The organism is Rhodococcus sp. JS3073 (genome assembly GCF_026810085.1).
Taxonomy (GTDB): Bacteria; Actinomycetota; Actinomycetes; order Mycobacteriales; family Mycobacteriaceae; genus Rhodococcus_F; species Rhodococcus_F wratislaviensis.
This window is the reverse complement of record NZ_CP113951.1, coordinates 6,452,049-6,885,000: the sequence shown is the minus strand read 5'-3', so window position 1 is coordinate 6,885,000 and position 432,952 is coordinate 6,452,049. Positions and strand designations below refer to the sequence as shown.

Genomic DNA, 432,952 nt, shown 5'->3' with positions numbered 1-432,952 from the left:
CGCGGGTGTGGTGATCCGGACGATGGAATCGTCGAGGTCCACCTCGCAGCCGAGGCCGCGCAGGACGTCGGCCATCAAAGGGACATCGAGGATGTCCGGACAGTTGGTGACAGTTGTGGTGCCCTCAGCCAACAGCGCTGCCGCCATCAGCTTGAGAACGCTGTTCTTCGCGCCCCCGACAGACACTTCACCTACGAGGCGGTTACCGCCGGTGACAAGGAAGCGTTCGCTCACAGAACACAGCCTAGAGCCAGGGATGCCGACCCCGGAGGCCGGTACCGTAACGCTATGGCCGTACACCTCACCAAGATCTACACCCGGACCGGCGACGACGGGACCACCGGACTCAGCGATTTCTCCCGTGTGTCGAAGAACGATCCGCGGCTGATCGCCTACGCCGACTGCGACGAGGCGAACGCCTCGATCGGTGTCGCGGTGGCGTTGGGCGACCCGCCCGAGGAGATCCGGTCGATCCTGCGGCAGATCCAGAACGACCTGTTCGACGCCGGCGCCGACCTGTCCACCCCGGTGGAGGCCGAACCGAAGTACCCGCCGCTGCGCATCTCCGACGAGTACATCGACCGTCTCGAGCGCTGGTGCGACGAACTGAACGAACGCCTGGCGCCGCTGAATTCCTTCATTCTCCCCGGCGGCACGGCACTCGGTGCTCTACTGCACGTGGCGCGGACCGTGACCCGGCGTGCCGAGCGCTCCGCGTGGGCGGCGGTCGACGCGAACCCGGAGACGACCAACGTCCTTCCGGCGAAATACCTCAACCGGCTGTCGGACCTGCTGTTCATTGTCAGTCGGCTCGCGAACCCTGAGGGCGACGTGCTCTGGAAGCCGGGAGCCGGGAAGTCCTGATCAGAGTCGGCGACCGCGAACCGATCGGCCGGACGGCCGCGATTCGACCCAGGAGAGGAACGCGGTCAACGCTCCCCCGTCCAATGCGATCTCGTACGAGCTACCACGGTCCTTGACCGACAGGATGACGATTTCCTCGGACATGATGTCGAATTCGGAGCCCTCCGGGCTGCGACGACCTGCGACTTCGATGCCCTGGCGTTCGATGCGCGAATCAGGGCCGGGACGCAAACTCGACAATTTGAAGAAGACGAGAGAACCCTCGCCGTAGCGGATGACGCCGTGACGCCACCCGGTGTCCCCCGGGGCAGGCGTCACCCGGAGGATCGCCGCGGTGCCACCGCGGCGCAGTACTGCAAGCCGATACAGAAAAACCGCGACGAAGGCCGCGAGCAGCACAACCAGAATGATCAACACAGTCATTCCGATTGTCACTGTTCGTCGGCTCCGTCGCGGTCTTTCTCGTGCAGCCTAAGCGCGCTCTACAGCGCGGATCCGACCCTTGGCGACAGCAATCGCCTCGAGATCGTCTCCACTCTCCGAGAGCACGGCCTTGGCCGCTTCCACATCGATGTCCTCGGCCAAGTCGGCTGACTCGGCGAGGATCGTGACTGTCTTCGCGGTCACGGACAGGAATCCGCCGTGCACAGCAGCGACGATACGCTCACCGTCGGCCGTCGTGATCGCAACCACTCCGGCCTCGACCAGCTGTCCGAGAACCGGCTCATGCCCAGGCATGACACCGATCTCGCCCTCGGTCGTCTGTGCGCTGACGAGAGTCGCCGAACCAGACCACAACCGTCGCTCCACGGCGACAAGTTCCACGGTCATCTCAGCCATCGTCGACTACTTCCCGGCGATCTTCTTGGCTGCAGCCTCGACGTCGTCGAGTCCACCACAGCTGTTGAACGCCTGCTCGGGCAGGTGATCGAACTCGCCCTTGCAGATGCGGTCGAACGCCTCGATGGTGTCGCGGAGCGGCACCACGGAGCCGGGCTCACCGGTGAACTTCTCGGCGACGATGAAGTTCTGGCCGAGGAACTTCTGCAGACGGCGGGCACGGCCGACGAGCACCTTGTCCTCTTCCTGCAGCTCGTCCATACCGAGGATGGCGATGATGTCCTGCAGTTCCTTGTACTTCTGCAGGATGCGCTTGACCTCGTTGGCAACCCGGAAGTGCTCGGCACCGACGATGCCGGGCTCCAGGATGCGGGAGGTGGAGGTCAGCGGGTCCACAGCGGGGTAGATACCCATCTGCGAGATCGGACGCGACAGCTCGGTGGTGGCATCGAGGTGCGCGAACGTCGTTGCCGGCGCCGGGTCGGTGTAGTCGTCGGCGGGGACGTAGATCGCCTGCAGCGACGTGATGGAGCGGCCTCGCGTCGAGGTGATGCGCTCCTGCAGCTCGCCCATCTCGTCAGCCAGGGTCGGCTGGTAACCCACGGCCGAAGGCATACGACCGAGCAGGGTCGACACCTCGGAACCGGCCTGGGTGAAACGGAAGATGTTGTCGATGAACAGCAGCACGTCCTGGCCCTGGACATCGCGGAAGTACTCCGCCATGGTCAGCGCGGACAGGGCGACGCGCATACGCGTTCCCGGCGGCTCGTCCATCTGGCCGAAGACAAGGGCCGTGTCCTGAAGGACGCCCATCTCTTCCATCTCGAGGTGAAGGTCGGTGCCCTCACGGGTGCGCTCACCGACGCCTGCGAACACCGAGGTTCCGGAGAACTCGCGGGCGATACGGGTGATCATTTCCTGGATCAGAACGGTCTTGCCGACACCGGCACCACCGAACAGACCGATCTTTCCACCCTTGACGTACGGGGTGAGGAGGTCGATGACCTTGATACCGGTCTCGAGGATCTCCGTCTTGCCCTCGAGCTGGTCGAAGGCCGGTGGCTTGCGGTGGATGCCCCACTGCTCGCCGTCGCGACCCGTGCCGGGAGCGTCGAGGCAGTCGCCCAGTGCGTTGAACACGTGGCCCTTGACGACGTCACCGACGGGAACCGAGATCGGCTTGCCCGTGTCGGACACCGAGGTGCCGCGGATCAGGCCGTCGGTGGGCTGCATCGAGACGGTGCGCACCAGGTTGTCGCCGAGGTGCTGTGCGACCTCGAGGGTCAGCGTCTTGGCGACCGAGGGGAGCGTGATCTCGGCGTGCAGGGCGTTGAACAGTTCAGGAATAGCGCCACGCGGGAATTCAACGTCCACGACGGGACCGATGACCCGCACGACGCGGCCGGCGACGGAGGAACCCGAGCCTGCCCCGTTGTTTTCGGTTACTGCTGCGGTCATTGCTTAGTCACTTCCTGCGCTCGAGGCAAGCGCATTCGCGCCGCCGACGATCTCGCTGATTTCCTGGGTGATCTGGGCCTGGCGAGCCTGGTTTGCCTGACGGCTCAACGTGTTCACCAGTTCGTTTGCGTTGTCCGTCGCGGCCTTCATCGCCGTACGACGGGCAGCCGACTCCGACGCCGCAGCATCCAGCAGCGAGGAGTAGATGCGGGTGCTGATGTACTTCGGCAGCAGGGCACCGAGCAACTTGTCGGGTTCCGGCTCGAAGTTGTATCCGGCGACCGGTTCCGAGTCGCTGGACCCGTGACCGTTCGACAGCATGTCCTCGCCGAGTTCGACGTGCTCCTCGGAGACCATCACCTCGAGGGGAGCCATGCGGCGAACCTCGGGAGACTGGGTCAGCATCGACACGAAGCGGGTGTAGACGATATGCAGCTCGTCGACGCCTTCGATGGTGCCCTCGCCGTTCGGCGCAGGGACCTCCGAGCCGGATCCGGCCATGAACAGGTCGACCAGGTGCCGGCTCGCCTTGGCAGCGTCGGAGTAGCCCGGATCCTGGGAGAACCCGGTCCACGCACCTCCCAAGTCGCGGCCACGGAACGTGTAGTACCCCAGGCCCTTGGATCCGAGCACGTAGATGACCGGATCCTTGCCCTCGCTGCGCAGCAGCTGGAACAGCTCCTCGGCCTCCTTGAGGACGTTGGAGTTGTATCCGCCGCACATACCGCGGTCGCTGGTGACGACCAGGACGGCGGCACGCTTGGGATCGGTGCGCTCGTTGAGCAACGGGTGATCCAGCGAAGCCGACGCGCTCGCCAGCTCCGACAGAACCTTCGTGATCTCCTCGGCGTACGGCTTTGCCGCGGCGACGCGCGACTGCGCCTTCGTGATTCGCGAGGTCGCGATCAGTTCCTGGGCCTTGGTGATCTTCTTGGTCGAGTTGACCGACTTGATGCGAGACCTCAGTTCGAGAATGCTTGCCATCGATCGATCACTCTCCCTTCATGTTTCGCAGCATCATGGGCAGGCCGCTCACTTGCTGACGGTGGTGCGCTTGACGTTGATCTGCTCGTGGCCGACCTCGCCGGCGTCCAGAGCTTCAGCCTCGGCCTCGTTCACGACCCGGCTTCCGTCGGACGCGATGAAGGTTTCCTTGAACTTGTCGGTGGCCTCGACCAGTGCCTTGGCGTTGTCGGCGTCGAGGGCCTTGCCACCCTTGATGCTCTCGTACACGCCGGAGGCGGTGCGGTGCAGCTCGTCGAGCAGCTCGGCCTCGAAGCGGCGGACGTCACCGACGGGCACGCTGTCGAAGACACCTTCGCCGGCGAGGTAGATCGACACGATCTGGTCCTCGACGGGGATCGGGCTGTACTGATCCTGCTTGAGCAGCTCCACCAGGCGGGCACCACGCTCGAGCTGTGCCTTCGAGGCGGCGTCCAGGTCGGAGGCGAAGGCGGAGAACGCCTCGAGCTCACGGAACTGGGCCAGCTCCAGACGCAGCGAACCGGAGACCTTCTTCATGCCCTTGGTCTGCGCGGCGCCACCGACTCGGGACACCGAGATGCCGACGTTGATGGCGGGGCGGACACCCTTGTTGAACAGGTCCGACTCGAGGAACACCTGACCGTCGGTGATGGAGATGACGTTGGTCGGGATGTAGGCCGAGACGTCGTTGGCCTTGGTCTCGATGATCGGCAGCGCGGTCAGCGAGCCTCCACCCAGGGCGTCGGACAGCTTGGCCGAACGCTCCAGCAGGCGGGAGTGCAGGTAGAAGACGTCACCGGGGTATGCCTCACGTCCCGGCGGGCGGCGCAGCAGCAGCGAGATGGCGCGGTACGCCTCGGCCTGCTTGGTCAGGTCGTCGAACACGACCAGGACGTGCTTGCCCTGGTACATCCAGTGCTGGCCGATGGCGGAGCCGGTGTAGGGCGCGAGCCACTTGAAACCGGCGGAGTCGGAGGCCGGGGCGGCGACGATGGTGGTGTACTCCATCGCGCCCTGCTCCTCGAGGGCAGCCTTGACGCCCGCGATGGTGGAGCCCTTCTGGCCGATCGCGACGTAGATGCAGCGAACCTGCTGCTTCTCGTCGCCGGTCTCCCAATTGGCCTTCTGGTTCAGGATCGCGTCGATGCAGACGGCGGTCTTGCCCGTCTTACGGTCGCCGATGACGAGCTGACGCTGTCCGCGACCGATCGGGGTCATCGCGTCGATGGCCTTGATACCGGTCTGCAGCGGCTCCTCGACGGGCTGACGCTCGAGCACCGAGGCAGCCTGCAGTTCGAGGGCGCGGGTCTCGTTGCTCTCGATCTCGCCCAGGCCGTCGATCGGCTGGCCGAGCGGGTTGATGACGCGGCCGAGGAAGGCGTCGCCGACGGGTACCGACAGCACGTCGCCGGTCCGCTTGACTTCCTGGCCTTCCTGGATGTTCTCGTAATCGCCCAGGATGACGGCACCGATCTCGGTGGCATCCAGGTTGAGCGCGACACCCAGAATTCCGCCGGGGAACTCCAGCAGTTCGTTGGCCATCGCCGAAGGCAGGCCACTGACGTGCGCGATGCCGTCGCTGGTGTCGGTCACAAGGCCGACCTCTTCGCGGGAGGCCTCCGGGGAGTAGCTCGCGGTGTAGTTCTCGATCGCACTACGGATCTCGTCGGAGGAGATCGTCAGCTCCGCCATGTTTTTCCTGCTCTCGGTGTCTGGTCTTCGAAAAGATCTGGGGTATGGGGTTCGGTTGCGGACTACTTGAGGGACTTCCGCAACGCTGCGAGACGTCCCGCGCCGCTGCCGTCGATCACCTCGTCGCCCACCCGGACGACCAAGCCGCTGAGGAGTTCAGGATCGACCTCCACGTGAACCGTCACCGGCTTCCCGTAGGTACGGGTGAGGGTGGCGGTCAGCCGATCAGACTGCTCACTGGACAGCGGAGCAGCGCTGCGCACCTTGGCGACAACTGCTTCCCGCTGTGCTGCTGCCAGATTCGACAGTTCGTCGAAGGCGTCCGCGGGTGCGGAGTTCTTCAACCGGCCCACTGCCTGGTTCGCCAGCGCCTCGGCGACAGCGGTGACCTTGCCGTACAGCAGCTTGGAGAGCAGTTCGCGCTTCCTCTTCGCCGGTACGGAACGGTCGGACAGTGCCTGCTCGAGCTTCGGGTCACCGGCAACGATGCGGCCGAGGCGGAAGAGTTCGTCCTCGACGTCGTCGAGCTGTCCCTGATCGGCCGCTGCCTTCAGCAGCGATTCCCGACCGACGAGCACCAGCGAGTTGAGCAGGTCGGAGGTGACGGACCAGTCCTGGCCCACCGCCGCCTTCAGGACGGCGAGGGTCTCGGCCGAGACCTTGCCACCGAATACCTGCTCGGCCAGACCTTCGCGAACGCTCCCGGGCGTCGAGGTGTCCGACAGGGCACTCCGGAGAGTGCGCTGCTCGTCCAGGATCTCGACGACCGAGAACAGCTCGGCCCCGATCTGGGCCGCGGCCGCTGTGGCTGCTCCGGCAGAGACGGATCCCAAGGCCGAAGACAACGCAGCACGGGTCTGCGTCAAGGCCTCACGGCTCGCTGCGTACATGGTGCTCACTTCCCTGCTGCGGAATTTGCGCCGATGGAGTCGAGCTCGTTCAGGAATCGATCGACCGTGCCGGCCCGCTTGACGTCGTCGGCGAGGGACTCACCGATGACCTTCTCAGCGAGGTCGACCGCGGTGCGGCCGAGGTCGGCGCGCAGTTCGGCAACGATCTGCTGACGCTGGGCAACCAACTGGTTGTGACCGGCGGCCACGATGCGGTCGCTTTCTTCCTGAGCCTGTGCCTTCATTTCGGCGATGATCTGCTGCCCCTGGGTGCGCGCGTCCTCACGGATCTGCGCAGCCTCGGTGCGAGCTTCGGCGAGCTGAGCGCGGTACTGCTCGAGCGCCGCCTTCGCTTCGGCCTGGGCCTCTTCGGCCCGCTTGATGCCGCCGTCGATCTGCTCGGTTCGCTCGGCAAGGACCTTCTGGAACATCGGAAGGACGTACTTCCAGAAGACGAAACCAACGATGACCAGGCAGACGATCGACCAAACGATGTCATACGTCTCGGGCAGGAGAGGGTTGTGACTCTCTTCCTGCGCGAGGACTGCGATGTTGGCTGCCATGACGGTCTTAGAAAATGAAGCCGGCGACGAGGCCGATCAGCGCGAGGGCTTCGGTGAAGGCGATACCGAGGAACATCGTGGTACGAACCTGTCCGGCCATCTCGGGCTGGCGAACCATTCCCTCGATCGCCTTACCGACGACGATGCCCACGCCGATGCCGGGGCCGATCGCGGCGAGGCCGTAGCCGATGGCTCCGAAACCCGTCGAGTTGGTTTCCTGGACAGCTTCCTGAGCGAGGTAGGCGAGGCTCATGGTGTTCCGTTCCCTTTCTGTTGACCTCCGCCGGATTCGGCGGGAGGCTCAGTTCTTGGTGTAGCTGGTCGTGAAACTTGTGGTGCTAGTGCGAATCCGCGTGCAGCGCCAGATCGATGTACACCGACGTGAGCAGCGCGAAGACGTAGGCCTGCAGGAAGATCACCAGCAGTTCGAAGAAGGTGAATGCAATGCCGGCGGCAAGCGAGGCCACACCGAACACGGCCTGGAAGCCACCGGAGATGAAGAAGAAGTACTGGGTGGCGCTGAAGAAGAGCACCAGCAGGATGTGGCCGGCCAGCATGTTGGCCATGAGACGAACCATGAGCGTGAACGGCCGGAGGACGAACGTCGAGATGAACTCGATCGGCACGAGCAGGAAGTGCAGCGGAAGCGGAACCCCGGGGACCACGATGCTGCTCTTCACGTACTTGAAGAAGCCGTACTTCTTGATGCCGACGTAGTTGAACACGATGTACGCGAGGGCGGCGAGCACGAGCGGCATGCCGATACGCGCGTTCGGCGAGATGTTGATGAAGGGGATGATGCTGCCGAGGTTGCTGGCGAGCACCAGGAAGAAGATGGTGGTGATGACCGGCAGGAAGCGCTTGCCCTGCTCCTTGCCGAGAATCTCTTCCGCGATGTTGATCCGGACGAAGTCGAGCGCGATCTCACCGATGTTCTGGACACCGCGCGGAATGATCTTCGGGCTGCGCAGCGCGATGACGAAGAAGAGCATCATCAGTCCGGACAGCAGGATGCGAACCAGCATCAGGCGGTCGAGTTCGAACGGAGTCCCTTCGAACAGGACCGCGGGCGGGAAGAAGTCGTTCAGGGAAGGCGCGTGGAATTCTCCAGCGGCCACGTTGATGACGCTCAGCGTTCTCTCCCGTAGTCGGTCCGCAGCCTTCGTTGACTGCGGTTCGATCGGACATTGACGATCAAACAAGTCGACAAGCTCGACTCGCGTATTCGTCAGCTGCTGCGGACTGTTCGAGTCCAGCGTCTGTCGGTGTCGGCGACTCTCGTCGACTCGGCGGCCCTGAAAGTGCGGCCACCTACAAGCATGCAATACCGGCGAGTAACTTACTCGCACTCTCATTGCTCTCGCTTGACCCAGACCTTAGCAAGTCATCTACGACATCGTGTAGACGGGGTCCGGGTCGATTCAATTTTACTACATCTCGTAGTACTACTTATCGTCCGATTCCGGCGATCCGGCGTCGTCCGTGGGCGCAGGTTCGACGTACGGCGCCTTGGTTCCCAGGACTCCGAACGTTTCCGCTCCCAGCACGATCACCAGCGACAGCACCATGACCAGCACCAATGCCGTCTTGTCGTAGAAGTCGAGCGGTTTGAGGATCGCCAGGACCGTGATCGCGAGAATCATCTTCAACAACCACGTACCGAGCAGTACCGCTCCCGCCGTCAAGGCCGGAAGTTTCGCGGTGAACAGCACACCCAGTGCGGTGCACAGGATGAACCCTCCCCCGACTGCCGCACCGAGAAGTGCGCCGTACAGACCGGGCTTGCCCGCGACGAGAAATGCGATGATCGAGCCGACCACTGCCAGCACGATCAGACCGAGAACTCCGTAGCGGACGGCAGCCCGCAACGACGCGGTGTGATCAGGGGCGGAGGCGGGGGTGAACGTCACGGTCGCCAAGGGTAGTGGATCTTCGCCGGTCCGCGGCAACCCTCCGGTCAGCCGCGACGATCGTGCTGCTGTCCGCGAATCGACGGGACGGCCGTGACGACCAGTGCGAAGACAAGGCCTCCCGCGACCAGGAGGACGACGACGCGACGGTCGAACAGGGCAGATCCGACCGCACCGAACGCGAGGACACCGACCCACAAGTAGATGAGCAGCACGACGCGACGGTGCGAGTGCCCGATCTGCAGGAGCCGGTGGTGGAGGTGCATCTTGTCGGGACTGAACGGGCTCACCCCCGCACGGGTACGCCGGACCACGGCGAGCAGCAGGTCGAGGATCGGGATGAACATGACGGCACCGACGAGGAGCAGCGGAGAGAGAAGACCGAGCAGGTCGCGGGTGCCGTAGGCGGTCAGCGGGATGCGACCGGACGCGCTGGTGGAGATGGCCGCGAGCATCAGCCCGATCAGCATGGAGCCGGAGTCGCCCATGAAGATCTTGGCGGGCTGGAAGTTGTGCGGAAGGAATCCGAGACACGCACCTGCCAGCGCCGCGGCGATCAGCGCGGGCGGATACGCGCTGACGTCGCCGCCCTGATCGTGCAGTAGTCCCACGGAGAACACGCAGATCGCGAGGGAGGAGATCAGGCCGAGGCCCGCCGCGAGGCCGTCGAGGCCGTCGACGAAGTTCATGGCGTTCACCATCACGACCGCGACACCCACGGTGACGAGACCGGCCTGGAGCTGGTCGAGGATGACGGTGCTGCCGTCCCCGAACGGCATATAGATGATGAACCAGCTCACCCCCATCACGACGAGGATGCCCGCCGCGGTGACCTGGCCGACGAACTTGGTGAGCGCGTCCAGGCCCCACCGGTCGTCGACGACCCCCACCAGCACGATCACGAACCCCGAGACCAGGGCCGCGGGAATGTCGGAAGTGAACTCGAATCCCCGGGTGAGCGCGGGTAGCTGCTGCGCGAACAACAACGCGACGAGCATGCCGAGATACATGCCGACCCCGCCGAGACGCGGCGTCGGGGTGACGTGGACGTCGCGATCCCGCGGCACGGCCACGGCCCCGAACCGGAGTGCGAACAGCCGCACGGCCCCGGTCGCCAGGTAGGTGACCACCGCAGCGGTGAAGAGGACGAGCAGGAGTTCACGCAGCGGGACACCCGCGCCCCCACCTGCTTGGGCCAGCGCCACGCCGGCCGATTCGGCAGCACTCACTGGGCGGACAGACTCTCCGCCGTCACTCCGAGCACGTCGGCGACATCGCCGGTGGGCACGGCGCCCTCACGCAGGATCCGGGGGGTCGCGCCGGTGAGGTCGACGATCGTCGATGCCTGCCCCTGTTCGGCCCGACCACCGTCGAGGTACACGCTCGCCGATCCGCCGAGCTGCTCGCGCGCTTCCTCGACCGTCGTCGCGGGCGGCCGTCCGGAGACGTTCGCGCTCGACACCGCCAGCGGTCCGACTTCGCGCAACAGTTCGAGGGCGACGGGGTGCAGCGGCATGCGCAGCATGACCGTGCCCCGGGTGTCGCCGAGGTCCCACGCCAGCGAAGGTGCTTGTTCCACAACGAGACTCAGCCCGCCGGGCCAGAACGCCCGGATGAGGTCGCGCGTTTGCGGGCGCACGCTGTACACCAGGCCGTCGATCGTGTTCCACGAGCCGACGAGCACGGGAACCGGCATGTCGCGTCCGCGACCCTTGGCCCGCAGGAGGGCGGCGACAGCCTCGCTGTCGAATGCGTCCGCGCCGATCCCGTACAGCGTGTCCGTGGGGAGCACGACGAGCCGCCCAGCCTTCAGCGCATTCTTGGCCGCACTCATTCCGGCGGAGCGTGAATCGGGAAGGCCACAGTCGTAAACGGTACTCACCCGCCCATTCTTTCACCCTCGGCGACGGCCCCTGCACGCTGCGCCTCGATATCGGTGGCGACGCGCCGGGCGACCACGAAGCGCGGCTTGCCTGCGAGGTCCGGGTGCTCCGCGACCTCGCCGAACACCCGGCGGGACGCGAACAGTGCCGCCACGTCGGACCCGTTGCTGTCGTCGTGCTCGATGCCGACCGCTCCCCCGATCCGCAACCAGCGGGCGACGTTCGAGATCATCGGCTTGATGACGGACAGACCGTCCGGGCCGGCGAACAGCGCGCTGTGCGGGTCGTGGTCGGCCACCTCGGGTTCGAGCTCGACGCCCTCCGGGATGTACGGCGGGTTCGCCACGATCAGGTCGACGCCGCCTTCCAGCCCGGCCAGCAACGTCCGGTCGGTCACATCGCCCTGATACAGCCGGATCGGTGCGTCACCTGCCTGTTCGCGGGCGTCGGCGTTGCGCCGGGCCCATGCGAGCGCGTGCGGTTCGAGTTCGACGGCGTGCACGACGGCGTCGGGCCGGGCGTTGGCGATCGCGAGCGCGAGCGCGCCCGACCCGGTGCACAGGTCGAGCACCACCGGCGGATGCTGATCGCAGCTTCCGAGGAACGCGAGCGCCCACCCGAGCAGCAGTTCCGTCTCGGGACGCGGCACGAAGACCCCGGGGCCGACCTCGATGTCGATGTCCCCCATCGCGGCGGTACCGAGGATGTACTGCAACGGAATCCGCTTGGCGCGCTGGTCGACCATCTTCTTGTAGGCGTCGATCACCGACTCGTCGACCAGCGGGACGAGGCCGAGCCGGGTCCGTTCCACCCCCAGCAGGTGGGCCGCGAGCAGTTCGGCATCCGCACGGGAGCTACGCACCCCGGCCTCGTCGAGTTGCGCGGTTGCGTCGATCAGGGCCAGGCGAAGAGGAAGGCGACTCACAGGTACAGACTGCCACGCGGTCCGCCGTCAGGTGGCGCGGTCCCGCTTCGCGGTTACTCCGCGGCGAGCCTCGCCTCACGGTCCGACTTGCCCAGGGCGTCGAGGAGGGCGTCGAGTTCGCCGTCCAGGACCGCATCCAGGTTGTGGGACTTGAAGCCGATCCGGTGATCGGTGATGCGATTCTCCGGGAAGTTGTAGGTGCGGATGCGCTCGGAACGGTCGACGGTGCGCACCTGACTCTGCCTGCCTGCCGACGCCTCCGCATCCGCGGCTTCCTCGGCCGCCGCCTGCAGCCGCGCGGCGAGCACCTGCATGGCGCGGGCCTTGTTCTGCAGCTGAGAGCGCTCGTTCTGGCAGGTCACGACGATTCCGGTGGGCAGGTGCGTGATACGGACCGCGGAGTCGGTGGTGTTGACGCCCTGACCACCCTTGCCCGAGGAGCGGTAGACGTCGATGCGCAGATCGGTTTCATCGATCTGCACCTCCTCGACCTCTTCCGGTTCCGGGTAGATGAGGACACCGGCGGCGGACGTGTGGACGCGTCCCTGCGATTCCGTGACGGGTACGCGCTGCACGCGGTGGACACCGCCCTCGAACTTCAGTCGCGCCCAGACCCCGTCACGCACATCGCCCTTCGACTTGATCGACAGCGTCGCGTCCTTGTATCCACCGAGATCGGACACGGTCGCGTCGAGGATCTCGACACGCCAGCCGTGACGCTCGGCGTACCGGACGTACATTCGCGCCAGGTCGGAGGCGAACAGCGCGGATTCCTCGCCGCCCTCCCCCGACTTGACCTCGAGCACCACGTCGTCACCGTCGTGCGGGTCGCGGGGGGCCAGGAGGTCGGTGAGGGTCTTGTCGAGTTCGAGGACCTGCGCCTCGAGGTCGGGCACCTCGGCGGCGAAGCTGGAGTCGTCGGCGGCGAGCTCACGCGCGGCATCCAGATCGTCCTGCGCCGACTTGAGCTTGGTGTACGTCGCCATGATCGGCGCGAGCTCGGCGAATCGCTTGCCCGCCTTGCGGGCCGCGGAAGCGTCGTTGTGCAGGGCCGGGTCCGCCAACTGCTGCTCCAGGCCGGCATGTTCGGCCAGGATGTCGTCGATGGCCGAAGGCTGGGTGGTCCCTGCCATGATTCGCTCCGCTCTGCGTTCTTTCGGGAATAGGCACAAAAAAGCCGACGCCCGGCCTGCAATTATCGCAGGACGGGCGTCGGCGGAACAGCTAGGACTCTGCAGATTCCTTGGCTGCGCCCTTGCCGGCGCGCTTGCCGTAGCGAGCCTCGAAGCGGGCGACACGTCCACCGGTGTCGAGGATCTTCTGCTTGCCGGTGTAGAACGGGTGGCACTGCGAGCAGACCTCGACGTTGATACGTCCGGTCTCCTTGGTGCTGTGGGTCTCGAAGGTGTTTCCGCAACCACAGACCACGGTGGTGGCCACGTAATTGGGGTGAATGCCTGACTTCATGGTGTCCCTTTCGATGGTCGCCGGGTCGCCTTCGCCGTTCGAAGACGTGAACCGGAACCGGACTCAGCCGCTCAGTATGCCAGATCGCAGGTTCGCGATCCCAATCGGCATTTGTGCTTGCGTTGTGGTCAACGCGGGTGGTCCGCGTTTTGTTCCACAGGGGTTCCCGAGGGAAAAACAGCGGGGCCCGGCGACCGAAAAAGTCGCCGGGCCCCGCTTCGGGTCGATGATCAGTCGTCGATCGCGCCCGGAGCAGTCTTCGACACCTGCATGAGGAATTCGATGTTGCTCTTGCTCTTCTTGAGGCGGTCGATCAGGAGATCGATGGCCTGGTGCGAGTCGAGACCCGAGAGCACGCGCCGGAGCTTGTGCAGCACCGCGGCCTCGTCCGGGCTGAGCAGCAGCTCGTCCTTACGTGTACCCGAGGGGTTCACGTCCACGGCCGGGAACACACGACGTTCCGCGATCTTGCGGTCGAGCTTCAGCTCGGCGTTACCGGTGCCCTTGAACTCCTCGAAGATCACGGTGTCGCCGGTGGAACCGGTCTCGACCATGGCCGTCGCGATGATCGTGAGCGAACCGCCGTTCTCGATGTTGCGCGCAGCACCGAGGAAACGCTTCGGCGGGTAGAGCGCGGTCGAGTCGACACCACCGGAGAGGATGCGTCCCGAGGCAGGCGACGAGTTGTTGTACGCACGGCCGAGGCGGGTGATCGAGTCGAGGAGGACGACGACGTCCTTGCCCGCCTCCACCAGACGCTTCGCACGCTCGATGGCCAGCTCGGCGACCGAGGTGTGGTCTCCCGGCGGACGGTCGAAGGTCGAGGAGATGACCTCGCCCTTCACCGAACGCTGCATGTCGGTGACCTCTTCGGGACGCTCGTCGACCAGCACGACCATGAGGTAGCACTCGGGGTTGTTGGTCGCGATGGCGTTGGCGATGGCCTGCAGAACGCTGGTCTTACCGGCCTTCGGCGGGCTCACGATCAGCGCACGCTGTCCCTTGCCGATCGGCATCACCAGGTCGATGACACGGGTCGTCAGGATGTTCGGCGTCGTCTCCAGACGCAGCCGCTGATTCGGGTACAGCGGCGTGAGCTTGCCGAACTCGGGGCGCTTCTTGGCCGCTTCCACGTCGCCACCGTTGACGGTGTCGATGCGGACCAGCGGGTTGAATTTCTGGCGCTGGCTGCCCTGCTCGCCCTCACGTCCGACCCGGACGGCGCCGGTGATGGCGTCGCCGCGACGGAGACCGTTCTTGCGGATCAGGTTCATCGACACGTAGACGTCGTTCGGTCCGGCCAGGTAGCCGGAGGTCCGCACGAACGCGTAGTTGTCGAGGACGTCCAGGATGCCGGCGACCGGCTGCAGGACGTCGTCCTCGCGGATCTCGGTCTCGCGGGCGTCACCGCCGCCGCCTTCGCCGCGGTCGCGTCCACGACGACGTTCGCGGAAGCGGCGTCCGCGGCGTCCGCGACCGCCTTCCTCGTCGTCGCCCGGACGGTTGTCGTTGTTGCGCGGGCCGTTGTTGCCCTGGCTGCGGTCGCCCCGGTTGTCCCGATCGCCCCGGTCACCGCGGTCACCACGGGTGTCGCCGCGGTCACCCCGGGTGTCGCCGCGGTCACCCCGGGTGTCGCCGCGGTCACCGCGGTCGCCGCCCCGCTCACGTCGGTTGCGGTCGCCGCCCTGTTCGCCGGAGCCGTCCTGCTTGGCCGGCTTCTCGGCAGAATCCTGACGATCGTCGGCCTGCTTGCGCTCGGCCTGCTGCGTGTCCGCGGCATTCGCCGAGACGGTGTCCTGAGCGTTGCCGCCCTGGTCACCCTGCTCGGGTGCGCCTGCCCGACGCGCGGATCCGCGGCGCTGACGCCCGCGACGGCCGCCTTCGGCGGTATCGGTGTCGGCGGCTGCGCCGTCGCCCGTCGGGGGTTCGGCCGTCTTGGGCTCGGCGGCCTTCTCGGTGGTCTCCGCCTGGGGAGTCACTTCGAGTTCGGTCTGAGCGGACTGTTCGCGCTTTGCGCGCGTCGCCCGGGTCCGGGGAGCGGCTTCGGTCGCAGCAGCGGCCGGAGCGGAAGAGCCGCCCTGACGCTCCTTGATCGCGGCGATCAGGTCGCCCTTGCGCATCCCCGAGATGCCCTTGATGCCCAGCTCACCTGCGAGAGTGCGGAGCTCGGTGAGCACCATTCCGGACAGCCCGGCACCCCGGCGCGCCTCGGCGCGCTTGGTGGAGGCTGTCACGGCACCGGTGCCGGGTGCGGTCGATGACGCCTGTGAAGAGTCGCCTGCCTGCGCGCCAACGGTATCCACCGAGGAGGCGCGCACAGGAGCGGCGATGAGGTCCGTATCGGTCACGGAGGTCCTTTCCTTCCCTCACTCGCGCTGCGCAGAGTCGAGGGTTCGTCCCGTAATTCGGTTTCGAATACCGAATTCGGATGTGCCGTACGTAGTTGCATGTGAAGAACTGCCGGCTTGCCCGCCATCACATCACCTTTGAAACAGGCGCGTACTCGCAATCCCTACACGACAGATAGTGCGGAGGATCGTGCCAGGAGCCGTCAACCCCGATTGACCTGGAGTAATTGCCCTGGTGAAGCACCGGCGTCTGATGCGCACGATGTACGGACATTGCCCAGGATAGCTGTGAACGACCGTAGGGGCAAGGAGAAGCCCCTACGGCGTGTCAGCTGGTCCGGACGCCGTCCGCCACGTCCAGTTCGAGAACCTGCAACCCCTCGGCCTCGGCCTGCGTTCGAAGATCCACGGGGAAAGGCTCCGTGGTCAATGCCAGGACGGTCGGTCCGGCTCCGGAGACGGTGGCGGCGATACCCGCCTTGCGGAGGACGGCGATCCATCGCGTCGTGAGCGGAAGCGCCGGAGCGCGCTGCGTCTGATGCAGTCGGTCCTCGGTGGCCGCCATCAGGAGGTCGGGACGCTCTGTGAGCGCCACCACAGCGAGGGCTCCGCGACTGACGTTGAAGGCCGCGTCCCGGTGGGGAACCGTCTCGGGCAACAGACCCCGTGTGTGGGCGGTCGACGAGCGCTCCCCCGGCACCAGCGCGACGACGCGGATCGCGGGATGGACCTTCAACGCGACGGCCGAGTAGATGTCGGTGGCCGCGGGAGCTCCGTCGGTCTGCTCGCCCGCGCAACTCCACGACACCACGGCGCCGCCGAGCACGCTCGCCGACGCGTTGTCGGGGTGCCCTTCGAATTCGGACGACAGCTGGACGAGCTGATCGAGCGACAGCCCGAGTTCGGGGTCGAGCTTGATCGCCAGACCGTTGGCGGCCGCCAGTCCCCCGACGACGGCGGAGGCCGACGAACCCAGGCCCCGCGAATGGGGTATCGCGTTGCGGCACACCACATCCAGGCCGTCCGCCCACACACCCGCCGATTCCAGTCCACGTTCGATGGCCCGGACCACGAGATGGGACGGACCCCACGGCACGTCGTCGGCACCCTCGCCCTCGACCCGGATCTTCAGCCCCGAACCCGTGGTGGTCACGGTGATCTCGTCGTACAGTCCGAGCGCGATGCCCAGCGTGTCGAAGCCGGGACCGAGGTTGGCGCTCGACGCAGGCACGCGGGCGGTCACGGTGAGGCCCGTGGGGAGGGTCTGTGTCATGGCAGCGGTGTGGTCCTGCGGCGTGGTGGGCGTGGGCGCCACCACTACGCCAGCTCGAGGGCCGACGCGACAGCGACAGGATCGACCGGGATCGGTTGAACCTCAGGCATACCCGCCAACGCCGTGTCGGGGTCCTTGAGACCGTTTCCGGTGACCGTGCAGACGACGGTCAGCCCCGAGTCCAGCCAGCCCTCCTTGCGGGCGGCGAGCAGACCGGCGACGCTCGCGGCCGAGGCGGGCTCGACGAACACCCCTTCGGTCCTGGCGATCAGCCGGTACGCCTCGAGGATCTCGTCGTCGGTCGCCGCCCGGAAGGCGCCGTGCGACTCTTCCTTGGCGTTGACCGCACCGTTCCAGGACGCGGGCGAGCCGATGCGGATCGCGGTGGCGATCGTCTCCGGGTCCTTCACCGGTGCGCCGTGGACGAGCGGTGCGGCGCCGGCGGCCTGGACGCCGAGCATACGGGGCTTCACGCTGGTGAGTCCGTCGGCGTAGTACTCGGAGTACCCGCGCCAGTACGCGGTGATGTTGCCTGCGTTGCCGACCGGGAGCGCGTGCACGTCGGGGGCCTTGCCCAGCGCGTCGCAGATCTCGAATGCCGCGGTCTTCTGGCCCTCGATGCGGACCGGGTTGACCGAGTTCACGAGCCCGATCGTCGGGAACTCCGCAGTGGTCTTGCGGGCCAGTTCGAGGCAGTCGTCGAAGTTGCCCTGCACCTGGATGATCCGCGCGCCGTGCATTACGGCCTGCGCGAGCTTGCCCATCGCGATCTTGCCCTGCGGAACCAGCACGGCGCAGGTCATCTTCGCCTTGGCGGCGTACGCGGCGGCGGAAGCGGACGTGTTGCCCGTGGATGCGCACAGGACGGCCTGCTGACCGCGGGCCAGCGCGTCGGTGACGGCCATCGTCATGCCGCGGTCCTTGAACGAACCGGTCGGATTGAGCCCCTCGACCTTCAGGTAGACGTCGCACCCGGTGAGCTCCGAGAGGTGCCCGGCGGGCAGCAGCGGGGTGCCGCCCTCGCGCAGGGTGACCGTCTTCCAGTTCGGTCCGATGGCGAGGCGGTCGCGGTAAGCCTCGATCAGCCCCGGCCAGGGGGTGTGAACGGGGTTACGGGTGCCGGTCATTGTTCGGTGCCTTCCAGTCGCAGCACGCTGGTCACAGCGGTGACGAATTCGAGTTTGCTCAGTGCCTCAACGGTTTCCGACAGAGCAGAATCCGTCGCGACGTGGGTGACGACGACGAGGCGGGCACCGTCGCCGGCGCCTTCCTGCCGCACGGTGGAGATGCTGACGCCGTGCTGCGAGAATTCGGCAGCCACTGCCGACAGGACCCCGGCCTTGTCCGTCACCTGCATGTTGACGTAGTAGCGCGTGGGGATGTCGCCGATCGGCGCGATCTTCAGTTTGGCGTACTTGGACTCGCGGGGTCCGCGGCCACCGTTCACCTTGTTGCGCGCGGCCATCACCAGGTCGCCCATCACGGCCGACGCGGTGGGGGCGCCGCCTGCGCCCTGCCCGTAGAACATCAGGCGTCCGGCGTTCTCCGCCTCGACGACGACGGCGTTGAACGCACCGTTGACCGAGGCCAGCGGATGTTCCAGCGGCACGAGCGCCGGGTAGACCCGCGCGGAGATCCGCTCCTTGCCCTCGGGGGTGGTGATCCGCTCGCAGATGGACAGCAGCTTGATCGTGCAGTCGAGTGCGCGGGCCGACGTCAGGTCGGCGGCGGTGATCTTGGAGATCCCCTCGCGGTACACGTCGGCGGCCGTGACCCGGGTGTGGAACGCGATCGACGCGAGGATGGCCGCCTTGGCCGCGGCGTCGTAGCCCTCCACGTCGGCGGTCGGATCGGCCTCGGCGTATCCCAGGCGTCCGGCCTCGGCGAGGGTCGCGGCGTAGTCCGCGCCGGTCTCGTCCATCGCCGACAGGATGAAGTTGGTGGTTCCGTTCACGATTCCGGCGACCTTGTTCACCCGGTCACCCGCGAGGGACTGGATGAGCGGGCGGATCACGGGGATCGCGCCGGCCACGGCGGCCTCGAAGTAGAGGTCGACGTTGTGCAGTTCCGCGGCCTCGGCCAGTTCACCGGTGTGATCGGCGAGCAGCGCCTTGTTGGCGGTGACGACGGACTTGCCGGAGTTGAGCGCCGAGAGGATCAGCTTGCGGGGCAGGTCCATGCCGCCGATCACCTCGACGACGAGGTCGACGTCGTCGCGGGCCACGAGTGACTCCGCGTCGGTGGTCTGCAACTCCTCGGGAATTCCGCGGTCCTTGCCGGGGCGGCGCACGGCCACTCCGCGCAGTTCCAGCGGGGCACCGACGCGAGCCTCGAGGTCTTCGCTGTGCTCCCGCAGGATGCGCACGACCTCGCTCCCGACGTTGCCGAGGCCGAGGACGGCCACACCGATAGCGCGATGCGCCGATTCGCTCGTCACTCCTGTACCTCCAAGCTCAGCAGGTCTTCCACGGTTTCCCTCCGGAGGATCACGCGCGACTGTCCGTCGCGCACCGCCACCACGGCAGGGCGGGCGAGCAGGTTGTACCTGCTCGACATCGAATAGCAGTATGCACCGGTGGCCGCGACGGCGAGCAAATCGCCGGCGTCGATGTCCTCGGGCATCCAGGTGTCGCGGATCACGACGTCGCCGGACTCGCAGTGCTTGCCGACGACGCGGGACACCACCGGCGCCGCGTCGCTGACCCGCGAGACCAGTTTGGCCTCGTACTCCGCCTGATACAGCGCGGTACGGATGTTGTCGCTCATTCCGCCGTCGACGCTGACGTACCGGCGGGTGAGGTTGCTGCCGACGGTGACGTCCTTGATGGTGCCGACCTCGTACAGCGTCACCGTGCCGGGTCCGGCGATCGCGCGTCCGGGTTCGACGGCCAGCGTCGGCTCCGGCAGACCGGCGAGCGCCGACTCGTTGCGCACGATGTCGCCGAGTTTGGCGGCGAGCTGGTCGACCGGCGGCGGGTCGTCGGTGGGGACGTAGGAGATTCCCATGCCGCCACCGAGGTCGACGATCGAGATCTGGGCGGTCTTCTCCACACCGAACTCCGCGACGACGTCCCGCAGGAGCCCGATCACGCGGTGCGCGGCCAACTCGAAGCCGTCGACGTCGAAGATCTGCGAGCCGATGTGGCTGTGGAGTCCCACCAGCCGCAGGTTGCCGGCGGCGAAGACCCGGCGGACCGCGTCGATCGCCTTTCCGCCCGCGAGCGAGAACCCGAACTTCTGGTCCTCGTGGGCCGTGGAGATGAACTCGTGGGTGTGCGCCTCGACTCCGACCGTCACGCGGATCAGAACGTCCTGCACCACACCGGCTTCGGCGGCAACCTTGTCGAGGCGGTCGATCTCCGTGGCAGAGTCGAGCACGATGTGCCCGACCCCGGCCGACACGGCGGCGTTCAGCTCGGCGACCGATTTGTTGTTGCCGTGCATGGCAATTCGCTCCGCCGGGAATCCGGCGTGCAGGGCGACCGCCAGTTCGCCGCCCGATGCGACGTCCAGGGACAGGCCCTCGTCGGCGACCCAGCGGGCGATCTCGCCGCACAGGAACGCCTTGGACGCGTAGTGCACCTTGGCGGTGGGCCCGAACGCACGAGCCATGTCGCGGCACCGGGACCGGAAATCGTCCTCGTCGACCACGAACAGTGGGGTGCCGTACTTCTCGGCCAGTTCGGTGACCGGGATGCCTGCCAGGCTCACGACTCCGTCCGCGCCGCGGTGGGCGTTGCGGGGCCACACCTCGGGAGAGAGTGCGGCGAACGCGCCCGCGTCGGCGGGACGTTCGGGCAGACCGGGTGCGTGCAGCTGTTCGGCGTGCTTGGGACCTGCGGGGTGCGCGTTCACATCTGCTCCGGTGCGCTGACGCCGAGCAGGGCGAGCCCGTTGGACAGGACCTGACGGGACGCGTCGCACAACGCCAGTCGCGCGATGTGCAGCGGGCCGACCTCCTCGTCGCCCTGGGGCAGGATCCGGCAGGCGCCGTAGAACCGGTGGTAGGCACCGGCCAGCTCCTCGAGATACCGCGCAATGCGGTGCGGCTCACGCAGATTCGCGGCACTGGTGACGACGCGCGGGTACTCGCCGAGGGTGCGGATGAGATCGCCCTCCTGCTCCGAGACGAGCAGCGAGAAGTCGGGCTCCGTGACGGCGATGCCGAGGTCGGCGGCGTTGCGGGCGATCGCCGACAGGCGGGCGTGCGCGTATTGCACGTAGTACACCGGGTTCTCGTTGCCGGTGCTCGTCCACAGTTCGAGGTCGATGTCGATGCTCGAATCCACCGACGACCGGATCATCGCGTACCGCGACGCGTCGACGCCGATCGCCTCGACCAGGTCGTCGAGGGTGATGACCGTACCGGCGCGCTTGCTCATCTTCACGGCCACACCGTCGCGAACCAGATTCACCATCTGGCCGATCAGCACCTCGACGGTGTCGGGGTCGTCGCCGAACGCGGCCGCGGCCGCCTTGAGCCGGCCGATGTACCCGTGGTGGTCGGCACCGAGCATGTAGATGCACAGGTCGAAGCCGCGGGAACGCTTGTCCTGGAAGTAAGCGATGTCACCGGCGATGTACGCCGCGTTGCCGTCGCTCTTGATGACGACGCGGTCCTTGTCGTCGCCGAAGTCGGTGCTCTTGAGCCACCAGGCGCCGTCTTCCTGGAAGAGGTTGCCGGAATCCTTGAGCGTCTCGACGGCCTTCTCCACCGCGCCGGACTCGAACAGCGAGTTCTCGTGGAAGTAGACGTCGAAATCCACGCCGAACTCGTGCAGGGTGCGCTTGATGTGGGCGAACATCAGGTCGACGCCGATGGCGCGGAAGACTTCCTGCTGCTCGCCCGCGGGCAGTTCCAGGACGTCGGGGCGCTGCTGCTGCACCTGGGCCGCGATGTCGGCGATGTAAGCGCCCGCGTAGCCGTCCTCGGGGGCGGGCTCGCCCTTGGCGGCCGCGATCAGCGAGCGGGAGAACCGGTCGATCTGGGCGCCGTGGTCGTTGAAGTAGTACTCGCGGGTGACCGCCGCGCCCTGGGTGGACAGGATCCGGCCCAGTGCGTCGCCCACAGCGGCCCAGCGCGTTCCACCGAGGTGGATGGGTCCGGTCGGGTTGGCGGAGACGAACTCGAGGTTGATCTTCTTGCCGTCGAGCGTGTGGCCGGACCCGAAGGCGGCACCCTCGTCGAGAATCTTCGCGACGATCGCGCCCTGCGCGTCGGCGGCGAGGCGGATGTTGAGGAAGCCCGGGCCCGCGATGTCGGCGCTGTCGATGCCCTCGGCCGCGGTCAGCGCCTCGGCGAGCCAGCCGGCCAGCTCACGCGGGTTGGTACCGACCTTCTTGGCCACCTGCATCGCGACGTTGGTGGCGTAATCGCCGTGCTCGGGATTGCGCGGACGCTCGACCGTGAGAGTTTCGGGAAGCACGGACACGTCGAGTCCGCGTTCGACGAGCACTTTCGCGGCGGTTCCGCGGAGCAGTTCGGCAAGGTCAGCTGGAGTCACAGGTATCTATCCTATGGCCAACGCGTCCCGAGCGGTGATCCGCCTTGCCGCGAGTGTCCCCGCGGGCCCGGCGACCGCCGGCGAGCGTGGCCGCGGCCACTCTCCCAGGTTGCGCTCAGGGTGGGAAAGTACAGTGGTATCGCCCTGAGTCCCGGCCCTCAGCTTCCGGTTTCCGGGGGTCGAGCGCCCGTAACCCACACACCGAAAGATCACAATCGATGCCAAGCGGTTCGGAAAGTCGCGGTCCCGATAAGAACTCGGGCGCGAAGTCGGCGAAGGCCATCAAGGCCGCCAAGAAGAAGAGCGGCGGCGCGAAAGTCAAGGGTGGCGCGTCCGCTCCGCGGAACATCCCCTGGCTGACGATCGGCGCCGGAGCTGTCGTTCTCGCACTCGTGGCGATCCTCGCGATCAACCTGGTCCCCAAGTACCAGGCCAAGGAAGAAGCCGCGAAGTACGCGCCGAGCGCCGAGAATCCCGACCCGTCGGTCAACATCGACGGCGTCGTCAAGGTCGACTACCCGGCCGGCATCCACATCCAGCCGACGCAGCGCGTCGCGTACGACCAGTCGCCCCCGTTCGGCGGCCCGCACGACGCCATCTGGGCGACGTGCACCGGCACGGTCTACCCGAACGCGATCCGCACCGAGAACGCCGTGCATTCGCTCGAGCACGGCGCCGTATGGATCTCCTACAACCCGGACGAGCTGTCCGCCGACCAGGTCGAGACGCTGAAGGACAAGGTGGACGGCGAGACGTACACGCTGCTGTCGCCGTACCCGGGCCTCGACAGCCCGGTCTCGCTGCAGTCGTGGGGCCACCAGCTGAAGCTGGACAGCGTCGACGACGAGCGCATCGACCAGTTCATCACCGCGCTGCGGATCAACAAGAACACCTACCCGGAGGTCGGCGCGAGCTGCTCGTCCATCCCGGGCTCCGGTTTCGACCCGGACAACCCGCCGCCGTTCGACCCGAGCGCGCCGGGCGCGGACGCGGTCCCGATGGACGGCGGCGGCATCAGCCCCGACCAGTCGGAATCCGGTGGCGCGGGAGCGCAGCTGCCCAGCGGCATGCAGCTCCCGAGCGACCTGCAGCTGCCGTCCGATCTGCAGCAGGCTCCGGCCGAGGGCAGCAATGGCTAGTTCTGCCGAACCCGGGTACGGACCCGAGACCGACTCCGCCGACGATCCGGCCCCGTCCCGACCCAGTCAGCGCACAGCGCTCCTGGTCATCGGGTTGATCGGCGCCATCGCCCTCGGATTCGCGCTCGGGTTCCTCGCCCGGCTTCCGCTCGAGGACTCCGGTGCCCCGGTTCCGGAGGCCGGTTCCGTCGATGTCGGATTCGCGCAGGACATGAGCGTGCATCACAGCCAGGCGGTGGAGATGTCGGCGATCGCGCTGGCGGGCGCCACCGACCCGGCGGTGCGCGGGCTCGCGTATGACATCCTCACCACACAGCAGAACCAGCTCGGGCAGATGCAGGGCTGGCTCGCCCTGTGGGATCAGCCGGCGCTGCCGTCCGGCGGCTACATGGGCTGGATGGAATCCGAGCACTCCGACGGTCACGACCACGGAACCGCCGACAGCGGGCACATGGGTTCGATGTCGAAGATGCCGGGCATGGCGTCGTCGGAGGACATGGCCGCGTTGCGTCAGGCCACCGGTCCGGCCGTCGACGTCCTGTACCTCCAGCTGATGCTGCGTCACCACCAGGGCGGACTCCCGATGATGGAGTATGCGGCTCAGCACGCGTCGGAAGACGCGGTGCGCTCTCTCGCGCAGACGATGGTGGACACGCAGCAGAGCGAGGCGACGGTGATGACGAACATGCTCACCGCGAAGGGCGCCGCTCCCCTCCCGATGAACTGACCTCCGGCTTCACGACCACGTCCAGTCGCGCACCTCGGGCATGTCCTCGAGGTGCGCGACGACGTATTCGCCGTGCCGTTCGAGTTGCCGGAGGCAGAAGTCGGCCAGTTCGACGGCACCGGCCGGTTCTCTCCGCGTACGTCGCAATGCCTCGAGGACCAGGTGATAGCGGCTCATCCTGTTCAACACGACCATGTCGAACGGTGTGGTCGTGGTGCCCTGTTCGCTGAAGCCGCGGACATGGAACCGGTCCGGGGCAGGGCGCCCGTGGATCAGCTCGTGGACGGCGCGCGAGTATCCGTGGAACGCGAACACCACGTCCGTGTCCGCGGTGAACAGGTCCAGGAACATCCGTGCGTCGAATCCGTGCGGGTGCTCGGTGGGTGTGAGCAACCCCATGAGGTCGACGATGTTGACCACCCGGGTGACCAGGTCCGGCGTGTGTTCGCGCAGCAACTGCGCCGCGGCGAGGATCTCCTGGGTCGGTACGTCCCCGGCGGCCGCGAGCACGACGTCCGGGTCGGCGCCCGCGGCGGTCTCCGTCCCCGCCCACTCCCACACCGAGGCCCCGGCGGCGCAGTGCGCGTGTGCGTCTTCGAGGGTCAGGTACTGCAGGTGCGGCTGCTTGTCGACGACGATGAGATTGACGTGGTCGGTGCTGCGGAGACAGTGGTCGGAGATGGACAGCAGGGTGTTCGAGTCGGGTGGCAGCCAGATCCGGACGACGTCCGGCGCCAGCGGGATGACGGCGTCGATCATGCCCGGCCCCTGATGACTGAAACCGTTGTGATCGTTGCGCCAGCAGGTGCTGGTCAGCAGGACGTTCAGCGACGCCACCGGCGCCCGCCACGGCAGGTCCACCGCATGCTGCAGCCACTTCGTGTGCTGGACGAGCATCGACACGCTCACCATCGCGAACGCCTCGTAGCTGGCGAACAGCCCGTGCCGCCCCGACAGCAGATACCCCTCGAGCCATCCCTCGCAGAGGTGCTCGCTGAGCACTTCCATCACCCGGCCGCGGGCCGACAGCCCGTCGTCGTAGTCGGTGACCGGCAGCTGCCAGCAGCGGTCGGTCACGTCGAACACGGCGCCCAACCGGTTGCTGGACGTTTCGTCCGGGCAGAACAGCCGGAAGTATCCACCGCCGTCGGGTGTGGTGGTGGCGGCGTACAGGTCGCGGAGCAGTTCCCCGAGCACCCGAGTGGTTTCGTGGTGGGTGGTGCCGGGTTTCTCGATGGTGAGCGCGTACTTCTCCAGCGGCGGCACGGGAAGATCCGCACGCAGGCGGCCGCCGTTCGCGTACGGCGACGAACCCATCCGCTTGTCACCCTGCGGCGCCAGTCGCTCGAGGTCCGGGACGAGTGCGCCGGCGGAGTCGAACAGTTCGCCCGGGCCGTACGACCGCATCCACTCCTCCAGCTGAAGCAGGTGCGCCTCGTTGGTCCGCACGCCCGACAGCGGAACCTGATGGGCCCGGTGGGTGCCCTCGACGAGCACGCCGTCGACGGTGCGCGGACCGGTCCAGCCCTTCGGGGTCCGCAGGACGATTGCCGGCCACTTCGCGGCGCCACGCCGGCCGGCCCGTGCCTCCCGCTGTAGGTCGGAGATCGCGGTGTGCGCGTCGGTGAGGGCTCGATGCAGCGCCGGGAAGACCTGCCGCGGGTCGTCGCCGGAGACGACGGTCGGCGCCCACCCCTGACCGCCGAGGAACGCCTCGACGTCTGCGTCGCTGCTGCGGCCGTAGACGGTCGGCCCGGCGATCTTCGCTCCGTTGACGTGCAGGATCGGCAGCACCGCTCCGTCGCGTTCCGGGTTGAGGAAGGCGGGGAGTTTCCACGAACCGGACAGGGGCCCCGTCTCGGCCTCACCGTCTCCGATCACGCACGCCACCAACAGATTCGGGTGATCGAACGCCGCCCCGGCGGCATGCGCGAGAGCGTAGCCGAGCTCGCCGCCCTCGTGGATGCTGCCCGGCGTCTGCACACTGACGTGACTCGGGATGCCACCCGGCGTCGAGAACTGCCGGCACAGCCGGTGGATACCCGCGGCATCGCGGGACACGCCCGGATACACCTCCGAGTACGTCCCCTCCAGGTACGTGGCGGCGACGAGCGCGGGACCACCGTGCCCGGGACCCGTCACATAGAGACAGTCGGTGTCGGTCCGGCGGATGAGACGGTTCAGCAGGGCGTAGATCATCGACAGACCCGGGCTGGTCCCCCAGTGCCCGAGCAGCCGGGGTTTGATGTGTTCGGGGCGCAGCGGCTCCCGCAGAAGCGTGTTGTCCTGCAGGTAGATCTGCGCGACCGTCAGGTAGTTGGCCGCCGCCCACCACCGCAGGTCCAGCTCGAGGTCGGAATCGGAATAGTGCCCGTCGGGGTCCTTCGACCCGACCTGCCGTCCATCGGTCATCCTCGACCCCTCCCCGAGAGTTCGCGAGCGTCCACGTCCTCCCGACACTAGGCGTGTTCGGGCCGCTACCGGGGCGAGTCCGCGAAGAAGGGGGACCGATTTGGTCGATCCCACTACCCATGCGCTACGATTGGCCAGCCCAATCGGCACACCGGTTTTCCGGTGCGCCCCCGTAGCTCAGGGGATAGAGCGTTCGCCTCCGGAGCGAAAGGTCGCAGGTTCGAATCCTGCCGGGGGCACCACGAGAAACTGCGTCGCCTGTCGCGGCGCAGCCTTTCTCTCTGGTGCTACCAGTCTTCCCCGAGTGATCTCCTCGGGCTTTGTCGAGAGCTGCAGCCGCGCCGGCAGATGCCGCGCCCATCGATCGAACGCTGGCCTCCTCCAATGCGGGTTCCGCGGCAACAACTCTCTGCCGAAGACTCTCTCCGGCAGTGTCGACCAAGGGACACCCCTGTGCAGCAACACCGCTCTCATCCACTCACCCTCGGCGTCGTCGCGCGTTCGAGTAAGACCGACGAACGCCGGCTCCCGATCCATCCGCTCCACTTCGACCGGATCGACCCCGATCTCCGTGGCCGCATCCATCTCGAGTACGGCTACGGCGAGCCGTTCGGTGTCTCGGACGAGCAGCTGGCCCTGTCGGTGGGCGGTCTGCGCACCCGGGAGCAGCTGATCGAGCAGTCCGACGTCCTGCTGCTGCCCAAACCTCTCGCGAAGGATCTGGCGGATCTGCGTGACGGCCAGATCCTGTGGGGGTGGCCGCACTGTGTCCAGGACACGGAGCTCACCCAGGTGGCCGTCGATCGCCACCTCACGTTGATCGCGTTCGAGGCCATGAACCACTGGAGCGTCGAGGGGTCGTTCCAGCTGCATGTCTTCCACAAGAACAACGAGCTCGCCGGATACAGCTCGGTGTTGCACGCCCTGTCGATCGCGGGTTCGACCGGCGACTACGGCCGCCGCCTCCGCGCCGTGGTCCTCGGTTTCGGTGCCACCGCCCGCGGCGCCGTGACCGCGCTGAACGCCCTGGGCATCCACGACGTCCACGTCGTCACGCAGCGCGGGGTCACCGCGGTGAGCTCGCCGATCCACTCCGCGGAGATCGTGCAGTTCGATCACGACGACGCCGATCCGCGCCGCAGCCACGTCACCACGGACGAGGGCCGGGTGCCGCTGGCCGGGTTCCTCGCCCGGCACGACATCATCGTCAACTGCGTCCTGCAGGACACGGAATCGCCGCTGACATTCCTGATCGACTCGGACGTCGAGACGCTCCTGCCCGGCAGCCTCGTCGTCGACGTGTCCTGCGACGAGGGAATGGGCTTCAGCTGGGCCCGGCCCACGTCGTTCTCCGATCCGACGTTCATGATCGGCGAGAACGTCCGCTACTACGCGGTCGATCACAGCCCGTCCTACCTGTGGAATTCGGCGACCTGGGAGATCAGCGAGGCCCTGCTCCCCCATCTGGGGACGGTCCTCGACGGACCCGCGGCCTGGGACCGCAGCGACACGATCCGGCGGGCCGTGGAGATCCGCGACGGAGTCGTGCAGAACCCCCGGATCCTGTCGTTCCAGCACCGCGCGGCGGACTACCCGCACCCGGTCGTCGCCTGATTGTCGGAACGAACGGGACGCTCGTTCGATCTGACGGAACGAGCGTCCCGTTCGTCCGGGACGGTGGCGGGTTCAGGCCGGGGTGCTGCGGCGCATTTCGCGTCGGAGGATCTTCCCGCTGGCCGTCTTGGGTAGTTCGTCGACGATCACGACCCGCCTCGGGGCCTTGTAGCTGGCCAGCCGCTCCCGGCAGTAGTCGACGAGGTCGTCCGTCTCGACCGTCTGCCCGGGCCGGAGGCTGACGAACGCGGCGACGGTCTCGCCGCGGTAGCTGTCCGGCTCGCCGACGACGGCGGCCTCCCGGACCGCCGGGTGCCGGTACAGCACGTCCTCGACCTCGCGGGGCCAGACCTTGAACCCGGACGCGTTGATCATGTCCTTCTTGCGATCGACGACGTACACCCAGCCCTGGGCGTCCATGAATCCCACGTCGCCGGTGAGCAACCTGCCGCCGGGCAGCGACTGCGCCGTGGCGTCCGGCTTGTTCCAGTAGGCGGGCACGACCATCGGCCCGTCGACGGCGATCTCCCCGACCTCGAGGGCGTCCAGGTCGTGCCCGTCCTCGCCGACGATCCGGATCACGGCGGAGGGAAGGGGCAGGCCGATCGCCAGCGTGCCCGACGACGGGTCGACCGGCGCCTCCAGGTTCGGCGGGACGACGACGCACGGCGCGCTGGTCTCGGTGAGCCCGTAGCCGTTGCGGATGTACTTTCCGGTCAGCTCCCGGAACCGTTCGACGATGGCGGGGGGCAGCGGGGCGCCACCGGACATCACGGCCTCCAGCGAGGCGAAGCGCTCACCGGAGAAGTCGGGGTGGGCCATCAGCGCCATGTAGGCGGTGGACGGGCCGACCATGAACACCGGCCGCTCCCGTTCGAGGGCGTCGAGCACGACCCCTGCGTCGAAGCGGTACGCGAGGATCAGCGGCGACGCCAGGTCGATCGCGGTGAGCAACTGGCACACCATGCCCGTGATGTGGAACAGCGGTGCGAGCGCGAAGATCGGCGAACCGGCGGGCTTGCTCTCGTACAGGCGCAGGATGGAACTGTTGACGGTGAGATTCCGGTGGGTGTTGGTCGCTCCCTTGGGGACTCCACTCGTTCCGGACGTGTAGGACACGAGCGCGACGTCGTCGGGGACCAGACCGGGATCGGGCACGTCGGCGCCCGCGCGCGCCCGGGCCACCTCGAGCAGGTCCGGCACGCCCTCGGCGCGCGCCCGGGTCACTCCCCCGAACACCCGTGCGTCGTCCGACGTCTGGATGTCGAGTTCACTCGCGGTCAGCGCGATCCGCACACCCGCGGCGGTTGCCCGCTCCGCGACCCGATCGGCCCATGCGTTCTCGCTGCACACGATCGCGGTGACTCCGGCGTCGGTGAGGATGTGGGAGAGCTCGCCCCGGTACATCGGGTTCAGCGGGACGACGACACCGCCCGCCTTCCACGTGCCGAGCAACGCCAGCACGAACTGCGGGATGTTCTGCAGGTAGATCGCGAGCCGGTCGCCCTTCGCGAACCCGTTCTCCGCGAGGTAGGCGGCCACACCGTCGCTGAGTTCGTCGACCTCGCGGTAGTCGAGGGTGCCGCCGAGGTAGCGGATGGCCGGCCCGTCCGGGGCGGATTCGACCGCGGCCGAGAACATGTCGAGCGCTGTCCGCGCGGGAATCTCCCCCACGGAACGCGTGCTCTCGTCGTACCGGTCCATCCAGGGCCTGTCGTCGTACCAGCTCATCGCCGCCGTACCGCCTCTCGCTCGTTCGGTGTCCCGACTGTCTGACGTGTTGTTCAGCGTGTTCCCGAGATCCCGCCGTCGACGGGAACGACGGTGCCGGTGAGGTAGGCCCCGGCACGCGAGGAGAGGAAGATGGCGGTGCCCGCGACATCTTCCGGTGTGCCGACCCGGCCGAGCGGCACCGATCCCTCGACCGCATCCTTGCGCTCCGGGTCGTCGAGGATGAATGCCATCATCTTGCTCGGAAACGGTCCGGGGGCAATGGCATTGACGGTGATCCGCTCGGCGGCCAGCGTCGCTGCGAGCTTGCGGGTGAGCATGTGGACCGCGGCCTTGCTCGCCCCGTACGAGAAGTTCTCGCTACCCGACACCACGAGTCCGTCGATCGATCCGATGTTGATCACCCGGGCGGGGTCATCGTCCGTCGCGGCGGCCCGCAGACTCGGCAGCAACGCCTGCGTGAGCATGAACACGCCCTTGACGTTGATGTCGAAGATCTTGTCGAAACCGGCTGCGGGGAAATCGTCGACCGGCGCACCCCACGTCGCTCCGGCGTTGTTCACCAGGACGTCCAGCCGGGGCGATACCTCGGCGACCCGCGCCACGAGGCTCTCGATCCCCTCGTCGGTGGACAGGTCGGCGGGGTGTGCGTGACACGTCCCCGGCCCGGCGGCGGACAGTTCGGCCGCGGCCTTCTCGCACGCCTCGGCCTTGCGGGCGGAGATGATCACGGTCGCCCCGGCCTCGACGAATCCCTGCGCGATCATCCGGCCGATTCCCCGCGAACCTCCGGTGACCACCACGGTCTTGCCCGCGACGTCGAACAGTGAACCCATGTCCATGTGCGTTCCCTTCAGGGTTGGAAGACGAGGCGGCCGACGGTGCTGCCGTCACCGAGCCGGCCGATGCCGTCGGCCACGTCCGCGAGCGAGAGCCGCTCGCTGATGAGCGGTTTGATCGCACCGGAGTCGGCGAGGCGGGTCAGCTCCTGGTGGCAGTCGGCGATCGCCTGCTGGTTGTACTGCTTGTACAGACCCCAGTGCAGTCCGATGATCGAGTAGTTCTTGATCAGGGCGTGATTGAGGCCGGGTGTCGGGATGGTGCCGCCTGCGAAGCCGATGATCAGGATCCGGCCTTCGAAAGCGATGCACTTGGTGGACTTCGCGTAGGCGTCGCCGCCGACCGGGTCGTAGACGACGTCTGCGCCGCGTCCGCCGGTGAATTCCTTGACCAGCGGAACGAAATCGTCGGTGTGCCGGTCGATCACCAGATCCGCCCCCAGCCGGCGGCAGTACTCGACCTTGTCGGCGCCTCCGACGACGCCGATCACCTTCGCTCCCGCGGCCTTGCCCAATTGCACTGCGGCGCTGCCTACTCCGCCCGCGGCGGCATGGACGAGCAGCGTCTCCCCCGGCTTCAGCTGGGTGCGCCGGTGCAGTGCGAACCAGCTCGTCTGGTAGCCGATGCTCAACGCCGACGCCTCGGCGTCGTCGAGCGTGGACGGGGCGGCGAACGTGTTGGCCTCGTCCATCACGGCCAGCTGGGCGAATCCGCCGCCGGGCAGGTTGGGGTTGCCGATCACCCGGTCGCCGACGGCGAAGCGGGTCACGCCGTCCCCGGCCGCCACCACTTCGCCGCACAGCTCGACTCCGGGTGTGAACGGCAGCGGCGGCTTGATCTGGTACTCGCCGCGGCACAGCAGCACGTCGGGGAAGTTCGCCGGTGCGGCGAGAACCTTCACCAGCACCTGGCCGGGGCCTGCCGTCGGGTCCGGGACCTCCTCGAGTTGCAGCGCGGTGCGCGGCTCGCCGAGTTCGTGGACACGCCATGCCTTCATGGATTGCTTCCTGACTGTGGGTGATGGAGCTCGGGTTACGCGGGCAGGTCGATCAGGTCGGCCAGGCGCGCACGGTGACGGTAGGCGGTGCCGAACGCGAGCTGATCGCTCTTTGCCCTCTTCAGATACAGGTGTGCGGGGTATTCCCACGTCATACCGATCCCGCCGTGCAATTGGACGCACTCCTCGGCGGCGTGGACGGCGACGTCGCTGCAGTACGCCTGCGCGACGGCAGCGGCGACCTCGGCGTCCGCGTCGCCCCGGGCTGCGGTGTCCGCGGCGTAGCGGGCGGCGGCGGCCGCGGAGGTGACCTCGAGCCACAGGTCGGCGAGGCGGTGCTTGATCGCCTGGAACGACCCGATGGCGCGGCCGAACTGGGTTCGCTCCTTGACGTACGCCAGGGTGGTCTCGAAGCACCACTGCGCGAGTCCGAGTTGCTCGGAGGCGAGCAGTGCGGCGCCGACGACGAGGGCCTCACGGACCGCCGCCGCGGCGTTGCCGTCGTCGATGCGGGTGGACGCGGCGGCGTCGAACACGACATCCGACAGCGGCCGGGTCATGTCGAGCGCGAGCACGGGCGTGACCGTGACGCCCGCGGTGCCGGCGGGCACCGTGTGCAGTTCGAGTCCACCGGGACCCTCCACGGGCACGATCAGGATGTCGGCCTCCGAGATGCCCGCGACACTGGTCACGGTGCCGGTCAGGGTGTCGCCCGCCCGGCGCACGGTCGGGGTGAACCGCCCCGGTGCGGTCGCGAGCCCGACCGTGAGTGCACCGGTGGTCGTCCCGTCGGCGAGTGCGCCGACCGTTCGTGTGTCTCCCGCCTTCAGCAGGGCGACCGTCGCGAGCACGGCGCTGGAAAGGTACGGGACGGGCGCGACGGCACGTCCGATCTCCTCCATGACCACTCCGGCCTCACGTGCGCCGGCGCCGGCGCCGCCCAGGTCCTCGGGGACGAGCAGGCCCGCCAGTCCGAGTTCGACGGCGAGGGATTTCCACACACCGGAGAAGTCGGCGGGTGCCCGGTCGTACGCCCCGACCACCAGTTCCGGTGGGCAGCGGTCCGCGAGGAGGCGGCGGACGGAGTCGCGCAGGGCGTCTTCCGTGTCGGAATACAGCAGATCTGCGGTGCTCATCGGGGCAGGTCCTTCCAGGCGATGTCCTTGTCGACGCGGTGCTCCGGCGGGAGGCCGAGGACGCGTTCTGCGATGACGTTGCGCAGGATCTCGGACGTGCCGCCCTCGATCGAGTTGCCTTTCGCGCGCAGGTACCGGTATCCGGGTTCACGGCCGGTGAAGTCGACCTTGTCGGGTCGGCGCATGGTCCAGTCGTCGTACCGCAGCCCGGCCTCGCCGTGGAGTTCGATGTCGAAACCCGAAATGGTCTGCGCGAGCCGGGCGAAGGCCAGCTTCAGGCCGGATCCCTCCGGGCCGGGTTGCCCGGCCTCGAGTTGCTGCCGCAGGCGTTCCCCGGTCAGCCGGGCGACCTCCGCTTCGACCCACAGCCGGAGCAGTTCGTCGTGCATCGCGGGGTCGCGGAGTTCGGGTTGCTCGCGCCAGGCCTGGGCGACCGGTCCGATCATGCCGCTCTCGCGGGCGGCGGCGGAACCGCCGATCGCGACGCGCTCGTTGTTGAGGGTCGCGGTGGCCACCCGCCAGCCCTGTCCCTCGTCACCGAGCCGATCGGCATCGGGAATATGGACGTCGGTGAGGAACACTTCGTTGAACTCGGCCTCACCGGTGATCTGCCGCAACGGCCGGACGTCGATACCGGGATCGCTCATGTCGCACAGGAAGTAGGTGAGCCCCGCGTGCTTGGGCACCGTCGGATCCGTCCGGGCCACGAGAATCGCCATCTGCGCGTTCTGCGCCCCCGACGTCCACACCTTCTGCCCGTTGACCGTCCAGCCGTCACCCTCACGGACGGCTCGCGTCGCGACCGCGGCCAGGTCGGAGCCCGCCCCCGGTTCGCTGAACAACTGGCAGTAGATGTGCTCGCTGGTAAAGATCGGCCGAAGGTACTTCTGCTGTTGTTCCTCGGTACCGAACGCGGCGATGGTCGGCGCGGCCATGCCCAATCCGATCCCGTTGCGGCCCTTCGCCGGACCGGGCGCTCCGGCGGCCGCGAGTTCGGCGTCGACCTGCGCCTGGAAGCTCTGCGGCAGACCGAGTCCGCCGCGACCCGGCGGGAAGTGGACCCACGCGAGGCCGGCGTCGAATCGGGCTCCGAGGAACCCGGCCGGATCCGACAGGTCGTTCCGTTCGACGAGGGTCGCGACGCGATCGCTGAGGTCGCGTGCGATCGCCTGTTCGTCAGTGGTCATGTTCCTCAGTCCTTCGGTCCGCCGGCCACGTAGATCACTTGCCCGGACACGAATCCGGCTCCCTCACTCGCCAGGAACGACGCCGTGTTGGCGATGTCCTCGGGCTGTCCGACGCGGTTCACCGGGATCTGCGACGCCGCCGCCTTCTTGAAGTCCTCGAAGCCGACACCCAACCGCTCGGCGGTGGCGGCGGTCATCTCGGTCTCGATGAAGCCGGGGGCGATCGCGTTCGCGGTGACACCGAACTTGCCCAGTTCGATGGCGAGTGTCTTGGTGAAGCCCTGCATACCGGCCTTGGCGGCCGAGTAGTTGACCTGCCCGCGGTTACCGAGCGCCGAGGTGCTGGACAGGTTCACGATGCGCCCGAACCCGGCGTCGACCATGTGCTGCTGCACGGCCCGCGACATCAGGAACGCACCGCGCAGGTGCACGTTCATGACCGCGTCCCAGTCGTCGACGGTCATCTTGAACAGCAGGTTGTCGCGGGTGATTCCGGCGTTGTTGATCAGGATCGTCGGGGCACCGAGTTCGTTCGCCACCCGTTCGACTGCCGCAGTCACCGACCCCTCGTCGGCGACGTTCGCGCCCACGGCGAGTCCCCGGCCCCCGGTGGACTCGATGGCGTCGACGGTTGCCGCGCAGGCGGACTCGTCGAGGTCGAGCACGGCCACCGCATACCCGTCGCTCGCCAGTTTCTTCGCCACCGCGGCACCGATGCCCCGTGCCGCGCCGGTGACGATTGCCGTTCTCTTCATGAAGTTCTCCATCGTCGTTCGATCAGATTCCGGCCCGGGCGGCGATGTCGCACGCCTTGGCCACGAGGTCGTCGATGCGCTCGACGGTCGGGGTGCCGGCCGCCGCCTTGTTCTGCGGTTCGTCCCGTGCACGGCGCATGACGCCCTCCGCGATGACCGCGACCTTCCACAAGCCGAGGACGTGCCAGAACGCCAGGGCTTGCGGGTCGCGCCCGGTTTCGTCGAGGTACACCCCGGCGATCTCCACCCGGTCCGGGAAACCGTCGAGGGTGGACGCCGGGAAGTCGCCGCCGGTGGTCTCGCCCGGCTCCGGCCAGTACGCGAGCAGGCTGCCGACGTCGGCGAGCGGGTCGCCGAGGGTGCACAACTCCCAGTCCAGGGCCGCGGTCACCTCCCCGGTCTCGTGGGACGTGATGACATTGCGCAGGTGGAAGTCGCCGTGCACCAGTGTCAGTTCCCGCTGCTCCGGGACCGAGGCGGCGAGCCGCCGTGTCAGGTCGTCGAGGGCGGGCAGCTCGCGGGTCTTCGATTTCTCCCATTGACCCGACCACCGTTTGAGCTGACGTTGCGCGTACGGCTTGTGGCTGGCCAGGTCGGTCAACCCGGTCCGGTCGAGGTCCACCGCGTGGATCTTCGCCAGCGTTCGCGGCAGCGACAGACCGATCGCCCGGCGACGTTCCGGGGTCAGGGACTCCGCGATCGACATGCGGTCGACGACCTGGCCGTCGACGAACTCCATCAGGAGCAGCGGTACCTCGGTCACCCCCGGGTCGTCGGTGAGCCCGAAGACCCGAGGGGTGGGCACCGCGGTGTCCTCGAGGGCGGAGAGGATCCGCGCCTCGCGGGCGACGTCGTGGGCCGACGCCAGCAGGTGTCCGAGGGGTGGGCGCCGGAGCACCCATCTGCCACCCGCCCGGTCCTGGACCAGGTAGGTGAGGTTCGACTGGCCGAGGCCGATCCGGTCGAAGGTCAACGGTCCGGCACTGTCGATGCCGAGCGTGCCGAACCAGCGGCCCACGGCCTCGGTGTCGATGCCGACGACGTCCACGCTAGACACCGAGCTGGGCCCCCTGCCGGAACGGGACGGCGTCGCCGAGCAGTTGACCGCCGTCGATCACCATGGTCTCGCCGGTGATCCAGCTCGCGGCGTCGGAGACGAGGAACGCGACCGCGGACGCGATGTCCCCGGGTTCGCCGATCCGCCCTATCGCCGTGGACGCCGACACGGCCTGCTCGTGTTCCTTCCAGAGCGCCTCGGCGAGCTTGGTCCGCACCACACCCGGGGCGACGGCGTTGACCCGCACCTTCGGTGAGAGTTCCAGTGCCAGTTGCTTGGTGACGTGGATCAGGGCGGCTTTGGACGCGTTGTACAGGCCGATGTTCGCCTCGAACGCCATGCCGCCGATGGAGGCGGTGTTGACCACGGCTCCGCCGTGCTCACCCATCCACGCCTTCGTGGCGAGTCCCGTCCACAGCACCGGCGCCCACAGGTTCACGTCGAAGGTCTTGGCGAATCGCGCGTGGTCCTGGTCGATGATCGGCCCGAACGAAGGGTTCGTTCCCGCATTGTTGACCAGGATGTCCAGGCTGCCGAAACGCTCGAGGGTGACGTCGACGCAGCGCCGGGCGGCCTCTTCGTCGACGGCGTGGGCGGCGACTCCGATCGCGGTGCCCCCGACCTGGGCCGCGGCGGCGTCGGCCGATTCCTGCGACCGTGAGGTGAGCACCACGTTGCCGCCGGCGGCCGCGATGGCGTGGGCGACGGCCAGGCCGATGCCCCGCGAGGCGCCGGTGACGATCGCGGTGCGTCCGGTGAGGTCGAGTCCGGCCATGTCAGCTCACCGCAACCTTGTGTCCGTTGGTGGAGGCGCTGACGGCGGTGTCGCGGTACTGCCGGAGTTCCTGCCGCGCGATGGCGCGCTTGTGGACCTCGTCGGGACCGTCCGCCAGGCGCAGCGTGCGCAGGTGCGCCCAGGCCATGGCGAGGGGGAAGTCGTCGGTGACACCGGCCCCACCGTGCACCTGAATCGCCCGATCCACAATCTTCAACGCAATATTCGGAGCCGCCACCTTGATCGCCGCGATCTCCGTCCGCGCCTCCTTGTTGCCCACCGTATCCATCAAGTACGCCGCCTTCAGCGTCAACAACCGGATCATCTCGATCTCGATCCGCGCCTCCGCAATCCAATCCTGAACATTCGCATTCTCACTGACCGGCTTGCCGAACGTCACCCGCGACGACGCCCGACGACACATCAACTCCAACGCCCGCTCCGCCATCCCGATCGCCCGCATGCAGTGATGAATCCGCCCCGGACCCAACCGCGCCTGCGAAATCGCGAAACCCTCCCCCTCACCCTTCAGCACATCCGCCACCGGCACCCGCACATCCGCGAAATCGATCTCCGCATGCCCCTCACGATCCTGATACCCGAACACCGGCAACCCCCGCATCACCGTCACCCCCGGCGCATCGATCGGCACCACCATCATCGACTGCTGCCGATGCGGCGCCGCCGACGGATCCGTCTTCCCCATCACGATCAACACCTTGCAATTACGATGCAACGCATTCGACGCGAACCACTTCCGGCCGTTGAGCACATACTCCTCACCGTCCCGCACCATCGACAACTCCACATTCGTCGCATCCGAACTCGCCACCGCCGGCTCCGTCATCGCGAACGCCGACGCCATCGTCCCCTCCAGCAACGGCCTCAGATACTTCTCCTTGTGCTCGGCCGTACCGAACAACTCGAGCACCTCCATGTTGCCCGTATCCGGCGCATTGCAATTACACGCCTCCGACGCAATATGACTGCGCCCCATGATCTCCGCCAACGGCGCATACTCGAGATTCGTCAACCCCGCACCCGTCCCCGGATGCGGATGGAACAAATTCCACAACCCCCGGCGCCGCGCCTCCGCCTTCAACTCCTCCAACACCGGCGGCTGGAAATGCGGATCACCCGACTCCCGCATCTGCTCCTCGTACACCGCCTCCGCCGGATACACATGCGAATCCATGAACTCCAGCAGATCGGTCTGCAACTGCTGGGCGCGATCCGAGATGTCAAACAGGGACATGGGAACTCCTGACGGGTAGTGAGGGAAACGTGGGTGTGCGCTTGTCGAGGTGACTCTGTACGCCCTCGACGAGATCGGCCCCGCGGAACGCCTGCAACATCAGGCCTTCCGCCCGGGCCACGGACTCGGCGTAGGTGCCGTCCGCGTCGTTCTGTATTTGGTCCTTGATGACGGCCATCGACGTCGGGGAGCAGTGCGTCGACAACTGCTCCGCATAGGCGACCGCGGCGTCGACGACCGAACCGTCCGGCGCGAGGTGGTCGACGAGTCCGATGCGCAGTGCCTCCTCGGCGTCCACCATGCGGCTCGACAGCAGCAGGTCGGTGGCCCGGCTGCGTCCCACGAGCCGGGGCAGCAGCCAGGAGATGCCGTATTCGGCGATCAGCCCGCGCTTGGCGAAGGCGGTCGTGAACCGGGCGGACGCGGAGGCGAACCGGACGTCGCAGTAGAGGGCCTCCACCATTCCGAGCCCGGCGGCGACCCCGTTGATCGCCCCGATCAGCGGCTTGTGCAGCGTCGCGGGAAGGTCGCGGGGGCGCGGCCGGAGGAGGTCCGCTTCGGAGACGTCACCGACGGCCTGCAGGCGTCCGAGGTCGGCGCCGGCGCAGAATCCGCGCCCGGCTCCGGTCACGACGATCGCGCGTACGCCGGGGTCGTCCTCGGCGTCGCTCAGCAGCGTGAAGTACCGGTCCTCGAGGTCGTCGGTCCAGGCGTTCAGCTTGTCCGGCCGGTTGAAAGTCAGCACCAGGACCGGTCCGCGCCGCTCGGCGAGGACCAGGTCCGCGTGCTCGGGTGTCACGCGTGCTCCAGCAGCGAACTCTGGTAGCGGCGCATCCCGCGCAGCCAGCGGTCGTAGTCGGACCCCTTCTGCCGGTACATGGCGAGGACGCTCTCGTGGGGCAGGATCAGGAACGTCTCCCGGTCCACGGCGTCGAGCACGATGTCGGCGACCTGCTCCGGCTGCAGCACGTCGCCTGCCGAGACGACGGCCCGGGTGGCAGCGACACCGAGTGGATCACCCGAGTTCTCGCCGGAGCGCATCAACTTCGTCTCGACTCCCATCGGACAGAGGCAGCTGACCCGGACTCCGTTGTCCCCGTAGGTGACCGACAGCCACTCGGAGAACGCGACGGCCGCATGCTTGGTGACCGCGTAGGTGGCCGAGCCGATCTGGGTGAGGAGCCCGGCCGCGGACGCGGTCGACACGAAGTATCCCTCGCCCCGCTCGACCCACTTCGGCACGAGTTGCCGGGCGGCGCGGACGTGGGCGCGGACGTTGACGTCGATCGCGAGATCCCAGCCGGCGTCGTCGGCGTCGAGACCGGGTGCTCCCGCGATGCCGGCGTTGGCGAAGTAGAGATCGACCGGGCCGAACTCGGTCTCGGCGCGGTCGATGATGCGCCGGATCTGGTCGGTGTCCGCGACATCGGCGCCTTCGGCGAGGGCAGTTCCGGGGTGGCGTGCGTTGATTCCGTCCGCAACCGCGGCGGCTGCGTTCGGGTCGAGATCGGCGACCAGCACCTTGGCACCCTGGTCGGCGAGACGGTGTGCGATCGCCCCGCCGATACCGCCTCCACCGCCGGTCACGATGGCGACCTTCTGTGCAACCTTCACGAGGTGTCCTCTCCTTCGCCGTGCGTTGTGACTCGCGTCTCTCTTTTGTATAGTTGAATCCGTCGTCAAGTTCAAGTGTTGGAGTTCGACGAACACCTCGAAGTTCGATGCGGCCAACGTGACACATCCAGGCCCTGCACCACCCGGAATTGAGGGAGACAGATGACCGACACCACCGCACTGCCCGTTCGCCCCGCGAGCTTCGACGAGCTCACGGCGTTGATCGGCAAGGAGCTGGGCCCCACCGACTGGCACGACGTCACCCAGGAACGCGTCAACGCCTTCGCCGATGCGACCGGCGACCACCAGTGGATCCATATCGATCCCGAGCGCGCCGCCGCCAGCCCACTCGGCGGCACCATCGCGCACGGGTTGTACAGCCTGTCCCTCGGACCGGCACTGTCGTCGACCCTGCTGCGGTTCGACGGGTTCGCCCACAGCCTGAACTACGGCTACAACAAGGTCCGTTTCCCCGCGCCGGTGCCGGTGGGTTCACGCATCCGGATGCGTGCCACCGTGCAGTCCGCGGAACAGGTCGGAGGCGGCATCCAGGTGACCATGAGCCAGGTCGTCGAGCGCGAGGGCTCCGACAAGCCGGTGGTCGTGTCCGAATCCGTCGCCCGCGTCGTCGAGGCCGGATAACCGCCCGTGCCGTCGAGGCCGAAAATCCTGTACCGCGTCGGAGGTTGACGACATGGCAAATGTGATCGATCCGGTGTCCCGCCACGCGGACGCCACTCCCGACAACATCGCATTGCGAGGCGCGGAGAGCACCCTGACCTACGGGCAGTTGCGCGACGCGAGCACCCGGTATGCGGGGGCACTCACCGAAGCGGGCCTGTCCCCCGGCGACAGAATCCTCCTGGCCGCACCCTCCGTGCCCGAGTTCGTGGTGGCGTATCTGGGAATTCAGGCGGCGGGGTGCGTCGTGGTCCCGGTGAACACGATGTCCACCCGGCCCGAGACCGAGTACGTCCTCGCCGACGCCGGCGCCGCGCTCGCCATCGTGTGGCACGAGCTCGGGCCGGCGATCGGCGACGCCGCGTCAAGGTTGGGCATCCCCGTCTGGGCGCTCGCACCCGACGCCGCGGCATCGGACGCCGAGCCGGTCCCCGTCGCCGCGCGGGACCGCGACGACACCGCCGCGATCCTCTACACGTCCGGCACCACCGGGCGGCCGAAGGGCGCGGAACTGACGGTCGGGAACCTACTGTCCGGCGGTGAGATCGGCGCCGAATGCAGTCGCGGTTCGAGTGACGACCGGACGGGCACCGGGCTTCCGCTGTTCCACGTCTTCGGTCAGGCCTCGGTCATGATGGCGACGTTCACGGGCGGTGGGTCGTTGTCGCTGCTGGCGAGGTTCGACCCGGCCGCGATGCTCGCACTCCTGCGACGCGACCGGCTCACGATCATGGCCGGCGTGCCGACGATGTGGAACGCGATGCTGCACGCCGCGGACGGCGCCGACTCGCAGGACTTCACGCAGCTCCGCATCGCCATCTCCGGAGGCGCATCGTTGCCGGGTGAAGTGGCCCGCGAGTTCGAGTCCCGCTTCGGGTGCACCATCCTCGAGGGATACGGGCTCACCGAGACCACCGCATTCGGCACGTTCAACGACATCGACCGCGGCGGCAAGATCGGCTACACCGGACGCGCGGTGCCACGGCTGGAGGTCCAGGTGCGGGACCACGACAACGTCGCCTGCCCTCCCGGCACCGTCGGCGAGGTGTTCGTGAAGGGGGCGACCGTGATGAAGGGCTACTGGAACCGACCGTCCGACACCGCGGCCGTCCTGGACCCGGACGGGTGGCTGCGTACCGGGGATCTGGGCGAGATCGACGCGGACGGGGACCTCCGCATCGTCGATCGGGTGAAGGACCTCATCATCCGCGGCGGCTACAACGTGTACCCGAGTGAAGTCGAGGAGGTGCTGTACACACACCCCGACATCCTCGAGGCCGCCGTCGTGGGTGTTCCCGACGATCACTACGGCGAGGAGGTGGCCGCTGTGGTGGCCACCGTCCCCGGTTCCGGTCTGGACGGCGGCGAGCTGACCAGCTGGGCGCGGGAACGACTGTCCGCATACAAGATTCCCCGGATCGTCGCGATCGTCGACTCCCTCCCGAAGGGGTCGACGGGAAAGATCCTCAAGCGGTCGATCGACCGGACGGCACTGAAGAACGACGCACTGACCGCAGAAGTACCCGAAAGGTGAACACCGTGACATCCGTGAACAGGCAGGTCCGGCTGGCGAAGCGCCCGGTCGGCCGACCCGACGACTCCACCTGGGAGATCACGTCGGAACCGATCCCCGAACCCGCGGACGGCGAATTCACCGTGAAGGTGGGCTACGTGTCCCTCGATCCCGCGATGCGCGGATGGCTCGACGACGTGAAGTCGTACGTGCCGCCGGTGGCGATCGGTGAGGTGATGCGCACCCACGCCGTCGGCCGCGTGGTGGCGTCGAAGAACGCGAAGTTCCCGGAGGGACAGCTCGTCTCCGGGCAGTTCGGCGTGCAGGAGTTCGCGCTCTCCGACGGCCGCGGCGCTCTCGCCGTGGACGAGTCGCTCGCCCCGGCGCCGACGTGGCTGGGCGCGCTCGGGTTCCCCGGCATGACCGCCTACTTCGGCCTGACGGACGTCGGCAAGCTGGAGAAGGGCGACACCGTGCTCATCTCGGGAGCGGCGGGGGCGGTCGGGAGCATCGCCGGGCAGATCGCCAAGCTGAAGGGCGCCACGGTGATCGGCATCGCCGGCGGGCCCGAGAAGTGCGCGTGGCTGACCGAGGATCTGGGGTTCGACGCGGCGATCGACTACAAGGCGGGATCGGTCGGTAAGGCCCTGCGCGCCGCCGCACCGGACGGAATCGACATCTACTTCGACAACGTCGGCGGCGAGATCCTCGACGCCGCACTCGGCCGGCTCCGCAAGAACGCCCGGGTCGCGCTGTGCGGCGCGATCTCCGGATACAACGCCACCGACCCGCAGCCCGGCCCGTCCCGGTACCTGTCGCTACTGGTCAACCGGGCGTCGATGACCGGGTTCATCGTGTTCGACTACCTCGACCGGTTCCCCGAGGGCATGGAGGCGATGTCGGAGTGGATCCGCGCCGGTGAGATCGTGACCCGCGAACAGGTCGAGACCGGGGGCGTCGAAGCCTTCGGCCGCACACTCAATCTGCTGTTCGACGGCGCCAACACCGGAAAACTCGTGCTGGAGATCGGCAACCACTGACAGCACGCCCGGAGGGCTCGATGCGGCCGTCACCGTACTACGGTGGCGGCCGTACCCGTGCGACGACGAGATGACGAGGTAGGCCATGCGCGCGATCACCATTTCACGCTTCGGCGAGGTTGACGTCCTGGAGACGGCAGACCTCCCTGTCCCCGATCCGGGGCCCGGCCAGGTGAGTATCGACGTCTCGCACGCCGCGGTCGGGTTGGCGGACATCCTCATGCGTCGTGGTGCGTTCGGCGGGGCACCACCGATCGTGCCGGGCCTCGAGGTGGCGGGAACGGTGCGGGAAGTCGGTGCCGGAGTGCATCATCTGCGGGTCGGCCAGCCCGTGGTGACGCTCTCTCGCCCCACCGCGGGCGGCTATGCGGAGGTGTCGGTGGCCGATGCGGCCATCACGATCCCGCTCGATGCCGTCGACCCTCGCCTCGATGCCGCCGAGGCGGTGGCGGTGGTCCCGAACACCACCACGGCGCTGCTGTCACTGGAACTCGTGGGCAATGTCGGTCCGGGAAGCCAGGTGCTGATCCACGGCGCCGCAGGGGCCCTCTCGGGCATCACCGCACAGGTGGCCCGTCATCTCGGCGCCGCGCAGGTGCTGGGCACGGTTCGGTCGTCCCGGCGTGCGGCGGAGGCCGAGCGGTACGGATACGACCTCGTGGTGTCGAGCAACGGATTTCGCAGCGCGCTGTCGGACGCGGGCATCGATTCGGTGGACATCGTGGTGGACCCGGTCGGCGGCCGGTTGCGTGCCGAGAGCCTCGAGGTGCTCGCGCCGCTGGGCCGGCTTCTCGCCGTGGGCAATGCGAGTGGAGAGGACGACGTGCGGATCGGTGCCAACGAGTTGTGGCTCGCCAACCGCGCCGTCCTGGGTTTCAACGTCGGCGGACTGCTGATGCAGGATCCGACCGCCGCGGAGGCCGCCGCGCGCCGCGCGATCGAATGGGCGGCCGCGGGCACGGTGAGCATGCCGCACACCACGCTGCCGCTGGCGCAGGCCGCCGAGGCGCACCGCCTGCTCGAATCCGGGGACTGCGAGGGCCGGATCGTGCTGACGGTGCCGAACTGACAGCTGTGGGGTGGCTGGATCCCAGCCACCCCACGCCGCCCGGTGGAGTTGGGCTAGTAGAACTGGGCGCCGGGTACGGCGGTGGGATCGTTCCGGACTTCGGCGGTGTTGGTCTCGCGGAGTTTCCACGCGCAGAGGAACGTGACCAGTCCCATCAGTGCGACGAAGACGGCGACGAACGTGGTGGTTCCGGTCTTGGCGATCAGCGCCGTCATGATGAACGGCGTGCCGCCGCTGACCGTGATCGCCGCCAGCTGGTATGCGAGCGACGCGGCCGAGTATCGGACGTTGGGAGCGAACAGTTCACCCATGTACGCGGCGATCGGGCCATAGGTCATCGACTGGAAGACGCTGCCGACCGTGACGGCGATGAAGAACAGCAGCAGGTTCCGGGTGTTGATCAGCCAGAAGTACGGGAACGCCCACACGATGATCATCGCCGCGCCGATCAGGATCATCGGCCTGCGCCCGATCTTGTCGGACATGTGCCCGGACCACAGCACGACACCGACCGTGAGCGCGGCGCTGAGCAGCGAGATCGCGAGGAGGTCGTTCCGCTTCATACCCAGTTCCGCGGTGCCGTAGCTGAGCACGCCGGCAATGGAGATGTAGAACAGGGAGTTGGTGGCCGCCAGCAGGCCGCAGCCGAGCAGGATCTTGCGCCAGTGTTCCTGGATCGCCTGAGTCAGCGGTGCGCGGACGACGGTCTTGTTCTTCTTCTGCGCCTCCTCCTGAAGGTCCCGGAATTCGGGGGTGTCCTCGACCTTGGTCTGGATGTACAGCACGACCGGGAACAGGAGTGCGCTCGCGAAGAACGGGATCCGCCAGCCCCAGTCGAGGAACGCCTCGTTCGAGATCGCCGCGGTGGCGCCGAGGAACACGAGGTTGCCGAGCAGGACGCCGAAGGAGACGCCCATCTGGCCGAAGGTCCCGGAGAATCCCCTGCGCTTCGGGCTCGCCGATTCGGTCAGCAGGAGGACGATCCCACCCCATTGACCACCGCACGCGAGGCCCTGGACGAACCGCAGGGTCACCAGCAGGATCGGGGCCGCGACGCCGATGGTCGCGGCGCCCGGAAGGCAGCCGATGAGGAACGTCGCGAGTCCCATGAACAGCAGGCAGGTGACGACGGCCGGCTTGCGGCCGTACTTGTCGCCGAAGTGACCGGCGACGAGGCCGCCGAGTGGGCGTGCGACGAAGCCCGCCCAGAAGGTGCTGAACGAGAGCAGGGTGCCCATCAACGCCGACGAGTCGGGGAAGAAGACGTGGGGAAAGACCAGTGCCGCAGCGGTTCCGTACAGGAAGAAGTCGTACCACTCGATCGAGCTGCCGACGAGTCCCGCCGCAAGCAGTTTCCGATGCGCACGCGTGCGCGAGACGGCTGTGTCGCCGGCTGCGTCCTTACTCGGCTGCACCGCGGATGTAGTCATCCGATCACTCCTCGAGATAGGTCTTCGTATGGGTGTGGGAATGAGATTTTTCAAACATGACGCCAACTTCAAGTCAGTGAGCGCTTGCTTAGTGTGTTTGAATAGCTGTGTGATGTCAATCACTCGAGGGGATTGATCTTGCCGAATCCCGCCGGTGCGGACGAAGCTCGAAACGGCGGAGAGGACCACCGATGACCGAACTGCGAGACGACGTGTCCGCGGCCGAGGAGCCGAGCCCGGGCCCGCCGACATCCGAGGAACGCCTGCTCCGCGCGGCGACGACACTGTTCTCCGACAAGGGTTTCGAAGCCACCCGCACGAGGGACATCTCCACCATGGCCGGGATGAGCCCCTCCGCGATGTACGTGCACTTCCCCTCCAAGGAGGATCTGCTGTTCCAGCTCGTCCGCCGGTCGAACGAGCGAGCGCTCGAGCTGGTGCTGAACGCCGTGGCGCCGTTCACCGACCCCATCGACCGCGTCCGGGCACTGGTCCGCGAATTCAGCATCATGCACGCCCGGAACTTCCGGCGCGCGCGCATCGCCCAGTACGAGAGCAGGCATCTCGCCCCCGACCACCGCGAGGTGGTCGCCGCGACCCGGCTCCAGATCCGGGTCGCGGCGATCCGAGAGGTGCAGAACGGGATCGATCAGGGGGTGTTCCTGATCCCCGACCCCCGCGTCGCGGTCCTGGCGATCATGTCGCTCGCGGTGGACATCTGCCGGTGGTACAGCCCCGACGGCGAATTCACACCGGAAGAGCTGGGCGACATCAACGCCGACCTCGTTCTGCGCATCCTCCACGCACCCGGCTACTGACAGCTCCTCACACGCGGTCGGGGACGCGCAGCGCGTTCGTCCACATCCGCGCGAGTCCGGCGGTCAACTGCTCGAACGTGAGCGATCGCCGCTCGCTCGGCGGTCCGACGAAATAGCTGTAGGCCATCCTTCCGACCATGGCGGACAACGCCTTCGACGTCAGCATCGGATCGAGCGACGCGTCGGCGAGACCGCGGTCCTGCAGATCGGCGATCGCCCGCGCGTTGCGGCGGTAGAACGTCTCGTCCCGCGAGCGTTCGAGTTCACGGAAGGCGGGGTCGACGTGCGCGACCTGCTCGAGCAGGGCCAGCAGTCGCGCATTCCGGCGGCACGCGTGCAGGTAGGCCCGAATGCTCGCCTCCACGACCGCGTGCACGTCGCCTTCGTCCGCGACCCGTCCCATGCCGGGATGCAGCAGGTCGTTCTGCGTGACCTCGACGACCGCCGCGAACACCTCCTCCTTGTTCGTGAAGTAGGTGTAGAACGATCCGGTCGAGAGTCCGGCCTCCTTGCTGATGTCGACGAGACGGGCGTCGAGGTACCCCTCGCGCTCGAACACCACCCGGGCCGCGGCGACGAGACGATCGCGGGTGCGGACGCCCCGGGCCGTGACCGGCGGCGTGGGTGCGATTCGCGGGCGCGACATGTCAGTAGGTGTCGACGTTCTCGAAGTATCGCCGAGGCACCTCGACGAGCATCTCGGTGATCATCTTCTCGGTGACACCCCGCTCGCGGACGTACGGCAGCACGTCGTTCTCGATGTGCAGGTAGTGCCACTGCGGGAGTGCAGCCATCAGGTTGGGGTCGATCCAGTCGATGTAGCAGGAGGCGTCCTGCGACAGGATCATCTGCCCCGCGAATCCCCGGCGGCACATCTCGACGAGCGTGTCGGCGCGGGCCTCGAACGTCGTCTCGAGATTGATCCCGAACCGGTCCATCCCGAGGACGAAGCCGGCCTCGGCGAGGCTGGTCAGATGCTCGACATCGGTGCTGTCTCCGCTGTGCCCGAGCACGATCCGGTCCGGCCGCACCCCCTCCTCGTCGCACATCACGCGTCTGACGTGCAATCCGGCCTCGCTGCCGGGGTGGGTGTGCACGGTGATGGGCACGCCGGTGCGGCGATGCGCCTTCGCGACGGCCCGCATCACCCGCTCGACACCGGGCGTGAGCCCCTGGTGGTCGATCGCGCACTTGAGCAGTCCCGCGCGGACCCCGGTGTCGGCGATCCCCACTTCGATGTCCTTCACGAACATGTCCACCATCGGGTCGGGGACCTCGGCCCCCACGATCGCATCCAGCGCCGGACCGCGGTAGTGAAAGAAGAACGGCACGTCGTCGTAGGTGTACAGCCCTGTTGCCGCAACGATGTTCAGCTCGGGAAGCTGTTCGGCGACCCGCTGGATGCGCGGAATGTACCGGCCGAGGCCGACGACGGTGGGGTCGACGATGGTCCGGACGCCCTGCCCCGCGAGCGCGCGCAGCTTGGTGACGGCGTCGGCGACCCGCTCGTCCTCGTTCCCCCACTCGTCCGGGTAGTTCTGCTGCACGTCGGGCGTCAGCACGAACACGTGCTCGTGCATGTACGTGCGTCCGAGTTCGGCGCTGTCGATCGGTCCGCGGACCGTGTTGATCTGGCTCATGCAGACTCGCCCTCTCCGGGTGTGACCGTCGTCATACTCCCGAGCTCAGCGTAGAGCTAACTTGAACCTGACGTCAATATTTAGTTTGGAGCGAATACCCCGCGGGCGAGGCGAAATCCCACGTCGTCGATGCGATAGGTCGGGTGACTGCGACGCCGCACGGACGCACGACAACTCCAGTGCTCGTCGAACCATCCACCGCCGCGCAGTACCCGGTACGTGCCGTACACCTCGGGGTCGTACAGATCCCAGCACCACTCCCACACATTGCCCAGGGTGTCGTGCAGACCCCATGCGTTCGGCTGCTTGCCGCCCACGTCTCGCGACCGGCCGTCGGAGTTGCCGCGATACCACGCGATCGCGTCGAGCGGGCCGTACCGCGGACCCGTGGTGCCCGCCCGGCAGGCGCGCTCCCATTCGGCCTCGGCCGGAAGCCGGTACCCGTCAGCTGCGGTGTCCCACATGACGTCGTCGCCGGCCACGCGATAGGCGGCGGTAAGCCCGGCGCGCTCGGACAGGGTGTTGCAGAACAAGATCGCGTCCCGCCACGACACTCCGTCGACAGGCAGGCGCGCCCCCCGAGTCGTGCCCGGCCACTCGCCGGTGATCTCGGCGTACTCTCCCTGCGTCACCGGGTGGACGGCGACCTCGAAGGCACCCAGATCGACGCTCCAGCTGCGGGTGGTTCGCCGGTCCGACAGCGTCACCTGCCCGGCGGGGACGGCGATCATGGAAGCGCTATCCACCGCCGGCAGCAGCCTGGATCGGCGCCATGTCGAAGTAGTCGCGCCAGGTGGTGATCTTGCCGTCCGTGATCTCGAAGACCCCGACGACGGGCAGTTCGACGACGTTGCCGTTCAGCGTGAACACGTCGATCCGCTCGTTCATCACCACACCGCTCGACTCCTCGGCGTTGGGGCTCTGCCCGCCGTCGGTGACCTGCCGGTGAACCCGGAAGTCGATGCCGCCGAAAGCCGCGGTGAACCCTGCGACGAATTCGCGTATCGCGTCCCGCCCGATGACAGGTTCCATCGGAATGTTGTGGTAGACGGCGTCTTCCGCGAAGTACTCCGCGATCTTCGCCGGATCGGGTTCGATCCACTCGGCGCAGAATTGGGTGACCAGTTGATCCGGGGTCATCGGTTCTCCCTTTCGATCGCGGACGGTTCGATGATGGCCATGACGGACTGGATCGCCCCGGCCGGGATGTCGAAGTGTTCCGTGATCCGGACGGACGTCACCTCGGTGGGCGTGGCCCCGAGGTCGAGCACGAACCTGGCCACCACATTGTCGCCCCACTCGTGGAAGGAGAGTTCGCGCACGGCCTGGATGGCCTGATACTGCAGGCCGTTCTCGAGTTCGTCCCGGATGAAGGCCCCCGATTCGCCCGTATGCTGCCCGTTCTCCACCCGCCATGCGTTGTCCGCGAGACGGACCTTGGTGGCGTCGTGGCTGACCAGCGCATCGATGTAGGCCCTGGCCATCGCGACCCGGCCGCTGTCGGCCGTGTCGGTGGCGTGTGTCGCGATCGCGGCGAGCAGGGGCCGGGCCAGCTCCGGCCGGCAGATCAGGAGGTCGGGCAGGTACGGGTGAGACTCGTTGTAGTCCAACGGGGTTCCGTCGATCCGCGAGCAGTGCAGGCCCGCTGCCGCGGCGACGCCGACGGGTGCGGCCGAGTCCCATTCCCACTGCCCGCCCGCATGGATGTAGGCGTCCACGTCTCCACGGAGCACGGCCATCGCCTTCGCTCCGGCCGAACCCATGGTGGTGACCTCGGCGCCGATCTCCGTCGCGACGGCGTCGACGAACACGGGGGGCCTGCTGGCGGACACGACGATCCGTGGTCGTGCCGGGAGTTGCTCGGCATGCACGGCGTGGCTGTCGTCGTCACTGGCATACACCGCGCCCAGCGCCGGTTGCGCGACCGCTGCCGCCGTGATCCCCCGACCGCGTTCCCACAGCGCGACGTGCACCGCCCAGTCCGAGTGACCGGGCAATCCGTACTCCTTGGAACCGTCGAGCGGGTCGATGATCCACACCCGGGAACTCTCCAGGCGCGACCGGTCGTCGGCCGACTCCTCGGAGAGGATCGCGTCGTCGGGTCGCTCCGCGGAGAGCTTGCCGAGAATGAACGCGTCGGCGGCGACGTCGCCGCGCCTGCCCAGTTCACGACCGTCCGCCGATCCGAGTCCCGCGGTGCGGATGTCCAGCAGCAGGGCACCGGCACCGGAGGCGATGTCGGCCGCGAGTCGTGCGTCAGTGATCACGTCTCAACAATTCCATAATTCTCTCGGCTTGTTCGGTCGGCGTGCCGTCCCCGGGCCGGAGGACGAGTTCGGCGTTCTCCGGGGCCTCGTACGGGTCGTCGACCCCGGTGAATCCGGTGATCTCCCCCGCGCGGGCTTTCGCGTACATGCCCTTCGGGTCCCGCGCCTCGCACTGCTCCACCGGCGTGTCGACGAACACCTCGACGAAGTCGAGGCCGGCAGCCCGGTGCTGCTCCCGGACGCGGTCCCGGTCGGCGCGGTACGGGCTGATCAGCGACGCGATCGCGACCACCCCGGAGTCGGCGAGCAGTTGTGCCACGGCGCCGACGCGGCGCACGTTCTCGGCGCGGTCCTCGGCACTGAAACCGAGGTCGGCGTTGAGACCGTGACGCAGGTTGTCTCCGTCCAGCCGGTAGGCGGGCACCCCGGCCGCGACGAGGCGTCGCTCGAGTTCCACCGCGACCGTCGACTTTCCCGACGCCGACAGTCCCGTCAGCCACACCGTGCGACCCCGCGTCGCCCGCTCGTCCCGCGAGACGGCCGCGGCGTGCCACACCACCTTCGAACGCGACAGCGTCGGCCCGGTGATCATGCCGGCGGCGACGGTGTTGTGGGTCGACTCGTCGACGAGGATGAAACTGCCCGTCACGTGGTTGCGGCGGTACGGGTCGAACATCAGCGGCTGCGACGTCCTCAACTGGATACGGCCGATCTCGTTGAGCGAGAGCGACTGTGCGGACTCGTCGCGGTGCAGGGTGTTCACGTCGAGGCGGTAGTCGAGCCGCACGACGGACGCCCTGGTGGCGCGGGTGGTGTGCAGCAGCGTGTACCGCGCGTCCGGCGTCAGCGAGGACTGTTCGCTGAACCAGCAGACCATCGCGTCGAGTTCCTGCCCGACGAGCGGACGGTTGTTGGGGCGGCACAGCACGTCTCCGCGGCTCACGTCCAGCTGGTCCGCGAGCTGCACGCACACCGCCGACGGTGCGAACGCCTCGTCGAGGCGGGTTCCGCCGGGACCCCAGATGGCGCTGACGGTGGAGGTGAATCCGGATGGCAGTGCCACCACCTCGTCGCCCGGCTTGAACACCCCGCTGGCGACCGTGCCTGCGTACCCACGGAAATCGTGCAGCGCGGAATCGGTCCGGCGCTGCGGCCGGACCACATACTGCACCGGGAACCGCGCGTCGATGAGGTTGCGGTCGGAGGCCACGTGCACCTGCTCGAGATAGTGCAGCAGCGACCCTCCCTCGTACCAGGGCATGTTGACGGTGCGTTGCGCGATGTTGTCGCCGCGCAGTGCCGACACCGGGATGAACGTGAGGTCGTGGACCTCCAGCTTGATCGCGAACTGCCGGAATTCCTCCTTGATCTCCTCGAACCGGTCCTCGGACCACCCGACGAGATCCATCTTGTTGACGCACAGCACGAGGTGCGGGATTCCGAGGAGGCTGGCGATGAAGGCGTGGCGGCGCGTCTGCTCGAGGATCCCCTTGCGGGCGTCGACGAGGATCAGGGCCAGGTCGGCGGTCGACGCGCCGGTCACCATGTTCCGGGTGTACTGCTCGTGTCCGGGGGTGTCCGCGATGATGAACTTGCGGTGCGGTGTGGCGAAGTAGCGGTGCGCGACGTCGATGGTGATGCCCTGCTCGCGTTCGGCGCGCAGACCGTCGGTGAGCAGTGCCAGGTCGGCGTGCTCGTCGCCCCGTTCGCGGCTGGTGCGTTCGACCGCCTCGAGCTGATCCTCGAAGATCGCCTTGGAGTCGTACAGCAGCCGGCCGATGAGGGTGGACTTGCCGTCGTCGACGCTGCCTGCGGTCGCGACCCGGAGTAGCTGCGGCATCAGAAGTACCCTTCCTTCTTGCGGTCTTCCATGCCGGCCTCGGAGATCCGGTCGTCTGCCCGGGTGGCCCCGCGCTCGGTCAGCCTGCTCGCGGCGACCTCGGTGACCACCGCCTCGGCGGTGGTTGCCGACGACTCGACGCAGCCCGTGCACGTGGCGTCGCCGACGGTCCGGAATCGGACGAGGGCCTCGTACGGCTCGTCACCGGGAAGCAGGGTGAGGAACCGGGTGTGCGCCAACAGCATTCCGTCGCGGGGCACGACCCCCCTGCGGTGCGCGTAATACAGGGGCGGTAGTTCGATCTTCTCCTCGCTGATGTACTGCCAGATGTCGAGTTCGGTCCAGTTGGACAGCGGGAACACCCGGATGTGCTCCCGCTTGCGGTGCCTGCCGTTGTAGAGGCTCCACAACTCCGGGCGTTGCGCCCGCGGATCCCACTGCCCGAACTCGTCGCGGAAGCTGAACACCCGTTCCTTCGCGCGGGCCTTCTCCTCGTCGCGGCGGGCGCCGCCGAAGATGGCGTCGAAACCGTTGTCCCGGATCCCACGCAGCAGCGCAGTGGTCTGGAGCCGGTTGCGGCTGGCCCGCGGACCCGTCTCCTCGCTGACGCGGCCTGCGTCGATGTCGTCCTGCACGCTGGACACCACCATCCGCAGGTCGAGGCGTTCGACGGTCCGGTCGCGGAACTCGATGACCTCGTCGAAGTTGTGACCGGTGTCGACGTGCATGACGGCGAACGGGAGAGGCGCGGGCCAGAACGCCTTGGCGGCCACGTGGAGCATCACCACCGAGTCCTTGCCACCGGAGAACAGCAGAACCGGACGCTCGAACGTGGCGGCCACTTCTCGGAAGATGTGCACGGCTTCGGCTTCGAGCGCGCCGAGGTGGGACAACTCGTACACGGGCGGTGCGGTCATGGGCGACTCCTCGTCGCGAGTGCCTTACCGGCCACTGGTCCATATTTGGACCAGCCCGGTCGAAAAGAGAATGCACCTCCGAGAATAGAACGTGTTTCAGATTGCGGTCAATGCCCGTCCGTCACCGCGGCCTGCGGCCGCCCACCTCCGTCGTGATCGCGTCCGCGGCCGCGGCGAGAGCCTTGCCCCGCCGGGTGATGTCGGACGGCGCGAGTTCGGCGCCCACATAGAGCGTCAGGACCATGGCCTGATGCCCCTCGGCGTCGTACGTCGGCGCGGCGATGAGACTGACGGGGTGCGGCGCGGCGGGGTCCGCGTGTTCGGCGTCCAGGTACACCCGCTCCCCCAGGCTGGACACCATCTCACCGAGCACGTCGCGCAACTCCGGCGGCAGGTCGTGCGCGGCGACCCCGGCCATGAGCGTGTGCAGGCGCTGACCGACCGGAGTGAGCGTCTCCACGAGATACCCGGTGCGGGAGCACTCGTCCACCACGGTGCGCAACCGGTCGCGGTCGAGGCGCACCGGCAGGGTCGGCTCCCGCCGCAACCACGACTGCAGCGCGTCGTCGCCGTCCCACAGCACGTACATCAGGCCGACGGGCGGCGCGAACGGGTACATCTCCCCCACCTTGGCTGCCGCCCGCACACCCGGCGGACTGGTCAGCTCCAGGACGGCGATACGGTCGCCGACCACCGCCGACGCCGTGCACGTGGTCCGGAACTCCTCGCTGAGCACGGCGAGATGCCTGCGCGCCACCGGCCCGGCCGCGAATCCTTGCTGCGCCGCGCGGCCGGCCGCGATGAGTGCGGGCCCGAGGCCGTACGTCTTCGTGGCGGGATCCCGGACGAGGTAGCCGCCGCGGGCCAGTTCGGTGAGAATTCCCAGACAGGTGGGCTTGCTGATGTCGAGTTGCCGGGCCAGCTCCGACAGCCCGAAGCGGTGCTCCTTGCGCGCCACCAGGAAGTCGAGCACCTGCACCACACGTTCGGTGGGCGGCGAACGGCGGCCCTGCGCCCTGTCCGGCACCTCGTCCTCGTGTCCCATTGACCACTCCTTAGAATACGTTCTATTGTCGGTTCATCTACGTTCTACCACGCAGGTACATATTTGTACCACCCCCATCGTGAGGAGCACGGTGTGCTGACCGACCCATTCGCCGACGCCATGGCCGAGGCCGAGAAACTGATCGAGAGCGCCCCCCACATCCGCACCGAACAGGATCTGCTGGAGGGCTACCAATACCTCGCCGGCGGCATTCTCGCCACGACGCACGCGGCCTGGGCCACCGAACGGTCGCACCCGACGTTCATCTCGGGCACCGGCCCGTACATGAAGATGGGTCTCGACAACCCCGACACCCTGTACTTCGGCGCGCGGATCGACGACGACGTCGAATACGTGGTCACCGGGCGGCGCGGCACCACCGCGGACCTGAGCTTCCAGGTGCTGAGCGGAAACTACACGGCCGCACACGTTCCCGGCAGCGTCACCGCGTTCGACGACCGGGAGATCAACATCGCCCCCGACGGCTCGTTCGAGGTGCGTTTCGGCCCCGACGACAGCGCCGGCAGGCGCAACTACTTCACCCTCGCACCGGGTTCGTCGCAACTGGTGGTCCGAGAGGTCTACAGCGACTGGAGCCAGCAGCGCGGCACCATCCGCATCGCCAGGGCGGATGCGACGGGTACGGCTCCGGGCCCGCTCACGCGGGAAGCCGTCGAGAAGCGCTACGCCCGTGCGGGCAGAGCCCTGGTCTCCCGGGTCAAGACCTGGCTGCAGTTCCCGGAGTGGTTCTACCTGAACCTGCCGGTGAACACGATGACCGAACCGCGGCTGACACCGGGCGGCCTCGCCACGCAGTACTCGTCCGTCGGGCACTACGAACTCGCCGACGACGAGGCCATCATCATCACCGTCCCGAAAGCCGATGTGCCCTACCAGGGTTTTCAGCTGGGCAGCATGTGGTACATCTCCCTCGACTACGTCAACCACCAGACCTCGCTGAATGTCGCGCAGTCCCAGGTGGATCCCGACGACCACATCAGGCTCGTCGTCAGCGAGCGCAATCCCGGCGTCGCCAACTGGATCGCCACCGTCGGGCACCTCCGCGGGTACCTGCAATTCCGCTGGCAGCGCGTCTCCCGCGAACTGACGCCGGACGACGGTCCCCGCATCGAGGTCGTGAAGTTCGACGAGATCCACCGGACGCTGCCGCACTACGACTCCAACAAGATCTCGCCCGAGGACTTCGCCGAACGCATCGCCGCACGCCAGGCCGCGGTCGCAGACCGGATGCTGGGGTGACGGCCATGACTACTCCACAACTCCTGCAGGACAAGGTGGTCGTCATCTCCGGCGTCGGACCGGCCCTGGGCCGAACCCTCGCCGTCCGCTGCGCCGACGCCGGCGCGGACGTGGTACTGGCCGCCCGCACCGCGTCGCGCCTCGACGAAGTGGCCAAAGAGATCATCGCCGTCGGACGCCGCGCGGTGACCGTCCCGACCGACATCACGGATCAGGCATCGGCCGAGAATCTGGTGTCCGCGGCCGTCGACGCGTACGGCACAGTCGACGTGCTGATCAACAACGCGTTCTCGGTTCCGTCGATGAAACCGCTGGCCCGCACGGAATTCGACCACATACGCAGCAGTTTCGAGCTGACCGTGCTCGGGGCACTGCGGCTGACCCAGTTGTTCACCCCCGCGCTCGCCGAGGCGAACGGGGCGGTGGTGAACATCAACTCGATGGTGCTCCGGCACTCCCAGGAGCGGTACGGCAGCTACAAGATGGCCAAATCCGCCCTGCTCGCGACGTCGCAGTCGCTCGCCACGGAACTGGGACCACAGGGAATCCGCGTCAATTCCGTTGCTCCCGGCTACATCTGGGGAGACACGCTGAAGCAGTACTTCACGCACCAGGCCGAGAAGTACGGGACGACCGTCGAGCAGATCTACGAACACACCGCCGCGAACACCGATCTGAAGAGGCTCCCCACGACCGAGGAAGTGGCCGACGCCGTGATCTTCCTGGCCTCACCGTTGGCGAGCGCCGTGACCGGCCAGTGCCTCGACGTCAACTGCGGCGAATTCCATCACTAGCGACGAGAACCGGAGCATCATGAGCGAGCGCACCACCGTCGGCACGGTCGAGGACCTTCACGCCTCGGCCACCCGCCTGACCGGCCTCACCGACTTCGGCGTGGACGACTACACCGAGGCCCTCGGCGTCCTGCTGGACTCGTATCACGTCGACGAGCAGCTGACCCCGCTCGGCAGCAAGGTGTCCCGGGTGTTCCTCCGCGGCGCCCTGGTGGCGCGGCTGCTGAGCGAGGCGGCCTGGAAGCAGAACCCCGAACACGCGGACGTGCGGATCGAGCGGCCGATCTTCGTCACCGGTCTTCCCCGCACGGGGACGACGGCGCTGCACCGGCTGCTCACCGCGGACCCGTCTCATCAGGGCCTCGAGATGTGGCTGACCGAGATGCCTCAGCCCCGGCCGCCGCGCGAGACGTGGGAATCGAATCCCGTGTTCCAGAAGATCGAGGAGGGTTTCAGCCGCCACCACATCGAACGCCCCGAATTCATGGGCGTGCACTACATGTCGGCGAGCGAAGTCGAGGAGTGCTGGCAACTGCTGCGGCAGACGTTCAAATCGATCTCCTACGAGTGCCTGGCGTCCCTCCCGACGTACTCCCACTGGCTCGAAGGCCAGGACTGGACCAACGCCTACCAGCGGCACAAGAAGAACCTGCAGCTGATCGGGCTTCCCGATCGGGACCGCCGCTGGGTGCTGAAGAACCCGAGCCACGTGTTCGCGCTCGACGAGTTGCTCGCCGTCTATCCGGACGCACTGATCGTCCAGACCCACCGGCCGCCGCGCACGATCGTCCCGTCGGTGTGCAGCCTGGCGGAGCAGGCGACGGAAGGGTGGTCGGAGAAGTTCCGGGGCAGCGTCATCGGGGAGAGCCAGCTCGAGCTGTGGGCCCGGGGGCTCGAGGAGTTCACCGCGGCCCGCGCCCGGCACGACCCCGCTCAGTTCATCGACGTCGACTACCAGGATTTCGTGGCCGATCCACTCGGCACCGTCGAAGGGGTCTACACGCACTTCGGGCTCGGTCTCGGTTCCACTGCCCAGGCGGCGATGGAGGCGATGCACGCCGAGAGTCGCAGCGGAGACCGCCGCCCCTCGCACAAGTACACCCTCGAGGAATTCGGGCTGACGGCCGAGCAGGTGGACGAGAGATTCGCCAACTACCAGTTCAGCGCGACCAGCTGACGGGATAGTCGAGGATCGACGACGCCGCCCGCGCCGCGATCAACGGCCTGGGCGATAGCGGCAGGTGGATGACCGGGGACGGCGGCGGTTCGGGATCGGGCCCGGCCTCGGGTAGGGGTTCGGCCTCGGGTTCGGGTTCCCGTTTCGTGCCGCTGCCGAGGTCGAGCGCGTCGAGCAGCGGCATCAGCTCGGCGGCGATCCGATCCCCCACCTGCGTGAACGCCGCCTCGCCGAGGCCGACGGGGTCGCTGATGTTCGCGTCGTCGATCTCCCCGTACTCCCTCCGGGCGACGGCGAGTTCGGCGACGGTGCGGGCACCGGTGTCGGTGGCGATCCGGCGGGCCTCGCGAAGCGTGAACGTGCAGTGGCTCGTCCCGAGGAGCAGTTCCATCGAACGGTCCCGGATCTGCTCGGTCATCGCGAGGACCAGGTCGGCGCGCTTGATCATCTCGGGCAGCAGGCGACGCGCCCGGAAACCGTCGGCGCTCGCGCCGAGGCCTTCGATGACGCGGGCGGCGACGGGCTCGATCGGAAAGCCCACGAGGGCGCGGACACCGGCGCTCTCCGCCGTGAGGTGCGGCAGGTCGTGGGCGTGCGCGTACGCGTGTGTCAGCCGCTCTGCTATCGGTGAGCGGCAGACGTTCCCGCTACAGACGAACAGAACGTGCATGAGGGAACCCTAACCAGCGACTTCGCCCTCGCGCGCGGACAATTCCACTGTCCGAGCGGTCTGTTTCCGACGTTCATCTGCCCGTGGTGAGTCGTTCATCCCCTGGATTCCTCGTGGTCACCTCGAATCACGAACGCCCAGCTCACGCCCGTGAGAATCGCGCACCGCCACGTGTGCGATCTGCGTCACTTTCCGCGAGTCCGGGCCTTCCGGACCCGGGGCCGTCTGCCCACAGCAGACAATTGCCGGTACGGTGCCGGCGCGGCGGTAGTAATGGAGGCATGACCACAGCCGCACTACCCGACCTGAACTACCGCGACCTGTTGGCGGACAGACTGTTTCGCCAGCGCACGATTCTCCTCACCGGCGAGGTGGACGACGCCATGGCCGAGCGGGCCTGCTCCGAACTGGTTCTGCTCGCGGCCGCCGACCCCAAACGCGACATCGTGCTGTACATCAATTCACCGGGCGGTTCCGTCTTCGCCGGTCTGGCCATCTACGACACGATGAAGCTCGTTCCCAACGACGTGGTGACCGTCGCCATGGGTTTCGCCGCGAGCATGGGCCAGGTATTGCTGTGCTCGGGCACCCACGGCAAGCGGATCAGCCTGGCGCACAGCCGCATCATGATGCATCAGCCCTCGGCGGGCATCGGCGGCACCGCCGTCGACATCGCCATTCAGGCCGAGAGCCTCGAACGGATGAAACGACAGTCGCAGGAGATCCTCGCCGCCGAGACGGGGCATCCGGTCGAGCAGATCGCCGAGGACAGCGATCGGGACCGGTGGTTCACCGCCGACGAGGCCCGCGACTACGGGATCGTCGACCGCGTCGTGTCCTCGTTCGCCGAGATCGCCCCGCACACCACCGCCCCGAGAATTGGATTGTGAAGCCATGTCCCAATACACCATTCCCCACGTCATCGAACGCACCCCGGCAGGCGAGCGGTCGTTCGACATCTTCAGCCGACTGCTGAACGAGCGGATCGTCTTCCTGGGCACCGAGATCGACGACGGTGTCGCCAATGTCGTGATGGCGCAGCTGCTCCACCTCCAGGCGGACAGTTCCGATCAGGAAATTGGGCTGTACATCAATTCCCCCGGCGGCTCCACGACCGCGATGCTCGCGATCTACGACACGATGCAGTTCCTCCGCCCGACCATCGCCACGTACTGCATGGGGCAGGCCGCGTCCGCCGCCGCCGTGCTCCTGGCGGCGGGAACCAAGGGACACCGCCACGTCCTGGCGCATTCCCGGACACTGCTGCACCAGCCGTCCACGCAGGGCAACGGCACGATCTCCGACCTCGCGCTCCAGGCCGCGGAGATCATGAGGGTCCGTTCGCAGACCGAGGCGATTCTGAGCAAACACACCGGCCAGACCGTCGAGCGCCTGCGGCGGGACACTGACCGGGATCGCATCTTCACAGCCGAGGAGGCCATCGACTACGGCCTGGCCGACACGCTCGTCGCGGCCTGACCGGAGGACGCTAGGCGGCGAGCAGGGTGGGCACCTGCCGGTTCGAGCTCCTGGCCGCCGAGTTCCGGTTCGCCGCGCCGAGCCGGCGCCCGGACCGGAACAGCAGGTGTTCCACCGGCAGACCGAGCGCGCCACACACTGCGCGCAGCATTTCCGACGAAGGCTCCTTCTTCCCGCGTTCGATCTCGGAGAGGTACTGCTTCGACATGCCGACGGCGGCCGCGACGTCCTCGAGACTCCGATCCTGGTCCCGGCGCGCCTCGCGGAGCACTCGCCCGTACAGCTCACGCACCAGCGGCTCCTCCCGTGATTGCTCGGGAGCGGCCGTCACCAGCGTCAGTCTGCGCTGAGCTTCCATACCTCCGGAGTCTTCCAGACGACGCTCCCTGACGCCGCGGCGTTCACCGACAGCGGACAGCCGATCAGTACCGGCCGGCGACGGTGCACGGACGGACCGATCGGCGTCACGACTGATCGAGCAGGTGGTTGCCGAGTAGTTCGTCGACGCGCACGGCCGCCTCGTCCGGGATCCAGTGGCTCACGCCGTGGAGCACCTCGTAGGTGTACGGGCCGTCGACGAATCGCGAGGTCAGCGCCGGCCCCACCGGACCGATCGCCGTGTCGCCATCGCTCCACACGAGGAGCGTGGGCACCCGAACCTTCCGGGAGGCCGATCGGGGTGCGGTGAACGGCATGGCCCGATACCAGTTCAGGGCGCCCCGAGCCCGCGTCCGGTCGCGCATGGACTCCAGGTCGCGCTTCGCCTCGCCCGCGGACTGACCGCTGGCGCGCAGGGCGCGGTAGCCGAAACGGTCCGAGGCGATCACCCGCTCCGGAATCCACGGCAGCTGGAACGCGAACATGTACCAGGACTTCAGGATCTGGCGACTGGTGACCATCGCCCGCACGAATGCCGCAGGGTGCGGAACCGACAGTGCCGTGAGCGTGCGGACCCGGTCGGGCCGTTCCGCCGCGATACCCCAGGCCACCGCCGCGCCCCAGTCGTGCCCGACGACATGCGCCGGGCCGAGACCTGCCTGGTCGATGAGCGCGACGACGTCTGCGACCAGTTCCGACGTGCGGTACGCCCAGCGGGCGCGGGGCCGGGCCCCGGCCGAATAGCCGCGCTGGTCCGGCGCGAGGGTGCGGAAACCCCGCCGGTGCAGCAACGGCGCCAGTGCGTCCCACGACCGCGAGTCCTGCGGAAATCCGTGCAACAGCACTACCGGTGTGCCGTCGATCGGACCCTCGTCGCGGACGTCGAACACGAGCCCGTCACGGGTGAACGTGCCGATCCGCTCCGTGCCGCTCATCGGACGGCCGTCTCACGCTCGCTGCGGTCTGCGGCCGACGCACCGGCGCGGAGGAACCGTCCCGTCTTGGTGACGCCGATCCCGCCGGTGAACTCTCCGTCGCGATACACGAGTCTGCCGTTGATCACCGTCGCGACCGCCGCGCCGTCGCTGCGGTTCACCATCCGGCGCAGACCGCCGTATTCAGGGACCTCGGCCTCGAACAATCCGTCCACGGTGGCGTCGAGGCCCGCCGGATCGATGACGACGAGATCGGCGCGGTCCCCTACACGCAGGTGTCCGGCGTCGAGGCCGTACCAGTCGGCCAGCTCTCCCGTCAGCCGGTGAACGGCACGCTCGACGGACAGGAACGGCTTGCGGTCGGATTGCGCGTCGTTGACCTTCTTCAGCAACCGGATCGGATAGTTGTAGAACGCCATGTTGCGCAGGTGCGCACCCGCGTCGCCGAATCCCATCTGCACGCCGGAGCTGGCCGCGAGCTTCTTCGCGAACTTGGGACGATGGTTGGCGATGGTGGTCCGCCACCGCAGGTCGGTGCCGTACTTCACGACGAGATCGAGGTACGCGTCGACCGGGTGCACGCCACGCAGGTCGCCCACCGCGCCGAACGTCTTGCCGATCAGCGTCTCGTCGGGGCACCCGACGATCACCGCGTCGTAGAAGTTGCGGTGCCAGATGCGGGGGCTGAACTTGTTGTCGTAGTCCTTGCGGAACCGACGTCGGTAGGACTCGTCCTGCAGCAGGGCGTTTCGCTCCACCTGGTCCTTGAGATGCAGTGCCGCCGCGCCGGCACCGAACTCCTCGAACACCACGAGGTCGATTCCGTCCGCGTAGACGGTGAACGGCACCGGGAGGTGCTGCCACTTGAAGTCGGTCTTGGCGAAGCGATTCAGCAGTGGCGCAGCGGCGAGCATGAAGTACACGATCGGCGGGTAGGCCTTCGAGTCCGCGGCCGACAGCAGCGACGTCTTGAGGGGTTTGCGTCGTCCCAGACCCGAACTCTCCGCGAAGAATCCCGCGATGTTGGGGTGCAGGTTGATCGTCGGCGCGCTCTGCAGGATCTTGCCGCGCTCGCGCAGGATGCGGTTGAGGAAGCGGAACTCCTTCCACCGCGCATACGTGGACGGCAATGAGCGCGAACGGTATTGGTCGCCGTCGATCTTGTCGAGCGCATTGGTCATCGAGGACAGTCCGAGGAAGCCGGCGTCCACGGCCTCGGTGAGCAGCGCGCCCATCCGCTCGAGTTCGCGAGCACTCGGCTTGGTCCGCTTGTCGGTGCCCCGGCCGAGGCCGAGCACGTGGGTGCGGATGTCGGAGTGTCCGATGAAACCGGCGATGTTGGGGCCGAGCGGAAGCGACTCGAGTGCCTCGACATACTCCGCCGGGCTCTGCCAGATCTTGTTCTCCTCCAGGATCCTGAGCACGGAGTCGTGTGGCACGGCCTCGACCCGGCTGAACAGGTCGGCGCACTCGCGCGGCGTCGAGTACACGGTGGACAGGGAGCAGTTTCCGAGGACGACGGTGGTCACGCCGTGTCGCACCGACTCCGGCAGTCCGGGGCTGACGAGCACCTCGGCGTCGTAGTGGGTGTGCACGTCCACGAACCCGGGGACCACCCATTTGCCTGCCGCATCGATGATCTCGGTGTCGGGTCCGACGGGCAGCGGGCGGATCGATGCGCGGACGACGACGCCGTCGCGGATGCCGAGATTGCGCCGCCGGGGCGCGGATCCGGTTCCGTCGAACCACAGCCCATCATTGACGACGACATCGAAATCCGACATTGTTGCGCTCCTCACACTCGGTATGTGTAACCCGAGGTTACGTATCCCGTTGAGTAAAAGTCAATGGACGGTTCGAGGGTTCCTCAATAGAGTGCAGGGGTGGCCGCCGCACCCCGCTCTCCCGAAGATCGGCGCGCGCAGATCCTCGACGTGGCCGTCCATCTGCTCGAAACGGTGCCGTTCGACGACCTGTCGATGGACCAGGTGGCGGCCGAGGCGGGCGTCTCCCCGCCCCTGCTGTTCCACTACTTCAAGAACAAGCAGGGTTTTCGCAACGCCGTCCTCGAGGCCTCGGCGTCCGAACTGCAACGCCGGATGACACCCGACGCGACACTCCCCGTGTCGGGACAGCTCCGAGCCGGAGTCGAGACGTTCGCGGACGCGGTGATCGAGCACCCCACCATCTACCTGGCGGTCATGCGGATGGCCGGTAGCGGCGACGAGCGGATGCGGCAGATCTACCGCGGCATGCGGAGGACGTTCACCCGCTGGATAGGTGCGTCGCTCGCCGAATCCGGGGTGCCGACGACACCCGCGCTCGAGGCCGCGATCTCGGGCTGGCAGGCGTTCATGGAAGAGATCGTGCTGTCGTGGCTCGACGAGCCGACCATGGACCGCACGGACATGATCGACCTCTGCGAACGCGCTTTCTATCACCTGCTTCCGGCCGCAGGCGTCGACGTCGACGCACTCGACATGACACCCTGATCCGGACCCGGCAGCGTCGCCTACCTCCACTACCGCGTCGCGAACGAGGAATTCGGCGCTCGTCGGTGCCCCCCGGGCCTACGGGATGTCATTGGCCGGCGCGCTGAGCCTCCAGGAAGCGTCGACCCGGCGTCGGGTCGACGCCGAAGCGCTCGGCGTAGCGCTCGTGAAGTTCCTCCCACCGGTCCCACGACCCGTGCGCCTCCGCCTCGGAGAGGAACCCGCCGGCGAGATGAGGCTCGAGCCGCGCGAAGTAGGTCTCCCAGCCGGCCGCGGTCTGCGCTGCGGTCGCACGGTCGCCGAAGACATGGATGAAGATCAACCGGCACCCGTCTCCCTCAGCGGCCAGATCGAAGCTGTACCGCTCACCGCCGAAGGTCCACGCCAGCCGATGGGGCGCATCGACCTCGGTCACTTCGCCGGTCGCGCCGTAGGCCTCGAAGGTCTCCCCTGTCGCCGGTGTCCACTCGGCGGCGGCGGGAAACCAGCGCTCGAGCTCTGCCGGCACGCTGACCGCCCGCCACACGCGCTCGACCGAGTGGGCGAGCGTGCGCTCGAAGCGCAGCGCCGGGCGACCGTCGATCGTCTCCATGGTTCCGTCGGTCATGGGTTCTCCTCTAGGTGTCGTTCGAGGGCGTCGAGGTGCCTCGACCAGTACGCGCGATACGGCTCCAGCCACTGGTCGACCTCGGCGAGGGGTTCTGGGCGCAGCGCGTACAGGCGTTGCTTGCCATCCGCGCGTACCACGACGAGCCCGGCCTCGCGCAACACCTTGAGGTGCTTGGACACGCCGGGCTGACTGAGCGCGATGCGCTCCACCAGTTCTCCGGCGGGCCGCTCACCCTCACGCAGCAGGTCGAGAATCTGTCTGCGGTGCGGCTCGGCCAGGGCGGCGTAGGCGCTCATATCTTCATATTGCCAGACGGAAATATGAGCCGCAACCGCCACGCGGTCGCGACGGAAGTAGCAGCCCTCCGGACGCCGGGAGAAGGCACCGACTTGACACGCCTCGTGTGACACACAACACTTGCCCACACCGACCGAGCGAGTGATCGGTCGGCCTCTCGAATTCGGACATCCCGTTCGGACCGGAGCCGGAGAAAGGGGACATGCGGTGTCGTCGACGTTCACCAACGACGGAATCCAGGAGCCACCCGTCGCGACCACCCTCGACGCGTGGCGGTCGCGAGTGCAGACGCATCCCGATCACCCCGCCGTGGCCTATTTCGATGGCGCCCTCACGGCACGCGAGCTCGACGACCTGTCGGACGCCCTCGCCGTCGCGCTGGACGAGTGGGGTGTCGGGCGCGGTGACCGGGTGGGCATCTACCTGCAGAATGTGCCGCAGTACGCCCTCGCTCTGCTGGCGCTGTGGAAGATCGGCGCAGCGGCGCTGGTGCTCAATCCGATGTACCGCGGAAACGAACTCCGCCGCCTCGTCGACGATGCCGAACCGATCGGCATCATCTGCGAAGACGTGAGCGCCGCGGCCACGGCCGAGACCCTGCGCGGCAGCAGCGTGCGATTCTCGATCAGCACCAGTGCCCTCGACTTCCAGACCCGCAACGATCCGCGGGTGTTCGAGTCCACCACGCGCGCCGCGCCGGCAGCCGACGGCGACCTCGTCGAACTGCTCACGCGCTTTCGCGGCAGGCGGCCTCCCCTCGTCCAACTCGGCGGCGGCGACCTCGCTCTGCTCACCTACACCTCCGGGACCACCGGCCCACCGAAGGGCGCGCTCAACTCTCACGCGAACGTGCTGGCCACCGCACTCGACTTCGGTTACTGCGCCGGCGTCGTCGACGGGGACGTCGTGTTCGCTGTCGCTCCCCTGTTCCACATCACCGGGGCCGTGCTCAATGCCGGTGTGGCCCTCGTCCGGGACTGTGTGCTCGTCTTCGCGAATCGGTTCAACGCGGCCGTCGCACTGGAGACGTTCGTGGAGCACCGGGTGACCTACACGATCGGTTCGATCACCGTGTTCAACGCCCTGTCCGAGGTGCCGGGTGTGAACGCGGACCACTTCGCCTCGGTCAAGACCCTCTACTCGGGCGGCGCGCCCATCCCGCCTGCCACCGTGGAGAAGTTCGAAGCCAGGTTCGGCAAGTACATCCACAACGCGTACGGGATGACCGAGACCACGGCCGGAGTGATCGCGGTGCCACCCGGCCTGCGGGCGCCGGTCGACCCGTCGAGCGGCTCACTGTCCATCGGTCTCCCGCTGCCCCGCGTGGACATCCGGGCCGTCGACCCGAATGGCGACCCCGTTCCGCCCCACACCGCAGGCGAACTGGAAATCGCCGGACCGCAGGTTGTTTCGGGTTACTGGCGCAACCCGGACGCCTCCCGGGACACGCTGCCCGGCGGACGGCTGCGCACCGGGGACGTCGCGATCATCGACGAGGCGGGGTGGGTGTACCTCGTCGACCGGCTCAAGGATCAGATCAACGTGTCCGGCTACAAGGTGTGGCCCCGTGAGGTCGAGGACACCCTCTACGAGCACCCGGCCGTGCACGAGGCCGCCGTCGTCGGGCAACCCGACGACTACCAGGGCGAGTCGGTGGTCGCCTACGTCTCGCTCCGCAAGGGTGCGACCGCCACCGAGGACGAACTCGTCGCGTTCGCCCGCGACCGGCTCGCCGCGTACAAGCGGCCGCGGCTGGTGCACATCATCTCCGACCTCCCGAAGACGCAGACGGGCAAGATCCGTCGCAGCGACCTGCGTTGACGGCACCTCCCTCGACATTTCGACTCCGCGACCCCGACGAAAGTGACTGCACGTGAACGTCGACCTCACTCGCCAGGCGCAGCCTGACACAAATTCCGGCACCACCCTCGCCTCCCGCAAGAAATCGCTCCTCGCCAGTTCGGTCGGCAACGTCCTCGAGTGGTACGAGTGGAGCGCGTATGCGGTGTTCGCCCCGTTCATCGCGGCGGCGATGTTCAGCAACTCGGACCCGGTCTCGGCCCTGCTGTCCACGCTCGCCGTGTTCGCGGTGGGCTTCCTGATGCGCCCGCTCGGCGGGATCATCTTCGGCCGGATCGCCGACAAGCGCGGACGCAAGTTCGTCCTCGTCACGACCATGCTGATGATGGCCACCGGCAGCCTGATCATCGGAGTGATGCCCACCTACTCGGCGATCGGCGCGTGGGCGTCCCTGATCCTGCTCGCGGCACGCGTGATGCAGGGCTTCGCGCACGGCGGCGAGTCCGCGACCGCGTATTCCTACGTCGGTGAGATCGCGCCGCCGCACCGGCGCGGCATGTGGGGCAGCGTCGCGTTCATCGCGATCTTCGGCGGTTCGGTGCTGGCCTACACCGTCGGCGGCGTCGTCACCTCCTCTCTGTCCGACACCGCGGTCGGTCAATGGGGTTGGCGTATCCCGTTCCTCATCGGCGCGCTCCTGGCACTGTTCGCCCTGTACCTGCGCCGCAGCATGGAGGAGAGCGACGTCTTCGACGCCGCGCAGAAGGAGGACGATCAGCCGAGCATCCCCCGGCGCGCCGTCGTCCGGGCGATCCTCCTGATGATCGGGATGACCTCGGGCATCACGGCCGCGCACTACACGTGGACCTCGTACATCTCCACGTACGCGATCACCCAGCAGGGTATGAATCCCGACACCGCGTATTGGATGCTGGTGATCGCTCAGCTGATCGCTCTGGTCTCGCTGCCATTCCTCGGGTTGCTCTCCGACAAGATCGGCCGGCGGCCCATGCTGGGTGCCTTCGCGGTTCTGATGTTCGTCCTGCAGTTGCCGCTCACGATGATGATCACGTCCGACGGGTGGACCCTGCTCGTCGCCACCACCGCCGCGCTGCTGATCGTCGCGGTCCCGGCGTCGATTCTGTCGTCCACACTGTCGGAGAGCTTCCCGACGCGACTACGCACCCAGGCGATCGGATTCGCGTACTCGTTCTCCGTCGCGGTGTTCGGTGGCACCGCCCCGTATCTGAACCAGCTTCTCCTCGGACTCGACCTCGGCTGGGTGTTCGGCGTCTACATCATGGTGCTGGCCGTCCTCACCGGTGTCGCATGCCTGTTCATGAAGGAGACCAAGGGCATTCGCCTCGAAGACGTGTGAACACGCGAAAGAGAACCGGCAGGTGCATCACCTGCCGGTTCTCGTCGAGCGAGTGACGGGATTCGAACCCGTGTGAACGGCTTTGCAGGCCGGTACCTCAACCACTCAGTCACACCCGCATCGATGATTACTGTGCCCCGGCCGGTGCCCCGGGCGCGAGGGTTGCGCTCACGGTGATTCTGAAACCGACACGCCGGGGCGGGAACAAACCACGTGCCCTCGTTGCTGTGTTGCTTCGTGACCGATACCGAAGAACGCACCGCGCCGACCGGCGACCGGACAACCACCCGTCCCAGCCTTCGGGTAATCCTCGTACTCGGCGCGATGGTGGCCCTCGGCCCCTTCACCATCGACATGTACCTGCCCGCGCTTCCGGACATCGGAACCGACCTCGGCGCATCCTCGTCCGCGGTCCAGCTGACCATCACCGGCACTCTGCTCGGCCTCGCGCTGGGGCAGTTGATCGTCGGACCGCTCTCGGACAGCCTCGGGCGCAGGCGACCCCTCATCGCCGGTATCGGTGTCCACGTCGCCGCTTCGGTGCTCGCGGTGTTCGCGCCGACCGTGGCGGTGCTGGGTGTGCTCCGCGTCTTCCAGGGCATCGGGGCCGCCGCCGCAGCGGTGGTCGCGCTCGCCGTCGTGCGCGACCTGTTCGCGGGGAACACGGTCGCCGTCGTGATGTCGCGACTGATGCTCGTGCTCGGTGTCGCACCCGTCCTCGCCCCGAGTATCGGCGGGGCGCTCCTCATCGCCGTCGACTGGCGCGGGATCTTCGTCGTCCTCGCCGTGATCGGCATACTGACGGCGTTGATCGGCGTGTGGGGTCTGACGGAGACGCTGCCGCCGGAGCGGCGGCGCAAGAGCAATCTGCGCGCCGTGCTGGGCACGTACAAGAGCCTGCTGGGCGACCGCGCGTTCATGGTGCTCGCCCTCGTGTCGAGTGTGGCGATGGGATCGTTGTTCTCGTACGTCTCGGGAGCGTCGTTCGTCTTCCAGGACCAGTACGGCCTGGACGAGCAGCAGTTCGCGCTGCTGTTCAGCTCCGGCGCGATCGCTCTGATCGGCGCCTCGCAACTCAACGTCCGCGCCCTCGCACGCTGGTCACCGTTGCAGATCACGGTGTCGGCCCTCGCCTTCGCGACGGTGGCCGGCCTGGCACTGATCACCACCGCCCACTTCGAGTTCGGCGGGCTCGTCGGGTTCGTCGTTCCGCTGTGGTTCCTCCTCGCCGGCGTGGGCTTCGTCCTGCCCAACGCCCCGGCGCTCGCGCTCGGACGGCACGGGGAGGCGGCAGGCACGGCCGCCGCGCTGCTCGGCGCTCTGCAATTCGGTGTCGGCGCACTGATCGCTCCCCTGGTCGGCGTGCTCGGCAACACCGGCGTCGCACTCGCGGTCACGATGACGGCATGCGCGGGACTCGGGTTGGTGGCGTTGGCGGCCGCCGCGAAGGCGGACGCGCACTGACGACACGCTCGGCAGACTTTCGCGGCCCATCACCCGTCATGGGATGATCGACGCATGCCACCACCGTCACCACTTCATCTCGACCCCATCGAAGAGGCCCACCGGCAGTGGACGAAGCACGGCTGGGGCGATGTCGCCGACGGCATGGCCGCGGTGACCTCGGTGATGCGGGCACAGCAGATCATGATGGCCCGGGTCGAAGAGGTGCTCAAGCCGTCAGGGCTCACGTTCGCCCGATACGAATTGCTGACGTTGCTGACGTTCACGCGCACGGGCGCGCTCCCGATGGTGAAGGCCAGCGCGCGCCTTCAGGTTCACCCGACGAGCGTCACCAACGCCGTCGACCGGCTCGAGACGGCGAATCTCGTGCGGCGCGTACCGCATCCGAGCGATCGCCGCGCGACACTGATCGAAATCACCGATGCGGGAAGGAAACTGGCTGTCGAGTCCACCGAGCGACTCAACGCCCAGGTGTTCTCGAGCCCCGGGGTGTCCGGCGACAAGCTGGAACAATTGGTCACGATCCTCGCCGAACTGCGCCGCGAGGCAGGCGATTTCGACACCGGAGACGCCCCCACCAAGTGGTGAGACGGCTGTCGCCCCGCACCGGATCCCGGTGCGGGGCGACAGCCGTTTTCAGTATCTCTAGCGGTGCTTGAAGACGGGCGCACGCTTCTCGACGAACGCCGCCATCCCTTCCTTCTGATCCTCGGTGGCGAACGTCGAATGGAACACCCGACGCTCGAACCGGACGCCCTCGGTGAGCGTGGTCTCGAACGAACGGTTCACTGCTTCCTTCGCCATCATCGCGACCGGAAGGGACATCTCGGCGATGGTGGTCGCCGTCTGCAGCGCCTCGTCCAGGAGATCCGCGGCAGGCACGATCCGCGACACCAGCCCGGCACGCTCGGCCTCCTCGGCGTCCATGTTCCGGCCGGTCAGGCACAGTTCCATGGCCTTGGCCTTGCCCACTGCGCGCGTCAGTCGCTGCGAACCGCCGATGCCGGGGATGACACCGAGCTTGATCTCCGGCTGCCCGAACTTCGCGGTGTCGGCGGCGATGAGGATGTCGCAGAGCATCGCCAGCTCGCATCCGCCGCCGAGTGCGTACCCGGCGACGGCAGCGATTGTCGGCTTGCGGGCCGCGGCGAGCCGGTCCCATGCGGCGAAGAAGTCGTCGAGGTAGACGTCCATGTACGACTTGGGCTGCATCTCCTTGATGTCGGCGCCCGCCGCGAATGCCCGGTCGGAACCGGTGATCAGAATGGCACCGATCTCCGAATCCTTCTCCAACTCCTCCACCGCCGACACGACCTCGCGCATCAGTTCGGAGTTCAGTGCGTTGAGCGCTTTCGGACGGTGGAGGGTGATGATCCCCACCCGGCCCTTGCGCTCGAGCAGGATGGTCTCGAAGTCGGTCACTGGTCTCCCTCGGTAGAACGTTCACGGATGTCGTTGATGATGGCCGAGAAGTCCTGGCCACCACCACCGGCGGCGTGGAACCGGCTGTACAGTTCGGCAGCGCGCAACCCGAGGTCCGCCTCGACGCCGTTTGTCTTCAGCGCGTTCGCGGCGAGACCGAGATCCTTGTCCATCAGCGCGGCCGCGAAGCCCGGCTGGTAGTCGTTGTTGGCCGGGCTCGTCGGAACCGGTCCGGGCACAGGACAGTTGGTGGTGAGCGCCCAGCACTGACCCGACGCGTTGGACGCGACGTCGAACAGTGCCTGGTTGCTCAGGCCCAGCTTCTCGCCGAGGACGAACGCCTCGCTGATGGCGATCATCGACACGCCCAGAATCATGTTGTTGCAGATCTTCGCGGCCTGACCGTTGCCCGGGTCGCCGCAGTGGACGACCTTCTTGCCCATCACGTCGAGCAGCGGCTTCGCCGACTCGAAGTCGTCCGCGGTGCCGCCGACCATGAACGCGAGCGTTCCCGCGGTCGCGCCGACGACGCCACCGGAAACGGGTGCGTCCACCGAACGGTGACCCGCCTCGACGGCCTCGTCGTGCGCCGCCCGGGCGTCCGCGACGTCGATGGTGGATGAATCGATGAACAGGGTTCCGGACTTCGCGGCGGGCAGGATCTCCGCGTAGAGCCCGAGAACGTGCTTGCCGCTCGGCAGCATCGTGATCACGACGTCCACCTCGCGCACGGCCTCGACGGCCGAATCAGCGACGGTGACACCGTCTTTCACTGCCTGTTCGAGTGCGGCGGGCGCGAGGTCGAAGCCGACCACCGTGTGCCCCGCCTTGACCAGATTGGCCGCCATGGGGCCACCCATGTGGCCGAGTCCCAGAAATCCGACGGTAGTGCTCATAGCAGTCCCTCCTGGACGCTTGTGGCTGGTGGTCAGTGCTGCGTCTGCGGGGCGGTGAGGCCGAGTTCGAGGTCTCCGAGTGGTGCGAAGAACGCGTCGACCTGCGCGTCGTCGACCTCCTCGATCGTGGCGGGCGACCACTGCGGGTTGCGGTCCTTGTCGACGACCTGCGCCCGAATGCCTTCGACGAGGTCGGGCGAGCTCAGGCAGGCGACGGACACCCGGAACTCGTCGCCGAGGACTTCTTCGAGGCTGTCGGCCTGCCGGGCGCGGCGCAGCGATTTCAGGGTGACCGCGCACGCGGTCGGCGACTTCGAGCGCACCTGCTCGGCCGCCTTCTCCGCCTCGGGGATCCCGCTGCCGCGCAGGCGGACGACGATGTCGGTGACACTGTCGGCCGAGTACGCGGCGTCGATCCACCCCTGCTGCGCCAGCAACTCCGAGGCCGGTGCCGGTTCGGTGAACTGTGCGAGCGCATCCTGAACGGTCGTGGTCGACAGCGTCTCGAGGAACTGCCCGATCTTCTCCGACGGGATGAAGTGGTCGGCGAACCCGCAGGCGATCGCGTCGCCGGCGCTCAGCCGTGCCGTCGTCAGGGCGATGTGGGTGCCCAGCTCGCCCGGGGTGCGGGCGAGCAGGTAGGTGCCCCCGACGTCGGGGACGAACCCGATCCCGGTCTCGGGCATCCCGATCATCGACCGTTCGGTGACGATCCGCACGCTGCCGTGCGCCGACACCCCGACCCCGCCGCCCATCACGATGCCGTCCATGATCGCCACGTACGGTTTGCCGTAGTTCGCGATGGCCGCGTTGAGGATGTACTCCTCGCGCCAGAACTCCCGCGACCCGGTGCCGCCGTCCTTGGCGTCGTGGTAGATCGACACGATGTCGCCGCCGGCGCACAGGCCCCGCTCCCCGGCCCCGGTGATCACCACCGCCCGCACCGCGTCGTCGCCGGACCACTCGGCCAGGGCCGCCGCGATCTGCCGCACCATCGCATGGTTGAGGGCGTTGATCGCCTTGGGCCGATTGAGCACGATGCGGCCCAGACCGCCGCTCTTGTCGATCAGAACTTCCGGTTCGGTGGATACCGCGTCAGTCATGCCGCTCCTTGCTTTCCCTGCCGGGCTCCCCCGACGACGCTGCGGGCGATGACCAGGCGCATGATCTCGTTGCTGCCTTCGAGGATCTGGTGGACGCGCAGGTCCCGGACGATCTTCTCTATTCCGTACTCGGCAAGATAGCCGTAACCCCCGTGCAGTTGCAGCGCCCGGTTGGCGACCTCGAAACCGGTGTCGGTCGCGAACCGCTTCGCCATCGCACACAACTCGACGACGTCGGGAGCACCGTCCTGCAGCGCCGACGCCGCCCGCCACAGCAACGTGCGTGCCGCTTCCAGTTCGGTGCGCATGTCGGCGAGCTGGAACTGCAGCGCCTGCGATTCGATCAGCGGCGACCCGAACGCCGTGCGGTCGGCCAGGTAGGCGACGGCCTTGTCCAGCGCGGTCTGCGCGCCGCCCACCGAGCACGCCGCGATGTTGAGCCGGCCACCGTTCAGCCCGGCCATCGCGATCCGGAAGCCACCACCCTCGGAGCCGAGCAGGTTCGCCGCCGGCACCCGCACGTCCTCGAAGATCACCTGACGGGTGGGCTGAGCGTTCCACCCCATCTTCACCTCGTTCGGCCCGAACGACAGACCCGGCGAACCCTTCGGGACGATGAACGCGGAGATCCCCCGCGGACCGCTCTCCCCGGTGCGGGCCATCACGACATAGACATCGGACGTACCGGCCCCGGAGATGAACTGCTTGACCCCGTTGAGCACGTAGTCGTCGCCGTCGCGGACCGCCTTGGTGCTCAGCGCCGCCGCATCCGAACCGGCGCCCGGCTCGGTGAGGCAGTAGCTGCCGAGCTGATCCATCGAGCACAGCCCGGGCACCCACGCGTGACGCTGCTCGTCGTCGCCGAACCTGTCGATCATCCACGTGACCATGTTGTGGATGGAGATGTAGGCGGCGATCGACGGGCAGCCCTTGGCGAGCTGCTCGAAGATGCGGGCGGCGTCGACGCGAGTCAGCTCGGATCCACCCACGTCCTCACGGATGTAGATCCCGCCCATCCCCAGCGACGCCGCCTTGCGGAGGACGTCCACGGGGAAATGCTTGGTCTGATCCCATTCCACGGCGTGCGGTGCGAGATGCTCGGCCGCGAAGTCGCGGGCAGTGTCGCTGATCGCCCGCTCGTCATCGGTCAAGGTGAACATGGAGGTCCGTTCAGTTCATGGTGGGGATGACGAAGTGGTTGGTCTCTTCCTTCTTGCCCGAGGGCCAACGCTGCGTCACGGTCTTGGTCTTGGTGTAGAAGCGGAAGGAGTCGGGACCGTGCTGGTTCAGGTCGCCGAAGCCGGAGCGCTTCCAGCCGCCGAACGTGTGATACGCGATCGGCACGGGGATCGGCACGTTGACGCCGACCATGCCGACGTTCACGCGGTTCGTGAAGTCGCGGGCGGTGTCGCCGTCGCGGGTGAAGATCGCGACGCCGTTGCCGTACTCGTGCTCGGTCGGCAGGCGGAGCGCCTCCTCGTAGTCCGCGGCGCGGGCGACCAGCAGGACGGGTCCGAAGATCTCTTCCTTGTAGACGCGCATGTCGGTGGTGACCTTGTCGAACAGGGTCGCGCCGGCGAAGAAGCCGTTCTCGTGGCCTTCGAGGGTGAAGCCGCGGCCGTCGATCACGGCCTCCGCACCCTCGTCGATGCCGATCTGGATGTAGTTGTTCACCCGTTCGAGGGCATCCTTGCTGACCAGCGGACCGAAGTCGGCGGACTCGTCGTCGCTGCGGCCGATGGTGAGCTTGCCGACCCGTTCGGTCAGCTTGGCGATGAGCGCATCCGCCGTCTCCTCGCCCACCGGGACCGCGACGGAGATCGCCATGCAGCGCTCACCCGCGGAGCCGTACCCTGCGCCGATGAGGGCGTCGGCCACCTCGTCGAGGTCGGCGTCGGGCATGATGATCGCGTGGTTCTTCGCGCCACCGAAGCACTGCGCACGCTTGCCGTGGGCCGCGGCGGTCTCGTAGATGTACTGCGCGATGGGCGTGGAACCGACGAACCCGACAGCCTTGACGCGGTCGTCGGTGAGCAGGACGTCCACCACTTCCTTGTCACCGTTGACCACGTTGAACACGCCTGCGGGCAGACCGGCCTCGAGGAACAGCTCGGCCAGCCGCAGCGGCACGGACGGGTCGCGCTCGGACGGCTTGAGGATGAACGCGTTTCCGGCGGCCAGCGCGGGACCGGCCTTCCACAGCGGGATCATGGCCGGGAAGTTGAAGGGCGTGATGCCGGCGACGACGCCGAGCGGCTGACGCATCGAGTACACGTCGATGCCGGTTCCGGCGGATTCCGTGTACTCGCCCTTGAGCAGGTGCGGGGCGCCGAGGGCGAACTCGATGACCTCGAGGCCGCGCTGGATGTCACCCTTCGCGTCGGGGATCGTCTTGCCGTGCTCGGACGACAGGAGGCGTGCCAGCGAATCCATCTCCTCCTGCACGAGCTGGAGGAACTTCATCAGGACGCGGGCCCGCTTCTGCGGGTTGAACAGCGCCCATTCCCGCTGAGCATCCACCGAGTTCGCGATGATCGCCTCGGTCTCGGCCTTGTCGGCGAGCGGCACACGCGCCTGCACCTCGCCGGTGTTGGGGTCGTAGACGTCGCCGAACTTGTTGGAGGCACCGGGGACGCGCTTGCCGCCGACGAAGTGGGATAGCTCTTGAACCATTGTGCGAACCCGTTTCTTGCTCGATGATGAGGGAGTTCCGAATATGTAGCCCATCCTATAGTTGGATGTCCATGTATGTCCAGACGCAGACGATCCGGTCATGCTCACGAACCTACGATCGGGTCATGCTGATCCACTCTCCCGAGGAGCTGAACTTCCTCCGCATCCTCCGGACCAACCCATGCATCACCACGATCCTGGACCGTGCACCCCAGCTCGGCCTCTCGGACTGGTACCTCACCGCAGGAGCCGTGTTCCAGACCGTCTGGAACCACCTCGACGGCCGCGACCCGCAGTCGGGAATCAACGACTACGACCTCTTCTACTTCGACGACAGCGACATCGGTTACGAGGCCGAAGACGCCGTCATCCGGAAAGCCGGCACCCTGTTCGACGACCTCGACGTGCGCGTCGAGGTCAGAAACGAAGCACGTGTGCATCTTTGGTACGAAGACCACTTCGGCGTGCCCGCGACACCCTTCACCGACTGCAAGGACGCGATCGACCACTTCGCCTCCACCACCTGCTGCTACGGCATCCGCAGACACACCACCGGAGACGACGAGATCTACGCTCCCCACGGATTCACCGATCTCTTCGACATGATCCTGCGCCCCAACCCCGTCCTCGCCCCGCGCGAAGTGTACGAATCCAAAGCCGCCCGGTGGCAGAAGGAATGGCCCCGATTGACCGTGGTGCCGTGGCCGGAGTGAGCGTTCAGTGCTTCCGCACGACGTGCTCCGGCTCCCCCGGCTTCCAGATCGTGATGTCCATGTGGCCATCGCCGACCTCCACTGCCGAGCCGCCGGTAAGGTCGGCTCGGTAGCAGTGATCGAACTCCTGCCCCCGGATGTCGAACCCGGTCTCGTCGAACAGCGCCTGCGCGAAACGCTGATGCAGGGCCTTGTCCTGGACGTCGTCGACGACACCCCACAGCTTCGCGTCGCCCTCCTTCACATCGGTGTCGACGGTCGCCGTGTGCAGGCAGAAACGCGGATCGCGCGCCAGGTCCCGGAACTTCGTGGTGTTCGGCATTCCGGCGATCCACAACTGATCCTCGAAGAATCTCGGCTCGACCGGGCTGATCCGCGGAAATCCGTCGGAGCGAAGCGTGCCGAGCATGCACAGGTTTCCGGTCGCCGCGTGCCTGCGGGAGAAGATAGCGGCAATCCGCGGAGCAGCTTCGGCGAACTCATTCCAGCTGGCCATGCACACGACCCTACGACGATTCCCATGGCCACCGGGTCAAGACGCACGCAATTGTGCGATCAGTACCGCCTCGACTTCCGACTGTCGTGCGGCCGCCGGGAGCGGCGGCGCCGCCGATCGGTAGTGGTGCCCGGTCGGAGTGCCGACGTCGAGCAGATGGGTGCGGCCGGGTCTGCTCACCGGGCGGGCGGTCCACCCGTCGCCTTCCTTCGCGTAATTGCAGGCCTCACACAGCCCGGACCCGTTGTGCACGCTTGTGGAACCACGCTTTCGGCGAGAGCGGATGTGGTCGTGATGGCGGATCGGCGCATCACACCACGGCGTGCGGCACGTCTGATCGCGGACGTCGATCAGCTTCCGCAGACTCTTCGGAAACGTGCGCGACTGCGATTCCATCGCAGTCAAGGCCCCCGACTGCGGGCACGAATACACCCGCTGCAACGACGTCTCGGTTTCTGAACCGACCGCATCCGCCACCAGGCGCCGGGCGATCCCCGCCGGCACCGGCCCGAACCCCTGCAGCTGCGCCGCCTCGTGCCCGCCTGCCAGCAAGGTCTCGTCCGAGAGCACGAGGTTCACCGCCACCGGAACACCCGATGCCACTGATACTCCGGTGCCGCGCTCGAACAACAGGTCCACCATCAACTGATTGCGGGTGCGGCCGCCGCTGTTGCCGGTCGCAATCAGGCTGTCCGCATCCCGGCCCAGCGTGTCCTGCAAACACACCGCCTGCTCGACCGGCATCAGCACGCTCAGAAAGGCCATGGAATCCGGCGCCGAACGCGTCGTCACCCGACGCTCGGACACTGCCTTCCGATGCCGACGCATCACGGACGCGGCGTCGAGCTCGACCGCCAACGCTTTCGCCCTCGCGATCAGACCGCGGTCCCCGACGCCGTCGAGAGTGGCCGGGTCCGAACACAACCGGCGGTCCACGATTGCCCGATCCGCCGCCGACAGGCACGCCGTTTCCCGCACCAACAGGGTGGCCCGCCATTCATTCAGCCGACCGGTCTGCAACAGGGCCAACGTATGGGGCATCTCGTGCACCAGAGCCTGCGCGAAACCGAGGTGTCGGCCGCCACGGTTCGGGGATTCTCTGCGCGCCAATGCAATCTGCGAGGCAATCCCGCGGCCCCACTCGGATCGCGGAAGTCTCCGGGCCTCACGATCCTTTCGGATACTGGTCGCGACGTCGTCGGTGATCACCGCCTGCGCCGCGCACCCGACCGACTTCAACGCCTCGATCGCATCGAGCCACTCGATCCCCAACCCCGCATCCCCGCCGGCGGACACCACACGCAGCCGCGCCGTGAACGCACGCAACTCGGCCAGATCCGGTGCCATCACTTCCCCCACAACCAACCTCCCCCAAGGCAGTTCGAATGCATGTTCGACTCTAGCAGCCTATCTGCACCACCGGCAATAGCCGATGAAATCAGACCCCCAGCGCCGCCGCCGCGGCCCGGGCGAGGGATTCATCGACGGCGTCGTAGCCGCCGGACCCACCGCCGGGACCACCGCTGTCGGTGACGGTGCGGCGAGCGGAGAGGTGCACGGCGTCGACACCGGTGCCCGCGACCGCGGCGATGTCCTCGACGCGGATCCCGCCACCTGCCATCACTTGGATCCGCCCGTGCGCGTGGGCGACCATGCCGGACAGGGCGTCGAGGCCGTCGATGCACCGCGGCGCTCCTCCCGAGGTGAGGACCCGGATGATCCCCGACCGCGCGAGCGTGTCGATGGCGGTCGCCCTGTCGGCGACGACGTCCATCGCACGATGGAACGTCACCTCGACCGCGTACGGGTCGATGCCGTCGAGTAGGCGACCCAGAGCGTCCCGGTCGACGGACATGTCGGGCGTGAGTGCACCGAGCACGACCCCGGCCGCTCCGGCGCTCGCCGCAGCCCGGACGTCGCGGGCCATGACCGCGATCTCGTCGGCGTCGTAGACGAATCCGCCGGGTCGGCAACGGATCAGCGGGTGCACCGCGATCCCCTGGGCCGCGACCGCTTCGATCATGCCGAGGCTCGGCGTCAACCCGCCGGTCGCGCCGAGCGCGGTGCACAATTCGACGCGCACCGCGCCGGCACGCCGCGCGATCCGGGCACCCGCGACGTCCTGGACCGCCAATTCGAGTACGGGTGTCATCTAGAACGACTGCCAGGAAGGCTTGTGTTCCAGCGCATACCGGTAGTAGTCGGCGAGCTGCAACTTGCTCGCCGCGGCTTCGTCGATCACGACGGTCACGTGCCGGTGCAGCTGCATCACCGACGCCGGGCAGAACGCGGCGAGCGGTCCCTCCGCGGCGGCGGCGATCGCCTCGGCCTTGCCCTTGCCGAACGCGATCATCACCAGGTGCCGGGCTTCGCTGATGGTGCCCAGCCCCTGGGTGAGGACGTGGTGCGGGACGTCGTCGACGCTGTCGAAGAACCGCGCGTTGTCGAGGCGGGTCTGCTCGGTGAGGGTCTTGACGCGGGTGCGGGAGGTCAGCGCGGAGCCCGGCTCGTTGAATCCGATGTGGCCGTCGGTCCCGATGCCGAGAAGCTGCACGTCGACGCCACCCGCCTCGGCGATGGCCGCGTCGTACCGCGCACCTTCCTCGGCGACGTCGGGCGATTCGCCGTTCGGGCTGAGCACACGATCCGGGTCGAGGTTCACGTGGTCGACGAACTCCGAGCGGATCACCGAGAAGTACGACTGATCATGGCTTTTCGGAATTCCGACGTACTCGTCCAGCAGAAATGCCCGAGCTTCCGAGAAGTCCAGTCCGGACTCACGGTGCCTGCGGGCGAGTTCCCGGTAGCTCCCGAGCGGGGACGAGCCGGTCGCGAGGCCGAGCGTCGTCGGACCGCGGCGCACGTACCCCTCGACGATGTCCGCGACGGTCGAGCCGACCTCCGACGGCGTCTGCCGGATTACGATTTCCATGCGAGTCCTTCCGTTTCGGCGGGTATTCCGCCGACGAACACGCCGCGGGGGCGCAGTTGGTGATCGGTCACGACGATATCGGCGCGGCGGCCCGGGGCGAGGCTGCCGTGTTCGGACTCCAGGCCGAGCAGCCGGGCGGGAGTCCTGGTGGCGGAAGCGACGGCGTCGACGAGTCCGACGCCGCTGTCGACGACGGCGGTGCGGACCACGTCCAGCAGTCGTGCGGTGCCGCCCGCGATGGCCCCCTCGGACCCGTCGGTGGTCGCGAGCCGGGCCACACCGTGCGAGACGCGCACGTCCAGGGGCCCGAGCTGGTAGTCGCCGTCCGTGACGCCGGCGGCGGCCATGGCGTCACTGACGAGGACGATCTGGTCGGGTCCGACGGTGTCGAACACCATCGACACGGTCTCGGGCGCGAGATGCACTCCGTCCGCGATCAATTCGACGACGATGTCTCCTCGACCGGCCGCGGCCAGGAATGCGGCCACCGGCCCCGGCGCGCGGTGGTGCAGTGGCGGCATCGCGTTGAACAGGTGTGTGGCGGTCAGTGGGCCGCCGGAGGCGTCGGCGATCCTCGCGGACGTGGTCGCCGCGTCGGTGTCGGTATGGCCGAGGCTCGGTAGCACGTCACGCCGGCGCATCGCGGCGAGAAGTTCGCCGAAGTGCGCGGTCTCCGGCGCCAGGGTCATCGACCGGACGGTGCCGCGCGCCGCGTCGCAGATCCGCTCGAACAGGCCGGGATCGCCGGGGATCACGGACGCGGGATCCTGCGCACCGCACCGGGCACCGGAAATGAACGGGCCCTCCAGGTGGATCCCGAGGAGCTCACCGCGTTCCACCAGATCGGCGAGAACCCCGGCCTGCCGGAGAAGGTCCTGCTCCCCCGCCGAGACCAGGCTGCCGAGCAGTCCGGTGGTGCCGTGCTCGCGGTGATGATCCGCGGCCCGCCCGGCGCCGTCGGCGTCGGTGTTGGGAAACCCCGCGCCGGCGCCGCCGTGGCAGTGCAGGTCGATCAGGCCCGGCAACAGTATCGACGAACTCGGTTCCGGCAACGGCACCTGTCCGCGGTACTGCACCGCGGAGCCGACCCAGGAGATGCGGTCGTCGTCGGTGACCACCACACCGTCGGCGATCACGCCGTCCTCCACGACGACCTTGCCACGCAGGATCATCGAAGCGCTCCGGACGCGAGAGCTGCCACAGCCGATCGTCCGGCCTGCGGGGACCGTGCGGCGCGTGCGGCGGCGGCCATCTCCCGGCACAGGCCGAGGTCGGTGGCGGCCAGACGGGCACGCACAGCGCCCAGCGACGGGGCCACCATGGACAGGCTGGTGACGCCCAACCCGACCAGCACCGGCGCCAGCGCAGGATCGGACGCGGCTTCCCCGCAGACACCGACGGGTGCGCCTGCCTCTGTCCCTGCCGCGCCGACCAGGCCGATCAGGTCCAGGACGGCGGGCTGCCACGGGTCGAGCAGTGGGGCGAGGCTGCCTGCCATCCGGTCCACGGCGCACGTGTACTGGCTGAGGTCGTTGGTCCCGATACTGACGAAATCGAGGTGTTCGAGCAGGTCGCGGGCACGCAGCGCCGCCGAGGGGATCTCGATCATCGCCCCGACCGTGGCGATACCCCGCGCGCGGGCGAGCGCGGCGAACCCCTCCGCCTCCTCGGCCGTCGCGACCATCGGCGCCATCACCCACAGGTCCGCGCCGGTAGTGGCCGCGGCAGCGCCGAGCGCCTCCAACTGGGTGGCCAGGACGTCCGGGTAGACGGTGCCGACCCGCAGCCCCCGCACGCCAAGAGCCGGGTTCTCCTCCGCGCCGAGGTCCAGGAACGGCAGTGGTTTGTCGGAGCCGCTGTCGAGTGTCCGGACCACCACCTTGCGTCCCGCGAACTGCTCGAGCACCGAGGTGTAGGTGGCGATCTGCTCGTCGAGGGCGGGCGCGATCTGCCTACCGAGGTACAGGAATTCGGTCCGGAACAGCCCGACACCCTCCGAATCCGCGGTAGCGGCACGCGCGGCGTCGTCGACCGTCCCGATGTTGACGAGCAACCCGACGGGTGCCCCGTCCCGGGTGCGCCCCGGTCCCCGCGAACCCTCCACCCGCGCTCGCGCCTCCGTGATCTGTTCCGCCACCTCGGCCTGCCGGAGGTCGCTGGGGTCGACGACGATCTCGCCGGTCGTCCCGTCGAGCACCACAGGCCTTCCCTCGACCAACCGGTCGAGTTCGGCGCAGTTCACGATCGCGGGCAGGCCGAGCGATTTCGCCAGGATCGCAGTGTGAGAAGTCGGTCCGCCCTCTGCGGTGAGCAGCCCGACCACGTCGCTACCGCCGAGCATCGCGGTGTCCGCGGGCGAGAGATCCCGAGCGACGAGAACGAACGGATGCCCGGGATCGGGGATGCCGGGCATCGGCACCCCCAGCAGTACCGCGACCGCACGGTTCCCGAGGTCACGCAGGTCCGCGACACGCTCGGCCAGATACCCACCGAGGGCCTCGAGCTTGGCGCAGTAGCCGGCGAACGCGACGCTCACGGCGTGTGCCGTCGGCATGCCTGCGCGGAGGTTCTCCTCGGCGGCGGACACGATTCCCGGGTCGCGGGCCATGGAAGCCGACACGAGCAGGATCTCGGACGCGACGCCGTCCACCTGCGCGGCGCGGGCTTCGAGATCGCCGGACACGGTCGCGAGGGCGTCCCGCACACGGGCGAGTTCGGCCGTGACCGATTCGCCGACAGGGTCTTCGGCCGACGTCGCGACCGGTGTCCCGAACGCGAGCCAGGGTGCGCAGACCAGCCCCGGACTCACCCCGAGGCCGTGCACGAGAACTTCGGTAGCCGTCGACATCAGGCGGCGTCGAGGTCGGAGGCGAGCAGGTCGGCGAGGCGGTCGAGGGCCTCCTCGCTGCCCTCCCCTTCCGCGGTGATCGTCACCTCGGTGCCGAATTCGGCGCCGAGAGTCATCACCGCGAGCATGCTGCCTGCGTCCACCGGCGCGGACTCGCCGACCGCGATCTGCACTGCGACCGGTACCGCCGCGGCGGCCTGGGTGAACTTCGCAGCGGGACGGGCGTGCAGTCCGACCTTCGAACCGATGAGGACCGTTCGTGTAGCCATGCTCACTGACCTGCCTTTTCCGTGTCGGCGCTCGTTTCCGCGTCGTCCTCCCGACCGGGAGTGCGCAGGTTCCATTTCTTGATGACGAAGCTGAACAGGACGTAATAGATCACCGCGTACCCGAGCCCGATGGGGATCAGCATCCACGCGTTGGTGGCCTTGCCGAAGTTGAGCACGTAGTCGAAGAAGCCTGCGGAGAACGTGAATCCGTCGTGGATGCCGAGCGCGTTGACGAGCGCCATCGAGGTGCCGGTGAGGAACGCGTGGATCAGGTACAGCGGCCAGGCGACGAACATGAACGCGAATTCGAGGGGCTCGGTGATCCCGGTGAGGAACGCCGTCAGCGCGGTGGAGAGCATGATGCCACCCACGACCTTCTTCTGCGACGGCCGCGCGTTGCGCCAGATCGCCAGTGCGGCAGCGGGAAGGGCGAACATCATGATCGGGAAGAAGCCGGTCATGAAGATGCCTGCACTGGGGTCGCCGGCGAAGAACCGGTTGAGGTCGCCGCGGACGAGTTCGCCGCTCGCGTTCTGGTAGTCGCCGACGAGGAACCACACGGTGGAGTTCAGGATGTGATGCAGTCCGGTCGGGATGAGCAGGCGGTTGGCCATGCCGTAGACGCCGCCACCGACGACGGAGTTCTCGGCGACGGTCTCGCCCACCCACGTCAGCGCGGAGTTGAACGCCGGGTACAGGAACGCCATGAGGACGCCGACGACGAGACCGGTGAGGGCGGTGAGGATGGGAACGAGCCTGCGCCCGTTGAAGAATCCGAGGTAGTCGGGCAGTTTGGTGCGGTAGAACCGCTGCCACAGAATTGCGGACAGCAGTCCCATCACGATGCCCGCGAGCACACCGTAGTTGATCAGCGCCTGGTCGCCGTTCGGATCGGTCTTGCCTTCGAGGACGACCGGCGACATGGCCTCGAACACACCGTTGATGACCATGTATCCGACCACTGCGGCCAGGGCGGTGGACCCGTCGGCCTTCTTGGCCCATCCGATGGCGATGCCCACCGCGAAGATGAGGGGCAGCCAGGTGAACACTGCCTGGCCGGCTGCGGAGATGACGGACGCGGCGGTGTGCATCGAGTCGAATCGGCCGAGGAGGTCGTCCTGGCCGAGCCGCAGCAAGATGCCGGCCGCGGGAAGTACCGCGATCGGCAGCATCAGGCTGCGCCCGAGGCGCTGTAACCCGGCAAACACCGCTGATTCCTTTTTCGGGCTGTCTACGACAGTCATATCGGCCTTCTCTGTGCGCTTCGGTCGCCGAATCGGCGTCTGGTGAGTCCCGAAACCGGCGGCGGCGAGCGCGTCGTACGGCTTCGGGAAAACTATTGTGGACCAGCACCCCCAACGGGTACTGTCCGGTCATAACCAGTTGCTAGTTTGACCAGGTGAGCACAGGATGTCAACAGGCAAATGTGATCCAGCTAACCCATCCAGCACCATCACCTGCAGCTCGAACGCGAACTACGAGGGAGAACCGATGTCCAAAGCGGACGCAATCATCAGCGGCCTCGGCGGTGCCGACAACATCGTCGAGATCGAGGCCTGCATCACCCGCCTGCGCACCGAGGTCAAGGACGGCGCCAAGGTCGACGAGGCCGCACTCAAGGCCGCAGGCGCCCACGGCGTGTTGAAGGCGGGCAGCGTCGTCCAGGTCATCGTCGGCCCCGAGGCGGACACGCTGGCCGAGGACATCGAGGACATCCTGTGAGCCTGTCCGTTCAGGCTCCGCTGCCCGGCCGAGTGCTCGCCCTCGCCGACGTGCCCGACCCCGTGTTCGCCGGACAGATGGTGGGTGCCGGAGTCGCGATCGAACCAGCGCGCGACCGTGGCGCTCTCGACGTGCTCGCACCGATCTCGGGCAAGATCCTCAAACTGCACCCGCACGCGTTCGTCATCCTGGGCTCGGCGGGCGGCGGTGTGCTGGTGCACCTGGGAATCGACACCGTGAAGCTGAAGGGCGAGGGGTTCACCCTGCTGGCGGCGGAAGGTGACGAGGTCGACGCGGGTGATCCCGTGGTGCGGTTCGATCCGACCGAGATCGACGGCACGGGATACTCCGCCATCTGCCCGATCGTCGTCATGGATTCCACGCCGGATTCGGTGTCCACCGACACCGTGGGATCCGACGTGAGCACGGGCGACGCCCTGTTCGACTGGACGGCGCCGTAGGGACAGAGGGAACCTGCGTTCGGACACATCGACGTGGTGCGGGTCGGCGAGGGTACGCCGGTCCGCACCATTGTCCGGGTGCCGGCGCAACTCGCCATGAAATCAACTCAGCGTGCGGCTGATTCATGTCGGCCGCGGTTCCCGAGTGGCCGCGACCGTGAAGGCTTCAGGACGGGTGCTCGATGCTGTAGATGAGAGTCAGGACGCCTTGGCTGGCCTCGGTGGCGTGACCGGACAGTCCGGTCAGTTCCGCAGTACCCGAATGCGGGATCACGGTGCCGAACGTAGTCTGGTCCGGGCCGTCGGCCAGACCGCCATGTTGAATGACGAACGTTCCGTGCCGGCCGTCCAGTGTCGCTTGGATGCGTTCCGACGCCACGTAACCGGCACCTTCGGGACCCTGCGCGGTCAGAACCTCCGCGACCCCGGTTCCCGCCAGAGCGCCTCGGTAGGTCTTGCGGATCACGACCCTGGTCAATTTCGGGCCTTCGGCTGGCTCGTCGTAGGGAATCTCATCCCAGCTGTCGATGTCGAACTCGGCCTTGACTGTTCGTTGCGTTGTGGTGTCAGCCATGAGCAGAGAATGCCAGACCGGACCGACAACTGTAAGCCTGGCTCAGACGCTGCGCTGAGCCCGCTCCCCCTGAACTTCCATCTGCAGTTGATAGCGATCGGACCGGTACCAGCTGCGGGTGTGCTCGACCGGTGTGGGGCCGCTGAAGGACACCCGGTCGAAGTACATCACCGGGGCGCCCTTCTTGATGCCGAGCAGGGTCGCGATCTCCTGGCTCGCCCCGTCGGCACTCACGGTCTGCTCCGCCCGGTCGATCGGCATGCCGTACTTGTCGGCGGTGGCCCGGTAGATCGAGCCCGTGAGGTCGAGGTCCAGCAGGCCGGGAAGCAGCGCGGCGTTGAACCACCCGTCGTCCACGCTGACCGGTTCGCCGTCCGCCAGCCGCAGCCGTTTGACGTGATAGGCGCTGGTGTCCGGCGCGATGCGCAGCGCCTTCGCGGTGGCCTCCGGCGCCGCGTCCTCCTCGCTCTCGAGCACCACCGTCGTCGGCTTGTGCCCCTGCGCCCGCATCTCCTCCGTGAACGAGGCCAGGTGGAGTTTCGACTGCACCGGACGATGCGCCACGAACGTGCCCTTGCCACGCACCCGCACCAGGTGGCCCTCGTTGACGAGCTGCCCGATCGCCTCCCGAACCGTGATCCGACTGACGCCGTAGTCCTGCATCAGTTTTCGTTCACTCGTCATCAGGTCGCCGGGCTGAAGTTCCTTGGTGCACTTGTGCAGCAGGATGGCACGGAGTTGCTCGTGCTTCGGAATCACGCTGTCGCGTAGATGTACGGGCATCATTCCGGCGGCTCCAGCTCTGTCAGGGGTCGGACACATCGGATCAGACAGTGGGACTGCAAAGGTCCCGTCCGGTCCGGTCCAACCACGAGAATACGTGATCCGGACGCTCCGGCCTACCGTGCGGCCTCGGCCAACACCTCCAGATACTTGCGCGTCATCACCCGCTGCACGACCCGGCCCGCGGGTCCGCCGAGCCGGGTGAACCACCGACCCGGTTTCGAGAACGCCGAGATGGTCGCGAGCACGGTGCCGTCCGGCCGCTGTTCGACGACGAAGCTCTCCTCTCCGCTCTCGGGGTGACCCGGCAGCGTCCCGTAGGCGAATCCCGTGCGATGCGGTTCGTCGACCACGTAGACGACCCGGCAGGAGAACGTCAGCCGAAGCGGACCGATGCCCCATCGCAGTTCCACCGACGTGCCGGGTGCGGCCGTCGGAGCGTCGGCCCGCACGTCCAGCCCGGCGCCGCGGTGCATACCCCAGGCACAGAGGTGGGTGGCGGCCGCGTCGAATGCGTCTGCCCCGTAACCGATCACCTTCTGCTCGGTCAGATGGTGATATCCCGCGGGGAAGGGAACGTCGCGGCTCGCACCCACCTCCGGGTACGTGAACGCGGGCAGGTCGTCTCGGGAGGTAGTGATGGCGGGATCCTCTCGGTCCGGACGTCACGAGCAGGTGGAAAGGCACGTTACCCGGCGCACGGCCTCGAGGCCTTCCGGGGTGCCCGGCCAGTGCCGGGCCACGACCTGCGGACCCGCGCGGCGAACCACCGAACGAAGCGTGAAACCGATGATGATCACGTCGTCGGCGTATCCGATGACGGGGACGAAATCGGGTATCAGATCGATCGGAACCGCGAGATAGACCAGCAGCAGGACGAGCCGGACGCGCACACCGCGGGGCAGGTCCGGATCGGCCGCGAGTCGGCGCAGGAGACGGAGCAGATCCGGCAGCAGCCGGATCGCCTCCCCGATCCCGGTGCTGTCGGGTCTCGATCGCCACAGCACGAGCGCCAGCACCACCCAGACGGCCAGCAATCCCGCTGCCGCGCCGATCAGGATTGGCCATGCCGCCGCCCACACCTGCCCCGGATCCATACGCTGCGCCTATTGCTCCGACCGGACCGCGGGACGGATGTTCTGGTTCACGTGGAAGAGGTTGTCCGGATCGTACTTCGCCTTCACCTGTGCGAGCCGGTCGTAGTTGCCGAGGTAGGAGGCACGCACGCGGTCCTCGCCCTCGGACATCATGAAATTGACGTACGCCCCGCCCGCCGTCGTCGGGTGGAGGGCCTCCCAGTACCGCTTGGCCCAGTCCGTGATGACCTCGGCGTTGGCCGGATCCGGGTCGACACCGACGATCACCCCGGCCCAGCCGCCGTCCCGGTACGCGAACGCCGTGGCATCCTCGGCGACCCGCGTCGCCGCGCCGTCGATGGGATACATGTGCATGGTCGAATGACCGGTGGGCAGCTGACGGCCGAACTCGAGATGGATGTCGATGGCGTCGTCGGAGATCTCCCGGACGAAGTCCGCGCGCCAGTACCACTGCAATCCCGCCGGGTACAGTCCGTCGAAGGCGGATTGCAATGCGGTGAATGGCATTTCGTGAAGTCCGACCAGCAGTGGGTTTCCGAAGTCGCGGATCGGTCCGAGTACCGCGTCGGCCTTGTCCGGGTCGCCGGTGTAGCACCAGACGATGCCGCACGCCTTGCGTCCCCACAGTTCCTCGGGGAACGGGGGCGCCGGCGGAATGGTCAGCAGGCCGATCCAGCCATTGAGTTCCTCGGGCAGCGACGGCAGGAGTTCGCGATACCACCGCATCACGTCGGGGGTGTCTTCCAGGTCGTACAGCACCGGCCCGCCGACGACGGTGCCGTGGTCGCCGATGTCGTGACACGCGAACTGGAACGACGTGACCACACCAAAGTTTCCGCCGCCTCCCTTCAGCGCCCAGAACAGGTCCGGGTGGGACCGTTCGCTCGCCGTCACCAGAGTGCCGTCGGCAAGGACGACATCGGCGCTGAGTAGGTTGTCCACGGTGAGACCGAAACGGCGCGTCAGGTAGCCGATTCCGCCGCCGAGCGTCAGCCCGCCGACACCGGTGGAGGCGATGAACCCGGACGGGGTGGCCATGCCGAACGGCACGGTGGCATGGTCGACGTCGCTCCAGGTGCACCCGCCGTCCACCCGGACGGTCCGGTCGGCCGGCGACACCGTGGTTGCGCGCATCCCCGACAGATCGATCACGAGGGCGTCGTCCCACACGCCGAGACCTCCCGCGTTGTGGCCCCCGCCGCGAACCGCGAGTTCGACGTGATGCTCCCGCGCGAACCGCACGCACGCGACGACATCCGCGGCGTTGGCGCACCGTGCGATGGCCGCGGGTCGACGGTCGATCATCGCGTTGTACACCGCACGCGCGTCGTCGTAGCCGTCGTCGTCGGGGGTGATCAACTCTCCGCGCAACGATGCGGCCAGTTCTGCGTAGGGGGGCGGCGTCGTCGTCGACGGTGTCGAATTCGTGGTGGTGGTGCTCATGACCTTCTCCTCGGATCGGCGGGCCCCGGACGGGCCTTACCTGGTAATTCACACCGTAGGAATCCGGCGTTCGCGCACCGTTCGCGCCGACGTCCCGCCCGCGAACGGCCCGGCGCCCGCACGCAGACGCAGCACCTGCGGCAACCACCAGCGGTCGTCGTATTGCTCGGCGGCGATCAGGGCGGCATCGAGCGTGGCACGGGCCGCGCAGGTGTGACCGACGTCGATCTGGACCTCCGCCAGCAGCGAGAGCCAGTAGGCCATGCGCGCGAACGCCCGCTGCCGCCGCAACTCGGCGAGCCCCTGGCGGATCTTCGCGATACCGGGTTCGCCGCCGACGAGCCTGCCTTCGAGGATCTGCGACCACTGGCTGTAGTAGGCGAAGTGGTAGCGCTCGCACAGCTCCCGCAACTCGGTGAGTGAGGCGAGGAGCGCGGTGTCGTCGCCTCGCATCTGATTCAGCACCGACGCGTATCCCAACGCCACCGCGAGACTGTAGGGGTGGCCGCAGGTCCTGCCCAATGCGAGGGCATCCGCGCACGACCGCGCCGCCTTCTGCTCGTCACCGATCATCCAGTACGCGTGCGACTCCCAGGCGTGGGCATGCACTTCGAGCCTGGTTCCGAGGATGAAGGAATAGTCGTCGGAGAACGATCCCAGCGCGACGTCGAAATGTTCGATCGCTTCTTTCGGCCGGCCGAGAGCCAGGGCAGCCCCCGCTACGGAGAACTGCGCCTGACCCTCGAATTCGGGATCGGCCGCGGACAGTTCGAGGGCACGCGCGCCGATGCCGTGGGCATGCGCGGTGTGCCCCTGCACGAAATGTGCCGCGAACAATCCGATCAGGGCGCCGAGCACGATTTTCGGCCGGCGGAGACGCTGCCCCAGCTCCACGGTGCGGTCCAGCGTCTGCTCGAGCTCGGCGGAGGAGTACCCGTACAGGGTGGTCAGCGGCGCCGACATGCCCTGCCGCACGTCCACCTCGTGAGCGTCCCGGTTGCGGCCTACCGGCATCGCCTCGAGAAGGTCGAGGCAGTCCCGGAAGTGCCGCAGAGCCTCCGCGTTCGCGAACATGCTGGCTGCCATCTCGGCGGCGCGCTGCAGGTACTGGAGGGCGCGGTCGGGGCGGCCGCCGCGCCGGTACTGCTCGGCGAGCTGCGCTGCCACGTCGTCGGTGCTGCCCGCGTGGAGAAGTTCGAGTCCCTGCGCGAGGCGCCGATGCAGGAGCCAGCGGCGCGGCGGGCTGACCGAGCGGTACGCGGCCTCCCGGACCAGGTCGTGCACGAAGTCGTAGCCGGTGCCCGCCGGCCGGACGATCCTCCGCCGCCACAGTTCGTCCACCGCCTGGACGAGAGAATCCGTGTCCAGGTCGCTCGCCTCGCTGAGCAGGTCCAGATCGAAATCCGTGCCGAGCGCAGCGGCAAGGCCGGCGACGTCCCGCGCGGGTTCCGAGCACTGTTCGAGCCGCCGCTGCAGCACCTCCCCCAGGTCGTCGGCGCCCCCGGTCGCATCCGTGCCGGGCACCATCCTGGCGGCCTCGACGACGTACAGCGGGTAGCCCCCGGTCGCGGCGTACAGGACCGCCTCCTCCGCGGGGTCCAGCGCCAGGCCGCCGAGGGACCGCGCCAGTTCCGCGGTCCCCTCCGAGGTCAACGGGTCCACCTCGACGTCCGTGACCAGCCGTGCCGACCGGAGGGCTCGCAGCGCTTCCCGCACATCGTGGCGGGACCGCGCCTCGTCCGTGCGGGCGGTCGCCGCCACCAGGACGCACATGTGGGTGTCGAGTGAGAGCAGGAACGCCAGCCAGGCCGCCGTCTCCGCGTCACACCACTGCAGATCGTCGAGGACGAGCAGGACCGGCCGGCCGGACGACAGCACCGCCCGCGTCGTTCCCTCGAAGAAGCGGTGACGCTGCCATGCGTCCACCATCGCCCGGGACGTCGACGGTCGCGGCCCGGCCTCGGCGCTCGGGACCAGCCGTTCGACCTCGGCCCGCCACATCGGGTTCAGCGACCCGATGGCGGACCGAAATCCCGGGCTGCGCAGCCACTCGGCGACGGGCGCCAGCGCGACGCGGCCCGGCAGTCCGAAACACCGCGTCGTCGCCACCACCGCCCCGTCGGCGCGGGCGATCTCCGCGAGTTCGGTGGTCAACCGGGTCTTGCCGACACCCGCGTCCCCCGAGACGAGCAGCAGTCCCTGCCTGCCGTCGAGCGACTGCCGCCAGCGCCGTTGTAGCTCCCCGCGTTCACGCTCCCGTCCGATCAGAGCGGGCACCGCGGCCCGGACGCGTTCGGGCCTGCGAGATGCGGCGGCACCGGCCCTCGGGTGCTCCCCCAGCAGGTTGTCGAACAGTCTGCTGGTCGCCGCGCTCGGTGCGACCGCGAGTTCGGTTTCCAGAACGGCCGCGCACCGGTGGTAGGTGGTCATCGCCGCCGCCCGGTCGCCCGACGCGGCCTGCAGTTCCATGAGCGTCCGGTACCCGACCTCCTCCAGTGGGTCGAGCTGGATACGCCGGCGTGCGCACGCCGTGGCCGTCTCCACGTCACCCGACTCCCGCAACACCCGCACCGTCGCCTCACAGAGTTCGACGCACTGCCTGCGCAGCACCTCGCGGTGCTCGAGGACCCAGTCTTCGTACGTGCCGGGCATGAGCTCGCCGCGATAGGTGTCGATCGCGCGGTCCGCGTGATCGAGAAATGCCCGCGCGTCGGAATCGGCGAGGGCGGCGACGGCGGACGACCGCTCGTTGCGGAAAGTGTCGACGTCCACCCGGCACGACGGCGAGTCCGTCCAGGTGAGCGTCGGCCCGTCCGCCGCGAGCGCACCGTCCGATCCGAGGAGACCGCGAAGGTTGTGCAGTTCCCGCCGGAGGTTGGTGCGGGCCTGCTGCTCGCTCGACTCCGGCCAGAACAGCCCTGCGAGACGGTTCCTCGACTGGGCGAGACCGGCGTGCAGCACCAGATAGGCCAGCAGCGCGATCGCCCGTGACGAGATGGGGCCGACCCGGACATCCTCCGGGTTCGATACACGCTGTTCGCCGAGCAGGTAGACCGTCAACATGACTGACCAGCTCCCGGTCGCGGAACGAGGCGAGCTTCCGCGCCCTCATCATCGCACGGTCAGCGGAAGTGCTGGTACAGCGCTTTCAGCTCCCGGATCGCGGCGTCCACCGCACGCTCGTCCTCACTGACCGATCGGACCGCTTTCCGCAGCAGCAGGGGGTCGAGGTCGTCGATCGCCGCCCGGAAGTCGGCGTCGGGCAGGGCGGGCAGCGAGGAGTCGTCGCCGAACCAGTCGTCGACGTCCGCGTCGGAGGAGTCGCCGCCGACACCGTCGATCAGCATGTCCAGATCGACGCCGCGCAGCGTCAGGATCTCGAGCGGGTTCTCGTCGATGCGTTCGGTGGTGAGGTACGCGACCGCGGCCGCATGCTTGCACGGCCAGCCGTCGTCCGGGCAGGTGCAGTCGTAGTTCAGCGCCGACGCCCCGGCGGGCAGCAGCAGGGGCCCCAGAACCTCCGGAACTCCGCCGCCCGCCAGCATCGCGAGACTGCCGGGTTGCCGACGCACCAGCGCGACGAGTTCCGCGACTTCCGCCTCGTCGAGGCGGTCGATCGAGACGGTCGCGACGAACGGCTGGAGCTGACTGCCCTGGACCTCCCCCGTGACCATCCCACCGGCGATCTCGAGCGAGATCACCTGACCGCTGCGCGCGTAGTTCCGCCCGCGGCTCATCCGGCCCTTGTCGGCGACGAACTCGATGATGTCCACGAACTCGCGGCCCCACCACGTGCGCCCGAACGATCCCCGCCGGGACCGTGCCTCCAGCCCGCCCGTCACCGGTCGTCGCTTGCCGTACTGGCCGAAGTACGGCCCGGGTCGCCGGTTCGTCATTCGCCCACCGCCTCGTCACCGAGTCGCAGCAGTTCACCCAGTTGCTCGGTGCTCATCTCCGTCACCCAGTTCTCACCCGTCCCGACGGCGAGATCGGCCAGCTCCTGCTTGGTGGCGATCATCGCATCGATCCGTTCCTCCAGGGTTCCGACGCACACGAGCTTGCGCACCTGCACGTCCCGCCGCTGGCCGATCCGGAACGCCCGGTCGGTGGCCTGGTTCTCGACCGCCGGGTTCCACCACCGGTCGAGGTGGACGACGTGATTGGCCGCGGTGAGGTTCAGGCCCGTCCCGCCCGCCTTCAGCGAGAGCATCATGATCGGCGGCCCGTCGTCGCCCTGGAACGAGGCCACCATGTCGTCGCGCTTCTGCTTGGAGACACCCCCGTGCAAAAACGGCACGGTAGTACCGAAACGCTCCGCGAGGTACGGGGTGACGAGGTCACCGAATTCCCGGAACTGGGTGAACAGCAACGCCTTCTCGCCGTCCGCGACCACGGAGTCCAGAATGTCCTCGACGAGCCCCAGCTTGCCGGAGCGGTGCTGTCCGCGCCGCATCACCGCCGACCCGTCGCGCAGGAAATGCGCCGGGTGGTTGCACACCTGCTTGAGTTTCGTCAGGGCAGCGAGGACGGCGCCCTTGCGCTTCATCCCCTTCTTGTCCTTGATCTGCGCCATCATGTCGTCGACCACCGCCCGGTACAGCGCGGCCTGCTCCGCGGTGAGGTTGGCGCGGACCGTCATCTCGAACTTGTCGGGGAGGTCGGCGATGACCACGGGATCGGTCTTGACGCGGCGCAGCACGAACGGGGACGTGACCGCGCGGAGCCGGGCGACGGCCGTCTCGTCCTGCTCCCGCTCGATCGGCACCACGAACCGCTTGCGGAACATCGCCTCCGAACCCAGAATGCCCGAATTCGCGAAGTCCAGGATCGAGCGCAATTCGTCCAGTCGGTTCTCGACCGGAGTGCCCGTCAGCGCGACGCGGTGTGCCGCCGGAATGCTCCGCGCCGCCCGCGCCTGCGACGTCTTCGCATTCTTGATGTGCTGCGCCTCGTCCAGCACGACGCGCCGCCAGTCCTGCTCCTTCAGCTCTGCGACGTCGCGGGCCAGCAGCGCATACGTGGTGATCACCAGATCGCTCTGCGTCACGGCGGCCGTGAAGTCGTCACCGCTCAGCCGCTGCGGACCGTGGTGGACGAGCACCCGCAGCGAGGGAACGAAGCGTGCCGCCTCGCGCTGCCAGTTGCCGACCACCGACATCGGGCACACCAGCAGGGTGGGGGTGGGCGCGTTTTCATGGGCCAGCAGCGCGAGCAACTGCAGCGTCTTGCCGAGACCCATGTCGTCGGCGAGGACGGCGCCGAGACCGAGGCGGCTCATGAACACCAGCCAGTCGAGCCCCCGCTTCTGGTACGGGCGCAGCGTGGCGTCCAACCCGTCCGGCGTCGGCACGTCCTGCGGCTTCGTGTCGCCGTCCAGCAACGCGGCCGCCCAGCCGGTGGCCGTGACCTCCTCGACGGGAAGGTCGGAGAGATCGTCCGCGATCAGGTCTTTCAGCAGGTCCACGATGGCCCGGTCGCCGCTGGCGTGCCGCTCCGCCACGTAGCGCGCCGCGCGGGACAGCACCTCCTGGTCCGCCCGGACCCACTCGCCGCGCAGCCGCACGAGATCACTCTTCGAGTTGACCAGTCGATTCATTTCCGCGGCGGTGAGAACCGTGTCGCCGAGTGCCAGCTCCCAGTTGTACTGCACCAGCTGGTCTTTGCCGACCGCCCGGTTCTCCGCGCTCGCCGGGGTGCTCGGCGAGCTCACCCTCAGCCGCATCGACGGCGACGCCACACTCCACGCCCGCGGCAGCAGCAGGCTGATGCCCTTCTCCTTCAACGCCACCGCCCCGTGCCCGACGAGGTCGATGACCACGGCGGTGGGCAACATCAGGTCCAGGCTGTCGGGGTCACTGGGGACGTCCTGCAGTCGCGGGTAGGCGGAGACGGCCTCCGTCAGTTTGCGCACCCCGATCTGCAGGCGGCTCGCCTCCGTGCGGTGCAGCGGAATCGGCACCGGCGCTTCGCCTTCCGGACGAAGACAGACCTCCAGTCGCCACAACACCGTGTCCGGATCCCAGTCCCCCTCCACGTCCACGTCTTCCGGCTCGAGGAGCCGCAGCACCAGTTCGGGCTCGTCCACCTTGAGGCTGTCGCGCCACCCGTCCAGCGAACCCGACAGCTGGGCGGTGCCCTCGGCGAACTGGTCGCCGCGCACGAGCGCCGCGATCAGCGGGTGATCCGCATCGGTGCCGGAATCGTCCGGGTGCCGTCGTTCGAGGACCCGGCGGGCGACGGGATCGGTCAGCTCGGTGACCATGTCGTCGAGCACGGCCCGGGGGGTCGTGCCGTGACGCTGGACCGGCGGCATCGCGACGGCCAGTTCCGTGAGCCACGCACGCTGGCGCTCACCGCCGAGCAGCCGCCAGCGCGGCCACCAGCCGCCCTCCGCCCGGTGTGCCTCGGGCACCACCCGGCCGGCCCGTGCCCACCGCTCGACACCGCGGGCGACGTGGGCGAGGTAGCGCAGATCCCCTGCGATCCGGGGGTCGCGGGCAGACACCGACAGCAGGAACTCCGTCGCATCCGGTGGTGCCAGCGCGACCGCGGCCCACTCGAGCATCTCCGGCCCCGACGGCGTCGGCATCGGCACCTTCACGTGGTGCCGGAACTTCCGTGCCAGCACCCGTCCGACCGCATCCGTCGGCTCCTCGGCGGCCGGATTCCGGTCCTCTACCCACAGCATGAGGCCCGAACCGGGTGTCCAGAGGCCGTGCAGCATGCACCCATCCAATCAGGCGCGACCGACAGCGGGAGAAGTCCCTGCTCGAGACATGTAACCCTCGACGATATTCCACCGATGAACGAGTTGGCGGCTGTCCACGCCGGTAACTCACCGGGATCGCTGCCGAACGTGATCGCAGTGATCGGAGGAAGACGAAATGGACATGGAACAGATCTTGGAAGTTCTCGTTCAACTCATCCAGGTCCTCGGACCCTTGATGGGTGGCGGTGGCGGTGGCGGAGGCGGAGGCACAGGCTCCCTAGGCAGCCTGTTCGGCTCCTGAGTTCTCATGAGAAGGCTCGCCGACTCCAATTCGGCGGGCCTTCTTCGTGCCCGAATCCTGGCCCCGGTTCGTGATAGGACTGTGGGCGTGAGCATGGCATACGGCTTCAGCGAGTACGGCGGCCCCGAGACACAGCAGTTCTTCGACGTCCCCGTTCCCTCCCCCGGTCCCGGACAGCTGCTGGTCGCCGTCCATGCGACCGGCGTGAATCCCGCCGATTGGAAGGTGCGGGCGGGAACGCGCAAGGACACCGTCCCCGTCACTCTTCCCGCCGTTCTCGGCCGGGAGGTCGCCGGTGTGGTCGCCGAGACCGGTCCCCGGGTGACCGGCTTCGCGGTCGGCGATCCCGTGTTCGGCGCGACCGCCACCGGGTTCGGCGGATACACCGAGTACACGCTGGTCAACACGGCCTCGGCAGCACACAAGCCCGACTCGGTCTCGTTCACCGACGCGGCCACGCTTCCCGTCGCAGCGGGAACCGCGTACGACGCGCTGGCCACCCTGGACCTGGCGCCCGGCAGTCGGTTGCTCGTCGTCGGCGCGGGCGGTGGCGTGGGGGTGGCGGCGCTGCAGTTGGCCGCGGCGCGGGACGTCAGCGTGATCGGAGTCGCGAGCGAGAGCAAGCGGGAGGTCGTCGAATCGCTCGGCGCCAGCTGGGTGGCGTCCGGAGAGAGACTGGCTGCACGCGTGCCCGGCCCGGTGGACGCAGTCTTCGACCTCGTCGGCGGTGACGCGCTCGCCGAGGCGGCGCGGGTGGTCGCGGATCCGGCGGCGATCATCAGCACCGGCGACCCGCTCGCCGCGCGGGACCTCGGCGGCTCGGGAGTGGAACGGCGCCGAACGTCCGCGGTGTTCGCGGAGCTGGCCGCGCTGGTGGCCGACGGAACCCTCGACCCGCGGGTCGCGCACCGATTCCCGTTCGCACACGCCGGTGACGCTCTCGCGATGGTGGAGTCCGGTCACACGAGCGGCAAGGTCGTGATCGAGTTCGGTTAGCAGGTCTGGATTTCACCCGTTCCGAGGTAGATGCTGGAGAGACGTAACTGCCGGACACTCGGGAGTCGGTCATGAGCATCCTGATCCAGGTTCTCGAACAGGGGTACGCGCTCACCACTCCGTGGGAGCAACGGAAGTACGCCTTCGTCGATGCCACGCACATCGTCACGATTCGACTGGACGGGCAGTCGGGCGTGTGGCTCGACGGGATGAAACACGGTGAGGCACACAGGCTTGCGGTCACCCCGACCCCCAGCGAGGCGATCTTCTTCCTCCTCCGCACCCTCGATCTGCTCGCGGAATGCCGGCAGAGCGGCGGTTCCTGGGTGATCGGCCACGACGGCATGCACCTGTCGTCGATCGCCGCGGTACGCCTCCCCTTCACTTGACCTGTCGGGGGCCCGGTGCATACTCCGGGCGGTAGGGGGAAAGTCGTCGAGCGCCGGGGGGACGCATGAGACTTCTGTACGCGGCCGCGTGGATGGCCACGATCCTGTCGGTCTCCGGTTGCGGGGTGTCGCTCCTCGACCTGCGCGACGAGCCCGCGCCGGGCAGTCCGCGCCGCGCGCACATCGAGGAGTTGCTCGGCCGGGTCGCGACGGTCGTATCCCGTCCGCACCCCGGCGGATACCAGCGCGGGTGTTCGGGCAAGGAGTTGTGCGTCTTCGGCCCGGCCTGGACCGACAACCAGGACGCCGCCGGCGGCCACGACGGGTGCGACACCCGCAACAACGTTCTCGCGATCGACCTCCGCTCGGTGGCGTTCCGCGACGGCACCCGCGACTGTGTGGTGCTGAGCGGGGTCCTGGCCGATCCGTACTCCGGCGACGTGCTCCCGTTCGACCGAGCCGACGCGAAAGCCGTTCAGATCGACCACGTCTACCCGCTGGCGGCGGCGTGGGACATGGGCGCGTCGACGTGGTCGCCCGAGCGTCGGCTCCGGTTCGCCAACGACGTCATGTTCAATCTGCTGGCCGTCAACGGAGCGGACAATCAGGACAAGGGCGACCGGACCCCGCAGGACTGGCTACCACCGAACCCGGCGTACCACTGCTTCTACGCGGGCAAGTACCTCTCCGTGGCGGTGGAGTACGGGCTTCCGGTGACGCTGGCGGACCGCGACGCGCTCGCCGAGGTGGCGCAGCGGTGCCCGTGAGCGCCTCAACTCACCGTGAAGGATCGCGTGTGCCAGCCGGTGGCGCCACCCGGGATCGGCCGGGTCCGCTCCTCCACCTGAACGTTGCCGTCCAGATCGGTGGCACGCACTTGGAGGGTGTGCAGCCCGGACGTGGCCTGCCACTCCCAGGTCCACTGCCGCCAGGTGTCGATGGTGTACTGCGGGGCGAGAGTCGCGGTCTGCCACTCGCCGTTGTCGACCCGCACCTCCACTTTCTCGATGCCGCGGTGCTGCGCCCAAGCGGTTCCGGCGACGAGCACCGGCCCGGGCGCGGTGGGCGCGAACGAGGCGGGCACGTCAATCCGGGACGCGGTCTTGATCGGACCTTCCGCGGACCAGCCGCGCTTCGTCCAGTAGGCCTCCGCCTTGTCGAATCGCGTGAGTTCCCAATCCACCACCCATTTGGTGGCCGACACGTAGCCGTAGAGACCGGGGACCACCTGCCGCACCGGGTAACCGTGTTCGAACGGCAACGGCTGGCCGTTCATCGCCACCGCGAGGATCGCGTCGCGTCCGTCCCGCAGGGCCTCGACCGGGGTGCCCACCATGAAGTCGTCGCTACTCGTGGACAACAGCATGTCGGCGTCGGGGTGCACACCGGCGTCGTCGAGGATGTCCTTGATCGAGTAGCCGATCCACGTGGCATTGCCCGCGAGATTTCCGCCGACCTCGTTGGACACGCACGTCAACGTGACCACCCGTTCCACGGGCGTCCTCGAGACCAGGTCGTCCCACGTCAGCGTGAGCTCGCGGTCGACCATGCCGTGGATGCGCAGTTGCCAGTCGTCCGTCGTCAACCGCGGGACCCGCAGTGCGGTGTCGATCCGGTAGAACTCCTCGTTCGACGTGACGAACGGGGTGGCGCCCGGCACGTCGATGTCGGTGCCCGGAGCGATCGGGGCGGCCCGGTCCGTCACCTCGGGAACGGCGAAGGCACGGCGGTTGTCGACGGCGCCCGCGACCTGCTGCCCGAGGTACCGGCCGGCGGCTCCCGCGGCCGCGGCAGTCGCTGCGGCGGCCGCGGCCAACAGAAGAAATGTCCGGCGCGGCAACCACGAATCCTCGACGTCGGAGTCCTCGGGCGCCCGCGCGGCGGTCGTCAGCACCCGCAGAACCGCGATGCCGGCAACGACCCCCACCACGGTAGGCAGCGCAAACATCCACGTGGCGCTGGGGCGCTGGGTCGAGGCATAGATTCCCACCAGCCCGAGAACCGCCAGGATCGCGCTGCCGAACGGGGCCCGAGGGCGCTCGACGATGCCCGCGGTCGCGGCGAGGAGCACGATGAGGATCGTCATGCCGACGAAGAGTGCGGGTTTGTCGTTGGTGCCGAACGTGTCGATCGCGAACTCGCGAGCCCAGGCGGGACTGCGGTCCACCGTCGTCGACCCGACCGCATAGAACGGTGACGAGTTCGGGTCGATCAGCGCCGACAGCAGTTCGCCCACCCCGAGCACCATGCCGGCGGCGATCACTCCGGCGAGCGCGCGGGAGACCAGGTGCCGCCGCCTCCGGGGCGTCCGCGCCGCCTCGTGCCGGTCACCGATCGTCGTTGTCATCGCAGCCCTGCTCCTTTGCCGTCGTCACCGTGTATTCGGAGCTGAGAACGCGCACGGATGGGAGCCCACTACTAGTATTTACCGGATGAACCAGCTCGACAAAGACACTCTTCTCTGCATCTCGCTCTCCGGCCGACCGAGCAACATCGGCACCCGGTTTCACAATTATCTGTACGGCGAGCTGGGCCTCAATTTCGTCTACAAAGCGTTCACCACCAACGACCTCCAGGCCGCGGTCGGCGGCATCCGCGCGCTGGGCATTCGCGGCGCCGGCGTCTCCATGCCGTTCAAGGAGCAGATCATCGAGTACGTCGACGTGATGCACGAATCGGCGTCGGTCATCGAGTCCGTCAACACGGTGGTCAACGAGGACGGGGTGTTGCACGCCCACAACACCGACTATCAGGCCATCGCGAACCTGTTGCGCGACAACGCGTTGCCCCACTCGCTGTCCGTGGCGGTGGCCGGCAGCGGCGGAATGGCCAAAGCTGTGGTCGCCGCCGTGCGCGACTACGGCTTCACGGACGTGACCGTGGTCGCCCGCAACGAGACGACGGGCGGCGCCGTCGCGAAGCTGTACGGATTCGAGTGGCGACCCGAACTCGGCGCGGCACGGCCAGGGCTCCTGATCAATGCCACCCCCGTCGGCATGGCGGGCGGTCCCGAAGCCGACGATCTGGCGTTCGAACTCGACGCGATCGACGCGGCGGAGGCCGTGTTCGACGTGGTCGCCATGCCTGCCGCGACACCGCTGATCCGGGCCGCCGCCGAACGCCACAAGACCGTCATCACCGGCGCCGAGGTGATCGCGCTGCAGGCGGCGGAGCAGTTCGTCCTCTACACCGGTGTGCGTCCGTCCCCCGAAGAGATCCGCAGGGCATCCGAGTATTCACGGTCGTGAGGTGAGCACAGCGCCGCCCGACCAGGGCCCCGCGATTCAGCGCACCCTTTTGTGAACTGTTGTTCCACAACAGCTTTCATTCTTCGTGATTCCAGCACGCCACGGATCGCACTCGCGTCCGAATCTGGATCAATTCAATTTTGGGTCTTGACATGAATTGTGACCCCTGTCACGCTTCTCTATACGGAATCATTATTTCGCATTGTGGAAGAAGGGTCGCATGGATCTCGATGCAGGACTCCAACGATTCAACGAGGCTTCACAGTCCGAGGCAACGGAACTGGTGCGGATCTGCCTGGATATTCCCCGGTGGGCAGACGAACTCGTGTCCGCCCGGCCGTACCCCGATCGCGCCTCACTTCTCACCGCGGCCAGAACGGGCGCCGGCCCACTCTCCGCGGACGAGATCGAACAAGCCCTCGCGCACCATCCCCGAATCGGTGAACCCCCGGGAGGCGACGACGCCGAGGCGCACCTGGCACGCTCGGAGCAGTCGAACGTCGATTCGTCCGACGCGGCAGCGCACAAACGGCTCACCGACGGCAACCGTGCCTACGAGGACAAGTTCGGACGGGTCTTCCTCGTCCGCGCCGCCGGCCGCAGCACGTCCGACATCCTCACCGCACTCGACCGCCGGCTGCTCAACGACGAGGCCAGCGAATTAGCCGTTGTCGCAGAGGAACTACGCGACATCGCCGCACGTCGACTCGCCGGAATGCTGGACGCATGAGCGACGTCAGCCAGGTCACCACCCACGTGCTGGATGCGGCCGAAGGCATACCCGCGCGGGAGGTGCCTGTCACGCTGACGGTCCAGCGGCAGTCCGACTGGATCACCGTGGCCGACGCCGTCACCGACGACGACGGACGCGTCACAACCCTGGGCCCCGCCCGACTCGAGCCGGGCATCTACCGGATCGTCTTCGACACCGGACGCTACTTCGCAGCGAAGGGTCGTCCGGCGTTCTACCCCGACGTCACCATCACGTTCACCCTGACCGACAGCGAACAGCACTACCACGTACCTGTCCTTCTCAGCCCGTTCGCATACTCGACCTACCGAGGGAGCTAATCATGAGCAAGATCGTGCTCGGCCAGAACCAGTACGGCAAGGCAGAAGTCCGGTTGGTCAAGATCACCCGGGACACGAAGCGACACGAGATCGAAGACGTCACCGTGACTTCGCAATTGCGCGGCGACCTCGACGCGGTGCACACCGAAGGCGACAACGCGCACGTCGTGGCCACGGACACCCAGAAGAACACGGTGTACGCGTTCGCCCGCGACGGCGTCGGCTCGATCGAGACGTTCGCCATGCGACTCGGACGGCACTTCACGTCGGAATTCGAGTGGATCACCGGCGGCCGATGGGAGATCGAGCAGTACTCGTGGGCGCGGATCCCGGTCGACGGCGAAGGCCACGACCATTCCTTCGTCCGATCGAGCGACGAACGGCGGAACACCGTGGTCACCATCGACGGCGACCGGACGTGGATCGTGTCCGGCCTGAGCAACATGGTGGTGCTGAAGTCGACGGGCTCGGAGTTCCGGGGCTACCCGAAGGACAAGTACACCACCCTGCAGGAGACGTCCGACCGGATCCTCGCGACGTCGGTGAGCGCCCGGTGGCGGTACCTCACCACCGACGTCGACTTCGACAAGACCTTCGAGAACGTGCGGGCAGTCATGCTGGAGGCGTTCGCCACGACGCATTCGCTCGCGCTGCAGCAGTCCCTGTTCCAGATGGGTTCGGCGGTACTCGAGGCGCATCCCGAGATCGCGGAGGTGAAGTTCTCGATGCCGAACAAACACCACTTCCTCGTCGACCTGGAACCGTTCGGACTCGACAACCCCGGCGAGGTGTTCTTCGCGGCCGACCGCCCCTACGGGCTGATCGAGGCGACCGTCGAGCGCGAGGACGCTCCCGACGCCGGCCGCGCCTGGGATTCCGTTCCCGGATTCTGCTAGGAACGCGGCGATGAAGCGGATCGGACACCGGGTTGCCGGAACAACCGGACCCGAGGACGAGCGTTTGCCGCTCGGAAAGTCGTACGTCTACGGGTTGCAGCACATCCTGACGATGTACGGCGGCGTGATCGCGCCTCCCCTGATCGTCGGCGGCGCCGCCGGCTTGACCGGCGTCGAGATCGGACTGCTCGTGTCGGCGGCATTGTTCGTCAGCGGTGCGGCCACACTGCTGCAGACCCTCGGCGTTCCCTACTTCGGGGCAAAACTTCCCCTGGTGCAGGGCATTTCCTTTGCCTCGGTGTCCACCATGGTGGCGGTGGCCAGTGGTCCGGGCGGACTGCGATCGGTCTTCGGGGCCATCATGGTCGCCGGCGCGATCGGACTGTTGATCAGCCCGTTCTTCTGCAGGATCGTGCGCTACTTCCCGCCCGTCGTCACCGGGTCGATCATCACGGTCATCGGCATCTCCCTCCTGCCGGTCGCGGTGCGCTGGGCGATGGGTGGCAACGCCAAGGCCCCGGACTGGGGGTCGATGTCCAACATCGGGCTCGCCGGGTTCAGCCTGTTCATCGTGTTGCTGGTGAGCAGGCTGGTCCAGGGAACCCTGTCGCGGTTGTCGATCCTGATCGGCATCGTCGTGGGAACCCTGTTCGCCGCGCTGATTGGCAAGGCCGACTTCGGCGCCGTCGGGAAGGGCGCGATCTTCGAACTGCCGCAGGTGTTCTCGTTCGGAACTCCCCTGTTCCAGATCGGTGCGATCATCTCGATGACCGTGGTGATCCTCGTGATCATGACCGAGACGACGGCGGACATCCTCGCGGTCGGCGAGATCGTGGGAACGAAGGTCGATGCTCGCCGGGTAGGCGACGGTCTCCGCGCCGACATGCTCGCCACCACCGTGGCACCGGTGTTCGGCACGTTCCCGGCCAGCGCGTTCGCTCAGAACGTCGGGCTCGTCGCGATCACGGGGATCAAGAGCAGGTACGTCGTCGCGGCCGGAGGTTCGGTCCTGTTCGCTCTCGGGCTGTTCCCCATCCTGGGGCGGCTGGTCGCCTCCGTGCCGCTGCCCGTCCTCGGCGGTGCGGGGATCGTCCTCTTCGGTTCCGTGGCGGCGAGCGGAATCCGGACCCTGTCCAAGGTGTCGTACGACGGCAATCTCAACCTGGTGATCGTCGCGGTGGCACTCGGTTTCGGTGTCATACCGATCGCGGTGCCCGAGTTCTACGCAGCCTTCCCGGAATGGGTGCACATCGTCTTCGACTCGGGAATCAGCGCGGCGAGCATCGTCGCGGTGCTGCTGAACATCCTGTTCAACGAGATCAAGGCCGGCAACCGGCCCACTCCCTCGGTGGTCTCGGCGGCGCCGCCCGTCCTCGTCCACCGAGCCGAGGACTCGGAGCACCCGGCAGGCACGGCGCGCACCTCCGCCGTGCGCAAGGAGTGAAGACCCGCTCCACGCCACCCCGCGCAACTCGCTGGTCGAGCGGTGCAGTCGAGACATTATCGGTCCGTGACTGCACCGCCTTCCCGACGAAGATCGAGCAGGCGCATCACCCGCGTCGCACTCACCCCGTGAACGAGGACGGAGAGGACGACGGTGAAGGCCACCGTCGACCACAACCATTTCTCGTCGTCCACGCCGGCTTCCGCAGCGGCGTACGCGAGATAGTAGATCGACCCGATTCCGCGAACCCCGAAGAACGCGGTGACCCGGCGCTCGGGGCCGGACATCTCCTCGCAGCCCAGCAGCGAAACCCATCCGACCAGCGGCCGGATGACGAACACGAGGGCTGCCGCGACGAGAACCCCACCCCACGTCAGTCCGGTCAGCAGACCGGAGGTGAGTGCCACCCCCAGCAGGAGCAGGACGGCGAGGGTGAGCACGTGTTCGAGTTGCTCGATCAGGCTGTGCATCTCGGCGTGGTAGTCGTGGGCCCGCTCCGTCCGGCGGATGGCGACCGCGCAGGCGAAGACGGCAAGGAAGCCGTATCCCCCGGCGAGTTCGGTGAGTCCGTAGACGGCGAACGTGGCGGCGAGCGCGAAGATGGGTTCGCTGCGTTCGGCGAGGCGCATGTGTGTGATCGGGAAGCGGAAGACCGCGCGGCCGAACAGATCACCGGCAATCCATCCCAAGGCCGCGCCGATGACCACCTTGCCGATCAGCTCCCAGGCCACCCACTGCACGATCCACTGCTCGATCGGCCCCTTGCCGATCATGAACAGCGCCAGATACACGAACGGGAAGGCGAGAGCGTCGTTGAGCCCGGCCTCCGAGGTGAGCGCGAACCGTACCTCGTCGTCCTCCCGATGGGACTCGCCGCCCGACGTGGGACCTTCCACCTGTACGTCGGACGCCAGCACCGGGTCGGTGGGTGCGAGGACGGCCCCGAGCAGGATCGCGACGGCGGGGGTCAGTGCCGCCACCCACCAGCCGAGTAACGCGACCGCGGCGATACCGAACGGCATCGCGATCAGCAGCAGACGCCACGTCGAATTCCACGTCCGCCAGCCCAGAGGCCGGTCGATCGCCAGTCCCACACCCATCAGGGCGACGATGACGCACGTTTCACTCAGGTGTTCCGTCACGGCCGGATGCAGCGCCGGCGACAGGGTGTCGGTGCCCGACTCGCCGAGAAACAGGCCGCCCCCCGCCCCGACCGCCAGGACGATCAGCGGCGCCGAGACGGCACGGTCCTGGAACAGGCGCGGAACGGTGGCGGCGAGCAGAAGTGCCAGCCCTGCGGTCAGGAAGGCGAGATCGGTGTTCAGTGCGATTCACCCACCTCGCCACGCAGCAGGGTCGCCATCCGTGCGTCGAACGCCACGAACAGAACCCGGGGAATTCCCGCGTCCGACTCACGGACGGCACCGACCGCCTGCCGGACGGCGTCGTCCGCCGGCCAGCCGTACACCCCGGACGAGATCAGCGGGAACGCAACGGACTGCGCGCCGAGATCCGAGGCCACCGCCAGGCTGCTGGTGTAGGCGCTGCGCAGGGTGGCCGACCGATCGTCCGAAGCGGAATACACGGGGCCGACCGTATGGATCACCCATCGAGCCGGCAACCGGCCCGCCGTCGTCGCGACCGCCTGTCCCGCCGGGAGCCCGTCCGGCAGCGTGGTGGCCCGCAATTGCCTGCATTCGGCGAGGATCTCCGGACCACCGGCCCGGTGGATGGCGCCGTCCACGCCCCCACCGCCGAGCAGTCCGGAGTTGGCGGCGTTGACGATCGCGTCGACCTCGACCGTCGTGATGTCACCCTGAACTACCTCGATGGTGGTCATCACCCCATTATCGTCGCGAGGTCACCGCGACCCGCACGATCAGCCCGGCGACCAGCGCCCAGAACGCGGACCCGATGCCGAGGATGCTCACGCCGGACGCGGCGATCAGGAAGGTGACGACGGCGCCTTCCCGTTCGCGGACGTCGTCGAGGGCGGAGGCCAGTGCCCCGCCGAGAGTCCCGAGGAGCGCGAGACCGGCCACTGCCTCCACGACGCCCTCAGGGGCTGCGGCGATGAGGGAGGCCACGGCAGCCGAGCACGCCGCGAGGACCAGGTACGCCCAGCCTGCCGTGAAGGCCGCGACCCACCGCCTCCTGGGGTCGGGATGCGCGGACGGCGCGGCGGCGAGGGCGGCGCTGATGGCGGCGAGGTTGATGGCGTGTCCACCCGCGGGCGCGCCCACCAGGGTCCCGACACCGGTCACGAGCATGGCCGGCCGCCACGGCACCCGGTAGCCGAAGGAATTCATCACGGCGGTTCCGGGGATGTTCTGGGACGCCATCGTCACGATGTACAGCGGGATCGCGATCCCGATCATCGCCTGCCACGTCCACGCCGGCGCGGTGACATCGAGTCTCGGCAGGAGCGCGCTGGTGTCCAGTCCGTCGCTGCCGGAGGCGAGACCGACCGCGATCACCACTGCGGCGGCCGCGAACGCGGCCGGCACCGCCCACCGGGGCGAGTACCGCTGCAGAACCAGCCACACGAGAACTACGGGCGCGACGGCCAGCGGAGCGTCACGCAGCGCCAGCACCGGCGCCAGGCACAGCGGCAGCAGCACCCCTGCGAGCATCGCCTGCGCCAACGCCGGGGGGATGGCCGCGATGAGCCGTCCCAGCCGCGGCCACAGTCCCGTGAGGATCACCGCCGCCCCCACGACGACGAATGCCCCGACCGCGGCGGGCCAGCCCCCGCTGACCGTCCCCGCACCGGCGAGGAGAGCGGCGCCCGGCGTCGACCACGCCAGCGTGATCGGCATGCGGTAGTGCCGCGACATCCACAGCATGCCCAGCGCCTGAGTGACACACAGCGCCAGCAGTCCCGACGCTGCCTGGGCGGAATTCGCGCCCACCGCGGTCAATCCGGTGAGTACGACCGCGAACGAACTGGTGAAGCCCACCAGGGCGGTGACGATTCCGGCGCTGATCGGCTGGGCGGCGGAATCGGGTGTACGCACATCACTGTCGGGCACAGACATAGGACGCGATTCTGCCCGACGCGTGGTCCGGGTGATCCGTGGCATTAGGGTCGGCACGGTGAAACACGACGACGCCCCCGCCCTGCCGACCGCCGCCGACTTCCCCGCCCTGTGGCCGCTGCCGACCCGCTGGGAGGACAACGACCACTACGGGCACGTCAACAACGTCACGTACTACTCGTACTTCGACACGGCCGTCAACGGCTGGCTGATCGCGACGACGGGCACCGACATCCGTGATCTGCCCGCCATCGGCGTGGTCGCCGAGACGTCCTGCAAGTACGTCAGCGAATTGACGTTCCCGGACCGCCTGCAGGTGGGGTTGTCCGTCGAGAAGCTGGGCACCCGGAGCATCGTGTATGCGCTCGCGATCTTCCGCGAGAACGACGACACGCTCGAACTCGCGGCTCTCGGCCGGTTCGTTCACGTGTACGTGGACGCGAAGACCCGGAAGCCGGTGCCGATCCCGGCCGAAATCCGGAGCGCTGCAACCCTTCTGGTGGAGCCGGACGCCGTCTGAACATCCGGCGCCACCAGGGGGTTCAGCGCAGGCCCTCGGCCTCCGCCGTTGCCACCGCCCGGGCGACGATGCCGTCGATCAGCGCGACCGTGGGCGCACCGGTCTCGGCCTTGTTGCGGGGGTCGTCGATCACCCGGCGCAGGACGCCTTCGGCGATGATCGCCAGCTTCCACAACGCCAGAACGTGCCAGTACCCCACATGCGTGACATCGCGTTTCGTGTGGTGGACGTAGGCCTCCACGAGGTCGGCACGGGTGGGGAACCCCTCGAGCGTGGAGGCGGGGAACGGTCCCGCGTCCTCGTCGCCCGCCTCGGGCCAGTAGGCCAGCAACGCGCCGACGTCGGCGAGGGGGTCGCCCAGCGTGCACAGTTCCCAGTCGACCACCGCGACCACCTCACCCTCCTCGGGCGAGGTGATGACGTTGCTCAGGTGAAAATCACCGTGCACCAACGACAGTTCGGCCTGCTCCGGCATGTTGCGCTCGAGGATGCCCGCCAGGTCCTCGATCGCCGGTACGTCGCGGGTACGGGACTTCTCCCACTGATCCGTCCACCGCTTCAACTGCCTTGCCGCGTAAGGCTTGTGACTGGCCAGGTCCTCCAGCCCGGCGTCCCCGAGATCGACCGCATGGATCTTCGCGAGAGCCTTCGGCATCGCCAGACCGACGGCATTCCTCTGTTCGGGTGTCAGCTTCTTCGCCACGCCGATGCTGTCGATCACCACCCCCGCGACGTAACTCATCAGCACGAGCGGCGCGTCCGTGACCTCCGGATCATCCGTGAGCCCGAGGATCTTCGGCACCGGAACGTCGGATCCCTGCAGCGAGGACAGAATCCGATGTTCGCGGACCACGTCGTGCGCCGACGCGAGCAGATGTCCGAGCGGTGGCCGCCGCAGCACCCACCGTCCACCACCCGCGTCGCTGACCGCGTACGTGAGATTCGACTGACCGTTCCCGATCCTCTCGAAGCTCAGCGGCGCGATCGCTCCCACACCGAGTCCGGCAATCCACGCAGAAACGGCATCTTCGTTCAGCCCCACAGCATTCACGCGCTCGATGCTAACCGCTCCGAAGCCCGATGCGGAGGGAACCGGTCCGCACCGCAGGTCGCGGCCCTAGGGTGGCAACAGTGAGGCCGATTCGGCCGGAACTGGAGGGACCGACGTGGAAGTTTTCCTCATCGTGTGCGGCGTGCTCCTCGCCGTGAGTGCCGTCGCCGTGAGCATTCCCAAGCTGAGACTGAAGGGAACCGCGTGGACGGGGCTGCAATCCCGGGGCCTGAGCAGGCAACAGGTCCGGCTGATCGGCGTGGCGGAACTCGCCGGCGGTGTCGGCGTTCTCGTCGGCCTCTACTGGACTCCACTGGGAGTGATCGCGACGGTGGCGCTGCTGATTCTCCTCTTGTGCGCAATCGCCTTCCATGTCCGGCACGGCGACTACGGCAATCCCAACACCAGGGCCGTCGCGATGCCCGCGGTCTACCTCGCGTTGCTGGCCGTCCTCGCCTCGATCGGGTTCGTGTTCGCGGGGTGATCCGGGGTTCTCCGGCAATTGCAGCAACAACCTGGTGTCGGTTGTGTCCGAATTGGTCATTAGACGCAGCATGACACACCTGCAACCCCCAAAACTGGGCATTCTGCTCGAAGCCGGCGGTGCCACTTGCGCACTTCGCGTTCTCGTGGATGCTGTGAAGTAGGACACACACCTGCCCTACCGCAGTACCCGTCTCCAACGAACCCACAAGGTTCACGGACTCGACAACGCGAGGTGACCCCGATGGTCGACAAGATTGCCTATCCGGTCCAGCTCATCCAGCCGGACGGCCGACGGGTCTTCAGACCCGACTACACGAGCCTGGTCCGCGACATCGGACCCGACCAACTGCGCGACCTCTACGAGGACCTCGTGGTCGCGCGTCGGATGGATGTCGAAGCGGTCGCGCTGCAACGCCAGGGCGAACTCGGACTCTGGGCTCCGATGCTCGGGCAGGAAGCCGCACAGGTCGGCTCCGCCCGCGCCCTCCGTCCCGACGACTACGCGTTCATCAGCTACCGCGAACACGCCGTCGCCTACTGCCGGGGCGTGGACCCGGGGGTGATGACCCGCATGTGGCGCGGATGCGCCCATTGCGCGTGGGATCCGAGTTCCGTGAACGTGACGAATCCCGCGATCGTCGTCGGCTCCCAGGGATTGCACGCCACCGGATACGCCATGGGCGCCCATCTGGACGGTGCGGAGATCGCGACGATCGCCTACTTCGGCGACGGCGCCACCAGTCAGGGCGACCTCGCCGAGGCCCTCGGCTTCTCGATGAGCTTCAACGCGCCGGTCGTATTCTTCTGCCAGAACAACCAGTTCGCGATCAGCGAACCGGTCCGCCTGCAGAGTCCCGTCCCCATCGCCCAGCGTGCCGCCGGGTACGGCATGCCCGCCCTCCGGGTGGACGGCAACGACGTTCTCGCGGTCCTCGCGGTCACCCGTCAGGCCACCCAACGGGCCCGCGAAGGCAGTGGGCCGACATTCATCGAGGCCATCACGTACCGGATGGGCCCCCACACCACGTCGGACGATCCCACCCGGTATCGGGCGGCAGCGGAGACCGAGATCTGGAAAGCCCGCGACCCGATCGACCGGATGAGGCGCCTCCTCGACCGGGAGGGCCTGCTCGACGACACGTTCCTCGCCGGAGTGCAGGCCACCGCCGACGACGTCGCGGCGCGACTGCGGTCCGGGACCATCGGTGCGCCCGATCCCGAGCCGCTCGACCTGTTCGAGCACGTGTATTCCACCGACCACCCACTCATCGACGAGGAACGCGAACAGTACGCCGCGTACCTCGCGGGCTTCGCAGGCATCGAGGAGGCACTGTCATGACCACCACCACGCTGTCGCTCGGCGCCGCACTCAACGCAGGCCTCCGGCGCGCTCTCGAACACGACCGCAAGGTCGTGATCATGGGTGAGGACGTCGGACGCCTCGGCGGGGTCTTCCGCGTCACCGACACCCTGCAGAAGGATTTCGGCGACAACCGGGTCATCGACACCCCGCTCGCCGAATCCGGAATCATCGGCGCCGCCTTCGGCATGGCCCTGCGCGGTTACCGGCCCGTCTGCGAGATCCAGTTCGACGGGTTCGTCTATCCCGCGTTCGACCAGATCGTGTCGCAGGTGGCCAAGATTCACTACCGCACCCAGGGCAGGGTCACCGCGCCCCTCACGATCCGGATCCCGTACGGCGGCGGCATCGGTGCGGTCGAGCACCATTCGGAGTCGCCGGAGGCATACTTCGCGCACACCGCCGGACTGCGCGTCGTCACACCCAGCAACCCGGCGGACGCGTTCCACATGATCCAGCAGTCCGTCGCGGCGGACGACCCGGTGGTGTTCTTCGAACCGAAGCGGCGGTACTGGGACAAGGCCGAGTTCGACGTGGACGCCGAACCGGACCTGCCGCTGCATCGGGCCCGGGTGGCCCGGGAGGGCACGGACGCCACCATCGTCGCGTACGGCTCCGTGGTGCCGACGGCACTGTCGGCCGCGGCCATCGCCGCCGACGAGGGGCACTCCCTCGAGGTGATCGACCTGCGCTCCCTGTCGCCGATCGACTTCGACACCATCGAGGAGTCGGTTCGCAAGACCGGAAGGCTCGTCGTCGCACACGAGGCGTCGACGTTCCTCGGCCTCGGTGCGGAGATCGCCGCCCGCATCTCCGAGCGGTGCTTCTACCAGCTGGACGCGCCCGTCCTGAGGGTCGGCGGATTCGACGTCCCGTATCCCCCGGCGAAGCTGGAACTGCACCACCTGCCGGACGCCGACCGCCTGCTCGACGCGGTCGATCGCAGCCTCGCGGCCTGATCGCACTCATCGGAGGAGAGGAGCCGTCCGTTGGCGCAGGAATTCCGCCTACCCGATCTCGGTGAGGGGCTGACGGAGGCCGAGCTGGTCTCCTGGGCCGTCGAGGTGGGCCAGACGATCGAACTCAATCAGGTGATCGGAGAAGTCGAGACAGCGAAGGCGCTCGTCGAGTTGCCTTCGCCGTACGCGGGTGTCGTGGAGGAATTGCTGGTTCCGGCGGGCGCGACGGTGCCGGTCGGGACGCCGATCATCCGGATCGCGACGGATGCGGCCACCGAGGAACCACCCGCGCGCACGCCCGTTCTGGTGGGGTACGGGCCCGAGGCCGCCGCCGAGAGCAAACGCGCTCGGCGGAAGCTGGTGACCGCTCCGGAGACCGGCACGTCCGGCCCGCACCGTCGGCGCCCCGACGCGTCGCCGGCAGCCCGGGCGGCTGCACGGGAACTCGGGGTGGACCTCGCCGTCATCGCGGGGACGGGGCCGTCCGGTGCCGTCACCCGAAGCGACGTGGAATCCCATGCGGGTTCGGCCGGGCAGGCCCTGCCGTCGGCATCCGGCCCGGCGCCGTCGGAGCGCGAGACCCGCACCCCGATCCGCAGCGTCCGGAAGCAGACTGCGGCGGCGATGGTCCGCAGCGCGTTCACCGCCCCGCACGTCACCGAATTCGTCACCGTCGACGTCACCCGGTCGGTCGAACTGCTCGAACGCCTGCGGGAGAACCCCGCCTTCGAGGGACTGTCGGTGACACCGCTGAGCCTGGTGGCGAAGGCGATGATCGTCGCGCTGCGCGAGAACCCGAGCCTCAACGCCTCATGGGACGAGGAGAACCAGGAGATCGTCACCAAGCACTACGTCAATCTCGGCATCGCCGCCGCCACGCCCCGCGGTCTGGTCGTCCCCAACATCAAGGAGGCGCAGTCGCTGAGCCTGCTCGAACTGTGCCGCGCGATCACCGAGCTGACCGCGACTGCGCGCACAGGCAGAGCCGAGCCCGCGCAGCTGACCGGCGGCACGGTGTCGATCACCAACGTCGGGGTGTTCGGTGTCGACGCGGGCACACCCATCCTCAACCCCGGCGAATCGGCCATCCTGTGCCTGGGCAGCGTCACCAGGAGACCGTGGGTCCACGAGGACGAACTCGCGGTGCGGTGGGTCACCACCCTGAGCGTGTCGTTCGATCACCGGGTGGTCGACGGCGAGCAGGGGTCGAGGTTCCTGTCGTCCGTCGCGGCGATGCTGCACGATCCCGCCTCACTGCTCGCGCACCTCTGATCCTCGGTACGTTTGGTCGGTGAGCACTTCCCGAGCGTCCGCGGTCGACACGCGGACACGAGTGGCCGAGCCGCTCCGCCGGGCCCGTGCGGGAACGTTCGGGATCTTCGGGATCAACGGGTTCCTCCTCGGCATGTGGGTCGTGCACATTCCGGCGATCGAGGACCGGACCGGCATCAGCCACTCCACACTGGGTTCGCTGCTGCTCCTGCTGGCGGTCGGCGCGATCGGCGGCATGCAGGTCAGCGGTCCGCTGGCCGACCGATTCGGCAGCAGACGGATGGTGATCATCGCCGGACTCGTGTTGTCGGCCGCCACCGTGGGTCCGGGGCTGGCCTCCGCGGCCTGGCAGCTCGGCCTCGCCCTGCTCGTGTTCGGCTTCGCGAACGGCGCACTGGACGTGTCGATGAACTCGCAGGCCGTCGAAGTCGAGCAGCGGTACGGACGGCCGATCATGTCGGCGTTCCACGCCCTGTTCTCCGTGGGCGGGGTGGCGGGATCACTGCTCGGAGCGGCGACGCTCGCCGCCGGATGGGAACCCCTGACCGCGCTACTGACCGCCGCCGTCGTCGGGGTCGTCACCGTCGCCGCGGGCTCGCGGTGGCTGATGGCGGACCGTCCCCGCTCTCGGCACGAGATCGCTCCCGCCGAGAAGGCACAGGGCCGGCTGTCCACGCGGGTCCTCGCACTCGGTGGCATCGCCTTCATGCTCATGCTGTCGGAGGGTGTCGCGAACGACTGGAGCACCCTGCAGGTCAAGGAACACCTCGGAACGTCGGATTCCGTCGCCGCCCTCGCGTTCGGAGCGTTCTCGGTGATGATGACGGTGGGCCGGTTCACCGCGGACCGAGTGAGCGGCGCGCTCGGTCCCGTCGCCGTCGTCCGCTACGGCACCCTGATCGCCGCCCTCGGAATGCTGCTCGTCGTCGTCTCGGGGCTGCTCCCGCTCACCGTCCTGGGCTGGGCGCTGTTCGGCCTCGGGTTGTCGGGCTGTGTCCCACAGATCTTCACCGCCGCGGGCAACCTCGGCGCCGGTTCCGCGGGCACCAACATGTCCCGGGTGGTCGGGCTGGGATACGTGGGATTCCTCGCCGGCCCGGCCACCATCGGCTGGATCACCCAGGTGGTTCCGCTCACCGTCGCGATGGTGGTGCCCCTGGCCTGCGTGCTGGTGGCCGCCACGTTCGCGGGGGCCGTCCGGCGCACCTGACACTCGGCACCCGACCGATTATCGGGACACACGCTCGCCGCACGAACAGGACCGTTCACCGACCTCACAGCGGCCTCTCATCGATCGTTCAGCGTCGGTTGGCACACTGTGTGTCGTGACCGAATCGACTAGCAGGCTGCGTCGCAGTGTTCGTCGCCTCGCCTTCGCCGCGGCGGGTGTGGTGGCACTGTGCGCGCTGTACCTCATCCGCCCCCAATCGTCGGGTCTCGTCCTCCCGGAGGCACTCCGACCCGTCGCTGATCCCGTGATCCAGGCGATCGACGTCACCACGGTGCTCGCAGCGACCGTGGTCCTCGCCATCGTCGCGGCGATGCGAAAACTTTCGTACGGCATGGGTGCGGTACTGCTGCTGTGTATCGGCGCGAATCTCACCAGCGCCGCTGTCCGGGCGTGGGAATCGGATGCGCCGTCGGTGCTCCTGCCGAGCGGGCACGTCGTCGCCGTCACCGCGCTGTACGGTTCGGCTCTGCTGGTGTCGGCGCCGCGGTTCCGGCCCGTCATCGCGGGGCTCGGTTTCGCCGTCGTCCTCGGTGTCGCAGGGGCCGCTGCGCTGGTCGGGCCAATCGGCATCTTCGGCCTCGCGGCCAGTGTGGTCATCTTGGCAATCTGGTGGGCGCTGGCGTCCACCCTGATGCTGTACTCCCCCGTCGCCGCCGAGCGTGAAGAGCGCAGGCCCGACACCGCGGCCATCGCCTTCTCCCGGCACCGCGGCAGTCTGCGCCTCTGAGGCGCTTCGCGCCCGTGCGTGGTTAGCGAGTCTCTGGACTCGTCAACCACGCACGGGCGGCGGAGCCGCTTACAGGGCCTTGAGTTCCTCGGTGACCTCGGCGACCGACTTCTTCGCGTCCCCGAACAGCATGGAGGTGGTGTCGGCGAAGAACAGCGGGTTGTCGATGCCGGCGAACCCGGAGTTCATCGACCGCTTGAGCACGATCACCGACTTCGACTGATCCACGTTCAGGATCGGCATCCCGTGGATCGGCGACGACGGGTCGTTGCGGGCGGCGGGGTTGGTGACATCGTTCGCACCGATCACCAGGGTGACGTCGGTGCGGGCGAACTCGTCGTTGATGTCGTCCATTTCCTTCATCGCGTCGTACTCGACGTCGGCCTCGGCCAGCAGCACGTTCATGTGCCCGGGCATCCGGCCGGCGACCGGGTGGATGGCGTACTTGACCTCCACCCCCTTCGACTCGAGCAGCTTGGCCATGTCCTTGACCGCGTGCTGGGCCTGCGCGACCGCCAACCCGTAGCCGGGGACCACGATCACCTGGTTGGCGTATGCCATCTGGATCGCCGCGTCCGCCGCCGAGGTGGACTTCGCCGTCTTGGCGGTGCCGTCCCCGACCGCCGCCGCGACGCCGCCGCCACCGAACCCGCCGGCCACGATCGCCGGGATGGACCGGTTCATCGCCTTCGCCATCAGGTTGGTCAGGATCGAACCCGACGCACCGACGATCATGCCGGCCACGATCATCGCCTGATTGTTCAAGGCCAGGCCGGCGGCCGCCGCGGACAGACCCGTGAGCGCGTTGAGCAGGGAGATCACCACCGGCATGTCGGCGCCGCCGATCGGCAGCACCACCATCAACCCGAGCACCGCCGCCAGCACCAGCACCCCCACGATCCACCACTGGCTGGTGGGGCCGGTCGGGTCGATCGCCTTGATCCCGATGATCACCGCGAGTGCGACGGCCCCGATCAGCAGCACCGCATTCAGCGGCTGCTGCAACCGGCCGATGCCGATCGGCCGGCCGGGCAGGGTTTCCTGCAGCTTCAGGAACGCGATCACCGAACCCCAGAAGGAGATCGACCCGATGATCGCCGCGAACAGCGAGGCGATGACGATGTGCACCGTCGGCGACTCACCGTGCGCGAAGGCGGTGAACCCGTCCGAGTCGAGGAATTCGGCGTACGCGATCAGGGCGACGGTGCCGCCGCCGACCCCGTTGAACAGGGCCACCAGCTGCGGCATCGCGGTCATCTTCGTCCGCAACGCCGGCGGCACCCCCAGCACCACACCGATCACCAGACCGGCGACGATCAGCACCCAGTTGGAGGTGTCCCGGATCGCGATCAACGTGGCGACCACGGCGACACCCATCCCGACCGCGGCGATCTGGTTGCCGCGGACCGCGGTCTTCGGGCCGGTCAGGCCCATCAGACCGTAGATGAACATCGCGAACGCCACGATGTACAGAACGTTGACCAAATACTCCATTACTTGTCCCCACCCTTCTGGGCAGCAACGGCGGCGGGGGCGGTGGGCTTGGACTTGAACATCGCCAGCATCCGGTCGGTGACCACGAAACCACCGACCACGTTGATCGTTCCGAACACCAGCGCCACGAACAGGATCACCTGCAGACCCCACGGCGGGTTCTCGACCTTGCCGAGCACCACCAGCGCGCCGAGCACGACGATGCCGTGGATGGCGTTCGTGCCCGACATCAGCGGGGTGTGCAACGTGTTCGGGACCTTGGAGATCACCGCGAACCCGACGAACCCGGACAGCACCAGGATCGCGATGTTCGCCAACAATTCGGTATACATCTAGGACACACCCTCCTCACGGGTGACGCAGGACGCGGCGAGGACCTCGTCCGAGAAATCGGGGGCCAGCGCCCCGTTTACGAGCATCAGCTCGAGCAGCGCGGAGATGTTCTTCGAGTACAGCTCCGAGGCGTGCTCGGGCATGCTCGCGGGCAGGTTCAGCGGCGAGCAGATCGTCACCCCGTGCTTGACCACGGTCTGACCGGGCTCGGTGAGCTCACAGTTACCGCCGGTCTCCCCGGCCAGGTCGACCACCACCGATCCGGGCTTCATACCCTCCACCGCGGCCGCGGTCACCAGGCGCGGCGCCGGACGGCCCGGCACCAGGGCGGTGGTAATGACCACGTCGAAGCCCTTGATCGCATCCTCGAGCGCCTGCTGCTGCTGCGCGCGTTCGGCCTCGGTGAGCTCGCGGGCGTAGCCGCCCTCACCGGCGGCGTCGATCCCCAGATCGAGCCACTGGGCACCGACCGAGCGGACCTGGTCGGCGACCTCCGGGCGCACGTCGTAGCCGGTGGCCCGGCCGCCGAGACGCTTCGCCGTCGCCAGGGCCTGCAGGCCGGCGACACCGACCCCGAGCACCAGCACCGTCGCCGGCTTGACGGTGCCCGCGGCGGTAGTGAGCATCGGGAAGAACCGGGTCGACTCCGACGCCGCGAGCAGCACCGACTTGTACCCGGACACGTTCGCCTGCGACGACAACGCGTCCATCACCTGGGCGCGGGAGATCCGCGGGATCGCCTCCACCGCGAACGCCGCCACCCCGGCCGACTTCAGCGCGGCGACCTGATTGTCCTGATTGCGGGGGGCGAGGAACCCGATCAGGGTCTGCCCGGCATGCAACCGGCCCACTTCCTCGTCCGACGGCGGCGCGACCTTGACGATCACGTCCGCCGACCACGGGTCGGCGATCTTCGCCCCCGCCTCGGTGTACAACTCGTCCGGGATCAGCGCGCCCAACCCGGCACCCGACTCGACCACCACGTCGACGCCCTTGGCGATCAACGACGCCACGATCTTCGGCACCAACGCCACCCGACGCTCACCGTCGTTCGACTCCCGAACGACGCCGACCGTCGGGCGCGCAGTGGACGCGCTCTGCGATGTATCCATGTATCGACTTCCTGCGGTAGATGGTGTGTGTGCCGCGACGAGCGGCGATCAACCGATGATGAGCGGAAATATTTCCCCCGACTCGACTGAGTTAGCTGATAGTAGCCAGAGAACGCGTGACGTAGGGAACAGAGAAGTCCGTGGGTAGGCGTCTGAATCGAGTCCGAACAGTCGTTCTCACAGATGTTTCTGCTCGTTTGTGAACCCGGTCACAGGGTGTTTGGTCGTAGTCTGACGGTAGACAGCCGCAAGGAAGCGGAGGTTCGGCCATGAGCACACCGAAGGAACGGAGCGCGGAGGACGTCACCGCGGATCCGCCGGTCGTCGTCGAGCGGGTCTACGACCATCCGACCGAGGGCGACGGGCTGCGCCTGTTCGTGGACCGGCTCTGGCCGCGGGGGCTTCGCAAGGACGCGTTCCATTTCGACGACTGGGCCAAGGACCTCGCTCCGTCGACGGAGTTGCGTCACTGGTACTCGCACGACGTCGCCGCGTTCAGCGAGTTCCGCGAGCGGTACGTTCACGAGCTCGATTCGCCGACCGGCCGCAAGGCGGTCGCGCGGGTGCAGGAACTCGCGCAGGGGCGGCCGATCGTTCTCCTCACCGCGACGAAGGATGTCAGTCACAGTCACGCCGAGGTGCTTGCCGAGTACATGCTGGATCGGTTGTGACCACCCACCGCGACGACGCCGCGCCTCTCACCGAACCGGACGACGACCTCGGCGGCGACCCCGTCTGCTGGCTCGACCGCGTGTGCCCCGACTGCGGGTCGTTCCTCACCGATCGCACCGCGGGCACCTGCCCGCGCTGCGGGGCGGCGCGGGACAGGTGACGTGCGGGAATTCAGCCGGCGTTCAGGTACCGGGCACGGAGTTTGTGCTTGACGAGTTTGCCCGTGGGTGTGCGCGGCAGGTCGTCGGAGAAGTCGATGCTGCGCGGCGCCTTGAAGTGACTGACCCGGTCGCGCACGTAGTCGAGTAGTTCGCGGGCGACGGCATCGGACGGCTCCACGCCGTCGACGAGTTGCACGACGGCTTTGACCTGTTCACCCATCTCCTCGTCGGGCACGCCGATCACCGCGACGTCGAACACCTTGGGATGCATGGTGAGAACGTTCTCCGACTCCTGCGGGTAGACGTTCACCCCACCCGAGATGATCATGAACGCGGCGCGGTCGGTGAGGTAGAGGAAGCGGTCGGCGTCGATGTATCCGATGTCGCCGCTCGTGGTCCACGTCGGATGGTCGGGGTGCGTCGCGGATTCGGTCTTGGCCGGGTCGTTGTGGTATTCGAACGGCCGTTCCTCCCTCTCCCAGTAGACGGTTCCGATGTCACCGGTGGGTACGTCCACACCGTCGTCGTCGCAGATGTGCACGATGCCCATGACCCCGTCGTGACCGACCGATCCCGGCTTCGCGAGCGCCTGGGCGCTGTCGATGAACGTGGCACCGGCGCCCTCCGTGGACGCGTAGTACTCGTGGATCACCGGGCCCCACCATTCGATCATCGAACGCTTCACGTCGGGCGGGCACGGCGCCGCCGCGTGGATGGCCACCTTCAGACTCGACACGTCGAACTTGTCGCGAACGTCCTTCGGCAGCTTGAGCATCCGGACGAACATCGTCGGAACCCACTGGCTGTGGGTCACCCGGTACTCCTCGATGAGCCGCAGCGATTCCTCGGCGTCGAAGCGGTCCATCAGGACGATCGTGCCGCCGACTGAGGTGATGGTGCCGCAGAAGCGCAGCGGCGCTGCGTGATACAGGGGTGCAGGGCACAGATAGACGGTGTCGGAATCGAATCCGTACATCGGGGCGAACACGGCGGTGTACGGATCCATCGTGGTGTCCACCTCGCCCTCGGGGAGCGAGGGTTTGATCCCCTTGGGTCTGCCGGTGGTGCCCGACGAGTACAGCATGTCCTGCCCGCGGGGCTGCGAATCGAGCGGTTCGGCGGACTGCGCCGCCACGGCGTCCTCGTAGCTGTCGAATCCGTCGAGTTCGCCGCCGTACACCAGACGGTGGCGGACGTGGGGAAGCTGATTCGGGTCGCGCGGCACGGCGCCGCCGGCGTCGGCGGACACGATCAGCACCTCGGCCCCGCAGTCGTCCACGACGTAGCCGGCTTCCTCCGGGGTGAGGTGCCAGTTCACCACGGTGATGTACAGCCCGGATCGCAGGGCCGCCCAGTACACCTCGAGGACCCGGAGGTCGTTGCTCGACACGAGCGCCAGATGGTCGCCGACGGTCAGGCCGAGCGAGAGCAGGTGCCGTGCGAGGCGGGTGGACCGCTCGTCCAGCTCCCGGTAGGTCAGCTGCTCCCCCGTCGCGGGACGAATGACAGCGGGCTTGTCCGGGGTGGTCGCGACGAAGTTTCCAGGGAACATCCGCACTCCTTTTGTTAATGGAGATTCTCACCATCGGTCTACCACACCGAACCCGGGACGGGGAGACCTTCGACGCCGTCACCGGCGCATTCGTCCGCCCGCGGCGAAAACGCTCGGACGCCCCGGCGGGAGGTCCTAGAGTTGAGGCAAAAGGAGGCGTCCGACCCGTGAATGCCCTGCAGAAGGAACCGATCCTCGACGCACTGTTCGAGGAATGGGACGTACTCGACGAGGTGCTGTCCTCGTTGTCCGGCGACACATGGTTCACACCCACCGCGCTGCCCGGGTGGACCGTCCACGACGTGACCGCGCATCTCATCGGCACCGAGTCACTCCTTGCCGGAATCTCCGCACCACACACCAGCATCGACGTCCGCGGCCTCGCACACGTGCGCAACGAGATCGGTGCATTCAACGAGGAGTGGGTCGAGGGACTGCGCGGGTGCTCCGGCCCCGAGATGCTCGAACGTTTCCGGGCGATCGTCGCCCGGAGGCGGTCGGAGCTGAGCGAGATGACCGACGAGGCATTCGAGGCCGAGACCACCACGCCGGTCGGGCCGGCGCCCTATCTCCGGTTCATGCGCATCCGCGTGTTCGACTGCTGGATGCACGAGCTCGACCTGCGCGACGCACTCGCATTGCCCGGCGACGAGGGCGGCCTGCGTGGGGAGACGGCGTTCGAGGAGATCGCGGGCGCTGTCGCGTTCCTCGTCGGCAAGCGCGGCAAGGCCCCGGACGGGTCCAGGATCACCCTGGCGCTGACGGGTCCGCTCGCGCGGAACATTCACATCGCCGTCGACGGCAGGGCCGCGGTGGTCGACGAACTGCCGTCCGAGGCCACCACGACCGTGACTCTCGACTCCCGGCTGTTCACCCGGTTGGCGGGCGGCCGGACGACGGCGGCGGATCACCGCGACGAGATCTCGCTGAGCGGGGACGCCGCCGTGGGCAAGAGGATCGTCGACAACCTCGCGTTCACGATCTGACCGCGGTGCGCCTGTTCCTGTCCTCGTATCGGTTCGGTGCGGATCCCGCGCGGCTGCTGTCGTTGGTCGGCCGGCCGGGGCGCGTGGGGGTGATCGCCGCGGCCGCGGACGCGTGGCCGCGGACGGCGCGGACATCCGCGGTCGTGAGTGACGTGATGCCGCTGACGCGGTTGGGCTTCTCCCCGGAGGAGGTGGATCTGCGCGACTACATCGGCAGCGACGGGCACGCGCGGTCCGCCGCGCTGAAGGAGCGGCTGGACGGTTTCGGCATGCTGTGGGTGCGCGGCGGGAACACGTTCGTGTTGCGCGCGCAGATGGCCCGGAGTGGGGCGGACCGGGTGATCCCGGAACTACTGCGGAGCGATTCGCTGGTGTACGCCGGTTACAGCGCGGGCGCGTGTGTGATGACTCCGACGCTGCACGGTCTCGACTCCTCCGATGACCCGGCGGAGGTGGTCGCAACGTGCGGCATGGAGCCGCTCTGGGACGGCCTGGGCGTGGTGCGCTTCGCGATCGTGCCGCATCACCCGCCTGCGGAGCTTTCAGGGGCCGAAGACGCCGTGCCCTTGGAGGACGCGGCCGCCGTTCGGCGCACTGTCAACGCATTGAGGCTCGCCGGCGTCGAGTACCGCACCTTGACGGACGATCAGGCGATCGTCGTGAACGGAGATCGAACCGAACTCGTGTGACGACGGCGAGCCCTGCGGCGGGAAGGCCTTCAGCCGAAGACGGCGACAGGCACGGACGGAGCGAACGGGGCGACGCGGTCGAGTGCGGCCCAGGTGACCTCGCAGCGCTTGGCGGTGACTTCGTCCGCGTCGGCGAGGAGCGTGTTCAGGAGGGTCTTCGGGTTCAGGCGCCATTCCTGCACCATGGACCGAACTTCCTCGTTGGTGAACAACCCCGAACCGGCCAGTGCGAAGATCCATTCGTCGAACTCGCCACGGTGGATCTGTTCGATGGAATCGTAGTCGATGCCACCGTCGAGGAACTCGTACGAGAACATCGCGGAGATGTAGCTGCTGGGATCTCGGTGGAGTGCATTCATCGGTGCGGGTCCTTCCAGGGTCGGTGCGGCAAAACCCGGCCCCAACCGTGTTCTAGCTCACTTTTCGTGAGAATCTCCGTTTGGGTGTAACGCCTCGCCGGTGTTTGACGATGCAAGACGCTAACCCGTAGAAGTGAGTTTTTGCATTGCCTGGTCGATACGATCCGGTAACGGAGTGACGAATGTGACCTGTGTTACACCCGATTCGTCCGGTTCCATGCGGTCAACGGGACGCCCCTACCTGCATTTTCTCCTCCGGACCCGGTTGCATACCCCATCGGCGGGACCCCGGAAAAAATTCACCCCCCTGATCCCACATCGTGAGACTCCTACGCGTAAGTAACTAACAGATGGACTATTGGGGTCTCGCTTCCAGGCCGAACGTCCAGGTTGGAGCGATATCCGAGCAATCGGGTCGGAATCGGTTCAGTTGGACGTGTGACCAATTCGAGGACACCCGTGGCCCGCTGGGTTACCGTCGGGGCCTCCGACACCCGCATTTCAGGAGTCACGATGACGGTCACCGACGACGCACTCGCGACGCTCGCCGCCGCGCTCCCCCAGGGATGCCTCGTCACCGATCCGGACATCCTGGCCTCCTACCGCCAGGACTGGGCGCGCGATCCCGACGCCGTCCTCCCCCTCGCCGTCGCCCGCCCCACCACCACCGAGGAAATCCAGGTGGTGATGCGCTGGGCGACCGAGCACCGCGTCCCGGTGATCCCGCGCGGTGCGGGATCCGGGCTCAGCGGCGGCGCCACCGCCGTGGCGGGCTGCGTGGTGGTCAGCACCGAGCGAATGCGCCGGATCGAGGTGGACCCGGTGACGCGGATCGCCGTCGTCGAACCTGGACTGCTCAACGCCGAGGTCAAGGCCGCGGCCGCCGAGCACGGACTCTGGTATCCGCCGGATCCGTCGTCGTTCGAGATGTGCTCGATCGGCGGCAACGTCGCGACCAACGCCGGTGGCCTGTGCTGCGTCAAGTACGGCGTCACCACCGACTACGTCCTCGCACTGCGCGTCGTCCTCGCGGACGGGACGGACGTCCGCCTGGGCGGGCCGCGCCTGAAGGACGTGGCAGGCCTGTCGCTGACCAAGTTGTTCGTCGGGAGCGAGGGAACCCTCGGCATCGTCACCGAGGCGACGCTGAGACTGATCCCGGCCCAGCCGCCGTCGAGCACCCTCGTCGCGTCATTCGCCTCCGTCCAGGCCGCCGCCGACACCGTCCTGGCCATCACCCGCACGCTGCGGCCGTCGATGCTCGAATTCATGGACCGCGCCTCGATCGGCGCCGTCGAGGACGCGCTGAAGATGGGCCTGGACCGGACGGCGGAGGCGATCCTCATCGCCCGCTCGGACGCGCCCGGTGCGATTGCGGCCGAAGAGATTTCCGTGATGGCGGACGCATGCACGGCGAACGGCGCGTCCGAGGTCTTCACCACCGACGACCCCGAGGAGGGCGAAGCCTTCGCCGCGGCAAGACGATTCGCGATCCCCGCCGTCGAGCGGCTCGGGAGCCTGCTCCTCGAGGACGTCGGGGTCCCGCTCCCGAAACTGCCTGCGCTGGTGGAGGGAATCGCGGTCATCTCCCGCGAGCGTGACGTGATGGTCGCGGTGATCGCGCACGCCGGCGACGGAAACACGCACCCGCTCATCGTGTTCGACCCCGAGGACGCCGCGATGGCCGAGCGCGCACACGTTGCCTTCGGCGAGATCATGGACCTCGCAATCTCTCTCGGCGGCACGATCACCGGCGAGCACGGCGTGGGCCGGCTGAAGAAGGCCTGGCTGCCCGACCAGTTGGGCGAGGACGTCATGGAATTGACGCAGCGGATCAAGAACGCCCTGGACCCGCTGGGGATCCTCAACCCCGGAGCGATTCTGTAGCTACGCGGTTCGGGTGCGAGACCCAATGGTTACCCTAGGGGCTGGTGTGACAGGTGAGGTATTGCTAGCGTGACCGGACCCGACTCGATTCGTCGCAGAGAGGTGCGCTCGTGACCAGACTCCGCCGTGTCGCCTCCCTGGCGATGCCCGCCTTACTCGCTTCTACCTGCACGTTGTTCACGATGACGCCACCTGTTGCGACGGCGGCGCCGTGCCTCGGGACCGGCAGCCTCGGGTCGAGCGGATCGAACCAGGGCATCAACCCCATTCCCTGGCTGAACGGAAGCGACGGTCGCCTTCCCGAGCTCCGTGGCAAAACTCAGGCTATCGCGCACATCACCGGGCCGCGCAGCTCCAACGACACGATCGGCAGGTTCCGGGTGCTCGGCACCGACCTCGGCATCATGTGGGACAACGGCGGAGGTGAGATCCTCACCGCGTTCGGTGACACCGTCGGACTGAGCGACAACCCGCTGTGTGGTCTGGTCGGCGACTGGCGCAGCAACATCCTGTTGCGCAGCTCCGACAAGGACCTCACCGACGGGATGGGCATCGACAATTCCCCGATCGACGCCCCGAACCATTCCAAGGAGATCATCCAGAGCCAGAAGGTCCCGGGTGTGGAGCAGACCGTCATCCCCACCACCGGCATCTCGGTCGGCGAGGGTCCCGGCGCGACGCAGTACATCAACTACATGTCCGTGCGGAGCTGGGGCGCCCCCGGCGAGTGGGACACCAACGCGTCCGGCATCGCGTACTCCGTGGACAACGGCGAGAACTGGGTCACCGACCCCCTGACGCTGCGGCCCAACGTACCGGGCACGGGCGCCGAGAACTTCCAGATGGGCTCGTACGTCAAGCACGACGGATTCGTCTACGCGTTCGGCACGCCGTCGGGTCGCTCCGGCGACGCCCGGTTGTCGCGGGTGAAGGAAGCGGACATCCGGAACCTCACTTTGTACGAGTACTGGGACGGCAAGGCGTGGGTGAAGGCCAACGCGACCGTCGCCGCACCGGTCATCCCCGGACCGGTCAGCGAGTTGTCGGTGCAGTTCACCCAGTACCTCGGTCAGTTCGTGGCGATGTACACCGATGCCGGCAATTCGGTGGTCATGCGCCGGTCCGACCACCTCGAATCCGGCTGGAGCGAACCCGAGGTGCTGGTGAGCAGCCGGGACGTGCCCGAGCTGTACGGCGCGTACATGCACCCGTGGTCGCAGGGATCCGATCTGTATTTCTTGGCCACCACCTGGTCGGACTACAACGTCATGCTGCTGCGCACCGACCTCGCGGACTGACGGTAATCTGCGAGTGACAGCGTGCGCGGGTCAGCGCACGCCACACGAGCAGAGGAGCGGTCTGTGGCGGCCACGGTGGAGCACGACGTGTCGGAATCCCGGTTCGAGATCTACCTCGACGGCCAGCTGGCCGGATACGCCGACTACTTCGAGCGGAACGGTGCCCGCGACTTCCACCACACCGTGACGTACCCGCAGTTCCGAGGGCAGGGTCTGGCCGCGGAGGTGGTGAAGGCCGCCCTCGACGACACGAAGTCCCGCGGGCTCACCGTGATTCCGTCGTGCTCGTACGTCGAGAAGTACATCGCCGAGAATCCGAGCTATGCGGAGCTCGTCTGATCCGGTCCGCCTGACCGTTCGCGCGACGTGCCTGGTCGCCGCGGCGGTCGTGCTGGCCGGCTGCGGTTCCGGCGACGGTTCCGAGACCGGTCCGGCGTCCGCGCCGACCACGTCGGTGTCCGCGCAGCCCGGCGCGTTCGTGGGTGAATGCGGCTCGCTGACCGACGCCGAGGTGTACGAGCGGGCCGGGATCACCGGGCTCACCCCGGTGTCGCGCAACGGCATCAAGTGCCGGTGGGAAGCGGACGGCGGCGAACGGTACGTGATGTTCACCTGGTACCGGGGCAGCCCCATCGACCGGGAACGGTCGGTGGCCAAGGGCATCGGTCACGAGGTCCGCGACCTCGAGATCGCCGGGCATCGCGGATTCTCCTCGCAGAACGTCGGGTTCTGCGAGGTGGCGCTCGGCACGGGTGCCGACTTCGTGCACTGGCTGGTCCGCTACGGCACGGGCACCGCACCCTCCGACCCGTGCGCGGCCCCGACCGCGCTCGGCCGGCTGACGTTGGAGAAGGTCAAATGAGCGGCGGCCGCCGGCTCGCCGCGACGGTGGCGGCGGCGGCGATGATGCTGGCCGGCTGCGGCACCTCCGTCACCGGCAACCCCCTACCCGAAGGCGCGGCCGCCGCCGAAGAAGGCGGCTCGCCGCAGTTCGACAAGCTCCTCCGCGAGTGCGACGCGGTCCCGAACGACAAGATCGCGGAGACCCTCCACGGCGCCGGCATCGACCAGTACTTCTTCGGCGCGGTGTGCATGTGGACGGTGTCGTCCGCCGCCGGATCGATCGACGTGACGTTCGGCTGGTTCGAGAACAACTCGCTGCAACGGGAGCGGAGTGTGGCGGACCAGCTGGGCTACCAGGTGGAAACCACGTCGATCGCGGGCACGTCGGCGTTCAGCGCCCGGCGCCCGGGTGATTCGGCGACGTGCGGGATCACCGCCGCCTATTCCGGCGTCATCACCTGGTGGGTGCAGCAGCGCTCGGGCACCGGCGACCCGTGCGACGGAGCGCGCACTCTCGCCGAACTGACCCTGCAACGCAACCAGTAGCGGCCGAAATTCGGTCGCGGTGGCCTCGACCTCGCTGTTAGCGTCGAAGCACCACCGATCGAGCCGACCAGAGGACCCTTGCCGTGACCGCCACCGAGACGGCTGTGACTCGCCGGTTCGGGCCCCTGATCCTCCTGAACCTCGCGACGCTGTTCTCGTCCACGGGCAACGGCATCGCGATCGTCGTGCTGCCCTGGCTCGTGCTCGAGAGGACCGGTCGCGCGTCCGACGCCGCGATCGTCGCGGGCGCGGCCACGCTGCCGCTGCTGTTGTCGAGCCTGTTCGCGGGCACGTTCGTCGACCTGTTCGGGCGTCGCCGCACGTCGATGATCTCCGACTGCCTGTCCGCCCTGTCGGTGGCGGCCATCCCGGTGATCGCGAACACCACCGGCCTCACCGTCACCGTGATCGCCGTCCTCGCCGCGATCGGAGCGGCGTTCGATCCGGCCGGGATCGCGGCGCGGGAGTCGATGCTGCCCGCCGCCACCAAGTCCGCCGGGTGGTCCCTCGACCGGATGAACAGCCTCTACGAGGCCAACTACAACGTGGCGTATCTCGTCGGACCGGGCATCGGCGGCGTCCTCATCGCCACAGTGGGTGCGGTGAACACGTTGTGGGTCACCGCCGTCGGCTTCGTGCTGTCCGTGGTGACCATCGCATTCCTGCGACTCGAGAACGCAGGCAGACCCGACACGGCCACGCGCCCGACGTCCATCTGGCACGGCACGCTCGAGGGCCTGAAGTTCGTGTGGCACAACCGGCTCCTGCGGACGATCGCTCTGGTGGACATGGCGGTGGTCGCGCTGTACATGCCCGTCGAATCGGTGGTGTTCCCGGTGTACTTCACCGAACTCGACAAGCCCGCGCAACTGGGTTCGGTCCTGATGGCGCTCAGCATCGGCGGCGTGGTGGGCGCCCTCGCGTACGGACCGCTCGCGCCGTTCGTGTCGCGCAGGATGCTGATGGTGGTGGCGGTGACGGTGCTGGGCGCGGCCATGGTCGCGATGGCGTTCCTGCCGCCGCTGTGGGCGATTCTGGCGCTGGCCCTCCTGCAGGGTCTCGTGTTCGGTCCGGTCGGCCCGATCGCCAACTACGCCATGCAGACTCGCAGTCCGGAGCACATGCGCGGACGGGTCACCGGAGTCATGACGTCCACCGCGTACGCCGCGGGCCCGTTGGGCTACCTGCTGGCCGGTCCCCTCCTCGACAAGTGGGGCATCCAGCCGACGTTCTTCGTGCTCGCGATCCCGGTCCTGATCATCGGGCTGGCGTGCTTCGCGCTGCCCGTGCTGAAGGAACTGGACGACAAGGTGCCCGTCAGTTGAAGCCCATGACGTCGTTTCCCCAGGCGATCCGCATCTCGTGGTCGGGATCCTTCACGAGACTGTCCGCGCCGTCGATCAGGAGCGTCGAGCGGTTCTCCTCGTCGTAGGGCGCCCAGTGCTTGGACCCGTCCAGCGCGGCGGGGACACCGTGCCGCGCGAACGCGAGCCACCGGCGCTGGATCCGGCCCGACACCTCGAGCGCCGTCTTCCGGCCGCCGAGCCAGAACGTCGGGTCGATGTTGAGGGTGTCGAAATTGCCGAAGACGTATGGGAGTTCGGTGGCATGCCCCGCTCCGATGCGCGCGGCCTTGAGCATCGGCGTTGCCTGATCGAACCGGTACATCCACGTCGGTGAGTGCCTGCTGTGGGCGTCGGCCACCCACAGCGCGGGCATCCGGAACGCGGCGTCCCGCGACATCGCGAGCGCGCCCTTCGGCTTGCCGCGGTCCGGGTACGCCGACAGGATGTCGGCGAGGCGGGCGGCGGGCAGTTCGGGGTGATCGGCCGCGATCGCCCTCAGCATCTCCTGCACCGAATCCGACGTAACCGGTAGCAGAGGCGATTTCATGAACTTGAAGATCGACGACTCGTCCTTGTTGGAACCGATGATGAGGGGGATGCGGTGCGAGTAGCCCTTCTGGAACGCGGCCACCGGGTAGCGGGGCAGGAAGTCGCGGTCCACCACGGGCGCCATCGCGAGGGTGCCCGGAATCCTGGTCGGCACCTCGTTGACGAGGGTGTCGCTGGCCTCGATGACCGTGCGATACGGAAGGTGCAGCAGCGTGTCGATCTGCGCGGGTTCCACATCGAGGATGTCGAGGAACTGCTTCGCGACGGTGGCCGCCCGCTCGCTCCCGTAGACCGACGTGGCGGGTGGGCTCTGGGCGATCGCGCGGTGGAACAGTCCCTCCGCGCTCGGACACGTCATCAGCGTGGTGATCGACCCGGCGCCGGACGACTCCCCGAACACCGTCACCTCGTCCGGGTCACCGCCGAACGACGCGATGTTGTCGCGCACCCATTCGAGGGCCGCGACCTGGTCACGCAGCCCGCAGTTGGTCTCGAACACCCGCCCGGCCGTCGAGAACGACGACAGGTCGAGGAAGCCGAGCGCCCCCACCCGGTAGTTGAACGAGACCAGCACGACGTCGCCGAGGGTGGACAGGATGCGCCCGTTGTAGATGCCCTGAGCTGCGGTTCCCAGGCAGTACGCACCGCCGTGGATCCACACCATCACCGGCCGGGGGTTGCCGTCGGGTCTCGGGGCCCAGACGTTGACGGACAGGCAGTCCTCGTCCATCTCGAGTCCCGCGTCGATCGGGACGGCGGTGCCGTGTCCCTGCGGCGCCATCGGGCCGAAGTCGACGCAGTCGCGCACACCGTCCCACGGTGCGGGCGGGACCGGCGCGCGAAACCGCAGATCGCCGATGGGGGCCGCGGCGAACGGGATGCCCTTCCACGCGTAGACGTCACCCTCGGGGTAGCCACGCACCTCGCCGTCCCGGGCACAGACGACGAGCGTGTCGCCGGACTTGTCGACCTCCACGGACGGACCTCCTCACGCAGCTCGTGCCGGGAATCTCTCGTCAAACTACCAACGATGAGCAGGCAGGACCGATCGAACAGATATAGATCAACCGTGCGCTAACATTCCTGCGTGGCCGCATGGACCGATTCCGAGGGCAAGAGCCTCCTCGACTATCCGCGCCCGTCGGTGGCGGTCGACGTCGCCGTCCTCACCGTCGACGGCACGGAATTGAAAGTCCTTGTGGTTCCCCGCCGTTCGGGCGAGCTCGCACTCCCCGGCACCTTCCTCCACGAAGGTGAACGACTGCAGGACGCCGCCGAGCGGTGCCTGCGCATCAAGGCCGGCCTGAGTGGCACCGAATTCCATCAGCTGGCGATGCTCGACGATCCCGGCCGCGACGACCGCGGGTGGGTGCTGTCGATGACGCACGGGGCCGCGCTGCCCCGCACGGCGCTCCCCCGCGACACCCTGTTGATCACCGTCGACGACGACCGGGTGACGCAGGAGCTGGCGTTCGACCACGCGGACGTCGTCGCCCTCGCCGTCGCCGACCTGCGAGAGCGGTACGCGCGGTCCGTCGACCCGTCCGGCCTGGCCGGCGACACATTCACGGTGCTCGAACTCCGCCGGGTCTACGAGGTGGTGTTCGGACGTCCCCTGCCGAAGGACTCGTTCCGGCGGCACATGATGCCTGCCCTCGACAACACCGGCGACATGGCCGTCGTCGGGACCGGCCGGCCCGCGGAGATCTACACGCGCGGCCCTGCACCTCTCCCGCCGGCCGCGGCCGGTTTTCTCGCCGGCTGAGCCCGTCCACCGACCCGGGGCCTTTCCGCCCGCGGTACGGCCGGTGCTAGGGTCGGCTTGTTCTGACACGGGGTGCTCCGCACGGGCGGGGCTGAGAACACACCCGGGAACCTGCTCAGGTAATGCTGACGAAGGGATGTCAACGTTGTGAATAGCTCTGTCCAAGACGCTGCCGGCGCAGGCCAGCACGCCCGATTCACGGACCACTTGTGGGACCGGACCAAGGTGCTGCGCGAGGCGATCGACGAACTCGAGTTCCTGCGCCGCCTCGGCGACGGAACCCTGCCGCTGGACGTGTTCCGCACGTACATCGAGCAGGATTTCCTGTACCTGACCGGGTACGCGAAGGCGCTCTCCCTGGTGGCCGCGCACGCGCCGGGCCCCGTGGAGGCCGGCTTCTGGGCGGGCTCGGCGGCCGAGGCCGCCACGGTCGAGGCGACGCTGCACCAGAATCTGCTGACGAGCGGGCGACTTCCCGCGTCGGACGTGGAGCCGCTGCATTCGCCTGCCTGCCTCGGGTACATCTCCTACCTGACGGCCGTCGCCGCCACCGAGCCGTACGCGGTGGCCGCGGCCGCGGTGCTGCCCTGCTTCTGGATCTACGCCGACGTCGGGCACCGGCTCGCGGCGAGCGCCCGTGAGGTGCTCTCCGCCGACCCGTCGCACCCCTACGCGCAGTGGGTGACCACCTACGACGCGGAGGAATTCCACGCCGCCGTCGCGACGGCCCGCGAACTCGTGGACGCCGCGGCCGAGGCCTCGACCGACGCCCAGCGCGAGGCGATGGCGGAGGCGTTCGTGATCGCCAGCCGCTACGAACTCATGTTCTGGGACACCGCCCTCAACAAGCAGGAATGGCCGGCGTCGTGACACTCTTCTCTCGTACCAAACGCGCCGCCACCGCAGCCGTCGTCCTGGTCTCCGCCCTCTCGCTGCTCACCGGTTGCGCCGGTGACTCGCAGTCCGGCGACACCATCCGGTTCGCACTCGACTGGACACCGAACACCAACCACACCGGTCTGTTCGTCGCTCAGCAGGAAGGGTGGTTCGCGGACGCCGGACTCGACGTGCAGGTGCTGCCCTACAACGACACCTCGCCCGACACCCTGGTCGACGCCGGTAACGCGGAGTTCGGGGTGAGCTTCCAGAGTTCCGCGACGTTCTCGAAGGCCGCGGGCGCACAGACCACGTCGGTGATGGCTCCGCTGCAGCACTGGGCGACGGGCATCGCGGTGAAGGCCGATCGCGCCGACATCACCCGCCCCCGGGATCTGGACGGCAAGATCTACGCCGGCTTCGCGGACCCGGACGGCGAGGAGACGCTGAAGCAGATCATCCGGAACGACGGTGGCAAGGGCGAATTCACCACGGTCACGCTCGGCACCTCGGCCTACGAGGCCGTGTACTCCGGCACCGCCGACTTCACCGTGTCGTTCTTCGGCTGGGAGGGCATCGAGGCCGAGCACCAGGGCACCCCGATGCGCTACTTCCACTACACCGACTACGGCTTCCCGGATGCGTACGCGCTCGTCATCGAGGGCAACGAGCAGTGGATGGCCGACCATCCCGAGCAGGCCCGCAAGTTCGTCCAGGCGCTGCAGCGTGGATACCAGTTCGCCGCCGACCGGCCCGACGAGGCCGCGCAGATACTGATCGACGCCAACCCCGGCGCCTTCACGGACGAATCCCTCGTGCGGGAGAGCCAGCAGATGCTGTCCTCCGAGTACATGAAGGACGGTTCCGGCAAGGTCGGGACACAGACGGCCGAGCAGTGGGCGGGGTACTCCGGTTTCCTGTTCAAGCACGGCCTGCTCACCGGCCCCGACGGGGCACCGCTGACCACGGAACCCGACTGGTCGACGTATTTCACCAATGAGTACCTCGCTCAGCCCTGACCCCAGTCTCCGCACCACGGCCCCGGGCACGTCCCCGCTGCTGCGGCGGGTGCTGCCCGCGGTCGTGGTCGTGGCACTGCTGGTCGTCGCATGGCAGGTGTACGTGACGGTCAGCGGTATCCGGCCGCAGGTGCTGCCGTCGCCGCTGCGGGTCGTCCAGCAGGGCTGGCGGGCGCGGGACGCCATCTCCGGTCACGCCTCCGCGACACTCCAGGTGACGCTGATCGGGTTCGCTGTGTCCCTGCTCTTCGCGTGGGCCCTCGCGGTGCTCGTGGACTTCTCGCCATGGCTGCGACGCGCGTTCGTTCCGCTGTTCGTCGTGTCACAGACGCTGCCGATCATCGCGATCGCGCCGCTGATGATCATCTGGTTCGGATTCGGTCTGCTGCCGAAGATTCTCGTGATCGCGCTCGCCACGTTCTTCCCGATGACGATCGGTCTGATCGAGGGTTTCGCCGCCGCCGACCGGGAGGCCGGCGCGTTGTTGCGCAGCATGGGCGCCTCACGGTGGCAGGAATTCCGCTACGTGCGGCTTCCGTCGGCGATCCCCCGGTTCTTCACCGCCCTGCGCATCGGCATCACGTACGCCGTCGTGGGTGCCGTGTTCGCCGAATACGTCGGGGCCACGTCCGGTCTCGGCATCTACATGGCGACGCAGAAGAACTCCTTCCGCACCGACCTCGTGCTGGCGGCGGTGCTCGTGACCGCCGTGATCAGCGTCAGCCTCTACCTGCTCACCTTCGCGGTCGAGCGCGTCGTCGCCCCGTGGATCAAGAACGAAAGGGCCCGGCATGAGTGACACCGCGCGCGTCGCACTGTCCGGTCTGAGCAAGGGATTCCCGGTCCGCGGCGGCATCCGGCCCGTCCTCGACGACGTCTCGTTCACCGTCGAACCGGGTGAGTTCGTGTCGGTGATCGGCCCCAGCGGCTGCGGGAAGAGCACCGCGTTCTCCATGCTCGCCGGTCTCGACCGACCCGACTCCGGCACCGTCACGATCGGCGGCGAACCGGTGCGTCCCGCGGGGAGTGGCCCCGCGAAATGCGCGTACATGCCGCAGAAGGACCTGCTGTTCCCGTGGCGCACCGTCCTCGACAACACCACCCTCGGACTCGAGGTGCAGGGTGTGCCCCGGAAGCAGGCGCGGGACAAGGCCCGGGAATTGTTCTCCGTGTTCGGTCTCGGCGGGTTCGAGGACGCCCGCCCGAGCCAGCTGTCCGGCGGGATGCGACAGCGTGCGGCGATGCTGCGGACCGTCGTCCAGGACCGTCCGGTGCTGCTGCTCGACGAGCCGTTCGGCGCCCTGGATTCGTTGACCCGCACCGAGATGCAGACCTGGTTGCAGGACGTGTGGCAGCGCTACCGCTGGACCGTCCTGATGATCACCCACGACATCCGGGAGGCCGTCTACCTGTCGGACCGGGTTGTCGTGCTGTCCGCGCGGCCCGCCACCGTGCGTCGCGAGGTGACGGTGGGCCTGCCCCGTCCCCGCGAATTGTCGATGATGACGTCGCCCGAGTTCGCGGACGTCGAACACGAACTGCTCGGGGTGCTCCACGAGGAGTCGCGTCGGGCACTCGTCGAGCAGGAGTCGGCCCGGCGCTGAAAAAGGCTGCGCCTCAGAGCAATGCCGCCTCGAGTTCACCCAGAGCCGTCTCGAGATAGAAGAGGATGCGCTGCAGGCTCGGCACCGAGCGGCGGCACCCGATGACTCCGAAATCGAGGTTGCCGCCGTTCGTGGTGAGCGTGATGTTGAGCGCCTGCCCGTCCAGCACCACGGACGTCGGGTAGATGCCGTCCAGCCGGGACCCGTTCCAGTACATGGTCTTCCGCGGTCCCGGGACGTTGGAGATGATCACGTTGAACGGTGGCGGTGTGAAGCGGACGAACCCCGGCACCGGTGTCAGCGCGATCGGCGACATGTTGACCGCCGACCACGCCAGCGCCTGCATCGAGGTGAGGCTGCCGAACAGTTCCTTCCCCTGGGACATGGAGGCGGAGATCGCCGTCAGACGTTCGGCCGGGTCGTCGACGTCCGTCGCCAGGTTGCACAGCGTGACCCCCACCGCGTTGCCGCCGGCGTCGGCCTTCTGCTCGTCGCGCAGCGACACCGGAACCATCGCGATCAGCGGCTCGTCCGGCAGCGCATTCTGTTCCTCGAGGTACCCCCGCAACGCCCCGGCGCACATGGCCATCACGACGTCGTTGACACTGACCCCGGCCGCCTTCCGCACGGCGTGGATGCGTTCGAGCGGCCACGACTGCGCGGCGAACCGGCGCGCCCCACCGATCGGGACGTTCAGCATGGTGCGAGGCGCCTCGTACGGAAACCTCATGTCGTGCTGCCCCAACGCGGTGCGGGCGATGCGCAGCGACGCAGGCGCGAGACCGGCCACCTCACCGACCGTGCGACGGACCCCGTTCACCACCGACCAGAGGTCGGGGGCGGGGGCGGCACCGTTGGCCGACGCCCTGCGCGGCAGGTTCCACGGTGGCGGCGCGTCGCGCACGTCCGGGTCGGTCGACAGCGTCCGCATCAGCAGCCGCAGCCCGGAGACCCCGTCCATCAGCGAGTGGTGCAGCTTGGTGTAGATCGCGAACCGGCCGTCGCTGAGACCCTCGATCAGATACATCTCCCACAGAGGGCGATGACGGTCCAGGAGCGTGCCGTGCAACCGGGACGTGAGCGTCAGCAGTTCCCGGACCCGGTACGGGGCAGGCAGGGCCGAATGACGCACGTGGTATTCGAGATCGACGTCCGCCTCGTCGGCCCACCACAGGTTCCCGAGACTGCCGACGGGGCCCGCAGGTTTCTTCCGGAAGGTGGGGTCGACGTCCGTGTGTTTCAGCAGCGTCTCGTGCATCGACTTCACGTAGTCGGGGCCGGCATCCTCCGGCGGTGTGAACAATTCGAGCGATCCCACATGCATCGGATGCTCTCGCGATTCGCCGAGAAGGAATATCGAATCGGTAACCGGCATGATCCCCACCTGGACGTTCACCCCCGCTCGGTCACTATCCCATTACGACTTCCGCCTGGATGCTACGTCGGGCGTAGCGTCCGTGCGACCAACTTCGATGTAGACCGTACGGCGCAAAGAGGTGGAAAACCTAAAGGCAGCAAGTCGACGGGCACCGAGGCCGGAACGGAGGCAGGCAATGAGCACTGCGACTTACGAATTCTGCCCGTCACCCCTCCCGGTGACGCGGCGGGAGTTCGCCGGAACCAGCCTCCAGTCGACGGCCCTCGCCCACACACTCCGTCGCACGGTCCGGCCGTTCCTCGACGGGTGGGCGCGCTACCCCGAACTGCCGTGGCCCACGGGAGTCGTCGACCTGTTCGGGTACTCGCTCGGCCCCATCCGCGGAACCGTGCGCAGGCCCATCCGGCTGCCGCACTGCCGCGCCGAATGGATCAGGCCTCCGGGTGCGCTCGGCGACCGGGCCATCCTCTACCTCCACGGCGGGGCGTTTCTGTGCTGCGGGATCAACTCCCACCGCCAGATGGTGTCCCGGATCTCGGCGGAGTCGCAGGCGTCGACGCTGAACGTCGCGTACCGGATGATCCCGCGGAACCCCATCCGGGCGGCCGTCGAGGACGGTGTCGACGGGTACCGGTGGCTGCTCTCGCACGGGTACACCGCCGACCGCATCGTCATCGCCGGGGACTCGGCAGGCGGATTCCTGACGTTCATGGTGACGCTCGAAGCCCTGCGCCAGGGGCTGCCGCGGCCCGCCGCCGATGTCGCGCTGTCGCCGCTGACCGACCTCGACCCGGTGAACAAGCTGGCCCATCCCAACGCCGACCTCTGCGCTGTCTTCCCCAAACGCGCAGTCGGCGCCCTGTCCAGGCTGATCGAAAGACTGGACACCAGGGGCGGGCACGAGCCGTCCACGTCACCCGTGGACGGCTCCCTCGCCTCCATGCCGCCGGCGCTGATCCAGACCGGCTCGCAGGAAATGGTGTACGTCGACGCGGAACTGATGTCTGAGCGACTGTCCCAGGCGGGTGTGCCGTGCGAACTGCAGGTGTGGGAACGGCAGGTGCACGTCTTCCAGGCCGCGGCCGGTCTGCTCCCCGAGGGCACCCGCGCCATCCGCGAGATCGGCCGGTTCATCCGCAAGGCCACACCCGTGAGTACTTCTTAACCGCCCGCGGTTGACAAGTACTCACGGGGTGAAGAGGTGATTCCGGTCGAGCGTGGACCCCGGTGTGCGACGGCGACCCCACCCGATCACGGCGCGGTAGGCGCCGAGGGCCCCCGACTCCGCCAACCCCTCGGCGTCGGTGTGCGTCGAGTCCTCGGGAGCCGGGGTGTCGAACGGCGCGACGTACAGCGCGTCGGTGGGACAGTTCGCCTCACACATGAAGCACGTCTGACAGTCCTCCTGATGCGCGACGACGGGAACCCCGTCCGTGCCGCGACGGAAGACGTCCGTCGGGCAGACCTTGATGCAGATGTCGCACTGCACGCAGCGGTCGGCGACGACGACCTCGATCACGACGCGACCGTCCGGGCCTCGGCGGTGCCGCGTTCCGGTCGCACCCACACCTCGCCGAGTCCGCCCGACATCAGTCGGCGGGTCTGCGCCGGGTCGGTGTCGGGCAGGTCGGTGCGCACGTGCATCCCCCGGGTCTCGGTCCTCGCCAGCGCGGAGTGCGTCGCCCACCGCGCGACGGCGAGCATCGCGGCGGCCGAACGTGCCTGCAGCAGTTCCCGTTCGGTGCCGCCGAGCAGATCGGCGGCACCCGACCAGGCCTCGTCGAGGGCGGTCACGCTGTCCTGCAGGCTCGTCGCGCTGCGCCGGTAGCTGCGTCGCAGCGGCAGGGTGTGCTCCTGCACCAGTCCCACGATCGAGCGCGACGCCTGCCTGCGGGCGGACGGTCCGCGCAGTCCCGCCGCGCCCGCGCCGCGCACACCATCGGGGACGGGACGCCCCCGCGCGAACCGGGCCGCACCCGCGCCGGCCCACGTCCCGGAGGAGATGGCCCACGCCCCGTTGTGGCTGCCGCCGCCACTGCGACCGCCGGTGATGAGTTCCCGGGTGGCCGCATCACCCGCCACGAACAGGCCGGGAACGTCACTGGCGCAGTCGGTGCCGGCGACCCGGATGCCACCGGTTCCGCGCACCGTTCCCTCCAGCACTGCCCGCACGGGATACTTCTGCGTGAACGGGTCGATGCCCGCCTTGTCCAGCGGCAGAAAATAATTCGGTTGCGACGTGCGCATGGCCGCGCGGATGTCGGGTCTGGCCCGGTCCAGTCGCGCGTACACGGGGCGGCCGGCGGCGAGGTGCGCCATCGCGGCCCCGCGTGCGGAGAAGCCGCCGTCCCCGAGAGTCCGGCCGTCCGCGTCGTAGTAGGTGGCGAACTGCATCATCAAACCCTTGGTGTGGCCACTCCACGCCGGTGCCAGCGCGTAGGCCGTCGAGAATTCCATGCCCGAGAACGACGCCCCGACCTCGGCGGCCATCAGCAGTCCGTCGCCGGTGTCGACGTTCGTTCCGAAGCTTCCGGACAGGAATGCGCAGCCGCCGGTCGCCACGACCACTGCCCCGGCGCGCACCGACCACGGCGCGTATCCGTTCTGCCGTTGCAGACCCGCGGCACCGGACACGATGCCGTCCCCGGTGGTGAGCAGTTCCAGGGCGGGGCTGTGGTCGAGGATGGTGACCCCGGCGCGGTGCACGCGCCTGCGCATCCGGCGCATGTACTCCGGCCCCTGCAGGCTGGTGCGCACCTCCCGGCCGTCGTCGCCGGACGGAAACCGGTAGCCGGCGGCCGCCAGTTCGTCCACCCGGCGGTGGGTCTCCTCGAGCACCCGGTACATCCAGGCCGGCTCGGACAGCCTGCCGCCGTCCTCGAAGCGGGCCTGCACCGACCGTTCGCGTGCAGGACCGGGCGGGACGTTCCACAGGTTGTTGCCGCCCGACGCGGTGGGGCCGCTGGTGCCGCAGTACCCCTTGTCGGCGAGGACGACCCGCGCGCCCTCCCGGGCCGCCGCCAGTGCCGCCCACGTTCCGGCGGGTCCGCCGCCGAGGACGAGGACGTCGGCGGCGATCTCGAGGTGGCTCACGAAGCGAGCAGCATCGCCGACGCAGCGACGGCCGCCCGGGTTCGTTCGGACGGCGGGCGGCGGAACAACCAGTCGAGCAGAGACATCGTTACCCCCGGTCGGAGCGGTATGGACACCGCTCGATCGTCGACGGACCGGCTCGCCCGAACAAGGGTTCTCGTCAGCGTGCGCCGAACCCCGGCAACCATCGAGCGAACCAGCCCGGACGACTCACCTTCCGGACACATGCGGCAGCAGGCGGCAGCGCCCTCTATGGTGGACGCATTTGCACGCCGACGACGGGTAGCGCATGGACGACAGGACTGTAGCGATCGGGGCACTCGCGATTGCCACCGTGTCGGCGGTCTCCGGCCTGATGATCGGTGCCGCGGGCGGCGCGTTCGGCAACCGCGGGCCGGCAGTGGTGCCGCCACCACTGACGTCGGAGGGCCTGCAGGCCGCCGGGCCCTACAGCGCCGCGCCGGCCACCTTCCAGGTGTTCGTCCCGCCGACCCCGACCTGGCAGATGGCCGACCTCACCACCCCGCGGGCCGTCACGCTCACCACCGAACCGGCGCCGGTGACCACGGCGCCGCCGCCCGCGCCCTCGACGACTCCCGCCCCGCCTCCGCCGCCACCGGTCCGGACCACGGTCGCGCCGCCTCCCCCGACGATCAGCCTCGCCCCGGTCACCACACCCGTCACCCGGCCTCCCGTCGTCACGACGCCCGAGCAGACCGTGCCCCGGATCGCGGCCCCGCCGTCCGCGGCACCCGCGGAGCCGACGCTGCCGCCGGTCACCACCACCACGACGACGCGTCCGGTGATCACCATCCCGCCCCTCACCACCAGACCGCGGGGCTGACGCTCGGGAGCGCCGACAAGCCCCGTGCAGGAGTCGGTAAGGTGGCTTCCCGCCGGATTGGGGGGTCCACTCCGGGACCGTGAGTGTCCAGCATGGGAGGTCGGGGATGAATGGCGGGGAGAATTTTCGGTCGGGCGAGTGGGATCACCGCGCCATCAGGAGTGCGGTCGACGCGCTGAGACCCGCCGAGTCCGGTGCGGTCGCCGCGGCCTGGGACGACCTCGGACGGCGATTCCAGGAGTCGGTGACGGCATTCCACGACACGACCCGCGCCGCCGTCGACGCCGGCTGGCGTGGGCCGACCGCGACCGCGGTGGCGTCGGCGCTCGACGACTACGCCGCCCGCGCCGGGCAGGTCGGGAGCCGGTTCACCGATGTGGGTGATGCGTTGCGGCACGCGACCGCCGGCGCCGAAGCGGTGCGCGGCGCAGTAGCCCTTCCCGGCGACTACCCGACCGACTGGACCCGGGTGCTGCCGGACAACTGGACCGCGGAAGCCGACGCCGACGCCGCGGAACAGGACGCGAAGGCCGCCATGGACACCCTCTACACCTCGGCGTATCGCGATGCGGACGAACGACTCCCCACCGCCGGCCTCGCCGCGACCCACGCCGCGGCAACGGCCCACGGCCAGCCGGTGGGCTTCGACATCGGACCGAACGGAGTGCACGGCATACCCAGCGATCAGCAGGTGGCCGAGCCCGAGTCCGAATCCGTCCCGCGCAATGAGCACCGCAGGAGCGGCCAGGTGCTGCTCGAGGACCCGCCGGCGACCGCACCGGTTGCGCCGGGTTCGATCGCGGGTGCGGCGCTGGCCGGGGCCGTCGGCGGCGGGGTGGCGCAGTACGCGCGCAGCATCGTGTCCTCTCACCGGACGCCCGGCCCCGAGCGGTCGAGCGGTCCGGCCGTGCCCGCCGCGCGGAAAGTCGAGGAGGAACCCCCGACGTACCTCGAGAGCATCGACGAGGGAAGCGAACTCGTCGGGAAACTGCCCCTCGTCACACCCGCGGTGATCGGCGAATAGTCGTGGCGCACTGGGTGTTGAGCGGTCCGCAGTTCTCGGCGCTGTGGGCGCGGACCGGCCAGGACCGCATTCCGTATCCGTTCGAGGTCACGAGCACGCTGGCCACCGCCGACGAGTACGAGGCGGAGCAGAACCGGATCCGCGCCGACTTCTCCGGACCCGAACACGACCCGCTCGCGTCGGCGCTGCTGGTGCTCGCAGAACCCGACCTCCGGATCGAGATCTCGGGTTCGGCGGGTGCAGACGACGGTAGTGCCGCGATCCGCATGACGGGAGCACTCGCTCGGGGACACGGGGTCGCGGCGGTGCAGCATCCGGGCGCCGACGTGGTGATCCGGAACTGCGAACCATACGACGTCGGCAGGCAGCTGATCGCTCAGCTCCCCGACGCCGACGCGGGCACGGCGGCGGGCGTCGTGGTCCCGACGACACCGGCCGGGAGCGCACGGGCGGCCCGGATCCTCGACCGGCCGTCGACGAGCCAGGGGGTCGTCACCGTCATCCGCGGCCCGCGGCACTCACCACGCCCCGTCGGCGGTCTGGCGTGGCGGGACATCGAGGATGACGGCCGGTACCTCGTGTGGGGCGACAGCTCCGTGTCGGTAGAACCCGGGACGTCGTGGGACCTTCTCGACGCCGTCACCCGGCTGACCGGACGGATCGCGGCCGGTCACCCCGTCTGAGCCCACCGCACCCTCCCGCGCTGCGCTGTCGGCGATCGCCGCTACCGTATAGAGCGGAAGTAGGTGATTCGTGGCCGACCCGGACGGAGCAGACATGCAGGACTTCGATCTGGATTCGAGCGTGAACCGCGACTGGGCCGAGTTCCAGCGGCGCCTCGCGGACTATCTGGCGGCGATGCAGGACGAGGACCTTCTGGTCCTCGAATCGGGATTCGAGGAGCTCGACGAATCCCAGGGGCTGATGCCGTGCATCCAATTCGTCGTGTGGGACGGTGACACGGTGCGCTGCGAGGTGCCGTCGAACCATTACCTGCACCCCGACCGCGCGCTGACCGAGGCCGAGCAGACGTACCTCACCGAGCTGGGCTGGAACCGGCCGACCCGCGGTCCGGACGACGAACCCGACGACGGCTCCCCCGCGTTCTACGTCGACAAGAAACTGTCGTGGTCGGATCAGCTGGCCGCGATGGCCGTGGCCGCGTTCCGCGACGTCTGGGGAATCACGCACCCCGCGTTCCTGAGCACCGAGACGTCGAGCACGGATCCCGAGGCCACGTTCGACCCGGTTGCGGTGCGGCCGCCGCTGGTCGCGCAGCTCGACCCCGCGGCCGCCGTGGTCCCGCGCGACGTCGAGCATCTGCACGAACTGATCACGCTCGCGCTGGTACCGATGCTCGGGTTGCTGCCCGAACGCGACCCGGACGGGGACGTCCCGATCCGAATGGGCAACACCATCCTGTTCGTCGGCCCGCTCGCCGACACCGTCGACGTGCAACTGTTCGCGCCGCTGGTGCACGACATCAGCGACCGCACCCGGGCCGCCGAGGTCACCGCCGACCTCAACCGCACGTGGTCGCGGATCAAGTTCGTACTGGTCGACGACCGGTTGTCGGCATTCCTGGAAGTGTCGGGCAACCCGTTCGTCCCGCAGCACCTCACGGACAGCTGCAAGGCGTTCTCCGATTTCCTGCGCACAGTCGACAACGAGTTCGCGTCCCGGTTCGGTGGCGAACTGTTCTTCAACCGGGACTCCGGCCCCGACGAGGAACCCGAACCGGAAGTGGACGCGGCACCCCGCGCCGAGAGCCGGATGTCGTCGACCGACCTGCCGAAGGAACTCCAGACACTGTTCCATCTCGATTCCGGGCCCGGGGAGGACGCCGATCCGGCTGTCGTCGCCGACGTCTGCGGTCACGACCGCGACCGGATCCTCGTGCTCCTGGACACCGGCACCGCCTGGGTATCCCGGTTGCGTGAGACCGACGACGCGTCGGCGGACCACTGGGAGCGCATCGTCGGCGCCCTGCGCCACGCCCTCCGGACCGTCGTGCTGCCACCGACGACGAGTGCTCCCGACAGCAAGCCGCGGCCCGAGCAGATGGGACTGTTCACCAACCCCGAGGAGCAGACCCTGTTCGACGATCCGTCGTCCTAGGAGCCGCCCTTTCGACGATCGGTCCGGGTTTCCCGGGATGTGGCGTACTGTCAGCACTATCGGAGCCGTCCAGGTTCCGCATTCAGGGATGGTCCATGGCTGACAAATCGCCCCGCAATTCCATGTCGAAGAAATCCGGTAAGTCGCTGAAGGAGAAGCGCGCCGAGAAGAAGATGAAGACGACCGGACAGAGCGATCCGGAAATCGTCTCGCACGTCAAGAAGCGCTAGCGCCCGTGCGCCTTTCTGGTAGCAGCAGCAACCACAAAGGCGCACAAGCCGTCAGGCGACGACGGACCGCTGGGGGACGCCCGAATACTCGCTGAGCGGGCGGATCAGACTGTTCGACGCGCCCTGCTCGATGATGTGGGCGGTCCACCCGGTGATCCGGCTCATCACGAACATCGGCGTGAACATTTCCACGTCGAATCCCATCAGGTAGTACGCCGGACCGGTCGGGAAGTCGAGATTCGGCGCGATCCCGGTGGCGCCGGACATCGTCTTCTCCAGGATGTCGTACATCCGCACCCACCTCTCGCCGCCGGTGGCGGCGGCGACGTCGTGCAGCGCCGCCTTCATGGTCGGCACCCGCGAGTCACCGTTCTTGTAGACCCGGTGACCGAAACCCATCACCTTGTCCCTGGCGGCGAGTTTGCCCAGCAGCCACTCCTCGGCGCGGTCCGGATCGCCGATCTCGAGCATGTCGTGCATGACGGCCTCGTTGGCGCCGCCGTGCAGCGGACCCTTCAACGCCCCGATCGCCGCGGTGACCGCACTGTAGATGTCGGACAGTGTCGACGTCACCACGCGGGCCGCGAACGTGGACGCGTTGAAACTGTGCTCCGCATACAGGATCAGCGACACCTCGAATGCCGTGACGACGGCCGGATCGGGCACTTCCCCGAAGCACATGTTCAGGAAGTTCTCCGCGAACCCCAGGTGCGAGTGCGGTGCGATCGGGTCCTGTCCGCGCCTGCGCCGGAAGTCGGCGGCCACGATCGTGGGCAGCACCGCCGTCATGCGCAGCGCCTTCGCGACGTTCTCGGACGGTGAATTGTCATCCTCCGCCGGGTCTTCCGCGCCGAGGTAGCTGATCGCCGTGCGCACCACGTCCATGGGGTGGCAGTTGTCGGGCATCTTCGCCAGCAGCGACAGCAGGGAGCGGTCCGCGCGGCGTGCCGCCCGCTCACGCTGGCAGAGCAGTTCCAGTTGCGCGGGGGTCGGGAGTTCGCCGTACCAGAGCAGGTACGCCACCTCCTCGAAGCTGCAGTGCGCCGCCAGGTCCTGCACCGCGTAACCGCGGTAGGTCAGCGAATTGGTCTCCGGCACCACCTTGGAGATGGCGGTGGTGTCGACGACGACACCGGCCAGCCCCTTGTAGATGGTGGGAATTGCTTCGGTCATGACCCACTCCCCTCGATCCGGAAATTGAAGATGCCGCAGTCGAATTCGTTGTAGCGCTCGTAGTCGAGCAGTTCGTAGAGCCGACTGCGGTGCTGCATCCGATCGAGCAGACCGGCCTGCGTTCCCTCCTCGGCGATCTGCCGCAGTCCGGCCTCGGCCGCGTACATCGCGAGCCGCAGCGTGGTCACCGGGTAGATCACCGCGTTGTACCCGATGTCCTGCAGCGTCGTCGCCGAAATCAGCTCGGATTTACCGAATTCCGTCATGTTCGCGAGCAACGGGACGGCGATGCCCGCGCGGAACTTCTCGAACTCCGACTCGTCGGCGAGGGCCTCGGTGAACACGAGGTCCGCGCCGGCGTCGACGTACGCCTTGGCCCGGTCGATCGCCGCGTCGAGTCCCTCGATTCCGCGGGCGTCGGTGCGGGCGCAGATCACGAAGTTCGGATCGCGGCGCGCCGAGGCCGCCGCCCGGATCCTCCGCACCATCTCGTCCGCCGGCACCACCGCCTTGCCGTCGAGGTGGCCGCAGCGTTTCGGGTTCACCTGGTCCTCGAGGTGGCAGCCGGCGATGCCGGCGTCCTCGAGGACGGTGACGGTGCGCGCCGCGCTCATCGGTTCCCCGAATCCGGTGTCGGCGTCGATCAGGACCGGCAGGTCGGTGACGCGGGCGATCTGCTGCCCCCGTCCCGCGACCTCGGTCAGGGTGGTCAGTCCGATGTCGGGCAGGGCGAGGTCCGCGGAGACGACGGCGCCCGAGACGTAGACGCCCTCGAAGCCGATGTCCTGGATCAGCTTGGCCACCAACGGGTTGAAGGCGCCGGGCAGGCGCTGCAGCGTGCCCGAGCCGAGCCCGGCCCGGAACGCCTTCCGCTTGTCGGCCGCCGACGTGGCCGCGGCGATCAGCCCGGTCATCAGAACAGTCCCTTCGGCAGCTTCGGTGCGCGGGCGAGCACGTCCTCCGTCACGGTGAACGTCAACTGGTCCAGCTCACCGGGCAACAGGTCGGCAGCGCGGTACGCGGCGTGGAGGAAGCGGTCCTGCTCGGCGGGCGCGACCACAGCGTCGGCGAGGGTGCGGAACTTGGCGACGTACTGGTCGCGGGCGAACGGCCGGGCACCGAGCGGATGCGCGTCCGCGACGGCGAGTTCGTCGACGAGAACCTCCCCGCTCTTCAGCGTGATCTCGGCACGGGCGCCGAACGCCTTCTCGTCCGGGTCGGTCGAGTGGTAGCGGCGCGTCCACTCCGGGTCCTCGGCGGTGGAGATCTTGCGCCACAACTCCACCGTGTCGGGGCGCTGCGCCCGCTCGGGGGCGTAGGAGCGCTCGTGGTGCCACGTCCCGTCCTGCAACGCGACGGCGAAGATGTACATCACCGAGTGGTCGAGCGTCTCGCGGGAGGCGGTGGGGTCGAACTTCTGCGGGTCGTTCGAACCGGTGCCGATCACGACGTGCGTGTGGTGGCTGGTGTGCAGCACGATCGACGCGATCTGCGACAGATCCCCGATCCGCTCCCGCATCCGGCGCGCGAGGTCGATGGGCGCCTGACTCTGGTACTCGGCCGAGTGTTCCTTGGTGTAGCTGTCGAGGATCGCACGCTTGTCCTCACCCGGGCCGGGCAACGCAACGTGGTACTCCTTGTCCGGTCCGCCGAGCAGCCACGCGATGACACCGTCCTCCCCCTCCCAGATCGGCGACGGAGACCCCTCGCCCCGCATCGCCCGATCCACGGACTCGACGGCCACCTTGCCGGCGAGCGCCGGGGCGTACGCCTTCCAACTGGAGATCTCGCCCTTGCGCGACTGCCGCGTCGCTGTCGTCAGGTGCAGGGCCTGACCGATCGCCTGGTACACCGTGTCCGTGTCGAGGCCGAGTGCGGTGCCGATCCCGGCCGCCGCCGACGGGCCGAGATGCGCGACGTGGTCGATCTTGTGCTCGTGCAGGGAGATTGCTCGCACCAGGTCGATCTGAACCTCGTAGCCGGTGGCGAGGCCGCGGATCAGGTCGCGTCCGCCGAGGCCGGCGTGCTGGGCGACCGCGAGGATCGGCGGAATGTTGTCACCGGGGTGCGAGTACTCGGCGGCGAGGAACGTGTCGTGGAAGTCCAACTCCCGCACCGCGACCCCGTTGGCCCAGGCCGCCCATTCGGGCGAGTAGGTTCCGCCGACACCGAACACAGTCGACCCTGGGCTGTAGGGATGCGACTGCACCTGCGCCCGGGCATTCGACACGGGGCGGCGGGTCAGTGAGGCCGCGGCGACGGCGGCGTTGTCGATGATCCGGTTGACGATCATCTCCGCCGTCGCTCCGGACACCTCGACGGGGTCGGTGGCCACTTCCGCGATCTTCCAGGCCAGGTGTTCGTTTCTGGGGAACTCCTCCGCCGAGCGTCGCGTGCGTACGAGATGTGTCTTCATCGTTTCCTCCCGTGGTCCTCGTCCTTCCTTTCGCACGCTACGCAGAGGTCTCGGGGGCAAGAAAGACCTCGCAAAGGCCTATTCGTGCGTATCGAACCCGGCAAACTTGCGAATGCTGCGAATTCTCGTTGGGTACTGTCTGTGGCGCGGCGAGCAAGGAGTGGGACGCATGAAGAAGATGTACGCCGGACCCCGGCTGCGGCGGCTCCGGGCGGAACGCCGGCTGTCGCAACTGGCTCTCGCGAAGAGCCTCGGGCTGTCGCCGAGCTACGTCAATCAGCTCGAGAACGACCAGCGGCCGCTCACGGTGCCGGTACTGCTCAAGCTGAACGAGGTGTTCGATCTCGACGTCCAGTTCTTCGCCTCCGACACCGATGCCCGCCTGGTCGCGGACGTGCACGAGGCGCTGGTGGACACGTCGGAGTCCGGCGAGGTGTCGCTGGCGGAGATCGACGAACTCGTCGCCCGGATGCCCGCCGTGGGGCGAACACTCGTGATGCTGCACCGCCGGTTGCGGGCGACCACCGACCAACTCGACCAGTTCTCCGCCCAGATCTCCGGGGACGCCGCGCCGGATCCGGCGCACGTGCCGATGCCCTACGAGGAGGTGCGGGACTTCTTCTACGATCGGCGCAACCACATCGGTCGCCTCGACGACGCCGCCGAGGAGATGTTCAGGAGCAACGGACTGACGATCGGCGCGCTCGACCTCCAGTTGGCCCGCATCCTCCGCGACCGGCACGGGGTGACCGTGCGCATCCGCACCGACGAACCGGATCAGCTGGGCCCCAAGCGACTGTACGATGCCGAGGCAGGCACGCTGACGCTGGCCCGACGGCTCACCGCCGGTCAGCGCGCGTTCCAGATCGCGATGCAGGTGGCGTTCTTCACGCAGTCGGAGACGATCGACGCGATCGTCGCGGAGGACGAGTCGTTGACCGCCGAATCCGCGGCGCTCGCGCGAATCGGGCTGGCTCACTACTTCGCCGGGGCACTGGTCCTTCCGTACACGCTGTTCCTGGGCGCCGCCGAATCGCTCCGCTACGACATCGACCTGCTGAGCCTGAAGTTCGAGGTGGGGTTCGAGACGATCTGTCACCGGCTGTCGACGCTGCAACGACCGGGTCAGCGCGGCGTGCCGTTCTTCTTCGTCCGCACCGACCGCGCCGGGAATATCTCGAAGCGTCAGTCCGCCACCGCGTTTCACTTCTCCCGAGTGGGCGGCAGCTGCCCGCTGTGGGTGGTCCACGAGGCATTCGCGAATCCGGGGAGGATCCTCACGCAGGTGTCGAAGATGCCGGACGGGCGCGCCTACCTGTGGATCGCGCGGACCACCCACAGCGGCGGTCTCGGTTACCTCGCTCCGGAACGGAATTTCGCGATCGGTCTCGGCTGCGACCTCGGGTACGCCGATCGGCTGGTCTATTCGCGTGGAATCCAGACGGACGACCCGAGCACGGTCGTCCCGATCGGCGCGGGCTGCAAGGTGTGCGACCGGCCCGCGTGCGCGCAACGCGCCTTCCCTCAACTGGGCCGGGCCGTACTCGTCAACGAGGACAGCAGCGCCCATCTCCCCTATCCGCAGGGCCGGTAGGCGCTCCGCGCCCGTGCGTGGTTAAGGAGTCCGGAGACTCGTCAACCGCTCACGGGCGGTAACGCTGTTCGCAATCGTGACGAATAGGACTTCGGATGCTCCTTCGTCCGGGGTGAGCGCCTGCGACACGGGTGGGGGCACATGAGCGACGGGGCGGACAGGCGCAAAGACCGCTGGACGACGGCACTCGTCGTGGTGTCGATCATGGCGTGCGGGGTGATCGTCGCGGGACTGCTCGATTCCGGATCCGGCACGGCCACTGTCGAGGACGCAGCTGGGCTTCCGTCGTACGTCACCCCGACGGTCGAGTATCCCGTCGACATCCCCGGTTGCGCGACGGTGGAACCGCCGTCGGAAGGGGAAGCCTTCGCCATGTGGGTCGGAGGCGAGCAGAGTTACGACAACCCGCGTTACCCGTGGTTCTCGGCACTCAAGGCCTCGGCCATGACTGCCGCCGTCCAGGGCGCCCTGCCGGAGGCGGTGGAGATCCCCCTCGTCAGCCCCACGGAGTCGTTGCTGTTCGAGCCGATTCCGGAGTACGAGCAGCCACCGGACGTCGAGGACGACTTCGGCGGCGTCACCAGCGCTCGGGGACCACTGCTCCGGGACTCTTCCCCCGGGTCGCTGTGGTTGTCGGTCAGCAAGGCGGACAGGCCGATTCCGCCGTGTGTGGCCGGGGAACTCGACAGTCGCACGACGCTGCCCGACGGCACGGTGCTGGATGCGGACGACACGTGGTCCGAGTACGAGGGCCACCGCACACTGTCCCGGAGTGTCGCCGGCTACTTCCCGGACGGCACCTGGATCCACGCCAACGCCACCGACGAGAACTTCGCCGAGGCCGACCCGGGCAACAAGTACAGCGGCACCATCCCACTGACCCTCGACGAACTCTCCGCCATCGTGCTGCGCCCCGAACTGCGGGTGAGCACACCCGTTCCACCGGGTACTCCACCTCCCCCGACATCATGCGGGTCCGGGATCGGCTCCGAGGACGACGGGCCGGCGCTGACCCGCGCCGATCTGGACAGGCTGAATGCCGTGCTCGACGACGCCTGGCGCGACCGGAATATCGCGCTGTCGAAACCGCTCGGATCGCTGCAACTGGCCGAGTACAGCGACAACGCGGTGTGTGAGAGTGTCGACGTCACCACACCCGGATCCGAGGGGACCCTGCGGATCTCGATTGAGGGCGGCTACACCGTTCCGCCCGAGCCGGACAAGTACGACCCGTCCTACGACCCGCAGGCCGCGAAGGCCACCCGACTGCCGGACGGCTCCGTATTGGAGCGACGGGAGGGGTACACCTCCGCGGCGTCCGACCCCGGTGAACCCGCCGTCGACGAGGCCGGCCGTTACGTGACGCTGACACGGCCGTCGGGCATCCGGGTGTCGGTCAGCTCGACCTCCACGCTGTCGGCCACCCCGCTCCCCTACGAGCTTCTCGAATCCCTGGCCACGATCCCCGGACTGGAGTTGTAGCCGACATGGGCCTCGACACGAGCACCCGAAATCTCTGGGCCGCAGCGCTCGTGGCGGTCGTGACCGTCGCCGGCGCGGTCGCCACCGTGATCGTGCACGAACCGGAATATCAGGAGGTGAACATCCCCGTGGTCACCGGCTTTGTGGGTCCCGACGCCCCGGAGGCGTCGCCCGGGGCACCGGGCCCCGAGTGGTCGCTGGATGCGGCAGCCACCTACGATCGACAGTTCGCCGTCTTCCGCAACCCTGTGTACGGCAGCGGATTCGACTCGGGCGAGCCGGGATTCGTCGACGCCGGACAGGTGCTGGTCACCATGATCGGGTTGGTGAACCAGCAGACGTCCGGGCTGGACGAGACGCGGTTGGCCGGGGTGGACGCCGACACCGGATCGGTGCGCTGGGAGACGCCGGTCGAGTCGCTGGGCGGGTGCGCCGACACCCTGGCTGCCGGGCGGATGGTCTGTTACACGACTCCCTTCGAGGACGCACCCGTCATCCTGGCGGTCGACACCGAGAACGGCTCCGTGACCCGCACTCCCACCGATTGGACGATCCTCGCGATGACGGCTGCCGACGACTGGCTGTACGTGATGGAAGGCGACCCGGAATCCGATGACATCCGGGTCCACAGCGGTGTGCCCACCGACCCCGATGCCCGCTGGTCGCAGCGGTTCGACCTCGGCTCGGCGTGGGAGGACGCGTTCGGCCACCTCATGAGCACCGAGCACGGTCAGGGTGTGCTCGAACTCGGCGGGGAGGTGGCGGGGTTCGACCTCGCGACCGGGACACCGACGTTCACCCGCACTCTGCCCGACTGCACGCAGTCCGCCCGGGCCACCGAGGGCGGGGTGGTTATCCGCGTCCACAGCGACTGCACCCTCAGCACGGTGCTGGGCTCCGAGGCCGTCGATCGCACCGGTCGCGTCCTCGCGGCATCGGACGTGGAGGCGGTGCACACCCTCGCAGCCGATCGCCCCGCCGACACCACGATTCCGGTGCTGCTCGGTGACGGCGCCTACGACCGGATGACGGGCGAACTGCTGTGGACGAGCTCGGATCTCGTGTCGACGCCGCGAGTCAACACTCCGGAGTCGTACGGCCCGAACACCACGCAGGGCACCGCCGTCGCCGTCCTGGGGGATGTCGCGTTGCTGCGCGACTACGAGGGCAAGACGGAAGCCGCACTCGACCTGAGGTCCGGGAAACGGCTGTGGCAACGAAACTCCGACTCGTACGGCACCGTCGTCGCCGCAGAGGGCGACACCGCAGTGTTGCTCGAATCCGATGTCCTGCGGGCCGAGAACGTCCGGTCCGGCGAGGAACTGTGGGCGCTCCCCCTGCAGACCGTGATCGACGACGACTCGTGGGGCAGCACACCCGTCGTCGCGGCGTCGGACACCCGCCTGGTCTACCTGACGTCGGGGACGATGGTCGGGTTGGGCGCGGCGAAGTGAGTCGCTACGCGGCGGGCCGGACGAAGTGGACGACCTGGCTGACGTTGAGCTGCCACCGCTCCTGCACGGCGAAACCGTAGGACCGCACGACGCGGAAGTTGGCGCCGAGCGCCACCGGATCACGGGAATCGACGGCGGACCCGGTGTGGCTGTCGACACCCGCGGAGCGGTCGGTCAGCAGCCAGATCGCCGGACAGCTCCTGATCTGGTCCGCGATGCGATCTGGCGCCAGCGTCTCGTCCCACAATCCGCCCAGTTCCGCGGCCGTCGATCCCCGCGAGATGTCGCGGAGGGCGGCGAAGGCGGGCGGATCCACCGCCTCGAGGGTGCGCATCGGGCCGGGATTCCACGCGTTCTTCAGGTCGTACAGCACGCAGTCGCCGGGTGCCGCCTCGGATTCGACGAGGTCCGCGACGCGGCTGTAATCCATGCCGCTCGGCTTGGCATACGGTCCGCGCTGCACGAGGTAGTGCGGCAGGGCGACGGCACCGAACAGCGCGAGGATCACCGCGAGAAGGGGCGTCGACCGTCGTCCGGCGAGGCCGGCGATCCACACCGTCGACTGTCCGAGGAGCAGTGCGAACGCGGGGGCGGTGAACGTGAAGTAGCGACCCAGATACACGTTCTGCGACGTCAGCGAATACAGCAGGACCAGCGCGGTGGGCACCAGGAGCCAGGGCACGGCCGTCGCGAGAAGCGCGGGCTGTTCGCCGTCCCGGCAGTCACGCCCACGAACGATGCCGACCGTCACTCCGGCGACGACGAGCAGTCCGGAGACGACGGCGACCGGAAGTGCGTTGTCGAAGTACTGCTCGACGAGCACGATCCACACGAGATCGAAATTCCTGCCGTCGATCCACGAAACCTGATCCGCCTGCGACTGCACCAGCACGGTCACCGGCGCCGCGATCGCGATGCCCGCGCCTGCCGCCAGGAGGAAGGACCCGACACCGCGACGTCCGGTCCTCGTCATCGCGAGCGTCGCGACGTGCGCGGCGACGATCAGGATGCTGTAGAGGAACACCGTGGTCGAGAGCGCGACGAGCAGCGTGTACAGCACCCAGGCGGTGCCCGCCCGCCGGCGCACGGCCACGACGAACACGACGGTCACCCACACCGCCAGCGCCGCGGACACCGCGTACGAGCGCGCCTCGATGCCGGCGGACGTCACCCGCGGCAGGGTCGCGAACACGAGCGCCGCGACCAGCGCCACCCGTCGCGTCGACACCAGCTTTCCGAGCACGACGAGCCCGGCGGCGCCGATCCCCACGGCCACCACGCTGGGCAGTCGCACCCAGAACTCGGTCAGGGGGACGACGCGCAGCCACGCATGCATTCCCAGGTAGTACGCGCCGTGGACGGCGTCGACGTCGAACAGCAACCGCACCATGTCGGGGATCTCGCGCCCCGCGACCGAGACGGTGGCCGCCTCGTCGTGCCAGAACGACGGCGACCAGGACCGGAAGCCCGAGATCGCGACCGCCACGAGTCCGAGGAGGAGCGGGTCGCACCATCTCGTGAACGCCCGGGTTCCCCGCTCCGCACCGGTGGGCCGCGACTCACTGGCCAGCACGGGCGGGGGCGACGTCATCTCGCGGTTCCTCGAGGTAGGTGAAATCAATGACCTACGTGGAGACCGTTCCGGAGTGCGTCCCCGTTACTACCCGGCGGGCGAGTCCTGCGCACCGAGCCGCCACAGCGACGTCACTTCCCGCCTGCGCGCGGCGTGCAGCGCATCCGAACGGTCGGCGACCTTGCCATGCCGGGGCGCCACGTCGCGGCGCCCGAGGACGGTCAGTCCGGCGTCGGCGATCAGGGTCAGCAATTCCTCGCGGGTCCGCAGTCCGAGGTGCTCGGCGATGTCGGACAGGATGAGCCAGCCCTCTCCCCCGGGCTCGAGGTGCTCGGCCAAGCCGCCCAGGAAACCGCGCAGCATCCGGCTGTCCGGGTCGTAGATCGCGTACTCGATCGGCGACGTGGGGCGGGCGGGAATCCACGGCGGGTTGCACACGACCAGCGGTGCCCGGCCCTCGGGGAACAGATCCGTTTCCACCACCTGCACCTGACCGGCGTAGCCGAGCCGGTCCAGGTTCGCCCGGGCGCAGGCGAGCGCGTTCGCGTCGAGTTCGGTCGCGATCACCTTCTCGACGCCGCGGTGCGCGAGGACGGCGGCCAGCACACCGGTGCCGGTGCCGATGTCGAACGCCGTTACGAGGGACGGGAGCGGGGTGTCGGCGACGAGGTCGACGTATTCGCCGCGAATCGGTGAGAACACGCCGTAACCGGGGTGGATGCGAGCCCCGAGGGCGGGGATCTCGACGCCCTTCTTCTGCCACTCGTGGGCGCCGATCGCCCCGAGCAGGTCGCGCAGTGTGGTGACCGTCGGCTGGTCTGTGGGTCCGTACGCCTCGAGCACCGCCTGCCGGACGTCGGGGGCGCGTCGCAGCGGGACGGTCTGGTCGGCGTCGAACGGCACCAGCAGCATCCCCAGGATCCCCGCCCGCCGCGACTGCGTCTGCCGGTGCAGGTGGAACGCGGTGGCGGGGTCGGTGGACGTTTTGCGGGTCTTGCGGTCGGTGCGGGCGGCGACGGCGGTGCCGAGTTGGCGGGCGTTGTGGAAGTCGCCGCGCCACAGCAGGGCCGTCCCCTCACACGCCAGGCGGTAGGCCTCGTCGGCGGTCATCGAGTCGTCGGCCACCCGGATCTTCTTCGGGGGCGTCGCCCCGCTGGTGGACCGCCACACCGCCGAATGCTCGGTGCCGTCCTCGGTCCAGCGGACGAACTCGGTTTCCATGAGGGAGAGCCTAGGCCTACGGCCCGTGAGTGGTTAACGAGTGCAGGCACTCGTTAACCACTCACGGGTGGCGAAGCCGCCTCACCGGAGGGTGAGAACACTTTTCCCGACGGTTCGGCGGTGTTCGAGATCGAGCAGGGCCTCGGCGGCTGCATCGAACGGGTACCGCGTCGGCTCCGGAATCGTCAACGCGCCCGACGACAGAAGTGGGAACAATTCGCTCCACTGCGCGGACAATCGTCCGGGGTCCTCGGCCCACCACGAGCCCCACGCGACTCCCACTGCGGACGCGTTCTTCAGGAGCAGTCGGTTCACCTTCACCGTGGGGATGTCCCGGCCGGTGAAACCCATCACGAGAATCCTCCCGCCCGTCGCCAGGGATCGGACGCTGTCGGTGAAGCGATCGCCCCCGACCGGGTCGACCACGACGTCCACCCCGCGGCCGTCGGTGATCGCGAGGACCTCGTCCCGCCAATTCCCGGTGGCCACGACATCGGAGGCGCCGAGACCCCGCACGTATTCCGCCTTCTCCTCACTACTGACGACCGCGATGGTCCGCGACGCACCGAGGTGAGGTGCCAGTGTGATCGCGGCGGTGCCGATGCCTCCCGCCGCGCCCTGGACGAGTACCGACTCACCCTCCTCGAGGCGTCCACGACGAACCAGCGCGAAATGCACGGTGAGGTAGTTGAACAGCAGTGCGGCGCCCGCGGACATCGAAATCGTGTCGGGAAGTGGAAAAGTCGTCTCCGGCGGCAGTGCGACGACGTCGGCCATCGCGCCCCCCACACCGGTCAATCCGACGACCCGGTCCCCGGGGGAATATCCGCTGCCGTCCGGCGCTGACCGCACGATCCCGGCGACCTCGCCGCCGGGGACGAAGGGAAGTTCCGGCTTGTACTGGTACAGGCCCTGGGTGAGAAGAAGATCCGGGAACGACACCCCGACCGCGTGAACCTCGACCAGGATCGCGAATTCGTCCGCGACGGGCTCGTCGACCTCGACCGGGGCGAGCGCCCGGGGACCGTCGAGCGCGGTGACCCTCATTGCGCGCACGCGGTTGCCCCCGCTGATGTGGTCGGGAGTTCGCGGACGGCCGCCCGGCGCAACTTGCCGACTTCGGTGCGCGGGAGTTCGGGACGGAAGTCGACGACCTTGGGTGCCGCGTAGGGTCCGACCCGCTGCGCGACAAGGTGTTTCAGTTGCGTGACGAGGTCGCTGTCGTCGGCCCGGGTGTCCGCGCGGACGACGACAACCCGGACCACTCCGCCCCGGATCGGATCGTCGTACGCGACTGCCGCGGCGTCGGCGACCGCCGGGTGCTGCAACAGCGCGTTCTCGACCTCGACCGGGCTGATGTTGTGGCCCGACGCGATGATCATGTCGTCGTCCCGGCCGAGTATCTGCCACCGTCCGTCAGGGTCTGTGACGGCCCGGTCCTCGGTGAGGAACACGTCGCCGCGCCAGCGGTCGGCCCACAGATCGGGGGCGTTCTCGTACCCGCTGGACATCTGGTGCCGGGGCCGCCGTACCGCGATCAGGCCCGGTTGGCCCTCGGCCACCGGTTGACCGTCTCGGTCCGCGAGGAAGGTGTCGAAACCCGGAATCGTGGCGGACATCCAGCCCGGACCGGACCGCGTTTCGGTGCCCTGGGTGTCGCCCAGCAGCATGCCGACCTCGGACAGTCCGTACCCGTTGCGCACGGCGGGCGCACCGGTGCCGGCCCAGGCCGCGGCGACCGCGGCGGTCAGTGGTTCGCCGGCAGCGGCCACGGTGCGGAGCGTCGGCGGCACCCCGTCCTGCGCGAAGGTCGCCGTCAGTCGCCGCAACGCGGCCGGCGCGGTGGTGAGGATCGTGGCCTTCTCTTCCCGGATGACGCGATGCCAGGCCTCGGGGACGAACTTCCCGGAGTACATGACGCGCGGCACGCCCAGCGCCATGACAGCGGCACCGGTGCTGTACAGCCCGAACGCCCACGCCGGATCCGACGTCGAGAAGACGACGCTGTCGCGGGTCGCCCCGAGAACACTCTTCGCGTAGGGCAGGACGGAGACGAAAGTGGCGTGGGTCATGGTGCACGCCTTCGGTGTTCCGGATGTTCCGCTGGTGAACAGCAGGGTGGCGGTGTCCCCGAGTGCCGTGGTCGCGAGCGGGCCGTCGGCGTCGGCCCGCTCGGCCTCCGTCCAGAAGGACCGGTCGCCCGTGCCGGCCGCGACGTCGCCGACGACGAACACGGCCGGATCGAGTCCGTGGGTCCCCTGCGCCTCCGCGAGGGCCGGTCGGTACCGCTGATCGACCACGACCGCGCGGACTCCCGCCGCGTCGAGGCGCAGGCCGATCGCGTCCGGGGCGAACCCGCCGAACAAGGGCACGTACACCAGCCCGGAGCGCCACACCGCCAGTGCGGTGATCCAACTCTCGACCTGCCGCGAGAGCAGTCCGCCGACGCGATCTCCCCGCTTCAGCCCCGCGCGGGCGAACACCCGTGCCGCCTTGGCGGCGAGCCTGTCGAGTTCGCGGTACGTCCAGCGGTCGGCCGAGCCGTCCTCGTGCCGGACGGTGAGCGCCACCCGGTTCGGGTCGGTCGCATAGCGGGTGCAGATTTCGTGGGCGGTGTTGAAGTCGCCACCGAACGGGTCGCGGTCCAGCAGGGATTCGATGTCCTGCCAGGCGCCGGCGAGTGCGGACGTGGCGAGTCTGTCGAGAGGCATCAGTGATTCACCTTTGCAGTTTTCGTCAGGGTCAGGACCAGCACCGTGATGGCGCACGCCGCGGCGATGTACGCGGCCAGGGCCCACGACCCGTCCGTCTCGGCAGCGATCGCCACCGCGATGAACGGTGCGGGAGCGCTGAAGACGACACCACCGAACTGATAGGCGACGGACGCGCCGGTGTACCGGACTTCGGCCGGGAACAGACCGGTGACGTATCCGGCCACCGCGGAATAGGTGACGGCGTGACCGATGGTGATTATCAGAATCATCGCCAGCAGGACGGCGACACCCGCGCCGGTCGACAGCAACCAGAAGAACGGATACGCGATCGCCGCCATGTAGAGGGACCCGTAGATCAACATCTTCCGTGCTCCGATCCGGTCCGCGATCATCGACGCGTAGGGCACGGACAGGATGTCGAGGACACACGCGACGAGGATGCTCAACAGAATCGTCTGCCGCGAGATTCCGAGTTCCTTCGGACCGTACGACAGGACGAAGACGGTGACAAGGTAGAACGGCACGAGGGAGGCGGCCTGGGTGAGAATCCCGACGCCCAGCGCGCGCTTCTCGCCCCGCAGGACCGCGAGGATCGGGAAGTCGGCAATCTTCTTGTTGCGCTTGACGTTCTCGAACTCCGGCGATTCGACGACCTTCAGTCGCACGTACATTCCGACCGCGACCAGCCCGGCGCTGGCCAGGAACGGCAGCCGCCATCCCCATGCCTGCACCTGATCCTCCGGAAGCTGCTCGACCAGGAGGAACGCGAGCGTCGCGAGTACGAGTCCGGCAGGAACGCCGGCCTGAGGCCAGCTGCCGTAGAACGCCCGCTTCTCGCGCGGTGCGTGTTCGACGGCCATCAGTACCGCGCCGCCCCATTCTCCGCCGACCGCGAAGCCCTGTGCCAGGCGCGCGAGGACGAGCAGCACGGGCGCCGCGAGACCGATCGCTCCGTAGGTGGGGATGAGTCCGATCGCGACCGTCGACGAACCCATCAGTACCAGGGAGAACACCAGCATCTTCTTGCGGCCGATCCGGTCTCCGAAGTGCCCGAAGACGATCGCGCCTGCGGGACGCGACACGAACGCGACACCGAATGTCGCGAACGCTGCCAGCGTTCCCGACAGCGGACTCAACGACGGGAAGAACGCCTTGCCGAATACCAGGGCGGCCGCGGTCCCGAAGATGAAGAAGTCGTACCACTCGATTGCCGTTCCGACGAAGGACGCGAAGGCAACCTTCCGGGGTTTGACCCGCGTGACCTCCAGGTCGTCGATGACTCTCATATCGAATCTCCCATCGCTGCTGATGTGGGGCGGTGCGGTTGCCGTGTGTCCATCCGGTGCCACCGCGGTTGTGAGCGGGCCGTCGGGCCTCGTCCGGGGTTCGCCGATCGGACATCGTCCGCGCCGTCACCCCGTGTGGCCACGGTCACAGGTCTAGCACATCCCGAACGTCGACCGCAAGACATCTTGTACCGATCGATCCACATTCTGACCTCGCGTAGTAAATGATCATATGCACTGTTCAACGAGATGTTTGCAATCATCCTGGACTATTCTTGGATCGATCAGTACATTTTCGTTCATGAACGAGAACGATCACGACGACACCCGCGTCGCGCTGGTCTCCGGCGGCTCCCGCGGCATCGGGGCCGCCGTCACCACAGCCCTGACGCAGCGCGGCTGCCGAGTGGGATGCACGTACCGAACCGGTCGTGACGACGCCGAGAAGCTCGCCGCAGACGCCCCCGAACAGGTGCTCCCGATCCGCTTCGACCTGCACGACGACACCACGGCGCCCACCGCGGTGGAACGCGTCGTCACCCACTGGGGACACCTCGATTCGCTCGTCCTGAACGCGGGCCAGTGGTCGGGCGGGCGGCTCGTCGAGACGGATCCGGACGCCTGGTGGAGCGTGATAGAGACGAACCTCCGAGGCACCGTCGCCCTCGCCCGGGCCGCCCTGCCCCACCTCGCGCACGGCAGGTCACCCAGCATCGTGCTGGTGTCGTCGGTCGTCGGCCTGATCGGTCACCCCGGCGACACCGCATACGCGGGTGCGAAGTCCGCGATGATCGGCTTCGGTCGGTCGCTCGCCAAGGAGGTCGCGCGTGACGGCATCCGGGTCAACGTGCTGGCCCCCGGCTTCGTCACCACCGACATGACCGACGCGGTGCCCGACTCCGCACGCAGGCGCATCGAACGAGAAACCGTCCTCGGCCGATTCGGCACCGTCGACGAAATCGCGAAGGCCGCAGTCTTTCTCAGCGAAGACGCCACATTCTGCACAGGCTCCGTCCTCACTGTCGACGGTGGCTGGGCGCTGTGACACACCACGACCGCAACGACCAACAACGAAGGGAATCAACACCATGACCGCGACACTCACGCATTCGGTCGGACTTCCGGAGTCGGAGTACCTGACGCTCCGGGACCGCATTTTCGAGGCGATCTGGTCCGAACTCGATCCGCTCGAACAACGGATCGAGGACGACGAGCAGGTTCCACACGACATCGTCATGCCCATCCTCGAGCGGATCGGGGCACTCGGCCTGCTCGTCCCCCGCGAGTACGGTGGCAGCGGCCTCTCGATCGCCCAGTACCTACCGATCATCGCCGAGTTCGCGAAGGTCCAGGGCGGGCTCCGGGTCATCGTCCACGTGCACAACTCCTTCGCCCACGCGCTCTCCGAGATCGGCAGCGACCGGCAGAAGGCGGACGTGCTGCAGGGCACGGCCACGGGCCGGAACTCGGTCGCGTTCGCGTTGACGGAGCCGGGTTTCGGGACGGGCGCGGACCTCGGGTCGACCGCGGTGCGCGACGGCGACGACTACGTCCTGAACGGCGAGAAGTGGTTGATCACCAACTCGGACATCGCCTCTCACTTCATCGTCTTCGCGAAGACGACCGCCACGGACGTCTCCGCGTTCCTCGTCCCCCGCGAGACCGACGGTCTCTCGATCGCAGCGCTTCCCGAGACGATGGGGTGCAAGGGCACCGAGCACGGACGCGTCACCCTCGATTCCGTCCGCGTTCCCGCCACCGCCCTCGTCGGCGCCGAAGGACAGGGAAACGAGCACCTCGAACGCGCACTGGAGATCAGCCGCGTATTCATCGCCGCGAGTTCGCTCGGCACGTCCGAGCGCGCCCTCGAACTGTCGATCGCCCACGCGAAGAGCCGTGTCACGTTCGGCAAGCCGATCGGCACACGACAGGCCATCCAGCGCTACCTGGCAGAGATGGCTACCGACGTCTATGCCCTGCGCGGGATCCTGGCCGACGCTGCACAGAAGTGGGATGCGGGCGAACGCATTCCAGCCGAGGCCAGCATGTGCAAGCTGTTCGGTCTCGAGGCCGTCGGCCGGGTGACCGACCGGGCACTGCTCATTCACGGCGGAATCGGATACACGCGCGCGCACCCGATCGAGCGCCTCTACCGCGACGCCCGCCTCAATTGGCTCGAGGAGGGGACACCGACGATCCAGTACCTGGTCACCGCGGGACGTCTGCTCGACGGGTACGCGTTCTCCGACGCCTTCGAGACGTCGCGCAATAACTGACATCAGCCGCCCTGCGGCCGGGAACGGGCGCAGGGCGGCACCACGCTCTCGAAGGAGACGAACAATGACGGACCACGACCCCACCGTCCTCGTCGCGGGGGCACGAACCCCGTTCGGACGCTTCATGGGATCGCTGTCGAGCCTGAATGCCCAGGAGCTGGGTAGCCACGCGATCGGTGGTGCGCTGCAATCCGCCGGCGTCGACGCACACGCCGTCGACCACGTCGTCATGGGTCAGGTGCTCACGGCAGGCAGCGGCCAACTGCCGGCGCGTGTCGCGGCGGCGGCCGCCGGAATCCCCATGACGACACCGGCACTGAACATCAACCGGATGTGCCTCTCCGGAATCGACGCGATCACGCTGGCGCACCAGATGATCGTCGCCGGCGACGCCGACATCGTGGTCGCCGGCGGTCAGGAATCGATGAGCGCTGCGCCGCACCTCCTGAGGAACAGTCGTCGCGGGCACAAGTACGGCGACACGGTTCTGATCGACCACCTCGCGTTCGACGGGCTCCAGGACGCGTTCACCGGGTCGTCGATGGGGGCGCTGACCGAGTCGAGGAATCCCGAGTACGGGACCACCCGGCAGGCCCAGGACGAGTGGGCCGCACGCTCGCACCGTGCGGCCGCACGCGCGCGCAAAAACGGTGTCTTCGCGGCCGAGATCGTTCCCGTTCCGGTCACGTTCGGTCGGGGTGAATCGACCGACGTGGGCCACGACGAGGGCATCCGGGCCGACACCTCGGCAGCGGACCTCGCCGGCCTGCCTCCCGCTTTCGCCGCCGGCGGCTCGCTGACGGCGGGCAACTCGTCACCGATCTCCGACGGGGCCTGCGCCGTCGTGGTCACGCGGAAGTCGACGGCCGTCCGGCTCGGACTGTCGTGGCTGGCCGAGATCGGATCACGCGCGGTGGTCGCCGGGCCCGATTCGGGTCTGCACGAGCAGCCGTCGAACGCCATCCAGGCCGCGTGCCGACGCGAGGGGATCGCGCCGCGCGACCTCGATCTCGTCGAGATCAACGAGGCGTTCGCCGCGGTCACACTCGTCTCGTCCGAACGCCTCGGTCTCGACGCGGACCGGGTGAACGTCAACGGCGGCGCGATCGCGCTCGGCCACCCGATCGGCGTCTCGGGGGCACGGATCGTCCTGCACCTCGCGCTCGAACTGCGACGCCGCGGCGGTGGCGTCGGCGCAGCGGCGCTGTGCGGTGGCGGCGGCCAGGGGCAGGCCCTGATCGTGCACGTCGAACGGTGATTCGATGAGCACCAAGTACGACCTCAACCGCGCCGAAATTCTGCGCGTGTCCGCCGAGCTGTTCGCGCGGTCGGGCTACCACGGCACCGGGATCGCCGACCTGGGCACGGCGGTGGGGCTCGGCCGCGGGGCGCTCTACCACTACATCGGCAGCAAGGAGGAGGTCCTGTTCGCGATCAGCAGCCGGCAACTCGCGCAGATGAACGACGTGGCCGACGAGCTCGCCCTGACCGAACCGGATCCGGAGCGCCGCCTCCGCGGTCTCGCCCGGGCCCTGCTCCGCAACATCGCCGAACACCGCGCGGAGTGGACGGTCTTCTTCCGCGAGTACCACGCCCTGACCGGCGATCGGCGTGCGCGGGTCGTCGCGGCACGCGAACGGTACGAATCGCATTGGCGGCACGCGTTCGACCAAGGTGTCCGGGAGGGGGTGTTCACACTGCTGCCGCCGTTGATGATCAAGGGTGTGCTGGGCATGTTCAACTACAGCTACCTCTGGCTCACCGCCGACGGGGCCCGCACCCCCGAGGAGATCGCCGACGGGTTTCTCGACGCCCTGATCACCGGGCTGGCCGTGCCGAACCCGTGATCCCGGCCGTCTAGACTCACATCTTCGACCGCCGGGAGACAAAGGGGCCCTTCGATGAGCGACAAGTACGACGCCAACCGGGACCGAGTCCTGCAGGTGGCCGCCGAATTGTTCGCGAAGTCGGGCTACCACGGCACCGGGGTCGCCGAGATCGGTGAGGCCACCGGGCTGGGCCGGGGCGCGCTGTACCACTACATCGGCAGCAAGGAGGCGATTCTCTACGAGATCAGCAGCCGGCAACTCGCGCAGATGAACACGGTCGCCGACGAACTCGCGCTGTCCGAGGCGGATCCGGAGAAACGGCTGCGTGGCCTGGCACGGGCGCTCATGCGGAACATCGCCGAGCACCGTGCGGAGTGGACGGTCTTCTTCCGCGAGTACCACGCCCTGACGGACGAGCGTCGGGATCGCATCATCGCCGAACGTGAACGCTACGAGTCCCATTGGCGGAACGCGCTGGAGCAGGGCATCCGCGACGGACAGTTCCGCGCTCTCCCGCGGCTGATGGTCAAGGGCCTGCTGGGCATGTTCAACTACAGCTACCTCTGGATCACCCCCGCGGGCGCCGAGACACCCGAGGAGATCGCGGACGAGTTCCTCGACGCGGTCGTCACGGGGATGCGGGCGTGAGGCGCTTCGCGCCCGTGCGCGGTTAGCGAGTCTCTGCACTCGTTCGCCGCGCACGGGCGGCGGAGCCGCTGGCTTGGACGCACCAAGCCAGTGAGGACTATCCTCGTCGCATGAGTCCGTTGCCGGCAACCCCTGCCCGTTGCTCCATCGCGCGCACCCTCGAACTCCTGGGCGACAAGTGGACGCTGCTCATCATCCGCGACGCCTTCTGGGGCCACAGCCGATTCTCCGAGTTCACCCGCAGTCTCGGGGTGGCGTCCGACGTGCTCACCGCACGGTTGGCGATGCTCGCCGACGAAGGAATCCTCGAACGCCGCGCCTACCGCCAGGAAGGGTCGCGGGAACGTCTGGAGTATGTGCTGACCGAGAAGGGCAAGCAGCTGCATGTCGTGATCGGTGCACTGGGCCAGTTCGGTCGCGACCATCTGCCGCGTCCGGGTAGCACCTCCCCCGAGTACACCGACGAGACCACCGGCGAGGCCGTGTCCCTCGCTTTCGTCACCGACGACGGTCGACGTGTTCCGGCATCGGCCGTGCATGTGCAACGGGGAACGCCGGCGGGCGAGTCGCAGGGTTAGCCGCACCGCCCACCGCACACTCACGAAAACGAGCACGCGACCTCGTCATATCCGTGCTAACTTGGAAATACCAAGTTAGCGAGAGGCAAGGAAACCATGTCTGTACAACACGGAGTTCACGCAGTCGAGAATTTCTGGGCCCGGGTGTGGCAGTCACCCCAGGAGCCTCACGCGATCGACGAACTCGTCGTCGACGATTTCGTCATCGTCACCGGTGGAGAGGCGATCCGCGGCCGTGACGCCTTCAGGGAATGGGTGCTGAAGTTTCAGTCGACCGTCGAGGATCTGGAGTTCATCCCCGTCGAAACGTTCCAGAACGAGGACGGTTCCCGCGTCGCGTCGCTGTGGGAAATGACCGGCCGCAATCGCGGATTCATGGGCACCGAACCCGACGGGCAACCCATTCATCTGACGGGCACCGCGGTGTGGAACGTCCGGGCCGACGGGATGCTCGAATCCAACCGCGTCGAGCGCAACGCCTGGGAGCTGCACCGGCGGCTCACGGCCTAGGCGCTTCGCGCCCGTGAGTGGTTGACGAGTGCAGAGACTCGTCAACCACTCACGGGCGGCGGAGCGGCCTACTTGGCTGCTGCGATGCGGGCCTCGGCGACGGCGTCGGCCGCGGCGCCGGCGAGGATGCCGTCCCGCTTCGCGACGTCGAGGATCTGCACGATGGTGGCGAAGATCTTCTCGACCTGCGCGCGGACGTCGTCGGCGGACGTGCCGAGCCGCTCACCGGCGACCTGGATGAGTCCGCCGCCGTTGGCGACGTAGTCGGGAACCCAGGTGATGCCGCGTTCGCCGAGGTCGTGCTCGACCGCGGGGTGAGCGAGCTGGTTGTTCGCGGCCCCGCAGATCACCTGGGCGGTGATCGCGGCGACGGACTCGTCGGTGAGCGTGGCGCCCATCGCGCAGGGTGCGTAGACGTCGAGTTCCTGGTCGATGACGGTGGACGCGATCTTGACCTCGGGGAAGTCGCGGGCCACGCGGTCGAGTGCGGCGGCGTTGACGTCGGTGGCGACCACCGAGGCGCCGTCGGCGAGCAGCAGCTTGATCAGCTGGTACCCGACCTTGCCGGTGCCCTCGACGCCGACGGTGCGGCCGGCGAGGCTCGCGGTGCCCCACTTCGCCTGAGCGGCGGCGCGCATGCCCTGGAACACGCCGAGCGCGGTCATCGGGGCGCTGTCGCCGGACCCGCCGGCGGACGTGTTGCGTCCGACGACGAAGTCGGTGGCGCGGCCCATCACGTCGAGGTCGTCGGAGTTGGTGCCCACGTCACCGGCGGTGATGTACCGGCCGCCGAGCGTCTGGACGAACCGGGCGTACGCCTCGAGCAGCGCCTCCGACTTGCCGGTGGCCGGGTCGCCGATGATGACGGCCTTGCCGCCGCCGAGGTCGACTCCGGCGATCGCCGACTTGTAGGTCATGCCCCGCGACAGGCGCAGCACGTCCTTGAGGGCGGCGGCCTCGTCGGCGTACGGGTAGAAGCGGGTGCCGCCGAGCGCCGGCCCGAGGGTGGTGTCGTGGATCGCGACGATCGCCTTGAGTCCGGTGGCGGGGTCCTGGAAGAACGTCACCTGCTCGTGGGCGGTGTCGGTGGGGAAATCGGTGCGCTCGAACACTCCAGCGTTGTCGGGCAGTGCGGTGTCGTGACGTTCCGCGGTGAGAGTCATGTGTTCTCAGGACCTTTCCGGAGTGGTGGCAATCGTGATGGTGGAGGTGTCGACGCCGAGTTCGGCGAGACGCTGGAGGTAGACGGTGACGTTGCGCAGCTTCACGTCCTCGTAGCCCCGGACGAGGTCGGGAGTCGCGGCGATCAGCGTGGCGGTGTCGTAGGTGTCGGCGGAGAGGTCCGCGAGGAGCCCGGCCACCGTGGACTCGTAGTGCGCGAGCAGCTGACGCTCGAGACGACGGACCTTGGCGTAGCCGAACGGGTCGAACGCGGTGCCGCGCAGGAACTTCGCCTTGGCGAGGGTCTTGAGCGCGACGTGCGAGCGGGGTCCGAATCCGATCTTGGTCTTGCGGCCCATGGCCTTGAGGACGGGCGGGTGCAGCTTGTAGGTGAGCTTGCCCGCGCCGGGGACCTCGCCGGCGGCGGCGTCGAGGAACGCCTGGTCGGTGAGCATCCGGGCCACTTCGTACTCATCCTTGTAGGCGGTGAGCTTGTGCAGGCCGGCGGCGACGGCCTCGCTGAACTCGGTCCGGCTGCCCAGCTCGCGCTCGGCGTCCCATGCCTGCTGCACCAGGGCGATGTAGCGGGCGGCGATGCGGTCGCCCTGGAAGGCGACGAGGTTCGCGGCGCGGCGTTCGGTGAGCTCACGTGTCGCACCGCCCAAGGTGGATCCGGCGAACAGGTGCGTCGGGACGACGGTGTCGCTGCGCTGCGGCACGGCGGCCGAGCTGGTAGCGGCGAGGAAGGCCGCCCGGTCGGCGACGGCGACGCGTCCCCAGTGGAACGCGGCCTTGTTGGACTCGACGGCCACCCCGTTGATCTCGAGGGCTTCCTCGATGAACCGGGCGGGGACGGGCAGTCCACCGGCCTGGTAGGCGGCGCCGACCAGCAGGAAGTTGGCGGCGGCCGTGCTGCCGAACAGTGCGGTGGCGGCGGCGAGCCCGTCGATCGCGGTCAGTTCGCGGGCCGAGACGTCGAGACGCTCGAGCAGCTTGTCCTCGTCCGGGTAGCGGACGGCGGGGTCGTAGACCATGTCGCCCGTCGGGGTCTGGCTGGTCGACGCGACGGTGATGGTGCGCTCGGAGCTGCCGAAGCCGGCGTACTTGGCGTCGGCCGCCGTCAGCAGGTCGAATGCGAGGACGCAGTCGGCGGTCGCGGGGCTGATCCGGTTGGACGGCGCCGAGCTTCCCGAACGCGTCTTCTGATCGCTGAGCCGCAGGTGCGACGTGACGGGTCCGGCCTTCTGGCTGAGACCGGTCTGGTCGAGTCCCTCGACGTGCAGCCCGGCGCGCAACGCGGCCATGCCGAGCACCTGGTTGACGGTGACGATGCCGGTTCCACCGACGCCGGCCATGAACAGGTTGTGCGTTCCCGTCCACACGGCCGGATCGGGGTCGCCGACCTCCGGCGGAACCGGGATCTCGCGCAACGTCTTCGGCGCGCCTTCCTCGGGCAGCTCGACCGTCACGAACGACGGGCAGTCGCCCTCGAGGCAGGAGTAGTCGGTGTTGCAGCTGGTCTGGTCGATCTTGGTCTTGCGGCCGAATTCGGTGTCGACGGGCTGCACGGACAGGCAGTTGGACTTGACGCCGCAGTCGCCGCAGCCTTCGCAGACGGCCTCGTTGATGACGACGCGGGTGCGGCGGGCGGGCAGCTTGCCGCGCTTGCGCTTGCGGCGGGCCTCGGCGGCGCACTGCTGGTCGAAGATCAGCACGGTGACGCCCTCGATGTCGCGGAGGACGCGCTGCGCCTCGTCGAGCCGGGTCCGGTCCCACAGCAGCGTGTTGGCGGCGAAGTGGGCTCCCTTGTGCCGCTTGGGGTCCTCGGCGCAGACGATGATCTGCTTGACGCCCTCGGACGCCAGCTTGTGGGTCAGCTGCGGCACGGTCAGCCCGGCCTCGGCGTCCTGTGCGCCGGTCATCGCGACGGCGGAATTGTAGAGCACCTTGTACGTGATGTTGACGCCGGCGGCGACGCACGCCTGGACGGCGAGCTGGCCGGAGTGGAAGTAGGTGCCGTCCCCGACGTTCTGGAACATGTGCTTGACGTCGCTGAACGGGGCCTGCCCGATCCACTGCGCGCCCTCGCCGCCCATCTGGGTGAGCATGGTGACGGCGCTGTCGGTGCGGCCGGACATCGTGACCAGGGTGTGGCAGCCGATGCCGCCGCCCGCGATCGATCCCTCGGGCACCGCGGTGGAGCGGTTGTGCGGGCAGCCGGAGCAGAAGTACGGGGTGCGCGACGTCGGGAGGACGGTCAGCTCGAGGCGCGGCGGCGGGGCCGGCGTCAGCGCGACCCGGTCCTTGAGGACGCGGCGCAGCGGTCCGGTGAGCCGGGCGGCGGTCAGTTCACCGTCGACGGGGATCAGGTTCTTGCCCTGCGCGTTCTTCTTCCCCAGCACGGCGGGTGCGCTGGCGCCGCCGTAGAGGATGTCCTTGAGCTGCGACTCGACGAACGGCATCTTCTCCTCGACGACGAGGACCTGTTCGACACCGTCGGCGAGTTCGCGAACCTTGTCGGCGCCCAGCGGGTAGGGCATGCCGACGCGGAGGATGCGGATGCCGGCGTCCTCGAGCTGGGAGTCGCCGAGCCCGAGGTCGAGCAGGGCCTGGCGCAGCGAGTCGTAGGCGGTGCCGACGGCGGCGATGCCCAGCCACGCGGTGCGCGGGTTCACCTCGATCTTGTCGATCTCGTTGGCGGAGTTGAACGCCTCGACCATCGCCCAGCGCGGCCCGTACAGGTCGGCCTCGGCGTAGACGCTGTCGGGCGGGGACGCGAGCACGCGCTGCCGGTACGACCACGGCTTGCCGTTCCACTCGATGTCGGGGAGCACGATGTCGAGGTCCGCGAAGTCGCGGTCGAGGGTCCAGAGTCCGTCGGCCACGTCGGCGACGATCTTCATGCCCGACCAGCATCCGGAGATCCTCGACAGCGCCACACCGTAGAGGCCGAACGTGATGACCTCCTCGGCGTTGCGCGGGAAGAACACGGGCATGCCCATCGCGGCCATGGACCGCTCACTGGCGCAGGGGATGGTGGAGGACTTGGCGTTGGGGTCGTCGCCCACGAGGACGAGGACGCCGCCGCGGGCGTTGGCGCCGTACATGGCGGCGTGCCGGATGGAGTCGCTGGCGCGGTCGAGGCCGGGGCCCTTGCCGTACCAGACGCCGACGACGCCGTCGTGGGTGCGCTCGCCCTGCGGGAGGTCGACCTGGCTGCCCCAGACGGACGTCGCGGCGAGTTCCTCGTTCATGCCGGGCACGAACTTCACGTCGTGGTCGGTGCTCAACGTGGGGATGGCGGCGATGGTGCGGTCGAGGCCGGCGAGGGGGCTGCCCTGGTAGCCGGAGACGAACGTCGCGACGTTCAGCCCCGCGCGGCGGTCGCGTTCGTGCTGCTCCACCAGCTGGCGGGCGATGGCCTGGACACCGGTCATCAACACCGGGCCCGAGTCGGCCCGGTATCGGTCGGCGAGATCAAAGGATGCTGCACTGGTGCGAGCGTCGTCTAGCTGAGTCATCTGCGATTCCCGATCCGTCGCGTTGAGCATTTCGTGAGCTTGATCCTGTATCTGGTCTAAGATTTGGTCAACGCAAATCGCATCAACTGATCAGTTCACGCAACAGGTGACGGTCGTCACTTCCCGGAGGTACCCAAAGTGCTCAGCATCGACAAGCTCGACGTGCAGTTGCTCGGACTGCTCGGCAAGGACTCACGCATGAGCGTGGCCGAACTCGCCAACTCGCTGGGCGTCGCCCGCAACACCGTCCAGTCCCGGATGAAGCGCATGGAGACCAGCGGACTGCTCACCGGTTTCCGCCCCAACCTCGACCTCGCCGAGGTCGGGATTCCCATCCAGGCGTTCGTCGGGCTCGAACTCGAACAGGGCAAGCTGACCGCCGTCGGCAATCGCCTCGTCGACCTGCCGGAGGTCATCGAGATCCACGCGACCACCGGCCGCGAAGATCTGCTGGTGCGGGTGGCCACGTCCACGCACGCGGAGCTGCAGAAGTTGCTCGAGAAGATCGCGAACCTGCCCGGGATCACGCACTCGACCACGACCATCGCGCTGACCAGCCCGCTGCCGTACCGGATTCAGCCGCTGCTCGAGCACCTCACCGACGACTCCGGGTGGGGCCGGTCCACGGCACTGCCCCGTTCACAGCGGTAGCACCGGTGCAGTAGTTTCAGACCATGAGTGAGAGTCAGGGACGGATCGCGTTCATCCAGGCCACGTGGCACCGCAACATCGTCGACCGCGCACGCGAGGGTTTCACCGACGAGGTGAACACGCTGGGGTATTCGAAGGACGAACTGGACTTCTTCGAGGTGCCGGGCGCGTTCGAGATCCCGCTGCACGCACGCCGCCTCGCCCTCACCGGGCGTTACGACGCCGTCGTCGCCGCTGCGCTCGTCGTGGACGGTGGCATCTACCGGCACGAGTTCGTCGCGACCGCGGTGATCGACGGCCTCATGCGCGTGCAACTCGACACGGACGTGCCGGTGTTCTCGGTTGTGCTGACGCCGCACCACTTCCACGAGCACGACGAGCACCTGAACTACTTCCACGACCACTTCGTGAAGAAGGGCGCCGAGGCCGCTCGCGCCTGCGTCGCCACCGTCACGTCGCTGAAGTCGCTGCCGACTGCGAACTGAGATTCGCCCACTCCGAACCGCAACGAGGAAACCACCGTCAGTACGTACTGACGGTGGTTTCCTCGTATCACCTGTCCTTCGCGTGCCGGTGCTGGACGTAGAGGAGCCAGAACACCGGCGCGCCGACGACGGCGAGGATCGTCGCGAACACGCGCAGCCCCACGTTCCCTTCGCCGAAGGGGGCGATCATGAGGACAATCGTGCAGACGACGGCGCCGAGGAGTCGCCAGTGGGCGCCGAAGAAGCCTGCGACCATCGCCCATGCATTGCGGGCGACGATGCGCGCCGGCGATTCGGGCTCGGGTGGCGGCGGCGGGGACGGGGCCACCGCAACCGTCGAGTTACGCGCGGCGGCCACCAGTTTCGGGGCATGGGCGCCGACCGGCGGGGTTTCGCCGTCGGGCTCGCACCGGAACAGGGCGATACCCACCGCGTCCGCGTAGTCGACGGCCTCGTCGGTGTATCCGGGGCCGGAGAAGTACAGGAGTTTCCGGGCGTGGCTGGTTCCGCGGGTGCCGTAGAGGTTCGCGAGGTCCGACTTGCCTGCACTGCCGCCACGCCACTTCACCTGCGCGTACGCGCGTGACGAGTAGACGTCGATGCCGCCGTCCGCGCCCCCGAGCAGCGCTGTGGCGTCGCCGTAACCGAGCTTCTGCATCTGCTCGGCGGCATTGATTTCAGCTTCAGCCGCCGTGCGTATGCGTGCCATGCCTCACTCCCCCAGATCGAACCAGTCTTTCCCTTCGAAGGTACCCGCAGATCCGGCCAAACCAGCTATCCGCCGGTGAACGTCACACCGGCGCCATCGAATTGCAACACACTGCAACTCTTCCCGCTCCCGGCCGCGCGACCGTACCGTTCCCCGAATCAGCACGTTCACAACGTAGTGAGGGCGGATTCATGAGGGCAGCACGCTTCCACGGCCGACGCGACATCCGGATCGACGACATCCCGGAGCCGGAATTGCGGCCGGGCGCGGTGAAACTCCGGGTCGCGTGGTGCGGCATCTGCGGCACCGATCTGCACGAGTACCTGGAAGGCCCGATTTTCATCTCCCCGCCGGGACATCCGCATCCGCTGTCGCACGAGAACGCGCCGGTGACGATGGGCCACGAGTTCTCCGGCACGGTGGAGGAGGTCGGTGAGGGCGTCACCGATGTCGCCGTCGGCGACAACGTGGTGGTGGAGCCGTACTTCGTGTGCAACGAGTGCGCGTCCTGCAAGGCAGGCAACTATCACCTGTGTACGAAGATGGGTTTCATCGGATTGGCCGGTGGCGGAGGCGGACTCAGCGAGAAGGTGGTGGTCGACCGCCGCTGGGTGCACAAGATCGGCGACATCCCGCTCGACGAGGCGGCCCTGATCGAACCGCTCAGCGTCGCGCATCATGCAGTCGTCCGCAGCGGGGCGAAGGCCGGCGACGTCGCGCTGGTCGGCGGTGCGGGGCCGATCGGACTCCTGGTGGCCGCGGTCCTGAAGGGTCTGGGTGTCACCACGATCGTCACGGAACTCAGTGACGCCCGCAAGCAGAAGGCGCTGTCCAGTGGGGTCGCGCATCACGTGATCGACCCGTCGTCGGAAGACGTGAAGGCCCGGGTGCTCGAGCTGACCGGCGGTGTCGGCGCCGATCTCGGGTTCGAGTGCGCCGGGGTCGACGCCGTCCTGGACACGATCCTCGACGCCGTCCGTCCCGCAGCCGTGGTGGTGAACGTGTCGATCTGGGGCAAGCCCGCGACGGTGGACATGCAGAAGCTGGTCCTCAAGGAGATCGACCTGCGCGGCACCATCGCTTACGTTCGTGATCACGAGGCGGTGATCGAGATGGTGCGCACCGGCGTGATCGACCTGGCCCCGTTCATCACCGGCCGGATCGAACTCGACAACCTGGTCTCCGAGGGCCTCACGACGTTGATCGAGCACAACGACACGGCGGTGAAGATCCTGGTCCGGGCGTGACCGTCAGTCGGGTTCGTCCGTCGACGGTGTCACTGCCCTGGCCTTGAGCGCCAGCCACAACTCCATGCGGTCGTCGGCCTGGTCGAGGTTCCGCCCGGTCAGTGCCGCGATCTTGTCGATCCGGTTCCGGACGGTGTTGCGGTGCACGGAGAGGGCGGCCGCCGCGGGGTCCCAGGCCCCGTTGGCTCGCAGCCATTCCTCGAGCGTTCGCTGGAGTTCGACGCGTTCGCGCGGCTCGAGCTGATCGAGGGGTGCGAGGACGGCGGTCGAGAAGCCGCTGAGCGCGTCGGCCGAGCCGAGGCGCAGCAGCAACTGCACGGTCTCCCCTTCCTTGGCGTCGACGGCGCGGCCGAGTCGGGCACTGACGGCGACGAGGGATCGCGCCTGCATCGCCGACACGGCCAGCGCGTCCACGGGAACCAGCGCGCCGATCCCGATGGCGCATCCCTCCGCGACACCCGACAGCAGGTCGGCGAGCCCGGCGGATTCGGGGTGCGCGATCTCGATGTCCGAGTTGCGCTGTCTCAGGACGGAATCCGGAAGGGCCGACCCGATCCGGGCGGTCAGGTCGGCCACCGAATCGGGGGTGGAGCGCACGACGGCGATCTGCAGGGGGTCGCGGGGCAGCCCGATGCCGGCGGCGATCTGATGGGCGCGCTCCCTCCGAAGCCCGGGCCTGAGCAACTGCGCCAGCGCCGCCGCCCGCCGCTGCCGCTCGGGTTCGCCTGCCACGTGACGGCGTTCGAGTTCGAGCGACAGCAGCGAGACGAGCACATTGGACGCATGCCGCAGCGCGCTGTCCGCCGACCGCTCGAGCACGACGAACGCGAGCGGGTTCTCGATTCGGACGGGGTGCAGTTCGAGTTCCCGCTGACCGGCGCCGCCGAACGCCGTCCAGCCCGTCGCTCGGGTGGTGTAACGACCCACCTGGTTCTGGGCGTCCTGCAGGAACGCTTCATCGACGCCGTCGGAGAGCTGGACGACCCCACCCGACGCGTCCAGCACCGCGCACAGTGAGCCGCTGACGAAACGCCACGTGTCGAGCAGTCCGCTCAGCGGCGACGGTCCGGCCGCGACCGCGGTGAGCTGATAGCTGAGCTCGATCGCGTCCTCGAGGGCACGCTTCTCCTCCTCGGCTATCCGGGAGAAGATCCACTTGGTGATGGCGATGAACGGCACCGAGTCGGGGGCGATGAGCAGCGGGACGCCGAATTCACGCGCCGCCGCGACGAGCGGCTCCGGGGGTGCCTGGTAGGGCAGCCCGTGCCCCAGACCGAGGCACAGTGCGGCGACCCCGCCCGCGACGCAATCCCGCACGTAGTCGCGGCACCCGGCTTCGGTGGTGGGAAGCATGAGGCCGACGGTCATCAGCAACTCCCCGCCCTGGAGCCAGTCCCGCGGACGCGTCAGTTCGGACACGTGCGCTGCGGTGATGGGGTTGTCCACCCCCGCCGTCCCGCTCATCGATGTGAGCCGCAGCGTGGGGGCGGACAGGACGTCCTGAACGGTGATCACCGGTGACCTCTTGTACTAATTGCCCAACCGTAATAGACGAACTGTACATCTCACCTCTGGTGCCGGAGCGGCGCAGTGCGCAGAGTAGTGATCAGAGCCACAGCACCTTCTAGGAGTTTCAGTGACAGATCACTCCGGCGACACCGCCGCGACCCTCGGTGGCACCATCGAGACCCGCTCGATCGACTACGTCCCCGAGGACGAACGTCACGGGAAGGTCCGCGACCAGGGCCCCTTCTGGTTCGTCGGAAACTTCCAGCCCTTCACGGTGGCCATCGGTTTCGTCGGCCCCGCCCTCGGCCTGTCGCTGGGCTGGACGGTGGTGGCGGGCATTCTCGGCATCTTCTTCGGAACGTTGTTCATGGCGTTCCACGCGTCGCAGGGACCGGTGCTCGGACTCCCGCAGATGGTGCAGTCTCGTGCGCAGTTCGGCTATCGCGGTGTCGTCCTCGCACTCATCGGGACGTTGTTCACGTACGTCGGGTTCAACGTCGTGGACGTCGTCATCATCAAGGCGGGTCTGCACAGCATCTTCGGGTGGAACGCGGCAATCATCGCCGTCGTCATCACCGCGGTCGCGACGCTGCTCGCGATCTATGGTCACGATCTGCTGCACCTGTCGTTCCGTGTGCTGTTCTGGCTGTCGCTGCCGCTGTGGGCGATCCTCACGTGGGGTGTCGTGTTCGGGCACGCCGGCGGCGGCGACGCGGGCGCCGCGACGGGCGGGTTCACCCTGCTGGCGTTCATCGCCCAGTTCAGTGTCGCGGCCTCCTACAACATCACCTACGCGCCGTACGTGTCGGACTACTCGCGGTACCTGCCGCGCAACACCCGGACGTCGGCCATCGTGTCGGCCGTGTTCCTCGGCGCCTCCGCGTCGCCGGTGTGGCTGATCCCGGTGGGCGCGTGGATGGCCACCCGGCTGGGAGCGACGGATGCGCTCGCCGGCATCCACGACGCCGGGAACTCGGTGGTCCCGTTCCTCGGCAGCGTGCTCGCACTCGTCGCGACGCTCGTGCTGGTGGCGACCATGGGCCTGAACGCGTACAGCGGCATGCTGACCGTGATCACCGGCATCGACTCCTTCCGGAAGGTCACCCCGTCCCGCCGGATCCGGGTGGTGACCGTGCTCGCGCTGGCCGCGGTCTGGCTGGTGCTGAGTCTGCTGTTCACCGATTCGACGACCGTCCTGAACACGACACTGCTGATCATGCTGTACCTCCTCGTGCCCTGGACCGCCGTCAATCTCACCGACTTCTTCTTCGTGCGCCGCGGGCACTACGCCATCACCGACCTGTTCACACCGGACGGGCTGTACGGAATGTGGTCGTGGCGGGGTATGACCGCCTTCTTCGCCGGCATCGTCGCGTCCGTGCCGTTCATGGTGCTGCCGTTCTACGTCGGACCGATCGCCGCGGCCCTCGGTGAGGTCGACGTCGCGTTCGCGGTCGGACTCGCCGTGTCCGGGATCGTGTACTGGGTGCTGTCCCGGTCGCTGGACCTGAACACCGAGGAACGGTTCATCGAGGACAGCGAAGCCGCACTGGCAGGCGAGGAGACCCCCGCTCATGGCTGACGCGACGACGGCTGACGTCCAGCACGCGATCGACGCGCTGATCCGGGCATTCGGCGAGCACGACACGGCCGCCTACTTCGAGGCGTTCAGCCCGGACGCGACGTTCGTCTTCTACACCCACCCGGTGCCGCTGCCGAGCCGCGAGGCCTACCGCGACCTGTGGACCGAGTGGGAGTCGGACGGGTTCCGCGTCCTGGCGTGCCGTTCCAGCGAGCAGAACGTCACGTTCCCGGCCCCGGATGTCGCGGTGCTGACGCACCGGGTCGGCACCACTGTGCGGGATTCGACGGGGACCGTCGAGCTCGACGAGCGGGAGACGATCCTGTTCCGGCGTCGCGACGACTCGGGCTGGATCGCCGTCCACGAGCACCTGTCGCCGCAGTCCGGTCCAGCGGTGTAACTGACAGATAGCTGGCTCGACGTGGACCGCGTCACATCAGGACCCCGTCGAGTTGCGGAGGCAGACGCCCGACGGTGTACTGGTCAGTAAACCTGCCCGGCTCGGCATATCGCGAAGGTGCACAGATGACGGACGAACGGCCCGGCAAGAAGCAGACCCCACCGGAGAAGGCGACGCGACCGACGCCGAAGGAGGCGACCCCGGACGTCTCCAAGACCGATCTCGCGGCCGTCGTCGACGCGCTCACCGCGACGAACGAGAAGAATTTCGACTTCTGACCTCGCCTCAGCCCCGCTCCCGGTGCGGCACGAACTCGAACGTCAGGCACGCGAACGCGGCGGGCAGCAGGTAGCGGAAACGCAGGAGCACGTATCGCCGGTTCCCCGTGGAATGGAACTTGCCGAGGTAGCGGTACAGCGACTCGAGCGAGATCAGGACGTCGCCGAGGTGGAGGACACGGCGGAAGAGCCGGGCGCCCGCGCCGGGTGCGCCGGGGTCGAGGAGTTCGGGGAACGCCGCGAACGACAGCGAGACGTATCGCGCACCGGTCTGCTCGGCGTGGCGGATGACGTCGACGGTCATGCGTTCGTCGGTGCCGTTCGGTGCGTCCTCGGCGCGCCACGGAACGTCAAGGCTCAGTTCGCGGGCGGCATCGGCGGTGCCGTAACGCTGGAAGGCCACGGCGCGTCCGGCGGAGTCGCGGGCGACGACGAGGAGAACACCGGGGAGTGTGCCGTCCAGCAGGTGGTCGAGGATCATCGAGAATCCGCGGCGCTGATGCCCCGCGCGGGCGTCGTCGACGATGTCCGTCAGTTCCCGCCGCGTCGGTTCGTCGAGCGCGGCTTCGGGGACGATCTCGGTGGTGATCCCAGCATTGTGGGTGCGCTGCACGGCCTGTCGGAGGTTGCGGAATTTCCTGCCGTGCAGGGTGAAGTGTCCGACGTCGATCACCACGTCGCGGCCGATGGGGACCGCCTTCAACGGCTTTCGGGTGTCGCCGCCGATCTCCCACAGCCGGGCGACGCCTTCCCCTGCGCCGAGCACGGCGACGCGCCAACCGTGTTCGGCCGCGAACTCGGAGAACTCGTCGAGGAGGGCGCCGAATTCGAATGAGTTGCCGATGGGATCGCCGGAGACGACCGCTATTCCGGACCGCGCCCGGTAGGCGATCGCCGCGGTGCCCGACGCGTTGAAGTAGTACGACTTCGCCGAATTGAGGGCGAACGGCGACAACGGGTCGTCCGTGGTCTGCTGGATCAGGGCGGACACGCGGGCACGGTCCTCGGGCTGCGGCGCACTGCGCACCGGCAGCATCAGGACGGGTCCGGTGGCCACCAGCAGGAGGAACCCCGGAGTCGAATGTGCGCTCGTGTACGCGACATCCGCGGCCGCCACGATCAGTACCGCCGCCACCGAATGCGTCATGGTGACGGGCCGCCGCAGGTGCAGTCCACGGGCCACCAGCAGGACGGCGATTCCGACCGCCACCATCCACGTGCGGACGGGACCCGACCGCCCGGCCATCCACATGAGCACGAGACCGACCACGACAGTCGCGCCGACGAGCGCCATCCGCGCCGCGGGCGATTCGGGCCGGTACACCCGCAGCCCGGGCGCGGTCATCGGTGTCGACTTCGAGTTCTGCATCCGCACCCATGCACCAGGTGACGACTGTTCCGGTACCTCCAATCTAGCGGCTCCGCCGCCCGTGAGTGCTTGACGAGTCCCTGGACTCGCTACGCACTCACGGGCGAAGCCTGGGCGGCGGCGCACCGTGCGGCAGGGACGGCCCGACAGCCGTGAGTGAGCCTGCGGCACGCCCCTTCCCCCAGCCGAGCTTCTCGCGGTACCGGCCGATGTGGTCCGCCGGGATGTCCTGCCCGTCGGCGAGCGGCGTGGACTGCGGGTCCACGTAGAGCGCGTCGACCGGGCAGTACGCCTCGCACATGAAGCACGTCTGGCAGTCCGATTGCCGGGCGATCACGGGGATCCCGGCGTCGGTGCGGTCGAAGACGTTGGTGGGACACGCGTCGACGCACTTGTCGCAGCCGATGCACGCGTCGGCCAGCAGCACCTCGATCACGAGGCCACCCGCAACAGCCCGCTGTGCGTCGCAGCGGTCGCAGTCCACACGTCGTCCAGCCCACCGGTGAGCACGTGGTGGTGCTGCGCGGGGTCGAGGTCGGGGTAGTCGGCGCGCTTGCTCATTCCGCGGGTTTCCGTCCGCGCGAGCGTCGAGTGGTACATCCACCGGCCCACCGCGGTGATCGCCGCGGCCTGACGGGCACGGACCCGCTCGTCGCCGGAGTCGCCGCCGAGGCCCAGCGACAATGCCGTCCACAACGACTCCAACTCGTCGAGTGCACCCTGCACCCGCACGCCGTCGCGCAGGTAGTTCTTCTCGTACGGGATGAGTTCCGCCTGCGCGGCCGCGACGACGGCGGACGCCTCCAGCCCCGACCGTTGCGCCGGCCGCAGACCGGCCCGGCCGGCGGGACGCAGTTCGCCCGCCCGCACCCGACGTTCGGTTCGCGCGAAGCGCGCGGCCCCGGTGCCCGCCCAGGTGCCGGACGACATCGCCCACGCCGAGTTGTGGCTGCCGCCGCCGGTGAAGCCGCCGCAGATGCGTTCGCGGGTGGCGGCGTCGCCGGCGGCGAACAGGCCGGGGACGGACGTGGCGCAGGTGTCGTCGACCACGTCGATGCCGCCGGTCCCGCGCACCGTCCCCTCCGCGAGCATGCTGACCTCGAAGCGGTCGGTGAACGGGTTGATGCCGCGACGGTCGAACTGCAGGAAGAAGTTGGGCTGACCGAGCCGCATCTGGCGCTGCACGTCGTCGTCGGCGCGATCCAGTTGGGCGAACACCGGCTCGGACAGCAACGTTTTCGCGATCACCGAACGCCCCTTGGTGGAGCCGGCGCCCTCGAGGACGCGTCCGTCGGCGTGGAAGAACGTGGCGTAGCCGTAGTAGGCGGTCTTGGTGATGGTGGAGTTGGCGGGGACGATCGCGTACGCGTTGGAGAATTCCATGCCGGAGAACGTGGCGCCCACCTCGGCGGCCATCAGCGCGCCGTCGCCGGTGTCGACGTTGGTGCCCAGTGCGCGGGACAGGAACGCGCAACCGCCGCTCGCGATCACGACGGCGCCGGCGGTGATCCGGTAGTCGCGGTCGTCCTGGCGCTGGTAGCCCGCCGCACCGCGCACCTGGCCGTCGGTGTCGACGAGCAGTTCGAGGGCCGGCGAGTGGTCGAGAATCCGGACGCCCGCCTTCTTGACCCACGCCCGCATCCGTCGCATGTATTCGGGCCCTTGGAGTCCGGTGCGGATCTGCCTGCCGGTGTCGGGGTCGACGGGGAACGGGTACCGGCCCTCCTCGGCGAGGAGATCCATGTTCGCGTACGTCTGGTCGAGGACGCGGTCCATCCAGTGGTGGTCGGCGAGATGGCCGCCGAGCGTTTCGCGGCTGGCCTTGGCCTTCGCCCGCGCGGTCGGGTCGGGGTCGACGTACCAGACGCCGGTGCCCGAAGGCGCGGTGGCGCCGCTGGTTCCGCAGTACCCCTTGTCGACGAGGACGACGTCCGCCCCGGATTGCCGTGCGCGCAGCGCGGCCCACGTTCCGGCGGGGCCGCCGCCGATGACGAGGACATCGGTGCTCAGGTCGAGAAGTTCGGTCATGAAGGGCGCTCCTGTCGAGGCGGAACAACTGCCCTTCAACGCTTCCGCACATCGGCCCGTGCCGCCATCGTCAGAATCAGCGTGAACCGAATCGCCCGTGCGCGGTTAACGAGTCCAGGGACTCGCTAACCGCGCACGGGCGCTACGCGCCTTTGCTGTAATCGACGCTCAGCCAGTGCTCCGGCCGCATGCGGATGACGATCGCGCTGTCGTCGTACGCCTCCTCCACGAAACTGTCGACCTCCTCGGCGGGGAGGTAGCGGGCGGCGAGTCCGCGGACGACGTCGGCGGTGGGTGATTCGTCGAACTCCGCCGGACCTTCGACGCTGACATACCGGTACGGCGGCTTCTCGTCCTGGGCGACGAGGCTGAAGCGGCCGGCGGCGCGGATCAGCCGCTCTTTCATCGACCCGCGACCGGTCCAGACGTACACGTGGCCGCCGGGTTCGTAGCCGTACCAGATGGGCACGGCGAGCGGTGCCCGCCCGTCGCGGTCGACGGCGATCACCCCCACGTGCACGTCGGCGAGGAACTTCTCGCGCTGTTCACTGGTCATCGACAACTGCGACATGTCAGTCTCCGCTCTGGTGTTCGGGTTTCGACGGTGGTGCGGGGTCGAGCAGCTGGGCGAGGTGTTGCGACGATCGGGACGGGTCGAGCTGCCGTACCTGCATGTGGCAGCTGAATCCGTCGGTCAGCACGACTGCGTCTTCGGGACTGTCGCGCAGTGCGGGGGCGAGTGCCTGTTCCGCCACCTGCATGCTGAGGTCGTAGTGGTCGGCCTCGAACCCGAAGTTTCCTGCGACGCCGCAGCATCCGGTGGCCTCGCGGACGCGTTCGACGCCGACCGCCTGCAGGGCCTTCCGCTGACCGGCCGCGCCGAACACGGCGTATTCGTGGCAGTGGGTTTGCACGGTGACGTCCTCGGGCAGCGCCACGCTCGGGGTCCAGCCTGCCTGGGTCCGTTCGAGGACGGCGCCCGCGAAGCTCTGGACGCGGGCGGCGACGCGTCGTGCGGCGTCGGTGTGGACGAGTTCGGGCAGGTCCTTGCGGAACGCAGCGGCGCAACTCGGTTCGAGGACGACGATGGGGCGGTCGGTGCCGTCGTCGAGGAGTTCGGCCGCCCTGGCGAGGGTCTTCTTGGCCTGCTTCAGCTGTCCGGTGGAGATCCAGGTGAGCCCGCAGCAGACGTCGCTGCGGCACTGGGAGCTCAGGCCCGCCTCGGCGAGTACCCGCGACGCGGCGCCGACCACCTCGGGGCGGAACCCGCGGGTGAACGTGTCGGCGAGCATCACGACATCCGCCGTGCCGTTCTGCGACGTCTCCCCGACCTCGCGGCGGATCTGCTTGCGGGACGCGAACTCCGGCATCGACCGGTGCGGGGTGAGACCACCCAGTTTGGCCGCGACCTTCGCCAGCCGGCCTGCGGTCAGCCGATTCACCACGGGGGCGGACCGTTCGGCGATCTTCAGCCACACCGGCAGCCAGCCGAGGGAGTAGTGCGACAGCGGACGCACCCGGCCGCGGTAGTGGTGGTCGAGGAATTCGGACTTGTACGTGGCCATGTCGACGCCCACCGGGCAGTCGGTGGAGCACGCCTTGCAGGACAGGCAGAGGTCGAGGGATTCCTTGACGTCCTCGGAGCGCCATCCGTCGGCGACGGTCGGCGAGTTGCGGACCATCTCCTGCAGGGCGCGGGCCCGGCCGCGGGTGGAGTCCTTCTCGTCGCCGGTCGCGCGGAAGCTGGGGCACATCACGCCACCCGTCGACGCGCGGCAGCGGCCCACCCCGATGCACCCCTGGACGGCGTGGACGAACGGCGCGACGGGGACGTCGCTGGTGGGGGTGAGATCGAATGTGGTCTGCCACGCCCGCGGGTTCACGCCGTCGAGGGCCAGGCTGCCCAGCAGCGGTTCGGGGGCGACGATGCTGCCCGGGTTCAGCACGGCCGCCGGATCCCAGAGTCGTTTGAACGTCGCGAACGCCGCCATCATAGTGGGGGTGTACATGATCGGCAGCAGCGCCGACCGCGCGCGACCGTCGCCGTGCTCCCCCGACATCGATCCCCCGAATCGCACGCACAGTTCGGCGGCGCGGTGGATGAACCGCGACATCACGTCCCGGCCCGCCTCGGTGCGCTGGTCGAAGTTGATGCGGATGTGCATGCAGCCGGCGCCGAAGTGCCCGTACATGACGCCGGTGAGGCCGAATTCGGCGAGCAGGGCCTTGATGTCGACGAGATAGTCGGCGAGCTGGTCGGGTGCGACGGCGGAATCCTCCCAGCCCGTCCAGGATTCGCCGCCCTCGACGAGTCGGGCGGACAGTCCGGCGCCGTCCTCGCGGACCCGCCACAGCGACGCGCGTTCCGCCGGGTCCCCGACCACCCGCGAGTCGACGAGCCGTCCGGCGGCCCGCAGTTTCGAGACCAGTTCGGCCCCGCGCAGTTTCACTTCGGCGAGATCCTCGCCGTCGAGGTCTACGTACAGCCAGGCCTCGCCGTCGGGCAGCCCGACGACGGAGTCGGCGCCGCGCAGGTGTCGCATGGTGTCGACGATCGCCGAGTCGATGCCCTCGATCGCGGCGGGCGAGTACTCGAGGATCAGTGCGTTGTCGCGGGCCGCATCCACGAGGTCGCGGTATCCGAGGCACAGCAGCATCGCGGCGGGCGGCACCGGCACCAGCGCGACGGTCGCGGCCACGATCACCGCGCACGTCCCCTCGCTTCCCACCAGGGCGCGGGCCACGTCGAAGCCGTTCTCGGGCAACAGGTTCGCCAGGTGGAAGCCGGACACCTGCCGCGGGATCCGGCCGAGCTCGAGACGGAAGTCGCCGAGATGGTCCTGCGTCAGCGCGTCGAGTCCGGCGGCGATCCGCTCGGCCTCGCTCACCGCAGAGGAGTCTTCCGGATCGGTGGCCCGCAGCCCGTCGCGGGCGGCGGTCAGCCGGTGCCCGTCCGCCGTCACCAGATCGAGTGCGACGACGTGATCGGACGTGCGGCCGTACCGCACGGAGTGGTTGCCGCAGGCGTCGTTGCCGATCGCACCGCCGACGGTCGCGCGGGACTTGCTGGACGGGTCGGGCGCGAACGTGAACGCGCCGTCCGTCGCCAGTTGCACATCCCTCTGCAGGTCCGTGAGGACGATCCCGGGTTCGACGACGGCGGTTCGAGCGGACGCGTCCACGGCCCGCACCTGATTCATGTGCCGGGAGAAGTCGAGTACCACTCCCCTGCCGATCGCGTTGCCGGCGAGTGACGTGCCGCCGCCGCGGCTGGTGATGGGGATGCCGCGGTCGGTGCAGGCCCGGACGATCGCCACCACGTCGCCGGCGCTGCGGGGAAACGCGACGGCCAGCGGCGGCACCCGGTAATTGGAGGCGTCGAACGAGTATTCGGCGCGCCGTCGCGATCCGGTGTCGAGGTCGATGCCCAGCTCGGCGAGCTCGGCGTGCAGGTCGGCCGCGGGGCGTGTCAGCTCAGCCACGCGTCGATCTGTCCCGTCTCGTCGGAGTCAGCTACCGGAATTCTCGTCAGCGGGGCCATGGCTACATGGTCGAGCCGCTCCCGAAGATTGTCAACAATCCTCTCGGTGAGCCGGGTACGGTTCGGAGGGGTGAGCGTCGTGCGAACGCCGTCACCCGCCCGGCGACTGTTGGCTGTGCGGGTCGGAGCCACGGCCTGGGTGCTCATCGCCCTGTATTTCCTCGCGGAGGTCGTGACCGCGCGCGCCTGGCCGCGGCCGTACGAGGTGCGGACCAATTCGGTCAGCAATCTGGGGGTCACGGGCTGCGACGGCTCCGCGGCCCAGATCGCGGCCGCCCGGCTCTGCTCACCGCTGCACGCGGTGATCAACAGCGCATTCGTGATGACCGGGGTGCTCATTCTCGCCGGAGCCGTGGGCCTGCGTGAGTTCCTGCCACCGGGCCGCCTGCGCCGGGCCGCGTTGACGTTGCTCTGTCTGGCGGCCGTGAGTGCGGCGCTGACAGGCGTCGTTCCGATCAATGTGGACGCCCACCTGCACCAGCTGGTCGCGGCCCCGACGTTCGTTGCCCGCAACGCCGCCATGTTCGTCATCGCGATCGCGCTCTACGAGCGTTGGCGCATCTTCGCGCTCTGGACCGGTGTGTGCTGCCTCGTCGGTGTCGTCGGAATGGTGGCGATCCTCCTCCCCGGCGAACCGTTCGGCATCACCGAACGCCTGGCCCTGTACCCGTTCACGGTGTGGGTCGTGACAGCCGGTGTCGCGGCGCTCCGCACCCGTGCGCCGTTCCGGTCGCCCTGACTACCAAAAAGGCGCACGGGCCGCCGAAGGCGCACCATGGAGTGATGTCCACAGCTCTCACGCACGCCGCCGACACTCAGCAGTTCGCGGAGAACGGCCGCATCTCGATCGAACCCAATCACAAGCGCATCCGGGTGTTCTTCGGCGGTCAGGTGGTCGCCGACACCACCCGTTCGGTGTACCTGTTCGAGAAGGGGCACCTGCCCGTCTATTACATTCCCCGCGACGACGTGAACTTCGACTTCCTCGAGCCGGTCGACGCGACCACGACCTGCCCGTGGAAGGGCAAGGCCCGGTACTGGGACCTCGTCGTCGGCGACCGTCGCGCGGAGCAATCCGTGTGGGGTTACGACGTGAAACTGGACGATTCCCTCGACCTCAGCCCGTACGTCGCGTTCTATTGGCACAGGATGGACGCCTGGTACGAGGAGGATCAGCAGGTGTTCGTCCATGCCCGCGACCCGTATGTCCGCGTCGACGTGCTGCCGTCGTCCCGGCACGTCGAGGTGTTCATCGGCGACACGCTCGTCGCCGACACCGTCCGCCCGCGACTGCTGTTCGAGACGTCACTGCCGGTGCGCTACTACGTTCCCCGCATCGACGTGCGGTCCGAGTTCTTCACCGCCTCCGACACCAGGACGTCCTGCCCGTACAAGGGGACGGCGTCGTATCTGTCGTTCACCGGCGCGGACGGGTCCGAGCCCGTCGAGGACGCCGCCTGGTTCTACCCGTTCACCACCGCGGAGGCGTCGGGCATCGACGACCACGTGTCGTTCTACCCCGACCGCGTGCGGATCGTGGTGGACGGCACGACGGTGGAGAACTGAGGTCAGTCGCGAGGGGGCAGCGGGGGTAGTTCCAGATTGTCGCGGAACGTGCCGCCCACGTAGTCGTCGCCGACGATTCCGCGACGCCGCAGTTCGGGGAGCAGCCCGTTGACGACGAAGTCCCGGGTCCGCGCCTCGGCGAGCCCGCCGAGGGAGATGACGTCGAGGACACCGGCGGCGTAGCGTTCCTGGACGGCGTCGGCGAGTTGTTCGGGTGTTCCCGCGACCGCCCAGTGGCCGGTGTCCTCGACGTCATCTCCCTCGGCGGGCTCGCCCGGACGCGGCGAGCCGGCTGAAGATTTCGACCCGACCGCGACGGCGGTTCACCGACCGGACGTCGGGCAGGACGTCGGCCGGGATCGGCTTGTCGAGCGGCAGCCCGGACAGGTCGATGCCGCCACCGAGCATGTCTTCCAGCCGAATCCGCCCGGCGTCGAGGTCCGTGGCCTCCTCCTGTTCCCGGACCAGCCGTCGCACTTCGTCCTCGGACGCCCCGTAGGTGGCGTGGAACGAACTCATGATGAGCGGCGGCCCGTCGGCGCGGCCCAGGTCGGCGGCCCGCGCCCGGATGCTCTTGGTGTAGGTGACGGCGTCTTCGAGGGTGGGCAGTGATGTGAACACGACCTCCGCGAAGCGGGCGCCGAGTTCGACGCCGGCCGCGGATTGGCCGGCCTGGAATTGCACGGGACGACGCTGAGGCAGCGGCGGGATGTTCAACGGGCCCTTCACCGTGAAGTAGGTGCCCGCGTGGTCGATCGGCCGCACTCGATCGGCGTCGAGCGTGGTTCCTCCGGCCCCGTCGGACGTGAGTGCGCCGGGCTGCCAGCTGTCGAACAGCGCATTGATCACTTCGAGCGATTCGGTGGCGCGGGCGTAGCGTTCCTCGGGGCTCGGCAGGTCCCGGTCGCTGTAGTTCTCCTCGCCGAGTGAGGACGTGACGGCGTTCCAGGCGGCGCGACCGTTGCTGACGTGGTCGAGGGTGCCGAACAGCCGCGCGAGGTTGTAGGGATGGTGGAATGTGGTGGTCACCGTCGCGATCAGCCCGACATGCGACGTCACGGCGCTGAGTGCCGACAGGAAGATCAGCGGTTCCTGCGCGCCGATTGCGCCCTGCGCCCCGAAACTGAGCAGGTCGGCGGCGAACAGCGCGTCGAACTTGTTCGCCTCGGCGATCTTCGCGATCTCGATCGACGATTCGACGGTCGACTGCTGCGGATCGATTGCGGCGGCATAGGTGCTCACGGCGCCGCTGACTCCCGTGACCGTCTTCAGCGGCCGGCGACGTGGGGTGCTCATCGTCGAAGCCTAGGAACGACGGCGCGGTCGGCCCACGGTTTCGATCAGGCGGATTCTGACCGCCCACGGGATGTTCCGGTTACCGTCGGGTGTGCTGTTCTCGCAGATCGTCGCGACGTCCCGGGACGTGGGGGCCACGCGGTCGCGCAAGGTGAAGGTCGGGGCGCTGCGTGAGGTGCTCACCCAGCTGGAGCCGGCCGAGGTGGAACCGGTGGTGGCGTGGCTGTCCGGGGAGCTTCGGCAGGGCCGGATCGGGATCGGCTGGCGGACGATCGCCGACATCCCTGCCACCCCGGCCGATGTCCCGTCCGTGACGGTGTCGGAACTCGACGGGACCGTCACCGCCGTTGCCGGGATCTCCGGCTCCGGATCCGCCGCCCGCCGCCGTGAACTGCTCGCCGACCTCTTCGCCCGCACCACCGCCGACGAGCGGGACTTCCTGCTGCGACTGCTCACCGGCGACCTCCGGCAGGGTGCGCTCGAGGGGGTGATGACGGACGCGATCGCGGCGGCCGCCGACCTTCCCGTCGAACCGGTGCGCCGGGCGTTCATGCTGTCGGGACGCCTGCCCGCGACCGCGGTCGCCGCGTTCGACGGCGGGGTCGATGCCCTCACCGCGTTCCGGCTGGAGGTGGGTCGTCCGGTCCGGCCCATGCTGGCCTCCCCCGCCGAATCACTCACCGACGCGTGGACCGAACTGGGCGGCGACGTCAGCGTCGAATACAAACTCGACGGCGCGCGGATCCAGGTGCACCGCAACGGCGACGAGGTGCGCATCTTCACCCGCACCCTGCGTGAGATCACCGGCAGCGTGCCGGAACTCGTCGAACTCGTCGCCGGCCTGCCCTGCACGTCGGCGGTGTTCGACGGGGAGACGCTGGCGCTCACCGACAGCGGCCGCCCCCGACCGTTCCAGGAGACGATGAGCCGCTTCGGCGCCGAGTCCGCCCGCGACCTGCTGCTGCACCCCTACTTCTTCGACTGCCTGCACCTCGACGGCGTCGACCTTCTCGATGCGCCGTTGGAGCAGCGGCTGGACGCCCTGGAACGCGTTGCCCCGCGACACCGCATCCCCGGACTCATCCGACCCGACAGCGACGGCGCGGCAACCCATTTCGACGACGCCCTAGCCGCCGGCCACGAAGGGGTGATGGTCAAGTCGCTCACCGCGCCGTATGCGGCGGGACGACGCGGCCGCGCCTGGCAGAAGGTGAAACCGGAGCACACACTCGACCTGGTGGTGCTCGGCGCCGAATGGGGTTACGGGCGGCGCACCGGCTACCTGTCCAACCTGCACCTCGGGGCGCGCGACCCGGACGGCGGCGAACCGATCATGGTGGGCAAGACGTTCAAGGGCCTCACCGACGCGCTACTGCAGTGGCAGACGGACGAATTCCCGCGCCACGAACGCAGCCGCGACGATCACACCGTGTACCTGCACCCCGACCTGGTCGTGGAGATCGAACTCGACGGCGTCCAGGTCAGCACGCGTTACCCCGGCGGCCTCGCGCTGCGGTTCGCGCGGGTCCTGCGCTACCGCCCCGACAAGACGGCCGCCGACGCCGACACCATCGACGCCGTGCGGGCGCTGCTGCCGGGCTGACGACGCCTGCTCGACCTGCGGGGCGAACGTGTGCACGGTAACCTCCCCGGCACAAGTAGGACGCCGCGCTGTGAGGGGGTCGGCTGATGACGTTCGTTTCCCGCTTCGTGCCCTCGTGCGCCGCCCCGGCGGTGACGTTCGTCGAGGGCACGTTCAGCAAAGTTGCCTCGGCCGCCGAGGGACCGGTCCGCGTCGCGGTGTGCGCCGTGACCGTGCCGATCGAGGTCGCGAAGACGTCGTTCCACATCCTGCGGCTCACCGAGGAACTGCTCGAGGAGGTCGTCTTCCTGCTGCGGACGATGCGCCCGGTGGTCGAGGCGGTGAGCACCACCCAGCAGTCCGATAATTTCGACACGGTCTTCCGGACCCTCGAACAGATCCAGCAGTCGGCCGACGCGATTGCCCGCACCCCGATCGGTGTCGTCCGGAGCGTGTTCGCGCCGGCCCGTCCGTCCCCCGAGCAGGTCGACCATCACCCCACCATCATCGACGCCGAGCCGCCGCCGCCCTCGGGTCTGGTGGTCCGGATCGCGTCCGTCACCGTGACGGCCCCGAGCATCACGTTCGGCAGGCCGAATCGCTGACAGCGGTCAACGTCCGGGGAAGAAGTCCGCGCTCTGCACGTAGTCCATTGCGGCGGTGAAGGCCGGGTCGCTCAGGCGCCTGGTCATTTCCGCCTCGTCGACGTCCTCGATGTGGGTCTGGACCCACCAGAGGTTGCCGAACGGGTCGCGGACGCGGCCGACGACGTCGCCCCAGAACAGGTGCGTCGCCTGTGTGACCAGAGTGCCGCCGGCGGCGACGGCCTGCGCGAGCACGGCCTCCGCGTCCTCGACGTACAGGCGGAGGAACCCGGGCGTCGGCGGCCAGTCGGGTCGCGCGTCGAACATCATCACCACGGCGTTCCCGATCCTCACCTCCGCGTGCCCGATGGTGCCGTCCTCGCCCACCATCCGGCCGAGTTCCTCGCCGTCGAACGCCGCCTTCACGTAGTCGATCAGCGCGGCGGTGTCGCGGGAGATGATCCACGGCGTGACGGTGGTGTAGCCCTCGGGAATCGGATCGACGGTCATGCGGTCCTCCTGCATCGGCGAATCAGATGCACCCACCCTAAAACCGATAGCGGTCAGCTTTGGTCCGCATTTGATCACCCGGATACGCTCGTATCGTGTCCGAACACATCCTCGTCACCGGCGGATCCCGCGGCATCGGCGCCGCAGTGGTGCGCCTCGCCGTCCATCGCGGCTATGAGGTGACGTTCACCTTCCAGAACGACGACGAGGCCGCCGAGCAACTCGTCCATCACTGCGGTGTCCGCGCGACCGCGGTGCGGGCAGACGTGCGCGACGAGGATGAGGCCGTCGCCGTCGTCGATGCGGCCGACCAACGCGGTCAGCTGGTCGCCTTGGTCAACAACGCGGGGACCACCGGCCCGCTCGGCACGTTCCTCACCACCCCGGACGCCATGGTGCGGGAGGTGTTCGACGTCAACGTCTTCGGGGCGATGGCCTACGCCCGCGCGGCGGCCGAGCACTGGGTCCGGCAGGGACGCCCCGGCGTCATCGTCAATCTCAGCTCGATCGCGGCCCGCACCGGCGCCCCGGGCGAATACGTCGGGTATGCGGCCTCCAAGGCGGCCGTGGACAGTTTCACGACGGGACTCGGACGGGAACTGGCGGGCTCGAACATTCGCGTCGTCGGCGTCGCGCCCGGTACGACGGACACCGACATCCACGCCGCTGCCGGCGATCCCGGACGACCCGGACGAGTGGCCGGGAAGGTGCCACTCGGCCGGGTCGCGGAACCCGAGGAGATCGCGGAAGCGGTGCTGTGGGCCCTGTCGCACCAGGCGTCCTACGTCACCGCCACGACCATCGACGTCGCCGGGGGTCTGTGACTACCGCGGTTTTGCGCCGCACCTCGGGACGAGCATCGGCACCCGCCTGCGGTAGCTGCGGTAGTCGTCGCCGAACGTGTCGATCAGGTCGTGCTCCTCGAAACGCACCGCGACCAGGATGAATCCGGTGGTCCCGACGGCGAACAACAGTCGGCCCCAGGTCATCGTCGGCGCCACCCAGAACGCGATGATGAACCCGGAGTACAGCGGGTGACGGATCACCCGGTACAGCACAGGTGTCCGAAAGTGACTGGGCAGAGCCGACTTCCCACTCTGGTTGCGCAGCACCTGGCGCACTCCGAACAGATCGAAGTGGTCGATGGCGAACGTCGCTGCCAGCACGAGGGCCCATCCGCCGAGCGACACGGCGTAGATCACGACGCGGACCCAGTCGGTCTCCACGTCCCAGATCTGGTCGGGTAGCGGACGCCATTGCCACATCAGCAGCGCCAGCGCGGCCGTGGCGAACAGTACGTACGTCGAGCGCTCCATCGGCTGGGGGACGATCCTGGTCCAGCGTTTCTTGAACCAGGGCCTGGCCATCACGGAGTGCTGCATGGCGAAGACCGTCAGCAGCGCCACGTCGATGACCACGGCGACCGCCACGGGGGCGTCAGGTCCGTCGTTGATCGTGTGGGGCACCACGAGGCCCTCGACCCATCCGATCGCGTACAGGAACACGATCAGGAACGTGACGTACACGAGCGTTCCGTACACGGTGATCAGTGTTCGGGCGACACCACCTGTGCGGTGTGCCTGCGGTGATTCGACCATCTCGGCCATGCTGTTCTCTCCGATCGCTGGGATTCCCCCGCTGCACCGAAGTCTCCGATCGGGTGGGCGGCGCAACAAGGAACCCTGGGGTGGGACTCGCGGCACCCCGCGACCGTGTCGGATCGGTTGACTAACCTGTGGGCATGCTGCCCGGGGAGTTCCGCCATCTCGACGTGACGTCGATCAAGGCGGTCCTCGGCACCACCACGTACAGCCGCGGCGAGCTGTACGCCAAGGAACACCACGTCGTGGACCTACAGTGGGATCCGGCGGTCAAGGAGCTGTGGGGCGCGGTGGCGGGCACCGCCCCGGAGCCGTACACCGCGTCGGCGTTCGTCGCGTCCGTCCCTGGCCGCACCGTGTACCGGTACGGCGTGTGCACGTGTCCGGTCGGCATGAACTGCAAGCACGTCGCCGCCCTGCTGATCACCGCGATGAAACAGGCGAGGACCGAGGCCCAGGCGCCGGTCGCACCCACCTGGGAACGCTCGCTCGGTTCCTTGCTCACCGCCGAACCCTTCGGCGACTCCGGCGGGCGTTCTCCGCTCGCCATCCAGTTCCGGGTCCAGGCGTCGGCCGCCGACGCGGCACCTCAGTTGCTGGTGCGGCCCGTCCAGCCGGGCAGCAAGGGCTGGATCGTCGGCGGGCTGGCGTGGAACAAGCTGGGCAGCCAGTTCCAGCATCCCGCTGAGCAGATCCGGGTACTGCACGAGATCCACCTGCTGTCCGTCGGGGGTCTGACCTACCGCCGCCAGAACCACACCGATCTCGACCTCGGCGTCTTTCCCAGCCGCCAGCTGTGGTCGCTACTCGACGAGGCGGCCCGGGTCGGTGTGGAGCTCATCCACTCCTCCAAGCGTCTGGGCGCACTCGCCCCCTACCGCTCGGCCGAAGTCTGCCTCGACGCCACCCGCGACGACACCACCGACGCACTCGTCGTGCGGCCGGTGGTCCGCGTCGACGGCGTGCCTGTGGACGCAACGCTGATCGGTTTCATCGGCGTCCGCGCTCACGGCCTGTTCTACGTCGACGCGGACGAGCGCATTCACCTCGCGCGCCTCGACTCCGTCGTGCCCGGACCGTTGCAGGATCTGGTGCGCCGCCGCACGCCCATCGAGGTTCCCTCCGCCGAGGAGTCCCGTTTCCTGACGGACTTCCTGCCGAAGTTGCGCAACCTGGCCACGGTGATCTCCTCGGACGGCTCGTTCGTCCCACCCGAGATCTCGGCTCCGACCCTGGTGATGCGGGCGTCGTATCTCCCCGACCACGAGGTCACCGTCGACTGGGAATGGTTGTACACCGTCGGCGACGACGAGCACCGTGCGCCGCTGACGGCCCGGACCACCGGCGACGAGTACCGGGACGACGCCCGCGAACGCGCACTGCTCGACGAACTCGACATCGCCTGGGACAGATACGGGTTGGGGTCGGCCGGTCCCGAAGCGACGGCGTTGCGCGGACTCGACACGATGCGGTTCACCACCGAGGTCCTGCCGCTGCTCCACGGCAAGTCGGACGTGTCGGTCGACGTCCTGGGCGAGCCGGCCGACTACCGGGAGGCCGGCGATTCCCTGGCCATCGGGGTGTCGGTCACCGCATCCGAGGGCGGCACCGACTGGTTCGATCTCGGCGTCACCCTCACCGTGGAGGGCCGGGATGTTCCGTTCGACCAGGTCTTTTCGGCGCTGGCCGTGGGGAAGACCGAGTTGCTGCTGCCCGACGGCGCCTACTTCTCCCTCGACAAACCCGAACTCCACACGCTGCGCAAGCTCATCGACGAGGCGCGGGCACTCCGCGACCGCGCCGACGGGACGTTGCGCCTGAGCCGTTTCCAGGCGAGTCTGTGGGACGAGTTCGCCGCGCTCGGCACCGTCGAACGTCAGGCGACGCAGTGGCGGCAGCAGGTGGACGGCCTGATGTCGCCGACCACCGCCGGGCCCGTGGACGTCCCCAGCACGCTCGACGCCCGGCTGCGCCCGTACCAGCTGGAGGGGTTCCGCTGGCTGGCCTTCCTGTGGGAGCACGGGCTCGGCGGCATCCTCGCCGACGACATGGGGCTCGGCAAGACGCTGCAGGCGCTGGCACTGATCTGCCATGCGCGGCAGTCGAATCCGGACGCGCCGCCGTTCCTCATCGTCGCCCCCACGAGTGTCGTATCGAACTGGGAGTCCGAATCTGCCCGCTTCGCCCCGGGCGCGAACGTCGTCGCGATCTCCGACACCCGCTCGCGCAGGCGCGTTCCCCTGGGCGAACTGGTCGAGGGCGCCGACATCGTCGTCACGTCGTACACCCTGTTCCGCCTGGAGTTCGAGGCCTATGCGGAGGCCGCGTGGTCGGGGCTGATCCTCGACGAGGCGCAGTTCACCAAGAACCATCAGTCCAAGATCTACCAGTGCGTCCGCCGGCTCGAGACGCCGTTCAAGCTCGCGATCACCGGCACGCCGATGGAGAACAACCTGATGGAGCTGTGGTCGCTGCTGTCGATCACCGCCCCCGGACTGTTCCCGAACCCGGCCCGGTTTACCGACTACTACCGCAAGCCGATCGAGAAGCAGGGCGACACCGAGCTTCTGGCGCAGCTGCGCCGCCGGGTGAAACCGCTGATGCTGCGGCGCACCAAAGAACAAGTGGTGAAGGATCTTCCGGCCAAGCAGGAGCAGGTACTCGACGTCGAACTGCACCCGCGGCACCGCAAGGTCTACGACACCCACCTGCAGCGTGAGCGGCAGAAGATCCTCGGCCTGCTCGCCGACGTCGACAAGAACCGCTTCACGATCCTGCAGTCGCTGACCCTGCTGCGGCAGCTGAGCCTCGACGCCGGTCTGGTGGACGCCGAGTACCACGACATCCCGTCCGCGAAGGTGGATGCCCTGCTCGAGCAGCTCGCCGACGTCGTCGCGGGCGGTCACCGGGCGCTGGTGTTCAGCCAGTTCACCGGGTTCCTCGGCAAGATCCGCGACCGGCTCGCGGACGCCGGCATCGCGCACAGCTATCTCGACGGCAGCACCCGGCGTCGCGGCGACGTGCTCCGCGAGTTCAAGGAGGGCGCCGCCCCGGTGTTCCTGATCAGCCTCAAGGCGGGCGGTTTCGGGCTGAACCTCACGGAGGCCGACTACTGTTTCATCCTCGACCCGTGGTGGAACCCGGCGACGGAGGCTCAGGCCGTGGACCGGGCGCATCGTATCGGGCAGACGCGGAACGTGATGGTGTATCGGCTGATCGCAAAGGACACGATCGAAGACAAGGTGATGGCGCTGAAGGCGAAGAAGTCGGCGCTGTTCGCGAGCGTGATGGACGCCGACTCCCTGCTCAGCTCCAGTCTCGACGCCGACGACCTCCGCGGGTTGTTCGAGTAGTCCCCTGAGAATGCCCGCCCACCGGCATCTGGGTAATGTCCGAGCCGTGCCTCGTTACACGATTGCCCTGCGGAACAACGCCACGCCGGACGCGCCGGCGTCCGTGAGCCGCCATGTGCCGTTCTACTGCGCGCACGAGGCGGCGGGTGCGGCGTGGAAGCGGGCGCTCGACGAGGCGTGCGGCGACCTGCTCGACCCGGTCACGCAGACCGCCGTGGTGAATGTCGTCAGCAACTTCGGACGCGAACTGTTCACTGGCGACGCGGACATCGTCGTCACCCTGGACCGGATCGGCAGCACCTCGCTGACCTTCCTGATCACCATCCACCAGGACGGTGTGCAGGCCGCGGAGCTGACCGTCGTACTCGTGCACCTCGATTCGAGTCGGGTGAACTCCGCGCCGTGGTCGCCGGCGCAGATCGCGGCGCTCGAGGCGCTGAGGAGCGAACTGGCTGCGCCCACAGCAGCAGGGCCTGCACAACAGCGCTGATCCATCCGGACCACCAGCGTGTGCCATCGAACCCTTGTTCAGCACTACAAGCGCGCAACCACCACTAATTCAGCTTGACATCGATGCCACCCGAGAACATCGAGTCGTGCAACTCCAGGTGATCCCCCACAGCACCACTGAGGATGTATGTCAGCGCGCCAGAGACCGTTTGACCGGGATTCAGATCAGCGAACGCCAGGTCAGACGTCCAGTCGAATTCCGGCTCAAACTTCCGACCTTGTTCATCGAAGAGATATTGCGAGGACATCGCAAGCGAATAGGGCCGATCGCTGATGTTTGTAACCGACAGCTGAGCCGTCGTGCCGTCCCACGAGTGCACGACGAATTCGAACTTTCCGTCCCGCACTGGCTTCCCAATGCCCGTTTGCGGAACTGGAGGTGGGGGCGGCGGAAGCGGCGCGACAGTAATCGGTGGTCTTGGGGGAACTGCAGCCTGCGGCGAAGCCTGCACTGGCGGCACAGCCGCGGTCGCCGAAGCAGCTGGAACCAATCGTGGCGTGTGTGTCCGGCTTGAAGTCGAGGCGGCACTCGACTCGTCGTCACCGCCACCCATATTGGCAACTATCAACACGAGAACAACACCAACGGCGAGTATGACTCCAGCTAACCGCAAGTCCCTCTTGCCATTTGGCCGCGAGGTGGGTGCTTTGGTTGGCCGGGGAACAGGATCAGGTTGCGGTGAAGTCGGCCGACGTTGGGGCTGGGATTTCGGCAGAGGCGCCGACAGACCGGATGAGGCATGCGGTCGTCCCGCGGTGTGGGCAGTCCACGTGACACCGTCCCAATAGCGCTGTTTTCGATGATCCCATGGATCGGGATACCACCCTGGCTGCGTTCCCATGGAGAAGGTTTACCAGACAATTTGGACATCTGAGCACGCATCGGCGAATCTGCCTCGAATGCCGCATTCCCCCTACTTAAGCATCGCGCGGCGCACTCGTCCCTTCGAAGTTTCAACCAGTCCTGATCTGGGCATTTGATGGACATGAGTATCGAAGACGGGCCCGGTGACACGCTGAGCCCCAGCGAGAGCCTGGACTCCGACGACGTGCGCAACAACGACGGCGACGACGTCGTCGATCCGCCCGACGGGTGGAGTGAGGCCGACAAGTTCGGCACCACGGCGCGCGAGGAGCGGGAGGGTGAATCCCTGGACGAGAAGTTGTCCGAGGAAGAGCCCGACGTGATGCTCGAGGAGCAGAGCGAGGTGTCGTTGGCGGATCTCCCCGACGACCAGCTGACCGAGGACGTCGACCGTGTCATCGACGACGAGGACATCGACATTCCGGTGTTCGGGAACAAGCACGCCGACGTGGTCGAGGGCGTCATCGTGCAGGACTCGCGCACCGACCGGGGGCAGATCGACGGGTCCGCGGAGGACGGCGATTCGTTCTTCACCGTCCTGGACTGACAGGGCCCCCGAAACGGGGCCTACACTGGCACTGATCGCACTCGCGACAGCCACCGAAAGGCCTGACATTACGCAATCCTCCGCTCCGCATGACGTCTACTTCGTACCCCCGGAGCAGGAGACCGCGGACGCCGTCGCCCACGCCTCCGCCGCCGCGGCGTCGAGACTGCGCGACCGCGCCGACGTGGTCCGGTTCAAGGGCCGCTTCGCGCTGCCCATCACGCACACCACCCCGCACGAGGCGATGGTCGAGGACCTGCTGTTCGTCCGCGACGTCCTCGACGGCGCCGGGATCGAGTACCTGCTGGTGCGGGGCAACGACGAACGCCCGGTCATCGCGGTCAACTGGGCGCAGCGCAAGGCGTTGCGGGCGGCCCTGGTCGCCGCGTGTGAGGACCGTCCGTTCTACTCCAAGACCGTCGACGCCAAGGGTCCCGCGGTCCTGGTCTCCGACGGCACCCTGTCCGCGACGTCGAAGGCCCGCATCTTCCGGCTGTTCCGTCCGCGCGTGCACCTGGCCAGCGGCCTGAGTTACGGGGCGTCGACGGGGGTGCAGATCGAGTTGTGGTCGATCAGCGACGACGAGATCGTGCTGCCGATGGAGAACTCCCTGACCCGGCGCGTGGTGCGCTCGGAGGAGGCGGTCCGCGGCACCGTCGAGCGGTTCGGGCGGGTGTGGCCCACCATCGAGAACATGTTCGCCGACCATGCGTCGGACATCAATTTCGACGTCGACCTGGTGTTCTCCTGGGTGGACGGCTCGTCGGCGGAGTTCCAGGCGCAGCGCGCCAAGCGGATGCAGAACTACGTGGTCGGTGAGGGCGACGATTCCGCCGCCCGCTTCCGGCAGATCGACGAGCTCAAGTACGCGCTGCGCTCCGTGCACATGTACGCCCCGTGGATCCGCCGCATCTTCGTGGCCACCGACTCCGACCGTCCGGCGTGGCTCGCCGACGACCCCCGGGTGACGTTCATGCCGAGCGAGGAGTTCTTCGCCGACCCGTCGGTGCTGCCCACCCACAACTCGCAGGCCGTCGAGAGCCAGCTGCACCACATCCCCGGTCTCGCCGAGCATTTCCTGTATTCCAACGACGACATGTTCTTCGGCCGCTCGGTGGGTCCGCAGATGTTCTTCTCCCCCGGCGGCATCACGATGTTCATCGAGGCGACCACCCGAATCGGGCTGGGCCACAACGACGACGAGCGCAGCGGCTTCGAGAACGCGGCCCGCGTCAACCGTCGGCTGCTGCAGGACCGCTTCGGTCTGATGACCACCCGGCACCTCGAACACGCCGCCACCCCGCTCCGCAAGAGCGTGATGGAGGAGATGGAGAAGGAGTTCCCCGACGAGTTCGCCGCCACGGCCGCAAGCACTTTCCGCGCCAGCACCAACATTTCGGTGACGAACTCGCTGTATCACTACTACGCGTTGATGAGTGGTCGCGCGGTGGTGCAGACGGCGGCGCGGGTGAAGTACGTCGACACCACGATGAAGTCGGGGCTCCGCGACATGGACTCGCTGCTCGCGAAGCGGTCGATGGACTTCTTCTGTCTCAACGACGGCAGCGCACCCGAGATCGACCTGGAGTTGCGCACCAAGAAGGTGACGCAGTTCCTGGAGAACTACTTCCCCATCCCGGCACCGTGGGAGACCGGGATCTGATCAGACGGCGGGAAACGCGTCTTCCGGGCGCTCGCCCTCGTCGTAGACCGTTGCGGGAGAACCGATGAGGAGCGGGTCGGGGGTGCCGACCACCCGCGGGTCCTTGCCGGTGTAGTCGAATTTGTGGAGCACCCAGCGGATCGCCTCGATCCGGGCCCGCTTCTTGTCGTTCGATTTCACGACCGTCCACGGCGCCTGCGGGGTGTCGGTGTAGAAGAGCATCGCCTCTTTGGCCTCGGTGTAGGCGTCCCACTTGTCGAGGCTCGCGAGGTCGGTGGGCGACAGCTTCCACTGCTTGACGGGGTCGGTGCTGCGGGACACGAACCGGGCGTGCTGTTCCTCCCGGCCCACCGAGAACCAGAACTTGATGATGTGGATGCCCGACTGCACGAGCATCCGCTCGAACTCCGGCGCAGACCGGGTGAACTCCAGGTACTCGTTGGGGGTGCAGTAGCCCATGACGCGTTCGACGCCGGCCCGGTTGTACCAGGAGCGGTCCATCATCACGATCTCCCCGCCGGCGGGCAGGTGCTGCACGTACCGCTGGAAGTACCACTGGGTGCGTTCGCGTTCGGTGGGCTTCTCCAGCGCCACCACCCGAGCGCCACGAGGGTTGAGGTGTTCGGTGAACCGCTTGATCGCGCCACCCTTGCCGGCCGCGTCCCGGCCCTCGAAGATGATGACGACCTTCTCGCCGTTCTCCTTCACCCACGCCTGGAACTTCAGCAACTCGATCTGCAGTTTGCGCTTGCGGTTCTCGTACTGCCGCCGCGTCATCTTCTCGTCGTACGGGTACCCGTGCCGCCACGGCTCGTCCGTGTCGTCGATGGCGTGTTTGCGGCCGGACTTGCGCAGCAACTCCCCGATCTCGTCTATCTCCGGTGTCACGTCGATCTGACCGGCACGTGCGAGTTCGAAGGCGTCGGGATCGTGCAATTCGTCCACACAGCAAGACTACCGCCGCGGGGCCTCGCCGTCCGGGCTCATGAGATCGTAAACCCATGAGCATCGACCACATCGTTTCCGCGCTCGAGCCGACGGTCGCGGCCGAGCTCCGGACCGCCCTCGACGCGTCGCCGATCGTCACCCTCGACGGAATGGTGCTGCCCGACCCCGCGCGCGACGCGGTCCTCGAACTGCTCACCCTTCTCGCCGACGGGCAGAGTGTGGCACTCGGCGCGGTCGCGGACCTGCTCACCACGTCCCAGGCCGCGGAGATCCTCGGCGTCTCCGACACCTACGTGCGCCGGCTCGCCGACTCCGGCGCCCTGCCCATCGAGATGCGCGGCACCCACCGCCGGTTCCGGCTCTCCGACGTCATGGCGTACCGGGAGAAGTTCCCGCGCAGGGGCTGACTACACCCGCACCCGCGTGACGGCCTGCTCCCCGATGTCCGGGATCCGCACGCCCTCGGCCGCGAGCCGCTGCTCGGTTTCCTCGGCGGTGACGTATTCGCCGACGGTGTCGTAGCTGCCCATCGGGACCACCGAATGCACGATCGTCTCCGGGTACACGTGTACGAGGTTGTAGCCCTGGGCGCCGTCGCGTCCGCGCAGCGCCCCGGCCGGGACGTTGAGGTCCTGGGTGTAGCAGGTGGCCGACGCGACGGAGACGGGGATGCCCGCGAACGTCGCCGTCGTCGAGTAGTGCAGATGTCCCGCGAGGATCGACCGGACGTCGCTGCCGCGCAGCACGTCGGCGAGGCGCGGCTGATCGCGCAGTTCCACCAGCACCGCCAGGTCGAGGACGCACGGCACCGGCGGGTGGTGCAGCGCCAGGATGGTTCCGTGGGGTGCCGGAACCGCGAGCTGCTGTGCCAGCCAGAGCAATTGGCTCTCGGAGATCTCCCCGTGGTGATGTCCGGGCACCGTCGTGTCGAGGGTGACGATGCGCAGCCCGTCGACGTCGTAGACGTGGTCGATCGGCTCGTACGACGGTTCCTGCCCGAGCAGTTCCGTCCGGAAGTGGCCGCGGTCGTCGTGGTTGCCCATCGCCCAGATCACCTGCGCACCGAGTGACGCCGCGACCGGTTCGACGATCGCCCGTAGCTTCTCGTAGGCGCCCGGCTGGCCGCGGTCGGTGAGGTCGCCGGTGAACACCAGGGCGTCCGGGCGGGCGTGCGACGACTCGATCTCGGTGAAGATCTGCCGCAGGGTGGCCTCGCTGTCGACGGCCCCGTACAGCAGGTCGTCGTCGACGAGATGGGTGTCGCTGAGGTGCAGCACGAAATGTGACGGTCGCGGATACTCGGCCGTCCGTATGTCGGCTGCCTCGGTGCCGCTCATCGGTCTCTCGCTTCCGCTCGCCCCGACGGGGGCAGGTGCCCGGGTGGACGCCACTGTGTGTCCACCCTAGCCAAGCGCACTCCGGTCACCTCCCGGGGCACGCGCGGTGGCCGGACGGTGAACGGTGCGGCACGACGTCAGTTTCGTGCGTGGTGCGGTGCGCGCGCCTCCGGGCCGGCGGGCGGGATCATCGCGGCGAGGTTGGCCTGGGCCTCGAACCGGGCGCGCTCGTCGCCGTCGTCCGCCGCTGCCGCGTCCTTGGCCGCGGCGAGGAACGGGCGGACCAGGTCGAGGGGCATCGGGAAGACGACGGTGGAGTTGTTCTCCCCGCCCATGGCGCTCAACGTCTGCAGGTACCGCAGCTGCAGCGTCGTCGGGTTGCGGCTGATGACATCGGCGGCCTCGACGAGTTTCGCGGAGGCCTGGAACTCGGCTTCGGCGTTGATGATCTTGGCGCGGCGTTCGCGTTCCGCCTCGGCCTGCCGGGCAATGGCCCGTTGCATGTTGGCGGGGATCTCGACGTCCTTGATCTCGACGGTGGTGACCTTCACACCCCACGGCTCGGTCTGCTGATCGATGACCTTCTGCAGGTCTTCGTTGAGGCGTTCCCGCTCGCCCAGCAGCGCGTCGAGGTCGGCCTTGCCGAGGATCGAGCGCAGGGTGGTCTGGGCGATCTGCAGGGTGGCGGCCAGGAAGTCCTCGACCTCGACGATCGCCCGGTCGGCGTCGACCACCCGGAAGTAGGCGACGGCGGTGACCTTGGCAGGCACGTTGTCGTGGGTGATCACTTCCTGGACGGGGATCTTCAGGGTCACGGTCCGCAGGCTGACCCGTTCCATCCGATCGATCGCCGGGATCAGCAGCACGAGCCCTGGGCCCTTCAGGTCGACCAGCCGGCCCAGCCGGAACACGACGGCCCGCTCGTACTCCCGCAGCACCCGGATCGAGCTGCTCGCGAGGACGGCGAGGAGGGTGATGACGACGCACAAGAGGACGATGATGGTGGTCATAGCGGCAGCTCCCATGGTTCGCGGCGGCGCACGGTGAGGGTGAGTCCGCGGATCTGCTCGACGATGACGGAGTCGCCGGCGGTCGGTGTCTCGTCGTCCCCGAACAGTGTTTGCGCCTTCCACAGGCTTCCGGCGGCCTCGACCTGACCTTGCCGTCCTTTCCAGTTGCGGACGGTGGCGTCGGATCCGATGAGGGATTGCATTCCGGTGCGCACGGGCGCGTGTCCGGCGGCGAGCGCCTTCCTGCCGCCGACCACGGCGAGTCCCACACCGACCACCGCGACTCCGGCGGCCGCCGGGATGGCGATCATCTGAGCGGTGTCGCTGGACGTGAACAGCAGCCACACCCCGGCTCCGACGAACAGTGCCCCGAGCCCGCCGAGCACACCCGCGGTCGGTGCGTGTGCCTCGACGACGATCAACAGCACACCCAGCACCAGCGCCAGCACGCCCAACGCGGTCATCTCGCATCACCCACGATCACGCTTCGCGAGGACCCGGTCGCACTCGCATAGCCACTCGGCGATCGAGCCCTCAGTTCAACGGTAAGCGCAGGTCGACGGCAATGCCACCGCCAATTTGCGGCGGGGTACCGTTCAACGAATGAGCAACCTAGATCACGGAGATCCCGGTGATGCCCCGACCGTGCCGCCGCCGTTGGAGGAGGTCGCCAACCCGGCCCGCCCGTCCGCTGCCGAGGAGGCCCGGACGGTCGCGGCCACGACGAACGTAGGCACCCTCGCGAGCCTGACCAGGGACGGCGACCCGTGGGCGTCGTTCGTCACGTACGGTCTGCTCGACGGCTCGCCCGTGCTGTGTGTGTCGCAGATGGCCGAGCACGGACGCAACCTCGCACACGATCCCCGCGCCAGCATCGCGATCGTCGCACCGAACCCACCCGCCGACCCACTGGCGAGCACCCGCATCACCCTCGCCGGGTACGTCTACCGCCCGGAAGGCGACGAACTCGCGGCCGCCCGCGAGGCGCACCTGGCGGCCGTCCCGGCGGCGCACGTCTACATCGACTTCAGCGACTTCTCGCTCTGGGTGCTGCGGGTGCAGCGTGTGCGGTGGGTCGGCGGCTACGGGCGGATGGATTCGGCGACCGAAGAGTCCTACGCCGCCGCGACAGCAGACCCCGTCACCCCGCACGCCGGCCCGGCGATCGAGCACCTCAACGCCGACCACGCGGACGCCCTGCGCGCGATGGCCCAGGCGCTCGGCGGCTTCCCCGATGCGAAGACGGTCACCTGCGAGGGAGCCGACCGCTACGGACTGGACCTGCGCGTCACCACCCCCCGCGGCGTGGCCGTGACCCGCGTCGGATACGCAGAGCCACTCGACTCGGCCGACCAGTTGCGCGCGGCGACAGTCGCTTTGACAGATCAGGCCCGGGCGCTCACCGGTCGGTGAGCACGTGCCCGCTGCGACCGGGCTGAACGGTTCGGTCGCAGCGGCACCCTTCGTGCTCGCCGCTCTCGCGCATTACCCGAACAGGCGTCAGTACTCGTCAGTGGAAACATTAGTATCGGGAAGCTTCAAGAGAATCGGTCGCTACCGGATATATACCCAGTGCCCGCTCGAGCATTGCTGCTTGCGGCCGTCCGGCGTGTATGTGATCACGCCTTCTTCATCGCACGGCCCAGCTACGGCGCCGCCGCCCCCGTTCATGCCCGGAGATCGCGGCGGAATGTTCACGGAATCGAATTGATCGGCGCAGTACTGCGTCCATGACGAAGTTGACCCGTCTGAATAGAACGTGTCGCCTCGGTTGTACACATTCTTGTCGGTGCCACACCACGAGATCTGCCGTTCTTGCGGCTGGTTTGCCACTCGCTCTGCTTCGAGGACTTCGTCGTGTTGTTGCTGACAGAAGTCAGACCACCCCGTGACACTTCCGTCGGACCAATACGTTTCGATGGGCCCAAGGCCAACCTGGCATGATTCGATGACTGGCTCCTCTTCAGGAACGAGTTCCGACTCAGACTCCCCAGCAGCTGAGGTTGTTTCAATGGGAGTCACCGGCCGAAGCGGAGGCACTGATTGTTGGCCCACCGCTGTAGTGGCGACCGAGGGCACGCCCGGTGAAGCTGGGCCGGGGTCTGCTGCACCACCGCAACCCGCTAGGAACAGCGCTGCAGCGACCGTAGCCAGCTGGGCTCTCAAGGCTCCTCCACGGTTTGTTTCAGACGCTGTTCCGTTCATCGATCATTCCGTCCATATCTAGTACTTCGAACCGAATGACACGAAAACCTCTGTCGGAGATGGTGTGTGCAGACAGTGTTGATTACGGTCTCGCTGGGTTACCTCAGTGGGAGTCCGTTCTTGTCCTTCGGTTCGCCTGCGAGGAGGACGATGCCGTCGATCACGGGCCAGATCCACGCGACGAAGAGCCACATGCCGAGGCTGATCACCGTCAGCACGATGTTCACGATCAGCATCGCGAATCCGAGCCCGGTATGGCCGGCGTAGAAGCGTCCCGCACCGAAGTACCCGAAGAAGATGCTCAGCAAGCCGGCGGCGAGCTTCGTCTTGTGCGAGTACGGCAATCCCGTCACCGGGTGGTACCCGTACGCCGCGGGCTGTTGCAGTCCCGATCCCTGGCCGAAGTTTTGGGTGGGATGGGCGAAGGACTGTTGCCCATACGGCTGATGCGGTTGGTCGCCGTATGGATGCTGAGGCTGAGTCATGAAGTGCCGCCCTTCGACGATGTACGGTGCGGAGCTGAACGCAGGGTCAGGCGAACGGGCTGAGTCGAGCGATCGACATCCTCCACTAGGACTGAACACATCGCAGTTCGTTCACCGCTCACTTGGTAACACTGATCGAACGGCTGCGGTATCGGTTGTCTGACCGTATCTCTCGGGTACACGAATCAACTCGAGGATTCCGGCCGGCACCCAAGCACCCCAACCCCGGGCGTAGTGTTGCCCGGGTGACAAGACCCGACCCCGTCGACGTCGCCGGTCGCGTAGTGCAGCTGCTCGAGTCCGGGCGTCGTGAATCGACCTACAAGTTGGCGACGTTGCTCGCGCTGGTCGACATTTGCGTGGAGAACACGGCCGCCCCGGACGGCAGTCTCATGGTGCCTGTCAACGAGATCACGCATCGAATCGTGGCGTACTACTGGCCTCAGGTTCGCGTCTTCAAAGATCGTGGCCCGCTGTCTCAGAACAAGAGCGGCCGATCGATACCGGACCGGATCGCCGACGTTCGCGTCCAGCTGGCCGCCGAAAATTTGAGAACCGCGGAGGCTGCACGCGAAGCGGAACACCCAGACTACGCCCGACTCATCCGGTCACTGCGACTTACCGTCGCGCAACAGCCGCTCACGCATCTTCAAACGGTCCCCCACGTGCGCGATCATGACACTCGCTACGACTTCCTCTTCGACGCATCGGGTTTCCACAAGAAGATGACAGTGGGCGACGTCGACCGCATCGGCACGATCACACTGCGACCCGGCATACCGGAGGGCCTGCGTCGCACCTCCGCGCTACTTCGTGTCTTCATCCGGACCGCGTGGACCCACGACGTCGTCGCCTTCAACCGCGCTGAACTCGACGCGGAAGACCTGGACGGCTTCTTGTTCGGCACGGATCGCACTGCGTTGCGGTCCCTGGTGGAACCATTGCGTGACCTCCAGGACGACCTCTGCTTCTACTGCGACAGGCGGATGGCAGGCGACGTCCATATCGATCACGTAGTGGCGTGGTCGATGGTCCCGATCGACGGTGTCGCCAACCTGGTCGCGGCCGACAGCCGATGCAACCTCGACAAGTCGGCGAGCATCCCGGTTCGCGCCTATGTCGACCGAGCACTCGAGCGACTACACCTCACTGAGATTGCACGCACTACGCGGCTCCCGCTGCTGTATCGACGAACCTCATCCGCGGCCGAAGGCGTGTTCGCATCCTTGCCCGTCGGCTCACTTCTCTGGCGTGGGGTACGCGACTACGAGCCGCACACGGCCTGAGTCACTCCCGTCGGAACACCTGCAGCCATCGTGGAGGCGGATGCGGCGGCATTAGATCGGCCATCCACGTCGGCGACCGCCCTGCAGAACAATGGACGATCACGACCCGGGTGAAAGGTCCCGCCGGTGCTGTCGATCCGGTAGCAGCTGCTGCTCGACGCCCCACCCGGGCCCCGGGTCGGCGACGACGTCGCTGGTGTGGCTGTGGGGTCACTCTTCGACCCTGCAGAGTACTCATCCTTTCGGATCCGTCGGCGGTGTTGCACCTTGTCGACAACTGATATGGACGCAGATTTGTCAAGAGGGCAGCAGGAGGCGGACGTCCAGGACCGTCGTCGTGGACGTCCGCCTCGGTGGCCCCGGATGAATCTGGTGGTTGGTGGCGAGCGTGTCGGTTATCGACGCGTTGTCGAAGTCTGATATGCGCGGGTTGGCTACCGCAAAGACAGTTGTTCGGCTGGAGTGGATCGCTGGTCTAACCTCGAGCGTGATCCCAACGTGCAGTTGAGGATTGCTCATAGTTGTCTCGCGGGTCACTCCCAGGCGCTGTTGTCACCAACCGTGTGATCATCCGGGACGTTCGTGGGGTCCTGCCGGCCCCCCGGTCAGTGCCTCATCGGTCGTCGCCGAGGAGCGGGGGCGAGGTGGAGTCCCCGCAGCGCAAGCGAGGAGAACCGACCTTGCCGCCCGACGAGCAACGACCAGAATGGCCGCGGCGGGGGAAGGCCCCGTGGGTCAGTCGTCGAGCACGGCCAACGACCAGCACCACCCGGCGAGCTCGCGCGCGATGGCGGTGTTGGCCAGCACGGGACGCTTGCGGCGGGCGTCGAACCCGGCCCAGCGCTCGTGCAGGCGCCGGTTGCCCCGTTGCCCGCGGGCTCGGGCCGCCGGTGAGGCCTTGTCCCAGCGGCGCCGCAGATCCACCCCGGCACGATAGGGCTGTCGGTGATGCCAGGCGGCCTCGATCAGCAACCGGCGCGCGTGCCCGTTGCCGGTCTTGGTGATCGCCCCCTGCGAGCGGGAGGCGCCCGAGGACGACTCGGTGGGCACCAGTCCCAGGTAGGCGCCGATCGAGCGGCCGGTCAGCCGGTGCCAGTCCCCGATCTCGACCGCCAGCCCGAAGGCGGTCAAGGTGGACACCCCGCGCAGGCACCCGAGCCGGGTCACCACCGGGGTGTAGGCGCTGTCGGCGGCCATCCGGGTTATCGCGGCATCCAAACGGTCGCGCCGGCCGAGGGCGGCGAGCATGGTGTCGTACGCGGTCTCGTAGGCCAGTTGCAGCCCGGGCTCATCGAAACGCTGGCTGCGCAGCCAGGTGTCGTGCACCTGCGTCCACGCGTGCCCGCCGTAGTAGACGATTCCCTGCCGCAGAAGAAGTTTCGACAGCCGGTGCCGAGCCGCCATCAGATCCCGGCGCACGTCCTCACGGGCCCGCACCAGATCCCGGGCCGCCTCCTGCGCCACGCTCGGCACTGTGACCGGGGTGATCTGATCGAGATGCAGCAATCTCGCCAGATGTCGCGCATCTCGCACGTCGGTCTTGACCCGATCTCCGGACGGGCGCTGCAGCTTCGAGGGCGCGGCCACCAGACACTCGATGCCGACAGTGTCCAGGAAACGGGCCAGCCCGAACCCGGTGGGCCCGGCCTCGTACGTCGCCTTCACCGGATCCGGCAAGGACCGGATCCACTCGAGTATGTCGCGATGATCGGGCGTCAATCGGCGCTCGAACAGCTCACCGGTCCGCCCGTCGAGGCCGCACGCGACGACCGATCGTGCGTGCACATCCAATCCGACGCTCGTACGCTGATTCATTGCTGGGGCCTCCCACATCTTGTGGCTCTACCGGCCAGGACCCGTTTCCTGTCGGCAACCCACGTTCACATGTGGAGTGGGCCCCAGCCCATACCCTCATACTGTCTAACGTCACTTAGCGATCGGGGCACAACTGTCGGTGCATCAGATCGGTACGACGGGGTTAACAGATGAGAACGAGCACTGCACGAGCTACCTCGCAAAGCCCACAGCGCATGTCCACTGCCGGTGTGCACTAGTCGATCGGTGCTCCCCAGATTTCGGGTTTCACATCTCGCGGGGATCGCCTGGAGAGGTAAGCCCCGACAGATCCGCCTTTCGTGCCCGGTCGAGCTCAACCGATGAGCGTGATAAGAATTCGACATGGGAATCGAAGATCTCCAGTCACTGGTATCGAACTTCTCCGAGCGCCGAGACTGGTCTCAATTCCATACCCCGAAGAATCTTGTGATGGCGCTCAGCGGCGAAGTCGGGGAGCTCACCGAGATCTTTCAGTGGCTGACTCCCGAGCAAAGCGGAGCAGTCGGTCAGGATGCGAAGACGCGTGCGCATGTCGAGGAAGAGGTCGCCGATGTCTTCATCTACCTGCTGCGGCTGGCTGAGGTCCTGGACATCGACCTCGCCGAAGTCGTGAGGAAGAAGGTCGAGCTGAACGACAAGAAGTACCCGGAAGACGAGTCGCGGGGCAGGGCGACGAAGTACACCGAGCTGGGGGGAACTTGATGTCGCGCGCCGTGCTGCAGCCTGCTGGCAGCGAGGAATCGCAGAGGCACTAGCAAGACGCGGTCGCGACTCGGTGTCACGCGCCGATTGTGTCCGGGTCGCGGCACCGATCACCGGCCGACTGACAGTAGCCAACAAGGTCGGTGATGCGGGCGCGGGCGATGGTGCCGCCGAACTGGTCACAGCCAAACGACCCGGCGTCAGTAGCCGCCTGAAGTACCGGTCTTATCACACCTGACCACAGCATGTGTGCCCATGGCGACCCGTATCCGAGAACCGAGAAGGACCACTTTCGTCCGAACGTGGCGTGCGGGCAAACAATTGGTGGAAGCTTCCACGGCTTGGACTTCGCGGGCCATTCGGCTGACACGGCACACCGCTGCACGAGCAGAGTATGCAACTCGGCTAATCTGTGTGTTGCGGCCCGACGGACTTCCGCTGTGATTCACAGCCACGGACATGCCCCCACCCGCACGAGTTGATTCGTGCTGCCCGGGGGACCCCACTGTGACCTTGCTTCGTACCTCTGCCGACAGAATCGTCGGCATGGCTCATCCCGAGTCCTTGGCTGAACAGCTTCTTGAACAGATGCTGTTTCGGACCGGTCGCCGGGCGAGCGACGCAGAGCAGAAGTCCTGGAGTCGCAGCCTCCCGGTTCTGGCCCGCGACTTAAGCGATGCGGGGCTAGGCAGCGTGGAGATGCTCGTCGAATACCACCTCCCACTGACTTCGCAACGGGCCGATGTCGTGCTCGCCGGCACTCATCCGAAAACGGGTGAGCCGTCGTATGTGGTCGTCGAACTTAAACAGTGGTCAGCGGCACATCGCTACGAAGACAGCGTGGAACTCGTCGACGTCCCAGGCATGCCAGGCGGGCCGAAGCTGCACCCCGTTGCTCAGGTGAAGGGCTACTGCGACTATCTCTCCGACTTCGCAAAAGCACTCGCCAATCGGCCCGACGCGCTCGCGGGAATCGCATACCTTCACAACGCCACCGACCCCGGCGCAGTCGCTGATCTGCGCGCCTTCCCTTTAAGCACGACCGCACGACTGTATACAGCCGCGGACCGGGGCGACATGGTCGAATTCCTCAAGACGCGTTTGTCCGCCACGGCAGGCCACACCGCAGGCGACACCCTAATTCGCTCCGCGGTCGCTCCATCGCAGCAGCTCCTCAAGGTTGCGGCCGCTGAAGTCCGCGACCGACCACAGTTCCATCTACTGGGCGAACAACAGCTCGCCGTCGACCTGGTCTTGCATTCCGTCGAGCAGGCGCGCGCCAGCGACGGCAAACGCATCATCATCGTCACAGGCGGGCCAGGCAGCGGCAAGAGTGTGATCGCGCTGTCTCTCGTCGGCGAGCTCGCTCGACGTGGCCGGACGGTCCTGCATGCAACCGGGTCCCGATCATTCACGCAGACGCTCCGGAAGGTGGCTGGCGCGCGTGCCCCGCGAGTGCAGAAGATGTTCAAGTACTTCAACCAGTTTATGACGGCAGACCGCAATGGGCTCGACGTGGTCGTACTCGACGAGGCCCACCGTATCCGCGAAACGTCCGTTGACCGGTACACCAAGGCAGAGCTGCGAACCGACCGGCCTCAGATCGACGAGCTGATCGCCGCCGCGCGCGTACCGGTGTTTCTCCTGGACGAACATCAGGTGGTTCGCCCAGGAGAAATGGGCTCGCTGGAGCAGATCCAGCGTCACGCCGATACCCTCGGTCTTACGACGCAGCACGTACACCTCGGCGAACAGTTTCGTTGCGGTGGCAGTGAAGAGTACGTGCTTTGGGTCAAGCGCCTTCTTGGGCTAGTCGAGGGAGGTCCGTGCGCGTGGAGGGGTGATCCGCAGTTCGCGGTTCGCGTTGCCAATACACCACAAGAACTAGAGCATCTCCTCTCACAGCAGCAAGAGCGCGGCTACACCGCCCGAATGACAGCCGGCTATTGCTGGCCGTGGAGCGACGCAAACAAGGATGGCTCGCTACCCGCCGATGTCCAGATCGGTGACTGGTCACGGCCGTGGAACAGTAAGAGCGACAGACGCCTCGGTGATGCACCACCAGCACCATTGTGGGCCACCGAGGAGGGTGGTTTTGATCAGGTCGGGTGCGTCTACACCGCGCAGGGATTCGAGTACGACTGGAATGGAGTCATTCTCGGGCCCGATCTCGTGTGGCGCGACTGCCAGTTCAAAACTGTACGCTCCGCAAATCGGGACCCCGATATGCGAAACTTAAAGAAGGTCAGCGATATCCGATTCAACAAACTGGTTCGCAATATCTACAAGGTGCTACTCACCCGCGGGATGGTGGGCACTGTCATCTACTCGACGGACGAGGAGACACGCAACGCTCTCCGCGCACTGGTGAGCGAAAATAGCTGAGCCACAGCACTACCGAAACAAAATACTATACACACGAGCACGGCCCGACAGGCTTCCGCTTCAGGACATGCCTCCACCCGGTGCGATACGGGATAGGCGCACGAGCGTTGACTGCATGGGTACTTGTCATTTCGAAGGACTACCCAGATCACTGGGACTTCGCACAAAAAGACGGCTTTTGGGATACACGGCCCCGTACCAAGATCGAGCCGACTGACGACGTCTTCTTCTGGATGGCCGGCACAGGTCTCATCGGATGGGCACGAGCAACCTCGGAAACGTTCGAGTTGAACTCGTCCCATCCGCCTGCGCATTGGCACGATGCGGCCACCGGAGGATATCGGTGGCGCTTCACATTAGAGCCGCAGAGCTCCGCACCGGTGCGACAGCCACGATGGAAGGAGATGGCCGCGGCTACCGGAATCACCGTCCCCGCGAGCAACGGTCGAATCGAGGTGAAAGAGCTTGAAGGACAAGCATACTTACGCGGACTATTTGGGAGCGAGCCCGTTATCGATCAGACTTTTCCGGACGGACTCACCGCCTATGCGCCCGGGGACGATCTCCGCAAGCGTGCGCAGAGAGACATCGCAGTACGTCAAGGGCAGGGGCAGTTTCGCAACTCCTTGATCAATTCTTACGACAGCACCTGCGCAGTTACTGGATCAACGGTTCTCGCCGTATTGGAGGCGGCACACATCGACCGCTACCACGGTATGCACACAAATCACGTAACCAACGGCCTATTACTTCGCGCCGATATTCACACGTTGTTCGACCTCCAACGCATGACAATCGATCAGGACTTGCGGATACGGGTCGGACCGGACCTAATTCACACGGAATACGGAAGTCACGAGGGCAAGCCTTTGAGGCTGCCCTCGAACCCCAGCCATCATCCGGATCGCGACGCTCTGCGCCGCCATTGGGAGAGCTGCGATTGGGCAAATTTTTCGCAAAACCAGTAGCCCCTACGTATCCAGGGTGGCCGTAGAAACGGATTCTGTCTGGATCTCGAACTAGACAGCAACCGATTCGTTTCAATCAGCCCGACGACAACATCGGACGCAGGAGCCTGCATCCGAGCAGTTTGTGCCGCTGATTCAGCGACTACCCCGCTGACCGAAACTTTTCATAGCTTGCCTCAAGTAGTTCCCGATCGGGTCGCTCAGCCCGGACCGGCGGAACTACCATGAGCTTCTGACCGTGCCGTTCCTTCAAGCCGTATTCGAGCATCGGCCCGTCGATCTCGATGAGCAGGTCTTGTCGAATTTCGACCACAAGGTCAGGTCGGATGCCCAGAATATGCGCGTCGAATGCCGCATGGTGAATCTTGCACATCGCTAGCCCATTTCGAACAGAAGCGATGCCCTCATCGGCGGAGTCTGGAACGATGTGCGCCGCGTCCAGAAGTTGACTGTGCCCAAGCGCACAAACCGCGCAACGGGTGTCGTACGCGCGCATCACAGTGGACCGGAAGACGGGCTGATGCAGACGCCGCTTGGTCTCCGCAACGATGTATCGACGAAGATGCTCCTCCACAGGCGATTCCGTCCGGTGCAAATCACGCGCCACTTCCGTTGCGACCACGAATTGATGTTGCTCCGCTTCCTCAGCGACAATGAACACTGGGTAGATCGGCTGAAAGCGGCTCGGACCCACGCCATAAAACCAGATAAGCGGAACCTTCAGCTTCATCGCCGCACGAAGACCCCGGTTGTCCATGTTCTCAGGGTCCTTCCCCGACCACTTGTAGCGGAGGAGTCCATCCACACCGACCGTATCCTCGTACGGTCGTTCTTCACCAGCACGACGATAGGTTGTGCTGATCGACAATGCGGAGGCGAGCTGACGCGGCTTACGTATACCGCGAGTGGGATCCATCAATCGGAACATCTCGCCATCGATGGAGAAGTCGAGCAGTTCCTGTCTACTGATCGAGTCGAGACCGTCATTGGTACGGACTGCCAGAAACCTCATCGCCTCGCTACGCAGACGTGTGTCAAAATCCGGTGCCACGTCGGCACCCTGAGAGATATCCGCAATCAACTGTTCCTCCACGTACTCACTCTTCCCGCCGCAACAGACCGACAGTAGCTGGCCGTTAGGACAAGTATCGATCCTGAGTACATGCTGCCAGCGGATCTCGGCGATCGGGCGTCCTTCACGCGAAGGCAAGGAAGGTGGAACCTGCCGGGCCGGAGACCGATCGATCGGGATGGTTCCTGGTGACCAAATGGAGTCATATTAGCGTCGCGGGATGGCTGGACTGACTCCGCTTTCAGCGTTTCTACAACTTGGACGCCGCCCTGCCACATTCGTTCTCGCGTAATGCCATAGATCTTCCCGGTTCATCGAGGGCGTACGGATCCGATTCTGTCGGCACGTACCGGAGCCGGATGACCTGGGCGATCGAGTCGGATCGACGAGAACACCGATCCCGGACTGTCGAGCACAGATTCACGGGAAGTCTGATGGCCATTCCGATACCTCCGCGAACCAACCGAGTAGTAGTTTGGCGATGTGGACACTAGGTGGCAGGACCCCAAGGCCGTGTCGTCGATGCTCGACGACTGGGAGACGTGGGCGATCGTCGGGCTCTCCGGCAACCCCGACCGAACGGCGTTTCGGATCGCGGAGCTGTTGCAGCGCCGAGGAAAGCGCATCGTCCCGATCCATCCTGACGCCCCGACGGTGCTCGGCGAGCAGGGTTACCCCACTCTCGCGGATGTGCCGTTCCCGATCGACGTCGTCGACGTCTTCCGCCAGTCGGAGGCTGCCGGTGAGTTCGCGGACCAGGCCGTCGAGGTGGGGGCGAAAGGCGTCTGGTTCCAACTGGGAGTCATCGACGAGGCCGCCTTCCAGCGAACGACCGCGAAGGGCGTCGCCATGGTGATGGACACGTGCCCGGCAATCGAGTGGAGTGCACGGGAATCAGCGTGAGCATGGTCGGGCCGACTGCGTCCCGGACGACTACCGCTACCCTGGACCGAAATCGTGCAAATCGGACAACGGTCTGATGCGCGCCGCTCAGTCAATCGGAAGGTTCCCACCTGTGGCCATCGACTACACCCGACGCCCCTCCACTCCTGCCGCACCGCAGGGCGGAGTCAATCTGAGCAAAGTGACCTTGTCGAAGGCTGCGCCTTCCGTCAGCCTCACGAAGTCGGGTGAGCGGCAGGGCGCGATGCGGGTCAACCTCAACTGGTCGACGGGCGCGGCGCCGCAGCCGAAGAAGGCCGGCTTTTTCGCGAAGCTCGCGGCCGCCGCGGGCGGCAACAACGGCATCGACCTGGACCTCGGCTGCCTCTACGAACTGGCCGACGGGTCGAAGGGTGTGGTCCAGGCACTCGGCAACAGTTTCGGATCGCTGCAGGACCCGCCGTTCGTCAAGCTCGACGCCGACGACCGCACCGGCACCGTGACCGGGGGCGAAAACATGCATATCAATTTCGACCGACCGGAGATGTTCAAGCGGATCCTCATCTTCGCGATGATCTACGACGGCGCACCCAACTGGGCAGCCGTGGACGGTGTCGTCACCCTTTACCCCACCAGCGGCCCCGAGGTGGAGGTACGACTGGACTCGTCGAACAGCTCCGCTCGCATCTGCGCCATCGCGATGCTGCAGAACACCGGACAAGGCATCACCGTCACCCGCGAGGTGAAGTACGTCGAGGGCAGCCAGGCCGATCTCGACAAGACCTACAGCTGGGGCATGAAGTGGGCAGCCGGCCGTAAGTAGCAGAGACGGCGGTCGCGAAACCACATCCGCGACAGTGACGGCGGCGGAGCGGTTTCCGGTATGCCCGGTCCCCCTCCGCCGAGGGAATGCTGGGACCAGGCATTGCACCGAAAGGACCCTCAATACGCACACAGAATAACCTGTTGCCCCACGCATGATTTCCATCCCGAGGGCGCTAGCGCTGCGCGTTTGGGTCCGCCGCGCGAGGCACCCGTAAATCCGTCAACTGATTCGAGTACCTGAGCATGGTCGCTTAACTAGTTGGGCTCGTCATCAAGATTGCATCCTCAGTTGTCGACGCCGCTCGATGCGTTGTTGACGATTCCGATCGTGGCAGGGCTTGGTCACATAGCGCGTGCGCCGTCACGCCCCAGGGCACTAACGTCAGAACTATGTTCAGTACCGAGATCGAGGTGCGCACCGGCGCTGAGCCGGTGGTGCACGACCTGACCCGTGAGATCGAGAAGTTCCTCGCCTCAGCAGGCGCCGGTGACGGCCTATTGCATGTGTGGGTGCCGCACGCCACTGCGGGACTAGTCGTCATCGAGACCGGTGCGGGAAGCGACGACGACCTTCTGCGGGCGATCGACGAGGTGCTTCCGCGCGACGACCGGTGGATCCATCGCCACGGCAGCCATGGGCACGGCCGCGACCACGTGCTGCCGGCGTTCCTGCCGCCCTACGCGTCCGTGCCCGTCTTCGACGGCGCACTCGCGACGGGCACCTGGCAATCCGTGTGTCTCGTCGACACCAATGTCGACAACCCGGTGCGGCACGTCCGGTTCAGCTTCCTGGAGGGCTGAGCCGGCGCCTGAGGACCGTCTCCGATCAGGCCTGCGCGAGTCCCCTTGCCAAGGAATAGATTTCGGGGAGACTCACCGTCTCGTCGGCGGACGATTGGTCCACCCACGTTTCCAACGCCGCCCGGAGTACGGCGATCGACACATCGACCGCCAGTCGAATCTGCAAGTCGGCGCAGTCGAACCTCGTCGACACCACATCGACAAGTGCCGCGGTCCGACGCACGCTCTCGCGCGCCAGCTCGGCCCGCAGCGCCGGCTCCTTCTTGATGAGTCGGTTCACCCGCAGCAGTCGCCGGCAGGCGATCGACGAACTGTCCGAGTACATCGTCAGAGCAGCAGCGAAGGCCGTTTCCAGCGCGAGCCTCGGTGAGACCTCCGAGTCGAGCTGGTCGAGTCCTCCAGCCAGGACCGCCTCGAAGGCCCAGTGATCCCGGAGCGCCGCCTCTTCCTTGGTAGCGAAATATCGGAAAAAGGTTCGCTGCGACACTCCCGCAGCCTGCGCGATCTCGCCGACGGTCGTGCCCTCGACACCCTTGTGTTCGAACAGCGTGAGTGCGGTCTCGCTGATCTCGACATTCGTCTGCTCGCGTCGCCGCTCCCGCAGCCCCAACGGGCCGGCGGGCAGGTCAGGCGACACGGAGAACGCTTCGACTCTGGTCATCAACGGCCTTCGCAATCGGTAGGAGCACCCACCAGAGATCGTTCATATCTGGTCAGCAGTTGTCAAGATGGCAGCGTGTGCCATAATGTATGTGAAGGGTAGGTAATCTATGAATCTCAATATCGGTGATATCTTTCTGTACCCGCACCATGGGTCCGTGACAGTCACAAAGCTCACGACCCGGATGTTCAACGATTTGCCCACCGAATACGTACAGTTCGAAGTCGCCCAGAACGGGCTGTCCATCGAGATCCCGGTAGCGAAAGCCGAATCCATCGGCGTCCGGAATGCGATCAACAACGACGAAGTCGGTCGCGTCTTCGACATCTTGCGTGGTCCGACGGTCGACGACCCGTCGAACTGGTCCAGGCGGTTCAAGGCCAACCAGGAAAAGCTGACCGTGGGCGGAATCTTCACGGTGAGTGAAGTCATCCGCGATCTGATGACGCGTGCGCAGGTCAAGCCGCTGTCGGCCGGCGAGAAGCGGCAGCTCGAGCACGCAATGCAGCTCGTCATTTCCGAACTCGTCCTCGCGATGAAGTCCGACCCTGACGAGACTCGGCGCCGCATCGAGGCGATCTACGAACCCGCGTCTGCCTCTACGGCGGCGGTTGTCGCAGTCTGAAAACACAATCGGCAGCGGCCCCGAACCAAAGTTCGGGGCCGCTGCCGATTTCGTGCGCGGGAGTCGAGATCAGCTGCTGCCGAAGAGGTTTCCGAGTGACCCTGTTCCCGATCCGGCCCCGTACGTGATGACTACCGACGAAACAGCATCCGCCCCAGCTGCGCTGAAGGTTCCGCCGGGCGCGTAGGACGATCCCCCACCGCCTCCGCCACCGCCGTAGTTCTCGGCGCCGCCTCCGCCGCCGAACCAGCCGCCGCCACCACCGCCACCCGTGCCTGCACCGGCACCACCGACACCGGCCTCACCCGGCGAACCATGCGGGTCGGTGCCACCGTTGCCTCCGAGGCCACCAGCGACGTCCGTGGCGCCGCCTCCGCCGCCTCCCCCGCCGCCGGCTTGGCCGGCGGGCCCGGTCGGGGCCAGATTGCCTGCGCCGCCGATGTAGGTGTCACCCGCACCGCCTCCGCCCGCGGCGACGATCTGACGATCCGCCAGCTCACCCGTCCCGGTGCGAACGTCGGAGGCACCGCCACCGCCATTTGCGCCGGTGCCGCCGGCTCCACCGCCGTTGTATCCGGCTTGGCCGTCGCCGTCGCCACCGTTGCCGCCGACCTGGATGTACAGCGCGTCACCCGCGGCGACCGTCAGCTGTCCGGTCGCGACGGCCGCGGCGCCGCCGAGGATGGTTTCACTGTTTCCACCACGTCCGCCCGTTGCCGTCACGGCCAAGCTGGTAACGCCCTCGGGAACCGTGAACGACTGCGCACTGCCGGTGAACGTGAACGTGCAGGTCACCTGGGTGCCGACGCCTTGCACACAGCCGGCAGCCAACGCCGCCGGCGCTGCAACCGCCACGCTGGGGGCAAGCAGTCCCGAGGCACCCACTACGGCAAGGCCACACATTCCGGTCGTGTACCACCGGCGGCGTGATCGAACGAGGGTTGTGGTCAAAGCAGTCTCCTGTCGCAACGCGAGCATGTTGAAAGCTGGTCCGAGTGGAGCATTCCATAGCGTCCGGCATCCAGTGGGTCTTCCGGTCTCCCGGTCGGATTTCGCACGAAAGCACCTGGTCACGGGCCATGTCGTTCCGCTAATCGGGACCCGCGGTATCGCAAACCGTGGCGAAAGGTCAGTATGAAGGTAAGTAGAACTAATTTGTTCCTCTAGGCAACGAGGTATGCATATGAACGACGCAGCGCCCATCGGTGACGGGATCTTCCAGATTCCGGTCCCGATCACCGACAATCCCCTCGGTCACACACTCGTGTACGCGATGGAATCCCCCGGCGGTCTGATCCTCGTCGACGCCGGCTGGGACGACGACAACGCCTGGAACGGCCTCACCTCCGGTTTCGAGGCCATCGGGCACTCGGTCAAGGATGTGGAAGGCGTCGTACTCACCCACTTCCACCCCGACCACACCGGTCTGTGCGGTCGCGTCCGAGAGGCCTCCGGAGCGTGGATCGCGATGCATGAATCCGATCACGGAATGTTCGAGCACATGTCGACCGGTCACGGCCCCGAGTGGTTGGACTTCCAGAAGGAGAACATGACGCGGGCCGGCGCCGCCCCCGCAGACCTGGAGGCATTCGAGAAGTCCGCGTCGGGGAAGCCGCCTGCGGGTCCCGATTCGGCCCCCGACCGCGTGCTCGTCGACGACGAACTCATTGCGCTCGCCGGTCGTAACCTGCGCGCCGTCTACACCCCGGGCCACACGCCCGGCCACGTCTGCTTCTACCTGGAAGACGCCGACGTGATGTTCACCGGCGACCACGTCCTGCAGAAGACGACGCCGCACGTCGGCAACTTCGTCTACCCGCTCGAGGAGCGCGACGCCCTGGCGGAGTTCATGGACTCGCTGCGCCGCGTCCAGACCATGAACATCACCCGGGGCCTCGGTGCCCACGGCATCCCCATCGACGACGTCGCGGGCCGCGCCGGCGAGCTCATCGAGCACCACGAAGAGCGACTCGACCACCTGTACAAGGCTTTCGGCGACGACCAGATCACAGTGTGGCAGGTCGCCGAGCGCATGAAGTGGTACAAGCCGTGGGCCGACATCTCACCCATGGGCAAGGGCATGGCCCTGTCCGAGGCGGCGGCTCACCTTCGACACCTCGTCGCCCGGGACCTCGTCGCCCAGGTCCCCGACAGCGAACCCGCCGTCTTCGCCCGCCGCTGACATGTGAGCGGCAGAGCGTGCTGGGCACGCTCCGCCGCTCACCTGGGCGAGTTCCTACTGTTCGCTTGTTGAGATGGTTTCGTGCCGTTCAGTGTCGTGATGTTGCACTATCGGCGGTAGTTAACGATGAAGTATCGGACCGCGTTGGCGTGGTTTCACGCGGAAACGCTCCCTATCCGAGCTCGGCCGTTGCCGACGGGCACCATCCTGGTGGTAGATCCTGCGGCCTGCGCGCCATCTGTCGGGACTTCGGGCGCGGTTGTGGAGTGTTGCCGGGTGTCGTCGTCTGATCAGAAAACCGAATTGCGGCAGGCGGGTCGGGTGGTGAACGGGTGCGGTCAACGTGGTCTAAGTGCAATACCGTTCAGTTAGTGCGGGTTGCGTTACGATGAGGTGTGCCTCGGAGTGGATGGGTGAAGCCGGTCTCGGATCGGCGGTTGTCGGATGTGGTGTCGGTGGGGTTGTTGACCAGGGTGTTTCCCGCGTCCTTGGTTGATGAGGTGATCGCGGAATGCGGGCGGACCGAGCAGCGCAGTAGGTCGTTGACCGCTCGCGTGACGGCGTATTTCTCGATCGGGATGGCATTGAATTCGCAAGGCTCCTATGAGGAGGTCTTCGAGCAGCTCACCGACGGTTTGTCGTGGTCGTCGGGATGGTCGCAGTCCTGGTCGTCGCCGACGAAATCGGCGATCTTCCAGGCCCGGTCCCGGCTGGGGCACGAACCGGTGCGGGAGCTGTTCCGCCGTGTCGCACGACCGCTCGCCGACGCGGATACACCCGGATCCTGGCTCGCGGGGCGCCGGTTGGTGGCCCTCGACGGGACCTGCCTCGACCTGCCCGACACCCCGGCCAACGCCGAGCATTTCGGCCGGCCCGGATCGAGTCGCGGCGAGAAGTCCGCGTTCCCGCAGGCACGATTGGTGGCCCTCGCCGAATGCGGCACCCACGCGGTCTTCGACGCCGCGATCGGACCGTGCCGCACCTCCGAGCGGGAGTTGACGCACGATCTGTTCGACACCCTCGAACCGGGAATGCTGCTGCTCGCCGACCGCGGCCTGTACGGATTCGACATCTGGACCCGGGCCACCGCCACCGGCGCCGATCTGCTGTGGAGGGTCAAATCGACGCTCTCACCCCGCCACCTCGAGACCCTCGACGACGGATCCTGGCTGGCACAGATCATCCCCACCTCCGGGAAGAATCGGCAGCAGCGCACACCACTGACGGTGCGCGTGATCGACTACACCCTCGACGACGGGCGGGAAACCCCCGAACAGTACCGACTGCTGACCACCATCCTCGACCCCTCCGACGCACCCGCGGAAGATCTCGCCCTCGCCTACGCCCAACGCTGGGAAATCGAGAACACCTTCGACGAACTCAAGACCCACCAACGCGGACCACGCGCCGTGCTGCGGTCGAAATCCCCACCGCTGGTTCAGCAGGAAATCTGGGGGCACCTGTGCTGCCACTACGCCATCCGCACGCTGATGCGCGACGCCGCGACCGCCGGCGGTCACGACCCGGATCGGATGTCCTTCGTCGCCGCCCTGCGGATCACCCGACGATCCCTGTCCCACAGCTCTTTTTCCCCCTCATAACCACCACGCCGCCACCAGATTGTGGAATCAGGGCATCGCCAAAATCCTGCGCCGCATCAACCCAGCACGCCGACCCCGATCAAACCCCCGCGTCGTCAAACGCAAAGTCCTCAAATGGGCCGCCAAACGCGCATACCACCAACACCATCCACAACCCACCCAACCGCCGAAATGCACCATCCTCGTTCACTAACTGAACGGTATTGGGTCTAAGTGTGTCGAAGACGGTCACGGAGTTCGGTTCCGGCCTGACCGGGAAGCGCACGAAACTACATGAGCTGTGTGCCGATCCGGACGTGACGACGATCGTGTTGGGGCATCGGGATCGGTTGGCCAGTTTCAGGGTTCGGGCTTGAGTACGTCGAGGCGTTCTTGTCGGTACAAGGTCGTACTCTGCTCGTGTTGGCCGACAACGGGGTGGTTGATGATCTGGTGCGGGAGATGACCGAGGTGATGACGTCGCAGTGTGCCCGTATGCACGGGCAGCACGGTGCCCGCTGTGCGGACACTGCCGTGACCGCCGCGACGGACCGCCCATGACGGGCACTGCGGTACTCGCGGATCGGACTGCCGACATCGCTGCGCCGGAGCCGTCTCGGGTGGTGATTCGGGCGTTCGTGTACGTTCTCGATCCAACCCAGGTACAGGTCGAGGCGATGCGGTCGCATTGCGGGGCGCAGCGTTTCGCCTACAACTGGGCACTCTCGCAGGTCAAGGCAAACCTCGACCAACGCGCTGCGGAACGCTCCTACGATGTTCCGGACGCGGAGGTCACCCCGTCAATGTCGTGGTCTGCGTACAGCCTGCGCAAACACTGGAACACCGTCAAGAACGACATCGCCGTCAACCCCGACACCGGGAAGGTGTGGTGGCCGGAGAACTCGAAAGAGGCCTACAGTTCCGGGATCGCGAACTGCGCGGCCGCCCTGTCGAACTGGACCGACGCCCGGTCAGGGAAACGTAAAGGCTCGATGGGATTCCCCCGTTTCAAAAGCAAACGGGCGGTACTCTCCTGCCGGTTCACGACAGGCAGTTTCGGGCTGGTCACCGACGGCGGCGACCGCCGTCATGTGCAGCTACCCCGGATCGGGGCGATCCGGACGTGCGAATCCACCCGCAAACTGGCCCGCAAGACGATCACCGGGACGGCTCGGATCCGGTCGGCGACCCTGTCGTATCGACGCGGCCGGTGGCAGGTGTCCTTCTCCGTCGAAATCACTCTCCCCGCCATAGCTCTCCCCGCCGTCACCGCTTGTCCTCGGTCGGTCGTCGGAGTGGATGTGGGGCTCAAGCACCTCGCGGTCCTCTCGACCGGCGAGATGATCGAGAACCCGAAACACGCCCGCAAGCACGCGAAGAGATTGCGTCGCCTCGGGCGCCGCGCGTCCCGCCGTGTCGGCCCGGATCGTCGCACCGGCCGACAACCCTCCCGCCGGTGGCAGCGCGCCCAGGACCAGATCCGGGCAGTACACACCCGCATCGCCGACGCGCGCCGCGATCACCTGCACAAACTCACCGCCCGACTCGTCCGGGACTTCGACACCGTCGTTGTCGAAGACCTCAACATTGCCGGAATGACCCGCTCCGGCGGGGCCTACAAACGCGGGCTGAGCCGGGCTCTGCATGATGCGGGGCTCGCCGAGATCCGGCGACAACTGACCTACAAGACCGAGTGGACCGGCACCAGTCTGCATGTGGCAGACCGGTGGTATCCGTCGAGTAAGACCTGCTCGAGCTGCCAGGTAGTGAAAATCAAACTGCCTTTGAATGTTCGGGTGTTCCTCTGCGATGCGTGCGGTTACCGCGCGGATCGTGATCACAATGCTGCTCTCAACCTCGCTGCCCTCGCAGCGGTTGTTGACGGTGGTGCGTCTTCGGCGAGTTACGGACGAGACGTAAAAGATGCCCGACAGAAACCAACCATAAGACCCGCCCGGCGGGCAGACGGTATCGCTGCGGGAACACCACCGAGTGGTGAACGTGGCCGGGGTAACCCGGACACTCATGCCGAGTGCACGAATCAACACTCAGCGTGAACGGTCATCTCCAGCCGCACGCCAAGGAGTCGCACTTCCCGCTCGTGGTCGAGTCTGTCGACCAATGCTGCTGCCGCGTCGGAGATCACGTCGGGATCGAATGTCGGTTCCGGAAGCGGCTTACTCGTCGTGTGGGTGTCGAACGGGGCGTAGCGCACCTTTAACGCCACTCGCACCGCCGGGCGGTTCTCTGCGAGGATGTCCTCCCTGACCCGGGCGGCGAGACGTCTAATCTCCTCGGTGACGGCCTCCCGGCCGGCGAGGTTCTGCTGAAAGGTAGTCTCCCGGCTGTGCGACCGGGCCACCCAGGGCTCCGCCGAGACCGGGGAGAGGTCGATGCCGCGACCGATCCTGGCGTACCACGGTCCCATGTTCGGACCGAGGGTCGCGGCCAACTCCTGATCCGAGGCGTCTGCGAGTTCCTGCACGGTGCTGATGCCCAGCGCGGCAAGCTTCTTCGCTGTCTTCTTTCCGATCCCCCACAGCGCGTCGGTGGGGCGCTCCCCCATGACGGCGAACCAGTTCTCCTCCGTCAGCCGGTAGATGCCCTGCGGTTTGCCGAAGTCCGTCGCGACCTTGGCTCGTAACTTGTTGTCGCCGATGCCGACTGAGCAGTGCAGCCCGGTCGCGTCGAGGACGGCGTCGTGCACGGTTCGCGCGAAGGCCTCCGGGTCGTCGGTCTCGACACCCAGAAAGGCCTCGTCCCAGCCCATCACCTCGACGACGACGCCCAGTTTGCGCAACGTATCCATCACGACCGCCGACACCTCGGTGTAGGCCTCGGCGTCGACGGGCAGGAATACCGCGTCCGGGATCTTCCGTGCCGCGATCCGCATCGGCATTCCGGAGCCGACACCGAACTCACGCGCCTCATACGACGCCGTCGACACCACCGCGCGCTCGGTGGGATCCCCGCGACCGCCCACGACGACGGAACGTCCCCGCAGCTCAGGGTGCCGCAGCACCTCGACGGCGGCGATGAACTGGTCGAGATCGACATGCAGCACCCACCGGCGACGCGGCGGAGTGGTCATGGAACCAGTGTGCCTGAACTCGAGAACTTGCAATCCTCGAATCCACGAGGTCTGCCGTGTCCTGATGACGGTTTGGCTTGTCGGTTCTGGATGCACATCCGACAGGCTCTGGCAATCGGCCGCGAGCTCGGTCCTGTCGGAAATCTGGATTGGAGGCAATGTGCCGAATTCAGCGGCACGCAGATTATTGGCGGCAATCCAGTCGAGAAACGAGACCTCGGCGCGACCATTGTCGGTGACGTGATAAATACTGCTCCTGTGGCGCAGTGGAGCTCCTTGACGGAGAAACTAAGTGGAATCAGCACCTCGATTCGCTTGAGATGGGACGAACTCGAGGACGTAGTCGGTGAGCTGCCACCTTCTGCATCGAAGCACCGCACATGGTGGTCGGGCGATCGCCCCCACGTTCGTGAATGGCAGTCGGCTGGATTCTCTGTCGGCGACGTTCGGCTGGGCACGGAAGTCACGTTCCTCCGCACCCCTACAGAAGATGCCACGGCACACAAGGCCGGTCCTGTCGCGTCCCCCGAGCCGTCAGCACCCGCTACCAACCACTCCGACAACGCAGAGCAGCCAGATCTACTGCTGGTGACCTGCGTCAAGACAAAACTCGACGTCCCAGCAGCAGCCAAGGACCTGTATATCTCGTCGCTGTTCAAGAAGCAACGGGCCTATGCCGAAGTCCGCGGCATTCCGTGGTTCATTCTGTCCGCCGAGCATGGGCTCGTCGCGCCCGACGACTGGCTCGCCCCCTACGAGCGTTACCTTCCTGACACCCCGCCCACCTATCGCGCAGCTTGGGGTGCGTGGGCGGTAGAGCGTCTCGAATTGCTCGCCGGGCCACTACGCGACAAAGTCGTCGAGATTCATGCTGGAGCTCCCTACATCAATGTGATCGCAGACCATCTCACTGCCAAAGGGGCAACAGTTGTCAACCGACTCGAGGGCCTTGCCATGGGTGCGCGACTCCAGTGGTACGCCTCATTTGATCCTCACTCTGAAGGGGTTCAGGTTTCTCAGAACGAGAACGCCCATGAGGCCACATCATCATTTGTGACGATGCTGCTCGACGAATCCCAGGCAGTCGAACCGACAGAATTCCTCGGGTACAACGGCGAAGGTCTCAGGGTCCCTGGCCTCTACAGCTGGTGGGTTGACGATTCCGGTGCTTCGGACCTGACGATCGGACTCGACACGCAGGTCACGCGTGGACTGATATACGCAGGCCTGGCAGGAGCGACCCGCTGGCCGAGCGGAAAGCGTTCGAGCAACACTCTGTGGTCGCGCATCTCCGGCATGCACCTCGGCGGACGCCACGAATTCTCCACCTTTAGAAAGACTCTCGGATCGATTCTCGCCAACACCGCTGGGAGCGCCAGCATTGACGAAGAAGCGCTCACAGTCTGGATGAAGCAACACCTGAAAGTGTTGACCGTCCCTTACGTGGACGCGGACACGCTGGGGAAGCTCGAGGACGACGTGCTGACGAGTATCGATCCGCCCCTGAATCTTCAGGGAATGGATCCATCGCCGATTCGGAAGAGGCTCAAAGAACTTCGACGTAACCACCGCTGAGGCCGGTCCCCCACCCAACTTGGGGGTCGAATTACAGGTCTCACCTCGCGGAAAACCGACTCATGCGGGGTCCGCGGCTCGTCTCGTTGGACTCGTCGACATGCAACACCCACCGACGACGCGGCGGAGTGCTCATGGAACCAGTGTGCCGGAATCGACGTACCGCGACCCTCGAATCCTCGACTTCTGCCGCGGCGGAGGTCAGAACACGTCGTCGGCGTCGACAGACGGAATCAACTCGTCGGGGAACCGATACGAGCATCCGAGTTCACTGGTGGACCGGGTGCCCCAATTGTCCCGGAACCAGGCCACGCAGGTGTTCGCGATCAGGTTCACATCGCGACTGAAGAGATAGCCGTCCGTACAGTCTTCGAAGTGGCCGTCGAAATGCCACCTGTCGAGGGCCAGGTGCTCAGCGGAATAGTCGGCGAGCAGCAGGTGCCCGAGTTCGACTCGTGATCGACGAAGCATCAACACACCGTCCGCCAGTACCTGAATCTGCGCGCAGACAACTTCTTCGTCGTCGTCCTCACCGACGTAACTGTTCGGGCCGATCTCGACGATGAGCGCGACCGGTTGATCGACCAGCGAACCCGTCAACCACTCGACCATTCCCGCCCACGAAACCTCGGGCACCTCGGTGGAATCGACCATCGTCGTCAACCTCCCTCGCTCGCGACCGACTATTGCATGGACGTATCAAAGCAGAAGATTCCGACAGATGTGGCCCGAAATCGTTCTGCATCGACGAGTGTCATTTGCGTGACTGTCCGGCGACGCCTGGAGGAATCGGCACCGCGCGTTAGCCCTGCGGGTCGAAAGCAACTGCGCCCAAAAAGGTTCGGGCGTAGTCCGATGTTGTTGCGGCGCTACCGACCTACATCGACAGCACCATCTGCGCGAAGAGTCGACCCCATTCGGGATCCATGGGCTGGTCGCGCTGCACCCAGCCCTCGACCATTGCGCCGATCAGTTCGAGGAACGTGATCGTGGGACGGCCCATCCAGAACACTTCTTCCCGGCCGACGATCGTTCCGTCGCTGGTCTGCCAGCCGAGGGCGGCGAGTCCCTCGGCGATCACGTCCCTGCGTTCGTCCGACGACGTGCCTGCGGCGAGCGTGAGAAGCACGAGGTATCCGGCCTCCCGCTCGATCTGCTCGGTGCCCAGCGGCAGGCGATCGAGCAGATGACGCCACATCTGTGTCGCGTTGTCCGCCATCGCCGTTCCGAGATTGGTTCGGACGAGTTTTCCCTTGTACTTGCGCACCAGTCCGAGTGTCTTGGCGTACTCCCGGAGCAGGTGGACGGGCCGTTGGTCCGTCTCGCGGTTGCTGGTCGCGGGCCAGTCGTCGAAGCCCGGTAGCTCCTGCCGCATCTCCGCCACCACGGCCGGGGGCAGGTAGCCCGCCTGGGTCAGCGTGATGCCGTCGGATCGGATGCGCTGCAGGAACCATCGCAGGTGAAGCGTCGCCAGTTCCTGGGCCGCGGGTATGTCGCCCCTCCGCTCGGTGAGGCGGGCGTGCTCGAGCAGCGAAAAGACGTGCGGGGCAGCCTGATGGGGGATCCGGCGCAGCAGTTCGGCGAGCTTCGAATCCGTCACCGGCCCGTGGTCACGGATCACGATCTCGATCCGCAGGTTGCGGTTCACGGCGTCGACGCCGAACGATTCGGGCGCGAACCCCGGCCCGACCCACGCCCCGGCGTCGTGATGACCGGGGTGCGACGGTGTGGCCAGGACCGTCAGCAGGTCGGCGTATCCGCCCGGTCCGCCGCAATCCTCGGGTGGGCAGGCGCGAGCGCCGGCGAGACACGCGACCGTCGGAGCCGGCTCGTCGGCGTCGATCCGTTCGAGGACGATCGTATGGTCCCAGCCGTCGCCGAAGTCGTATTGATACGACAGCAGCTCGCCGGGTTCGGCCAGAACCTGATCGAGCCGGACTGCGTCCTCGCACAGCTCGTCGTCCTCGTCGGCGAAGCCCTCGTCGATGCTTTCGCGCATCTCGTACCGCTCCGAGGCGGGCGGCTCGCCGCCGACCCACGAATGCAGGTGGCTGTCCTGCCAGCCCATGACCGTCTGCACGATCGGGTGCAGCTCGTGCAGCCGCAGGTTCGACGGCACGACGAACTGCCGCCAGATGGCCGGCGACACGTCGTCGAGCTCGATCCGCAGGTGGTAGCTCGCGACGTCACGGCGACGCGGCCGTTCCGACGGCCGGACGATCACCGGCACGTCGGGGACGACGGACAGATGTCGGCGTTTACCCGAAGCGGTCATGGCGTCATGGTAGGTGGGAGGCAGCGGTGTCCGGCACAAGTGCTGACGATAGCGTGAGCGCATGTCGGTGTCCGCAGTTCTCGCAGGTCGGTACGAGTTGCGGGGAGTGCTGGGGCGCGGCGGAATGGCCGATGTGCACGACGGATGGGACCTGCGCCTGCAGCGACCGGTCGCGATCAAGGTGCTGCGCCCGGAACTGGCGTCCGCCCCCGACACACGCAGACGGTTCGAGGCGGAGGCCCGGCTGGCCGCCACGTTGAATCACCCGAACGTGGTCGCGGTGCACGACTGCGGCGAGGACGCCGGAGTGGCGTTCATCGTGATGGAGCGCCTGCCCGGGCGCACCCTCGCCGACGAGATCGCGGCCGGTCCCGTACCCGACGCGCGGGTGCGGTCGGTCCTCGCCGACGTGCTCGCCGCCGTCGCCGCAGCTCACGGGGCCGGGATCCTGCACCGCGACATCAAACCGGGAAACGTGCTGTTCACCGCCGAGGGCACGGTGAAGGTCACCGACTTCGGCATCGCGAAGAGCGCCGCCTCCGACCACACCGCGACCGGACAGGTGCTGGGCACCGTCGCCTACCTCAGTCCGGATCGCATCCTGGGCACCCCCGCCACGACCGCTGACGACCTCTACGCCGTCGGCGTCGTCGGCTACGAAGCCCTCGCCGGGCACCGGCCGTTCACCGGCGACAACATCCTGTCGCTCGCCCGGGCCATCACCGACGGGGCGCCCCGGCCGCTGCGCGAAACGCGTCCGGACGCCGATCCGCACCTCGTGCACACGATCGAGCGGGCGATGGCTCGCGACCCGCAGCAGCGGTACGCCGACGCCCGGGTCATGCGGGCCGCCGTCCTCGGAGCACCCGGCGCGCATCCGCCGCCGACGAGAACGTTCACACCGACGACGGTCCATGAGCTGCCGCCCGAGTCCCCGCAACCACGGCGGATCGGCCTGATCGTTGCTCTCGTCGCCGCCGTGTTGGTGGCCGTGGTCGTGGCGGCGCTGGCCATCGTTTCGCAAGACCAGGACGGCACGGTCGGTCCCGGTGCGAGCACCACCGCCGTCGTTCCCGCCCCGGCGCCCGTCTCCGCCCCGAGCAGTGCCGTCGAGGTCAACCCGGTTGCGCCTCCCCCACCGACCGGCGCCCCGGCACCGAAGACCGGACCTGGAAACAACAACGGCAACAACGGCAACGGAAACAACAAGCCCAAGGACAAGGAGAAGGACGGCAACTGACCTAGTCGGACTGCGCGTCTTCGTCGCCTGCCGCTGCGTGAACCTTGAACAGCACGATCTGTTCGTTGGCAAACGGGATGACCGAGGCCGGGCTCGCTCCGGCCGTGCGCGGCAGCAGCTGCACGGGGACGTCCGGCTGGACGCCGAGCACGAAGTCCCGCATGGCATCCCGAGCGCGATCGTCGAGGCCGCCGCCGATCACGACGAGGTCGACGTTTCCGTCCAGGAGTGCCCGCCGGATCAGTTCGCGGTCGTTGGATGCCACGACGTCCCGCCCGAACCGGGTCAGTTCTTCCTTCAACACGTCCAGCGTGGACTGGCGCCTGCCGATGAGGAGGAGCCGGGGTTCGCTCATGCCCGCGCACCCGTTCCGCGGTGCTGATCCACTGCGGCCCGAACGGCGGGCGCGACGTCGGCCGCGAACCTGCGGACCTGGGTGAGGTCGTCGCCGTCGGTGCCGAACACGAACGTGTCCATGCCCGTCGCCACTGCGAGTTCCGTCAGCTGGCTCACCCACTGCTCGGTGGTTCCGTTAAACAATTTGTCCGACGGTGTGTCGCTCACCTGACCGAACACGTTGTAGGCGCGGACGATCGAGCTCGGGTCCCGGCCCGCATCCGTCGCACCCGCATCGATCCTCGCGTGCATGCCGGGCAGAACCTCGGGCGGAAAGTACGAGCTCGACGGGACCCACCCGTCCGCAGACCGTCCCAGCGCACGCAGCAACCGGGGGCCGCCGACGCCCAGCCAGATCCCGATCCGGTGCGCCGGGACCGGACCGGGATGCACGCCCGCCAGGCGATAGTGCTCACCCTCGGAATACACGGCACGCTCACCGGACCACATCAGGCGGAGCACGTCGACCGCCTCCTCCAACGCCGTCGCGGCCTGCCTGGGAGTGCGCACGTCACCGCCCATCGCCCCGATCGCCTCCCAGAACGCACCCGCACCCAACGCCAGTTCGAACCGCCCTCCCGACATCACATCGAGGCTGGCCGCAGCCTTCGCCATCACGGCCGGCGGGCGAAGCGGCAGGCACGCGACGTCGGGAAACACGCGCACCCGCTCGGTCCTGGCCAGCAACGTGCCCATCAGCGACCAGCAGTCGAGGAATTTCGCCTGGTAGGGGTGGTCTTGGACGCCGATCAGGTCGAGGCCCGTCTCGTCGGCGAGCGCGGCGACTTCGAACGTGTTGGCCAGCAACTCCACCGACGGAGTGACGAACACCCCGAACTGCAGGACCCTGCCGTAGTCGGTCATGGCGGTCGCGTCCCCTCTCGGATCGCGGAACTCCTTCGATCATCCACCACCTCGACGCCCGGGAACACCCGGCGCGCACTCGGAACGGAGCCGGGCGGCATAGTGGGTTCATGACAGACGACACGAAGAACGGTCCCGCACCCGAGGTCCGGAACGCCCCCGAACTCCACCGATTCGAGGTCCACGTCGACGGTGAACTGGCCGGGTTCACCGAGTACCTCGACGACGAGAATCAACGGATCTTCTTCCACACCGAGATCGGCGAGCAGTTCGGGGGGCGTGGCCTCGCCACCACCCTGATCCGGAGCGCTCTCACCGAGACGGTCGGGGGCGGCAAGCGGATCGTGCCGATCTGCCCGTTCGTCGCCGGTTACCTGAAGAAGCACGACGACTTCGCCGACGACACCGACCCGGTCACCCCGGCCGCGATCCAGGCGGTGCGGCAGTCGCAGGGCTGATCAGGGCGCGCCGTCGACGCCGCGCGCCTCCTCGAGCTGCCGGATGAGGGTGGCGGCGTCGTAGGGGCCGCTGTGCCGGGCGAGGTCCGTGCCCGTCGCGCCGAGGTAGAACGTGGGGGTCACCCGGAAATCGCTCGACTCGGCGTCGAGTTCGTCGTCGTCGATGCGGTGAACGAAGGTGCCCCGGCGGATGTCTTCCTCGAACCGGTCCATGTCGAGCCCCAACTCGGCGGCGTAACCGAAGATCTCGTCCTCGGCGAGGGCGTCGCTGTTGGCGAACAGGTGGTCGTGCATCTCCCAGAACCGGCCCTGCGCGGCGGCCGCTTCGCTCGCCTGGGCGGCGAAACGCGCGTGCGGATGCACGGCGTCGAGTGGGAGATGCCGGAAGACGTAGCGGAGCTCGTCCCCGAAATGCGCCCGCACGTCCCGGATGCTGCCGGTGGCCTTGCTGCAGAACGGGCACTCGAAGTCGCCGTATTCGACGAGGGTGAGCGGCGCATCCACCGGTCCGCGCAGGTGATCGCGTCCGAGGTGGACGGGCCGGAGCAGGGTGAGTCCGGCGACCTCGGTCGGAGGGTGCACCCAGTCCGACAGCCGGAACAGCGCCCAACCGAGGAGGGTGGCGATGACGGCCGCTGTCAGGACGCCCACCCGAGCGTCGTTGGCCAGCTCGGGTGAGTCGATGGCCAGGTCGACGATGAAGAGCGAGATCGTGAAGCCGATGCCGGCCAGCGCGCTGCCACCGGCGATCTGCGACAGTGTCAGCCCGGGTGGCAGGCTGCCCGGCCGCAGTTTCGCGAACAGGGCCGTGGCCGCGGTGATGCCGACGAGCTTGCCGACTACCAGGCCGAGCACGATGCCCCACGCCAGCGGAGACCGTGCCGCGTCCGCGAGCGTCTGCCCGGTGATGACCACGCCGGCATTGGCGAGCGCGAAGATCGGGACGACGAGGAACGCCGTGTACGGCTGGTAGAAGCGCAGGAGCCGCTCGTTGACGGACACCGCGCGCAGCACACCGAGCTGGGCGGCGCGGGCGTAGTCGGAGTTCGGTGACTGCCGGAATGCGCGCGTGAGTTCACCGGCCCGCTCCACCTCGCTGCGCCGCGGCGGATACACGGGCAGGATCAGCGCGATCAGCACGCCGACGAGGGTGGGGTGGACGCCGGACTCGTAGAACGCAACCCACGTGCCCGCCGCGACAATGAAGTACGCGACGCCACGCCACACCTCGAGCTTGCGCAACTGGATGATCAGAAGCAGTCCGACACACCCGAGGAGCAGCGGTCCGAGCCGGAGGTTGTCGGTGTAGAAGAAGGCGATGATGGCCAGGGCGCCGATGTCGTCGGCGACGGCCAGCGTCAGGATGAACACGCGCAACCGGGCGGGGCATCGGGGTCCGACGAGCGCGAGTGCGCCCAGCACGAACGCCGTGTCCGTGGAGACGACGACGCCCCACGCAGTGGCCTCGTCCCCGGTGGGATTGAGGATCAGGAACAGCACGGCGGGCAGGGCCAGACCCGCGATCGCGGCGAGGAGTGGGACGGCGGCGCGGGCGCGGTCGGTGAGTTCGCCGATCGTCAGCTCACGCTTCACCTCGAGCCCCACGACGAAGAAGAACAGCGTCATCAACCCGTCGTTGACCCAGTGCTTCAGGTCGAGGCTGATGCTGTAGTCGCTGATCTGGATCGTCACCGGGGTGTGCCAGAACGACTCGTACGAATCACCGATGTTGGCCCACACCAACGCCAGGATCGTGGCGACGAGGAGGAAACCGGCCGACAGCTTGTCGTCGTCGGTGTCGTCGCGGATCAGGGCCAACCGCGCCGACAGTCTTCGAAGTGTGGTGGGGCTGCTCTGCTCGACCGTCATCTGGTCCTCGTCAGACGTAGTTCTCGAGTACGAACTTGGTGAATCCCTTGCGGATCAGGCGCACGGCCTGCTTCTGCCCCTGACGCAGCACGGACTTCGGCACCCACACCTTCGGCTCGACCGACATCGTGAGGTGCACCGACGTCCCGCGCGCAGTAGGGGTCAGCCGGTACTCCCCCTCCTGGCACTTCTGCTTCTCGCTCTCGAGGAGCGTCCACGACATCTGCTCGTCCCCGAGCCACTTGTGCTCGGCCAGCTGAGTGTCCGCGACGCCGAGGACGGCGAGCGTCATCCGCACGGTGCGGGGGCGTCCGTCGTCGAATCGGGACTCGACGACCACCTTCTTGTGCACCGCCGACCACTCCGGGATCCGTTCGACGTCCGCCAGCGCCGCCATCACCTGGTCCTGGGGCGCCTCGATCTCGAACTCGCCCGATACCGACAACGCCATCGATTGCTCTCCTTCTCGTCGGATCTACATGCCCTACAGTTCGGACGCGTAGCGCTCCAGCATGGCAGCAAGTTCGCCGGGGCGCGCGAGTGCCGCCAGATGGCCCGTGTCGATGACCTCCGGTGCGATGCCCAGTCGCTCCCGGACGATCCGCTGCATGAAGTCGAGCGGGAAGAGCCGATCGCGCCTCCCGGCGACGACCCGCGTCTTCACGTGCGGCCACGCGTCCGCCTGCCACACCGTCTCGAACGGGGTGTTCGACACGACGGGCTCCTCCTGGCTGAACGCCTCCTCGGTGACGTCGTCGGGCACGTCGTGGAAGAACAACGCCCGCAGGTCGTCGGGCGCGTCGGGGTCGCGGCCCTCCAGCACGGCGAACGCCCGTTTCGCCTCCGGCTGTCCGGTGGTCTCCCACCACTGCCCGGGTGCCTCCCCCGGCGCGGGCAGCATGGGTGCCAGGAGAACCAGCAGGTCGACGTCGACCTCGCCGCGCTGACAGACGATCGCCGCGGTGAACGCGGACATGGACTGCGCGACCAGCACGATCGACCCCTCGACGTCCTCGACCGCGTCCACGACGACGTCGGCGAACTCGTACTGCCCCGCCGCGTCGTCGCCGTACGGAAGGTCGACGGCGATCACCGAGTGCCCGCTTCCCTCCAGGATCGGTGCGACGCGGTGCCAGTACCACGAGTCCGAGCCGGCGCCGGGCAGCAGAACGAAGGTTGCGGGCATCTCGTCTCATCTCCTGTTTCCGGGACACGAACGGTCGAGTCGAGCCTAAGCGCTACGTGTGCGGCAATGCGCGCCCGAACACACTTTGCCACTCACCTGCGGGTCCTGAAACGGAACAGCTCCGGCCGCCGATACACCCAGTAGATCGGACAAGAAAGTCCGACCGTGCCGGGATCAATCACAATTTTCGAGAACTGAGCTGACATGTTCACCAACCATCTCTTCGGCGGAATGACCGAACAGGAAATCGACATCGAGATCGCCGACGAGTTGGCGGCCTGACGCAGCTCCCCGCACGTGAGTGGCGATGTGCACCCCGGCACGCTGCGCCACTCACGTACGAATGACCTTCATGCTCAGCACCGGTCGGCCGGTGCACCCTTCCGGACAGCGCCCACCGCCAGCCGCTCCAGGTCCTCGGCGGAATATCCGGGCCAGCCGTGCAACATCCGCCGCCACCGGTCCGGGACCGCAGAGGCACCCCATCGGGCACCGAGCAGTCCACCCGCGATCGCCGCAGTGGTGTCGGTGTCATTGCCCGCGCGGACGGCTCGTTCGAGGGCGAACCGAAGCTGCTGCGGTCCCGAATCGTCGGCACCCGTGATCGCCCACCACGCCGTCTGCAGGGCGTGGACCACCCAGCCGTTCTTCGGGAACTCGGCGGGTGTGCCGCGCTCCGCCTGGTCGAGCAAGGGTCCCCAGTATTCGCCGACACCGGCCGGCGCGACCTGCAGGTATTCCCGCACCCCGTCGAACGTCCCGAACAGCACCGCGTGCCGGATCGCGTAGGACCACAGCTGACACGCCTCGCCGGCGCGCCGGTCGTCGTGGGTGAGGGCGCCGATCTGGTACGCGGCCTCGACGCACGCCTCGGCGTCGTCGAGATATGCCAGCGCGACGGGTGCCGTGCGCATCAGCGAACCGTTGCCACCCTTTCTCCCCGTGATACTTCGTGCCCGCCCCTGCATGGCCGCCGCCGAGCCGTCGCGGACCGACAGCACGGCGCGCGTCTGGTTGCCGACATCCGGCGGATTCGAATCGATCCACCGAACGAACTGTGCAGCAACGGCATCCAGTCCGGCGCCCTGACCGATGTCGACACCGGTCGCGGCCACCTCCGCGATGGCGACGGCCATCGACGTGTCGTCGGTCCACTCCCCCGGCGCCCAGTCGAACATCCCACCCCCGACCATGTCGATCACCGTTTCGGCAGCCGGGGTGGTGAATTCGTACCCTGCCCCGAGAGCATCGCCCGCAGCGGCGGCGATCAATACTCCTGCGGCCCGGTCGGTCTGGCGTTCGGTCAATTCCACAAAGCCCCCTTGGATCGAATTTGCTCAAAGGTTAGAGCATGATTGATCTAACGCGCAAGCCTTATGTGTGACGGCATCTCGGCGTAGCGTCACGGGGACACTGTCGACGGAGGAGTGCTCATGTCGGGCGAATTGTCGTTCTTCGAATTGGGTGTGGCCAACACGGAGCAGGGCCGAAAGTTCTACTCGGCGTTGTTCGGCTGGGAATTCGAGTCCGGACCCGGCGGCTCGGGTTACTCGATCACCACCCCGAACGTCCCGGGCGGGATCCATGGCGGCGACGAGGGCGCCGGCCCCTACATCTTCTTCCGGGTACCGGACCTCGACACTGCCGTCGAGCACGTACTGGCGCTGGGGGGCACCGTCGACGCCGTCGACCTTGGCGACGACACGGAGTCGGTGGCGAAATTCGGGCGATTCAAGCTGTGCCACGACGACCAGGGTTCCGCCTTCGGACTGCACGAACCGCCCGCCGGCAACTGAATCAGCGCGCCCCGGAACGGAGACTCCCGGGGCGCGCTGATTCGGATCGGTCGGTTACGGCTCGTTCGGCGAGTCGCCTCCGCCCTCGTCACCGCTGTACGTGGCCGGTTGCGGCAGACCGTCCTCGGGTCCGTCGCACCAATTGTCGTACTGGTTGTACGGTTCAGCGCCCCACGCCGGGACGTTGTTCTCGTACGGTTCCGCCCAGTCGTCGCAACCGGCCGGACCGGTCGGCGGAACACCAGGAGGCAGTGGTGCAACCGTGTCCGGTGCGCGCACCGGTACGACTGCCGAGTCGAGCGCGTCACCCCAGGCGACACCGGATGTTCCCAAACCGATCGAGGCCGCGAACACAGCGACCGCAGCCAATCTCAAGCCGACCTTCATCGTTGCCTCCCATAGGTGAATAACGCTGCCTAAGGGCAATACCCAAAGACAACGTAAACAATCCTCGACGGACGAATTTCGTGAATGAAATTTGACGGGCGGTCGGTTTCAGCTCACGACCGGGCTACACGACGGCCCCGTGCCTCGTGCAGACACTCACCGTCGAATCAGGGATTGACCGTCCGGCCCTGCTGGTCATTGACCGGCGGCTGCGTTTGAATGCCGTCCTCGGGACCGTCGCACCAGTTGTCGAACTGGTTGTACGGATCGGTGCCCCACTGCGGCACATTGTTCTCGTAGGGTTCCGCCCAGTCGTCGCATCCGATCGGACCGTTCTGCGGGAACCCGGGTGGCATCGGTTGAATGACGTCCGGCCGACGCACCGGCACCGCCGAGTCGAGACTGCCGCCCCAGGCGACACCGGATGCTCCCAATCCGATCGAAGCCGCGAATACTGCCACCGCGGCCACTCTCCTGCCCATTCTCATGACTGCCTCCGTTGGTTACATGGCCTCTCGGGGCGGTACCCAGAAACCCGGAAAACAATCCTCGAAGAGAGTTTTTCGTCCAAGAATTTCGACGATCAGTCGGTTTCCGGGCGGCAGCGCATGTACATCTCCGTCACCGAGGTGAGGACCTGCCGGCCCGACCCGTTGAGAATCTCCGCCGCGACGGTCACCAAAGCCCGTCCACGATCGTCCGGCACCACATCCTCGACAACCAGCTTTCCGGTGAGCACGTCGCCCGGCTTCACCGGCCGGAGGAAGTTGACGTCGCGCATCCGAGCCCCCGCAATGACGCTCCACCCTGCATAAAGAGTCGTCGCCGACAGCCGCTGACATATCGCGATCGTGTGCACACCACTCGCGATGAGCCCACCGAAATAGCCACTATCTGCAGATTCACGGTCGATGTGGAACGACTGCGGATCCCACTGCCCCGCGAACTCGACCAGCTCCTCCTCGGTCACCGTGTACGAGCCCAGCTCGAACTTCTCGCCCACCCGGAGGTCGTCCGCATAAACGACGTCACATTTGCTGTCCACTACCAAACCGTCCGATCATTCGCTCAAGCCTCCACCGAACACGGAGGCTGCAGTCGAGGATATGACCGTGCGAGGGCGGCGGTGACAGCGCCCTTCCGCCGACGGTGGGAAGGTGCTCCTCAGTTCTCGTCGTAGCGCGGCCAGCCCGGATACGGAGCAAGCGTCGGGTAGGGGGTCTCGTGTGGGAGGTCGCGTTTCCTCGGGCGATTCTCCGGAGGATCGGGCACCCGCGAACGACACTGAAGGAACGCATCCTGACTGCGAGCCGACTTCACGTGGTCGATGAGTTTCCAACCCCTGAACACATCTACCTCTGGAGCCCGCTCGGGCCCCTCCGCGGGAAGTGAGGCGTCCGCACTCGAACCTGTGAAGTCGGGAGCCATCATCTCGACCGTTTCTGCATGCACGTTGGTCGAGCCAACGTTGTAATACTTTCCGTCCTCATCGATTCTCATTACGGAGTAGTCGCCCGTACATACCGTCGCAAGCCAACCACGCTCCGTTGGACTCATCCACAACAAATGCTGAAATTGCGTCCCAACGAACTCGCTCTTCTTCAGCTGATCGGGATAGCCATAGTCCACTCGAAGACGCTCGTCGACGGCTTTCGTGAATCCTGGATAGCCCGCCGACGTCGCGAGTGCCCTGACTGTCAAGTAATACGACTCCACATAGGCCCTGACAGCTGTTGCCTCTGGCGTGAGCAAGTTGATGCCTGGATCCGCCGACCAACGGTAGTTGTAATCGGTGTTGCCGGGGACCGCGTACTGCATGCCGACCGTTGTCGACGGCCCCGGCGGTTCGCTTGGATGCTCCGGTCCGCAGGCCGATACAGCCAGCACAACGGCGACCCACAGCCCGAGCAGCCCCTTCACTGCCCGTACCTCATGTCCTTCACCTGATCGCGCCCGGCATTCAATGCATCGATGAAATTGCCGAGGCCGCGCACACCGGTGTCGGTCATGTAACCCGCCAATCCTGATTGCAGCTGGGGGAGGCTTTGATGCGGGTTATCGTCTGCGAGCTGTTCGTATGAAAGCAGTGGTCCGTCCGATCCGTCGCGGAAGTCATCAAGTGCTGAGTACGGATCCAGTGCTCCGCCATTTGCGGCCTGAAGGCCTAATCCAATCTGGTAATACTGATTCGCCAACAACGCACTGTCTGCGAGATCATCGTTCGCCTGCAGTGTGCTGTCAGGTATGGATCCCATGACCGCGCTCTTGAACGACGGGTCGGCGAGATCGATACCACTCGAAATCAGAGGGCCGGCTACGGGAATGAACTCGACGCCTTTGCTGATCACTGTTCTGATGGTGTCGTATGCAACGCCCTTGCTCTCGAAACCAGCAGCGTTCTGGGATGTTTCGTCGCCGAGCCGGTCGGCGAACTCGAGGTCGAGCCCCTTGTCCACTACGCCTTGAAGATTGCCCGCCCACGTCCCGTACTGGTAGTGGGGATCCTGCGGCGTCTGGCCGTCGACCGCCCAAGCCTGCTCCAACTGGGCTGACAACCCCAAGGCTTGCGCATTGAAATACGAGGCGCCTTCGGCATTGGAGTCGATCACCGAGAATATCCTCGGCGCATCCTCCAGTCGGAGGTACTCATGGCCTGTTTGGCCGGTGAACGCATTGGTTCCGGTGAACTCGCCGGGCACCCCCACCATGTTGCCGATGTAGGGTGCGAGCGTCGTGCCCAACGCCTGCGTGATTTTGGGGTTCACCTCACCGATTGCCTGGCCGTTCATTCCCGGGATGTCGAGTAGCTCGGCGTCTTTCGCGGCAAGGATTTGTGCGAGTCCGAATGCGGATTCGCCGGCTTGTGTCGACCGGAATACTTCTCCGGGATCGGACGGGTCGGAGGGCCTGGCGTCGTCGGCGATCCAGTCGAACATCCCGGCGACGTTCTGTTCGCCGCCGTCGGCCCAATCACGTTGGAGCAGGGGCATGATGACGTCGTCGCGATTGTAGTCGGCCGGCATGCCGTCAGCGGACAGGATGTTGTGGACGGCGACGTGGTCGCGGCCACCGACCCCGACCATGTCCTGCAGGAGGGTGTCGACACCGTCGCGGCCCAGAGCGTTGTGGTCGAACGAGTCCCCGATCAGGAGACTCTTGTCGTTGGTGGCCGAGGCGATCTCGCCGGCACGGGTGAGGAGGCTCTCGCTCAGCTCACTGCCCTGCTGGACGCCCGGGTCCGCGAGACCGAACGCCTTGGTGAAGCGTGCCAGGTCGTCGCCGTTGTTGACGACCAATGACGGTTGCGGGGCGTCGTGTGCGCCCTTCGTGAGGTTGCCGGTGGACGTCACCGGGCCCTCGAACAGTCCCCGAAGGCTTTCCGGGATGTGGCTCTGGCCGCCGACGTCACCGCTGGCACTGCCGACGTTGTAGTTCGACACCGCGGCGAGGCCGTTGGACAGTGCGCTCGCAGCCTCGGTGCGTCCGTTCTCGCTGTACTGCTCGGACAGTGCGAGGAAGCCGTCCTTGCCGGCCGCCGTATAGAACTGCTGCAGGAAGTCGATCGTTCCCTGTGGCAGATCGGTGACCTTGCCGCCGTCGGCCAGTGTCTTCACCTGTTCGGGGGTGAGGCCCGCGGCCGCGATCTCCCGGGCAACACGGTCACGCACGTCCTGCGGAATGTCGGAACCGCCGCGCGCGACCTGCTCGCCCAACGCGGTGCCCTCGTGTCCGGACAGCCCCGCGGAGGCCGGGGCACTCGCCGCCACGGCGCCGAGCGCGTCCCGAATCGTCGTCGCCATGTCCCGATCGGCGTTGTCGAGTTCCGTCAGCGCTCCACCGAGTTGGCTGCGCCAGTACTCCATCAGCTCGGCATGCTCGGCGGCTTCGGCCTCGCTCATCGTCGTGGGCGGGCTGACGATCTGCCAGTCGTCGGACACGGTGAATCCGTCGGTTGCCGCCTTGTCGATCACGGTGGCGACGTAGTCCCGCGCATGGCCGAGGCGATCGGCCCCACCCACGAGCGCGTTCGACAGATCCTCCAGATCATCTGCGAGCCGGCGGATTTCCGCCCTCTCACTGTTCGCTCGGTGCTCGGCGGCGGCCTGCGCCGGACCGCGCCAGTCGTCGTGCCGACCCAGATCCGCGACAGCACGCTGGACGTCGTCCGCCCGGGTCCGCGTGTCCTCGGCGGTCCGTCCGATTTCCTCGCCCGCCAGTGTCAGGTCCCGCGGGTTCCAGACATGCAGTTGCGACCTCCGCGGAATCACAGCTCCCCCATCGCCGACAGCTGAGACGCGAACGACGTGTCGGTGACCTCGTAGTTCTCGGCCCCGTCACCCGCGATGAACGCCATCTCGTCGATGCGACTGGCGGCGACGCCCAGTGCGGACGCGAGGATGTCGCCGGCGTCCTGGCAGGCCGCCGCGGTGTCGGACCCCTCGACGGCCTGGACCGCATGCTCGAAGCTTCGCCGGCCACCCAACGCCTCGACCTCACGCGCGATGGCACCCAGCGCGCTGGACATCGCCCGCAGCATGTCGGGGTTCACCTTGACGACCGCGACGTCCGTTCCACCGAGCACCGGCGGCAGCCCGGGGACGGCAGCCAGCTGCGGCTGCGTCGCACCGGTCCCGTCCAGCGACGCAATGACACTTTCCGGCCACGTCATATCGCCCTCTGACATCGACATCTCCCCCTGATATCCGCATCGAGATCCACCCCCGGACCCGGGTCACCGACACGCTCGGCGACCGTGGAGAGAATAGCGGACGCCCTCACACGGACGTGTGACCACAACACGGTTGCGCAACGGTTGGGCGGATTCGCAGATTGAGAATCGGGTGAACCGGGTATCGAGACCAGATGGCCATCACCGATATCAAGGAATACAGCCACCTCACCGAGGCGGATGTGGAGGCGCTGGGCGCGGAACTCGATGCGATCCGGGCCGACATCGAGGAGTCCCGCGGCGCCCGCGACGCCCGGTACATCGACCGGACGATCAAACTGCAGCGGTCGCTGGCGATCGCGGGCAGGGTCGTCCTGTTCGGTAGCCGGAAGAGACCGGCGTGGATCCTGGGTACCGCCTTGATGGGTGCGGCGAAGATCATCGAGAACATGGAACTCGGCCACAATGTCATTCACGGCCAATGGGATTGGATGAATGATCCCGAGATCCACTCGTCGAACTGGGAGTGGGACAACACGTGCCCGTCCTCGGGGTGGAAGCACTCGCACAACTACGTCCACCACAAGTTCACCAACATCGTGGGTCTCGACAGCGACGTCGGGTACGGGATCCTGCGCATGACCCGCGACCAGAAGTGGTCGCCGGTGTACCTGGCGCAGCCGTTCTACAACGTGCTGCTGGCGTTGCTGTTCGAATGGGGCGTCGCGCTGCACCACCTGGACGTGGAGAGTATCCGGCGCGGCGATTACGACCGCGCCGAAACCCTCCGCAACGCGAAGGAGGTGGGACGCAAGATCGCGCGGCAGGTCGGCAAGGACTACGTGGTGTTCCCGGCACTGACAGGTCCCGCATGGAAGAGCACGCTGACGGCGAACATCACCGCCAACGTGATCCGCAACCTGTGGGCGTACGGCGTGATCTTCTGCGGCCACTTCCCGGACGGCGCGGAGAAGTTCACGAAGGAGGAGTTCGAGAAGGAGACCAAGGCCGAGTGGTATCTGCGGCAGATGCTGGGCTCTGCCAACTTCAACGCCGGCCCGGTGCTGGCGTTCATGAGCGGCAACCTCTGCTACCAGATCGAGCACCATGCGTTCCCGGACCTGCCCAGTAACCGTTACGCCGAGATCGGTGTGAAGATGCGGGAACTGTGCGACAAGTACGACCTCCCGTATACGACGGGTTCGCTCCCCCACCAGTACGGACTCACCCTGCGCACCATCTTCAAGCTCGCGCTGCCCAACCGCTTCCTGTCGGCGTCCGCGGACGACGCACCGGAGACGGCGTCGGAACTGCGATTCCGCATCCGCGGTGGGATGAAGGAAGTATTCGGGGTCGACCCCGCGACCGGGAAGCGGCGCGGGCTGCGCACGGCGCTGGCGATGATCCGTAACTGACTAGGACGTCCACGCGTACCGGAAGCGTTGCGCGACCTCGTCGACGGGTTTGTCCCGGTATTCGGCGTGCTCGTACCCTTTGACCGCCGCCAGGGCTTCCATGATCAGCGGGCCGAACAGGTCCCGCGCGAGCGCCGACGATCGGAACGCTCCGAGCACGTCGGACGGCAGGGTCGGGAGGAGATCGACGGCGTGGCCTTCGGTCAGTTCGGCGGGGTCGACCGACACCTCGTCCGGGAGGGGAAGCGCGGCGGCGATGCCGTCGTGGGCGGCGCCGAGAATGGCGGCGCTGCTCAGATACGGGTTCGCGGACGGGTCGATGGGTTTGATCTCGAGGTTCGCGCCGTGTGGGTTCCCGGCGGTGGCCGCGCAGAGGCGGACGGCTGCCTCGCGGTTTTCCAGCCCCCAGCAGCGGAATACCCCCGCCCACATTCCCGGGCGCAACCGCAGGTGAGACAGCGCCGACCCGGCGAGTACGGCGGTGAACTCGGGCAGGGCCCGCAGAATCCCGGCGACCGCGGCGCCACCGGCGGGAGTCAGCCCGTGCGGGCCCGGGCCTCCCGACAGGATCGGCAGGTCACCCTCGAACATCGACACGTGCTGATGGGCACCGTTTCCCGCTCCGCCCGCGACGGGCATGGGTGAGAACGACGCCCGCAGCCCCTGGGCACGCGCGACCCGGCTGATCAGGGCGCGGGCCAGCACCGAGTTGTCGGCCGCCGTGACGGGATCCGCGGGGGCGAGCGACACCTCGAACTGGTTGAGCCCGGCCTCGGCGTGGACCTGTTCGATCGGCAGTTCCGCCGTCGACGCCGCCGCGAGCAGTCGCTCGAGGAATTCTTCCTGTGTGAGAACGGCATTCAGGCCGTACGCGGACCATTCTTCGACTGTCGCCGCATCGAACAGGGTGAACTCGACCTCGTGGCCGATTCGTGCGGTCAGCCCGGATTCCGCCAACCGCGTCGCCGCCCGCCGCAGCGCACCCCGGGCGCAGGCGAGCGACGGCGTCCCGTCCTGCTCGGTCAGACACGCCGGCGCCCAGTACGTGCCGTTGCCCAGGTCTCGCACGTCGTCGCCGTCGATACGCAGACGGAGGTCGCCCCCGACGGAGAAGGACGGTGTGAACGCGAGGTGGCCGTCGACGCAGAACACAGTCCAGCTCGGCGATGCGCCGGCACCGGAGTCGACGAAGGTGGACAGTCTCGAGATCGGCAGCACCTTCGCCCGCGAGACTCCGGCCATGTCGACGATCGAGCCGACGATGCGGTCCGAGTGGCCGAAGCCGTCCTCTGCGCCGCGCATCAGGCCCTCGCCACTGCGGCGGTCCGCGCGAGGAAGCCGAGCACGCTGTGCACCGCTTCGCGCTGGGCCCGGCCCTGACCTGCGCCCCCGCCACCGAATGCAATGCCGCCGGTCCACTGCGCGTCGGCGGGGAACATTCCGAGACGAAGGAGGTGGCCGGCGCCGTCGAACGTCCGGTGTTCGTCGCGGTCGTCGGACCGGAGACCGAGAAGTGCCGTGGCCATCTCGCCCGACGGCCACAACTGGTCGTCGGCGCCGGTCAGACACAGCACCGACGCGGTCGCCTGCTCGGACCGCAGCGTCGCGTCGACCGGTGCCGCCGCGAGCCCGGACCGGTAGGCGGCGGCAAGACGCAGCAGGCTCGGCCGGTGCGCGGCGAGGTCGTGGTGCGCCCGCCACGCGTTGCGGATCAGCTGCGGCATCAGCACCCCACCCGGCAGCGGCGCCCACGGCACGGGCCCGCCGTTCCACGTCCACGACGCGGTGTCGGCGATCTCGCCGTCGGGGCCGATCGCCTGCCACGACACCGAACTCGGACTGATCAGGATCAGCCCGGCAACGGGAAGTTCGCCGACGCAGGCGGACGCCAGCAGGCCCTCCGCACCGCGCGAGATGGCCATCGCGGTCAGGCGGTTCGCGTCCACCGTCGGCTGCGCACCCAGCGCCCCGACCGCGGACGCGAACCGCTCGAGCGGAACGTTGACCAGCGTCGCGTCGGTGTCCGATTCGTCCACCCACGAATAGGCCAGTGCGGCATACCCGTTGGCGGCGAGCATCCCGATGGTGGGACGTTGGGAGTCGACGCCGCCCTCCGAGCCGCCGAAGCAGTCGACGCCCGGCCACCCGCCGCTGGGGGCGTCGCCGGCGGGCAGCGCGAGCAGGGCGGGCCGACCGCCGATATCCAATGGGTGAACGGACACTCCAGGGGCGCTCACGTGACGCGTCACCGTCCGCCGCGACGTTCCGTCCGGAGTGCTCGCCTCGACGGTGACCAGCCAGGCGTCGGGTGGCGGTACGAAGAGGTCGGGGACCCGGTCTTCGGACACGAAACGCATTGCCCACAGCGGGGCGTCGGCGTCCGCGACATTCCAGTCACCGTGGTCCGGAACCTGTTCGGCGACGTCGACGATCCCGTCGGCGGAAACGGTGAACGTGGCCTCCGATAGCCACTGCCCACCGAACAGGTCGGTCCCGGTGGTGCGGACGGTCACGGACGATCCGGGCCGGGCGCCGCGGACGATCAGGGAGAATGCCTCGTCGTGACGCGACGACGCCGGAACGTCGAGTTCGAGGGACCCCGCCGACACGTCCGCGGCCGGCGCGGGCTGCTCGGTGACCGCGGGCTCCGCCGAAGATTGCGTCTCCAGAAGCTGCGACCGCTTCTCGAACCATCCGGGGAACACCGCGGACACCAGGCCCGCGACGCCCATGAGGGTGAACGACAGCACCCAGTAACAGACGACGGACAGGGTGTCGCCGGCGTCGCGCATGGTGGCGTCGCCGTCGACGATCGGCGGGATCAGCGAGAACACGGTCATCAGCCCGAACGCGGCCACCCACATCCACGTCATCGCCGTGGTGATGTACCGGAATCCGCCGCTCGCCGCCGTCCGGGCGTCCACGGTGGCCGCCGCGTACTCGCGCACGAACGGCCTCCCGATCAGGACGCCCACCGCGGCGATCGCGAACAACCCGAAGTTGCCGACCGGCTGCAGCCAGCGTTCGAGGACGGCGTCGTCCAGGGTGAGTGCCGCGATCAGCAGTAGCGCGAAGACGGCGACAGTGCCGACCTCGAGGGTCCGCCAGGGCTCGCCCCGTAACCGTTGCAGCACCTGACCCGCCGCCGCGATGCCGAATGCGATCGCGACGGCAGCGACGAATCCGGTGTTGCCCACCAGAATCCAGTAGACGATCCACGGTGCGAATCCGATGATGAATCCCATTGCACTGCCCCACTGCTCGGCAAACCCGAGCGGACGACGGCCGACCCACACATATTGTCGGCCCTCGGGCGGGCGCGGGGGCCGGATTCACCGAGCCGAGGGTGCGCCGCTCAGGTCACGCACCGAGCAGCTGATGCGCCCGCAGACCGACGTACAGTTCGGCGGCGTCGATGGGGTCGGAGAAATCGCGTCCCGTGAGGGTGTGGATTCTGCGCAACCGGTACAGGACGGTGTTGCGGTGGTAGTGCAGTTGGGTGGCCGCCGCGGTGGTGGAGCCACGACAGGAGAACCAGGCGTCGAGCGTGGCCAGCAGGCTCTCCTGCTCCTCCGCGGGCAGGGCCAGCACCGGTCCGAGGATCTGGCTCGACGCGAGCTTGCCGGCGTCGGGAACGCTGACGAGTAGCAGCGACACCGGCACCGACTCGTAGCGGGTGAGGGTGCATCCACCGTGTCCCGCGCAGCGACGGGCGATCCGCGCCTGCTCGACGGCCCGGCTCGTCCCACCGGGACGCCCGAACACCGAGCTGACCCCGATCCGTCCGTGACCGGTGCGGCCGAGGAGGTCCAGTGCGGAATCGAGTACCTCGGCGGTGGCGGCCCACAGCAGTCCGATCCGGCCGTCGACCTCCGTGTCCCACACCGAGTCGACACCCACACCGCGAAGGTCCGACTGCACGACGTCCGCGGCGGACGGGGACGACGCCGCTTCGACGGACACGACGAGGAACGTGCTGTTCTCCGGAATCCGGAACGTGCGGAGCGCGTCGGCGGCGCCGGCCGGGTTGGCAGCGTGGTCACCGAACAGGGTTCTGATCAGGCGGCCCCGCGACTCGGCGTCCTCGCGGGCCCGCAGGTCGGCGGTTTCCCGGTATGCCTCCGCGGCGCTGTCCGAGTAGACGTCCACGAGAGCCCACACCTGGGCGGCCATGTCGAGCAGGGCGTTGGTGGCCCGGCCCTCCGAGCGGTCCATCAGTTCGTCCCAGATCAGGCGGCCGCCGAGCCGGAACGCGTGGAGCAGCGCCGCGAGCGGCACACCCTGTTCGGCCTTCAACTGTCCGGCTGCCCGCGCCGCCTCGAGCCGGATCGGCGCACTGCCCGCGAGGTTGCCCAGCATCGCCGTCAGGTTGTCGACGCATGCCGCGTACAACTGTTCGGGAGTGAGGAGCGTCGCCTCCACGTAGCCGTGCTCGGCCGACAGGATGCGCGAGACGAGTTGCTCGGACAACTGATCCACGGACTCCAGCATCGATCCCAGAACTTCGGTGGGCGACGGCGCGACATCCGAGCTGACAGTCATCCGGCAAGACTATCCACCGGACGTGGTCCGCGCCATCCCCTTTTTGTGCGACGGCATAGCCCGTATGTTCACATTGACAGCCGCTGCCTATGGCGCGGCGCCCGGAACTGGGACGAGAATCAGTGTTCTACGCCACAGTAGTTTTTCGTTTCTGCGGCGCGGTCCTTCATGTACTCGACCCGAGCGGAGCTGTCCACAGTGAGCACTTCAGAACCCGAGGCCACCTCCAACACCCCCGACGCGGCCTCCCCGCATCCGGAGGTCGATGCCGCCCTCGCCGACCTCGCCGAGGGCGAGAAGACCTGGGCCGACCTCGCCCTCGCCGATCGCCGGACACTCCTCGACAAGGTGCACGACCTCACCGTGCAGTACGCCGCCGACTGGGTGGACGCCGCGGTCGCGATCAAGGGGCTCGACCCGAAGTCGCCGCTGGTCGGCGAGGAATGGATGTCCGGGCCGTACCCGCTGGCCACCGGCACCGCGGCGCTGTCCGCGAGCCTGGCGAAACTCGAAGCCGGGACCAGCCCTCTGGACGGCGCCACGTTCGGCACCGCCCCCGGCGGCCGCACGACCGTCAAGGTGCTGCCCCTGAACATCTTCGACAAGCTGCTGCTCAGCGGATTCAGCGCGGACGTGTGGCTGCAGCCGGGAATCGATCGTGCGACGGCACAGCGCGACGCCGGCCTCGCCCAGCGCGACCCGTCGCGGACGCAGGGCATCGGCGTGGTCCTGGGCGCCGGCAACATCACGTCGATCGCCCCGCTCGACACCCTGTACGAACTGATCGCACACAATCGCGTCGTCGCACTCAAGCTCAACCCCATCACCGACCGCCTGCTGCCCGTGCTGACGCGTGTACTCGAACCGCTCATCTCCATCGGCGCGGTCCGATTGCTGACCGGCGGCGCGGAGGTCGGGACGTATCTGGTGCACCACGACCTCGTCGACCACGTGCACATGACGGGCAGCGCGCTCACCCACGACGCGATCGTGTTCGGGACCGGCGAGGAGGGCGCGCGGCGCAAGGCTGCGAACGAGCCCATGCTCGGCAAGGCCATCTCCAGTGAGCTCGGCGGCGTGTCGCCCACCATCGTGCTGCCCGGCGAGTGGAGCCGCGCCGACATCAAGTTCCAGGCCGAACACATTGCGACGCAACGACTCCACAACGGCGGCTACAACTGCGTCGCGGCGCAGGCGGTAGTCGTGTCGTCCGAGTGGAAGCAGCGCGACGAGTTCGTGGCAGCCCTGAAGGAGGCCCTCGACACGGCACCGGACCGCCCCGCGTACTACCCCGGCAGCGACTCCCGGGTCGCCGGCGCCACCGCGTCGTTCCCCACCGCCGCGCGTCTGGGCGAGAACGGCGGACGCGTCCTGGTCACCGATCTCGAGCCCGGCGCCTACGCCCCGCTCCTGCAGACCGAGTACTTCGCTCCGGTACTCGGCGTGATCGACCTCCCCCACGCGGGCGCCGCGTTCGCGCAACAGGCCGCCGACCTCGTGAACGAGGACTTCGTCGGAACGCTGGGGGTCAACATCGTCGCTGCCCCGCAGACCATCCGCGACCTCGGCGCGGAGTTCGACTCGCTGCTCGAGAGCCTGCAGTACGGGACCATCGCCGTGAACGCGTGGACCGGCGTCGGGTACCTCACCGCCACCGCGACCTGGGGGGCCTTCCCCGGCCACACGTTGAACGACGTTCAGAGCGGCATCGGCGTGGTGCACAACGCCCTCCTCATCGACCGTCCGGAGCGCACCATCGTCCGGGGCCCGTTCCGTCCGTCGCCGCGGTCGATCCTGAACCGTGAGATGTCCATCTCGCCCAAGCCCCCGTGGTTCGTCACCAACCGAACCGCCGCCACGACGGGCCGATTGCTGACAGGATTTGCCGGTGCACCCTCATGGACCCGGCTGCCGGCGATCTTCGCGTCCGCGCTGCGTGGATGAGGGTTGCGTGTCCTCGATCCCTCACCCCCGTCGAAGTGGAGATGAACGATGAATCAGGAACTGTCTGTGGCCGACTACGTGATCGTGGGGTCGGGTTCGGCAGGTGCCGTGCTGGCCGACCGGCTCAGCGCCGACTCCGGCAGCGCGGTCGTGGTCCTCGAGGCCGGTGGTGAGGACAAGGACAAGTTCGCGCACATCCCCGCCGCGTTCTCGAAACTGTTTCGCAGTGAGATGGATTGGGACTACCTGACCGAGCCGCAACCCGGGCTCGGCGGGCGGACGATCTACTGGCCGCGTGGCAAGATGCTCGGCGGCTCGTCCTCGATGAACGCGATGATGTGGGTGCGTGGATTCGCCGCCGACTACGACGAGTGGGCCGAACTCACCGACGACTCCTGGTCGTTCAAGGAAGTGGTCAAGTACTTCCGCCGCATCGAGGACGTGCAGGACGCGTCGGACGCCGACAGCGGAACCGGCGGACCGATCGTCGTCTCGCACCAGCGGAGCCCCCGCGCGCTCACCGGGTCGTTCCTCGCGGCGGCCGAGGAGACCGGCTACCCCGTCGAGCGGGCGAACACCACTCGCCCCGAGGGCTTCTCACAGACCATGGTCACCCAGAAGCGGGGCGCGCGGTGGAGTACGGCCGACGCCTACCTCCGGCCGGCGCTGAAACGGAAGAATCTGACCGTCCTCACCGGCGCCCACGCCACCCGGGTTCTGTTCGAGGGTTCCGCGGCCGTCGGCGTCGAGTACGAGAAGGACGGGGTGCGACGCACCATCCGCGCCGCGAAGGAAGTGATCCTCGCCGGCGGGGCGATCAACTCCCCGCAACTCCTCATGCTGTCGGGGATCGGCGACGAGACACAACTGCGTGAGCACGGAATCGCAGTGCAGCAGCACCTGCCGGAGGTCGGGAAGAATCTGCTCGATCACCTGGTGTCGTTCCTCGGCTACAGCGTCGACTCGGATTCGCTGTTCGCCGCGGAGAAGGTCCCCGAGCTGCTCAACTACCTGACCCGTCGCCGGGGCATGCTCACGTCGAATGTCGCCGAGGCGTACGGTTTCACGCGCAGTCGTGACGATCTGGCACTGCCCGACCTCGAGATGATCTTCGGGCCGGCGCCGTTCTTCGACGAGGGCCTCATCCCGGCGACCGGTCACGCCGCGGTCATCGGCACCATCCTCCTGAAACCCGAGAGTCGAGGCGAGATCTCACTGCAGTCGGCGGACCCCCTCGGCAAGCCGATCATCGATCCCCGCTACCTCAGCGACAGCGGCGGAGTCGACCGGCGGGCGATGCTCGAAGGACTGCGCCTGTGCGACGCCCTCGCATCGGCGCCGGCGCTGAAGTCGCGGCTCGGCAACATGATTCGCCCGGCGGTCACGCCGAGCACGCCACTCGACGAGATCCTCGACCGGGCGCTGCAGGAGAATGCCCACACGCTCTACCACCCGGTCGGGACGTGCCGGATGGGCAACGACGACGCGAGTGTCGTCACGCCCGACCTGCGGGTCCGAGGGGTCGACAAACTGCGCGTCGCCGACGCGTCGATCATGCCCGCCATCATCCGCGGGCACACCCACGCACCCTCCGTCCTCATCGGTGAGCGGGCGTCGGATCTGATCCGCAACTCGTAGGGCGCTTCGCGCCCCGTGCGTGGTTTGCGAGTGCAGAGACTCGTTAACCACGCACGGGCGGCGGAGCCGCCTAGTACCGGCGCGCCGCGTAGAACGGCATCGAATCGAGGGGCGCCTGCTTCACGGGCTGCCCGGAGGTGGGCGCGTGGACGACCGTGCCGTTCCCGGCGTAGAGCCCGACGTGCTGCGCCCCGTTGAACAGGACGAGGTCACCCGGCTGCAGGCTGCCCTTGTCGACGGGTGTTCCCCCGTTCACCTGGTCGTAGGTGGTGCGGGGCACCGAGATGCCCGCCTGCTTGTACGCCCACTGGACCAGACCCGAGCAATCGAAGGCGTTCGGCCCGGTGGCACCCCAGACGTACGGCGATCCGATCTTCGATTCGGCAGCCGCGAGAGCCTGCGTGCCGTGCGTGGACGGCAACGCCGGCGGGGCAGGCAGGGGTCCCGGGAGGGGCCCTGGGTTCGGAGCCGGAGCCGGAGGCACTGGTGGTATGCCTGGTACCTCGAACGTCCCAATACCTGGGATCGTGATCGGCTCCGCTGCAGCGGGAGCAACGGGAAGCAGAAACGCTCCCACTCCCACACCGGCGGCGATCAGAAGACCGCCGGTCGAAAACTGCAGACGATTGCCCCGACGCAATCTATGCTTGGCCATTGAGCTGAGTCCTTCGATTCATGAGAATCCGGCGACATCGGTGCCGCTCGGACGAGACGTTAGATAACATCCCGGTCACGGACTCAGCGGACAACGGCCGAATGGCCCATACACATACCTGTTTTCGCAATCCAGGTATATAACAATCCGATCTCGAACCGACCGGTCCGTCACGAAACGTCAAAAACAGGTATGCCTTCAGGCAATTCGGCCCGTTACCGGAGGCATGCGCGTCGTCCACGCTGTTGTGCGTGTCACTGATCCAGAACTCAGAACCCGAGATCTTCGGGGAACCCGCAGGTGCGGACGCCGCGCCCCTCACTGTCGTGGGGCGTGGCTCGCCCGTCGTCTTCCTGCACGGCTGGGGGCTCACCCCGCGGGTGTACGGCCACAGCCTGTCGATGCTCGCCCAGCAGGGGCATCGCGTCGTCACTCCGACGCTGCCCGGATTCGGCGGAACTCCTGACCATCCGCCCGAGGCCCGGACCTTCGCCGGTTACGCGGCCTGGTTGGGACGGTTCCTCGACGACGCGGGAATCAGCGAGCCGGTGACACTGGTCGGCCACTCCTTCGGCGGGGGCGTCGCCATTCAGACCGCCCACGACCTCCCGGAGCGGGTCGCGCGCCTGGTGCTCGTCAACTCGGTCGGCGGTGGCGCCTGGTCGTCCGACGGCTGGGGAATCCGGCCCATCGGCGAGCGGCCACTGTGGGACTGGGGCGCGTCGGCGCTGGGTGAGGCGCTGTCGATCCGGACCATCGCCCACACGACGGCGTCGCTCGTCAACGGTTTCCTGCCCAACACGCTGCGGGATCCGGGAGCGGTGTGGCGCACGGCACACCTGGCGAGACGGGCGGACCTGCGCCACGAACTGGGCGTCCTCGCCGACCGGGGCCTACCGGTGTCCCTCGTCTGGGGTCGCGGGGACCGGACGATTCCACTCGCCAGTTTCGAGTCGATGCGGAAGGCACTCCGCAATCCGCCCGTCCTCACCGTGACAGGCGGTCACGGCTGGCTGATCCACGACCCGACGTCCTTCGCCGACGCCGTCCGCCGGTCACTCCGCAGCCCGTGAGTGGTTGACGAGTCCAGAGACTCACAAACCACGCACGGGCGGCGGAGCCGCCTCCGCAGCGAGATTGGTCCAGGTGGTGTCACCCCCGACGTCCGGCACCAGTTCCGACCGCAGAAACGTGATCGCCGGCGGGTTCACCAGCGCCGAGACGTCGGTGTGCCAGAAGTTCGCGTAGCTGTACTTGCGGGCGCCGCCGCGGGCCGCGTACTTGCGGCTGTCCACCTCCAGGATTTCCGGGTAGCCCTCGGGGGCGTTGTAGTCGTACGGGTGGGCGGGCGTCACCTTCCCGAAGTGACGGGAGAACCGGATCTGCGCCGCGTGGTCGAGAGGCTGGTCGCGGAAGAACAGCACCTTGTGGTCGAGCAACGCCTGCCGCAGTCGTGCAGCGGTGGCCTCGTCCAGGTCACCCGCGAGATCCACACCGACCTCGGCGCCGATGTAGCCGGCGATGGGGGCGATGCGGAGCTCGGTAGCGACACCGGGACGGTCGTCGATAACTGTCATTTCTGTTGTCTCCTTGGTTCTGTGCGCGGCCGACGAGTCCAGAGACTCGCCAACCGCGCACGGGCGCCTAGCGCCTACTTCTCGCCGCGGAAGGCCGCACCGGCGATGGAGGTGGACTCCTTGCCGTCGGGGCCGACGGGAACGTCGCCCTCGAGGGTGGTGCGGTAGAGGACGCGGGTGACGTCGAGGTGGTCGAGGTCGGTAGGCGCGAGGTGGGCGGTGGCACGGTTGTCCCAGAACGCGAGGCTGCCCGGCGCCCAGCGGAACCGCACCGTGTACGCGGGATTCGTCACCTCGGCGAACAGCAGGTCCAGCAGGCGGTCGCTCTGCGACGGCGAGACCCCGACAATGCGGCTGGTGAAACCGGGCGTCACGAACAGTGCCCGCTCCCCCGTCACCGGGTGCACGCGGACCACCGGGTGTTCGGTGACGAGCGGGTTCTCCCGCGTCTTCTGGGCGTAGCTGCTGTCCTCGGCCCACTGCGGGTGCCGTCCACCGAACCGGTGCTCGGCACGGAGCCCGTCGACGAGGCCCTTCAGCGAGTCCGGCAGACCCTCGTATGCGGCGACGAGGTTCGTCCACTGGGTGTCGCCGCCCTGTTCCGGGACGATGTGTGCGCGCAGGATCGTGCCGGCAGGCGGGTTGATCAGCGCGGTGACATCGGTGTGCCACTTGTTGTCGTAGCTGTACTTCTTGCGCCCGAAGCGCTTCTCGTACTTGCGGCTGTCGACGGCGAGGATCTGCGGGAAACCTTCGGGGGCTTCGTCGTCGTACGGATGCGACGGCGTCACGTCCCCGAACTTCCGCGAGAACGCGATCTGTTCGGCGTGCCCGATCTCCTGGTCGCGGAAGAACACGACCTTGTAGCGGTGCAGGGCGTCGCGTACCTGCGCTACCTCGTTGTCGGCCAGTTCTTTCCGGAGGTCGATTCCGGAGATCTCGGCGCCGATGTGCCCGGCGACGGGACGGACCTCGAGCGCGGTGTCGGCGGTCTGATCCGAGTTCGCGGGCGCGGCGGTGGTGAGTGTCATGAGTACTCCTGGTTTCGGGCTGAATCGATACGTCGCGATCATCATCGAATCCCGAACCACGGTGCTACAACGGTATTTTCACAATGCGAAAAAGGTTCACCCTGAGTTTTTCCCTACCGGAACGCGGGAAACGCAGATCCGGCGCCCGCACCGATCCGCGCCGCGACGCCGCGCATCGGCGGCACGATCTCCCGCACCAGATCGTCGGTGAGTCGCCGGCGCAGCGCCTGCACCCCCAACGCGCCACGGGGCCGACCCTGGGCGTCGAGAACGGGAACCGCGACGGCGAGCACGTCCCGGTTCTCCGAGGAGAAGGCCGCGGCGTAACCCAGCCGCCGGACCCGTTCGAGATCCGAGGACGCCGCCACCGAACTGCTTCGCCGTGCCGACGGCGTTCCGAACGCCAGAATCGCCATCCCCATCGCGCTGCTCTGCAGCGGTTGGCGTGCCCCGGGCAGCTGATGCGTGCAGAACCGTTCGGGTGGGCGCGCCGAGAAGACGGTGACCGCGACATCGTCCTTCGCGACCCCGAGGCTGGCCGTCAGCTTCACATGCGCGGCGAGCGAATACAGGTGCGGGGCGAACGATTCGGCGTCGAGACGCCCCAGCGACGGTACGGCGAGGGAGATCAGGCTGGGCCCCACCCGGTAGCAGTCGGTCCGCTCGTCGCGCTCGAGCAGTCCGCCGCGGACGAGGGCCTGCACGATGCGATACGCGGTGCTGACGGCCAACCCGGTGCGGGCGGCGAGAGCACTGACGGTCAGGTCGGTGGCCCCCTCGAAGCAGGCGAGTACCGCGATCGCCCGTTCCACCGCCTGCGAGCCCGAACGCGGTGACGTCACGAGCCCCTCCTTACCGTCTGAACGAACTCAGGCCGACCGCGCGGTGCCGTACTCGGGAAGCGGCACCGCGAAGCGCTCACGCAGGGTCTTCTCCGCGTATTCGTGGCGGAAGAGCCCCCGCTTGCGGAGCAGGGGCACCACTTCGTCGACGAAGGTGTCGAGTCCGGACGGGAACGCGTCGGGCATCAGGTTGAATCCGTCGGCAGCCTCGGCGCGGAACCACGCCTCGATGGTGTCGGCCACCTGTCCCGGTGTGCCGATCACGGCGCGGTGCCCGCCACCGCCGTCCAACTCGCGGAGAAGCTGGGCCACGGTCAGATTCCGCTCACGCGCCAGCCCGACCACTGATTCGCGGAACCCGAGGGAACCCGCGAACGTCGCCGGGTCGGGTGGCCCGGCCAGCAGCGACGCCGGGATCGGCTTGTGGAGGTCGAGTTCCGCGAGCGGGACGCCCAGGGTCAGGCTCAGCCGGTCCCAGCCGAACTGCGCGGGGACGTGGGCACGGAGTTGCTCGTGTCGAGCGACAGCCTCCGCTTCGGTCGAGCCGATCACCGTGATCAGCCCGGGCAGGATCTTCACGTCGTCGGGATTGCGGCCGGCCGCACGCGCCACGTCCTTGACGTGCTTGTAGTGCCTGCGCCCGGCGTCGAGCGTCAGCTCCGCGGAGAAGACGCCGTGCGCGGTACGTCCGGCGAGGTCACGCCCGGCCGGTGACCCGCCCGCCTGGATGAGGGGCGGCTGCCCCTGCACCGACGGCGGCACCCGCAGCACTCCGTCGACGTCGAAGAACTCGCTGTGGTGCGACACCGGGACACCGCTCCGGGCGCTCTCCCACAGCGCGGTCACCACGCCGACGAACGCCTCGGCACGGCGATAGCGGTAGTCGCGGTCCGGGATCTGGTCGAATCCGAAATTGGCTGCCGCCGTCGGCGAGTACGTGGTGACCACGTTCCACGCCACCCGGCCGCCGCTGAGGTAGTCGAGGGAGAGGAAGCGTTCGGCGAGATCACGCGGGTCGTTGAACGTCGTGGAGGCGGTCCCGATCAGGCCCAGGTTCTCGGTGGCCGTCGCCACGGCCGCCAGGATCACCGACGGTTCCAGCGCCCGGGTCGGCTTCACCCGGGGGTTCTCCCAGAACCCGGGACCGTCGGCGAGGAAGAACGCGTCGAGGGTGCCACGCTCGGCGGTCTGGGCGACCCTCGTGAAGTGGTCGAGATCGACGAAGGAGTGCGCGTCCACGTCGTCGAGCGTCCACGCTCCGGGGGCGATCCCCACGTCGAGCACGTTCACATTGAGCACCAGTTGGCGTCGGGAGCTACTCACGGCAGTGCCTTCCGAATCAGAAGTAACCGGTGTCGGGCAGCGGTGTCTCGTTGACCACGAGGTCGCCGATCACCCGCGCCTTGTACACCGTCGGGTTGTGGGAGAACAGGGTTCGCAGGTTGCGCCAGTGCCGGTCCAGGTGCGCCGACTCCCGGGTGGCGGAGGCGCCGCCGACCTCGAACAACCGGGTGGCTGCCCGGAGCGCGATGTCCTCGATGGACACCTTCACCTTGGCAGCCAGTACCGCGGCGTCCTGCTCGAGCCTCGTGTCGACGCCCGACGTGCGCGCGACGTCCGCGGCCACATCCTGTGCTGCCGCGGCGGCCCGGACAACGGACTCCGCCGCGAAGGCTGCCGCGGAGAGCGTGCCGACGATCTCGAGCAACTGTGGGTCGTGCCGTGGTTCCTCGGCGACAGCGAACACGAAGCTGCGCCGCCGGCCGCGGATCAGCTCGGCGGACTCGGTCGTGACGGTGCGGAGGATGCCCGCGGCGATCGCGTGCAGGTACAACTGGGGAAGGGCCTGCCGCGGCCGGGTCTCCTCGTCGCCGCCTCGGAACGGCAGCGTCTCGGACTTGTCGACGGCGACGTTCTCGAACACCGTCGTCCCGCTGCCGGTGTGGCGCTGGCCGATCCCGTCCCAGTCGTCCTTGTGGACGATCCCCGCCCGGTCGGCGGGAACGATGGCGCTGAGCGCCTTGCCGTCCGGGAGGTTGGCGGAGACCCGGATGAAATCGGAGTACAGCGAACCCGTGCTGTAGAACTTGACCCCGTCGAGGCGATACCCGCCGGGATGCGGCGTCAGTGTGGATTCGAAGCTGTAAGAGCCGACGGCGCGGGTGCTCAGCTCCGAGGATGCGCCACCGATCAGTTTGCCCGACAGGATCTCCGGCAACCATGCGTCCTTGCGTTCGGTGCGCGGGACCCGCAGCACCTCCTCGACGAAGGCATAGTGGACCCGGATGACGTGTGGCACATCGGGATCGGCCTCGGCGAGGTCGATCACCAGATCGAAGAGATCCTGCAACGTATAGCCACCGCCGCCGTGTTCCCGTGGCACACGCACAGCCCCGAGCCGGTGTTCGCGGATCAACTCGACGGCCCGCCGCGGTCCTTCGGTCCCGCCACGGGCCCGCCGCCGCGCGGCGTCCTCGGCAATCTCGGCGATCACGGCCGCCAGTTCGGCGGAGCCGCGTTCCGGCGGACGCACCGCCTCCGGTGCGGGGGCCTCGGATACCGCTGTCATGGTGAATCTCCTGTCTTCGGTGGAATGCTCAGCTGACCGGGAACGCGCTGCGGCCGCCGGACAGTACGGTCTCCGCCGTCTGCAGGCCCAGACGGTCACGCAGGGTGCGCCGCGGGTCCCGGAGGATCGGCTCCCGCCGTACCGCGTCGAGCAGGGCGGGCACGGTGGTCGTGGTGGCTCCCCGGAAGACCACCCCGTCGGCTTCCTTCGCCAGAGAGGAAACGCCGCCGGGCGTCCATTGCCGGTCGACCAGCAACACCTGGTCACGGGCGGCATCGGGGTCGAAGTGCGCCCGATAGCGTCGCGCCGCATCCTCGTCCGCGAGGATCACGGCGTCGGCCGTGCGCCGCGCCGCCACCAATTCGGCCGCGGTCGAGGGGCGCCAGAAGACGGGCGGCTTGCGTTGCGGTGGTTCGGGGACGTTGAGCGGGCCCGACACGGAGAACGTACCCGCGTGATCGATGTAGACGATCCGGTCGGATTCCGCGAAGATGCCGCGCTCGGCATCGTCGACGATGCTGTCGGCCGGCCAGCTCTCCCACAACTTCCGGACGACCGACACGGCATCGACCGCGGCGTCCACCGGGCCTGACCCGATGAGCCATCCGACCCTGCCGTGGGATCCGTGGTCGAGCGACCCGAGCCGTCGCGCGAGATTGAAGGGATGATCGCGGACGGGAGCACCGGCGACCACCAGTCCGACCGACGTCGTGTGACGAGCCAGGACGGTGGCGGCCACGGTCGCATCGATCGTCGCGTGACTCGATTCCCCCGCGTCCAGGCGGTCACCGCCGAGAACGACGAAGTCGATTCCCGACTCGTCGATGCTGCGCCCGAACTCCTCTCGTCGCGCCGGCCACCTCGGGTCGAGAAGTTCGGTGACGACGGCGGCGTCGACGTGCAGTCCGACGACGGAATGACGGCTCATGACGGTTCCCCTTTCCGCGATAGTCGTAACCCTCCCAGAGCATCGCTCACGGGACGAGCGTTGCGCTCACTCTGATTCTGGACGCATGTTGTCCCACAACAGCACTCACTTGAGTTCCGTCCACGTGTCGTAGAACCAGGGCACGGAGTTGGCCGCATTGCGGAAGTCGTGGATGTGCGGGGCGACGGCGAAGATCTGGGTATCCAGCAGCAGGGGGATCGTGTAGGCGTTGTCGATCACGTGATCCTGGATCTGTTCGATCAACGCGATCCGCTTGGTCCGGTCGGTCTCGGTGACCTGCGAACGGAGCAGGCCGTCGAGATACGGGTCGTTGCCTTCGAGCTGGAACAGATCACCCTGGTCGCTGTCGTAGTTCTGGGTCAGCCGGAAGGTGTCGGCCGTGGGCCACCCGTTCCGGCGCAGGCTCAGTTTCGGATCCGCGGTCGCTTTCGGATAGTTCGCGAAGTCGGTCTGCCTCAGCTGCAGCGAGATTCCGACCGCACGGAGCTGACGCTGCACGAGTTCGTACAACGGTTTCGACGTGTGGTCGTAGACGTCGATGTACAGGCTGAGTTCGAGTTGCCTTCCGTCCTTCTCCCGGATCCCGTCCGCGTTCCGCGTGGTCCACCCCGACGCGTCGAGCCGGCGATTCGCCTCGTCCGGGTCGAATCGCACCTCGTCGGAACGGTCCTTCCACCCCAGCGCGCCCTCGGTGATGATGCTGTTCGCGGGCTTCCAGTTGTCCGAGTACAGCGTGGACACGATCTGGTCCCGGTCGATCCCGTACATCACGGCCTTGCGAACGTTGACGTCGTCGACGAAATCGGCGGTCTGACGCACGTCCAGGACGTTGGCCAGACCCGGAGTGCGCAGGCCCAGAACGGTGAAACCCTCCTTCTGCAACAGGGCTTCGTCCGGCGGTTGCGTGTACCGGAGGGCGTCGCCCTCCCCGGAGCGCAACGCGCCCACGCGGATGCTGTCCTCCTCGATGGGCACCACCGTGACCGAATCGAGGTACGCCTCACCCTGGTGATTCGCGGTGGCGGGCGCCCAGTCGTATCCGCGGCGTTTGACGAGTCGGATCTCCTTGTTCGGAATCTCCGACTCCGCGACGAAGGGGCCGCTGCCGATCAGATTGGTCACCACCGATTGATCTTCCTTGCTCGCGTCGATCGTTGCGTCCGCGACGAGGCCTGCCGTGTTCATCGACAACGCCGCCAGGAACGGGGCGTTCGGTTCCGCGAGGTGCACGGTGACGGTGCGGGCGGCCGCATCGGTGTCGACCGCCGTCACCTTCGGGAACCAGGCGTTGCGGGGAATCCCCTTCGGCTTGTCGCCCTCGGCCAGCCATTCGATGTTGCGTTTCACGCTGGCCGCGTCGAGCGGAGTGCCGTCGCTGTAGGTGACGCCGTCCCGGATGACGAACTGGTAGGTGGTTCCGGGTTCGTCGACGGTCCAGCTCCGCGCGATCCACGGCACGAACTCGAAGGTCTCCGGATCCTGGTACACCAGCCTGTCGAGAAGCTGATCCTTGACCAGGCTGTTCTGCCAGTACGACACCTGGATCTGCATCGACGCCGTCACCTCGGCGTCGAGATACACCAGGTCTCCCCCCTGCTTGACCTGCGATCCCGTTTCGGTGGCGCCGTGCGCCTGACTGCAGGACGCCACCACCACCGCCGTCGCCGCGATGCACGCCGCGAGGCGGAAGCGTCCGAACCTGCGTGCCATGAGCCGTGAACCTCCGGGTTGTGTGAAGTGGCATCGAATTCTCTGGGCGGCAGCAGTCACACCGTGAGCGGAATCCTGCCGGGGACCGCGTCGATCAGTCGCGCCGTGTACGGGTCGGCCGGGTTGCCGAAAACCTCGGTGATCGAACCGGACTCGACGAGGCGGCCGTGTTCGAGCACGGTCACCGTGTCGGAGATCTGGCGGACCAGGCTGAGGTCGTGCGAGATGAACAGGTACGTCAAACCGAGTTGTGTCTGCAGGTCCACCAGAAGGTCGACGATCTGCGCCTGCACCGTGACGTCCAGCGCGGACGTCGGCTCGTCGAGCACCAGGATCTGCGGTGCCAGGACGAGTGCGCGCGCCAGCACCACCCGTTGACGTTGACCTCCCGAGATCTCCAGCGGTCTCCGCCCGAGCACGTCGGACGGCAGCGCGACCCGATCGAGGACGTCACGCACCGCGGAGTGCCGGCTCGCCCGATCGCCCGATCCGACGATGCGCAGGGGCTCCTCGATCACGTCGGCAATGGTGTAGCGGGGATCCATCGCGGCCAGAGGATTCTGTTGCACCGTCTGCAGCAGTCGGGCGTTCTGGCGGTACGACCGCGGGTCGGTCTTCAGGGGCCGCCCGTCGACGAACACCTCACCGAAGTCGAACGTGCTGAGTCCTGCGATGATTCGCGCGGTCGTGGTCTTCCCGGAGCCCGACTCACCGACCAGCGCGTGCGTGCTGCCGCGGGCGACGGAGAACGACACCGAGTCGAGTGCGGCCACCGTGGACGCCTGCCCCTTGCCACGTCTGCCTGTCGCGAACGTCTTCGTCAGATTCCGCACTTCGAGCAACGGTGTCGCGGACAGGTCCGCACCGGCGCGCCGGTCGGCGTACTTGCCGGGTGAGAGCGCGGGCGCATCACTCATCAGTGTGACGGTGTAGGGGTCCGTCGGGTGGTCGAGGACCTCACTCGCGGGTCCGGCCTCACGGACGCGGCCCTCGTTGAGGACCAGAACCGAATCACTGTGCTCACGCACCAGCGCCAGGTCGTGGGTGATGAACAGGATGCCGAGGCCCAGTTCGTCCTACAGGTCGGCCAGGAGATCGAGAATGCGTTTCTGCACGGTGACGTCGAGCGCAGACGTCGGTTCGTCCGCGACCAGGACCGCGGGCTCGACGGCGATCGCGATCGCGATGAGGACGCGTTGCAGCTGGCCGCCGGACAGTTGGTGGGGGTAGGACCGCGCGCGTTCGGCGGGATTGCGGATACCCACGCGGTCGAGAAGGCGGGTCACCTTCGACCGCACGTCCCGGCGGGTGGCCCGCCCGTGCACGAGGAGCGTCTCCGCCACCTGGTCGCCGACGCGTTGCAGTGGGTCGAGCGAACCGAGCGGATCCTGCGGCACGTATCCGATGGTGCCGCCGCGCAGGTCGCGCCACTGCTTCTGTTCGTACCGGGTCACGTCCCGTCCGAGGATGTGCACGCTCCCGGACGAGATCCGGCCGTGTGACGGGAGGAGTCCGATGGCCGCCCGCGCGATGGTCGTCTTCCCCGAACCCGACTGGCCGACGACGGCGAGCGTCTGCCCGCGCTCGAGTTGGAAGCTCACGTCGTCCACCACCTGTACGGCGGGGAGGTGCGGGGCTTCGGACGCGTATTCGATGTGCAGCGACCTCGCAACGATCAAGGGACCGTTGCCGCGCCGCCCGGCAGAACTCGTGGCCGGTGCTTCCGCGACCGCTGTCATCAACCCACCTGCTTCCGGACGATGTGACTCAATTTGCCGACACTGAGCACGGTCAGAATGATGACCACGCTCGGGAACGCCACCAACCACGGCGCGGTGGCGATGTAGTTGCGGCCTTCCGCGATGAGAAGGCCCCATTCCGGATTCGGCGGCTGCGCGCCGTATCCGAGGAAACTCAGTGCCGCGATGGAGAGGATCGCGGAGCCGAACTGCAGCGCCGCCAGGGACAGCACCGAGGAGTAGGCGTTGGGGAGGATGTGGCGTCCCAGCAGCCAGATCTTGTTGGCGCCGAGATGCTCACTTGCCTCGACGAACGGCTGGTGTTTGATCGTGAGGACCTCCGAGCGCATCAATCGGCAGAAGATCGCGACGGAGGAGACGCCGACGGCGATGGCGGCGTTGACCGTTCCGAAGCCCAGCGCGACGATGATGGTGATGGCCAGCAGCAGAGCCGGAATGGACAGCAGGACGTCGACGACACGGCTGACGGCTGTGTCGTAGGCACGGCCGAAGTACGCCGAGGTCAGGCCGAGCACACTCCCGACGACCAGTCCGAGAATCACCGCGATGACGGAACCGCTGATCGTGGTGGCCGACCCGTGGATGACGCGGCTGAGCACGTCGCGGCCGATGTAGTCGGTTCCGAACGGATGTCCGAGACTCGGCGCCTCCAGCGGATGCTCCGGGGACTCCGCCAGCGGATCGAAGGGTGCCAGCACTCCCGGCAGGAGAATGCATGCCAGCACCAGGAGCAGGAACGCCACGGACAGGACGTCGCCGACGGTCAGTCCGTGCCGACGTACCCACGCCGGCCGCGGAACAGGAACGACCGGTGCGCTCGGGACCGTCGCCTGAACACTCATGCTGTGACCACCTTCTTGTCCGGTGTGAGGGAGATCCGGGGGTCGATCAGCGGGTACGCGAGATCAGCGAGCAGGTTCGCGACCACGAAGATGACCGACACCAGGATCACCACCGCCTGAATGACAGGGGTGTCCTGATTGCGGACCGCCTGCTCGGTGAGGTAACCGATTCCGGTGCGGGAGAACACCGTTTCGGTGATGACCGACCCCGCGAGGAGTTCCCCGACCGTGATGGCGACGATCGTGATCGTCGGGATCGAGCCGTTCCCGAGGACGTGCCGGAAGATGATCCGGTTCTCCGTCAGCCCCTTCGACCGCAGTACGTCGACATACGGTTGACCGGACGCATTCTGCAGTCCCTGGATGAGCACCTGCGCGACGGGCGCGGACACGGGGATGGCCAGCGCGATCGCCGGCAGAATCACCGAGCGCACGCCCTCGTCCCTGATGGCGGAGACCAGGCCGAGCTCGAACGCGAAGAACTGGAGCAGCAGCAGCCCGACGATGAACGAGGGTGTCGACAGAAATGCCGCCGGTATGGCGCGGGCGGCCTCACGGATGCGCGCCGCCTTGGCGAACACCGCAATCAGTGCGATGCCGAACGCGAACACGATGGCGAGCAGCAACGCCGTGGACGCCAGCTTCAGAGTCGAGGGAAGGGACGAGAACAGCAGGTGTTCCACAGATTTGCCGGAGGTCAGCGAGAAACCGAGGTCACCGTGCACGACCAGGCGCTGCACGGACAGCGCGAACTGCTCGAACGCCGATTTGTCGAGGTTGTAATAGGCGATGAGCACTTCGGCGTCCTCCGCCGAGATCGGGTTCTCGGGACTGTTGATCTGCGATTCGATCGGATTGCCCGGAAGAACGTTGAGTACGAAGAACACGAGCGTGTAGGCCAGCGCGATCACGACGAACGCCTGCCCCACCCGTCGCGCCAGGTACCAGTAAGTCGGTCTCATTGCACGCACCTTCGGAAAATGCTGCCGGATGTGGAGGTTCTGCGAAGTTTTCCTGCCCGGCAACCGTAGGCCGTCGACCCTCCGTTATCCGAGTCTTCCGCTCGTCCTGATTTCAACGAACTTCCTAACCGGCTGCCGGCCAAAGCCATTCGAGCACCTGTGGCCTGCCAGGAACACGCAGGTTCGCGTTCCGCTCACGCTGCGGAGAAGGCTGTACGACACACCGACCGGGCCGTAACGTCGCCCGTGTGATCACCGTCTGGGTCATCGCGGGTGCGTTCCTCCTGTTCCGTGGGGTTCCGGGCGTCCTCGCGCTGTGGAGGTCCCGGTCGTGGACCGGGTCCGAGTGCTCGATCGTCGGCGTACGGCCGTCGATCACCTACTCGTATCGGGTCGGAAGCGACGAGTTCGTCGGTCAGCGCAGGACATTCGATCCCGGTCCGGCACTCGGCGCCTCGCTGTCCGACGCGGGTAGGGGCGAATTCGTTGTCGGACAGTCCCTCTGGCTGTGGTACGACCCGCGGAATCCGCAGTCCAGCGTCCTACGGCGCAGTGCGTTCGTATCGATGTTGCTGGTCGTCCTGGGGCTGACTTCCCTCGCCCTCGCGACATCCACCCTCTTCTCAGGAGATGCCCCTTGACATCACGACAGCAGACCCTCGAACCGACAACGGGAGACCTCCGATGAGTGTGATCCAGCGCAGCAGGACCTTCTACGGGCTCGCACTCGGTGAGCATCTGCTCGTCGACGCCATTCGCCGCGGCCGGGTCGACGAACTCGCCGCATTCGTCACCCGCACCGGCGCAGACTTCGTCCTGCTCGGCGTCGAGCGGGTGTCGCGGACCGCTCCCCGGCCCACCGCTGCCCTGTCCCCCAGCGTGTCCGCCGCAGCCCTGATCGCTGCCACCGACGACGTCGGTGTGTTCGTCACTGCGGTCCCCCACCTCGACCATCCGTACAACCTGGCTCGCCGGCTCGCATCGCTCGATCACACCAGCCGTGGGCGGGTCGGCTGGCTCACCGGTGGGGAAGACCGATCGGCGCCGGGCAACCTGGCCTCGGCGGGGGTCTGGATCGATGCCGGGCCGAGTCCCGCAGCCACGACCGATGCGATCCACGCCTCCCGGACACTGTGGGAGAGCTGGCCTGCCGACACGATCCGTGGACGCCCGGACGACGTGCGTTTCGCGGATTCCGACCGGATCGTCTACGCCGACCACCGCGGGGTCTTCGACATCGCCGGCCCCCTCAACGTCCCCACCCCGCCGCAGCAGAAGATTCCCGTCGCGTGGTGGGCGCAGGACGGTGACGACATCGTCTCCGCCGCCGAGGTTTCCGACATCGTCGTGCTGGAAGGCAGTCAGGTCGACCGTCACGGGCCGGCGGTGCGTGAGCGCGCATTGCTGTTCGTCGTCGACGATCCCGACGCCACCGGGGTGGATGGTCACATCGCCACCGTCACCGACCTCGACGCCGGCTTCGCCGCGTGGACGAGGCCGAGTCGGCCCCGCGGGTACCGGCAGCGGTCGCTCCGGGCGACGCTGCGGCTGCCCGATCCGGCGCCGGCACCGGCCCACCGCCGTCCGGTCTATCCGGGCGCGCAGAACTAGCAGTCATTCTGATCAAGTCGATTCTTAGGCATGACTTTCCGTTTACTCACGCCTAACGTTTCCGGAATCCACCGGCCTTCCGCGGGCCGGCATTCCGCCCCGACGGCCGACCCGAGGCGCCGTCATCCGACACAGGTGGTACAGCATGATCGAAGTCCGTTCCGTCACGAAGCGATTCGGGAAGAGGTCCCGTTCCGTAGAAGTGCTCCACGACATCGACTTCTCCGTCGGCACCGGCCAGATCGCGGCGGTGATCGGCCAGAGCGGTGCGGGCAAGACCACGCTGTCGCGCATCATCAGCCTGCTGGAGCGCCCGTCCGAGGGTCGCATACTGCTCGACGGCGTCGACGTCTCGGGGCTGTCCGAACGCCGGCTCCGGGATCAGCGTCGCGCGATCGGCACGATCTTCCAGGCGTCGAGCCTCCTCGCCCGTCGCACGGCGGCCGAGAATGTGTCGCTGCCGCTCGAATTCGCCGGTGTGGGCCGCTCCGAGCGGCGGGTGCGGGTGGAGGAACTGCTCGAGCGGGTGGGCCTGTCCGACAAGGCCGACCTCTACCCCCGGCAACTGTCCGGCGGGCAGCGGCAACGCGTGGGGATTGCCCGCTCGCTGGCACTCGCTCCGAAGGTCCTGGTGTCGGACGAGGCAACGTCGGGGCTCGATCCCAATACCACGCGCTCCATCCTCGCGTTGCTGCGCGAACTGCGCGACGACCTCGGGCTGACGATCGTGCTGATCACCCACGAAATGGATGTCGTCCGGCAGGTCGCGGACGTGGTCACCGTCCTCGACGCGGGGCGGGTGGTGGAATCGGGCCCGGTGATCGAACTCCTCCGGGATCCGCACTCCGAACTCGGCGTCGGCCTCCTCCCCGACCGTTCACACATCACTGCGGAGGACAGGGACGTGCTCTGGCACGTCACCTACGGCTCCGACACCGTTCCCACCAACTGGATCGAGCTTCTCGGCAAGGCCACCGGCCGGTCGATCGGTGTGCTGTCCGGGACCGTGGAGTCGGTCGGCGGACGCCCGGCGGGGCGGGTCACCATCTCGGTGGCCGGTGAGCATCCATCCGTCGGCGAGCTGCTGTCGTCGTGGGGTCTGCACGGAACCCGGGTCGACGACGCCGAATCCGCCCGGGCGCCCGAGGAGGCCGCGGCATGAGCGCCCCGGGCAGTGTCGTCCTGGCCATCTCGACTCCAGTCGAGGAACTTCCCGAGCTGTTCCTCCCCGCCCTGCAGCAGACCGTGCAGATGGTCGGGATCACGGTGATCCTGGCCATCCTGCTGGGCACCCCGCTGGCGGTCGTCCTGCACAACACCGCTCCCCGCGGGCTGTTCCCCAACCCGGCGGTCAACGCGGTGGCGGGCTGGGTGGTCAACCTCGGTCGATCACTCCCCTTCCTGGTGCTGATGGCCGCCATCATTCCGTTCACCCGATTCGTCGTCGGCACCTCGCTCGGGGTGCAGGCAGCGGCGGTTCCGATGACCCTGGCCGCGACACCGTACGTCGCGCGGTTGATCGAGAATTCGCTGCGGGACGTTCCCCCCGAAGTGGTCGAAGTGGGCCGGGCCTCGGCTGGGTCGAACTTTCAGATCATCCGCAAAGTGCAACTCCACGAAGCGGTCCCGACGATCATCGGCGCCCTGACCATCGCGCTGATCGGCATCCTCGACATGTCGGCGATCGCGGGAGCGGTGGGCGCAGGCGGCATCGGCAACCTCGCCATCGCCTACGGCTACAACCGTTTCGACAACACCGTGATGATCACGACGGTCATCGCGCTCGTGGTACTCGTCCAGATCATCCAACTCGTCGGTGATCTGGCCGCCCGCCTCACCAACCGGCGCTGAGCCTTCCTTCACATTCACCCAGATCAGAGGACAACACCCATGACGACTCGACCCCGCTCGGTGACGCGCGCCCGTGCTGTGGCGGCAGGCGGACTGACGGCCACACTGCTTCTCCTCCTCACCGCATGCGGCGCGGGCGGGGGCAACGACCGAACCGAGGGCGACGGCCCGCAGACCACGTTCAAGATCGGCTACACCGCCGGATCGATCCTGGACGAGAAGCTCGCCAAGGAAGTCGCGAAACTCGCCCCCGACCACGGCATCACCGTCGAACCGGTCCAGATCGAGGATTCGAAGCTCAAGAACCTGGCGGTTTCCCAGGGCGACATCGATGCCAACCACAGCCAGCATCAGGAATGGATGCGCGTGCAGAACGAGGACGGCAACCTCGGACTGTATGCGGCCGGAGACTGGTACGTCCTCAAGTTCTCGGGCTATTCCGAGAAGTACGGCAAGCTCGAGGACCTCCCGAAGGGCGCGAAGGTCGCCATCCCCGACGATCCGTCGAATCAGGCGCAGGCGCTGCAGACCCTGCAGGACCTCGGCCAGCTGACCCTGAAGGACGGTGTCGACCCGTCGCGGGTGACCATCCGCGACGTGAAGGACAACCCGAAGTCGTTCGAGTTCACCGAGGCCGCGCTGGCGCAGTTGCCGCGCACGCTCCCCGACGTCGACCTGGCGCTGGGCTGGCGGTCCAACTTCGACCTCGCCGACGTCCCCGACGACAAGATCGTCTTCAACGCCCCCGCCTACGAGTTGTACTGGATCGAGGTCGTCATCAACGAGAAGAACAAGGACAACCCCGACTTCGCGCCGCTGCTCGACACCTACCACGACCCGCGGATCGGCCAGCTCATCGACAGCGACCCGTTCTTCTCCCGGGTGGCGCAGAGCATCGAATCGGCGCGGGCCACCGACCGCAGCCAGACCAACGTCGACGGCGCGGCCGCGAAGCCTGCCGGCTGATGCCCGCGCAACGAGAGGTCATCCTCAACGTCAACGTGCTGGACGTGGGATTTCACCCGTCCGCGTGGCGGGCGCCCGACCTGCACCCGACGTCGTTCATCGACCCGGACTACTACTCCGAGGTCGCGAAGATCGCCGAGCGCGGCACCCTCGACGCGCTGTTCCTCGCGGACGGACCTGCGCTCCGCGAGGATCCCGCCGTCAAGCCGACGCGGGCCCTCGAACCCACCACCGTGCTCGGTGTGGTCGCGAGCGCGACGGAGCATCTCGGGCTGATCGGCACGGCGTCGACGACGTTCAACGACCCGTTCGACCTGGCGGACCGGTTCCTCTCCCTCGACGTCGTGTCCGGCGGACGGGTGGCATGGAATGTGGTGACCACGTTCCACGCCGGGACCGCCCACAACTTCGGGCTCTCCCGGATTCCCGACCGCGAGTCGCGGTATCGCCGGGCGACGGAGTTCGTGGACGTCGTCACGGCTCTGTGGGAATCGGCGGCCACCAGGGTCCCGATTCAGCACGACGGGGAGTACTTCCACGTTCACGGCGTACTCCCCGTGCCGCCGTCGCCGCAGGGCCATCCGCTGCTCGTGCAGGCCGGCGGTTCCCCGCAGGGACGCGAACTGGCCGGACGCAGCGCCGACGCGGTGTTCTCGGCGGAGCTCACGCTCGACGCCGGGCGGCAGCACTACCGGGAAGTGAAGGACGTCGCCCGCGCAGCCGGTCGCGATCCCCGGGCGGTGAAGATCCTTCCCGGTCTCGTCACGGTGGTGGGCAGCACGGAGGCCGAGGCGATCGCCCGGTACGAAGACTGGGAATCCAAAGCTGCCGACGGTTTCTCGGCCGAACGGCTCGGCGGGATGCTCGGCGTCGACCTGAGCTCGCTCGACCCGGACCGGCCGATCCCGGAGGAGTTGCTCCTCGCTCCCGTCGATCCGTCGTTCTCCGGTTCACTGGGGTTCCGGGAAGCCGTCGTGCGACTGGCACTCGAAAGCCGGTATTCGGTGTCCGAACTGCTCCGCAAGGCCGGCGGCTTCGGCCACCGGCTCGTCGTCGGCTCACCCGAACAGATCGCCGACACCATCGAGGAATGGTTCCTAGCGGATGCGGCGGACGGCTTCAACCTGATGCCGGACGGATTCCCCTCCGGGCTCACCGATTTCGTCGATCACGTCGTGCCGTTGCTGCGCGAGAAGGGGATCTTCCGGTACGAGTACGCCGAATCCACCCTCCGCGAACGCTTCGAGGGCGCCCCGCTCCCCGTGAGTGGTTGACGAGTGCAGGTACTCGTCAACCACTCACGGGCGGCGGAGCCGCCTCCAGTTCGCCGTCGACCCGAAAACCGAGATACGTCCCCATCTCGATGGTTCGCGGAAGGTACGGTCCGGGCCGGGTACGGCCGATCAGGTCCAGGATCTCGGCGACGTCCGACGGTCCGAGGACCTCCACGGTCCGGCTCGACGTCCAGCGCGGTGCCGTCCATCTGCACCAGACCGAAGGAGTCCACCACCTCCCAGCCCTCCGGCGGGGTGTGGCCGAATCCGCGCAGCGCGGCCGTCGCCGACGGCCCGAGGATCGTCGCGAGATCCGCCCAATCCTCGTCCCCCAGCATCGCCGGGTGGCCCACGTGCGGCGCGACGTCCGGGTGGTACCGCGCAACCCGGCCCGACCACCTGGCGAAATGCGCGTGCGCCCCGCGCAGGGATTCCCGGATGGCGTCGTCCAGAGGATGAACACCCGTCCTCGACGGCGTCGTCAGTTCAGTCGCCACCGGGTTTACGACGCGACGGTACGCAACCAGCGGAACCGGCTGCGGTGGAACACGATCGGCTCGATCTCGGACTGCACCCTGAGCTCGTTGATCCGCAGGACCACGATCGCGTGATCCCCCGCGGGCACCTGCTGGGTGACGGTGGTGTCCAACCACACCGACGCCCCGTCGATGAACAATGCGCCGCCGTCGGTGGTTTCGGTATCCAGGCCCGCGAACCGGTCGCCGGTCTTCGCGGCCAGCACACGGGCGGCGGCGTCGTGCGCCTCCCCGAGCACGCTGATCCCGACGTGGGCGAGGTCCTCGAGTTTCGGCCACGTCGTGGATGTGTTCTGCACGCAGAACGCGACCAGCGGCGGCTCCAGCGACACGGGCACGAACGTGCTCGCCGCCATCCCGACGCGCTCACCGTCGATTTCGGCGCAGACGGCGACGACGCCGCTCGGGAAATGTCCGAACGCCTCCCGGAGCGAAGTCGTGTCCAGTGTGCCGTCTGCCTGCGTCATGAGAGTTCCGTCCGGGTCCGGGCCGCCGCGGTGAGGATCGGACCCCACCGCTCGGCGTAGTCGGCGATGCGTGTGTCGGTCGTGTACGTGGTGTCGATGAGGTACAGGCCGGGGGCGGGGGACGTCGCGCCGAGTTCGACGAGCACCGGCTTGAGCAGCAGGTCCGGCGCCATGGCGTGTGCGGGCCCGGCCCCGAGCATCAGCGGCACCACCACGACGTCCTTCAGGCCGTCTCCGGTCGCGAACTGGTCGAGGAACAGCTTCAGCACGCCCGTGTACGACGCCTTGAACGTCGGGCTGGCGAACACGACGAGGTCCGACGACGCCACCGTCTCCACGGCCGCCGCGACCTTCTCGTCACCCCACCCGAGCAGTCCCGCACCGAGCTCGATCACATCGACCGTCGAATCCGCGGCGGCACCCGTCACCGCGGCCGCCACCAGACCGGCCGCGTCCAGCGTCCGTGAACCGGGCTTGGGATTGCCCGCAACTACCGTTACCTTCATTGCTTCATCACCTCTCGCATGCGTACCCCGCCACCCTAGAGCACTCGGGGGTTACGGTCGAATGGTGCAGTGCAGGAACGGAAGTCGCGACACATTCCTTCGAATCACGGCGATCCAAACCATTCCGCGCGGCGCCCGGACGCGCTACCGTGCCAGCGGCCACACTCCGTGGTCATCCGATCGATCGTGGGGATTTTCCGTGAAGTTCAGCCGTTCTCTCGCCCTTGCCGCCGTTCCACTCCTGGCGGCACTGACAGCGTGCTCCGGTGGATCCGGCGGCGCCGACGGCGACACGGTCCGGATCGGAACCACCGAGGCCAGTGACCGCTCGTGGGAGATCTTCGAGGACAAGGCGAAGGACGCGGGCATCACGCTCGACGTCGTGAACTTCTCCGACTACTCGCAGCCGAACATCGCCCTGTCGCAGGGGCAGATCGACGCCAATCTCTTCCAGCACCTGCAGTTCCTCGGTGAGTACAACACCGGCGCGGACGACGACCTCACCCCGATCGGTGCCACCCAGATCGTGCCGCTCGGCCTGTACTCGCAGAAGCACCAGAGCCTGGCCGCCATTCCGCAGGGCGGCGAGATCGCGATCCCCAACGACCCCAGCAACCAGGCTCGTGCCCTGTTCGTGCTGAAGGGCGCCGGCCTGCTCACGCTGACCGGTGACAACCCGTCCCCCACACCCGCCGACATCGACACGGCTGCGTCCAAGGTGAAGGTGACCCCGGTCGACGCCGCCCAGACGGCGCTGTCGCTCGCATCCGTCGACGGTGCGATCGTCAACAACACGTTCCTCGAGCGTTCGGGCATAGACCCCCAATCGGCTCTCTACAAGGACGACCCGTCCAGCCCTGCCGCCGAGCCGTACATCAACACGTTCGTCACCCGCGCGGAGGACAAGGACAACGCCACCTACCTCGAACTCGTGAAGATCTGGCACGACCCCGAGATCCAGGCCGCCGTGCGCGAGGAGTCGAAGGGAACGTCGGTCGAGGTCGAACGCGACGGTGCCCAACTGCAGCAGATCCTGTCGCGGGTCGAAGAGGGAATTCGTTCGGCCAAGTAGATGACACCGATCGTCCGATTCGAATCCGTCACGAAAACCTTCCAGTCGGGAAAGAAGACTCTCACCGCCGTCGACGCCGTCGATCTCACCATCGAGAGAGGTGAGATCTTCGGGGTCATCGGGTACTCCGGGGCCGGGAAGAGCACGCTGGTTCGGCTGATCAACGGTCTGGAACGCCCGACCAGTGGGCGCGTCGTCGTCGACGACGTCGACATCACTGCGCTGTCGGAATCGAAACTCCGGCACGTGCGCGCGAAGATCGGAATGATCTTCCAGCAGTTCAACCTGTTCCGCTCCCGGACCGTCGCCGGGAACGTGGCCTACCCCCTCGTCGTGGCGGGGTGGCCGCGGCAGAAGCGCCGCGAACGCGTCGCCGAACTGCTCGCGTTCGTCGGTCTCTCCGACAAGGCGCGGGCTTACCCCGACCAGCTGTCGGGCGGGCAGAAGCAGCGCGTCGGGATCGCCCGCGCGCTGGCGACGTCGCCGGACCTGCTGCTCGCCGACGAGTCCACCAGTGCCCTGGACCCGGAGACCACGCAGGACGTACTCCGCCTGCTCCGCAAGGTGAATCGGGAGCTCGGGGTCACGATCGTGGTGATCACGCACGAGATGGACGTCGTCCGTGCCGTCGCGGATCGTGTCGCCGTGCTGGCGGAGGGTCGTGTCGTGGAACTCGGCACGGTGTTCGACGTCTTCTCCGAACCCCAGGCGCCGGCGTCGAAGAGCTTCGTGAGCACGATCCTGCGCAACCGCCCGGAGCCCGCCGACCTGGAACGGCTGCGGTCGCGATTCGGTGGCCGGATCGTCACCGCCGACGTGCGGGACGGCAGCCGGATCGGCGACGTCCTCTCCGACGCGGGTGGGCACGGCGTCCGGTTCGAGATCGTCTACGGCGGCATCACCACCCTGCAGGACCGCTCGTTCGGCAGTCTCACGCTCGAACTCGTCGGTCCCGACGACGGCGTCGACGACGTGATCCGCCGGTTGCGGACCGTCACCGACGTCGAGGAAGTACAGGCATGACCACGAATTGGGACAAACTGCGCCCCGTACTGTTCGAATCCATCGGCACCACCATCTACATGGTGGTGATCACCCTGGTGGTCGGCGGGCTGATCGGGCTCGTGGTGGGCACGCTGCTGTACGCCACGAGGAAGGGCGGGATTCTCCAGAACACGGCCGCCTACACGGTGCTGAACATTCTGGTGAACATCGTCCGGCCGATTCCGTTCATCATTCTGCTCGCCGCGCTGGGGCCCGTGACCCTTGCCGTGGTGGGCCGGACCATCGGAACCGAGGCCGCGATCTTCGTGATGATCATCGCGTCGTCGTTCGCCATCGCACGCATCGTGGAACAGAATCTGGTGACTGTCGACCCCGGCGTGATCGAGGCTGCCCGCGCGATGGGTGCGGGACCCCTGCGGATCATCGTCACCCTGCTCATCCCGGAAGCCCTGGGCCCGTTGATCCTCGGCTACACGTTCGTTCTCATCGGCATCGTCGACATGTCCGCGATGGCGGGGACGATCGGCGGCGGCGGGCTCGGCGACTTCGCCATCGTCTACGGCTATCAGCGATTCAACTGGCAGGTGACCCTCGTCGCCACCCTCGTCATCATCCTGCTCGTCCAGGCCTCCCAGTTCTTCGGCAACTGGCTGGCACGAAAGGCACTGCGCCGCTGACCCGTGAGTACTTGTTAACCGCCCGCGGTTAACAAGTACTCACGGGAGGCGGAGCCTCAGTTCGCGGCGACGTTCCCGCGTCACCGCGCCGCCGCTCAACGTGGGAGCCGAACCGACGAGGAGCGCGGTGTACGGGTGCTGGGGATCGGAGATCACCTGACGGGTCGGTCCGTCCTCGACGATGTTGCCGCGGTACAGCACGACGATCCGGTCCACCAGCGCCGCGACCGCCCCCAGGTCGTGTGAGATGAACAGCTGAGCGAGTTGCCGCGAGTGCCCGAGTTCGGTGAGCAGTTTCAGGATCTGGATGCGATTGACCGAGTCGAGGGCGCTGACCGGTTCGTCGAGCAGCAGCAGCGCCGGGTCGAGGACGAGGGCCCTCGCGATCGCGATCCGCTGACGCTGCCCACCCGACAGGTCGGCGGGAATCCGCGCCGCGATGCCGGCGTCGAGTCCGACACTGCTCAGTACCGCTGCCACCCGCGACCGCACGACGCCGCGGTCGAGTCCGCCCCGCACGAGCAGTCCCTCGGCGATCGACTCGCCCACCGGAATGTCCGGATCGAGGCTCAGCAGCGGATCCTGGAACACGTATTGGACGGTCCCCGTGCGGCGGTGCGCCCTGCGGTGCGCCGTGGACAGGTCGTCGACGCGCTGCCCGCGGAGCTCGATCGACCCGGACGTCGGAGTGATCAGACCGAGAATCGTGCGGGCCAGTGTCGTTTTCCCGGAGCCGCTTTCACCGATGAGTCCCACCTTCTCACCGGCATCGATGGTCAGGTCGACGCCGTGCAGGATCTGCTTGCGGGCCCCCCGGGGCCCACGCTCCACCCGGACGCCGGTCATGCGCAGCAACGACTCAGACACGAGCCGCCTCCTTCCCGGTGAACGACTCGAGCCCGTACTCCCGATGGTTCTCGACGAGTTGGCGGGTGTACTCGTGTCGGGGCGCGGTGAGCAGGTCCTCCGCACGCCCCGACTCGACGACGGCGCCGTCCCGCATCACGATCACGCTGTCGCAGACCTGAGCGACCACGGCGAGGTCGTGCGAGACGAGGACGAGGGCGAGGCCCAGTTCGTCGCGCAGGTCCTCGAGGAGGTCGAGGACCTCGGCCTGAACAGTGACGTCCAGGGCTGTGGTCGCCTCGTCCGCGATCAGGAGTTCCGGTTCCGCGGACACCGCGATCGCGATGAGCACGCGCTGAAGCATTCCCCCGGACAGTTCGTGCGGGTACTGGCGGTACACGGTGTCGGCGTCGTTCAGCCCCATCTTCCGGAACAGTTCGACACCGCGCCGCCGGGCGTCCGCGCGGGACAACCCGAGGGTCGACCGGAGCGCCTCGGCCAGTTGTTCACCGACCCGGATGGACGGGTTCAGATAGGACGCCGGGTCCTGGAACACCGCGGAGATGCGGGTTCCGCGCAGTGGCCGCCAGTCTTTGCGACCGAGGTCGGTGAGTTCGATGCCGTCGAAGTCGATCGAGCCTGCGGTGACGTCGATTCCGCCGGGCAGGATTCCGAGGATGGCGCGGCAGGTCAGCGACTTGCCGCTGCCCGATTCGCCGACGATCCCGAGGGCTTCGCCGCGCGCGAGGGAGAAGTCGACGCCGTGGACCAGTTCGGTTCCGTCGTCGAGTGCGATGCGCAGATCGCTCACGGTGAGCACCCGCCTGTCGGGGCGCGTAATTGCGGGTGCCGACGTGGCATCCAATGTGTCAGTGGACATCCGAGGTGACCTCCTGTTTCCTGCGGGCGCGGCGTTGGGGTTGCCCCGTTGCATCCCGCAGCGCGTCGGCGATGGCGTTGAGCGCCCAGACGGTCGCCACGATCAACAGGGCGGGGACGACGGGGCCGAACGGAACCTGGTAGAGGTACTGCAATCCGCTGGCGAGGAGTCCGCCCCACGTCGGGTCCGGCGGAACGACGCCGATCCCGAGGAACGTCAGCGAAGACACGATGACGAGGCTGGCTCCGGTCATCGCCGCGAACGTCACCCCCACCGCAGGCAGCACCTTGCGCACCGCGTGACGACGGATGATCCAGGACGTGTCGGCGCCCATCAGTTCGGCGGCCTCGACGTACTGGGAGTTGGCCACGGTCAGTGCCGCGGCACGCGTGACCCGGTAGAACGCGGGTGCGATGAGGATGCCGACCGCGAACATCGCCTGGGCGAGCCCGTTTCCGAGCAGCGCGGTCATCGCGACGGCGAACACGAGGAACGGCAGCGTGATGAGCGCATCCATCAACCGGAGGGTGAACCATTCCACGCCGCGCCCGAGGTACACCGACAGGAAGCCCGGGATCACGCCGAGGAGGAATCCGACCACGACGCATTGCAGTGCGGACAGCACCGACACGGTCGAACCCGCCAGAAGCCGGCTGAACACGTCCCGTCCGACGTTGTCCGTCCCGAGCCAGTGAGTTCCACTCGGGCCCTGCAGGATCGCCGACGTGTCCTGCTCGAGCGGGTCGAACGGCGCGAGGGCGGGCCCGAACACCGCGAGGACCACGATCAGCCCGAGGACGACCACCGCGGCGCGAGCGGAGTGGTAGCGCAGGATTGCTGTGAGCATGGGATTTTCAGTCTCTCCGCTTGGTTGCCGGCTGCAAGACGCTCTGGGCGACGTTGACGACGATGTTGCAGAACAGCACGAACACGATCGCCACGACGAGCGTTCCCTGGACGATGGGAACGTCTCCGCGCAGCGCGGAGTCGGCGGCGAGGCGACCGAAGCCGGGCATGGAGAACATGGTCTCCATCACGACGGCGCCGCCGATGAGCGTGGGGATCTTCATACCCAGGATGGACAGCGCGGGACCGCTGCCGTTGCGCAGTGTGTGCACGAACAGGATCCGGGACGGACCGATACCCCGGACCACCGCGCCGGTGACGTAGTTCTGGTCCAGCTCCGCGACCAATCCGGTGCGGAGTTGTCGCGCGATGTCGGCGACGACGTCCATGCTCAACGCGATCGCGGGCATGATGATCAGCGACAGCCAGCGGCCGAAGTCCTCGTCCGGCGGGACGTACCCGGCCGACGGCAGCCAGTGCAACCCGACGCTGAGGACGAGGATCAGTCCGATCGAGATGACGAACGGCGGCAGCGTCGAGGCCACCGACGTGTAGGCGGTGATCAGCCGGTCGATCAGGCTGCCCTTGTAGACGGCGGCGAGCACACCGAGTCCCACACCGAGGACGAGTCCGATGACCAGAGCCACACCCGCAATCGAGGCGCTGACGGCCAGCCGCTCGCCGATCAACTCGCTGACCGGGATCTTGCTGAACCACGAGACCCCGAGGTCGCCGCTCAGCATGCTCGACATCCAGTCGACGTACTGCTGCCAGACCGGCTTGTCCAGCCCGAATTCGGCGTTGATGCGGGCGATCGTCTCCGGCGTCGCGGCGTCGCCGGCGATCCCGGCGGCCGGATTCAGCCCGCTGGCCGCGCCGAGCAGGAAGGTGATCAGGGTGGAGAACAGGAAGACCGGGACCACGATCAGCACGGTGCTCAGCACGACCCGCAGCGCCGTGCCGAGCGCGCCCGCAGGCACCGGGAGAGCGAATGTCCTCCCGGTGCCTGCGGCCTGGACGTCGGCGGTGGTCACGAGACCGTGACGCCTTCCCACCGCACCTGGGACGGCAGGATGTTCAGGTTCTTCAGGTCCGGGTTGGACACGATGATCCACGGATTGCTGAAGATGTAATTCGTCGGCGACTGCTCGACACCGACCTTGACGGCCTGCCACAGCCGCGGCTTGTACTCCGGGTCCTCGAGGGGCGTGCGACGCACGGCGTCGAGCGCGGCAGTGAACTCCGGCGACGCGTGCGGGCCGCTGAGGTTCATGATGCCTTCCGGACCGTAGACGGCGAGCAGATTCTGCACCGGGGATTCACGCCCGATGGTGCCGTCCGTCGCCAGCTGCGGGTTCTTCGCGATGTAGACCTCGCTCTGCCACGTCGACGATCCCGGCGGCACCACCTTGATGGTGGACTCGACGCCGACCTTCTTCAGCTGCGACTGCACGAGCTCCGCCCGGTTGGTGGCCGCCGACTGCGCGGTGATCTCGATCGACAACTGTCCGGGACCGAAGCCCGCCTCGGTGAGGAGACGAGATGCCTTGTCCGGATCGTAGTTCCAGAGCTTCTCGATCTCCGGGTTGAACGCGAGGTATCCCTCCGGGAAGGGCTGGCTCGTCGTGCTGCCCAACCCGTTCGTGATGACGTCGACGAACGCCTGGCGGTCGAATGCGTAACGGAACGCCTCGACGACCTTCGGATTGTCGAACGGGGCCTTGTTCAGGTTGATGGACACGTCGTTCGCGGCCAGCGACGGCTTCACGGTGACATCGAGACCCGCGGCCTCGGCTTCCTTGGACTGCAGGGCCGGCAGCGTCGCGAAATCGATGGAGCCGGACTGGACCCCGGCGACGAGTGTGGCCGGGTCCGGGGCGACGCTGAGTTCGAAGTGGTCGATGTGGATGTTCTCGGCGTCCCAGTAGTTCGGGTTCTTCTCGAAGTACGCGTGATCCTCGGCGACGAAATCGGTGATCCGGAAGGGACCGGCGCCGACCGGCCACACACTGAGCTTCTGCGGGTCGGCGGCCGCGGTCGGGCTGGCGATGGCACCGGTGCGCCCGGCGACCAGGTACGGGATCTGGTAGTCGGCGTCGGCCAGGTGCAGTGTGACGTCGGTGGCGCTGTCGGCCGTGGTCTCGGTGACACCGGCGAGTTGATCGCGCAGGAACGAGTCGTCCTGGGTCTTGCCGCGGTCGAAGAACGCCTTGACCGCCGAGGCGTCGAGGGTGGTCCCGTCGGAGAAGGTGAGACCGTCACGCAGGGTGAAGGTCACGGCGGTGCCGTCGGCGTTGTACTTCCAGCTCTCGGCGAGTGACGGTTCGACGTTGCCCTCGGCGTCGAGCCGGGTCAGCGACGCGTACGCGAGGCTGATCGTGTTGATGTCGTTTCCTGTCCGGCTCGTCACCGGATCCCAGGAGGTGGGGAGGTTGAACGCCCACTTGACCTCGGCGCCGTCCGAGCTGCTGCCGCCACCGCACGCGGTGGCAACGAGCCCGACGATCACTCCGAGTACTACGGCGCCGACGATCCGCCGGCTCTTCTTGCTCACTGGGTGCTCCTGACCATGCAGAGGGGGGTGGTGATTCAGACGCTCGCGGGCAGCGATGCGGCGGTGCCGGGCAGCGGGGCGGGGTCGATTCCCGCACGCCGCGCCCGGGTGTAGCGGTTCTCCGCGAACGGCAGGCCGAGGTTGCCGCGCAACGTGTTCTGCTCGTAGTCCTCCCGGACGACCCCGCGCTCACGCAGGATCGGCAGCACCTCGTCGACGAAGCGCTGAAACTGTGCCGGGTGGCCGATGTGGATGTTGATGCCGTCGAGGGCGTGGCCGTCCAGCCAGCGCTGCAGTTCGTTCGCGACGGTCTCGGCGCTGCCCGTGAACGGTGACGTCTTCGGCGCGCTGAGCGCCTCGACCGTCTGCCGCAGCGTCAGCCCGCGGTCGGCGGCGAGGTCGGCGATCTTCTTCGCCTGCGTGTAGAAGCTGCGCTCGGCGTGCTGCAGTGCTTCGGCGGGGAACGGCGCGTCGAGGTCGTACTGCCGGAAGTCGTGCCAGCCGAAGGGCCGGCCGAGTTCCCGGAGGGACTTTCCGAAGTCGTTGTCCGCCAGCTGGGTTGCGCGTTCGATCTCGCGTGCGTCGGTGTCGGTGTCGCCCACGGTGACGCTGACTCCCGGCAGGATCACGATGTCCTCGGGAGCGCGCCCGTAGGCCGCGGCGCGGGTCTTGATATCGGTGTAGAACGCGGCGCCCGCCTCGAAACTCGGTGCGTGCGTGAAGATTCCGTCGGCGATGCGCGCTCCGAGGTCGCGACCCTGGTCGGAGTCGCCGGCCTGGAAGATCACCGGCTGCCCCTGCCGCGAGCGTTCGATGTTGAGCGGGCCCACCACCGAGAAGTGCTCACCCCGGTGATCGAGGGTGTGCAGCTTGTCCGGGTCGAGGAAGCGGCGGGCCTCCCGGTCGCGCGGAAACGCGTCGTCCTCGTAGGAGTCCCACAGAGCCTTGACGACCTCGACGTGTTCGAGGGCCCGGCCGTAGCGGGTGGCGTAGTCGTAATGCTCCTCGAGGCCGTAGTTTCCGGCGGTACCCGAGTCGCCACTGGTGACCACGTTCCAGCCGGCACGGCCACGGCTGATCAGGTCGAGGGACGCGAACCGTCGCGCGAGGTTGAACGGTTGGTTGAACGACGTGGTCAGTGTTCCGACGAGCCCGATGTGTTCGGTGGCCACCGCGAGCGCGGACAGCAGCGTCAGCGGCTCGAGCCGGTTCAGGTAGTGCGGGGGCGAGTCCGGGGTGATGAACTGGCTGTCGACGATGAACACGAGGTCGAACCGCGCCTGCTCGGCCAGCCGCGCGTACCGGATGTACCAGTCGATGTCGACGCTCGCGTCGGCGGGAATCTCCGGGTCCAGCCAGGTGTACGGGTGCCCGGGCCCACCCGTGGGGGTGAGGACAGCGCCCAATTTCAGTTGCCGTCTCGTCATGTTCTCGCTCCTTCGTCGTCCGCCGTCAGGCACCTGCCTCGGCACGCCGCGTTGAAGTGTATGGAGCAAACAGACGCGTGCAGAGTATTAAATTCTCGATGTTTCAAAACATATTTCGTATGTCCCGCAGGGCTGTCGAACAAAGTCCGATCAGTCGAAGAACTCGCGTGACGACTCCGCGACGGCCACCGCGACGACGTCGGCGAGTTGCCCGATCAGGTCCGGGTCGTCGGGCAATTGGGTGGCCGACAGGCGCAGGAGTTGACGCGCGGGCGCCTGCACGAACGAGCGGGAGCCGGCCCCCACGGAGATGCCCTGCCGCGCCAGCGCGACGAGGGCGGCGGTCTCGTCCGACACCGTGACCCACACGACCAGACTGTGCGGGCCCGCGAAAGCCTCGATACCACGGTCGATCAGCGCCTCCAGCAGCGACGTGCGTCTGGACGCGTAGCGCTCGTGCGCCGCCGTGACCGTGTGCTCGGCGTCGGCGCTGCCGATCAGATGGGCGAGGGTGTTCTGCAGGATCCGGCTGTTCGAGCCGACTCCGTGACTGCGCACCTTCATCGCCTTCTCGATCAGTTCGCGGGACCCGCCGAGAACGGAGGTCCGCACATCGATCCCATATGCCTTGCAGTAGCTGCGGATCCGGACGACACGCTGCGGCAGTACCGATCCCAGAGAGGGAGGTTGCTGCGGTTCGAGCGGTCCGATCGAGTCGTCCTCCACGACCCACACCGCCGGATGCCGCCGCAGCACCTCGGCGAGTTCACTCGTGCGCCTCGCACTGACCGCATGATCGACGGCGAACGGCGCACCGGGTTGGAACACGAACGCCACCGCGCCGGCGGTCAGGGCCGCGTCGAGAGCGTCCGGCCTGGGGCCGTCGCGGTCCGCGCCGACGCCGACCGCATCCAGGCCCAGGTCGCGGAGGGTGTCGAGAACACCCGGGCCCAGGGGCTCGTCGACGGCCACCATCGAACCGGGTGGCGCTGCCGCCTCCACGGCCAGCAACAGCGCCTCGGTGCCACCGCCCGCCGTGGCCCAGGCCTCGGGTTCGAACGGCCAACCCGGGGCGACGGCATTCCTCAACCGCTCGGTCATCAGTTCCCGGCCGAACACATTCAACGTCTCGGCGTCCAGACTGGACAACAAAGCGTCGGACAGGGACGGCTGCAGAGCCAGGTCGGGCGCATTCTGCGCCAGGTCGACGCCACGCCAGTCGGGTATGCCGCGCTCGGGCACGCTGTCGAGCGGCGGAAGAACGACGGTGCCGCCGCGGCGGCGGGTCTGCACGAACCCCTGTTCCTGCAGCCGGCCCCAGGCGCTGATAATCGCGCCGACACTGAGATCGGTCGACTTCGCGAGTGCGCGGACGGTCGGCAGGCGATCGCCGGGGCTGAGCTCACCCGACCTGATGAGGTCGGCGACGGCATCGGCCAGTTCCGTGGTGCGGCCGTCGATCCGCTCGAGCAACCACTCCGGAGCAATCGTCTCCGACTCCAGCACCGCTGACATCCACACCCCTTCGATCGACAACCACTACCGGCCCCGCGCCCCGCGAGTCCGGGTCACTGCGCGAGTGCCCCGGCCGGTTCGCGGAGGATGATGTCGCGAATGCCGGGCAGGCGCAGGCGCTCGAGGAACTGCACGATCTCCGCGGCGACCGACCGGTGGGACACGTCGTTGAGGATGTCGTGCCGCCCCTCGTGGACGACGACGACCCGGGCGTCGGGCAACGCGGACGTGACGGCGAGAACATCCGCCGACGGGCTCAGGGCGTCGGCGCCTCCGTGCACGACGAGGACGGGAACCTGCACGTGGTTCAGCGAATCCGCCGTGGCCACCGGCGCCTCCGCACCGAGCGTTCCCCGCTCGAGAGCGTCGGCCGAGGACAGGACCCCCCGATGCACGGGACACGCGGAACGGATCTCGAGTTCACCGTCCCACTCTCCGGTGAAGGCGTCGGCGCTCGCCACGAGAAGACCGGCTGCCACCACCCCGGACACGGCCGGATGCGTCGCGGCGAGGTCGAGGGCGGTCAGGGCGCCACTGTCCGACCCGACGACGGTGAGCGGGAGATCGGTGGCGGCATCGTCGATCACCCGGGTAGTCACAGCGGGATCGTTCTCCACCACCGCGACACGGTAACCATCGAAGGCGATCCGGCGGGCGAACCGGCGGTACACGTGAGCATGCTCACCGCGGCCGGCGACGACGATCACCGAGCCACGCACAGTCGCTTCGGGTTCCAGCCAGTCGATGTCCACTGATTACCTCATTCGGGGGGTTGTTCGCAGGATTGACTGCGTCACCCTGACCCACACGCGCGAGGTCGAACAAGACTAAAGCTCGAGCAGAACAAAACGCGTGCCTTCTCGCCGCGCTTCGTGTTTTGTTCCGAACATATTCGTTTTGCTCTGCCACTCACCCGCTTTCTCATTCACCCAGACCCCCTCAGACGTATCGACGAAGGGACAGGCACACCGATGCCCGAGACCACAGGGTTCGCGACCCGGCAGGTCCGCACCGGCTATCAACCCGGAACGCCGCAGAACACCGCGATCCCCCCGATCTACCAATCGGTTGCCTACGACTTCGGCAGCTTCGAACAGGCCCGGGACATCTTCTCTCTCCGCCGGAAAGGGAACCTGTACAGCCGCACCGGGAATCCCACCCAGGCCGTGTTCGAGCAGCGCCTCGCCGATCTCGACGGTGGCGTCGCCGCCCTCGCCACTGGATCCGGGCAGTCCGCCGTCGCGGTCGCACTTCTCACGCTCGCCAAGTCCGGGCAGCACATCGTCGCGGCTCGGCAGTTGTACGGGGGAACCGTCGATCTCCTCACCGACACGTTCGCGGACTTCGGGATCGAGGTCACGCTCGTCGATCAGGACGACCTCGACGCCTGGCGTGCGGCCGCGCGTCCCGAGACCAGGGCCTTCTTCGCCGAGACGATCGGCAACCCCGTCGCCTCCGTGCTCGACGTCCGGGCCGTGGCCGACATCGCGCACCAGGCGGGGGTCCCGCTGATCGTCGACAACACGATCGCCACCCCGTACCTGCTGCGCCCGAAGGATTTCGGAGCCGACATCACCGTCTACTCGGCCACCAAGTTCATCGGTGGGCACGGCAGTTCGCTGGGCGGTGTGATCGTGGACCTCGGCACGTTCGACTTCGGCGCGGAACCGCAGCGGTGGACCCAGTTCACCGAGCCCTACCCCCGCATCGGCGACCTCGTGCTGTGGGAGGAGTTCGGCCGCGAGCGAAGCGCCTACCTGGTCTACGCGAAGACGAAGATCGTCCACGATCTCGGTCCCGCACTGTCCCCGTTCAATTCGTTCCAGCTGCTGCAGGGGCTGGAGACGCTGGACCTGCGGCTGGAACGGCAGGTCGGTTCGGCGCTGGCGATCGCCCACTTTCTCGACGGTCATCCCGCGGTCGCGAAGGTGAACTACCCCGGACTGCCGGACAACCGGTGGCACGACGCCGCCCAGCGGTACCTGCCGCGCGGCGCCGGGTCGGTCTTCTCCTTCGATCTCGCCGTCGACGACTCGAAGGTGGCGAAGTTCATCGACTCGCTGCAACTGTTCGCCATCGTCGCCAACATCGGCGACGCCCGTTCGCTGGTAGTGCACCCTGCCACCACCACGCACAGCCACCTCGGCGACACACAACTCCGGGACGCCGGATTCGGCTACCGCACCGTCCGATTGTCGATCGGACTGGAAAACCTGGAAGACCTCGTCGACGATCTGCGTGCTTCGCTCGACGCCATCACGGAGGAATGACATGCACTTCGGCTACTGGACGCCCATCTACGGCGGCTTCCTGCGCAACCTCGGCGACGAAGGGATGCCCGCCACCTGGGACTACGTCAAGAAGCTCTCCCAGCTCGCCGACCGGCTCGGATACCACACCACCCTCGTGCCCGAGCTCTATCTCAACGACCGCAAGGGCGTCGACGCGCCCAGCCTCGAGGCGTGGTCGCTGTCGTCGGCGATCCTCGCGGTCACCGAACAGCTCCGGGTGATGACCGCGGTGCGACCCGGATTCCACCTGCCTGCGGTCACCGCGAAGGAATCGGCGACGATCACCGACATCGCCGGAACAACCGAGGCCGGTGCGGCACGGTTCGCGCTCAACGTCGTCGCCGCCTGGTGGGAGGAGGAAGCCCGGCAATACGGCGGCGCCTTCACCCGGCATGACGACCGATACCGGCAAGCCACCGAATTCGTCGACGTTCTCCGTGGGCTCTGGGAGCACACCCCGTTCACCTACCAGGGCGAGCATTTCAGCGTGCGCGACTCGATCCTGTCTCCGAAACCCGGCATCCATCCCCCGGTCTTCGCCGGCGGGGAGAGCGAGAGCGGCCGCGAATCGATCGCAACCTTCGCCGACTCGTACGTGCTGCACGGCGGCACCGTCGACGAGGTGCGGACGAAGATCGCGGACATGAACGCCCGGTCGCAGCGAATCCACCAGCGGGACATGGCCGAATTCGGCATGTCCACGTACATCATCGTGCGCGACACCGAAGCCGAAGCCCGCGCCGAACTCGAACGCATCACCACCGTCGATCCGCACTCGCCCGGATACGCCTCGTTCGAGGAGTTCGTGAAGAACTCCGAACTCGACGTCGAGCTGTCCAGGCGCGAGTACTCCGTCGGCACGCGCGGACTGCGCCCCGACCTCGTCGGCACACCGGAACAGGTCGCCGAGAAGATCCGCGCCTACCAGGACGCCGGTCTCACCCTGCTGCTCATCCAGTGCTCCCCCGCACACCAGGAACTCGAGCGCATCGCCGAGCAGGTCTTCCCGCTCGTCCCCACCCGTGAGTACTTGTTAACCACGGGCGGTTAACAAGTACTCACGAGCGCAGCACTTGACCGCACGACTCGCCGCGAGTAAGGATGAATATGTTCTGTGCGCGGCGATTTCATTCCCGGAGAGAGGAATTCACACCCCCAGGACCAATGGCGGCGCACCCATTACATACGGCCGCACGAGGGCCGCGCGCGGAGCGCGAGGGGATTTGCCATGGCAGACATCGAGGTCGACTATTGCGTCGTAGGCGCCGGATTCGCCGGATTGACAGCGGCACTGCGCCTGAAACAGGCCGGACGATCGGTCGCGCTCCTGGAGGCGCGTGACCGGATCGGCGGGCGAACCTTCACCGAAGTCCGCGAGGACGGTTCGTGGATCGATCGGGGCGGTGCGTGGATCGGGCCGGGACAGGACCGGATCTACGCCCTGATGGACGAATTCGGCGTCAAGAGTTACAAGCAGTACACCGACGGCGAGGCGATGATGGTCGTCGACGGCAAGCAGTACCGGTACAAGGGCACGATTCCCCTGACGATGAGCCCCTGGGCCGCCGCCAATCTCGGCGCCGTGTTCGTCGAACTCGGTGAGATGTGCAAGTCGATCCCGCTGGACGCGCCGTGGGAGGCGAAGAAGGCGGCCAAGTGGGACGCGATCAGCCTCGCCAAGTGGCTCGGCGACAACACGCTGTCCAGGCCCGCCCACGACCTTCTCGAGACCGCCATCGCCGGTTGCTACACGTCCGCGGCGTCCGAGGTGTCGATGCTGTTCGTCCTGTACCAGATGGCGTCCGGCGGCGGTCCGAGTTTCGTTCTCGGTGTGAAGGACGCTGCCGAGGATGCGCGGCCGGTCGGCGGGATGGGTGCCGTCTACCGTCCGATGGCAGCGGAGATCGGCGACGCACTCCATCTGTCGCAACCCGTGCGGGACATCGCGCAGGACGGCGACGGCGTGACCGTCCGATCCGCGGACATGGCCGTGCGGGCACAGCGGGCGATCGTCGCGGTCCCCCTCGCGATCGCGAGCCAGATCCTCTACGAGCCTCTGCTTCCGATGGATCGGGCCTTCCTTCATCAGAGAATGCCGAGTGGCGCGGTCATGAAGATCGCCGTCCTCTACGACGAACCCTTCTGGCGCGCCGACGGATTGTCCGGGCAGTCGGCGGCACCCGACTCCCCCGCGACGATCACCATCGACGCGAGCACGGACACGGGACGTCCCGGTGTTCTGTGCGTCATCGTCGAGGGACCGATCGCCCGCAAGCTGGGGACGCTGCCGGAAGCGGAACGCAAGAACCATGTGCTCGGCGAGTTGACCTCGAGGTTCGGAAGTAAGGCAGCCTCCCCCGTCGACTACATCGAGCAGAACTGGAGCGTCGAGCGCTACTCCGGCGGCGGCATGCTCAGTCATGCGCCGACGGGTGTGCTCACCCAATTCGGGCACGCCCTCCGCAAGCCCTGCGGTCGCATTCACTGGGCAGGCACGGAGAGTTCGTCCGTGATGTGCGGCTGGGTCGACGGGGCCGTCCGATCCGGGGAGCGCGCCGCCCGGGAGGTCACCGCTCAGTAATAGACAGCGCCCGGAGCGCCCCCGCCGACGGCCACCGCGTCGCCGGTGATCCCGACACTGCGCGGTGACGCCAGGAACGTGACGACGTCCGCGACCTCGCTCGCGTCGATCAGCCGGTGGATCGAGTTGGTGGCCAGCCGCGACTCCAACTCGGCGACCGGCACCCCTTCTTCCTCGGACTGTGCCGCGAGCCGGTCGACGAGGCGTTCCGTCCGCGTCAGTCCCGGATGGACCACGGTGACGTTGACGCCGTGGGGCCCGAGTTCGTCGGCGAGATTCTTCGTCAGCGCCGACACACCGACGTTCCGCACGGTCTGCGCGATGGAGTTGGCCTGGCGGGCACCGAGCCCGCTGATATTGATGATCCGTCCCCACCCCTGCTCCACGAGGTGCGGTGCCACGGCACGGGCGGTCCGCAGGTAGCCGAGCACCTTGATCTCGAGTTCGGCGCGCACCACGTCGTCGGTGGTGGAGGCGAAATCGCTCGGCTTGCCGGCGCTCCACGGTGTGGCCGCGGCGTTCACCAGAATGTCGACGCCGCCGAGTTCGTCCACCGTCCGCTGCACGAGGGCGCGCACCGAATTCTCGTCGCCGGTGTCGGTGGGTACCCCGATCACCCGCCGCCCGGTCTCCTGCGACAGCGTCTTCGCCGCCAGTTCCAGCGCCTCGACACTCCTGGCCGCGAGCACGACGTCGACCCCCTCCGACGCGAGGCTGCGGGCGATCGCGAGACCGATTCCGCGGCTGCCGCCGGTGACGACGGCCCGCTTGCCGCCCAGACCGAGATCCATGTAGTTCTCCTCTATTCCGCTGTCCACCCCTCGGTTCGAGGGTAGGACAGCGACGGTCGGGAGTCACGGATTCGGTTCAGCGTGAGGCCAATTGCGCTCCGCCGCCTACCGTTGGATCGACTTGATCTCGAGGAACTCCTCGAAGCCGAGGACGCCGGCCTCGCGGCCGATGCCCGACTGCTTGTACCCGCCGAACGGGGCGTTGGTGTTGAACGCCCCGCCGTTCACCTCGACCTGACCGGCACGTAGCTGACGTGCGACGCGGTCGGCACGATCCTGGTCATCGGACCAGACGCCGGCGGCGAGTCCGTACTCCGTCGCGTTGGCGATACGCACCGCGTCGTCCTCGTCCCGGTACCCGATGATCGACAGGACGGGGCCGAAGATCTCCTCCTTGGCGATGGTCATGTCCTCGGTGACACCGGCGAACACGGTGGGTCCGACGAAGTAGCCGGATTCCTGGCCGGTCTCCCGGCCGTCGACGACGGCGCGGGCGCCTTCCGCGATGCCCTGTTCGATGTAGCCGCGCACCCGCTTCAGCTGGTTCGAGTTCACCAGCGGCCCCAGCACCGACGTGGCGGCCGTGGGATCGCCGACGGAGTAGTTCTGCGCGACCTGCGCCGCGATGGCGGCAGCCTCGTTCACCTTGTCCGCGGGGACCAGCATCCGAGTCAGTGCCGAGCAGGTCTGACCGGAGTTGAGGAAACACTTGGCCACGCCGTCGGTGACCGCCTTCGTCAGGTCGGCGTCGTCGAGGATGACGTTGGCCGACTTGCCGCCCAGCTCGAGTGCCACCTTCTTCACCGTCTCGGCCGCAACCACCGCGACCCTCTTGCCCGCGCGGGTGGAGCCGGTGAACGAGACCATGTCCACCTCGGGGTGGCCGGCAATCGCCTCGCCCACGACCGGCCCGAATCCGCTGACGAGGTTGAACACGCCTGCCGGCAGACCGATTTCGTCGAAGACGTCGGCGAGCGCGTAGGTGGCGAGCGGCGCCACCTCGGTCGGCTTGAGCACCACGGTGCATCCCGCGGCCAGAGCACCGCCGACCTTGAGCACCACCTGGTGGAGCGGGAAGTTCCACGGGGTGATCGCACCGACGACACCGATGGGCTCGCGCACGATCAGGGAGTTGCCCACCTCGTGGGCGTCGAAGTCGTAGGTGGCGGCGAGTTCGGCGAAGGCGGCGAGGTTCGCGAGCGGCATTCCGATCTGGATGGGCTTCGCGAATCCCAGCGGCATGCCCATGTCCTCGGATACGAGGGCGGTGAAGTCGTCGAGGCGCTCCTGGATCAGGGCAGCAGCCTTCCGGAGGTACTCGCCACGTTCCTTGCCGCTGAGCGCGGACCATGCAGGGAAGGCCGCTCGCGCAGCTGTCGCGGCGCGATCGACGTCGTCGGCAGTGCCCTCGGCGACCACCGCGATGACCTCCTCGGTCGCCGGATTCACCACGTCGATCCGGCCCGTTCCCTGCGAATCGACCCAGGACCCGTCGATGTAGATCTTGGTCCGGTCCAGAACTTCGCTCATCAGTCAGCCTCCAGTGAAAGTGTCGCGGATCCCCTGCGCCCCGCAGCCTACGACCGGAACCCTCCGGCAAGGGGCGAATGCGATCTCCCCGAACCACCCACCGGGACGGCACCGATCGCGGACCATCGACGTACCGCAGCACATCAGCGAAGAGGAGCGATCAGATGCGCACGCAGTCACCGGCACGCACCCTTCTCGGCGTGGTCGGAATCGCCGCCGTGCTCACCGCCTCGGCGTGCGGCTCGACGGACGAGACCGGGACCGCCGAACCCTCACGTGACATCACCTCCACGAGATCCGCGCCCACCGAGACGACCGCACCGCACCCCGACCGCTGCCTGATCGGCGAACTGCAGGTGACGCTCGGACAGGCGAGTGGGGCCGCCGGATCTCAGGAGATCCCGCTCGTCTTCACCAACACCGGCACCCGCGACTGCGTCCTCCACGGTTACCCGGGGGTGTCCTACGTCGCGGCCCCGGACGGTCCGCAGGTGGGTGCCGCGGCCGATCGGGACGGGGGAGCCGAGACTCCGGTGACGGTTGCCCCGGGCGCACGGGCCACCGCAGCGGTGCGTGCCACGGTGGTGCAGAACTACCCGGCCGAGACGTGCGGACCCACCCCCGTGGCCGGGTTCAGGGTGTACCCACCGAACGACACGGGGTCGGTGTTCCTTCCCTACCCCACCACCGGATGTGCGCAGACCGGGGTGAAGCAACTGTCGGTGCAGCCCGTGACCGGGTGACCTGGTTCACCCGCGTCGGGTGAATCGGCTCACCCCGGACCCGACCTACCGTCGGGCTACCGACTCGCGTAGCAGGAAGGCGGAGGCATGTTCGAGATCATCCGCGAAGTGCATTCCGAAGTTCAGCACCGCCGTGGTCCGCGGCACCACCACCATCTCCTCACTCGAGCGGAGCGCCGATCGCGGATCCTGAAACACTTTCACATGTGATCGGCCGGGACCGCGGGACGCCGACCAGGCCCGTTCCTTGCCTTCGCTAACCATTGGCGCGGATGGGTACTATCCGACGTCGTGACTGACAGCAGGCTGGAATCGGCGAATGTGTCCAGAGACGACTCGGACGAGTCGCCGATCGGGACCCCGCCCCAGTCCTCTCCCCTCGGTCAGTCGGTCCGCTCCGCCCGCCTTCTCGCGATCATCGCCTCCGTCTTCGGAGTGCTGCTCACACTGTCGCTCCCGTTCCTTCCGGTCGAGCAGGACAGCGCGACCCTCACCTGGCCGCAGAACGGCAGCACCGGAAGCGTCGAGGCGCCGCTCGTCTCCTACGCGCCGCTGAGGCTCGACGTGCAGATCCCCTGTTCGGCGGTCGGTGCACTCGCCGACCGCGGCGGGGTCCTGACGTCCACCGCGCCCGCGGGCGCCGCCGACGCCGGGAAGTACGGACTGGTCGCCAGAGTGAATCGTGCGACCCCGGACGGTACCGCCGGCGTCGAGGTGCAGTTGCGGAACAAGGTGCTGCTGTCGTCGCCGCTGGACCAGCTGCCCGCCGACTGCGCGCTCGTGGTGTCGTCGGATTCCACACGGACCACCGCCGGTTTCGTCGGGGTGGGCGAGGACGCGCCGACCGTCGTCGACGGCGACCTCCGACCGCAGATGGTGGGCATCTTCAGCGACCTCGACGGTGCGGTGCCCGACGGCTTGCGGGTGACGGCCCAGATCGACAGCCGCTTCTCGTCGACACCGTCGACGATCAAGTTCGTGGCCATGGTGGTGGGTGCGCTCGCGACGATTCTGGCGCTGGTGGCGCTGCACCGTCTCGACAACGTGGACGGGCGCCGGGCACGACGATTCCTGCCCACCCGCTGGTGGTCGTTCGGGGCGGTCGACGCCGTCGTCCTCGGCACGCTGGTGCTGTGGCATTTCATCGGCGCCTCCACCTCCGACGACGGCTATCAGTTCAACATGGCCCGCACCTCCGAGGCCGCGGGCTATATGGCCAACTACTTCCGCTGGTACGGCGTCCCGGAGGCGCCGTTCGGTTCTCCGTACTACGACGTCCTCGCGGTGCTGGCGAACATCACCCCGGCGAGCCCGTTCGTGCGTCTGCCCGCGCTGCTCGCCGGCATCGTCGCGTGGCTGGTGATCAGCCGTGAATTCGCACCGCGACTCGGCGCCGCGGTCCGGGGCAACCGGCTCGCGCTGTGGACCGGCGGCCTGGTGTTCCTCGCGTTCTGGCTCCCGTACAACAACGGTCTGCGGCCCGAGCCGATCGTCGCGGTGGGCGTGCTGCTCACGTGGTGCTCGGTGGAACGTGCCGTCGCGACCCGGCGACTGCTGCCCGCCGCGGTGGCGATCCTGGTCGGTGCGGCGACGCTGACCGCGGGCCCGTCCGGGTTGATCTGCTTCGGAGCCCTGGTCGCGGGCGCCCGGCCGATCCTGCAGATCGTGATCGCGCGGGCCAAGACCGTGGGATACGTCGCATTACTCGCGCCGCTCGTCGCGTCGGGGACCGTGATCCTGGTGGCAGTGTTCGCCGATCAGACCCTCGCCGCCGTCATGGAGATGCAGCACGTTCATGCGATCGGCCCCAACGTTCCCTGGTTCGACGAGTACCTCCGCTACCAGTACCTCCTGAACATCTCCGTCGACGGTTCCCTCTCCCGCCGGTTCGGCGTGTTCGCGATGGTGCTGAGCATCGCCGTGACGGTCCTCGTGATGTTGCGCAAGGGCGGCCGGATTCCCGGGACCGCGGCCGGCCCGTCGCGACGGCTCATCGGTATCACGCTCGCCGCGATGGGGCTGATGATGTTCACGCCCACCAAGTGGACGCACCACTTCGGCATCTACGCGGGACTCGCGGGGTCGCTCGCCGTCCTGGCGTCCGTGGCGGTGAGCACCGCCGTGGTGCGCTCGCCGCGCAACCGCGCCCTGTTCGCGGCCGCCGTGCTGTTCCTGCTCGCGATGTGTTTCACCAGCACCAACGGGTGGTGGTACGTGTCCAGCTACAGCGTCCCGTGGTGGGACAAGCCGGTGTCGATCGCCGGCCTGGGCGCCGGCACGATTCTGCTCGGCGCCACGCTGGTGATGCTGCTGATCGCGGCGTGGTGCTACTTCCGCGAGCCCTACACCCGGGCCGACTCCGTGCGGCGACGCCGGTTGTGGGCGATCCCGCCGTTGACGGTGGCGGCCGCCGCGATGGTGCTGTTCGAGGTGCTGTCGATGGCGAAGGGCGCGGTCGCGCAATACCCCGCCTTCTCCCTCGCCCGTTCCAACGTCGACGCCGTCACCGGTGCACCGTGCGGTCTCGCCAACGACGTCCTGCTCGAAACCGATCCGAACGCGTCGCTGCTGCAACCACTGTCCGGTGACGCCGCCACCGCCCTCGCGGGCACCGGCACCGTGGGCTTCACACCGAACGGCGTCGCCGGCGACCTCAGTGCCGACGAGGAATCGTCGGATGCGGGCGTCGCCAACTCCGTCAAGACCGACAACACCGACCAGACGGCGTCGAGCAACGCCGCGGGCACCGGCGGCGGCGCAGGCGCGGTGGGTGTCAACGGCAGCGCCGTGGCCCTGCCGTTCGGCCTCGACCCCGACCGCACGCCCGTCCTCGGCAGCGACGGCAGCGACGGCGACGCGTCACTGACCACCGGCTGGTACCGGTTGCCGAACCCCGACACGGACGCCGGGGCGGGCGACATCGTCTCCATCGCCGCGGCGGGCCGCATCCACTCCGTCGACGCGGACGGCGTCGTCACCTACGGCCAGAACCTCGAGGTGGAGTACGGCACCACGCAACCGGACGGCACGGTCGGGGTGTCGGGACGCGTGACGCCGATCGACATCGGCCCGGCACCGTCGTGGCGCAATCTGCGCGTTCCGCTGGACTCCCTGCCGGACGATACGGATGTCATCCGTCTGGTGGCGTCGGATTCGGACAGCGACCCGCAGCAGTGGCTGGCGGTGACGCCGCCGCGTGTTCCGCGGACGCAGACACTGAACGATGTGATCGGATCCGATGCGCCCGTCATGATCGACTGGGCTGTGGGACTTGCCTTTCCGTGCCAGCGACCGTTCGACCACCGCGCGGGTGTCGCCGAGGCGCCCGAATACCGGATCCTCCCCGACCGTCCCGGCGCGATCATGACCAGCCTGTGGCAGGACCGGTACGGCGGAGGCCCCCTGGGCTGGATCGAGATGACCCGGGCCAGCCGCACCATACCGTCGTATCTGCGGGACGACTGGGACCGCGACTGGGGCGGAGTGGAGCAGTACTCGCCGCTCGACCCCGGCGCGAAGACCGCGGAGATCGACACCACCCGGATTCCGCGTTCGGGCTTGTGGAACCCGGCGCCGATCATCACGGCCTACTGAGCGTCGGTGACGCGCCCGCCGCCGGGCGCGTCACCGATCACGTCAGAGTTCGAATTCCGCCGGGGCGATGCCGACGGCGAAACACGCGTCGCGCACCACGTTTCGCTCGTGCTGGTCGAAGTTTCCGTCGGCGCCACCGATGACGATGCCGATCTGGATGACGGCACGTGCCTGATCCTGCTTGGACTTCAGCTTCGCGACAGTGGCGGTGGCCTCGATCTTGCCGAACTCGAAATCCGACTGCAGCTTGCTGCAGTACCAGTCGAACTTCTGACTCAGCTCGTCCGACGGGAACACACTCAGCGCCTCGTTGCTGGTGATCAGCGCCGCGGTCTTCTGCCGCTCGGACGGGTCGATGGTCCCGTCCGCCGCGGCGATGAGGGCGCACATGGCCATGCTGGCGTTGGCGAACTCCTTGTTCTGGAACTGTGCCGTCTTGGTCTTGAGCTGGCCGTTCATCTCGAACGCCTTTGCCTTCAGCTGATCCCAGAAAGCCATTGGACTCCTTCTTCGTGTGCCCACGCACGGTGCGTGTGGTGTCCAATTTGCCAGGTTTCACCCGAGAGCGTCGCCGCGGTCGGTCTACCAGCACAGTCGCAGAGATCCGCCGCTACGGCCGCAACGACTGCAGGTCTCCCGTCGGCACGTGAATCCAGCCTTCCCGTTCGGCGACGGCGCGGTCGTCGCCCTCGGGTAGTGCCGTGCAGCCGACGGCCGCGGCCCGCGCGATGACCGCGGCCAGCACGGCGTCGAGGGCGTCGTCCGACTCGCGGCAGATTGTCTGGAAAGCACCGAGATCCAACCAGTCCGCAGCCGCCAGGAGCGCGTCGACCAACTCCCCCAGCGTCACCCGGTTCTGGGCGCTCTTGTATCCGCGCGACACCAGGCCCCAGGTGCGCAGCGCGGCCGCCGGATACGCCTCCACCACGCGGCCGTCGACACGGCCGACGTCGACGCCGAGCCGGCCCAGGTCGGCGAGGATTCCGGCGCAGCGCAACGCGACGTGCGCGATGAGATCCGCCGACACACTGAGCGGGGATATCCCCGTCGCCGCCTGCACCACGAGGTCGGTGCGCCGCTTGGTCAGCGGACGACGCCCCTCTCGGTTCGCGAGACCGCTGGTCGCGGACAGTCGGCCGGCGTGGTGCTCGGACACCATGTGGACGAACGCGTCGGGCCAGCCGAACGGTGCATCGATACCGGCCCTGTCGCACGCCAGCACGGCCTCGGTGACGGCGTCGTTCCCGGCTCCCAGCCGGACGGACTCGACGCGGGCCACACCGCCGGACCAGTCGACGATCGCCAGGGCCGTCTTCTTCGGTTCGGCCGCCAGGTCGACTCCCACGGTGCGCATCGACCCAGGCTAGCCCGACCGGCTGAATCAGAAGAAGTGATGCAACGCATCAGTTAGTTGTTCTGTACAGATTCACTGCCTCCGACCATTGTGGTCTGCACTACTCGACCTAGAAGTGGCGCACTTGCGCGCCGTTCGGAGGATTGATGCCCGACACCCACGTCGCCCCGATGCTGGAGAAGCACACGATCGGGTTCGTCCCGGAATCCGATCGCCACGGCAAGGTTTGCGATCTGTTCACGCTGTGGTTCGGCGGCAACCTCGCCCCGCTACCGATCGTGACCGGTGCCCTCGGCCCCAGCCTGTTCGGACTCTCGCTGTGGTGGAGCCTCGTCGCGTTCGTCGTCGGACATCTCGCCGGCGGAGCCCTGATGGCGTTGCATTCGGCGCAGGGACCCCAGATGGGGATCCCCCAGATGATCCAGAGCCGCGGACAGTTCGGCACGTTCGGGGCGCTCATCATCGTGGTGATCGCCGCCGTCATGTATCTCGGGTTCTTCTCGTCGAACATCGTCCTGGCCGGCCAGTCGATGCACGGGATCGTGAACGGCATACCCGTGGACGTGGGGATCGTGGTCGGTGCCCTCGGCTCCGCCGTCATCTGCATCATCGGCTACCGGTTGATCCACATCCTCAACCGGATCGGAACCTGGGTTCTCGGAATCGGAATCCTCGTGGGCTTCTTCGCCATCCTCACCGGCGACCTGCCGTCGGACTTCCTCACCCGGGGCGACTTCAACTTCGCCGGCTGGCTGGCCACCGTGTCACTCGGCGCACTCTGGCAGATCGCGTTCGCGCCCTACGTCTCCGACTACTCGCGGTACCTCCCCAAGGACGTGGGTGTGCCGTCGACGTTCTGGGCGACCTACCTCGGCTGCACCCTCGGCTCGTTCCTCGCCTTCGCGTTCGGCGCGGTCGTCACGCTCGCCGCACCGGTCGGCATGGGCACCATGGACGGCGTCAAGGCGACGACGGGAAGCCTCGGCAGCATCATGCTGGTGCTGTTCCTGCTCAGCGTCATCAGCCACAATGCGCTGAACCTCTACGGCGCCGTCCTCGCGATCATCACGTCGGTCCAGACCTTCCGTGCCCGCTGGATTCCGACCGCCCGCGCCCGGGTGATCCTCTCGACGATCATCCTCGTCGCGGCGTCCGTCGTCGCCATCGCGCTGTCGGCCGACTTCGTTTCGCACTTCGTCGATCTGGTGGTCGTGCTGCTCGTGGTCCTGGTGCCGTGGACGGCGATCAACCTGATCGACTTCTACATCATCCACAAGGGCGTGTACGACCTCGACTCGATCTTCCGCTTCGACGGCGGCATCTACGGCCGCTTCAACTGGACGGCCATCACCGCCTACCTGCTCGGCATCGTCGTCCAGATACCGTTCATGGCCACGTCTCTCTACACCGGCCCGGTGTCCGCGTTCCTCGGCGGCGCCGACCTGTCCTGGGTCGCAGGACTGGTGGTGACCGGACCCATCTACCTGCTCCTGGCGCGGCGCGGCTCGACCGGGGCGAAGACCACCTCCGGTGCCACGCGTGAGCCCGCGCGGCTCTAGACCCCGAACATCGCACCGCCCGAGCCTGTTACAGGTTCGGGCGGTGCGCTCGGTGCGTAATGCCCCACCCCTGTCCGCTCGGGCAGGGTTTCGCCGTTGCCACCACGCAGCAGGGCCTGCTCGCTAGGGTCGAAAGAAGAGACCGATTCACCGGAGAAGAGAGTTGTCGCAGATGTCCAGTTTCCCGGGCCTCACCCACGTCGCGATCACTGTGTCGGACCTACCGGCCAGCACCGCCTGGTACACCGCATTGTTCGGATCAGCCCCCGTGCTCGACGAGGACGAGGAATCGGGAACCTTCCATCACACGGTGTTCTCGCTCGACGGCGGCATGCTCTTCGGCCTGCACACGCACCCCGACAGCGGCGCTCCCGCACGGTTCGACGAACGGCAGGTCGGACTCGACCACATCGCGTTCCAGTGTTCTCCCGACGCACTGCCCGGGTGGGTGGAGCGGCTCGATGCCCTCGGCATCGAGCACGGGGGCATCAAGAATGCGCACTACGGATCCGGCATCTCGTTCCGCGACCCGGACAACATCGCGCTCGAATTCTTTGCTCCGCCCGTGAGTACTTCTTAACGTCGGGCGGTTAACAAGTACTCACGGGTGGCGGAGCCGCAGGCGTCGAGCAGGGTGAGGGCGAGGGCCAGCGCGCCGTCGACGGCCGCCCGGTCTGCAGCGGGCGCGGCGCTGGCCGCGGCGAACTCGGCCTGATGGTTGACGGCCGGCGCGGAGTCGATTCCGATGTAGGGGTGGATCGCGGGAATCACCTGCGAGACGTTGCCCATGTCGGTGGACGCCCGGTTCATCAGCGAGTCCGCGCCGGTGCGGAACACGCGGCCCAGCCCCTCGGCGTGCCGGACGTACGACGCGAGCAGCACTTCGTCGGTGCGGAACTCCGAGTACGGTTCGCTTTCCGGGGCGATGGTCAGTTCACAGCCGGTTGCGACGGCGCCGGCCTCGAAGCAACGGGCCACCCGGGGCTCGATGCGGGCCAGTTCCTCCAGCGTCTCCGCGCGCACGTACCAGCGACCTTCGGTGCGCTGGGGAATGGCGTTGGGCGCCTCTCCCCCGCGGGTCATCATCCCGTGTACTCGCGTGCTCGACGGAAGCTGTTGCCGGAGCAGCCCGATGGCGACCTGCGCCACGGTGAACGCGTCGGCCGCGTTGACGCCCCGTTCCGGGTACGCGGCGGCGTGTGCCGCCTTGCCGTCGTACCGGATGTGGCTGTGAGACACCGCGTACGGTTCGGCCCGGGCGACGTCGACCGGGCCGGGGTGGGCCATGACGGCGGCGTGGACGCCCTCGAACGCTCCACGTTTCAGCATGTCGATCTTGCCGCCCCCGCCTTCCTCGGCGGGGGTGCCGAGCACCGACAGCGTGATGCCGAGTTCGTCGACGAGTGGGGCGAGGGCCAGCGCCGTCCCCACCGAGATGGCGGAGATGACGTTGTGCCCGCACGCGTGCCCGAGCCCGGGGAGCGCGTCGTATTCCGCGCAGACCGCGAGGTGCAGCGGTCCGGAGCCGACGTGCGCGCGGAATGCGGTGGGCAGTCCCACGTACTGCTGCTCCACCGTGAAACCGGCGTCCGACAGCACCCCGGCCACCCGGACGCACGAGCGTTCCTCCTCCCACGCGACCTCGGGGTGGGCGTGAAGGTCGTGCGACAGAGCCAGGATCCGGCCTTCCGCCCTCCTGGCTCCGTCGCGAACCGCGGCGTCGGCGCTCACAGGTCCCCCGGCACGCCGTAGGACGGGGCGGCCGTCGGGTCGACACCCCGCACCCGGTAGTCCCGTTTCTGCGGTTCCCACACCGTCCACAGCCGGCGCAGTTCGCCGACCGGGTCGTCGTGCCAGTCGACGCGCAGATCGGTGACGGGCCAGGGCACGTCCTCGACCACCTGGATTCCCGCCGAGTGCACGGGCCCCGCCTCGCCGCCGGCGGTGACGGCCGCGGTGAGTCCGTCGAGCAGTCTGCCCTCGAACGTCGGGGCCGTGCTGGACACGTAGCCGAACAGCAGCGACCGGATGACGCCTTCGTCGCGGAGCATGTTGCCGGCGACGGCGGCGCCGCTGCCCTGCGCACTGCTGTGGATGCCCAGCGTCTGCGCGCCCGAGTGCACCGCGGTGCCGCCGTCCGCATCGACGACGACGACCTGGCGGTACTCCGGGAACTTCTCGTGCGCGAGTGCGGTTTTCAGTGCGGTCTCGGCATTCGCACCCGACGCGAGCGCGTCGAGTCCGACAGGGCCGAGCTGCGGATTGGTCACGTTCTGGGAGGCGACGACACCGACCCCGGACCGCACGTGCAGGCAGCGTGCGGCCACGGCGGGGCTGGAGGAGCAGACGACCATCCCGAACGCGCCCCCGGAATCACGGGCGACGAGTGAGAACGTCATGAGCTGATCACTGCCGTCGCGTCGATCTCGACGAGCCATTCGGGCCGGGCGAGGGCGTCGACGACGATGCCGGTGGACACCGGGTGCACACCCTTCAGCCAGCGTCCGACCACCCGGTAGACGGTCTCCCGGTATCGGACGTCCACCAGGTAGACGGTGACCTTGACGACGTCCTCGAGGCGACTGCCCGATTCCTTCAGCAGCATCGCGATGTTCGCCATCGCCTTGTCGGCCTGGGCCTCGACGTCGCCGATTCCCACCGACTCCCGGGTGTCGAGGTCCTGCCCGATCTGTCCGCGGAGATACACGACTCCGCCGGCGACGACGGCCTGCGCGAGGTCGTTGTCGAGGTTCTGTTCCGGGTACGTGTCGCGGGTGTTGAACGGGCGGATGCGGGTGTGGGTGGTCATGCCGCACCTCCGTCGACGTTGTCCGACAGCCCCGCTGCGGCCTTGACCAGCCCGAGCGGACCGTCGAAGTCGAAGTTGCGGTACACGGCGGCGAGCTGCGCGAAGGGCGGCGACTGGGCGAAGAGCTGAAACGTCAGGCGATGTCCCGCGTAGTCGCTGTTGAGGAGGTCGCGGGCGAACGCGAGGAGCTTGCGACGGTCGTCGGCCACCCAGTTGTCGTTGATGGAGTAGAACTTCTCCAGCCACGGTGCGACGTCGGGGTCGGCGAACGTGGCGGCGTCCGGGGTGATGCAGATCTGGCCGCCGCACAGCTCGCGGGCGATGTGCATCATCGCGGGCAGCTGGCTGAGCGCCATCACCCGGCCGGTGTAGAGCAGGGACTGGTTGGGCATGAGCAGGCCGCCGGGGCTGGGTTCGGCGAGCGAGATGGCCGCGGTGAGGTGGGCGTTGATCGTCTCCCGGTAGCAGGCGAGCTGGGCGAGCTTCTCCTGCACCGCCTGCTGCTTCTCGAGGCCGCTCTGCTTGACGTTCCACAGTGCGGATCCGATCATCAGATCGGCGAGGTGCAGCGTGCGCTGCACGAACGGGAACGCGCTGTAGCGGTGCAGGGTGGAGCGGATGAACGTGGCGGCCCGGGTGTGCCGGTAGAACAGGACGTCTTCCCAGGGAATCTCGACGTTGTCGAACACGACGAGGGACTCGACCTCGTCGACGCGGTTGGCGAGCGGGTAGTCGGCGGACGGCGCGCGGCCGGCGAACCCGTTGCGGGAGATGTACTTCAGGCCCGGCGCACCCATGTCGAGCACGAATCCGACGGCGTAGTCGGACAGTTCACTGTTGCCCCAGTTGGCGATGGTGGGTTTGGTGAACGCCTGGTTGGAGTAGGCGGCGGCGGTCTCGTATTTCGCGCCGCGCACGACGATGCCGTTGTCGGTCTCCTTCACGACGTGCAGGAGCATGTCGGGGTCCTGATCCTGCGGCGCCTTGGACCGGTCGCCCTTGGGGTCGGTGTTCGCCGACACGTGGAACGGGTCCTCCCGGACCGAACGCTCCAGGTGGCGGCGGATGTTCTCCGAGAAGCGCGGGTCCACCTCGTTGAGGACGTCCTGACCGTCGAACAGCGACCACATCTCGCCGATGGTCTCGTCACCGACACGGGTGACCACTCCGCGGGTGTCCTCGAGCACCAGGTCGACGGCGGCGCGCTTGTCGAGCCAGTCCTGCTGCGTGCGGGGAAGCTTGTTGGCGATGGCGTTGCGTTCGCCGGATTCGGGATCGACGTAGGTCATCGCGTCCTGGGTGGCCTCGTCGTGCGCGAGGTCGTAGATGCGGGCCCGCACGTCGACGATCGGCTTGAACATGGGGTGGTCGGCCACGTCCTTGACGCGTTCCCCGTCGACCCAGACCTCACGGCCGTCCCTGATGGACTCCCTGTATTCGTCTCCGGTGCGGATCATTTCGTGCTCCTGGTCCTCGGCGCGGGGTGTGCGTCCGGGTAGTCGGGAAAGGTGGAAGGTTCGAATGCTGCGGGCTTGCTGTAGGTGTGGGAGGCGTACACGAGCGGTTCGCCGGGGTGTGCCTCCACGGCGGCGACGCGCCCGATGTAGACGCGGTGGGTGCCGGCCTCGATGACGTCGTGGACGGTGCAGTCGAACGACGCGATCGCGTCGTGGACGCGGGGCGAGCCGGATTCGGCCACGGTCCAGTGCCCGCAGGTGAAGTCCCACCGCTGCTTGCCGGGCCAGGGGCGGCCGGCGAAGGTGTCTGCGACGTGATCATGCTGGGTGGCAAGCACATTGACGCAGAAGACGCCGTTCTCGGAGATCGCGTCGTTGACCGGGCTTCGTCCGTGCAGGCAGACCAGCACCAGCGCCGGGTCGGCCGAGACGGAGCACATCGCGCTCACGGTCTGTGCGGCGCGCCCGCCGGGGCCGTCGGTCGCGACGACGGTGACTCCGGTGGCGACGGTGCCCATGGCCGCGATGAAGTTCACGGTCGAGCTGTCCGGAATCGGTGGGGCCACCGATGTTCGGGCCGTCGTTTCGACGGCTGCGTGACGGTCAGCGATCGGCATGACGGGCTCCTTTCTATGTGCGGTGAGCGAGGAGTTCGTGCCGTTGCACCAATCTTGAGGTCCCCGGCGAAATCTGTACAACACAGATAAGTGGCGCACTGCATAAGGAAAAGTGATGAATCGGGAACCGATGCCGACCACGGCTTCGACCAGGGATAATTCCCTACATCAGCCGATGCGGACGGGGACGATCATGACGCCACTGCAACGCTATATCGCCGAAGAGATCGCGATCGACCATGCTGACGGGCTGCTGTCCCGCCGCGAGGCGTTGCGAAGACTCGGCCTCATCGGTCTCGGCGTGGCGGCGGCGTCCTCGTTGCTCGCCGCGTGTTCCACCGACAGCGACGAGTCGCCGACCTCGGCGCCGGTGACACGCGGCGGAGCGACGCCCCCGCCACCGGGAGCGGCCGACGCCGTCGGGACCGAAGCCGTGACGTTCCCCGGCCCGGACGGCCGGGTCCTGCAGGGTGCGTGGGCCGCCGCGGCCTCGCCCCGCGGATCGGTCCTCGTCATCCACGAGAACAAGGGCCTGACCGACCACATCCGTTCGGTGGCGGGCCGATTCGCGGGTGCCGGATACTCCGCGCTCGCCCTCGACCTGCTCTCGGAAGAGGGCGGGACCGCGACGTTCACCGATCAGGCGCAGGCGACCGCCGCGCTGGCCACCGTGCCGCCTGCGCGCTTCGTCGCCGACATGAAGGCCGGTATCGACGAACTCGGGCGTCGGGTGCCGGACGAGAAGATCGCGGCGGTCGGGTTCTGTTTCGGCGGCGGGATGGTGTGGCAACTCCTCGCGTCCGGCGAGCCGCGGCTGGCGGCGGCGGTCCCCTTCTACGGTCCCCTCCCCGAGGGCGCCGACTTCTCCGGGTCGAAGGCCGCGGTCCTCGCCATCTACGCGGAATTGGACGCCCGGGTGAACGCGTCCCGCGACGCCGCGGCCGCCGCACTCGCGAAGGCGGGGCTACCGCACGAGATCGTGACGGTTCCGGGTGCCGATCACGCGTTCTTCAACGACACCGGGCCCCGCTACAACGCGACCGCGGCAGCCGAGGCCTACGGACGTGTCCTCGCCTGGTTCGGCGAATACCTGGGGTGAGGCGGGCGCATCAGCAGTGCGGCCACGAGGAAGCAGACCGCGCCCACGAACGTGCCCAGATCGGCGATCGTTGCGTTCTTCAGCGCGTCGGTGCCGGGCACGATATACGCGCCGACCGCGGACACCCCGAACGCCACCGACCCGATCATGTTCAGCCAGGTGCTGCGCCAGTTGCGGGCATGCGGATCCCACAGCTTGTCGGTTTCGGTGGTGGCCACCACCGCCAGGCCACTGGCGACGAGGAACGCCGTCGACCCGAAGAGGTCGGGACGCCACCCCCACACCCGGTCCTGTTCGACGGTAAGGCTCTGGATCAGCACGACCCCGGTACTCACGTTGAACAGCAGGGTGCCGACGAACTGGATCAGCGCCGCCCACCAGTCGTAGCGTTCGACCGTCGCGGATTCCTCCCCGGGCACCGGCCTCCCACTGAGCCGCAATTGGATGAATCCGGCGGTGGTGAAGAACAGCGACCCGACGAAGTAGGTGATGTTGTCGATCTCGGGGCCCACCGCCTGCCCGTACATCCGCGTGGCCGCCAGCCCGAACAGGAAGGAGCCGATGACGAATCCCCAGGACTCGCGGCGCAGCCGGAGCGTTCGGCGCGGCGCGGACGAGGTGTGGTCGCTCGACACCGTGACGTCACCCCCTCACGGGTCGGCAAGGTTTCAGACTCTCCGAAAGCGCGCACCGGGTCAAGGTCGGACGCCGAAATTCGGCTGCGAGTCGACGTGGGGTGTGCCAGTGTCGGGGAATGACGACGACCACCGCCGGCATCACGATCAGAACGGCGACAGAACAGGACTGGCCGAAGATCACCCTGCTCAACGAGATCTGCTTCGTGACACCGCAGAACGAGGAGTTCACCGCCCACTGGCGGCAGCTCGTCAGCGGCGCGCCGCCGATCATCGCGGTCGACGAGGACGCGGTGGTCGGCGCCACCATGGACATCCCCATGACCGTCACCGTTCCCGGTGGCGAGGGCGTTCCCGCGGCGGGCGTCACCGCGGTGACGGTCGCCCCCACCCATCGACGCCGCGGCCTCCTGCGCGCGCTCTACACCGAACATCACGCCCGCATCCGGACGTCGGGTGTCCCGCTGTCGCTGCTCACGGCCAGTGAGGGCGGGATCTACGGGCGCTTCGGGTACGGACCCGCGACCGTCGAGACCACGTCGAGCATCGACCGCCGGTTCGCCGTGCCGCACCCGAGGGCACCGGACCCGGGTGGTGTGCGGATGGTCCATCCCGCGGAGGCCCGGGTCGCGTTCACCGACGTCTACGACCGCTGGCAACGGGTGACCCCGGGGGCGCAGGTCCGGCCCGGGATCGTGTGGAATCGGATCTTCGCCGACCGCGAGAGCGAACGTGGCGGCGGCACAAGCCTGTTCGGGCTGGTGCACGACGACGGCTACGTGCTCTACCGTCGCATGTCCGGCGACAACGGAACCGTCGCCCGGGTGGAGGAGATCCGCACGGTCACGCGCGACGCGCACGCCGCACTGTGGCGGGCGCTGCTCGGCCTGGACCTCGTGCGCCGCATCGAAGCGCACCTCACCCCCGAGGACCCACTGCCGTATCTGCTGACCGACGGCCGGCTGGTGGCGACCACCTCGCGCCACGACGAGCTGTGGGTCCGGATCATGGACGTGCCCGCCGCACTCGAGGCCCGCAGGTACCGAACAGACCTCGACGTCGTGATCCAGGTCGACGACGGGTTCCTGGACGCCGGCGGGCGGTTCGCACTGACCGTGCGGGACGGCACCGCGATGTGCATCCCGACCGACTCGACCCCTCAGGTGGTGCTCGACCTGGACGTGCTGGGCAGCCTGTACCTCGGCGCCCACCGGGCACGCACGTTCGCGGCCGCGAACCGGCTGCAGGCTGCGGACCCCGACGTCCTCGACCGTGTCGACCACGCCTTCGGCGCCGACCGCGACGCCCAGATGGGGTGGCCGTTCTAGCGGCCCGAACCCGCCTGTTTCGCGAACACGGCGCGCGCCCGTTCGGCGACGGCCCGGGCCCGCGCCGTGCTCCGCACACCCTTCAGCCGGGCGAGCACCACGGGCAGGCCGGGAACGTCGTCGGCGATGGGCAGCGTCGCGACCCGTCCGCCGTCATACGTCCGGCCCTCGGCGGGCCGCTGATTGAGGATCGAGAAGCCGTGGCCCCGGGCGACGAGTCCGCGCACCGTTTCGTAGCTCGCCGACCGGTACCGGACCACCGGCGTGACCCCCGCCGCCGACAGCATCGCCAGGAAGTAGTCGCGGCTGCTCGGCAGGTCCAGCAACACCATGGGTTCGCCCTCGAGGTCGGCGAGGGTGATCGCATCGTGGCCGGCCAGCCGGTGGTCCGGCGGAAGGATGACGTGCGGTCGGGCCACCCCGAGCGTCTCCGTCTCCATGTCTTCGCCCAGCGCGAGGTCGTAAGTGAGGGCCAGTTCCGCGGTGCCGTTCCGCAGCGCCGCCCGCACCGCCTCCGCCTGCGTCTCGACGACCTCGACCTCCAGATCGGGATGCTGATCGCGCAGGTCCGAGATCAGCGTCGGGAGGATGAACGGGGTGAGGGTGACGAAGCAGGCCAGGCGCACCGTTCCCCGGACGTTGTCCTCGTGGCCGCGCGCCGCGTCGAGAACCTCACCGAGGTGGGCGAGGACGCTGCGGGTGTCGCGGAGCATCTCCTCCCCCGCCGCGGTGAGGACCAGCCCGCGGGATCGTTGCCGGATGAACAGCTGGGTGCCGATCTGGTGCTCGAGCTGGGAGATCGCGGACGAGACCGCCGACTGCGCGACCATCAGTTCGTCGGCGGCCTTCGTCATGCTGGAGAAGTTCGCGGCCTCGACGAAGTACCTGAGTTGGGTGAACGTCACGTCGGGTCGTCGTTGCATGCGCTCTCCTCGGGATCTGAGGCCACCAGGATTGCAGGTCTCCGACCGGGGAGCCACCCACGACACACGTGGTGGCCGCGGCACCATCAGCGGGCGTCGGCCTTCATGAGGCCGGGGTCCGGCTCCGAGCCGGGGCCGTCCTCCCGCGCGATGCTCGGGCCACTCGCGGACCGCACGGACCTGCCGCGCGCGTATCCGACGGCGCCGAGGAGCGCGAGCACGGCCAGCGTCCCGAGGGTGAACAGTTCGAACGTCCCCTGGCTCACTCCCCAGATCTCGTCGAAGTCGTACTCCAGGCCGAACACCGACTCCAGAGTTCCGGGGAAGACCGCCACCCAGGAACCGAGCAGCACCCACGCGAAGCAGAGGACGCCGAGGACGCGGAAGCCCGCGTTTCCGGTGGGAACCCGGAAGGGCCGCACGACGTCCGGGAAACGCGTGCGCAGGCGAATCGCCGACGGGATGACGATCAGGTAGCTGAGCAGGAACGTCGAGATCGAGATGGTGAGCACGACCGCGAAGATGGAACCGCCGGAGCCGGTGATCTGCATGGCCGCGATCATGAAGACGGTGGCGACGAGCCCCGACAGGAAGTTGACGCGCACCGGCGTGCCGAGCCGCGGATGGAATCGGCCGAAGAATCCGCCGAAGAACGCGCCGTCGGCGGCCGCCATGGCCTGCATGCGGTCGCTGATGATCATCCACGCCGCACCCTGGGTCATGAGGATGACCGCGAAGATCACGCCGGTCACCGTCAGCATGGCGGGTGCGGCGGGACCGTAGACGCTGTACACGGTCGCGACCGCCTCGAGAAGTCCGCCGACACCGGTGATGTCGTCCGCGGGCACGACGAGCAGGATGGCGAAGATCGGCAGCAGGTAGGACGCGGCGGCGATGGCGCAGGCGCGGGCAATCGAGATCGGGACGTCGCGGGCCGGGTTCTTCATCTCCCCGGCGGCGCTGTTTCCGGATTCGAACCCGAGGTAGGAGAACAGCAGCAGCGGCGTCACGCCGAGTAGCCCGGTCAGGGTGGGGCTGAAGTCGCCCGCCGAGATGCCGGCGAAACCGTTCTTCGCGGCGTAGATGCCGGTGGTGACGAGGAAGAACAGCAGGAAGACGATCTTGAGGAACGCGCCGACCGTCGGAATCCATTTGCCGCGAGCCAGACTCACGACGGCCGCGAGCACCGTCAGCCAGATGAAGACCAGTTTGAACAGGTAGTCCGTCACCGACCCCTCCTCGAATGCAGAGACGTAGTGGTTCCAGGTCTCCGCGGCGATGAACGCCATGGACCCACCGACCCACACGGGCTGCGTCACCCACGTCAGCAGCGACGCGAGGGCGGCGAGGGGCCGGCCGAACGCTCTCCGGACCCACACGTACACACCGCCTTCGCCGGTGAACGTGCTGCCGATCTCGGCGAAGATCAGGCCGTACGGCAGTAGGAAGAACACCGCGAGAACCAGTGCCCAGGTGAACGTCTCCGCGCCGAAGGTGGAGACCTGACCGAGAACCTCGACCGACACCACCGCCGCGACGATGAGGAAGACGATGTCGAAACGGCCGAGTGACTTCTTCAGGTGTTGTGTCTGTTCGTCCGCCAGGGCGGTGGGGGTGTTGTCGCTCATCGATCATGCCTCTCACGTCGCAGTGATGCCGGTCACTACTCTCGTCCGCACTCGGCAAATCTGTACAGCACAAAGATCAGGGGTACTGCATCAGTTCTCCAGATGGGGAGGCCGCCGAATTGGCATCTGAATAACTGATGCAGTGGCACGAAAAGATCCTGTTGACTGTTGTGGCCGCGCGGACCGACGATTCTGGCACTGCACGAACCGACAGCGTGAGGAACCCACCGTGCGTGATCCGCGATACGACATCCTTTTCGAACCGGTCAAGATCGGACCGGTCACCGCCCGCAACAGATTCTTCCAAGTCCCGCACTGCAACGGCATGGGCTACCGCGACCCGTCCGGGGAGGCCTACATGCGACGCGTCAAGGCCGAGGGCGGCTGGGCCGTCGTCTGCACCGAGCAGGTCGAGATCCACCCCACCTCCGACATCGGCCCGTTCATCGAACTGCGCCTGTGGGACGACCAGGACCTGCCCGCCCTGACCAGGATCTCCGAGAAGATTCACGAGGGCGGCTCCCTCGCCGGCATCGAACTCGCCCACAACGGCCTGAACAGTCCCAACCTGATCAGCCGCGAGACCCCGCTCGGCCCGCAGAATCTGCCCGTCGTCTCCTGGAACTACGACCCCGTCCAGGCCAGGGCGATGACCAAGTCGGACATCGCCGACCTCCGGCACTGGCACAAGGAGGCGGTGCGCCGGTCGCTGAAGGCCGAATACGACATCGTCTACGTGTACGCCGGGCACGCGATCGGCGGCCTGCACCACTTCCTGTCCCGCCGCTACAACAACCGGACGGACGAGTACGGCGGCAGCCTGACCAACCGGGTTCGGCTGCTCCGCGAGATCCTCGAGGATTCGCGTGAGGTCGCCGACGGGAAGGCCGCTGTCGCGTGCCGCATCTCGGTCGACGAACTCCTCGGCGACGAGGGGATCACCCGCAGCGAGATCGAGGACGTGATCGGCCTGCTCGGCGAGACGCCCGATCTGTGGGACTTCGTGCTCGGCAGCTGGGAGGACGACTCCGTCACCTCACGGTTCGGTCCGGAGGCGGAGCAGGAGCCGTACGTCCGCGGACTGAAGCAGCTCACCACGAAACCCGTCGTCGGTGTCGGCCGCTTCACCTCACCCGACACGATGCTGCATCAGGTCAAGAGCGGCATCCTCGACTTCATCGGGGCCGCCCGCCCCTCGATCGCCGACCCGTACCTTCCGCGCAAGATCGAGGAGGGGAACCTCGAGGACATCCGGGAGTGCATCGGCTGCAACATCTGCGTCTCCGGTGACTTCACGATGTCCCCGATCCGCTGCACCCAGAACCCGACGATGGGCGAGGAGTTCCGGCGCGGGTGGCACCCGGAGCGGATCAAGGTCCGCTCGACCGATTCGAACGTCCTCGTGGTCGGTGCCGGCCCCGCCGGACTCGAGGCGGCGCGTGCGCTCGGGCAACGCGGCTACAACGTCAGCCTCGCCGAGGCGAGCAGGCAACTCGGTGGTCGCGTGACCCGCGAGTCCAGACTGCCCGGCCTGTCGGCGTGGATCCGCGTGGTCGACTACCGCGAACAGCAACTTCGCAAGCTCGCCAACGTGGACGTGTTCATGGAGAGCGAGATGACCGCCGACGACGTCATCGAGAACGACTTCCACCACGTGGTCGTCGCCACGGGCTCCCACTGGCGCCGCGACGGCGTCGGCCGCTGGCACACCCACGCCGTCCCCGTCGACGAGCACGCCGACGTCCTGACCCCGGACGACGTGATGGCCGGGCTCCGCCCCCAGGGAAACAAGGTCGTGCTCTTCGACGACGACCACTACTACCTCGGTGCGGTCGTCGCCGAACTCCTCGCCGAGGAGGGATTCGACGTCACCCTGATCACGCCGGCCGCGCACGTGTCGCAGTGGACGACGAACACCATGGAAGTGGTCCGCATCCGCAAGCGAATCATCAAGGCCGGTGTGCACGTTCAGGTGAACCGTGCCGTCACCGCGGTCACCCCGCAGGGCGTGCGCACCGTGTGCGCGTTCACCGGCGACGAGCAGTTCGTCGACGCGGACAGCGTCGTCCTCGTCACCGCGCGGCTTCCGAAGGACGGGTTGTTCCACGAACTGCGGTCGCGCGAATCCGAATGGGCCGACGCCGACCTGCGCAGTGTCCGCGGCATCGGTGACGCCTGGGCGCCGTCCACGATCGCGGCAGCGGTCTGGTCCGGCCACCGGTACGCCGAGGAACTGGACGAACCACCCGCCCCGGGCCCGGTCGCCTTCCGACGAGAAGTCACCGGACTGTCCATCGAACCCGTCGAAACATTCTCCGTAACCCCACTCGCCAACGCACAGAACTGAGGAACACCATGACCGCAGTGCACCCGATCCCGACCGACGCCCGGAACATCGCGGCGATGACACCCAGTGCGTACGTCACCGCGGACACGCTCCAGGCGGGCGATCCGAAGGAACACGAGATGGTCCACCTGAGCAGCGGGGACGAGAAGTTCACCATCGGCTCGTGGCGCGCGGAGCCGTATCGCGAGTACATCGAGTGCTACCCGGGCGACGAATACACCCGGGTGCTGGAGGGTTCGGTGACGTTGACAACGGACGACGGCACCTCACACACCTTCGGACCCGGCGACGCGTTCACCCTGACCAAGGGGTGGCGCGGCGAGTACCGCGTCGACGAGCCCCTGCTCAAACAGTTCGCCATCTATGTTCCCTGATCGCACACCACCACTTTCGAGCCCGAGGGATGACGATGCCTGACCCGACCACACTCGACGACTGGACCCGGCTCGCCGCGACGATCACGCCGCGCCGGGAGCTCTTCATCGACGGCGCGTTCCGTCCCGCCAAGTCGGACGAGACGTTCGACTCGATCAACCCGGCCACCGGTGAGCTGCTGGCACGGGTCGCGGCCGCGGACGCCCCGGACGTCGACGCCGCGGTGCGGTCTGCGCGGGAGGCGTTCGACTCGGGCGTCTGGTCGCGGAGCCCGGCGTCCCACCGCAAGCGGGTCCTGCTCCGGCTCGCCGAGCTGATCCTCGAGCACCGTCACGAGCTCGCCCTGCTCGACTCCCTCGACATGGGCAAGCTCGTGGTGGAGGCGCTGACCGTCGACGTCCCTTCGGCCGCTGAGCTTTTCAGATTCTACGGCGAGGCCCTCGACAAGATCGGCGGGGAGATCGCGCCCACCGAACCCGGGAGTCTCGCCCTCGTCTCCCGCGAACCTCTCGGGGTCGTCGGCGCGGTGGTCCCGTGGAACTTCCCACTCGACCTCGCCGTGTGGAAGCTGGCGCCTGCCCTCGCAGCGGGCAACAGCGTCGTCCTCAAACCCGCCGAGCAGGCCCCTCTGTCGGTGCTGCGACTGGCCGAACTCGCCACCGAGGCGGGGCTGCCCGACGGAGTACTGAGCGTCGTCCCGGGGCTCGGCGCCACCGCCGGGGCGGCGCTGGGCCTGCATCCGGACGTCGACGTCGTCGCCTTCACCGGCTCGACCGCGACCGGGAAGCGGTTCCTCCGGTACGCGGCGGACTCGAATCTGAAGCAGGTCTGGCTCGAATGCGGAGGCAAGAGCCCCAACCTGGTCTTCGCGGACGCCGATCTCGGCGAAGCGGTGGAGAGGGCGGTCTTCGGCGCGTTCTACAACCAGGGCGCGGTGTGCTCGGCCAACTCCCGGTTGCTGGTCGAGGCGTCGGTGGCCGAACAGGTGACCGAGGCCCTCGTCCGCAGGGCGTCGTCGATCCGCCCCGGCAATCCGCTCGATCCCGCGTCGACGCTGGGCGCGATCGTCGACGAGAACCACGCTCGCACCGTCGCGGGGTTCATCGACCGGGCCCGGCCCGACGGCCGTGTGCTGCTGGGCGGCAACAGGACCACCGTCGACGGCCGGGGATCCTTCGTCGAACCGACGATCTTCGCGGACGTCGCACCGACGGCCGAGGTGGTGACCCAGGAGGTGTTCGGACCGGTCCTCACCGTCCAGACGTTCACCGACGAGGCCGAGGCCGTCCGGATGGGCAACGACAGCATCTACGGTCTGGCCGCCTCGGTGTGGACCGAGAACCTGAACCGGGCCCACCGCGTCTCGTCGGCGCTGCGGGCGGGAACCGTCTCCGTCAACACCGTCGACGCCATCAGCGCGCAGACCCCGTTCGGCGGATTCAAGCAGTCCGGGTTCGGCCGCGACCTCTCCCTGCACGCGATGGACAAGTACACCGGGCTGAAGACAACCTGGATCCGGCTGCGGCAGTGAGGGTCACGACACCGAGCTCACCCCCCGACCTCGGTGGGCGAATGTACCCCTCGGCGCTGCCGGGGCGCCCGCGGGTACATTCGTCCCGAAACGTGGCACCCCACGTCAGCCCGTCGAGGCGTTAAGCTGGCGCCATGTTTGCCCTCGTCCCCTCGGAACCCGATCCTCGATTGCGTTGTCTCCCAGCACTTCACGGCCACACCTCCACGATGCCGTCGATCACCGTACGCAGACTCGACACGAGTGACTGGGGGTCGGTGCTCCGGATCTATGCGGAGGGCATCGCGACGCGACGGGCGACGTTCGACACGCAGACCCCGACGCGGCCGGAACTGGACGCGCGCTGGCTGGACGAACACCGGTGGGTGGCCGAGGTGGACGGGACGATCGCCGGATGGGCGGCCCTGTCCCCCGCGTCCTCGCGGCGCTGCTTCCGCGGGGTTGCCGAGAACTCCGTGTACACGGCCAGAGAGTTCCGCGGGGCGGGCGTCGGGACCGCGCTGATGCGGCGGCTCATCGACGAGGCCGACTTCTCGGGCATCTGGACGCTCCAGGCGTCGGTGCTGGCGGTGAACACCGGGTCCATCGCCCTGCACCACGCAGTCGGCTACCGGACCGTCGGGGTCCGGGAGCGGCTCGCGCAGATCGACGGCGTCTGGCACGACAGCGTCCTGCTCGAGCGGCGCCGGGAGACCTGACACCGCGACCACCCGGGGATACCGTGGAGGAATGCTCCCCGTGATCGATCTCGCCGAACTGGACACCCCGGCCGGTCGGGAACGGCTGCGGGAGATCACCCATCACGTCGGGTTCTTCTACCTCGACGGTCACGGTGTGGACCGGGAGCTGCTCGATCGGGTGTTCACCGTCGCGCGGGAGTTCTTCGCCCTGCCCGACGACGCCAAGCAGTCGATCGCGATGCTGAACAGCCCCCATTTCCGTGGCTACAACCGGGTGGGCGGCGAACTGACCAACGGCGAGACCGACTGGCGGGAACAGATCGACATCGGTCCCGAACGGCAGCCGATCCCCGGCGCCGCCGACTACCTGCGGCTGCAGGGTCCCAATCAATGGCCCGCCGATCTCCCCGACCTCGAGAAGACGATCGAGGCCCTGGACGCCGCGCTCGCGGACGCCGGGATGCGACTGCTGCGGAATTGGGCCGCGTCGCTCGACGCCGACCCGGCGATCTTCGACGACGCCTTCGCGCACGCCCCCGCCACGCTGATCAAGGTCGTCCGCTATCCGGAACGGCCGAGCGCCGACCACACCGGCGAGCAAGGGGTCGGTGCCCACAAGGATTCGGGCGTGCTGACGATGCTGCTCCTCGAACCGGGGTCGTCGGGACTGCAGGTGGAAACCGAGGACGGCAACTGGATCGACGCACCGGCCCGCGCCGGCTCGTTCGTCGTCAACATCGGTGAACTCCTCGAGGTCGCGACCGGCGGATATCTGCGGGCCACCCGGCACCGGGTGCTCACGCCCGCCGGTGCGCCCGAGCGGCTGTCGGTGCCGTACTTCCTCAATCCCGCTCTCGACGCCACGGTCCCGACCATCGAGCTGCCGCCGCACCTGGCCGAACGTGCCCGCGGCATCGAACTCGATCCGGCGAATCCGCTCTATCGCACGTACGGCGAGAACGCGTGGAAGAGCCGCACCCGCGCACACCCCGACGTCTACGCGCGCTGGTATCCGGGCGAGTCGGAACCGGAGTAAACGCCCTCCGCCACCGGGAGTATTGTTCGCGCAGTGTTGTTCCTGACCTCTCGGCGCTACGTCGACCTCCGCCTTCAGGCGAGCGCAATCTGTCCGCGCTCGCGCTGACGCACCTCTCCACTCAGGACTCTCTCTCGCCGTATCCGCCCCACCGGGCGACGTTCCGCGGCCCCATGCGAAAGGCACACCCATGCCCAGTCCCGCGCTGTCCACGCGCGCCGAGACCACCTCTCGACGCCGACTACCCCGGTGGGCCACCTCGTTCGGCCCCCAGATCGTCACCGGACTCGTCGTCGGCGTCATCCTCGGACTCGTCGCCCGCGCCATGCCCGTCGCCGCCGACGGCAACGAGAACTGGCTCGTCGGAACCGTCCACACCATCGGCTCCAGCTACGTGAAACTGCTGACCGTCGCGGTGATCCCGCTGGTGTTCACGGCCATCGTCAGTTCGATCGCCAACCTGCGCGAGGTGGCCAACGCCGCGCGCCTCGCCGTGCAGACGCTGCTGTGGTTCGCGATCACCGCGTTCATCGCCGTCGTCATCGGGATCGTCATCGGACTCGTCACGCAGCCCGGATCACACACGACCGTCACCGGCACCGGTAAGGAACCGGCCACCACCGGCTCCTGGTGGGCGTTCGTCACCGGCCTCGTGCCCAGCAACTTCCTCGGCCTGAACGCGAAGACCACCCTCACCGAGGGCGCCGCCAGCACGTCGCTGAGCTTCAACGTGCTGCAGCTGCTCGTCGTCGCGGCCGCGATCGGCATCGCCGCACTGAAGGTCGGGGCCAAGGCCGAACCGTTCCTGCAGTTCAACGCGTCGCTGCTCGCGATCGTGCAGAAGGTGCTGTGGTGGATCATCCGCCTCGCACCGATCGGGACCGCCGCGCTGATCGCGAACGCCGTCGCCACCTACGGCTGGGACGCCATCGGTTCGCTCGGCTGGTTCACCGCCGCCGTCTACATCGGCCTGGCGATCGTGTTCCTCGTCGTCTACCCCGTGCTGATCCGCGCGCACGGGCTGTCGGTGCGCGCCTTCTACTCCGGCGTGTGGCCTGCCACGCAGCTGGGCTTCGTGTCCCGTTCGTCGATCGGCACCCTGCCCCTCACCGAGCGGGTCACCGAACGCAATCTCGGTGTCCCCCGCGAGTACGCGTCGTTCGCGGTGCCGCTCGGGTCGACCACCAAGATGGACGGCTGCGCTGCCGTCTACCCCGCGATCGCCGCGATCTTCGTCGCCGAATTCTACGGTGTGCCTTTGTCGTTCACCGACTACCTGCTGATCATCGTCGTCTCGGTGATCGGGTCCGCGGCCACCGCGGGCACCACTGGCGCCACGGTCATGCTGACGCTCACGCTGTCGACGCTGGGACTGCCGCTCGCCGGTGTGGGGCTGCTGCTCGCCGTCGAACCGATCGTCGACATGGGCCGCACCGCGGTCAACGTCACCGGCCAGGCCCTCGTCCCGACGATCGTCGCGAAGCGGGAAGGCATCCTCGACGAGTCCCGCTACAACGCCGAGCGGACCGGCGACCCGTTCGAGGACGACGAGGCGGTCGCAGCGGCGTAGCGGCGTAGCGGCGTAGCGAAATGCTCGACGAGAGCCTTCCCCGCGTGGAAGGCTCTCGTCATGGCCGACATCGACGCGATCAAACGACGGATCGTCATGCAATTCCAGCGGCACGTCGCCAACCCGCTCTCCCGGCGACTGTCGAGCCAGACGCTCCTCGAGACCACCGGCCGCGTGAGCGGACAGCCCCGCGTCACACCCATCGGGGGCCGGCGGACGGGCACCGAGTTCTGGCTGGTGTCCGAGTTCGGTGAGCGGTCGAACTACATCCGCAACATCCGTGCGAACAACGCCGTTCGCCTGCGGATCCACGGTAGGTGGCACGCGGGAACCGCCACGCTGCTCCCTGACGACGACGCCCGCGCCCGGCTGGCGGAGCTTCCCCGGATGAACAGCCTCGCCGTCCGGGCCGTCGGCACCGACCTGCTGACCGTCCGCATCGATCTCACCGACTGAGATCCGCCCCGCAGACGCCCACCGAATAGTCATCCGCACCCCGCATCAGGGTCGGCATCTGACCAATGTCCGTGCATCTGCATACCCGCACCAGCGGCCTGGCCAGGTGTGATGTTCGCAACTCGACGTTCGGCTGCACGCCCGGCGCGGATTTGCTACCGCTCGTCGGCTGCGAATCGAGCAGCTTGCAGTAAAGACTTAGCCTCGGCTAATCTGCGATTTCGCGCGGACCTGCGAAGGTTCCGCACCTCAGACAACGACGTCTGCCTCACCGGCGTATCGGTTCGGGGCCGGTTCTCTGCCGTGATCCTCTCGCCGACGCCACCCGTGCGCCCAGCACGGCCCCACATTCGGCGAGTATCGCGAGGAGACAGTCGGTTGAACACGAGTGCCACCGAGTCCGGCCTGTACGACAGGACGCTCGACAAGAGCAGCTGCGGCGTGGGCTTCATCACCCGCAAGGACGGCATTCAGACCCATGACGTCCTCACCCGGGGCCATGAGGCCCTGTGTGCTGTTCCTCACCGCGGTGGCATGTCGGCAGAGGGTGTCGGCGACGGCGCCGGTGTCTGCGTCGACCTGTCGGTGCCGTTCTTCCGTGCCCTGACCGGTCAGGACGATCTCGAGGCCGGCCGCTTCGGTGTCGGCAACTTCTTCCTCCCCACCGACGTGGCGTTCCACGGCGACGCGGAGGCCGTCATCGAGCGGGCTCTCGCCGACCAGGGTTTCCGGGTGCTGCTCGAACGTGACGTGCCCGTCGACGCGACCGTGCTCCGGCCCGCCGCCATCCGGCACCAGCTGCCGATCCGGCAGTGGGTGTTCACCGCGCCCGACGCGTGCGCCGACGCGACCGAGTTCGACCGTCGCATCCACGAGGCCCTGCTCGCGATCGAGGCCGTCGCGTACACCCGGCCCGATCTGGCCGGGCTGTACCCGCTGTCGCTCAGCGCCCGCACCCAGGTGCTCAAGGGCCGCCTCAACTCGAACGAGGTGATGCCCTACTTCCGCGACCTGGTGGACCCGGCCCACGCCGTCCACACCCTGTATTTCCACACCCGGTTCTCGACGAACACCGATCCGCATCCGACGATGGCGCAGCCGTTCCGTCTGATGGCGCACAACGGCGAGCTCAACACGGACAAGAAGAACCGCCTGTCCGAGACGGCGCTCGCCCGTGCCCGTAACCGGGAGATCGTCCGCCCGCACGGCCAGTCCGACAGTTGCCGCCTCGACCAGACGCTGCAGAGCCGGGTCGTGGAGGACGGTCTCGACCTGGTGACCGCGGTGGTGTCGATGATGCCGCCGGCGTGGGAGAACGACTCCGCCCTGTCTCCCGAGGTCCGGGCGATGCTCGAGTACTTCTCGCTGTACGAGGAGAAGAACGACGGCCCGGCCGCGCTGATCTTCGGCGACGGCACCGTCGTCGGCGCCCGCCTCGACCGGCTCGGACTGCGTCCGCTGCGCTCGGTGGAGACGGACGAGTACCTGTGCGTCACGTCGGAGGCCGGGCAGATCGACTTCGACCCCGCGACCGTCCTGCACCGCGGACGCATCGAGGCGGGCGGCATGCTGTACTTCGACCACCGCGAGGGCCGCTCGTACTCCACCGACGAGGCACTCGAGCTGCTCGCCTCCCGGAACGACTACCCGACGCTCGTCGCGGAGGCCCGGCGGACCATCGAGGCGCTGCCCGAGGTCGAGGCCGAGCCGGGACCGTTGCGGTACAACGGCGACCTCGAGCGCACCCAGCGCTACGTCGCGTACTCGCACAACCAGGAAAGCTTCAAGTTCATGATGGACCCGATGCTCGCGTCGGGTCAGGAGAAGATCTCCGCGATGGGCTACGGCAACGCCATCAACGCGCTCTCCGATCAGGAAGGCGGGGTCGCCAAGTACTTCTCGCAGCGTTTCGCCCAGGTCACCAACCCGTCGCTCGACAGCATCCGTGAGGCCGACGGCATGACGCTGCGCGTCGCGCTGGGCGCCAAGCCGAACAGTGGGGCGCAGTCGGCGCCGCAGATCGTCGTGCCGTCGCCGATCCTCACCCACATGGACATGCTGCGGATCCGCAAGCAGTCCGAGACGCCGGTGCAGCGTTTCCCGATGCTGTACACCCCCGTCCACGGTGACTCCGCCGCCAACGCGGCCGCGCTCGAGGCAGCGGTGGACGGGCTGTGCGACGAGGTGGAGGCGTTCGCCCGCGAACAGGGCGGCATCGCGATCCTCACCGACCGTCACGTGGCCACCGACCGCGCCGCGCTGCCGATGATCGTGGCGATCTCCGCTGTCAACCAGCGGCTGATCGAGGAGGGCCTGCGCCTGCGGGTGTCCGTCGTCGCCGAGAGCGGTCAGATCTCGTCGTCGCACCACGTGGCTGCCGCCCTCGGTTTCGGCGCCGCCGCGATCTACCCGCTCGCCGTCCGTCTGCGCGCCGAGGAGAAGTTCGCCGACGAGGCGGATGTGGCGTTCGAGCGGTTCGCGAAGGCCGCCGAGAAGTCGCTGATGAAGACGATGGGCCGGGTCGGCCTGTGTACCGCCGAGAGCTACATCGGCGGCGAGTTCTTCGAACCCAACTACCTCGACACCGACGACCGGGTTCTGCGCCGCTACTTCGCGAACGTGAAGACGCCGGTGGGTGGTGTCGGGTTCGCCGTCATCGCGCAGGCCGTCGCCGACTGGCATCAACGCGCCCTGACCGTCACCGGGGAGAAGGACGTTCCGCTGCTCGGCCTGTTCAAAGAGCGCGCGGAGGGCGCCGGTCACTCGTACGGCACGGCGGCCGTGCGCGGCTTCGTCGACCTCACCGAGGAGCCCATCTCGTTCGACACTGCGGGCACGCAGGACCACACGGAGTCGCTGCGACTGCTGCCGCTGAACCGGCTCGAAGACGCGTTCGGTCTCGACGACGACGCCTACCGCAACGCCGGCTTCCAGAAGCTGACACCCGAGGCGATCGACCGCTTCGAGATCACCCCCGGCTACCGCGCATTCGCGCGGACGATGGCCGAGGAGCGCACCCGCCGCCCCGCAGCGCTACGCGACGTGCTGGATCTGCCTGCCGACGTCACGTTCCTCACCACGGCAGCCGAGTTCCGCAAGCAGATGGGCCGCTTCTCCCGCAAGGGCAACAACAGCTTCGCCGTGCGCGGACTCGAATCCGAGGCCATCGGCGAGGACCGGTTCCGGCTCCGGCTCACCGGTCCCCACGCGGGCGAGGCCCGGGTGCTGGCGGCGCTCGGCGAATCGCTGGCGATGCGGTTCGGCGACGACCTCCGCGAGCACGGCGTGGACGGCGACGCTCTTGTCGTGCGCACGTCGGGTGAGGCACTGCGATGTCTGTCGCTGCTGCGCACCGCTCCGGCGAGCCTGCCGATCGAGCAGGTGCAGAAGGCCAGCGACATCACCCCGTTCCTCACGTCCGGGGCGATGAGCCACGGTGCGTTGAACTCCAACGCGCACGAGGCCGTCGCGCACGGCACCAACATGGCCGGCGGCATGTCGAACAGCGGTGAGGGCGGCGAGCACATCTCCCGCTACGGCACCATCCGCGGTTCCAAGATCAAGCAGTTCGCGTCCGGCCGCTTCGGTGTGTGGGCCGGCTACCTCGCCGACCCGATGCTCGAGGAACTCGAGATCAAGATCGCGCAGGGCGCCAAGCCCGGCGAGGGCGGGCAGCTGCCCGCACCCAAGGTGACCGTCGAGATCGCGGCCGCTCGCGGCGGCACCCCCGGCGTCGAACTCGTCTCTCCCCCACCGCATCACGACACGTATTCCATCGAGGACCTCGCGCAGCTGATCCACGACTGCAAGGCGGCGCGGGTCCGCGTCATCGTCAAGCTCGTGTCCTCGGAGGGCATCGGCACCATCGCGGTCGGTGTCGCGAAGGCCGGCGCCGACGTCATCAACGTCGCGGGCAACACCGGCGGCACCGGTGCCGCCGCGGTGACGAGCCTCAAGTACGCCGGACGTTCGGCGGAGATCGGCGTCGCCGAGGTCCATCAGGCGTTGTGCGCCAACGGGTTGCGGCAGAAGGTGCTGCTCCGGTGTTCCGGCGCGCACCAGACGGCGAGCGACGTGGTGAAGTCGGCGCTGCTCGGCGCCGACAGTTTCGAGTTCGGGACCACCGCGCTGATGATGCTCAAGTGCGTCATGGCCAAGAACTGCAACATCAAGTGCCCCGCCGGTCTGACCACCAATCCCGAACTGTTCGACGGTGATCCGCGGGCGATGGCGCAGTACCTGCTGAACATCGCGCACGAGACCCGCGAGGTGCTGGCCGAGCTGGGGATGTCCTCGCTGCGCGAGGCCCGGGGCCGGTCGGATCTGCTGCAGCTCCTCGACCACCCGTCGAGCGTCGGCCAGCTCGACCTGCGCGCGATGCTCGCCGTGGTCGAGGAAGTGACCATCGGCGATCCGGTGTACCTGGAGAAGGACTACACCCTCGACGACGGCTGGCTCGTGCAGCTGCGTGCCGCGCTGGTCGAGCAGGGCGAGACCACGGTCCAGCTCGGCGACGGGGTACACCTGAGCAACCGCAACAAGAGCGTCGGCGCCCAGCTGGCGGTCGACATCGAGCGGATGCTGAACCACGAGCTCACCGATGTCGAGCTGCCCGCCGTGCTCCGCGACGAGCGCGGCCGCGGCTACCTGCGCGAGGGCAGCGTCCGGATCGCCACGTCCGGGTCCGCGGGCCTGTCGTACGGCGCGTTCTGCAACGACGGCATGACCCTCGTCCACACCGGCACCGCGAACGACGGCGTCGGCAAGGGCGCCAACGGCGGCAGCATCGTCGTGCGCTCGCCCGGTGGCGGCTCCGACCTTCACGGCGGCAACGTGCTGATCGGCAACTTCGCGCTGTTCGGCGCCACCGGTGGGCGCACGTTCGTCGAAGGCCAGGCCGGTGACCGCTTCGCCGTGCGCAATTCGGGTGCCACCGCGGTGGTCGAGGGTGTCGGCGACTTCGCCTGCGAGTACATGACCAACGGTGCCGTCCTCAACCTCGGCGGCTTCGGCAAGGGCGTCGGCAACGGCATGAGCGGCGGCTTCGTCTACCAGTACGACCCCGAGGGCAAGCTGCCCGGCAAGGCCAGCGCCGACTCGATCCTGCTCGGCGCCATCACCGGCGACGACGAGCACGCGGCGCTGCACCGTCAGGCCGTGCACGTGCTGCTCGGGTGGCACCTCGAGGCCACCGGCTCCGCCAAGGCGGCATGGTTGCTCGAGAACTGGGAGACCGAACAGCACCACTTCGTGTACGGCATGCCGCGCGCGCTGCTGCAGTACCAGGACAGCGACGAGATCCTGAAGGCCAAGCCCCGCAAGGACCTGGCCGACGAACTCGCCGCCGCGCTGGTCGCGCACCAGGTGCGCAAGTTCAAGCTGGACTACCGGGACGGGAACGCGGTGCTCGACGGCGCCGTGCCCGGCTACGGCGAGGCCGACACCGAGGCCATGTTCGCGCTGCTGAACAACTACACCGTGCTGAACGCGGCGCAGGAGATGGCGCTGTCCAAGCTGCCGGGTGTCGCGGATCCGTCCGATCCGGCGGTCGACAAGGCCGTCCGCAACCTGCTGCTCACCGAGGACTTCTTCCTCATGCAGCGGTTGCAGCGGTACGCGCGGGAAGCGTTGAAGGACTACAGCGACGAGGACCTGGCCGTGATGGTGGCGGCCAAGCGTCTCGCCGACTACAAGGATGCGCTGCGCCGCCGCAACGTGCGGTCCATCGACGCCCCCGGCACGTACGGCTGGATCCTGCACCAGGACGCCAAGAACGTCGACAAGATCGGCCGGCTGCCCGGTTTCGAGGAGCTGTTCGCGCAGCACGCTCTCCCCGATCTGATCCCCACGAGAGACGTGGTCCCCTCATGAAACTGCCCTACATCCCCCAGGACGCCCCGTTCAGCGAGGACCAGCGCGTGTGGCTCACCGGCTTCCTCGCCGGTATGAGCTCGCGTCTGGTCGTCGGTGGCGCCGACGCGCCCGCCGCGGCGGGCGGTGGGCAGTTGCCCGCCATGCACGTGCTGTACGGAAGCCAGACCGGGAACGCCGAGGGTGTCGCGGAAGACGCTGCGGCCGCGGCACGTTCGCAGGGCTTCGCGCCGGTGGTGAGCGCCCTCGACGACGTCGACACGGACGCCCTCGCCGCCATGCAACGCGTCCTCGTCGTCACCTCCACCTACGGTGAGGGTGAGATGCCGGACAACGCCGAACTGTTCTGGCAGGCGCTGTCCGCGGAGACCGCGCCACGGCTGGCGAACACCGACTTCGCCGTGCTCGCGCTCGGCGACACCGGGTACGACGGGTACTGCCAGGCCGGCAAGATGATCGACACCAGGCTCGAACAGCTCGGTGCCCGCCGCGTCACTCCGCGCGTCGACTGCGACGTCGACTACGAGGACACCGCGGCCGCGTGGGTCGCCGACACCCTCCCGCTGTTCGCGGCCGTCGAGGGCATTCGCGGCGAGTCCCCCCTCGCCGATGTCGCCGAGCCCGAGACGAAGCCGGCCCGCAAGCGGTCGCAGTGGAACCGCAAGAATCCCTACGGGTCCACGCTGTCCGTGAACCGGCGGCTGTCGAGCGACACGTCCGCGAAGGAGATCCGGCACTACGAGTTCGCGCTCGCCGACAGTGGTCTCGAGTACGAGGCCGGTGACGCGCTCGGGGTGATGCCGATCAACGATCCCGCCCTCGTCGACGCCCTGGTGTCCCGGCTGGGCATCCCGGCGGATGCCGCCGTCACCGGACAGGAGCGGCCGTTCAGCGACCTCCTCCTGCACGCGTACGAGATCTCCACGCCGAGCCACGAATTCATCGACGAGATCGAGAAGCGGGCGGGCGACGAGGAACTGAGTCACGTGCTGCGGCACGGCGACAAGGAAGCCCTCGACGCCTGGCTGTGGGGCAAGGACGTGCTCGACCTGCTGCTCCTCGAGCCGTCGGTGACCCTGACCGCGGACGAGTTCGTCGGGCTGCTGAAGCCGTTGCAGCACAGGGCGTATTCCATCTCGTCCAGCCCGCTCGCCAACCCCGGCAGCGTGCACCTGACCGTCGCCAGCGTCCGGCACAGCTCGGCCGGACGCGACCGCGGCGGCGTGTGCTCCACGTTCCTCGCCGATCGGATCGCCGACGGCGGCAGCGGCGGGATCTTCGTGTCGAAGAACAAGTCGTTCCGCGTCCCCGCGAACGACGACGCACCGATGATCATGGTCGGCCCCGGCACCGGCATCGCACCGTTCCGCGCGTTCCTGCAGGAACGGCAGGCGCGGGGCGCGTCCGGACGCAACTGGCTGTTCTTCGGCGACCAGCACCGCGCGTCGGACTACATCTACGAGGACGAGATCGGCGCGATGAGCGACAGCGGTCTCCTCACCCGCCTCGACCTCGCCTTCTCCCGCGACCAGGCGGAGAAGATCTACGTACAGAACCGGATGGTCGAGAACGGCGCGGAGTTGTTCGCCTGGCTCGAGGACGGCGGCCACTTCTACGTCTGCGGTGACGCCACCCGCATGGCGAAGGACGTCGACCGGGCCCTGCACCAAGTCATCGCCACTCATGGCACCCTTTCCACCGAGCAGGCCGCCGACTACGTGACCAAGCTCAAGAAGGAAAAGCGCTACCTGCGCGACGTGTACTGATCACGTCGGCAGCAACTCACGAGGAGCAAGAACAATGGCAGTGGTGATTCTGTACGGCAGCGAGGGCGGAACCTCCGAACTGGTGGCCGACAACATCGCCGACGTGCTCGGCGACTACGGCGACACGTCCCTGTACGACATGATGGAATTCGACGCGGGCGATCTCGACCCCGAGAACTTCCACGTCATCGTGTGCTCCACCTACGGTGAGGGCGAGCTGCCCACCGGCGCGGAACCCTTCTTCGAGGGCCTCGAGGAGGACGAACCCGACCTCACCGGGATGCAGTTCGCGCTGTTCGGCCTCGGCGACAAGGTGTACGAGGAAACCTACAACCGCGGCGGCGAGATCATCGCCGAGAAGCTCGTCTCCCTCGGCGCGGTCCAGGTCGGCGAACACGGCAGGCACGACGGGTCCAGCTCGATCCGCCCCAAGGATCAGGCCGAGGAGTGGGCCAAGAACATCGGCGAGGAATTCCTCGGATAGCACCTCACACCGGGAGCCGCGACTGCACGCTCCGCACCCAGTCGCGGCTCCCGGTCAGGTAGCGGTCCCGCGCCGACGCGAACAGCCGGACGCTGTCGGCGCCCGGCCACTCCGCCGGCAGCATGCCTTCCGGCAGACCTGGGTCGATGTACGGGATGATCCGCCATTCGTCGAGCAGCGGGACGAAGCGGACGAACGCTTCTCGCGGCGAGACATCCTCTGCAGCAGACAGAGCGACCCGGTGGCGGTCGAGGAAGTCGCGGTGCCGCGCGGCGATGCCATCGAGGTCCCACCACCGCGTCGCCGCGTCCCCCATCGAATCGGGCACGAACACCGCCGTGGACACAAAGGTCGTCACGTACTCGGTCAGGCCCAGCGCGTCGACGATGTCGTCGACCTCGCGGGCGAGATACTCGGGGGCGATCCACAAGCCGGGCGACACGGTTCCGCAGCCGATCCAGCCGAGCCGTCGGCGCAACTGGTGCCGCACCGCCCGTTGCGATTCGGGGATGGTGAACGAGATCAACCGCCAGGGATCGGTGTCCGCCATCTGACGGAAGCCGAAGATCCGCGGATCGCCGCGCGTGAACATCGCCTCGGCCTGCTCGGTCACCTCGTACCCGCTCCGACCGTCGCGGGTCAGCGGCCGCAGCACCCCCTTCTTCTTGAGGCGGGCCACGGCGATGCGCGTCGATTCGGGCGGGATGCCGACGGCGTGCATCAGTTCCACGAAGTCGGCGATCGCCACCCACCCGCCGACGTCGCGCACGTACGCACCGAGGACGGTCCGGATCAGCGACGTCGCGCTGCCGGGCCTCGAATCGAAGTCGTCGAGGATCGCGCTCGCCGGCTCAGTAGGTGAGCTCATCACGGATCGCGAGTATCCCGGCGCACACCTCACCGAAGCTCGTACTCAGCGGGCTCAGGCCGAGCCGCAGTCCCTGCGGGGCCCGGAAGTCGGGGATGACGCCCTTCGTCCACAGTCGCTCGACGACGGTCTCGAACCGCGGGTGGTCGATGATGACGTGACCACCCCGCTCGGCCGAATCCTCCGGCGATCCGATCTCCACACCTAAGGGAATCAGCACCTCGCGCACGAGTTCGAGCGCGTACTCGGTGAGCGCGACCGACTTGGCCCGCACCGCATCCATGCCGACCTCGTCGAGGAGTTCGAGGGTGTCCTGCAGCGCGATCATGCCGAGGACCGACGGCGTTCCGCTGATCACGCGCCGGATGCCGGGCGCCGGTTGGTAGCCCTGTGCCATCGCGAACGGGTTGTCGCGGCCCATCCAGCCCCAGATCGGCTGCACGAAATGCTGCTGATGATCGGCCCGAACGTAGGCGAACGCCGGTGAGCCCGGACCGCCGTTCAGATACTTGTACGTGCACCCGACCGCCAGATCGACATCCCACGCGTCGAGTTCGAGGGGAACCGAGCCGACGGAGTGACACAGGTCGAGCAGCAGGAGCGCACCGGCGTCGTGCGTCACGCGGGCGGCGCCGGCGGCGTCCACCAGGTAGCCCGAGCGGTAGGCGACGTGGCTGAGCACGACGAGCGCGGTGTGTTCGGAGACCACGGACTTCAGGTCGTCGACGGTGACCCCGCCCCGTGTGTCCGAATCGATCCATCGAAGCGTGAGCCCGAGTTCCCCGGCGATACCCTCGAGGACGTACCGGTCCGTCGGAAAGTTGTCGCGATCCACCACGATCTCGGTACGGTCCGGGCGCAATGCGAGCGCACCGCGTGCCAGCTTGTACAGCAGGACCGTCGTCGAGTCACCGATGGTGGCCTGCCCGGCGGCCGCGCCGAGCACGACCCTCGCGAGGGTGTCGCCGATCGTGATCGGCAGGTCGTACCACTCCTCGTCCCACCCGCGGATGAGCCGCCCGCCCCACGACTCGGTGACGAACGCGCTGATCCGCTCGGCGCTCGCTTTGGTGGGCCGTCCGAGTGAGTTTCCGTCGAGGTAGGCGGGCACCGACGGGTCGTCGGAGCCGATGAACAGGTCGCGATACGCGCGCAGCGGGTCCGCGGCGTCGAGTTGGGCGGCGCGGGCGGCCGGCACATCGGTCGACGTGGTCATCATCGTCCGATCTCGGTGCGCACGGCCAGCAGTTCCGGGAAGAACGTCAGGTCAAGCGCCTTCTGCAGGAATCCGACCCCACTGGATCCGCCCGTACCGGACTTCATGCCGATGGTCCGCAGCACCGTGCGCATGTGGCGGAAGCGCCACAGCTGAAAGTTCTCCTCGAGGTCGACGAACTCCTCGAACGCTTCGTAGACGGCCCAGTGCTCGTCGTGGTTCTCGTAGACGAACTTGATCAGGGGCAGCAGGTCCTCGTTCAGCGTGTAGGCGGTGGTCACGTCGCGGTCGAGCGCGGAGGCAGGCACGTCGTACCCGAGCCGCGACAGGCACCGCCAGAACGCGTCGTACAGACTCGGCTCGGTGAGGAGCCGCTCGAGCAGATCATGGGCGGCGGGATCGGATTCGAACACCGTCAGCATTCCGGCGTTCTTGTTGCCGAGCACGAACTCGACGGCGCGGTACTGGTAGGACTGGAACCCGGACGAATTACCGAGGAACTGGCGGAACTCCGAGTACTCGGTGGGGGTCAGGGTGGCCAAGACCGACCACTGTTCGGTCAGCGTCTTCTGGATGTGCTTCACGCGCGCCACGCACTTGAGCGCCCGGCCGATCTCGTCCTCGTCGAAAGCGGCCCGGGCCGCGAGTGTTTCGTGCAGGACGAGCTTCAGCCAGAGTTCGGTGGTCTGGTGCTGGATGATGAACAGCAGTTCGTCGTGATGCTCCGGCCGGCTCACCGGTTTCTGCGCACTCAGCAGCGTGTCGAGGTCCAGGTACGAGCCGTAGCTCATCCGCTCGCTGAAGTCGGTGACGATGTCCTTCTCGATGGCTCTGGTGTTGGCATGCACGCCCATGACCGTCCTCACTGCTGGTGTTCGAGTACCGGGCTCCGAACTCCATATTACATAATCGTGGCGACCGCTAGAGTTTTCGAATACGCGCCGGCATCGTGAGTCCTCTCATGACCGGACGTCAAGCCCGCGGCTCCATCGTGGACGTGCTGGCCGGCGCATACTCACACGTCGGCGACTCGTCGTCACCTCGGGCTGCCATCCGACCGTGGGGCCGGACCGCCTCGGGCATTTCGTATGTACTGGCCGGGAGTGGAACCGTATCCGGCTCCTGCTCGATCTGGTCTCGCACGAGTTCGGGGTCTTTGAGCGCCGCACGGAAGCGTGTCTCGTCACGCTCGCCCAGCCAGCGCGCAATGACCATCACCGCGACCGCATTGCCTATCGCATTGGTCAACGAGCGGCCCTCACTCATGATCCGATCGATGCCGACGAGCAGAGCGAGGCCGATGGTGAGTACTGACGGAGGAAAGAAGTCCGGACCGAATGCCTGGAGGGACGCGGCGAGCGTGACAAGGCCTGCGCCGGTCACCCCGGCCGCGCCCTTCGACGTGAGGATCATCAGCGCCACAAGGGCGAGTTGCGCCCCGATGGGAAGATCCACACCGCCGGCCTGCGCGATGAAGAGCGCTCCCATCGTCAAGTAGATGCAGCTGCCGTCCAGATTGAACGCGTAACCTGTCGGCAGAACCATGCTGACAACCGACCGACTTGCACCCGCCGCCTCGAGCTTCCCCAAGAGGCGCGGCAGGACAGTCTCGGATGTCGATGTTCCGACGATAATGAGCAGCTCATCCTTGATCATGCGAAGAAACTTGAAGATGCTGAATCCACTCCACGCGCAGACCGCACCAAGTACGACAAAGACGAAAAAGAAGCATGTCAGCCAGAAGGCGACCATCAGCAGACCTAGGTTGGCCAGCGTCTTACCCCCGAATTGAGACACGGTATAGGCCATCCCGCCGAATGCCGCAATCGGCGCCAGCAGCATCAGTATTCGGATAACTCCGAAAACAACCTTCGACATCAGTTCGACCGCGGCTACGACCCGCATGCGTAGCGGAGTAGCAAGCATCGATGCGGCGAGGGCGAACAAGATTGCCAACACGATCACACGAAGCATGTCATTTTCTACGAATGGACCGAAAAGACTCTTCGGCAGTAGCTCGTCCTGAATGAAGCCGAGAATTCCGGTCTTCCCGGTCGCTTCGGTGACATCCATGTGGGCAGTCTGGAGTGCGCTGGGATCAGCTACCTGCGTGGGGAAGTCGGCGCCGGGACGAATGACGTTGACCACGACAAGCCCCAGCGAGAGCGCGACGATCGTCATGGCCAGGAAGTAGCCGAGAGCGGTTGCAGCGAGCCTTCCAGCCTTGAGCATGTTGCCGATCGAGGCCACTCCAATCACGATGGTGCAAAATACGATAGGCGGCGCGACCACCTTGATGAGCTGGATGAAGCTGTCCGCCAGAAAGCGGAGATTCTCCCCGAATCCCGGAGCGACGAGTCCGACGATGATACCGCCGACCAAGGCGACCAGAACCCAGAACCACAGCTGGGCGTAGTACCGACGTCGACGGACAGTAGTGGGCGGCGCCAAGGCCGCCGGTGGAGGCGTGGAGGTGGACATCGATGCCCTTTCTTTCGTTGCTCTGCAAGAACTCGCAGGCAAAGCTGGACTCGGGTTCAGCTGCGACGCGCGGGTCCACATGGGAATTCGCGTTGAAGGAAAACCAGGTATTGTGGGCGTCCTGCCAATTGTGACTTCGGAAATAGACCCGGCGGTTCACAATTGGGTGGTAACTTCCGGAACGGAAGCACCACCTGCTGCAGTGACAGGGACCACATTACCTCTGGCGGGCTTCGAAAATAACCCTTGAACAGGTATTCGAAATTGAATGTCGGCATTCATGAATAAATGGCTCGAGCGTGCGGAGAAGCAACCGTCCGATACATCGGGCAGAATTGATCCACCAGCGGCATCGCGCGTCAGAGTGTTGATGCGAAGTGGCGGAACAGGGCTGCGGTCCCTTTTCGGGAACACCCTGTGCGGGAATGCTATTCACCACTCGGACGCAGGTACTCCTGGGACCGGGCGGTTCGGGAGATACGGCGAGGTCGAGAAGGCACCCTCACATCGGGTTGGCGGTGTCTTCGTTCACGGAGAGGGCGGCGCCGATGTCTTTCAGCAATGTGGCCTTGTCCTTGGCGCCCGTAATTCTGCCGACGACTTCGCCGTCGCGGAAGACGACCATGGTCGGAAGGGACATGACGCGGTAGCTTTTGGCGGAGTTCGGGTTTGCGTCGACGTCCAGCTTCGCGATTGCGATTGTGCCGCTGCTCTCTGCCGCGATTTCGTCGAGGATCGGCGACAGTTTCTTGCACGGCCCGCACCATGGTGCCCAGAAGTCGACGAGGATCGGCCGGGCGCTCTTCAGAACGAGTTCGTCGAAGGAATCATCGGTGACAGTGAGTGCGTGATCGGACATGTTCAGTTCCCTTGCCTGTGTGGTCGGACCGGAATCGGTTGATTGGGGTTTGGTGGGCGCTGCTGGTCAGCGACGGCGCCACCTGCGGCAGTGTCGGCGAGGTAGCGTTCGACGTCGAGTGCGGCGGTACAGCCGCTGCCGGCGGCGGTGATGGCTTGCCGGTATGTGTGGTCGACGAGGTCGCCGCATGCGAACACTCCGCTCACCGTGGTGCGTGAGGAGCGGCCTTCGGTCAAGACGTAGCCTTCGTCGTCGAGTGGGATCTGACCGTGCACGAGTTCGTGTCGTGGGTCGTGACCGATCGCGATGAACACACCCGTGACCGGTACCGTCGACTGTTCGCCGGTACCGGTGTCGCGCACGAGCAGGCCGGTCACTTCTTGATCGCCGACAACGTCTTCGGGGACGCTGTTCCAGAGGAACCGGATCTTGGGGTTCGCGAACGCGCGTTCCTGCATGATCTTCGATGCCCTCAGTGTGTCGCGCCGGTGCACCACGGTGACACTGGAAGCGAAGCGGGTCAGGAACATCGCTTCCTCGAGGGCGGAGTCGCCGCCGCCGACAATCGCGATGTGCTGGTCGCGGAAGAAGAACCCGTCACAGGTCGCACACCAGGAGACGCCGTGTCCGGACAGGCGCTGTTCGTTGGGCAGGCCTAGGTTGCGGTAGGCCGACCCCATTGCCAGGATCACCGTCCGTGCTTCGAAGGTGTTGTCGCCGATGGTGACTGTCTTGATGTCACCGGTCAGGTCGACAGCGGAGACGTCGGTGGTGAGTAGGTCCGCTCCGTAGCGTGCGGCCTGTTTGCGCAGGGTGTCCATGAGTTCGGGGCCCTGGATTCCTTCGACGAATCCGGGAAAGTTCTCGACCTCGGTGGTCTGCATGAGTGCGCCGCCGTACTGGGTGCCCTCGACGACCAGGGGGTTCAGGTCGGCGCGGCCGGTGTAGATGGCGGCGGTGTACCCGGCCGGGCCGCCGCCGATGATGATGACGTTGCGTGGGGAATCCATGGATGCTCCGATGTCGGTGAAACGCGGGCAGACCGGTAATGGCCTGACCGACGATGAGGGTGTGGATCTCGCCGGTGCCTTCGTAGGTGAGGACGGATTCGAGAGTGGTCATGTGCCGCATCACCGGACACTCGAGGGTGATGCCATTGGCGCCGAGGATGGTGCGGGCGCTGGAATCCGCGAACCCGTCAGTGGACTTCGCCCACCCCACGGCGACGGCCGCCATGCTCGAGGACCCATTGGCCGTCTGCGACTTCGCCAACGAGCGGTCGGTGTCATCGGTTTCCCGGTCGGGTCGTTTCGATGCAGGGGTGAGGGTCAGGGCGTCGGTGGCCGGGTGAGATGCCTGCGCGACGGGTCGCGGGGGGCGGACCCGTGCTTGCTCGGACAGGCTCTCGCGGAATCCCGGCCACCGATCGCTCATTGGTCGCTGCGTGGGTCGATCACCTCGACCGAGGGTTGCGAGCCGATGCTGTCGTGCAGCACCGAACCCACCACGTCACGCAGCTGGGCGGGGGCCACGATGCATTCCCAGCAGGTCTCGTCGCTGCCCACCAGCCGCAGCGTCACCTGGGACTCCGTCGCCTCTTCGACGGTCAGGTCCGCACCGTCGGCCTGGAAACCCTGCCGCAGCCCACCGAGGGCATTTTCAACGTCTTCGCGAATGCTGCTCATGCCTTGCGCCCAATCAGAATCGTCGCGACATCGTCCACCAGCGCGATGGCGCGCCGCTCGAGCTCGGCGTCGCTGACCGCGGCGATGGGGTGCTCAACCGGCACGAACTGCAGGTCGGGACGACCGAACGCACCACGGTGGGCGATCGCAGAATTCATGAAGACCGTCGTGTGGATCGCGACGGTCGGAATGCCGCGGGCCTCGAGGTCGACAGCGTCGCGCACACAGCCGGAGGTGCACGAGCCGCACGCACCGACACCGGTCACGACGAACTCGTAGTCACGGGCGAGCTCGTCGAGCTGTGCTGGGTCGGCCGGGCGGGAATAGACGATCTTGCGCTCCATCGTCAGCGGCCGGACACCGTACTTCGTTTCGAGCAGATCGCCCACGTGGCGCAGTAGCGGTCCGGCGTTGCCCTTGGTGTTGTCCAACAGCACGCCGCGAGCGCCGGTCAGCGCGGCCAGGCGCGGTGCGGCAGCACCGTTGGGCTTGGACCTGGCAGCGTCGGCGGCGTTCACCGTCGGATCGACCAGGCCGAGCTTCTCGACCAAATACTGTGTTGCCCAGTCTTTTTTGTTGTCATCGATCGTAATAGACATGTGCTGCTGACCTTTCATGCTTCGATCTTGCGGGTAACCGACCGGGTGCCCCAGCCGGGCAGGTATGCCGAGTGTCGGCCGGGGCCGCCGGTGACGATGATGGTGATGTCATCGACGCGGCGGGTGACCGGAACGCGGGCGTCGAGATCGTCGGCATCGACGAAGCGCGGCCAGGTCGGGTAGTTGCGCACCTTGCGGCCGTGGATACCGCCGGCGCCGATCTCGCGAACGCTGCGTGTGGCGTTCTGGAATAGGAAGTGCTTGATGTCGGCCTTCGTCCAACCGGCGTCGGCAATGATCTGGGCGTGCTCGGGGCACAGCACCACGAAGCTCTCACCCTGGATGAAGAGGTGATTCGACCCGAGGTTCGTCATCATGCCCGCGACAGTGGTGAGGATGTCGAATGGGTTGTCGGCGGCCTGGTTGTTGATGTTCTGCGGGCCCTCGGCACCGTAGAGAGTGACCGCGCTGTCGGTCTTGGACAGCCCCCGGTCGACGTGCAGCGCCGGCCAGGGCGAGTCCTCTTCGTTCTCGCCGATGCAGAACGTGAACTTGCCGGGCTGGCCCAGGGTGGCCTTGTCCGCCTCGCCGGGGTGCGATCCGCCGATATTGACCAGCGCGAGTTTCAGGGCGCGCCCCAGGGTCGCGTTGGCACGCACACCCTGCCCGAAGCTGTTGGCACCGGAGTTGATACCCAGCTCGTCGCGAATCGGCCCGTGCACGATCAGCAACGGCGATGCCATGTGCGTCGAGCACTGCATGCCGCCGATGTTCATCGCCGGATCGGTGGCGGCCTGCAGGGCGGCAATCAACACCGGCATGTGGTCCGGCGTGCACCCTGCCATGATGGCGTTGGCGGCGATCTTTTCGGTCGTCGCCGCGCCGCCGAGAGGAGCGACCTCGGCGACGACCTCATCGGCGCCGCGCCCGGCGCGTTCGACGAATTCCGCGACCCGGCGTGCGGTCGGCGGAATGACGGGCAGACCGTCGGTCCACCCCGCGCTGACAAATGTCTCGAACATATCCAGCGCGTCGGCGGCTATTTCTTCGGTTATCATCCCTTTTCCCTTCGCATGAACCATCAATTCTTGGAATTGAATGGCCTCCGGCAAGCCGCATTCGGCTGCCTCTGTTGATTATTCGAAATCGGAGCCCGTCGGATGCGGGTCGGCAGTAATTGCTCGGCGAGGAGGTATTGCCCTGTCGCACGTCGGTGCTCTAAATTCGACGTTAGCAGGTGTTCGAAACAGGGGTCAACGATGATTCGACACTTGGAGAAAAGTCAATTTTGAATTGAGGATATACGGAAATGAATGAGCCGAATAAATCATTTTCGCATGACGTTCTGAATACGTTGTGTCCGATGTTGGTGCAATTTGCCGCGGTCGCCCAGGAAGGGCAGATAACCAAGGCCGCTACGGCACTGGGTGTGCCGCAGCCAACGCTTACCCGGCACCTGGCCCGGTTCGAAAATGTCCTCGAGACCCGGTTGTGCGCCCGCGTGCCCAGCGGCATCACACTCACGACGGAGGGCGAGAAGCTGGTGGAACCCGTGCGGCAGGCACTGGCGATCTTGGTGGCCGCCATCGACGAGTTGCAGGTCGGCGCGGCTCGTCGACAGGTCACGCTGGGCTTTCTGCACACTCTGGGAGAGCAAGCCGTACCTTCATTGTTGCGCCGGTTCAACGAGCAATCGCCCGACATCAAGTTCTCGCTGATGCAAGACAGTGCCGATCAACTGTTGCGCCTGTTGCAGGAAGGCCAGGTCGAGCTGTGCGTGACATCGCCGCTGCCGACACGGCCCGATATCGGGGTCGCCCGGCTCGGCGTGCAGCGACTGGTGCTGGCGGTCCCGGGGCAGCACTACCTCGCCAGTGAAGCCGACACGCCGTTGGCCGCGGCGGCCAGCGACGACTTCGTGACCCTGAAGTCGGGCAACTACATGCGTCACATGGCCGACGAACTGTGCCACGCAGCCGGATTCGAACCGCGAGTCGCGTTCGAGGCGGCCGGCGTCAGCACCCTGCGGGGATTGGTCGCAGCCGGACTCGGGGTCGCCATCGTTCCCGCCGCCCCGGCACCGGTTGCAGGCCTGATCGAGGTGCCGCTCACCGACACCGGCGCCTACCGAGAGATCGGGTTGGCCTGGCGCGCGGGTGTCGATCTGGCCGAGCCTGCACAGACATTCCGGCAGTTCGCCATCGACCAGTTCAGCACCGTCGTCGAGGACGAGGACCACGGCACCAACCCCGGCATATGGAACATCATCACCACCAGAGGAGATCAGGATGAATAAGGTTCTCGACACACCCGAAACCGCGGTGGCCGCGGTCACCGACGGGCAAACCATCGCTGTCGGCGGGTTCGGATTGTGCGGCATGCCTGCAGCACTGCTCGAGGCGCTGCTCGACTCGGGGGCTACCGATCTGCACATCATCACCAACAACTGCGGTCCTGCCAATTCCGCCGTCACCGCGTTGCTGCGCGCCAGGCGTGTCGCCCGAGTGACCGCATCGTATATCGGGGACAACCCGGTGTTCCTGACGCAGTACCTGCAGGGATCGTTGCGCGTGGACCTTGTCCCCCAGGGCACCCTCGCCGAGAAGCTACGTGCCGGCGGGGCGGGGATTCCCGCGTTCTACACCCCAACCGGGGTCGGCACCGCGGTAGCCAACGGTGGGATTCCGGTGCGATACACCCGCGAGGGGGACGTGGCCGAGTATTCGGCTGCACGTCAGGTCGCGACCGTCGACGGGCGCCCGTGCCTGCTCGAGCACAGTCTCACCGCCGACATCGCGCTGATCCGCGCCGAGATCGCGGACACGTTGGGCAATCTCCGGTTTCACGCCTCGGCGCGCAACTTCAACCCGCTGTGCGCCATGGCAGCTCGCGTCGCCGTCGCCGAGGTCGTGCACGTCGTGGACGCGGGCCTGATCGCCGCCGACGATATTCACTTGCCGGGGGTGTTCGTCTCCGGTGTCGTGGAACTGAAAGGCGAGATGCACAAGCCGATCGAACGTCTGCGCACAGTGTGCCCACCGGTTTCCCGGGCGGTCGTGAAGAGCGGTGTGGCATGAGTTGGTCGCGAGAGCAGATCGCCGCCCGAGCAGCTGCAGAACTGCGTGACGGGGAGCATGTCAACCTGGGCATTGGCATCCCCACTCTGATTGCCAATCATCTGCGTGATCGACCGATCATGCTGCACTCGGAGAACGGGATCATGGGATTGGGCGGCTACCCGGCCCCCGGACAGGTGGATCCCGACCTCATCAACGCGGGTAAGGAGACAGTGACGACCATCGCCGGCTCGTCGTTCTTCGACTCCGCGGACTCCTTCGGGATGATCCGCGGCGGCCATATCGATGTCGCCGTGCTGGGCGCGATGCAGGTCTCGGTCACCGGCGATCTGGCCAACTGGTCCGACGGCGGATCGGTTGTCAAAGGCATTGGGGGGGCGATGGATTTGGCCAACGGTGCCAGGAAGGTCATCGTAGTAATGACCCACCGCGCCCGCGACGGCAGCCTGAAACTGGTCCGCCGCTGCAGTCTCCCCCTCACCGCAGAAGGCTGCATCAGCACCGTCATCACCGACATCGGCGTGCTGGACGTCCGCGGAGACCACTTCAGCGTGCGCGAGTGGGCGCCGGGCGTGTCGATCGACCACGGACAACTGGCAAGCCTGCTGCATCCAGCCTGACGTTCTGCCGCTCGGGGGGATCGGAAACGGCGCGCGTCTTACCTCAGACAATCGCCACCCGTCGGCGGTCCTCGCACAGATCTCGCGTGCCCTCGCCAGATGTCATCACGGGTACGTACGGTGACCCGGTGAGCGAACCAACGTGCAGAGTCGACATCGTCTTCGCCCCCGGCGCGGTGGCACACCGCGGAACCGCGGAGGAACTCGTGGGCCGGGCACTGGATGCGCGCGGTCTGACCGGTGATGTGAGGTTCGCCGCGGACACCGCCGGGCTCGAGCGGGCCGTGCAGTCGGCGGCCGGGCGAGGCGAGGTCATCGTCGTGCCCGGCACCGGGGCCTCCTTCACCGCCCCGGCCGGCGGGGCGATTCGCGTCGATTTCGGGGAGTGCGAGGCCGACCGCTCGCCGGGCACCCGGGTCCACATCCGGGGGCGCGGGCTCGACGGACTGCGCTACGCCGTCGACAGCTGGTTCCACCACCGCTTCCACCCCGGACGGATCGTCCGCTACGGCGACCACCCCGATCAGCGAGTGGAAGTGCGGATCCCGGGCGGTGACGGCCCCTTCCCCGTCGCCGTGTTGGTCCACGGCGGGTTCTGGCGTCCTCGCTGGGAGTTCGACCTGATGGACGCGACGGCGGTCGACCTGACGGCCCGCGGGTACGTCACCTGGAATGTCGAGTACCGGCGCCCTGCGGAGAACCGTTGGGCCGCAATGGCGTCGGACGTCTCCGACGCCGTGCAGGCCCTCGCAAGCGTCCCGGAGGCGGACCCGAAACGTGTGGTGGTCCTCGGCCACTCGGCTGGTGCTCAACTCGCGCTCCGTGCCGCCGCCGACGCCGCGGCCGAGGACGAAGCGGTTCGTCCGGCGCTGGCCGTCAGCCTCGCCGGGGTGCTGAATCTGCGACTCGCCGGCGAACGCCACCTCGGCGAGGGCGCGGTGGCGGACGCCGTCGGCAGCGACTGGGCCGGCGACCGTGCGACGTACGAACGGTCGTCGCCGATCGATCGACTGCCACTGGGCATCCCTCAGCTGGTGGTGTGCGCCGTCGACGACGAGCCGGACATGCTCGAGATGACCAGGCAGTACCACGACGCCGCCGCGGCGACCCCCGACGACGTCGTCCGGATCGAGGGCCCCGGCGATCACTTCACCGTCATCGATCCGGGCAGCGAGATCTGGCGAAGGATCGCCGAGGCGATCGACGCCCGGATCAGACCTCGGACAACGTCGACTCCGCCGCCCGCAGCCCGGCCCCTGCCCGGCCCCGGAGCAGATCCGCGCACCTCTCGGCCATCGTCATGACCGTGATGTTCGGGTTGACGTGCGGCAGCTTCGGCATCGCCGACGCGTCGACCACCCTCAGTCCTCGTACCCCCTTGACCCGCAGTTCCGGGTCGAGCACGGCCATCGGATCGTCGACACCGCCCATGCGGGCCGTGCCCGCGGGGTGATACACCGTGTTGTGGGTCTTGTGGATGTAGTCGAGGATCTCGGCGTCCGTCACCGCCTCGGGTCCCGGCGCCAGTTCGCGGGCGATCCACCCGCGGAGCGCCTTCTTCTCGGCGATCTTGCGCGCCAGCTTCACCCCGGACAGCATCACCCGGTCGTCGTGGCCCTCGCTGTCGGTGAAATAGCGAGGGTCGACCTTCGCGCGGTCACGGAAGTCCCGCGACCGCAACCGGACCGTTCCGCGGGAGCGGCCCTGAGTGACGTTGGGTGTCAAGCAGAATCCGTTGTCGGTGGTCGGGTAACCCCACCGCAGTGTGTTCATGTCGAACGGGACGCTGCCGTAGTGCATCATCAGGTCGGGATGGTTCAGGCCGTCACGTGTGGTCGCAAAGAGGCCGATCTCCCACCACTGCGTCGATTCGGTGACCATCGGCTGGGACGCCTCCCAGAACACGAGCCCCTCGACGTGATCGTCGAGGTTCGATCCGACACCGGGCGAGTCGACGCGGACGGGGATCCCGAACTCCGCGAGATGCTCCGCCGGGCCGATACCCGACAGCATCAGCAACTTCGGGGTGTCGATGGCACCGGCCGTCACCACCACCTCGCGTCGCACCGACACCGTGTCGTAGCCGGTGAGGTCGGGGCGCTGGTACCGGACGCCCGTCGCCGTGTGCTGTTCGTCGAACAGGATTTCGCTCACCCAGCAGCCGGTCCGGACCTCCAGGTTGGGCCGGGTCCCGAGGATCGGGTGCAGGTAGGCGTGCGACGACGACATGCGGGTGCCGTCCTCGGACGCGTTGATCTGGAACCATCCGGCGCCGTTGAGCACCGTTCCGCCGCGGTTGAATGCGACGGTCGGCAGCCCCACCGCGGCGGCGGCGTCGAGAACCGCGTGGCCGCACGGGTCGTTCGGCGGGACGTCCCGCAACCGCACGGGCCCGCTGCGGCCGTGGCCGTCGCCGGGGGCGTCGTTGCTCTCCAGCCGGCTGACGTACGGGAGGATGTCCCGCGCACCCCATCCCGACGCCCCCATCGCCTCCCAGTCGTCGAGTGCCTCGGCCGGCGGCCAGAAGGCGATACACGAGTTGTGGGACGAGCAGCCGCCGAGGACCTTGGCCCGGGCGTGCCGCATGAAGCTGTTGCCCTTCTCCTGCTGCTCGACGGGGTAGTCCCAGTCGTACCCGGAGTCGAGCAGATGCATCCACTGGGACAGTTCGAGGATCGCCCGGTCCCCGACGTCGGACGGGCCCGCCTCGAGCAGGCACACCGTCACCGACGGGTCTTCGCTCAGGCGCGCCGCGAGTGCGCATCCCGCGCTTCCACCGCCCGCGATCACGTAGTCGAATTCCCCTGCAGTGCTCTTCGATTCGCCGTCGGTCATCGGGCGAGCTCCTTGTCGTTCGGTTCGGATTCCGGCGCGGGCGCTACCACCGCCGCGCAGTGTGACGTCAACGTTCCGATGTGGTGCCGGCCGGTGGTGAGGTACCACAACAGTCCGAACCCGAGGATGACGCCGATGTAGACGAAGGCGCCCCAGGTGTTGTACCACGGTTCGCCGTACACGGCCTCCCGTGGCCAGGCGAGGTTGAGGGCCATGCCGATTCCCCACACGAGTGCGACGATGTTGACGGGCAGTCCCCACTTGCCCATCGTGAAGTAGCCGCCCTCCTTCAGGTCCCTCGGCGGCCACTCACCGCGCAACCTCTTCTTCAGCATCGGGCCGGTGACCATCAGGTAGGCCAGGTAGATCATGATGATCGCGATCGACGTCAGAACGGTGAAGATGTGCGGTTGGCCGATGTTGACCACCAGGATCAGCGCGGCCACCACTCCGATCGTCACGGCGGGCACGACGGGTGTCCGCGTTCTCGGGTGGACGCGGGCCAGCCGCTCACCGAACGGGAGTGCGTTGTCGCGGGCCATGGCGAAGGTCAGCCGGATGGCGGCGGTGTGCACCGCCAGCGAGCAGACGGTCACCGCGATCACGATGCACACCAGGAAGATCGTGCCCAGCGGGCCCCACATCACCTGCTCCACGATGTACTGCAGGCTGCCGTCCGACGCGCCGATCTTCGGATCGTCGAGGTCGGGTGCCGCCATCACGGCGAACACGAGGATCGCGCCGCCGATCACGAACGAGGCGAGGATCGCACGGAAGATCGCCTTGGGCGCGGTCCGACGGGGTTCCACCGTCTCCTCGCCCAGCGAACTCGCGGTGTCGAAGCCGTACATCACGTAGCCCGACGCGAGCGTGGCCACCAGGAACGCCCCGAGGTATCCACCGCTTTCGCCTGCGCCGTACCCGTGGGTGGAGAAGAACACCTGCGGGCCGCGAGTCATGTTGGCGGCGAGGATGATCGCGATCAGCACCGCCGCGATGATCTCGATGAACACCCCGGCGCTGTTGATCATCGCCATGAGACGGACACCGAGCGCGTTGACGACGGTGGTGAAGCCGATCATCACCGTCCCGAGAATGACGGCGTTGGTGGCGAAGTCGTGTTCTCCGGTGCCGTCACCGACGATCTGGAAGCCGCTCCACAGCCGCGGCAGGTTGAGCTGCAGCGCCAGCACAACGGCCGACAGGGTGACGATCGACGCGGTGAGCATCAGCCAGCCCGCGGACCACCCCACTATTCTGCTGCCGAGCGTCTTCGCCCAGTTGTACACGGAGCCGGCGATCGGATACTTGGCGGCCAGCTCCATGAAGCACAGTGCCACGGCGAGCTGGCCGACGAACACCAGCGGCCACGACCACAGGTAGGCGGGGCCTGCGGTGCCGAATCCGAAGTAGAACAACTGGAAAGTGCCGGTCAGAATGGAAATGTAGCTGACGCCCGCGGCGAAGCTCGCGAACTTGCCGATACTGCGATCGAGGGACTCCTTGTAGCCGAAATCATCGAGTCCACTGTCGTGATCGCCGGTCGTATTGTCGGTACTGGTCATTCGATCACTTCCTGAGAAGTTGAGGTAGGCCTGTCAGGTGGCGGTGAACCAACCCGCGAGAGGCGAGGTCGTGTTGTTCCAGATGTGTTTGACTTCCTGGTATTCCGAGAGTCCTGCGGGTCCGAGTTCGCGCCCGTTGCCGGACTTCTTGAATCCGCCCCATTCCGCCGCCGCGGTGTAGTAGCCGAAGTCGTTGAGCCACACGGTCCCGTGGCGCAGGCGGCGTACCACCCGTTCACCGCGCGCGGCATCCGACGTGCGGACGCCGGCGGCGAGGCCGTACTCGGTGTCGTTGCCGAGCCGGACCGCGTCCTCCTCGGTGGTGAATCTCTCGACCGTGAGGATGGGCCCGAACGTCTCCTCCTGCACGATGCGCATGGAGCGGTCGCAGTGGTCGAAGATGGTGGGCAGGTAGTAGCTGCCGCCGTCGAGTGCGGGATCGGCGGGCCGGGAGCCACCCGTCCGGAGCGTCGCTCCTTCGGAGACACCCAGTGCCACATAGGCTTCGATCTTGTCGCGCTGTGCCGCCGACACGAGCGGTCCGGTCTCGCTGCCGGGATCGAGCCCCGGTCCGACGCGGATGGCCTCGGCGCGCGAGACGAGGGCGGCAACGAAGTCGTCGGCGATCGACTCCTCGACGATCAGCCGCGTCCCGGCCGAGCACACCTGCCCCGAATGCAGGAAGACACCGGTGAGTACCTGGTCGACCGACGACTCCCAGTCGGCGTCGGCGAACACGAGGTGCGGGTTCTTCCCGCCCAGTTCCACGGCGACCTTCGTGACGTGTTTCGCGGCCGTCGCCAGGATGGTGGTGCCGGTCGCGAGTCCGCCGGTGAACGAGATGAAGTCGACGTCGCCGGTGTCGGTCAGCGCAGGGCCGAGGTCGGCGCCGCTGCCCTGCACCAGGTTGACGACTCCGGCGGGCACACCCGCCTCCTCGATCAGCCGAGCGAACGCGATCGTGCTCAGCGGCGTGACCTCACTGGGCTTGAGCACCATCGTGCAGCCGGCGGCCAGCGCGGGTGCCACCTTCCAGGAGATCTGGAGCAGCGGGTAGTTCCAGGGTGCGATGAGGACGCACACCCCGATCGGTTCGCGAACGACCCGGGAGACGACCGCGGGGTCACCCACGTCGACCACTCGGTCGCTGGAGACGAGGGCGAGCCGGGCGTAGTACCGGAATACCGAGACGACGTCGTCGATGTCGATTCGACTCTCCACCAAGGTTTTACCGGTGTCCAGCGTCTCGATACGCGCCAGTTCCTCCTTGTCGCGCTCGAGGAGATCCGCGATGCGCGACAGGAGCGACGATCGCACGGCGACCGCCGTCTCCGGCCAGTCCCCGGCATCGAAAGTCGCCCGGGCCGCCAGCACGGCTCGTCTCGCGTCTTCGGGCGACGCCTCGTCGACCGTGGCGATCACGTTCCCGGTTGCCGGGTCGATGCAGTCGCGGGTGCGCCCCGACGTCGCCGCGACCCACTCCCCCGCGATGAAATTCACCTTCCCGAACAACCTCTGGACGTCGAGATCCGCGGATAGTGCCGACATCTTCATACTGTGTCCGAAACCCTCTCGTGTGCAGACTTTTTCGATGAACCGACGATGAGCGGATCGCGGGAGACGTCCCGATACAGCGAGAAGCACAACCCGATCATCACCAGAAGGAACGGCGCGGCCGCGATGATCGTCATCGTCTGCAGCCCCTGAAGGGCGTCCGAGCCGCCGGTCCAGAGGATGAGTGCCGCGGTGCCCCCGGTGAGGGTTCCCCAGAAGATGACGACCCACGTGCTCGGTTCTCGTGCACCCCGCTGCGACAGCGTGCCCATCACCAGCGACGCGGCGTCCGCGCCGGACACGAAGAAGATCGCGACCAGCACCATGACCAGCACGGTGGCGAATCCGGTCAACGGCAGATGGTCGAGCATCCCGAACAACTGGCCTTCGGTCGACGAGCGCGCCGCCAGGTCGACTCCGTCCTGCTGCTGTCCGATGCCGGCGCCGCCGAACACCGCGAACCACACCAGGCTGACCGAGGTGGGAATGACGATCACGCCGACCACGAACTGCCGGATCGTGCGGCCGCGGCTGATCCGGGCGAGGAACATTCCGACGAACGGAGTCCACGACACCCACCACGCCCAGTAGAAGATCGTCCACGACGACAGCCAGGACGCCGTGCCGTCGCCGGAACTCGCGGCCGTCCGTCCCGACATGGTGGCGAGCTGCGCCGCATAGTCCGCGATCGCGGTGGGGAGCAGATTGAGGATGAGGACGGTCGGACCGAGCACGAACACGAACAGCGCGAGAATCACCGCCAGCACCATGTTGATGTTGGACAGCCAGTGGATGCCCCGTGCGACTCCCGACACCGCCGAACCGACGAACGCAAACGTCAGCAGCCCGACGAGGGCAACGAGCGCGAACGTGCCGACGTTGTCCATCCAGCCGATGATCTCGAGGCCGGAACCGATCTGCAGCGCACCGAGCCCGAGCGACGCGGCGGTGCCGAACATCGTCGCGATGATCGCGAGGATGTCGATGACCTTCCCCACGGCGCCTTCCGAGCGGCGGCCGAGAAGAGGGAAGAACGCGGCGCTGATGAGCTGCTTGCGGCCGCGCCGGTAGGAGCCGTAAGCGATCGACAACCCGACGACCGCGTAGATCGCCCACGGATGCAGCCCCCAGTGGAACATCGTCGTGGCCATCGCCGACCCGACCGAGCCGTCCGTTCCCGGCGGCGGGCTCACCAGATGGGCGAGCGGTTCGGCGACGCCGTAGAACATCAATCCGATTCCCATGCCGGCGCTGAACATCATCGCGATCCAGCTCACCGTGCGGAACTCCGGTTTCTCGCCGTCGCGGCCGAGCGGAATCCGGCCGTACCGGGAGAACGCGAGGAAGAGCGAGAAGACGACGAACGCCGACGACGCGGCGATGAACAGCCAACCGAGGTCGGCCACCAGCCAGTCCAGCGCCGCGGTCGACACGACCGACAGGTTTTCCGGCGCCAGCAGTCCCCACAGGATGAGTCCCACACCGAGCGCCGCGGCCGTGCCGAACACCACCTTGTCGACGCTCCGCCGACCCTCGCCGCCGGACGGCGCGGCCGGCTCCTGCTCCTGCGCCTGGTGTCGAGGTTGCGGATCGACACCGTTCACCCTGGGAGGGTCGGTCACCCTCGGTTGTTCGCCGGCGTAGGTCATCGGGGATCCCCGCTCAGCCTTTCCAGTAGCCATTCGTGGAATTCGCCGATGTGGTGTTCCGCGGGCACCAGCACACCCCCGTTCCGGTACGCCTTCGACGCCATCGTGGGCTGGGTCCGCTCACAGGCGTCGAAATCCTGCTGGTTGACTCGGTGGAACAGCTCCACCGAACGGGAGACGTCGCGACCCGATGCGGTGACCTCCGGGGAGTACAGCCAGTCGCATTCGACGATGGTGCGATCCGCGGACACGGGGAACATGCGGTGGAAGATGACGTGGTCGGGCACGAGGTTGACGAAGACCTGCGGCCGGATCGTGATGGCGTAGTACTTGCGGTCCTGGTCGGGACTGATGCCGGACAGCGACTCGAATCCGCCGCTTCCGTCGATGGTGAATCCCTCGACCTCGTCACCGAAAGCGGCACCGTGCCCCACGAAGTACTGTGCGGCAAGGCCGTCCGCGAACTCGGGAAGTACCTCGGTGAGCTCGGGGTGGATGGTCGCGCAGTGGTAGCACTCCATAAAGTTCTCGATGATCAGCTTCCAGTTGGCCGCGACGTCGTAGACGATCCGGCGGCCGAGTTCCAGGGTCCCGATCTGGTACCTGTCGATGGCGGCCGGATCACCGAGTCGTTCGGTGACGGCGCCGACGACCTCGTCCTCGAACGACGGCGGCTCGTCGGCCAGGCACACCCATGCGTAGCCGAGCCATTCACGAAGCGCGACCGGCACCAGTCCGTACCGCACCCGGTCGATGTCGGCTCCGGTCTCGTCCCGCAGCGCTGCCATGTTGGGGGCGGCCACCAGTTTGCCGTCGAGTCCGTAAGTCCACGCGTGGTAGGGACACTGAAGGTTCCTGCGGATCTGTCCTTCGTCCTCAGTACACAGCATGGCGCCGCGGTGACGGCAGATGTTGAGGAAGGCGCGCAGTTCCCCGTCGCGGCCGCGGACGAGGAGCACGCTCTCCCGGCCCACCGTGATCTTCCGGAAGGCTCCGGGGTCGGCGAGATCGGCGGCACGGACGGCGCAGAACCACATCGCCTCGAACAGGTTCTCCTGTTCGTCCGTGAAGATGTCGGCGTCGGTGTAGTACCGGCCACCCAGGGTGGGGATCAGTGCCGGTGCGGGCGCGGAGGCGGGGGCGGGGGCGGGGGCTTGGACGTCCGGAGCGGACATAGATGTCACCGTTTCTTTCGTTGCCGGGAAAGATGCGTGTCGGTCGAGCTGTGACCTGATGTCTGTGTGTGTAGGGAGCGCAGATCGCAAGGGGCGTCGTTGCCGAGAGTGACGACATGCGTGCCCGATCCGCGGCGACCGTTCGAACAGCGGACAGCTGTTCCCGCCGAGTCATCGCGGCGTCAGCATTGTTGCGTCATCGGCAACGCTATGCGATTTACACAACTTAGACTGCGGCCGCCGGACGTGTCAAACATCACATTCGACACTTCTTTCGCGGACGCGACACGACCGAAACACCGCGTTAACCGCGGACGGCCGAAACCCGGGCAAACGGGACTATCCGTTCGTCCCGCCTTGAGGGAGAAGCACTTCCGGGCGCTCAGTCACCCGCGCCGACGGATTGCTGCGCTTCGATCCGCACAACCGCGTCGGCGAGTTCGAGCGCCACCGCCTCGAACCGTTCGGGCGCCAGCCGGTACTCCGGACCGGACACACAGATCGACGCGACGATCCGGTTGGTGACCTTGCTTCGCACCGGCACGGCGATGGAATTGAGCCCCGCTTCGAGCTCCTCGGCCGTGGACGCCCACCCGCGCGACCGCACGTGCTCGAGTTCGACGTCGAACGCCCGGAAGTCGGTGATCGTGTTGGGCGTGAGTGCGCTCAATTGCGGTCCCAACCGGCTTCGGAGCTGGCCGGACGTCAGTTCCGAGACCAGAATCTTGCCGGTCGCGGTCGCGTGCGCCGGGGTCACCTGACCCACCCATGTACGCAGCGCGACGTGGCGATCGCTGCGGGCTTCGAGCACGTTGAGGGTCGCCGCACCATCCAGCACGGCGAGATTGACCGTCTCCCCGAAGGCGTCGGCCAGGCGATCGCACTCCGGCTGCGCAACCTCGACGAGCCCGCTCTGCGCGACCGTGGCCTCGGCCAAGCGCACGACCGCGAATCCGAGCTGGTATTTGCCGCGGACGCCCGCTTCCTCTACGAATCCGCGTTGCTGCAGCGATGCGATCAGGCGTGACACGGTCGATTTGTGCACGCCGAGACGCACGGCGATCTCCGAGGCGCCGACACGGCCTTCTGCCGCGACTATCTCGAGCACGTCGATGGCACGTTCCACCGCGTGCACGGTCTTCGCCTTTCCTTCTGCGCTCTGGGCCGCGGGCGCCGTCGCCTCGGATTCACTCATGCCCCGAGGTTATGCCCACCGACTTGCGGAACGCAGTTTTTACACGCGAATGCTTGACACCGCGGGGCAGCACCGGAGAGCATTGTGTTGCACAGCTTGCAAGTCGTCGCGCATAGCGCAACAACCGCTCCACAACTTGTCCCTCCACCCCGACGCTTTCGGAGGTATCGAGTGATTCTCGATAACGATTCCCCAGTTGTGACCCACCCCGGCGCCACGGCCTTCCCCGTGTGCGAACTCGTGACACTGCCCGTCGGCGAGGTCGTCACGGTGACCCCGCCGGGCATGGCTCCCGTCTCCGTCTTCCACACCTCCGACGGTCTGTATGCCATCGACGACACCTGCACCCACCAGGACGCCTCCCTCGCCGACGGCTGGGTCGAAGGCTGCACCGTCGAGTGCCCGCTCCACGAGGCGTGCTTCGACCTCCGCACCGGAGTTCCTTCGGGCCCGCCGGCCAAGATCGCTGTCCGCACACACGACGTGTCGATCGTCGACGGCACCGTGCTGCTTCATCTCGACCAGAAGGGCGACGCCCGATGAACACTGTCCCGAATTCCATTGTGGTACTGGGCGCTTCCCTCGCCGGACTGTCGGCGGTCCGCGCACTGCGGGAGAAGGGATACACCGGCCGCCTCGTCGTGGCCGGCAGCGAGCAGTCCCTGCCCTACGACCGGCCGCCCCTGTCCAAGGAATTCCTCACCGGCCACCTGACCGACGAGGATCTGCTGTTGATGAACAGCGACGACGACACACTCGACGTCGAATGGCACATGAACAGAACGGCCACCGGCCTGGTTCGCTCCCCGGACGGGCTCCACCGCGTCACGTTCGACGACGGGTCCCACTTCGACGCCGATGCCGTCGTCGTCGCGACGGGCGCGCGCGCCCGGACCCTCCCCGGACACTCCGGTCTCGCCGGAGTTCACACACTCAGGTCGGTCGACGACGCACGCGCACTGCGTGATTCGCTGTCACGGGCGCAGAACCTCGTGATCGTGGGAGCCGGTTTCATCGGCGCGGAGGTGGCGTCCAGCGCGGCCGGCATGAGCCTGCACGTCACCGTCGTCGAGGCGTCACCGACACCCCTGGCAGGCCCGCTCGGCATCGAACTCGGGGCGATCTGTGCAGGACAGCACGCCGCGCACGGTGTCCGGCTGCTCACCGGGGCAGTCGTCGCCGCACTACTCGGCGACGACGCGGTCGAAGCTGTCCAGCTCAGCGACGGAACGATCCTCCCCGCGGACGCCGTGGTGGTCGGAATCGGGGCCGTCCCCAATGTCGAATGGGCAAGCGATTCGGAACTGATGATCGAAGACGGTTTCCTCACCGACTCGTCGTGCCGCACGAATGTGCCCGGCGTGTACGCGATCGGCGACTGCGCACGGACTTTCGACGACACCCACCAGGTGCACCACAGAAGCGAACACTGGAGCAACGCCGTCGCCCAGGCCGCCACCGTCGCCGACACGATCATGGCCACACCGTCCGGACCCGTCGCGATCCCGTACTTCTGGTCCCACCAGTACGGCAAGATGCTGCAGTTCGCCGGGACGAGACACAGCACCGACGAGGTCCGGTTCGTCGACGGCGATCCCGGAACCGGCACGTTCGTGGCCACCTACGACCGGGACGGCGACACCGTGGGCGTCTTCGCGATGAACAGTCCCCGGCTGTTCACCCGGTACAAGAAGCAACTCGCCAGGTCGCGGGCCTGATGCCGGCGCTACGTGACGGCATAGCCCAATCGGCTGCTGATCTGCTGGGACGTGTCGAGTGCAGCGCGGGCGACGTCCTCGAACCGTTCCGGCAGCAGCCGGTAGGCGGGGCCGGACACGCTCAGAGCGGCAATCATTTTCGACGTGTAGTCGCGGATCGGGACGGACACCGCGTTCAACCCGAGTTCGAGTTCCTCCTCGGACTCCGCCCAGCCGCGCTCGCGAATGGTTTTGAGCGATTCCACGAGCGCAGGCACATCGGTGATTGTTTTCTCCGTGAGAGCAATCGGAGTTTCTCCCACGCGCTCCGCGAGTTCGCTGTCGGACAATTCCGTCAGCAACAATTTTCCACTCGCCGTCGCATGCGCCGGGCTGCTTTGACCCACCCAGGTATTGGTACCGACGCCGGACGGACCGTCCGCTTTGACGATGCTCACCGATCGATTGCCGTCGAGTATCGACACATTGACGCTCTCACCGACAGTTTCCGCCAGTTCGGCGCACAATTCCTGACTCTGCCGCACCAGATCGCCGTCCGGCGACGCGGTGCGGGCCAGCCGGACGATGGAATTGCCGAGCTGGAATTTTCCCCGGTTCTTCAATTGCGCGACGTAGCCTCGCGAATCCAGAACGGCAACGAGGCGCGACGCGGTCGACTTGTGGACACCCAACTCCTCGGCGATTTCCGTGACGCCGGCGGTACCGAGCCTCGCCAGGATTTCGAGTACCGCCAGCGCGCGGTCCACTGACTGCACAGCGCCGGACGGCCGGCTCCGATCTCCATTCGAATTATCGTCCAATTCAGTCATCGCGACTTCAGGATAGGCGACATCACCGTGCGACGGTTACCTCCATCCACACCCGGTTCCGCGTCATCACCGTCGCGCACGGTGCACATTTCCACGGTCGATCGCGGAATTGGTGCTTTTTCCGGAGCCAATCGTCATGGAATTACGCGCAATTCGGGGTTGACCCCCTCACTCTTCCGGACCTAATGTGTTGATATATCAGTTGTCGACATTGGTTCGGATCAGTCCGATCCGTTTCGCAATTCACAGTCTTTTCCGGCGCCGTTCGAGCCCACACCGAACACCGAATCTCCCGCAACTTCGCCACACACAGGCACCCACCCAACCAGGAGGACCATCATGGGGTCACCGCGCGTAGTGATCATCGGAGCCGGCATCGTCGGCGCGAATCTGGCCGACGAGCTCACCGCTCGCGGCTGGGATCGGATCACGGTGCTCGACCAGGGACCGTTGCCGCTCACCGGAGGCTCCACGTCACACGCACCGGGCCTGGTGTTCCAGACCAACGCGTCCAAGACGATGACCGAGTTCGCCCGGTACACGGTCGAGAAGTTCGTCGGACTCGACGTGGACGGCGAATGGTGCTTCAACCAGCTCGGCGGGCTCGAGGTGGCCACCACCCCCGAGCGACTCGCCGATCTGCACCGCAAGCAGGGCTGGGCCACGTCCTGGGGCATCGAGGGCGCAGTCCTCGACCCGGCCGAGTGCGCGAAGCTGCACCCGTTGCTGGACGAGAAGCGGGTTCTCGGCGGGCTGTACGTGGAGACGGACGGCCTCGCGAAGGCGTCCCGCGTCGTCGTCGCGCTGGCCCGGCGCGCCGAAGCCCGCGGGGCCGTGTTCCAGGGTTCGACGAAGGTGATCGGGATCGAGCAGAGCGGCGGCAAGGTGACCGGCGTCGCCACCCCGGACGGTGTGATCCCCGCCGACATCGTGGTGTCCTGCGCAGGCTTCTGGGGTCCCGACATCGGCGCGATGGTGGGCATGGACGTTCCGCTGCTCCCCCTGGCGCACCAGTACGCGAAGACCGAGCAGATTCCCGAACTCGTCGGGCGGAATACCGAACTCGCCGAGGCCGGCTTCCCGATCCTGCGCCACCAGGACCAGGATCTGTACTTCCGTGAGCACGTCGACCGTCTCGGCATCGGCACGTACGCCCACCGCCCGATGCCGGTGAACCTCCGCGACCTGGACGAGAGCGACGACGTGTCCGCCTCCGACATGCCGTCGATGCTGCCGTTCACGGAAGAGGACTTCGCGCCGTCGTGGGAACAGAGCAAGTTGCTGCTGCCGTGCCTCGAATCCGCCAAACTGGACGCCGGTTTCAACGGGGTCTTCTCGTTCACCCCGGACGGCGGACCGCTCATCGGCGAGTCCCCGGACGTCGCCGGGTTCTGGATCGCCGAGGCAGTGTGGGTGACGCACTCCGCCGGTGTCGGCCGGGCCGTCGCGCAACTGCTCGTCGACGGCCGCTCCGAGGTCGAACTGCACGGCTGCGACGTGCACCGCTTCGAGGAGATCCAGCTCGCACCCGACTACGTCAGCGAGACGTCGCAGCAGAACTTCGTCGAGATCTACGACGTGCTGCACCCGCTGCAGCCCAAGGAGTCTCCCCGCGACCTGCGGGTCAGCCCCTTCCACGCTCGCCAGAAGGAACTCGGCGCCGTGTTCCTGGAGAGCTCCGGCTGGGAGCGCCCGCACTGGTTCGAGTCCAACGCCCATCTGGTGCAGGACCTTCCGGCCGAATGGCAGCCGCCGGCCCGGGAACCGTGGGCGGCGATGTTCCACTCCCCCATCGCCGCGGCGGAGGCCTGGCGCACCCGCACGTCCGTGGCGATGTACGACATGACACCGCTGAAGCGCCTCGAGATCAGCGGCCCCGGCGCACTGGCCCTGCTCGACCGGCTGACGACCGGCAAGATGGACAAGTCCGTCGGGTCGGTCACCTACGCGCTCGCGCTCGACGACGCCGGTGGCGTCCGCAGCGACCTCACCGTCACGCGACTGTCCGACAACGTCTTCCAGGTCGGCGCCAACGGCAACCTCGACCTCGACTACTTCCGCCGGCAGTCCCCCGACGACGGCAGCGTGCAGATCCGGGACATCACCGGCGGCACGTGCGGGATCGGGCTGTGGGGTCCGCGCGCCCGGGATCTGGTGCAGGCACTGAGCTCCGACGACTTCACGAACGAGAACTTCAAGTACTTCCGTGCGAAGCAGGTCCGCATCGGCGGGGTGCCCGTCACGGCGATGCGCCTGTCGTACGTCGGCGAACTCGGCTGGGAGCTGTACACGTCCGCCGACAACGGTCTGCGCCTGTGGGATCTGCTGTGGGCGGAGGGGCAGAAGTACGACGTCATCGCCGCCGGCCGCGCCGCGTTCAACAGCCTGCGGATGGAGAAGGGCTACCGCTCGTGGGGCAGCGACATGACCACCGAGCACAACCCCTACGAGGCCGGTCTCGGGTTCGCGGTGCGACTGCAGAAGGGCGACTTCCGTGGGCGCGACGCGCTCGACGGCGTCTCCGACGAGACGGTGGAGCGGCGCCTGGCGTGCCTGATGATCGACGACCGCACGTCCGTGGTCCTCGGCCACGAGCCGGTGTTCGTCGACGGACAGCCCGCCGGATACGTCACGAGCGCCGCGTTCGGTCACACGGTCGGGGCGCCGATCGCCTACGCCTGGCTTCCCGCGAACGCAACCGTCGACACCCCGGTGGAGATCGAGTACTTCGGACGCCGCATCCCGGCCACCGTCGTGGCCGAGCCGCTCGTCGACCCCGAGATGAAGAAGATCCGGTCATGACCCTCCGAGACGACACGATCGCCGGATTCCTGGATTCGCTCGCCGATCGAACTCCCGCACCCGGCGGCGGCGCGACCGGCGCGCTCCACCTCGGCCAGGCCGCCGCGCTGGTCTCGATGGTCGCCCGCTACACCACCGGCAAGAGGTACGCCGACCACGGGATGCTCGTCGAACGCATCTGCGCGTCCGCGGATGCGTTCCGCGAGAAGGCACTGCAGTTCGCCGAGGACGACATGGCAGCATTCACGGCCGTCATCGACGCCTACCGGCTCCCCCAGGACACGGACGACGAATCCGGAACGCGCACGTCGGCGATCGCGAGCGCCCTCGCCGGCGCGGCCGCGGTCCCCGCCGAGGTGGTGGTCGCGGCAGGCGACGTCGTCGCGCTCGCCGACGTCCTGCTGCCGGTGGCGAACCGCACCGTCGTCAGCGACGTCGCGGCCGCCGCCGAGGCCGCCCGCGCAGCCGCCACCACCGCCCGGGTCAACATCGAGGTGAACCTGCCGGGTATCACCGATGCGGACACCCGCCGGGCCCTCACCGAGTGCCTGTCCGGCGTCGACGCGATCGTCGAGCGTGCCGACGCCGTCACGACACGAGTACGAAAGCAGCTGACTTCATGACCAGAAGCCTCGGTGGAGCCGAACTCGCCACCTCCATCCGCAACGACGCATCCGTCGCCGCCGCGGCCCTCGCCGAAATCGGTGTCCGGCCCAAGCTGGCGGTCGTGCAGGCCACCGACGACGAATCGACCGCCTGGTACGTGCGTTCCATCGCGTCGGCCGCCAAGCGCACCGGAATCCTCTGCGACATCGTCGATCTCGGCGCCGTGGCGTCGACCGAGCAGATCCGCAGCACGCTCGTCGAACTCGGCCACGACCCGGACGTCCACGGAATCATCCTGCAGACACCCCTGCCGGACGGCACCGACCTCGACGCACTGCGGGAGGCGATCAACCCCGCGAAGGACGTCGACGGCGCGAATCCGGTCAGCCTCGGCCGTCTCGTCGCGCGTCTGCCCGCGTTCGCGCCCGCCACTGCACAGGCCGTCATCGCGCTCCTCGATCACCACGGAATCTCCCCGCACGGCAGGACGGCCGCGGTGGTCGGCAGATCGACTGTCGTCGGAAGTCCCGTCGCGCATCTGCTCGTGCAGCGCAACGCGACGGTGACCGTCTGCCACCGGCACACCACCGACCTGGCCGCGGGCACCCGTGACGCCGACATCCTTGTCGTCGCGGTCGGCATTCCCGGACTGATCACGGCCGACCACGTCGCCGACGGCGCCGTCGTCATCGATGTCGGGACCACGGCGACCGCGGACGGGCAACTGCTCGGTGACGTCGACGCCGCAGCCGTCGACGGTCGGGCCGGCGCGCTGACCCCGGTCCCCGGAGGGGTGGGACCGGTGACCACGGCGTTGCTGCTCAACCACACGGTCGACGCCGCCGCGACCCAGTACGCCCAGACTCGATCGGACTCCCTGCTCGCCGGAGCCCGAAGCAGCGCCTGACTCCGTCTCCACCCCTTGACCCGCTCGTCCCGCCTGAAATAGCATGGGCCATTCTGATATATCAGTTCGCTCGGACTGACACCTCAATTGGTCCGGCATCGAGGAGACCCACATGACCCAGACCTTCACCCTGACGCTCAGCTGCGCTCAGCGTCCCGGGATCGTTCACGCAGTCAGCTCCTTTCTCTTCGAGCAGAACTGCGATATCGCCGAGCACCAGCAGTTCGACGACACCCGGAGCGACGCGTTCTTCCTCCGCACGTCGTTCGTGTCGGCAGAAGACGTCGACATCGAGCGCCTCACAGCCGAATTCGGGAGCGTCGCCGCGAAATTCGGCATGACGTTCAACTTCAACGGCAGCGACCTACCCCGGGTGATCGTCATGGTCTCCAAGATGGGCCACTGCCTCAACGACCTCATCTTCCGCTGGCGCGCAGGCAACCTCGGCGCCGAACTCGTCGCCGTCGTCTCCAATCACGAGGTGCTGCGCCCGATGGCCGAAGCCGCCGGGCTGCCGTTCGTCCACGTCCCGGTCACGCCGGCCACCAAGCCGCAGGCGGAGGCCCGGCTCCTCGAACTCGTCGACGAGTTCGATGCGGACCTCGTGGTCCTCGCCCGGTACATGCAGGTCCTGTCGGACGACGCATGCCGGGCACTGCGCGGACGGGCCATCAACATCCACCACTCGTTCCTGCCCGGTTTCAAGGGCGCCAAGCCCTACCACCAGGCATTCGATCGCGGCGTCAAGCAGGTCGGGGCAACCGCCCACTACGTGACACCCGATCTGGACGAGGGTCCCATCATCGAGCAGGAAGTCATCCGCATCGACCACTCCTTCGACCCGGCGCGACTCGCCACGGTCGGGCAGGACGCCGAGGCCCTCGCGCTGTCGCGGGCCGTGCGCTGGCACTGCGAGAACCGCGTCCTGCTGCACGGTCATCGGACGGTGGTGTTCAGCTGAGGCGGCTCCGCCGCCCGTGAGTGGTTAACGAGTCCCTGGACTCGTTAACCACTCACGGGCGCGAAGCGCCTACAGCAGGTCGCGGATGGCCTTCTCGAAGCCGGCGACATGGGCGAGGGTCAGCGACGAGGCGGTGTCCTCGTCGCCGTCGACGATGGCCCGCAGCAGGGCCACGTGCTCGCGGACGTGGCTCGCGACGTCGGGCAGCCGGTCGAGGAAGAGGCACCAGATGCGGGTGGCGTGCGCGTCGAGGCTGACGAGGATGTCCTCGAGGTGAGGGTTCCCGGACGCGCGGTAGATCTCGCGGTGCACGCGCACGTCCTTGCGCAGGACGTCGCGCGGGTCTTCACTGTCGGCGATCTCGGCGATCTCGTCGGCCAGCGCGGACAGCCGGGCCCGCGCGTCCTGGGACGCCGTCCGCGCCGCCCGGGCCGCCGCGGTCGGTTCGAGTTGCTTGCGGATCTCGGAGATGTCGGCGAGATCGGTCATGTCGACGGCTGTGGCGAACGTGCCGCGACGCGGGTAGGCGACGACGAGACGTTCCCGCTCGAGGCGCTTGAGCGCTTCCCGCACGGGTGTCCGGCCGAATCCGAGTTCCTCGGCGAGACGGTCGTCGTTGATCGGCTCGCCGGGCCGGATGTCCAGCATGACCAGGCGTTCGCGCACGATCTCGTACGCGCGGTCGGCGTTGGTGCCGCCGTTCGATGCCGTGTCCGCGACCGATGAATGCGCCAGGCTCATGTTCCGTCTCCCTGATTTTCCGGAGCTATTGACCTTTGTCCGGTGCTGACCTTACTCTACTTTCCAGTTGATATATCAGTTCAAAGTCAACTGACCTTCCAGAAAGGCGAACCATGACCGTGGACACCGCACACCTCACCGAGGTGGCAGCAGCGAACCCGACGCTGACTCATTCGCTCGCCGATCTCGACCCCGCCGTGCACCGGGCGATCGCGGCCGAGCTCGAGCGACAGCAGGGCACCCTGGAAATGATTGCCAGCGAGAACTTCGCCCCGCTCGCGGTGATGCAGGCGCAGGGGTCGGTGCTGACGAACAAGTACGCCGAGGGCTACCCCGGACGCCGCTACTACGGCGGGTGCGAGCACGTCGACGTCATCGAGCAGCTCGCCATCGACCGCCTCACCGAGCTGTTCGGCGCGAAGTTCGCCAACGTGCAACCGCACTCCGGGGCGCAGGCCAACGCCGCCGCGATGTCGGCACTGCTGAAGCCCGGCGACGGCATCCTCGGCCTGGACCTCGCGCACGGCGGTCACCTCACCCACGGGATGAAGCTGAACTTCTCGGGCAAGCTCTACGACGTCGCCGCGTACCACGTCCGCGAGGACGATCATCTCGTGGACATGGACGAGGTGGAGCGTCTCGCGCGTGAGCACCGCCCGAAGCTGATCCTGGCCGGCTGGTCCGCCTATCCCCGCCAGCTCGACTTCGCCGCGTTCCGGCGCATCGCCGACGAGGTCGGCGCGTACCTCATGGTCGACATGGCGCATTTCGCCGGACTCGTCGCCGCCGGACTGCACCCCTCCCCCGTCCCGCACGCCCACGTGGTCACGTCGACGACGCACAAGACGCTCGGCGGTCCGCGCGGCGGCGTCATCCTCACCAACGACGAGGCACTGGCCAAGAAGTTCAACTCCTCGGTGTTCCCCGGACAGCAGGGCGGCCCGCTCGAGCACGTCATCGCCGGCAAGGCCGTCTCGTTCAAGCTCGCCGCCGAGCCCGAGTTCCGGGAGCGCCAGGAACGCACGCTCGCCGGCGCGAAGATTCTCGCCGACCGGCTGCTGCAGCCCGACTCCCGCGCGGCGGGGATCAGCGTCGTGTCCGGCGGCACCGACGTGCACCTGGTGCTGGTGGATCTGCGCGAATCCGAGCTCGACGGCAAGCAGGCCGAGGACCGGTTGCACCGCGTGGGTATCACGGTGAACCGCAACGCCGTACCGTTCGACCCGCGTCCGCCGATGGTCAGCTCCGGGGTGCGGATCGGCACCCCCGCGCTCGCCACCCGCGGTTTCGACCTGGACGCGTTCACCGAGGTCGCCGACATCATCAGCTACGCGCTGCGACCGGCCACCGACGAGGCCGGACTCGACGAACTCCGCGGCCGCGTCGACGCCCTCGCGCTGCGCTTCCCGCTGTACCCCGACCTCACGGAGGCAAACTGATGAGTGCCACCCAGCCACCCGGCGCCCACCTGCCCGACCACCCCGACTTCCTGTGGCGCAACCCGGAACCGAAGAAGTCGTACGACGTCGTGATCGTCGGCGGCGGCGGGCACGGCCTCGCCACCGCGCACTATCTCGCCAAGAACCACGGCATCACCAACGTCGCGGTTCTGGAGAAGGGCTGGCTCGCGGGGGGCAACATGGCCCGCAACACCACGCTGATCCGGTCGAACTACCTGTGGGACGAGAGCGCCAAGATCTACGAGCACGCCCTGAAGCTGTGGGAGGGTCTCGAGGACGACCTCGACTACCCGATCCTGTTCAGCCAGCGCGGCGTCCTCAACCTCGCGCACAGCCTGCAGGACGTCCGCGACAGCGTCCGCCGTGTCGAGGCCAACAAGCTCAACGGCATCGACGCCGAGTGGGTCGGACCCGACGAGGTCAAGAAGCTGTGCCCGCTGGTGAACATCTCGAGCGACATTCGCTACCCGGTGATGGGCGCGACGTATCAGCCGCGCGCCGGCATCGCCAAGCACGACTACGTGGCCTGGGGATTCGCGCGCCGCGCCGACGAGGCGGGCATCGACATCATCCAGAACTGTGAGGTCACCGGGTTCGTCACCGACGGCAACAAGGTCACCGGGGTGCGCACCACCCGCGGCGACATCGCGACCGGTCAGGTCGCGCTGTGCGCGGCCGGGCACACCTCGACGCTCACCGACATGCTCGGCATCCGCACCCCCGTGCAGAGCCACCCGCTGCAGGCGCTGGTCTCGGAACTGCTCGAGCCCGTGCACCCGACCATCGTGATGTCCAACGCCATCCACGTGTACGTCTCGCAGGCGCACAAGGGTGAACTGGTGATGGGCGCCGGTGTCGACTCCTACAACGGGTACGGCCAGCGCGGCGCGTTCCACATCATCGAGCGCCAGATGGCGGCCGCGGTGGAGTTGTTCCCCGTCTTCGCCCGCGCGCATCTGCTGCGCACCTGGGGCGGCATCGTCGACGTGTGCCCCGACGCCTCCCCGATCGTCGGACGCACCCCCTACGACAACGTGTACCTCAACTGTGGTTGGGGCACCGGCGGATTCAAGGCCACCCCCGGGTTGGGCTGGTGTCTGGCGGACACCATCGCGAACGACGAACCGCACGAGTTCATCGCGCCGTTCAGCCTCGACCGGTTCGTCACCGGCGCCCTCGTCGACGAGCACGGCGCCGCCGCCGTCGCGCACTGAAGGTCAGGAGCCACAATGCAACTCATCGAATGCCCGTGGTGCGGATCCCGTGAGGAAACCGAGTTCCACTACGGCGGCGAAGCCCACGTCGTCTATCCGGAAGACCCCGAATCGCTGACCGACGAGCAGTGGGCGCACTTCGTGTTCTTCCGCGCGAACCCGAAAGGTCTCTTCGCGGAACGGTGGAACCACAGCGCCGGCTGCCGGCGCTGGTTCAACGCCGTACGCGACACCGCCACCTACCGATTCCACAGCGTCTACCGCTTGGACGAGCAGAAGCCGACGATATCGTGAACGCACCCTTCCGCACCCGCCAGGGCGGTCGCCTCGACCGCGACACCTCCTACACCTTCACGTTCGACGGCCGGGAACTGACCGGTCACCCCGGTGACACGCTGGGCTCGGCCCTGCTCGCGAACGGCGTCCACCAGATCACCACCAGCATCAAACTCGGCCGGGCCCGCGGCATCACCGCGGCGTGGGCGGAGGACACCGGCGGTCTCGTGCAGATCGAGGAGCCGTTCCCCGAGCCGATGCTGCTCGCCACCACCATCGAGTTGTTCGACGGCCTCGTCGCCCGCGGCATCCCCGGTCAGGGACGGCTCGCCGAGATCCCCGATTCGGCGAAGTACGACGCCAAGCACGTCCACACCGACCTCCTCGTCGCCGGCGCCGGACCGGCCGGTCTCGCCGCCGCGCTCACGGCGGCCCGGGCGGGTGCGCGGGTGGTGCTCGTCGACGAGCAGAGCGAAGCCGGCGGCGACCTCCTCGGCAGCACCGACCTCATCGACGGCGCACCCGCCCTCGAGTGGGTCGCGGCCGCGGTCGCCGAACTGGACACGTACCCGGACGTGCTGCATCTGCAGCGCACCACCGCATTCGGCAACTACGACGACGGCTTCGTCCTCGCCCTGCAGCGCCGCACCGACCATCTCGGTGTCGAGGCCCCCGCGGCGCTGAGCCGCCAGCGCGTCTGGCGTATCCGCGCCCGGCACATCCTCGTCGCCGCCGGAGCGCACGAGCGGCCCGTCGTCTTCACCGACAACGACCGACCAGGCATCATGCTCGCGCACGGCGCCCGCACCTTCCTGCACCGCTACGGCGTCAAGGTGGGTGAGCAGGCCGTCGTGTTCACCACCAACGACAGTGCCTACGAAGCCGCGATCGACCTGCACGACGCCGGCGTCCGCATCAACGCGATCGTCGAGGCCCGCGACGAGGCACCCGCCCGCTGGCAGCGTGAATGCGACACGCGCGGCATCACCATCCGTACCGGCTCGGTGGTATCCGGCACCCGCGGCAACGGCCGGATCAGCCACGCCGTCGTGTCGCACCGCACGGACACCGATCACCGGTTCCGTGTCCCCCTCGCCTGCGACGTCCTGCTCGTCAGCGGCGGCTGGAATCCGGCCGTGCACCTGTTCTCCCAGGCCCGCGGCAAGCTCCGCTACGACGAGACCCTCGGTGCCTTCGTGCCCGGCGAGGACCTCGACGGAGTCTCCGTCGCCGGGTCCGCGAACGGTGTGTTCGACCTGGACGGGTGCCTGCGCGACGGCCAGACCGCCGGTCAGTCGATCATGCGCGACCTCGGCTTCACCGTTCCCGAGCGCACGATCGACCCCGAACCTGCACCCGCGATCGAACAGTCCACTCCGCTGGTCCTGTGGCGGGTGCGGGACGTCGCCGGCGAGGACACCCAGTTCGTCGACGTGCAGCGCGACGCGACGGTCGCCGACCTCGCCCGCGCCGTCGGTGCCGGGATGACGTCGATGGAGCACATCAAGCGTTACACCACCATCGGCACCGCACACGACCAGGGCAAGACGTCCGGGGTGATCTCCTCCGGCATCACGGCCGAACTGCTGGGCAGGCCGATCGAGACGCTGGGCACCACCACGTTCCGGCCGCCCTACACCCCGGTCGCGTTCGCCGCCCTCGCCGGCCGCAGCCGCGGCGCCCTCTTCGACCCCGAACGGGTGACGGCGCTGCACGATTGGCACGTCGGCCGCGGCGCGGTGTTCGAGGACGTCGGCCAGTGGAAGCGTCCCCGCTACTACCCCCTGCCCGGGGAGGACATGGACGCCGCGGTGCTGCGCGAATGCGCTGCCGTGCGCCGCAGCATCGGCATCCTCGACGGCTCCACCCTCGGCAAGATCGACGTCCAGGGTCCCGACGCCGGTGTGCTGCTCGACATGATCTACACGAACATGATGAGCACCCTGAAGGTCGGCATGGTCCGCTACGGCGTCATGTGCGGCGTCGACGGCATGGTCATCGACGACGGCACCGTGATGCGCCTGGCCGACGACCGCTTCCAGGTCTTCACGACCACCGGTGGCGCCGCGAAGATCCTCGACTGGATGGAGGAGTGGCTGCAGACCGAATGGCCGCACCTGTCGGTACGGCTCACCTCGGTCACCGAACAGTGGGCCACGTTCCCCGTCGTCGGACCGCGCTCACGCGACGTCATCGGTGAGGTCTTCCCCGACCTCGACGTCACCAACGACGCGTTCCCGTTCATGGCGTGGCGCGATACCACCCTCGGCGGCGTCCACGTCCGGGTCGCCCGGATCAGCTTCTCCGGCGAACTCGCGTTCGAGGTCAACGTCGACGGCTGGCACGCTCCCGCGGTCTGGGCGCGCCTGATCGCCGCGGGCGAGAAGTTCGACATCACCCCGTACGGCACCGAGACCATGCACGTCCTGCGCGCCGAGAAGGGTTACCCGATCATCGGTCAGGACACCGACGGCACGGTCACCCCGCAGGACCTCGGGATGAGCTGGGCCGTGTCGAAGAAGAAGCGCGACTTCATCGGGAAACGCTCCTTCACCCGGGAGGAGAACCAGAACCCGCTGCGCAAGCAGTTCGTCGGACTGCTCCCGCTCGACAAGCAGACCGTGCTGCCCGAGGGCGCGCAGATCATCGAAGAGATCGCCGACGGGATCCTGCCGCCTCCGCCGGTGCCGATGCTCGGGCACGTCACCTCGAGCTACCTCAGCGCCGAACTCGGCCGCCCGTTCGGGCTCGCCCTCGTCAAGGGCGGCCGGGCCCGGCTCGGCGACACCCTGCACGTCCCGGTGGACGGAAACCTGGTCGCCGTCGAGGTCACCAGTTCCGTCCTCGTCGATCCCGAAGGAGCACGTCGCGATGGCTGACACCCTCGTCCCCCTCAGCCCCCTGCACGGCTGGGACCAGAAATTCTCTGCACTCCCCGAGTCGGTGAGCGTCGCCGAGGAACCGTTCGTCGCGATGGTCGACCTGTGGGTCGACCCGGCCGGACCGGGAGCCGGCGCCGCCGCGACGGTCATCGGGTTCGACCTCCCCACCGCGGCGTCGACGTCGGCGGGCACCGACACGATGACCGCCGTCTGGCTCGGTCCCGAGGAGTGGCTGATCACCACCAGGGCACAGTCGGCGCCCGCTCTCGAGTCGGACCTGCGGGCGGCGGTGACACCCCACGGCGGAGCCGCGATCGACGTCTCCGGACAGCGAACCACCCTGCGGCTGCGCGGCACTCACGCCCGCGACGTCCTCGAGAAGGGTTGCTCACTGGATCTGCATCCGAGGGTGTTCGTCCGCGGCACTGCGGTGCAGACCATGCTCGGCCTCGCGGGCGTGATCCTGATCGCGCTCGACGACGAGGGAACCGATTACCGGATCCTCGTGCGGTCGTCGTTCGCCCGGTACCTCGCGGAGTGGCTGATCGACGCCGCCGAGGAGTTCGGCGTCGACCCCGTGTAAAGCGACAGCGTCGGTCCGGGTGGACGGCATGGTGCCGTCCTCCGGACCGACTCCCCTTCCGAAAGGAGGTGCGCCGGATGGTTCCTTTCCCGACGCTCATCGCGACCGGCCACGGCCGACTGCTCGACGCTCTGTCGCGCGACATCCCCCTAATCTGCGGAATCGTCAACGTGACCCCGGATTCGTTCTCCGACGGTGGTCGATACCTCGACACCGCCGCCGCGGTCGAGCACGCCCTGTCCCTGGTCGCGGAGGGCGCCGACCTCCTCGATGTCGGAGGCGAATCGACCCGTCCCGGATCCCGACCGCCGTCCGTCGCGGACGAGATCGCGCGCGTGATTCCCGTCGTCCAGGAACTCGCCGAGCTCACCTCGGTCCCGATCTCGGTCGACACCTCGAGACCGGACGTCATGCGCGCGGCGGTCGCCGCCGGCGCGTCGATGATCAACGACGTTCGTGCCCTCCGGCTTCCGGGTGCGCTGCGCGCCGCCGCCGACCTGAACGTGCCCGTGTGCCTGATGCACATGCGCGGCGAGCCCGAGACGATGCAGAAATCGCCGGAGTACGGCGACGTCGTGTCCGAGGTGCGCGGGTTCCTCGTCGACCGTGTCGGCGCCTGCCGGGGCGCGGGAATTCCCCTCGAGCACATCATGGTCGACCCGGGCTTCGGATTCGGCAAGACCCTCGCCCACAACCTCACCCTGTTGTCCGAGCTCCGGCAGATCACGGATCTCGGTGTTCCCGTGATGGCCGGACTGTCCCGGAAGGGCATGCTCGGCACGATCACCGGCCGCGGCGTCGACCACCGTCAGGCCGCCTCGGTGGCCGCAGCCCTGATTGCCGCGCAGAACGGGGCCGCCCTCCTCCGGGTGCACGACGTGTCCGCGACCGTGGACGCGGTGTCCGTGCTCCGTTCACTCGTATATCGTGGTGCCGCCAGCCCCAGCCACGCGTCGAATCGAGCCTCCGCCCCGTGAACGCCTCCGTGTCCGCCGCCGGTGTCGCGACAGTCGATGCCGCTGGGGTCCAGCCGATCGATACAGCTGAGGCGCAGCTGCTCGGTACAGGTGCTCAGCTGATGGAGACGATGTATCACGATCCGCGGACCGGTCTGCGGCACGCGGAGCGTCATCTCCGACGCCTGGCCCGTTCCGCAGCCGTGCTCGGGTACGAGTTCCGGGAACGGGACCTCCGGCGCCACCTCGCGCAGCGGCTGGCGGGTGTCGGCGAGGCCCGGGTCCGCGTGCGCCTGCACCGTGCCGGCGGTGTGGACGTCGATGTCTTCGGGCCGCCGGTCGCGCCGGCCTCGGTGTCTCTCGTGCTCGACGACGAGCCCGTCGACTCCCGGGACGTCCTCCTCGGACACAAGACGACGTTGCGCGAGCGATACGACCGCAGGCGACACCGCCATCCCGGGGCCGACGACGTCGTGCTGGTCAACGAACTCGGGCACGTCACCGAGACCACGATCGCGAATCTCGCGGCCCGGATCGACGGCGTCTGGTGGACACCACCGTTGTCGTCGGGGTGCCTGCCGGGTGTCGAGCGGTCCTGGCAGCTCGACCGTGGGCTGATGCGCGAACGCATTCTCACGCCGGGCGATCTCCTGGCCGCCGAGGCGCTCGCCGTGACGAGCTCACTCAAAGGTGTGCTGCCCGCGACCCTCCGGCCGTAGCCCCCTAGTTTCCGGACGATTCCAGACCACCTCTTGACCCACCCCCGCACCTGACCTACTGTTATGACTCATACTGATATATCAATGTCAGACCTGTTGGATCACACGCGCGACTCCGCGACCACAACGCCCGACTGTCAAAGGACAAGGCATGAGAGCTGGAAAGATTCCCTCGGATCGACGGTTCACGGCCACGCACAGCTGGCTGGCCCTCGCACCGGGACAGAGCTTCTCCGACTACCCGCTCCGGGCCGGGGTCACGGACTCGGCACTCGACGAAATCGAGGTGGTCGGGCTGGAACTTCCGGCAGTGCGCAGCACGATCGAGGCCGGCGCCCCCTGCGCGCTCGTGTGGACTTCCGCGCGGACCGTCGTCACCGTGTACGCGCCGATCAGCGGACTCGTCACGATGACGAATACCGACGCCCTCGCGGATCCGCGACTCGTCGCCGACGACCCGTTCCACCGCGGCTGGCTGTTCGCCGTCCTCCCGTCGCCGACGTCGTCCGCCTACGGACTCCTCACCCCCGCGCAATACGCCAACGAACTCAGTGAGGCGGTGTAATCCCATGACCATCAGCGTGTTCGACCTGTTCTCCGTCGGCGTCGGCCCCTCGAGTTCGCACACCGTCGGACCGATGCGCGCCGCCGCTCGGTTCGTCTCCGACCTCCGCGCCCTCGACGCCCTGCCCGAGGTAGCGGACATCCGTGTCGACCTGTACGGCTCGCTCGCCGCCACGGGGGCGGGCCACGGAACGATGTCCGCGGTGCTGCTCGGACTCGAGGGGCACTTTCCCGAGAAGATCGAGACCGAGGAGATGGAACGACGCCTCGAGGAGATGCGCAGTACCCGGCACATCAGGGTCGGCGGATCGCACGAGGTCGCGCTCGCCGAAGACGAGATCGTCCTCCATCCGCTGACCATTCTGCCGCTGCACCCGAACGGGATGAGGATCACCGCATCCACGGCCGCCGGCGTCGAGATCCACAGCGAAACCTACTTTTCGATCGGCGGCGGCTTCGTCGTCACCGAAGCGGAGAGTGCTCAGCCGCCGCGCACCGCCACCGGCGGACTGTCGTTCGGGTCCGCCAAGGAACTCCTCGACGTCGCGGCCCGCCACGGCTACGCCATCAGTGACGTGATGCTCCAGTTCGAACGCGAAACGCGGTCGACTGTGGAGATCTACGAACGGCTCCTCCATATCCGCGACGTCATGGTGGAATGCGAGAAGCGCGGGATCGCGCGCGACGGGATCCTTCCCGGCGCTCTGCGCGTGCGCCGACGCGCACGGGACTGGTACCTCCGCCTGGATCAGGAAGACCCGCACCGTGATCCCGCATTCGCCGAGGACTGGGTCAACCTCGTCGCGCTGGCCGTCAACGAGGAGAACGCATCCGGCGGCCGGATCGTCACCGCCCCGACCAACGGGGCCGCGGGCATCATCCCCGCGGTGCTGCACTACGCCGTTCACTACACCCCGGCCGGGAAGTCGGATCCCGACGACACCGCGATCCGCTTCCTCCTCGCCGCCGGCGCCGTCGGCTCGCTGTACAAGGAACGCGCGTCGATCTCCGGAGCCGAGGTCGGCTGCCAAGGTGAGGTGGGTTCCGCGGCGTCCATGGCCGCTGCCGGGCTCGCCGAGATCCTCGGCGGCACAACGGAACAGGTGGAGAATGCCGCGGAGATCGCGATGGAGCACAGCCTCGGCCTCACGTGCGATCCCATCGAAGGGCTGGTGCAGATTCCGTGCATCGAACGGAACGCGATCTCGGCGGGCAAGGCCATCAACGCTGCTCGCATGGCCCTACGCGGCGACGGCACCCACCGCGTCAGCCTCGACCAGGTGATCGAGACGATGCGCTCGACCGGCGCCGACATGCTGTCGAAGTACAAGGAAACGTCGACCGGCGGTCTGGCCGTCAACGTCCCGGTCAACTACGTCGAGTGCTGACATGATCACCGACGAACTCCGTCTTCTCCCCGCCCGCGCCGCGCACTTCATCCGCCGGCACCCGGTTCCGGAGCGCGACGACTACGCGCCCGAGACCCGGCTGTCGGTGCTCGACGTGCTCGTGCACTGTGCACCCGTCCGCGGCGACGCGTTCGTGGCCTTCCAGTTGCTGAGCCGACGCGAGCTGCCGGGCTCGTACCTTCTCCACGCCGACGTCGTGGACGACGCGCTGTCCGTCCTCGACAGGTTCGCCGTCACGGAGTACGAATGCGAGCAGAGCTTCGGCCCGAACTGGCAGGACGTGGTGCGACACGCCGTGGAAGCGGCGGCCCTCCTGCACGGGCACTTCGGAGCACTGACGCGGACGACAAGCGTCGTCGACAGCCGCCGGCGGCTCGGCGCCTGGGCCTGCGCACGCGATGCGGCCTGGGAAGCGGGCCGGATCAAATCCTGGTACCGCGCCCAGGACGCCGCGTGGGAACGGCACTTCATGGACGAGGCGACAGTGCGCGAGGACGAGCAACTGTGCGCGGACATCGCGACCGGGGTGCGCGACGCGGCGGCAGCGCACGCCGTGTCGGATCTCGTCGGGCGGCACGATTTCACCAGCGCGCACTTCGAGACCCTGCTCGCCCCGTGGCGGACGGCCGCCGCGCACCTGCTCCCGCGAGGCGATTACTGCGCGGCATCGAGCACGGTGTCGACGAACGTCCGCGGCAGGTCGGGGTGACCGTTCTCCCGCAGCGCCGACAGCGCCGCGACGACGTTCGAGCCGCCGTCGGGTAGGAACCGGATCAGCCCGTGCCGGGCGCACTCCACCGCCGCCGGCAGCAGCATCGCCTGCGCCTCGTCGCGACGTCCGGCAGCCCACAGGCACGACACGAGCAACCGGCCCGCCTGCAGGCGGGCCCGGTGCCGCCCGGTCCCGTCGAGTTGCCGAACCCAGTCGTTCGCCCATTCGCACGCGAGATCCGCGGCCGCCGGATCGCCCTGCGCCGCGAGCAACGTGATGGCCGCCTCTTCCTCGAGTTGCGCCGTCGCCTGGTCGAGCCCGTTCGCCGGGGTGCGCCGGGTCTCGCGTGTGACGGCCACGAACCCGGGTGCCGGGGGCAGCCCGATCCGCACCCGCTCGTTGTCGACGGCGGCCCGCAGCCGGGGCAGGGAGAACGTCTCGGCGGTCCGCACCCCCTCGTCGAGTTGTCGTGCCGCGGCGTCGCGATCGCCGCGCACCGCCATGATCCGCGCCCTGAGGCAGTAGTGCCGGATCATGAAATCCGGTGCGCCACCGAGCGCGGCGGCGTCGAACGTCTCGTTGAGCAGCTCGTCCGCTTCGTCGACCCGGCCCTGCTCGTAGTGGACCTCGGCGAGAAGCGTACGGGTGAGCCGCGCATGCTGCGACTGCGTGTTCTCCGCCTCCCGGACCAGCTGGAACGCCTTGCGGTACAGCTCCATCGCACCGCCGACGTCGAGCTGCTCGAACTTCGCGAGTCCGGCGAAACAGTACCCGTACGCGACGGAGTACGGTCCGGTGTTCTGCCGGTGATACGGGGCCGCCCAGCTCTGCCTGCGGTATGCGTCCTCGAACCGGAATTCGCACGTGTCCACGAACGTTTCGATGAGAGCGGCCATCGACACCACGAAGGGGTGGTACTCCGTGGGATGGTCGAGGCATTCGGTGACGAGCTCCCGCACCCCCTCGATGCGGTCGGCGGTCGCCTCGATGTCGCCCTGCAGGACATCCGCTTCCACCCGGAGCTGGGCGGCGCGACGCTCGGGCATCTCGCCGCTGTCGATCTGCTCGAGCGCGCGGGTTCGGGCGGCTTGCGCGAGTTCGAGTCGCTGGAGTTCGCAGTTCGCCCATCCGATGGTGAGCTGCAGCCGTGGGCTGGCGGCCACCAGGTCGGCGGGCAGTTTCCCGATCAGGCAGAGCAGCGTCGACATCTGCGACCGATCGAGGAGGTAGAGGTCGTCCTCCTCGAGCAGTTCCACCGCTTTCTGCGGTTCACCGGCAGCGAGGATGTGGTCGACGGCCTCGCCCAGCAGGTGCCGCTCCCGGAACCAGTCGTACGCCCGGCGGTGCAGGTCGGTGATGCGCCCGGGGTGGTCCCGTTCGAGACGCTGATGGAGGATCTGTGCGAACAGGTGGTGATAGCGATACCACTGTCGGTCGTCCCCCGTCCTCCCGAGGAACAGGTCGCGGGCGGCGACCTGTTCGAGTTTCGCTTGCCCGTCCTGCACGCCGCCCAGCGCCGACGCCAGGTCGCCGCACACCTTGTCCGGCACCGACGTGGCGAGCATGAAGTCGAGCATGTCGGGTTCGAGGGCGTCGAGCACGTTCTCGGCGAGGTACTCGCCGATCGCGTCGGTCCCCGTCCGGAGCTGTTCGATCAGGTTCTCCGGACTTCCCGCTTCGCGCAACGACAGCGAGGCCAGCTGCAGTGCAGCGATCCACCCGTCGGTCGATTCCCGGAGTTGTTCGATCTCGGTGTCCTTCAACGGAACCTGCACCCGGTCCGACAGGAAGTTCTGCGACTCGCCGAAATCGAAACACAGGTCTTCGGACGCTATTTCGTTGAGTTCGTCGAGCACCCGCATCCGGCTCAGCGGCAACCCGGACCGGCTCCTGCTCGCCACGACGATCTTCAGGTGGTGGCAGCCGTTGTCGAGCAGGAACTTCATGGCGTCGATCGGCCCGGAGCCGGTGATGCGATGCCAGTCGTCGATCACGACGACGAGGGCGTCCTCGCTGTCGTGAAGCCGGTTGATCAGCGACGTCAGGACGAACCGTTCGACTGCGTCCCCGTGCTCCTCCAGGGACTGCCCCAGATCGGTGACGACCTCCGGGCGTACCCGCCTGATCGCCTCGACGAGGTGGGCGAGGAACCACACCACGTTGTTGTCGTCGCGGTCCACGGTCAACCACGCGACCGCAGTCCCGGCGTCGACCAGGTCGTCGCGCCACTGGGCGACCAGACTGCTCTTGCCGAACCCGGCCGGCGCGTGGACGAGCGTCAGCCTGCGGTCCCGGCCCGCGCGCAGTACGGCGAGGAGCCGGCGTCGCGGCACGAGCTGCCGGGTGGTGGTGGGTGGGCGGAACTTCGTCACCGGCGCGGGCGGGGTCGGCGGCGTCCGCACGTTGTACGGGAGCCCGGGGCCGCGGGACCGGGGGGACTCGCCGGCATGATCGTGCGGCTGCTCGGGTGCCCGCTGAATCGGGATGTACATGTCGTCGACGGCCACACCGTTGCGTCGCTCGACCGCCCGGAGCTCGTTGCCGAAGTCGGCGGCGCCGCCCGGCCTGTCCTCGACCGCGCGGGCCATGGCATGTTCGACGGCACTGCACACGTCGTCGGGGATTCCCGCGTCCCGCAGGTCGGGGACCGCCTGTGTGGAGATCCGCAGGAACTGACCGACCACCTGTTCACCGCTCCGGCGCTCGTACGCGGCATGACCGGTCAACGCGCAGAACAGGGTGGACCCGAGACTGTAGACGTCCGACTCGACCGTCGGTGGCCGGCCTTCGAGCACCTCGGGCGCGGTGAACGCCGGGGAGCCGGTGATCGAGCCGGCCGTCGTCTCGAATCCGCCGGAGACGCGGGCGATGCCGAAGTCGGTCAATTGCGGTTCGTCGTATTCGGTGAGCAGGATGTTCGCGGGTTTGACGTCGCGGTGGAGCATCCCACCGCGATGCGCGGTCTCGAGGGCGCCGGAGATCTTGATCCCGAGCCGCAACACCTCCTGCCAGCCGAGAGGACCCGACCGACGGATCTGCGCCTCGAGGGAACCGAACGAGTGGTACGGCATGACGAGGAACGGCCGCCTGCTCCGGGTGACACCGACCTGGTAGACGGCCACGATGTTCGGGTGCCCGGACGTCCGGCCCATCGCCCGTTGCTCCCGCACGAACCTCGTCACGTTGTCGGGATCGAGGTTCGACGTCAGGACTTTGACGGCCACCGTGCGGTCGAGGTCTTCCTGCAGGCAGCGGTACACGACCCCGAACCCGCCGCGGCCGATCTCCACGGCATCGTCGAACCCTGCCGCGGCCAGCTCGGTCGTGATCTCCGGCTGGCGCTGGGTTGCCCACGGATCGTCGTTCGCCATCGGCCTGCACCACCTCTGACACGCTCAACCCAGAATAGTCCGCGGGGTCCACCCGACGAGCGGATGCGCTGCGGTCAGTCGCGGGTCGCGGCGGGTGCCCCCAGCCGTGCCGACACCCGCCTGCCGGATTCGGCGACCGTCCGCCCGAGCGACTCGAGCATGGACTCCGGGACCCGGAACCGTGGCGCGGACAGCATCACGGCCGCGACGAGGACGCCGCGGTGGTCGCGGACCGGCGCCGAGATGCCGACCTCCTCGATCGACGTCCGGCCGTCGTTGACGGCGTATCCGCGGTCGTGGGTGTCGCTCAACTCGTCGAAGTACTCACCCCGCGAGTCCTGCTCCTCGGGTCCGACGAGCAGGCGGCGGTCGAAGAGCCGCTCGATCTCCGCCCGCGGCATCTCGGACAGGAACACCTGGACGGACGAACTCGCATACGTGTCGTAGCGGGTGCCCACAGCGGCGGTGTGCTTGACCTGTTTGGGACTGGGAATCTGTTCGACGACGACGGATTCGTGTCCGTTCCACACCATGAGCGCGCTGGTCTCGCCGGTGCGGCGGGTGAGTTCCTCCAGTTCCGGCTGCGCGACGCGGCGCACGTCGAGGTTGGCCAGCAGCGGCCCTGCGAGCGCGATGAGACCGAGACCGAGCCGGTAGCGTCCGGTGCCCTCGTCACGCTCGACGTAGCCGGCCTTCTCGAGGGTGGCGAGCATCCGGGAAACGCTGCTCTTGTGCAGGTCGACCTTCCGCGCGATCTCGGTGACACCGAGCACCGGTTCGGCGATCGAGAAGGATTCGAGCACCCGCAGTCCGTTGAGGAGGACCGACGGGGACGGCTTCGCGTCACCGTCGTGCTCGCCCGGTCCGTTGTCCGCGAGTCGATCGACGTCGTCCACACTCATGATCGTTGCGCTCCTTCGGTTTCTGCCTACACCACCGCCGACCCTGCCACACCCGAGGCAGGGTCGGCGTACCGGTCAGACGCCGAGGATGTTGTGCTCGGGTCCGAACGGGAACCGGGTGATGTTCTCCGCGCTGTCGTCGCCGACGACCAGGATGTCGTGTTCGCGGTAGCCACCGGCGCCCGGCATTCCCTCGGGAACCATGATCATCGGCTCCATCGACACCACCATGCCGGGTTCGAGGACCGTGTCGATGTCTTCGCGCAGTTCGAGGCCCGCCTCGCGTCCGTAGTAGTGCGAGAGCACGCCGAAGGAATGTCCGTACCCGAATGTGCGGTTCGGCAGCAGCCCCTCGGCCTCGTAGATCTCGTTCAGCTCGGCCGCGATGTCCTTGCAGACCGCGCCCGGCTTGATCAGCTCGAGCCCGCGGCGATGCACCGTGACGTTGATCTCCCACAGCCGCAGGTGCTCGGCCGACGGCTCGCCGTAGAACAGGGTGCGTTCGAGGGCCGTGTAGTAGCCGGCGATCATCGGGAAACAGTTCAGCGACAGGATGTCTCCGCGTTCGACGCGGCGGCTGGTGGCCCAGTTATGGGCACCGTCGGTGTTGATGCCCGATTGGAACCACACCCACGTGTCGCGCAGTTCGGCGTGCGGGAAGGTGGCCGCGATCTCCCGGATCATCGCGTTCGAGCCGGCGATCGCCACCTCGAATTCGGGGACGCCCTCGGTGATCGCCGCACGGATGGCCTCGCCGCCGAGGTCACCGATCCGCGCGCCGTGCTTGATCAGTTCGATCTCCTCGGGAGACTTGATCATGCGCTGGCGCATCGTGGCCTTCGCGACGTCGGTGAACGTCATCCCGGGCAGGACCGCGGCGATCCGGGCCCGCACGTCGGGGGTCAGGTGGTCGTCCTCGACACCGAGGGTGCCGCGTGAGATGCCCTGCTTCGCCAGGACCTGCTGCACGGCGAACTCGAAGTTGTCGCGGCGCCAGTCCGTGTAGACGACGTTCTCGCCGAACGACCGCCGCCAGGGCATCCCGGCATCGATGTTGGCGGACACGGTGGTCGAGCCGTCCTGGGTGACGACCAGTGCGTACGGCCGCCCGAACGCCGTGTACAGGAAGTCGGAGTAGTAGTTGATGTTGTGGTAGCTGGTGAAGAGCACGGCATCGAACCCGTTGTCCGCCATGTGCTTACGCAGGGCGACGAGCCTGCGGTCCATTTCCACCGGGGAGAACGTGGGAACGACCTTCTCGCCGTTCGGGATGCTCTTGATGCGCTCCAAGTTCATGATGTTCCTTTCGAGTTGCCGGCGGCATCGTGTGATGCCGCATTTCTGTGGGAGGTACGGGTGGTCAGGTATCGGCCAGCGGGCGACGGGAGGTTTCCCGGGCCATGAGCATCGCGCCCATTGCGACGAGGGCCGCGGCGACGAGATACCAGGCGGGCGCGAGCTTGCTGCCGGTGAGCTCGATCAAGAGCGTGGCGACGAACGGTGCGGTGCCGCCGAACAGTGCATTGGCGGTGTTGAAGCTGAACGCGAAGCCGCTGTAGCGGACCTGGGTCGGGAAGATCTCGGCCAGGAAGGTCGGGAGCGTGCCGTCGTTCATGGTGAGGAACGCGCACAGCACGATCTGGATGAGGACGATACCGACGATTCCGACGGCGCCGAGCACGCTGAACAGCGGGACGGTGAACACCGCGAAGCAGATGGACGCGGCGATGAGAACTCGTTTGCGGCCGAAGCGGTCCGAGAGCGCACCCATCCCGAAGATGAACACGATGTAGCAGGCGAGAGCGATCGACGCGGCGATGAACGAGGCCGTGTGGCCGACGTTCAACACCTCCGACAGGTACGTCGGCATGTAGCTGAGGATCAGGTAGAAGCCGACCGCGTTGAGGCAGGTGACCCCGAACGCGATGACGATCGCACGCCGATGGTGGGTGAACAGGATGGACAGCGGCGCGTTGGACTCCACCTTCCGTTCCATTTCCTGGAACTTCGGGGTGTCCTCGAGCTTCAGCCGAATGTAGCGGCCGATCAAACCCATCGGCGCCGCGAGCAGGAACGGCAACCGCCATCCCCAGCCCTCGAGCTGGTCCGTCGACAGCACCGCGGTCAGCAGTGCCGCGATCAACGATCCGAACAGCAGTCCGGCGGCCGTGGATGCGGGCACGACGCTCGTGAACAGTCCGCGCCTGCGGTCCGGGGCGTACTCGGCGAGGAACGCCGAGGCGCCCGCGTACTCGCCGGCGGCGGAGAATCCCTGCACCATGCGGACGAGCAGCAGCAGGACCGGTGCGAGGTATCCGATCTGATCGAAGCCGGGGATCAGTCCGATGCAGAACGTCGACGCCGACATGATGAGGATCGACAGTGACAACGCCGTGCGACGTCCGATCTTGTCGCCGAAGTGCCCCCAGACGAGTCCGCCGATCGGGCGGATGACGAACGAGATGGCGAAGACGGCGAACGTGGCCAGCAGGCCCGTCGTCGGCTCGGTCTCGGGGAAGAAGACCACCGCGATAACCGTTGCGAGATAACCGTATACGGCGTAGTCGAACCATTCGACGAAGTTGCCGACGAAGCTCGCCGTGATGACCCGCCGGAGAACTCGGGGCGAGGGGTTCACCGCGCCGTCCTCGTCCGATTGCGGCGGGGCTGAGGGGGAATTGAGGTTTTGGGCCATGCCCACTCCTTCTCGGGGCGTCGACTCTTGCCGACTGCGACGAATAGCGTGCGTTGCGTTCATTGCAACTGCGATTCGTTCAACGACCATATTGTGCCCGGCGTCACATGTCAACGGTCGTCGGGGTCTTGCGCGTGAACCGCGGTTGCAACGAATGAACCAGAACTGAGACCGCAGTAAACACGGACAGCCGCAGGTCGCGCTACCCCGATCTACCATTCCCGACGATGTTCACGGGAATGCAACACCGTTGCAACAGTCGAGGCCCGAAGTGGATTGCGTTATCACCCGCGCACGTCAGAGCGCGGTCGTGTCGACCACACCGCCGAGGTAGAGGCGGGTCGCGAGGTGCACGGCAGCGAGCCGCGGCGAACCCGTCGGATCCTCGCCGAGCAGCGCGAAGATCTGATCGAGCCGCTGATACAGCGTCTGGCGCTGCACGTGCAGTCGGGCCGCCGCCTCGGTCTTGCTGCACCCGCACTGCAGGTAGACGTCCAGCGTGTCGATCAGACGGCGAGCACGTTCCGGACCGACCGCGAGAAGCGGTCCGAGAAGTTCCCGGACGAACGACGTCAGCAGGGCCGGATCGCCGATCCGCCGGCCGAGACGCTCGAGAGCCAGTTCCGCCGCGTCCACCACGGTGCCGGCGATGCCCAGATCGGCCGCGAGATCGAGCGCGAACCGCGCCTCCGCCAGCGTGCCGGGGAGTCCGAGCAGACCGATGACAACCGGCCCCACCGCCACCCGGGCCAACTCCGCCCGAGCGGTCGCGCGCAGCGACTCGACCAGGGCCGCGCAGGAAACGACCCGGTCGTCGGACCGGAGCACGACGATCGCGTGCAACTCGTCGCCGGCGACAGACGACACCGTTCCGGCCGCGTACCGGTGCAGTGCCGCATCGATGGCGGCGAGCGAAACGGGACCGTCGACCGCACGCCCGACGACCCCGACGTACGACGCCCCGCCGACCATCCCCGCCGCACGCGCAGCCGCCACGAGACGCTCCGGGGCAGGATTCGGCTGGCAGACGATCCGCAGCAAGGCCTGCGCCGCCCGGACCGCGGCCGAGGGAGGAAAGGATCGCAGAAGCGAGATCGCGAGCGCTGCCGGCGCCCGCTCGACGATCGCCTCCGCGGTGACGTGATCCGCCGGGTCGTCCGGAGACACCAGGAGCGTCGCCACACCGACACCCTGGACGGACACCGGCACGGCGAACACGCCCGAACCGGCGGCAGGGGCGGTCATCTCGTCCCCGAGGGCCGCGATCACGTCGCCGGTCGCGTCGAGCAGGGTCACGTCGCCGGGCAGGAGTCGCGCGAGCACCTCGAGCAACTCGTCGGGACCGCCACCGCGGGCCAACTCCTCGGACAACGCGTGAGCGACCGCGTCACCACGACGCAGTCGCTGCACCGATTCGTTGACCAGCAGGCCGTTGATCGCCTCGGCGACCTCGACGAACGGAACGACACCACGCAGTTCGACGACCGGCAGACCTACCTCCGTCGCCTCCTCGACCAGTTCCGCCGGAATCTGCGGCAATTGCGGACCGGTCTCGACGGCCACTCCGGCGACACGGCGGGCCGACAATTCCCGCACGTACCGTCGCAGTCCGGCCGGGTCGGCAGGCGCGAGCGCGAAACCTCCGGTCAGCAGCAACTCGCCGCCGCGAAGGAGATGCGCGATGTCGATGACCTCACTCGAATGCACCCAGCGCACCGGCTGGGTCAGCAGGTCGGCTCCGGCTCGAACGACCGGGCGTCCGGCGGCGAAGCTCGGGTGGGCGAGAACGTCGGCTAACGACAGCGACATGACATTCCGTTCGTTGACGGCCCGAATTTATTGGCAAAGTGTAAATGGTGTGATGCGGGTCACGCACCGCATGATGGGAACTCCACCTGACATGGCCTCACAAAGGAGTCCGATGGTCACCGACACTCCCACAGACAGTCCCCACGTCCACGACTTCGAAGAAGTACTGCAACCCATCCCCGAGGAAGCACGCACGACGCGCGTGTCCGGCCAGTTCTGGATCTGGGCGGGCGCCAATATCGCTCCCATCAACTGGGTTCTCGGCGCCCTCGGCATCGGCCTCGGGCTCGGCCTCCGCGACACCCTCATCGTTCTGGTCGCCGGAAACGTCGTCGGCATGGCACTTTTCGGCGTATTCGTTCTCATCGGCCAGCGCACCGGGGTCACCGGCATGGTGTTGTCGCGGGCCGCGTTCGGCCGGCGCGGCGCCTACCTCCCGGCCGCGATCCAGGCCTGCCTCGCGGTCGGGTGGTGCGCGGTGAACACCTGGATCGTCCTGGACCTGGTCATGGCGCTGCTCGGCAAACTCGACCTCGTCGACCCGCACGAACGGAACCTGGCAGCGAAGATTCTCGTCGGAGCAGTCATCATGACGATCCAGGTCACCATTGCATGGTTCGGCTACCGCGTCATCGCCGCGTTCGAGCGCTGGACGGTTCCGCCGACGCTGGCGGTGCTCGTGCTGATGTCCGTCGTCGCCTGGTTCCACCTCGACATCGACTGGTCCTACGCCGGGCCCCCCGGTGAAGTCCTGCACGGCGGCGCCCGGATCGCGGCGATGTCCACGGTGATGACCGTGATCGGAATCGGCTGGGGAATCACGTGGTTCACCTACGCCTGCGACTACTCACGGTTCGTGAGCACAACCGTGCCCCGGCGCAAACTGTACCTGGCGAGCACTCTCGGTCAATTCGTCCCGGTGGTGTGGCTCGGCGTGCTCGGCGCCAGCCTCGCCACGACCAACGGTGCCGTGGACCCTGGCGAGTTGATCGTGTCGAACTTCGGCGCACTGGCCCTGCCGGTGCTCTTCCTGGTGATTCACGGGCCGATCGCCACCAACATCCTCAACATCTACACGTTCTCGGTCGCCGCACAGGCCCTCGACATCAAGGTGCACCGTCGGAGGCTCAACCTGCTGGTCGGCATGTTCGCCCTGGTCGTGGTCATCTTCTTCATCTTCCAATCGAGTCTGGCCACCGTGCTCGAGACCTGGCTGGCGGCAATCGTGGCCTGGATCGCGAGCTGGGCAGGCATCATGCTCGTCCACTACTTCCGGGTCGAGAAACGACACATCGACGCTCGACGACTGTTCGAGCCGATCGGATCTCGCCGACTGCCCGACGTCAACTGGACCACGATGGGATGCTTCGTCGCCGGAATCGCGGCGACGTGGCTGTTCATGTACGGCGCCACCAGCCTCACTCAGGGTTTCGCGGCACGAGCGCTCGGCGGGCTCGACCTGTCCTGGCTGGCCGGCGGCGGAGTTGCCGCCGCCCTCTACGCAGTCCTCGGACCCCGCGCGCACCGCCCGTACCGGATCACCGGCCAACCGCCGACACCATCTGCCGCGACCACCGACTCCCCCGACGTCCTCACCGGCAACTGATCCCTCCCGACACCCCCAGGAGCACACCGTGAACAACGACTTCACCTGGCCGCAGGGCCGCACCGCAGCCGCCGCCTTCACCTTCGATGTCGACGCCGAATCCTGCGTCCTCGCCCACGATCCCACGTCGGTGAACCGTATGTCGCTGATGAGCCACCAGTCGTACGGGCCCCGGGTCGGCGTCCCCCGCATTCTGCGACTACTCGAACGCCAGGGCGTCCGCGCGACATTCTTCGTGCCCGGATTCACTGCCGAGTGCTACCCCGACACCGTCCGCGCCATCATCGACGGCGGGCACGAGGTGGGGCACCACGGCTATCTGCACGAACCCATGAAAGGCCTCGACGCAGCGACCGAGGCCCGCTACCTCGACCGGGGGCTCGACGCGCTCGAGGAGGTCGCGGGAATCCGCCCCGTCGGATATCGCGCACCCTGGTGGGAAATGAACTGGCACACACCCGAGCTGCTCGCCGAACGCGGGTTCGTCTACGACTCGAGCCTGCTCGACGGCGACAAGCCCTACCTGATGGCGACCAGCCCGGAGGCGGAACGCACGTTGATCGAGATCCCCGTCGACTGGGCACTCGACGACTGGGAGCAGTACGCGTTCTACCCCGGCGTCACCGGCAGCGGCGTCATCGAAAGCCCCGCCAAGGTGCTGGAGATGTGGACCTTCGAAGCGGAGGCCCACCACGCCGAAGGCGGGTGCTTCGTCCTCACCAACCACCCTTTCATCTCCGGAAGACCCTCCAAGGCAGCCGCATTGGAACGACTCATCGAAAACGTCAAGGCAATGGACGGGATGTGGGTGACCACCCTCGGCGACATCGCGGCACACGCCCAGCGCGTCTGCACCGAGCCCTTCGTGCACACCCGATTCGAAATCCCCACCTTCCCCGACGTGCAGATCCGGCGGAGTGCGCCCGCCCCTGCCACGGTCGGTTCCGAACGGTGAGGGATCCTCAGTCGTCGACCGTCACCCCGTACTCGGTGGCGAGCGTCGCGAGATCGTATTCGTACCCCTGACCCACCGCCCGGAGACGCCACCGCCCGGCGCGTCGATAGATCTCGGCGAAATGCATCGTCCGTTCCGTCGTGCCGGCGTCCAGTACGAACGATGCGATTGTGTGGTCCGGAGCGTCCACGGTCACCGAGATCGGACCGAGTTCACCGAAGGTCCGATCGCCGCCGATCGCCGCCGATACGGACACGCACTGGTAGTCGGAGTGCAGGGCAGCCAATTCGATCCGCACTCCCTGCTCGCTGCTGCCGTCGCAGGACAATTCCACGGTGCCGTCCGAACTCGTCGGCGAGTTGTAGAAGAGAAAGTCCTCGTCGCAGCCGACCCGGCCGTCTTCGCCGAGAAGAAGAGCAACCACATCCACGTCGAACGCATCGTCCGCGGTGTGGGCGCGCCAAGACGCGTTGACCGTCAGCGATGCCGTCTGTGGTGGCAGGTCGATCACCTCTCCGCGAGCGAGCAACGGCGCAACCCATTGGGACGGCGGCCGGATCGGCTCGAGGGGCGCCCCCCGCTCGGGTGGTGCCGCCGGTTCGAGTGCGGAGTTCACATCGGCGGCGGTGAGCAGCGGCAGCTGTCGAGCCGACACTCGGTCCATGCGGGGATCGAGTTCGCCACCGTCGAGAACGAGGACATCGGTGACTCCCGCGGAGAGGTTGACCGACGGCTTGGCGCCCAGTTGCACGATGCGGGAGCGCATCAGAACGGAGTCCGAATGCGAGCCACCGACGATCAGCACTCTTCTGCCGTGCCAAGGCTTCGTGGGAGCGATCGTTGTCGCAGGTCGAGGCTGCTGAACTTCGGAGGGTGCCGCGGCCGCCTTCGGCTCACCCGGTGTCACGTGCAGCAACAACTTGCCGAGCTGCCGCTCGGTCAGGACAGGAATTTCGTCAGCCACCGCGCGGCGCACCTTCGCACTCGACGAGTGCGGGTCGTTGCAGACGACGACACTCGTCTGACGGCTGACCGAATTCATGACGTCCAGGCCGGCGTCGGTCAGACGTTCGGCGAGTGCAAGACGGGGAACATCCGTGCTGCCGCTGATGACCAGTTTCATGCCCTGGACCAGTCCTACCCCCGGATCCAGCCGCCCCGGATTCCGCCACGGAGACTCCACGCGCGGAACCCGATCGGGGTACACCGCTCGCCGATCGGCGCAGCCGACGACCGGCAGAGGAAGTCTGAGTGACTCGGCCAGCGAGGCGCTGTGCGCGAAGACCTCCGTCAGCACGAGGGCGTCGTCGTAGGCGTCGTGAGCCCGGTTCTGACGAACCTTCCAGTGAGCGGCCAGAGTGGACAACTTGTGGTTGGGGACGTCGATCTCGAGGCGGCGGGACAGGGCAAGGGTGCAGAGCCTCTGCCGTGTCGGCATCGTCATCCCTGCCCGTCGCACCTCGGCGTCGAGGAAGCCGTAATCGAATGACGCGTTGTGCGCGACCAGGGTCCGACCGTCGAGAAGCTCGAGCAGATCTTTCGCGACCTCTTCGAAACGAGGAGCCCCCGCCAGACGCTGCGCCGTGAGATTGTGGATATGGACCGGTCCCGGGTCGCAGCCCGGGTTGAGTAGCGTCACCAATTCGCGCTCCACCGAACCGTCTTCACGCAACGCCAACGCCGCGACGCTGAGCACTCTGTGCGTGGACGAACGCAGACCGGAGGTCTCGACGTCCACGACTACCCAGCGGTGTCCCGTCGGCAATCGCACCGGCCGGGTCATGGTCGAGGAGGCAGATGACAGCACAGAGCGACTATAGAGCCCGTTTCTCGTCGTTCTGATCGACGACACGGAAATCTTCGGCACATATCGTGCCCGATCTGAATTCCTCGGTAGTTTTTTGTTCAAGTACAGGTCGAGGGTTGTGTCATTCGAGTGAATGACACAGAGGATCATTGCGCCTCAACAGCTTTCGAATTGGCTACTATTCTCGTCACACCGAATGGATCGCCCGTCGTGGCATTTCCCGACCATTCCGTGGAAGCCCTACCCCACCCCTGAACGAGGTAAGCATGAAAGCTCGACGGTTAATTCTCGGCGTCCTCGGATGTGCCGCCATTTCTATGGCAGCCGCGCCCTCCGCGCAGGCGGCGACGATCTTCGATTTCCTTCCCCCGGAGATTGCGTCCCTGATTCCCAGCGGTTCGGCCGACGCCGTGAACCCCCTCCTGCCGCCCGCGCCCGCCGCCCCGGCAGCACCGGCACCCGCACCGCAAGTCGCCCCGGCGCCCCAGGCAGCCCCAGCACCGCAGGCGGCTCCGGCACCCCCGGCACCCGCACCGCGGGCGGGGTACAAGAACTGCACCGAGGCCCGCAATGCCGGCGTGACGCCGATCTACCGCGGCCAGGACGGTTACGCCCCGCACCTCGACCGCGACAACGACGGCATCGCCTGCGAGTAGTCGGTCACCGGCGCGCCGCGCCCGCACACGCACCCCTTCTGCGCCCACGCACCCCGTTTCGGACCCGAGAACGGGTGCGCCTGCCGAGAAGGGGTGCGACCGTATTTCTGCCCGCGCCCGCCGCGCCCGCCGCTCCGGCAGCACCGGCGCGCCGCGCCCGCACACGCACCTCTTCTGTGCCCACGCACCCCGTTTCGGGCCCGAGAACGGGTGCGTCTGCCGAGAAGGGGTGCGTGTGCGTCCGGCGACGCCTCACCCGACGTGCAGGTGTCGCCATTTCCCGCGCGGCGCAGGGCGCTCGGCACTAAGTTCGGCGATGACGGTTGAGGTTCTACGCGAGGGGGCAGTCCCGCATGAGCAGGACACATTTCAGGGCTCTGACACTGGGCGCGGTCGCGCTGGCCGGGGGTGCCGCACTCACCGCGGGCGCCGGAACAGCCGCGGCGGACGTCCTCACCGAGATCAACGGCTGCAGAATTGTGGCGAATCCGAATCCCGACGATCGCACGACCTGCCCCGGCGCCGATCTGAGTGCCGCGAATCTGGCCGGCCTGAACCTGAGCTTCGCCGACCTGTCGGGGGCGAACATGAAACGGGCGAATCTCACCGGCACCAACTTCGCTGCCGCGAATCTGTCGTACGCCGATCTGAGCGACGCGAACATCACCGGCACGAACTTCACGGATTCGCAGCGCAACGCGGTGATCTTGTACAGCACGGACATCGACATCTTCGGCACGATCGTCGGGGACATGAACATCACGACCGAGCCCGAATGGTCCACCGAGGCCCACGAGCGCGCACTCGCGTCGGTCGTCCCGGTGACACCGACACCGGCACCGCCCGCTCCGGCGCCGTAGCCCACTCCTGACCCATTCACCCGGGCCGCGCACTGCGCGGCCCGGGTTTTTCATGCCCACACCCCTTGACATTGGATACCGACACTATCCATTATTAGATAGTATCGGTATCCAACATTGGGAGGCATCCGATGACGACGATCGAACCCGCCCGTTCGACGCACCACTACGACGGAGAACTGGTGGTCTTCCTGATCGGGATGACCATCAACCGACCCTGGCGACCGGACCTCTGGCTGCCCACCTTCCTCGCCATGCCGAGGATGCTGCGCGAACTGTCCGAGGACCCGGATTCAGGTCTGATGGGCTACCGCCTGACGTTCGAGGGGCGCGGCCCGACAGTGATCCAGTACTGGAACTCCGTCGACAAGCTGTACGCCTACGCCAGTGACAGCCGAGCGACGCATCGTCCGGCCTGGGCCGCATTCAACCGGCGGGCCCGCAAGGCACCCGGTGCGGTCGGCGTCTGGCACGAGACCTATCCGGTGGACCGCGCCGAGTCGATCTACGTCGGCACGCCGGCGATGGGCCTGGCTCGTGCCACCGCACGTGTCCCCGTCGCGCAGAAGTTCAGCCGCGCCCGAGACCGGCTGTCCCGCAGCACCACCACCCACGAACAGTGATCGATTCAGGAGAAGGACCATGGAACCCTTGATCGCCCTCGTTGCCGTCACTCTGGCACTCCTCGTCGCGGGCGCGGCTGGTGTGCGCCGGCTGCGGCCGTGGCCCGTCGCCCTGCGGGGCGGCCTCGCGGCCATGTTCACCCTGACCGGCATGGCCCACTTCGTCGGGATGCGTGCGGAACTCGTTGCCATGGTCCCGCCGTCGCTGCCGAATCCCGGGCTGCTGGTGACCGTGACCGGTCTACTCGAACTGGCCGGCGCCGCGGGGCTGCTGATACGACGCATTGCGCCGTGGGCGGCGGGCTGCCTCACCGCCCTGCTCATCGTGATGTTCCCGGCGAACGTGTACGCCGCCGTGGAGGGACTCTCGACGGGACCGTTCGAAGCCCTGATCCCCCGGACACTCCTGCAGGTCGTCTTCGTGTCGGCAACGCTGGCGGTCGTGATCGCTTACCGGCGGAGCCGGGCTACGGAATCGCCCTCCGGAGCCCACTCGCCCGCAGCACCCGGCGTTGCACTCCCGCCCGCACTGCATCCTCGGACCCGATGATCCGCACGTGCTGCCGTGCCCGGGTGATCGCGGTGTACAGCAATTCGCGAGTCAGCAGCGACGACGCCTCGCCGGGAAGTACCACGGACACCGTGTCGTACTGGCTGCCCTGACTGCGGTGAATCGTCATCGCGTACACCGTCTGCACCGCGGACAGATGCGTCGGGTGCAGCAGGAACGGTTCGCTGCCGCGCACGAAGGCGGCGACGAGTTCGTCGTCGTCGCGGCGCACGATCACCCCGGTGTCGCCGTTGTAGATCTTCGTTTCGTGATCATTGGCAGTCACCATCAGCGGCTGGCCCGGATACCAGCGATCCGGGTTCAGCCGCTGCCCCGTCGCCTCCCCTATCCACTCCATCGCCTGCCGCGCCCACCGCTGCACGCCGTACGGACCTTCCCGGTGCGCGCACAACAGCCGGTGCTCCTCCGAATGCCGAAGGGCAGCAAAGGCATCACCGGATTCCGCAGACCCGGTGACCGCGGCAGCCGTCCCCACCACGTCCGCCCGCAGTGCGTCCAGGTCTTCCGGACCGTGGAACGACACCTCGGGGGCACCGCTCGACAGGATCTTCATGACCTCGTCCGGCTCGCCGTTCCGCACCGCGACAGCCAGCTGAGCGATGCCGCCGCCGAACCGACGCCCGCGGCTGAGCCGGACCACACCGCCACGCACTCTGTCCCGTTCTCCCGCACTCAAGGCGGCCTCGAGCGGGTCGTCGGCGGCCTCGAGGTCGTCGCCGACGATCCTGGTGAGCACCGGATTCTCGGTTCCCGTCACCGGCCGGGCCACGAGATCGGCCAGGACCGCGCCCGCGTCGACGGACGTCAGCTGATCGGGGTCGCCGACGAGCACCAGCCGAGTGTCCGGGCGGACCGCTTCGAGGAGCCGGCACATCATCGTCAGCGACACCATCGACGTCTCGTCGACCACGATCGCGTCGTAGGGCAGGTGATTGTTCGCGTTGTAGCGGAACCGGCTGCCGCGTCCGCGCTGCCAGCCCAGCAGCCGATGCAGCGTCATCGCAGTCAGGTCGGACGGCAACCCGAGTGCGTCGGACTGCTCGCGCACCGACTCCTGCAACCGCGCCGCGGCCTTCCCGGTGGGTGCGGCGAGCGCGATACGCAGCCCCGGCCCGGGCTGTCTGATCAGCAGCGCCAGCACCCGGGCGACAGTGTGCGTCTTACCTGTTCCGGGTCCGCCGACCACCACCGACGTCCACTGTGTGGCGGCGACCGCGGCGGCGATCCGCTGCCGATCCGGCGACGGAGACGGCGCCCCGTGGTCGTGCTGGTCGCGGAACAACACGTCCAGCCCCTCCCGCAGCGACTGCTCGTCGACGAGGGGATACCCGACGGCGCGCTGGTCGAGTACCCGCCGGATGGTCGCTTCCTGCCGGAAGTACCGGTCGAGGTAGAGCAGCCCGCCCTCGGCGGTGTCGACGAGCCGCAGCGGTCGCAGCGGTCCGGCCGAACCGCCCGTGACCAGCGGACTCCGCCGCAGTGCCTCGACGACGGTGCCGTCGTCCGGCCAGGGCAGCGCGTCGAGATCGACTTCGGACTCCTCGTCGACGGTCACTTCGCGGATCCGCGTGAGGTCGAGGCACACCGAACCGGACCGCACCGCGCGCACCGCCAGCGCGGTCGCCAATACGACGTCTTCCGAGGATTCGCCGCCGAGCGCCGACAACCGCAACGCGACGTGCACGTCCGCGGCGGCCAGCACACCGGCCTCGTTGAAGATCCGCAGCATCCCCTTGCCGCGCTGCGCCACCTGCACCTCGGTCATCGCGTCTCCCCGTGCTCGGAGGCCGACCCGGACAGCAGATCGGACAGCTCGGCGATCAGCGCGGCGGGCGGCGCCCAGTCGAAGACTCCACAGCCCGGTGGGGTGTCGGGGCCGACCATTCCGCGAACGAACAGATACTGGACACCACCGAGGTGCACCGCGGGATCGTAGTCCGGCTGCCGCCAGCGCAGGTAGCGGTGCAACGCAACGGAATACAGCAACGCCTGCAGCGGATAGTGCGCCCGCAGCATTTCGGCGGCCATCCTCTCGCGGGTGTAGTGCGCGGTGGTCAGGTCGCCCTGCGCGAGGCGATTGGTCTTGTAGTCGACCACGACGTACCGCGGTCCGGGCAGTCGCAGCACGGCGTCGATGCTGCCGGTGAGGTATCCGCGCAGCGGGGTCGGTTCGAGTGTCTGCACGGCATCGGCGTACGACCGCAACGAATCGTCGACGGGAAGGTGAGTGCGCAGCAGCCTGCCGATTCCATCGAGCATCACGGTGAGCGACGGTGTGTCGCCGCCGGCGAGCGGCAGTTCGAAGTCGAGTTCCGCCAGCAGGTCTGCGGGGGCGATGTCGGCGAGTGTCGGCTCGGGCCCCGCGCCGAGCGGAGTGCGCAGCACGGGCACGAGCGCCGTCGCCAGCTGGGCGGGGTCGATGTCCGACAGGGTCGACGCGATCACGTCGCGGCAGCACCGCAGGACTTCTGCGTCCAGGTCGGGTGCCGCGGTGTCGACGATTTCGAAGACGGCGTGCACGAGCGTGCCGAACGTCGCGCCGCCAGGCAGCTCGTTCATCGTCGACGGCACCCCCGCAGTGAGGTCGGCCGGCGCCTGCAATGGAGGTTCGGCCGGTTCGTCCGTCTTCTCCTCGACCTCGGCCTCGCTGCCCACCGCGGGCGCGTCGTGCGCGGACGCGGTCAACGCCGAATACGACGTGCGACGCCAGCGCGTGTCGAGCAGCCGCCGGAACCGAGCGGCTTCGAGGTCTCCGCTGGGCTCACGCTGCGGTGTCCATCCGACCCGAACGATCGGGTCGGAGCCCACCGCCTCGACGGTCACCGTCTCGGGCGCCGCCGTACCCCACGCGGACAACCGTTCCGCGACAACCGGATCCTCGGGAACGGTGACCTTCTGCGGGACCTCCCGCTGCCCGGGCTGCCGCCCCAGGATCATCCGGTGCAGCGGTGCGCCCGCCGTCGTGAACGCCGGCGCCCACCACACCACGAGCCCGCACATCGCCCGGGTCAGCGCGACGTACAGCAGCCGCAACTCTTCCCCCGCCTCTTCGGCGTCGTGCCGGTTCCGGCGGTCCGCGTAGCCGGGGCTGCCGGGACCACCGACGTCGAGGATGCGTCGCCCGTCGTCGTCGTGCAGCAGCAGTTTGCTCGGTTTCGAGATCTTGGCGGCGTCCCAGGCGTACGGCAGGTAGACGAGCGGGAATTCGAGGCCCTTGCTGGCGTGAACGGTCGCGATCTGCACCGCCGCGGCGTCACTGTCGAGGCGTCGACTGCGATCCACCCCGCCCGAGGACGGATCCTTCATGCGCTCGGTGAGCCAGCGGGTGACGGCCGTCAGACCGAGCGACTGCTCGACGGCGGCACTGTTGAGCAACTGCGCCACGTGCCGGAGATCGGTCAGCGCCCGCTCGCCCGCCGCCACCCGAAGCAGTCGCGCCTCCAGCGCGCCGACCGCGGACAGTCGTTCGAACAGCGCCGCGAAACCGGACTGCGCGAACACCGCGCCGAGTTCCCGGAGTTGCCCGCCCACCTCGGCGACGATGTCGTCACCTCGGGCGTCGAGTTCCTCGGCCGTATGTCCGAGCAGCGGGGTGAGCGCGGCCAGCCGCACCCGGTCGGAACGGTGCGGTTGCTCGATGGCCTGCAGGATCCACAGCCAGTGCTGCGCCGCCGGAGTCGTGAAGACGCTGGCGCCGCCGGCGAGCACGGACGGCACACCCGCCCGGTCGAGGGCGTTGTGGACCAGGGTGATCTGCGCGTTGGTGCGGACCAGGACGGCGATGTCGCCGGGTTCGACGAGTCGGACGCTTCCCCCGACGTCGAGTGTCGCGCCACCGTCGAGGAGGGCGACGATGTCGGCGGCGAGATCTGCCGCGATCCGCTTCCGGAGCGGCCCCACCGCGGGGTATCCCGACTTGTTGATCGGCCCGGCGCCGGTCCTCGGCAGATACCGCAGCCGCAGCGGCGCGGCCCCCGTCAGACGCGACTTCGGTCTCGCACCGTCGACGCGGTGCACCACGATCTCGGGATGCCCGAGTGCCGCGCCGCCGTGCAGGTATTCGAGGCCGTCGAGGAGTTCCTGATCGCTGCGCCAGTTGGTGGTCAACTCCTGGTGACGGTCGGCGGACCGCACCGCGTCCAGATAGCTGAGCACCTCGGCGCCGCGGAACGCGTAGATGGCCTGCTTCGGATCGCCGACGAGCACCAGCGTTCCGCTGCCGTGGAATGTTCGGCGCAGAATGTCCCATTGCAGCGGGTCGGTGTCCTGGAACTCGTCGACGAGCACGACGCCGTAGCGGTCGCGGACCCGCCGGCAGGCCGCCGCACCGTGCTCGGGATCGCTGAGGACACGATGGAGGAGCATCGGGAGATCGTCGAAGTCACGCAGACCCACCGCGCGTTTGCGCCGCTCGACTTCGGCGCGCACCGCCTCGGCGAACGCCACCCGATCCCCGGCAGGGGTGCCCCGCGCATCTTCCGGGGCGAGCACGGCCTGCGGGTCGAAGATGGCGGCCCGGGCGGCCGCGGTGGCCTCCGCCGGAGTGAACGGCGCGACCTCGACGCGACTGTAGGCCCGCAGGTACAGGTCGGCGATCACCTCCGTCGTGAGGTCGTCGGCGGCCTCGACCAGCACCGCGTCGGGGTCGCGCTCGCCCGCGATGCCGAGCCCGTCGAGCATGCGCTGACAGAAGCTGTGGGTGGTCACGATGGTGGCGGCGTCGAAGTCCGACAGGGCTTGCAGCAGGCGCCGGCGCCGCAACGTCACCTCCTCGGGGTCGGCCTCCGCGAGATGCCGGACCACGTGATCCGCGCTCAGTCGCGCCGCCGCGGGGTCGGCCAATGCGGCTGCGGCGGAACCGAATCGCTCACGGGTGCGTTCACGCAGCTCCTGCGTCGCCGCCCGGCTGAACGTCACCAGCAACAGCTGCGACAGGTCCACGCCCCCCTCGGCGACGAATCGGGCGGCCAGGCCGACGATCGCGTACGTCTTGCCGGTACCGGCGCTCGCCTCGAGCACAGTCGTACCCTCCGGCAGCGGACCGAGGAGGTCGAAGCCTCGCGCGCCGGTCACGGCTGCGCCAACGTCTCGGCGGCGAGCAGCGGCGCCCACAGTTGCCGGGCGTAATTCTCGATGGTCACCGTGTCGCCGAGTACGTCGATGCCCGGTGAGGACCCGTACACGTACGTGATGTGCCGGTCGCGTGAGTCACCGAAATCACTGCTCCATTCCTTCCGGGCCGCCTCGATCGCGTCCTCCATGCTGCTGCCGCCGTGGCGTCGTTCGGCATACGCCGCCGACGCGCCCGTGGCGATCGGCAACGGCGCGTGCAACCCCAGATCGCGCAGTTCGACGAGCCGCACCAACTCCTCCGCTGCGTTCTCGGGTGCGGTGAGGGTCGAGCGCCACGCCGGACGGCTGTACGCGCCGCGGCCGGTCGTGACGGCAGTCCATTCGGTCTCGTTGTCGGACGCCGCGACGGCCAGCAACTGCGCCCAGGCGGTGAGGCGGTGTTTCGGCCCCAACTTCGAATACGTGGTGCTCGCGATCACCGATCCGTGCACACCGCCGACGGTCCCGGTGAGGCGCCGTCCGGAGCCGAGATCGACATCGACGTCCACGGTCTCCGCCCGGCCGACGTGCACGGACCCGCTGACGGCGACGAGCGACTCGACCGCGTGCTCGATTCCACCGAGCACCGACTCCCCCAACTTGAACGGCGGCAACGTCCCTCGGCGCCACTCCGCGGCGCGGAAGTCGGCCAGTTCGACTCCCGCCAGCCTCGCGACGAGCATCCTCTGGCCGAGATCCCACCGGGCCAGCGGATCGGGCGACACCTCCAGTGCGTCGGCGAGGTCCTCGTCCACGTCGGGGACCCGCAACCCGAGCCGTTGCCGCAGAAACGCCTGCGTCGGGTGCACCAGGAACGCGATGAGGTCGGCGAGATCGACGTCCTCGCGCTGCGGCGGCACCAACGGCGCCGGCAGGAATGCGGGCTCCGGTTCGGGCGGGTGCTGCGCCGCGCGGGCACCGGCCAGCGCCGCACGGTCGAAACTGAACGGGTGCTCGGGCCGGAAGTTGCGTGCATCGAACGGCTGCAACGGATGCCGGGTCACGATGCCGGGGAGGGCATCGCTCCCGACGGTGGCCGCCACCGCGTCGAGCAGCTCGGACAGCGGGATCGCCGGCGGTCGCGCCATACCGGTGACGGGGTCGGCGCCCGTGTAGAACAGCAGGAGTTTCTCACTCGCCGACATCACGGCGTCGAGCAGCAACTGCCGATCCTCGCTGCGCGGATCGCGTTCACCGAGAAGGGGATTACGGGCCAGAACGTCGTCGCCGTCCACGCTCACCCCGCGTGGGAACACCTCGTCGTCGAGACCGAGGAGAACGACCACGCGGTGCGGCACCGACCGCATCGGCACCATGGTGCACACCGTCAGCTCGCCCGTGCGGAAGTTCGCGCGGGTGGGACGGCCCGCGAGCCGGGTGGCCAGCATGGCGCGCACGTCCGACAGTCGCAGGAGCGCGTCGCCGCCGTGTTCCATCGCCGCCCCGAGTTCTCTTCGCGCCTGCGCGAGTTGCCACGTGTCGGCGGCGCTGACGTCGACGAGGAGGTCGAGCGCCCGGGTCAGCGCGCTCGACCACTCTGCGACCGACTGCGGCCCGCCGAGCCCGCGCAGCGCGACGTCGAGCCGGTCGACGAATTCGGCCAGCCGCCCGGTGAGGTCGATGTCGTTGCTGTCGACGTCGTCGAGCGGAAGCGCCAAGGCGAGCCATTCGCCCTCCGACTCGTCGGCCGCGGCGCCGAGCAGGATGCGGTCGAGCGCGGTGGTGAACGTGTTCTGCGGGAAGTCGCCGAGACCGAACGACGCGCGCTGCCGCGGCCCGATTCCCCAGCGGGCGCCCGTCGCGGTCGCCCACTCCCGGACCCGTTCGAGGTCGTCGTCGCCGAACCGGAACCGCCTGCGCACCGGCGCGGCCGCCGACAGGTCCAGGACCTGACTCGCCGTCACCCTCGCGTCGGCGAGTTCGAGGAGAGTCGACACCACGGCGAGAACCGGATTGGTCTGGTGCAGGGCACGATCGGCGAGCCGGACCCGCAGACGATGGCCGGGATGCCCGAGCACGTCCTGCCCGAACGCGGCCCGGATCAGCGGGGCGTACGACTCGACGTCGGGGCACATGACGAGCACGTCGCGCGGCTCGAGAGTCGGATCGTCCTCGAAGAGATGCAGGAGACATTCGCGCAGCACCTCCACCTGGCGGGCCGGTCCGTGGCACGCGTGGACCTGGACGGACGTGTCGGCAGTGCACTCGGCGAGCGCGGGCGCCCGGTCGTCCCGGACATCCGCCTGCAGGCACCCCAGCAGCGAGTCGCGGGGTGCGGGTCCCTCGTGGTGGATGTCGTCGACGTCGAGACGGGTCAGCCTCGACTCGAGTTCGCGAACGTCCCGCGCCAGGCTCGACAGCAGCGGGTGCGCGACGGACAGTGCGGTGTGGTCGTCCGCCCGTGCGAGGACGCCCTCCGTCGTCGACAGCGACGACCACATGGCGGGACTCGGATGCGGAAGCCACAGGTGCACATCACGATTGACGGCGAGGGCGGCGAGGACGGCGATCTGATCGGTCGCGAGGCGCGTCGGGCCGAACAGCGACAGTCGGGCGGGGAGTTCGACGAGGTGAGGTTCTGCGCGCAGCCGGGCGCAGGCGGAGTCGAGGCGCTCGGCGGGAGCGGGACTGCCGACCCGCTCCCGCAGCCGTCGCCACAGTTCGGCCTGCCAGAGAAGGTCGTCGTCGAGGGGACCGCCCGCACCGTCGGTGTCGCGACCGCCGGCCCAGTCGACCAGCATCGCCGGCCGCTGTGCGGCGTAACTCCGGAACAGATCGGTGAGGTGTGACGCGGTGGCGTAGCGCCGGCCCGGCCGGTGATCGTCCGGGTCGCGGTCCGGGAGGCCGTGCCCGAGATGTTTCGCGAGGACGGCACACCAGGGCGCACCGAGGCAGTCGTCGACGACGCCGAGCAACGCCCACAGCACCCGGGACGGATTCCACGGGTCGTCGTCGGCGGACACTCCGGTGGCGGCGGCGAGGCACTCGTCGACGAGCCGGGCCGGTGACGGGAAGTCGATGTTCGCAGCGACGCCGTCGCCGACGCCGGGCCGGGAACCGAGCACGGTCGAGAGTCGCTGCGTGAGCCAGCGCTCCACACCCTTCGCCGGGACAGCCACGACCTCCCGGCCGAACGGATCGGACAGCGGGGTCGCGAGCACGTCGCCGAGAGCCGACGCGAGAGTGGTGGAACGCTCGGCGCGATGCAGTACGAGCACGTGGCCTCCCTTCGCTCCCCAACTCCGGTCGGCTCAGACTTACCACAACCCACCGACTCGGGACGCCCACTCCGCAGGTGAGTGGCAAAGTGTGCCGGGGCACGCTTTGCCACTCACGTCAGCGGCCGGGGCGCGCCTGGGTGAGATGCGGGACCCAGCCGTGGGTGGGCCACTTCTTCAGACCGACCTTGGCGGGGACGATCCGCTTGTTCACGAACTGGCTCTCCAGTTCGGTGTCGGGCTCGCCCGTGAACCGCCACAGCGCCGCGTCGCCCGGTCGTGCGACCGACGACCAGGACTTGGCACGGTAGGCGGCACGAACGATGTTGTCCGCGAACACGATCACCGGGATGTCGTCGGTATTGCGGACGGCCGCGCCTGCCGCCCACGCGCCACGGGACAGTTCGTACACCTCATCCGGCGTCACGCCGCGCCGGGACGCGGCGGGCACCTCGAGGACGACGCAGGGGGTCGGCAGGTTCGGGACGGGTTCTGCTGCGTACTGCAACACGAGGTCGTCGACGGGCACCGCACGATGCTCGCCCGCGCCGCCGGCGAGATTGCTGAGCACCGCACCCTCGTTCAGCCCCAGTGCTCCCACGACTCCACTGCGCACCGCGTCGGCGACGCCGCCGCTGTCGGCGATCCGATGCGCGACGACGTAGTGCTCGACCTCGTGCCCGGAGTCGTAGATCTCGCGGATGCGCGCAATCGTCGCGGCCTTCACCTCCGCGCTGTCGGTCTCCGGATCCTCGAGCGTCTTCCGGTGCTCGTTTTCCGCCAACGCCTCCCACACGTAGCCGTACACCCGGGTGCCCCGTCCGGCTCCGACGTAGAACACCGACCGGTTGCGGGGGTCGAGAAGGGCATAGACGTAGGTGCCGAGTTCCTCGCCCACCCGCTTCGGGAACGGCTGCGGCGCGTGGCGGGTCTGATACACCTCTTTCAGAATCAGGCGCAGCGCCGCCAATTTCAGCGCGACGGGGACACCGCCGTCGATGCCGTCGAAGAGTGCGGTGGCCGCGCCCTGCACCGAGGAGAAGGTATGCCCGATGTGCCGTTCCAGCGACTTCGTGACGTCCGCGAACTGCGCGAACCGCACCCGGGGGTCGGGTGCGGCGTTGTCCAGGTCGTTGGACGCGAGGAAAGTCTGGACCTCGGAATTGTCGAGCCAGCGAGAAGTGATGTCGATCGGGATCGTCCAGACGGTAGCCATGCCCCTACCGTAAGGGAAAACCTCGGTGAAGAACTCGCACGACGAAGGCTCGAGGAGATTCGAACCCTTTCGACGTCCTACCGAGTGCGGGAGGATGGAGTGGTACCCATTCCGACGCAGGTTGGGAGAACATTCATGACAGCGCCCAGCTACTCCACCCGCACGGCCGTCGACATCGCTGTCGGCATCCTCATCGCCTACCGCGGATGCTCCGAGAACGACGCGTTCACCGAACTCGCGGAGACGTCCCGGCGACACAAGGTCGCCCTCGCGCGCACCGCCCGCGCACTGATCGCGTTCATCCAGACCCATCACCACGACCTTCCCGCGTCCGACGTCACCGCTGCCGCACTGGAGTGGAGCCATGCCACTCCGTACCGTGGCGCGTTCGGTACGGCGGCCTGAATTCGGTCGAAGTCTGAGAATTCTCTGGCTTCGACGGCGCGACGCTGCCCAAACCTTCAGACTCGATGTGAGACCGAACGACCAGCGCACCGAGATACGAAGAGGTAACTGAGTTGACGATCCGCAAAATCACGGTTGCTGCGGTAGCGATCGCCGCAGCCCTCACGATGTCCGCTTGTGGTTCCGACGAGCCGTCCGGGCCGAGCGCGACCACCACGTCCACGACCACCGCGGCGGCCGAGACCACCGCCGAACTCGAATTGCCGACCGCGGCCGACCTCAACGCCCTGCTGGCGAAGGGCCTCGACCCGGCCACTCCTCTCGAGGAGAAGATCGCCATGGTGGAGGGTTCGGAGCAGGATCCGAACCTGTTCAATCAGGTCGCTGCCGCCGCCCAGCAGGCGGGTGCGCAGGTTCAGGTGCTGGACCCGGTGATCGACAACGGCGACGGCAGCGCCAGCGCGCAGCTGCAGCTGACGATCAACGGCCAGGTGCAGCAGAACACCCTGCCCGCCATCTTCGTGCCCGGCGAGAACGGGACATGGAAATTGTCGAAGGCCACGGCGTGTTCCATCGTGGCGATCGCGCAGCTGACGTCACCGGCCTGCCCGCCCGCCTGATCCGGGCTTCCGCGTCACGCGCCTTCCAGGGCCTCCCCGATCTCCTGGACGGCGCGGTTGTGCTGATCGGTGATGAGGATGTGTCCTGCCGCAATGGTCAGGGCGACCGGCCATTCGATGATCTCGACGGCGGCGAGCAAGCCGATCGCCGCGAAGAAAGCCAGTTGCTCGGGACGCGGCAGCGGCACCCTGCCGAGGACAGGTAGCTGCACCGCGAAGCTGCGGGCCTCCCGCACCCGCTGGACGGCGTCGCTCTGCGACTCCGCCTCCGACGTTCGTTGGGCCATCGTTCGTCTCCCTTGTCCGTGCCGTTTCCCGGTCAGCCACCTTGACCGGGGACCGTGTCAGGCGTGCTGAGTTCCGTCGCCCAGACCGCTGCCGGTGTCTTCTCCGCCGCCGGGGACCCGGTGACCGGGGTGGTCACCCGCGTACTCACCCCACCGCTGCGGGAGGTGTACGCGGTGCTGCTGAGGGCGGGCGTCATCGAGATCGTCGACTGATCGCCCGCAATCTTTTCGAGCAGCCCCGGTGCGAATGCCGCCGCCGCGGTCGCCGCACCCGCGCAGCCCAGCGCCTGGGCCCACCCGACCGGTCCGAGCGGGGTGCAGCCGAGGAGCTGACTGACACCGGGAGTACTGACCATCACGGTGAGTGCGGCCAGTGAACCGCCCGCGGTGAGCACCACGAGCGGGCTCCGCGAATCGATCAGTGTCTGACCCAGCTGGGTGCCGACCAGCGCCACCAGCCCCACCGTCGACGCCCGGCGTTGCCGGCCCGTCACGCTGGCCAGCGCCCACGCCGTCGTCGCGCCTGCCGCGGTGGCGGCGCCGCGGATCGCGACGGTCCGCCACAGCGCAGCACTGTCCGGGCCGCGGCCCTCTCCCCGGGCCTGTTCGTTGGGCGGACTCACCGCGAGCGCGGCCGCGGGCAGGGCGTCGGTGAGCACGTTCACCAGCAGCAGCTGACGCGCCGTGAGCGGCGACCGTCCGGCGATCGCGCTGCCGATCAGGGCGAACGCCACCTCCCCGGCGTTCCCGCCGAGCAGCACCGACACTCCCGCCTGTACCCGCCGCCACAACTGACGGCCCTCGTCGAGGGCGTCGAGCAACGCGTCGACGCGGCCGTCGAGGAGCACCACGTCCGCGGCGCTGCGGGCCGGGTCGCTGCCACGCGAGCTGACACCGATCCCCACGCTGGCCGCCCGGATCGCGGCGGCATCGTTGGCGCCGTCGCCGACCATCGCGCAGACGTGACCGACCCGTTCGAGGGTCTGCACGATCTGCACCTTGTTCTCGGGCGACATCCGGGCGAAGACGACGCACTTCTCGACGGCGTTCTCCTGCCCCCGATGCGAGAGGGTGTCCCAGTCGGTCCCGCTGATCACCTGCTCGGACGACACGGCCAGTCCCAGCTCGCGCGTGATGGCGGTGGCCGTGACGGGATGGTCGCCGGTGATCAGCCGGACCCCGACCTGTCGCCGTTCCAGCTCCGGCAGCAGTCCGGCCGCTTCGGGGCGCGGGGTGTCGGCCAGCCCGAGCAGTCCGACGAGGTGCAGCCCGCTGCCGCACAGATCGTCGAGTACCGCGGCGTCGTCGGCTGCGCGCCGCGCCTGGAATGACGTGACGGTCCGGCGGGCTACGGCGATGACGCGCAACCCGTCGGCAGCCATACCGAGAACGGTGTCGTGCACGGCGTCCGCGTCGATTCCGGTGCACGCCGAAACCACGACTTCCGGTGCACCCTTCAACGACAGGTGCGTCCCCGACAGCGCGGCCGAGTAGGGCCGGCCGGAGCGGAACGGAAGAAAGCTGCTCCGGTCGTCCTCCGGCGGAAGCAGGTCCACTGCCGCGTCGGCGATCGCGACGTCGGTGGCGTGCGCGGCCGGGCTGCCGTCGGGGGTCACGGCACTCCGGCCGGCGCACGCGAGGACGTCCTCGCGTGCGAACCCCGGTTCGGGGACGGTGGTGACGACCCGCAGGCGGTTCTCGCTCAGGGTGCCCGTCTTGTCGAAGCACACCACGTCGACGCGGCCGAGCGCCTCGACGGAGCGGGGCGCTCGCACCAGCGCATCGGACCTCGTCAGTCTGCGTGCGGCGGCCTGCTGCGCGAGTGTCGCGACGAGCGGCAGACCCTCGGGAACGGCCGCCACCGCGACCGCGACACCGCTCGTGACCGCCTGCCGCAGTCCGGTGCCGCGCAGGAACCCCACGGCAGTGACCAGGACGCCACCACCCACGCTGACGGGCAGCACCCGGTCGGTGAGGCTTCTGAGCTGCGCCTGCAGACCCACGTGCGACGCAGTCGCGGGAGTGAGCGCGCCCGCGCGTCCCGCTTCCGTTGCGTCGCCCACCGCGGTGACGATCGCCGCGGCCGTGCCGGTGAGGATCGTGGTCCCCGCGAACACCATGCAGGCACGTTCGCCGAGCGGTGCGCCCGGAGTCGGCGACGTCTGCTTGCTCACCGGCAGCGATTCCCCGGTGAGCGAGGACTCGTCGACCTCGACGCCCGATGCGTCGACCAGCCGGCCGTCGGCGGGCACCACCTCGCCGGGGCCGATCTCGATCACGTCGCCCGGCCGCAACCGCGACGCCTCCACCCGTTCGGTCACCCGGCGCTCCGGGGGCCCGGCGACGCGGTGCGCGGGCGGGTCGCCCGCCGCCAGCAACCGGTTCAGCAGACGTTCCGCGTGCAGGCGTTGCACGGCCGACAGCGCGGCATTGCCCGCCAGCACCGACCCCACGAGCACCGCGTCGATCGGCGACCCCAGCAGGGCGCTCGCCGCCGACCCGGTGGCGAGGACGGGGGTCAGCGGATCCGACAGTTCCGTGCGCATCGCCCGGCCGAAATCCCAGGCCAGCCCGACCGGCCACGCCGTGAGCCGCCCGATCGCCTCGACCGGGGTCAGCACCAGATTCACCGAGCGACGACGGGACACCGCGGCATCGTCGTCGTCGCGCGCGGGCAGCAGACGGCGCACGTCCGTCACCGGCATCTCGTGCCAGGCGTGAACCGGGGCGGCGGGTGGAAGCTCGGCCCGCAGCACGCCGCGGGCGAGGGAATGCCCCGTCCACAATCCTGCCGCCGCGCCGACCGTGACGGGTCCGGGTCCGCGGCCACGCACTCCCGGCAGCATGACGAGCGCACCCAGCATCGACGCCGCCGTCGCGATCTCGACGCCGCGCCGGCTCGCCGTCCGCGCGTCCGGTAACGACCGCAGCACCCGCCAGACTCCGACGAGGTCGTCGACCAGCAGGTCCGCACACCACGGCGGCGGGGCGTCGTCGACGAGGACACCGATACCGACGTCGGCGGACGACAGGGCGTGCGGCGCGCGACCGGCGATCACCGCGACCGTCGCGCCGTTCGCCTGCAACTGCGCGACGGCGTCGCGAAGGTCCGCATCCAGCGATCCGCTCGAGGGGAGCAGATCGTCGAAAGCCGAGCGGAGTCCGCCGAGCGTGTCCACGTTCACCGACACCACCGGGACGCCCGACGTGCGCGCCTGCGCGAGCACGGCCACCGCGCTCGGATGGTGGGCAGGCGTCACGAGGACGGCGGAATCTTCGTCCACGGTCGCCGCGGCGACATCGCCGGGAAGGTCGGCGAGCGCGTGCCAGCCCACCCCGAGAGAGCCGGCCTCCACGGCAGATCGAGCGGCCTCCCACACTCTCGTCCGGTCGGTGTCCCGCACCGCACGGATACCGCTCACCCGGAGCTCGGTCGTGTGCAGCACCGACGGGTCCACGACTACCGCGTCGACCCGGTCCAGGTAGCGGAGGGCGCCGGGACGCAGGGCCAGCACGGCGTGCCGATCGGCCAGTCCACGGCCGAGCGTCGCGGCGAAGGCCTCGCGTGCGGTGCGCGCCGCCTTCGGCGCGGCGACCAGGGCCGCGTCCGCGGCGCCTGCCACGCTCCGGGTCGCCGCCCCCACCGCGGTCGCCCCCACCCACTGCGCGATCGCCGCCCGGTCGACGTCCCGCTCCACCGGTCCCGATGCGCCGCGCTCGCGGGCGGGGCGGCCGGTGTCGTCCGCGGGGTCCCGGGCCAGTTCGGGTTCGCGGCGGTGCCACACCCGCCGACCCGACCACGCCTCCGCCGTGATCGCCGACCGCAGTGCCACGTCCACGGCGAGTGACGCAGGCGCCCGCCGCAGCACGTCACCGACGGCCTGAGCGGTGGCGAGCAGCAGTTCCGCGGCGTCCGGCCCGAGCCGCTCCTCGACCATGCTGCGCAGTCGCGGTTGATAGTTGACGAAGGTGACTGCCGCGGCAGGCACCGCCGCCGGCAGGGTGGGCATCGGAAGCAGGCGAACGCCGGCGGCCGCGACCAGGCCCGTCGTGACGGCGGCCAGTGCGAGGGCACGTTCGGCGAGTGCGACGTCGTCGCCGGGAAGTTCTGCGGGCCGGTCACGGACGGCACCGCGAGGAACCGGTCGCGCGACATCCTCCGCGCCCGCGACCACCGTGCACAGCTCGGCCACCGACGGTCCGTGCTCGCCGACCGTCACGACCAGCCGGGACAGCGCGCGGTTGAGTTCCGCTCCCTCCACACCGGTGGTCTCCCGGACCGCGCGGAGAACGGTCGCGGCCACGTCGTCCCCGCGAGGTCCGGCGAGTCCGCGGACCTCGATCCAGGCACGGCCGTGTCCGGAACTGGCACGGCGGGCCGGGGTTCCCCCGAGCACCTCGGTGACGATCTGTGTCGCGGTCCGTGCGGTGGTCGCCATCAGATCGGCGGCGACCGTGCCCCCGTAGGAGGCCACCCCGAGTCCGACACCGGCGCCGCGCACCGGCAGGGACGCAGCGGCGAAGAGGTATCGACCGAGCCCCACAGCAGCTACTGCCTGGAACCCGCGCCGAACTGCCGCAGCACGAGTGCCGCCCCGCCCACGGTGACCAGCACCGGCCACTCGACCAGTCCCGCTGCCCCGACAGCCGCCAATGTCAGCGCGGCGGCCGGTGTCGAATGACTTCCGCTCGCCATGCCTGACCGGACCCCGCCCGCCGCCCCGCGCACTCCGCCGACCACACCGCCGATCGCGGCGCCGCCGACCGCACCGGCCGCACTGGTCGTCGCGTTCGCAGCACCTGACACGGCGTGCACTGCGCCGTCGACGATTCGCATGATGAGCTCCCATCGGCCGTGGCCACTACCGCCATGCACGGCGGATCATGTCTGCGGTACCCACCTCAGGGTATTCTCAACCGTCGCGCGCCGGAACAGTTTCAGGGAACTCTCAGCGATTAGCGGATACTGTTCTGCCCCATGGGAATTCGATCACCCTGTTCGGTTCGCCAGAATTCCCAGCCGTCGTGGGTTTCGATGTCTCCGCTGATATGACTGGCCACGGCGGTCGCCGCTGTCGTGGGGTCGGGAAACCGGCGGCCCTGCATCGGACCGCGCATGATCTCCAGCGTCTGCGTGTCGGGGTCGAACCGTCCGACCAGCCGATAACCCTCGAAGTCGGCCACGACCTCGAGGCGGGTATCGATCAGTTCCTCCAACGCCGCGGCCGCTTTGGCCGGCTTCTTCCGGGCGGATGCGCGGGCTGCGGCGTCTGCACGCAACGTTGCCGCCGTCGTGGCGCGTTGCGCATCGCTGTAACGGCTGGGGTCCTTCTCCCCCGCCAGCCCGAGCAGGTCCCAGCGGCCGCGACCGTGCGCGACCCGGCTCAGCGGAATCGCGTGATGTCCGGTCCGCGTGCGGCCGGGGGTGTCCATCATCCACAGATCCACCTCGGCGCGGATATCGTCCGCGACCTCGGACGAGGGCACGACGAAGAACTCCTCCGGGGAACTCGCGAGATCCACGAACACCCAGAACTGCGAGCCGGTGTCGTCGTCATCGAGCGATTCGTCCTGTTTGCGGGCCTGCCAGTCACCGCTGAGCTTGGAGCGCACCCGCACGATGCAGCTCGTGCCGTCGTCGCCCCAGACCTGGACGGGGTTGCGTCGCGAGTGGGTGAGCCGGACCGCCTTGCCACCCCGTTCCACGACATCGGCGATGAAAGCCTGGATTCCCCGGCTGGCGGTGTCTTCCACTGTCTACGTGTCCGTCCCTGATTCTGCGTCCCGTACGCAGGTGGAGAGAGGTGTGGCGACGGGTTTGCGCAGCACGACTCGGCGTTCTTCCCCTCACCTTACGTGCCGAGCACGGCGCACGGTGACTACCCGACCGCGCGGGCCGCTTCCGCTGCCTCGGCGAAGAACCACGACAGCACCAGGGCACCGGGGTCCACGACACCGCGCGCCGCCTCACCGATATAGCTGGCCCGGCCGCGCCGCGCGGTGATGTCCGCGGTCGCCTCGGCACCGCGGGCGGCGGCGTCCGCGGCGTCGGCCAGACCGTCGGCCGGACCCTTCCCGGCCGAGGCGGCCGATTCGAGGGCGGCGACGGCGGGGGCGATGGCGTCGATCATCGTCTTGTCGCCGGGTTGCGCGCCGCCGAGTTCCTGGATCGTGTCGAGGCCGGCCCGCGCCGCGGCGGTGATCGCCCTCGTGTCCAGACCGTGCGGTGCGTCGGCGGCCACCCGGTAGAACTGGCGGAACCAGACGCCGAACAGCGCGCCCGACGTGCCACCCGCATGACCGAGGTAGGCGTCGGACAGTGACTCGAACACCGTCGCCGGGGAGTAGCCGTCGCGGATCCGGGGAACATCGACGTGGTCGAGTGCGGCCACCATGTTGGTGCCGAAGTCCCCGTCGCCTGCGCGGCGGTCGAGGTCGGTGAGGTTCGGCTCCTCGGCGAGCACCTTCTCGACGAACGCGCCGATCCACGCGCCCACAGCCGCCCGGCCCAGCGCGTCGGCGGTGCCGGGTACCTCCGGTTCGTCCTCGCGGGAGGCGACGTTCGACCGGAACCCCACCTCGGATTCGTCTGCGATGCCGCGGAATTCCCCGGCCGGGGCATTGGGCCATCCCGGTGCGGCAGTCGGTGCGTCCCACAGGTCGAGGAGCTGGTCGTCGCAGCGCACCAGTGTGATGGACGCACCGTCCATGTCGAGGGCAGTGACGAAGCTGCCGACCAGCGAGCGCCGGATCACCACACCCCGCTCCACGAGGTGGTCGGCGAGCTCACCGAACAGCAGCTGCAGCTCCAGCGGATGAGCCGCGCCGAGCCCGTTGACGATGGCGATCACCGGATCCCCCCGCTCCACGCCGAGCGAGGCGAGCACGGGGTCGGTGAGCCGGCGGACCAGTTCGGCCGCCGCCATCGCGTCGACCCGTTCGGTTCCGCGTTCGCCGTGGATGCCGATCCCGAGTTCGATCTGACCCTCCGGGAGGTCGAACGAGGGCGAGTCCGCCCCCGGAACGGTGCACGCTCTCAACGCGACCGCCATGCTGCGGGAATTCCGGGCCGTGCGCCGCCCGAACTCCGCGACGGTGGCGAGGTCGTCGCCGCGTTCGGCCGAAGCGCCGCAGATCTTCTCGACCGCGATCGTGGCCGCGGTGCCGCGACGTCCGGGCCCGTCCTCCCGTTCGGAGGCGACGTCGTCGTCGACGAGCACGTGCTCGACCGCGATGCCGTCCTCTGCCGCCAGTTCGCCGGCGATGCGGAAGTTGAGGACGTCGCCGGTGTAGTTCTTCACGATGTGCACGACGCCGCCGCCCGCATCCACGGCCTCGGTAGCGGCCCGCACCTGCAGCGCGTTGGGCGAGGTGAAGATCAGGCCGGGGCAGGCTCCGGTGAGCATGCCCCGGCCGACGAACCCGGCGTGCAGCGGTTCGTGCCCGGACCCGCCGCCCGACAGCAACGCGACCTGCCCGGCCGGCAACGGTTCCCGCCGTGTGAGATATCCCGGTTCCGGATGCCATTCGAGGTCGTCGGTGGTGGCGACGGCCCCGCGGAGCGCGTCGACGACGAAGGACTTGGGCGAGTTCAGGAACTGTGGGTGCGCCATGCTCCCAGGCTAAGCGTCCACATGTGAGTGCCGCGGAGTGCCGGAGCACACTTTGCCACTCACGTGGGCGGCGGCGGCCAGCGCTTCCTCGAACTCCCGCAGGCCCGACCGCGATCCGAGCAGCAGCGCGAGCCGGGTCAGGAATCCCTCGCGGTCCGACTCGTCCGCCTGGTCGAGCGCCTCCGACAGTCCCATCCACACGTTCTCGCGCAGCAGGTCGTCCGGCGTCGCCGTCGTCTCCGTGTGCGCGGGGACGACGCCCAGTGTGGGGGCGGTGGCCGTTTTCAGGTGGTCGTGGACGTCGCCGAGCAGCGACAGGTCGCGGACCCGGCACAGGACGAGTCCGTCCGGGCGGATCACGAAGCACTCACCCGCGGACGCGCCGAGAGCCGGCGGCAGCACACCGTCGGGGTCGTCGAGGACCGTCAGGTCGGCCGCCGCGTCCACCACCGCACCCGGTGCCGGGACGACGACCGCCCGCACCGATTCGGGCGACAGCGCCATCGCGAGCGCCGACGCGTGCGCGGCGAGCATCCGAGCACCGGCCGCGTCGACTCCGACACCGAGCACCGCGAAACCCGTTCCCCGGACACGGTTCAGCGAAGACTCCACCGATCCGTCGGTGGTGACGATGCGAACACGCCTGTCCTCCATCGGATCCCCGGGCAGCAGCCCGGTCGTCCCCTCGGCCACCGGCCATGTGAGCGGCGACAGGTGCGCGTGCGTCGCACTCGACTGCCGCGGATTGACGAGGTGACCGAACTCCGGACGGGTCGTGGCCAGCGCGAGGACGGCGTCGCGGGTGGTGCGGTAGCCGTGGCTGCCGGGCGACATGATGAGCGTCGACTTGCCCGCGTTGTCGACGTTCTGTTGCCAGGCGGCGCGCCGTTCGGCCGAATATGCCTGCAGGAGGCTCTCGTCCGCGGTCCCGTGGACGACGGCCGCCAGTGTCCAGGCGAGGGTCTCGGCGTCCTCCATGCCGGAGTTCAGCCCGCGGACACCGAAGATCGGCACCAGGTGGGCGGCGTCCCCGGCGAACAGGATGCGATCGTGCGTGAAGTCGTCCAGCGCGAGCGCGTGCGCGCGGTAGAAGCCGTGCCATTCGAGGGTCCACGGCACGTCGTTCTCGAGCCAGTCGAGGTGCCGGGTGATCCGGTCGCGGATGCGGTCTTCCTGCGTCTCGAGTTCGGCGTCGTCGGAACTGTCGAGTTGGTAGTCGATGCGCCAGATGTCGCGGGGCTGCTGATGCATGATGATCGTCGAGCCGGGGTTGCTCGGCGGGTCGAACCACACCATCCGCTCGGCGGGCAGCGTCGATTCCCAGTGGATGTCGGCGATGACGTAATTGCCCTGATAGCTGTTTCCCTGCAACCGGATTCCCGCGAGTTCACGCATCCGGCTGCGGCCGCCGTCGGCGGCCACCACCCAGCGTGCGCGGAGCCGGCGCGCACCGAACGCGGTGTCGACGTCGAGTGTCACGTCCTCGTCCGACCGCAGGATCCCGGCGACGCTCGACGACCAGTGGAACGTGATCAGTGGGTGCGCGAGCAGCGTGTCCGTCATGATCTGCTCGATCTCGGACTGCGACACGTTGACCATGGGCCCGCGGACGTCGTGTTCGCCGTGTGCCATCTCGAAGTGCAGCACCTGCTCGTCGCGGTAGAAGCTGCGCCCACCCACCCAGGGGAGCACGATCTTCTCGAGTTCGGGGCCGAAACCGAGCCGGGCCGCCACCTCCAGGCTGTGCCGGGAGATACAAATGGCGCGGCTGCCGAACGACACCTGGTCGGCGGCCTCGAGCACGGTGACGGGGATACCGCGCTGCGCGAGGCCGAGCGCGACGCCCATGCCGACCGGGCCCGCGCCCACGACGACGACGGGCAGGGCCTCGCCGGTTGCACCGGTCGACGCGAACTCCGCCGCCGGGTACTTCTGTGGCTGAAAGTAAGTGGACATGTCAGACGGCCTCCGCTTCCCGGCGCGTGGTGTTGGTTTCCGGCAACAGCAGGATGGAGACGAGACTGACCACGGCGATCACCACGAAATAGGCGGTGATTGCCGTCGAACTGCCGAAGGCCCCGAACAGCCACGTCGCCATGAACGGTGCGAGTCCGCCGCCGAGGATGGCGCCGATCTGGTAGCCGAGCGACGCACCGCTGTACCGGATGTGGGCGGGGAAGAGTTCCGCGAACAGTGCGGACTGCGGCCCCGCGGTGGTGCCGAGCACCGCCGCCATCACGATCATTGCGAGCAGCATGACGGGGATCGACGCCGTGTCGATGAGGGGGAAGAACACCGCGGCCACGATCACGAGCGCGATCGAACTCCACGTGTAGACGCGGCGCCTGCCGAGCACGTCCGACCTCCAGGCCGACACGGCCATGCCCGCCATCCAGACCGGGCACGCGACGATCAGCAGTGTGAGCATGGTGGCGCGGCTGTAGCCGAGTTCCTTGGTGCCGTACGTCAGGACGTACACCATGAACACGTAGGCGATGCCGTTGGTGGCGATGAACGTGCCCGCCGCGAGCAGCACGGTCCGCCAGTTGCGGGTCAGCACCTCGACGATCGGCATTTTCACGATCGTGTCGCTCTCCTTGGCCTCCGCGAAGGCCGGGGACTCGAAGACGCCGAGGCGAATCCACATCGCGACGCCGACGAGCACGGCGCTCATCAGGAACGGCACCCGCCAGCCCCACGTCTGGAACGCGTCGTCCGACAGCAGTTGGGTGACGGCGAGGAACACGACGTTCGCCATGATCACTCCGGCCGGGACGCCCATCTGCGGCGCCGCGCCGTACAGTCCGCGCTTGCCTTCCGGGGCGTGTTCGGTGGCCATGAGCACCGCACCGCCCCATTCGCCGCCGACGCCGATGCCCTGGACGAACCGCAACGCCACCAGCAGGATGGGTGCGGCCACCCCGATGACCTCGAAGTTCGGGAGCAGGCCGATGCCGACGGTCGCGACGCCCATCATGGTCAGCGACAGCACCAGCATCGACTTGCGCCCGATGCGGTCACCGAAGTGGCCCATGACGACACCGCCGATCGGGCGGGCGATGAAGCCGACCGCGAACGTGGCGAATGCGGCCAGGGTTCCGGCGAACGTCGACGCGCCGGGGAAGAACTGCGGTCCGATCACCAGGGCTGCGGCGGTGCCGTAGATGAAGAAGTCGTACCACTCGATCGCGGTACCGACGAAGCTCGACAGGACTGCCCTGCGCGCTTCCTTGTGAGACACCGGCGGTGTCGCCTCTCCTCGGTGATTGCCGTCATCGTCTGCCTTCCCGGTTCTGCTGCGCGCACACTCATCGCGCTACCGGAAAACAATGACCCGACTCACACACATCTGAAAAGCGGGACTATCCCCACATGAATTGCGGAAAAACTGTGGAAGGCACGAATACGCAGTTCAGGCCGTGACGAACCGGATGAATGCTCGCGCGACCCGGCTCAGCGTCGCCTCCTGATGCCACGCCACCACCACGGCCACCGACGCCGGTTTCGGGTCGGCGATCGGTTTCACGACGACCGGAAGACCCTCGTACGTGACGTCCACCCGGGGTCGTTGCAGCAGCAGCGTCCACCCCAGACCGCGCCCGACGAAGGCCCGCGCCGTCTCGAAGTTCGCGGTCCGATACGCCACCCGGGGCGCGAAACCGGCCTCGCGGCAGACGTCCATCGCGTGGGTGGTGCTGGGCGGCGCGTCCAGCAGCACCATCGGGTGCTCGGCCAGATCCACGAGGCGCACCGGCCCGTCGATTCCCGCCAGCGGATGCTCCGCCCCGAGGACGATCATCGGCTCGCGGGTCATCAGCGGGACGGTCTGCCAGTCCGGGGGCAGGTCGAGGTCGTAGACGATGGCGACGTCCAGTTCGCCGCCCTCGAGCTGCGTCCGCAACCGGTTCTGGGTGTCCTCCCGGAACTCCACGGACGCCCGCGGGTACTCGGCGGTGAACGCGTACAACATCGACGGCAGGATCGTCGGGCCGAGCGCCGGGTAGCAGCCGACGGCGATCGGCCCCGCGACGACACCGCCCTCCCCGGACGCGTCGGACTGCAACTCCCCCGCCTGCTGCAGCAGGGCCCGCGCCCGCGACAGCACCGCCTCCCCGGTCGGGGTCAGCTGCACACCGCGGGCGCGCCGGCGCACACACAGCTGCGCCTTCAGTGCCTTCTCCAGATCCGTCACCGCCGCGGACAACGCCGACTGCGACAGGTGCATCCGCTCGGCCGCACCGCTGATCGTCCCGGTCTCCGCCACCGCCACGAACGCCGCCAGCTGGCGCATCGTGTACACGGGGACGTTGTCGGGGCGGGGCATGCAAGAACGGTAGCGCGGACAAATCAGTGTCCGGTGGCCGCCGGAACCTGCGCGAGCACCTCCCGGGTGGCGGCGACCAGCCGCGCGAGCCACGCATCCGTGCCGACGGCACGCCGGAGCGGCTCGTTGGGGAGTTCGATGCTCACCGGAAGACCCGCCGGCAACGTGGACCAGATGTCGGCGAGCGGGATGCCACCCGACCCCGGAACGAGGCGCTCCTCGCGGGCCTGACGGATCAGTTCGGCGTCGTCCGCAGGCGCAGGCACCGAGCCGTCGCACATCTGGGCGTAGTGCAGCCAGTCCCGCGGGATCGCCGCCAGGTCGTCGAGCGTGGTGCTCGACCGTCCGACGTGCAGCCCGTCGACCAGCACGCTGCGGGCAGGCCCGTCGGCCTGCGACACGATCTCGACCGCGGTGGCCGCGTCGGGCACGGCCGTCCACGGCATGAACTCGAGGCTGGCGACGATGCCGTACTGCGCGCACAGTTCCGCGAGACGGGCATAGGAGTCGGTGAGCCGGGAGCGGTCGCGGTCGTCGCCGCCGACGAGCACGGCCTTCGCGCCGAGCCGTGCGCCCGCCTCGAGCAGCGGAACGTACGATTTCGGATCGAAATCGGCTCCCAACCGGATGATTTCGAGGTCGAACACCTCGATCGGCGAATCGTCGAGACGACGGATCAGCGCGTCGAGGGCGCCCTCGTCCTCGTGCAGTGGGTAGGCGGTGGTGCCGGGCGCGGCGGGCAGCAGCCGGATCCCGATGGTGTCGAAGCCGTGCTTCTCGGCGAGGTCCACCTGCTGCAGCGGCGCGGTGTCGAGCACGGTGAGCGCGGCGAGGCCGAGGGGGGCGGTCATCGCAGATCTCCTGTCGTCGAGGCGAGGCGGCGACCGGTGAGGTAGCCGAAGGTCATGGCCGGGCCGAGGTTGATGCCGCCGGACGGGTAGTGGCCGCCCATGACGCTGGACTGGTCGACCCCGACGGCGAACAGCCCGTCGATCGGCTGGTCGTCGTCGTTCAGCACCTGCGACGCCGAGTCGGTGACCAGACCGGCGAACGTGCCGAAGCTGCCGGGCACGACCTTGACCGCGTAGAACGGGCCCTCCTCGAGCGGTGCGAGGGAGGCATTGGGCCACGGGTTGTCGGCGTCCCCCGACCCGATGGTGAACGGTGTGGTGCCACGACCGAATTCGGGGTCGACGCCGTCGCGGGCGCCCTCGTTGAACGCTGCGACCGTCTTCTCCAGGCCGTCCGGGTCGACGCCGATCTTCTCGGCCAGCTCGCGCACCGTGCGGCCGCGGGTGAGGTACCCCGACGTCAGGTACGGCCACGTGGGGATCGGCAGCGGCTTGGCCATGCCCAGCGGGAAATACCGCAGGTACCGCTGGTCGGCGATCAGCCAGGAGCAGACCTCGTCGCCGTCGGGGACCTGGTCGACCATCGCGAGGGTGTAGTCGTGGTAGCCGAGGGCCTCGTTGACGAAGCGGCGGCCGTCGGCGAGTACGCCTATGGCGCCGGGCTTTCCGCGGTCGAGGATGTGCGGGAACACGCCCTCCTTGCCGTTGCGGTACCGGATGATCGACACCGGGCAGTACGCCACCGGCGACGCGACCGAGCGGTCGAGGCGCCCGCCGACCGATTCGCCGAGGGTGATGCCGTCGCCGGTGGTCGTGGACGGGGTGAGGGTCCAGTGTTCACGGCCCGTGGGTGTGCGGGGAAAGAGTTCGCGGCGCCGGTCGACGTCGCGACTGAAGCCGCCCGTGGCGAGGACGACTCCGCGGCGGGCGGACACGGAGTAGGCCCCGTCCGGGCCCTCGAGCCGGACACCGGTGACGGCGCCCGCGGAGTCGGTGGTCAGCGTGGTGGCCGCCGTGCTCACGCGGATCTCGACGCCGGCGTCGAGCGCCGACCGCAGCAGCCGGCCGACGAGCGCGGTGCCGTTGACGAGTTGCTGGCCGCGCCGCTGGGTGGCGAGGTCGAGCAGGTGCGTGGACACCCTGCGTGCGCAGTGCACGAACGCCTTCGCCGAACGCGTCGAGTGCAGGAAGGCCTGCAGGTCCGGGCCTGCCATGATGCCCATGCCGAGGAACGACGTCTCGTAGAGCTGCCGCCGGAGCAGCGCCGCGACGTCGGGGCCGAGCTTGCGGAGGCTCACCGGCTTCGGCCCGACGGAGCGGTGCCCCGTGCCCGCACCCGGTGTGTCGCCGTGGATGTCGGCGATCTTCGCGCCCGGAACGAACTGCAGGGCCGTCTTCTTTTCGAAGAACTCAACCATCTCGGGTGCGCCGTCGAGCAGGGCGTCGACCTTGGCGGCGTCGAAGTTCTCCCCGAGTCGGTGCTCGAGGTAGGTGCGCGGCAGCGAGCGGTCCTCGTTCACGCCGTCCGCCTGCGCGAACAGGTTCCGCGGCGCCCACATCCAGCCGCCGGACCATGCCGTCGCGCCGCCGCAGGTGTCCGCCTTCTCGACGACGAGGACGGAGGCGCCCCCGTCGGCTGCGGCGACGGCGGCGGACAGGCCGCCCGCTCCGGAGCCGATGACGACGACGTCATAGGTGGCGGTGGTGTGTGCGGGGGTCATGGCGTCTCCTGAGCGGATGTTGTTGCGAAAGTCGGTGCGGGCGTGAGGTCGACGACCCGGCCGGTGCGCGAGGACTCGTAGATCGCCGTGACGATCGCCAGCGAGGCGCGCGCGTCGCGTCCGGTGACGGCGGGGTCGCGACCGGTCAGGACGGCGTCCGCGAAGTCCTGTACCTGGAGTGTGTGGAAGTCGGCGAGTCCGGCGTTGACTTCGGTGACGTCGAGATTGGCGCGGACGTCGGGTGTGAACGGGGCGCGGAACTCGACTTCGCTTGGGACCGTCCAGATCTCGTTGACGCCCTCCCTGCCCTCCGGGAATTCGAGGACGCTCGCGATCGCACCGGTCTGCCCGATGACGGTGACCCGGTTGCCGAGGTTGTGGTTGGCGCCGGTGGTCGCGGTGACGGTGGCAGTGCCGCCCGACGCGAACGAGACGACGGCCGACGCACTGTCTTCGGTCTCGATGTGCTCGCCGTGCGTGTGGGTGCGGATGAAGCCGCTCACCGAGACGGCCTCCCCCATGAACCACTGGAGCATGTCGATCTGGTGCACGGCCTGTGTCATGAGGACACCGCCGCCGTCGGTGTCCCACCGTCCACGCCACTCGTCGGCGGAGTAGTAGGACGACGGGCGGTGCAGAAGGACCGACGCCTCACCGAGCACCGGAACGCCGATCCGGCCGTCGTCGATGGCCGCCCTGATGCGCTGCGCTGCCGGCCAGAATCGACGCTGGAACAGCACACCGAACGTGATACCGGCGCGGTCGGCGGCCGCGATCATCCGGTCGGCTGCGGCGACGTCGACGGCGATCGGCTTCTCGCACAGCACGTGGATCCCGGCCTCCGCCGCCGCGACGACCACCTGCTCGTGCACCGGATGCGGGGTGCAGACGGTGCACGCATCGAGTCCGAGGGCGATCAACTCCTCCACCGAACCGACGGCGCGGGCGATGCCGTGTGCGGATGCGAACTCGCGGGCGCGGTCGACGTCGGGGTCGCAGCAGCCGACCACCTCGACGCCGGGCACCTGCTGCAGGGCCCGGGCGTGGTTGCCGGCGATCTTTCCGCAACCGACGATGCCGATACGTAGTGCCATCAGTAGTGCTCCTCGGTTTCGACGTCCCGGGCCGCGGACTCGCCGCGGTCGAGACGGTTCAGGGCGTCGACGTCCGCGGCGGTGAGACGCACGTCGAGGGCGGCCAGGTTCTCGGCCTGGCGGGCGGGATTCGCGGATCTCGCGACCGGCACGACACCCTGCGCGAAGTGCCAGGCCAGGACCACCTGCGCGGGGGTGTGGTCGAGGCGCCGGGCGATGTCGGTGACCACAGCGGCACCGAGCACGTCGCCGCGGCCCAGCGGGCTCCACGACTGCGTGAGCACGCCGAGTTCGTCGTTCGCGCGACGGACGGGCAGCCGGGCGAGCGACGGGTCCATCTGGATCTGGTTGACCGCGGGCGCTTCTCCGGTTTCGGTGACGACGCGACGCAGGTGCGTCTCCAGGAAATTGGAGACGCCGACGTAGCGGACGAGGCCGGCGTCGCGGCAGGCGAGCATCGCCTCGAACGCCGCCACGTACCGGTCGTGGCGTGGCAGCGGCCAGTGGATGAGGAACAGGTCGAGCCGATCGAGTCCCAGATTCTTCAGGCTGCGCTCGACCGCGCCGCGGATGTCACCCGACACGTGATCGCTCCCACGCAGTTTCGTGGTGACGAACAGCTCCTCGCGGGGCAGTCCGCACTCCGCGAGCGCCACACCCACGGCGTCCTCGTTGTCGTAGATCGTGGCGGTGTCGACGAGTCGGTAGCCGGCTTCGATGCCGGACAGCACGGCCCGGGTGGCGTCCGGGCCGGTCAGTGGCCAGGTCCCGAGACCGAGGGGCGGGATGTTCATCATGCGTTGACCTCTTCGAGAGCATCGGCGGCCGCGGTGATCGTCGCGGCGACGTCGGCTGCGGTGACGAGAGCGGCGTGGATGGAGCCGCCGTCACCGCTCGCGTCACCGACCGTGTGGACGCCGAGTCGCGGTGCCGGCGACCGCAGTGCGGCGAGCAGGTCGGTGCGTGGTTCGACGCCGTGCGAGATCAGCAGTTCGCCGGGGGCGTCGACGATCCGTTCTGCACCTCCCGTGGAGATCACTACCCGGTCTTCCTCGACCCGTTTCACGATCGACGACAGGTGGGTGGTGAGGTTCGCACTCGCCGCGAGCCGCGGCAGCAGCACGATCTTGCCGCGTCGGCCGACGTCGTGGGCAATCGTCTCCTGCGGGCCGATCATGACCACCTTTGTGCCGTGCTGGAGCAGGTCGTCGGCGACCGCGGCCGCTTCCCGGTCGGCGCCGAAGATCGTGATCGCCTCGGGTGCCGGGTCCCCGGATTCCAGGAACTCGCGAACGTCGCGAACCCTCCGGGTGTCGGCCCCGGGGAGGTCGATCGCGGGTCCGCGGCCGCCCGTCGCGAGCACGACGGCGTCGAAGTCGAGTTCGGCCAGTGCGGCGGCGTCGACCCGGGTGCCGGTGTGGCAGGTGATGTCGAGGTCGGCGATCTCGGCGAGGTACCAATCGACGATCCTCGCGTACTCGGGGTATTCGTGCAGCCGGGAGGCCAGTGCGAAATCACCACCGAGGCTGTCGCGTTCGTCGTACAGGTCGACGCGGTGCCCGGCGAGCGCGAGGTCGCGGGCGGCCGCCATGCCCGACGGCCCGCCGCCGACGACGGCGACGCGCACCGCCACGTCCGCCGTCTTCGACGGCTGCTCGAGTTCGCGGCCCACCCACGGATTGACCGAGCACGGAACGGGTCCGGCGGCGAGGCTGTCGATGCAGTAGTTGCAGGCGATGCACGGCCGGTACCGGCCGCCGTCCAGCGCGCGGTTCGGGAAGTCCGGGTCCGCATGCAGGGTGCGGGCCATGCTCACGAAGTCGGCCTGCCCGGATTCGATGATCTGCGCCGCGACCTCGGGTGAGCTGATCCGGCCTGCGACTCCGACGGGGAGGTCGAAGTCCCTCGTGTACTGCTCGGAGAACGGGGCGAGGAGTCCGCGCGGCCACTCGCCGGGCTGGATGATCCACTGCCCGGATTCGTAGTTGCCGGCGGAGACGTCGAGGAAGTCGAGCCGGTCGGTGTCGATCGCGTCGATGCGGGCGCGGGTCGTCTCGGCGTCGAGACCGCCGTCGACGGCTTCGAACGCCGAGAATCGCAGTCCGAGAGCGATACCCGGTGACCTTGTGCGCACGGCGTCGATCACCGAGTTGACGAACAGCGCCGGATCGGCCCACTCGTCGTCGCGGTGGTTGTACGCCGGCGAGAGGAACTGGTGGATGAGGTAGCCGTGACCGCCGTGCAGCGAGATCACGTCGACCCCGGCCTGCTGACAGCGCGCGGCGGCCTCCCCGAAGCATTCGATGATGTGCTCGATGTCATCGCCGTCGAGTTGCTCGGGCATTTCGCCGCCGACCACCGCGCACGGGATCGGTGACGGTGCGACGGGGACGAATCCGCTGACGGAACCCTGCGCGGTGCGGCCGCCGTGATTGAGTTCGACGCCGACGAGCGCACCGTGCGCGTGGATCGCCTCGACCATCTTCGCGATGCCCGGGATGCGTTCGTCGACGTCCACGCCCATCTGCCGGATACGGCCCTTGCCGTCGGCCCGCACGTAGCTGGCCTCGGTGAAGACGAGTGCTGCGCCGCCCGCCGCACGGCGCTCGAGGTACGCGATGTACTCGTCGGTCATCGTGCCGTCGACCTCGCAGTAGTTGCGCTCCATCGGCGCCGACACGAAGCGGTTGCGCAGTCGCACGTTACCCAGGTCGAGTGGTGCGGCGAACGGACGCGCGGTCATCTGGACTCCTCGAGTACGGTCGGGGCGCACTGATCGGCGAGCAGTTCGCCGAGGTGACGTCGCATCCGGTCGGGGTCGGGCGTGACCCCGGTGAGGAGGGCGAACGTGTCGGCCGCCTGAGCGACGAGCATCTGACCGCCGTCGAGCACGTCGCAGCCGAGAGCGGTTGCTGCCGCGACGAGTTCGGTCCGCAGGGGGCGGTAGACGATGTCGGCGACCCACAGGCCGGGATGGAGCGCGTCGGTGTCGAACGGCGTTCCAGGATGTCCGACCATGCCGATCGGAGAGGCGTTGACGACGCCGTCGCAGTGCTCCAGGTTCGCTTCGATCGTGTCGAGGGGGATGGCCGTGACCCGCGTCTGCGGGAAGGCCGCCGCGAGGCGCGTGCAGACGTCCGCTGCTCGGGCCGGGTCGAGGTCGGCGACCCGCAGGTCCGTCACTCCGGCGGCGGCGAGCGCGTAGGCGACGGCCGAACCGGCACCGCCCGCACCGGCGAGGACGACGCGGCCGAGTGTGGCATCGGGCAGTCCCCGGCGCAGCGCCGCGAGGAATCCGCTGTGGTCGGTGTTGTGACCGATCAGCCGCCCGTCACGGACGACGACGGTGTTGACGGCGCCGAGAAGTCGTGCGTTGTCGGATAATTCGTCGAGAGAGTCGACGACCACCTGCTTGCACGGGTGGGTGACGTTGAGTCCGGTGCAGCCCGCTGCGACGGCCTGCCGCAGCGTGTCGCCGGAACTGTCGACGGGGATGCCCTCCGCCGCGACGTCGATCAGGTCGTAGCGGTAGTCGGTCAGGCCGAGGGCGGCGGCCTCGTGTTCGTGCAGCGCCGGCGACAGGGACGTGGCGATCCCTGCCCCGACGAGGCGGATCCGGTGCCGGGTGGATACGGGGTGCATGAAAATCTCCTGCAGTGGTGAAGGTCCGGTCCGGTCAGGCGTCGTTGCGGACGAGCGCCTGGTGCCGGGTGCCGACCGTCGTCGCGCCGGGTTCGCCGAGCTGTTCGGTGGGGGTGCGGTACGTCTCGGGACCGGTGAGCGCGGCGACCGACGACAGCAGCGCGAAGCCCAGGCACATCCAGGCGACCGGGGTCCAGTTCGCGGTGTCGCCCGCCGACAGCCACTGCGCGATGGCCGGGGTGAAACCGGCCACCAACAGTCCCAGCATGAGGCTCACGGCCATTCCGGTGTACCGGACCTTGGCGGGGAACTGCTCGGGGAAGTACGCCGGGTACACGCCGTTGGGCATCGCGTAGAACAGGCCGATCAGGACGATGCCGGCCGCGAACACCATCGGCGCGCTACCCGTTCCGATGGCGTGGAAGAACACGAACACCATGCCCGCGGAACCGACGGCGCCCGTCACGAACACCGGTTTGCGGCCGATCCGGTCGGCGAGCATTCCGAACAGCGGCTGGGTGAGAACGGCGACGAAGTTGGCGGTGGCGATCGCCCACAGCATCGTGGAGCGTTCGAGCCCGGCGACCTGCACGGCGTACGCCAACGCGAAGACGTTGACGATCGTGTTGATCATCGCGAATGTCGCGCTGAGGCTGATGCGGATCACGGTGCGCCAGTGTGAGCGGAACATCTCCACGACGGGGATGCCCGCCGTGTCGTCGTGTTCCTTCAGCTCTTCGAAGACCTCCGGCTCGTCGAGCTTGCGACGCAGCCAGACCGCAACACCCGTCACGACGATGCTGAGCAGGAAGGGCACACGCCAGCCCCACGAGTAGAGCGCGTCGTCCGGCAGCGCGGCCACGGGAATGAACACCAGGCTCGAGATGACGATGCCGAACATGATGCCGCTCATGGTGAACGAGGTGTAGAACGAGCGACGGTTGTCCGGTGCGTGTTCGAGCGTCAGCGCGGACGATCCTGGTGATTCGCCGCCGGCGGATAGGCCCTGCAGCAATCGCAGGAGCACCAGGATGATGGGCGCGGCGATACCGATCTGGTCGTACGTGGGCAGGCAGCCGACGACCACCGTCGCGATACCCATGAGCAGGAGACACGCCAGCAGCGAATTCTTGCGCCCGTACCGATCCCCGAGATGTCCCCACAGCACTGCGCCGAGTGGACGCGCGATGTACGCCACGCCGAGCGTGCCGATCGACAGCAGGGTCGCCGTGGCTCCTCCGCCGGGGAAGAAGATCCGCGGGAAGACCAGCGCTGCCGCGGACCCGTAGATGAAGAAGTCGTAGTACTCGAGCGTGCTGCCGAGGAATCCCGAGACGGCGGCCCGGCGGGCGTTCTCGTTCGGTTGTCCCCCGGTGTCGCGAGTAGACGTGCTTGCCATGGTGTTCCTTTCGTCCCAGGGATCCGGTGCGCCGCGAGGCTTCTTCGGAGGTGATCCACCTCACACGAAGTTCCGGACCGTGACGAGCGTGTCATGGCGGACTATGCGCAGTCCAGCGCAAAAAAAGTCTTAGATATAGATCGAAAACATCCTAATCTGGAGTCGGGAGAATGCCCTCCGACACCGCGAGGGCCACCCGGAGCGCGTCGGAGACCCGGCGCGGCGACCAGGCGAGTCCGTGGTTCATGTAGATCGGCTCGCCGGTGAGCGGCACGAACACCGTGCCCGGGGGCGTGAGCGCGGCAATGCCCGACGTCATGAGCGCCACGCCGACACCCGTCGCCACCAGCATCAGGATCATGTACGGGTCGGTGATCTCCTGCACCACGCGGGGACGAAAGCCCGCATCGACGCATGCCCGCATCGCGACCTCCTGCAATGCCGAGCCGGCCGACAGCGGTGTCGTGACGAACCCGTCCTCGGCCAGGTCGCGCAGGTCGATCTCCGGCTCCGACGCGAGCGGGTGGTCCGCCGGGAGCACGGCCCCGAACGGCTCGCGGCGGATCAACCGGGTGGACACCGAGGCCGTCTCGACGGGAAGTCCGACGAACGCGAGATCGAGTGCGCCACTGTCCAGTTGAGTGATGGCGTCACGGGTCATGATGCGTCCGACGAGGGTGAGTTCGATGTCGGGGTAGCGCTGCCGGAGCGCGCGGGTGAGCGGGGGCAGGGACAGGTGATTGAGCACGCCGGTGAAGCCGATCTTGATGCGGCCGTACACGCCCCCGGCGGACGCGCGGGTGGCCTGCCGCGCGATGTCGACGCTCTCGAGAATCCGGTAGGCGTGCGGCAGGAACGTGTGGCCGGCCGACGTCAGGGCGACGCTGCGGGTGCTCCGCTCGAACAGCGGCACGCCGATGTCCTTCTCGAGTTTGCGCACCGTCTGGCTCAGCGGCGACTGGGCCATCTGAAGTCGCGCGGCGGCCCTGCCGAAATGCAGTTCTTCGGCGACGGCGACGAACGCTTGCAGCCAGCGAATCTCCATCGGATTCCCTTCGGCGAGTTTGACGAGTGTGGCTCAGCCCATATATTCCAATTCGTACACAGTGCGAAACCAATCATTCTGATTTCGCACATAGAACAAGACTAATACGCACACAGTCGCGAGGAGAAACCACCATGGCTACGTATCCCGAGGGCGCCACCGCGCTCGTCACCGGCGGAGCGAGCGGAATCGGTGCGGCGTGCGCGAAGCGCCTCGCCGACGCCGGGGTCCGCGTCGTCACCGCCGACGTCGCCACCGGGGCCGACGAGCACCTCGACGTCACCGACGCCGACGCCGTCGAGAACCTCGCCGCCAGGCTCGGCCGCGTCGACATCCTCGTCAACAGCGCCGGCGTCGTGGGACCGTCCGCTCCTCTGGTCGACGTCGACCTCGGAGACTGGCGCCGCACGTTCCGGATCAACGTCGACGGGACGTTCCTCCTCTGCCGCGCGTTCGTGCCGGCCATGGCCGACGCCGGCTGGGGGCGGGTGGTGAATCTGGCGAGCATCGCGGCGAAGGACGGGAATCCCAACCAGAGCGCCTACTCGGCGTCGAAGGCGGCCGTCATCGCGCTGACGAAATCGCTCGGCAAAGAGGTCGCGAAGACCGGTGTCCTGGCCAACGTGGTGGCACCCGCCGCCGTGGAGAGCCCGATGAATGCCGGCACCGACCCGGCGATCCTCGCGCGGTCGCAGAGCCTGACCCCGATGGCCCGGATGGGACGGCCCGAGGAAATCGCGGAACTCGTCGCATGGCTGTGCTCGGAGGCGCTCAGCTTCTCGACCGGCGCCGTCTACGACGCGAGCGGTGGCCGGGCGTCGTACTAGCGGGGCACTCGCTCGGCTCCAGGCCTGGTTGTCGGCGGCCCGTACTCTCGCCCGGCGCCCGCACGCCCAGAGACCTCAGCGCAAATCGGCCAGCTGTCCGTCGGAGGCTTCAGGACAACGAGGTCAGCTGCTGCCACGCGTGAGTACGAAGTCATATTGTGACGACCATGCTGTGCCGGAGCCGTCACTGTTCCTGTCGTAGGTGGCGATCAGCACTTCTTTCACCCCGAAGACAGCGTCGGACTCGAGGTAGCTATCGCCCTCCACGAAAGTGTGGGTCACCAGACGTTCGTAGCCGTCGGCGGTGACGAGGAAGTGCATGTGTGCGGGTCGGTACGGATGCCGCCCGATTCTGTCGAGCATTTGCCCCACAGGACCGTCGTCCGGGATCGGGTAAGCCGTGGGCTTGATGCCGCGGAACAGGTACCGGCCGTCGGCGCCTGTGATGAAGCGACCCCGATTGTTCCATCGGGGTTGGATGTCTGGCTGCTGAACGTCGTAGTAGCCATCCGCATTGTCCGACCAGACGTCGACGCATGCGCCCTCGATCGGGTGGCCGTCGAGGTCACGGACCTGCCCCGCGAAGAGGCAGGACTCGCCTTTGCCGTCGAGGGAGATGCCATCCCCCATCTGCCGGATCGGCGCCCCCTCGACGTGGAACGGAGCGACGACAGTGTTTTCGGTGGCCCCGGTGGGCCTGCGATGGTTGATGGCGTCGACCAGCATCGATACCCCGAGGGTGTCCGACAGCAGGATGAATTCCTGCCGCTCGGGCCCACAGATCTGTCCGGTTCGCGTCAGGAAGTCGATCGCAAGGTCCCACTCGGCCTGGGTAATTCCGACATCCTTGACGAACGAGTGCAGATGGCGGACGAGGCTTTCCATCACGACGGCGGCCCGGTCGTCGGCGTCGATGCCCATCCGACCGTTAACAGTGTCGACGGACTCATCCTCGGTGAAGTACTTGGTCATGCCGATCCTCCGTGCGGGGCTGATTCTGGGCGGGTGCCGTCGTAGGCGTGCTGCAGCAGTCGACGGATGGAATCGCGCTCCAACGGGCGCGGGGACCAGTAGGGCGCGTCGAGCGCCAAGTCCGCGACACGGTCCAACTGCTCGGGCGTGACCCCCAATTCGGAGAGACGAAGAGGAGCCCCGAGTTCCACTGCGAAATCGTGGAGGCCCCCGCCTGCACTGCCTCCGAACAGGTCCGCGACGGGTGCGAGGACCGTGGGTTCGGTTTCCTCCACGAAGCCGATCGTGTGTGGAAGCAGGATTGCGTGGGTCTGTGCATGAGGCAAGTCGAGCGCGCCGCCGACGGTGTGGCACAGCTTGTGGTGGACGGACATTCCGACACCGCCGAGGACGGTCCCGCACAACCACGCGCCGTAGAGAGCGCGATCTCGCGCATCGTGGTCGGCGGGGTCGATCGTCAGCTCACGCAGGGCGTCACGCAGAGCGGCGAGGCCCTCCAGGGCCATGAGGGTGAAGATCGGGCTCCCATCGCGCGCATATACCCCCTCGGCGGCATGTGCCATCGCGTTCAATCCGCTGGCGACGCTGAGGGAAATCGGCAACGAGTCGGTGAGGGCCGGATCGTAAACAACTGTCTCGGGCAAGATCTCGGGGCCCCGCCGCGTGGTCTTCATCCCGTTGTCGGTCTCGCCGAGGATCGGGGTCACCTCCGAGCCCGCGTATGTAGTGGGGACAGCGACCTGGGGAAGACCGGTTCGAGCCGCGATCGCCTTGCCGAGACCCGTGGTCGAACCGCCTCCCAGGGCGACGACGCAGTCCGCGCCGAGTTGCTCGATCTCGACCAGCGCCTTGGCGGTGACCTCCACGGGGGTGTGCATGGTGGCGCGGTCGATGACGCCGACACCGAGCGCACCCATGTCGTCGGCGAGAAGCTCCGCGCTCTCCCTCTGTTGGGGCGTCGACAGCACCACAGCCCGTCGTGCGCCCAGGCGCTCGACTTCCTCCTTCACGCCGTCGCGGGCACCGCGCCCGAAGACGATGCGCGCTGGTGATCCGCTGTGGACGAAGGGCCGCACCGCCGACTCCTGCCGGTTCACCGGTCGAGTTTGAACAACGTGGCGGCGTTGGTCCGACCGATCTTGAGCCGGTCGGCCTCGGAGATGCTGGCAGCGTCGAACCATTCGGCGGCGTGGTTGATGTTCTCGAAGGGCCAGTCAGTCGAGAACATCACGCGCTCCGAGCCGAGCTCGAGCAACAGGTCGATCAGCGTCTGGGTGCGGAAGTTACCGGAGGTCGTGACGAAAAAATTCTCGGTGAAGTAGTCGACCATGCGACGTTTCGCCGGGTACGCGGGCGGCACGTCGACCCAGGCGTTGCGGTGGTCGATGCGCCAGAGCATCGCGGGGATGCCCTCACCCATGTGACCGAGGACGATCCGCAGGCCGGGGTGCTCGTCGAAGAGGCCAGAGGCCATCAAGCGCAACGCATGGACAGCAGTCTCCTGCGCGAATGCCCACGTCGGACCGAGCAGCCACGGGTGGCCCTCGTAGATTCGGGCGTCCTGGTTCAGCGGGTTGCGCGGGTGGAGGTAGAAGGGCACATCGAGACGCTCGACCTCTGCCCAGAAGGGTCGGTACTGGGGGAGGTCGTAGTAGAGGGGGGTGTTGCCGCCGTCCACCGTCGCACTCTGGGAGAACCCGTTGACCAGCGCGCCGACGAAGCCCAGTTCGGTGACGCAGCGTCGCAGTTCCTCGGCGGCGGCGTCGGGGTCCTGGAGCGGCAGGGCAGCGAAGCCACGGAACCGGTCCGGCCGCTTCGCGCATTCCTCGGCGAGTACATCGTTGGCACGACGCGCAATGTCGATGGCGCGCTTCCGTTCGGGGATGGCCTGCACGGCAGGTGCATTGAGCGAGAGGATCATCGTTTCGATGTTGTGCTCGTCCATCAGCTTCAGGCGGACATCCTGGATGTCGAGAAGCCGCGCCTGCAACTCGTCCCAATAGGTTCCGGGTACGAAGCCCGCGGAGTCGTTCAGCGTCTCCGGGATGGCGAAGTGCTCTTCCAGTGCGATCTTTCCCTGCATCAGTTTTCTCCTCGAGTGTTTGTCGGTGGTGGGATGTCAGGCCGTGGGCGCCAGCGGCCGGGGCGGCACGGGAGCGACCGGGGTGATGACGGCGACGAGCTCCTTGGCGAGGGTCCCCAGCTCTGCGGCGTCGCGTGCGATTCCGAAGACGTAGCCGTCGGGCCGCACGATCGCGGCGACGCACTCATGGGCGGCGAACCATCTGGTGTACACGCCGGCGGTGTCGGAGACGGGCGCTCCGTCAAACATCGACGTGAGGCCGAAAATCACTTCCCGGCCGCCGATCTCGATGAATGCGGTGCGGTCGCCTTCGGCGATGTCGGACAACACCTGCGGCCCGTCGGCGACGACGAGCCACCCGGTGCCCGCGATTTCGTCGAAGAGTGCGGTGGTGCTCGACGTCGACACCAGGCCCTGCGGGAAGATGTCGCCGTGGTTGGCGATCAGGCCTCCTGACAACGCGGGGTACTGCAACTTGTCCGGCTTCTGGTTGGCTTTGCGCGCAGCGATCATCTGAGCGTCGCGCTCGGCGGCGAGCGCGGTGTCCCGCATCGTCTGGACCCGACCCAGTTCGATTGCCTTCTCGGTGATGTAGCGGACGTGCGGTTCGCGCTCGGCTTGGTAGGTGTCGAGCAGCGAGTCGGGGTGGCCTGCGAGCACCATGTCGAGCTTCCAGGCCAGGTTCCGTGCGTCGCGGATTCCCGACACCATTCCCTGCGCCAGGAAAGGCGGCATCTGGTGCGCCGCGTCGCCGGCGAGAAGAATCCGACCGTGACGCCACTGCGTGGTGATGCATGACCGGAACGTGTAGTTCGCGACGCGGACGAGCTCCGCATCCTCCGGGGTGAGATACGTCGCTACGCGCGGCCACACCTTGTCCGGGTGAACAACCTCCTCGCGATTCGCTCCGCTTTCGAGCCGGAACGAGAATCGGTGGAAGCGGGGTCCGATGTTGACGATGGCGATCGGTTCGGCGGGGTCGCAGACCTGGCGGAAGGTGGGGAGGTCCGGCACGTCGCGGTCGAGCTGGAAGTCGCAGACGAGCCAGTTCTCGAAGAACCCGTAGTCGTCGAGTTCGCCGCCGGCGAACTGGCGGACGATGCCGTTCCCCCCGTCGCAGCCGACGACATAGTGGGCACGAACCAGGTGCTCGCCGCCCTCGACGTCGGTGGCGCGGACGACGACGTCGTCACCGTCCTGCTGGTCGACGGACTCGACCGTCATCCCGCGGCGGATCTCGACCGTCGGCAGGGACGTAATGAGCTCGTCGAGAACGGATTCGAGGTGGGGCTGGTACATCATGTACTGCGCCGGCCATCCGCAGCGGCCCGGGTTGTCGAACTCGATGTCCAGCAACACTTCGTCGTCGCCGTTCACCCATACGTAGCCGCGCTGAACATTTGTTCCGGGCAGCATCTTCTCCGCGACACCGAGTTTCTGGAATGTACGCATGGTCTCGTCGTCGAACGCGGCGGCGCGCGGCAGGTTGTAGAGACCCGTATACCTCTCGAGGACAACGACGCTCCGTCCCTGGCGCCCCAGGAGCGCCGCCAGTGCCATCCCGGTAGGGCCGCTGCCGACGATCGCGACGTCGACTGCTTTTCTTTCCGCGCCCGGCGGCTGTGCGAAGGCAGACATGCCGTTGTTCCTTTCGACTTTCGTGACTTCGCGTCACGTGTGATTGCAACCACACCGTACGAGTTTATTATTAGTGAAGTCAATGCACAGTAGTGAATCAGTTCTCGATCACCCCCAACCGTTCGTCGAGCCATAAGGTGGTTTCCCGTGACGACCTCCGCGGATTCCGATTCCACTGCAGATGCCGAACGCGCCGGCCCCCGTCAAGGCATTCAGTCGGTGGAGCTCGCCATGACCGTCATCGAGGCCCTCGAAAGCGGACTCGGCCCCATGAGCCTCACGCAGATCGCGAACGCCTCCGGGATGGCCGCGAGCAAGGTTCACCGCTACTTGGTCAGCCTGGGTCGCGCAGGGCTCGTCGTGCAATCTCACCGATCCGGTCTCTATGACTTCGGACCGGCGATGCGTCGACTGGGCATCGAATCACTGCGCCGCATGGACGAGGTCGGCGTGGCGTCGGAACATCTCCCCGACTTGCGTGATCGCACCGGACACGCCGTCAATCTCGCGGTATGGGGCGACCATGGTCCCGTCCTCGTGCGCTGGGACTACGGCGCGCACGCACTCCCGATCACGATCCGGGTGGGAGCGACAATGCCGCTGCTCACCTCCGCGATCGGACGCGTCTACCTGGCCCATCTGCCGGCCACGATGATTACATCGATCGTGGAGACCGAACTCGAGACACTCGGCACGAACGCGCCAAGCAAGAGCGACGTGGCTCGGCTACGGGCCACCGTGCTCGAGCAGGGCGTAGCAACCATCTCGGGCGAGGTGATCCCGGGCGTCATGTCAGTCGCAGCACCAGTCTTCCCGGCCGGTCAATCAATTCCCCTGGCAGTGGCGGTGGCACTTCCGTCGTCGCTCGGTGACGCAGCCACGGTCGCCGAGGTGACGCTGGAACTGCTGCGCACGACGAAGGCGATCTCGGAGGACTACGGCAGCGTCGGCGGAGCGGCCGGTGGCCCAGTCGCCTGAGCGATTCCATCGCTCCTCACGGGACCAGGCACGCTCGGACAGGGATTCACTATTGCGGAATTCATTTCGCTATGTTCAAATGTGACTCGCGTCATAACGTGGTTGTGCCAGATCTGTGACGAGTGCGGCACCGAGGTTGGACCGTTGCGAACGGTCCATCGGATGGCTGCCAATCGTGAACGCACGCACCCCGCTGCGGTGCCATCGCCCTCTTCTCGACAGGAGCGTCCCCATGAGTCGCGCACCCTCTTCCTCCGGTTCGGATCGCCTCCCTGGCGCCACCCGCACACTGTTGTGCGTCACCTGGCTCGTGGCGACGCTCGAGGGCTTCGACCTCGCGATCTACGGGGCCACCCTCCCGGTGCTCCTCCAGACGCCGTCGCTCGGCATGGACCGGAGCGAGGCCGGGACTATCGGCTCGCTCGTCGGCGTCGGCATGTTGATCGGGGCCGCGCTGGCCGGAGCAATCATCCATCGCGTCGGCCCCCGGCGGCTCCTGATCGGATCGATCGCCGTCTTCACCGTCGGCATGCTTGTATCAACCTTCGCGTACAGCGCCGAAGCGTTCGGCTTCGGACGTCTCGTCGTCGGACTCGGTCTGGGCGTCGTTCTTCCGACCCTCAACGCGTACGTAGCCGACCTCAGCGCACCGCAGCGCCGCAGCCGACACATCGGACTGATGATGAGCGGGTACGCCATCGGGGCGCTCGCCGCACCCCTGCTCGGCGCCGCATTGCTTCCGGAGGTCTCGTTCCGCTGGCTCTACCTGATCGGTGTCGTCATCCCACTCGTCGCACTCCCGTTGGTCTTCCGCCTTCCGGAGAGCCCATTCCACCTGCGCCTCATCGGACGCGGCGCGGAGGCCGCCGAGATCGAGACCCGCTACGACCTTCCCTCGAGCCACGTCGCCAACAAGCAGGCCGGCCGTCTCTTCGGCCTCGGCCCGCTGCTCACGCGCCGACTCGCCCCCACCACGCTGCTGTTCTGGGCCATGTCCTTCTGCGGCCTTCTGCTCGTATTCGGCATCAGCGCATGGCTGCCCTCGATCATGCAGGCCGCCGGCTACTCTCTCGGGTCTGCCCTGCTCCAGACCGCAGCCATGTGGCTCGGTGTGTTCGTCGGCGTCATCGCAGCCGGCCCCGTCGCGGACCGTTTCGGACCGCGCATCGTCGTCGTGACCGCGTTCCTCACCGGCACTGTCAGCCTGGTCCTCATGAGTCTTCAGCCGCCGACGTTCCTGCTCTTCCTGCTCATGTTCGTCAGCGGATTCGGGTTCATCGGCTCCCAGATCCTCGCCAACGCCTACATCCTGTCCGTCTACGACCCCGAGAACCGCAGCAGTGGTCTCGCCTGGGCCCTGTCGGTCGGTCGCCTCGGAGCGATCGCGGGCCCGACCCTCGGCGCATTCGTGCTCGACCATGCGAACGGCGTCGACGGGAACTTCTACAGCTTCGCCATCGTGGGTCTGCTCGGCGCGCTGACCGCAGTACTCGTTCCGCGGCGCGAGTCGCGCATTGATCCGGTCCAGGGCGACGCGATGCCGGCCACCAGATTGGCGGATGCTCAGAATCACTCCCGGCGCTGAACGAATTTCTCCACAAAGGGTCACAGAACAGGAGCGCGCAATGCCCAGCATCGACCTACCCGGAGCAAGACTGCACTACCGCACCGTCGGAAGCGGCAAACCCTTGGTGCTCGTCCACGGCTCTGCCACTGACATGACCACGTGGGACGGCGTCATCGACAACCTGGCCTCCGACCATCGCGTCACCGTCTACGATCGCCGCGGATACGGACGGTCCGAGCACAGGCCCGTCCGTGATCACCGTATCCATGCTCGAGATCTCTGCGCCGTCCTCGAACAAGTTGTGGGAGAGCCGGCGAAGGTGCTCGGATGGAGTTCCGGCGGAAATATTGCGCTGGCATCCGCCACCGCTCGCCCGGATCTGTTCTCCGAGCTGGTCGTCGTCGAAGCCCCATTTCACGGACTGCGGCACGCCGACCGGGCGGTGCTCGCGACCGCAGTTCGCCTGAAATTGCTTCAATTGCGCGGTCACCCGCGGGAAGCGACGGAGGTGTTCTTCCGGTTCGCCACCGCCCTACAGTCCGGTGGCAACAGCTACGACCTCGCCGACGACAGCCTCCGGAACGACATTCTCCGCAACGCCACACCGGTTCTGGCCGAATGGGACCCGCACCCTTTCGGAGTCATGGCCGAGCACATCTCGGTTCGCGCCGTGGTGAACCTGCCGATGCCGATCACGTGGGTCCTCGGCTCCGAAAGTTCGCCGTGGATGACCGGACTGCACACGCGAATACAGCGCCGGCGACCGGACATCGATACCGTTGTCATCAACGGCGCCGGACACCTGATCCACCTCGACTGCCCTGCCGAGTTCGTGGCCGCCGTCCGTGGAGAACCGACTCGAACCGACCACACTGCCCCCACCTGCGACGGTTCATGACTTGACCGCTCAGCAGCCTATCGATGGATCAAAGCCAACGCGGCGGTTCCCCGACTCCGCCGTCGATGCTCATGCCGACGGTGCCGCGTCCGGCGGCCCACCGCACGACCGCGGCGAGGGGCCCGGACACCTTGCCGACCGGTGGTGAATCCGGCTGCACCGCAACCGGTTCACCCCCGTCGACGGTGAGGATCAGGCCGGCGCCGAGGTCCTTGCGCCGCCACATTCCGACGATGTCGGTGAGCAACGACTCGAGGACGATGTCGGGGAAGTCGCCGAACCGGCCGCCGTTGCCGAGGTCGACCGCATGGATCCAGACCTCCCGGGTGCGCATCCACGCCGTCTCCGACGCCGGCACCGTCCGGCCCTGCGCGGTCCGCACCTGCGCATCCCACGCCGAGGCGGGCAGGGTGCGCCACTTCTCGTCGAGCCGGGTGACGGTGTGATCGAACAGGTTCCGCAGCGCCGCCGCCGACAGGGTGGCGCCCTCGGCGATCTCCCGGCCCCGCTGCTCCGCCGACGCATACATCGGGGTCTGCACCCCCGACGCCGCCCAGTCCAGCAACCGGCACAACGCGGCCGCGTTGTACCCGACGTGCGCCACCAGATGTCGACGCGACCACCCCGACAGAAGGGTCTCCCCGTCGAGGTCGGAATCGGACACCTCGGCGAGGCGTTGCGCGAAGTAGGCGGTGCCGCGGCGGGCGATCAGCAACCGCTCGGACACATCGAGATCGTGGAAACCCACCGGGTGCACCCCTACTTGACGATCGTCGTGTTGCGGACGGTGCCCAGGCCCTCGATGGTGACCTCCACGGTCTGCCCGTCCTGAATGTAGAGCCCGGGCTTGCGGGCGTGCCCGACCCCGCCCGGGGTGCCGGTGATCACCACGTCACCGGGCTGCAACGTCACGATGTGCGAGATGTACTCCACCAGCCTGGCCGGGGTGAACACCAGATCGTCGGTGGTGGTGGACTGCACCACCTGCCCCTCCAGGCTGGTGACCAGGGTCCCGCCGAACGTGTAGGAGTCGGTGGTCGTCAGGAACGGCCCGAAACCGCTGGTCTTCTCGAACGTCTTGCCCTGATCCCACTGCAGCGTCCGGTACTGGTAGTCGCGCATCGTGTAATCGTTCATCACCGAATACCCGGCAATGTAGGACTCGGCGTCCGCCTCCGGCACCTGGTACGCCTGCCTGCCGACGACGAACGCCAACTCCCCCTCCCAGTCCAGCTGGGCGGCGGCATACGCCGGGACGATCACGTCGTCGTACGGGCCGGTCAACGCTTCCTTGAACTTCGCGAACAGGGTCGGATACTGCGGCAGATCCCGGCCCATCTCCTGGATGTGGTTGGCGTAGTTCAGGCCGACGCAAATGATCTTCCCCGGGTGCGGGACCACCGGGGCGTAGTCGGCGCCGTCGAGGTCGACGGTGGCACCGGACGCGTTGTCCGCGAGCGACCTCCAGTCCGGGTCGGTCAGCAGCGCGGACAGGTCCGCGAACCCGTCGATGATCGTGCCGGTGGTGTCGGAATCGACGCGGACGGCGACAGTGGCACCGCCGCGGCGCAGGGTGGCAAGCTTCATGGGATTGTCAGGCTCCTTCGGAGATGAATGTGCGGTCAAAGTGCAGGCGCTCGACGATCGGGGCGTCGGAGAACGCGAACAGGTCGAACTCGGTGTCGGCCTCGATCGACCACTCCGTCCACGACGGGACGACGATCATGTCCCCCGTGGACACGGTGCGGGCCTCGCCGCCGAGGACGAACCGCCCGGAACCGTCGAACACCTGGTAGACGGTGGACCCGACGTCGCGGCGGGGCCGGGTGCGGGCGCCCGCGCGGAGGCGGTGGAACTCGGCGCGGATGGTGGGCATCACGTCGCCGCCGGTGGTCGGGTTGGTGTAGCGGACCGCGGCGTGACCGGGTTCGGTGGTCGCCGCATACCCCTCGTCCTCGAGTGCCAGTTGCTCGCGCAGTGCGGCGTCGGTGTGCTCCCACCGGTACGCCGCGATCGGCGAGGACGTTTTCGCGTCCAACCCGACCAGCGGTCGCAGCCCCGGATGCGCCCACAACCGTTCCGACCGGGACACGTCCGGGGTGGAGTCGTCGGTGACGTTCTCGGATCCGAATTCGAAGAACCCGGTGTCGGTGTAATGCACGAACGGGATGTCGAGGCCGTCGATCCAGGCCATCGGCTGATCGGTTTCGTTGTGGTGGCCGTGGAAATGCCAGCCCGGGGTCAGCAGGAAGTCGCCGCGCCGCATCGCGACCGGGTCCCCGTTGACCACCGTCCACACCCCCTGCCCCTCGACGACGAACCGGAACGCGTTCTGCGCGTGCCGGTGCTCGGGCGCCACCTCCTTCGGGCCCAGATACTGGATCGCCGCCCACAACGTCGGCGTCACATAGGGCACGCCACCCAACCCGGGGTTCGCCAGCGCGATCGCCCGGCGTTCCCCGCCCCGGCCGACCGGCACCAGATCCCCGGCCCGCTGCGCCAACGGATACAACGTCGACCACTTCCACACGAACGGCACCGCCCGCGACGTCGGCGTCATCGGCATCAGATCACCGAGCTGGGTCCACAACGGATTCAGGTGCTCGGCCTCGAAATCGGTATAGAGCTGTTTCAGCTCCGGAGCGTCGTCGACGTGCGGTTCGGTAGCGGTCATGGCGTCGACGCTAGGAGGGTCGGCGTCCCGGCGGATAGAGAATTCTTCTGTGCAGAAACTCGGTCAGGGTTCGAGGTCGGCGATGTCCACCTCGAGTTCGCGGATCGCGTTCTTGATCTGCGACACCAGCGGCCCCTGCGAGTGCTGGCGGAAACGGGTGATCGGCACGGCCACCGTCAGCGCCCCGACCGCCGTGCGAGCCCGGTTCCGGATCGCGACGCCGAACGCCGCGACCCCTTCTTCGGTCTGCTGCACGTTGAGGGCGAATCCGACGGCGCGGGCGGCGGACAGTTCTCGCCGGAACCGCTCGAAGTCGTCGGGCGACAGGCGGCGGTCACCCCACTCACGGTCGTCGTCGGCCAGATCCGCGGGCCGCAGGTACAGCTGCTCGAGGGTCTCCCTCGGCAACTCCGCCAGCAGAATGCGCCCTCCCGCAGTCAATTCCGCGTCGAGCACCTGCCCCTGACGGTCGCCGACGCGCAACATTCCCGTCGACTCGGCGGACGACAGGAAGCGCGCCTGAGTGCCGACGCGGATCACGAGGTTGACGGTCTCGCCGCACAGGATCGCGAGGGCTTCCATGTGGGGCCGGCACAGGTCGTTGAACTCGCGCGTCCACCCGCGCTGGGCCGGGCCGGCGCCCATCGCCGACCCGGGGTGGTACATGCGTTTCTCGTCCTGAACGGCGAACCCTCGGTACACCAGCATCGCCAGCAACCGGTGCGCGGTGGACGGCGCGATGCCGAGTTCCTCGGCAGCGTCCTTGAGTCGCAGCCCGCCGACGTCGCGCAGCATCTGCAGCAGGCGCAACGCGTTGTCGACGGACTCCAGCATGTACGTCGGCTTTTCGATCGTTCGCTTCTTCTGCACAGCAGAACTTTATTGCACGGGAGCTGTGCGCCGCATCACCCTCGATTCATGCCCCTCACTGCCACCTCCGCGGCGCCACCGGCGAACCGCGTCGGATTGGACCGCAACGCCGCGATCGCCGTCGTCGTCTGCTGGCTCTTCGTGGTCTTCGACGGCTACGACCTCATCGTCTACGGCAACGTCATCCCGAGCCTGCAGAAGGAGTGGGGCATCAGCGCCGCGACCGCGGGCACGCTCGGCAGCCTCGCATTTCTCGGGATGATGATCGGCGCGGTGCTCGCGGGACGCCTCTCCGACGTGGTGGGACGCAAGCGCGCGGTGATCGGATGCGCGATCATCCTGTCCGTGTTCACCGCGCTGTGTGCGCTGGCGACCGGACCCGTCATGTTCGGCGCATTGCGTCTGATCGCCGGACTCGGCCTGGGCGGCCTCGTTCCCACCTCCAATGCACTTGCCGCAGAACTGATTCCTGCGAAGTGGCGCGCCGCGGTGACCACGACGATGATGTCCGGTGTTCCCATCGGCGGTTCGATCGCGGCACTGATCGGCATCCCCGTCATCCCGAACTGGGGTTGGCAGCCGATGTTCGCCTTTGCCCTCGTCCCGCTGATCCTGCTGGTGCCGATCGCGTGGAAGACGCTGCCCGACCACACTGCCGCGGTGACCTCGACGGAGGTGCGGCCGGCAACCGGCTTCAGCGCACTGCTCGGTACCCGGTTCCGGTCCGTCAGCATCATGTTCGCGCTCGCCACGGTGGTCACCCTGCTCGCCTGGTACGGCCTCGGCACGTGGCTGCCCAAACTCATGCAGGGCGAGGGCACCGATCTCGGCAGCGCGCTCACGTTCGCCCTCGCACTCAACCTCGGCGCCGTGGCGGGCTCGTTCGTCACCGCGTGGGGCGGTGTCCGGTTCGGCACGATCCCGACGAGCGTCGTCGCCGCACTCCTCGCGGGTATCGCGTTGCTGACGTTGCTCACCGCCCCACCGGTCGCGCTGGTTTACGTCATTTTCGTGCTCGCCGGCGTCGGGACACACGGAACTCAGTGCCTCATCATCGCGGCGGTCGCGTCCTACTACCCCGACTACCTCCGGGGCACGGCCCTCGGCTGGGCGCTCGGCGTCGGCCGCGTCGGAGCCGTCGCCGCACCGCAGATCGGTGGCTGGCTCCTGGCCGCCGGACTCGGCGCGGATTCCAACTTCATACTCTTCGGCGTCAGCGCCGTCGTCGCCGCGCTGCTGCTCACCGTGATCTGGCGACGCTTCCCCTCCCCCACGTGAGTGCCACCGTGTGCCCCGGCACGCATTGCCACTCACCTGCCCTGAACGCTCGAAACGAAGGAACTGTCATGTCGAACCTGCAGGATGCGCACATCATCATCGCCGGGGGCGGGATCGGCGGCGCGGCCAACGCCCTCGCCCTCGCCCGGAAGGGCGCGAACGTCACGTTGTTCGAACGGGCCACCGAATTCGGTGAGGTCGGCGCAGGACTGCAGGTCGGACCGCACGGCGCCCGTATCCTCGACTCATGGGGCGTGCTCGACGACGTTCTCTCCCGGGCCTTCCTGCCGAAGAACATCGTGTTCCGCGACGCGATCACCGCCGAGGTACTCACCAAGATCGACCTCGGCGCCGAGTTCCGCGCCCGCTACGGCGGACCGTACTTCGTGACCCATCGCAGCGACCTGCACGCGACACTCGTCGACGCCGCGCGGGCTGCGGGCGCCGAACTGCACACGGGCGTCACCGTCACCGACGTGATCACCGACGGCGACAAGGTGATCGTCAGCACCGACGACGGCCGCACCCACGAGGCGGACATCGCGCTCGGCATGGACGGCCTCAAATCCCGGTTGCGAGCGAAGATCTCGGACGACGAGCCCGTGTCCTCCGGCTACGCCGCCTACCGGGGCACCACCCCGTACCAGGACGTGGAACTCGACGAGGACATCGAGGACGTGGTCGGCTACATCGGACCGCAGTGCCATTTCATCCAGTACCCGTTGCGCGGCGGTGAGATGCTCAACCAGGTCGCGGTGTTCGAATCGCCCGGTTACAAGGATGGAATCGAGAACTGGGGTGGCCCAGAGGAACTCGAACAGGCCTACGCGCACTGCCACGAGAACGTCCGCCGCGGCATCGACTACCTGTGGAAGGACCGCTGGTGGCCGATGTACGACCGCGAGCCGATCGAGAATTGGGTGGACGGGCGGATGATCCTGCTCGGCGACGCCGCGCACCCGCCGCTGCAGTACCTGGCCTCGGGAGCCGTGATGGCGATCGAGGACGCGAAGTGCCTCGCCGACTATGCCGCCGAAGACTTCTCCGCAGGCGGGAATTCCGCGTGGCCGCAGATCCTGAAGGAGGTCAACACCGAACGCGCACCGCGCTGCAACCGCATCCTCACCACCGGACGCATGTGGGGCGAGCTGTGGCACCTCGACGGCACTGCCCGCATCGCCCGCAACGAACTGTTCCGGACCCGCGACACGTCGAGTTACCAGTACACCGACTGGCTGTGGGGCTATTCGTCCGAGCGCGCGTCATAACCGCTTCTCTGCCGGGCTCGTTCGGCAGACTGGGAGCGTGACCCTCAACCTGGTGCAGACCCGTGTGTGGCGCGGTGGCGAGTGCGTCGGCAAGGATTTCCCGCTTGCCGACGTGTCCGAACAAGTGAAGGACGAGAACGCGCTCGTCTGGGTCGACCTGTGCGATCCCGACCACGAGTGCCTGACCGAGCTTGCGGCCGAGTGGTCGCTCGATCCGAACGCCATCGAGGATGCCGTCGCCCGAGGTGAGCGGCCGAAGGCGACACGCTATGCGGGCCATGCGTTCGTGACCGCGTACGCCACCTGGTTCGATACCGGCGACATCAGCACACTCGGCGTCCTCGATTCTCGGCTTCGGCTCAGCCGTATCTCCGCGTTCGTGGTGTCGAACGGGATCATCACGGTGCGGCGGGACGATCGATTCGACATGTCGCAGGTGGTGGAGCGCTGGGAGGAGGACCCCGCACTGCTCACACCGGGTTCCGGCGCACTCGCGCTCCTGCACGGTCTGCTCGACGCCATCGTGGACGGGCAGTTCGAGACGATCGAGACGATCGACGACGCGATCGAAGCGCTCGAGGAGGGTTTGTTCGACGAGTCCGCGCGGACCCGGGAGATTCAGCAGCGTACGTACCGGCTGCGGAAGGAACTGGTGCAACTGCGTCGCGTCGTCCTTCCGATGCGGGAGGTGGTGGGCGCCGTCATGCGCGGGCGGGCCGAATCCGACCGCGACAAGTCGCCGGTTCTCGACGGCTTGTACACCGATCTCTACGACCACGTGACGCGCGCCGCGGAGTGGACGGAGTCGTTGCGCGACATGGTGGTGACCGTCTTCGAGACGAATCTGTCGCTCCAGGATGCCCGGCTCAACACCGTCATGAAGAAGCTCACCGGTTGGGCGGCCATCATCGCGGTTCCCACCGCGGTGACCGGGTGGTTCGGTCAGAACGTCTTGTTCCCCGGAGTCGGGCAGCTGTCGGGAATGATCGCCAGCACCATCGTGATCGTGACGTCGGCCAGCCTGCTCTACATTCTGTTCCGCCGACGCGACTGGCTCTGACGGATCTAGAGTTCACTCGGCTGCGATACCGCAAGCAGCACCCGCAGATTGTCGGTGACCACCCGAGCGGAGATGGTGGGGTCGATGGCGCGCTGAATACCCAGTCCGACACCGAGACTGAGGATGCTGCCGGCCGCGTCCTCCGCGGGCACCGGCAGGACGACCCCGAGTGAGTCGGTGAACGACTTCAGCAGCGTCACCGTGATCTCCCGCGCGACCCCGAGAGTGGCGGTCAGTGCGTCGCGGAGTTCGGGATCGTGGCGGGACAACACGATGAGCTCGAACTCCAACATGGTCCACCCGACGTCGCCGAGCGTCTTCTCGGCCCAGGCCTGGAACGCCTCGAGCCGCTCCTCCATCGTGTCGCCGCCGCCGAGCGCTTCCGCGATCTCCTGCCCCTTGGTGGCGTGGATGAGCCCGAGCACCTCGAGGCACAGTTCCTTCTTGTTCTTGAAGTTGGAGTACACCGCGCCCTTCGAATAGCCGGCCTCGTCGGCCACTTTTTCGAGCGACGTTGCCGCGTACCCGTCGGCCAGGAAGAGGTCGCGCGCGGTCGCGACGAGATGCGCCCGCGTGCGCGCCTGACTCTCCGACCTGGTCAATCGCGCCATGCTCACCCTTTCTTCGAAGCCCCTGCGAGAATATTCCATTTTTCATATACCGCCGGTATCTGGTTTCTGCTAGCTTCTAGATATGACTTCGAGTGACATACAACTCAGCCGCGGATTGGTGATCGGTTGCGGCGGCACGCTCGGCGCAGCCTGGACCGTGGCGGCGCTGGTCGCCGTGAGCGACGCGCTGGGCTGGGACCCACGCGACGCCGACGTACTGGTGGGAACGTCCGCGGGCGCCGAACTCGTCACCATGCTGGGCGGCGGGGCCGGCGTCGACGAACTGCTCGCCATGCAACTCGGTGGGCCCACCCATCCGGCGCTCGACGGGCACCTCGCCGCCGCACCGGGACGGTTCCCGCCGCTCCCCAGGCCGGGCCTCGGTTCGCCCGGCTTGTTGCGCCGCGGACTCCCACCCGTGACCGCCGCGAGCGGACTCCTCCCCCGCGGCCGCGGCGATGCCGCCTGGCTCGACCGGCTCGCACAGCGGTTCGCCTGCGACTCCGGCTGGGTGCGCCACCCGGCGACGTGGCTGGTGAGCATGGACTACGACACGGGAGAGCGCGTCGCGTTCGGCTCACCCGGCGCACCGACCGCCACCCTGCCCGAAGCCCTGCGGGCGTCGTGGGCGATTCCCGGCTGGTATCCCCCGGTCCCCATCGGCGGCCGCCGGTTCGTCGACGGCGGCGCGGTGTCCACGGCATCCGCCGACCTGGTGCTACCCCTCGCACTCGACGAGGTGGTCGTGCTGGCACCGATGGCGTCGACGGGCCGCATCACCGGCCGTGGGGCGGCGCGCATCGAACGCCTGATGTTGCGGAACTGGATGAGTTCCGGACTGGACGCCGAGATCGCGACGCTGGAGGCGGCAGGCACCCGGGTGATACGGCTCGACGCGACCGCCGAGGACCTCGCCGTCATGGGCCCGAACTTCATGGACGGCCGGCGCCGACTCGCCACACTCGAACATTCCCTCGTCACCACCCGCGCTCAGCTTGCGAACGGAGTACGCGCATGAAGCATTACGACATCCTCATCGTCGGTGCCGGGATCTCCGGCATCGGAGCCGCAATTCGTCTGAAACAGAGCGGAATCGACAACTTCGCCGTCCTCGAGAAGGGGGACGCGCTGGGCGGGACCTGGCGTGACAACACCTACCCGGGCTGCGCGTGCGACGTCCCCTCGGCTCTGTACTCCTACTCGTTCGCACCCAACCGGGAGTGGTCGCGGTTGTTCGCCGGACAGGAGGAGATCCGCCAATACATCGAGCGCACCGCCGCCGAACACGGGGTGCCCGCACACGTGAAGTTCGGCACCGAGATGCAGCGCGCCCAGTGGAGCGAGCAGAGCAGGCGGTGGACGGTGGACACGTCCGCGGGCACGTTCACCGCGAACGCCGTCATCGCCGCGGCCGGACCGTGGAACGAACCGCTCGTTCCCGCCATCCCCGGACTGGACACCTTCACCGGCGAGGTGTTCCATTCCTCCCGCTGGAATCACACCTACGACCTCACCGGCAAACGCGTCGCCGTCGTCGGAACCGGTGCATCCGCTGTGCAATTCGTCCCCGCGATTCAGCCGACGGTCGAGTCGCTGCATCTCTACCAGCGCACCGCGCAGTGGGTGCTACCGAAACCCGATCACACTCTGCCCGGTGTCGAACGCGCGATCCTGCGCCGTGTGCCGGGTGCCATCCGTGCGCTGCGACGCGTCGAGTACGCGATCATGGAATCGCTCGGACTCGGTTTCCGGCATCCGTGGATCCTCCGGATGATCCAGCAGGTCGGCAAGGCGCAACTCCGGGCACAGGTACGGGATCCGAAGCTCCGCAAGGCTTTGACCCCCGACTACACGCTCGGCTGCAAGCGACTGCTGCTGTCCAACACCTACTACCCCGCGCTCACCCGCTCCAACGTCGAGGTGCTCGCCAACGCCGTGCAGTCGGTGCGCGGAAACGTCGTCGTCGGCAGCGACGGCGCCGAACGGGAAGTGGACGCCATCATCTTCGGCACCGGCTTCCACATCCTCGACATGCCGATCGGTTCCAGGGTGTTCGACGGCGAGGGCCGCAGCCTCGACGATCACTGGAAGGGCAGCCCGCAGGCCTATCTCGGCACCACCGTCGCGGGATTCCCCAACGCGTTCGTCCTCCTCGGACCGGCGCTGGGCACCGGCCACACGTCGGCGTTCATGATCCTCGAGGCGCAGCTCGAATACCTGATTCAGGCCGTCACCCAGGCCCGGAACAACGGGTGGACCAGGATGGAACCGCGCCGGGAAGTGCAGGACGCGTTCAACGCTCGAGTCCAGGAGGCCCTGGCCACCACCGTCTACAACGCCGGTGGCTGCCAGAGTTACTTCCTCGACGTCAACGGCCGCAACAGCTTCAACTGGCCGTGGTCGACCGACCGCATGCGGCAGCGACTCGGCCGGTTCGACGAATCGGCGTACGACGTGTCGCGTGAGCCCGCGTCGGCTACAGCGACTTCGCGATGATTCCCTTCATCACCTCGTTGGCGCCCGCGTAGATCTTCTGGACGCGGGCGTCCTCGTACATCCGGGCGATCAGGTACTCGCGCATGTACCCGTACCCGCCGTGCAACTGCACGCACCGGTCGATCACCGCGCACTGCTGCTCGGTGAGCCAGTACTTGACCATCGCCGCCTCGGACGGGTCCAGTTCCCCGCGCAGGTGCGCCTCGATGCAATGGTCCAGGAACACCGCACACGTGCGGGCGATGGTCTGACACTCGGCGAGCTCGAACGCCGTGTTCTGGAACTCGAACAGACTGTGCCCGAACGCCTGCCGCGACTTCGTGTACGCGACGGTGTCCTCCACCGCACGAGTCATCGCCCCGGACGCCTGCGCCCCGATGATCAACCGCTCCTGCACCAATTGCGCCATCAACTGCCCGAAACCCTGCCCCTCCTCGCCGAGCAGATTCGCCACCGGCACTCGCACGTCGGTGAACGACAACTCCGACGTGTCGGCGCCGTGCTGACCGACCTTGTCCAGCACGCGCCCGACGGCGAACCCGGGACAGTCCCGCAGATCGACGATCAGCAGCGCCACCCCCTTGGCGCCGGCCTTGGGGTCGGTCTTGACCGCCAGCACGATCAGGTCGGCGGACGCGCCGTTGGTGATGAACGTCTTCGACCCGTTGACGATGTAGTCGTCGCCGTCGCGGATGGCGGTGGTCTTGATCGCCTTGAGGTCCGAGCCGGCGCCGGGCTCGGTCATGCCGATGGCGCCGAGGATCTCCCCGGTCGCCATCCCCGGCAGCCAGGTCTTCTTCTGTTCCTCGGTGCCGTACTCGTTGAGGTAGTGGGCGACGATGCCGGAATGCACGGAGATGCCGAGCGCGAGGTCACCGGCGTAGCCCTGGGCCTCGAAGACGGCGAGGTCGTGGGCGAACGTGCCCCCGCCGCCGCCGTACTCCTCCGGGATCGAGCAGCACAGCAACCCGAGCTTGCCTGCCTCGAGCCACACCTGACGGTCGATGCGGTGCTGGGCGTCCCACTTCTCGTTGTGCGCGACCACCTCGCGTTCGAAGAACCCGACCGCGAGCTCGGACAGGGCCTTCACCTCGTCGTCGTGCCAGGACGGTGTGTGCTTCTTCATCGTCTGCCCTGTTTCTAGATGCGCCGGAAGAGTGCGGCGAGGGCCTGTCCGCCGCCGATGCACATGGTGACGATGCCGAGTTCGAGGTCGCGGCGCACCAGGTCCTTCGCCAGGCGCAGGCTCAGGATCGCGCCGGTCGCCCCGACCGGGTGACCCAGAGCGATGGCACCGCCGTACGGGTTGGTCTTCTCCGGGTTCAGCTTCGCGTCCCGGATCACCGCGACCGCCTGCGATGCGAACGCCTCGTTCAGCTCGATCACGTCGATGTCGCCGGGGGTGGTGCCGGTCTGCTCGAACAGATTCGCCAGCGCCAGCACGGGGGCGTACCCCATCAGGGCCGGGTCCATCGCCGCGGTCGCGACGGCCTCGAGGGTGACCAGCCCGGTCAGACCTTTCTCCTGCGCCGCGGACGCCGTGGCCAGCACCAGCGCCGCGGCGCCGTCGTTGATACCGGACGCGTTGCCCGCGGTCACCGAGCCGCCCTCCTCGAACGCCGGCCGCAGCTTCGCGAGGGTCTCGAGGGTGGTGTCGGGCTTGGGGTGCTCGTCGACCTCGATCGTCTTCGGGCGGCGGCCCCCGATCTCGACCGGGGTGATCTCCTCGGCGAACGCGGCCCGGGCCGCCTCGGAGGCGGCGCGGCGCTGGGATTCGACGGCGAACTCGTCCTGCTGCTGCCGGCTCACGTCGTACCTGCGGGCGACGGCCTCGGCGGTGCGGCCCATGTGCACGCCACCGAACGGGTCGGTCAGGATCGCGACCGTGCCGTCCACGAGTGTGCGGTCACCGAGCTTGTAGCCCGAGCGGGCGGAGAAGTCGTAGAACGGCATCCGCGACATGCTCTCGTCGCCGCCGGCGAGGGCGAAGTCCACCCCACCCCAGCGCATCTGCTGCGCCGCCGACCAGACCGCCTGCAGCCCGGACCCGCACAGCCGGTTGACGGTGTACGCCGGCGTCTTCTCCGGAAGTCCCGCGGCCAGGGCCACGCGGCGGGCGTTGTAGGCGTCCGGCCCGACCTGACCGATGCAGCCCATCACCACCTCGTCGATGTCCTCACCCGGCACCCCGGCACGGTCGAGCGCGGCCTTCGCGGCGGTGGCACCCAGTTCGTGGGCGGGCACGTCCTTGAACGCGCCACCGAAGCTGCCGATCGGGGTCCTCGCGCCGTCGACTACCACGATCGGTTCAGGAGAATTCATGACGTGCCCTTCCGTCTCTCTACCAGTATTGGGGAGATAGTAGGACTTCAAAGTACCCAGCGGTTCACGCAGGGCCTAGATGCGGACCGTCACATCCGCGGTGCGGCCGGCGACAGGTCGCAGATGCGGGGACCCGAGCGATCGACGCTCACCGCGGCGGAGTCGCTGGGTGTGCTTTCGTCGGTCCGCTTCCGTCATGCCACCCCAGACTCCGTAGGGTTCACCCGCGCCGAGCGCGTGATCGCGACATTGCACGAGCACGGGGCAGGATTGGCAAATCTGCCGGGCCTGCGCTTCGCGCCGGTCACGGGCGTGGCCGCGCTCATTGTCAGGCGAGAAGAACACCGCCAGGTCGGTACCCTGGCACGCGGCACGCGCCTGCCAGCCAGTGGGATCACCGTCGGCATGTAGCTGTATTCCCGCTGACTCCGAAGGGCCTCGTCCGGATACTGCAGTGGTGTCGGTCGGCACGAGAGTCCCTCTTTCACTTCGTCGGCGGCAGACGAAATAGTCAGCACGCGGACGGTGTTCCGCGCTTTACCGCCGACGCCGCCCGGTCGTCACTTCAGCCTTCTCGACGAGCTGGTAAGAGAACACAGACATTCGCCTAGTCACACCTAGACACGAGCTAGCCGTTCGTGGCGGAAATGATTTGCGACGCGACCCGTTGGACCGATCACCCCGTGCGTGCCGTCCTCGAACCACGCGGCCTCACGAGGGGCCTGCAATTTCAGGTCCCGCGGATCAGATCGGCGCACTTCTCGGCCATCGTCATGACCGTGATGTTGGGATTGACGTAGGGCAGTTTCGGCATGGCGGACGCATCCACCACCCGCAGATTGTGGACGCCCTTCACCCGCAGTTCCGGATCGAGGACGGCCATCGGGTCGGTGGCCGCACCCATCCTGGCGGTCCCGGCGGGGTGGTACACCGTGTTGTGCGTCCGGTGCGCGTAGTCGATCAGTTCGTCGTCGGTGACCGCCTCCGGCCCGGGGGCCAGTTCCCTCGTGATCCAGCCGCGGAGAGGCTCCTGCTCGGCGATGCGGCGCGCCAGCCGGATCCCGGCGACCATCACGGCCTCGTCGTGACCGTCCGGGTCGGTGAAATACCGGGGATCCACTCTGGGACGATCCCGGAAGTCGCGGGAGCGGAGTCGCACCGTTCCGCGGGAGAGTCCCTGCGTGACGTTCGGGGTGAGGCAGAAACCGTTGTCCGTGGTGGGGTATCCCCACCGGAGGGTGTTCATGTCGAACGGCACGCTGCCATAGTGCATCATCAGGTCCGGGTGGTTCAGCCCCTCCTCGGTGGTGGCGAACAGTCCGATCTCCCACCACTGCGTGGACGTCTCGACCATCGGCCGGGACGCATCCCAGAACACCAGCCCCTCGACGTGATCGTCGAGATTCTGCCCGACGCCGGGAGCGTCGACCCGAACCTGCACACCCATCTCGCGCAGGTGCACCGTCGGCCCTATACCCGAGAGCATCAACAGCTTCGGCGTATCGATGGCCCCGGCCGTGACGATCACCTCGCGGCGCGCGGAGACGGTGTCGTACCCGGTGAGATCGGGGCGCTGGTACCGCACGCCGGTGGCCGTCAGCGCATCGTCGATGACGATCTCGCTGACCCAGCAGTCGGTGCGCACGTCGAGATTGGGGCGGGACCCGAGAATCGGATGCAGATAGGCGTGCGACGTCGACATGCGCGTGCCGTCCTCGGACGCGTTGATCTGGAACCACCCCGCCCCGTCGAGCACTGTCGTGCCCCGGTTGAACTGCACGGTGGGCAACCCGACCTTCGCCGCGGCCTCGAGCAGGGCGACGCCGCAGGGGTCGTGCGGCGGGACGTCGCGCAACCGCACCGGACCGCTGCGGCCGTGCTGCTCGCCGGGGGCGTCGTTGTTCTCGACCCGCGCCACGAGCGGCAAGACGTCCTTCGCGGCCCAGCCGGTGGCGCCGGCCGCCGCCCAGTCGTCGAGTGTCTCGGCAGGTGGCCAGAACGCGATGCACGAGTTGTGGGAGGAGCATCCGCCGAGCACCTTGGCGCGGGCGTGACGCATGAAACTGTTGCCCTTCTCCTGCGGCTCCACCGGATAGTCCCAGTCGTATCCGGAGTCCAGCAAGTGCATCCACTGCGACAGCTCGAGGACGTTGCGGTCACCGACGTCGGACGGCCCGGCTTCCACGAGGCAGACGGTCACCGAAGGGTCCTCGCTGAGCCGCGCGGCGAGCACACATCCGGCCGTTCCGCCGCCGGCGATCACATAGTCGAACACGGTGTCCGTCACGGCAGTTCACTCTCCGCCTCGTCCTTCGACGACGCCGCGTGCGAGGCGAGGCATCCGATGTGGTTGCGGCCCTTCACCGCATACCAGAGGAGGCCGAGCCCGAGAATGATGCCGATGTAGACGAACGCACCCCACGTGTTGTACCAGGGAGTGCCGTACACCTCGGGGCGCGGCCACGCCAGATTGAGCGCCATCCCCACTCCCCACAGCACGGCGAAGATGTTCACCGGAAGCCCCCACCGGCCCATCGTGAAATAGCCGCTCTCCGCGAGTTCCTTCGGCGGCCAGTGCCCCTGCAGTCGCTTCTTCAGCAGCGGACCGGTGACCATGAGGTACGCCAGGTAGATCATGATGATCGCGATCGACGTCAGCACCGTGAAGATCTGGGGCTGGCCGATGTTGATCACAAGGATGAACGCCGCGAGCACACCGATCACGATGGCGGGGACCACGGGCGTCTGATGCTTCGGGTTGACGTGGGCCAGACGTTCCCCGAAGGGCAGCGCGTTGTCGCGGGCCATCGCGAACGTGAGCCGGATGGCCGCGGCGTGCACTGCGAGCGAGCACACCGTGACCGCGACGACGATGCAGACCAGGAAGATCTTCCCGAGCGGTCCCCACATCACCTGCTCGACGATGTACTGCAGGCCGCCCTCACTGCTGCCGATCAGCGGATCCTCGAGGTCGGGGGCCGACATGACGGCGAACACCAGGATCGCCCCGCCGATCACGAACGAGGCGAGGATCGCCCGCAGGATCGCCTTGGGCGCCGTCCGTCGTGGGTCGACGGTCTCCTCGCCGAGCGAACTCGCGGTGTCGAATCCGTACATCACGTACCCGGACGCGAGTGACGCCACGAGGAAGACGGTCAGGTAGCCGCCGCTCTCCCCGGCGCCGTAACCGTGGGTGGAGAAGAACACCTCCGGACCGCGAGTGATGTTGGCAGCGAGGATGATGGCGATGAGGACGGCCGCGATCAGTTCGACGAACACACCCGAACTGTTGATGAGAGCCATCAGTTTGACGCCGAACGCGTTGACCGCAGTGGTGAACGCGATCATGACGGTGCCGAGAATGACGGCATTCGTGGCGAAGTCGTACTCACCGCTGCCGTCACCGACGATCTGGAACCCGCTCCACAGCCTCGGCAGGTTGAGTTGCAGCGCGAGCACGACGGCGGAGAGGGTCACGATCGACGCGGTGAGCATCAGCCAGCCCGACGACCAACCCACGATCCTGCTGCCGAGCAGCTTGGCCCAGTTGTAGACCGATCCGGCCACGGGGTACTTGGCGGCGAGTTCCATGAAACACAGGGCGACCGCCATCTGCCCGACGAACACCATCGGCCAGGACCACAGATACGCCGGCCCCGCGGTGCCGAACCCGAAGTAGAACAACTGGAACGTGCCGGTGAGAATCGAGATGTAGCTGACTCCCGCCGCGAAACTGGCGAATTTGCCGAGGCTGCGGTCCAATTCCTGTTTGTACCCCAGTTCGCCGAGTCCACTGTCCCCCGGCGCACCTCCGTCACCCACTGCTCCGTGCCGAGTAGCCATGGTTCTCTCGCCTCTCCGTGCGCCGACCTAGCCGTTGTCGAACCACCCCGCCGCCGTGGGCGAGGTGTTGTGCCAGATATGTTTGGTCTCCTGGTATTCCGCCAGACCGGTGGGGCCGAGTTCGCGCCCGTTCCCCGACATCTTGAAGCCGCCCCACTCGGCGGCCGCGGTGTAGTAGCCGAAGTCGTTGAGCCACACCGTGCCGTGACGCAGACCCCGCACCATCCGCTCACCCCGCGCGCTGTCGGCGGTCCGGACGCCCGCGGCGAGGCCGTACTCGGTGTCGTTGCCCAG

The 432,952-nt window shown here is 67.8% G+C and carries 392 protein-coding genes, 2 tRNA genes, 5 pseudogenes and 1 riboswitch (2 of these 400 only partly in view); of the genes and pseudogenes, 171 read left to right on the top strand and 228 right to left on the bottom strand.

Annotation, left to right across the window (positions count from 1 at the left end; genetic code table 11):
* Window positions 1-234 carry the 5' end (the start) of a UDP-N-acetylglucosamine 1-carboxyvinyltransferase gene (gene murA / locus OYT95_RS31305; RefSeq protein WP_037238892.1) on the bottom strand. It extends 1,041 nt beyond the left edge of the window, so the window shows 234 of its 1,275 coding nt (coding positions 1-234); it begins with the start codon at window positions 232-234; its stop codon lies beyond the left edge, outside the window.
* A gap of 54 nt (window positions 235-288) precedes the next feature.
* On the opposite strand from murA, the gene OYT95_RS31300 reads away from it, so the two are divergent.
* On the top strand, window positions 289-864 hold the full coding sequence (locus OYT95_RS31300) for a cob(I)yrinic acid a,c-diamide adenosyltransferase (RefSeq protein ID WP_037238890.1): 576 nt from the start codon (window positions 289-291) through the stop codon (window positions 862-864).
* Here OYT95_RS31300 and OYT95_RS31295 read toward each other — a convergent pair whose 3' ends face one another.
* The 21 genes from OYT95_RS31295 to argS form a co-directional block, all read right to left on the bottom strand.
* The gene (locus OYT95_RS31295) at window positions 865-1,287 is read right to left on the bottom strand and encodes a DUF2550 domain-containing protein (RefSeq protein WP_037238889.1); all 423 of its coding nucleotides are present in this window, start codon (window positions 1,285-1,287) and stop codon (window positions 865-867) included.
* 48 nt (window positions 1,288-1,335) lie between these two features.
* Window positions 1,336-1,704, bottom strand: coding sequence for a F0F1 ATP synthase subunit epsilon (locus OYT95_RS31290; RefSeq protein WP_037238887.1), 369 nt, complete (start codon window positions 1,702-1,704; stop codon window positions 1,336-1,338).
* Window positions 1,705-1,710: 6 nt separating this feature from the next.
* The gene (gene atpD, locus OYT95_RS31285) at window positions 1,711-3,162 is read right to left on the bottom strand and encodes a F0F1 ATP synthase subunit beta (RefSeq protein ID WP_005252960.1); all 1,452 of its coding nucleotides are present in this window, start codon (window positions 3,160-3,162) and stop codon (window positions 1,711-1,713) included.
* Window positions 3,163-3,165: 3 nt separating this feature from the next.
* Complete coding sequence (locus tag OYT95_RS31280) at window positions 3,166-4,146, bottom strand: F0F1 ATP synthase subunit gamma (protein WP_005252959.1); 981 nt, start codon at window positions 4,144-4,146, stop codon at window positions 3,166-3,168.
* Window positions 4,147-4,194: 48 nt separating this feature from the next.
* Window positions 4,195-5,838, bottom strand: a complete 1,644-nt coding sequence (gene atpA / locus OYT95_RS31275) for a F0F1 ATP synthase subunit alpha (RefSeq protein WP_005252958.1) — start codon at window positions 5,836-5,838, stop codon at window positions 4,195-4,197.
* Window positions 5,839-5,900: 62 nt separating this feature from the next.
* Window positions 5,901-6,728 carry a F0F1 ATP synthase subunit delta gene (locus OYT95_RS31270; protein WP_174233739.1) on the bottom strand — a complete coding sequence of 276 codons (828 nt, stop codon included), beginning with the start codon at window positions 6,726-6,728 and terminating at the stop codon, window positions 5,901-5,903.
* A gap of 5 nt (window positions 6,729-6,733) precedes the next feature.
* Window positions 6,734-7,291: a F0F1 ATP synthase subunit B gene (locus tag OYT95_RS31265; RefSeq protein ID WP_037238881.1), complete on the bottom strand. Its 558-nt coding sequence runs from the start codon at window positions 7,289-7,291 to the stop codon at window positions 6,734-6,736.
* Window positions 7,292-7,298: 7 nt separating this feature from the next.
* Window positions 7,299-7,544 carry an ATP synthase F0 subunit C gene (locus tag OYT95_RS31260; RefSeq protein ID WP_005252955.1) on the bottom strand — a complete coding sequence of 82 codons (246 nt, stop codon included), beginning with the start codon at window positions 7,542-7,544 and terminating at the stop codon, window positions 7,299-7,301.
* Between the two features lie 85 nt (window positions 7,545-7,629).
* On the bottom strand, window positions 7,630-8,409 hold the full coding sequence (gene atpB / locus OYT95_RS31255) for a F0F1 ATP synthase subunit A (RefSeq protein ID WP_052033539.1): 780 nt from the start codon (window positions 8,407-8,409) through the stop codon (window positions 7,630-7,632).
* A gap of 327 nt (window positions 8,410-8,736) precedes the next feature.
* Window positions 8,737-9,210, bottom strand: coding sequence for a hypothetical protein (locus tag OYT95_RS31250; RefSeq protein ID WP_112298643.1), 474 nt, complete (start codon window positions 9,208-9,210; stop codon window positions 8,737-8,739).
* A gap of 38 nt (window positions 9,211-9,248) precedes the next feature.
* Window positions 9,249-10,430 carry a glycosyltransferase family 4 protein gene (locus OYT95_RS31245; RefSeq protein WP_005252952.1) on the bottom strand — a complete coding sequence of 394 codons (1,182 nt, stop codon included), beginning with the start codon at window positions 10,428-10,430 and terminating at the stop codon, window positions 9,249-9,251.
* Entirely contained in the window at window positions 10,427-11,083 is a 657-nt protein-coding gene (locus OYT95_RS31240; protein WP_128641828.1) for an L-threonylcarbamoyladenylate synthase, read from the bottom strand. The genes OYT95_RS31245 and OYT95_RS31240 overlap by 4 nt, the downstream gene beginning before the upstream one ends.
* Window positions 11,080-12,009, bottom strand: coding sequence for a peptide chain release factor N(5)-glutamine methyltransferase (gene prmC / locus OYT95_RS31235; protein WP_005571059.1), 930 nt, complete (start codon window positions 12,007-12,009; stop codon window positions 11,080-11,082). Before prmC ends, OYT95_RS31240 begins: the two co-directional genes overlap by 4 nt.
* A gap of 53 nt (window positions 12,010-12,062) precedes the next feature.
* Complete coding sequence (prfA, locus tag OYT95_RS31230) at window positions 12,063-13,142, bottom strand: peptide chain release factor 1 (protein ID WP_037238871.1); 1,080 nt, start codon at window positions 13,140-13,142, stop codon at window positions 12,063-12,065.
* A gap of 91 nt (window positions 13,143-13,233) precedes the next feature.
* Window positions 13,234-13,476 carry a 50S ribosomal protein L31 gene (gene rpmE / locus OYT95_RS31225; RefSeq protein WP_005252948.1) on the bottom strand — a complete coding sequence of 81 codons (243 nt, stop codon included), beginning with the start codon at window positions 13,474-13,476 and terminating at the stop codon, window positions 13,234-13,236.
* Between the two features lie 230 nt (window positions 13,477-13,706).
* On the bottom strand, window positions 13,707-15,824 hold the full coding sequence (gene rho, locus OYT95_RS31220) for a transcription termination factor Rho (RefSeq protein WP_268789991.1): 2,118 nt from the start codon (window positions 15,822-15,824) through the stop codon (window positions 13,707-13,709).
* Window positions 15,825-16,152: 328 nt separating this feature from the next.
* Complete coding sequence (thrB, locus tag OYT95_RS31215) at window positions 16,153-17,097, bottom strand: homoserine kinase (RefSeq protein WP_037238901.1); 945 nt, start codon at window positions 17,095-17,097, stop codon at window positions 16,153-16,155.
* Window positions 17,098-17,141: 44 nt separating this feature from the next.
* Window positions 17,142-18,224, bottom strand: a complete 1,083-nt coding sequence (gene thrC / locus OYT95_RS31210) for a threonine synthase (RefSeq protein ID WP_037238866.1) — start codon at window positions 18,222-18,224, stop codon at window positions 17,142-17,144.
* On the bottom strand, window positions 18,221-19,534 hold the full coding sequence (locus OYT95_RS31205) for a homoserine dehydrogenase (RefSeq protein ID WP_005252944.1): 1,314 nt from the start codon (window positions 19,532-19,534) through the stop codon (window positions 18,221-18,223). Before OYT95_RS31205 ends, thrC begins: the two co-directional genes overlap by 4 nt.
* Window positions 19,531-20,952: a diaminopimelate decarboxylase gene (gene lysA / locus OYT95_RS31200; RefSeq protein ID WP_268789990.1), complete on the bottom strand. Its 1,422-nt coding sequence runs from the start codon at window positions 20,950-20,952 to the stop codon at window positions 19,531-19,533. The genes OYT95_RS31205 and lysA overlap by 4 nt, the downstream gene beginning before the upstream one ends.
* Window positions 20,949-22,601, bottom strand: a complete 1,653-nt coding sequence (gene argS / locus OYT95_RS31195; protein WP_112298647.1) for an arginine--tRNA ligase — start codon at window positions 22,599-22,601, stop codon at window positions 20,949-20,951. Before argS ends, lysA begins: the two co-directional genes overlap by 4 nt.
* A gap of 218 nt (window positions 22,602-22,819) precedes the next feature.
* Between argS and OYT95_RS31190 the strand changes: the two genes are divergently transcribed.
* Complete coding sequence (locus tag OYT95_RS31190) at window positions 22,820-23,740, top strand: DUF3105 domain-containing protein (RefSeq protein WP_268789989.1); 921 nt, start codon at window positions 22,820-22,822, stop codon at window positions 23,738-23,740.
* A complete protein-coding gene (locus OYT95_RS31185; protein WP_037238851.1) occupies window positions 23,733-24,467 on the top strand; it encodes a DUF305 domain-containing protein in 735 nt (244 codons plus the stop codon). The genes OYT95_RS31190 and OYT95_RS31185 overlap by 8 nt, the downstream gene beginning before the upstream one ends.
* 9 nt (window positions 24,468-24,476) lie before the next feature.
* On the opposite strand, the gene OYT95_RS31180 is transcribed toward OYT95_RS31185, so the two are convergent.
* A complete protein-coding gene (locus OYT95_RS31180) occupies window positions 24,477-26,879 on the bottom strand; it encodes a phosphoketolase family protein (protein ID WP_268789988.1) in 2,403 nt (800 codons plus the stop codon).
* 166 nt (window positions 26,880-27,045) lie between these two features.
* Between OYT95_RS31180 and OYT95_RS31175 the strand changes: the two genes are divergently transcribed.
* Window positions 27,046-27,121 (top strand) — tRNA-Arg (locus OYT95_RS31175).
* A 211-nt stretch (window positions 27,122-27,332) separates the two neighbouring features.
* Entirely contained in the window at window positions 27,333-28,493 is a 1,161-nt protein-coding gene (locus OYT95_RS31170; protein WP_268789987.1) for a N(5)-(carboxyethyl)ornithine synthase, read from the top strand.
* A 72-nt stretch (window positions 28,494-28,565) separates the two neighbouring features.
* Here OYT95_RS31170 and OYT95_RS31165 read toward each other — a convergent pair whose 3' ends face one another.
* From OYT95_RS31165 to OYT95_RS31115, 11 genes are read right to left on the bottom strand one after another with little or no spacing between them, the layout of a single operon-like run.
* Complete coding sequence (locus OYT95_RS31165) at window positions 28,566-30,224, bottom strand: AMP-binding protein (RefSeq protein ID WP_268789986.1); 1,659 nt, start codon at window positions 30,222-30,224, stop codon at window positions 28,566-28,568.
* A 53-nt stretch (window positions 30,225-30,277) separates the two neighbouring features.
* Complete coding sequence (locus tag OYT95_RS31160; protein ID WP_037238844.1) at window positions 30,278-31,066, bottom strand: RhlG family 3-oxoacyl-ACP reductase; 789 nt, start codon at window positions 31,064-31,066, stop codon at window positions 30,278-30,280.
* An 11-nt stretch (window positions 31,067-31,077) separates the two neighbouring features.
* Window positions 31,078-32,061: an NADPH:quinone oxidoreductase family protein gene (locus OYT95_RS31155; RefSeq protein WP_037238842.1), complete on the bottom strand. Its 984-nt coding sequence runs from the start codon at window positions 32,059-32,061 to the stop codon at window positions 31,078-31,080.
* Window positions 32,062-32,096: 35 nt separating this feature from the next.
* Window positions 32,097-33,197 (bottom strand): acyl-CoA dehydrogenase family protein, encoded by a 1,101-nt coding sequence (locus tag OYT95_RS31150; RefSeq protein WP_128641819.1) that lies wholly within the window; start codon window positions 33,195-33,197, stop codon window positions 32,097-32,099.
* Window positions 33,194-34,384 carry an acyl-CoA dehydrogenase family protein gene (locus OYT95_RS31145; protein WP_128641818.1) on the bottom strand — a complete coding sequence of 397 codons (1,191 nt, stop codon included), beginning with the start codon at window positions 34,382-34,384 and terminating at the stop codon, window positions 33,194-33,196. Before OYT95_RS31145 ends, OYT95_RS31150 begins: the two co-directional genes overlap by 4 nt.
* Window positions 34,385-34,389: 5 nt before the next feature.
* A complete protein-coding gene (fabG, locus tag OYT95_RS31140) occupies window positions 34,390-35,151 on the bottom strand; it encodes a 3-oxoacyl-ACP reductase FabG (RefSeq protein WP_268789985.1) in 762 nt (253 codons plus the stop codon).
* Between the two features lie 10 nt (window positions 35,152-35,161).
* Window positions 35,162-36,196, bottom strand: coding sequence for a phosphotransferase family protein (locus OYT95_RS31135; protein WP_037238830.1), 1,035 nt, complete (start codon window positions 36,194-36,196; stop codon window positions 35,162-35,164).
* Window positions 36,189-36,971: an SDR family oxidoreductase gene (locus OYT95_RS31130; RefSeq protein WP_268789984.1), complete on the bottom strand. Its 783-nt coding sequence runs from the start codon at window positions 36,969-36,971 to the stop codon at window positions 36,189-36,191. Before OYT95_RS31130 ends, OYT95_RS31135 begins: the two co-directional genes overlap by 8 nt.
* A 1-nt stretch (window position 36,972) precedes the next feature.
* Window positions 36,973-38,226: an acyl-CoA dehydrogenase family protein gene (locus OYT95_RS31125; protein WP_037238824.1), complete on the bottom strand. Its 1,254-nt coding sequence runs from the start codon at window positions 38,224-38,226 to the stop codon at window positions 36,973-36,975.
* Window positions 38,213-39,025, bottom strand: coding sequence for an enoyl-CoA hydratase-related protein (locus tag OYT95_RS31120; RefSeq protein ID WP_268789983.1), 813 nt, complete (start codon window positions 39,023-39,025; stop codon window positions 38,213-38,215). The genes OYT95_RS31125 and OYT95_RS31120 overlap by 14 nt, the downstream gene beginning before the upstream one ends.
* Complete coding sequence (locus OYT95_RS31115; protein ID WP_268789982.1) at window positions 39,022-39,840, bottom strand: SDR family oxidoreductase; 819 nt, start codon at window positions 39,838-39,840, stop codon at window positions 39,022-39,024. The genes OYT95_RS31120 and OYT95_RS31115 overlap by 4 nt, the downstream gene beginning before the upstream one ends.
* A gap of 162 nt (window positions 39,841-40,002) precedes the next feature.
* Between OYT95_RS31115 and OYT95_RS31110 the strand changes: the two genes are divergently transcribed.
* The 4 genes from OYT95_RS31110 (at window position 40,003) to OYT95_RS31095 (ending at window position 44,143) form a co-directional block, all read left to right on the top strand.
* Entirely contained in the window at window positions 40,003-40,482 is a 480-nt protein-coding gene (locus OYT95_RS31110; RefSeq protein ID WP_037238816.1) for a MaoC family dehydratase, read from the top strand.
* Window positions 40,483-40,534: 52 nt separating this feature from the next.
* Complete coding sequence (locus tag OYT95_RS31105; protein WP_268789981.1) at window positions 40,535-42,055, top strand: AMP-binding protein; 1,521 nt, start codon at window positions 40,535-40,537, stop codon at window positions 42,053-42,055.
* A 5-nt stretch (window positions 42,056-42,060) separates the two neighbouring features.
* Window positions 42,061-43,074: an NADP-dependent oxidoreductase gene (locus OYT95_RS31100; protein ID WP_268789980.1), complete on the top strand. Its 1,014-nt coding sequence runs from the start codon at window positions 42,061-42,063 to the stop codon at window positions 43,072-43,074.
* An 85-nt stretch (window positions 43,075-43,159) separates the two neighbouring features.
* Window positions 43,160-44,143: a quinone oxidoreductase family protein gene (locus OYT95_RS31095; RefSeq protein ID WP_268789979.1), complete on the top strand. Its 984-nt coding sequence runs from the start codon at window positions 43,160-43,162 to the stop codon at window positions 44,141-44,143.
* Between the two features lie 53 nt (window positions 44,144-44,196).
* Here OYT95_RS31095 and OYT95_RS31090 read toward each other — a convergent pair whose 3' ends face one another.
* On the bottom strand, window positions 44,197-45,573 hold the full coding sequence (locus OYT95_RS31090) for an MFS transporter (protein WP_112298662.1): 1,377 nt from the start codon (window positions 45,571-45,573) through the stop codon (window positions 44,197-44,199).
* Between the two features lie 191 nt (window positions 45,574-45,764).
* On the opposite strand from OYT95_RS31090, the gene OYT95_RS31085 reads away from it, so the two are divergent.
* Window positions 45,765-46,391, top strand: a complete 627-nt coding sequence (locus OYT95_RS31085; RefSeq protein WP_037238805.1) for a TetR/AcrR family transcriptional regulator — start codon at window positions 45,765-45,767, stop codon at window positions 46,389-46,391.
* A 7-nt stretch (window positions 46,392-46,398) separates the two neighbouring features.
* On the opposite strand, the gene OYT95_RS31080 is transcribed toward OYT95_RS31085, so the two are convergent.
* The 8 genes from OYT95_RS31080 to OYT95_RS31045 form a co-directional block, all read right to left on the bottom strand.
* Window positions 46,399-47,037 carry a TetR/AcrR family transcriptional regulator gene (locus tag OYT95_RS31080; RefSeq protein WP_009474203.1) on the bottom strand — a complete coding sequence of 213 codons (639 nt, stop codon included), beginning with the start codon at window positions 47,035-47,037 and terminating at the stop codon, window positions 46,399-46,401.
* A gap of 1 nt (window position 47,038) precedes the next feature.
* Window positions 47,039-48,031 (bottom strand): phosphotriesterase family protein, encoded by a 993-nt coding sequence (locus tag OYT95_RS31075; protein WP_268789978.1) that lies wholly within the window; start codon window positions 48,029-48,031, stop codon window positions 47,039-47,041.
* Between the two features lie 80 nt (window positions 48,032-48,111).
* Window positions 48,112-48,762 (bottom strand): formylglycine-generating enzyme family protein, encoded by a 651-nt coding sequence (locus OYT95_RS31070; protein WP_268789977.1) that lies wholly within the window; start codon window positions 48,760-48,762, stop codon window positions 48,112-48,114.
* A 7-nt stretch (window positions 48,763-48,769) separates the two neighbouring features.
* Window positions 48,770-49,171, bottom strand: a complete 402-nt coding sequence (locus OYT95_RS31065; RefSeq protein WP_037238795.1) for a nuclear transport factor 2 family protein — start codon at window positions 49,169-49,171, stop codon at window positions 48,770-48,772.
* On the bottom strand, window positions 49,168-50,298 hold the full coding sequence (locus tag OYT95_RS31060; RefSeq protein ID WP_128641811.1) for a 3'(2'),5'-bisphosphate nucleotidase CysQ: 1,131 nt from the start codon (window positions 50,296-50,298) through the stop codon (window positions 49,168-49,170). The genes OYT95_RS31065 and OYT95_RS31060 overlap by 4 nt, the downstream gene beginning before the upstream one ends.
* Window positions 50,288-52,138 carry an adenylyl-sulfate kinase gene (gene cysC / locus OYT95_RS31055; RefSeq protein WP_268789976.1) on the bottom strand — a complete coding sequence of 617 codons (1,851 nt, stop codon included), beginning with the start codon at window positions 52,136-52,138 and terminating at the stop codon, window positions 50,288-50,290. The genes OYT95_RS31060 and cysC overlap by 11 nt, the downstream gene beginning before the upstream one ends.
* Window positions 52,138-53,055, bottom strand: a complete 918-nt coding sequence (cysD, locus tag OYT95_RS31050) for a sulfate adenylyltransferase subunit CysD (protein WP_268789975.1) — start codon at window positions 53,053-53,055, stop codon at window positions 52,138-52,140. The genes cysC and cysD overlap by 1 nt, the downstream gene beginning before the upstream one ends.
* A 121-nt stretch (window positions 53,056-53,176) precedes the next feature.
* Window positions 53,177-54,100 carry a helix-turn-helix domain-containing protein gene (locus OYT95_RS31045; protein ID WP_268789974.1) on the bottom strand — a complete coding sequence of 308 codons (924 nt, stop codon included), beginning with the start codon at window positions 54,098-54,100 and terminating at the stop codon, window positions 53,177-53,179.
* A gap of 93 nt (window positions 54,101-54,193) precedes the next feature.
* Between OYT95_RS31045 and OYT95_RS31040 the strand changes: the two genes are divergently transcribed.
* The 3 genes from OYT95_RS31040 to OYT95_RS31030 are packed head-to-tail and all read left to right on the top strand — an operon-like array spanning window position 54,194 to window position 57,331.
* Entirely contained in the window at window positions 54,194-55,360 is a 1,167-nt protein-coding gene (locus OYT95_RS31040; protein ID WP_268789973.1) for a hypothetical protein, read from the top strand.
* 5 nt (window positions 55,361-55,365) lie between these two features.
* Window positions 55,366-56,154, top strand: coding sequence for an SDR family oxidoreductase (locus tag OYT95_RS31035; RefSeq protein WP_037238896.1), 789 nt, complete (start codon window positions 55,366-55,368; stop codon window positions 56,152-56,154).
* Between the two features lie 19 nt (window positions 56,155-56,173).
* Window positions 56,174-57,331: a sulfotransferase family protein gene (locus OYT95_RS31030; RefSeq protein ID WP_268789972.1), complete on the top strand. Its 1,158-nt coding sequence runs from the start codon at window positions 56,174-56,176 to the stop codon at window positions 57,329-57,331.
* Here the strand turns inward: OYT95_RS31030 and OYT95_RS31025 are convergent.
* Window positions 57,315-58,001 (bottom strand): arsenate reductase/protein-tyrosine-phosphatase family protein, encoded by a 687-nt coding sequence (locus OYT95_RS31025; RefSeq protein ID WP_268789971.1) that lies wholly within the window; start codon window positions 57,999-58,001, stop codon window positions 57,315-57,317. The two genes, OYT95_RS31030 and OYT95_RS31025, sit on opposite strands and share 17 nt — an antisense overlap.
* A 281-nt stretch (window positions 58,002-58,282) precedes the next feature.
* Between OYT95_RS31025 and OYT95_RS31020 the strand changes: the two genes are divergently transcribed.
* Together OYT95_RS31020 and OYT95_RS31015 are read left to right on the top strand one after the other, a co-directional pair.
* Window positions 58,283-58,891, top strand: coding sequence for a ClpP family protease (locus tag OYT95_RS31020; protein ID WP_005568279.1), 609 nt, complete (start codon window positions 58,283-58,285; stop codon window positions 58,889-58,891).
* Window positions 58,892-58,895: 4 nt separating this feature from the next.
* Window positions 58,896-59,480: an ATP-dependent Clp protease proteolytic subunit gene (locus OYT95_RS31015; RefSeq protein WP_005252895.1), complete on the top strand. Its 585-nt coding sequence runs from the start codon at window positions 58,896-58,898 to the stop codon at window positions 59,478-59,480.
* Window positions 59,481-59,490: 10 nt separating this feature from the next.
* Here OYT95_RS31015 and OYT95_RS31010 read toward each other — a convergent pair whose 3' ends face one another.
* The 3 genes from OYT95_RS31010 to OYT95_RS31000 all read right to left on the bottom strand — a co-directional run bounded on the left by OYT95_RS31010 (window position 59,491) and on the right by OYT95_RS31000 (window position 62,577).
* Complete coding sequence (locus OYT95_RS31010) at window positions 59,491-59,838, bottom strand: helix-turn-helix domain-containing protein (RefSeq protein ID WP_037238771.1); 348 nt, start codon at window positions 59,836-59,838, stop codon at window positions 59,491-59,493.
* Window positions 59,839-59,944: 106 nt separating this feature from the next.
* The gene (locus OYT95_RS31005) at window positions 59,945-60,793 is read right to left on the bottom strand and encodes an alpha/beta fold hydrolase (RefSeq protein WP_268789970.1); all 849 of its coding nucleotides are present in this window, start codon (window positions 60,791-60,793) and stop codon (window positions 59,945-59,947) included.
* On the bottom strand, window positions 60,790-62,577 hold the full coding sequence (locus OYT95_RS31000; protein WP_037238765.1) for an N-acyl-D-amino-acid deacylase family protein: 1,788 nt from the start codon (window positions 62,575-62,577) through the stop codon (window positions 60,790-60,792). Before OYT95_RS31000 ends, OYT95_RS31005 begins: the two co-directional genes overlap by 4 nt.
* A 99-nt stretch (window positions 62,578-62,676) precedes the next feature.
* On the opposite strand from OYT95_RS31000, the gene OYT95_RS30995 reads away from it, so the two are divergent.
* A complete protein-coding gene (locus OYT95_RS30995; protein ID WP_037238762.1) occupies window positions 62,677-63,285 on the top strand; it encodes a TetR/AcrR family transcriptional regulator in 609 nt (202 codons plus the stop codon).
* Window positions 63,286-63,373: 88 nt separating this feature from the next.
* On the opposite strand, the gene OYT95_RS30990 is transcribed toward OYT95_RS30995, so the two are convergent.
* Both OYT95_RS30990 and OYT95_RS30985 read right to left on the bottom strand, forming a co-directional pair.
* Entirely contained in the window at window positions 63,374-63,892 is a 519-nt protein-coding gene (locus tag OYT95_RS30990; RefSeq protein ID WP_112298672.1) for an SRPBCC domain-containing protein, read from the bottom strand.
* Window positions 63,889-64,191 carry an ArsR/SmtB family transcription factor gene (locus OYT95_RS30985; RefSeq protein WP_112298673.1) on the bottom strand — a complete coding sequence of 101 codons (303 nt, stop codon included), beginning with the start codon at window positions 64,189-64,191 and terminating at the stop codon, window positions 63,889-63,891. Before OYT95_RS30985 ends, OYT95_RS30990 begins: the two co-directional genes overlap by 4 nt.
* 208 nt (window positions 64,192-64,399) lie before the next feature.
* Here OYT95_RS30985 and OYT95_RS30980 point away from each other — a divergent pair, with 208 nt between their 5' ends.
* On the top strand, window positions 64,400-66,013 hold the full coding sequence (locus tag OYT95_RS30980; protein WP_268789969.1) for a class I adenylate-forming enzyme family protein: 1,614 nt from the start codon (window positions 64,400-64,402) through the stop codon (window positions 66,011-66,013).
* 52 nt (window positions 66,014-66,065) lie between these two features.
* A complete protein-coding gene (locus OYT95_RS30975; RefSeq protein WP_112298674.1) occupies window positions 66,066-67,370 on the top strand; it encodes an MFS transporter in 1,305 nt (434 codons plus the stop codon).
* Window positions 67,371-67,417: 47 nt separating this feature from the next.
* Here the strand turns inward: OYT95_RS30975 and OYT95_RS30970 are convergent.
* Window positions 67,418-67,489: transfer RNA gene (locus OYT95_RS30970), tRNA-Cys, on the bottom strand.
* 94 nt (window positions 67,490-67,583) lie between these two features.
* Between OYT95_RS30970 and OYT95_RS30965 the strand changes: the two genes are divergently transcribed.
* Together OYT95_RS30965 and OYT95_RS30960 are read left to right on the top strand one after the other, a co-directional pair.
* Complete coding sequence (locus tag OYT95_RS30965) at window positions 67,584-68,834, top strand: multidrug effflux MFS transporter (RefSeq protein ID WP_268789968.1); 1,251 nt, start codon at window positions 67,584-67,586, stop codon at window positions 68,832-68,834.
* Between the two features lie 54 nt (window positions 68,835-68,888).
* Entirely contained in the window at window positions 68,889-69,422 is a 534-nt protein-coding gene (locus tag OYT95_RS30960; RefSeq protein WP_268789967.1) for a MarR family winged helix-turn-helix transcriptional regulator, read from the top strand.
* Between the two features lie 57 nt (window positions 69,423-69,479).
* Here the strand turns inward: OYT95_RS30960 and OYT95_RS30955 are convergent, their stop codons facing one another.
* The 5 genes from OYT95_RS30955 to OYT95_RS30935 are packed head-to-tail and all read right to left on the bottom strand — an operon-like array spanning window position 69,480 to window position 74,928.
* Window positions 69,480-70,256, bottom strand: a complete 777-nt coding sequence (locus tag OYT95_RS30955; RefSeq protein WP_268789966.1) for an enoyl-CoA hydratase — start codon at window positions 70,254-70,256, stop codon at window positions 69,480-69,482.
* The gene (mmsB, locus tag OYT95_RS30950) at window positions 70,253-71,152 is read right to left on the bottom strand and encodes a 3-hydroxyisobutyrate dehydrogenase (protein ID WP_268789965.1); all 900 of its coding nucleotides are present in this window, start codon (window positions 71,150-71,152) and stop codon (window positions 70,253-70,255) included. Before mmsB ends, OYT95_RS30955 begins: the two co-directional genes overlap by 4 nt.
* A 32-nt stretch (window positions 71,153-71,184) precedes the next feature.
* Entirely contained in the window at window positions 71,185-72,255 is a 1,071-nt protein-coding gene (locus OYT95_RS30945) for an enoyl-CoA hydratase/isomerase family protein (protein WP_268789964.1), read from the bottom strand.
* A complete protein-coding gene (locus OYT95_RS30940; protein WP_268789963.1) occupies window positions 72,252-73,415 on the bottom strand; it encodes an isobutyryl-CoA dehydrogenase in 1,164 nt (387 codons plus the stop codon). Before OYT95_RS30940 ends, OYT95_RS30945 begins: the two co-directional genes overlap by 4 nt.
* A 10-nt stretch (window positions 73,416-73,425) precedes the next feature.
* Window positions 73,426-74,928 (bottom strand): CoA-acylating methylmalonate-semialdehyde dehydrogenase, encoded by a 1,503-nt coding sequence (locus OYT95_RS30935; RefSeq protein WP_268789962.1) that lies wholly within the window; start codon window positions 74,926-74,928, stop codon window positions 73,426-73,428.
* A gap of 125 nt (window positions 74,929-75,053) precedes the next feature.
* Between OYT95_RS30935 and OYT95_RS30930 the strand changes: the two genes are divergently transcribed.
* Entirely contained in the window at window positions 75,054-75,641 is a 588-nt protein-coding gene (locus OYT95_RS30930) for a nucleotidyltransferase family protein (protein WP_268789961.1), read from the top strand.
* Between the two features lie 4 nt (window positions 75,642-75,645).
* Here OYT95_RS30930 and OYT95_RS30925 read toward each other — a convergent pair whose 3' ends face one another.
* The 8 genes from OYT95_RS30925 to OYT95_RS30890 form a co-directional block, all read right to left on the bottom strand.
* Window positions 75,646-76,137: a pyridoxamine 5'-phosphate oxidase family protein gene (locus OYT95_RS30925; RefSeq protein ID WP_037240032.1), complete on the bottom strand. Its 492-nt coding sequence runs from the start codon at window positions 76,135-76,137 to the stop codon at window positions 75,646-75,648.
* A gap of 36 nt (window positions 76,138-76,173) precedes the next feature.
* Complete coding sequence (locus tag OYT95_RS30920; protein WP_268789960.1) at window positions 76,174-77,496, bottom strand: HNH endonuclease; 1,323 nt, start codon at window positions 77,494-77,496, stop codon at window positions 76,174-76,176.
* Between the two features lie 79 nt (window positions 77,497-77,575).
* Window positions 77,576-78,289, bottom strand: coding sequence for a copper homeostasis protein CutC (locus tag OYT95_RS30915; protein ID WP_268789959.1), 714 nt, complete (start codon window positions 78,287-78,289; stop codon window positions 77,576-77,578).
* Entirely contained in the window at window positions 78,290-79,069 is a 780-nt protein-coding gene (nagB, locus tag OYT95_RS30910) for a glucosamine-6-phosphate deaminase (protein WP_268789958.1), read from the bottom strand. It abuts the gene before it with no gap.
* A complete protein-coding gene (locus tag OYT95_RS30905; protein ID WP_268789957.1) occupies window positions 79,057-80,241 on the bottom strand; it encodes an N-acetylglucosamine-6-phosphate deacetylase in 1,185 nt (394 codons plus the stop codon). The genes nagB and OYT95_RS30905 overlap by 13 nt, the downstream gene beginning before the upstream one ends.
* A complete protein-coding gene (gene ptsP / locus OYT95_RS30900; protein ID WP_268789956.1) occupies window positions 80,238-81,917 on the bottom strand; it encodes a phosphoenolpyruvate--protein phosphotransferase in 1,680 nt (559 codons plus the stop codon). The genes OYT95_RS30905 and ptsP overlap by 4 nt, the downstream gene beginning before the upstream one ends.
* Window positions 81,917-82,192, bottom strand: a complete 276-nt coding sequence (locus OYT95_RS30895) for an HPr family phosphocarrier protein (protein WP_005563035.1) — start codon at window positions 82,190-82,192, stop codon at window positions 81,917-81,919. Before OYT95_RS30895 ends, ptsP begins: the two co-directional genes overlap by 1 nt.
* The gene (locus tag OYT95_RS30890; protein ID WP_052033584.1) at window positions 82,189-83,430 is read right to left on the bottom strand and encodes a PTS transporter subunit EIIC; all 1,242 of its coding nucleotides are present in this window, start codon (window positions 83,428-83,430) and stop codon (window positions 82,189-82,191) included. The genes OYT95_RS30895 and OYT95_RS30890 overlap by 4 nt, the downstream gene beginning before the upstream one ends.
* Before the next feature lie 247 nt (window positions 83,431-83,677).
* Here OYT95_RS30890 and OYT95_RS30885 point away from each other — a divergent pair, with 247 nt between their 5' ends.
* Both OYT95_RS30885 and OYT95_RS30880 read left to right on the top strand, forming a co-directional pair.
* Window positions 83,678-83,908 (top strand): glucose PTS transporter subunit EIIB, encoded by a 231-nt coding sequence (locus OYT95_RS30885; RefSeq protein ID WP_005563039.1) that lies wholly within the window; start codon window positions 83,678-83,680, stop codon window positions 83,906-83,908.
* Complete coding sequence (locus OYT95_RS30880; RefSeq protein WP_268789955.1) at window positions 83,905-84,369, top strand: PTS sugar transporter subunit IIA; 465 nt, start codon at window positions 83,905-83,907, stop codon at window positions 84,367-84,369. Before OYT95_RS30885 ends, OYT95_RS30880 begins: the two co-directional genes overlap by 4 nt.
* 166 nt (window positions 84,370-84,535) lie before the next feature.
* Here the strand turns inward: OYT95_RS30880 and OYT95_RS30875 are convergent, their stop codons facing one another.
* The 8 genes from OYT95_RS30875 to OYT95_RS30840 form a co-directional block, all read right to left on the bottom strand.
* A complete protein-coding gene (locus OYT95_RS30875) occupies window positions 84,536-84,943 on the bottom strand; it encodes a DUF3224 domain-containing protein (protein ID WP_268789954.1) in 408 nt (135 codons plus the stop codon).
* 42 nt (window positions 84,944-84,985) lie between these two features.
* Window positions 84,986-85,729 carry a GntR family transcriptional regulator gene (locus OYT95_RS30870; protein WP_268789953.1) on the bottom strand — a complete coding sequence of 248 codons (744 nt, stop codon included), beginning with the start codon at window positions 85,727-85,729 and terminating at the stop codon, window positions 84,986-84,988.
* Between the two features lie 113 nt (window positions 85,730-85,842).
* On the bottom strand, window positions 85,843-86,322 hold the full coding sequence (locus tag OYT95_RS30865; RefSeq protein WP_268789952.1) for a DUF1990 family protein: 480 nt from the start codon (window positions 86,320-86,322) through the stop codon (window positions 85,843-85,845).
* A 69-nt stretch (window positions 86,323-86,391) separates the two neighbouring features.
* Window positions 86,392-86,823 (bottom strand): YkvA family protein, encoded by a 432-nt coding sequence (locus OYT95_RS30860; RefSeq protein ID WP_268789951.1) that lies wholly within the window; start codon window positions 86,821-86,823, stop codon window positions 86,392-86,394.
* A gap of 9 nt (window positions 86,824-86,832) precedes the next feature.
* Window positions 86,833-88,266, bottom strand: coding sequence for an FAD-binding oxidoreductase (locus tag OYT95_RS30855; RefSeq protein ID WP_268789950.1), 1,434 nt, complete (start codon window positions 88,264-88,266; stop codon window positions 86,833-86,835).
* Between the two features lie 48 nt (window positions 88,267-88,314).
* Complete coding sequence (locus OYT95_RS30850; protein ID WP_268789949.1) at window positions 88,315-91,329, bottom strand: ATP-binding protein; 3,015 nt, start codon at window positions 91,327-91,329, stop codon at window positions 88,315-88,317.
* A 59-nt stretch (window positions 91,330-91,388) separates the two neighbouring features.
* A complete protein-coding gene (locus OYT95_RS30845) occupies window positions 91,389-92,162 on the bottom strand; it encodes an SWIM zinc finger family protein (RefSeq protein ID WP_037240066.1) in 774 nt (257 codons plus the stop codon).
* Window positions 92,159-94,990 carry a DEAD/DEAH box helicase gene (locus tag OYT95_RS30840; protein ID WP_268789948.1) on the bottom strand — a complete coding sequence of 944 codons (2,832 nt, stop codon included), beginning with the start codon at window positions 94,988-94,990 and terminating at the stop codon, window positions 92,159-92,161. The genes OYT95_RS30845 and OYT95_RS30840 overlap by 4 nt, the downstream gene beginning before the upstream one ends.
* Before the next feature lie 379 nt (window positions 94,991-95,369).
* Here OYT95_RS30840 and OYT95_RS30835 point away from each other — a divergent pair, with 379 nt between their 5' ends.
* From OYT95_RS30835 to OYT95_RS30825, 3 genes are all read left to right on the top strand, one after another.
* A complete protein-coding gene (locus tag OYT95_RS30835; RefSeq protein WP_268792295.1) occupies window positions 95,370-96,272 on the top strand; it encodes an NADP-dependent oxidoreductase in 903 nt (300 codons plus the stop codon).
* Between the two features lie 71 nt (window positions 96,273-96,343).
* Complete coding sequence (locus OYT95_RS30830) at window positions 96,344-96,661, top strand: hypothetical protein (RefSeq protein ID WP_037240073.1); 318 nt, start codon at window positions 96,344-96,346, stop codon at window positions 96,659-96,661.
* A gap of 65 nt (window positions 96,662-96,726) precedes the next feature.
* Window positions 96,727-97,428: an HNH endonuclease family protein gene (locus OYT95_RS30825; protein ID WP_268789947.1), complete on the top strand. Its 702-nt coding sequence runs from the start codon at window positions 96,727-96,729 to the stop codon at window positions 97,426-97,428.
* A 5-nt stretch (window positions 97,429-97,433) separates the two neighbouring features.
* On the opposite strand, the gene OYT95_RS30820 is transcribed toward OYT95_RS30825, so the two are convergent.
* Window positions 97,434-99,008 carry a molybdopterin-dependent oxidoreductase gene (locus tag OYT95_RS30820; protein WP_268789946.1) on the bottom strand — a complete coding sequence of 525 codons (1,575 nt, stop codon included), beginning with the start codon at window positions 99,006-99,008 and terminating at the stop codon, window positions 97,434-97,436.
* An 85-nt stretch (window positions 99,009-99,093) separates the two neighbouring features.
* On the opposite strand from OYT95_RS30820, the gene OYT95_RS30815 reads away from it, so the two are divergent.
* From OYT95_RS30815 to OYT95_RS30795, 5 genes are all read left to right on the top strand, one after another.
* A complete protein-coding gene (locus tag OYT95_RS30815; protein ID WP_268789945.1) occupies window positions 99,094-99,909 on the top strand; it encodes a shikimate 5-dehydrogenase in 816 nt (271 codons plus the stop codon).
* Between the two features lie 220 nt (window positions 99,910-100,129).
* Window positions 100,130-100,639 carry a 2-oxo-4-hydroxy-4-carboxy-5-ureidoimidazoline decarboxylase gene (uraD, locus tag OYT95_RS30810; RefSeq protein ID WP_128641784.1) on the top strand — a complete coding sequence of 170 codons (510 nt, stop codon included), beginning with the start codon at window positions 100,130-100,132 and terminating at the stop codon, window positions 100,637-100,639.
* Window positions 100,636-100,980 (top strand): hydroxyisourate hydrolase, encoded by a 345-nt coding sequence (gene uraH / locus OYT95_RS30805; RefSeq protein ID WP_037240118.1) that lies wholly within the window; start codon window positions 100,636-100,638, stop codon window positions 100,978-100,980. The genes uraD and uraH overlap by 4 nt, the downstream gene beginning before the upstream one ends.
* Window positions 100,981-100,982: 2 nt before the next feature.
* A complete protein-coding gene (pucL, locus tag OYT95_RS30800; protein WP_081792633.1) occupies window positions 100,983-101,876 on the top strand; it encodes a factor-independent urate hydroxylase in 894 nt (297 codons plus the stop codon).
* A 10-nt stretch (window positions 101,877-101,886) separates the two neighbouring features.
* On the top strand, window positions 101,887-103,320 hold the full coding sequence (locus OYT95_RS30795) for a nucleobase:cation symporter-2 family protein (RefSeq protein WP_037240089.1): 1,434 nt from the start codon (window positions 101,887-101,889) through the stop codon (window positions 103,318-103,320).
* A gap of 56 nt (window positions 103,321-103,376) precedes the next feature.
* Here the strand turns inward: OYT95_RS30795 and OYT95_RS30790 are convergent, their stop codons facing one another.
* The 3 genes from OYT95_RS30790 to OYT95_RS30780 are packed head-to-tail and all read right to left on the bottom strand — an operon-like array spanning window position 103,377 to window position 106,358.
* Window positions 103,377-104,645, bottom strand: coding sequence for a cation:proton antiporter (locus OYT95_RS30790; protein ID WP_174233757.1), 1,269 nt, complete (start codon window positions 104,643-104,645; stop codon window positions 103,377-103,379).
* Window positions 104,642-105,160 carry an O-acetyl-ADP-ribose deacetylase gene (locus tag OYT95_RS30785; protein WP_112298696.1) on the bottom strand — a complete coding sequence of 173 codons (519 nt, stop codon included), beginning with the start codon at window positions 105,158-105,160 and terminating at the stop codon, window positions 104,642-104,644. Before OYT95_RS30785 ends, OYT95_RS30790 begins: the two co-directional genes overlap by 4 nt.
* A 7-nt stretch (window positions 105,161-105,167) precedes the next feature.
* Window positions 105,168-106,358 (bottom strand): benzoate/H(+) symporter BenE family transporter, encoded by a 1,191-nt coding sequence (locus tag OYT95_RS30780; RefSeq protein WP_268789944.1) that lies wholly within the window; start codon window positions 106,356-106,358, stop codon window positions 105,168-105,170.
* A 58-nt stretch (window positions 106,359-106,416) separates the two neighbouring features.
* On the opposite strand from OYT95_RS30780, the gene OYT95_RS30775 reads away from it, so the two are divergent.
* On the top strand, window positions 106,417-106,878 hold the full coding sequence (locus OYT95_RS30775; protein ID WP_268789943.1) for an acyl-CoA thioesterase: 462 nt from the start codon (window positions 106,417-106,419) through the stop codon (window positions 106,876-106,878).
* A gap of 22 nt (window positions 106,879-106,900) precedes the next feature.
* Here the strand turns inward: OYT95_RS30775 and OYT95_RS30770 are convergent, their stop codons facing one another.
* On the bottom strand, window positions 106,901-107,929 hold the full coding sequence (locus OYT95_RS30770; protein ID WP_268789942.1) for a phosphotransferase family protein: 1,029 nt from the start codon (window positions 107,927-107,929) through the stop codon (window positions 106,901-106,903).
* A 115-nt stretch (window positions 107,930-108,044) separates the two neighbouring features.
* On the opposite strand from OYT95_RS30770, the gene OYT95_RS30765 reads away from it, so the two are divergent.
* The 6 genes from OYT95_RS30765 (at window position 108,045) to OYT95_RS30740 (ending at window position 113,964) form a co-directional block, all read left to right on the top strand.
* Window positions 108,045-108,413, top strand: a complete 369-nt coding sequence (locus OYT95_RS30765; protein ID WP_268789941.1) for a DoxX family protein — start codon at window positions 108,045-108,047, stop codon at window positions 108,411-108,413.
* A 243-nt stretch (window positions 108,414-108,656) separates the two neighbouring features.
* Window positions 108,657-109,754 carry a pyruvate dehydrogenase (acetyl-transferring) E1 component subunit alpha gene (gene pdhA / locus OYT95_RS30760; protein ID WP_268789940.1) on the top strand — a complete coding sequence of 366 codons (1,098 nt, stop codon included), beginning with the start codon at window positions 108,657-108,659 and terminating at the stop codon, window positions 109,752-109,754.
* The gene (locus tag OYT95_RS30755) at window positions 109,751-110,734 is read left to right on the top strand and encodes an alpha-ketoacid dehydrogenase subunit beta (protein WP_037240105.1); all 984 of its coding nucleotides are present in this window, start codon (window positions 109,751-109,753) and stop codon (window positions 110,732-110,734) included. The genes pdhA and OYT95_RS30755 overlap by 4 nt, the downstream gene beginning before the upstream one ends.
* 30 nt (window positions 110,735-110,764) lie before the next feature.
* Entirely contained in the window at window positions 110,765-112,006 is a 1,242-nt protein-coding gene (locus tag OYT95_RS30750; protein WP_268789939.1) for a dihydrolipoamide acetyltransferase family protein, read from the top strand.
* 61 nt (window positions 112,007-112,067) lie between these two features.
* Window positions 112,068-113,216 (top strand): MFS transporter, encoded by a 1,149-nt coding sequence (locus OYT95_RS30745; protein WP_268792294.1) that lies wholly within the window; start codon window positions 112,068-112,070, stop codon window positions 113,214-113,216.
* Window positions 113,217-113,331: 115 nt separating this feature from the next.
* Window positions 113,332-113,964 (top strand): hypothetical protein, encoded by a 633-nt coding sequence (locus OYT95_RS30740; RefSeq protein WP_268789938.1) that lies wholly within the window; start codon window positions 113,332-113,334, stop codon window positions 113,962-113,964.
* 69 nt (window positions 113,965-114,033) lie between these two features.
* Here OYT95_RS30740 and OYT95_RS30735 read toward each other — a convergent pair whose 3' ends face one another.
* From OYT95_RS30735 to OYT95_RS30725, 3 genes are read right to left on the bottom strand one after another with little or no spacing between them, the layout of a single operon-like run.
* A complete protein-coding gene (locus OYT95_RS30735) occupies window positions 114,034-115,458 on the bottom strand; it encodes an NAD(P)(+) transhydrogenase (Re/Si-specific) subunit beta (RefSeq protein ID WP_112298703.1) in 1,425 nt (474 codons plus the stop codon).
* Window positions 115,458-115,790, bottom strand: coding sequence for an NAD(P) transhydrogenase subunit alpha (locus OYT95_RS30730; RefSeq protein ID WP_268789937.1), 333 nt, complete (start codon window positions 115,788-115,790; stop codon window positions 115,458-115,460). The genes OYT95_RS30735 and OYT95_RS30730 overlap by 1 nt, the downstream gene beginning before the upstream one ends.
* Entirely contained in the window at window positions 115,791-116,903 is a 1,113-nt protein-coding gene (locus OYT95_RS30725) for a Re/Si-specific NAD(P)(+) transhydrogenase subunit alpha (RefSeq protein WP_268789936.1), read from the bottom strand.
* A gap of 269 nt (window positions 116,904-117,172) precedes the next feature.
* Between OYT95_RS30725 and OYT95_RS30720 the strand changes: the two genes are divergently transcribed.
* The gene (locus OYT95_RS30720) at window positions 117,173-117,574 is read left to right on the top strand and encodes a DUF488 domain-containing protein (RefSeq protein ID WP_037227035.1); all 402 of its coding nucleotides are present in this window, start codon (window positions 117,173-117,175) and stop codon (window positions 117,572-117,574) included.
* Window positions 117,571-117,735 (top strand): hypothetical protein, encoded by a 165-nt coding sequence (locus tag OYT95_RS30715; RefSeq protein WP_268789935.1) that lies wholly within the window; start codon window positions 117,571-117,573, stop codon window positions 117,733-117,735. Before OYT95_RS30720 ends, OYT95_RS30715 begins: the two co-directional genes overlap by 4 nt.
* Before the next feature lie 11 nt (window positions 117,736-117,746).
* Here OYT95_RS30715 and OYT95_RS30710 read toward each other — a convergent pair whose 3' ends face one another.
* Window positions 117,747-119,288 (bottom strand): AMP-binding protein, encoded by a 1,542-nt coding sequence (locus OYT95_RS30710; protein WP_268789934.1) that lies wholly within the window; start codon window positions 119,286-119,288, stop codon window positions 117,747-117,749.
* Window positions 119,289-119,455: 167 nt separating this feature from the next.
* Between OYT95_RS30710 and OYT95_RS30705 the strand changes: the two genes are divergently transcribed.
* Together OYT95_RS30705 and OYT95_RS30700 are read left to right on the top strand one after the other, a co-directional pair.
* A complete protein-coding gene (locus OYT95_RS30705) occupies window positions 119,456-120,274 on the top strand; it encodes a maleylpyruvate isomerase family mycothiol-dependent enzyme (protein WP_112298707.1) in 819 nt (272 codons plus the stop codon).
* Between the two features lie 5 nt (window positions 120,275-120,279).
* Window positions 120,280-120,963 carry a Type 1 glutamine amidotransferase-like domain-containing protein gene (locus OYT95_RS30700; protein WP_128641776.1) on the top strand — a complete coding sequence of 228 codons (684 nt, stop codon included), beginning with the start codon at window positions 120,280-120,282 and terminating at the stop codon, window positions 120,961-120,963.
* A gap of 29 nt (window positions 120,964-120,992) precedes the next feature.
* Here the strand turns inward: OYT95_RS30700 and OYT95_RS30695 are convergent, their stop codons facing one another.
* Complete coding sequence (locus OYT95_RS30695) at window positions 120,993-121,322, bottom strand: hypothetical protein (RefSeq protein WP_005254150.1); 330 nt, start codon at window positions 121,320-121,322, stop codon at window positions 120,993-120,995.
* Window positions 121,323-121,835: 513 nt separating this feature from the next.
* On the opposite strand from OYT95_RS30695, the gene OYT95_RS30690 reads away from it, so the two are divergent.
* The 6 genes from OYT95_RS30690 (at window position 121,836) to OYT95_RS30665 (ending at window position 127,221) form a co-directional block, all read left to right on the top strand.
* Window positions 121,836-123,209 (top strand): FAD-binding oxidoreductase, encoded by a 1,374-nt coding sequence (locus tag OYT95_RS30690; protein WP_268789933.1) that lies wholly within the window; start codon window positions 121,836-121,838, stop codon window positions 123,207-123,209.
* 110 nt (window positions 123,210-123,319) lie between these two features.
* Window positions 123,320-124,507: a DUF4185 domain-containing protein gene (locus OYT95_RS30685; RefSeq protein WP_268789932.1), complete on the top strand. Its 1,188-nt coding sequence runs from the start codon at window positions 123,320-123,322 to the stop codon at window positions 124,505-124,507.
* 63 nt (window positions 124,508-124,570) lie between these two features.
* Window positions 124,571-124,846 carry a GNAT family N-acetyltransferase gene (locus tag OYT95_RS30680; protein WP_112298712.1) on the top strand — a complete coding sequence of 92 codons (276 nt, stop codon included), beginning with the start codon at window positions 124,571-124,573 and terminating at the stop codon, window positions 124,844-124,846.
* On the top strand, window positions 124,830-125,369 hold the full coding sequence (locus OYT95_RS30675) for a DUF3558 domain-containing protein (RefSeq protein WP_268789931.1): 540 nt from the start codon (window positions 124,830-124,832) through the stop codon (window positions 125,367-125,369). Before OYT95_RS30680 ends, OYT95_RS30675 begins: the two co-directional genes overlap by 17 nt.
* A complete protein-coding gene (locus tag OYT95_RS30670) occupies window positions 125,366-125,896 on the top strand; it encodes a DUF3558 domain-containing protein (RefSeq protein WP_268789930.1) in 531 nt (176 codons plus the stop codon). Before OYT95_RS30675 ends, OYT95_RS30670 begins: the two co-directional genes overlap by 4 nt.
* 83 nt (window positions 125,897-125,979) lie before the next feature.
* Window positions 125,980-127,221 carry an MFS transporter gene (locus OYT95_RS30665; protein ID WP_112298715.1) on the top strand — a complete coding sequence of 414 codons (1,242 nt, stop codon included), beginning with the start codon at window positions 125,980-125,982 and terminating at the stop codon, window positions 127,219-127,221.
* Here OYT95_RS30665 and OYT95_RS30660 read toward each other — a convergent pair.
* Window positions 127,214-128,767: a carboxylesterase/lipase family protein gene (locus OYT95_RS30660; RefSeq protein WP_268789929.1), complete on the bottom strand. Its 1,554-nt coding sequence runs from the start codon at window positions 128,765-128,767 to the stop codon at window positions 127,214-127,216. The genes OYT95_RS30665 and OYT95_RS30660 overlap by 8 nt on opposite strands.
* Window positions 128,768-128,878: 111 nt before the next feature.
* Here OYT95_RS30660 and OYT95_RS30655 point away from each other — a divergent pair, with 111 nt between their 5' ends.
* From OYT95_RS30655 to OYT95_RS30635, 5 genes are all read left to right on the top strand, one after another.
* Window positions 128,879-129,556, top strand: a complete 678-nt coding sequence (locus tag OYT95_RS30655) for an NUDIX hydrolase (RefSeq protein WP_268789928.1) — start codon at window positions 128,879-128,881, stop codon at window positions 129,554-129,556.
* 58 nt (window positions 129,557-129,614) lie between these two features.
* A riboswitch (TPP riboswitch) is annotated at window positions 129,615-129,710 on the top strand.
* Window positions 129,704-130,426, top strand: coding sequence for a TenA family protein (locus tag OYT95_RS30650; protein WP_037227009.1), 723 nt, complete (start codon window positions 129,704-129,706; stop codon window positions 130,424-130,426). Its footprint overlaps the riboswitch before it by 7 nt.
* On the top strand, window positions 130,411-131,451 hold the full coding sequence (locus OYT95_RS30645; protein ID WP_268789927.1) for an ABC transporter substrate-binding protein: 1,041 nt from the start codon (window positions 130,411-130,413) through the stop codon (window positions 131,449-131,451). The genes OYT95_RS30650 and OYT95_RS30645 overlap by 16 nt, the downstream gene beginning before the upstream one ends.
* On the top strand, window positions 131,429-132,250 hold the full coding sequence (locus OYT95_RS30640) for an ABC transporter permease (protein ID WP_061044482.1): 822 nt from the start codon (window positions 131,429-131,431) through the stop codon (window positions 132,248-132,250). Before OYT95_RS30645 ends, OYT95_RS30640 begins: the two co-directional genes overlap by 23 nt.
* The gene (locus OYT95_RS30635) at window positions 132,243-133,055 is read left to right on the top strand and encodes an ABC transporter ATP-binding protein (protein WP_112298716.1); all 813 of its coding nucleotides are present in this window, start codon (window positions 132,243-132,245) and stop codon (window positions 133,053-133,055) included. Before OYT95_RS30640 ends, OYT95_RS30635 begins: the two co-directional genes overlap by 8 nt.
* Before the next feature lie 13 nt (window positions 133,056-133,068).
* On the opposite strand, the gene OYT95_RS30630 is transcribed toward OYT95_RS30635, so the two are convergent.
* The gene (locus tag OYT95_RS30630; RefSeq protein ID WP_268789926.1) at window positions 133,069-134,430 is read right to left on the bottom strand and encodes a WS/DGAT/MGAT family O-acyltransferase; all 1,362 of its coding nucleotides are present in this window, start codon (window positions 134,428-134,430) and stop codon (window positions 133,069-133,071) included.
* Between the two features lie 178 nt (window positions 134,431-134,608).
* On the opposite strand from OYT95_RS30630, the gene OYT95_RS30625 reads away from it, so the two are divergent.
* Complete coding sequence (locus tag OYT95_RS30625) at window positions 134,609-135,598, top strand: alpha/beta hydrolase (protein ID WP_037227005.1); 990 nt, start codon at window positions 134,609-134,611, stop codon at window positions 135,596-135,598.
* 21 nt (window positions 135,599-135,619) lie between these two features.
* Here the strand turns inward: OYT95_RS30625 and OYT95_RS30620 are convergent, their stop codons facing one another.
* Entirely contained in the window at window positions 135,620-135,952 is a 333-nt protein-coding gene (locus OYT95_RS30620) for a 4Fe-4S dicluster domain-containing protein (RefSeq protein WP_268789925.1), read from the bottom strand.
* Complete coding sequence (locus tag OYT95_RS30615) at window positions 135,949-137,526, bottom strand: FAD-binding protein (RefSeq protein WP_268789924.1); 1,578 nt, start codon at window positions 137,524-137,526, stop codon at window positions 135,949-135,951. Before OYT95_RS30615 ends, OYT95_RS30620 begins: the two co-directional genes overlap by 4 nt.
* Before the next feature lie 289 nt (window positions 137,527-137,815).
* Between OYT95_RS30615 and OYT95_RS30610 the strand changes: the two genes are divergently transcribed.
* From OYT95_RS30610 to OYT95_RS30590, 5 genes are all read left to right on the top strand, one after another.
* Window positions 137,816-138,370: a hypothetical protein gene (locus OYT95_RS30610; protein ID WP_037227000.1), complete on the top strand. Its 555-nt coding sequence runs from the start codon at window positions 137,816-137,818 to the stop codon at window positions 138,368-138,370.
* A gap of 106 nt (window positions 138,371-138,476) precedes the next feature.
* Entirely contained in the window at window positions 138,477-139,394 is a 918-nt protein-coding gene (locus OYT95_RS30605; RefSeq protein WP_268789923.1) for a WXG100 family type VII secretion target, read from the top strand.
* Window positions 139,395-139,408: 14 nt separating this feature from the next.
* Window positions 139,409-140,077 carry an ESX secretion-associated protein EspG gene (locus OYT95_RS30600; protein WP_328286570.1) on the top strand — a complete coding sequence of 223 codons (669 nt, stop codon included), beginning with the start codon at window positions 139,409-139,411 and terminating at the stop codon, window positions 140,075-140,077.
* A gap of 70 nt (window positions 140,078-140,147) precedes the next feature.
* A complete protein-coding gene (locus OYT95_RS30595) occupies window positions 140,148-141,512 on the top strand; it encodes a T3SS (YopN, CesT) and YbjN peptide-binding chaperone 1 (RefSeq protein ID WP_052032846.1) in 1,365 nt (454 codons plus the stop codon).
* Window positions 141,513-141,607: 95 nt separating this feature from the next.
* Complete coding sequence (locus OYT95_RS30590) at window positions 141,608-141,742, top strand: hypothetical protein (protein ID WP_255221341.1); 135 nt, start codon at window positions 141,608-141,610, stop codon at window positions 141,740-141,742.
* A 51-nt stretch (window positions 141,743-141,793) separates the two neighbouring features.
* On the opposite strand, the gene OYT95_RS30585 is transcribed toward OYT95_RS30590, so the two are convergent.
* The 3 genes from OYT95_RS30585 to prpD are packed head-to-tail and all read right to left on the bottom strand — an operon-like array spanning window position 141,794 to window position 145,331.
* The gene (locus tag OYT95_RS30585) at window positions 141,794-142,915 is read right to left on the bottom strand and encodes a bifunctional 2-methylcitrate synthase/citrate synthase (RefSeq protein WP_268789921.1); all 1,122 of its coding nucleotides are present in this window, start codon (window positions 142,913-142,915) and stop codon (window positions 141,794-141,796) included.
* Window positions 142,912-143,829 carry a methylisocitrate lyase gene (gene prpB / locus OYT95_RS30580; protein WP_268789920.1) on the bottom strand — a complete coding sequence of 306 codons (918 nt, stop codon included), beginning with the start codon at window positions 143,827-143,829 and terminating at the stop codon, window positions 142,912-142,914. The genes OYT95_RS30585 and prpB overlap by 4 nt, the downstream gene beginning before the upstream one ends.
* Window positions 143,829-145,331 (bottom strand): 2-methylcitrate dehydratase PrpD, encoded by a 1,503-nt coding sequence (prpD, locus tag OYT95_RS30575; RefSeq protein WP_268789919.1) that lies wholly within the window; start codon window positions 145,329-145,331, stop codon window positions 143,829-143,831. Before prpD ends, prpB begins: the two co-directional genes overlap by 1 nt.
* 169 nt (window positions 145,332-145,500) lie before the next feature.
* Here prpD and OYT95_RS30570 point away from each other — a divergent pair, with 169 nt between their 5' ends.
* The 3 genes from OYT95_RS30570 (at window position 145,501) to OYT95_RS30560 (ending at window position 149,861) form a co-directional block, all read left to right on the top strand.
* Window positions 145,501-146,925 (top strand): short-chain fatty acyl-CoA regulator family protein, encoded by a 1,425-nt coding sequence (locus OYT95_RS30570; protein WP_268789918.1) that lies wholly within the window; start codon window positions 145,501-145,503, stop codon window positions 146,923-146,925.
* Between the two features lie 141 nt (window positions 146,926-147,066).
* Window positions 147,067-148,407, top strand: coding sequence for a hypothetical protein (locus OYT95_RS30565; protein WP_268789917.1), 1,341 nt, complete (start codon window positions 147,067-147,069; stop codon window positions 148,405-148,407).
* Between the two features lie 5 nt (window positions 148,408-148,412).
* Window positions 148,413-149,861 carry an outer membrane protein assembly factor BamB family protein gene (locus OYT95_RS30560; RefSeq protein ID WP_268789916.1) on the top strand — a complete coding sequence of 483 codons (1,449 nt, stop codon included), beginning with the start codon at window positions 148,413-148,415 and terminating at the stop codon, window positions 149,859-149,861.
* Between the two features lie 4 nt (window positions 149,862-149,865).
* On the opposite strand, the gene OYT95_RS30555 is transcribed toward OYT95_RS30560, so the two are convergent.
* From OYT95_RS30555 to OYT95_RS30535, 5 genes are all read right to left on the bottom strand, one after another.
* A complete protein-coding gene (locus OYT95_RS30555) occupies window positions 149,866-151,452 on the bottom strand; it encodes a glycosyltransferase family 39 protein (protein ID WP_268789915.1) in 1,587 nt (528 codons plus the stop codon).
* Window positions 151,453-151,521: 69 nt separating this feature from the next.
* A complete protein-coding gene (locus OYT95_RS30550) occupies window positions 151,522-152,655 on the bottom strand; it encodes a methyltransferase (RefSeq protein WP_128641761.1) in 1,134 nt (377 codons plus the stop codon).
* Window positions 152,656-152,736: 81 nt separating this feature from the next.
* Window positions 152,737-153,711: an NADPH:quinone oxidoreductase family protein gene (locus tag OYT95_RS30545; RefSeq protein WP_268789914.1), complete on the bottom strand. Its 975-nt coding sequence runs from the start codon at window positions 153,709-153,711 to the stop codon at window positions 152,737-152,739.
* Window positions 153,699-155,366, bottom strand: coding sequence for an AMP-binding protein (locus OYT95_RS30540; RefSeq protein WP_268789913.1), 1,668 nt, complete (start codon window positions 155,364-155,366; stop codon window positions 153,699-153,701). Before OYT95_RS30540 ends, OYT95_RS30545 begins: the two co-directional genes overlap by 13 nt.
* The gene (locus OYT95_RS30535) at window positions 155,366-156,655 is read right to left on the bottom strand and encodes an MFS transporter (RefSeq protein WP_037226973.1); all 1,290 of its coding nucleotides are present in this window, start codon (window positions 156,653-156,655) and stop codon (window positions 155,366-155,368) included. The genes OYT95_RS30540 and OYT95_RS30535 overlap by 1 nt, the downstream gene beginning before the upstream one ends.
* Before the next feature lie 301 nt (window positions 156,656-156,956).
* Here OYT95_RS30535 and OYT95_RS30530 point away from each other — a divergent pair, with 301 nt between their 5' ends.
* The 7 genes from OYT95_RS30530 (at window position 156,957) to OYT95_RS30500 (ending at window position 162,496) form a co-directional block, all read left to right on the top strand.
* Window positions 156,957-157,700: an SDR family NAD(P)-dependent oxidoreductase gene (locus tag OYT95_RS30530; protein WP_037226970.1), complete on the top strand. Its 744-nt coding sequence runs from the start codon at window positions 156,957-156,959 to the stop codon at window positions 157,698-157,700.
* Between the two features lie 43 nt (window positions 157,701-157,743).
* Window positions 157,744-158,931: an acyl-CoA dehydrogenase family protein gene (locus tag OYT95_RS30525; protein ID WP_268789912.1), complete on the top strand. Its 1,188-nt coding sequence runs from the start codon at window positions 157,744-157,746 to the stop codon at window positions 158,929-158,931.
* A gap of 64 nt (window positions 158,932-158,995) precedes the next feature.
* Window positions 158,996-160,189: an acetyl-CoA C-acyltransferase gene (locus OYT95_RS30520; protein WP_112298735.1), complete on the top strand. Its 1,194-nt coding sequence runs from the start codon at window positions 158,996-158,998 to the stop codon at window positions 160,187-160,189.
* 4 nt (window positions 160,190-160,193) lie between these two features.
* Window positions 160,194-160,778, top strand: coding sequence for a TetR/AcrR family transcriptional regulator (locus tag OYT95_RS30515; protein WP_112298736.1), 585 nt, complete (start codon window positions 160,194-160,196; stop codon window positions 160,776-160,778).
* Between the two features lie 54 nt (window positions 160,779-160,832).
* Window positions 160,833-161,408, top strand: coding sequence for a TetR/AcrR family transcriptional regulator (locus OYT95_RS30510; protein WP_005252730.1), 576 nt, complete (start codon window positions 160,833-160,835; stop codon window positions 161,406-161,408).
* A gap of 110 nt (window positions 161,409-161,518) precedes the next feature.
* Entirely contained in the window at window positions 161,519-161,986 is a 468-nt protein-coding gene (locus OYT95_RS30505; RefSeq protein ID WP_112298737.1) for a winged helix-turn-helix transcriptional regulator, read from the top strand.
* A 96-nt stretch (window positions 161,987-162,082) separates the two neighbouring features.
* Complete coding sequence (locus OYT95_RS30500; RefSeq protein WP_037226956.1) at window positions 162,083-162,496, top strand: ester cyclase; 414 nt, start codon at window positions 162,083-162,085, stop codon at window positions 162,494-162,496.
* Window positions 162,497-162,564: 68 nt separating this feature from the next.
* Here the strand turns inward: OYT95_RS30500 and OYT95_RS30495 are convergent, their stop codons facing one another.
* Window positions 162,565-163,659, bottom strand: a complete 1,095-nt coding sequence (locus OYT95_RS30495; protein ID WP_268789911.1) for a Glu/Leu/Phe/Val family dehydrogenase — start codon at window positions 163,657-163,659, stop codon at window positions 162,565-162,567.
* 6 nt (window positions 163,660-163,665) lie between these two features.
* Window positions 163,666-167,178 (bottom strand): indolepyruvate ferredoxin oxidoreductase family protein, encoded by a 3,513-nt coding sequence (locus OYT95_RS30490; RefSeq protein WP_322789936.1) that lies wholly within the window; start codon window positions 167,176-167,178, stop codon window positions 163,666-163,668.
* A 138-nt stretch (window positions 167,179-167,316) separates the two neighbouring features.
* Here OYT95_RS30490 and OYT95_RS30485 point away from each other — a divergent pair, with 138 nt between their 5' ends.
* Both OYT95_RS30485 and OYT95_RS30480 read left to right on the top strand, forming a co-directional pair.
* Complete coding sequence (locus tag OYT95_RS30485) at window positions 167,317-167,829, top strand: Lrp/AsnC family transcriptional regulator (protein ID WP_005252722.1); 513 nt, start codon at window positions 167,317-167,319, stop codon at window positions 167,827-167,829.
* A gap of 23 nt (window positions 167,830-167,852) precedes the next feature.
* Window positions 167,853-168,314 (top strand): 6,7-dimethyl-8-ribityllumazine synthase, encoded by a 462-nt coding sequence (locus OYT95_RS30480; protein ID WP_005252720.1) that lies wholly within the window; start codon window positions 167,853-167,855, stop codon window positions 168,312-168,314.
* Window positions 168,315-168,381: 67 nt separating this feature from the next.
* Here the strand turns inward: OYT95_RS30480 and OYT95_RS30475 are convergent, their stop codons facing one another.
* Window positions 168,382-169,023 (bottom strand): restriction endonuclease, encoded by a 642-nt coding sequence (locus OYT95_RS30475; RefSeq protein ID WP_037226948.1) that lies wholly within the window; start codon window positions 169,021-169,023, stop codon window positions 168,382-168,384.
* Between the two features lie 191 nt (window positions 169,024-169,214).
* On the opposite strand from OYT95_RS30475, the gene OYT95_RS30470 reads away from it, so the two are divergent.
* Window positions 169,215-170,270 (top strand): 2,3-butanediol dehydrogenase, encoded by a 1,056-nt coding sequence (locus OYT95_RS30470; protein ID WP_268789910.1) that lies wholly within the window; start codon window positions 169,215-169,217, stop codon window positions 170,268-170,270.
* Window positions 170,271-170,273: 3 nt separating this feature from the next.
* Here the strand turns inward: OYT95_RS30470 and OYT95_RS30465 are convergent, their stop codons facing one another.
* A complete protein-coding gene (locus OYT95_RS30465) occupies window positions 170,274-171,785 on the bottom strand; it encodes a PucR family transcriptional regulator (RefSeq protein ID WP_268789909.1) in 1,512 nt (503 codons plus the stop codon).
* Between the two features lie 121 nt (window positions 171,786-171,906).
* On the opposite strand from OYT95_RS30465, the gene OYT95_RS30460 reads away from it, so the two are divergent.
* The 3 genes from OYT95_RS30460 to OYT95_RS30450 all read left to right on the top strand — a co-directional run bounded on the left by OYT95_RS30460 (window position 171,907) and on the right by OYT95_RS30450 (window position 174,039).
* Window positions 171,907-173,361 (top strand): purine-cytosine permease family protein, encoded by a 1,455-nt coding sequence (locus tag OYT95_RS30460; protein ID WP_112298742.1) that lies wholly within the window; start codon window positions 171,907-171,909, stop codon window positions 173,359-173,361.
* Entirely contained in the window at window positions 173,354-173,761 is a 408-nt protein-coding gene (locus OYT95_RS30455; RefSeq protein WP_268789908.1) for a YybH family protein, read from the top strand. The genes OYT95_RS30460 and OYT95_RS30455 overlap by 8 nt, the downstream gene beginning before the upstream one ends.
* A 125-nt stretch (window positions 173,762-173,886) precedes the next feature.
* Window positions 173,887-174,039 (top strand): hypothetical protein, encoded by a 153-nt coding sequence (locus OYT95_RS30450; protein ID WP_167344011.1) that lies wholly within the window; start codon window positions 173,887-173,889, stop codon window positions 174,037-174,039.
* A gap of 7 nt (window positions 174,040-174,046) precedes the next feature.
* Here OYT95_RS30450 and OYT95_RS30445 read toward each other — a convergent pair whose 3' ends face one another.
* From OYT95_RS30445 to OYT95_RS30425, 5 genes are all read right to left on the bottom strand, one after another.
* On the bottom strand, window positions 174,047-175,408 hold the full coding sequence (locus OYT95_RS30445; RefSeq protein WP_268789907.1) for a bifunctional lysylphosphatidylglycerol flippase/synthetase MprF: 1,362 nt from the start codon (window positions 175,406-175,408) through the stop codon (window positions 174,047-174,049).
* Between the two features lie 97 nt (window positions 175,409-175,505).
* Window positions 175,506-175,844, bottom strand: a complete 339-nt coding sequence (locus OYT95_RS30440) for a 4Fe-4S dicluster domain-containing protein (protein WP_037227092.1) — start codon at window positions 175,842-175,844, stop codon at window positions 175,506-175,508.
* A complete protein-coding gene (locus tag OYT95_RS30435; RefSeq protein ID WP_268789906.1) occupies window positions 175,841-177,436 on the bottom strand; it encodes an FAD-dependent oxidoreductase in 1,596 nt (531 codons plus the stop codon). The genes OYT95_RS30440 and OYT95_RS30435 overlap by 4 nt, the downstream gene beginning before the upstream one ends.
* A 142-nt stretch (window positions 177,437-177,578) precedes the next feature.
* The gene (locus tag OYT95_RS30430; protein WP_268789905.1) at window positions 177,579-178,007 is read right to left on the bottom strand and encodes a pyridoxamine 5'-phosphate oxidase family protein; all 429 of its coding nucleotides are present in this window, start codon (window positions 178,005-178,007) and stop codon (window positions 177,579-177,581) included.
* A 1-nt stretch (window position 178,008) separates the two neighbouring features.
* Window positions 178,009-180,918, bottom strand: coding sequence for an FAD-binding and (Fe-S)-binding domain-containing protein (locus tag OYT95_RS30425; RefSeq protein WP_268789904.1), 2,910 nt, complete (start codon window positions 180,916-180,918; stop codon window positions 178,009-178,011).
* A 57-nt stretch (window positions 180,919-180,975) separates the two neighbouring features.
* Between OYT95_RS30425 and OYT95_RS30420 the strand changes: the two genes are divergently transcribed.
* Window positions 180,976-181,716 (top strand): DUF998 domain-containing protein, encoded by a 741-nt coding sequence (locus OYT95_RS30420; RefSeq protein WP_268789903.1) that lies wholly within the window; start codon window positions 180,976-180,978, stop codon window positions 181,714-181,716.
* 44 nt (window positions 181,717-181,760) lie between these two features.
* Entirely contained in the window at window positions 181,761-182,543 is a 783-nt protein-coding gene (locus OYT95_RS30415) for a DUF427 domain-containing protein (RefSeq protein ID WP_268789902.1), read from the top strand.
* Window positions 182,544-182,545: 2 nt separating this feature from the next.
* Here the strand turns inward: OYT95_RS30415 and OYT95_RS30410 are convergent.
* Window positions 182,546-183,839: pseudogene (locus OYT95_RS30410) on the bottom strand (NtaA/DmoA family FMN-dependent monooxygenase).
* A gap of 91 nt (window positions 183,840-183,930) precedes the next feature.
* Between OYT95_RS30410 and OYT95_RS30405 the strand changes: the two are divergent.
* Window positions 183,931-185,442, top strand: a complete 1,512-nt coding sequence (locus tag OYT95_RS30405; RefSeq protein WP_268792293.1) for an ATP-dependent DNA ligase — start codon at window positions 183,931-183,933, stop codon at window positions 185,440-185,442.
* Window positions 185,443-185,528: 86 nt separating this feature from the next.
* Window positions 185,529-186,026 (top strand): hypothetical protein, encoded by a 498-nt coding sequence (locus OYT95_RS30400; RefSeq protein WP_268789901.1) that lies wholly within the window; start codon window positions 185,529-185,531, stop codon window positions 186,024-186,026.
* Between the two features lie 6 nt (window positions 186,027-186,032).
* Here the strand turns inward: OYT95_RS30400 and OYT95_RS30395 are convergent, their stop codons facing one another.
* Window positions 186,033-186,515 (bottom strand): VOC family protein, encoded by a 483-nt coding sequence (locus tag OYT95_RS30395; protein ID WP_112298892.1) that lies wholly within the window; start codon window positions 186,513-186,515, stop codon window positions 186,033-186,035.
* A 95-nt stretch (window positions 186,516-186,610) separates the two neighbouring features.
* Here OYT95_RS30395 and OYT95_RS30390 point away from each other — a divergent pair, with 95 nt between their 5' ends.
* On the top strand, window positions 186,611-187,339 hold the full coding sequence (locus OYT95_RS30390) for an SDR family oxidoreductase (protein ID WP_268789900.1): 729 nt from the start codon (window positions 186,611-186,613) through the stop codon (window positions 187,337-187,339).
* Here the strand turns inward: OYT95_RS30390 and mddA are convergent, their stop codons facing one another.
* Complete coding sequence (gene mddA, locus OYT95_RS30385) at window positions 187,340-188,122, bottom strand: methanethiol S-methyltransferase (RefSeq protein ID WP_268789899.1); 783 nt, start codon at window positions 188,120-188,122, stop codon at window positions 187,340-187,342.
* A gap of 134 nt (window positions 188,123-188,256) precedes the next feature.
* On the opposite strand from mddA, the gene OYT95_RS30380 reads away from it, so the two are divergent.
* Together OYT95_RS30380 and OYT95_RS30375 are read left to right on the top strand one after the other, a co-directional pair.
* The gene (locus tag OYT95_RS30380) at window positions 188,257-191,469 is read left to right on the top strand and encodes a DEAD/DEAH box helicase (RefSeq protein WP_268789898.1); all 3,213 of its coding nucleotides are present in this window, start codon (window positions 188,257-188,259) and stop codon (window positions 191,467-191,469) included.
* A gap of 46 nt (window positions 191,470-191,515) precedes the next feature.
* Window positions 191,516-191,959, top strand: coding sequence for an acyl-CoA thioesterase (locus tag OYT95_RS30375; RefSeq protein ID WP_268789897.1), 444 nt, complete (start codon window positions 191,516-191,518; stop codon window positions 191,957-191,959).
* 64 nt (window positions 191,960-192,023) lie between these two features.
* Here the strand turns inward: OYT95_RS30375 and OYT95_RS30370 are convergent, their stop codons facing one another.
* Together OYT95_RS30370 and OYT95_RS44740 are read right to left on the bottom strand one after the other, a co-directional pair.
* A complete protein-coding gene (locus OYT95_RS30370) occupies window positions 192,024-192,326 on the bottom strand; it encodes a DUF4352 domain-containing protein (RefSeq protein WP_268789896.1) in 303 nt (100 codons plus the stop codon).
* A gap of 432 nt (window positions 192,327-192,758) precedes the next feature.
* Window positions 192,759-192,821 (bottom strand): annotated as a pseudogene (locus OYT95_RS44740) (hypothetical protein); the annotation flags it as partial.
* A 138-nt stretch (window positions 192,822-192,959) separates the two neighbouring features.
* Between OYT95_RS44740 and OYT95_RS30365 the strand changes: the two are divergent.
* The gene (locus tag OYT95_RS30365) at window positions 192,960-193,391 is read left to right on the top strand and encodes a hypothetical protein (RefSeq protein WP_037226914.1); all 432 of its coding nucleotides are present in this window, start codon (window positions 192,960-192,962) and stop codon (window positions 193,389-193,391) included.
* A gap of 166 nt (window positions 193,392-193,557) precedes the next feature.
* A complete protein-coding gene (locus tag OYT95_RS30360) occupies window positions 193,558-195,054 on the top strand; it encodes a stealth family protein (RefSeq protein WP_268792292.1) in 1,497 nt (498 codons plus the stop codon).
* Here the strand turns inward: OYT95_RS30360 and ppk2 are convergent, their stop codons facing one another.
* Entirely contained in the window at window positions 195,055-195,999 is a 945-nt protein-coding gene (gene ppk2 / locus OYT95_RS30355) for a polyphosphate kinase 2 (protein WP_009474342.1), read from the bottom strand.
* A 56-nt stretch (window positions 196,000-196,055) separates the two neighbouring features.
* Between ppk2 and OYT95_RS30350 the strand changes: the two genes are divergently transcribed.
* The gene (locus OYT95_RS30350) at window positions 196,056-196,409 is read left to right on the top strand and encodes a helix-turn-helix domain-containing protein (protein ID WP_112298753.1); all 354 of its coding nucleotides are present in this window, start codon (window positions 196,056-196,058) and stop codon (window positions 196,407-196,409) included.
* Here the strand turns inward: OYT95_RS30350 and OYT95_RS30345 are convergent, their stop codons facing one another.
* The 3 genes from OYT95_RS30345 to OYT95_RS30335 form a co-directional block, all read right to left on the bottom strand.
* Window positions 196,410-197,339, bottom strand: a complete 930-nt coding sequence (locus OYT95_RS30345) for a phosphodiesterase (protein WP_037226911.1) — start codon at window positions 197,337-197,339, stop codon at window positions 196,410-196,412. It lies immediately after the preceding gene.
* Window positions 197,340-197,476: 137 nt separating this feature from the next.
* Window positions 197,477-198,349, bottom strand: a complete 873-nt coding sequence (locus OYT95_RS30340; RefSeq protein ID WP_268789895.1) for a slipin family protein — start codon at window positions 198,347-198,349, stop codon at window positions 197,477-197,479.
* A complete protein-coding gene (locus tag OYT95_RS30335) occupies window positions 198,346-198,813 on the bottom strand; it encodes an NfeD family protein (protein WP_242322779.1) in 468 nt (155 codons plus the stop codon). Before OYT95_RS30335 ends, OYT95_RS30340 begins: the two co-directional genes overlap by 4 nt.
* A 139-nt stretch (window positions 198,814-198,952) precedes the next feature.
* On the opposite strand from OYT95_RS30335, the gene OYT95_RS30330 reads away from it, so the two are divergent.
* Window positions 198,953-199,762 (top strand): HugZ family pyridoxamine 5'-phosphate oxidase, encoded by an 810-nt coding sequence (locus tag OYT95_RS30330; RefSeq protein ID WP_268789894.1) that lies wholly within the window; start codon window positions 198,953-198,955, stop codon window positions 199,760-199,762.
* 890 nt (window positions 199,763-200,652) lie between these two features.
* On the opposite strand, the gene OYT95_RS30325 is transcribed toward OYT95_RS30330, so the two are convergent.
* Entirely contained in the window at window positions 200,653-201,039 is a 387-nt protein-coding gene (locus OYT95_RS30325; RefSeq protein WP_037226908.1) for a TM2 domain-containing protein, read from the bottom strand.
* Between the two features lie 245 nt (window positions 201,040-201,284).
* Here OYT95_RS30325 and OYT95_RS30320 point away from each other — a divergent pair, with 245 nt between their 5' ends.
* Window positions 201,285-202,325, top strand: a complete 1,041-nt coding sequence (locus OYT95_RS30320; RefSeq protein ID WP_268789893.1) for an HNH endonuclease — start codon at window positions 201,285-201,287, stop codon at window positions 202,323-202,325.
* A 735-nt stretch (window positions 202,326-203,060) separates the two neighbouring features.
* Here the strand turns inward: OYT95_RS30320 and OYT95_RS30315 are convergent.
* Window positions 203,061-204,140, bottom strand: coding sequence for an IS110 family transposase (locus OYT95_RS30315; protein WP_268789892.1), 1,080 nt, complete (start codon window positions 204,138-204,140; stop codon window positions 203,061-203,063).
* A 363-nt stretch (window positions 204,141-204,503) separates the two neighbouring features.
* On the opposite strand from OYT95_RS30315, the gene OYT95_RS30310 reads away from it, so the two are divergent.
* The 3 genes from OYT95_RS30310 to OYT95_RS30300 all read left to right on the top strand — a co-directional run bounded on the left by OYT95_RS30310 (window position 204,504) and on the right by OYT95_RS30300 (window position 208,216).
* Window positions 204,504-204,863 carry a nucleotide pyrophosphohydrolase gene (locus OYT95_RS30310; RefSeq protein WP_037226903.1) on the top strand — a complete coding sequence of 120 codons (360 nt, stop codon included), beginning with the start codon at window positions 204,504-204,506 and terminating at the stop codon, window positions 204,861-204,863.
* Window positions 204,864-205,370: 507 nt separating this feature from the next.
* On the top strand, window positions 205,371-207,248 hold the full coding sequence (locus tag OYT95_RS30305; protein ID WP_328286517.1) for a DUF2075 domain-containing protein: 1,878 nt from the start codon (window positions 205,371-205,373) through the stop codon (window positions 207,246-207,248).
* A gap of 107 nt (window positions 207,249-207,355) precedes the next feature.
* Window positions 207,356-208,216: an HNH endonuclease gene (locus tag OYT95_RS30300; protein WP_268789891.1), complete on the top strand. Its 861-nt coding sequence runs from the start codon at window positions 207,356-207,358 to the stop codon at window positions 208,214-208,216.
* A 142-nt stretch (window positions 208,217-208,358) separates the two neighbouring features.
* Here the strand turns inward: OYT95_RS30300 and OYT95_RS30295 are convergent, their stop codons facing one another.
* Window positions 208,359-209,309: an HNH endonuclease gene (locus tag OYT95_RS30295; protein ID WP_268789890.1), complete on the bottom strand. Its 951-nt coding sequence runs from the start codon at window positions 209,307-209,309 to the stop codon at window positions 208,359-208,361.
* Between the two features lie 462 nt (window positions 209,310-209,771).
* Between OYT95_RS30295 and OYT95_RS30290 the strand changes: the two genes are divergently transcribed.
* The 3 genes from OYT95_RS30290 to OYT95_RS30280 all read left to right on the top strand — a co-directional run bounded on the left by OYT95_RS30290 (window position 209,772) and on the right by OYT95_RS30280 (window position 211,796).
* Complete coding sequence (locus OYT95_RS30290; protein ID WP_268789889.1) at window positions 209,772-210,191, top strand: CoA-binding protein; 420 nt, start codon at window positions 209,772-209,774, stop codon at window positions 210,189-210,191.
* A gap of 112 nt (window positions 210,192-210,303) precedes the next feature.
* Window positions 210,304-210,993 (top strand): TerD family protein, encoded by a 690-nt coding sequence (locus OYT95_RS30285; protein ID WP_268789888.1) that lies wholly within the window; start codon window positions 210,304-210,306, stop codon window positions 210,991-210,993.
* Between the two features lie 392 nt (window positions 210,994-211,385).
* Window positions 211,386-211,796 carry a secondary thiamine-phosphate synthase enzyme YjbQ gene (locus OYT95_RS30280; RefSeq protein WP_009474393.1) on the top strand — a complete coding sequence of 137 codons (411 nt, stop codon included), beginning with the start codon at window positions 211,386-211,388 and terminating at the stop codon, window positions 211,794-211,796.
* 25 nt (window positions 211,797-211,821) lie between these two features.
* Here the strand turns inward: OYT95_RS30280 and OYT95_RS30275 are convergent, their stop codons facing one another.
* Window positions 211,822-212,457 carry a TetR family transcriptional regulator gene (locus tag OYT95_RS30275; RefSeq protein WP_268789887.1) on the bottom strand — a complete coding sequence of 212 codons (636 nt, stop codon included), beginning with the start codon at window positions 212,455-212,457 and terminating at the stop codon, window positions 211,822-211,824.
* Between the two features lie 157 nt (window positions 212,458-212,614).
* Here OYT95_RS30275 and OYT95_RS30270 point away from each other — a divergent pair, with 157 nt between their 5' ends.
* The gene (locus tag OYT95_RS30270; protein WP_235214694.1) at window positions 212,615-213,082 is read left to right on the top strand and encodes a CarD family transcriptional regulator; all 468 of its coding nucleotides are present in this window, start codon (window positions 212,615-212,617) and stop codon (window positions 213,080-213,082) included.
* Between the two features lie 69 nt (window positions 213,083-213,151).
* On the opposite strand, the gene OYT95_RS30265 is transcribed toward OYT95_RS30270, so the two are convergent.
* On the bottom strand, window positions 213,152-214,033 hold the full coding sequence (locus OYT95_RS30265; protein ID WP_268789886.1) for a glycine-rich protein: 882 nt from the start codon (window positions 214,031-214,033) through the stop codon (window positions 213,152-213,154).
* A 232-nt stretch (window positions 214,034-214,265) separates the two neighbouring features.
* Between OYT95_RS30265 and OYT95_RS30260 the strand changes: the two genes are divergently transcribed.
* The 3 genes from OYT95_RS30260 (at window position 214,266) to tnpB (ending at window position 218,901) form a co-directional block, all read left to right on the top strand.
* Complete coding sequence (locus tag OYT95_RS30260) at window positions 214,266-215,264, top strand: MBL fold metallo-hydrolase (protein ID WP_268789885.1); 999 nt, start codon at window positions 214,266-214,268, stop codon at window positions 215,262-215,264.
* Window positions 215,265-215,659: 395 nt separating this feature from the next.
* The gene (locus OYT95_RS30255) at window positions 215,660-216,865 is read left to right on the top strand and encodes an IS4 family transposase (protein ID WP_268789884.1); all 1,206 of its coding nucleotides are present in this window, start codon (window positions 215,660-215,662) and stop codon (window positions 216,863-216,865) included.
* A 536-nt stretch (window positions 216,866-217,401) separates the two neighbouring features.
* Window positions 217,402-218,901: an IS607 family element RNA-guided endonuclease TnpB gene (gene tnpB, locus OYT95_RS30250; RefSeq protein ID WP_268789883.1), complete on the top strand. Its 1,500-nt coding sequence runs from the start codon at window positions 217,402-217,404 to the stop codon at window positions 218,899-218,901.
* Here the strand turns inward: tnpB and OYT95_RS30245 are convergent.
* A complete protein-coding gene (locus OYT95_RS30245; RefSeq protein WP_268789882.1) occupies window positions 218,886-219,935 on the bottom strand; it encodes a DNA polymerase IV in 1,050 nt (349 codons plus the stop codon). The genes tnpB and OYT95_RS30245 overlap by 16 nt on opposite strands.
* A gap of 9 nt (window positions 219,936-219,944) precedes the next feature.
* Here OYT95_RS30245 and OYT95_RS30240 point away from each other — a divergent pair, with 9 nt between their 5' ends.
* Window positions 219,945-221,510: a DUF6884 domain-containing protein gene (locus tag OYT95_RS30240; RefSeq protein WP_268789881.1), complete on the top strand. Its 1,566-nt coding sequence runs from the start codon at window positions 219,945-219,947 to the stop codon at window positions 221,508-221,510.
* A 201-nt stretch (window positions 221,511-221,711) separates the two neighbouring features.
* Here OYT95_RS30240 and OYT95_RS30235 read toward each other — a convergent pair whose 3' ends face one another.
* Window positions 221,712-222,164: a hypothetical protein gene (locus OYT95_RS30235; RefSeq protein ID WP_268789880.1), complete on the bottom strand. Its 453-nt coding sequence runs from the start codon at window positions 222,162-222,164 to the stop codon at window positions 221,712-221,714.
* Window positions 222,165-222,387: 223 nt separating this feature from the next.
* Window positions 222,388-223,785 (bottom strand): plasmid pRiA4b ORF-3 family protein, encoded by a 1,398-nt coding sequence (locus tag OYT95_RS30230; RefSeq protein ID WP_268789879.1) that lies wholly within the window; start codon window positions 223,783-223,785, stop codon window positions 222,388-222,390.
* 61 nt (window positions 223,786-223,846) lie between these two features.
* Between OYT95_RS30230 and OYT95_RS30225 the strand changes: the two genes are divergently transcribed.
* Window positions 223,847-225,025 carry a serine/threonine-protein kinase gene (locus OYT95_RS30225; protein WP_268789878.1) on the top strand — a complete coding sequence of 393 codons (1,179 nt, stop codon included), beginning with the start codon at window positions 223,847-223,849 and terminating at the stop codon, window positions 225,023-225,025.
* Between the two features lies 1 nt (window position 225,026).
* On the opposite strand, the gene OYT95_RS30220 is transcribed toward OYT95_RS30225, so the two are convergent.
* Together OYT95_RS30220 and OYT95_RS30215 are read right to left on the bottom strand one after the other, a co-directional pair.
* Entirely contained in the window at window positions 225,027-225,380 is a 354-nt protein-coding gene (locus OYT95_RS30220) for a hypothetical protein (RefSeq protein WP_268789877.1), read from the bottom strand.
* Window positions 225,377-226,285, bottom strand: a complete 909-nt coding sequence (locus OYT95_RS30215) for an LLM class flavin-dependent oxidoreductase (protein WP_268789876.1) — start codon at window positions 226,283-226,285, stop codon at window positions 225,377-225,379. The genes OYT95_RS30220 and OYT95_RS30215 overlap by 4 nt, the downstream gene beginning before the upstream one ends.
* Window positions 226,286-226,395: 110 nt before the next feature.
* On the opposite strand from OYT95_RS30215, the gene OYT95_RS30210 reads away from it, so the two are divergent.
* A complete protein-coding gene (locus OYT95_RS30210; RefSeq protein WP_037226882.1) occupies window positions 226,396-226,743 on the top strand; it encodes a GNAT family N-acetyltransferase in 348 nt (115 codons plus the stop codon).
* Here OYT95_RS30210 and nhaA read toward each other — a convergent pair whose 3' ends face one another.
* The 5 genes from nhaA to OYT95_RS30185 form a co-directional block, all read right to left on the bottom strand.
* Window positions 226,744-228,612, bottom strand: coding sequence for a Na+/H+ antiporter NhaA (gene nhaA, locus OYT95_RS30205; RefSeq protein WP_268789875.1), 1,869 nt, complete (start codon window positions 228,610-228,612; stop codon window positions 226,744-226,746).
* A gap of 10 nt (window positions 228,613-228,622) precedes the next feature.
* The gene (locus OYT95_RS30200) at window positions 228,623-229,063 is read right to left on the bottom strand and encodes an SRPBCC family protein (protein WP_009474406.1); all 441 of its coding nucleotides are present in this window, start codon (window positions 229,061-229,063) and stop codon (window positions 228,623-228,625) included.
* 33 nt (window positions 229,064-229,096) lie between these two features.
* Window positions 229,097-229,798 (bottom strand): alpha/beta fold hydrolase, encoded by a 702-nt coding sequence (locus OYT95_RS30195; RefSeq protein ID WP_037226880.1) that lies wholly within the window; start codon window positions 229,796-229,798, stop codon window positions 229,097-229,099.
* A 174-nt stretch (window positions 229,799-229,972) separates the two neighbouring features.
* Entirely contained in the window at window positions 229,973-230,131 is a 159-nt protein-coding gene (locus OYT95_RS30190; protein ID WP_245973459.1) for a hypothetical protein, read from the bottom strand.
* Window positions 230,132-230,154: 23 nt separating this feature from the next.
* Window positions 230,155-231,111 carry an ADP-ribosylglycohydrolase family protein gene (locus OYT95_RS30185; protein WP_268789874.1) on the bottom strand — a complete coding sequence of 319 codons (957 nt, stop codon included), beginning with the start codon at window positions 231,109-231,111 and terminating at the stop codon, window positions 230,155-230,157.
* Between the two features lie 120 nt (window positions 231,112-231,231).
* Between OYT95_RS30185 and OYT95_RS30180 the strand changes: the two genes are divergently transcribed.
* The gene (locus tag OYT95_RS30180; RefSeq protein ID WP_112298897.1) at window positions 231,232-231,594 is read left to right on the top strand and encodes a VOC family protein; all 363 of its coding nucleotides are present in this window, start codon (window positions 231,232-231,234) and stop codon (window positions 231,592-231,594) included.
* A 54-nt stretch (window positions 231,595-231,648) separates the two neighbouring features.
* Here OYT95_RS30180 and OYT95_RS30175 read toward each other — a convergent pair whose 3' ends face one another.
* The 6 genes and pseudogenes from OYT95_RS30175 to OYT95_RS30150 all read right to left on the bottom strand — a co-directional run bounded on the left by OYT95_RS30175 (window position 231,649) and on the right by OYT95_RS30150 (window position 236,671).
* Window positions 231,649-231,981: a hypothetical protein gene (locus tag OYT95_RS30175; protein ID WP_037226877.1), complete on the bottom strand. Its 333-nt coding sequence runs from the start codon at window positions 231,979-231,981 to the stop codon at window positions 231,649-231,651.
* A 167-nt stretch (window positions 231,982-232,148) separates the two neighbouring features.
* A complete protein-coding gene (locus OYT95_RS30170; RefSeq protein ID WP_112298771.1) occupies window positions 232,149-232,469 on the bottom strand; it encodes a hypothetical protein in 321 nt (106 codons plus the stop codon).
* Window positions 232,470-232,564: 95 nt separating this feature from the next.
* A pseudogene (locus OYT95_RS30165) lies at window positions 232,565-233,045 on the bottom strand (MaoC/PaaZ C-terminal domain-containing protein).
* A 100-nt stretch (window positions 233,046-233,145) separates the two neighbouring features.
* Window positions 233,146-233,901 carry a hypothetical protein gene (locus OYT95_RS30160; RefSeq protein WP_268789873.1) on the bottom strand — a complete coding sequence of 252 codons (756 nt, stop codon included), beginning with the start codon at window positions 233,899-233,901 and terminating at the stop codon, window positions 233,146-233,148.
* The gene (locus tag OYT95_RS30155) at window positions 233,898-236,249 is read right to left on the bottom strand and encodes a WXG100 family type VII secretion target (protein WP_268789872.1); all 2,352 of its coding nucleotides are present in this window, start codon (window positions 236,247-236,249) and stop codon (window positions 233,898-233,900) included. Before OYT95_RS30155 ends, OYT95_RS30160 begins: the two co-directional genes overlap by 4 nt.
* On the bottom strand, window positions 236,246-236,671 hold the full coding sequence (locus OYT95_RS30150) for a hypothetical protein (protein WP_328286516.1): 426 nt from the start codon (window positions 236,669-236,671) through the stop codon (window positions 236,246-236,248). Before OYT95_RS30150 ends, OYT95_RS30155 begins: the two co-directional genes overlap by 4 nt.
* Window positions 236,672-236,844: 173 nt before the next feature.
* Between OYT95_RS30150 and OYT95_RS30145 the strand changes: the two genes are divergently transcribed.
* The gene (locus tag OYT95_RS30145) at window positions 236,845-238,065 is read left to right on the top strand and encodes a fatty acid desaturase family protein (protein ID WP_037226872.1); all 1,221 of its coding nucleotides are present in this window, start codon (window positions 236,845-236,847) and stop codon (window positions 238,063-238,065) included.
* Here OYT95_RS30145 and OYT95_RS30140 read toward each other — a convergent pair whose 3' ends face one another.
* The 3 genes from OYT95_RS30140 to OYT95_RS30130 form a co-directional block, all read right to left on the bottom strand.
* Entirely contained in the window at window positions 238,066-239,367 is a 1,302-nt protein-coding gene (locus tag OYT95_RS30140; protein ID WP_112298775.1) for a glutamine synthetase family protein, read from the bottom strand.
* Window positions 239,367-241,310, bottom strand: coding sequence for an acyl-CoA thioesterase/bile acid-CoA:amino acid N-acyltransferase family protein (locus OYT95_RS30135; protein WP_268789870.1), 1,944 nt, complete (start codon window positions 241,308-241,310; stop codon window positions 239,367-239,369). Before OYT95_RS30135 ends, OYT95_RS30140 begins: the two co-directional genes overlap by 1 nt.
* Before the next feature lie 115 nt (window positions 241,311-241,425).
* A complete protein-coding gene (locus OYT95_RS30130; protein ID WP_037226868.1) occupies window positions 241,426-242,607 on the bottom strand; it encodes a PucR family transcriptional regulator in 1,182 nt (393 codons plus the stop codon).
* 198 nt (window positions 242,608-242,805) lie between these two features.
* Between OYT95_RS30130 and OYT95_RS30125 the strand changes: the two genes are divergently transcribed.
* Window positions 242,806-244,551: an aldehyde dehydrogenase family protein gene (locus OYT95_RS30125; protein ID WP_268789869.1), complete on the top strand. Its 1,746-nt coding sequence runs from the start codon at window positions 242,806-242,808 to the stop codon at window positions 244,549-244,551.
* 48 nt (window positions 244,552-244,599) lie between these two features.
* The gene (locus tag OYT95_RS30120; protein WP_268789868.1) at window positions 244,600-246,189 is read left to right on the top strand and encodes a GMC family oxidoreductase; all 1,590 of its coding nucleotides are present in this window, start codon (window positions 244,600-244,602) and stop codon (window positions 246,187-246,189) included.
* Window positions 246,190-246,259: 70 nt separating this feature from the next.
* On the opposite strand, the gene OYT95_RS30115 is transcribed toward OYT95_RS30120, so the two are convergent.
* Window positions 246,260-246,844, bottom strand: a complete 585-nt coding sequence (locus tag OYT95_RS30115) for a C40 family peptidase (RefSeq protein ID WP_112298779.1) — start codon at window positions 246,842-246,844, stop codon at window positions 246,260-246,262.
* 245 nt (window positions 246,845-247,089) lie between these two features.
* On the opposite strand from OYT95_RS30115, the gene OYT95_RS30110 reads away from it, so the two are divergent.
* Window positions 247,090-247,917, top strand: a complete 828-nt coding sequence (locus OYT95_RS30110; protein WP_174484651.1) for an alpha/beta fold hydrolase — start codon at window positions 247,090-247,092, stop codon at window positions 247,915-247,917.
* A gap of 21 nt (window positions 247,918-247,938) precedes the next feature.
* On the opposite strand, the gene OYT95_RS30105 is transcribed toward OYT95_RS30110, so the two are convergent.
* The 10 genes and pseudogenes from OYT95_RS30105 to OYT95_RS30055 form a co-directional block, all read right to left on the bottom strand.
* Window positions 247,939-248,421, bottom strand: a complete 483-nt coding sequence (locus OYT95_RS30105; RefSeq protein ID WP_268789867.1) for a TauD/TfdA dioxygenase family protein — start codon at window positions 248,419-248,421, stop codon at window positions 247,939-247,941.
* A 74-nt stretch (window positions 248,422-248,495) separates the two neighbouring features.
* Window positions 248,496-249,452: a TauD/TfdA dioxygenase family protein gene (locus OYT95_RS30100; protein ID WP_112298783.1), complete on the bottom strand. Its 957-nt coding sequence runs from the start codon at window positions 249,450-249,452 to the stop codon at window positions 248,496-248,498.
* A 113-nt stretch (window positions 249,453-249,565) separates the two neighbouring features.
* On the bottom strand, window positions 249,566-250,294 hold the full coding sequence (locus OYT95_RS30095; protein ID WP_037226859.1) for an IclR family transcriptional regulator: 729 nt from the start codon (window positions 250,292-250,294) through the stop codon (window positions 249,566-249,568).
* Between the two features lie 27 nt (window positions 250,295-250,321).
* On the bottom strand, window positions 250,322-251,617 hold the full coding sequence (locus OYT95_RS30090) for an LLM class flavin-dependent oxidoreductase (RefSeq protein ID WP_268789866.1): 1,296 nt from the start codon (window positions 251,615-251,617) through the stop codon (window positions 250,322-250,324).
* A gap of 16 nt (window positions 251,618-251,633) precedes the next feature.
* A complete protein-coding gene (locus OYT95_RS30085; RefSeq protein WP_268789865.1) occupies window positions 251,634-252,863 on the bottom strand; it encodes an acyl-CoA dehydrogenase family protein in 1,230 nt (409 codons plus the stop codon).
* Between the two features lie 28 nt (window positions 252,864-252,891).
* Window positions 252,892-253,791, bottom strand: a complete 900-nt coding sequence (locus OYT95_RS30080; RefSeq protein ID WP_128641707.1) for an LLM class flavin-dependent oxidoreductase — start codon at window positions 253,789-253,791, stop codon at window positions 252,892-252,894.
* A 105-nt stretch (window positions 253,792-253,896) separates the two neighbouring features.
* Window positions 253,897-255,522 (bottom strand): ABC transporter substrate-binding protein, encoded by a 1,626-nt coding sequence (locus tag OYT95_RS30075; RefSeq protein ID WP_268789864.1) that lies wholly within the window; start codon window positions 255,520-255,522, stop codon window positions 253,897-253,899.
* 56 nt (window positions 255,523-255,578) lie between these two features.
* Window positions 255,579-257,264, bottom strand: a pseudogene (locus OYT95_RS44735) (dipeptide ABC transporter ATP-binding protein).
* Entirely contained in the window at window positions 257,261-258,124 is an 864-nt protein-coding gene (locus OYT95_RS30060) for an ABC transporter permease (protein WP_037226852.1), read from the bottom strand. Before OYT95_RS30060 ends, OYT95_RS44735 begins: the two are co-directional and overlap by 4 nt.
* Window positions 258,121-259,086 (bottom strand): ABC transporter permease, encoded by a 966-nt coding sequence (locus OYT95_RS30055; RefSeq protein ID WP_268789861.1) that lies wholly within the window; start codon window positions 259,084-259,086, stop codon window positions 258,121-258,123. Before OYT95_RS30055 ends, OYT95_RS30060 begins: the two co-directional genes overlap by 4 nt.
* A 248-nt stretch (window positions 259,087-259,334) precedes the next feature.
* Here OYT95_RS30055 and OYT95_RS30050 point away from each other — a divergent pair, with 248 nt between their 5' ends.
* From OYT95_RS30050 to OYT95_RS30025, 6 genes are all read left to right on the top strand, one after another.
* A complete protein-coding gene (locus OYT95_RS30050) occupies window positions 259,335-259,727 on the top strand; it encodes a DUF3592 domain-containing protein (RefSeq protein WP_268789860.1) in 393 nt (130 codons plus the stop codon).
* A 43-nt stretch (window positions 259,728-259,770) separates the two neighbouring features.
* The gene (locus OYT95_RS30045) at window positions 259,771-260,697 is read left to right on the top strand and encodes an LLM class flavin-dependent oxidoreductase (RefSeq protein ID WP_268789859.1); all 927 of its coding nucleotides are present in this window, start codon (window positions 259,771-259,773) and stop codon (window positions 260,695-260,697) included.
* Between the two features lie 145 nt (window positions 260,698-260,842).
* On the top strand, window positions 260,843-261,859 hold the full coding sequence (locus OYT95_RS30040) for a methionine ABC transporter ATP-binding protein (protein WP_268789858.1): 1,017 nt from the start codon (window positions 260,843-260,845) through the stop codon (window positions 261,857-261,859).
* On the top strand, window positions 261,856-262,548 hold the full coding sequence (locus OYT95_RS30035; protein WP_268789857.1) for a methionine ABC transporter permease: 693 nt from the start codon (window positions 261,856-261,858) through the stop codon (window positions 262,546-262,548). Before OYT95_RS30040 ends, OYT95_RS30035 begins: the two co-directional genes overlap by 4 nt.
* 39 nt (window positions 262,549-262,587) lie before the next feature.
* Window positions 262,588-263,514 (top strand): MetQ/NlpA family ABC transporter substrate-binding protein, encoded by a 927-nt coding sequence (locus tag OYT95_RS30030; protein ID WP_128641701.1) that lies wholly within the window; start codon window positions 262,588-262,590, stop codon window positions 263,512-263,514.
* Window positions 263,514-264,788, top strand: a complete 1,275-nt coding sequence (locus OYT95_RS30025; RefSeq protein ID WP_268789856.1) for an LLM class flavin-dependent oxidoreductase — start codon at window positions 263,514-263,516, stop codon at window positions 264,786-264,788. The genes OYT95_RS30030 and OYT95_RS30025 overlap by 1 nt, the downstream gene beginning before the upstream one ends.
* A gap of 16 nt (window positions 264,789-264,804) precedes the next feature.
* Here the strand turns inward: OYT95_RS30025 and OYT95_RS44730 are convergent, their stop codons facing one another.
* The 3 genes from OYT95_RS44730 to OYT95_RS30010 form a co-directional block, all read right to left on the bottom strand.
* A complete protein-coding gene (locus OYT95_RS44730) occupies window positions 264,805-264,963 on the bottom strand; it encodes a hypothetical protein (RefSeq protein ID WP_268789855.1) in 159 nt (52 codons plus the stop codon).
* 327 nt (window positions 264,964-265,290) lie between these two features.
* On the bottom strand, window positions 265,291-265,791 hold the full coding sequence (locus tag OYT95_RS30015; RefSeq protein WP_268789854.1) for a flavin reductase family protein: 501 nt from the start codon (window positions 265,789-265,791) through the stop codon (window positions 265,291-265,293).
* The gene (locus OYT95_RS30010) at window positions 265,788-266,297 is read right to left on the bottom strand and encodes an NADPH-dependent FMN reductase (RefSeq protein ID WP_037226838.1); all 510 of its coding nucleotides are present in this window, start codon (window positions 266,295-266,297) and stop codon (window positions 265,788-265,790) included. The genes OYT95_RS30015 and OYT95_RS30010 overlap by 4 nt, the downstream gene beginning before the upstream one ends.
* 199 nt (window positions 266,298-266,496) lie before the next feature.
* Here OYT95_RS30010 and OYT95_RS30005 point away from each other — a divergent pair, with 199 nt between their 5' ends.
* The 3 genes from OYT95_RS30005 to OYT95_RS29995 are packed head-to-tail and all read left to right on the top strand — an operon-like array spanning window position 266,497 to window position 269,051.
* Window positions 266,497-267,369 carry a MetQ/NlpA family ABC transporter substrate-binding protein gene (locus OYT95_RS30005; protein ID WP_112298795.1) on the top strand — a complete coding sequence of 291 codons (873 nt, stop codon included), beginning with the start codon at window positions 266,497-266,499 and terminating at the stop codon, window positions 267,367-267,369.
* Window positions 267,370-268,392: a methionine ABC transporter ATP-binding protein gene (locus OYT95_RS30000; RefSeq protein ID WP_164059523.1), complete on the top strand. Its 1,023-nt coding sequence runs from the start codon at window positions 267,370-267,372 to the stop codon at window positions 268,390-268,392.
* The gene (locus OYT95_RS29995; RefSeq protein WP_005252476.1) at window positions 268,389-269,051 is read left to right on the top strand and encodes a methionine ABC transporter permease; all 663 of its coding nucleotides are present in this window, start codon (window positions 268,389-268,391) and stop codon (window positions 269,049-269,051) included. Before OYT95_RS30000 ends, OYT95_RS29995 begins: the two co-directional genes overlap by 4 nt.
* A 39-nt stretch (window positions 269,052-269,090) precedes the next feature.
* Here OYT95_RS29995 and OYT95_RS29990 read toward each other — a convergent pair whose 3' ends face one another.
* From OYT95_RS29990 to OYT95_RS29955, 8 genes are all read right to left on the bottom strand, one after another.
* On the bottom strand, window positions 269,091-269,918 hold the full coding sequence (locus tag OYT95_RS29990) for an ABC transporter ATP-binding protein (RefSeq protein WP_128641697.1): 828 nt from the start codon (window positions 269,916-269,918) through the stop codon (window positions 269,091-269,093).
* Window positions 269,911-270,777, bottom strand: a complete 867-nt coding sequence (locus OYT95_RS29985; RefSeq protein ID WP_128641696.1) for an ABC transporter ATP-binding protein — start codon at window positions 270,775-270,777, stop codon at window positions 269,911-269,913. The genes OYT95_RS29990 and OYT95_RS29985 overlap by 8 nt, the downstream gene beginning before the upstream one ends.
* Entirely contained in the window at window positions 270,767-271,624 is an 858-nt protein-coding gene (locus OYT95_RS29980; RefSeq protein WP_128641695.1) for an ABC transporter permease, read from the bottom strand. Before OYT95_RS29980 ends, OYT95_RS29985 begins: the two co-directional genes overlap by 11 nt.
* A gap of 7 nt (window positions 271,625-271,631) precedes the next feature.
* Window positions 271,632-272,657 carry an ABC transporter permease gene (locus OYT95_RS29975; RefSeq protein WP_037226828.1) on the bottom strand — a complete coding sequence of 342 codons (1,026 nt, stop codon included), beginning with the start codon at window positions 272,655-272,657 and terminating at the stop codon, window positions 271,632-271,634.
* Entirely contained in the window at window positions 272,654-274,177 is a 1,524-nt protein-coding gene (locus OYT95_RS29970; RefSeq protein ID WP_128641694.1) for an ABC transporter substrate-binding protein, read from the bottom strand. Before OYT95_RS29970 ends, OYT95_RS29975 begins: the two co-directional genes overlap by 4 nt.
* Window positions 274,178-274,212: 35 nt before the next feature.
* On the bottom strand, window positions 274,213-275,604 hold the full coding sequence (locus tag OYT95_RS29965; RefSeq protein WP_268789853.1) for an LLM class flavin-dependent oxidoreductase: 1,392 nt from the start codon (window positions 275,602-275,604) through the stop codon (window positions 274,213-274,215).
* Window positions 275,605-275,754: 150 nt separating this feature from the next.
* Window positions 275,755-277,119 carry an aminotransferase class I/II-fold pyridoxal phosphate-dependent enzyme gene (locus OYT95_RS29960; RefSeq protein ID WP_268789852.1) on the bottom strand — a complete coding sequence of 455 codons (1,365 nt, stop codon included), beginning with the start codon at window positions 277,117-277,119 and terminating at the stop codon, window positions 275,755-275,757.
* Window positions 277,120-277,172: 53 nt separating this feature from the next.
* Window positions 277,173-277,871, bottom strand: a complete 699-nt coding sequence (locus OYT95_RS29955; RefSeq protein WP_268789851.1) for an alpha/beta hydrolase — start codon at window positions 277,869-277,871, stop codon at window positions 277,173-277,175.
* 219 nt (window positions 277,872-278,090) lie between these two features.
* Here OYT95_RS29955 and OYT95_RS29950 point away from each other — a divergent pair, with 219 nt between their 5' ends.
* From OYT95_RS29950 to OYT95_RS29940, 3 genes are all read left to right on the top strand, one after another.
* Window positions 278,091-279,389 (top strand): O-acetylhomoserine aminocarboxypropyltransferase/cysteine synthase family protein, encoded by a 1,299-nt coding sequence (locus OYT95_RS29950; RefSeq protein ID WP_037226821.1) that lies wholly within the window; start codon window positions 278,091-278,093, stop codon window positions 279,387-279,389.
* 1 nt (window position 279,390) lies between these two features.
* Window positions 279,391-280,461, top strand: coding sequence for an LLM class flavin-dependent oxidoreductase (locus OYT95_RS29945; RefSeq protein WP_112298803.1), 1,071 nt, complete (start codon window positions 279,391-279,393; stop codon window positions 280,459-280,461).
* Window positions 280,462-280,638: 177 nt separating this feature from the next.
* The gene (locus tag OYT95_RS29940; protein ID WP_268789850.1) at window positions 280,639-281,991 is read left to right on the top strand and encodes a flavin monoamine oxidase family protein; all 1,353 of its coding nucleotides are present in this window, start codon (window positions 280,639-280,641) and stop codon (window positions 281,989-281,991) included.
* Here OYT95_RS29940 and OYT95_RS29935 read toward each other — a convergent pair.
* Both OYT95_RS29935 and OYT95_RS29930 read right to left on the bottom strand, forming a co-directional pair.
* Window positions 281,985-282,782 (bottom strand): SDR family NAD(P)-dependent oxidoreductase, encoded by a 798-nt coding sequence (locus tag OYT95_RS29935; protein ID WP_112298901.1) that lies wholly within the window; start codon window positions 282,780-282,782, stop codon window positions 281,985-281,987. The two genes, OYT95_RS29940 and OYT95_RS29935, sit on opposite strands and share 7 nt — an antisense overlap.
* A 105-nt stretch (window positions 282,783-282,887) precedes the next feature.
* Window positions 282,888-284,312 carry an aldehyde dehydrogenase family protein gene (locus OYT95_RS29930; RefSeq protein ID WP_268789849.1) on the bottom strand — a complete coding sequence of 475 codons (1,425 nt, stop codon included), beginning with the start codon at window positions 284,310-284,312 and terminating at the stop codon, window positions 282,888-282,890.
* Between the two features lie 164 nt (window positions 284,313-284,476).
* Here OYT95_RS29930 and OYT95_RS29925 point away from each other — a divergent pair, with 164 nt between their 5' ends.
* Both OYT95_RS29925 and OYT95_RS29920 read left to right on the top strand, forming a co-directional pair.
* Entirely contained in the window at window positions 284,477-285,055 is a 579-nt protein-coding gene (locus OYT95_RS29925; RefSeq protein WP_037226813.1) for a DUF4232 domain-containing protein, read from the top strand.
* 321 nt (window positions 285,056-285,376) lie between these two features.
* Window positions 285,377-288,649 carry an arabinosyltransferase domain-containing protein gene (locus OYT95_RS29920; protein WP_268792290.1) on the top strand — a complete coding sequence of 1,091 codons (3,273 nt, stop codon included), beginning with the start codon at window positions 285,377-285,379 and terminating at the stop codon, window positions 288,647-288,649.
* A gap of 42 nt (window positions 288,650-288,691) precedes the next feature.
* On the opposite strand, the gene OYT95_RS29915 is transcribed toward OYT95_RS29920, so the two are convergent.
* Both OYT95_RS29915 and OYT95_RS29910 read right to left on the bottom strand, forming a co-directional pair.
* Complete coding sequence (locus tag OYT95_RS29915; RefSeq protein ID WP_037226807.1) at window positions 288,692-289,147, bottom strand: tellurite resistance TerB family protein; 456 nt, start codon at window positions 289,145-289,147, stop codon at window positions 288,692-288,694.
* A gap of 112 nt (window positions 289,148-289,259) precedes the next feature.
* Window positions 289,260-290,003, bottom strand: coding sequence for a DUF429 domain-containing protein (locus OYT95_RS29910; RefSeq protein WP_268789848.1), 744 nt, complete (start codon window positions 290,001-290,003; stop codon window positions 289,260-289,262).
* Window positions 290,004-290,149: 146 nt separating this feature from the next.
* Between OYT95_RS29910 and OYT95_RS29905 the strand changes: the two genes are divergently transcribed.
* Together OYT95_RS29905 and OYT95_RS29900 are read left to right on the top strand one after the other, a co-directional pair.
* Window positions 290,150-291,562, top strand: coding sequence for a purine-cytosine permease family protein (locus OYT95_RS29905; RefSeq protein WP_268789847.1), 1,413 nt, complete (start codon window positions 290,150-290,152; stop codon window positions 291,560-291,562).
* Between the two features lie 172 nt (window positions 291,563-291,734).
* Complete coding sequence (locus tag OYT95_RS29900) at window positions 291,735-292,142, top strand: VOC family protein (protein ID WP_268789846.1); 408 nt, start codon at window positions 291,735-291,737, stop codon at window positions 292,140-292,142.
* Here OYT95_RS29900 and OYT95_RS29895 read toward each other — a convergent pair.
* The 5 genes from OYT95_RS29895 to OYT95_RS29875 are packed head-to-tail and all read right to left on the bottom strand — an operon-like array spanning window position 292,139 to window position 296,445.
* Window positions 292,139-293,293: a M20 family metallopeptidase gene (locus tag OYT95_RS29895; protein ID WP_128641683.1), complete on the bottom strand. Its 1,155-nt coding sequence runs from the start codon at window positions 293,291-293,293 to the stop codon at window positions 292,139-292,141. The two genes, OYT95_RS29900 and OYT95_RS29895, sit on opposite strands and share 4 nt — an antisense overlap.
* Window positions 293,290-293,961, bottom strand: coding sequence for a DUF1028 domain-containing protein (locus tag OYT95_RS29890; RefSeq protein ID WP_268789845.1), 672 nt, complete (start codon window positions 293,959-293,961; stop codon window positions 293,290-293,292). Before OYT95_RS29890 ends, OYT95_RS29895 begins: the two co-directional genes overlap by 4 nt.
* On the bottom strand, window positions 293,958-294,371 hold the full coding sequence (locus OYT95_RS29885; protein WP_268789844.1) for a RidA family protein: 414 nt from the start codon (window positions 294,369-294,371) through the stop codon (window positions 293,958-293,960). The genes OYT95_RS29890 and OYT95_RS29885 overlap by 4 nt, the downstream gene beginning before the upstream one ends.
* Window positions 294,368-295,828 (bottom strand): 4-hydroxyphenylacetate 3-hydroxylase family protein, encoded by a 1,461-nt coding sequence (locus OYT95_RS29880; protein ID WP_037226795.1) that lies wholly within the window; start codon window positions 295,826-295,828, stop codon window positions 294,368-294,370. Before OYT95_RS29880 ends, OYT95_RS29885 begins: the two co-directional genes overlap by 4 nt.
* A complete protein-coding gene (locus OYT95_RS29875; RefSeq protein ID WP_037226794.1) occupies window positions 295,825-296,445 on the bottom strand; it encodes a flavin reductase family protein in 621 nt (206 codons plus the stop codon). The genes OYT95_RS29880 and OYT95_RS29875 overlap by 4 nt, the downstream gene beginning before the upstream one ends.
* 193 nt (window positions 296,446-296,638) lie before the next feature.
* Between OYT95_RS29875 and OYT95_RS29870 the strand changes: the two genes are divergently transcribed.
* Window positions 296,639-297,544 (top strand): dienelactone hydrolase family protein, encoded by a 906-nt coding sequence (locus OYT95_RS29870; RefSeq protein WP_268789843.1) that lies wholly within the window; start codon window positions 296,639-296,641, stop codon window positions 297,542-297,544.
* Here the strand turns inward: OYT95_RS29870 and OYT95_RS29865 are convergent.
* On the bottom strand, window positions 297,502-298,179 hold the full coding sequence (locus OYT95_RS29865) for a hypothetical protein (protein ID WP_268789842.1): 678 nt from the start codon (window positions 298,177-298,179) through the stop codon (window positions 297,502-297,504). The genes OYT95_RS29870 and OYT95_RS29865 overlap by 43 nt on opposite strands.
* 119 nt (window positions 298,180-298,298) lie before the next feature.
* Here OYT95_RS29865 and OYT95_RS29860 point away from each other — a divergent pair, with 119 nt between their 5' ends.
* Window positions 298,299-299,507, top strand: a complete 1,209-nt coding sequence (locus OYT95_RS29860) for an enhanced intracellular survival protein Eis (RefSeq protein ID WP_268789841.1) — start codon at window positions 298,299-298,301, stop codon at window positions 299,505-299,507.
* Here the strand turns inward: OYT95_RS29860 and OYT95_RS29855 are convergent.
* The gene (locus tag OYT95_RS29855) at window positions 299,504-300,430 is read right to left on the bottom strand and encodes a LysR family transcriptional regulator (RefSeq protein WP_037226791.1); all 927 of its coding nucleotides are present in this window, start codon (window positions 300,428-300,430) and stop codon (window positions 299,504-299,506) included. The two genes, OYT95_RS29860 and OYT95_RS29855, sit on opposite strands and share 4 nt — an antisense overlap.
* 86 nt (window positions 300,431-300,516) lie before the next feature.
* Window positions 300,517-302,058, bottom strand: coding sequence for an APC family permease (locus tag OYT95_RS29850; protein WP_268789840.1), 1,542 nt, complete (start codon window positions 302,056-302,058; stop codon window positions 300,517-300,519).
* A 229-nt stretch (window positions 302,059-302,287) separates the two neighbouring features.
* On the opposite strand from OYT95_RS29850, the gene OYT95_RS29845 reads away from it, so the two are divergent.
* From OYT95_RS29845 to OYT95_RS29800, 10 genes are all read left to right on the top strand, one after another.
* Entirely contained in the window at window positions 302,288-304,405 is a 2,118-nt protein-coding gene (locus tag OYT95_RS29845) for an oxidoreductase (protein ID WP_268789839.1), read from the top strand.
* A gap of 8 nt (window positions 304,406-304,413) precedes the next feature.
* Window positions 304,414-304,779: a cupin domain-containing protein gene (locus OYT95_RS29840; protein WP_268789838.1), complete on the top strand. Its 366-nt coding sequence runs from the start codon at window positions 304,414-304,416 to the stop codon at window positions 304,777-304,779.
* Window positions 304,780-304,814: 35 nt separating this feature from the next.
* A complete protein-coding gene (locus tag OYT95_RS29835; RefSeq protein WP_268789837.1) occupies window positions 304,815-306,311 on the top strand; it encodes an aldehyde dehydrogenase in 1,497 nt (498 codons plus the stop codon).
* 209 nt (window positions 306,312-306,520) lie between these two features.
* Complete coding sequence (locus OYT95_RS29830) at window positions 306,521-307,009, top strand: GNAT family N-acetyltransferase (RefSeq protein WP_128641675.1); 489 nt, start codon at window positions 306,521-306,523, stop codon at window positions 307,007-307,009.
* Window positions 307,010-307,040: 31 nt separating this feature from the next.
* Window positions 307,041-308,027 carry an isopenicillin N synthase family dioxygenase gene (locus OYT95_RS29825; protein WP_268789836.1) on the top strand — a complete coding sequence of 329 codons (987 nt, stop codon included), beginning with the start codon at window positions 307,041-307,043 and terminating at the stop codon, window positions 308,025-308,027.
* Window positions 308,028-308,217: 190 nt separating this feature from the next.
* Entirely contained in the window at window positions 308,218-309,597 is a 1,380-nt protein-coding gene (locus tag OYT95_RS29820; protein WP_268789835.1) for a dicarboxylate/amino acid:cation symporter, read from the top strand.
* Window positions 309,598-309,657: 60 nt separating this feature from the next.
* Window positions 309,658-310,053, top strand: coding sequence for a nitroreductase/quinone reductase family protein (locus OYT95_RS29815; RefSeq protein ID WP_037226781.1), 396 nt, complete (start codon window positions 309,658-309,660; stop codon window positions 310,051-310,053).
* A 378-nt stretch (window positions 310,054-310,431) separates the two neighbouring features.
* A complete protein-coding gene (locus OYT95_RS29810) occupies window positions 310,432-315,924 on the top strand; it encodes a glutamate synthase-related protein (protein WP_268789834.1) in 5,493 nt (1,830 codons plus the stop codon).
* A complete protein-coding gene (locus tag OYT95_RS29805) occupies window positions 315,921-317,690 on the top strand; it encodes a sulfite reductase subunit alpha (RefSeq protein ID WP_268789833.1) in 1,770 nt (589 codons plus the stop codon). Before OYT95_RS29810 ends, OYT95_RS29805 begins: the two co-directional genes overlap by 4 nt.
* A gap of 34 nt (window positions 317,691-317,724) precedes the next feature.
* The gene (locus OYT95_RS29800; protein WP_005253993.1) at window positions 317,725-318,174 is read left to right on the top strand and encodes a flavodoxin domain-containing protein; all 450 of its coding nucleotides are present in this window, start codon (window positions 317,725-317,727) and stop codon (window positions 318,172-318,174) included.
* A 4-nt stretch (window positions 318,175-318,178) separates the two neighbouring features.
* Here the strand turns inward: OYT95_RS29800 and OYT95_RS29795 are convergent, their stop codons facing one another.
* The 4 genes from OYT95_RS29795 to OYT95_RS29780 all read right to left on the bottom strand — a co-directional run bounded on the left by OYT95_RS29795 (window position 318,179) and on the right by OYT95_RS29780 (window position 322,739).
* Window positions 318,179-319,042: a PaaX family transcriptional regulator gene (locus tag OYT95_RS29795; protein ID WP_268789832.1), complete on the bottom strand. Its 864-nt coding sequence runs from the start codon at window positions 319,040-319,042 to the stop codon at window positions 318,179-318,181.
* Window positions 319,026-320,261 carry a kynureninase gene (locus OYT95_RS29790; RefSeq protein WP_128641671.1) on the bottom strand — a complete coding sequence of 412 codons (1,236 nt, stop codon included), beginning with the start codon at window positions 320,259-320,261 and terminating at the stop codon, window positions 319,026-319,028. Before OYT95_RS29790 ends, OYT95_RS29795 begins: the two co-directional genes overlap by 17 nt.
* Entirely contained in the window at window positions 320,258-321,112 is an 855-nt protein-coding gene (locus OYT95_RS29785; RefSeq protein ID WP_128641670.1) for a tryptophan 2,3-dioxygenase, read from the bottom strand. Before OYT95_RS29785 ends, OYT95_RS29790 begins: the two co-directional genes overlap by 4 nt.
* Window positions 321,113-321,230: 118 nt before the next feature.
* Window positions 321,231-322,739, bottom strand: coding sequence for a cation:dicarboxylate symporter family transporter (locus tag OYT95_RS29780; protein ID WP_063748188.1), 1,509 nt, complete (start codon window positions 322,737-322,739; stop codon window positions 321,231-321,233).
* On the opposite strand from OYT95_RS29780, the gene OYT95_RS29775 reads away from it, so the two are divergent.
* Window positions 322,732-322,989: a hypothetical protein gene (locus OYT95_RS29775; RefSeq protein ID WP_128970094.1), complete on the top strand. Its 258-nt coding sequence runs from the start codon at window positions 322,732-322,734 to the stop codon at window positions 322,987-322,989. The two genes, OYT95_RS29780 and OYT95_RS29775, sit on opposite strands and share 8 nt — an antisense overlap.
* 252 nt (window positions 322,990-323,241) lie before the next feature.
* Here the strand turns inward: OYT95_RS29775 and trxA are convergent, their stop codons facing one another.
* From trxA to OYT95_RS29745, 6 genes and pseudogenes are all read right to left on the bottom strand, one after another.
* Window positions 323,242-323,598 carry a thioredoxin gene (gene trxA / locus OYT95_RS29770; protein WP_128641669.1) on the bottom strand — a complete coding sequence of 119 codons (357 nt, stop codon included), beginning with the start codon at window positions 323,596-323,598 and terminating at the stop codon, window positions 323,242-323,244.
* A gap of 2 nt (window positions 323,599-323,600) precedes the next feature.
* Complete coding sequence (gene trxB / locus OYT95_RS29765) at window positions 323,601-324,608, bottom strand: thioredoxin-disulfide reductase (RefSeq protein ID WP_128641668.1); 1,008 nt, start codon at window positions 324,606-324,608, stop codon at window positions 323,601-323,603.
* A gap of 19 nt (window positions 324,609-324,627) precedes the next feature.
* Window positions 324,628-324,780, bottom strand: a pseudogene (locus OYT95_RS29760) (acyl-CoA dehydrogenase family protein); the annotation flags it as partial.
* A 248-nt stretch (window positions 324,781-325,028) separates the two neighbouring features.
* Window positions 325,029-325,283: a NifU family protein gene (locus tag OYT95_RS29755; protein ID WP_128641666.1), complete on the bottom strand. Its 255-nt coding sequence runs from the start codon at window positions 325,281-325,283 to the stop codon at window positions 325,029-325,031.
* Window positions 325,280-325,900: a UGSC family (seleno)protein gene (locus OYT95_RS29750; protein ID WP_052032840.1), complete on the bottom strand. Its 621-nt coding sequence runs from the start codon at window positions 325,898-325,900 to the stop codon at window positions 325,280-325,282. Before OYT95_RS29750 ends, OYT95_RS29755 begins: the two co-directional genes overlap by 4 nt.
* On the bottom strand, window positions 325,897-326,994 hold the full coding sequence (locus OYT95_RS29745) for a hypothetical protein (RefSeq protein ID WP_147307746.1): 1,098 nt from the start codon (window positions 326,992-326,994) through the stop codon (window positions 325,897-325,899). The genes OYT95_RS29750 and OYT95_RS29745 overlap by 4 nt, the downstream gene beginning before the upstream one ends.
* Window positions 326,995-327,191: 197 nt before the next feature.
* On the opposite strand from OYT95_RS29745, the gene OYT95_RS29740 reads away from it, so the two are divergent.
* The 4 genes from OYT95_RS29740 to OYT95_RS29725 all read left to right on the top strand — a co-directional run bounded on the left by OYT95_RS29740 (window position 327,192) and on the right by OYT95_RS29725 (window position 330,883).
* Window positions 327,192-328,178, top strand: coding sequence for a LysR family transcriptional regulator (locus OYT95_RS29740; RefSeq protein ID WP_081792189.1), 987 nt, complete (start codon window positions 327,192-327,194; stop codon window positions 328,176-328,178).
* Entirely contained in the window at window positions 328,171-328,959 is a 789-nt protein-coding gene (locus OYT95_RS29735; protein WP_037226769.1) for a CoA transferase subunit A, read from the top strand. Before OYT95_RS29740 ends, OYT95_RS29735 begins: the two co-directional genes overlap by 8 nt.
* Window positions 328,956-329,579: a 3-oxoacid CoA-transferase subunit B gene (locus tag OYT95_RS29730; protein ID WP_128641664.1), complete on the top strand. Its 624-nt coding sequence runs from the start codon at window positions 328,956-328,958 to the stop codon at window positions 329,577-329,579. The genes OYT95_RS29735 and OYT95_RS29730 overlap by 4 nt, the downstream gene beginning before the upstream one ends.
* Window positions 329,580-329,707: 128 nt before the next feature.
* Complete coding sequence (locus OYT95_RS29725; protein ID WP_112301923.1) at window positions 329,708-330,883, top strand: alpha/beta hydrolase family protein; 1,176 nt, start codon at window positions 329,708-329,710, stop codon at window positions 330,881-330,883.
* Here the strand turns inward: OYT95_RS29725 and OYT95_RS29720 are convergent.
* The 6 genes from OYT95_RS29720 to OYT95_RS29695 all read right to left on the bottom strand — a co-directional run bounded on the left by OYT95_RS29720 (window position 330,792) and on the right by OYT95_RS29695 (window position 339,552).
* Window positions 330,792-332,414, bottom strand: a complete 1,623-nt coding sequence (locus tag OYT95_RS29720) for a GMC family oxidoreductase (protein WP_268789831.1) — start codon at window positions 332,412-332,414, stop codon at window positions 330,792-330,794. The genes OYT95_RS29725 and OYT95_RS29720 overlap by 92 nt on opposite strands.
* Window positions 332,411-333,979, bottom strand: coding sequence for an APC family permease (locus OYT95_RS29715; RefSeq protein ID WP_268789830.1), 1,569 nt, complete (start codon window positions 333,977-333,979; stop codon window positions 332,411-332,413). The genes OYT95_RS29720 and OYT95_RS29715 overlap by 4 nt, the downstream gene beginning before the upstream one ends.
* Window positions 333,980-334,012: 33 nt before the next feature.
* On the bottom strand, window positions 334,013-335,533 hold the full coding sequence (locus OYT95_RS29710; RefSeq protein ID WP_268789829.1) for an aldehyde dehydrogenase family protein: 1,521 nt from the start codon (window positions 335,531-335,533) through the stop codon (window positions 334,013-334,015).
* Window positions 335,530-337,182, bottom strand: a complete 1,653-nt coding sequence (locus OYT95_RS29705) for a BCCT family transporter (protein ID WP_112301896.1) — start codon at window positions 337,180-337,182, stop codon at window positions 335,530-335,532. The genes OYT95_RS29710 and OYT95_RS29705 overlap by 4 nt, the downstream gene beginning before the upstream one ends.
* Window positions 337,179-338,357, bottom strand: a complete 1,179-nt coding sequence (locus OYT95_RS29700) for an aromatic ring-hydroxylating oxygenase subunit alpha (protein ID WP_268789828.1) — start codon at window positions 338,355-338,357, stop codon at window positions 337,179-337,181. The genes OYT95_RS29705 and OYT95_RS29700 overlap by 4 nt, the downstream gene beginning before the upstream one ends.
* Before the next feature lie 382 nt (window positions 338,358-338,739).
* On the bottom strand, window positions 338,740-339,552 hold the full coding sequence (locus OYT95_RS29695; protein WP_128641659.1) for an IclR family transcriptional regulator: 813 nt from the start codon (window positions 339,550-339,552) through the stop codon (window positions 338,740-338,742).
* Window positions 339,553-339,750: 198 nt separating this feature from the next.
* Here OYT95_RS29695 and OYT95_RS29690 point away from each other — a divergent pair, with 198 nt between their 5' ends.
* Together OYT95_RS29690 and OYT95_RS29685 are read left to right on the top strand one after the other, a co-directional pair.
* The gene (locus OYT95_RS29690) at window positions 339,751-340,095 is read left to right on the top strand and encodes a bifunctional 3-phenylpropionate/cinnamic acid dioxygenase ferredoxin subunit (protein ID WP_037226760.1); all 345 of its coding nucleotides are present in this window, start codon (window positions 339,751-339,753) and stop codon (window positions 340,093-340,095) included.
* Entirely contained in the window at window positions 340,092-341,270 is a 1,179-nt protein-coding gene (locus OYT95_RS29685; RefSeq protein WP_037226759.1) for an NAD(P)/FAD-dependent oxidoreductase, read from the top strand. Before OYT95_RS29690 ends, OYT95_RS29685 begins: the two co-directional genes overlap by 4 nt.
* Window positions 341,271-341,278: 8 nt before the next feature.
* On the opposite strand, the gene OYT95_RS29680 is transcribed toward OYT95_RS29685, so the two are convergent.
* Window positions 341,279-342,079 (bottom strand): IclR family transcriptional regulator, encoded by an 801-nt coding sequence (locus OYT95_RS29680; RefSeq protein ID WP_037226757.1) that lies wholly within the window; start codon window positions 342,077-342,079, stop codon window positions 341,279-341,281.
* A 339-nt stretch (window positions 342,080-342,418) separates the two neighbouring features.
* Here OYT95_RS29680 and OYT95_RS29675 point away from each other — a divergent pair, with 339 nt between their 5' ends.
* From OYT95_RS29675 to purU, 4 genes are all read left to right on the top strand, one after another.
* Window positions 342,419-344,881, top strand: a complete 2,463-nt coding sequence (locus tag OYT95_RS29675) for a GcvT family protein (RefSeq protein ID WP_268789827.1) — start codon at window positions 342,419-342,421, stop codon at window positions 344,879-344,881.
* Window positions 344,878-345,504 carry a cyclodeaminase/cyclohydrolase family protein gene (locus OYT95_RS29670; protein WP_268789826.1) on the top strand — a complete coding sequence of 209 codons (627 nt, stop codon included), beginning with the start codon at window positions 344,878-344,880 and terminating at the stop codon, window positions 345,502-345,504. Before OYT95_RS29675 ends, OYT95_RS29670 begins: the two co-directional genes overlap by 4 nt.
* A complete protein-coding gene (locus OYT95_RS29665) occupies window positions 345,501-346,394 on the top strand; it encodes a bifunctional 5,10-methylenetetrahydrofolate dehydrogenase/5,10-methenyltetrahydrofolate cyclohydrolase (protein ID WP_268789825.1) in 894 nt (297 codons plus the stop codon). The genes OYT95_RS29670 and OYT95_RS29665 overlap by 4 nt, the downstream gene beginning before the upstream one ends.
* Window positions 346,395-346,506: 112 nt before the next feature.
* A complete protein-coding gene (gene purU, locus OYT95_RS29660) occupies window positions 346,507-347,355 on the top strand; it encodes a formyltetrahydrofolate deformylase (protein WP_037226750.1) in 849 nt (282 codons plus the stop codon).
* Between the two features lie 69 nt (window positions 347,356-347,424).
* Here the strand turns inward: purU and OYT95_RS29655 are convergent, their stop codons facing one another.
* Complete coding sequence (locus OYT95_RS29655; protein WP_037226748.1) at window positions 347,425-348,096, bottom strand: GntR family transcriptional regulator; 672 nt, start codon at window positions 348,094-348,096, stop codon at window positions 347,425-347,427.
* A gap of 113 nt (window positions 348,097-348,209) precedes the next feature.
* Here OYT95_RS29655 and glyA point away from each other — a divergent pair, with 113 nt between their 5' ends.
* The 10 genes from glyA to OYT95_RS29605 all read left to right on the top strand — a co-directional run bounded on the left by glyA (window position 348,210) and on the right by OYT95_RS29605 (window position 358,868).
* The gene (gene glyA, locus OYT95_RS29650) at window positions 348,210-349,535 is read left to right on the top strand and encodes a serine hydroxymethyltransferase (RefSeq protein ID WP_052032837.1); all 1,326 of its coding nucleotides are present in this window, start codon (window positions 348,210-348,212) and stop codon (window positions 349,533-349,535) included.
* Window positions 349,535-350,770 carry a sarcosine oxidase subunit beta family protein gene (locus OYT95_RS29645; protein ID WP_105413446.1) on the top strand — a complete coding sequence of 412 codons (1,236 nt, stop codon included), beginning with the start codon at window positions 349,535-349,537 and terminating at the stop codon, window positions 350,768-350,770. Before glyA ends, OYT95_RS29645 begins: the two co-directional genes overlap by 1 nt.
* Window positions 350,771-350,785: 15 nt before the next feature.
* The gene (locus OYT95_RS29640; protein WP_005252386.1) at window positions 350,786-351,064 is read left to right on the top strand and encodes a sarcosine oxidase subunit delta; all 279 of its coding nucleotides are present in this window, start codon (window positions 350,786-350,788) and stop codon (window positions 351,062-351,064) included.
* Window positions 351,061-353,925, top strand: coding sequence for a 2Fe-2S iron-sulfur cluster-binding protein (locus OYT95_RS29635; protein ID WP_268789824.1), 2,865 nt, complete (start codon window positions 351,061-351,063; stop codon window positions 353,923-353,925). The genes OYT95_RS29640 and OYT95_RS29635 overlap by 4 nt, the downstream gene beginning before the upstream one ends.
* Window positions 353,918-354,511 (top strand): sarcosine oxidase subunit gamma, encoded by a 594-nt coding sequence (locus OYT95_RS29630; protein ID WP_268789823.1) that lies wholly within the window; start codon window positions 353,918-353,920, stop codon window positions 354,509-354,511. Before OYT95_RS29635 ends, OYT95_RS29630 begins: the two co-directional genes overlap by 8 nt.
* Window positions 354,512-354,588: 77 nt before the next feature.
* Window positions 354,589-355,488, top strand: coding sequence for a dihydropteroate synthase (folP, locus tag OYT95_RS29625; protein ID WP_268789822.1), 900 nt, complete (start codon window positions 354,589-354,591; stop codon window positions 355,486-355,488).
* On the top strand, window positions 355,485-356,186 hold the full coding sequence (locus OYT95_RS29620) for an aminotransferase class IV (RefSeq protein ID WP_268789821.1): 702 nt from the start codon (window positions 355,485-355,487) through the stop codon (window positions 356,184-356,186). Before folP ends, OYT95_RS29620 begins: the two co-directional genes overlap by 4 nt.
* Before the next feature lie 151 nt (window positions 356,187-356,337).
* Window positions 356,338-356,751, top strand: a complete 414-nt coding sequence (locus tag OYT95_RS29615; RefSeq protein ID WP_037226738.1) for a glycine cleavage system protein H — start codon at window positions 356,338-356,340, stop codon at window positions 356,749-356,751.
* A 4-nt stretch (window positions 356,752-356,755) separates the two neighbouring features.
* Window positions 356,756-358,138, top strand: a complete 1,383-nt coding sequence (locus tag OYT95_RS29610) for an L-serine ammonia-lyase (RefSeq protein ID WP_268789820.1) — start codon at window positions 356,756-356,758, stop codon at window positions 358,136-358,138.
* 1 nt (window position 358,139) lies between these two features.
* Complete coding sequence (locus OYT95_RS29605; RefSeq protein WP_268789819.1) at window positions 358,140-358,868, top strand: hypothetical protein; 729 nt, start codon at window positions 358,140-358,142, stop codon at window positions 358,866-358,868.
* Here OYT95_RS29605 and OYT95_RS29600 read toward each other — a convergent pair.
* The 5 genes from OYT95_RS29600 to OYT95_RS29580 all read right to left on the bottom strand — a co-directional run bounded on the left by OYT95_RS29600 (window position 358,814) and on the right by OYT95_RS29580 (window position 367,648).
* Window positions 358,814-362,242, bottom strand: coding sequence for a serine/threonine-protein kinase (locus OYT95_RS29600; protein ID WP_268789818.1), 3,429 nt, complete (start codon window positions 362,240-362,242; stop codon window positions 358,814-358,816). The genes OYT95_RS29605 and OYT95_RS29600 overlap by 55 nt on opposite strands.
* Before the next feature lie 74 nt (window positions 362,243-362,316).
* Window positions 362,317-363,144 carry an IclR family transcriptional regulator gene (locus OYT95_RS29595; RefSeq protein WP_037226733.1) on the bottom strand — a complete coding sequence of 276 codons (828 nt, stop codon included), beginning with the start codon at window positions 363,142-363,144 and terminating at the stop codon, window positions 362,317-362,319.
* Window positions 363,145-363,219: 75 nt separating this feature from the next.
* The gene (locus OYT95_RS29590; RefSeq protein WP_052032836.1) at window positions 363,220-364,440 is read right to left on the bottom strand and encodes a M24 family metallopeptidase; all 1,221 of its coding nucleotides are present in this window, start codon (window positions 364,438-364,440) and stop codon (window positions 363,220-363,222) included.
* 64 nt (window positions 364,441-364,504) lie between these two features.
* Window positions 364,505-365,839, bottom strand: coding sequence for an MFS transporter (locus tag OYT95_RS29585; protein ID WP_037226730.1), 1,335 nt, complete (start codon window positions 365,837-365,839; stop codon window positions 364,505-364,507).
* A gap of 297 nt (window positions 365,840-366,136) precedes the next feature.
* Window positions 366,137-367,648: a PucR family transcriptional regulator gene (locus tag OYT95_RS29580; RefSeq protein WP_268789817.1), complete on the bottom strand. Its 1,512-nt coding sequence runs from the start codon at window positions 367,646-367,648 to the stop codon at window positions 366,137-366,139.
* A 91-nt stretch (window positions 367,649-367,739) separates the two neighbouring features.
* Here OYT95_RS29580 and OYT95_RS29575 point away from each other — a divergent pair, with 91 nt between their 5' ends.
* Both OYT95_RS29575 and OYT95_RS29570 read left to right on the top strand, forming a co-directional pair.
* Window positions 367,740-369,254 (top strand): purine-cytosine permease family protein, encoded by a 1,515-nt coding sequence (locus OYT95_RS29575; protein WP_268789816.1) that lies wholly within the window; start codon window positions 367,740-367,742, stop codon window positions 369,252-369,254.
* Window positions 369,255-369,282: 28 nt separating this feature from the next.
* Window positions 369,283-370,209, top strand: a complete 927-nt coding sequence (locus tag OYT95_RS29570) for a polysaccharide deacetylase family protein (RefSeq protein ID WP_128641650.1) — start codon at window positions 369,283-369,285, stop codon at window positions 370,207-370,209.
* A gap of 7 nt (window positions 370,210-370,216) precedes the next feature.
* Here OYT95_RS29570 and OYT95_RS29565 read toward each other — a convergent pair whose 3' ends face one another.
* Window positions 370,217-371,992, bottom strand: coding sequence for a TerD family protein (locus OYT95_RS29565; protein WP_268792289.1), 1,776 nt, complete (start codon window positions 371,990-371,992; stop codon window positions 370,217-370,219).
* 290 nt (window positions 371,993-372,282) lie between these two features.
* Between OYT95_RS29565 and OYT95_RS29560 the strand changes: the two genes are divergently transcribed.
* The 4 genes from OYT95_RS29560 (at window position 372,283) to OYT95_RS29545 (ending at window position 374,705) form a co-directional block, all read left to right on the top strand.
* The gene (locus tag OYT95_RS29560; protein WP_268789815.1) at window positions 372,283-372,672 is read left to right on the top strand and encodes an excalibur calcium-binding domain-containing protein; all 390 of its coding nucleotides are present in this window, start codon (window positions 372,283-372,285) and stop codon (window positions 372,670-372,672) included.
* Between the two features lie 353 nt (window positions 372,673-373,025).
* Window positions 373,026-373,532 carry a pentapeptide repeat-containing protein gene (locus OYT95_RS29555; protein WP_268789814.1) on the top strand — a complete coding sequence of 169 codons (507 nt, stop codon included), beginning with the start codon at window positions 373,026-373,028 and terminating at the stop codon, window positions 373,530-373,532.
* Between the two features lie 131 nt (window positions 373,533-373,663).
* On the top strand, window positions 373,664-374,155 hold the full coding sequence (locus tag OYT95_RS29550) for a DUF4188 domain-containing protein (RefSeq protein ID WP_037226723.1): 492 nt from the start codon (window positions 373,664-373,666) through the stop codon (window positions 374,153-374,155).
* A 19-nt stretch (window positions 374,156-374,174) separates the two neighbouring features.
* Window positions 374,175-374,705 (top strand): DoxX family protein, encoded by a 531-nt coding sequence (locus OYT95_RS29545; RefSeq protein WP_268789813.1) that lies wholly within the window; start codon window positions 374,175-374,177, stop codon window positions 374,703-374,705.
* Here the strand turns inward: OYT95_RS29545 and recD are convergent.
* From recD to OYT95_RS29525, 4 genes are all read right to left on the bottom strand, one after another.
* On the bottom strand, window positions 374,623-376,491 hold the full coding sequence (gene recD, locus OYT95_RS29540; RefSeq protein ID WP_037226720.1) for an exodeoxyribonuclease V subunit alpha: 1,869 nt from the start codon (window positions 376,489-376,491) through the stop codon (window positions 374,623-374,625). The genes OYT95_RS29545 and recD overlap by 83 nt on opposite strands.
* Window positions 376,488-379,838 (bottom strand): UvrD-helicase domain-containing protein, encoded by a 3,351-nt coding sequence (locus tag OYT95_RS29535; RefSeq protein ID WP_442972527.1) that lies wholly within the window; start codon window positions 379,836-379,838, stop codon window positions 376,488-376,490. Before OYT95_RS29535 ends, recD begins: the two co-directional genes overlap by 4 nt.
* Window positions 379,796-383,056 carry an exodeoxyribonuclease V subunit gamma gene (gene recC / locus OYT95_RS29530; protein WP_268789811.1) on the bottom strand — a complete coding sequence of 1,087 codons (3,261 nt, stop codon included), beginning with the start codon at window positions 383,054-383,056 and terminating at the stop codon, window positions 379,796-379,798. Before recC ends, OYT95_RS29535 begins: the two co-directional genes overlap by 43 nt.
* A gap of 118 nt (window positions 383,057-383,174) precedes the next feature.
* Window positions 383,175-384,272 carry a GIY-YIG nuclease family protein gene (locus tag OYT95_RS29525; RefSeq protein ID WP_128641643.1) on the bottom strand — a complete coding sequence of 366 codons (1,098 nt, stop codon included), beginning with the start codon at window positions 384,270-384,272 and terminating at the stop codon, window positions 383,175-383,177.
* 135 nt (window positions 384,273-384,407) lie between these two features.
* Here OYT95_RS29525 and OYT95_RS29520 point away from each other — a divergent pair, with 135 nt between their 5' ends.
* Both OYT95_RS29520 and OYT95_RS29515 read left to right on the top strand, forming a co-directional pair.
* Window positions 384,408-384,677, top strand: coding sequence for an ANTAR domain-containing protein (locus OYT95_RS29520; RefSeq protein ID WP_037226714.1), 270 nt, complete (start codon window positions 384,408-384,410; stop codon window positions 384,675-384,677).
* A gap of 113 nt (window positions 384,678-384,790) precedes the next feature.
* Window positions 384,791-385,297, top strand: a complete 507-nt coding sequence (locus tag OYT95_RS29515) for a hypothetical protein (RefSeq protein ID WP_112301867.1) — start codon at window positions 384,791-384,793, stop codon at window positions 385,295-385,297.
* Between the two features lie 14 nt (window positions 385,298-385,311).
* Here the strand turns inward: OYT95_RS29515 and OYT95_RS29510 are convergent, their stop codons facing one another.
* From OYT95_RS29510 to OYT95_RS29435, 16 genes are all read right to left on the bottom strand, one after another.
* Window positions 385,312-385,584: a hypothetical protein gene (locus OYT95_RS29510; protein ID WP_037226710.1), complete on the bottom strand. Its 273-nt coding sequence runs from the start codon at window positions 385,582-385,584 to the stop codon at window positions 385,312-385,314.
* 32 nt (window positions 385,585-385,616) lie between these two features.
* Window positions 385,617-390,128: a cation-translocating P-type ATPase gene (locus OYT95_RS29505; RefSeq protein WP_268789810.1), complete on the bottom strand. Its 4,512-nt coding sequence runs from the start codon at window positions 390,126-390,128 to the stop codon at window positions 385,617-385,619.
* Between the two features lie 5 nt (window positions 390,129-390,133).
* Window positions 390,134-390,421 carry a hypothetical protein gene (locus OYT95_RS29500; RefSeq protein WP_037238719.1) on the bottom strand — a complete coding sequence of 96 codons (288 nt, stop codon included), beginning with the start codon at window positions 390,419-390,421 and terminating at the stop codon, window positions 390,134-390,136.
* Window positions 390,422-390,540: 119 nt separating this feature from the next.
* On the bottom strand, window positions 390,541-391,338 hold the full coding sequence (locus OYT95_RS29495) for a hypothetical protein (RefSeq protein ID WP_037238710.1): 798 nt from the start codon (window positions 391,336-391,338) through the stop codon (window positions 390,541-390,543).
* A gap of 125 nt (window positions 391,339-391,463) precedes the next feature.
* Window positions 391,464-393,197, bottom strand: a complete 1,734-nt coding sequence (gene dhaL / locus OYT95_RS29490) for a dihydroxyacetone kinase subunit DhaL (RefSeq protein ID WP_268789809.1) — start codon at window positions 393,195-393,197, stop codon at window positions 391,464-391,466.
* A 9-nt stretch (window positions 393,198-393,206) separates the two neighbouring features.
* Window positions 393,207-395,153, bottom strand: a complete 1,947-nt coding sequence (locus OYT95_RS29485) for an FAD-dependent monooxygenase (RefSeq protein WP_268789808.1) — start codon at window positions 395,151-395,153, stop codon at window positions 393,207-393,209.
* Between the two features lies 1 nt (window position 395,154).
* Entirely contained in the window at window positions 395,155-396,438 is a 1,284-nt protein-coding gene (locus OYT95_RS29480) for an MFS transporter (protein WP_268789807.1), read from the bottom strand.
* A 171-nt stretch (window positions 396,439-396,609) separates the two neighbouring features.
* The gene (locus OYT95_RS29475; RefSeq protein ID WP_268789806.1) at window positions 396,610-397,521 is read right to left on the bottom strand and encodes a LysR substrate-binding domain-containing protein; all 912 of its coding nucleotides are present in this window, start codon (window positions 397,519-397,521) and stop codon (window positions 396,610-396,612) included.
* Between the two features lie 23 nt (window positions 397,522-397,544).
* Window positions 397,545-398,372, bottom strand: coding sequence for a sugar phosphate isomerase/epimerase family protein (locus OYT95_RS29470; RefSeq protein ID WP_268789805.1), 828 nt, complete (start codon window positions 398,370-398,372; stop codon window positions 397,545-397,547).
* Complete coding sequence (locus OYT95_RS29465; protein ID WP_268789804.1) at window positions 398,369-400,093, bottom strand: FAD-dependent oxidoreductase; 1,725 nt, start codon at window positions 400,091-400,093, stop codon at window positions 398,369-398,371. Before OYT95_RS29465 ends, OYT95_RS29470 begins: the two co-directional genes overlap by 4 nt.
* Window positions 400,090-401,187, bottom strand: a complete 1,098-nt coding sequence (locus OYT95_RS29460) for a Gfo/Idh/MocA family protein (protein ID WP_268789803.1) — start codon at window positions 401,185-401,187, stop codon at window positions 400,090-400,092. The genes OYT95_RS29465 and OYT95_RS29460 overlap by 4 nt, the downstream gene beginning before the upstream one ends.
* Window positions 401,187-401,984, bottom strand: coding sequence for an aldo/keto reductase (locus tag OYT95_RS29455; protein WP_268789802.1), 798 nt, complete (start codon window positions 401,982-401,984; stop codon window positions 401,187-401,189). The genes OYT95_RS29460 and OYT95_RS29455 overlap by 1 nt, the downstream gene beginning before the upstream one ends.
* The gene (locus OYT95_RS29450) at window positions 401,981-403,930 is read right to left on the bottom strand and encodes an oxidoreductase (RefSeq protein WP_268789801.1); all 1,950 of its coding nucleotides are present in this window, start codon (window positions 403,928-403,930) and stop codon (window positions 401,981-401,983) included. The genes OYT95_RS29455 and OYT95_RS29450 overlap by 4 nt, the downstream gene beginning before the upstream one ends.
* The gene (locus OYT95_RS29445) at window positions 403,927-404,829 is read right to left on the bottom strand and encodes a shikimate dehydrogenase (RefSeq protein WP_128641632.1); all 903 of its coding nucleotides are present in this window, start codon (window positions 404,827-404,829) and stop codon (window positions 403,927-403,929) included. Before OYT95_RS29445 ends, OYT95_RS29450 begins: the two co-directional genes overlap by 4 nt.
* A 34-nt stretch (window positions 404,830-404,863) precedes the next feature.
* Complete coding sequence (locus tag OYT95_RS29440; protein WP_037238679.1) at window positions 404,864-406,228, bottom strand: MFS transporter; 1,365 nt, start codon at window positions 406,226-406,228, stop codon at window positions 404,864-404,866.
* A gap of 151 nt (window positions 406,229-406,379) precedes the next feature.
* Window positions 406,380-407,273 carry a LysR family transcriptional regulator gene (locus OYT95_RS29435; protein WP_268789800.1) on the bottom strand — a complete coding sequence of 298 codons (894 nt, stop codon included), beginning with the start codon at window positions 407,271-407,273 and terminating at the stop codon, window positions 406,380-406,382.
* Between the two features lie 134 nt (window positions 407,274-407,407).
* Here OYT95_RS29435 and OYT95_RS29430 point away from each other — a divergent pair, with 134 nt between their 5' ends.
* Window positions 407,408-408,100 carry an SDR family NAD(P)-dependent oxidoreductase gene (locus OYT95_RS29430; protein WP_268789799.1) on the top strand — a complete coding sequence of 231 codons (693 nt, stop codon included), beginning with the start codon at window positions 407,408-407,410 and terminating at the stop codon, window positions 408,098-408,100.
* 123 nt (window positions 408,101-408,223) lie between these two features.
* On the opposite strand, the gene OYT95_RS29425 is transcribed toward OYT95_RS29430, so the two are convergent.
* The 4 genes from OYT95_RS29425 to mhpA are packed head-to-tail and all read right to left on the bottom strand — an operon-like array spanning window position 408,224 to window position 412,793.
* Entirely contained in the window at window positions 408,224-409,072 is an 849-nt protein-coding gene (locus OYT95_RS29425; protein ID WP_268789798.1) for a dioxygenase family protein, read from the bottom strand.
* The gene (locus OYT95_RS29420; protein WP_268789797.1) at window positions 409,069-410,169 is read right to left on the bottom strand and encodes a maleylacetate reductase; all 1,101 of its coding nucleotides are present in this window, start codon (window positions 410,167-410,169) and stop codon (window positions 409,069-409,071) included. The genes OYT95_RS29425 and OYT95_RS29420 overlap by 4 nt, the downstream gene beginning before the upstream one ends.
* The gene (gene tsdA / locus OYT95_RS29415) at window positions 410,166-411,155 is read right to left on the bottom strand and encodes a gamma-resorcylate decarboxylase (protein ID WP_037238671.1); all 990 of its coding nucleotides are present in this window, start codon (window positions 411,153-411,155) and stop codon (window positions 410,166-410,168) included. The genes OYT95_RS29420 and tsdA overlap by 4 nt, the downstream gene beginning before the upstream one ends.
* Window positions 411,156-411,191: 36 nt before the next feature.
* Entirely contained in the window at window positions 411,192-412,793 is a 1,602-nt protein-coding gene (gene mhpA, locus OYT95_RS29410; RefSeq protein ID WP_268789796.1) for a bifunctional 3-(3-hydroxy-phenyl)propionate/3-hydroxycinnamic acid hydroxylase MhpA, read from the bottom strand.
* Window positions 412,794-412,940: 147 nt separating this feature from the next.
* Between mhpA and OYT95_RS29405 the strand changes: the two genes are divergently transcribed.
* The 3 genes from OYT95_RS29405 (at window position 412,941) to OYT95_RS29395 (ending at window position 416,236) form a co-directional block, all read left to right on the top strand.
* Entirely contained in the window at window positions 412,941-413,771 is an 831-nt protein-coding gene (locus OYT95_RS29405; RefSeq protein ID WP_037238665.1) for an IclR family transcriptional regulator, read from the top strand.
* Between the two features lie 232 nt (window positions 413,772-414,003).
* Window positions 414,004-415,356 carry an MFS transporter gene (locus OYT95_RS29400; protein ID WP_268789795.1) on the top strand — a complete coding sequence of 451 codons (1,353 nt, stop codon included), beginning with the start codon at window positions 414,004-414,006 and terminating at the stop codon, window positions 415,354-415,356.
* 40 nt (window positions 415,357-415,396) lie between these two features.
* Window positions 415,397-416,236, top strand: coding sequence for an alpha/beta fold hydrolase (locus tag OYT95_RS29395; RefSeq protein WP_268789794.1), 840 nt, complete (start codon window positions 415,397-415,399; stop codon window positions 416,234-416,236).
* A gap of 28 nt (window positions 416,237-416,264) precedes the next feature.
* Here the strand turns inward: OYT95_RS29395 and OYT95_RS29390 are convergent, their stop codons facing one another.
* From OYT95_RS29390 to OYT95_RS29375, 4 genes are all read right to left on the bottom strand, one after another.
* Complete coding sequence (locus OYT95_RS29390; RefSeq protein ID WP_268789793.1) at window positions 416,265-416,984, bottom strand: maleylpyruvate isomerase family mycothiol-dependent enzyme; 720 nt, start codon at window positions 416,982-416,984, stop codon at window positions 416,265-416,267.
* A gap of 11 nt (window positions 416,985-416,995) precedes the next feature.
* Complete coding sequence (locus OYT95_RS29385) at window positions 416,996-417,823, bottom strand: fumarylacetoacetate hydrolase family protein (RefSeq protein WP_268789792.1); 828 nt, start codon at window positions 417,821-417,823, stop codon at window positions 416,996-416,998.
* 7 nt (window positions 417,824-417,830) lie between these two features.
* Window positions 417,831-418,910, bottom strand: a complete 1,080-nt coding sequence (locus OYT95_RS29380) for a cupin domain-containing protein (protein WP_268789791.1) — start codon at window positions 418,908-418,910, stop codon at window positions 417,831-417,833.
* Window positions 418,911-418,973: 63 nt separating this feature from the next.
* Window positions 418,974-419,780 carry an IclR family transcriptional regulator gene (locus OYT95_RS29375; RefSeq protein ID WP_037238653.1) on the bottom strand — a complete coding sequence of 269 codons (807 nt, stop codon included), beginning with the start codon at window positions 419,778-419,780 and terminating at the stop codon, window positions 418,974-418,976.
* Between the two features lie 48 nt (window positions 419,781-419,828).
* On the opposite strand from OYT95_RS29375, the gene OYT95_RS29370 reads away from it, so the two are divergent.
* The 3 genes from OYT95_RS29370 (at window position 419,829) to OYT95_RS29360 (ending at window position 423,386) form a co-directional block, all read left to right on the top strand.
* A complete protein-coding gene (locus OYT95_RS29370) occupies window positions 419,829-421,058 on the top strand; it encodes an MFS transporter (RefSeq protein WP_268789790.1) in 1,230 nt (409 codons plus the stop codon).
* A 68-nt stretch (window positions 421,059-421,126) separates the two neighbouring features.
* A complete protein-coding gene (locus tag OYT95_RS29365; RefSeq protein ID WP_037238649.1) occupies window positions 421,127-422,326 on the top strand; it encodes an FAD-dependent monooxygenase in 1,200 nt (399 codons plus the stop codon).
* Window positions 422,327-422,363: 37 nt separating this feature from the next.
* Complete coding sequence (locus OYT95_RS29360; RefSeq protein WP_037238646.1) at window positions 422,364-423,386, top strand: magnesium transporter CorA family protein; 1,023 nt, start codon at window positions 422,364-422,366, stop codon at window positions 423,384-423,386.
* Window positions 423,387-423,391: 5 nt separating this feature from the next.
* Here the strand turns inward: OYT95_RS29360 and OYT95_RS29355 are convergent, their stop codons facing one another.
* Window positions 423,392-423,997 carry a TetR/AcrR family transcriptional regulator gene (locus OYT95_RS29355; protein ID WP_037238641.1) on the bottom strand — a complete coding sequence of 202 codons (606 nt, stop codon included), beginning with the start codon at window positions 423,995-423,997 and terminating at the stop codon, window positions 423,392-423,394.
* An 82-nt stretch (window positions 423,998-424,079) separates the two neighbouring features.
* Here OYT95_RS29355 and OYT95_RS29350 point away from each other — a divergent pair, with 82 nt between their 5' ends.
* On the top strand, window positions 424,080-425,015 hold the full coding sequence (locus OYT95_RS29350; RefSeq protein WP_037238637.1) for a patatin-like phospholipase family protein: 936 nt from the start codon (window positions 424,080-424,082) through the stop codon (window positions 425,013-425,015).
* The gene (locus OYT95_RS29345; RefSeq protein WP_037238634.1) at window positions 425,012-426,493 is read left to right on the top strand and encodes a flavin-containing monooxygenase; all 1,482 of its coding nucleotides are present in this window, start codon (window positions 425,012-425,014) and stop codon (window positions 426,491-426,493) included. The genes OYT95_RS29350 and OYT95_RS29345 overlap by 4 nt, the downstream gene beginning before the upstream one ends.
* Here the strand turns inward: OYT95_RS29345 and OYT95_RS29340 are convergent.
* The 6 genes from OYT95_RS29340 to OYT95_RS29315 form a co-directional block, all read right to left on the bottom strand.
* Window positions 426,474-427,619, bottom strand: a complete 1,146-nt coding sequence (locus OYT95_RS29340; RefSeq protein WP_037238631.1) for an acyl-CoA dehydrogenase family protein — start codon at window positions 427,617-427,619, stop codon at window positions 426,474-426,476. The two genes, OYT95_RS29345 and OYT95_RS29340, sit on opposite strands and share 20 nt — an antisense overlap.
* A 14-nt stretch (window positions 427,620-427,633) precedes the next feature.
* Entirely contained in the window at window positions 427,634-428,815 is a 1,182-nt protein-coding gene (locus OYT95_RS29335) for a thiolase family protein (RefSeq protein WP_268789789.1), read from the bottom strand.
* Window positions 428,816-428,890: 75 nt separating this feature from the next.
* Complete coding sequence (locus OYT95_RS29330) at window positions 428,891-429,160, bottom strand: WhiB family transcriptional regulator (RefSeq protein ID WP_281272510.1); 270 nt, start codon at window positions 429,158-429,160, stop codon at window positions 428,891-428,893.
* Window positions 429,161-429,545: 385 nt separating this feature from the next.
* Window positions 429,546-431,102: a GMC family oxidoreductase gene (locus OYT95_RS29325; RefSeq protein ID WP_268789788.1), complete on the bottom strand. Its 1,557-nt coding sequence runs from the start codon at window positions 431,100-431,102 to the stop codon at window positions 429,546-429,548.
* Window positions 431,099-432,658 (bottom strand): APC family permease, encoded by a 1,560-nt coding sequence (locus OYT95_RS29320; RefSeq protein ID WP_268789787.1) that lies wholly within the window; start codon window positions 432,656-432,658, stop codon window positions 431,099-431,101. The genes OYT95_RS29325 and OYT95_RS29320 overlap by 4 nt, the downstream gene beginning before the upstream one ends.
* Before the next feature lie 27 nt (window positions 432,659-432,685).
* Window positions 432,686-432,952, bottom strand: partial view of an aldehyde dehydrogenase family protein gene (locus OYT95_RS29315; RefSeq protein ID WP_268789786.1) — the end only. It continues 1,236 nt past the right edge of the window; the window shows 267 of its 1,503 coding nt (coding positions 1,237-1,503); its start codon lies off the right edge, out of view; it ends in the stop codon at window positions 432,686-432,688.

What these genes read in the sequence shown, in the direction of transcription:
- OYT95_RS31300 (WP_037238890.1), top strand. Translation starts at nt 289, where the DNA reads ATGGCCGTACACCTCACCAAGATCTACACCCGGACCGGCGACGACGGG.
- OYT95_RS31295 (WP_037238889.1), bottom strand. Translation starts at nt 1,287, where the DNA reads ATGACTGTGTTGATCATTCTGGTTGTGCTGCTCGCGGCCTTCGTCGCG.
- OYT95_RS31290 (WP_037238887.1), bottom strand. Translation starts at nt 1,704, where the DNA reads ATGGCTGAGATGACCGTGGAACTTGTCGCCGTGGAGCGACGGTTGTGG.
- atpD (WP_005252960.1), bottom strand. Translation starts at nt 3,162, where the DNA reads ATGACCGCAGCAGTAACCGAAAACAACGGGGCAGGCTCGGGTTCCTCC.
- OYT95_RS31280 (WP_005252959.1), bottom strand. Translation starts at nt 4,146, where the DNA reads ATGGCAAGCATTCTCGAACTGAGGTCTCGCATCAAGTCGGTCAACTCG.
- atpA (WP_005252958.1), bottom strand. Translation starts at nt 5,838, where the DNA reads ATGGCGGAGCTGACGATCTCCTCCGACGAGATCCGTAGTGCGATCGAG.
- OYT95_RS31270 (WP_174233739.1), bottom strand. Translation starts at nt 6,728, where the DNA reads ATGTACGCAGCGAGCCGTGAGGCCTTGACGCAGACCCGTGCTGCGTTG.
- OYT95_RS31265 (WP_037238881.1), bottom strand. Translation starts at nt 7,291, where the DNA reads ATGGCAGCCAACATCGCAGTCCTCGCGCAGGAAGAGAGTCACAACCCT.
- OYT95_RS31260 (WP_005252955.1), bottom strand. Translation starts at nt 7,544, where the DNA reads ATGAGCCTCGCCTACCTCGCTCAGGAAGCTGTCCAGGAAACCAACTCG.
- prfA (WP_037238871.1), bottom strand. Translation starts at nt 13,142, where the DNA reads ATGGCAGGGACCACCCAGCCTTCGGCCATCGACGACATCCTGGCCGAA.
- rpmE (WP_005252948.1), bottom strand. Translation starts at nt 13,476, where the DNA reads ATGAAGTCAGGCATTCACCCCAATTACGTGGCCACCACCGTGGTCTGT.
- thrB (WP_037238901.1), bottom strand. Translation starts at nt 17,097, where the DNA reads ATGACACAGACCCTCCCCACGGGCCTCACCGTGACCGCCCGCGTGCCT.
- thrC (WP_037238866.1), bottom strand. Translation starts at nt 18,224, where the DNA reads ATGACCGGCACCCGTAACCCCGTTCACACCCCCTGGCCGGGGCTGATC.
- OYT95_RS31190 (WP_268789989.1), top strand. Translation starts at nt 22,820, where the DNA reads ATGCCAAGCGGTTCGGAAAGTCGCGGTCCCGATAAGAACTCGGGCGCG.
- OYT95_RS31185 (WP_037238851.1), top strand. Translation starts at nt 23,733, where the DNA reads ATGGCTAGTTCTGCCGAACCCGGGTACGGACCCGAGACCGACTCCGCC.
- OYT95_RS31180 (WP_268789988.1), bottom strand. Translation starts at nt 26,879, where the DNA reads ATGACCGATGGACGGCAGGTCGGGTCGAAGGACCCCGACGGGCACTAT.
- OYT95_RS31165 (WP_268789986.1), bottom strand. Translation starts at nt 30,224, where the DNA reads ATGAGCTGGTACGACGACAGGCCCTGGATGGACCGGTACGACGAGAGC.
- OYT95_RS31160 (WP_037238844.1), bottom strand. Translation starts at nt 31,066, where the DNA reads ATGGACATGGGTTCACTGTTCGACGTCGCGGGCAAGACCGTGGTGGTC.
- OYT95_RS31155 (WP_037238842.1), bottom strand. Translation starts at nt 32,061, where the DNA reads ATGAAGGCATGGCGTGTCCACGAACTCGGCGAGCCGCGCACCGCGCTG.
- OYT95_RS31150 (WP_128641819.1), bottom strand. Translation starts at nt 33,197, where the DNA reads ATGAGCACCGCAGATCTGCTGTATTCCGACACGGAAGACGCCCTGCGC.
- OYT95_RS31145 (WP_128641818.1), bottom strand. Translation starts at nt 34,384, where the DNA reads ATGACCACTGACGAACAGGCGATCGCACGCGACCTCAGCGATCGCGTC.
- fabG (WP_268789985.1), bottom strand. Translation starts at nt 35,151, where the DNA reads ATGGAGAACTTCATGAAGAGAACGGCAATCGTCACCGGCGCGGCACGG.
- OYT95_RS31130 (WP_268789984.1), bottom strand. Translation starts at nt 36,971, where the DNA reads ATGGCCGGACTCGACCTCACCGGACGCACCGCGATCGTCACCGGCGCC.
- OYT95_RS31125 (WP_037238824.1), bottom strand. Translation starts at nt 38,226, where the DNA reads ATGTCCCTGTTTGACATCTCGGATCGCGCCCAGCAGTTGCAGACCGAT.
- OYT95_RS31110 (WP_037238816.1), top strand. Translation starts at nt 40,003, where the DNA reads ATGACCGACACCACCGCACTGCCCGTTCGCCCCGCGAGCTTCGACGAG.
- OYT95_RS31105 (WP_268789981.1), top strand. Translation starts at nt 40,535, where the DNA reads ATGGCAAATGTGATCGATCCGGTGTCCCGCCACGCGGACGCCACTCCC.
- OYT95_RS31095 (WP_268789979.1), top strand. Translation starts at nt 43,160, where the DNA reads ATGCGCGCGATCACCATTTCACGCTTCGGCGAGGTTGACGTCCTGGAG.
- OYT95_RS31090 (WP_112298662.1), bottom strand. Translation starts at nt 45,573, where the DNA reads ATGACTACATCCGCGGTGCAGCCGAGTAAGGACGCAGCCGGCGACACA.
- OYT95_RS31085 (WP_037238805.1), top strand. Translation starts at nt 45,765, where the DNA reads ATGACCGAACTGCGAGACGACGTGTCCGCGGCCGAGGAGCCGAGCCCG.
- OYT95_RS31080 (WP_009474203.1), bottom strand. Translation starts at nt 47,037, where the DNA reads ATGTCGCGCCCGCGAATCGCACCCACGCCGCCGGTCACGGCCCGGGGC.
- OYT95_RS31075 (WP_268789978.1), bottom strand. Translation starts at nt 48,031, where the DNA reads ATGAGCCAGATCAACACGGTCCGCGGACCGATCGACAGCGCCGAACTC.
- OYT95_RS31070 (WP_268789977.1), bottom strand. Translation starts at nt 48,762, where the DNA reads ATGATCGCCGTCCCCGCCGGGCAGGTGACGCTGTCGGACCGGCGAACC.
- OYT95_RS31065 (WP_037238795.1), bottom strand. Translation starts at nt 49,171, where the DNA reads ATGACCCCGGATCAACTGGTCACCCAATTCTGCGCCGAGTGGATCGAA.
- cysC (WP_268789976.1), bottom strand. Translation starts at nt 52,138, where the DNA reads ATGCCGCAGCTACTCCGGGTCGCGACCGCAGGCAGCGTCGACGACGGC.
- cysD (WP_268789975.1), bottom strand. Translation starts at nt 53,055, where the DNA reads ATGACCGCACCGCCCGTGTACGAGTTGTCCCACCTCGGCGCGCTCGAA.
- OYT95_RS31045 (WP_268789974.1), bottom strand. Translation starts at nt 54,100, where the DNA reads ATGGGACACGAGGACGAGGTGCCGGACAGGGCGCAGGGCCGCCGTTCG.
- OYT95_RS31035 (WP_037238896.1), top strand. Translation starts at nt 55,366, where the DNA reads ATGACTACTCCACAACTCCTGCAGGACAAGGTGGTCGTCATCTCCGGC.
- OYT95_RS31030 (WP_268789972.1), top strand. Translation starts at nt 56,174, where the DNA reads ATGAGCGAGCGCACCACCGTCGGCACGGTCGAGGACCTTCACGCCTCG.
- OYT95_RS31025 (WP_268789971.1), bottom strand. Translation starts at nt 58,001, where the DNA reads ATGCACGTTCTGTTCGTCTGTAGCGGGAACGTCTGCCGCTCACCGATA.
- OYT95_RS31020 (WP_005568279.1), top strand. Translation starts at nt 58,283, where the DNA reads ATGACCACAGCCGCACTACCCGACCTGAACTACCGCGACCTGTTGGCG.
- OYT95_RS31015 (WP_005252895.1), top strand. Translation starts at nt 58,896, where the DNA reads ATGTCCCAATACACCATTCCCCACGTCATCGAACGCACCCCGGCAGGC.
- OYT95_RS31010 (WP_037238771.1), bottom strand. Translation starts at nt 59,838, where the DNA reads ATGGAAGCTCAGCGCAGACTGACGCTGGTGACGGCCGCTCCCGAGCAA.
- OYT95_RS31005 (WP_268789970.1), bottom strand. Translation starts at nt 60,793, where the DNA reads ATGAGCGGCACGGAGCGGATCGGCACGTTCACCCGTGACGGGCTCGTG.
- OYT95_RS31000 (WP_037238765.1), bottom strand. Translation starts at nt 62,577, where the DNA reads ATGTCGGATTTCGATGTCGTCGTCAATGATGGGCTGTGGTTCGACGGA.
- OYT95_RS30990 (WP_112298672.1), bottom strand. Translation starts at nt 63,892, where the DNA reads ATGACCGACGGAACCATGGAGACGATCGACGGTCGCCCGGCGCTGCGC.
- OYT95_RS30985 (WP_112298673.1), bottom strand. Translation starts at nt 64,191, where the DNA reads ATGAGCGCCTACGCCGCCCTGGCCGAGCCGCACCGCAGACAGATTCTC.
- OYT95_RS30960 (WP_268789967.1), top strand. Translation starts at nt 68,889, where the DNA reads ATGCCACCACCGTCACCACTTCATCTCGACCCCATCGAAGAGGCCCAC.
- mmsB (WP_268789965.1), bottom strand. Translation starts at nt 71,152, where the DNA reads ATGAGCACTACCGTCGGATTTCTGGGACTCGGCCACATGGGTGGCCCC.
- OYT95_RS30945 (WP_268789964.1), bottom strand. Translation starts at nt 72,255, where the DNA reads ATGACTGACGCGGTATCCACCGAACCGGAAGTTCTGATCGACAAGAGC.
- OYT95_RS30940 (WP_268789963.1), bottom strand. Translation starts at nt 73,415, where the DNA reads ATGTTCACCTTGACCGATGACGAGCGGGCGATCAGCGACACTGCCCGC.
- OYT95_RS30935 (WP_268789962.1), bottom strand. Translation starts at nt 74,928, where the DNA reads ATGGTTCAAGAGCTATCCCACTTCGTCGGCGGCAAGCGCGTCCCCGGT.
- OYT95_RS30930 (WP_268789961.1), top strand. Translation starts at nt 75,054, where the DNA reads ATGCTGATCCACTCTCCCGAGGAGCTGAACTTCCTCCGCATCCTCCGG.
- OYT95_RS30925 (WP_037240032.1), bottom strand. Translation starts at nt 76,137, where the DNA reads ATGGCCAGCTGGAATGAGTTCGCCGAAGCTGCTCCGCGGATTGCCGCT.
- OYT95_RS30915 (WP_268789959.1), bottom strand. Translation starts at nt 78,289, where the DNA reads ATGACACCCGTACTCGAATTGGCGGTCCAGGACGTCGCGGGTGCCCGG.
- nagB (WP_268789958.1), bottom strand. Translation starts at nt 79,069, where the DNA reads ATGGAAATCGTAATCCGGCAGACGCCGTCGGAGGTCGGCTCGACCGTC.
- OYT95_RS30905 (WP_268789957.1), bottom strand. Translation starts at nt 80,241, where the DNA reads ATGATCCTGCGTGGCAAGGTCGTCGTGGAGGACGGCGTGATCGCCGAC.
- ptsP (WP_268789956.1), bottom strand. Translation starts at nt 81,917, where the DNA reads ATGTCGACGGCTACCGAAGTTCTCGTGCACGGCCTCGGGGTGAGTCCG.
- OYT95_RS30890 (WP_052033584.1), bottom strand. Translation starts at nt 83,430, where the DNA reads ATGACTGTCGTAGACAGCCCGAAAAAGGAATCAGCGGTGTTTGCCGGG.
- OYT95_RS30885 (WP_005563039.1), top strand. Translation starts at nt 83,678, where the DNA reads ATGTCCAAAGCGGACGCAATCATCAGCGGCCTCGGCGGTGCCGACAAC.
- OYT95_RS30875 (WP_268789954.1), bottom strand. Translation starts at nt 84,943, where the DNA reads ATGGCTGACACCACAACGCAACGAACAGTCAAGGCCGAGTTCGACATC.
- OYT95_RS30870 (WP_268789953.1), bottom strand. Translation starts at nt 85,729, where the DNA reads ATGATGCCCGTACATCTACGCGACAGCGTGATTCCGAAGCACGAGCAA.
- OYT95_RS30860 (WP_268789951.1), bottom strand. Translation starts at nt 86,823, where the DNA reads ATGGATCCGGGGCAGGTGTGGGCGGCGGCATGGCCAATCCTGATCGGC.
- OYT95_RS30855 (WP_268789950.1), bottom strand. Translation starts at nt 88,266, where the DNA reads ATGAGCACCACCACCACGAATTCGACACCGTCGACGACGACGCCGCCC.
- OYT95_RS30850 (WP_268789949.1), bottom strand. Translation starts at nt 91,329, where the DNA reads ATGTTGACGGTCTACCTGCTCGGCGAACAGCGTGTATCGAACCCGGAG.
- OYT95_RS30845 (WP_037240066.1), bottom strand. Translation starts at nt 92,162, where the DNA reads ATGACGAACCGGCGACCCGGGCCGTACTTCGGCCAGTACGGCAAGCGA.
- OYT95_RS30840 (WP_268789948.1), bottom strand. Translation starts at nt 94,990, where the DNA reads ATGCTGCACGGCCTCTGGACACCCGGTTCGGGCCTCATGCTGTGGGTA.
- OYT95_RS30835 (WP_268792295.1), top strand. Translation starts at nt 95,370, where the DNA reads ATGGCATACGGCTTCAGCGAGTACGGCGGCCCCGAGACACAGCAGTTC.
- OYT95_RS30830 (WP_037240073.1), top strand. Translation starts at nt 96,344, where the DNA reads ATGAGCATCCTGATCCAGGTTCTCGAACAGGGGTACGCGCTCACCACT.
- OYT95_RS30825 (WP_268789947.1), top strand. Translation starts at nt 96,727, where the DNA reads ATGAGACTTCTGTACGCGGCCGCGTGGATGGCCACGATCCTGTCGGTC.
- OYT95_RS30820 (WP_268789946.1), bottom strand. Translation starts at nt 99,008, where the DNA reads ATGACAACGACGATCGGTGACCGGCACGAGGCGGCGCGGACGCCCCGG.
- OYT95_RS30815 (WP_268789945.1), top strand. Translation starts at nt 99,094, where the DNA reads ATGAACCAGCTCGACAAAGACACTCTTCTCTGCATCTCGCTCTCCGGC.
- uraD (WP_128641784.1), top strand. Translation starts at nt 100,130, where the DNA reads ATGGATCTCGATGCAGGACTCCAACGATTCAACGAGGCTTCACAGTCC.
- uraH (WP_037240118.1), top strand. Translation starts at nt 100,636, where the DNA reads ATGAGCGACGTCAGCCAGGTCACCACCCACGTGCTGGATGCGGCCGAA.
- pucL (WP_081792633.1), top strand. Translation starts at nt 100,983, where the DNA reads ATGAGCAAGATCGTGCTCGGCCAGAACCAGTACGGCAAGGCAGAAGTC.
- OYT95_RS30795 (WP_037240089.1), top strand. Translation starts at nt 101,887, where the DNA reads ATGAAGCGGATCGGACACCGGGTTGCCGGAACAACCGGACCCGAGGAC.
- OYT95_RS30785 (WP_112298696.1), bottom strand. Translation starts at nt 105,160, where the DNA reads ATGACCACCATCGAGGTAGTTCAGGGTGACATCACGACGGTCGAGGTC.
- OYT95_RS30780 (WP_268789944.1), bottom strand. Translation starts at nt 106,358, where the DNA reads ATGTCTGTGCCCGACAGTGATGTGCGTACACCCGATTCCGCCGCCCAG.
- pdhA (WP_268789940.1), top strand. Translation starts at nt 108,657, where the DNA reads ATGGTCGACAAGATTGCCTATCCGGTCCAGCTCATCCAGCCGGACGGC.
- OYT95_RS30755 (WP_037240105.1), top strand. Translation starts at nt 109,751, where the DNA reads ATGACCACCACCACGCTGTCGCTCGGCGCCGCACTCAACGCAGGCCTC.
- OYT95_RS30735 (WP_112298703.1), bottom strand. Translation starts at nt 115,458, where the DNA reads ATGGAGTATTTGGTCAACGTTCTGTACATCGTGGCGTTCGCGATGTTC.
- OYT95_RS30730 (WP_268789937.1), bottom strand. Translation starts at nt 115,790, where the DNA reads ATGTATACCGAATTGTTGGCGAACATCGCGATCCTGGTGCTGTCCGGG.
- OYT95_RS30725 (WP_268789936.1), bottom strand. Translation starts at nt 116,903, where the DNA reads ATGGATACATCGCAGAGCGCGTCCACTGCGCGCCCGACGGTCGGCGTC.
- OYT95_RS30720 (WP_037227035.1), top strand. Translation starts at nt 117,173, where the DNA reads ATGAGCACACCGAAGGAACGGAGCGCGGAGGACGTCACCGCGGATCCG.
- OYT95_RS30710 (WP_268789934.1), bottom strand. Translation starts at nt 119,288, where the DNA reads ATGTTCCCTGGAAACTTCGTCGCGACCACCCCGGACAAGCCCGCTGTC.
- OYT95_RS30695 (WP_005254150.1), bottom strand. Translation starts at nt 121,322, where the DNA reads ATGAATGCACTCCACCGAGATCCCAGCAGCTACATCTCCGCGATGTTC.
- OYT95_RS30690 (WP_268789933.1), top strand. Translation starts at nt 121,836, where the DNA reads ATGACGGTCACCGACGACGCACTCGCGACGCTCGCCGCCGCGCTCCCC.
- OYT95_RS30675 (WP_268789931.1), top strand. Translation starts at nt 124,830, where the DNA reads ATGCGGAGCTCGTCTGATCCGGTCCGCCTGACCGTTCGCGCGACGTGC.
- OYT95_RS30670 (WP_268789930.1), top strand. Translation starts at nt 125,366, where the DNA reads ATGAGCGGCGGCCGCCGGCTCGCCGCGACGGTGGCGGCGGCGGCGATG.
- OYT95_RS30645 (WP_268789927.1), top strand. Translation starts at nt 130,411, where the DNA reads ATGGCCGGCGTCGTGACACTCTTCTCTCGTACCAAACGCGCCGCCACC.
- OYT95_RS30640 (WP_061044482.1), top strand. Translation starts at nt 131,429, where the DNA reads ATGAGTACCTCGCTCAGCCCTGACCCCAGTCTCCGCACCACGGCCCCG.
- OYT95_RS30635 (WP_112298716.1), top strand. Translation starts at nt 132,243, where the DNA reads ATGAGTGACACCGCGCGCGTCGCACTGTCCGGTCTGAGCAAGGGATTC.
- OYT95_RS30630 (WP_268789926.1), bottom strand. Translation starts at nt 134,430, where the DNA reads ATGCCGGTTACCGATTCGATATTCCTTCTCGGCGAATCGCGAGAGCAT.
- OYT95_RS30625 (WP_037227005.1), top strand. Translation starts at nt 134,609, where the DNA reads ATGAGCACTGCGACTTACGAATTCTGCCCGTCACCCCTCCCGGTGACG.
- OYT95_RS30610 (WP_037227000.1), top strand. Translation starts at nt 137,816, where the DNA reads ATGGACGACAGGACTGTAGCGATCGGGGCACTCGCGATTGCCACCGTG.
- OYT95_RS30605 (WP_268789923.1), top strand. Translation starts at nt 138,477, where the DNA reads ATGAATGGCGGGGAGAATTTTCGGTCGGGCGAGTGGGATCACCGCGCC.
- OYT95_RS30590 (WP_255221341.1), top strand. Translation starts at nt 141,608, where the DNA reads ATGGCTGACAAATCGCCCCGCAATTCCATGTCGAAGAAATCCGGTAAG.
- OYT95_RS30585 (WP_268789921.1), bottom strand. Translation starts at nt 142,915, where the DNA reads ATGACCGAAGCAATTCCCACCATCTACAAGGGGCTGGCCGGTGTCGTC.
- prpB (WP_268789920.1), bottom strand. Translation starts at nt 143,829, where the DNA reads ATGACCGGGCTGATCGCCGCGGCCACGTCGGCGGCCGACAAGCGGAAG.
- prpD (WP_268789919.1), bottom strand. Translation starts at nt 145,331, where the DNA reads ATGAAGACACATCTCGTACGCACGCGACGCTCGGCGGAGGAGTTCCCC.
- OYT95_RS30570 (WP_268789918.1), top strand. Translation starts at nt 145,501, where the DNA reads ATGAAGAAGATGTACGCCGGACCCCGGCTGCGGCGGCTCCGGGCGGAA.
- OYT95_RS30565 (WP_268789917.1), top strand. Translation starts at nt 147,067, where the DNA reads ATGAGCGACGGGGCGGACAGGCGCAAAGACCGCTGGACGACGGCACTC.
- OYT95_RS30560 (WP_268789916.1), top strand. Translation starts at nt 148,413, where the DNA reads ATGGGCCTCGACACGAGCACCCGAAATCTCTGGGCCGCAGCGCTCGTG.
- OYT95_RS30555 (WP_268789915.1), bottom strand. Translation starts at nt 151,452, where the DNA reads ATGACGTCGCCCCCGCCCGTGCTGGCCAGTGAGTCGCGGCCCACCGGT.
- OYT95_RS30550 (WP_128641761.1), bottom strand. Translation starts at nt 152,655, where the DNA reads ATGGAAACCGAGTTCGTCCGCTGGACCGAGGACGGCACCGAGCATTCG.
- OYT95_RS30540 (WP_268789913.1), bottom strand. Translation starts at nt 155,366, where the DNA reads ATGCCTCTCGACAGACTCGCCACGTCCGCACTCGCCGGCGCCTGGCAG.
- OYT95_RS30535 (WP_037226973.1), bottom strand. Translation starts at nt 156,655, where the DNA reads ATGAGAGTCATCGACGACCTGGAGGTCACGCGGGTCAAACCCCGGAAG.
- OYT95_RS30530 (WP_037226970.1), top strand. Translation starts at nt 156,957, where the DNA reads ATGAACGAGAACGATCACGACGACACCCGCGTCGCGCTGGTCTCCGGC.
- OYT95_RS30525 (WP_268789912.1), top strand. Translation starts at nt 157,744, where the DNA reads ATGACCGCGACACTCACGCATTCGGTCGGACTTCCGGAGTCGGAGTAC.
- OYT95_RS30520 (WP_112298735.1), top strand. Translation starts at nt 158,996, where the DNA reads ATGACGGACCACGACCCCACCGTCCTCGTCGCGGGGGCACGAACCCCG.
- OYT95_RS30515 (WP_112298736.1), top strand. Translation starts at nt 160,194, where the DNA reads ATGAGCACCAAGTACGACCTCAACCGCGCCGAAATTCTGCGCGTGTCC.
- OYT95_RS30510 (WP_005252730.1), top strand. Translation starts at nt 160,833, where the DNA reads ATGAGCGACAAGTACGACGCCAACCGGGACCGAGTCCTGCAGGTGGCC.
- OYT95_RS30505 (WP_112298737.1), top strand. Translation starts at nt 161,519, where the DNA reads ATGAGTCCGTTGCCGGCAACCCCTGCCCGTTGCTCCATCGCGCGCACC.
- OYT95_RS30500 (WP_037226956.1), top strand. Translation starts at nt 162,083, where the DNA reads ATGTCTGTACAACACGGAGTTCACGCAGTCGAGAATTTCTGGGCCCGG.
- OYT95_RS30495 (WP_268789911.1), bottom strand. Translation starts at nt 163,659, where the DNA reads ATGACTCTCACCGCGGAACGTCACGACACCGCACTGCCCGACAACGCT.
- OYT95_RS30490 (WP_322789936.1), bottom strand. Translation starts at nt 167,178, where the DNA reads ATGACTCAGCTAGACGACGCTCGCACCAGTGCAGCATCCTTTGATCTC.
- OYT95_RS30480 (WP_005252720.1), top strand. Translation starts at nt 167,853, where the DNA reads ATGAGTGAGAGTCAGGGACGGATCGCGTTCATCCAGGCCACGTGGCAC.
- OYT95_RS30475 (WP_037226948.1), bottom strand. Translation starts at nt 169,023, where the DNA reads ATGGCACGCATACGCACGGCGGCTGAAGCTGAAATCAATGCCGCCGAG.
- OYT95_RS30470 (WP_268789910.1), top strand. Translation starts at nt 169,215, where the DNA reads ATGAGGGCAGCACGCTTCCACGGCCGACGCGACATCCGGATCGACGAC.
- OYT95_RS30455 (WP_268789908.1), top strand. Translation starts at nt 173,354, where the DNA reads ATGGCTGACGCGACGACGGCTGACGTCCAGCACGCGATCGACGCGCTG.
- OYT95_RS30450 (WP_167344011.1), top strand. Translation starts at nt 173,887, where the DNA reads ATGACGGACGAACGGCCCGGCAAGAAGCAGACCCCACCGGAGAAGGCG.
- OYT95_RS30445 (WP_268789907.1), bottom strand. Translation starts at nt 175,408, where the DNA reads ATGCAGAACTCGAAGTCGACACCGATGACCGCGCCCGGGCTGCGGGTG.
- OYT95_RS30435 (WP_268789906.1), bottom strand. Translation starts at nt 177,436, where the DNA reads ATGACCGAACTTCTCGACCTGAGCACCGATGTCCTCGTCATCGGCGGC.
- OYT95_RS30430 (WP_268789905.1), bottom strand. Translation starts at nt 178,007, where the DNA reads ATGTCGCAGTTGTCGATGACCAGTGAACAGCGCGAGAAGTTCCTCGCC.
- OYT95_RS30420 (WP_268789903.1), top strand. Translation starts at nt 180,976, where the DNA reads ATGGCTACATGGTCGAGCCGCTCCCGAAGATTGTCAACAATCCTCTCG.
- OYT95_RS30415 (WP_268789902.1), top strand. Translation starts at nt 181,761, where the DNA reads ATGTCCACAGCTCTCACGCACGCCGCCGACACTCAGCAGTTCGCGGAG.
- OYT95_RS30400 (WP_268789901.1), top strand. Translation starts at nt 185,529, where the DNA reads ATGACGTTCGTTTCCCGCTTCGTGCCCTCGTGCGCCGCCCCGGCGGTG.
- OYT95_RS30395 (WP_112298892.1), bottom strand. Translation starts at nt 186,515, where the DNA reads ATGACCGTCGATCCGATTCCCGAGGGCTACACCACCGTCACGCCGTGG.
- mddA (WP_268789899.1), bottom strand. Translation starts at nt 188,122, where the DNA reads ATGGCCGAGATGGTCGAATCACCGCAGGCACACCGCACAGGTGGTGTC.
- OYT95_RS30380 (WP_268789898.1), top strand. Translation starts at nt 188,257, where the DNA reads ATGCTGCCCGGGGAGTTCCGCCATCTCGACGTGACGTCGATCAAGGCG.
- OYT95_RS30365 (WP_037226914.1), top strand. Translation starts at nt 192,960, where the DNA reads ATGGACATGAGTATCGAAGACGGGCCCGGTGACACGCTGAGCCCCAGC.
- OYT95_RS30350 (WP_112298753.1), top strand. Translation starts at nt 196,056, where the DNA reads ATGAGCATCGACCACATCGTTTCCGCGCTCGAGCCGACGGTCGCGGCC.
- OYT95_RS30345 (WP_037226911.1), bottom strand. Translation starts at nt 197,339, where the DNA reads ATGAGCGGCACCGAGGCAGCCGACATACGGACGGCCGAGTATCCGCGA.
- OYT95_RS30340 (WP_268789895.1), bottom strand. Translation starts at nt 198,349, where the DNA reads ATGACCACCATCATCGTCCTCTTGTGCGTCGTCATCACCCTCCTCGCC.
- OYT95_RS30335 (WP_242322779.1), bottom strand. Translation starts at nt 198,813, where the DNA reads ATGACCGCGTTGGGCGTGCTGGCGCTGGTGCTGGGTGTGCTGTTGATC.
- OYT95_RS30330 (WP_268789894.1), top strand. Translation starts at nt 198,953, where the DNA reads ATGAGCAACCTAGATCACGGAGATCCCGGTGATGCCCCGACCGTGCCG.
- OYT95_RS30325 (WP_037226908.1), bottom strand. Translation starts at nt 201,039, where the DNA reads ATGACTCAGCCTCAGCATCCATACGGCGACCAACCGCATCAGCCGTAT.
- OYT95_RS30315 (WP_268789892.1), bottom strand. Translation starts at nt 204,140, where the DNA reads ATGAATCAGCGTACGAGCGTCGGATTGGATGTGCACGCACGATCGGTC.
- OYT95_RS30310 (WP_037226903.1), top strand. Translation starts at nt 204,504, where the DNA reads ATGGGAATCGAAGATCTCCAGTCACTGGTATCGAACTTCTCCGAGCGC.
- OYT95_RS30280 (WP_009474393.1), top strand. Translation starts at nt 211,386, where the DNA reads ATGTTCAGTACCGAGATCGAGGTGCGCACCGGCGCTGAGCCGGTGGTG.
- OYT95_RS30275 (WP_268789887.1), bottom strand. Translation starts at nt 212,457, where the DNA reads ATGACCAGAGTCGAAGCGTTCTCCGTGTCGCCTGACCTGCCCGCCGGC.
- OYT95_RS30260 (WP_268789885.1), top strand. Translation starts at nt 214,266, where the DNA reads ATGAACGACGCAGCGCCCATCGGTGACGGGATCTTCCAGATTCCGGTC.
- tnpB (WP_268789883.1), top strand. Translation starts at nt 217,402, where the DNA reads ATGACGGGCACTGCGGTACTCGCGGATCGGACTGCCGACATCGCTGCG.
- OYT95_RS30245 (WP_268789882.1), bottom strand. Translation starts at nt 219,935, where the DNA reads ATGACCACTCCGCCGCGTCGCCGGTGGGTGCTGCATGTCGATCTCGAC.
- OYT95_RS30235 (WP_268789880.1), bottom strand. Translation starts at nt 222,164, where the DNA reads ATGGTCGATTCCACCGAGGTGCCCGAGGTTTCGTGGGCGGGAATGGTC.
- OYT95_RS30230 (WP_268789879.1), bottom strand. Translation starts at nt 223,785, where the DNA reads ATGACCGCTTCGGGTAAACGCCGACATCTGTCCGTCGTCCCCGACGTG.
- OYT95_RS30225 (WP_268789878.1), top strand. Translation starts at nt 223,847, where the DNA reads ATGTCGGTGTCCGCAGTTCTCGCAGGTCGGTACGAGTTGCGGGGAGTG.
- OYT95_RS30220 (WP_268789877.1), bottom strand. Translation starts at nt 225,380, where the DNA reads ATGAGCGAACCCCGGCTCCTCCTCATCGGCAGGCGCCAGTCCACGCTG.
- OYT95_RS30215 (WP_268789876.1), bottom strand. Translation starts at nt 226,285, where the DNA reads ATGACCGACTACGGCAGGGTCCTGCAGTTCGGGGTGTTCGTCACTCCG.
- OYT95_RS30210 (WP_037226882.1), top strand. Translation starts at nt 226,396, where the DNA reads ATGACAGACGACACGAAGAACGGTCCCGCACCCGAGGTCCGGAACGCC.
- nhaA (WP_268789875.1), bottom strand. Translation starts at nt 228,612, where the DNA reads ATGACGGTCGAGCAGAGCAGCCCCACCACACTTCGAAGACTGTCGGCG.
- OYT95_RS30200 (WP_009474406.1), bottom strand. Translation starts at nt 229,063, where the DNA reads ATGGCGTTGTCGGTATCGGGCGAGTTCGAGATCGAGGCGCCCCAGGAC.
- OYT95_RS30195 (WP_037226880.1), bottom strand. Translation starts at nt 229,798, where the DNA reads ATGCCCGCAACCTTCGTTCTGCTGCCCGGCGCCGGCTCGGACTCGTGG.
- OYT95_RS30180 (WP_112298897.1), top strand. Translation starts at nt 231,232, where the DNA reads ATGTCGGGCGAATTGTCGTTCTTCGAATTGGGTGTGGCCAACACGGAG.
- OYT95_RS30175 (WP_037226877.1), bottom strand. Translation starts at nt 231,981, where the DNA reads ATGAAGGTCGGCTTGAGATTGGCTGCGGTCGCTGTGTTCGCGGCCTCG.
- OYT95_RS30170 (WP_112298771.1), bottom strand. Translation starts at nt 232,469, where the DNA reads ATGAGAATGGGCAGGAGAGTGGCCGCGGTGGCAGTATTCGCGGCTTCG.
- OYT95_RS30150 (WP_328286516.1), bottom strand. Translation starts at nt 236,671, where the DNA reads ATGTCGATGTCAGAGGGCGATATGACGTGGCCGGAAAGTGTCATTGCG.
- OYT95_RS30145 (WP_037226872.1), top strand. Translation starts at nt 236,845, where the DNA reads ATGGCCATCACCGATATCAAGGAATACAGCCACCTCACCGAGGCGGAT.
- OYT95_RS30140 (WP_112298775.1), bottom strand. Translation starts at nt 239,367, where the DNA reads ATGCGCGGCGCAGAGGACGGCTTCGGCCACTCGGACCGCATCGTCGGC.
- OYT95_RS30135 (WP_268789870.1), bottom strand. Translation starts at nt 241,310, where the DNA reads ATGGGATTCATCATCGGATTCGCACCGTGGATCGTCTACTGGATTCTG.
- OYT95_RS30130 (WP_037226868.1), bottom strand. Translation starts at nt 242,607, where the DNA reads ATGACTGTCAGCTCGGATGTCGCGCCGTCGCCCACCGAAGTTCTGGGA.
- OYT95_RS30120 (WP_268789868.1), top strand. Translation starts at nt 244,600, where the DNA reads ATGAATCAGGAACTGTCTGTGGCCGACTACGTGATCGTGGGGTCGGGT.
- OYT95_RS30115 (WP_112298779.1), bottom strand. Translation starts at nt 246,844, where the DNA reads ATGGCCAAGCATAGATTGCGTCGGGGCAATCGTCTGCAGTTTTCGACC.
- OYT95_RS30105 (WP_268789867.1), bottom strand. Translation starts at nt 248,421, where the DNA reads ATGACAGTTATCGACGACCGTCCCGGTGTCGCTACCGAGCTCCGCATC.
- OYT95_RS30100 (WP_112298783.1), bottom strand. Translation starts at nt 249,452, where the DNA reads ATGACACTCACCACCGCCGCGCCCGCGAACTCGGATCAGACCGCCGAC.
- OYT95_RS30085 (WP_268789865.1), bottom strand. Translation starts at nt 252,863, where the DNA reads ATGACAGCGGTATCCGAGGCCCCCGCACCGGAGGCGGTGCGTCCGCCG.
- OYT95_RS30080 (WP_128641707.1), bottom strand. Translation starts at nt 253,791, where the DNA reads ATGAGCCGTCATTCCGTCGTCGGACTGCACGTCGACGCCGCCGTCGTC.
- OYT95_RS30075 (WP_268789864.1), bottom strand. Translation starts at nt 255,522, where the DNA reads ATGGCACGCAGGTTCGGACGCTTCCGCCTCGCGGCGTGCATCGCGGCG.
- OYT95_RS30060 (WP_037226852.1), bottom strand. Translation starts at nt 258,124, where the DNA reads ATGAGTGTTCAGGCGACGGTCCCGAGCGCACCGGTCGTTCCTGTTCCG.
- OYT95_RS30055 (WP_268789861.1), bottom strand. Translation starts at nt 259,086, where the DNA reads ATGAGACCGACTTACTGGTACCTGGCGCGACGGGTGGGGCAGGCGTTC.
- OYT95_RS30045 (WP_268789859.1), top strand. Translation starts at nt 259,771, where the DNA reads ATGAGTGTGATCCAGCGCAGCAGGACCTTCTACGGGCTCGCACTCGGT.
- OYT95_RS30040 (WP_268789858.1), top strand. Translation starts at nt 260,843, where the DNA reads ATGATCGAAGTCCGTTCCGTCACGAAGCGATTCGGGAAGAGGTCCCGT.
- OYT95_RS30035 (WP_268789857.1), top strand. Translation starts at nt 261,856, where the DNA reads ATGAGCGCCCCGGGCAGTGTCGTCCTGGCCATCTCGACTCCAGTCGAG.
- OYT95_RS30030 (WP_128641701.1), top strand. Translation starts at nt 262,588, where the DNA reads ATGACGACTCGACCCCGCTCGGTGACGCGCGCCCGTGCTGTGGCGGCA.
- OYT95_RS30025 (WP_268789856.1), top strand. Translation starts at nt 263,514, where the DNA reads ATGCCCGCGCAACGAGAGGTCATCCTCAACGTCAACGTGCTGGACGTG.
- OYT95_RS30015 (WP_268789854.1), bottom strand. Translation starts at nt 265,791, where the DNA reads ATGACGCAGGCAGACGGCACACTGGACACGACTTCGCTCCGGGAGGCG.
- OYT95_RS30010 (WP_037226838.1), bottom strand. Translation starts at nt 266,297, where the DNA reads ATGAAGGTAACGGTAGTTGCGGGCAATCCCAAGCCCGGTTCACGGACG.
- OYT95_RS30000 (WP_164059523.1), top strand. Translation starts at nt 267,370, where the DNA reads ATGACACCGATCGTCCGATTCGAATCCGTCACGAAAACCTTCCAGTCG.
- OYT95_RS29995 (WP_005252476.1), top strand. Translation starts at nt 268,389, where the DNA reads ATGACCACGAATTGGGACAAACTGCGCCCCGTACTGTTCGAATCCATC.
- OYT95_RS29985 (WP_128641696.1), bottom strand. Translation starts at nt 270,777, where the DNA reads ATGTCCACTGACACATTGGATGCCACGTCGGCACCCGCAATTACGCGC.
- OYT95_RS29980 (WP_128641695.1), bottom strand. Translation starts at nt 271,624, where the DNA reads ATGCTCACAGCAATCCTGCGCTACCACTCCGCTCGCGCCGCGGTGGTC.
- OYT95_RS29965 (WP_268789853.1), bottom strand. Translation starts at nt 275,604, where the DNA reads ATGACGAGACGGCAACTGAAATTGGGCGCTGTCCTCACCCCCACGGGT.
- OYT95_RS29960 (WP_268789852.1), bottom strand. Translation starts at nt 277,119, where the DNA reads ATGTCAGCGGTGCTGGAGTCGGAGACGATTGCTCCGGAGTGGTTGCTC.
- OYT95_RS29950 (WP_037226821.1), top strand. Translation starts at nt 278,091, where the DNA reads ATGCCCGAGACCACAGGGTTCGCGACCCGGCAGGTCCGCACCGGCTAT.
- OYT95_RS29945 (WP_112298803.1), top strand. Translation starts at nt 279,391, where the DNA reads ATGCACTTCGGCTACTGGACGCCCATCTACGGCGGCTTCCTGCGCAAC.
- OYT95_RS29940 (WP_268789850.1), top strand. Translation starts at nt 280,639, where the DNA reads ATGGCAGACATCGAGGTCGACTATTGCGTCGTAGGCGCCGGATTCGCC.
- OYT95_RS29935 (WP_112298901.1), bottom strand. Translation starts at nt 282,782, where the DNA reads ATGGATCTCGGTCTGGGCGGCAAGCGGGCCGTCGTCACCGGCGGCAGC.
- OYT95_RS29930 (WP_268789849.1), bottom strand. Translation starts at nt 284,312, where the DNA reads ATGAGCGAAGTTCTGGACCGGACCAAGATCTACATCGACGGGTCCTGG.
- OYT95_RS29925 (WP_037226813.1), top strand. Translation starts at nt 284,477, where the DNA reads ATGCGCACGCAGTCACCGGCACGCACCCTTCTCGGCGTGGTCGGAATC.
- OYT95_RS29915 (WP_037226807.1), bottom strand. Translation starts at nt 289,147, where the DNA reads ATGGCTTTCTGGGATCAGCTGAAGGCAAAGGCGTTCGAGATGAACGGC.
- OYT95_RS29910 (WP_268789848.1), bottom strand. Translation starts at nt 290,003, where the DNA reads ATGCGCACCGTGGGAGTCGACCTGGCGGCCGAACCGAAGAAGACGGCC.
- OYT95_RS29905 (WP_268789847.1), top strand. Translation starts at nt 290,150, where the DNA reads ATGCCCGACACCCACGTCGCCCCGATGCTGGAGAAGCACACGATCGGG.
- OYT95_RS29900 (WP_268789846.1), top strand. Translation starts at nt 291,735, where the DNA reads ATGTCCAGTTTCCCGGGCCTCACCCACGTCGCGATCACTGTGTCGGAC.
- OYT95_RS29890 (WP_268789845.1), bottom strand. Translation starts at nt 293,961, where the DNA reads ATGACGTTCTCACTCGTCGCCCGTGATTCCGGGGGCGCGTTCGGGATG.
- OYT95_RS29885 (WP_268789844.1), bottom strand. Translation starts at nt 294,371, where the DNA reads ATGACCACCCACACCCGCATCCGCCCGTTCAACACCCGCGACACGTAC.
- OYT95_RS29880 (WP_037226795.1), bottom strand. Translation starts at nt 295,828, where the DNA reads ATGATCCGCACCGGAGACGAATACAGGGAGTCCATCAGGGACGGCCGT.
- OYT95_RS29875 (WP_037226794.1), bottom strand. Translation starts at nt 296,445, where the DNA reads ATGCCGATCGCTGACCGTCACGCAGCCGTCGAAACGACGGCCCGAACA.
- OYT95_RS29870 (WP_268789843.1), top strand. Translation starts at nt 296,639, where the DNA reads ATGACGCCACTGCAACGCTATATCGCCGAAGAGATCGCGATCGACCAT.
- OYT95_RS29860 (WP_268789841.1), top strand. Translation starts at nt 298,299, where the DNA reads ATGACGACGACCACCGCCGGCATCACGATCAGAACGGCGACAGAACAG.
- OYT95_RS29855 (WP_037226791.1), bottom strand. Translation starts at nt 300,430, where the DNA reads ATGCAACGACGACCCGACGTGACGTTCACCCAACTCAGGTACTTCGTC.
- OYT95_RS29850 (WP_268789840.1), bottom strand. Translation starts at nt 302,058, where the DNA reads ATGAGCGACAACACCCCCACCGCCCTGGCGGACGAACAGACACAACAC.
- OYT95_RS29840 (WP_268789838.1), top strand. Translation starts at nt 304,414, where the DNA reads ATGACCGCAGTGCACCCGATCCCGACCGACGCCCGGAACATCGCGGCG.
- OYT95_RS29835 (WP_268789837.1), top strand. Translation starts at nt 304,815, where the DNA reads ATGCCTGACCCGACCACACTCGACGACTGGACCCGGCTCGCCGCGACG.
- OYT95_RS29830 (WP_128641675.1), top strand. Translation starts at nt 306,521, where the DNA reads ATGCCGTCGATCACCGTACGCAGACTCGACACGAGTGACTGGGGGTCG.
- OYT95_RS29825 (WP_268789836.1), top strand. Translation starts at nt 307,041, where the DNA reads ATGCTCCCCGTGATCGATCTCGCCGAACTGGACACCCCGGCCGGTCGG.
- OYT95_RS29820 (WP_268789835.1), top strand. Translation starts at nt 308,218, where the DNA reads ATGCCCAGTCCCGCGCTGTCCACGCGCGCCGAGACCACCTCTCGACGC.
- OYT95_RS29815 (WP_037226781.1), top strand. Translation starts at nt 309,658, where the DNA reads ATGGCCGACATCGACGCGATCAAACGACGGATCGTCATGCAATTCCAG.
- OYT95_RS29805 (WP_268789833.1), top strand. Translation starts at nt 315,921, where the DNA reads ATGAAACTGCCCTACATCCCCCAGGACGCCCCGTTCAGCGAGGACCAG.
- OYT95_RS29800 (WP_005253993.1), top strand. Translation starts at nt 317,725, where the DNA reads ATGGCAGTGGTGATTCTGTACGGCAGCGAGGGCGGAACCTCCGAACTG.
- OYT95_RS29795 (WP_268789832.1), bottom strand. Translation starts at nt 319,042, where the DNA reads ATGAGCTCACCTACTGAGCCGGCGAGCGCGATCCTCGACGACTTCGAT.
- OYT95_RS29790 (WP_128641671.1), bottom strand. Translation starts at nt 320,261, where the DNA reads ATGATGACCACGTCGACCGATGTGCCGGCCGCCCGCGCCGCCCAACTC.
- OYT95_RS29785 (WP_128641670.1), bottom strand. Translation starts at nt 321,112, where the DNA reads ATGGGCGTGCATGCCAACACCAGAGCCATCGAGAAGGACATCGTCACC.
- OYT95_RS29780 (WP_063748188.1), bottom strand. Translation starts at nt 322,739, where the DNA reads ATGTCCACCTCCACGCCTCCACCGGCGGCCTTGGCGCCGCCCACTACT.
- trxA (WP_128641669.1), bottom strand. Translation starts at nt 323,598, where the DNA reads ATGTCCGATCACGCACTCACTGTCACCGATGATTCCTTCGACGAACTC.
- trxB (WP_128641668.1), bottom strand. Translation starts at nt 324,608, where the DNA reads ATGGATTCCCCACGCAACGTCATCATCATCGGCGGCGGCCCGGCCGGG.
- OYT95_RS29755 (WP_128641666.1), bottom strand. Translation starts at nt 325,283, where the DNA reads ATGAGCAGCATTCGCGAAGACGTTGAAAATGCCCTCGGTGGGCTGCGG.
- OYT95_RS29750 (WP_052032840.1), bottom strand. Translation starts at nt 325,900, where the DNA reads ATGAAAGGTCAGCAGCACATGTCTATTACGATCGATGACAACAAAAAA.
- OYT95_RS29740 (WP_081792189.1), top strand. Translation starts at nt 327,192, where the DNA reads ATGAATGAGCCGAATAAATCATTTTCGCATGACGTTCTGAATACGTTG.
- OYT95_RS29735 (WP_037226769.1), top strand. Translation starts at nt 328,171, where the DNA reads ATGAATAAGGTTCTCGACACACCCGAAACCGCGGTGGCCGCGGTCACC.
- OYT95_RS29730 (WP_128641664.1), top strand. Translation starts at nt 328,956, where the DNA reads ATGAGTTGGTCGCGAGAGCAGATCGCCGCCCGAGCAGCTGCAGAACTG.
- OYT95_RS29720 (WP_268789831.1), bottom strand. Translation starts at nt 332,414, where the DNA reads ATGACCGACGGCGAATCGAAGAGCACTGCAGGGGAATTCGACTACGTG.
- OYT95_RS29715 (WP_268789830.1), bottom strand. Translation starts at nt 333,979, where the DNA reads ATGACCAGTACCGACAATACGACCGGCGATCACGACAGTGGACTCGAT.
- OYT95_RS29710 (WP_268789829.1), bottom strand. Translation starts at nt 335,533, where the DNA reads ATGAAGATGTCGGCACTATCCGCGGATCTCGACGTCCAGAGGTTGTTC.
- OYT95_RS29705 (WP_112301896.1), bottom strand. Translation starts at nt 337,182, where the DNA reads ATGACCTACGCCGGCGAACAACCGAGGGTGACCGACCCTCCCAGGGTG.
- OYT95_RS29700 (WP_268789828.1), bottom strand. Translation starts at nt 338,357, where the DNA reads ATGTCCGCTCCGGACGTCCAAGCCCCCGCCCCCGCCCCCGCCTCCGCG.
- OYT95_RS29695 (WP_128641659.1), bottom strand. Translation starts at nt 339,552, where the DNA reads ATGAGTGAATCCGAGGCGACGGCGCCCGCGGCCCAGAGCGCAGAAGGA.
- OYT95_RS29685 (WP_037226759.1), top strand. Translation starts at nt 340,092, where the DNA reads ATGAACACTGTCCCGAATTCCATTGTGGTACTGGGCGCTTCCCTCGCC.
- OYT95_RS29680 (WP_037226757.1), bottom strand. Translation starts at nt 342,079, where the DNA reads ATGACTGAATTGGACGATAATTCGAATGGAGATCGGAGCCGGCCGTCC.
- OYT95_RS29675 (WP_268789827.1), top strand. Translation starts at nt 342,419, where the DNA reads ATGGGGTCACCGCGCGTAGTGATCATCGGAGCCGGCATCGTCGGCGCG.
- OYT95_RS29670 (WP_268789826.1), top strand. Translation starts at nt 344,878, where the DNA reads ATGACCCTCCGAGACGACACGATCGCCGGATTCCTGGATTCGCTCGCC.
- OYT95_RS29665 (WP_268789825.1), top strand. Translation starts at nt 345,501, where the DNA reads ATGACCAGAAGCCTCGGTGGAGCCGAACTCGCCACCTCCATCCGCAAC.
- purU (WP_037226750.1), top strand. Translation starts at nt 346,507, where the DNA reads ATGACCCAGACCTTCACCCTGACGCTCAGCTGCGCTCAGCGTCCCGGG.
- OYT95_RS29655 (WP_037226748.1), bottom strand. Translation starts at nt 348,096, where the DNA reads ATGAGCCTGGCGCATTCATCGGTCGCGGACACGGCATCGAACGGCGGC.
- glyA (WP_052032837.1), top strand. Translation starts at nt 348,210, where the DNA reads ATGACCGTGGACACCGCACACCTCACCGAGGTGGCAGCAGCGAACCCG.
- OYT95_RS29645 (WP_105413446.1), top strand. Translation starts at nt 349,535, where the DNA reads ATGAGTGCCACCCAGCCACCCGGCGCCCACCTGCCCGACCACCCCGAC.
- OYT95_RS29640 (WP_005252386.1), top strand. Translation starts at nt 350,786, where the DNA reads ATGCAACTCATCGAATGCCCGTGGTGCGGATCCCGTGAGGAAACCGAG.
- OYT95_RS29630 (WP_268789823.1), top strand. Translation starts at nt 353,918, where the DNA reads ATGGCTGACACCCTCGTCCCCCTCAGCCCCCTGCACGGCTGGGACCAG.
- folP (WP_268789822.1), top strand. Translation starts at nt 354,589, where the DNA reads ATGGTTCCTTTCCCGACGCTCATCGCGACCGGCCACGGCCGACTGCTC.
- OYT95_RS29615 (WP_037226738.1), top strand. Translation starts at nt 356,338, where the DNA reads ATGAGAGCTGGAAAGATTCCCTCGGATCGACGGTTCACGGCCACGCAC.
- OYT95_RS29610 (WP_268789820.1), top strand. Translation starts at nt 356,756, where the DNA reads ATGACCATCAGCGTGTTCGACCTGTTCTCCGTCGGCGTCGGCCCCTCG.
- OYT95_RS29605 (WP_268789819.1), top strand. Translation starts at nt 358,140, where the DNA reads ATGATCACCGACGAACTCCGTCTTCTCCCCGCCCGCGCCGCGCACTTC.
- OYT95_RS29600 (WP_268789818.1), bottom strand. Translation starts at nt 362,242, where the DNA reads ATGGCGAACGACGATCCGTGGGCAACCCAGCGCCAGCCGGAGATCACG.
- OYT95_RS29595 (WP_037226733.1), bottom strand. Translation starts at nt 363,144, where the DNA reads ATGAGTGTGGACGACGTCGATCGACTCGCGGACAACGGACCGGGCGAG.
- OYT95_RS29590 (WP_052032836.1), bottom strand. Translation starts at nt 364,440, where the DNA reads ATGAACTTGGAGCGCATCAAGAGCATCCCGAACGGCGAGAAGGTCGTT.
- OYT95_RS29585 (WP_037226730.1), bottom strand. Translation starts at nt 365,839, where the DNA reads ATGGCCCAAAACCTCAATTCCCCCTCAGCCCCGCCGCAATCGGACGAG.
- OYT95_RS29580 (WP_268789817.1), bottom strand. Translation starts at nt 367,648, where the DNA reads ATGTCGCTGTCGTTAGCCGACGTTCTCGCCCACCCGAGCTTCGCCGCC.
- OYT95_RS29575 (WP_268789816.1), top strand. Translation starts at nt 367,740, where the DNA reads ATGGCCTCACAAAGGAGTCCGATGGTCACCGACACTCCCACAGACAGT.
- OYT95_RS29565 (WP_268792289.1), bottom strand. Translation starts at nt 371,992, where the DNA reads ATGACCCGGCCGGTGCGATTGCCGACGGGACACCGCTGGGTAGTCGTG.
- OYT95_RS29560 (WP_268789815.1), top strand. Translation starts at nt 372,283, where the DNA reads ATGAAAGCTCGACGGTTAATTCTCGGCGTCCTCGGATGTGCCGCCATT.
- OYT95_RS29555 (WP_268789814.1), top strand. Translation starts at nt 373,026, where the DNA reads ATGAGCAGGACACATTTCAGGGCTCTGACACTGGGCGCGGTCGCGCTG.
- OYT95_RS29550 (WP_037226723.1), top strand. Translation starts at nt 373,664, where the DNA reads ATGACGACGATCGAACCCGCCCGTTCGACGCACCACTACGACGGAGAA.
- OYT95_RS29545 (WP_268789813.1), top strand. Translation starts at nt 374,175, where the DNA reads ATGGAACCCTTGATCGCCCTCGTTGCCGTCACTCTGGCACTCCTCGTC.
- recD (WP_037226720.1), bottom strand. Translation starts at nt 376,491, where the DNA reads ATGACCGAGGTGCAGGTGGCGCAGCGCGGCAAGGGGATGCTGCGGATC.
- OYT95_RS29525 (WP_128641643.1), bottom strand. Translation starts at nt 384,272, where the DNA reads ATGGCTACCGTCTGGACGATCCCGATCGACATCACTTCTCGCTGGCTC.
- OYT95_RS29520 (WP_037226714.1), top strand. Translation starts at nt 384,408, where the DNA reads ATGACAGCGCCCAGCTACTCCACCCGCACGGCCGTCGACATCGCTGTC.
- OYT95_RS29510 (WP_037226710.1), bottom strand. Translation starts at nt 385,584, where the DNA reads ATGGCCCAACGAACGTCGGAGGCGGAGTCGCAGAGCGACGCCGTCCAG.
- OYT95_RS29500 (WP_037238719.1), bottom strand. Translation starts at nt 390,421, where the DNA reads ATGCGAATCGTCGACGGCGCAGTGCACGCCGTGTCAGGTGCTGCGAAC.
- dhaL (WP_268789809.1), bottom strand. Translation starts at nt 393,197, where the DNA reads ATGGCGCACCCACAGTTCCTGAACTCGCCCAAGTCCTTCGTCGTCGAC.
- OYT95_RS29485 (WP_268789808.1), bottom strand. Translation starts at nt 395,153, where the DNA reads ATGTCCACTTACTTTCAGCCACAGAAGTACCCGGCGGCGGAGTTCGCG.
- OYT95_RS29475 (WP_268789806.1), bottom strand. Translation starts at nt 397,521, where the DNA reads ATGCCCCGCCCCGACAACGTCCCCGTGTACACGATGCGCCAGCTGGCG.
- OYT95_RS29470 (WP_268789805.1), bottom strand. Translation starts at nt 398,372, where the DNA reads ATGACCGCCCCCCTCGGCCTCGCCGCGCTCACCGTGCTCGACACCGCG.
- OYT95_RS29465 (WP_268789804.1), bottom strand. Translation starts at nt 400,093, where the DNA reads ATGACCCCCGCACACACCACCGCCACCTATGACGTCGTCGTCATCGGC.
- OYT95_RS29460 (WP_268789803.1), bottom strand. Translation starts at nt 401,187, where the DNA reads ATGGCACTACGTATCGGCATCGTCGGTTGCGGAAAGATCGCCGGCAAC.
- OYT95_RS29455 (WP_268789802.1), bottom strand. Translation starts at nt 401,984, where the DNA reads ATGATGAACATCCCGCCCCTCGGTCTCGGGACCTGGCCACTGACCGGC.
- OYT95_RS29450 (WP_268789801.1), bottom strand. Translation starts at nt 403,930, where the DNA reads ATGACCGCGCGTCCGTTCGCCGCACCACTCGACCTGGGTAACGTGCGA.
- OYT95_RS29445 (WP_128641632.1), bottom strand. Translation starts at nt 404,829, where the DNA reads ATGCACCCCGTATCCACCCGGCACCGGATCCGCCTCGTCGGGGCAGGG.
- OYT95_RS29440 (WP_037238679.1), bottom strand. Translation starts at nt 406,228, where the DNA reads ATGGCAAGCACGTCTACTCGCGACACCGGGGGACAACCGAACGAGAAC.
- OYT95_RS29435 (WP_268789800.1), bottom strand. Translation starts at nt 407,273, where the DNA reads ATGGAGATTCGCTGGCTGCAAGCGTTCGTCGCCGTCGCCGAAGAACTG.
- OYT95_RS29430 (WP_268789799.1), top strand. Translation starts at nt 407,408, where the DNA reads ATGGCTACGTATCCCGAGGGCGCCACCGCGCTCGTCACCGGCGGAGCG.
- OYT95_RS29425 (WP_268789798.1), bottom strand. Translation starts at nt 409,072, where the DNA reads ATGACCAAGTACTTCACCGAGGATGAGTCCGTCGACACTGTTAACGGT.
- tsdA (WP_037238671.1), bottom strand. Translation starts at nt 411,155, where the DNA reads ATGCAGGGAAAGATCGCACTGGAAGAGCACTTCGCCATCCCGGAGACG.
- mhpA (WP_268789796.1), bottom strand. Translation starts at nt 412,793, where the DNA reads ATGTCTGCCTTCGCACAGCCGCCGGGCGCGGAAAGAAAAGCAGTCGAC.
- OYT95_RS29400 (WP_268789795.1), top strand. Translation starts at nt 414,004, where the DNA reads ATGAGTCGCGCACCCTCTTCCTCCGGTTCGGATCGCCTCCCTGGCGCC.
- OYT95_RS29395 (WP_268789794.1), top strand. Translation starts at nt 415,397, where the DNA reads ATGCCCAGCATCGACCTACCCGGAGCAAGACTGCACTACCGCACCGTC.
- OYT95_RS29385 (WP_268789792.1), bottom strand. Translation starts at nt 417,823, where the DNA reads ATGAAGCTTGCCACCCTGCGCCGCGGCGGTGCCACTGTCGCCGTCCGC.
- OYT95_RS29380 (WP_268789791.1), bottom strand. Translation starts at nt 418,910, where the DNA reads ATGACCGCTACCGAACCGCACGTCGACGACGCTCCGGAGCTGAAACAG.
- OYT95_RS29370 (WP_268789790.1), top strand. Translation starts at nt 419,829, where the DNA reads ATGCCCCTCACTGCCACCTCCGCGGCGCCACCGGCGAACCGCGTCGGA.
- OYT95_RS29365 (WP_037238649.1), top strand. Translation starts at nt 421,127, where the DNA reads ATGTCGAACCTGCAGGATGCGCACATCATCATCGCCGGGGGCGGGATC.
- OYT95_RS29355 (WP_037238641.1), bottom strand. Translation starts at nt 423,997, where the DNA reads ATGGCGCGATTGACCAGGTCGGAGAGTCAGGCGCGCACGCGGGCGCAT.
- OYT95_RS29350 (WP_037238637.1), top strand. Translation starts at nt 424,080, where the DNA reads ATGACTTCGAGTGACATACAACTCAGCCGCGGATTGGTGATCGGTTGC.
- OYT95_RS29345 (WP_037238634.1), top strand. Translation starts at nt 425,012, where the DNA reads ATGAAGCATTACGACATCCTCATCGTCGGTGCCGGGATCTCCGGCATC.
- OYT95_RS29340 (WP_037238631.1), bottom strand. Translation starts at nt 427,619, where the DNA reads ATGAAGAAGCACACACCGTCCTGGCACGACGACGAGGTGAAGGCCCTG.
- OYT95_RS29335 (WP_268789789.1), bottom strand. Translation starts at nt 428,815, where the DNA reads ATGAATTCTCCTGAACCGATCGTGGTAGTCGACGGCGCGAGGACCCCG.
- OYT95_RS29320 (WP_268789787.1), bottom strand. Translation starts at nt 432,658, where the DNA reads ATGGCTACTCGGCACGGAGCAGTGGGTGACGGAGGTGCGCCGGGGGAC.